Consider the following 461,373-nt stretch of genomic DNA (forward strand, 5'->3'; position numbering starts at 1 on the left):
CTAGGCTGGAACGGTTGCCCCGGATCCTCCTGCTTCGTGTGGGTGGTGGTGGTGTGTGCGTGTTCTTTGAGAACTCAACAGTGTGTCGATGAATGTCAGTGCCAATATTTTGTTTTGGTTTGCTGGTTCTTCTCCTTCTTCCCGTCGGGGAGGGACCGGTTCTTTTTTGTCAGCAATGGAGTTATTGTTGGCGTGAGTTTTATTGCTGGATTTGGCTCTCTAGTTTTCATTGACTTCTGCCTTTCTAGGGTGGGGTTGATAAGAGTCTTCAACGGAGAGTTTGATCCTGGCTCAGGACGAACGCTGGCGGCGTGCTTAACACATGCAAGTCGAACGGTAAGGCCCTTCGGGGTACACGAGTGGCGAACGGGTGAGTAACACGTGGGTGATCTGCCCTGCACTTCGGGATAAGCCCGGGAAACTGGGTCTAATACCGGATAGTACTGCGCGGTGCATGCCGTGTGGTGGAAAGATTTATCGGTGCAGGATGGGCCCGCGGCCTATCAGCTTGTTGGTGGGGTAATGGCCTACCAAGGCGACGACGGGTAGCCGGCCTGAGAGGGCGACCGGCCACACTGGGACTGAGACACGGCCCAGACTCCTACGGGAGGCAGCAGTGGGGAATATTGCACAATGGGCGCAAGCCTGATGCAGCGACGCCGCGTGAGGGATGACGGCCTTCGGGTTGTAAACCTCTTTCAGCAGGGACGAAGCGCAAGTGACGGTACCTGCAGAAGAAGCACCGGCCAACTACGTGCCAGCAGCCGCGGTAATACGTAGGGTGCAAGCGTTGTCCGGAATTACTGGGCGTAAAGAGCTCGTAGGCGGTTTGTCGCGTCGTCTGTGAAAACCAGCAGCTCAACTGTTGGCTTGCAGGCGATACGGGCAGACTTGAGTATTTCAGGGGAGACTGGAATTCCTGGTGTAGCGGTGAAATGCGCAGATATCAGGAGGAACACCGGTGGCGAAGGCGGGTCTCTGGGAAATAACTGACGCTGAGGAGCGAAAGCGTGGGTAGCGAACAGGATTAGATACCCTGGTAGTCCACGCCGTAAACGGTGGGCGCTAGGTGTGGGTTTCCTTCCACGGGATCCGTGCCGTAGCTAACGCATTAAGCGCCCCGCCTGGGGAGTACGGCCGCAAGGCTAAAACTCAAAGGAATTGACGGGGGCCCGCACAAGCGGCGGAGCATGTGGATTAATTCGATGCAACGCGAAGAACCTTACCTGGGTTTGACATACACCGGAAAGCCGTAGAGATACGGCCCCCCTTGTGGTCGGTGTACAGGTGGTGCATGGCTGTCGTCAGCTCGTGTCGTGAGATGTTGGGTTAAGTCCCGCAACGAGCGCAACCCTTGTCCTGTGTTGCCAGCGGATTATGCCGGGGACTCGCAGGAGACTGCCGGGGTCAACTCGGAGGAAGGTGGGGACGACGTCAAGTCATCATGCCCCTTATGTCCAGGGCTTCACACATGCTACAATGGCCGGTACAGAGGGCTGCGATACCGTGAGGTGGAGCGAATCCCTTAAAGCCGGTCTCAGTTCGGATCGGGGTCTGCAACTCGACCCCGTGAAGTCGGAGTCGCTAGTAATCGCAGATCAGCAACGCTGCGGTGAATACGTTCCCGGGCCTTGTACACACCGCCCGTCACGTCATGAAAGTCGGTAACACCCGAAGCCGGTGGCCTAACCCCTTGTGGGAGGGAGCCGTCGAAGGTGGGATCGGCGATTGGGACGAAGTCGTAACAAGGTAGCCGTACCGGAAGGTGCGGCTGGATCACCTCCTTTCTAAGGAGCACATCTCGGGGCAGTACCACCCACACAGGTGGGAGGGAACCCCCGCAGAGACCACGCCGACCACATTCGTTGGTCGGGTGGACGCTCATGGGTGGAACACTGACAACCAGAGCCGGCAACAACGGTCACGCTCAGTCGTGACCAGCCGGCACTATATCGATGCACTGTTGGGTCCTGAGAGAACACGCGAGTGTTTCTTTCTAGGCAAGAATGTATTTCCTTCGGATGTCTGGCATACCGCGCCTTCGGGTGGGCATGGTGCAGATGGGAGTTCGAAGGGGGTGTGTTGTTTGAGAACTGCACAGTGGACGCGAGCATCTTTGTTGTAAGTAATGAAGAGCGTACGGTGGATGCCTTGGCACCAGGAGCCGATGAAGGACGTAGGAGGCTGCGATAAGCCTCGGGGAGCTGTCAACCGAGCTGAGATCCGAGGGTGTCCGAATGGGGAAACCCAGCACGAGTGATGTCGTGTTACCTGCACCTGAATATATAGGGTGTGTGGAGGGAACGTGGGGAAGTGAAACATCTCAGTACCCACAGGAAGAGAAAACAACAGTGATTCCGTCAGTAGTGGCGAGCGAACGCGGAAGAGGCCAAACCATGTGCATGTGATACCCGGCAGGGGTTGTGCGTGTGGGGTTGTGGGGTTTGTCTTGTCGATTCTGCCGGATCGGCCGACAGTGAGAAATCATGCGGTTAGTCGAAGTGGTCTGGGATGGCCTGTCGTAGAGGGTGAGAGTCCCGTAGACGAAAACTGTGTGACTGTCGTGATGAATGCCCAAGTAGCAGCGGGCCCGTGAAATCTGCTGTGAATCTGTCGGGACCACCCGATAAGCCTGAATACTCCCTGGTGACCGATAGCGGACTAGTACCGTGAGGGAAAGGTGAAAAGTACCCCGGGAGGGGAGTGAAATAGTACCTGAAACCGTGCGCTTACAATCCGTCAGAGCCTTCGAGTGACTTGTCACTGGGGGTGATGGCGTGCCTTTTGAAGAATGAGCCTGCGAGTTAGTGGTATGTGGCGAGGTTAACCCGTGTGGGGTAGCCGTAGCGAAAGCGAGTCCGAATAGGGCGAACATCAGTCGCATGCTCTAGACCCGAAGCGGAGTGATCTACCCATGGCCAGGGTGAAGCGACGGTAAGACGTCGTGGAGGCCCGAACCCACTTAGGTTGAAAACTGAGGGGATGAGTTGTGGGTAGGGGTGAAAGGCCAATCAAACTCCGTGATAGCTGGTTCTCCCCGAAATGCATTTAGGTGCAGCGTCGCGTGTTTCATCCTGGAGGTAGAGCTACTGGATGGTCTAGAGGGCCCACAAGCTTATCGAAATCAGCCAAACTCCGAATGCCAGGATGTGAGAGCGCGGCAGTGAGACTGCGGGCGATAAGGTTCGTAGTCGAGAGGGAAACAGCCCAGATCGCCGGCTAAGGCCCCCAAGCGTGTACTAAGTGGAAAAGGATGTGAAGTCGCGAAGACAACCAGGAGGTTGGCTTAGAAGCAGCCACCCTTGAAAGAGTGCGTAATAGCTCACTGGTCAAGTGATTTTGCGCCGACAATGTAGCGGGGCTCAAGTACACCGCCGAAGCCGCGGCACTCACACGACAGCCCCCGGTTCCCTTGCGAGGGTTCCGGCAGGTGTGTGGGTGGGTAGGGGAGCGTCGTGTGGCCAGGGAAGCGCCGGAGTGATCCAGGTGTGGAGGCCACGCGAGTGAGAATGCAGGCATGAGTAGCGAAAGACGAGTGAGAAACTCGTCCGCCGAATGATCAAGGGTTCCTGGGCCAGGTTAATCCGCCCAGGGTGAGTCGGGACCTAAGGCGAGGCCGACAGGCGTAGTCGATGGACAACGGGTTGATATTCCCGTACCCGTGTATCCGCGCCCATGATGAATCAGGAGTACTAACCGTCCAGAGCCGCCAGGAGCACCTTCGGGTGCCGGGTGTGGTGATGCACGGGACCTTTCCTGGTAGTAGTCAAGCGATGGGGTGACGCAGGAAGGTAGCTGAGCCAGTCAGTGGTAACACTGGTGTAAGCCTGTAGGGCGAGACCTAGGCAAATCCGGGTCTCACATAAGCCTGAGAGGTGATGCATAGCCGAATGAGGCGAATTCAGTGATCCTATGCTGCCGAGAAAAGCCTCTAGCGAGCTGGTACACGGCCCGTACCCCAAACCGACACAGGTGATCAGGTAGAGAATACCAAGGCGATCGAGATAACTATGGTTAAGGAACTCGGCAAAATGCCCCCGTAACTTCGGGAGAAGGGGGACCCCTGCTGGTGATGGAACTTGCTTCCTGAGCTGGTGTGGGTCGCAGAGACCAGTGAGAAGCGACTGTTTACTAAAAACACAGGTCCGTGCGAAGTCGTAAGACGATGTATACGGACTGACGCCTGCCCGGTGCTGGAAGGTTAAGAGGACCGGTTAGTTCCTTCGGGAGCGAAGCTGAGAATTTAAGCCCCAGTAAACGGCGGTGGTAACTATAACCATCCTAAGGTAGCGAAATTCCTTGTCGGGTAAGTTCCGACCTGCACGAATGGCGTAACGACTTCTCAGCTGTCTCAACCATAGACTCGGCGAAATTGCATTACGAGTAAAGATGCTCGTTACGCGCGGCAGGACGAAAAGACCCCGGGACCTTCACTACAGCTTGGTATTGGTGTTCGGTTCGGTTTGTGTAGGATAGGTGGGAGACTGTGAAGCATGCACGCCAGTGTGTGTGGAGTCGTTGTTGAAATACCACTCTGATCGTATTGGATACCTCAACCTCGGACCATGATCTGGTTCAGGGACAGTGCCTGGTGGGTAGTTTAACTGGGGCGGTTGCCTCCCAAAATGTAACGGAGGCGCCCAAAGGTTCCCTCAGCCTGGTTGGCAATCAGGTGTCGAGTGCAAGTGCACAAGGGAGCTTGACTGTGAGACTGACAAGTCGAGCAGGGACGAAAGTCGGGACTAGTGATCCGGCACCGGCAAGTGGAAGCGGTGTCGCTCAACGGATAAAAGGTACCCCGGGGATAACAGGCTGATCTTCCCCAAGAGTCCATATCGACGGGATGGTTTGGCACCTCGATGTCGGCTCGTCGCATCCTGGGGCTGGAGTAGGTCCCAAGGGTTGGGCTGTTCGCCCATTAAAGCGGCACGCGAGCTGGGTTTAGAACGTCGTGAGACAGTTCGGTCTCTATCCGCCGCGCGCGTCAGAAACTTGAGGAAGGCTGTCCCTAGTACGAGAGGACCGGGACGGACGAACCTCTGGTGTGCCAGTTGTTCCACCAGGAGCACCGCTGGTTAGCTACGTTCGGAAGGGATAACCGCTGAAAGCATCTAAGCGGGAAGCCTGTTCCAAGATGAGGTTTCTCACCCCCTCGAGGGGGTAAGGCCCCCGGCAGACCACCGGGTTGATAGGCCAGAACTGGAAGCCCAGCAATGGGTGCAGGTGACTGGTACTAATAGGCCGAGGACTTACCACAAAGAAGCTACGCGTCCACTGTGCAGTATCTGAGACAACACACGAGTTGGTCAGCAGATAACTGAAACCCGCACCACCGATCCATCACCAGCAGCACCGGTGACAGGAAAGGTGTGTGCCTCGTGCTCTGTTGTTTCACAGAGTTTCGGTGGCCATAGCGGAGGGGAAACGCCCGGACCCATTCCGAACCCGGAAGCTAAGCCCTCCAGCGCCGATGGTACTGCACCCGACAGGGTGTGGGAGAGTAGGACACCGCCGAACAATCCGTTCCGAAAGGGGACCCATTCACATGGGTCCCCTTTCGTGTTTCTGCACTCCGATCGTGAGTGCGGCATGATGACACCACCGGTGACGAGCGGGAGAGCTCGGTCGCCGATCGATCGAAAGGAACCACCGTGCCGGAAGAGCCGTCATCGGAAGGTCGTACGTCCGATTCGGACCGCCGGCCGCCCGCGCGCGACAACCGGGCACCTCGCCGCGACAGCGCGGGGGACCGCGGGTCGTTCCGATCATCGGCCCCTCGCTCCGGTGACCGTTCCGGGAGCCAGGACGAACGTCGCCACACCGGCGACCGTGGGCGCTCCGGGGATCGATCGACGTCCGGCGACCGTCGGCAGGGTTCCGGCAGGGGCCAGGCACCCGACCGCACTCGAGGACAGGGTGCACCTCCCCGTCGTCGCGGCGGTGAAGGGAGCGCGGGTCCGCGCGCGGGCGGTGGGCGAGGACCTGATTCTCGCGCTCCACGTCCGGTCGAGCCCGATCTGCCGGACGACGTCGACGCGAAAGATCTCGAACCCGGGGTCCGTCGAGACCTGTTGAGCCTCGACAAGAGCAACGCGGAAGCTGTTGCACGACACATGGTCATGGTCAGTCAGCTGATCGGAGACGATCCCGCCGCAGCACTGCTGCACGCGCGAGCGGCGCGGCAGCGTGCCGGCCGCATCGCCGTGGTCCGAGAGACGGCCGGCATCGCCGCGTATCACGCAGGGGAGTGGGCGGAGGCTCTGTCCGAGCTCCGCGCCGCCCGCCGTATGGCCGGTGGACCGGGCCTGCTGTCCGTCATGGCTGATTGTGAGCGGGGCCTCGGTCGGCCGGAGCGCGCCATCGAGCTCGGACGCAGCGACGAGGCTCGCCAGCTGACGGGTGACGACGCGTCCGAACTGCGCATCGTCGTCGCGGGTGCCCGCATGGACATGGGGCAGTACGACCAGGCGGTGGTGACGCTGCAGACTCCGGATCTCGAGGGAGATCGCACGGGGTCGGCTGCAGCGCGGTTGTACTACGCCTACGCCGACGCTCTGGTGGCCGCCGGTCGAGCGGACGACGGGGTGCAGTGGTTCCTCCGTGCCGCCGCCGCCGACGTCGAGGGTGAGACGGACGCCGAGGACCGAGTCGACGAACTGACCGGTCAGTGACCCGTCTGACCGACGCTCACGACGCTCTGCTGCTCGATCTCGACGGGACTCTGTACCGGGGTCCCGATCCCATCGACGGTGCCGTCGACACTCTCCGCGAGTGTTCCTCGCAGCTCTGCTACGTCACCAACAACGCCAGTCGGTCTCCCGCTCAGGTGGCCGAGCACCTACGCGATCTCGGTTTCCGTGCGCCCGACGAGTCGGTGGTGACGAGTTCCCAGGCGGCGGGGCGGCTTCTCGCTGGTCTCCTGCCCGCAGGTGCGTCCGTGCTGGTCGTCGGAACCGAGGCCCTCGAGGCAGAGGTGTCCGCCGCCGGCCTGGTGCCGGTTCGTACAGCGGACCCCACTCCGGCCGCGGTCGTCCAGGGACATTCCCCCGAGACGGGGTGGGCGAACATCGCCGAGGCGACCTACGCGGTCCGTGCCGGCGCACGCTGGGTGGCCACGAATGCCGACACCAGCCTGCCGACGCCTCGCGGTCTCGGGCCGGGAAACGGTGCCATGGTCGCGGCGGTCGCCGCAGCGACGGGGGCCACCCCGATCGTGGCGGGCAAGCCCGAGGCACCTCTCATGAAGGACGCGCTCGAGCGCAGCGGGTCGACCACGCCGCTGGTGGTGGGTGACCGTCTGGACACGGACATCGCGGGAGCCAACGAGGTGGGTGTGCAGTCACTCCTCGTGCTCACCGGAGTGAGCACCGTGCACGATGTGCTCACTGCCGTCCCGCACGAGCGCCCCACGTACCTCGCGTCGTCCCTGTCGGCTCTGCTCGAGGAGCCGGCCGCGTCTCTCGTTCCCTCCGAGCCTTCCGACACCTGGTCGGTGTCGCTGTCCGGTTCCGTGCTGCGAGTCGAGACCACGGGCGACGTCGACGCCGACGGCGACCTCTGGATCGAGGCACTGCGCGAAGTTCTCCCCGCGGTCTGGGCGCTCGGCGGCTTCGACACCGTCGAGGGCGCGTCCGGTGCGGCTGCGGATGTCGTCGCGCGGTGGACCGCCTGACACTGACGGTCACCACCGCCGACCGACGTCGTCGGGGGTATCGGCTAGCGTTGTCCGCGATGAGCACGCCCGTTCCCCGCCCCGGTCAGCACTTGCCGTCGCACTCCGATGTCGAGGGCACGTCCGTCGATCCCGACGCCGTCGTCTCGGCTGTCGACGCGCTGGTCGCCGAGGCTGACGTGGCGGCGTCGGCGCCGTTCGGCGAGGGTACGGACGACCCGCACGGCCTGGTCACGCTGACGCGGCAGGCCCGCATCCTCGACCGCGCGCACGAGGTACTCGTCGACGCGCTCGCGTCCGTGGACAAGAACTGACATGGCTCGTCGCGCTCGGGTGGACGCCGAACTCGTCCGCCGCGGTCTGGCCCGCTCTCGGGATCACGCCTCGGAACTCATCTCGGACGGTCGAGTGCTGATCGCCGGCACCGTGGCCACGAAGCCCGCCACCGCGGTCGAGCCCGGCACGGCGCTGCGGGTCACCGAGGTCTCCGACGAGGTGTCGTGGGCCTCTCGAGGTGCACACAAGCTGCTGGGCGCGCTCGCCGCCTTCGAGCCACGCGGTGTCACGGTGGAGGGCGCGCGGTGTCTCGACGCGGGTGCGTCCACCGGTGGGTTCACCGACGTGCTGTTGTCCAAGGGTGCACGCGAGGTCGTAGCGGTCGACGTCGGCTACGGACAGTTGGTGTGGCGGCTACGGACCGACGAGCGGGTGCGAGTCCTCGACCGTACGAACGTCCGCGGCATCGATGCCGAGGCCATCGGCGGGCCGGTCGACCTCGTGGTCGCCGACCTGTCCTTCATCTCGTTGGCTCTCGTACTCCCGGCGTTCGCCGCGTGCGCCCGTCCGGGTGCCAGCATCCTCCCGATGGTCAAGCCCCAGTTCGAGGTCGGCAAGGATCGCGTCGGTGCAGGGGGAGTGGTCCGCGATCCCGCCCTGCGCGCGGACGCGGTGCTGGGAGTCGCACGCGCCGCGGCCGACCTGGGCCTGGTCACGTCCGGTGTGGAGCCGAGCCCACTGCCCGGTCCGTCCGGCAACGTCGAGTACTTCCTGTGGCTCACCGTTCCGGGTCCGGACGACGATCCCAGCACAGCCCAGTCGACGTCCGTCGAGCAACTGGTGTCCGACGCCGTGGAGAAGGGGCCTCAGTGAGCGAGTCGACCGTGCCCGAGCGCACCATCCTGCTCGTCGCGCATCCGGGTCGCCCGGACATCGAGCAGACGGCTCTGCGCGCGGCGAAGGTGTTCCACGATCACGGGATCGCCCTGCGCGTGCTCGTCGACGAGCACGACACGTCGCGGTTGGAGTCGACGTCGGGGATCGACGCGCTCTCCACACCGCAGTCCGACGTCTCCGTCGTGGAGTTCGGTCCGTCGGCGGCGGTGGGCTGCGAGCTCGTCCTGGTCCTCGGCGGCGACGGAACCTTCCTGCGCGCTGCGGAACTCGCGCGGGTGGCGTCCATCCCGGTGCTCGGCGTGAACCTGGGACGCATCGGATTCCTCGCCGAGGCGGAGGCCGACGATCTCGAGGAGACCCTGGCCATCGTGGTGCGCCGCGAGTACCGCATCGAACCGCGGATGACGCTGGACATCACCGTGCACGTCGACGGCGAGATCATCGAACGTGGGTGGGCGCTGAACGAGGCCAGTATCGAGAACGGGTCGCGGCTCGGGGTGCTCGAGGTGGTGCTCGAGGTGGACGACCGTCCGGTGTCCTCGTTCGGGTGCGACGGTGTTCTGCTGTCGACCCCCACCGGGTCCACCGCCTATGCGTTCTCGGCCGGCGGTCCGGTCGTGTGGCCGGAGCTCGAGGCGATCCTCGTCATCCCCAGTAACGCCCACGCGCTGTTCGCGCGGCCGCTGGTGACCAGTCCCGAGTCACACATCGCCATCGAGACCTTCGACGGCGGACACGACGCGGTGGTCTTCTGCGACGGCAGGCGCACCCTGCGCCTGCCCGCCGGTGCTCGCGTCGAGGTGGTGCGAGGATGTGAGCCGATCAAGTGGATCCGGCTCGACTCCGCGCCGTTCGCCGATCGACTCGTACACAAGTTCGCCTTGCCGGTCACCGGCTGGCGGGGGAGGGTGACGTAACCGACGTGTTGTCCGAAATTCGTATCGACGGCCTGGGAGTCATCGCCGAGGCGACGGCGTCGTTCTCGGAGGGCCTGACGGTGCTCACCGGTGAGACCGGTGCCGGCAAGACGATGGTCGTCACCAGCCTGCATCTGCTCTCCGGCGCGCGCGCCGACGCCGGGCGTGTCCGTGTCGGCGCCGACCGCGCGGTGGTCGAGGGTCGTTTCACCACCGACCACGTCACCGACCAGGTCCGCGGCGACGTGGAGCAGTTGCTCGAGTCCACCGGCGGTCGGCGCGACGAGGACGACAGCATCATCGCCCTCCGGACGGTCGGCAGCGACGGCCGATCACGTGCTCATCTCGGCGGCCGCAGTGTGCCCGCAGGCGTCCTGTCGGAGTTCACCGGATCGTTGCTCACGGTGCACGGACAGAACGATCAACTGCGTCTGCAACGCAGTGATCAGCAGTTGGCCGCTCTGGACCGCTTCGCTGCGGACGCCATCGGGCCGCTGCTCGAGACGTACCGCACTCGCCGCTCGCAGTGGGTCGCTGCGGTGACCGAACTGCGGGAGCGGACGGAGAAGGCTCGCGAACTCGCGCGCGAGGCGGACCAGCTCACGTTCGCCCTGAACGAGATCGACGCGGTCGCACCGGCATCGCACGAGGACACCGACATCGCGGCGACCGTCCGGCGGCTCAGCGATCTCGACTCGCTCCGCGATGCGGCGTCCGCCGCGCACACGGCGCTCACCGGTGGCGACGACCCCGGCGACGTGTCCGTCATGGCGCTGTTGGGCGAGGCCCGCGATCGACTCGCCTCGACCGACGACGAGATTCTCTCGGCCGTCGGCCCACGACTCGCCGAGGCTATCGCGGTGGTGACCGACGTCGGAGCCGAGCTCACCTCGTACCTCGAGGATCTGCCCGCCGATCCGGAGTCACTGGACACGCTGCTCTCGCGTCAAGCGGAGCTCAAGAGTCTGACTCGCAAGTACGCCGCCGACGTGGACGGAGTGCTCGCGTGGGCGGAGGACGCACGAACCCGCCTGACGGGACTGGACGTCTCCGCCGACGCCGTGGCAGCGCTGACCGAGCGCGTCTCCACTACCGGTGCAGCGACCGCCGAGGTCGCACGCAAGCTGTCGGCCGCGCGGGTGAAGGCTGCGGCGAAACTGTCCAAGGCGGTCAGCGCCGAACTCGCCGGCCTGGCGATGGGCAAGGCCAAGCTGGACGTCGAGGTGCGCCCCCGCGCTGCGGGTGCGGACGATCGGTCGGCGCTGTCCGTCGACGGAACCGCGCTGCACGCCGGGTCGACCGGCACCGACGAGATCGAGTTCCGTCTGTCCGCGCACAGCGGTGCGCAGTCGCTGCCGCTCAACAAGAGCGCGTCCGGCGGTGAGCTCTCCCGCGTGATGTTGGCGCTCGAGGTGGTCCTCGCGCGATCGGATGCCGGAGCGACCATGGTCTTCGACGAGGTCGATGCCGGCGTGGGTGGTCGCGCCGCCGTGGAGATCGGCAAGCGGCTGGCACGCCTGGCCAGGACGCATCAGGTCATCGTCGTGACGCACCTCCCGCAGGTCGCGGCGTTCGCCGACACGCACCTGGTGGTGAACAAGACCGACGGAAAACGTGGCGGCCCCAACAGTGGTGTGCGCACTTTGACGGATTCCGAGCGTGTCGTGGAACTCGCGCGCATGCTCGCCGGGCTCGACGACACCGAGACCGGCCGGGCACATGCCGAGGAACTGTTGCGCACCGCGACGGCGGAACGGGAGTCCGCGACCGCCTGAGAGCGATGTGCTGGTGTGACTGATGTGAATGATGTGGTAGTTGTTACGGCGCGCCTCCGCCGATGCTGCCGTGTTGTTGTCCATCATCGTGTGCATGAAGATGCCGGCTCTGCTCTCGCGTAGTCATGACTCACTTCCCGGAGTCACGGGAATCGCTCGGGTCGATCGCTCCACGGCCAAGCTCCTGCGCCGTGTCGGTCCCGGAGACATCGTCGTTCTCGACGAACTCGACCTCGACCGGATCACCGCCGACCTGCTGGTACAGGCCGGCGTGACGGCCGTGGTCAACGCCTCCGCCTCGATCTCGGGGCGCTACCCCAATCTCGGTCCGGAGGTGCTCGTCGCCAACGGCATCGAGCTCATCGACGAGGTGGGCTCCGACGTCTTCAAGAAGGTCAAGGACGGTTCGAAGGTCCGCCTGCACGACGGCAACGTGTACGCCGGGGAGCGACGTCTCGCCACCGGCACCGAGCAGTCCGAGGCCGACATCTCCGACCGCATGATCGAGGCCAAGTCTGGTCTGATCGATCACCTGGAAGCGTTCTCGGGCAACACGATCGAGTTCATCCGCACCGAGTCGCCGCTGCTGATCGACGGCGTCGGAGTGCCCGAGGTGGACGTCGACATGAACGGTCGTCACGTCGTGGTCGTCGCCGAGGGCACCGACCACGTGGCCGATCTCAAGTCGCTCAAGCCGTTCATCAAGGAGTACTCGCCGATCCTCATCGGTGTCGGCGCCGGCGCCGACACGCTGTCGGAGGCGGGATACCGCCCCGACCTGATCGTCGGCGACCCGGACGACGTGAGCAGCCGCACGCTGAAGTCCGGCGCCGAGGTGGTGCTCCCCGCCGATTCCGACGGCCACGCCAAAGGCCTCGAGCGCATCCAGGACCTGGGCATCGGAGCCATGACGTTCCCGGCCACGGGCACCCCGGCGGACCTCGCGCTCCTGCTCGCCGACCACCACGGCGCCTCACTCATCGTCACGGTCGGATGTGCCGCGTCGCTCGACGAGTTCTTCGACGCCAGCAAGCGCGCGGACACACCGTCGACGTTCATGACCCGACTCAAGGTCGGTCCGAAACTGGTGGACGCCAAGGCCATGGCGACGTTGTACCGCAGCCGGGTCTCCGGTGGCGCGGTGGCGCTGCTCGTCCTCGCAGCCCTCATCGCCGTCATCGCGGCGCTCGTCGTGACCAACGGCAGCGGTGCGACTCTGGACTGGGCGATCGAGACCTGGAACAGCTTCGCCCTGTGGGTGCAGGGGCTGCTTCAGTGATTTCGCTTCGTCAGCACACCATCTCGTTGATCGCGGTGTTCCTGGCGCTCGCGGTCGGAGTCGTCCTCGGCTCCGGCCTGCTGTCCGGTCGAGTGCTGTCCGGACTGCGCGACGACCGGGACGATCTGCAGACCGAGGTGAACGACCTGCAGTCGGCGAACAACGCACTCGGTGAGCAACTCAACGCCGCCGACGGTTTCGACGCGGCCGTCGCGACCCGGGTGGTCGCGGGAGCGCTGGCCGACCGCACCGTCGTGCTGGTCACCACGCCCGACGCAGACCCCGCCGACGTGGAGGGTGTGCAGCGCACCATCGCCGACGCGGGCGGGTCGGTGACCGGACGAGTGGGGCTCACCGAGGCGTTCGTGTCCGCCGCCAGCGGCGACGATCTCCGCACGCGCCTCACCAACGTGGTTCCCGCAGGCGCGCAACTGCGTACGGGATCGGTGGATCAGGGCAGCCTCGCCGGCGATCTGCTCGGTACGGTGCTGTTGCTGAACGCACAGACCGCCCAACCGCAGAGCACGCCGGAGGAACTGGGCCTGGCCCTCGACACCCTGCGCGGCGGCGGCTTCATCACGTACGACGACGGTGCCGTGGCACCGGCACAGCTCGCGGTGGTGGTCTCCGGACAGGCCGCCGACTCGGGTGAGGACGGCAACCGCGGCGCGATCGTGGCTCGCTTCGCCGGCGCTCTGGACGGACGCGGAGCCGGAACCGTGCTCGCGGGCCGTGCCGGTTCGGCCGAGGGCAGCGGTCCCATCGCGGTGGTGCGGTCGGATTCCGCCCTCGCAGCCGGGACCAGCACCGTCGACGACGTCGATCGCACGTCGGGGCGCATCACCGTCGCCTTGGCACTCGGTGAGCAGCTCGCCGGTGGTACGGGTCGGTACGGAACGGGTCCTGCCGCGACGGCCGTGACGGTCGGGGCGACCCCGAGCTAGGTACTCCAGCCGTCGTCGCCCGCGTGGTGTCGACCGAACTCGCGTGAAGGTGTTACCGTGAAGTCCCGTGGGTCGGCCAGGTTCCGAACCACTCGATGTTGAGCGATTCGCTCGCTGTCACCATCGGGTCGCACCGTCACGGGAGTCTCTTTGCAGTCACGCATTCACACGCGGGCCGACATCAAGCACATCTTCGTCAGCGGCGGCGTCGCGTCGTCGCTCGGCAAGGGGCTCACGGCCTCGAGCCTCGGTCAGCTTCTCACCTCACGTGGCCTTCGCGTCACGATGCAGAAGCTCGATCCCTACCTCAACGTCGATCCCGGAACGATGAACCCGTTCCAGCACGGCGAGGTCTTCGTCACCGAGGACGGCGCGGAGACCGACCTCGACGTCGGCCACTACGAGCGGTTCCTCGATCGGGATCTCTCCGGATACGCCAACGTGACCACCGGCCAGGTGTACTCCACGGTGATCGCCAAGGAGCGTCGCGGCGAGTACCTCGGCGACACCGTCCAGGTCATCCCGCACATCACCGACGAGATCAAGGCCCGCATCCTCGCGATGCGCGGACCGGATCTGCAGGGCCAGGAGCCCGACGTCGTCATCACCGAGATCGGTGGCACCGTCGGCGACATCGAGTCGCAGCCCTTCCTCGAAGCGGCGCGTCAGGTCCGCCACGACGTCGGTCGGGAGAACGTCTTCTTCCTCCACGTCTCGCTCGTTCCGTTCCTCGCGCCCTCGGGTGAGCTCAAGACCAAGCCGACGCAGCACTCGGTGGCGGCGTTGCGCAGCATCGGTATTCAGCCCGACGCGCTGATCCTGCGATCAGACCGCGACGTGCCGCAGGCCCTCAAGGCGAAGATCGCGCTCATGTGCGACGTGGACGTCGACGGGTGCATCTCCACACCCGACGCGCCCTCCATCTACGACATCCCGCGCGTGCTGCACGGCGAGGGTCTCGACGCGTACGTCGTGCGGCAGCTCGGACTGCCGTTCCGGGACGTCGACTGGACCGTGTGGGGAACCCTCCTCGAGCGAGTGCACCAGCCTCGTGAGACGGTGCGCGTCGCCCTGGTCGGCAAGTACGTCGATCTGCCCGACGCCTACCTGTCGGTGACCGAGGCGCTGCGGGCCGGCGGTTTCGCCAACCGCGCGAAGGTCGAACTCGTGTGGGTGCAGTCCGACGACTGCGACACCGCGGCCGGCGCCAAGCTGGCGCTCGCCGACATCGACGCCGTGGTGATTCCCGGCGGCTTCGGCATCCGCGGTATCGAGGGCAAGCTCGGCGCGATCACCCACGCCCGGACGCACAAGATCCCGACGCTCGGGCTCTGCCTGGGTCTGCAGTGCATGGTCATCGAGGCGGCGCGGTCCGTCGGTCTCACCGATGCGAACTCGGCCGAGTTCGAGCCCGAGACGACACAGCCGGTCATCTCGACGATGGCGGACCAGGAGCAGGCGGTCGCCGGCGAGGCGGACCTGGGCGGCACGATGCGCCTCGGGGCCTACCCCGCCACGCTCACCAAGGGGTCGGTGGTGTCGCAGGCCTACGGCAGCGAGTCCGTCTCCGAGCGTCACCGCCATCGCTACGAGGTCAACAACAGCTACCGCGACCGCATCGCGGAGAGTGGACTGCAGTTCAGCGGCACGTCCCCGGACGGCCACCTGGTCGAGTTCGTCGAACTGCCGCGGAGCGCGCATCCGTTCTTCGTCGGCACGCAGGCGCATCCCGAACTCAAGAGCCGGCCGACGCGGCCGCACCCGCTCTTCGCGTCGCTGATCTCCGCTGCGCTCTCGTACAAGTCCGAGGAGCGGCTGCCCGTCGACGTCCACGGCGACGAGTCCGACACGGCGCAGCCGGCCGAACCCGCCGCGACGAAGGCCTGACCATGGCCGATCGTCACGAGTTCGAGATCCTCGAATCGTCCGTCGAGTACCAGGGTGCGATTCTCGCGCTCCGGCTCGACCAGGTGACGATGCCCGGCGGTCGTCGGGCCGAACGTGAGGTCGTCGAGCATCACGGTGCGGTCGCCGTGGTCGCGCTGGACGACGACGAGCGCATCGTGCTGATCAGCCAGTACCGGCATCCTCTGGGGCGTCGCCTGCTCGAGCTTCCCGCGGGTCTGTTGGACGAGCCGGGGGAGGATCCCGTCGAGGCCGCGAAGCGTGAGCTGACCGAGGAGACGGGGCTCGCCGCGGCGTCCCTGTCGTTGCTGGTCGACGTGGCGGCATCACCCGGGTTCACGGACGAGACCGTGCGGATCTACCTGGCCGACGAGGTGACCGAGGTCGATCGACCGGAGGCTCACGACGAGGAAGCCGACATCGAGCTCGTCCGCGTCCCGGTGGACGAGGCGGTGTCGCGCGTGTTCAGCGGCGAGATCGTGAACGCGTCGGCGGTGGCGGGAATCCTGGCGCTGGCGGCGGTGCGGTCACGCTCGGTTCCGTTGCGGCCGAGCGATGCACCCTGGCGTGATCGACCCACCGCGTTCGAGAAGCGCAAGGGCGCGCATGGCAGCTGACTCGCCAGGCGAGGTGATCGCGACCTATCTCGATCACCTCGCCGTCGAGCGCGGGTCAGCTCGCAACACCATCACCTCGTACCGCCGCGACCTCTCGCGCTACGCCAGCCATCTGGGTGAACTCGACCGGAACAGTCTCCGCGACGTCACCGAGGTGGACGTCGCGGAGTTCGTGACGGCCCTCCGGTCCGGCAACGAGCTGTTCCCGCCGCTCGCGGCGAGCAGCGCCGCGCGCACGGTCATCGCGGTTCGCGGAGTCCACCGCTTCGCGCTGGCCGAGGGCATCGTCGACGTCGACGTCGCTGCCGGGGTCAAACCGCCGGCGCCGGGCCGCCGGCTCCCGAAGTCGCTCTCCGTCGAGCAGGTGTTCGCGCTCCTCGATGCCGTCGCCGGGAAGGCCGCGGACACCCCGCGCGGTCTTCGCGACCGGGCGCTGCTCGAGCTCCTCTACTCCACCGGTGCGCGCATCTCCGAGGCCGTGGGACTCGACGTCGACGACATCGACTCCGACTCGCGGTCCGTGGTCCTGCACGGCAAGGGCGGCAAGGAGCGCATCGTGCCCATCGGCCGTCCCGCACTCGACGCCGTCGACGCGTACCTCGTCCGTGGTCGACCCGCACTGGTGTCACAGGGCACGCCCGCGCTTCTGCTGAACGTGCGGGGCGGCCGGTTGTCACGCCAGAGCGCGTGGCAGGTCCTGCAGACCGCGGCGGAGCGCGCCGGGATCGGAGCCAGCGTCTCCCCGCACACGTTGCGGCACTCCTTCGCGACCCACCTGCTCGACGGCGGCGCGGACGTACGTGTGGTGCAGGAACTTCTGGGTCACGCCTCGGTGACCACCACGCAGATCTACACACTGGTCACCGTCACGACGTTGCGCGAAGTGTGGGCCGAGGCGCATCCGCGCGCACGGTAGCGTGTCCGCACGAAGCTGCACCCGACACGCGGTAGCGTTCAGGGGAACTGCAGCACGAGGTGAGGATGGAGGTCCGGTGGTGTCAGCGGCGCACGACGACGGAGCACTGTTCCGCACTCGTCAGCCCGAACCGGAACATCCGACCCTGGCCCACCCGTCGGGCATGGGTCCGACGGGGCGCCCGTATCGCGACATCCCGGATCCGCAGCCGCTGTCCTCGCACGGACCGGCGACGGTCATCGCGATGTGCAACCAGAAGGGCGGCGTCGGCAAGACCACGTCGACCATCAATCTGGGTGCGTCGCTGGCCGAGTACGGACGCCGAGTCCTGCTGGTCGACCTCGATCCGCAGGGCGCGCTCTCCGCGGGTCTCGGTGTGCCACACCACGAGCTGGACCTCACGGTGCACAACCTGCTGGTGGAGCCGCGGGTGGCGATCGACGACGTCCTCATGCGTACGCGGGTGGACGGGATGGACCTGCTCCCCAGCAACATCGACCTCTCCGCGGCCGAGATCCAACTGGTCACCGAGGTCGGCCGCGAGCAGACGCTGGGACGCGTGCTGCACCCGATTCTCGATCGCTACGACTACGTCCTCATCGACTGCCAGCCGTCGCTCGGCCTGTTGACCGTCAATGCCCTCGCGTGCGCCGATTCCGTGCTCATCCCGATGGAGTGCGAGTACTTCAGTCTGCGCGGACTCGCGTTGCTCAACGACACCGTCGACAAGGTGCGCGATCGTCTCAATCCGCGGCTGAAGCTCGAGGGCATCGTGGTCACGATGTTCGACGCCCGCACGCTGCACTCGCGAGAGGTCATGAATCGCGTGGTCGAGGTGTTCGGCGACGTCGTCTTCGACACCGTCATCACGCGCACCGTGCGTTTCCCGGAGACGAGCGTCGCCGGCGAGCCGATCACCACGTGGGCGCCGAAGTCCGCGGGTGCCGACGCGTACCGGTCGTTGGCCCGCGAGGTCATCCACCGGGACACCGCACCCCAGTCTTGACCGACGGGACGGTCGTGACGGACACGACGGTCGGGGACGCGCCGACGCCCACCGGATTCCAAGTGCGGCTCACCAACTTCGAAGGCCCGTTCGACCTGTTGCTGACCCTGATCGGACAGCACCGACTCGACGTCACCGAGGTCGCACTGCACACCGTCACCGACGACTTCATCGCGTACACCCGCGCGATGGGCGCGGAGATGGGTCTCGACCAGACCACCGAGTTCCTGGTGGTCGCGGCGACCCTGCTGGACCTCAAGGCCGCCCGCCTCCTGCCGTCGGGCGAGGTGGACGACGCCGAGGACCTGGCACTGCTCGAGGTGCGGGACCTGCTGTTCGCCCGGCTGCTGCAGTACCGGGCCTACAAACAGGTGGCGCAGTTGTTCGGCGAACTGGAGAACGCCGCGCTGCGGCGCTATCCGCGATCGGTCTCGCTCGAGGACTCGTTCGCGTCGCTGCTGCCGGAGGTGTTGCTCGGTGTGGATCCGCGCCGCTTCGCCGAGATCGCCGCGGCGGCGTTCACCCCGCGCGAGGTGCCGACGGTCGGTCTCGGCCATCTCCACGCGTCGGCGGTGTCGGTCCCGGAACACGCGCGGGCGATCCTGGCGATGCTGCGCGACCGCGGAGTGGGTGAGTGGGCGACGTTTGCCGACCTGGTCCGCGACTGCGAGGTCACCGTCGAGGTGGTCGCACGGTTCCTCGCGCTGCTCGAGCTGTATCGCGAGAAGGTCGTCGCGTTCGACCAACCCGAGGCGCTGGGCGATCTCGCGGTCACCTGGACCGGCGACGACGACGCTGCCGACATCGACCGGATGGACGTCTCGAGGATGGAGGACTACGGATGACAGCGAGCGAGGACGCTCCCGACGCCCTGTCGGACGCCGAGGTGCGCGCGGCGCTCGAGTCGGTGCTGCTCGTCGTCGACACCCCGGCATCCGTCCCGCAGCTCGCCTCCGCCCTGGACTGTGACGAAACGCGCATCCGGCAGGCGCTGACCGCCATGGCCGCCGACCTCACCGCCCGCGGCAGTGGCATCGACCTGCGGTTCGCCGGCGACGGGTGGCGTTTCTACACCCGCACCGAGTACGCGCCCTATGTCGAACGGCTCCTCCTCGACGGTGCGCGGTCCAAGCTCACCCGAGCGGCACTGGAAACCCTCGCTGTGATCGCCTATCGTCAACCGGTTACCCGCGCACGAGTCAGTGCTGTGCGCGGAGTGAACGTGGACGGCGTGATGCGCACTCTCCTCGCGAGAGGTCTCATCGCCGAGGCGGGTCCCGACCCGGACTCTGCGGCGACGCAGTACGTCACCACGGAAATGTTCCTCGAACGGTTGGGGTTGGCGTCACTGTCCGACCTCCCCGAACTTGCTCCGCTGCTTCCGGGCGTGGACATGATCGACGACATCAGCGACAGCATGGACTCCGATCCGCGGGTCCTGCGTGCCGAGCGTCGACGAGAGAACACCGAGTCGAACTCGACCACCGAGTTCGGCACCGACACCACAGACGAATAGGTAAGAAACGTGAACGACTCCGCTCGCCGTGATGGCACACCGGACCGGGACGGCGCATCCGACGCCTCCACTCCCGAACGACAGAAGAAGCGCCCCAACAAGAAGGTCGCCGCTGCTGCGTACAGCAAGCGCACCGAGAGCCGTAAGCCCGGCGGCAAGTCCGGGTACCCCCGGGTGGCTCCCAAGAACAGCGGCTCCAAGCCCGGCAAGTCGCCGAAGCCGGAGCGCAAGACGACGGCTGCTCCGACCATCAGCAACGCCAAGCCCGCCCGCCACCAGCACACCGACGGCCCGCGGCCGCACGTGGCTCCTGAGGACGGTGTGCGCTTGCAGAAGGTGCTCGCCCAGGCAGGTGTCGCGTCGCGTCGCGCCGCCGAGCAGCTCATCGACGAGGGACGCGTCGAGGTCGACGGCCGCATCGTCACCGAGCAGGGTGTCCGCGTCGACCCCGAGGTCGCGGTCGTGCGGGTGGACGGCACCCGTGTCGTCATCAAGGCCGATCTGGTCCACATCGCGCTGAACAAGCCGCGCGGATGGCAGTCCACGATGTCGGACGACCTCGGTCGGCCCTGCATCGGCGACATTGTCTCGGAGCGGGTCCAGGCAGGACAGCGGCTCTTCCACGTCGGCCGACTCGATGCCGACACCGAAGGCTTGATCCTGCTCACCAACGACGGCGATCTGGCCCACCGGCTGATGCATCCCTCCTTCGAGGTGTCCAAGACGTACCTCGCCACGGTGCAGGGTGTCCTGGACCGCGACGCGGGCAAGAAGCTGCGTTCCGGAGTCGAACTCGACGACGGACCGGCGAAGGTGGACTCCTACGCGGTGCTCGACGTGAACGAGGGCAAGACGCTCGTGAAGGTCGTGCTGCACGAGGGTCGCAAGCACATCGTGCGCCGACTGTTCGACTCGGTCGGGTTCCCGGTGAAACGCCTGGTGCGCACCGACATCGGGGCCGTCGCTCTCGGCGACCAGCGACCCGGCACGCTGCGGGTGCTCGGTCGCGGCGAGGTCGGCAGCCTGTACGGGGCGGTCGGCCTGTGACCGCGTCGGAGGATCGACTGATCGTCGCGATGGACGGCCCGTCCGGTACCGGCAAGTCGTCCGTCTCCCGCCTGTTGGCGACCCGGCTCGGTGCGTCCTACCTCGACACCGGTGCGATGTACCGCGCGGCGACGGCATGGGTGCTGACGAACGACGTCGATCCCGGAGACGCCGACGCCGTCGCTGCGCTCACCGAGTCCATCGACCTCTCCATCGGCACCGATCCCACGGGGGAGCGGGTCGAGGTGTCGGGCGAGGACGTCACCGGTCCGATCCGCGGGTCCGCCGTGACGGCGGCCGTCTCCGCGGTGTCCGCCGTGCCCGCTGTGCGCGAGAAACTCGTTGCGCTGCAACGAGAGATCGCGGACACTGCCGGTCGCATCGTCGTGGAGGGTCGCGACATCGGCACCGTCGTCCTCACCGACGCTCACATCAAGATCTATCTGACCGCGTCCGCGGAGACGCGCGCCACGCGTCGTAACGACCAGAACATCGCCGAGGGCCGCGGGGACGACTACGACGCCGTGCTCGCCGACGTCCAGCGTCGGGACCACGCGGACTCCACACGTGCCACGTCCCCGCTGCGACCCGCGGACGATGCGGTCACCGTGGACACCAGCGACCTCGACAAGGACGCGGTGATCGACGAACTGATGCGTCTGGTCACCGAGCGTCTGGACATCGGGCGTCCGACTCATGCCCCTGAAGGAGCACGCTCATGAGCGACAACACATTCGACACGCTCGACGCGACCGAGGTCTACGCCTCGGACGGCATCTGGTCCGAGGAGTCGGACTGGGAGGACATCGACTTCGAGGGTGACGGCGAGGCCGAGGCCGAGGTCGCCGTTCCCACCCTCGCCGTCGTCGGTCGGCCCAACGTGGGCAAGTCCACGCTCGTCAACCGCATCATCGGCCGCCGCGAGGCCGTGGTGGAGGACGTTCCCGGCGTCACCCGCGACCGTGTCTCGTACGAGGCCAACTGGTCCGGACGTCGATTCATGGTGCAGGACACCGGCGGTTGGGAGCCCGACGCCAAGGGGATGCAGCAGTCGATCGCCCGGCAGGCCGAGATGGCGATGCAGACGGCGGACGCCATCCTGCTCGTCGTCGACGCCGTCGTCGGTGCGACGGCGACGGACGAGGCCGTGGCACGAGTCCTGCGTCGGTCGAAGACGCCGGTCATCCTGGTGGCCAACAAGGTCGACGACGAGCGCACGGAATCCGAAGCGGCACTGCTGTGGTCGCTGGGTCTCGGTGAGCCCCGTCCGGTCAGTGCGACGCACGGCCGCGGTACGGGCGATCTGCTCGACGACGTCCTTGCAGTCCTGCCCGAGACGCCCCGCGAGGGAACCGGTGTCGCCGGCCCTCGTCGTGTCGCCCTGGTCGGCAAGCCGAACGTGGGCAAGTCCAGCCTGCTGAACAAGCTCACCGGCGACGAGCGATCGGTCGTGCACGACGTCGCCGGCACCACCGTCGACCCGGTGGACTCACTGGTGGAACTGGGCGGCAAGGTGTGGCGTTTCGTCGACACCGCGGGGTTGCGCAAGCGCGTCAGCCACGCCAGCGGCGCCGAGTTCTACGCCTCGCTCCGCACCAAGGGCGCCATCGACGCGGCCGAGGTCGCGATCCTGCTGCTCGACGCGTCCGAGGTCATCTCCGAGCAGGACCTGCGGGTGCTCTCGATGGTCGCCGACGCGGGCCGCGCACTGGTCATCGCGTTCAACAAGTGGGACCTCGTCGACGACGACCGTCGTGGCCAGCTCGAGAAGGAGATCGACCGGGACCTGATGCGCGTGCCGTGGGCGCAGCGCGTCAACGTCTCGGCCAAGACCGGTCGTGCGGTGCAGAAGCTCGTGCCCGCTCTGGAGACGTCGCTCGCGTCGTGGGACAAGCGCATCTCGACCGGTCAGCTGAACTCCTGGCTCAAGGAGGTCGTGGCCGCGACGCCGCCGCCGATGCGTGGTGGTCGACTGCCCCGCGTCATGTTCGCCACGCAGGCGAGCACGCGCCCGCCGACGTTCGTGCTGTTCACCACCGGTTTCCTCGAGGCCGGGTACCGCCGGTTCCTCGAGCGCCGACTGCGTGAGGAGTTCAACTTCGACGGCAGTCCGGTGCGGATCTCGGTGCGTATCCGGGAGAAGCGGGACCGCAAGAAGAAGTAGGCGACTGCCCCGGTGGTGCTGCTGAGGCGATTGGCGTCCAGCGTCGCCACTGGGGTAGTGTTTGCTCGTTCCCTTCGGGACACACACGATCCCTTTGGAGGGATCGCGGGCTGTGGCGCAGCTTGGTAGCGCACCTGACTGGGGGTCAGGTGGTCGCAGGTTCAAATCCTGTCAGCCCGACACAGAAATGGCTCCGGACCGTTGTCCGGGGCCATTTTTCATGTTCGCGTCCAGTGCGGTGCGCGCGGAGGCCGCGCCCGTGGTCGTCGACTTCTTCGGCAGCTGAGAGAGCCTGCCGTGGGAGAATGACGGGAGTACATCACCCGTCAGGAGTGCGCGAAGGAGGGCAGCGGCGGTGTCTTCCTCCCCGGCGATGAGCCGTCGAGAACGGAACAAGCAGGACAAGCTCGACCGCATCACCACGGCGGCACGCGACCTCTTCGCCGAGTACGGCGTGAGTGAGGTGACCACACAACAGGTCGCCGACCACGCCGACGTGGGAACCGGAACGGTCTTCCTGTACGCGAAGAACAAGGGTGAACTGCTTCTTCTGGTGCAGAACTCGGACTATGCGAGCGCGCTCGAGCGGGGCATCGCCGCGGCCGCCCACGTCGTGGATCCGGTCGAGGCCGTCATGGCCGTCCTCAGGCCGGTCGTCGAGTGCAACCGCAAGCAGATCGAGAACGGCCGGACCTATCAGCGAGAGGTCGTGTTCGGTGACGACACGGAACCTCATCGTCGTGAAGCGTTGTCACTCGCCGCGCGGACCGAGGCGGTCGTCGCGGAGATCCTCGGCCGCGACGACGACGACGCGACGCACCACCCCGACCGGCAGGTGCAGGCCCACATCGTCTCCGCCATCCTGTTTCTCAGCATGGCTCTGACGGCGAACGCGACCAAGAGTGTCGCGGACGTGGCGACACAGATCGAGATGCAGATCGGTGTCCTGCTCGGCCGTTGACGCCACTCACGGCGTGTCGAACATGAAGAAACCTTCATCGTCGTCTCATGGGACGGTCATGGACCCCCGGCATAGTTGCTGTCATGCGCTCCTCCCGCCCACTCGCCGCGGCCGCCGTCCTGGTGGCCATCGCGTGCGTTCTCGTCGCCGGGGTCCTGGTGACGCGATCACCGGCGCCACGCCTCGACCCCTCGCCCGTCGTGGTGAGTGTGGCGCCGGAGCCGACGCCCGAGGTGATCGCTCCCACACCTGATGTCCCGCCTGCCTCTCCCGCGCCCGCGCCGGCCGCTCCCGCTCCGATCACGCCGCCGCCAGTTCAGGCCCCAGTGCAGGCACCGCCGATCGTCGACTTCTCCGACGACGACGCGGACGACGGCGATGACGGCGCCGACGACGTCGACGGCGATGACGGCGCCGACGACGTCGACGACGTCGACGGCGGTGACGACAATGAGTGACGCCGCAGGTGTCTCGGCTCGCCGCGGATCGGCTCTTCCGGCACGGTGGAAGATCACCGCCTGGATCATGCTGACGACCCTTCTTCTGTTGGTGGTCGTGCTGGTGACCGCCCGCAATCTGCTGTTGCGCGACGTCGACGTGCGCGCCAACGGGGACGTCGCGCAGGAAGCCGAGGAGTTCCGGACCTTCGCGTCCGAGGGGGTCGATCCCACGACGACGCAGCCGTTCGTCTCGGTGGAGCGGCTTCTCGAGGTGTACCTCGCCCGGCAGTCGGCCGGCACGGGTGAAGTGATGTTCGGCGTCGTGGGCGACTCGGTACTGACTCAGCCCGGCGTCGATGTGCCGACCGTGCTCGCACCGGGGTCACCGATCCTGACGACGATCGTGCAGTCGGCCGAACCCGCCGGAGTGCTGGACACCGACAACGGCGAGATGCGGTGGGGGCACGTCGTCATCGACGACGCGACCGGCCGCGCCGGCACGTTCGTCGTCACGGCGTTCACCGGTGCGAACCGTGATCTCGTCGATCGGACCATGCGAACCATGGCAGTGGTCGGCGCCGTCGGACTGCTGCTGACGACAGGAATCGCGTATCTCGTCGCCGGTCGCATTCTCGCTCCCGTCCGCACGGTGCGCACGGTCGCGGCCGAGATCGGGGAGACGGATCTGACCGCGCGCGTCCCGGTCCACGGGCGCGACGACATCTCCGATCTCGCCGAGACGTTCAATGCGATGCTCGACCGGCTGGAGCAGGCGTACACCACCCAGCGACAGTTCGTCGACGATGCCGGACACGAACTGCGCACGCCGATCACGATCGTCCGGGGGCATCTCGAGCTCATGTCGGAGGACCCGGAGGAGCGGCGGCGTACGTTGGCGCTCGTCGACAGCGAGCTCGCCCGCATGGGGCGGATCGTCAGCGATCTGCTCATGTTGGCCAAGGCCGAGCAGCCCGATTTCGTCGTGCCCGCCCCCGTCGATGCGGCGCAACTCGTCCTCGACATCGAGTCGAAGGTGCAGACGCTCGGCGATCGGCAGTGGTTGCTGATGCAGGTCGCGGAGGGCTCGTGTGTTCTGGACGCCCAGCGCGTCACGCAGGCCATGGTCCAGCTCGCGGCCAACGCCGTCGGACACACCGAGGACGGGAGCCGCATCCGGCTCGGATCGACCTTCCACGACGACGGGGACGCTCGACGGTTGTCGCTGTGGATCGCCGACGACGGGCCCGGCGTCCGCCCCGAGGACGCGCCCGTCATCTTCGACCGTTTCCAACGCGGATCGCCCGCCGACCGGACGTCACCGGCAGCGCGGTCGGGAGCCGGCCTCGGACTCGCCATCGTCCGTGCCATCGCCGACGCCCACGGCGGCTCCGCCTGGGTGCGCAGTGTGCACGGCGAGGGGGCGACGTTCGGCCTCGACCTCCCGGCTCCGGGCCACAGCCCGCGGTCCGAGACCGGCCCGGCGCTCACGACAGACGATGCACTCACGAAGGAGATCCGATGAGCCGAATCCTGATCGCGGAGGACGACATTCACATCGCCTCCTTCGTCGGCAAGGGTCTGCGGGCCGCCGGGTACACCACCGAGCACGTCGCCGACGGCGAGACCGCGCTCATGATGGCGCGTGGCGGTGGCTTCGACATGGTGGTGCTCGACATCGGCCTGCCGGCGATGGACGGGTTCACGGTGCTCCGACAGTTGCGCGGCGAGGGTGTGTCGACACCCGTGGTGGTCCTGACCGCTCGGGACAGCGTGCGCGACACCGTTGCCGGGCTCGAGGGCGGCGCCAACGACTACATGACCAAGCCCTTCCAGTTCGCCGAGCTCCTCGCACGGGTACGCCTGCGGTTGCAGGACGACACCGCAGGTTCGGCGGACAACTCGCTGACCTCGGGGGACCTTCGTCTCGATCTGCGGTCACGCCGTGTGCACGTGGGGGAGTCGGTCGTCGATCTGACGGCGCGCGAGTTCGCTCTGCTCGAGACGTTCCTGCGCCACCCCGACCAGGTGCTCTCCCGTGAGCAGATCCTCGGGCAGGTGTGGGGATACGACTTCGATCCGGCCTCGAACGTGGTCGACGTCTACGTGCGTGCGCTGCGCGCGAAGATCGGCGCCGAGCGCGTGGAGACCGTGCGCGGGATGGGATACCGCGTCCGATGACCGTCACCGAGTTCGCGACGACGCCGCCCGGGCGGCATACTCCCACCAGTTCTGTCCCGACCCGGACGCCGCGGCGAGTTCCGACGCCGTCGCCGCGAACCCTCGTCAGTGCCGTCATTCTCGCGGTGCTCGCCGTCGGTGTCGTCCTTGCAGGAGGGGCCGGCGATCTGACCGCACACGGGACCATCACGGTGCTGGTCTTCCTCGTCGCGGTGTGGATGTGGATCTTCTCGCCCCTCGACGACACCCACGTCGCTCTGGGCGCCGCTCTGACGTTGGTGATCCTGGGTCCCGTGTCCACCGAGACCTTCACGCGCACACTGGGTGACACCGTGATCTGGCTGTTGGTCGGGTCGTTCGTCATCGCCGCGGCGGTGACGGCCAGCGGCCTGTCCGCTCGGGTTGCGGCACGCGTGCTGTCGGTCGCCCGGTCGCCGCGGCAGCTCGTCCATCTGGTCACCCTCGTGCTGCTCCTGACGACCTTCGCGATCCCGTCGACGTCGGGCCGGGCTGCGCTCGCGCTGCCGGTGTTCCTCGCTCTGGCGACCGTTCTGCGTGAGCGGCCCCGAGTGGTGCTGACGCTGTCCCTGGTCTTCCCCGCGGTGATCCTCTGCTCCGCGGTCGGGTCGCTGCTGGGGGCCGGCGCGCACCTCATCACCAGCGAGATCGTGCGCACGACGACCGGATCGGGCATCGGGTTCCTGCAGTGGGCGATCCTCGGACTGCCGCTCGCGATCGTGTGGTCGCATCTCGCGGCGGAGATCGCGCTGTCCCTGTTCACCGATCGAGCGGAGCGACGCCGACCGCTCTCGGTGACACGCGACGCGTTCGGCGGGTCCGCCGGACCACTCACCGTCCCGCAGAAGCGTGTCCTGCTCGTCCTGGTCGCCGTCGTGACCCTGTGGTGCACCGAGCCGGTGCACGGTGTCGAACCGGCCATCGTCGCGATGATCGGCGCACTACTCGCGTCGGCACCGTTCGTCGGGGCCACCACGCTGCCTGCTGCCGTCCGCACCATCCCGTGGAGCCTGCTGCTCTTCATGGCCGGAACACTGTGTCTCGGAGTGGCGCTGACCACGACGGGTGCCGCCGAGTGGTTCGCCGACCTGGTCTTCGGGCCCATCAGCGCGCTCGGGTCGTCCGCCGCGACCGTGTTCGTGGTCGTCCTGGTGCTGGTGTCGCTGCTGTCCCACCTCGTGGTCCAGTCACGGTCCGCCCGCTCCGCGGTGCTCGTCCCCGTCGTCGTCGCCACTGCGCCGGTGCTCGGCATCGATCCCGCCGCGGCGGCGTTCGCTTCCACCGCTGCCGCCGGCTTCTGCCTCACCCTCACCAGTTCGGCCAAACCGGTGGCGATGTTCGCCGCGAGCGACTCCGTCCCGGGGTTCTCGGCAGGCCACCTTCTCCGCCTGTCCGCCGCGGTCGCCCCGGTGTCCGTCGCTCTCGTTCTCGTCTGCTCGGTATGGGTGTGGCCTGCCCTCGGTCTTCCGCTGTACCTGCCCTGACTGCTCCCACCCCTATCTCAGGAGAACCATGTCCACACGAGTTCCCCAGCGCATCCTCGTCGCCCCCAGCGGTTTCAAGGAGAGCCTCTGCGCCGAGTCCGTCGCGTCCGCCATCGCATCGGGGGTGCGGCGCGCACTACCCGGAGTTCGGGTCGACACCGCGCCCATCGCCGACGGCGGTGAGGGAACGGCACGCACACTGGCGGCCGCGACGCGCGGCACCCTCCACGAGACGACGGTCGTCGGACCGGTGGGGGAGCCGGTGCCCTCGCACTGGGCCCGACTCGGTGGCTCCGAGCGCTCCGTCGCCGTGGTGGAGATGGCGGCTGCGGCGGGGCTCTCCCTCGTACCGCACGATCGGCGCGATCCCGGCGCGACCACCACCTACGGTGTCGGCCAGCTCATGGCCGCGGCGCTCGACGCGGGCGCGGACACGATCCTGGTGGGTTGCGGCGATTCCGGCACCTGCGACGGGGGAGCCGGGGCACTGCAGGCGCTCGGCGCCAGGATCCTCGACGTGCAGGGCCGTGAGATCGGCCGCGGCGGTCGAGAACTGATCCGGGCGCACCACCTCGATCTGACGGCGCTGCATCCCCGTCTCGCCGAGGTCGACGTCGTGCTCGCGTGCAATCCGCACAACGTACTGTGCGGACCCAGCGGTGTCGCCCGCGTGTTCGGACCGCAGAAGGGGGCGTCCCCGAATCAGGTGGACGAACTCGCCGCCGCTCTGGACAACTGGGCGCGCGTCCTCGAGCAGGACGGTGTGGCCGCCGGCGATGTGGCGACCGGAGCGGGCACGGGAGCGTCGGGCGGACTGGGTGCAGGACTCGCGGCCGGGGTCGGGGCGCAGTTGCGGTCCCGCTTCGATGCGTTGCTGGACTCGGGCCTGTCGGGAATCGACCTCGACCGCCGAATCCGCAAGGCGGACCTCGTCATCACTGCCGAAGGGTCCATCGACTTCCAGACCCCGCGTGGCAAGGTCCCGGCGGAGGTGGCGCGGCGCTGCCAGCAGTTCGGCGTGCCGGTGATCGCGTTGGCGGGATCACTCGGTCGCGGAGCGCCGGCGGTGCACGACGTGGGCATCGCCGCCATTGCGTCCATCATCACGGTGCCGATGCCGTTGTCCGAGGCGGTCGCGAACGGCGAGCGGTTGCTCACCGACGCCGCCGAACGGACCATGCGCATGATCCTGCTCGGTGGTGCGGTCTCCGCTCGATCCGGAAATCGTAGTCGTAAGAAGTCGGCGTAGGGCCGGTCGATGTCGGCGTCAGCGAATGCCGAGGATGGCGTCCAGCAGCGACGGAACACTCGGCGCGGTCACGATCGTCGGGGTCGCCAGATCGAACGCCCCGAGCGCGGTGAGTACGTCGTCGCTCTGGGTCGCCGGGCCGCCGTAGGTGTTGGCCGCGACCGTGAAGTCGTCGCCGATGGAGGCCGAGGCGACGACGCTGGACCCGTCGTCCGCCCAGCCCCACTTCGTTCCGGTGGCGGCGGCGAGTCGACCGGTGCCCCAGTCCTGGACCGTGCCGTCGGCCGCGACCGGTAGCGCCGTGGTCATCCACGTGAGGACGGGGCTGCCGGGATCGGTGCGCTTCTTGGTGTCGAGGAAGCGCACGGTGTCGGCCGTGCTGGTGTAGGAGTCGCCCCAGAAGCTGCCTCGCGAGGTCGCGGTCAGTCCGTACTCGCGCGCCGCGGCGTCGATGGCGCCGGGGTATTTGCTGTCGAGCAGCGAGGCGGCCCAGTCGTCGCTCACCTGGATCATGCGAGCGGCGAGGTCGCGGTCCTCCGCGGACGAATCACCGTGTCGGAGAACGTGATCCGCGAGGTAGAGCTTGACCGTGGAGAGTCCCGGCCGTGCCTCGTTCTCGTTGGCAGTGCCGACGTGGACGCCCGTGGAGAGCGAGGTGTACGACAGGGAGGTCCGCTCCGGGACGCCGGAGAAGTCGCCCGGTGCGGGCGCGGCGCTCGCGGGGGCCGCGAGGGCGGTGACCAGTGCGACGCCCACTGCGGCGGTCGCGAACCAGGTGGCCGGTCGTCTGTGTCGAACGTTCATCGTGCTGCCCCTCCGGCGGTAGTGCCGCCGACGAACGACGAACACCGTCGAATCTATTGCCTCCGCTACCGGAACGGTGGACGACGCCGCGGTGGCGTGGTGGGGATCACATACCCGCGCGGCCCGGTGATCACGCTGTCCCGGAGTGAACAGCCGCTGAGAAATTGCTGTGACTCGTCGGCATGTTCACCGATCCGTCACCGCAGTGTCGGATCGATGGGCAATACTCGCGTCGTGACACGCACACCCTTCCCCGCAGCCTCCCGGTCGACGACGCCCGGCGCAGCACCCCTGTCCACCGATCCGACGGATCCGTCGGAGACCGACCTCGCGATGGTCGCCTTCCTGCGGCGGTGGTACGTCTACGGCGGCGGCCGCGCCGAGGACATCCTGGTGGAGTTCGGACTCACGCCCCACGAGTTCTTCGGTCGTGTGAAGGTGTTGCTGGAGAACGGCGTTCGGGTCACCGACCGCGCGCTGGTCGAGCCCATGCTCGCCGTCTGCCGGAAGCGGCTCTGGCTCGGTCAGTGACGACCGGCCTCACACCGACCGTGAAGTGACGTTCTCTCGCTCCGACGACCGCCGTGTGCGTGTCGAGGGACACGCACACGGCGCACGCGTCTGTCAGCGCAGGTGATGGACCTCCTGCAGCCCGTACACGGGGGTGTCCAGGCCTTCGTACCGAGCCTTCAGCTGTAGGCCGAGGTAGAGCGAGTAGTGCCGCGACTGGTGCAGGTTGCCGCCGTGGAACCACAGGTTGTCCTGCTGCGTCGGCTTCCACATGTTGCGCTGTTCGCCCTCCCACGGGCCGGGGTCCTTGGTGGTGTCGGAACCGAGACCCCAGCACTTGCCCACCTTGTCGGCCGTCTCCTGGTCCACCAGGTCGGCCACCCAGCCGTTCATCGATCCGTAGCCCGTCGCGTACACGACGAGATCGGCCTCGAGTTCCGTCCCGTCGGACAGCACCACCGCGTTCTCCGTCAGGTGGTCGACCTGGCCGCCGACGAGGTGGATGCTGCCGTCCGCCACCAGCTCCGAGGCGCCGACATCGATGTAGTAGCCGGAGCCGCGCCGCAGGTACTTCATGAAGAGTCCGGAGCCGTCGTCTCCGAAGTCGTGCTGGAAGCCGGCCTTCTCGAGGCGGTCGTAGAAGTCCCTGTCCTTCTCGGCGATCTGCTGGTACACCGGGATCTGGAACTCGTGCATGATGCGGTACGGCAGTGAGGCGAAGGTGAGATCCGCTTTCTGCGTGGTCATTCCGGATTCGACGGCGCGCTCGGAGTACAGGTCGCCCAGCGCGATCTCGCACAGCGAGTCGGACTTGACGATGTGAGTGGACGATCGCTGGAGCATCGTGACGTCGGCGCCCGTCTCGAACAGCGCCTTGCAGATGTCGTGCGCCGAGTTGTTCGAGCCCACCACCACGACCTTCTTGCCGACGTAGGCGTCCGGACCGGGATGCTGACTCGAGTGATGCTGCTCGCCCCGGAAGACGTCCATTCCCGGGAAGTCGGGGATGGAGGCCTTGCCGGACATGCCCGTCGCCATCACCAGCTGCTTCGGTCGCAGCGTCACCTCCTCGCCGTCACGATCGACCACCACGGTCCATTCCCCGGCCGCCTCGTCGAAGGTCGCCGACAGGGCCGTCGTCTTCGACCAGTACGGCACCTCCATGACCTTCGTGTACATCTCGAGCCAGTCGCCGATCTTGTCCTTCGGGGCGAACACCGGCCAGTTGTCCGGGAACGGCAGGTAGGGGAGGTGGTCGTACCAGACCGGATCGTGGAGGCACAGCGACTTGTAGCGTCCTCGCCACTGATCACCGGGGCGCTCGCCGCGATCGACGACGATGGCCGGGACGCCCATCTGACGCAGGCGAGCGCCCAGAGCGATGCCACCCTGACCGCCGCCGACGACGAGGGCGTAGGGCTGGATGCCGTATCCCAGTTCCTTCTCTTCCGCCTCGCGTCGCTCGGCCCAGGTCTTCGTCTCCCTGTTCGAGCCGTGCACAGCCCCCATCGGTCGCGCGTGCCCGCGCGGTTCCTCGTACCCCTTCAGTTCCTGCATCGTCGTCAGCAAGGTCCAGGCGAGCGACTCACCGGACTCCGCGTCGGTGCGTAGCCGCAGATGTCCCTTGCCGCGTGCCGTCGCGGTCTCGAACTCGATCCATGCGGAGGTGACACCGTCGGCCTCGTCGGGTGTCTCGGTCGTGCGGAAACCCTGCGGACCGACGTCGGCGAGCCGTGCCGTCAGCATGTCCGCGATACCGTCGCGTCCCTCGACGGTCTTCAGGTTCCAGGTGAACGTCACCAGGTCGCGCCAGAAGCTGTCGACGGCGAACATCGCGACGACTCGATCGATGTCCCGCGCAGCGAGCCCCGCTTCGAAATCGGCCAACCATGCATTTACTCGCTCCTGCGGAGTGGTCTGCGTGGGTGGCTCGAGGGTCTGGGTCATGACAACTCCGTCTTCGTCGTTCCGTGGTCGTGCTCGTGTGATGCACAGCACACGCCGTGGACGCGGTCCGAGGAAGAGTTGCAGCGGGTTGCAGTCGCAAGTGCAACCGACTGCAACCCTGTCGTGCTGTGTCGCGTGTCACATAGAACGGTGATCACGGCCGTCGCTGGGACGGCCGGTGAGGAGTCGAACGATGCGCGCAGCGGTGTACCACGGGCCCGGCAAGGTCGAGATCGCCGATGTTCCGGAGCCCTACCCGGGACCGGACCAGGTGAAGATCGCCGTCGGGGCGAACGGCATCTGCGGTACCGACCTGCACGAGTACTACGCCGGTCCCATCTTCATTCCCACCGAGCCCCACGCCTTGACCGGTCAGCAGATGCCGCTGATTCTCGGCCACGAGTTCTCCGGCACCATCACCGAGATCGGCGCGGGAGTGACGGGATGGTCGATCGGCGACCGTGTCGCCATCGAACCGCTGTACCGCTGCGGGCACTGTGGTCCGTGTCGAGCCGGCAACTACAACGTGTGCCAGTCGATCGGCTTCCACGGACTGATGTCCGACGGCGGTATGGCCGAGTACACGGTGGTGCCGACCGACATGCTGCACGCGCTGCCGGACTCCGTGTCCCTCGATCTGGGTGCGCTGGTGGAGCCGATGTCGGTGGCCTACCACGCGGCGACTCTGGGTGAGGTGCGCGAAGGCGACACCGCGATGGTGTTCGGGGCGGGACCGATCGGCATCGGACTCTGGTTCGCGCTGCGCGGCAAGGGGCTCGACGACATCCTCGTGGTGGAGCCGTCCGCGACCCGGCGGGCAGCGATCGAGGCGCTCGGTGCACGCACTCTCGACCCCACGTCCGTCGACGTCCCCGCGCTGGTGGCCGACGAGACGGACGGGCGCGGCGCCGACGCCGTGTACGACGCGGCCGGTGTCGCGCCGGCGGTGGCGACCGCGCTGGCGTGCGTCGGGTCCCGCAAGCCGATGGTCAGCGTGGCGATCTACGAGAAGCCGCTCACCACGCCGCTTCTCGAACTGGTGATGAAGGAGGCCCGCATCCAGGGGTCGCTCTGCTACACCTCCGCCGACTACGACGCCGTCATCGCTCTGATGGCCGACGGCGTGTACGACACCACCGGGTGGGTGTCGCGCATCGGGATGGACGCGGTGATCGACGACGGTTTCGAGGCACTGCATGCCGGCACGAAGATGAAGGTTCTCGTCGATCCGTCGCTCTGACCTCCGTCCCGGACATCCACCATCACATGAAGGAGACACGCATGAGCATCGACGGACAGGTCGCACGGGCGCGACCTACGAGAAGTTCGTGGGCGGTATCGCGTTGGGCCGAGCCGAGACTCCCGACGACGTCGCGGGATACGTGTCCTACCTCGCCGGGCCCGACGCGGCGTACATGACCGGTCAGGCCGGTCTCATCGACGGCGGACTCGTCTACCGATGACCGATCGGGACAGACCCGGGGATGACGCGCACTGTGATGTGGAGCACAATCGGTGTCGATGACTCGAACCTCCGAACCCGAGCCCGCCGTCGCGGCAGGTGAGGACCCACGTCGGTATGCACAGCTGCTGTCCGCCGTGTACGACGCGACCATGTCGGGTGCCCGCGCGCCCGCTCGCCCCCGCGACGTCATCGGTGACTCGTGGCAGCGCGTGATGAACCTGGGTGTCGATCCGGAGAACCGCGGACCCGCAGATGCTGTCGACGCCGCGGCACTCGAGCAGATGCGTCGGGACTCGGGGCTCGTGGAGATCCTGCCGGAGTTGACCGGGAGCCTGCGTTCGGTTCTGCAGGACTCCGACAACCTACTGGTGGTCGCGGACCGGCTCGGGCGGGTGCTGTGGCGCAGCGGGGCGCCCTCGGTGCTCGACCGCGCCGATCGGCTCGGCTTCGTCGAGGGAGCCGACTGGGCCGAGGACAGTGTGGGAACCAACGCCATCGGCACGGCACTGGTCTCGCGCTCGGCGGTGCAGATCTTCTCCGCCGAGCACTTCGTGCGCACTCACCACGCGTGGACCTGCGCGAGCAGTCCCATCAAGGATCCGCGTACCGGCCGGGTGCTGGGCCTCGTCGACGTCAGCGGACCCGCGAGTTCGGTGCACCCGACCACGCTGGCGCTGATCGATGCCGTGTCTCGACTCGCCGAAGCTCAACTGCGTGAACAGCATCGACGCACGCTCGACAATCTGCGCTCGGTGGCGGCGCCGATGCTGGCTCGGTCGGAGACGCCCGCGCTGGCCGTCGACGGGCACGGGTGGGTCGCGGCGGTGGCGTCGGTCCCGGTGCGCAATCGGGTGCTGCTCCCCGACGAGGTGGCGCCGGGCCGACTGTGGGTACCGACGCTCGGCGTGTGCGATCTGGAGCCGCTGCCCGGTGGCTGGATGGTGCGACCGGCGTCCTCGCAACGCGACGGAGTGGTCGACGGGGAGTCGACGCCGACGAACATCCGCATCGACGTGTCCGACCCCTCGCGCACCGTGGTCGAGGTGTCGAGTCCCTTCGGAACCTGGTCCCACGAGCCGACACCTCGGCACGCGGAGATCCTCTTCCTGCTCGCCGCGAGGAGGGACGGGCGCACCGCGGCAGAACTCGCGACAGAACTGTTCGGCGACAACGGCCGTGCCATCACGGTCCGGGCCGAGATGTCACGGCTGCGCAAGGCCTTCGCCGGCGTGGTGCTCGCGCAGCCGTACCGGATCGACGAGTCCGCTGTCGTGGAGCTGGCCCTTCCGGCGGATCGCTCGCGCATCCTGCCGTACTCGGCGGCGCCGGCCGTGCGCGCGCTGCGCGCACCGGCCCGGTGAGCCTGGCTAGTGTCGCCTGATGGACACGCGCCTCGAACGTGCAGAGATCGTGCGGACGCTGGACGGTTTCGAGAGTCGGCTCATCGAGGGCGGTGACGAACGGCGGGCATCGGTCGTGGTGGCCGTCGGCGGGGAGCCCGGCGATCGGCACGTGCTGCTGACGAAGCGGCCCTCCCGGATGCGCGCGCATCCGGGCCAGTTCGCGTTGCCCGGCGGGCGTGTCGACGACGGCGAGACACCGGTCGAGGCCGCCCTGCGCGAACTCGACGAGGAGGTCGGCATCCGAGTCGGCCCGGACTCCGTGCTCGGGACGCTCGACGACTATCGGACCCGCTCCGGCTACGTCATCCGTCCGTTCGTGGTGTGGATCGCGGACTGGACCGGGGACGCGGTGCCCAATCCTGACGAGGTGGAGTTCCTGTACCGCGTCACCGCGGACGAGCTCGACGTCGACGCCCGGTTCGTGTCGATCGCCGAGTCGCCGCGACCGGTGGTGCAGTGGCCTTTCCGCTCGAGCCTGGTGCACGCGCCCACGGGCGCGGTGGTGCACCAGTTCCGCGAGGTGGTGCTCGGTGGGCGGCACACCCGCGTGCACGACTACGAGCAGCCGGTCTTCGCCTGGCGGTAGCGGCTCGTCGGGTCCGGACGGCGCGCCCGTGTGGAAAGCTCGGGGGATGACCGATCCGGCGTCCGACAGCCCTCGCGACGTGGTCGCCGGTGTCGTCGGCGATCGCATCCTGACGGTGCCCAATGCTCTGAGTGTCGTTCGTCTGCTCGGGGTGCCGGTGTTCCTGTGGTTGTTGCTGGGGGAGCAGGCGTACGGCTGGGCGCTGCTGCTGCTCCTGCTCAGCGGGGCGACGGACTGGTTGGACGGCAAGCTCGCCCGGCTGCTCGACCAGTCGTCGGCCCTGGGTGCTCTGCTCGACCCGTTCGTCGATCGCCTGTACGTCGTCACCACACTGGTGGGGTTCGCCCTCGCGGGCATCCTCCCGTGGTGGGTGGCCGTGGTCCTGATCGCGCGGGACGGCATCCTCGCACTCACCCTGCTGCTCTACCGGCGGCGGGGACTCGCTCCGCCCGAGGTGATCTACCTCGGCAAGGCCGCGACGTTCGTTCTGATGAGCGCCCTGCCGTTCCTCCTCGCCGCGCGGGTGGACTGGGTCGGCGCCGACGTGATCGCGGTTCCCGCGCAGGCCCTGCTGGTGTGGGGGACCGCGCTGTACCTCTACACGGGCGCGCTGTACCTCGGCCTGGCGCTCGGTCCGGTCCGACGCCTCCCGCTCACCGCACGATGAGCCGGGGAGCGCCCGCCTTGCGGAGGCGGAAAGCTCGCCAATACGCTCAGCGCGAGTGCGGTTCTCCTCGTCCGCACCGCGACAACGCCTGCGAAAGGACCCGGTTCACGTGAGCCAGACCGATATCCCCACCGAGTTGCGGTACACGGCCGAGCACGAATGGGTCCAGCGGACCGGCCCCACCACCGTGCGCGTGGGCGTCACCGACTACGCACAGTCGCAGCTCGGCGACGTCGTCTTCGTTCAGCTGCCCACCGAGGACGATGCGGTGTCGGCCGGTGAGTCGCTCGGCGAGGTGGAGTCCACCAAGAGCGTCTCCGACATCTACGCCCCGCTGTCGGCCAAAGTGGTTGCGGTGAACGGTGAACTGGACGGCGACCCCGAACTGGTGAACAGCGATCCGTACGGCGCCGGCTGGCTCGTGGACCTGTCCGTCGACTCCGAGAGCGATCTCGACGACGCCCTCGAGGCGATGATGGACGCCGAGGGGTACGCGTCGATCACGACCACGTAACAGCCGTGCCCGGCGGGCGGGCAAGCACGCCCGGGCGACGGTGTGTGCAAGGTACGGTCGGTAAGGTCCTCACGTGGTTCGGCGGCACCCCGGTCGGGGAACCGCGGAACCGTCAGACAAGCGTGACAAGAGAATGTGCTGAATCGCCTCGTGGGTGAGGGGCGATCAGATCGAGGAGGAGAAACGTGAGCGATAACGGCAACGACGGCGTCTACGGAGAGTCCCCCGCGGAGACCACCTCGGTCTTCCGAGCGGACTTCCTGAACGAGATCGATTCCGCAGCGGCGCCCCAGGGCTCCTCCGACGCACCGGTCTCCGGGGTCGAGGGTCTGCCCGTCGGTTCCGCCCTGCTCGTCGTCAAGCGGGGCCCCAACGCGGGCTCGCGCTTCCTGCTGGACCAGCCCACGACGTCCGCGGGACGCCACCCGGACAGCGACATCTTCCTCGACGACGTCACCGTGAGCCGTCGCCACGCGGAGTTCCGTCAGGACGACGAGGACTTCCAGGTCGTCGACGTCGGCAGCCTCAACGGCACCTACGTCAACCGTGAGCCCGTGGACTCCGCCGTTCTGGCGAACGGCGACGAGGTGCAGATCGGCAAGTTCCGCCTCGTGTTCCTGACCGGTCCGAAGGGCCAGTCCGCAGGCGGTCAGCTCGGCGAGACGTCTGCCGGCGCAGGTAGCTGATGACGGCAGTCGGGCAGCAGTCCGGTGGCGGCATGTCGATCGGGTCCGTACTCGATCGACTGCGCCCGGACTTCCCCGACGTCACCATTTCGAAGATCCGTTTTCTCGAGGCCGAGGGACTGATCTCCCCGGAACGAACGGCGTCGGGTTACCGGAGATTCTCCGTCGAGGACTGCGAGCGCCTGCGCTACGTCCTCACGGCGCAGCGTGATCACTACCTTCCGCTGAAGGTCATCAAGGAGCAGCTGGACGCGCTGGACAACGGCATCCGTTCCGTGGGTCCCGACGGTGTCGCCGCGGCGCCCAAGGGGCCTCGTGTCCTGGCTCTGGCGCCCGGAAGTGTCTCGCCCACCGAGTTTCTCGGGGAGCGGCGCGTCCGGATGAGTCGTGCCGACCTGCTCGAGCGTGCAGGCGTGGACGAGCCGTTCCTGCTCGAACTGCAGAAGAGCGGCCTCGTCTCGGCGGGTCCGGCCGGCTTCTACGACGAGGAAGCCGTGGTGCTCGTGCGCACCGCGTGGGCGATGGCGCAGTACGGACTCGAGGTGCGGCATCTACGCGCATTCAAGCTCGCCGCGGACCGCGAGGCGAACCTGCTGGCTCAGGTCGCGGGGCCGGTGGCCCTGGGCCGTGACGCGGGCGCGCGAGACCGCGCCGAGGAGCTCGTCCGGGAGCTGGCCGCATTGTCGCTGTCGCTGCACACGTCGTTGGTCAAGTCCGCGGTGCACGGGATATTGGACAAGTAGTCCCGAGGGCGTGCGTCGGCCGCTCGCACGGCCGGTCGTCGGCGCCGCGGGTCAATACACTGGAGAGCACGTCCGCCCCGTCGAGTGCGCGGGCGACGAGTCACAGCAGCTGGGAGGCGGCGCGATGGGCGAGATGCGCGTGATCGGTATCCGGGTGGAGCAGCCACAGAATCAACCTGTTCTGCTGTTGCGGGAGTCGGACGGCGAACGGTACCTGCCGATCTGGATCGGCCAGACGGAAGCCACGGCGATCGCACTGGAGCAGCAGGGCGTGCAACCGCCGCGTCCGCTGACCCACGATCTCATCGGTGACATCGTCACGGCCCTCGGGCGATCCCTGAAGGAAGTCCGCATCGTCGATCTCCAGGAGGGCACCTTCTACGCCGACCTGGTCTTCGACCAGGACGTGCGTGTCTCGGCACGCCCGTCGGACTCGGTCGCCATCGCCCTTCGAGCCGGCGTGCCGATCTTCGCGGAGGAGCCCGTTCTGGCCGAAGCCGGTCTGGTCATGCCCGACGAGCGCGAGGACGAGGTGGAGAAGTTCAAGGAATTCCTGGACACCATCTCGCCGGACGACTTCAAGGCGACCGACGGTTAGATAACGATCGAGTCTCACCCTTGAGTTGAGGTTGAGGCTTACCGCGTGGCGCGTTGCCTCACGGCTCCGCGGTCCATAGCGTTCGGGTCGATGAAGGACGTGCCGCTCACCGCGGTGAGGGCGTATTCTCGACCTCGCCGAGCGTCACGGATGTCATCGTCGTTCTCACCGCGCGTACCGCACAGGTCCGCGGACGAGGACTCCAGGCGGACCATCCGAGAGGGAGAGAAACACGTGGCAGATCAGCCGCAGGAGCCGGAGCAGATGAGCCTGCTGGCATCGAACGACGTGGACGAGGTGCAACCCGGTCTCTTCCCCGACGATTCGGTTCCGGACGAGTTGGTCGGCTACCGCGTCCCCAGTGCGTGCCAGATCGCCGGCATCACCTATCGGCAGCTGGACTACTGGGCCCGCACCGGCCTCGTGGTGCCGTCCATCCGCGGCGCGGCAGGATCCGGCAGCCAGCGGCTGTACTCCTTCAAGGACATCCTGGTCCTCAAGATCGTCAAGCGACTGCTCGACACCGGCATCTCGCTCCAGAACATCCGCGTCGCCGTCGACCATCTCCGTCGTCGTGGCGTGGCGGATCTGGCCCGCATCACGCTGTTCTCGGACGGCACCACCGTCTACGAGTGCACGTCCGCCGAGGAGGTCGTCGACCTGCTGCAGGGCGGACAGGGCGTCTTCGGGATCGCGGTCAGCGGAGCCATGCGTGAACTGACCGGTGCCATCGCCGACTTCCCCGCCGAGCGTGCCGACGGCGGCGAGAGCCAGCCGACGCCCGAGGACGAGCTCGCCTCCCGCCGCAAGAATCGCGCGAGCCGCAAGACCGGCTGACCCGCCGGCGCGCACTCCCATATACTGAGGAAGCGTCGACGCCGCACGGGAGAGCTTCGCCGGACACGGTCCGTCACAGGACCGACCCCGACGAGCGCCGAAGGAGCAGCACCTCTCCGTCAATCTCTCAGGCACCCGGGACCGTGCGGGCTCCGACGCCTCTGGAAAGTGGTGGAATCGTCCACCCGCCCACGGGGAAAGGCGCCGCACGCGGCGGCCGAATCTCTCAGGCGCCCGGTGGTCTCGGGCATCACGACAGAGGGAGAGGGGCGTCCCTCCCTGCGTGTGGGGCGTGCACCTCGCCACCACCACGGGAGATCACGTGACCGCCGAACCCCGCTCGACCTCCGGACTCCGTACCTTCGTCGACCGCCACATCGGGCCCGACGCGGAGCAGACCGCGCGACTCCTCGACGTCATCGGTGTGGCGAGCCTGGACGATCTCGCTGCCGCCGCGGTTCCCGCCGACATCCTCGACGCGGCCGTCGACGGCATCGCGGACGGTCTGGACGCGCTGCCCGCGCCGGTCTCCGAGCACGAGGCACTCGCCGAACTGGCCGCGCTGGCCGCGAGCAACACCGTCGCGACGTCCATGATCGGCCAGGGTTACAGCGCCACGCTCACCCCGCCCGTCCTGGTGCGCAACATCCTCGAGAACCCGGCCTGGTACACCGCGTACACGCCGTACCAGCCCGAGATCAGCCAGGGCCGACTCGAGGCACTGCTCAACTTCCAGACCATGGTGTCCGACCTGACGGGTATGGACATCGCCAACTCCTCGATGCTCGACGAGGGCACCGCCGCGGCGGAGGCCATGACGCTGCTGCGCCGAGCCGGCAAGTCGAAGTCGGCCCGCCTGGTCCTCGACACCGACCTGTTCCCGCAGACCCGCGCCGTCATCGCGACGCGCGCGGAGCCGCTCGGCATCGAGCTCGTCGACGCAGACCTCGCGGCGGGCCTGCCCGAGGGCGAGTTCTTCGGTGTCGTGTCGCAGACGCCGGGAGCATCGGGCCGCATCGTCGACCTCACGTCGGTGATCGCCGAGGCGCACGATCGGGGCGCCCTCGTGGCCGTCGGCGCGGACCTCCTCGCCGCCACTCTCGTCACCTCGCCCGGCGAGCAGGGGGCCGACGCGTGCTTCGGCACGTCGCAGCGGTTCGGCGTCCCGATGGGCTTCGGTGGACCCCATGCGGGATACCTGGCCGTGCGCACCTCCCACGCTCGTCAGTTGCCGGGCCGACTCGTCGGCGTCTCCGTCGACGCCGACGGATCGCCCGCCTACCGCCTGGCTCTGCAGACACGTGAGCAGCACATCCGCCGCGAGAAGGCGACGTCCAACATCTGCACCGCGCAGGTGCTCCTCGCCGTCGTCGCCGCGATGTACGCGAGCTACCACGGTGCCGACGGGCTCACCGCCATCGCGCGGCGCGTCGCCGGCCACGCGGCCTCGCTGGGTGCCGCGCTGCGCGCCGGTGGCGTCACCGTGGTGCACGAGAACTACTTCGACACCGTCCTCGCCCGCGTACCCGGCCGCGCGGCCGAGGTGGTCGCCGCCGCGAAGACGACCGCCGCGATCAACCTCCGCCTCGTCGACGACGACCACGTCGGCATCTCCTGCGACGAGGCCACGATCGACGCTCATGTGGAGGCCGTGCTGCAGGCCTTCGGTGTCGAGCCGGTCTCCGACTCCGCGCCGATCGCCGTTCCCGACGCCCTCTCCCGTACGTCGGAGTTCCTGACGCACCCGGCGTTCACGCGGTACCGCACCGAGACCGCCATGCTCCGGTACCTCCGCGCGCTGTCCGACAAGGACATCGCCCTCGACCGCAGCATGATCCCGTTGGGCTCGTGCACCATGAAGCTCAACGCCACCGCGGAGATGGAGCCCATCACGTGGCCGGGCTTCAACGCCCTGCACCCCTTCGCACCCGCAGACGATGCTCCCGGCATGGCGCGCATCATCAGCGACCTCGAGGAGTGGCTCGTCGCGGTCACCGGCTACGACGCGGTGTCCCTGCAGCCGAACGCGGGCAGCCAGGGCGAGTACGCAGGCCTGCTGGCGATCCGCAACTATCACCGCAGCCGCGGGGACGACGCACGCACCATCTGCCTCATCCCGTCCAGCGCCCACGGCACCAACGCGGCGTCCGCAGTGATGGCCGGGATGAAGGTCGTGGTGGTGGCGTGCCGCACCAACGGTGACGTGGACGTCGACGACCTGCGCGCCAAGGTGGCCGAGCACGCCGAGTCGCTGGCCGCCATCATGATCACCTACCCCTCGACGCACGGCGTCTACGAACACGAGATCGGCGACATCTGCGCCGCGGTGCACGACGCGGGTGGCCAGGTGTACGTCGACGGCGCGAACCTCAACGCTCTGGTCGGCGTGGCGCGCCCCGGTCGCTTCGGCGGCGACGTCAGCCACCTGAACCTGCACAAGACGTTCTGCATCCCGCACGGCGGCGGCGGCCCCGGCGTCGGTCCGATCGGCGTCCGCTCCCACCTCGCGCAGTTCCTGCCCGGACACCCGTTCGTGGAGGGTCTCGGTGAGACCGGTGCGATCTCGGCCGCACCGTACGGTTCGGCGTCGATCCTGCCGATCACGTGGGCCTACATCCGCATGATGGGCGCCGCCGGTCTACGGCGCGCGACCCTCACCGCGATCGCGTCGGCGAACTACATCGCCCGCCGACTCGACGAGTACTTCCCGGTGCTCTACACCGGCGATCGCTCGATGGTCGCGCACGAGTGCATCCTCGATCTGCGGCCCATCACCAAGCGGACCGGGGTGACGGTCGACGATGTCGCGAAGCGGTTGGCGGACTACGGTTTCCACGCACCGACGATGAGCTTCCCGGTGTCGGGCACCCTCATGATCGAGCCGACCGAGAGCGAGAATCTCGACGAGATCGACGCCTTCGTCGACGCCATGATCGCCATCCGCGCGGAGATCGAACGAGTGGCGTCGGGGGAGTGGACCGTGGACGACAACCCGCTCCGGGGCGCGCCGCACACGGCGCACTGCCTCGTCACGGACTGGACGCACCCGTACTCGCGCGAGGAGGCCGTCTACCCGGCCGGCACCTCGCGCGCCAAGGTGTGGCCGTCGGTGCGGCGGATCGACGGCGCACACGGCGATCGCAACCTCGTGTGCTCCTGCCCGCCGATCGAGGCCTTCGCCTGACCTACTGACACTGACGCGATGTGATCAGCGCGCCGTCCGGAGCTCCAGCAGAGAGATCTCGGGCGGCGCGCCGATGCGTACCGGGGGACCCCAGGCGCCGGCGCCGCGGGTGGTGTACAGCGTGGTGTCGCCGATGGTGTCGAGGCCCTGGACCGAGGGCTGTTGCAGCGGTACGAGATACACGATCGGCCAGATCTGTCCGCCGTGAGTGTGGCCGGAGACCTGCATGTCCACACCGAGATCGGACGCCTGCGTCGCCTGCTTGGGCTGGTGCGCCGAGAGCAGCTGGAAACGGGCCGGGTCGGTGCCCTCGAGGGCTGCCGCCAGATCCGGCTCGTACGGTTCCGGCGCCGTGAGGTCCTCGATGCCGACCAGATCGATCGTGTCGACGCCGCGGGTGAGCGGGACCGTCTCGTTGCGCAGGACCCGCAGTCCCAGCGAGTCGTACAGGTCGAGCCACGCGCCGCCGTCGCCCGCGTAGAACTCGTGGTTGCCGCTGGTGACCACGACACCCAGCGGCGCCGACAGTTCGCTCAGCGGAGCCAGTGCCGGGCCCACGAGGTCGACGGTTCCGTCGACGAGGTCCCCGGCGATGATGACGAGATCCGGCTTCTCGGCCATGAGGGTGTCGACGACCCCCTGCACGAACGCCTCGCCGCGCGCCGGGCCGACGTGCAGGTCGGACACCAGTCCCACCCGCACACCGTCGAACGACGCGGGCAGTGCTGCGAGTTCGACTGTCGTCCGGGTCACCTTCGGGGTGGCGGCCGCGTCGACTCCGTACGCGACGGCCACCACGGTGCCGAGGACGAGAACGGCGGTGGCGGGACGCACGAAGGTGCGCCGTGCGGACACCCCGTCGCGGTGGGCGACACGCGCTCCGATCCGCACCACCAGGGCGCCCACGGCGATCAGCAGGGAACCGAGGCAGAGGTACAGGAGTGCGGCGAGCCAGGTCAGACCCGGGTACGCGACGTAGCGGGCCCACGAGGGATCCAGTACCTCACCGCTGCCGATCCCGACCACCGCGGCGGCCCAGAACGCCACGAGAACGGCATCTGCGGCGAGGCGCGCGGCGCCGGTGAGTCCGGTGGCCACCACCAGACGGCGGTGCAGGACGAACGTCACGATCGCCAGGAGCACGGCGAACGTCAGCATGCGAATCACGGGGAAGCCCTTCGGCATTCGGTGGAGATCGTCACCGGTCGGAGGACAATCGGTCGAGCGTGGCGGTGAGTGTGGGGTCGGAGGAGGACACCTCGACGAGGTCGCCTCCGGTCTGGCCCGCGAGGCTGCGCAGCGTCGCGATGTCCGAGTTCTGGGTCAGCGACACCACGTCGATGCGGACCGGACGAGCAGGGTCCGACGCGGCCGCGATCGACTGGAGGAAGGACGCGGCGGAGATCGAGGTGTCGTCGTTCGGGCCGTCGGTGACGAGAAGAACCGAGTTGGTCCCGTCGCCCGACCAGTTCTGCACCGCCGATTCGTAGGCCGCCTGCACGGAGGCGTAGGTCGAGGTGGCGGTGGCGGGAGACAGACCGGCGAAAGAGCTGTCCAGTGCGGCGCGAGACTCGGAGTTCGCCTCCGTGAGCGGTACCTCCACCCGGTACGGCCGTGATCCGTCCAGTGCCCGGCTGTACGTCCACAGGCCGATCCGGCTGGTGTCGGGAACCGCGCCGATCACCTGACGTAGGGCGGACGTCACGTTGGTCAGGCGCGTGGCGGACCCGTCGATCGACTCCATCGATCCCGACACGTCGAGCAGGACGGTGGTGCTCGACGGGCGGGTGGGTGACGCGAGGGTGTCGAGCACCGCCGTGCGCGCCGCCGGCTCGGGCGATGCGGCGGGCTGACCGATCGCCGGGAACGTCAGTCCCGCCACCGACGGAGGTGTCGCCTCGGTGGCTCCGTCGGCGGTGGGAACGCGGAATCCCTGTCGCAGGAACGCCTGCTGCTGATCGGCTCCGCGGGCGAACTCCGCGAACGCGGCCGCAGCCGCGCGTCCGGTCGCATCACCGTCCGAGAGCACCACTGCAGGATGGTCGGCACTCGGCGTCGAACCGGCCGGGCGGAAGGCGGCCAGCTGCTGGCCCTCCGTGATCCGGTTGTACAACTGCTGTTCGGTGACCGGGACGGCGTGGACCGGGGCGGCCGCGGGGTCGCCGCCCTGCACCATCGCATCGAGAGCGGCCGCAGCATCGGCGGGCGGTGTGGGAGACGCGTCCGTCGCCGCGCGGGAGAGCGCGGAGACCGCCGACACGACGGGCGCGGACGCAGCCTGATCGGCGGTCAGCGACGCGGTGGAGGCGGTGGGATCGACGACCGCCGCAGCCACCGACACCAGAGCCGCGGTGGTGGTCGACCCCGCCGGCAGTGCCGGTCGCAGGGATCCCCAGCCCACGGCGCCGATGGCGTCGAGCGACCCGGGGGTGGCGGCGAGACGAGGCAGGTCGGCCCACCCCACGGCCGCCGCTCCCAGGGTGTCGGCGAGCGTCGGCGCGACGCCGAGGACGACGGGACTGGTGGCGAGAGACCGGGGGGTGCTGTCGACCCGCCGCGCGTCGATCAGCGGCGCCGCATCCGCCGAAGTCGCCGGGATCCACAGCGACGGACGAGGACCGGCCGCCGCGTCGGACGGATCGGCCGCGAGGGCCGCTGCCGCGACGTCCGACGCCGTCTCGGTCACCGTCGTGGTGACGCAGTGATCGCGCACCACCGGCGCCGTGGCGTCCCACGCCGCGGCGACCGTACGCACGGCGTCGGCGATGTCGGGATCGGCCGTGACGGCCAGCACGGCGTCACCCTCCACACAGGCCTTCGCGGCCTGCTCACCCTCGTCGGTGATGCGATCGCGCAGGGCGAACCAGCCCAGGACGGCCGCGACGAGCAGCACGAGAACGACGACGACCACGACGGGTCCGCGGCTCACACCGCGACGACCACCCGACGTGGACGCGGTGCGACGATGCTCTCCCACCCTCGGGACCCGTCCTCTCTCGTGCTGCTCCCGGCCTCCCCGTCAGGATGCCTGGTTCGCTGCCTTGTACTCGCGACGGCGCGCGTGGAGGATCGGCTCCGTGTACCCGTTCGGCTGCCGGGTTCCCTCGAGGATGAGGTCCTTGGCGGCGTTGAAGGCGATGTTGGAATCCGAGTTCTCGGCGAGCGGTCGGTAGGTCGGGTCGCCGGCGTTCTGCCGATCGACCACCGGCGCCATGCGCGTCAGCGAGGCGACGACGTCCTGCTCGGTCACGATGCCGTGACGGACCCAGTTGGCCAGCAACTGGCTCGAGATGCGCAGCGTCGCACGGTCCTCCATGAGCGCGACGTCCTCGATGTCCGGAACCTTGGAGCAGCCGACGCCGTGGTCGATCCACCGGACGACGTATCCCAGGATCGACTGGCAGTTGTTGTCGAGCTCACGCTGCTTGTCCTCGTCGCTCCAGGAGGTGTCGGCGGCCAGTGGGATCTCGAGGATGTCGTCGACCGTGGCGCGGCGAGCCTTCGCGATCTCCTCCTGGCGGGCGAAGACGTCGACCTGGTGGTAATGGGTGGCGTGCAGCGTGGCCGCGGTGGGCGACGGGACCCACGCGGTGTTCGCACCCGCGCGCGGGTGACCGATCTTCTGCTCGAGCATGTCGTGCATGAGATCGGGCATCGCCCACATTCCCTTGCCGATCTGCGCCTTGCCCTCGAGGCCCGCCGCGAGACCGGTGTCGACGTTCCAGTCCTCGTAGGCGGCGATCCACTTCTGCTTCTTCATCTCGGCCTTGCGCACGACGGCTCCGGCCTCCATGGAGGTGTGGATCTCGTCGCCGGTCCGGTCGAGGAAGCCGGTGTTGATGAACACGACGCGTTCCTTCGCCGCGAGGATGCAGGCCGCGAGGTTGACCGTCGTGCGACGCTCCTCGTCCATGATGCCGACCTTGAGGGTGTTGCGGGGGAGGCCCACGACGTCCTCGACCCGCGCGAACAGCTCGTTCGTGAAGGCGACCTCGTCGGGACCGTGCATCTTGGGCTTCACGATGTAGAGCGAGCCGGTGCGGCTGTTGCTCAGCGCGACGTCGTCTCGCAGGCTGTGCTTGCCCGTCAGGGACGTCATGACGGCATCGAGAATGCCTTCGGGGATCTCGTTGCCGTCCTTGTCGAGGATCGCATCGGTGGTCATCAGGTGCCCGACGTTGCGGACGAACAGAAGCGACCGGCCGTGCAGCACGAGTTCGGAGCCGTCCAGAGCGGTGTAGACGCGATCCGGGTTCATGGTGCGGGTGAAAGTCTTCCCGTTCTTCGACACCTCCTCGGCGAGATCGCCGCGCATCAGACCGAGCCAGTTGTGGTAGCCGAGCACCTTGTCGTCGGCGTCCACGGCGGCGACGGAGTCCTCGAAGTCCATGATCGCGGTGACCGCGGACTCGAGCAGCACGTCCTTCACGCCCGCGGCGTCGGTGCTGCCGATGGGACTCTCGGCGTCGATCTGCAGTTCGAAGTGCAAGCCGTTGTGGACGAACAGGATTCCGGTCGGTGCGGACGGCTCACCCGTGTAGCCGAGCAGCGAGTCCGGTGACGCGAGACCGACGGTGTCGCCGGAGGACAGGGTGACCGCCAGGGCGGACCCGTCGACGACGTACGACGTGGCGTCCGCGTGCGAGCCGGACGTCAGCGGCACCGCGTCGTCGAGGAACGTGCGAGCCCACGCGATGACCTTGTCGCCGCGCACCTTGTTGTAGCTGGTGCCCTTCTCCGCGCCGCCGTCCTCGGAGATGGCGTCGGTGCCGTAGAGCGCGTCGTACAGCGAGCCCCACCGGGCGTTGGAGGCGTTGATGGCGAAGCGTGCGTTGAGGACGGGGACGACCAGCTGCGGGCCGGCCGTCGTGGTGATCTCGGTGTCGACGCCCTCGGTCGTGATCGCGAACGCGGCAGGCTCGTCCTGCAGGTACCCGATCTCCTTCAGGAACGCCTTGTACTGCGCGCGGTCGTAGCCGGCTCCGGGGTGCTCGGAGTGCCAGGCGTCGAGCTTGCCCTGGATCTCGTCGCGGGCCTCGAGGAGCGCCCGGTTACGGGGCGCGAGATCCTCGAGGAGGGACTGCACACCCGCCCAGAACGCATCCTGATCCACACCCGTGCCGGGCAGAGCCTGCTTCTCCACGAACTCGTGCAGCACTGCCGCCACCTGCAGATCGCCGACCTTGACGCGTTCCGTCATCACAGCCCCTCACTTGACTCTCGCCTGTCGCGGCGTCGTGCCGCGCTGGATCGCCCCGATGTTACCCAGTGGTAGTGCGGAGCCCACCGGTGGTGGCGCGCGGGACAATCACGAGCAGGAATACCTGCGACCCCCACGGCGTCGTACTCGCCATGACGACATCGACGACTTCCCGCCCCGCCGACGCGAGCGGCACCTTCCTGCTCGGTGGAGACCTCGAGATCACCCGGCTCGGTTACGGCACCATGCAGCTGCCCGGAGAAGGCGTCTGGGGGCCGCCGCGTGACCGCGACGAGGCGATCCGCGTGCTGCGGCGATCGGTGGAGCTGGGCGTGACCTTCTTCGACACCGCAGACAGCTACGGCCCGGAGGTGGCCGAGGACCTGCTCGCCGAGGCGCTGCGTCCCTACGCCGACGACATCGTGATCGCGACCAAGGCCGGGCTCACCCGGCAAGGCCCCGGGCAGTGGACCCCGGTCGGTCGTCCCGCATACCTCCGCCAGCAAGCCGAGTTGTCGCTGCGCCGTCTCGGTGTGGACCGCATCGACCTGTTCCAGCTGCACCGCATCGACCCGGACGTCGCGCTCGAAGATCAGGTCGGCGAACTGAAGGCGCTGCAGGACGAGGGCAAGATCCGGCACATCGGCCTCAGCCAGGTGTCCGTCGAGGAGGTGACACAAGCACAGAGGATCGCTCCGATCGTGTCCGTCCAGAACCTCTTCAACCTCACGGACCGCTCCTCCGAGGAGCTCCTCGACTGGTCGACCGAGCAGAACATCGGCTTCATTCCGTGGTTCCCGCTCGCCACCGGAAAGCTCACCGGCGAGGGCAGCCCGCTGACGGAGCTGGCCCAGCGGCACGGCGTCTCCGCGTCACAGCTCGCCCTCGCGTGGCTGTTGCGTCGATCCCCGGTGATGCTGCCGATTCCCGGAACGTCGTCGGTGTCCCACCTCGAGGACAACGTCGCCGCCGCGAGCATCGAGCTCAGCGACGAGGAGTTCGCCGAACTCTCGGCCGTGGGCGTCTGACCCGAACCGTCAGCGCAGATCGGCGAGCAGGCCGCCGATCGCGACTCGCAGAGCGGCGCCTCGTTCCGCGATCGCCGACTGGGCGCGCACGTACTCGGCGCGCCCGGTCGGGGTCTCGACACGCACGGGAGAGTAGCCGTACGCCGTGAGATCGTACGGGCTCGCCCGCATGTCCAGTTCACGCGCCGTCATCGACAGCGCGAAGCAGTCGAGCAGCAGTTCGGACGGCAGCAGCGGTCCGAGCTTCGCCACCCACTTGTACAGATCCATCGACGCGTGCAGGCAGCCCGGCTGTTCCGTCAGGAGCCGGTGCTCCGGCGTCAGCTCGAGCGCGTTCCGCGGGACCGCGTCCGGGGTGAAGAAACGGAACGCGTCGTAGTGGGTGCAGCGCAACGGCATCGACTCCACCACCGCGTCGGTGCCGTCGTGACCGAGGCGCAGCGGCACGTCGTGACGCAGAGCCTCGTCCCCGCCGCGGTAGACCATCGCCCACTCGTGCAGACCGAAGCAGCCCAGCTGCGCGGGGCGGGTGGCCGTCCGGCCGATCAGGGTGCTCACGAACTCGATCGCGGACGACCGCCGGTCGAGGAACTCGGACGACACCGTGACGCCGGGTCGCCCGCCCACGGCGACGTCCACGTACCCGGAGCGTCCGCGGTAGTCCTCGATGCCCGCCCCGGTCAGTACCGAGCCGTGACCGGGGTGCCACCGGCGCAGATGGCCCGGCTTGAGGCTGTAGTAGGTGAAGAGGAAGTCGAGCACCGGATGCGGCTCGCCGACCGCGCGCCGCTCCAGATAGGCACCGATCATCTCGTCCACCCGCTCGCCGTGAGCGTGCCGCCGAGGATGCCACGCGTCCGGTCCGAGAACGACGAGATCGGTGTCCGACACGACGGACGTCACGTCGCGTCGGGCCCGGGGACGACGTCCTCCACGAGGTGGGTGCCGTCACGCACCGTGCCGACGAACTCCTCGACGAGGTCCTCGAGAGCGACGATGCCGATGGTGCCCTTGCCCGTCTCCACCACGGCGCCGAGGTGACTGCGTCGGCGGCGGAGACCGGCCAACGCCTCGTCGAGAGGGGTGCGCGCGTCGATGATCGGCAGAAGGCGGACGTCCGAGCGCGGGATGATCGTCCCCGAGTCGGCCAGCGGGTCCGCCATCAGATCGAGGACGTCCTTGATGTGGAGATACCCGATCATGCCGTCGGTCTCGTCGCGGACCGGGTACCGCGAGAAACCGGTCTCGCGGACCGCCTCCTCGATCGCACCCAGCGTGGGTCCCTTGGGTCCGCAGACCACCGTGCGGGCCTTGTCCAGCGGGATGAGGACCTCCCGCACGGTGCGACCCGACGTCTCGAGAGCCTGCGTCAGCCGGCGGTGCTCCTCCTCGTCGATGAGTCCCTCCGAGCGGGACTCGCCGATCATGTCGGAGAGCTGGTCCGCCGACACCGACGAGTCCAGCTCGTCCTTCGGCTCGACGCGCAACAACCGCAGTGTGCCGTTGGCGCACAGGTTGTAGAACGAGATCAGCGGCTTCGCGACGCGCAACCACCACAGATGAACGGGCACCAGCAACATCGCCGTCGCTTCCGGTCCGGCGATCGCGATGTTCTTCGGCACCATCTCGCCGATGAGGATGTGCAGGATCACCACGATGCCCAGGGCGAGGGCGAACCCGATGGGGTGCAGCAGGGAGTCGGGTACGCCGAGCAGCTCGAACGGACGCTCGATCAGGTGGGCCACGGCGGGTTCCGCCACGCGCCCGAGCAGGATCGAGCAGATGGTGATGCCGAGCTGCGCGGCCGCGAGCATCATCGACAGGTTCTGACCGGCCTCGATGACCGTCTGAGCCCGTTTCTTGCCCTGCACCACCAGACTCTCGAGGCGGTCGCGGCGTGCCGAGATCAGAGAGAACTCCGCACCGACGAAGAAGGCGTTGAGGAGCAGGAGGACGACCGCGAGGCCGACGGCGAGAAGGTCACCCATCGAGGGCCTCCCGGTCGTGCTCGCGGACGGTCTCGGCGCGCAGCCGGGTGATCTCGTCCTCCGCGGCCGGGCGAACGAGGATCCGGTCGATCCGGCGCCCGTCCATCGCGTCCACGCGCGCGACCCAGCCGCCCTCGTCGGACTCGAGGTCTCCGCTCGGGGGCGGCAGGATGACCTGGTCGCCGGCGTCGGGGATGCGTTCGAACTGCGTCAACACCAGGCCACCGAGGGTGTCGTACTCGCCCTCGGGTGCCGCGTACCCGGTGAACTCGGTGACCTCGTCGATGCGCAGGAGTCCGGAGCAGAGCCACCCGTCGGCGACGCGTTGGACGTCGACCTCGCGGGTGTCGTGCTCGTCGCGGACGTCGCCGACGATCTCCTCGATGAGGTCCTCCATGGTGACGATGCCCGCGGTGCCGCCGTACTCGTCGACCACGATGGCGACCTGCATGCCGTCGGCGCGCACCCGTTCCATGACGGTGTCGCCGTCCAGGCTCGAGGGGACGTTGGGAACACGCTGCGCGAGGGAGCTGACCGTCGTTCCGGCGCGGCGCTCGGCGGGCACGGTGAACGCGTGCTTGATGTGGACGACGCCCACGGTGTCGTCGAGGTCGCCGTTGACGACGGGGAACCGGGAGAACCCGGTGCGGGCCGCGGTGTCGATGAGGTCGGCGACCGTGTCGTCCGCGGCGAGGGTCTCGATCTTCACGCGGGGGGTCATCAACTCCTCCGCCGTGCGCTCGCCGAACTGCAGCGAGCGGTCGACGAGGAGAGCGGTGCGCTGGTCGATGGAGCCGTGTTCCGCGGAGGAGCGCACCAGCGACCCGAGTTCCTGGGGCGAACGCGCCGAACGCAGTTCCTCCGCGGGCTCGACGCCGAGGCGGCGGACCACCCAGTTCGCGGAACCGTTGAGACCGTTGATGGCCCAGCGGAAGACGAGGGAGAACCCTGCCTGCAGGCCGGCCGTCGCCCGCGCCACCTTCATCGGATTGGAGATGGCCATGTTCTTGGGCACCAGCTCGCCGAACACCATCGACGCCGAGGTGGCGATGACGAGCGCCAGCACCAGTGACACGGCGCCGGCGAGCGAGTCGGACGCACCGAGCGCCGTGGCGGCGGGGGTGATGAACCGCGCCAGCACCGGCTCGGCGATGTAGCCGGTGATCAGCGTGGTGATGGTGATGCCGAGCTGCGCACCGGAGAGCTGGAACGACAGCGTCCTGTGCGCGTGCTGGACCTGGCGGGAGCGCATGTCACCGTCGCGGGCCGCCGCGTCGACGGTGCTGCGTTCGAGTGCGGTGAGGGAGAACTCCGCGGCGACGAAGATCGCCGTTCCCGCCGTCAGCGCGACGAAGCCCACGAGGGACAGGATCGGAACGAGAACGGTCACGATGGACACACCTCGCTGCGACTCGAGGTGGTCGTCGGGGAAGCGCCGGGTGAGCCCGGCGACCTAGAGGAGCCCTCCGGAGAGGGACCGCCGGACGACTCCCCGTCGGGGGAGGGGCGGTCTCGGGACGGTCGGTCCGGGGACGGAGTGCCGGACCCGGGGGTCGGCGTCGTCGTGGGTGCCTCGGGCACCGGTGTCCTTCCTGTCGTGTGGCGTTCGCGTGGAGGCGACGCCTGCGCCGCAGAATCGGCGCGTGTCACAGCAGTACCCACTCGGGGGCGCCGCTATCGCACACATCGTATCGTCGCCGACCCGGAATCACCGAGTCGGCGGCGTGAGCACGAGTGCGGCCGAGATCACCAGCCGGACGGGAGCGGCCGCCCCTCGGCGAAGCCCGCCGCAGACTGGATGCCGAGCACGGCATCCCGATGCAGCTCCTCGAGCGAGCGCGCACCGGCGTATGTGCAGGTGCTGCGCACACCCGCGCAGATGTGATCGATGAGGTCCTCGACACCGGGCCGCTCCGGATCGAGGCGCATCCGCGAGCTGGAGATGCCTTCCTCGAACAGGCCCTTACGCGCCTGGTCGAACGCGCTGTCCGCCGCGGTGCGTGCGGCCACGGCTCGCTTCGACGCCATGCCGAAGCTTTCCTTGTAGGCCACCCCGGCGGCGTCGACGCGGAGATCTCCGGGCGACTCGTGGGTGCCGGCGAACCAGGACCCGATCATGACGTTGGAGGCACCCGCAGCGACGGCGAGCGCGACATCGCGGGGATGTCGGACCCCGCCGTCGGCCCACACGTGCTTGCCCAGCTCGCGCGCCGCGGCGGCGCACTCCTCGACGGCCGAGAACTGCGGGCGGCCCACGCCGGTCATCATGCGGGTGGTGCACATGGCGCCGGGGCCCACACCGACCTTGACGATGTCCGCGCCGGCCTCGATCAGGTCACGGGTACCCGCTGCGGACACGACGTTGCCGGCGACCAGGGGCACGCCCAGATCGAGCGCCGCGACGACGGCCAGCGCATCGAGCATCTTCTGCTGGTGGCCGTGGGCGGTGTCGAGCACCAGGACGTCGGCCCCGGCCTCGACCAGGGCGGCGGCCTTCGCGCCCACGTCACCATTGATGCCGACGGCGGCGGCGATGCGCAGGCGTCCGTCGGCGTCGGTGGCGGGCCGGTAGATGCCGGCGCGCAGCGCACCGGTGCGGGTGAGCACTCCCGCGAGTGCGCCGTCCGGTCCGGTCAGCACGGCGAGGTTCTCGTGCCGGGCCTCGAGCTGCTCGAAGATCTCGCGGGGACTCGTGTCCACGGAGGCCGTCACGAAGTCCTTGTCCATCACCGTCGAGAGGCGCGCGAAGCGATCGACGTCCGTGCACGCCGCCTCGGAGACGATGCCCACTGCCGTGTCACCGTCCACGACCACGACGACGCCGTGGGCACGCTTGGGCATGAGGGCGAGAGCGTCGGAGACCGAGTCCTCCGCCGTCAACACGACCGGGGTGTCCGCCACCAGGTTCCGGCTCTTGACGAAGGAGACCGTCTCGGCGACGGCCGCGGTCGGCAGGTCCTGCGGGATGACGACGATGCCGCCGCGTCGCGCGACCGTCTCCGCCATCCGGCGGCCGGCCACGGCGGTCATGTTGGCGACGACGATGGGAATGGTGGTCCCGGAGCCGTCGACACTCGCCAGATCGACGTCGAAACGGGACGTGACCGTCGTGTGGTTCGGGACGAGGAACACGTCGTCGTACGTCAGGTCGTAGGGCGGGCGCTGGTCGCGAAGGAAATGCACGGGACGCCAGCTTACGCGACCGACGGATATATCTTGCGGCGGCGACGTCGAGGGTGGGTCAGACAACCGGGACGGCGTCGTCCGCACGCCCCTGCTCCCGCGAGAGAACCACGGTGGTCACGATCATGACGATCACGGCGGAGGCGACGACCACGCCGCGCAGTCCGTCGAGGCGGAGCCGTTCGTCGAGCACCACGATGCCGAGGAACACCGCCGCCAGCGGCTCGCACACGGTCACCGCCGGCAGCGACGCCGCGAGCGGACCGGCCTGGAACGCACGCTGCTGCAGGTAGAAGCCCGAGACTCCCGCGGCGATCAACGCGTACGTCTGCCACGCCGTGAGGGCGCCGAGCAGATCGGACTCCACCAGGTCGGTGACGTACTTGGTGAACGCGACGGCGACACCGAACAGCAGCCCACCGCCGATTCCGAGCAGCAGCGCCGCACGACCGGGCTCGCGCGTGAGCACACCGGCGACGGCGCCGACCAGCGCCACCGCCACCACGGCGGCCAACGGCGGTGCCCACACCGACAGCGGCGCGTCGGCGGTGCCCTCGGTGGGGTCGCCGACCGCGACGAACGCCACCAACGCGACCGTGAGACCCACGGCCGAGATCCAGGTGGCGCGCCGCATCCGCAGACCGGAGTACTTCGCGGCGAGGGGAAGCGCGAACAGCAGCATGCTGACGAGCAACGGCTGCACCACGGACACCGACCCGACGGCCAGGGCGGCCACCTGCACCAGGTAGCCGCCCAGGTCGCCGACCACCCCGGCCCACCACCGCGGGCTGCGCACGAGACCCGAGATCAACGAGTCCCCGTCCGCGACCGCCGACGCCGCCGTCTGCTGAGCGACGGCGGCGCAGGCGAAGAGAAATGCCGCGACGAGCGAGAGCCCGACCGCGAGCACGGACGAACTCACGGCGGAGGTCAGGCCTCGATCTCGGACCGGTCCTCGCTCCACAGGGTGTGGAACTTGCCGTCGGCGTCGATGCGCTCGTAGGTGTGCGCTCCGAAGAAGTCGCGCAGACCCTGCGTCAGCGCGGCGGGCAGACGTTCGGCGCGCAGTCCGTCGTAGTACGACAGGGCGGAGGCGAAGCCGGGCACCGGGATTCCGAGGAGTGTCGCGGTGGACACGACGCGACGCCAGCTGTCGACGGCGTTCTCGACGGCGTCACGGAAGTACGGCGCCAGCAACAGCGCGGGCAGTTCCGGGTTCTCGTCGTAGGCGTCCTTGATGCGGTTCAGGAACCGGGCCCGGATGATGCATCCTCCGCGCCAGATGGTGGCGAGATCGCCGGGGTGCAGATTCCAGTCGTACTCGGCCGAACCGGCGGCGATCTGATCGAAGCCCTGCGAGTAGGCGACGACCTTGGAGGCGTACAGCGCGGAACGGATGTCCTCGGTGAAGGTCTCGATGTCCTCGGGCTTCGCCGAGAGCGTTCCCGACGCCAGACCCTTGGACGCCTCGCGCTGGCCGCGCGCGCCCGAGAGTGCTCGGGCGAACACCGCCTCGGCGATGCCGGTGACGGGGACTCCGAGATCCAGCGCGGACTTGACGGTCCAGCGACCGGTGCCCTTCTGCTCGGCGGCGTCGACGATGACGTCGACCAGCGGCTTCCCGGTCTTCGCGTCCTTGTGGGCGAGCACCTGCGCGGTGATCTCGACGAGGTAGCTCTCGAGGTCGCCCTCGTTCCACTGGCGGAAGACGTCTGCGACCGCGTCCGGATCCATGCCCAGCGCGTCGCGTAGCAGGTTGTAGGCCTCACCGATGAGCTGCATGTCGGCGTACTCGATGCCGTTGTGCACCATCTTCACGAAGTGCCCGGACCCGTCGGGGCCGATGTGGGTGCAGCACGGGGTGCCGTCCACGTGTGCCGAGATCGACTCGAGCAGGGGCCCGACCGACTCGTACGACTTCGCGGGGCCGCCGGGCATGATCGAGGGGCCGTTGAGTGCACCCTCCTCGCCGCCGGAGATGCCGGCGCCGACGAAGAGAAGGCCGCGGTCCTTCAACGAGGACTCGCGGCGGATGGTGTCCGTGTAGAGGGCGTTGCCGCCGTCGATGATGATGTCGCCCTCGTCCATGACGCCGGCGAGTTCCTCGATGACCGCGTCCGTGGGATCGCCGGCCTTGACCATGATGACGACCTTGCGTGGCTTCTCGAGGCTGGCCACGAAGTCCTCGATGCTCTCGGACGCGACGAAGGTGCCGTCACTGCCGTGCGCGTCGAGCAGAGTCTGTGTCTTGGAGTAACTCCGGTTGTGCACCGCGACCACGTGTCCGTGGCGGGCGAAGTTCCGCGCCAGGTTGGACCCCATGACAGCGAGGCCGGTGACACCGATCTGGGCGAGAGGTGAAGAATCCGAGGAAGTCATTCCCCCAGCTTTCCCTGCCCGGCCCCGACGCGAAAGTCGGGGCCGGACAAGGACGGGAGAGCTGTCAGTCGCGCGCGGTGCCCGCAGCACGGCTGCGGAACCCGCCGGTGCGCGAAGCCGTTGCGCCCGTGCGGTTCTCGTCGCGGCCCTTGTAGCCACCGGTGGACTCGCCGCCGCGGTAGCCGCCGGTGCGGTTCTCGTCGCGGCCCTTGTAGCCACCGCTGGACTCACCGCCGCGGTACCCACCGGTGCGGTTCTCGTCGCGACCCCGGTATCCGCCGGAGTCGCCGCCACGGTAGCCACCGGTGCGCGGGGATCCCGAGGCGCCGAAGCGCGAGGGGCCACTGGGGCGCTCGCGACGCGGTGCCTCACGCACCGGCTCGCCGGACGGAGCCTTGGCTCCGGTGATGGAACCGAGCTCCACCGAACCGGGGGAGACGTCCACCGAGGTGACCTTGACACCGGCCTGGCCGGTCAGTCGGCTGATGATGCGGCGCTGGTTGGGCAGCGCGATGGCGACGACGGTGCCCGCCGCACCGGCACGTGCCGTACGGCCGGCGCGGTGCATGTAGTCCTTGTGATCCGCGGGCGGATCGACGTGCACGACCAGGTCGATGCCGTCGACGTGGATGCCGCGTGCGGCGACGTCGGTGGCGACGAGCACGGGGGTGCGGCCGCTCTTGAAGCGGTCGAGCACGCGGGTGCGCTGGTTCTGAGCCTTGCCGCCGTGCAGCGACTCGGCGTGGATGCCGACTGCGCGCAGGCGATCGGTGATGCCGTCGCAGCCGAGCTTGGTGCGGGCGAACATGATGGTCCGGCCACCCTCGCGAGCGGCGATCTCGGACAGGACGATGTCCTTCTGTCCACGGCCGACATTGAGGATGTAGTGATCCATCGACTCGACGGCGGCCTTGCTGTCACCGGTCGAGTGCTGGACGTGGTCGGCCAGGAACTGGCGGACCAACGACTGGACCTCGCGATCCAGCGTGGCGGAGAACAGCATGCGCTGGCCACCGTTCGCGGTCTGTCCGAGGATGTCGCGCACCTCGGGCAGGAAGCCCATGTCGGCCATCTGGTCGGCCTCGTCGAGTGCGGTGATCTCCACTGCCTCGAGGACGCAGGTGCCCTGACGCAGGTGATCGCCGAGGCGTCCGGGGGTGGCGACGAGAACGTCGACACCGCGGCGGAGCTGATCGGCCTGACGACCGAACGGGGTGCCGCCGACGGCCGGACGCACGCTCAGTCCGAGGACGGTGGCGTAGGACTGCAGCGAGTCGACGACCTGGAAGGCGAGCTCGCGGGTGGGGACCAGCACCAGTGCGCGGGGACGCTTCGCGGCGGGCTTGGTACCGGTCGACGCCAGGCGGGCGAGCATCGGCAGACCGAACGCGAGCGTCTTGCCCGATCCGGTCTGTGCGCGGCCGAGAACGTTACGGCCGGCGAGGGCGTCGGTGATGGCCATCTTCTGGATGGGCGAGGGAACGGTGATGCCGTTCTTGGCGAGCGCCGCGACGATGGCCGCGGGAAGTCCGAGGTCGGAGAACGTGGTCTCGGACGCCTCGGGAGTGCTGGTGGCAGAAACAGAAACGGGGGTGGCGCTGGTCAACGCGGTGGTACCTCTCGGGGTTGCAGGCGCGTCGGTGCACAGCAACGATGAATCACCGCGCAGCGTGACGAGCCAGGGCACACATCACCTGGTCATCGATGCGCAAGCGGAGCTCGGGCGCAATGTGAGGTGTCTTGTCACCGGTACGACTCCGTGGCGTCCACGAGGGGACGGATCGGAGCGACGGCGAAATTTGTGCCATATCGACTAACGGATGGTTCTGATGAACCACCGGTAACACTACGCGACGAGTGGTGCCGATGCCGACTCGTGTGAGCCAGTAGTCACGAACCGTGTCGTGCGAGGCGCGTCAGCTCGGTCAACCACGGCACGGCGACGTAGATGGTCGGCACCACGAGGATGGCCGCCGACGCGAGATAGGCGAGAGTGGCGACACCCGGGGTGGAACCGGGAGTGGCCAACCGGCGCACCCGCACCAGCGTGCTCGGCCCACCCGCGGCCAGAGCTCCCCGCGGCGCCGACGATCCGGAGCAGGCCACGAGAGCGCGGGCGAGGGGACGAGGGCCCGTGACGCGCACCGCGGAATCGTCCGCGAGCAGCTCGACCAGCAGCTGCACCGACCCCAGCGCGGACCGGCTGCGCACGACGTGCGGGAACGCCTGGTTGACGGCCATGAACGCCTCGAGAACGAGATCGTGCCGCGCGCGCAGGTGGGAGCGTTCGTGGGTCAGGATGGCCGCCAGCTCGTCGTCGTCCAGGTTGGACAACGTGCCCTCGCTGACCACGACGCGTTGCCGCAGGCCGGGCAGGCAGTAGGCGATGGGGTCGAGGCTCTCGAGGACCCGCACGTCGGTTCCGTGGGCACTGGTCTCGCCCGCACTGCGATCGAGGATGTCGACCAGCGTGCGGTGCCTCGCACGCCGTCGTCGGGTCTTGATCGCCACCAGCGACGTGGCCCAGACGAGCCGCGCACCGATGACGAGGGTGATCGCGAGCACCGTCACGTAGAGGATCCACAGCGGGAGGCCGAGGGCGTCGATCTCGGCCGTCGGCGCCGTGGTGGGCCGGCCGTCCGGTCCGGGGACGAGCAGCTGGCTCGCGATCGCGAGACCGGAACTGAAGGCCGAGAGCACCGCGGCGAGTGCGATCGCCTGCCACAGCACCAGGGCGGCGCGCGGTGTCCGGTGCGGCCACGTCGCACGGGACAGCATCGCGGGAACCGGTCCCGTCAGGATCAACGCGAGTACCGCGAAGACCAGTGCTGTCGGTGCGTTCATGTCCTCACCGTCGTGTGGGAGGGAGCGTCGAGGGTCGAGAGGTCAGGCGTTGGAGGAACCGTCGTCCTGCGTCTCCAGTGCCGCGAGGGCCTCCCGGAGTGCGGCGGCCTCGTCGGCGCCGACCCGACCCACGAAGTGGACCAGGGCCGCAGCCCGTCCGCCGGACCGGTCGGCCTGCTGGAGGGCGTCGACCATGAGGCTGGCGACAAGCTCTTCGCGCCCATGTACCGGAGCGTACCGATGCGCGCGGTCGTCCCGCTGCTGGGTGACGAGCTTCTTCTTCGCCAGACGCTGCAGGACCGTCATGACCGTCGTGTACGCGAGCTCACGCTTCGACGCCAGTGCCTCGTGGACCTGACGGACGGTCTGCGGCTCCGAACTCGACCACAAATGTTCCATCACTGCTCGTTCGAGATCGCCCAGGCCTGCCATTCGTCAGATGATACGGCCACTCCGACGCAAATGCGTACTACACGATGTAGCAGCGGGTCGTCGCACGTCGGCGCGCGTCCACCGGCGCGGAAACACGCGTCGAGAACTACTGCGCGACTACTGTTGCGCCGTGGCATTCGTCGACACGTCGTTGGTCAGTGGACCGGTCCCGATCGTCGTCACGGTCGTCGGAGTGCTCGGGCTCGTCTGGCTCGTGCTCGCGCGGCGTCGGCGGCACCTCACCCGCGCCGTCCCGGTGGCCGTCGGGGTGGCGGCCGTCCTCACGGTGGCGGCGTGGTTCGGCATCGAGAAGATCTGGCGGGTCTTCCCCGATCCCGTCGAGACGTCGGTCTACGTCTGGGTCGGTCTCGGAGTCCTGGGTCTGTTCCTCCTCGTGCCGCGGATGCTGGCCGCGACACGGTGGTGGACCCGCGTGGTGACCGTGATCGCGACGGTGGCCGTGGTCGCGACGTCCGCGCTGCAGGTCAACCTGGTCTTCGACGCCTACCCCACCGTCGGTACCGCCCTGGGGATCTCGTCCGTGCAGGAGGTGGACGTCGACGACGTCACCGGCCGCACCGCCGACCCGATCACCGGTACACCTCTCGCGAGCGTGTGGACCGCCCCCGCCGACATGCCGACCGGTGGTCGCATCCTGGACACGCCGATCCCGGGCACGGAGTCGGGTTTCTCCGCTCGGAACGCGAAGGTCTACCTGCCGCCCGCGTACTTCACCGCACGCCGGCCGCTGCTGCCCGTCCTCGTGCTGCTCGCCGGCCAACCCGGAGCGCCCGACGACTGGCTCACCGGTGGCCGGTTGGTCCAGACGATGGACGCCTACGCCGCCGATCACGCGGGTCTCGCACCCGTCGTGGTGGTGGCGGACGCGACCGGGTCCACCATCGCCAATCCGCTCTGCGTCGACTCTCCGCTCGGCAACGTGGCGTCCTATCTGGCGAAGGACGTGCCGGCGTGGGTGAACGCGACCCTGCAGGTGGACACCGATCCGGCGCACTGGGCGATCGGCGGGCTCTCCTACGGCGGTACCTGCGCCATGCAGATGACCACCAACTACCCGCAGCTGTACCCGACCTTCCTCGTTCTCTCGGGGCAGCTCGAACCGACGTTGGGGGACAAGCAGCGCACGCTGGACGCGGCGTTCGGCGGAAGCGAGGCCGCGTTCGAGGCCGTGAACCCGATGAACCTCATGGCCACACGCCAGTACCCCACCAGCGCCGGCGCCTTCGTCGTCGGCGCCAGTGATCCCGATTACCAGAACTCGGCGAAGCAGCTGCTCGCCGCCGCACAGAAAGCCGGAATGGACGTGCGTTATGCCGAGGTCCCGGGTGGACACAGTTACGAGACGTGGTCTGCGGGCCTGAAGCTGGAGCTGGACTGGCTCTGCACCCGGCTGGGGTTGACGTCGTGACCGATCCGTCCGTCGCAGGATCTCCCGCGCAGGGTCCGGTCGCCCGTGCGCGGAGCGACATCGCCGCGTGGTGGGGACGAACCCGTCGCCAGGGCGCACGGTTGTGGTCCACGATCGCCTACGGCGCCAAGGGGGCTCCGGTCAGCCTGGCACTGCTGGCCGTCATGTGGGTGGGACTGGTCGTGCTCTCCCTCACCACGCGCAGCTATCGCAGCTTCCTCGACCACCACACCGCGCTGGGCATCGTTCCGATCGAGAACCTGCGGCTCTGGACCCCCGTCACGTCGGGGCTGTTCGCCGTGGGGGTGGCCGCCTTCGTCGTCGCCACCGCGTTGTTCCTCGTCGTGGCCGCGCCGATCGAGCACCGGATGGGTACCCGGCGCTTCGCGGTCGCCGTCCTGGTGACCCAGGTGGGCGGCTCGCTGCTGGGTCTCGCGCTGGCCGCTCTCGGGCAGTTGCTCGACGAGGGGTGGGGCTTCCAGCTCCATCTCGGTGTCACCTCGGGCCCCACGGCCTGGATCCTCGGCACGCTGATGGTGGCCAGCGCGAACATGGGAACGCTCTGGCGTCGGCGGGTGCGGGTGGGCCTCGTGGCGCTGACCGTCGTGATGGCCCTGTTCGGTGGCCATCTCGCCGACATCACCGCGCTCGGCTCGGTCGTGGTCGGCGCAGTGGCGGGTCCGTTGATCGTCGGACGATCCTCTCGCGCGACCCATCTCGCCGGTACTCGCCGCGAGGGTCGGGTGCTGGTGGCCCTCATCGTCGCGGCGTCCGCGATCGGCCCGATGATCGCTGCCTTCTCGCCCAATGCGGTGGGCCCGTTCGCCGTGCTGCGCGAACTGTTCCGCAGCCAGGAGTGGACGCTCGACGAGGTGAACCTGGTCTGTGGTGCAGATCCGGGGTCCACCGACTGCCGACGCGGGCTGCTCGATCTCCGACTCGGTGGCGTGGGACCGGTGCTGGCCAGCGTCATGCCCTCGGTCTATCTGCTGGTCCTCAGCGACGGACTGCGCCGCGGGCGTCGGTTCGCCTGGATCGGTGCGATGGTCTCGCAGGTCGTGCTCCTGGCCCTGGCGCTCGCCAACTACTTGATCCGCTTCGCCGATCTGGACAACGGCGACACGCTGTTCTACGGCGTCGCAGATCCGACGCTCTACCGCACCGCCGTCCCCTTCGTCGTCCCCCTGGCGGTCATGGCACTGCTGGTGGTCACGCGCACGAACTTCGACGTGTCCGCGCCTGCCGGTACGTACACGCGACTGTGGGCCACCGTGGTCGGGGCCGGCGCGGTTCTCGCCGTTCTCTACGTCGCCGTCGGCGCGCTGATCCGGTCCGGCTTCGACGGCAGCCCGGGAGTGCTGACGCTGCTCGGCGACTTCCCGCAGCGGCTCGTGCCCCCGGTTCTGCTGCAGTGGTTCGACCCGCCCTTCCTGCCGACGAGCTGGCTCGCCACCGTGCTCTACGAATGGACGGGCATCGTGTTCTGGGCGGTGCTGGTCGTCGCGACCGCGGGATCGTTCGTGAGACCGGCGTACGGCGTGGAGACCGACGCCACCGAACGCGCCCGGGCGGTGCTGACGAGCAGCAGCGGCAGCGCCCTGTCCTGGATGACGACGTGGCGCGGCAACCGGTACTGGTTCTCGCCCGACGGTCACAGTTATGTCGCGTTCCGGGTGATCTCGGGCATCGCCCTCACCACCGGCGATCCGGTGGGTCCGCCCGCGGACCGGGAGGCGGCCATCGTCGGCTTCTCCGAGTACGCCGCCGCGAACGGATGGTCGCCCTGCTTCTACTCGGTGACGCCGGACGTCGCGGCGATCACCGGCGCTCTGGGTTGGGAGAGCATCCAGGTGGGGGAGGAGACCGTGCTCCCGCTCGCGGATCTCGCCTTCACGGGCAAGAAGTTCCAGGACGTCCGCACCGCGGTGAACCGGGCGAAGAAGGCCGGTGTCGAGGCCGAATGGATCTCGTTCCCGACGGCGCCGCTGGCGATCACGGACCAGATCACCGCGATCTCCGAGGAATGGGTCGCCGACAAGGGCATGCCCGAGATGGGCTTCACGCTCGGCGGCCTGGACGAGGTCGACGATCCGCAGGTCCGGTGCCTCATCGCCGTGGACGAGCAGCGCACCGTGCACGGCATCACCTCGTGGATGCCGGTGTACCGCGACGGCGTCGTCGTGGGCTGGACCCTGGACTTCATGCGCCGTCGGTCCGAGGGCTTCCGGCCCGCGATGGAATTCCTCATCGCGTCCGCCGCACTGTCCCTGCAGGAGGAGGGCGCGCAGTTCCTCAGTCTGTCGGGAGCGCCGCTGGCCAAGGTGGGCGATCCGACCGAGGACACGGCGCAGACGTCGACACTCTCGGGGATGCTCGAGCGTCTGCTCGACGTCGTGGGCCGCACGCTCGAACCGGTCTACGGCTTCCGGTCGTTGCTGGCGTTCAAGTCGAAGTTCCAGCCGGTGTACGAGCCGATGTACATGACGTTCCCCGATCCGGCTGCGCTACCGAGCATCGGCAACGCCATCGGACGGGCCTACCTGCCGGACGTGTCCTTCGGTCAGAGTGTCCGGCTCGTGAAGACGATGATCGACCGCTGACCGTCAGGCCGGTCGGATGCCGGCGCCCGCTCGGACGTGGCGGGTGCCGATGGGCACGATCAGCGGACGATCGGAGACCGGGTCGTCGATGACGGCCGCGGACAGGCCGAAGACGTCGAAGAGCATCTTCTCGGAGATGACCTCGGACGGCGTACCGCTGGCGACGATCGCTCCCTCGTGCATGACCACGAGACGGTCGCTGTAGCGGACGGCCAGGTTGAGGTCGTGCAGCACCATCACCACGGTCCGGCCCATCTCGTCGTGCATCCGGTCCACCAGGTCGAGGACCTCGATGGAGTGCGCGAGATCGAGGTAGGTGGTCGGCTCGTCGAGGAGCAGGACGTCGGTGCCCTGCGCCAGTGCCATGGAGATCCAGGCACGCTGGCGCTGTCCTCCCGAGAGCTGGTCGACGGGACGTTCGGCGAGATCCTCGATACCGGTGAGCTTCAGCGCACGCGCCACCTCGGACTCGTCGTCGCGGGACCACTGCCGGATCCAGGACTGGTGGGGATGGCGGCCTCGTGCCACCAGGTCCGCCACCGTCAGCCCCTCCGGGGCGATCGGCGACTGCGGGAGCACCCCGAGAGTGCGCGCGACGTCGCGGGTCTTCATGTGGCCGATCGCCTTGCCGTCCAGCGTCACCTGGCCCTGGCGCGGGGACAGCAGGCGGCCGAGGGCGCGCAGCAGAGTCGACTTGCCGCAGCCGTTGGGTCCGATGACCGTCGTGACGACGCCGGTGTGGATCTCGAGGTCGAGCCCCTCGATGATGATGCGGTCGCCGTAGCCGACCGAGATGTTCTCCGCGGCGAGACGGTGCGGAGGTGTGGCTCCGGTGATCTCCGGATGCGCGTGCACGCTCATACTGTCGCCTTTCGGTTGACTCGGACCAGCAGATAGAGGAGGAAGGGTCCGCCGAGGACGGACGTGACGATGCCGACGGGGAGCTCGACCGGCAGAATCGTGCGCGCCACCAGGTCGGACCCCACCACGGTGACGGCGCCGGTGAGGGCCGAGGCGATCAGCGGAGGCTCGGCGCACCGGGTCAGCCGCAGGGCGATCTGCGGCGCGGCGAGGGCCACGAATCCGATCGGGCCGGCGACGCTCGTGGCGATGGCGGCCATCGCGACCGAGATGACGAGCAGGACGGCCTGGGACCGCTGCACGTCCACGCCCAGCGAGCGGGCGGTGTCCGGCCCGAGCCGCATGGCGGACAGTCGGAACGACATGATCACCGAGCCCGCTCCGAGAACGACGACGGCGGCGGTGACGGGCCACACCTGCGACCACGTGGCGCCGGACAGCGTCCCGGTGAGCCACAGCTGGGCGCGGGTGACATCGGTGATGTCGGCATTGACCAACATCCAGCCGATCAGCGCGACCATCATGGCGTTGATCGCGATGCCCACGAGCACCAGCCGCATGCCCTGCACTCCGCCCCGCCACGACAACAGGTACACCAGCGCTGCGGTGAGCAGCCCGCCGACGAGAGCGGCGAGGGTCACGCCGAGCGTGGCGAACAGGCCCACGGCCGTACTGGTGCCGCTCAGGACGATCAGCGAGATGGCGGCGACGCTCGCGCCGGACGTGATGCCGAGAATGTCCGGGCTCGCGAGTGAGTTGCGGGTGATCGACTGCATCAACGCGCCGGAGACGGCGAGCGCAGCTCCTACGAGCGCGCCCGTAAGGGCACGCGGCAGGCGGAGGTCCATGACGACGAAACGCTCGATCCGCGAGCCGCCGCCCACCAACACGTTCACGACGTCCGGGATCGACAGCGGGTAGTCGCCGCGCCCGACGTTCAGACAGAACACGAGGAACAGCACGATCGCGAGGGCGAGGGTGACGAGCACCCTGGCGGGGCGACGCACCGTCGACAGCGGTCCCATGCGGAAGGCCGGGCGACCCGCCACCGACGGCGCGGTGGCCGCGGAACGGACGGTCGGGTGGGCGGTCACAGCGACACCAACGTCCGACGGCGTACCAGGGCGATGAAGAACGGCGCGCCGATCAGCGCGAGCACGATGCCGACCTGCAGTTCACCGGGCCGCACGACGACGCGACCGATGACGTCGGCGAGCACGAGCAGGACACCGCCCAGCGCGCCGGCGAACGGGAGCAGCCAGCGATAGTCCGGGCCGGTGATGGCACGCGCGATGTGGGGCACCACCAGTCCGACGAAGGCCACGGGCCCACACGCAGCGGTCGCCGCGCCGGTCAGAAGTGTGATGGCCACGATGCCGACGACGCGCGTGAGGGTGATGTTGGTGCCCAGTGAGCGGGCGACGTCGTCACCGAGGCTGATCGTGTTGAGGGCGGGCGTGCCCGCGACGGCGATGATCAGCCCGATGACGATGAACGGGAGCACGGTCCAGAAGATGTCCGGCCCGCGTCCCGAGACGGAGCCGACGACCCAGAACCGGTAGCTGTCGAGGGTGGTCTGATCGAGCAGCACCACCGCGTTGGTCATGGCCTGCAGGAAGAACGCGATCGCGGCTCCCGCGAGGGCCAACGACAGCGGGTTGGCCCTCGCCCCGCCCAGAGACGCGGTACCGAACACGACGATGCTGGCCGCGGCAGCGCCGGCGAAGGCGAACCAGAGGTAGCCAAAGGGGGACGTGATGCCGAAGAGGTAGATCGCCATGACGACGAAGAAAGCGGCACCGGCGTTGAGGCCGAGCAACCCGGCATCGGCGAGCGGATTGCGGGTGTGGCCCTGGATCAGGGCGCCGGCGACGCCGAGTGCGATGCCCACGACGAGTCCGAGGATCGTGCGGGGGAGGCGTAGCGACCGGACGATCACGTCGGTGTCGGTCCCGGTGGCGGAGAACAGCGCATGGAAGATCTCGGCGAAGGTGAGCGGCCGCGCACCGACGGCCACGCTCATGAGCGCGACGAGCACGATGGCGGCGACGAGGATGATCAGTCCGGAGGTTCGGCGTCGACGGGTCGCTGCCGAGGAGGTGTCCGGAGCGACCGGTTCGAAGTCCTCCGCGACCGCGACGGTGAGCCGGACCGTCTCGACACCGGGCTTCCGACGCAGCGTCAGAGCAGGTCGGACGCCCACCGCGTCACCGGTCTCGGCGTCCCGCAGCACGAGGGCGAACAGGGACTTTCCCACGCTCTGTCCGGCGCGACCGTCCCGGAACCCCCGGTTCCACACCAGCACACCCGCGGCCGCGAGCACCGCGATGACGCCGAAGACCGCGCGGTCGACCTGGCCGCCGCCGTTGTCGTCGGCGAGCGATCGGACGACGACGAGGCCGAGCACGAGGGGGAGCAGGACGACACCGACGTCGACCGCCGAGGCTGCCGCGACGGTCACCCGGCCGGGCGCCCGCCGATCCGCGTCGGCGATCGAGTAGTCGCGATCGGGACGAACCGTGGTGCCGGGCTCGGGGAGGTCGTTCGGGCCGGGGTGAGATGCGAGAGGTCCGGACGCGGTGTCGGTCACGCGGTCCTCCTCGATCGGTGTGGTGGTGTCTCTCATGGAAGGTTACGCAAGCCTAAGCAGTCGTGTGGCGGCGCGGTCTCGCGGTGATGCGAACCACACCCGGTTGTCTTCGATGTATTGGTTAGGCTTACCTTATGACTCGACCGGTCGCCTCGACCGGTCGGTGCGTGTCACCGTCCGGGCACCTGCAGACGAGGAGTTCCATCCGATGACAGTCACGATCGACACCGTCGTCTCACCGCACGATCGTCGAGCCGCGGTGTCCACCGCCTTCCGGCACACCATGACCGCTCTGCGACACCTCGATCCGGAGGCCCCCCGCGTGTACGCCGTCGCGGACATGGCCGAGCAGAGCAAGCGTCGCTGGTGGTCGTTCGCCACCGGGCTCGAGTCGGGCCGCTTCGAGGCCCTGCTGCGCCGGTCGTCGCTCGACCATCCGGACCCGCGTCGTGCGGTGGACCAGGTGGCGGCCGCACTCGTGCACGCGGTCGTGGGACGGTCGGCCGCGGCGTTCGTCGGATGTGGACGGGTGTGGGACCCCGGCCCCGAGAATCTCTGGATCCATCTCGACAGCGACGTGGGCATCGACTGGGCGGGCGTGCGGGACACGGCGCTGCGCTCGGTGTCCGGCTCGGGCGCGACCGCGGGAACGGTGGTCATGCCGTGCGACGAGGCGCTCGCGGCCTGGACCGCGCATCGCGCTGCTCGCTCGCTCGAGGTCGCCGCGGCAGGGTTGTCCGCGCTCGGTCCTCTGGACGCCACGCAGATGAGCCGCATCGTGGGCGAGTCGGTCCTCGGCGCCTCGGCACGAGTTCCGTTGCTGGGTGGCGTGTCTCGTGACGGCGGCTGGCGCAGGGGGCAGATGCTCCTCGATGCGTTCGTCGACGCGGGGTGGCGCGTTCGGTTACGGCGACCTGCGTGACTTAGGCAAGGCTATCCTGTATAGTTCGAGCCACACGAACTTCGGATCGTGCCGACGTCCTGAGGGCTGCAGCGACGTCGGCGTCCGTGCCCCGGCGGGCCTCGCGACACACTGCGAGGCCCGCCGCTTCGTGTCCGTCCACGTGATTCACTGAACGCCATGAACGATGTGTCACCGTCGGTGTCGGACGAACTTCGAGAGCAGCTGGACAGCGGTTTCGGGAAGGTGCTGGGTCTGCAGTTCCGCGAACTGGGGCCCGATCGGGTCACCGCGGAGTGGACCGTGCGCCCGGAGCTCTTGCAGCCGTTCGGGATCGTGCACGGCGGCGTGCACTGCGCCGTCGTCGAGTCGCTGGCGAGCACGGCGGGCGCCCTGTGGTTGGGGGATCGCGGCCACGTCGTCGGAGTCAACAACACCACCGATTTCATCCGCGCCGCCCGCGAGGGCGTGCTCTCCGCCGAGGCACTGCCCGTGCACCGCGGGCGGACCCAGCAGATCTGGACCGTCACCATCACCGATGCCGCGGACCGTCTCATCGCCCGCGGCCAGGTCCGACTGCAGAACATCGAGGACACGGGGCGGATCGGCGCGTCCTGACGCGCGTCCGGCGAGCGCGACGGCCGAGGTCGTGCCAGCATTGCCTGTCGCCGTCGTTCGCCGCGAAGGGAAGTGTCCCCCATGAGATTGTCTCCGCACGAGCAGGAGAGGTTGCTGCTCAGCTACGCCGCGGAACTGGCGCGTCGCCGGCAGCAGCGCGGACTCCGGTTGAACCATCCGGAGGCGATCGCGCTGATCACCGACCACCTGCTCGAGGGCGCACGCGACGGGCGGTCCGTGGCGGAACTGATGTCGTCGGGCCGTGAGGTGCTGACCCGCGCCGACGTGATGGACGGCATCCCGGAGATGCTGCACGAGGTGCAGGTGGAGGCCACGTTCCCGGACGGCACCAAGCTCATCACCGTTCATGACCCGATCTCGTGAAGGAGTGCGCATGATTCCCGGAGAGATCATCACCGAGGACGGGTCGATCGAGCTCAACGCCGGTCGTGCGTCGCTCACTCTCGACGTCGTGAACGACGGCGATCGGCCGGTGCAGGTGGGAAGTCACGTCCATCTCCCGCAGGCCAACGCCGCGCTGACGTTCGATCGCGTCGCCGCGCACGGGAAGCGCCTCGACATCCCGGCGGGCACCGCGGTGCGGTTCGAACCGGGTATCGCTCAGGAGGTCGTGCTCGTCGACATCGGCGGTCTCCGCGAGGTTCACGGCATCTCGCTCACCCCGCCCGGCGCACTGGACGACACGACACCCCGGGACGGTCACTGATGGCGTACCTCGATCGTTCGCGCTACGCGGAGCTGTACGGACCCACCACGGGTGACCGGATCCGCCTGGCAGACACCGACCTGCTGATCGAGATCACCGAGGACCGCAGCGGTGGGCCGGGTCTCGCCGGCGACGAGGCCGTGTTCGGCGGCGGCAAGGTGATCCGCGAGTCGATGGGACAGTCGCGGGCCACGCGGGCCGACGGTGCGCCCGACACCGTCATCACCGGTGTCGTGGTGCTCGACCACTGGGGTGTGATCAAGGCCGACGTCGGACTGCGTGACGGACGGATCGTGGCGCTGGGCAAGGCCGGGAACCCGGACACCATGCCGGGAGTGCATCCCGGTCTCGTCATCGGGCCGTCCACCGAGATCATCGCCGGCAACGGCAAGATCCTGACCGCCGGCGCCATCGACTGCCACGTGCACCTCATCGCCCCCCAGCTCATGGAGGAGGCGCTCGGCGGTGGCATCACCACCATCATCGCCGGCGGCACCGGCCCCGCCGAGGGCACGAAGGCGACCACCGTGACCCCGGGTGCCTGGCATCTGGCGCGGATGCTCGAGGCCATGGACGGGTGGCCGCTGAACGTGGCGCTGCTGGGCAAGGGCAACACCGTCTCACCCGACGCGATGTGGGAGCAGTTACGTTCCGGCGCATCGGGATTCAAGCTGCACGAGGACTGGGGCTCGACCCCGGCCGCCATCGACGCGTGCCTGCGGGTCTGCGACGAGGCCGGTGTGCAGGCGGCGCTCCACTCGGACACTCTGAACGAGGCGGGCTTCGTCGAGGACACCCTCGGCGCGATCGCCGGTCGCGGCATCCACTCGTACCACACGGAGGGTGCGGGCGGCGGGCACGCGCCGGACATCATCACGGTCGCCTCGCAGCCCCACGTGCTCCCGAGTTCGACCAACCCGACTCGGCCGCACACGGTCAACACTCTCGACGAGCATCTCGACATGCTGATGGTCTGTCACCACCTCAGCCCGTCCATTCCCGAGGACCTCGCCTTCGCCGAGAGCCGCATCCGCCCCTCGACCATCGCGGCCGAGGATCTGTTGCACGACATGGGTGCCATCTCGATGATCGGCAGCGACTCGCAGGCAATGGGACGCATCGGTGAGGTGGTCATGCGGACGTGGCAGACCGCACACGTGATGAAGAAGCGTCGTGGCTTCCTCGCCGGTGACTACCGTGCGGACAACAACCGCGCGATGCGGTACGTCGCGAAGTACACGATCTGCCCGGCCGTGGCGCACGGACTCGACGGCGAGGTCGGATCCGTCGAGCCCGGCAAGTTGGCCGACCTCGTGCTGTGGGAGCCGGCGTTCTTCGGCGTCCGGCCGCATCTGGTGATCAAGGGCGGCATGATCGCGTGGGCCACCATGGGCGACGCCAACGCCTCGATTCCGACACCGCAGCCGGAACTGCCGCGACCGATGTTCGGAGCGGCACCCAAGGCGGCGGCCGCCACGTCCGTGCACTTCGTCGCGCCCCAGGCGCTCGACGACGGGCTGGCCGATCGCCTCGACGTCGCGCGTCGACTCGTTCCGGTCGGGAACGTCCGCGGCATCGGGAAGGCACAGATGGTGAACAACGACGCGGTTCCCCGCATCGAGGTCGATCCGGACACCTTCACCGTCCGCATCGACGGCGACATCTGGACCGAGCAGCCGGCGACGGAGCTGCCGATGGCGCAGCGGTACTTCCTGTTCTGATGATGATTCCGCATTCCGGTGTCGGCCTCGCCACGTTGCTCACCCTCGCCGACTCACGGCTCCCGATCGGTGGGCACGTGCACTCGGGGGGAGTCGAGGAGGCGATCGCCGAGGGACTCGTCCGGGACCTGCCGACGCTCGAGGCGTATCTGCTGCGGCGTATGCGCATCAGCGGCGCCGTGGCGGCGTCGATCGCTGCCGCCGTGGCCGCCGGTGTCCTGCCCGCGGACGCCGCCGATCGCGAGACCGACGCCCGCACGCCGTCTCCTGCGGCTCGCGCCGCGTCCCGCGCCCAGGGGAGGGGATTGCGTCGCCTCGCCGAGACGGTGTGGCCGGACCAGGACTGGACGGCGGTCGGACGGCGCCCGCACCTGCCCGTCGTGGCGGGAGTCGTCGGTGCCGTCACCGGCGCGGGACCGTACGAGACGGCGTCCGTGCAGATCTACACGGCCATGACGGGCGCCGCCATCGCCGCCCAGCGACTTCTCGCGTTGGACCCGGGCGCCGTGGCGGGGTGCACCGTGGCGCTCGCGGCCGAGTGCGACCGGATCGCGGCCTCGGTCGCACGCGCGCTCCCGGCTCTGTCCGACGAATCGGATCCGCTGCTGGACCACCTCGGCGAACGTCATGTCCGGCGCGAACGCCCCCTCTTCGTCTCCTGATCACCCCACAGAAAGAGAGAACACCCATGCCTCCGCATCTCATCGACGGCGAGCCCCACTCCCACGCCCTGGACCGGCCCAAGCGCGTCCGCACACCCGGAGAAGCGCTGCGCGTGGGTATCGGCGGTCCCGTCGGATCCGGCAAGACCGCACTGGTGGCGGCGCTGTGCCGCCAGCTGCGCGAAGAACTGTCGCTGGCCGTGCTGACCAACGACATCTACACGACTGAGGATGCCGACTTCCTGCGCCGTCACGCAGTTCTGCCGGACGAGCGCATCACGGCCGTGCAGACCGGCGGCTGCCCGCACACGGCGATCCGTGACGACATCACGGCGAACCTGGACGCCATCGACGACCTGGTCGACGCCAATCCGCCACTCGATCTGATCCTCGTCGAGTCGGGCGGCGACAACCTCACCGCGACCTTCTCGTCCGGGCTGATCGACGTGCAGATCTTCGTCGTGGACGTCGCCGGCGGTGACAAGGTGCCGCGCAAGGGCGGTCCCGGCGTGACGTTCTCGGATCTGCTCGTGATCAACAAGACCGATCTCGCCCCCATGGTGGGTGCCGACCTCACGGTCATGGAGAACGACGCGGTGCGGGTGCGTGAGGGTCGTCCCACCGCTCTGATCTCGCTCACGGAGGATCCTGCCGCGACGGTGGTGCTCACCTGGGTGCGCGAGCAGCTCGCTGCCGTCGCCGCCTGACGTGACGACGCACGGCGCCCTGCGCTCGACGGTGCTCGTCGTGGCGTCGCGGAGCAGGTCACCGCGCATCGAGGCGGTGGGTGGGCTCGCCGTACGCCGGACCGGAGTCGACCGTGTCCACCTCGTCGGCTCGGCCGCGACCCCGCTGGGTGGGGACACCATCGACGTCCGGATCGTGGTCGAGGCGGGGGCGCGGCTGCACGTGTGCAGTGTCGCCGCCTCGGTGGCGTTGCCCGGGCGCTCGACCGACGTGTCACACGCGTCGTGGACCGTGGACGTCGAGGACGGTGCCGAGGTGATCGTGGACCCGGAACCCACCATCGTCGCCGGATCGGCGGATCACCGATCGTCGGTGTCGCTGCATCTCGGCGACCGGGCACGCGCCGCCGTGCGCGAACGGATCCAGATCGGCCGCACCGGGGAAGTGGACGGCCGGTGGTCGGGTCTCTTTCGAGTCGACGGCGTGGCCGGTCCGGTGCTCCGCCACCGACTCGACCTGGGCAGGGGCGCCGCAGGGCACGACGCGCTCTTCGCGCCGACCGCGTCGATCAGTACGTTGACCTGGCCGGAGTGCTTGGCGGACAGTCCCTCCGGCGACACCGTGGCCGGTCTGGAGACGACGATGCCGATGGCCGGAGGCGGAACACTGTCCACCTGGCTCGGCCATCGGCTCCCGGTCACCCGGTCGGTCGCTGCGCTCTCGGCGCGGGGAGATCAGCCTGCGCGCTTGGCCTCCGCGGTCTCCGCCGCTCCGTCGTTCGCGGAGGGCTCCTCGCCCTGACGCTCCGCCGGTGTGGGTGAGGCACCGGAGGCGGCCCGCTTCTCCGTGCTGTCGAGCTGCTTGCTCTGTTCCGCTGCATCGGCCGTGGCACCGGACTCGCGGTCCGCCGCCTTCGAGGTCGCCTCGACCGTGCGGGTAGGGATCGCCACGCCGTCGACGCGGTTCTCCTGCTCGAGCGTGTGGAGTTGCTCGATCGCGAGGCGCGCGAACACCTGCTGTTCGGTGGACGCCATCTGCGCCCGACCCTTGCCCAGGAAGGTGACGAACCAGGAGATCACCGTCGTCAGACGGTTCCGGTATCCCACCTGGTAGAAGAGGTGGAGTCCGAGCCATGCGACCCAGGCGATGAATCCGCCGAACTCCAGCTTGCCGACCTTGCACACGGCGCTGAATCGCGACACCGTGGCCATCGACCCCTTGTCGAAGTACGAGAACGGCTTGCGCTCGGACGGGTTCTGTCCGTCGAGTGAGGCCTTGATCTGCTTCACCGCGTACTTCGCGCCCTGGATCGCGCCCTGCGCCATACCCGGGACGTCCTTGACCGACATCATGTCGCCGACCACGAACACGTTGGGGTGTCCCTTGACGGTCAGATCCGGCTCCACCACGACACGGCCCGCGCGGTCGACCTCGGTGCCGTCGGACTGGTCGGCGAGCTGCTTGCCCAGCGGGCTGGCCTGCACGCCGGCGGACCAGACCTTGCACTGCGCCTCGATGCGGCGTTCGGTGCCGTCCTTGTCCTTGACGGTGAGACCGTCGTTGTCGACGCCGGTGACCATCGCGTTGAGCTGGATGTCGACACCGAGCTTGGTGAGGCGCTTCGCGGCCTTCTCGCCCAGCTTCTTTCCCATCGGGGGGAGCACGGCGGGCGCCGCGTCGAGCAGCACCACCTTCGCGTCCTTGGCGTCGATGTTGCGGAAGGCTCCGTCGAGCGTGCGCGTCGCGAGCTCGGAGATCTGGCCCGCGAGCTCGACGCCGGTGGGGCCTGCGCCGACCACGACGAACGTCATCAGGCGCTCGCGCTCGGCCGGATCGGTGGACAACTCGGCCTGCTCGAACGCGCCGAGGATGCGTCCGCGCAGTTCCAGGGCGTCGTCGATCGTCTTCATGCCGGGTGCGAACTCGGCGAAGTGGTCGTTGCCGAAGTAGGACTGCTGGGCGCCCGCAGCCACGATGAGGCTGTCGAACGGCGTCACGGTCTCGCGCTCGAGCAGCCGCGAGGTGACGGTCTTGTTCGTCAGGTCGATGGTCTCGACGTCACCCATCAGAACCTCGGCGTTCTTCTGCTTGCGCAGGATGACGCGGGTCGCGGGGGCGATCTCGCCGACCGAGAGGATGCCCGTGGCCACCTGGTAGAGCAGTGGCTGGAACAGGTGGTGGGTGGTCCGCGCGATGAGCGTGACGTCCACATCGGCTCGCTTGAGGGCCTGTGTGCCGAAGAGGCCACCAAAGCCGGACCCGATGACGACGACGCGGTGGCGCTTCTTCTCGTTCGTCTCGACGCTCATGTATCCGCTCCTAGATGTCTATGCGTTCTGAGCTCAACGGTAGTCTCCCCACCCCCGCGCGTCTCCGCGAGGCCGTCGTCAGGGGACGAGGACGTACTTGCCGCGCGGGTGGTGCGTCTGCAGTTCGCGGTGGGCGGTGGCCGCCTCCGCGAGGGGAAACGTCCCGGCCACCGTCACGGTGATCACCGATCCGGCCAACTCGAGCAGAGGCAGACGCGCCTCCTTGCGCCGTGCGGCGCTCTCGTGGTTCCCGCCGCCCGCGGACCGGAAACCCTCGTCGGCTGCCCGACCGAAGGCAGTGATGGTCACGATGCGCGTCCGGTCCTGCACCACCACCAGGGACACGTCGATCGCCTCGTCGGTGCCGGCCGTGTCCAGCGCGGCATCCACGCCGTCGGGCGCCGCGGTGCGTACCCGGTCGAGCAGACCGTCGCCGTACGCGACTGCGACGGCGCCGAGGGCGCGCACCGCGTCGAGGTTGCGGGGATTCGCGGTGCCGATCACCTGTGCTCCGCGGTGCAGGGCGAGCTGGACCGCCTGCGAGCCGACGGCGCCGGATGCTCCGTGGATCAGGACGCAGTCGCCCTCCTCTACGCTCGCGAGCTCCGCCATGTCGTAGGCGGTGGCCGCAGTGAGGGAGTACCCGGCCGCTTCCTCCCAGCCGAGCGCCTGCGGTTTCGGCAGCACCGCGTCGGCATCGACGAGAAGGCGATCGGCGTAGGCACCGTCTGCCAGAACGATGACCTCGTCGCCGACACGGACGGGACCCGCCGGTCCGACGGCGTCGCGCCCCACCGCGGACACCACGCCCGACGCCTCGCTGCCCAGGTGCAGCGGGAGTGTGCTCTCGTCCGTCCCGAACGCGCCGCTGTAGAGCTTGTGATCGAACGGATTGACGCCGGCGGCGCGAATGTCCACGACGACCTGTCCGGGACCCGGTTCGTCGACCACCTCGTCGCGGATCGCCAGGACGTCGGGTCCACCGAAGGCCGTGGCGACCACGGTGCGTGTCGTTCTCGAACCAGTCATACGAGGACCAACGGTGCCCGGTGCTCCGAATGTTCCCCGGGAGTGCACCGCGTCGGCGGAGTGCTGATCCGACCATCGAGGAGAACCATCGTGCAGTTGGCAGTCCACTATCCCTACTTCACCCTTCCGGGTGGCTCCGCGGCCACGGCGGGACTGCTCTCCGACTCCGCGCGCGCTGCGGAGGACGGCGGGTGCACGCTGTTCACGCTCATGGACCACTGGTTCCAGATGGAGAATCTGGCGACCGCGCAGGACCCCATGCTCGAGGGCTACACCTCGCTGGGCTTCCTCGCGGGCCGGACCGAGAGCATCCGCCTGGGCCTGCTCGTCACGGGCGTGACCTATCGGCATCCGGGGCTCCTGGCGAAGACGGTCACGACCCTGGACGTGCTCTCCGGCGGTCGAGCGATGCTCGGCATCGGTGCGGCCTGGTACGAGCGCGAGCACCGCGGCCTCGGTGTGCCGTTCCCGTCGACGGCCGAGCGGTTCGAGCGTCTCGAGGAGACGTTGCGCATCTGCAGACAGATGTGGAGCGACGACGACGGACCCTTCGAGGGCACGCACTACTCGCTGGCCGAGACGCTCTGCGAGCCGAGGCCGCTGCAGAGTCCGGGTCCGCCCATCATGGTCGGCGGGTCGGGGGAGAAGAAGACACTTGCGTTCGTCGCGCGGTACGCCTCGCTGTGCAACCTCTTCGCCCCCGACCAGGAGACCGTGGCACACAAGCTCGACGTGCTGCGCGGTCACTGCGAGCGCGAGAACCGCGACTACGCGGAGATCGAGAAGACCATCATCACCTCGCTCGACCCGGTGGCCGACGAGGCCGGATTCCTCCGGGAGATGGAAGGGTTCGCCGCGCTCGGAGTCGACACCGTGTGCGTGAGCCCGCAGGGACAGGACCCGGTGACCTGGACCCGGTCCGCCACCGCAGCCGTGGTCGACACACTCGCCGGATTGGAGAACTGACATGGACCTCCCGGGCAAGCACTTCCTGGTGACCGGCGCTTCCGGCGCGCTCGGATCGCGCATCACTCGCCGCCTGCTCGACGCCGGCGCCACCGTCACCGCGTCCGGCCGCTCGGAGCAGACGCTGGCCGGTGTCGACCTGGGCAGCGCGCACCTCGTGGCGTCGGACCTGACCCACCCCGCGGCCCCGGCCGACCTGATCGCGGCGGCCAAGAGCCACACCGGAACGCTCGACGGCGTCGTGATCGCCTCGGGCGTGGTGGCGTTCGGACCCGCGGCCGAGGTGGACGACGACACCGTCGACGATCTCCTGCTGGTGGATCTGCTGGCGCCACTGCGGCTGGTGCGATCGGCACTCACCGAGGTGGAGTCCGGGGGTGTCGTCGTCAGCATCAGTGGGGTGATCGCGGAGAAGCCCGTCGGCGGGATGGCTGCGTACTGCGCGGCGAAGGCCGGGATCAGCGCGTTCGTCGAGGCGGCTCGACCGGAAGCGCGTCGGCGCAAGCTGCGGGTCGTGGACGTACGTCCGCCGCACACCGAGACCGGTCTGGCCGGGCGCGCGATCGCGGGCACGGCGCCCACCATGCCGGACGGTCTCGATCCGGACGCTGTCGCCGACCGGATCGTCAAGGCCATCGTGGACGACGAGAAGGATCTGGCGTCGACCGACTTCAGTTGAGTCGGGTCAGAGAGCGCCGCGGCGGACGGTGGTGGGTGTCGCGTTCCACCACCGTCGGCACGCACGAGTGAAGGCGGACTGCTCGGACAGTCCCACAGCGGCCGCGATCTGACTCATCGGCAGCGACGTCGTCGTGAGGTACCGATGGGCCTCCGTGCGGCGCACCTCGTCGACGATCGCCGCGAACGACGTTCCCTCCCCGGCCAATCGGCGTTGCAACGTCCGCGGGTGCAGGTTCAGCAGATGTGCGGCACCGTCGATGTGCGGTGGGGTGGTGCCGAGGGACTGCTGCAGGATGGTGCGCACCCGCGGCGCCACCTCTGTGGTGGGTCCGGCACCTTGTCGGGCGAGGAAGGCGAGGGCCAAACGTTTGAGGTTCGAGTCCCCGCCGTGGAGCGGTCGGTTCTGGAGTGTGGCCGGGACCCGGAGGACGGCGGCGGGACGGCCGACGCTGACCGCGACGCCGAAGAAGTTCTCGTAGACCGACACCGGAGCCGCCGGCACGTAGGGGAGCTCGACCGAGCGGAGTCCGTAGGACCCGCCGACCAGTGCGATGGTGGCGCGGTGGAGGAACCCCAGCCCCATGTCGGTGCCCTGGACGGGCGCGACGACCCCGGGCTTCGTTCCGTACCGCAGCGCGACGATCCCCGGCGTCCCGTACGGGTCGGGTTCGGCACGCAGGCTGAGCGACTGGGCATGGATGAACAGGTAGTGCTCGGTGCACTCGAGTGCCTCGCCCACGGTCGAGGAGTTCTGGATCGCGAGTGCGAGCGGACCGAGCATGCCGAGATCCTGGCGCCGTGCGATCCGCAACCCCAGATCGGGGCACGCCAGCTCCGCCGCGGCGATCTCGAGAACCGCGGCCATGGCGACGTCCTCGACGAGGAGGTCGTCGGCGTCGAGCGCGTCCACGGGCAGCCCCGCCGCGACCGCGTACGCCTCGGCGTCCCCGCCCAGTTCGGCCACGGTCGCGCGGAAGCCGCGGAGACCGGCGGAGCGGATGGCGGGCACAGCGCTCACCTTGGGTCAGCTGTCGTCTGAAGTCAACTAGTTGTCGTGTGGTGTCAAGCCATCGGGTGGTGGCACGAGGACACTGGAGTCATGACGTCCACCACCGATCGACTCGACTCGTCCCCGACCGACACCACCCTCGAGCATCTCGACGTGATCGTCGTCGGCGCCGGGCTCTCCGGCGTCGGTGCGGGCTACCGCCTGTCGACGGAGCATCCCGGCAAGTCGTGGGCCATCCTCGAGGCGCGGTCCTCGATGGGCGGCACCTGGGATCTGTTCCGCTACCCCGGTGTGCGCTCGGACTCCGACATGTACACGCTCGGCTACCAGTTCAAGCCGTGGCGCGAAGCGAAGTCCATCGCCGACGGGCACTCGATTCTGAAGTACATCGAGGAGACCGCTGCGGAGTTCGGGATCGACGAGCACATCCGGTACGGGACCCGCGTCGTCGGCGCGGATTTCTCCACCGCGGAGGCTCGCTGGACCCTGACTCTCGACGTGACCGACGAGTCGGGAACCTCGCAGCAGCAGATGACGTGCGGCTTCCTGTACTGCTGCTCGGGCTACTACGACTACGCCAAGGGCTACAACCCCGACATCCCGGGACTCGACACGTTCGAGGGCACCGTGGTGCATCCCCAGTTCTGGCCCGACGATCTGGACTACGCCGGCAAGAACGTCGTCGTGATCGGCAGTGGCGCCACCGCGGTGACTCTCGTGCCGTCGATGGCGCGCGACGCCGGTCACGTCACGATGCTGCAGCGTTCACCCACCTGGATCAGCGCGGTCCCCGGACGTGACAAGCAGGCGGACAAGATTCGTGATCTTCTCCCGGCTGGTCTGGCGCACAGCGTGATCCGGGTCAAGAACATTCTGTTCAGCACCGGCTTCTATCAGTTCTGCCGGCGTCGTCCGCAGGCGGCACGGCGGCTCCTCACCAACCTCTCGACCAAGATCCTGGGCGACGAGAAGCTGGTGGCCGAGCACTTCACGCCCGAGTACAACCCGTGGGATCAGCGACTGTGCGCCGTCCCCGACGCCGATCTGTTCAAGGCGATGAAGAAGGGGAAGGCGTCGGTGGTCACCGACCGCATCGCCTCCGTGCGCCCCGACGGCATCGACCTGCAGTCGGGCGCCTCGTTGCCCGCCGACGTGATCGTCACGGCGACGGGGCTGCAACTGCTCGCCTTCGGCGGCATCGAGCCCAAGGTGGACGGCGTGACCGTCGATCTGTCGAAGCAGTTCGTGTGGCAGGGCGCCATGATGACAGGTGTCCCGAACTTCGCCATCTGCATCGGATACACCAACGCGTCGTGGACTCTGCGCGCCGATCTGACGTCGCGTCTCGTGTGCCGCGTGCTCGGCTACATGGACGACAAGGACTTCGCGTCCATCGTCCCGCAGCCCGACGGCCCGCTCGAGGAGCGTCCGCTGCTGGACCTGCAGTCCGGCTACGTCCAGCGCTCGATCGACGCCTTTCCCCGGCAGGGCGATCACGGCCCGTGGCTGGTGCGTCAGAACTACATTCTCGACTCCATCACCACACTGCGGGGCGACCTCGGCAAGACCCTCTCGGGGACGCCGCGTCGGTCGGTGCGACGCGCCGCCGGAGTCGCCTGACCCGCCATGCACAGGACCACCCATCGTCAACTCAGGGGTGACGGTGGGTGGTCGACCAGGCACGTCGGTCCGGGGCGTCCTGGACCGACATCGGCCGCAGTACGGGAGTGAGCAAACAGGCCGTGCAGAAGAAGTTCGTGGCCAGACCGCACGCCGACGAGGCGTTGAACGCCAGCCAGGTTTTCGCTCGTTTCACCGAGCGCGTGAAGTACAGCCGCCGGCACGCGTTCCGTTCGATGCTGCGACGGCCGAGATTCTGGAACTGACGTTCCGCGAGGCGCTGCGCCTCGGGGCTGCTCAGTGGTCTCGGCGTGACTAGGGACCAGGTGGAGACCGACCTCGCTGCCGCTCTCGATCTGTCCTGAGAGCGGCAGCGCGTCCGTCACATGCCGCGGCGCATCACGGCGTAGTAGGCGGACGGGAACACGCGGGCGAGGATGTCGACGGTGTGGGCACTCGCGGCGATGAGGACCCGTCCCTTGCGCTTCTCGACCCCGTCGAGGATGCGGAGTGCAGCCTTGTCCGCGGGATAGGTGAGCAGTTTGGCGAAGGTGGCCTTGCCGTCCGCGATCTCCTTGTCCGTCGCTCCGGCGGCCGAACCGGCCGTCTCGGCGATGCGGGTCTTGATGCCGCCGGGGTGCACCGACGTCACGCCGATCGTCGGCGCCAGTTCGTGGCGCAGGCACTCGGTGAACCCGCGGATGGCGAACTTCGACGACGAGTAGGCCGACTGCCCCGGAGGCGCCACGATGCCGAACAAGCTCGACACGTTGACGATGTGCGCGCCCGTGGATCGGCGCATCGTCGGCAGCAGACGTCGGGTGATGTCCACCGGCGCATGGAAGTTGATGGTCATCACCGAGTCGAAGTCCTTGGCGGTGAGTTGCTCGAACGAGCCGCCGAACGCGATACCGGCGTTGTTGATCAGCAGGTCGATGCGCTCGTGCCGCTCGATCACACCGTCGATGACCACGCCGAGCGCGTCGAGGTCGGAGAGGTCCGCGACGACGACGTCGACGCTGCGTGCCGGTGAGGCGGACTCGATGGCGCGTGCGACGTCGGCGAGCCGATCGGCGTCCCGGTCGAGCAGGATCAGATCGGTGCCCCGTCGCGCGAGCTCGTGGGCCATCTGCTCACCCATGCCACTGGCGGCGCCGGTGACGAGCGCGGTGGCGCCGGGAAAGCGGAAGGGGGGCAATGACGACATGACAACTCCTGAGCTCGGCGGTACCAACGTCTCGATCATCGCGGACGGCGGGCCGTCGTTCTTGACTTCAGGCGACACCGTCGTCGATCGCCCGCATCGAGGCGGTCGGGTCGCTACGGTGCACCGGTGACGCCTGACTCGACCGCTCCGCTCGCGTCCGGATCCGTGACGGTCCGCGCCGATGCCGAGGACGTGTACGCCCTCCTGACCGATCTCGACCGGCTTGCCGATCTGGCGGACGAGACGCACTCGATGCGGTGGGTGGGGAGCTCCGGCGCCCGTCCGGGTGCGTCCTTCGTCGGTCGGAACCGCAACGGTCTGCATCGATGGTCGACCACATGCACCGTGACCGCCGCCGACCCCGGAGCAACCTTCGCCTTCGACGTGCACTACGGCCCGTTCTCGCTGCCGATCGCGCACTGGCGCTACGACATCGACGGCGGTGGCGACGGCGGCGAGACCACGGTGACCGAGCGGATGTGGGACCGGCGTCCGCGGTGGTTCGTCGGCGTCGGCGGACTGGCGACGGGTGTCCGCGACCGCGCCACGGTCAACGGCGACCACATCGCGGCCACCCTCGAACGGCTCCGGCAGACCGTCGACGGTCCCCCGGATTCGTAGGGTGCGAGTGCGGGCACACTGGACGCCATGACGGCACACGCGACGATCGGCATCTGGACCGGAACGCTCGACGGGGTCTCCGCCTCGGCGGTTCCCGACGTGGTGGGGGAGGTGGAGTCGCAGGGCTGGCACTCGCTCTGGTTCGGCGAGGCCTACGGCCGCGAGGCGCTCACCGCCGCGCAGATGTACCTCGGCGCCTCGTCGTCGCTGATCGTCGGTACCGGCATCGCGAGCATCTACGCCCGCGACGCCGTGGCGACCGCATCGGCGGCACGTACCCTGCATGCCGTCTCGGGTGGTCGGTTCGTCCTGGGACTCGGCGTGTCGCACGCTCCGCTGGTCGAGCGCATGCGCGGTCACAACTACGGCAAGCCCGTCGCGGCGATGCGGGAGTATCTCGACGCACTCGACAACGCACCCGCGGCAGTGGCGGGGGAAGAGCAGAACCCACCACGACTGCTGGCGGCGCTGGGTCCGAAGATGCTCGAGCTGTCCCGCGATCGCACCGCGGGGGCGCATCCGTACCTCGTCACACCGGAGCACACGGCGACGGCCCGCGAGATCCTCGATGCCGGAGACGGCGAGAAGCGCCCGGAACTGGTCGTCGAGCAGGCGGCGGTGGTGGACCCGGTCGCCGACACCGACGCGGAGGTGTGGGCCGAACGCGCGCACGCGCATCTGAACATCTACACCGGGCTGCCCAACTACCGGAACAACTGGGAGCGTCTGGGTTTCGGGCAGGACGACTTCGTCCGCGGCGGCAGCGAGAAGCTCGCCGAGGCGATGGTGACGCGCGGACTCGACGCGACTGTGGCCCGAGTGCGCGAGCACATCGAGGCGGGAGCCACCAGCGTCCTCGTCCAGGTCCTCGGATCCGCGATGAACGTTCCGCCGGTGGACGACTGGCGTCGACTGGGTGAGGCCCTCGAGCTCTCCCGTTGAGCTGAGGGTAGCCTTACCGCAAGCCTGCTCCACCAGTCGTCCCCGAAAGGTTCTTCATGCGCGTCTCCGTCGGTGTGTCCGTCGCGGCCACCGTTCTTCTGCTCGGAACGGCGGCGTGCAGCTCGTCGGACACGGACTCGGCGCCGGCCGCGGACGCGTCGGGAGCCTTCCCGGCCGAGGTCACCGACAAGTTCGGGACCGTGACGGTCGAGGGTGCGCCGGAGCGTCTGGTGACCGCCGGGTACAACGACCAGGACTTCGCGCTCGCTCTCGGTGTCACACCCGTGGCCACCCGCGGATTCACGGGGTACGACTACACCACCCGACCGTGGGCCCAGCAGCAGCTGAACGGTGCCACGATTCCCGAGGTGGGAAGCGACACACTCGATCTCGAAGGTGTCGCGGCCGCGGAGCCCGACCTCATCATGGCGACGTACGCCTATCTGGAGCAGCCCGAGTACCAGCAGCTCGGACAGATCGCCACGACGGTCGGCGACATCCCCGGCTCGGACGGGTCGGAGACCCCGTCGTGGCGAGACCAGTTGGCCGCGTACGGAACCGCCCTGGGCAAGACGGCCGAGGCAGAGACCGTGCGTGACGAGGTCGACGCGACGTTCCTAGACGCCACGACCGAGAACCCGTCCTTCGCCGGCCGCACGGCTGCGGTCGCGCTCTATCTCGACGGCACCTTCTACATCCTCGACAGCGGTGACCCGCGGAACAGGTTCTTCACCGACCTCGGCTTCGCGACGCCCGAGACCACCGGAACGGTGAGCCCGGAGCGCTACGACCTGCTCGATCAGCAGACTCTCGTGCTGCTGGGCGTCACTCCCGAGGACGTCGCCGGTGATCCGCTGCTGCAGAGCCTGAACGTGGTGAAGGAGGATCGCACCGTCTACGTCGGCGAATTCGGGACCACCGTGCCGGCCGCTCTCGGTTTCGCCAGCCCCCTCAGCCTTCCGTACGCGGTGGACGCGCTCGTCCCGGTGCTCGCACGGGCCTCGGACGACGATCCGGCCACCCGCGTCGGCACCGTCGAGGGCTGATCGGTCCTGCTCACGGGTCGGAAGGTTAGTGTGACCCGACGACAGGGGTAACCGTGGGCATGAGCATCGAGCAGTACGACAGGGACGCGGGCGGCCCGCCCGAGACCGAGCACTGGTCCGAGGGCCCGGTCACCACCCCGGAGCGGGACCCGTTCTACGTCGCGCCCGACGGTTTCGAGAGTGCCGCGTGCGGCGACGTCCTGCGCACCAGACCCGTGCGCATCGGTGTGTTCGGCCGGGTGCGGCAGCGCGTGCAGGCCTGGCAGCTGCTGTATCGCACCGAGGATCTCGAGCGCGTGCCACGCGTGAGTGTCACCACGGTCTTGTTGCCCGCCGGAGCCGTCCCCGACGCGACGCGACCACTCCTGTCGTATCAGTGCGCCATCGACGCCGTGTCCGGTCGATCGTTCCCGTCGTACGCGCTCCGGCTCGGGTCACGTGCGCGCGGCACGGTGCCGCAGTACGAGTTCCTGCTCGTCCTGCACGCCCTGCGTCTGGGTTGGGCGGTCTCGATCCCGGATCACGAAGGCGCCGAGGGGCATTGGGGTGCGCCGCTCGAGCCCGGGTACTGCACTCTCGACGCCGTCCGGGCCGCGCTCTCGTTCGACGAGCTCGGTCTCGACACGACCACACCGGTCGGACTGTGGGGATACTCGGGTGGCGGGCTCGCGTCGTCCTGGGCGGCGGAGGCCGCGGGGGAGTACGCACCCGAGATCGAGGTCGTCGGAGCCGTTCTCGGGTCGCCGGTGGGTGATCCGGCGTCGGCGTTCTTCCGGCTGAACGCCACCCGCTACGCCGCGCTGCCGACTCTCGTCATCGAGGGTCTGCGGCGTACCTACCCGGCCCTGGACGACGTCATGCAGGAGTTCGTCACCGAGGAGGGTCTCGAGCTGCTGGCGTCGACGAACAAGATGACCACGATGCAGGCCATCATCGCGCTCCGCGGGTTCGACCTCGACGCCTACTCGACCATTCCCATCGCCGACGTCATGGCTCGTCCGGAGATGGTGACGATCTTCGAGGAGATCCAGCCGGGCCGGTCGGCGCCCGGATTCCCGCTGCTCGTCCTGCAGGCGACGCACGATCAGATCGTCGCCGTGGACGACGTCGACGGGCAGGTGACGCGCTATCGAGACGCGGGTGCCGAGGTCGAGTACGTCCGCGATCGCACGAGCGAGCACATCACGCTGCTGCCGCTGTCGGTCCCGCTGACGCTGCGATGGCTCGACGACCGGTTCGCCGGGCGCCGACCGGGACTCGCGGCCACCAGGACCGTCTTCTCGGTGGCGGCGTCGTGGCGCAGCGCCGCGGGTTATCTGGCCATGGCAGGCTCGGCGGCGAGAGCGCTGACCGGGCTCCCCATCTCCGTCCGCCGCACCCGACGCTGAGACGACACCACCCCCGCACCGAGGACTCGGTGCGGGGGTGGTGTGGTGTTCAGGAGCGAGATCAGGCCAGTTCGAAGCGATCCAGCATCATGACCTTGTCCCACGCGGCGACGAAGTCCTGGACGAACTTGTCCTTCGCGTCGTCGCAGGCGTACACCTCGGCGATGGCACGGAGTTCGGAATTCGAGCCGAACACCAGGTCGTTACGGGTGCCGGTCCACTTCGTCTGACCGGTGGCAGCATCCTTGGCCTCGTAGATGCCGTCCTCGGAGGTGGGAACCCACTCGGTGCCCATGTCGAGGAGGTTCACGAAGAAGTCGTTGGACAGTGTGCCGACCTTGTCGGTCAGAACGCCGTGCGACGAGTTCTGGTAGTTGGCGCCGAGAACACGCAGACCACCGACGAGGACGGTCAGCTCGGGTGCGCTGAGCGACAACAGGTTCGCCCGGTCGACGAGGGAGTACTCCGCCGGCAGCTTCTGGCCCTTGCCGAGGAAGTTACGGAAGCCGTCGGCCTTCAGCTCGAGGTCCGAGAACGAATCGACGTCCGTCTGCTCCTGCGTGGTGTCCATGCGGCCCGGGGTGAACGGAACGCTGACGCCAGATGCCTTCTCGAGTGCCGCGACGCCGCCGAGGACGACGAGGTCGGCGAACGAGACCGTTCCGGAGAACGACTCCTGGATGCCCTCGAGCACGCGGATGACCTGTGCCAACTCGTCAGGCTCGTTGACCTCCCAGCCCGCCTGCGGCTGCAGGCGCAGGCGACCGCCGTTGGCGCCGCCGCGCTTGTCGCTGACGCGGAAGGACGATGCTGCGGCCCACGCGGTCGAGATGAGCTGCTCGGTGCTCAGTCCGGAATCGAGGATGGTGGACTTGAGCTCGGCGATCTGTGCATCGTCGATCAGTTCGTGGTCGACGGCCGGGATCGGGTCCTGCCACAGCAGGGTCTCCGACGGCACCTCGGGTCCGAGGTACCGGCTGACCGGTCCCATGTCGCGGTGGGTGAGCTTGAACCACGCCTTCTGGAACTCTTCTGCGAGCTCCTCGGGGTGGTCGAGCCAGCGACGGGTGATCTGTTCGTAGATCGGGTCGACGCGCATCGCGATGTCCGAGGTCAGCATCGACGGATGGCGACGCTTCGTCGGGTCGGCGGGGTCGGGAACCAGGTCCGCACCCTCACCGTTCTTCGGACGCCACTGGTGTGCGCCGCCGGGGCTCTTGTAGAGCTCCCACTCGAAGCCGTAAAGCGTCTCGAGGAAGGTGTTGTCCCACTGCGTCGGGGTCGGGGTCCAGATGACCTCGAGGCCACTCGTGATCGCGTCTGCGCCGACACCGCTCTGGAAGCTGTTCTTCCAGCCCAGGCCCATCTGCTCGATCGGGGCGCCCTCGGGCTCGGCTCCGATGTGCGCATCGGGGTCGGCCGCACCGTGGGTCTTGCCGAAGGTGTGTCCGCCGACGGCCAGTGCTGCGGTCTCGACGTCGTTCATGGCCATGCGACCGAAGGTCTCGCGGATGTCCAGTGCGGACTGCACGGGATCCGGGTTGCCGTTCGGGCCTTCGGGATTGACGTAGATCAGGCCCATCTGCACGGCGGCCAGCGGGTTCTCGAGGCTCGTGCGATCACCGTCGTAGCGCTCGTCGCCCAGCCAGGTCTGCTCGGGGCCCCAGTAGACGTCCTCGTCCGGCTCCCAGGCGTCGACGCGACCGCCGGCGTAGCCGTAGGTGGGCAGTCCCATGGACTCGATGGCGACGTTGCCGGTCAGGACGATGAGGTCGGCCCAGGAGAGCTTGCGGCCGTACTTCTGCTTCACGGGCCAGATCAGGCGACGGGCCTTGTCCAGGCTCGCGTTGTCCGGCCAGCTGTTCAGCGGTGCGAAGCGCTGCATGCCGGCTCCGGCTCCGCCGCGTCCGTCCTGCTTGCGGTACGTGCCGGCTGCGTGCCACGCCATACGGATGAAGAAGGGGCCGTAGTGGCCGAAGTCCGCGGGCCACCACGGCTGCGAGTTCGTCATGACCGCTTCGATGTCGCGCTTGACCTCGGCGAGATCGAGCGAGTTGAACTCGGCCGCGTAGTCGTAGTCCGCGCCCATCGGATCGCCGACGGCGGGGTTCTTCTTCAGGATCTTGAGGTTCAGTGCCTTGGGCCACCACTCGTGGTTGGTGCCACCCTCGACCGGCATCGGCATCTTGTCGTGCATGACAGGGCAGCCGCCGGACGCGTCCTGCGGCTGGTCCTGGTTCATCTCTTTTTCGCGTGTTGTGTGGTCCTCGGACACGAGTTTCCCTCCAAGAGAAGATGAATGAACTGATTTCGCGGCGCCTTCGCGCCTCGACATCAGGGGCTGACGCTGGTGGAGCAGTTCTCGCACAGGCCCCAGTAGATGACCTCTGCCTCGTCGACGACGAAACCATGGGCCTCCGACGGAGTGAGGCACGGAGCCTCGCCGACGGCGCATTCCACGTCGGCGATGGTGCCGCACGCGCGGCACACGACATGGTGGTGATTGTCGCCGATTCTGCTCTCGTACCGCGAGACCGAGCCGGACGGCTGGATGCGCCGTACCAGTCCCGCGGTGGTGAGAGCGTGGAGCACGTCGTACACGGCCTGGCGGGAGACGTCGGGCAGGGTGGCCCGAACGGCTCCGTAGACGGTGTCGGTGTCGGCGTGCGGATGTTCGTGCACCGCGTCGAGCACCGCCAGACGGGGGCGGGTGACTCGGAGCGCGGCACCACGCAGCATCTCCGGGTAGTTCGACGATGGGCTCACGTCGAACAGTATGCACGACTTTTCTGGAATGAGTCAGGAAACGGGGCGCGAACACGGGTCGAACGGCGTGTCGTCCGGCCCCCGCGGGGGCATGATGCGAGGCGACATCCATCGCTCGCAGGGGGTACGAAGATGACCGCGTTCCAGACCGTCGCCAACGCCGCGAACCAGGTCGTTCGACCGCTGATGCGACTGCCCGTGTTGTCCGCCGTTCTCGGGCGTGGCCTGGCCACCATCACCTATACCGGTCGACGGTCGGGCCGTGCGATCTCGCTGCCCGTCTCCTACCGGCGATCGGGCGAGACGGTGACCGTGATGGTCGCAGCGCCGAGTCAGAAGGCATGGTGGCGCAACTTCCATCCCGATCCCGCCCCGGTGACCGTCGACATCGCGGGGGACCAGCATCGGGGGAGCGCACAGGCGGTGGTCTCCGACAAGGGGGGCGTGCGTGTCGTGATCACCCTCGACAGCTGATTTTCGGAGTACGACGAGCTGCTGGGTCGCGCGGGTCATCGCCACGTAGCGATCGACGGCGCTGTCCGCACTCGACCGGTCGACGAGATCGAACCCGAGGCCCTTCGCCGATCGTGCGCTCGACGATCGGATCCTCGCGGTGTCCGGTAGAGACGGCATCCCGATGACGCAGGCCACACCCTCACTCGTCGCGGCCCGCTCGTCCAGCACCGCCGCCAGGTCGTCGACGTCGGCGTGCCGGACGCCCACGCCGGTGGTGCGCACCGAGCGTGGCACGAGCGCGGCGCGCGCGCATCGCCGTCGCCCGTGGATCGCCGAGGCGGCGACGAGCGACATCGAGGACCGGGAGATCTGCTGTGGTCCAGGGGGACCCGACGTTCCTGCGGACCGCCGCCCTGTCATCGTCGTCGAGCCAGGGTGCGCAGTGGCGTAGGTACGCCGGCACAGTCGGCGCATCGTTGTGCGGAGTCTCCGCCTGCGGTGCCGCAGTGCCGCGTCGATTCCGGCGAGGTTCCCCTCATCGCCGATCGTCGCGTGCCTCGGCCAACCGCCTGATCGCGGACGGCCCCACTCCGTGTAGCGCGGACAAAGTCGCGAGGTTCGCCGGGAGGTCGTGCACCGTGCGATACCCCGCGTCGATCAACGCACCGGTCGCCGGCCGGCCGATGCGGACACCGTCGAACAGCGGTCCGCGGTCGACCGGCACGTCCCTCGTCATGCTGGTCAGCTGACGCCGAGGACCTTGATCGCGAAGATCAGAGAGTCGCCCTGCTGGATGCCGGCGCGCGGCTGACCGTTGGGGTAACCGTCCGCGGACGTCACGGCGACGCCGATGGTGGAGCCGACGGTCTGACCCGCAATGGCCTTCTGGAAGCCCGCCACGACGCCGTCGAGCGGGAACTCGACCGGGGCACCGCGCTGGTAGCTGCTGTCGAAGGTGGACCCGTCCCGACCGTTGACGCCCATGTAGCAGACGGAGACCGTCGCATCAGGAGCCACGACGGGGCCGTCGCCGGCCTGCAGGGTCTGCACCTGTGTCTCCGCGACGCTGAAGGGGGCCTCGACGGTCACCAGGGGAGCGGCGTCGTCGGTGGATCCGGTCACCGCGATGCTGCCGGTGTCACCGTCGAGGTCCCACTCGGCCGCGGCACCGGACTCGGGCGCCGCGGTGGGGCACGACTCGGCAGCTGCGGTCGACGACGACCCCGCGGACGAGGATGCAGCGCTGGAGGAGGTGGCGGCAGATGGCGTGTCGTTGTCGGAGCTGCATCCGGACAGCACCAGGACGAGCGACGCGGACGAGGCCAGCAGGACACCGAAGGTACGAGAGGAGTTCACGCCCGACACGCTACAGCCGCCCGACTACTCGACCAGCCGGGCGAGTGCTGCGGTGACCGAGCCCCACCCTTCCGCGAACCCGAGGCTCGCGTGACGATCGCGTGTCGTCGGATCTCCGTGACGGACGACGGCCCGGTAAGCAGTGCCGCGCGGGTGGTCGGTCAGCGTGATCTCCGCTGACATCGCGACCGGCTGCGGCGACGCGGGGCGCCACCCGCTGTCGAGAGTGTTGGTGAACACCAGCCGGGTGTCGGGCTCGACGACGAGGAACACGGCGTCGGTGTGGGGCACGAATGTCGTTCCGTCGTCGCTCATCTCGGTGACGAACGCCCCGCCCGGTCGCACCTCCAGGTGGTCCACCCGAGTGACGGTGGGTGCCGGTGTCCACCACTGTGACAGCAACGACGAGTTCGTCCATGCCTCCCTGATGCGGTGACGAGGAGCCGCGATGACGCGATCGAGTACGAGGTCGAGGGCAGGATCGATCGGGAGCGCGGTCATGAGTCTTCTTCCGTCGGAGTCGGGGAGGTGACGAGTTGTTCGAGCCGATCCGTGCGGCTCTCCCAGAGGTGTCGTTGATCGTCGAGCCAGTCCTGGACGAGGTCGAGTCGTTCCCTGTGCAGAGTGCACGTCCGGACGCGTCCTACTTTGGCCGTGCGAATGAGCCCGCTCGACTCGAGACTGCGGACGTGTTTGAGGAAGGTGGGAAGCGCGATCGGGAACGGCGCCGCCAGTTCACCGACGCTTGCCGGACCGGCACCGAGACGCCGGACGACTGCTCGCCGCGTCGGATCTCCGAGGGCGGTGAGCACGGCGTCGAGTTCTGCCGTATGGTTAGCCATAAGGGTAAGTATTACAGGCGATCCGGGGTGTGGCGCAACCGATGACTTTCGGGGTGCGCGTCGGTCAGAGTGTTCGTGGGCCGACCAGCGCCCACGGGGAACGAAGGAGTGCACATGCGCACGTTGATCGTCACCGCGTTCGTCTCGCTCGACGGCGTGATGGAGGCGCCTGGTGGAGAGGCCGGATACCGCAATGCGGGCTGGACCTTCACGGACGTCGAATTCGACGAGGCCGCGTACGAGATCAAGGGGCGGGAGCAGGGGGAGGCCGCCGCGCTGCTGCTCGGTCGCCGGTCCTACGAGGCGTTCGCGCCCGTGTGGCCCACGATGGAGGACTTCGCCGGATACAACGCCATGCCGCGGTACGTGGTCTCGACGACGCTCGACGATGATGATTCGCGTTGGCCTGCAACGGTTCTTCGATCACTCGACGACGTCGCCGCGCTGAAGGAGACCGAGGGCGGACCGATCCTCGTGCACGGGAGCGCGACGCTGGGACGTGCGTTGGCCGACGCCGGGCTGGTCGACAGGTACCACCTGCTGGTGTTCCCGTTGCTGCTCGGCGCCGGCCTGCGCCTGTTCAGCGACACGGACAAGGGCGCCACGGTGCTGACGCTCGTCGAGCACGAGGTCTACGGCAACGGTGTCCAGAAGCAGGTGTTCGATGTGCGCCGCTGACGGGGAAACGTCATGCGCACACTGAGATTCGCGATGAACACGAGTGTGGACGGTTACGTCGCGGCGCCCGATGGCGACCTCGGCTGGAGCGTGCCGAGCGACGAGGCGTTCCAGTGGTGGTCCGACCGCGTCGACTCGACGGGCCTCACGCTCTACGGGCGGAGGCTGTGGGAGGCGATGAACGCGCACTGGCCGACGGCCGATCGGCAGCCAGGGGCGACGCCCGCGCACGTCGAGTACGCCCGTCGGTGGCGCGACATGCCCAAGGTGGTGTTCTCGTCCACCCTGGACGCGGTGGAGGGCAACGCGCGGCTCGTCACAGGTGACGCCGTGGCGGAGATAGTCCGACTGAAGGCCGGCGACGGTGGGCCGATGGACATCGGCGGCGCCACACTGGCCGCGGCGGCGATGCGGGCCGGGCTGATCGACGAGTACGTGATCATGACGCACCCCGTTCTGGTGGGCGCCGGTACGCCGTTCTTCACGGTGCTCGACGAGTGGGCGGGCCTGGAGTTGGCGGAGACGCGGACGTTCTCGGGGGGACTGCACCTGATGAGGTACCTGACGCGGCAAGGGGTGGGAGATTCACAATAGTTGACATAATGTCGATTATCGGCACAATTTGGTATCACCTGGAACCCTGCCTGAGCGTCGCACGTCGACCGACGTACCGTCGGTCGACGAAGTCCTTCCTGTACCTCACAGGTAGTGAGCACGGAAGGCGAAGATCGTGACTGTGGAACGACGCGTACTGATCACCGGGGCCAGCATCGCCGGCCCGACCCTCGCGTACTGGCTCGCGAGGTCGGGTCGTGCCGTGACGGTCGTCGAGCGCGCTCCGTCGCCTCGGCTCGGCGGGCAGAACATCGACATTCGTGGTCCCGGCCGCGAGGTCGTACGCCGCATGGGTCTGGAGGACGCTCTCTTCGCCGCGACCACGACGGAACAGGGCACCCGGTTCGTCGATCGACGGGGCGCGACGATCGCGGCGTTCCCGGCCGGTACGGCGGACAGCGGAGGCGCGACGGCCGAGCTGGAGATCCTCCGCGGCGAACTCGCGCGCATCCTCGTCGACGCGTCGGGACCGGACGTCGAGTACCGCTACGGCGACCGGGTCGTGGGCTGCGATCAGGACGCCCACGGTGTCGACGTGACGTTCGAGCACGGCGCTCCCGAGCGCTACGACCTCGTGGTGTTCGCCGACGGAGTGCGGTCCGGGAGCCGGGAGATCGTCTTTCCCGGCGAGGCCGTCACGCGAGATCTCGGGCTGTTCACCGCCTACGGGGTGCTCCCCCGCACCTCGGACGACGATGCATGGTGGCGCTGGTACAACGCGACCGGCGGACGTGTGGCCGGCTTGCGCCCGGACAACCAGGGCACCACGCGCTTCAGCCTGTCCTGGTTGTCGGGGCCGACCGGCCTCGAGCGGGCAGGGCAGTCGGAGGTCGTCGCCGCCCTTCGGGCGACGTTCGCCGGCGCCGGCTGGGAGACTTCCCGCATCCTGGAGTCGCTCGATTCCGCCTCGGAGCTGTACGTCGACCGTCTCGCTCAGGTGCGCGCCCCACGGTGGTCGTCGGGCCGGGTCGCGATGGTGGGCGACGCGGCCTGGTGCGCGACTCCGGTGAGTGGGATGGGCACGACACTGGCGATCACCGGTGCCTACGTACTGGCCGCCGAACTCGCCCGCACCGATGATCACCGGGCCGCGTTCACGGCGTGGGACGCGCGGATGCGGCCCTTCGTCGACACGGTGCAGTCGCTGCCGCCGGGAACGCCGAGGCTGGCGCACCCGAAGACGGCAGTGGGGCTCGCGGTCTTCAACTCTGCTGTGCGACTGGCCGGTTCGGCGCCGGTGCGAGCGCTGGCCGGCAGGTTCGGCGGCTCGGACGACGCGAACCTCGATCTGAGCGACTACCGCTGACGCTGCTGGATGCGGATCAGGTTGCCCGCGGGATCACGCACCGCGCAGTCCCGGATCCCGTAGGGCTGGTCGGTCGGTTCCTGCACGATGTCGGCATCCGCGGCCTGGAGTGCATCGAAGGTCGCCTCGAGGTCGTCGCTCGCGAGCAGGATGCCGCCGTACGTGCCCTTGGCCATCATCTCGGTGATGGTGCGGCGCTCGTCCTCGGTGATGGCGGGGTCGACCGCGGGCGGTGTCAGAACGATGGCGGTGTCCGGCTGCCCGGGCGGGCCGACGGTGAGCCACCGCAGGTTCTCGTACCCGACGTCGAGGCGGACCTCGAAGCCGAGAAGGTCGCGGTAGAAGGCCAGTGCGGCCTCCGGATCGTCCTGCGGGAGGAAGCTGGAGGCGATGGTGAGTGTCATGGCGACGACACTAGGTTCGCCTTACGCGGTCCGCTTCTCGATTCCTGATCGGTCGGGTGACCACCTTCTCGACACACGACGGCGCGCCGGCCTCCGTGGACTGGTTCTGCTGCCGATACGTGGACGGGGACAGTCCGGTCAGTTCGGAGAACCGGGTGCTGAAGGTGCCCAGTGAGGAGCACCCCACGGTGAAGCAGATCTCCGTCACCGACCTCTCCGACCCCCGGAGCAGCGCCATGGCTCGTTCGATGCGCCGCGTCATCAGGTACGCGTAGGGCGACTCTCCGTACGCGGCGCGGAACTGCCGGCTCAGGTGCCCCGCGGACACGTGCGCGTCGCGCGCCAGGGTCTCGAGGTTCAGTGGCGTGGCGTACTCGCGGTCCATTCGATCCCGTACTCGACGGAGACGACGCAGATCGTCGAGGTGTCGCGAGTCCGCACCGGTGTCGGTCACGCGTCCTCCTCTCAGGAATGCCGCAGCAGTCCGTGCAGTGCGCGCATGCAGAGATCATGCACCTCGTCGGCCGAGATCGACTGCCGGTCCACCCAGTCCACGCACACGGCGCGAACGAACGACACCCACCCGGCCACGGCGACCCGAGTCACCTCGTCCGCGCCCTCGTCGGGTCCCAGAGCCGCCAGGATCCGCTGCTGCTGCGTCTCGAACTCGGCCGTGAGGATCGCCTGGATACCGACGTCGCCCGACATCGTTCCTCGATTGATGGCCCGTAGTCCGTGAGCGTGATCGGTGGAGTAGCGGATGTAGGCGCGCAGTCCGGCGGACACCTGGTGCTCGACGGGCAGCGTGGTGTCGGGAGCCGTGATCTCGACCATCCGAGCGGATTCGAGCCGGATGATGTCGGCGAAGAAATCCCTCTTGGACGAGAAGTAGTGATACATCAGCCCACGCGAGACGCCGGCCAGGTCGGCGACCTCCTCGATCCACACCTCGTCGTAGGGCCGTTCCGCGAACAGTCGTGACCCGATTTCGAGCAACTGGTGCCGACGCTGATCGGGTGACAGGCGTTTGCGGGGAGAGGTCATGACCTGCGCCATGTTACGGGACTGCTCGTGATACTTGACACGCGTTCAGTAGGGGGTACCGTCCGCTGTTGTATCCCGGTTCAGTACGCCGGCCACCCACGCGAAAGGGTCCGACCGTGGTCACCACGATCTCGTCCACTTCTCCGCTTCCCCATCCCCCTCGACGACTCCCGGTGCTGGGCGACGTGCTGGGCGTACACGCGAGCACCCCGGTGCAGGACTCGGTGGCGCTGGCCGCGCAGCTGGGCCCCATCTTCGAGCGGGTGGTCCTGGGGCGCCGGTTCGTGATCGTGTCGGGCGCCGATCTCGTGGAGGAACTCAGCGACGAGTCGCGGTTCGTCAAGCACGTGGCACCCGCGGTCGCCGGACTTCGCTCGATCGGCGGGGACGGACTGTTCACGGCGTACTCGCACGAACCGAACTGGCGCAAGGCCCACGATCTCCTCCGGCCGGCGTTCACGCAGTCGGCCATGCGGAGCTACCACGACATCATGGTGGACGTCGCCGGACAGCTGGTGTCGCACTGGTCGTCCCGTGATCGGGTCGACGTCTCCTCGGACATGACCAAGTTGACGCTCGAGACCATCGGCCGCACCGGGTTCAGCTACAGCTTCGACTCGTTCACCCGCGCCGAGACGCACCCGTTCGTCCGGGCCATGGTGCGGACCCTGCAGCACAACCAGCGCCGCGCACTGCTGCCGCTCCCCGTCGTCGGCGACCTGGTGTTCCGGCGTCGCGAACGGCGGAACGATGCCGACAAGGCCTTCATGGCCGAGTTGCTCGACGACATCGTGCGGGCCCGCCGGGACGGTGAGACGAGCGGCGACGGCGATCTGCTGGACATCATGCTCCAGGCGGCACGCGACGGTGATCCCAACGCGCTGGACGAGGTGAACATCCGGCATCAGATCGTCACCTTCCTCATCGCCGGACACGAGACGACCTCCGGCTCACTGTCGTTCGCCCTGTACTACCTGTCGAGGCATCCCGAGATGTGGGCTCGGGCGCGTGCGGAGGTGGACGAGGTGTGGGGTGCGGACACGCCGTCCTTCGAGCAGGTGGCGAAGTTGCGCTTCGTCCGACGGGTTCTCGACGAGGGACTGCGCCTGTGGCCGACGGCCCCCGGTTACGCGCGGGAGGCACGCCACGACACGACGGTCGGCGGGCGTCCCATGGCAGCGGGCGACTGGGCCCTGGTGCTCATCCCCGGTCTGCATCGCGATCCCGTATGGGGGCCGGATCCCGAGGTGTTCGACCCGGACCGCTTCCTGTCGGCGAACGTGCGGGCCAGGCCGCCGCACGCCTACAAGCCGTTCGGCACGGGCGAGCGTGCCTGCATCGGGCGCCAGTTCGCTCTCCACGAGTCGCTGCTGGTGCTGGGCACGATCCTCCAGACCTTCGACGTCGCTCCCGATCCGGGCTACGAGCTCGCCATCGAGGAACGCCTCACCCTCATGCCGGCCGGGTTCGAGCTCGAGGTGGCTCGGCGCGACCGCAGCTGACGTGAGGATCCCGCACACTGGTCCCATGCGATCGCGCGGCAAGATCATGGAGGCCACCCTCGAGGTGATCGCGGAGCACGGTTTCGACGGCGTCACCATCGCGGGTGTGTCCGCCGCTGCCGGGGTCTCCCGACAGACCGTGTACTCCATCTTCGGCACGCGCGAGGTGTTGGTGACCCGCACGATGGAGCATTTGGCGGTCGAGGTCATGACCGAGATCCGGTCGCGCCTCGACGGCCCGGAGACCGTGCGCGACTACGTCGTGGAGATGGTGATCGGTGGTCGGCGGGCGGTGCGCGACATTCCCGCGATGGGAGCGCTGCTGCGGTTGGACGGCATCAACCCGGTGCTGCATCCCGATGTCGTCCAGCACGCCATTCCCGTCGTGCGAGATCTACTGTCCCCGCTGACCGCACTCGACCCCCGGGTCGCGGCGGTGTTGGACGACATCGTCCTCATCACCACTCGTCTCGGACTGTCCGTCGTGCTCTTCGACGATCCGTCCATCGCGGACGACGACGACCTCCGCGCCTTCCTCCTGCGGTGGCTCCCGGCGTCGATGACCGTGCCGCCGGAGTGACGGGCTTCACCTCGTGACCTTGACACCTGGTGCCAGAACTGTCTAACTTCAGGGCGCCTGCCGGGGGGTCCGTGCAGCGGGAAGGAAGTCGATGACACTGTCACGCAGTCTGATCGTCGGAGCCGTGCTCGTGGCGTTGGTCGGTGTCGCACCCGCACTCGCCGACGCAGCCCCCGGTGACGACTTCTACTCCCCACCGACGGACGTCGCGGGTGCGCCGGGCACGGTGCTCCGCACCGAGCCGATGTCGCTCTTTCTCGCTGCGCCGGGAGTGGACGGTCGCTATCCCGCCACCGCGCAGCGCGTCATGTACACCTCGCGGACCGAGAACGACGAGCCCGTCGCGGTGACCGGAACGTTCATCGACTCGGCCGTTCCCTGGCGCGGCGTCGGCCCCAGACCCACCGTCGTGGTCGCTCCGGGGACGGTGGGGCAGGGCGACCAGTGCGCGCCGTCGCGGGCGTTCCCGCTCGGGCTGAACCTCACGACGGACCCCCTGTCCCTCTCGGCGAACCAGGAACTCGTGTCGTCGACGCTCTGGGGGTCGATGGGCGCGCGCGTCTTCGTGACCGACTACATCGGTCTCGGCACGCCGGGATTGCACACCTACGTCAACCGGCCGGAGGAGGCGCACGCGGTGCTCGACGGCGCGCGAGCGGCGAACGCGCTGGCGGGCGACCCCGACTCCCCCATCGGTCTCTGGGGCTATTCGCAGGGCGGCGGCGCCACCGCCGCCGCGGCCGAGTCGGCGGCGAGTTACGCACCGGAACTGAACATCAAGGGCACGTGGGCGGGCGCACCGACGGCCGACCTGCTCGACGTGCTGAACACGGTGGACGGCACTCTCATCGGCGGAGTCATCGGGTACGCACTGAACGGAGTCCTCGAGCGAAACCCGTCGTTGCGGGCCCGCGTCGAGGAGCGCGTCTCCGATCACGGCAAGACGGTGCTGAACGACCTGTCGACCCAGTGCATCGCCGACACGATCCTGACGTATCCGTTCCTGCGCACCGAGACGCTGACGAAGGACGGTCGCTCGATGTCCGAGAATCTGAGATCCGTGCCCGAGGCCGGTCCCATCTTCGAGAAGCTGCGTACCGGCACCCTGCGGCCGTCGGCCCCGGTGTTGATCACCAGCGGCATCAACGACGACACGGTGCCGTACGGGCAGGCGCGGGAGTTGGCGGAGGAGTGGTGCGGCCAGGGTGCGTCGGTGACGTTCCGGTCGAACCCGCTGCCGCCGATCCTGCCGGGTGCGGTGCTGCCCAACCACTTCGGTCCGCAGATCATCGACGGCTACGGCGGTGCGGCCGCGGCGTACCTGATGGACAGGTTCGCCGACGTACCCACCGAAGGGTGCGACATCGCCTGACGGTCGGTTCGGGTCACCGACCGCGGTCGGCTCGGTCATTGTCGCGGACGGCGATCAGCCATAGTGTCACCGATCACAGTGGATCATTCGGCTGACTGAGGGGTACACACATGACGGTCCAGCACTCTCCGGAACGCACCGCGGCACCGACGCCGTCCGACGGAGAGGTGCACGCGGCCGTCGCCCGCGCGCGTGACGCGGCACTGTGGTGGGGCGCTCTCGATTTCACGGATCGCAAGGGGTGGCTGCTCGAGTTCCGATCCAGGATCGCCCGGACGTCGGGGTCGCTCGTCGACACCGTGCGCGAGGAGACGGGCAAGCCGAAGGACGACGCTCTGCTCGAGGTCATGCTGGCGGTGGAGCATCTCACGTGGGCCGCGAAGAACGCGCGACGTGTCCTGCGGGAGCGGTCCGTCTTCCCGGGTCTGGTGAGCATCAATCACGCTGCCTCCGTGCGGTATCAACCGATGGGTGTCGTCGGCGTGATCGGCCCGTGGAACTATCCGGTCTACACACCGATGGGGTCGCTCGCGTACTCGATGGCCGCCGGCAACGCCGTCGTCTTCAAGCCCAGCGAGCTCACTCCCCGCACCGGCACCTGGCTGGCCGACGCCTGGGCGTCGCTGGCGGCGCCGCACCAGGTGCTCCAGACCGTCACCGGCGACGGTCGGGTCGGCGAGGCGCTGTGCCGCTCGGGAGTGGACAAGCTCGCCTTCACCGGGTCCACCGCGACGGCGAAGAAGGTCATGGCGGTGTGCGCGGAGACGCTCACGCCGATCGTGGTCGAGGGCGGCGGCAAGGACGCGCTCATCGTCGACGCCACCGCCGACCTCGAGGCCGCGGCGACCTTCGCCGCGTTCGGCGCCATGGGCAACGCGGGCCAGACCTGCGCGGGTGTGGAGCGCATCTACGTGGTCGAGGAGGTCGCCGATCGTTTCGTGGACATCCTGACCTCCCGTGTACGCGACCTCCGGGTCGGCGACGCGGACGATGCGCAGTACGGACGCATGACGTTGCCGAAGCAGGTCGACATCGTGCGGGACCAGGTCGAGGACGCCCTGGCGCGCGGTGGTCGCGCCGTCGTGGGCGGACTCGAATCCGTCCGGGCGCCGTACGTCGATCCCATCGTGCTGCTCGACGTGCCGGAGGACAGCTCGGCCGTCGCCGAGGAGACATTCGGTCCGACCGTGGTGGTCAACCGCGTCCGTGATCTCGACGAGGGCATCGAGCGGGCCAACGCCTCGAAGTACGGGCTGGGCGCGTCGGTCTTCACCGCGTCGAAGGCCGCGGCCGAGCGGGCGGCGGACCGGCTCCGCGTCGGAGTGGTGACGGTCAACTCCGTGCTGGGCTTCGCAGCGGTGGGCGCGCTGCCGTTCGGCGGAGTCGGCGACTCGGGCTTCGGACGGATCCACGGCGCCGACGGGTTGCGGGAGTTCTCCCGGGTGAAGTCGGTGACGAAGCAACGCTTCGCCGCCCCGCTGGGCCTGGTGACGATGACGCGCAAGCGACGCGACGTCGCGGTCGCGCGCCTGTTGCTGACCAAGGTCTACGGGCGATGACCACCCTCCCCCGGCCGCGCTTCGGGCGGTTCGGGTGGGTGCGGGTGATCGACGAGCTGGATCCGGTGGCGGACGCGGCCACCGTCCTCAAGATCACGGCGGGCTGCGAGTTTCCCTGGGACTACCAGCGCGCGTTGGAGTTCGCGCTGTTCCGCACGTACTGCGTGCCCACCATCTCGGCGTTGCTCCGCAGGACGGGAGAGTTCGAGCACCGCCCCCAGAAGCGGTACGACGACACCGCACTGCTGATGTCGGAACTCGTGGAACACGGGTACGACTCCGAGCGCGGGCGCGCGTCGCTCCGCGCGGTCAACCGCATGCACGCGCGCCACGACATCTCGAACGACGACATGCTGTACGTGCTCTCCACCTTCGCGTTCGATCCGCTGGACTGGATCGACCGCTACGGGTGGCGGCGCCTGCATCCGCACGAACGGATCGCGAGCGTCGCGTTCTACCGCGAGGTCGGGATCCGGATGGGCATCCGGGAGATTCCCGCGTCGACAGCCGACTTCCACGCCTTCAAGGTGCGGTACGAGCGCGAGCGGTTCGTCTACTCCGACGACAACAGGGCCATCGGCGAGTACACCCGCGACCTGCTGGCGTCGTGGTACCCGCGCCCGGTCCGCTCCGCGGTGCGCGGCGCCGTGCTGTCGATGATCGATCAGGACATGACCCGCGCCTTCGGGTTCGGCGACCCGATTCCCGCCGTGCGCCCGGCACTCGAGTCGGCGCTGCAGGCCCGAGGCCGCGTGGAGCGTCTGCTGCCCAAGCGGACGGCATCGCGGTCGGCGCAGGATCCGCGCAACCGGACGTACCCCGGGTATCCGCAGGGCTACCACCCGAGCGACCTGGGTGTCTGATCAGGATCAGCGCAGTCGTTCCGCGTCCTTGGCCAGGGTGACCAACCGGTCGCAGAGTTCGGCGAGTTCGGCCGCGTCGGCGCCCTCCGCGACGGCCGTGGCCACGTCCTCGGCGGCGCACCGGACTCCGAACGCGCGATCGGCGGCGGCACCGGCCTCGGCCTCCGTGAGCACCACGGCGTCGTCCGCGACGACGGTGTCCTTCAGCGACGTCCGCTGTTCGTAGGCACGCTGACGGCAGGACTGACGGCAGTACCGTCGGCGCCGGCCCGCAGCGCCCTCGACCACCGGCCGACCGCACCACAGACACGTGCTCGGGCGCCGTGCGCGGGACCGACCGATCCCACCGTCCACAGTCCCGGATTCACCCCGCATCGACCCGACGATACCGACGTGCGCGGACTCTGCCGCATCACCGGTTAGAATGGGGTGTTCGCGTGCGGGAACGTTCCGCGCACCACGCGCGTTGAATTCGACGGACGCGACATGCGTACCACGATCGAGAGAGGACTCCACCATGGCAGATCGCGTTCTACGAGGTAGTCGACTCGGAGCGGTGAGCTACGAGACCGATCGCGACCACGACCTCGCGCCCCGGCGCATGGCTCGATACCGGACGGACAACGGCGAGGAGTTCGACGTTCCCTTCGCCGACGACGCCGAGCTGCCCGGCACCTGGCTCTGCCGCAACGGTCTCGAGGGCAGTCTGATCGAGGGCACCGCGCCCGAGGCCAAGAAGGTCAAGCCCCCGCGCACCCACTGGGACATGCTGCTCGAGCGGCGTTCGGTGGAGGAGCTCGAGGAACTGCTCAAGGAGCGGATGGATCTGCTCAAGGCGAAGCGTCGCGGCGCCGGAGTCTGACCGCCTCTCCCCTGTCGTCACCGAGGGCCCCGGAGCATCTGCTCCGGGGCCCTCGGTGTGTCTCGGGTCCGTCCGAGATCAGCGCAGGTGCTGCGCGACGATCGGTCCGATGATCGCGAGTGCCTGCGGATCGGTCATCGCGGAGTGTGCGACCGGCACCGCGTGATCGTGGATGGCACCGCGGACGTGTCGACGCCAGGCCGAGGCGGTCCGCCGTACGTCGTTCCGATTCACCTCGTCCTCGGTCGCGGTGAAGAACAGCACGTCGCAGTCCACGACGCCCGGTGAGTACCCGTGCGCCAGCGAGGTCCCGTTCACGTAGCCCGCGTACAGCCGCTCGAGGGTGTCGACGGTCATCGCCGCCATCGGACCACCCTCGGACCGCAGCGCGGCCGCAGCCTCCGCGACCGTCGGTTCCACGCCTGCCGGCAACTCGTGGCCGGTGAACTCCTCGATGAGATCCCGCACCGACGGTGTCGACTCGAGGTACTCGTCGGCGAGCACGTAGCTGTCGAGCATGGTCAGCGTCGCGACGCTCTCCCCCACCCGCTGCAGCTCGACGGTCATCGCGTGGGCGATGAGGCCGCCGAGCGACCAGCCCAGCAGGTGGTACGGACCGTGCGGCTGGATCGACCGGATCTCGCGAACGTAGTACCGGGCCAGCTCTTCGACCGTGTCGAACTCCTCGGTGCGTCCCGAGACGACGGGTGACTGCAGGCCGTACACCGGCTGATTCGAGTCGAGGTGGGCGAGCAGACCGCTGTAACTCCAGGACAGTCCGAACGCCGGATGGATGCAGAACACCGGTGACGCGGAACCCTGCGGGCGCAGCGGCAGCAGCATGTCCAGTGACGCCGTGGCCGTCGCCGCGACCTCGTCCGCCGACAGATGCGCGGTGTCGTCGATGCGCGCGGCGAGAGCTGCCGGCGTGGAGTCGGTGAACAACCATTGCATCGGAACCGTCGTGCCGAGGGTCTCCTCGAGTCGAGCGACCACGCGCGTCCCCACCAGCGATGTGCCGCCGAGTTCGAAGAAGCTGTCGTCGAGTCCGACTCCGGCCACCCCCAGGATCTCCTCGTAGACAGCGCAGACGGCGCGCTCGGTCGCGGTGCCCGGATCGCGATGCTCGCCGGTGACGGCGAACTCCGGAGCGGGCAGCGCTCGCCGATCGAGCTTGCCGACGGAGGTCAGCGGCAGCTCGTCCAGCAGCATGATCGACTGCGGCACCATGTAGCCGGGCAGTCGCTCCTGCAGATGGCGACGCAGCGACGCCGTGTCGACCGACGATTCCCGGTGCGGCAGGACGTAGGACACCAGCACGGTGTCCCCCGAGGGCAGGACGTGGCCCATCGTGGTCGCGAAGTCCACGCCGTCGTGCACGTCGAACGCGGCGTCGATCTCACCCAGCTCGATGCGGAACCCGCGGATCTTGACCTGATGATCGGTCCGGCCCACGTAGGACAGGGTCGGGTCGCCGTCGGCGGACTCGCGCCAGCGCACCAGGTCACCGGTGCGGTAGAGGCGCTCACCCGGCTTGCCGTGCGGATCGGCGACGAACCGCGACGACGTCAACGCCGTGCGCCCGAGGTATCCGCGAGCGAGTTCCGGTCCGGCGAGGTACAGCTCGCCGACGACGCCGAACGGCACCGGTTGCAGCTGGCGGTCGAGGACCTGCGCCGCGACACCACGGATCGGTCCACCGATCGTGACCGGACCCTTGGGCACCATCGGCGCACTCATCGTCGTGACGATGGTCGTCTCCGTCGGCCCGTACACGTTGTACAGCGAGCGTCCCGGAGCCCAGCGCTCCACCAGTTCCGGTGGGCACGCCTCGCCGCCGACGAGGATGTGTCGCAACGACGTCGCGCTCGCCGGGTCCGCGGTCGACAATGCCGCGGTCGTGATGAAGGCGTGCGTGATGCGTTCCGATCCCAACAGGTCGCCCAGTTCGCGGCCGCCGTAGACCCCGGGCGGTGACACGACGAGTGTCGCGCCGGATCCGTACGCGAACAGCTGATCCATGACGGCGGCGTCGAAACTCGGTGTCGCGAAGTGCAGCACGCGCGCCGTCTCGTCGACCTCGAATCGATCGCGCAGCTCGCCGGCGAAGTTCGACAGGCCGGAGTGGGTGACGACGACGCCCTTCGGTGTCCCGGTCGACCCCGAGGTGTAGATGACGTACGCGGGGTGCACGAGAGCGATGGGTCCGAGAAGCTCTGCGGGCGTGAGGGGTTCGTCGGACGTACGAGCCAGCTCGGCCAGGGTGTCCGCGTCGTCGAGCACGAGCCACCGTGTCGACGAGACTCCGTCCACGGCCGCCAGGTGCTCCGCGGTCGTCAGTCCCCACGTGGTCGCCGAGTCCGTCAGCATGTGACGGACGCGGTCGGCCGGGTAGTGCGGGTCGACCGGGACGAAGGCGCCGCCGGCCTTCGCGACGGCCAGGACCGCGACGAGGGAGTCGAAGGATCGCGTGAAGCCCAGGGCCACCAGTGATTCCGGTCCGACACCGCGCCGGACGAGAGCTCGGGCCACCGTGGTCGAACGTCGGTCGAGCTCGCCGTAGGTGATGTGGGCGCCGAGGTACTCCGCCGCGATGCGGCCGGGAACCCGGCGTGCGGTCTGTTCGAACACCTCGGACAGGGTCAGCGACGGATCGGGATCGGTCTCGCCGCCGTGCACGGGCACCAGATGGGCTCGCTCCTGCGAGGTCAACATCTCGACGCTGCCGACGCTGCGGTCGGGTTCGGTGGCCAGGACGCCCAACACGCCCACCAGACGATCGAGCATGGTGCTCACGGTGGCGGCGTCGAACAGATCGGTCGCGTAGTCGGCGGTGACGGTCAGCCCGGCCGGCTCCCGGTCGTCGGTGCGCCGGTCGGTGACCGTGAACTGGATGTCGAACTTGGCGACGGCGACGTCCACCTCGGCCGCGTCGACGGTCACCTCGCCCATGCGTGCAGTCGTCGGAACGTCGTCCTGCAACGACAACATGATCTGGAACAACGGGTGATGGCTCGTGCTGCGCTGTGGGTGCAGCACGTCCACCAGACGTTCGAACGGAACGTCGGGGTGCGCGAACGCGTCCAGATCGACCGCGCGCACGTGCTGCAACGCCTCGGTCAGCGACGCGGTCGGCGAGACCCGCGTGCGCAGGACCAGCGTGTTGACGAACATTCCGACCAGCGCGTCCAGTGCCTGGTCGCCGCGGCCGGCAACCGCGGTACCGACGGACGTGTCGAAGCGGCCGGCGAGACGGCCGAGCACGACGGCGAGGGCGGTGTGGACGGCCATGAACAGCGTCGCGTTCTCCCGCCGCGCAAGGTCGACGAGCCGCCGGTGCGTGTCGACACCCACCGTGGTGGTGACCACCCCGCCCCGGTGAGACGGCACGCTCGGCCGCGGACGGTCGGTGGGGATGTCGATACGGTCGGGAGCTCCGGTCAACGCCGCCGTCCAGTACGCGAGTTGCGTCGAGACGAGGCTCGACGGGTCGTCCTCGGAGCCGAGCCGGTCACGCTGCCACAGCGTGTAGTCCGCGTACTGCACCGTCAGTGGCTCCGTCGCGGGTGCCGTGCCGGTGGACCGCGCGGTGTAGGCGGTGAGCAGGTCGGCGGCGAGCGGCGCCAGCGACCAGCCGTCCGCGGCGATGTGGTGCAGCGTGACGACGAGGACGTGCTCGTCCCCGGCCGCCACCTCGAGCAGGTCCACCCGCAGGGGCGCCTGCGTGGTCACGTCGAACCCGCGGGCCGCGCTCGTGACGATCGCGGCCGTCACCGCGGAGGGCTCGGTCACGACGGGCTCCAGCGCCACCGGCACCTCGTGCGCAGGCAGGATCTCCTGGTGCGGGCCCTCGGGCGAGTCCGGGTACACGGTCCGGAGCACCTCGTGGCGGTCGACGAGGTCGCGCAGCGCGGCCTCCAGCGCGGCGCTGTCGAGCGGTCCCGTCAGGCGCACCGCGAAGGGCACGTTGTACGCCCCCGACGCCCGGTCGAACCTGTTGAGGAACCACAGGCGTTGCTGCGCCGAGGACAGCGGGATCCGGTCGGGTCGAGGCCGTGCCTCGAGAGCGGGGCCGGCGGACTCGGCGAGCCCGTCGATGTGCGCGGCGAGGGCTGCGACCGTCGGGTGCTCGAAGAGTGCCCGGACCGGAACCCGAACGCCGCGAGTGGAACCCAGGCGGGAGGCGACCTGTGTGGCCAACAGGGAGTTGCCACCGAGTGCGAAGAAGCTGTCGTCGCGTCCGACCTCGACGTCGAGGTCCAGCACTGCCGCTACGATCTCGGCGACGGCCCGCTCGGTCTCGGAGGCCGGCGCGTCGTGAGTGCGGTCGACGGCCACGACGACCGGGGCGGGAAGCGCCCGCACGTCCAGCTTGCCGACGGGAGTGAGAGGGATGCGCTCGAGAACCGTCATCGATGCCGGCACCATGTGGCCGGGCAGGACGGAGCGGACGCCGCCCGTGACCGCGTCGACATCGATGTCGTGTCCGGTGGCGGCGACGACGTAGGACGCCAGCGAGGCGCGACCGGAGGCATCGGTGTACACCAGAGTGTGCGCGAAGCCGACGGACGGGTCCCTCGTCAGTGCGGCGTCGATCTCACCGAGCTCGATGCGGAATCCGCGGATCTTGACCTGGGTGTCCGAGCGTCCGACGTAGTCGAGCCGGCCGTCCGCAGTCCACCGCACGACATCGCCGGTGCGGTACATCCGCTCCCCCGCTGTGCCGTACGGATCGGCCACGAACCGGCCCGCCGTCAGTCCCGCGCGGTCGAGGTAGCCGCGAGCGACGCCGACACCCGACAGGTACAGCTCACCCGTGACGCCGACCGGCACCGGATGCAGACGCGCGTCGAGCACCACGGCGCGGACTCCGGCGATGGGCGTACCGATGGTGACCGGTTCGTCGGCACGCAGTTCCGCGATGGCGGCGACGATGGTCGCCTCCGTCGGGCCGTACCCGTTGTACAGCGAACGTCCGACCGACCAGCGCCGCACCAGGTCCGCGGAGCACGTGTCGCCGCCCACCACCACGGTGGTGAGACTCGGCAGTGATCCGGCGGCGACGTCGACGGTCGCGAGCGCGGCCGGGGTGACGAAGGCGTGCGAGACCGACTCGCGGTCGATCAGTTCGGCCAGTTCCGCGCCGCCGTAGACGTCGCTCGGGGCGACGACGACGGTGGAGCCGGCGCCCATCGCCATCAGGATCTCGAGCACCGACGCGTCGAAGCTCGGCGAGGCGAAGTGCAGGGTCCGCGATGTTCCGGTGATGCCGAACGTCGTGCGCTGCACCTCTGCGAACGAGGAGAGTCCCGAGTGCGTCACGGCGACGCCCTTGGGCATTCCCGTCGATCCGGAGGTGTAGATGACGTAGGCCGGATGGTCGACACGCAGCGTGGACGTCCGGTCACGGTCGGTGACGGGTTCCGTCGACCGGGTCGCGATGTCGGCGACGGTGGCCGGGTCGTCGAGCACGATCCAGTCGACGTCCCGTCCTGCCGCCGGGCGGTCGGCCACGGTGCAGACACCGAGGTCGGCCCCGCTGTCGGTGAGCATGTGGTCGATGCGGTCCGCCGGGTAGCGCGGATCGACGGGGACCCAGGCCGCGCCTGTCATCGCCACGGCGAGCATCGCCGCGACGGACTCCGCCGACCGGGTGAGCGCCAGGGCGACGACGCGCTCGGGTCCGGCTCCGCGTTCGAGCAGGACCCGGGCGAGACGGGTGGCGTCGGCATCGAGCTCGGCGTACGTGCGCGACCGCCGAGCCGTGACGTCGACGCCGTGGGACGGATCATGCACCAGCGCAGTGGTGTTCGCGTTCTCCCGCGCGACGGCGGCCCACAGGTCGGGCAGCAGTACCGGTGCGCCGGGACGCTCGCCGGCCCGTGTCGTCAGCTCGCGGGACTCCTGATGGGACAGGAGTTCGATGTCGCCCACGGTCACCGACGGGTCTCGGGCCACCGTGGTGAGCACGGCGCTGACACGGTCCGCGAAGGCGGCGATGGTGCTCTCGTCGTAGAGATCGCGCGTGTAGGTGACGCGGAACCGCCACGACCGCTCACCGTCGGCGTCGGTGCTCTCCGTGACGGCGAGCTCGACGTCGAACTTGCTGCGCTGCAGGTCGATCTCCGACGCGGTGACGGTGAGACCGTCGAGTTCGCCGCTGGTGACACCGTCGGACTGGAAGGCCAGCACGACCTGCACGAGCGGGTGCCGACCGGCCGTCCGCGACGGCGACAGAGCGTCGACCAGACGCTCGAACGGCAGGTCCGCGTGGGCGAACGCGTCGAGATCGGTGCTGCGGACCCGGCCGAGAAGGTCGGCGAAGGTGTCGGACGGCGCCACGTCGGAGCGCAGGACAAGAGTGCCGACGAACATGCCGACCAGCTCGTCCAGTGCGCGATCGCGTCGGCCGGCGATCGGGGTGCCGATCACCACGTCCCGGGTGTCGGCGAGCCGAGCGAGCGTGACCGCGAGTGCGGCGTGCATCGCCATGAACGTGGTGCTGCCCCGGCGCTCGGCGACGGCCGACAGTGCGGTCATCACGGCCGGATCGACGGCGAACTCGTGGACGCCGGCCCGGTGGGACGGCGCCGCCGGGCGGACGCGGTCGCCGGGCAGGGTGCACTCGTCCGGAAGGTCGGCGAGAGTGTCGGTCCAGAAGGAGAGGTCGCGGTGTGCCCGGCTCTCCGGGTCGGCCTCGTCACCGAGCACGGCCCGCTGCCACAGGGTGAAGTCGCTGTACTGCACCGGAAGTGGGGTCCACTGCGGGGCAGCTCCCCGGATGCGGGCGGCGTAGGCGACCATGACGTCGCGGGTCAGCGGTCCGAGGGACCACCCGTCCGCGGCGATGTGGTGCACGACGAGACCGAGCACGTGCTCCGTCTCGGAGATCGACAGAAGAGTGGTGCGCAGCGGGGTCTCGACCGTGAGATCGAACCCGCGACGGGCGAACCGTGTCAGCGCCTCCGCGACGTCGTCGCGGTCCACGACGGTCGTTGTGAGCGGTACGGGTGCTGCCGGTGCGACGACCTGGTGCGGTCCGTGATCGCTCTCGGGGAACACGGTCCGCAGGCTCTCGTGCCGTTCCACCACGTCGGCCAACGCCAGTGCCATCGCGGGGCCGTCGAGGACGCCGTCCAGGTGCACCGAGAACGAGATGTTGTAGGCGTCGGAGGTGGGGTCGAAGCGATTGAGGAACCAGAGCCGTTGCTGCGGCGACGACAGCGGAATCCGGTCCGGACGGCTCGCCGCCGGGATCGCGACGAGCGGGATCCGCGACGCCGCACCGCTGTCGGCGTCGAGGTGAGCCGCGAGCGCCTCGACGGTCGGGGCCTCGAAGAGAGTGCGCACCTCCACCTCACGGCTCAGCGCGGCGCCGATCGCACTGGTGACACGGGTCGCCATCAACGAGTTGCCACCGGCGTCGAAGAAGCTGTCGTCCAGACCGACCCGGGGCACCGTGAGGACGTCCGCGAACACGCGGGCGACGGTCCACTCGGTCTCGGTGCGGGGCTCGCGGTACGCCGCCTCCGTCGTCTCCGGTGTGGGCATGGGCAGCGCGCGGCGATCGAGCTTGCCCGACGGGGTGAGGGGCACCTCGTCGAGCACGACCACCGCGGACGGCACCATGTACCCGGGCAGGGTGCGGCGGGCGTGCTCGAGCACCGGTTCGGTTCCGGCGGCGCCAGGCGCGAGCGTGAGGTGCGAGACCAGGCGGGCGTCGGCCCGGCCCGCGTTCTGCACGCTCGTGACGGAGAACGTGACCGACGGATGACGCTGGAGCACCGCGTCGATCTCGGCGAGTTCGATGCGGTGACCCCGCACCTTGACCTGGTCGTCGGCTCGGCCGCGGAACACCAGTTCGGTTCCCGCGGTGGTGGTCACGGCGGCGACGACGTCGCCGGTGCGGTACATACGGTCACCCGGCGTGCCGAACGGATCGGCGACGAAGCGGGTGGAGGTCAGCGGCAGGCGCCCGAGGTACCCGCGGGCCAGCGCCGGCCCGGACAGGTAGAGCTCGCCGGGAACTCCGGGGACCACCGGGCGCAGACGACGATCGAGCACCCGCACGTCGACACCGCGGCGCGGGGCGCCGATGGTGACGGGCGAGCCGGGTGCCATCGGCGGTGTCAGGGTCGCGACGACGGTGGCCTCGGACGGCCCGTACAGGTTGAGCATGCGGCGGCCGGGCGCCCACCGTTCGACGAGGGCGGGACTGCAGACGTCGCCGCCGACCCCGACGAAGGTCAGAGCGTCGAGGTCCGCAGGGTCCACCGTCTCGAGAGCAGCAGGGGTGACGAAGGCGTGGGTCACCCGCTGATCACGCAGCAGTGCGGTGAGGCGGTCGCCGCCGTAGACGTCGGTACCGGCGACCACGACGGTCGCGCCCGCGGCGAATCCCATGAGCAGTTCCAGGATCGAGGCGTCGAAACTCGGCGAGGCGAAATGCAGTGTGCGCGATCGCGGTCCGACTCGGTAGGTCGCCACCTGCTCGCGGGCGAAGTCGGCGAGGCCGCGGTGCGGCACCACGACCGCCTTGGGGGTGCCCGTGGATCCGGACGTGAAGATGAGGTATGCCGGGTTCTCCGGGCGCACCCGTACGGGCAGTGCCGCCGAGGACTCGTCGGATCGGTGATCGACGGTGACCCACCGGACCGCGACGGGCAGTGCGGCTCCCGCGGCAGCGATGCCGAGGGACGCGGCGACGTCGGTGACCATGCGCTCGATGCGGTCCGCCGGGTAGCGCGGATCCACCGGGAGGAAGGCGGCGCCGGTCTTCGTCACGGCCCAGGTCGCGACGATCGAGTCGATCGAGCGCTCGAGGCACACGGGCACGATCGATTCCGGGCCGACTCCCTCGGCGATCAACGCGTGCGCCAGAAGGTCCGACGCGTCGTCGAGTTCGCCGTACGTGACGGAGCCGTCCGCCGTGACGACGGCGGTGGCGGACGGATCGCGCCGCGCGGCCGAGACGAGGATGTCGGCGAGCGACGAGGTGGGCCCGGCTGCCGCGCCCACGAGGACGGCAGGAGCGTCGGTGGACGTGGACAGATCGATGTCGCCGATCGCTCGGGTGGGATCCGCCGCGACCGATCGCATGACGGACACCAGTCGCTGCGCCATCGTCGCGGCTGTCGCGTCGTCGAACAGATCGCGGGCGTAGCCCAGGCGCGCATCGACCCCGTCGGGCCGACCGTCGACCGTGGTGCGCTCCGAGAGCTGCAGTGTGAGGTCGAACTTGGCTGTGCCGGAGTCGATTTCGGCGACCTCGACATCCAGTCCGGCCATCTCGACGCGGACCGGCGCGAGGTTCTCGAAGGAGAGAACGACCTGGAACAGCGGGTGGCGCGACGTCGAGCGTTCCGGTGCCACCGCGTCGACGACACGCTCGAACGGGACGTCCGCGCGGGCGAACGCCTCGAGGTCGTGATCGCGTACCTCGCGGAGGAGGTCGGTGAACGGGACGTGCGGCGCGGGCGTCGACCGCAGCACCAGTGTGTTGACGAACATGCCGACGAGTCCGTCGAGCGCGCGGTGGCCGCGACCGGCGATGGGCGACCCGATCGCGACGTCGTCCGAGTCCGCGAGCCGTCCCAGCAGCGCGGACAGTGCCGCGTGCAACACCATGAACAGGCTGGCCGAGGTGTCCGATGCGAGCACGAGGAGCTGCTGGTGCAGATCGGCGTCGATGTGGAAGTCGTGGGCGCCGCCGCGGTGCGACGGTGCAGCGGGACGGGGGCGATCCGTCGGCAGCTCGAGCGTGTCGGGCAGGCCGTCCAACCGCGCGGTCCAGTAGTCGATCTGACTGCGCTGGATCGAGGTCGGATCGTTCTCGTCTCCGAGTGCGGCGTGCTGCCAGAGCGTGAAGTCCGCGTACTGCACGTCGAGCGGTGCCCACAGCGGCGCACTCCCCTGCGTCCGCGCAGCGTAGGCGGTCATGACATCGGTCGCGAGGGGGCCGAAGGAGAACCCGTCCGACGCGATGTGGTGCAGCACCACGGCCAGCGTGTGCGACGTCGGCGAGGTGCGGAACAGGCGGACACGGACCGGGTGCTCCCGCGTGACGTCGAATCCGTGAGACGCGAACTCCCGCACGGTGTCGGCCAGCGCCGAGTCGTCGGTGTGGATCGGCGCGAGGTCGTGGTGCGCGGGGTCCTGCACCACCTGGTGCGGACCGTCGGCGGAGTCGGGATACACGGTGCGCAGCGTCTCGTGGCGCTCCAGAACGTCGGCGAGCGCGACAGTCAGAGCGTCCGCGTCGAGGTCGCCGTGCAGCGTGATGGCGAACGGCATGTTGTACGCCGGGGACGCCGAGTCGAACCGGTTCAGGAACCACAGTCGCTGTTGGGCGAGCGAGAGGGGAATGCGATCCGGGCGAGGTCCTGCGACCAGCGGCGGCCCGGTGGTGACCACGGGCGCATGGGCGACGCGATCCGCCAGACGTGCCACGGTCGGCGCCTCGAAGAGGTCCTTGATGCCCACGTCGGCACCGAGCTCGGCGCTGATGCGGGAGACCACGCGCGTGGCCAGCAGCGAGTTGCCGCCGATCTCGAAGAAGCTGTCGTGGACACCGGGAACGGGGACGTCCAGCACGTCGGCGATGGTCTCGGCGATGCGTCGCTCGACCTCTGTGCGCGGCGGCACCGAGGGCACGTCGGCCCGGCGGCGCACCGGTTCCGGCAGTGCCTTGCGGTCGACCTTGCCGTTGGCGCTCAACGGAAGTGCGTCGAGAACGATCACCAGCGACGGCACCATGTAGGACGGGAGGCGGTCGGCGACGGTCGCGGCGACAGCGCGGACCTCGACGCTCGCCGCGTCGGTGCCGGGCTCGGGTGCGACGTACGCGACGAGCGTGGTCTCGCCGCGCTCGTCGACGTGGGCCACGGCCACCGCGTGGTGCACGGCGGGATGCGCGACCAGAGCCGCCTCGACGTCGCCGAGCTCGATCCGCAGTCCGCGGATCTTGACCTGGAAGTCGGTGCGGCCCAGGTACTCGACGGCGCCGTCGGCCCGCCAACGCGCCAGGTCGCCGGTGCGGTACATGCGGGTGCCGTGCGCCGACAGCGGGTCGGCGACGAACCGGTCGGCGCTCAGATCGGGCCGACCGACGTAGCCACGGGCGAGCTGGTCGCCCGCGAGGTAGAGCTCGCCCGCCGTTCCCACCGGAACCGGCTCGAGCCGGGCGTCGAGGATCTGCAACGCGGTGTTCCACACCGGCCGTCCGATCGGCACCGTGACGGCGTCGGCGTCGGTCACTTTCCAGTAGGTGACGTCGACGGCGGCCTCGGTCGGCCCGTAGAGGTTGTGCAGCGCGGACCCGGTGAGCGAGCGGAATGCCGATGCCGTCTCCGCGGGCAGTGCCTCACCGCTGCAGAACACCTGACGCAGGTCACCGAGCCGGGCGTCGGACGCGCGCAGTTCAGCGACGAAGGCGCTGAGCATCGAGGGCACGAAATGTGCCGTGGTGACGCCTGATCCGGCGATGATCGAGGCGAGGTAGCGCGGGTCGCGATGCCCGTCGGGCTCCGCGATCACCAGGCGGGCGCCGACCTGGAGCGGCCAGAAGAACTCCCACACCGAGACGTCGAACGTCGCCGGAGTCTTCTGCAGCACGGCGTCGTCGGCGCCGAGGTAGTACTCGTTCTGCATCCACAGCAGTCGGTTGACGATCGCCTGGTGCGACACCCCGACACCCTTGGGGCGGCCCGTGGAACCCGACGTGAAGATCACGTACGCCAGCGAATCGGGTCGCAGAGTCGCCGTGCGTTCACTGTCGCCGACCGGTGTGTCGGCGAGTCCGGCGAGATCGAGCGTGTCGACGTCGACGCGCGCAGCGGTGTCGGGCAGGACGACACCCTGCGTGGACACCGTCAGCACGCACGCGGGCCGGGCGGTGTCGAGGACGTGGCCGAGACGCTCGGCGGGATGATCGGGGTCGAGCGGTACGTAGGCGCCGCCGGCCTTCTCGATCGCGTACATCGCGACGACGAGGTCGAGCGAGCGCTGCATGGCCAGGCCCACGAGCACGTCGGGTCCGACGCCGCGGGCGATCAACGCCCGCGCCAGGCGGGACGAGCGACGATCGAGTTCCGCGTACGTCAGTGCGGTGCCGGCGAACTCCAGGGCCGTCGCGTCCGGGGTGCGCCGCACCTGTGCGTCGAACAGCGCGGGCAGCGTGGTCCGCGGAACGCTCACGGCTGTGTCGTTGAACTCGGTGACCACACGGTCGTACTCGTCGGGCAGCACGACGTCGAGACCGGAGACGCGAGTTCGTGCCCCGCGTCCCAGGAAGTTCTCGAAGAAGGCGAGGAACCGCCGATGATGGGCAGCGAGGGTGTCCTCGTCGTACAGCGACGGGTTGCCCTCGAAGTCGATGTTCAGCGAGTTGCCGCCGCTGTTGTAGACGTTGAAGGTGAAGTCCTCGATGGGACCGCTGGAGAGCAGGTGCAGCCGGCCCACCAGATCGCCCAGACCGACGGTCCAGTCGAACAGCATGATGTTCACCATGGGTCCGAAGAACCCGCGGTGCATGGTCGAGCTGCCGTGGTCGCGGCGGATGTCCTCGTGGCGGTATTTCTGGTGGCGCAGCGCACCGGTGATCTCGAGGGTCACCGACGACACCAGGTCGCCGATGTTCATGTCGGGCGAGATGTGCACGCGGATCGGTACGACGTTGGACACCATGCCGCCCGAGCGGCGCAGCGCCGCGGTGGTGCGGACGGACACCGGCAGACTCATGACGACGTCGGCGCGCCCGGTGACCCGGTGCAGGTAGGCGGCGAAGGACGCGGCCACGACGGCAGCGGCACTGGCGTCGAATCGCTCCTCCGCGGAGGTGAGCATGTCGCCGACGGTCTCGTCGGTGACACCGTTGAGTCGCAGGCGACTCGGCGCGGCCGGGGCGGTGCGATCGGCGAGGGAGAAGGTGTCCGGCAGACCCTGGAGCGTGTCCTGCCAGAAGGCGCGGTCGGTCTCGAACCTGGTGGAGGTGCGGTACGCGCGTTCTGCCGCGTAGAGCGTGGCCAGGTCGCCGGCCTTGCTGTCCGGGGTGGGAACACCGGCCTGCTCGTTGGTGTACAGCTCGGCGACGCGCTTCATGGCGGTGACGGCGCCGTATCCGTCACCGGCGATGTGGTGCATGCGGGTGTACCAGAAGTAGCGGTGGTCCTCGACGCGGAAGACGACGTTGACGGTCAGCGGATCGCGGTCCAGATCGACCGGGGAGCGCATCTCCTTCTGCATCCAGGCCAGGGCCGCGGCGATCGGGTCCGCCTCGGACCGGACGTCGAGCCGAGTGGTGCGCACGGTGGCTGCCGGGTCGACGACCTGATACGGCTGACCGTCGATCTCCACGAGCCTGATCTCGCCGGACTGGAGTTCCGCGGCCGCGCGGGCACCCACGCGTTCGAGCAGGTCGATGTCGAGGTCACCCTGCACGTCGACGTACTGCGCGACGGTGAGGGGAACCTCGGGAGCGAGCTTCTGGGCGAACCACAGGCTGGCCTGCGCCGGGGAGAGCGGGAAGGGATCGGACGCTGTCCGGTTCACGGTAGGTGTCGTGTCGGCCGGTTCGGTGGTTCTCGGTGCGCTGTCCGACGTCGTCATCGTTCGCTCCTCCTCGTCGGTCCCGTGGCCGAGGAGCGGTCCTGCTCCCCGGGCTGTGCGAGACGACGCACACTTCCACCGAACGGACGCAGAGAGCGTCGACGCCGCGGCCGATTCGGCCGCACGTCTGCGTGCTGTGTGTGACTTCCGGTGTCCCCGACCGTGGTCGCACTCTGTACTGAGCTGTATGTGGCATTCGCTCAACCACCCGTCGTGGATGGGTGAGACTTACCAACTTCTCGGTTTGCGGACCCGAAACGTTACGTCCATCGCGGTGACAGATCACCAAAAGTGCGGAAAGACCGCCCCGACCAGCGGACGCGGAGCCGTGTGCCCGGTCAGCGGGCCAGGCGCCGTCGAACGTTCGGTATCGTGGCGCCGATCACACTCAGGACGCCGAGGGCCACGAACACGTACTCGACGGTGGATCCCAGCCGCGTCGCGAGTGTGGTGTCGGTGCGCAGACCCACCGTGGCGACCAGATGGTCGGCGTCGAAGAGAGCGGTCCGAGAGGTCACGGAACCATCGGGCGCGATGACGGCGCTGACCCCGCTGGTGGCGGCGACCACGACGGTCCTCGAGTGCTCCACCGCCCGGACTCGCGACATGGCCAGCTGCTGGTAGGTCATCTCCGTGTCGCCGAAGGTCGCGTTGTTGGTGGGCACCGCGAGAATCTGGGCGCCGGCGCGCACCGCCTCGGTGGGTGCGCGGTCGAAGGCCACCTCGTAGCAGGTCGCGACACCCACCGCGAGAGCCCGCTGCTCGCGATCCGTGCCGGCGGGCACGTGCACGACGCCGTCGCCGTCGCCGGGCACGAAGTTGCCCGCCGAGTCGGCGTACGAGGAGAACAGCCGGAAGAAGCTGCGGTACGGCAGATACTCCCCGAACGGTTGGACGATCTTCTTGTCGTGGCGCTCCCCCGGTCCGGCGGCTCCGTCCCAGGCGATGACCGAGTTGGTGGAGGTGCCGTCGGCATTCGACAGCACCGCGCCCACGAGAATCGGTGCGTCGATCCGCACGGAGGCGGCGGTGATCTCGGCCGCTGCGGTCACGTCGCGGGTGGGATCGACGTCCGACGCGTTCTCCGGCCAGATGACGACGTCGGGCTTCGGTGTCCGCCCCGCCTCGACCTCCTCCGCCAGCCGGAGAGTCTCGTTCACGTGGTTGTCGAGCACCTGGCGGCGTTGCGCGTTGAAGTCGAGGCCCAGCCGGGGAACGCTGCCTTGGATGGCCGCGATGGTGATCGTGTCGTCACCGTCCTGTGGACCCGCGAGCGTGGGGCGCACGACGAGTGCGACGACCGGCGCCACGGCGGCGAGCGCGACCAGCCCGGCGACCGAGGTGACGGCGAAGCCGGTGCGCAAACTCCTGCACAGCAGCGTCAGGCACACACCGATCAGTGCCACCGCGGCGCTGAGCAGCGGGGCGCCGCCGAGTGCGGCCAGCGGAAGCAGGGGTGATTCGGACTGACCGAAGGCCAGACGGCCCCAGGGGAATCCGCCGAACGGGACCGTGCTGCGCAACCACTCCGTCAGTGACCACACCATGGTGATCCACACCGCGGCGAACGGTAGGCGGGACACCACCACGGCGAGCAGTCCGAACAGACCGAGGAACAGTGACTCCGCGACGGCGAGCGCGATCCACGGCAGCGGTCCGACGTACACGCCGATCCACGGGAGCAGCGGCAGGAAGAAGCCGAGGCCGAAAGCGAACCCGTACAGGAAGCCGCCTCTCAGCGACAGGGCGCGCGCCGGATCGTCGACCCGCCGCTCGGTCAGGACGAACGTGACGAGCGCCAGGGCGACGGGCGCGAGAAACCACAGTGATCGCGGTGGGAACGACGCGAACAGGAGCGCGCCGGCGCCGGCCGAGAGAGCGAGCCGCGCGGGTGGGATCAGTCGAGCGGGAACGCTCACGCGCGGTACACCGTGGTGCCGCGGTGCACGGTCTCCAGGCACACCGGGTCCGGCGCCTCGGGATCGAGGCGAGGCAGGGCCGGAACTCGTGACCGCGGGTCGGTGGACCAGCGCTGCACCGAGTCCCGTGGTGCGCTCACGACCAGTTCCGCGGCGTCCCACACCGCATAGCTGGCCGGCGCGCCCGGCACCAGCGTGCCGGCCAGGCCGTCGCGCACTCCCCCGGCGCGCCAGGCGCCGCGCGTGGCCGCGGAGAACGCGGCGCGGGGCGAGACGGCACTGCCCGGTGTGCGGTGGTTGACCGCTCCGCGGACACCGCGCCACGGCTCGAGCGGGGTGACGGGTGCGTCCGACCCGATGGCCAGCGACACCCCGGCGGACGCCATCATCGCCAGCGGGTTGAGTGCGCGAGCGCGCTCCGCGCCGAGTCGAGTGGCGTACAGGCCCTCCTCACCGCCCCAGTAGGTGTCGAACACCGGTTGCACGCTCGCGATGACACCCCACGCCGCGAGGGCGTCGGCCTGCTCGGACGACACCATCTCGATGTGTTCGAGGCGATGTCCGCGAGACGCCACGGCGGGGCCGCCGAGCTCGGCCACGACCCGTCCGAACGCCTCGACCACGGCAGTGGTGGCGGCGTCGCCGATGACGTGGAAGCCGGCCTGGATACCGGCGCGGGTGCAGGCGGAGACGTGCGCCGCGATCGCGTCGACGTCGAGATACGAACGGCCGCAACCGGAGTGGTCGGCGTAGTGGTCGTGCAGCCAGGCGGTGTGCGAGCCGATCGAACCGTCGACGAAGAGGTCGCCGCCCAGGGCGTGCGCGCCGGTCGCGGCCAGGAGTGCCGTCGCCTCGTCCGGGGTCGAGACGGCCTCGCCCCAGTAGGCGCGCACCTCGACGCCGTGCTCGAGGGCGAGGAGTTCGGCCAGGTCGACGCGGCCGGAGATGTCGGGGCCGGCGCACTCGTGCACGGCGGCGACCCCGTGCGCGGCAGCATGATCGAGCGCGGCGACGCGGGCGCGGTGCCGGCCCGCGGGGCTCAGCAGGTCCAGCGCCCGGGTGCGCACGGCATGGTGCGCCTCCGCGATGAGCGGCCGTTGCGGATCTGCGGTGGCGACCACGTCTCCGGCGGCGCGACGCAGCACCGTCGAGCACGCCGCGGAGTGCGCGTCGATGCGCGAGAGGTACACGGCCCGTCCGGGTGCTGCGGCGTCGAGCTCCGCGGTGGTGGGGCCGCGCCCCTCCGGCCACGTCGACTCGTCCCAGTTCTGTCCCCAGATCAGGGTGCCCCCGTCCTCGGCCGCGTACGCGGCGAGAGCGCGCAGGCACTCGTCGAGAGACCGAGCGCCGCTCAGATCGAGTCCGATGAGCGCCAGACCTGTCGCGGTGGTGTGGACATGGGTGTCCACGAACGCGGGAGTCACGAACTCCCCGTTCAGTTCCACCACCTCGGCGTCGGGATGCAGCGCCCGCGCGGGGCGATCCTCACCGATCCAGACGACGGTGCCGTCGGTGACGGCCATGGCTGTCGCGTCGGGCGCGGACGGGCTGTAGATCCGTCCGCCGACCAGCAGATGCGTACTCACGCTCGCCAGTGTGCCCGGTGTCGGGCGGCCGGGGTGTCGGGGGTCAGCGCTCGTCGCGGCCGGTGGTGCCGTCGGTCACACCGCGCGTGTCGCGAGGGGCCGAATTCCCGCGGTCCGGCATCACGTCGCCGTCGATGACCACGTGACCGGCCCCGAAACCCTGCGGCCCGAATCCCTGCGGCCCGAAACCGCCGGGCGGGAACGTACGGCCCGAGGCCACGGCCGTCTCGACGCGCCGGGCGGCGGACCGCGCGATGACCGGACGAAGCAGCGCGCGGGTCAGCGGGATCATCAGCAGCAGGCCGAGGACGCTCGAGACGAGACCGGGAATCGTCAGCAGGACCGAGCCGAGGGCCACGAGCGCACCGTCCGCGACCGCGCCGCCGGGTGAGCGGCGTCCGGCGTTGGCCGAGCGCAGTTCCGAGAGCACGCGCCGACCCTGGGAGCGGATCGCGACCATGCCCAGAGCGGACAGTGCGATCACCACGAACACCGTCCACAGGATGCCGATCGCCGAGCCGAGCCACACGAGGGCGCTGATCTCGACGACGAGGTAGAGGAAGAAGTAGAGCAGTGGCATCGCGGGAGTCCTTTCGGCGACTGGTCGAACCCGTCTGCCGTGTCAACGCGCGACCGCCTCGTTTTTCTCCCGGCCGGTCAGGCGCCCGGAGTGACCAGTCCGAGCTCGTAGGCGAGCACGACGGCCTGGACGCGATCGCGCAGCCCGAGCTTGGTGAGCATGCGGCCGACGTGGGTCTTGACGGTCGCCTCGGACAGGAACAGCTCACCCGCGATCTCGGCGTTCGACTTGCCGGCGGCGATGAGCAGCAGCACCTCGCGCTCACGGTCGGTGAGCGATTCGACGGCTGCCGATCGTCCGGGAACATCGCGCGGTTGCCCGGCGACGATGCGGGAGAGCAGACGTCGGGTCACCCGCGGCGAGACGACGGCGTCCCCTGCCGCCACGCTGCGGATCGCGGACACGAGGTCCTCCGGAGGCGTGTCCTTGAGGAGAAATCCGCTGGCACCGGCACGCAGTGCGCCCAGGGCGTGTTCGTCCAGGTCGAAGGTCGTCATGACGATGACCCGCACCTCGGGTTGCGCCGCGATGATGCGTTCGGTGGCCGAGACACCGTCGATACCGGGCATGCGGACGTCCATCAGCACGACGTCCGGTTCGAGGCGCGCGGCCGCGGCGATCGCGGAGGCACCGTCGGGCACGTCGCCCACCACGTCGATGTCGGGCTGCGCGCCGAGAACCATCGACAGACCCATGCGCATCAGTTCCTGATCGTCGACCAGGAGCACCGAGATGGACACGGGAGACAACCTAGCGGTCCGGGTGGTCCTGGTCGACGCCCAGCGCGGCCTTCAATTCGAGGGGCAGCGTCGCGGCCACGCGCCACCGGCCGTCCGGCAGCGGACCGGCTCGGAGCTCTCCGCCCAGCACGGCGACACGTTCGCGCATGCCGATGACGCCGAAGCCGCTGGTGGTGGGTGCGGCGTGGATGTCGACGGCCGGGCCGGTGTCGTCCGAGGAATTGATCACCGACACCGTCACCGCGGACGGTTCGCGGCGCACGGCCACCACGGCTCGGGGCCGCTCACCGCCGTGGCGCAGTACGTTGGTGAGCGATTCCTGCACCAGCCGGTGCACCCCGAGCGACACCGCCGGCGGCAGGTCGTCGAGTTCGCCCGTCTGCTCGATGGACACCCGCAGCCCGGCGGCGCGCATCAACTCCACGATCTTGGCGAGGGCCGCGGTGCCGTACTCGGGGTGGGACTCGGACGACTCGTCGGTCCGCAACAGCGACACCGTGCGTCGGAGTTCGGTGAGTGCGGTGCGGCCGGTCGCGGAGATGTTCGCGAGTGCCGCCGCGGCCCGCTCCGGGTCCGACCGCAGCGCGTAGGACGCCCCGTCCGCCTGCACGATCATGACGCTCACCGCGTGGGCCACCACGTCGTGCAGTTCGCGGGCGATGCGGGTGCGCTCGGCGGACACCGCCTCGACGGCGCGTCGGTCACGATCGGATTCGGCGACGGCGAGCCGTGCGCTGACCTCGGCGACGTAGGCCCGGCGAGTCCCGAGGAACTCCGCCGTGATGTAGGCCAGGGCGTAGAGGAGGACGAAGAAGATGGTGGAGGTCCAGTCGGACCCGAGCACGAGTCGCACGACGACGATGTCGGCCGCGAGGCCCAGCGCGAAGAGGAGGGTCGTGCGCCGGTCGGTGTACACGGCCAGCGTGTAGAGCATCACCACGAAGCCGAGCTGCCCGGGCGGCAGCGTGCGCGGTTCCTCCGATGCCCACACCATCAGAGTCGCGACCTGGCCGAGTGCGAGCGCCGTCCAGGCGGCGGCCACCGGGTAGCGGCGGCGCCAGGCGATCGGCGTGGACACGGCGACCGCCATCGCCACGTAGACGAGTGGCTGCTCCACGGCAGCGACGGCCGTGAGCTCGATGAGGAAGAGTGACACCGCCAGCGCACAGTCGACCGCGAACGGACGGTGGCGGAGCCATTCGCTGAATCGGCGCATCGTGGTCGAAGCGTAGCGCGGGACCTGTGATCGAATGTCCGCCATGGGTGCTGGTGACTGGTCGGTGTTGCTGGCTGCCGCGCTGGCGGCGGGCTGGGTGGACGCCGTGGTCGGTGGCGGCGGGCTCATCCTGTTGCCTGCACTCCTGTTGGTCACGCCGGCGGCCACGACCCAGCAGACGGTGCTGGCCACCAACAAGCTGGCCTCCGTCGCCGGCACCACCGCCGCGGTGCTGACCTTCTCCCGCAAGGTCCCGATGAACTGGCGGCTCCTCGCACCCGCCGGAGTGGTGGCCGCGGTCGGCGCGGCGTTCGGCGCCGCCACCGTCAGCCTCATCGACAAGGACCTCTTCATCCCCATCGTGCTGGTGGTGCTGGTCGGCGTCGCGGTGCTGGTGACGCTGCGCCCCACCGTCGGCGTCGTGGTGGGTGATCCGCCGACGCGCCGCCGCATCACCATCGTGGTGGTGGTGGCCGCCGTCGGCATCGGGTTCTACGACGGCATCCTCGGTCCGGGCACCGGCACCTTCCTCATCATCACGTTCGCCACCCTGCTCGGCACCGAGTTCGTGCGCAGCGCGGCGATGGCGAAGGTGCTGAATCTGGGATCCAACATCGGCGCCCTCCTGTACTTCTCGGCGACCGACGACGTCCTGTGGTTGCTCGGCCTCGCCATGGCCGTCGCGAACGTCGCGGGCTCGCTGGTCGGCTCACGCATGGCGATCTCGCGGGGCGCCGGGTTCGTGCGCATCGTGTTGCTGGTGGTGGTGTTCGCGCTCGTCATCCGACTCGGGTGGCAACAGTTCGGCTAGCGTCACCGATGTGAGAGACGTCGACAGCGATTTCGTCGCCCTGCCACTGCACGCGCTCGCGGACGCGGCGCTGACAGCGGCACGTGCGTCCGGTGCCACGCATGCGGATCTGCGGGTGCATCGACTGCGGACGCAGTCGCTCGCTCTCCGCGACGGCGAGGTGCAGTCGAGTGTCGAGGCGACGACGCTCGGCCTCGCGGTCCGGGTGATCGTCGACGGAACCTGGGGATTCGCGTCCGGTGCGGTGCTGTCGGTGGACGAGGCCGTCTCCGTCACCTCGCGCGCCGTGCTCGTCGCACAGGCGTTGCGCGACCTGAACCGGGATCCCGTCGTGCTCGCCTCCGAGCCGGTGTACGAGAACGTGTCGTGGGTGTCGGACTACGAGATCGATCCCTTCGACGTCCCCACCACCGACAAGGTCGATCTGCTGGGCGAGTACTCCGGCCGTCTGCTGGCCTCGGACGGCGTCGACCACGTGAGTGCCTCCGTGCTGCAGGTCAAGGAGCAGTCGTTCTACGCAGACCTCGCCGGGTCGCGCATCACGCAGCAACGGGTGCGACTCCACCCGCAGATCGACGCCGTGTCCGTCGATTCCGCGTCGGGTGGCTTCGATTCGATGCGCACCCTCGCTCCCCCGACGGGACGTGGCTGGGAGTACCTGACCTCCGACGGGACCGGCGCCGACGGACTGTGGGACTGGGACGACGAACTCTCGCGCATCCCCGACTGGCTCGCCGAGAAGACGAAGGCCCCCGGCGTGGAGCCGGGTCTCACCGATCTGGTGATCGACCCGACCAACCTGTGGCTCACCATCCACGAGTCCATCGGCCACGCCACGGAATATGACCGAGCCATCGGCTACGAGGCCGCCTACGCCGGAACGTCCTTCGCGACGCCCGACCAGCTCGGCACGCTGCGCTACGGCAGTGAGTCGATGCACGTGACCGCCGACCGCACCGAACGCCACGGGTTGTCCAGCATCGGGTGGGACGACGACGGCGTGGCCTCGCAGTCGTGGGATCTGGTGCGCGACGGGGTTCTCGTCGGCTACCAGCTCGACAGGGTGTTCGCCCCCCGCCTCGGGCTCGAGCGGTCGAACGGGTGCTCGTACGCGGACTCGCCCCACCACGTCCCGATCCAGCGGATGGCCAACGTCTCGCTGCAACCGGACCCGCACGTCGATCGCAGCGTGGACGATCTCATCGCCGACGTCGAGCACGGCGTCTACGTGGTGGGCGACAAGTCGTGGTCGATCGACATGCAGCGCTACAACTTCCAATTCACCGGCCAGCGCTTCTTCCGCATCGAGAACGGGGCTCTCGCGGGCCAGGTCCGGGACCTGGCGTACCAGGCGACGACCACCGATTTCTGGGGCTCGATGGAGGCGGTGGGCGGACCGTCCACGTGGCGTCTGGGCGGCGCGTTCAACTGCGGCAAGGCGCAGCCCGGTCAGGTGGCGGCGGTGTCGCACGGCTGCCCCGCTGCTCTCTTCCGTTCGGTCAACGTCCTCAACACACGAACGGAGGCGGGTCAGTGAGCGTCAGCACTCCCCTCGGCGGCCACGATCTGGTGGAGCGTGCGCTGTCGTACGCCACCGTCTCGGACACCGTCGTGATCGTCGCCGACATCTCGGAGGCATCCCTGCGGTGGGCCGGGAACTCGATGACCACCAACGGCGTGGGTGACTCGAGGTCCTGGACCGTCGTCTCGATCGTGCGGGACGGCACGGCGGCGCGGGTGGGAACGGTCTCGTCCACGAGCATGGATCCGGATGATGTCGCCGGCGTCGTGGCAGCCGCCGAGGACGCCGCTCGTGCGGCTCAGCCCGCCACCGATGCGATGCCCCTCGTCGAGGGCGCCCCGACGCCGGACTCCGGCTGGGGCGACGTCCCGCTCCGCACAGGGATCGACGTGTTCGACTCCGTGGTACCGGGCCTGGCGCGGGGATTCGACGGAGCCGATGCGTTGTACGGCTTCGCGCATCACACGGTCCGCACCGTGTGGCTGGGCACGTCCACCGGGGTACGGCGGCGCGTCGTCGAACCTGTCGGGTCGCTCGAGATCAACGGTAAGAGGGGTGGTCTCTCGGGCGGTGCCAGTGCCTGGGTGGGCACCGGTACCCGAGACTTCCGCGACATCGATCTGGATGCGTCCCTGGCCGAACTGACGCGCCGGCTCGACTGGTCCGCCCGGACCGTCGACCTTCCCGCGGGACGCTACGAGACGATCCTCCCAACGTCCGCGGTCGCCGATCTGATGATCGATCTGCTGTGGTCGATGGACGGCCGGGGCGCGCAGGAGGGCCGCACCGCCCTGTCCGCTCCCGGCGGCGGCACCCGCGTCGGTGAGGTGCTCGGACACCTCGGTCTCACGCTGTACTCCGACCCGTCCGAGAACGGCCTCGAGTACGCCCCGTTCGTGGTCACCGGATCCTCGAGCGACGCGGTGTCGGTGTTCGACAACGGAATGGACGCCGGCCGCACCGACTGGATCCGCGACGGTGCAATCACCTCCCTTGCCTACCCACGTTCCGCCGCAGCAGAATTCGGGGCCACACCCACTGTGCCCGGTGACAACCTCGTCATGGTGGGCGGCGCCGGCGGTTCCGTCGACGACCTCGTCGCGCGCACCGAACGCGGACTCTTGTTGACGACCCTCTGGTACATCCGCGAGGTGGACCCGACGACCATGCTCCTCACCGGGTTGACGCGGGACGGCGTCTACCTGGTCGAGGACGGCCGGGTGACTGCTGCCGTGAACAACTTCCGGTTCAACGAGAGCCCGCTCGACATCCTGCGCCGCGCGACAGAGGCGGGTACGACCGTTCCCACCCTGCCGCGTGAGTGGTCGGACTGGTTCACCCGCGCAGCGATGCCCCCGATGCGGATCCCCGACTTCCACATGTCGTCCGTGAGCGCGGCCCAGTAGGAGGGGCCTCACTCGCCGGGTGCGGTGAAGTAGTCGGTGCCGTGCGAGTCGCGGACATGGACGATCCCGTCCCGGAGCATGCGGTGGTGCCACTGCCGCCGGGTCTTCAGGCCGTGGTGCCGGCGGCACAGCGGCGTGAGGTTGCCGGTGACGGTCCATCCGCCACTCCGGGGGTCGGTGTGGTCGAACGGGACGACATGGTCGAGATCGCAGTCTTCGCTGGACACAGCACATCCCGGATGGACGCACGTCGAATACAGCGCTGTCACCAGCGACGCGATCGCCTCGGACGGCCGATAGGTCAACGCCCCGGCCGGGGGTACGGCGAATCCCCCATGTCCGTCGGGGTCGGCGACGGCACGGTCGAGTGCTGATGGTGGGAGCGTGCGGAGGTACTCGACCTGCTCCCGGAGTTTTCGGTTTTTCGTGCTGCCCAGTTTCCCCGTGGTCGGTGTCCAGCCTGCCGGCATGCGGCGAGTTCGGCGGACTTCCCGCCCGGCGGCGGGAACCGGCGAGCCCGGTGGTTCGGAGTCGGTCGGCGGGTCGTGCTCCGGGCATCGGCAGCTGCACGCCGCCCGCGGTTCCGCGACCTCCGCGGCGGTGATCATCGCCTGCCACGTCGCATCCCCGGCAATTCTCCGGGCTACATCAGCTGGTACCGGTCCCCAGCCGACGAGGTGGCCGGGTTCCCCCGCCAACCCTGCTGCGGTGGCAGCATCGAGGACGATCACGGCACGGGCCGGCGTACCCGACACGGCCCCGGTCAAGAGCGCGTGCGCGGCGTCGAACAACCGAGCCGGCAACGACGTCGGATCGGTCACCCCGCGTGCGGCGGCAGCGGCGATGTTCCGCCACAGTGCGGCGACTTTGTCGGCCGGACCACGGATCTTCAGCTCGGCCTGATCGCGCGGGAGCTTGCGCACCGTCGCCGACCGCTCCAATGCTGCCCGTTCACGGATGATGCGGTGCCAGTCGGCGTCGAAGTCGGCGAGGATCCGGTCGATCGCCGACGCGACCGCACCCGGCGTGCACCGGGCTGCGACAGCAATGACCCGCTGCAGTAATGCTTCGGTCGCATGATGGAACCCGGCCAGGGATCGGCAGACCGTGCGGAACGCCGCGTACGCCAACCGGCCCGCATCGAACGCTTCCTGCACCGCAGGACGGGCGGTGCGAATCAAAAACAGCCACTCCGTGACAGTGCTGGTGGACACCGACAGCGCCGACGCGACCTCCGCGACCGCGCATGCTTCGGCGGCGTCGGCGTCGAATACCCCACCGGTCGCGAGCACGGCGGGGCGTCGGGACTCGGAGTAGATGTAGGAGCACGACGCGGCGACGGTGCGGGCGAACGAGGCCTGGGCGTCGACCTTCGCCGACACCAACACATCGACGGAAACTGGTGCGTCGTACACGAATTCACCCCCCGGTGATGCCCCGATCAGGCCGCCCCCCGACGACCTGACCAAACACTAACTCACCCCACCGACAGAAACTGGAACGTATGTTCGAACCGGGCCGCGCGGCGCCTCGCAACTCCGGGAACAGGGAGTGTCAGCGGGAGCGCCTGATCCGGCAGACGTTCGGTGAGGTCTACTCGAACAGCCATCAAGCGACGCGGAGCGCCAACCCGACGGTGCTGCTCTTACCCTTGAAGAGCGAGCTCATCGTCACCACGATGCGGCCGGTGATGCCGTACTTCTCGATCACCACGTCGCGGGTACGCGCGGTGCCTGCGTCGTCCAGCACCTCGGCGACAGCGTCCATGGCTGGGCCCACGTTCTTTCCACTGCGATCGCAGGTGGCCACCGTGACGCGGGGAGTATTGCGGATGCGCTTCACCTTCCACGACTCTCGCTGCGTCCACATGAGGAGCCGGTCCCCGTCGAGAGCCGCCCAGATGGGTGTCGGCTTGGGGGTGCCGTCCTTGGTGAACGTGGTCAGGAGGACGTACTTTGCGGTGCCGACGTCACCGAACGGGTTGCTCATACGAGACAGGATAGGCCGGTCAGTCGCCCTCGAGCTCGCCTTCGCTCTCGAGGTAGGCCGCACGGAGATCCGCGAGCACTGCCGGGTCCGGTTCCGCCCACATGCCGCGTTCCACGGCCTCGAGCAGTCGTTCGGAGATGCCGTGCAGCGCCCAGGGATTGGACGTCGACATGAACTTCCGATTGGTCTCGTCGAGGACGTACTCCTGCGTGAGCTTCTCGTACATCCAGTCCTGCACGACTCCCGTGGTGGCGTCGTACCCGAACAGGTAGTCGACCGTCGCAGCCATCTCGAATGCGCCCTTGTACCCGTGCCGCCGCATCGCGTCCATCCAGCGCGGGTTGACGACGCGCGCACGGAACACGCGGGACGTCTCCTCGTGCAGCGTGCGGGTGCGCACCGATTCCGGGCGGGTGCTGTCGCCGATGTACGCCTCGGGAGACGTGCCGGTGAGCGCACGCACGGTCGCCACCATGCCGCCGTGGTACTGGAAGTAGTCGTCGGAGTCGGCGATGTCGTGCTCGCGGGTGTCGGTGTTCTTCGCCGCCACCGCGATGCGCCGGTAGGACGAACGCATGTCGTCCGCTGCCGGGACGCCGTTCAGTCCGCGGCCGTACGCGAAGCCGCCCCACGTCGTGTAGACCTGCGCCAGATCCTCGTCACTGCGCCAGCTCTTGCTGTCGATCAACTGCAGCAGTCCGGCGCCGTACGTGCCGGGCTTGGATCCGAAGATGCGGGTGGTGGCTCGGCGGTCGTCGCCGTGCTCCGCGAGATCGGCCTGTGCGTGCGCACGCACATAGTTCTGCTCGTCGGTCTCGTCCAGGCCCGCGACCATGCGGACGGCGTCGTCCATCATCGCGAGCACGTGCGGGAATGCGTCGCGGAAGAAGCCGGAGATGCGGACCGTCACGTCGATACGCGGCCGTTTCAGCTCGTCCAGAGCGATCGGTTCGAGGTGCGTGACGCGGCGCGACGCCTCGTCCCACACGGGCAGCACGCCGAGCAGTGCGAACACCTCGGCCACGTCGTCACCCGAGGTACGCATGGCGCTGGTCCCCCACACCGACAACCCGACAGAGCGCGGGTACTCGCCGTGATCCTGCAGGTAGCGGGCCACGAGCGACTCGGCCATCGCCTGGCCGGTCTCCCACGCGAGCCGCGACGGCACCGCCTTGGGGTCGACCGAGTAGAAGTTGCGGCCGGTCGGCAGCACATTGATGAGTCCACGCAGCGGCGACCCGCTGGGGCCGGCCGGGATGAATCCGCCGTTCAGCGCATGCAGCACACGGTCGATCTCCTGGTCGGTCCCGCGCAGACGGGGAACCACCTCGGTGGCCGCGAAGCGGAGGATCTCGGCGACCGTGTCGGGCAGTCCCGCGGCGATGCCGTCGACGGCGTCCACCGACCAGTCGGCGCGGTGCAGTGCCGCAACGAGACCACGTGCCTGCTCCTCGACGGCATCGACCGACGTACGGGCCTCGTCGCCGTCCTCGCTGAGACCCAATGCTTCCCGCAGACCCGGAACGGTGCGCTCCCCACCCCACATCTGACGGGCCCGCAGCATGGCCAGCACGAGGTCGACCTCCGCCTCACCGCGCGGAGCCTGCCCGAGGACGTGGAGCCCGTCGCGGATCTGCACGTCCTTGATCTCGCACAGCCAGCCGTCGACGTGCAGCAGCATGTCGTCGAACATCTCTTCGTCGGGGCGTTCCTCCAGGCCGAGGTCCTTGTGCATCTGGGCCGCGGTCATGAGCGTCCAGATCTGCTGACGAATCGCCGGCAGTTTGGCCGGGTCCAGCGTCGAGATGTTCGAGTGCTCGTCGAGCAACTGCTCGAGGCGGGTGATGTCGCCGTAGCTCTCGGCGCGGGCCATCGGCGGGATGAGGTGGTCGACGAGAGTCGCGTGCGCGCGGCGCTTGGCCTGTGTCCCCTCGCCCGGGTCGTTGACCAGGAACGGGTAGATCAGTGGCAGATCGCCCAACGCGGCGTCGGTGCCGCACGAGGCGGACATGCCGAGAGTCTTGCCGGGCAACCACTCGAGGTTGCCGTGCTTGCCGAGGTGCACGACGGCGTCCGCGGCGAAACCGCCGTCCTCCTCCGGGGCCGCGAGCCAGCGGTAAGCGGCGAGGTAGTGGTGGCTGGGGGGAAGATCCGGATCGTGGTAGATCGCCACGGGGTTCTCGCCGAACCCGCGAGGCGGCTGCACCATGAGGACGACGTTGGAGAACCGCAGTGCGGCGATGACGATCTCGCCCTCCGGATCCGCTGAACGGTCGACGTACAGCTCGCCCGGTGCCTCGCCCCAGTGTTCGACGACGCCGGATCGCAGGTCCTCCGGCAGCGTGTCGAACCAGCGTAGGTAGCGCGCGGCCGAGATTCGGATGGGGTTGCCCTCGAGCTGCTCGGCGGTGAGCCAATCGGCGTCCTGCCCACCGGCGGCGATGAGCGCGTGGATGAGGGCGTCGCCGTCCTGCGCGGCGAGGCCGGGCACCGCGTCGTCACCGTCGACGGGTCCGATGTCGTAGCCCAACTCGCGCATCCGCGTCAGCAGACCGATCGCCGACGCCGGGGTGTCGAGTCCGACGGCGTTGCCGATGCGGGCGTGCTTGGTCGGGTACGCGGACAGCATCAGCGCAATGCGCTTGTCGGCTGCGGGAATTCGGCGCAGTCGAGCATGCCGGACCGCGATGCCGGCGACACGCGCACAGCGCTCGTGGTCGGGTACGTACGTGCTGAGGCCGTCGGCGTCGATCTCCTTGAACGAGAACGGCACCGTGATGATGCGACCGTCGAACTCGGGCACCGCGACCTGGGTCGCGACGTCCAGCGGGGACATGCCGTCGTCGTTCGCGTCCCACATCGCGCGGGAGCTGGTGAGGCACAGGCCCTGCAGGATCGGCACGTCGAGCGCGGCGAGCTCGGCGACGTCCCAGGCCTCGTCGTCGCCGCCGGCGCCCACGTTGGCGGGACGGGTTCCGCCGGCCGCGAGCACGGTGACCACCATGGAGTCGGCTTCGCGCAACGCCTCGAGCAGTTCGGGTTCCGCGCTGCGCAGCGACGCACAGTAGATCGGGAGCGCGCGGGCGCCCTTCGCCTTGATGGCGTCGCACAGGGCATGGATGTAGTCGACGTTGCCCGCGAGGTGCTGGGCTCGGTAGTACAGGACGGCGATCGTGGGCTCTGCCCCCGTGCGCCTTTCGCGTACCTCTGGATGCGCAAAAGGCGCACGGGTGCGCAGCACACCCCAGGTGGGGAGATGGGCGGGCGGCTCGAATCCGTGGCCGGTGAGCAGAACGGTGTCCGACAGGAACCACGACAGCTCGCGGAGGTTGTCCGCGCCGCCCTCGGCCAGGTACTGGTGCGCCTGCGCAGCGACATTCGCCGGCACTGTCGACAGTTCCATCAACTCGGCATCAGGAGCCTGCTCGCCGCCCAGCATGACCACCGGAACGTGGCCGCGGAGCACCGCGTCGATACCGCTCTCCCACATCCGGCGCCCGCCGAGAATGCGCACGACCACCAGGTCGACACCGTCCATGAGCGTCGGCAGATCGGCGTCGACGAGGATGCGGGACGGGTTGGCCCAGCGGTACTCGGCGCCGGACGCACGTGCGCTCAGCAGGTCGGTGTCGGATGTCGAGAGCAGCAAGATCACGGTGGTGGAGCCTTCCCTGGGGTTTTCGCGCCCCGTCGGCGTCGGTGTGCACCCCAGGTCTGACTTCTCCGGAGACGCTGGAGTCACAGTGGCGCGACCGCGCCGGAGTCTCACCGGCTTCCGGGGTGCTTCGCGATGATCGTACGTCGTAGCCTGGACTGCATGAGTGATGCCGGGGACAGGAGCAGACGGGACGCCTGCCCCGGGGCGCTCCAACTGCACGAGGCGAAGGACGGCTTGCTGGCTCGGGTGCGTCTGCCCGGCGGCGCGCTCAGCGCCGAGCAGATGGGTGTGCTCGCGGCGGCGTCGACAGACTTGTCCGACGGTGAGTTGGTGCTCACCTCCCGGGGGAACGTCCAGCTCCGCGCGGTACGCGATCCCGAAGAGCTGGCCGACCGACTCGCGGCCGCGGGACTTCTGCCGTCGGAGACCCACGAGCGGGTCCGCAACATCCTGGCGTCGCCACTCTCGGGTCGTCTCGGCGGAACGGCCGACGTCCGCGACCTGGTGTCATCGCTGGACACCTCGCTCACGAGTGATCCTGAGCTGGCCGACCTGCCGGGTCGGGTGCTCTTCTCGGTCGACGACGGCCGCGGCGATGTGACGGGTTTCGGCGCCGACATCGGCGTCCACGCCGTCGACGAGGACTCCTTCGCCCTCATCCTCGCGGGCGCCGACAGCGGCGTCCGGGTCCCGCGGGCCGACGCGGTCGCGGTGATGCTCGACGCGGCGCGCGGGTTCCGCCGCGAGCGGCAGGGGCACTGGCGCATCGCGGAGATGCCGAACGGTGTGGAGGCTGTGCTCGGTCACGTCGATCACGCTGTCGGCGACCACCCTCGGGTCGCCGTCGAGACGTCGGTGGAGCCGCCGATCGGATGGTTCGTGCAGGACGACGCCACCGTCGCGCTCGGTGCCGCACTCGCCCACGGCGTGCTTCCGGCCCGCACCGCCCTCTTCCTCGCGGCGGTCGAGAAGCCGATCCACGTCACGCCGTGGCGTGGCATCGTGCTCCTCGATCTCGACGAGGGCGTCGCCGAGCAGGTCGTGCGCGTATTGGCCCCGATGGGCCTGATCTTCGACGCGGAGTCGCCGTGGGTTCGGGCCAGCTCGTGCGTCGGTTCTCCCGGCTGCGCGAAGTCGCACTCCGACGTGCGCGCTGATCTCGACGCCGCCGTGGAGAACGGCGAGGTGGGCGACGACCGGGAGCACTGGGTCGGGTGTGAGCGCCGATGTGGCCGACCCCGCGGCGAGGTCACCGACGTAATTGCGACAGAGGGCGGTTACCAGCGCTCCTGAGCCGCAGGCCCCGGATCAGGAGCCCGGTGCGGTCACGATCAGGTAGTACAGCGCGGCACCGATGGACAGTATCTGTTGGCCCGGGAAAGCGTAGTTGTCGACCAGCCAGTGGCCGGCGAGGTCGAACAGAGTGCTCGGAAACATGGTTCGGCTCCGTTCTCGTCGACGACCACGCGGTCGTTCGTCTCGGCAACGTTACGGGCGTCGCAGCACGACCGGAACAGACCCAGCGTTACGATTCGGTGTCGATCCGTGGTGCCTCTCCCCCGTGCCGCGGCGCCGGACCCTGGCCGACCACGGCGCGTCATCGCTCCCTATCGTGGAGCCATGCACGACTACATTCGCGACGGCGACGAGATCTACCGGCGCTCCTTCGCGACCATCCGAGCGGAAGCCGACCTGTCGGCGTTCTCCGACGATGTGGCGCAGGTCGTCGTGCGCATGATCCACGCGTGCGGAGAAGTGAATCTGGCGCAGTCCATCGCGTCGACGGCCGACGTCGTGGCGAAGGGCCGTGCTGCGCTGCGCGCGGGGGCTCCCATCCTCTGCGACGCCACCATGGTCGCGTCGGGCATCACGCGCCGACGGCTCCCGGCCGACAACGAGGTGATCTGCACCCTCAACGCACCGAACGTCCCGGAGATGGCGCGCGAGCGCGGCACCACCAGAACGGCCGCAGCGGTAGATCTGTGGGTCGACCACCTCGACGGCGCCGTCGTCGCGATCGGCAACGCACCCACCGCACTGTTCCGGCTCATGGAGTTGATCCAGCAGGGCGCTCCGCGCCCGTCCGCGATCCTGGGTGGGCCCGTGGGCTTCATCGGCGCCGCGGAGTCGAAGGACGATCTCGTCGCCTCCGGTCTCGGCCTCGACCACCTGCTCGTCCTCGGCCGCCGCGGTGGCAGCGCCATCGCCGCGGCCGCCGTCAATGCCATTGCGACGGAACGCGAATGAGTGGCAAGCTCTGGGGTGTCGGTATCGGCCCGGGTGATCCGGAGCTGGTGACGGTCAAAGCCGCGCGGGTCATCACCGCCGCCGACGTCGTCGCCTTCCACAGCGCCCGGCACGGCAAGAGCATCTCTCGCCGCACCGCGGAGCCGTACCTGCGCGAGGGTCAGATCGAGGAGCACCTGGTCTACCCGGTGACCACGGAAGGCACCGACCACCCCGGCGGGTACGACGGCGCGCTCGCGGACTTCTACGTCGAAGCGTCCGAACGTCTGGCGGCGCACCTCGAGGCCGGTCGCTCGGTCGCGCTGCTCGCCGCCGGCGACCCGATGTTCTACAGCTCGTATCAGCACATGCACGTTCGTCTCGCGCACCGCTTCGACACCGAGGTGATCCCCGGCGTCACGTCGGTCAGTGCGGCGTCCGCGGCGGTCGGGGAACCGCTCGTCGAGGGTGACGAGGTCCTGACCATCCTGCCGGGGACCCTGCCCCGCGCCGAGCTCACGCGGCGACTCGAGGACACCGACTCCGCCGCGATCCTCAAGCTGGGCCGCACGTATCCCGCTGTGCGCGAAGCCTTGCGCGACAGCGGCATGATCGACCGCGCCCGCTACGTCGAGCGCGCGAGCACCACCGGCGAACGCGTTCTCGCCGCCGACGACGCGACGGACGTTCCGTACTTCTCCATCGCCGTGGTCTCGAGCCCGTCCTACGTGGTCAGCGAACCCGCTGCGTCGGGCGAGGTGGTGGTCGTCGGATTGGGGCCGGGCTCCGCCGAGTGGACCACGCCGGAGGTGCGCGGCGAGCTGCTCCGCGCCACCGATCTCGTGGGCTACACCACCTACATCGACCGGGTGCCCGTTCGAGCCGGCCAGCGTCGACACGCGAGTGACAACCGAGTCGAATCGGAACGGGCCGAGATGGCACTCGATCTCGCGTCTCGCGGCGGTCGGGTCGTCGTCGTGTCCTCCGGCGATCCCGGCGTGTTCGCCATGGCCGCAGCGGTTCTCGAGGTGGCGGCGCAGGACCGATGGCGCCACGTTCCCGTGCGCGTCTGCCCCGGGGTCACGGCCGCCAACGCGGTCGCGAGCCGCGTCGGCGCTCCCCTGGGCCACGACTATGCCGTTCTGTCCCTGTCCGATCGCCTCAAGCCGTGGGACGTGGTCGAGCGCCGCATCCGCGCGGTCGCGGCGGCCGACATGGCGTTCGCCGTCTACAACCCGGCCTCGCGCTCGCGGACCTGGCAGGTGGAGGCGCTCAAGACGCTCGTGCTCGAGCACCGTGGCCCGGACACTCCCGTCGTCGTGGGCCGCGACGTCTCGGGACCCGAGGAGTCGGTGACCGTCGTCCGGCTCGGGGATCTCGACCCGGCCACGATCGACATGCGCTGTCTGCTCATCGTCGGAGCGTCCACCACGACGGTCGATCACACCGCGGACGGCCCGCGGGTATTCACGTCACGGCGTTACGACACCGTCGATCCCATCGCCCGCGTCGGGAGCGGCGCGGGGAGTGCGTCGCTTCAGTAACCAGGTCACGCACTTGTCGGCTGCCGGCACCACGGGAACGTCGTCCTGAACGGGCGGCCGTTCCACCATGACGACGGGGATGCCGCGCTCGCGGGCGGCCTGAAGCTTGGCCGACGTGAGCTTGCCACCGCTGTTCTTGCTCACCACCACGTCGATGCGGTGCTCGTCCAACAGCTTGCGCTCGCCCTCGAGGTCGAACGGCCCGCGTGACTCCAAAATGCTCGAGTGCGCGGGGACCTCGCCCTCGGGCGGATCGATGCACCGCACGATGAAGTGCCGGTCGTCCAGGGACGCGAAGTGGTGCACGCCCTGTCGGCCGATGGTGAGCAGGACGCGGGCGAGAGCGGGTCGGTCGGCGAGTGCCTGCGCTGCCGCCTCCATCGACGGCACCGTGATCCAGTCGTCCTCGGCCAGCGGGCTCCACGGCGCGCGACGCACCAGCACCAGCGGCACGTCGGCCGCCGTGCAGACCTCGACCGCGTGCGCCGTCATCGTCGCGGCGTAGGGATGCGTGGCGTCGACGACGTGCGTCACCTCGTGCTCCGCGATCCACTCGCGCAGACCGTCCACGCCACCGAAGCCGCCGATCCGCACCTCCCCCACCGGGAGCACGGGATCGGCCACTCGGCCGGCGAGCGAGGAGGTCACGGTGGTGCCGTGCAGTCCGTCCAGCTTGACCGCGAGCTGACGTGCTTCGGACGTGCCACCGAGAACCAGAACATGCATTGGGGCGACCTTACCGGCCCCGCACGGTCAGTGATCGAGCCGTCGCCGGGCCGCCGAGTACAGGAAGCTGTCCGGGAAGCCCTCGGCCGACAAGACGCGGCCCACGACCACGACCGCCGTCTTGACGATGCCTGCCGCCACCGTCGCGTCCGCGAGATCGGCCAGTGTGCCCCGCACGATCACCTCGTCCGCGCGGCTGGCGAAGGCCACCACCGCTGCGGGACAGTCGGATCCGTAGTGCGGCACGAGTTGCTCGGTGATGCTGTGGATCTGGCGCGCACCGAGATGAATGACCAGTGTCGCCCCGCTCCGTGCCAACGTGGGCAGATCCTCGCCGTCGGGCATGGCCGTCGACAACGTCGACACCCGTGTCAACACCACGCTCTGCGAGATCCCGGGCACGGTGAGTTCGCGACCCAGCGCGGCCGCAGCCGCGGCGAACGCCGGAACACCCGGCACGATTTCGTAGTCCACGCCCGCCGCGTCGAGTCGTCGCGACTGCTCGGCGACGGCGCTGTACAGCGACGGATCGCCGGAGTGCACGCGGGCGACGTCGAGGCCGTCACGCGAGGCGGTGACGAGTTCGTCGACGATCGCGTCGAGCGTCATGCGAGCGGTGTTCACGACGCGGGCGTCTGCCGGGCACGTGTCGAGCAGTTCGCGTGGCACCAACGACCCGGCGTACAGGCAGACCGGGCTCGACGCGATGATGCGGGCTGCGCGGACGGTCACGAGATCGGCCGCACCGGGTCCCGCGCCGACGAATCTGACGGTCACGCTGTCTCCTTCTTCACGACGCTCCACTGCGTCACCGGCATCTGCGGACGCCACCCGGTGAATCCGCCGAGCGGTTCGCCGCGGTGCACCTGCAGTCGTCGCAGCAGACCGCCGTGCTGCGAATACCACTGCAGAAGTAGCGATTCCGACTCCGCGGTGACGGCATTGGCCACCAGCCGCCCACCCTCGGGCAGGGCGTCCCAGCAGGCGTCCATCACACCGGGTTGCGTCGCGCCGCCCCCGACGAACACGGCGTCGGGTTCGGGCGCACCGGACAAGGAATCGGGTGCCGCGCCGCGGACGACGAGCGACGGAACGCCCAGGGCGACAGCATTGGTCCGGATAGTGGCGGATCTGGACTCGACGCGCTCGAACGCGATCGCGGAACATGCCGGATGCGTGCGCATCCATTCGATCGCGATGCTTCCCGACCCGCCGCCGACGTCCCACAGACGTTCACCCGGTGAGGGCGCGAGGGCGCTGAGAGTCAGCGCCCTGACCTCGCGTTTGGTCAGCTGACCGTCGCCCATGTAGAGCGCGTCGTCGAGTCCGGGTGCGCGCGAGACGGTGTGGCCCCGCACCTCGAGCGCAACGACGTTCAGTGAGTCGACGTCGCGCGCGTGCACCCAGTCGGTGACGGGCAGCGCACGCACCCGCTCGCGCGGTCCCCCGAGTTGCTCGAGCACGGACATGGCACTGGAGCCGAGGTCACGGCTCAGCAGCAGAGTCGCGAGTTCGGCTGCGGTGCTCTCGTTCTCGGCGAGCACGAGGACGCGGCGTCGGTGTGTCAGGGCGGGCAGTACGGTCTCGATCGGCCTGTTCACCAGGGACACCACCTCGACGTCGTGGAGCGCCCAGCCGAGACGGGCGCACGCGAGCGACGCCGACGACGGGTGCGGAAGGACGCGCACCGCATCAGCACCGAGGAGCCGCGTCAACGTCACGCCGATCCCGTGAAACATCGGGTCACCGCTCGCGAGCACGCATCGCCGCGTACCGGCATGCTCGTCCAGGAGACCGGTCAGGGCGGGCAGCATCGGGGTGGGCCACGCGATTCGCCGAGCCGCGGTGCCCGGCACCGCGTCGAGTTGACGCTCGGAGCCGAACAGGACGTCCGCGGATTCGACGGCGTCACGGGAGGTCGGCGACAGCCCGGCCCACCCGTCGGCGCCCACGCCCACGACGTCGATCATCGCGGCATCCGGCGCCAGATCGGACGTGGGAGGACGCGCATCAGGGCGACGAGTAGGCGCAGACGGCCGGGCACCCACACGACGTCGGTCCGCGAGCTCAACGCGCGGACCACCGCGTCGGCCACCTGGCCGGGTGTGCTCGACATCGGTGCGGGAGACATCCCCTCGGTCATCCGGCCGATGACGAAACCCGGTCGGATCAGCAGCAACCGCACGCCGGTCCCGTGCAGCGCGTCGGCGAGACCGGACGCGAATCCGTCCAGTCCGGCCTTCGCCGACCCGTAGACGTAGTTCGCCCGGCGGACCCGAGCGCCGGCGACGGAAGAGAAGACGACGAGCCGGCCGGATCCCTGCTCGCGCAGCGCCGTCGAGAGATGTGTCAGCATGCTGACCTGCGCCACGTAGTCCGTGTGGACGACGGCCACCGCGTGCGCCGCATCCGTCTCGGCGCGCGTCTGATCGCCGAGGATGCCGAAGGCCAGGACCGCCGTGTCGATCGGCCCGTGAGCCAGAACTGACGTCACGAGACCGTCGTGCGACGCCAGGTCGTCGGCGTCGAACTCGAGCGCCGTCACCCGACTCGCGCCGGCCGCGCGCACTCGATCCGACTCGGCGACCAGATCGTCGGACCGCCGGGCGGCGAGGACGACGTGGCGGCCGCGCGCGAGGCGCTCCGCGATCTCGAGACCGATGTCGCTGCGACCACCGAGGAGCAGCAGGATGCCGGTGCTCGACTGGTCGGGTGTGGTCAGGTCACGGCCGGCCGGTGGGTGGGTCACGGCGTCCAGTGTCCTCGATTATCGTGGCGGTCATGCCCGCCACCCCCTCCTCGCTGAACGCCGACGCCGGAACCTTCCTCACCGAGCGTCATCTGGCAACGCTGGCCACGAAGCGTCAGAACGGCACACCGCACGTGGTGGCGGTGGGATTCACGTGGGATCCGGAGGCAGGTCTGGCGCGAGTGATCACGCGGGACGGATCGCAGAAGGTGCGCAACGCCGAGCGCGGCGGCTACGGCGCCGTGACTCAGGTCGACGGGGCGCGATGGCTGACCCTCGAGGGGCCGGCGCGCATCCTGCGCGAACCCGACGCCGTGCGTGATGCGGAGAACCGTTACGCCCAGCGCTACCGGACGCCGCGGGAGAACCCGGAGCGCGTGGTCATCGAGATCACCGTCACCCGGGTGATGGGCTCCCAGTCGTTGCGGGACTGAGCAATCGGGCGGCGGCCTCCCTGGCCGCCCGCGCGGTCTCGCTCGACCGCGTGATGGCCGCGGTGGTCTGAGCACCCTCGGCCAACAGCGCGATCTGCAGTCCCACGGTGGGCGACGCCCCGGCCGCGACGGCCAGCGTCGTGACATGGTCGATGAACGTCAGCTTGTGGGCGCGCGCGGCATCGGACACCGCGGGCATCGTGGCGCCGAGTTCCCCGAACGAGTTGATGAACGCGCACCCGCGGAAGTCGTCCTCGAGGAACCAGTCGTGCAGGAAGTCGAAGATAGACAACAGCTTGTCCCGCGGTGACTCGTGTGCGCTCTCGGCCTCGTCGATGCGGCTGTTCCACATCGTCGTCCGGCCGTCGAGCACCGCGGTGACGATCGCGGACTTGGACGGGAACTCCGCGTAGAGCCGTTTGAGCGGAACGCCCGCCTCGGTGCGCAGTTCGTCCATACCGACGGCCTGCACCCCGTTGGCATAGAACAGCGTGTCTGCCGCCGAGAGGATCCTGGCGCGATGATCGGTCTCCACGAACCCTCCTGTCGTCATGAGCACTTGCGGCGAGAACCGACGTTCTCTACTGTAGCCGACACGAGCGAGAACGCTCGTTCTCCACGAGAGACATTCCCGTCGAAAGGTCGCGCACGCCATGGGACACATCACTGTCGGACACGAGAACAGCACCCCGATCGACGTCTACTACGAGGATCACGGCAGTGGACAGCCCGTCGTCCTCATTCACGGATATCCGCTCGACGGACACTCGTGGGAGCGCCAGACCGCGGCTCTGCTCGACGCCGGCCACCGCGTCGTGACGTACGACCGTCGAGGCTTCGGACAGTCGAGCAAGCCCACGTCCGGGTACGACTACGACACCTTCGCCTCGGACCTGAACGAGGTGCTCGAAGCGCTGGATCTGCGCGACGTGATTCTCGTCGGATTCTCCATGGGTACCGGTGAACTGGCGCGGTATGCCTCGCGATACGGGACCGACCGTGTGGCGAAATTCGCCTTCCTCGCGTCGCTCGAGCCGTTCCTCCTGCAGACCGACGACAACCCGACGGGTGTGCCGCAGTCGGTGTTCGACGGCATCGAAGCCGCCGCACGCGGAGACCGCTTCGCCTGGTTCGACGCGTTCTACAAGGACTTCTACAACCTGGACGACACGCTCGGCACGCGCATCAGCGAGGCCGCCGTCCGCAACAGCTGGAACGTCGCGGCGGCGAGTGCGCCGATCGCCGCGTACGCGGTGGTTCCGACGTGGCTCACCGACTTCCGCGCCGACGTACAGACCGTCCGGGAGTCGGGCAAGCCCACACTGATCCTGCACGGCACCGCGGACAACATCCTGCCGATCGACTCGACGGGTCGCCCGTTCCACGACGCCTTCCCCGAGGCCACCTACGTCGAGGTGGAGGGCGCGCCCCACGGTCTCCTGTGGACCCACTACCAGGAGGTCAACACGGCGCTGCTCGACTTCCTCGAGTGACGTCAGAAGCGGGACGCGTCGAGCAGTGACTCCGCGACCGAAGTGTCACCGAAGACGGTGAGCACGTCGAGTGGTCGACGACGGCAGAGCACCAGCAGCAGGTGCTCTGCCGTACCCCGCAGTGCCACATCGGCTTTCCCGTGCCCGCGCGCACTGGCGAGGACGTCGGCCCCGAGCGTGAACGTCCACTCCAGGTCGTCCACGTCCGTTCCGTGCACGTGCACGGTGCGCCCGATCGACCCGGGCGTCAGGCGGTCGAGGAGCAGTCGGTGCGGATACTGCACCTCGGTCAGCTCGGCCACGGCGTCCGCGGCGGCGTCGGGATCGAGCGCCTCGGGCGCCTCTCCCCCGGCGGCGCGGACGGCGTCGGCGGCGTCGATGCGGTGCACGGCGACCTCGTGTGCCTGCCGTCGGAGCCACCACGCGGCCGTGCGCGCGCCGACGAACGTCTCCACGACCGCCTCGGGATCCGTCGACTCGAACGTGGCGACCATCGCCTCCAGCGACGATCGGTACGCGGGGAGACTGTCCGGGCCCTTGGGTAACGATTCGACCTGCTGCTTCGCCACCGCGCCCGTGTCCGCACCCGGGCCCGCCAGGATCACCGCGTTCGCCCACCGGTGGACCTTGCCCGTGTGTCGGACCACGTGCTCGAGCGTCCATCCCGGCACGGTGGGTACCGGCGCCGTCAGCGCCTCGACAGGCATCGACGCGAGGCGGTCGCCCTCGCGTCGCAGTGTGGCGAGGAGGTCGAGGCTCATCGCACCTGAAGCACGGTCAGGCCGTGCGGCCGCGTGTTGACCGACTCGCAGCCCTCCGGAGTCACGATGACGATGTCCTCGATGCGGGCGCCCCACTCGCCGGTGAAGTACACCCCCGGCTCGATGCTGAACGCCATCCCCACCTCGAGCGGAATGTCGTTGCCCGCCACGATGTACGGCTCCTCGTGCACCGAGAGGCCGATGCCGTGCCCGGTGCGGTGCACGAAGACGTCGCCGTAGCCGGCGTCGACCAGGATGTCGCGTGCGGCGGCGTCGATCGACTCCGCGGTGACTCCGGGACGGACTGCATCGACGGCTGCCTGCTGCGCGCGCTCGAGGACCGCCACGGTCGCAGCGACCGAGTCCGACGGCTCGCCGATGCTGTAGGTCCGGGTGGAGTCCGAGTTGTAGCCCGGCTCGACGGGGCCACCGATGTCGATGACGACGACGTCGCCCTCCTCGATGACGCGCTCGGACACCTCGTGGTGCGGGTCGGCGCCGTGCGGGCCCGAGCCGACGATGACGAACGCCGCCTCGGTGTGTCCCTCCTCGAGGATCGCGGCCGAGATGTCGGCAGCGACCTGCGCTTCGGTGCGCCCGGCCGCGAGGAACTCGCCCATGCGCGCGTGGACGCGGTCGATGGCGGCGCCCGCCGTGCGCAACGCGCCGATCTCCGCGTCGTCCTTGGTCATCCGGAGCTCGCGCAGGACCGCCGTCGCCAGGACGGGCATCGCGCCGAGCGCCTCGGTCAGCGGAACGAGATGCAGGGCGGGCATGGCGTCGGTGACAGCGGTCCGGGCCGGGCCGGGAAGCAGCGCCGCGACTGCCTGATGCGGATTCACGCCGTCGACCCAGTCCCGCAGCTCGATTCCCAGGTCGGCCGCGGCCGAGTCCTTCAACGCCGCCAATTCGATGCGAGGCACCACCACCGACGCGGGCGTGCCGTCCGCCGGGACGACGAGGCAGGTCAGACGCTCGAACGACTCGGCGCGCGAGCCGAGCAGATAGCGCAGGTCGGGTCCGGGCGTGATCAGCAGCGCGTCGAGACCGGCCTCGGCAGCGAGAGCCGCCGCTCGGTCGAGGCGGGTGCGATACACGGAGGAGGGAAACCGAGACGTCATGACGCCAGGCTATCGACTCCGGTGCCGCCTACATGCGGCAGGATGTGGCGCATGACGGCCGAGAGCAGAGACACGGTACTTCTCCTCGATGCGGCGAGCCTGTGGTTCCGGGCCTTCCACGCGTTGCCCGAATCGATCACGGCGCCCGACGGTCGGCCGGTGAACGCGGTGCGTGGTTTCACCGACATGGTCGCGTCCCTCGTCACGCGGACGGGTGCGTCCCGACTGGCCGTCTGCCTCGACCTCGACTGGCGTCCCACCTTCCGGGTCGATCTGGTGCCGTCCTACAAGGCGCATCGGGTGCTCACCGAGTCCGCTGCGGGCCCGGACGCGGAGGAGGCACCCGACGCACTGGGTCCGCAGGTGAACCTGATCCTGGAGATCCTCGAGGCCGCGGGCATCGCGACGGCCGGAGCGGAGGGTCTCGAGGCGGACGACGTGTTGGGAACCCTCGCCGCCACCGAGCGCGACGGCACCGTGGTGGTGGTCAGCGGAGACCGCGACCTGTTGCAGGTCGTCTCCGACGATCCGGTTCCGGTGCGTGTGCTCTACGCGGGACGCGGACTGGCGAAAGCCGAGCTGTTCGGCCCGACAGAAGTGGCCGAGAAGTACGGGGTGCCCGCGGACCGACCCGGGCCGGGCTACGCGGAACTCGCACTGCTGCGCGGTGATTCGTCCGACGGGCTGCCCGGGGTGAAGGGCGTCGGGGAGAAGACCGCGGCGTCCCTCATGCAGAAGTTCGGCTCCCTCGAGTCGTTGCTCGCCGCCGCCGACTCGGGCGACCCCGAGATGTCGGCCGGGGTGCGCGCGAAGATCCAGAGCTCCCGCGACTACATCGACGCCGCACTCCCGGTGGTACGGGTGGTGACCGATGCGGACATCATCTGGTCGCGCCCCGACGTGCTGCCGCACGAGCCCGTCGATCCGGAACGCCTCGCGGCGCTCGCCGAGGAACTCGGCGTGCAGAACTCCGTCGGCCGCCTTCTCACCGCGATGGCGCGGTGAGCTACTGGGGCCGGCCGACCTCGTAGGTGCCCTGGTCGTCCTTGACGGTCACGGTCACCGAGCGCGCCTCACCGTCCACCGTCAGGTCGCAGGAGAAGGTCGTGTTCGCCTCCACCTTCTGACCCGACGGGCAGGACACCGCGGAGACGTCGATCGCGCCGTAGGACTCCGTCACGATCTTGGCCACCCCGCTCTGCACCGCGGAGTTGTCCAGGGTGTCGCCGCCCAGCGACGTGGCCGCGTAGATCCCACCCGCCACGACGATCGCGGCGATGACGACGCCGCCCACGATGAACGGCACCTTCGACTGCTTCTGCGCCGGCGCGGCGTTCCACTGCTGGTTGCCCTGCGGGTAACCCGGCTGTCCGTAGGGCTGCTGGCCGTACTGGGGCTGCTGGCCGTAGGGCTGTTGGCCGTAAGGCTGCTGGCCGTACTGGGGCTGCTGGCCATAGGGCTGTTGGCCGTACTGGGGCTGCTGGCCGTAAGGCTGCTGCCCGTACTGGGGTTGCTGACCGTAGGCCTGCTGGTCGTAGCCCGGCTGCTGACCATAGGGCTGTTGACCGTAGGGCTGCTGACCGTAGGGCTGCTGACCATAGGGCTGCTGACCGTAGGGCTGTTGACCGTAGGCCTGCTGGTCGTAGCCCGGCTGCTGTCCGCTCGGGTACTGGCTGGTGGGCGTGTCCTCACCGGCCGAGGAACGGTCGTCGGGGTTGTACGGGCCGCTCATCATCGCCTCCGGTGGGTGCCTGTGGTGACTGCTGTGACTGTGGAGACCATCATGCGGCATCGACGGCGACGACTCCGCGCCGTATCGCCGAGATCGCCTTCGTGGCGGTCGCGGTGACCTCGTCGTCGGGGGACGCCGAGCGGATCTGGTCGAGCAGATCGATGACCTGGCGGCACCACCGTACGAAGTCTCCGCCGGACAGGGCGCGGCCGTGCTGACCCGCGGCGAACAGCACGTCCTCGAGCGACTCCTTGCGAGCCCACTTGTAGACGGCCACCGCGAACCCGGTGTCGGGTTCCCGCGTCGGAGGCAGCTTCAGTCGGATCTCGTCCGCGCGGAGCTCGTGCCACGCGGCGACGGTGCGGGTCAACGCGTGTCGGATGTTCCCGGTCGGACCCTGCTCCGCGCTCTCACCCTCCTGGCGCGACTCGTACACGACGGTCGAGACCACGGCGGCGAGCTCGGCCGGCCCGAGGCCGCGCCAGATTCCCTCGGCGAGGCACTCCGCGACCAGCAGGTCCGACTCCGAGTACAGACGTCCGAGCTTGGCTCCACGGTCGGTGACCGCGACCTCGCCGTCAGGACCGGCGGCCAGATAGCCGCGCTCGGTGAGCAGCGCCAGGATGCGATCGAAGGTACGGGCCAACGAGTTGGTGGTCGCGGCGACCTTCTGCTTCATCGCATCGGTGTCACGTTCGAGCCGACTGTACTTCTCGGCCAGCCGGGCGAGGTGCTCACGATCCGGCCAGGTGTGGCACGGATGCGAGCGGACGGCGCGGCGCAGCACTCCGAGCTCGCGATCGTCGCCTGCCGACGACTGCCGACGCCGACCGCGTCCCGGCGCGCTGATCCCCGTTCCCCGGAGCGCGGACGCCAGATCACGACGGGTCTGCGCCGTGCGGTGATCGACGTGGCGGGGAAGGCGCATGTGGCCGAGAGCCGACACCGGTGTGGGGAAGTCCGCCGACGACACGCGCCCCGCCCACTTGTCCTCGGTGAGCACCAGCGGCCGCGGGTCCACCGAGTTCGCGTCGGTCTCCAGGACGACAGCCAGTCCCGAGCGTCGACCGGACGGGATGGAGATGACGTCGCCGCGCCGCAGCGACACCAGCGACGTGACGGCATCGTTGCGACGATCCGTGCGGCCCTGACGCTCGAGCTCGCGTTCGCGCTCCTTGAGGCGCGCGCGCAGGGCGGTGTACTCGACGTAGGGCGAGTCCTCGCCGCCCAACTTGCCGAGCAACTCGCGCCGAGCCACGGCGTTCTTCTCGATACCGCGCACCAACCCGACGACGGACGCATCGGCCTGGTACTGCGCGAACGACCGCTCGAGCAGCATCCGGGACGCGTCGACACCCATCCGGTCGACCAGGTTCACCGCCATGTTGTACGAGGGGCGGAACGAACTCCGCAGGGGGAACGTACGGGTGGAGGCCAACCCGGCCACCTCGGTCGGCTCGACACCCGACTGCCACAGCACCACCGCATGACCCTCGACGTCGATACCGCGACGACCGGCGCGGCCGGTGAGTTGCGTGTACTCCCCCGCCGACAGGTTGGCGTGCGCCTCACCGTTGAACTTCACGAGGCGCTCGAGCACCACCGTCCGCGCCGGCATGTTGATGCCGAGGGCGAGGGTCTCCGTCGCGAAGACCGCGCGGACCAGACCGCGAACGAACAGTTCCTCGACCGTGTGCCGGAACACCGGCAGCATCCCTGCGTGATGCGCGGCGATGCCCCGCTCGAGGGCGTCGCGCCACTCCCAGTAGCCGAGCACCTCGAGGTCGCTGCGCGGGATCTCGGCGGTGTGGCGTTCGACGACCTCGGTGATCTCGCGCGCCTGCTCCTCGGAGGTCAGCCGCAGTCCCGATCGAAGACACTGATCGACGGCGCCGTCGCACCCGGCGCGGCTGAAGATGAACGTGATGGCGGGGAGCAACCCCTCCTCGTCGAGGAGCTTGATGACGTCGGGCCGCGGGATCGGACGAGATTCCGGCCGGCCGGGGCGGCCACCGGACCGACCCGACCGCGGGCCACGGCCGCGTGGGGCCTCCCAGGCGCCCATGCGCTCGGCCTGCACTCGTTCCTTGACGTACCGGACGAGGTTCTTGTCCACGACCACGCCGCCCGGAGCACCGTTGTTCGCCTCGACGTCGAAGAGGTCGAACAGGCGGCGACCGACGAGGATGTGCTGCCACAGCGGAACCGGGCGGGTCTCGTCGACGACGACGGTGGTGTTGCCCCGCACCGTCTCCATCCAGGCGCCGAACTCCTCGGCGTTGCTCACCGTCGCCGACAGGCTGACGAGCCGGACGTCCTCGGACAGGTGCAGGATGACCTCCTCCCACACGGCGCCGCGGAACCGGTCGGCGAGGTAGTGCACCTCGTCCATCACCACGTGCGAGAGTCCGCGCAGCGCAGGCGATTCCGCGTACAGCATGTTGCGGAGCACCTCGGTGGTCATGATGACGATCGGTGCGTCCGAGTTGATGCTCTGGTCACCGGTCAGCAGGCCGACGTAGCCCTTGCCGTAGCGCGCGACGAGCTCGGCGTACTTCTGGTTGCTCAGTGCCTTGATGGGGGTGGTGTAGAAACACTTCGCGCCGCTGGTGAGTGCGAGGTGGACGGCGAACTCGCCGACGACGGTCTTGCCGGCTCCGGTCGGCGCGCACACCAGTACGCCGTGCCCGTCCTCGAGGGCCGAGCACGCACGGATCTGGAAGGGATCGAGCGGGAACGGAAGCGACGCCGCGAACTCGGTCAGCTTCGGCCCGTCCACGAGTCGAGTCCGGATGTCGCCGGTGTTCTGCTGCCCGCTGTGATTGGCCACGACTCCAGATTAGAGGGTGTCCGCCGATGGGGGTCACTCAGACAGCGTGGGCAACTCAGAGAGTGTCGGAGTAGTCGGCGTCGGCGTCGTGACGCACCGGGACGGGCCTGCCGACCGGGGCGGCCGAGGTGTCGAGAGGCGACGCCTCGTCATCGGAGACGTTCCCCCACTCCTCGGTCTCGCGCCGTGCGCGCCGTCGATCGTTGACGCGCGCGATCTGGATGGCGAACTCGACGAGGATGCTCAGCGCGAGCGCCAGCGCGGTCATCGAGAAGGGGTCACCGCCGGGCGTGACGACGGCGGCGAAGGCGAACATCGCGAAGATGAGCCCGCGACGCCAGCCGCGGAGCTTCTCGTACTTCAGGACGCCGACGGCGTTGAGCGCGACGATCAAAAGCGGGATCTCGAAGCTGACGCCGAAGATGACGAGCAGGTTGATGACGAAGCCGAAGTACTCGGCGCCACTGAGAGCGGTGACCTGGACGTTGTCGCCGATGGTCAGCAGGAAGTGCAGGGCCTTCGCGACGACGATGTAGGCGAGGACGGCGCCGGAGACGAAGAGCACGGCCGCCGCCGTGACGAACGAGATGGCGTAGCGCCGTTCCTGGCGGTAGAGGCCGGGCGTGATGAACGCCCACACCTGATAGAGCCAGATGGGGCAGGCGAGCACGACGCCCGCGGTGATGGCCACCTTGAACCGGAGCATGAACTGCTCGAACGGTCCGGTGGCGAGCAGCCGACACGTGCCGTCGTCGGTGAGCTCGGCACGACTCTCGGACGGGAGCGAGCAGTACGGCCCGCGGAGCAGGTCACCGAGCGACTCGATACCCAGCAGCGAGTGCGAGTACCAGAAGAACCCCACGATCGTGGTGAGGACGATGGCCAGCATCGACCACAGCAGACGCGTGCGGAGCTCGTAGAGATGCTCCACCAACGACATGGTGCCGTCTGGATTGACGCGACGCCTGCGCTGTCGCGGATCGAACGGTATGCGCACGGTGACTCTTCGCCTGTCGACTGCGGTGCCTGGACTGAAGACTGTGGTTCGCGGTGACGGGTGCCGAGGTGCGCACGCCGCAGCGGGCGCGAACCTCGGTCACCACCCACGAAACGGCCGAGGCGACATCGCCCCGACCGTGGTGCCTGCGAGTGTCAGGCCGAGCGCGGGTGCTGCTCGTGCGTCGGTTCGGTCGACGCGACGGTCGGGGTGACCGTGTTCGGGGACGGCAACTGCGACTGCGGTGCCGGCGCCGTGTTCGTGGTGGTGTCCGGCTTCTTGCCGTCGTTCTGCATCTCCTGCACTTCACTCTTGAAGATGCGCATCGAGCGTCCCAGGCCACGTGCGGCCTCGGGCAGCTTCTTCGATCCGAACAGCAGTACGAGCACGACGATCAGGACGATCCAGTGCCAGGGTTGTAACGCACCCATGAAAACCTCCCAGTTTCGGTGGATTCGATGCTACCGGACCCGAGGGCTCCCACCCGGTGTCCGGTGGACCCGCGTACCTACCGTTCGCCGAGAGTTCACCGGACGAGTCCTGCATGTACGGACGACTCGAGATGGGCCGGTCACGCTCCCGAGACGGCGCGATAGACGTCGAGGGCGTCGCGCGACCGAGCGGTGACCTCACGAACCAGTGCGGGCGGTCCGAGCACCCGCACTCCCGACCCCAGACCCAGCGCCAGACGGCTCATCCAGTCGAGCGTCGCGAATCGCATCGAGACCTCGATCGAGCCGTCGTCGTGCGCAGCGGTCTGCGTCATGGGGTAGTAGTCCAGAATCCACACGTGGTCGGGTGCGACGACGAGCCGTGCGAGCGGCAGTGACGGATCGTCGTGGAAGAGATCGAGTGCGTCCCCACCGGTCCGGGCCTGCTCGGGCGGTGCGGACGGCTCGTCCAGCTCGGTCGCGGCATCGATGCGGTCCAGCCGGAACAGCCGGACGCCCTCCGCGTCGCGGCACCAGGCCTGCAGGTAGCTCTGGTCGTCGACGAGGACGATGCGCAACGGATCGACGGTGCGTTCGGACACCACGTCCCGCGATGCCGAGTAGTAGGTGATGTGCAGCGCGCGACCGCGGGCGAGCGCCCCACGGACGGTCGTGACACTGGGACTCTCCTGCGGCTCGGGCGTGTCGTCCGGCCCCTCGGCCGCCGCGACGCCCGCCGCGGCCTCGATCTTCGCGATGGCGCGGTACGCCGCGGACGGGTCCACCATGCCGGGCATCTCGACGAGTGACCGCAGCGCGATGAGCAGTGCGGTCGCTTCCGTGGACGTCAGGCGCAGCGGCCTGTCGATACCGGCGGAGAACGTGACCTCGATGCTGTCCTCGGAGAACGACAGATCGATGAGATCGCCCGGACCGTATCCGGGCAGTCCGCACATCCACAGCTGGTTCAGGTCGTCCATCAGCTGTTTGGTCGTGACCCCGAGCTCGGCCGCGGCGTCGGCCGCGCTGATACCCGGATTGGCGATGAAGTACGGCACGAGGTTGAGCAGCCGGGCCAGCCGCGAGGACAGGCGAACGCTCATGAGCTGCTCCCGGGCGAGACGGCGTCGGTCGGCGCGCGGTGCGCGCTCACGGACAGGGTGCCGACGACGATGTCGCGGAGTTCGGTCGGCGACAGCACGATCGCGTCGGCGCCGTGGCCGGCGACCACCCGGGCGATCCACTCCCACGACCGCACCGGGATGCGGACCACGGAACCGCGTCGCCCCACGAGATCACGTGTCTCCACCTCGGTGCCGAGACGGCGCAGCTCGAGTCCGCGTCCCTCCGACACCCAGACGTCGGCGCTGCCCGCCACGTCACCGCTCGCGGCGGCGCGGGCCACGATGACACCGAGATCGACGTCGTCGGGCTTGCGCACCGATCCCGCCGGTCCGAAGGCCACGACGTCGTCCCCGATCCGTGACAGGCGGAAGGTACGGACGGCGTCGCGCTCGGTGTCGTGCCCGACGAGGTACCAGCGTCCGGAGTGGGTGACCACTCCCCACGGCTCGACGGTGCGCTCCCGGAAGGGGGCGGCCGGGGTGGAACGGTGCGAGAACCGCACGGACCGGCCGGCGTCGATAGCAGCGAGCAGCTTGCCCAGCGCGGGCTCGGAACCTCGACTGCGGGACGGAACGGCGGTCACGGCGGCCGGCGAGTTCTCGGTGTCCACCTGCACGCCCGCGGCGCGCAACTTCAACATCGCGCTCTGAGCGGCGGAGGTGAGCTCGGGCGACTCCCAGAGTTGGACGGCCACGGCGACCGCAGCGGCTTCGTCGCTGGCCAGGTCGACGTCGGGGAGTTCGTACCGATCGCGGTTGATGCGGTACCCCTCGACCGTCGAGAAACGCGAGATCTGACCGGTCTCGAGCGGGACGCCGAGATCACGCAGCTCGTTCTTGTCGCGCTCGAACATGCGACTGAAGGCCTCGTCGCTCGCCGAGTCCTCGTATCCGGCGACGGACTCGCGGATGCGCTCGGCGGTCAGGTACTGCCGTGTCGAGAGCAGGCAGATGACGAGGTTCATCAACCGCTCGACTTTGGAGATCGCCACCGACCCAGCCTAGTGGCTGAGCATCTCCCCACCCGTGCGCATCGCCGGGGTGGGGAGGACGGGACTCCTGTGGAGAAGGAGGACCGTCGGCCTCTACATCGACGCGATCAGGCGCTCCACGCGCTCGTCGACCGAGCGGAACGGGTCCTTGCACAGCACCGTGCGCTGAGCCTGGTCGTTGAGCTTGAGATGCACCCAGTCGACGGTGAAGTCGCGTCCCGCCTCCTGTGCGGCGCTGATGAACTCGCCACGCAGCTTCGCGCGTGTCGTCTGCGGCGGCGTGTTCACCGCCTCGTCGATCTGGTCGTCCTCGGTGACGCGCTTGACCAGTCCCTTGCGCTGCAGCACGTCGAAGACGCCGCGGCCGCGCTTGATGTCGTGATAGGCCAGGTCGAGCTGGGCGATCTTCGGGTCGGACAGGTCCATCGAGTACCTGTCCTGATAGCGATCGAACAGCTTGCGCTTGATCACCCAGTCGATCTCGGTGTCCACCTTGGCGAAGTCCTGCGCCTCGACGGCGTCGAGGGTGCGGCCCCACAGGTCGACGACCTGCTCGATCTGCGCGTCCGGCTCGCGGTTGCGCAGGTGCTCGACGGCGCGGGCGTGGTACTCGCGCTGGATCTCGAGTGCACTGGCCTGGCGTCCCCCCGCGAGGCGGACGGGGCGCCGCCCCGTCGAGTCGTGGGACACCTCGCGGATGGCGCGAATCGGATTGTCCAGGGCGAAGTCTCGGAACGAGACGCCCGCCTCGATCATCTCCAGGACGAGCGCTGCGGTGCCGACCTTGAGCATGGTCGTCGGCTCGGCCATGTTGGAGTCGCCGACGATGACGTGCAGACGACGGTACTTCTCGGCGTCGGCATGCGGTTCGTCGCGCGTGTTGATGATGGGCCGTGAGCGGGTGGTCGCGGACGACACGCCCTCCCAGATGTGCTCGGCGCGCTGCGAGAGGCAGAACGTGGCGGCCTTCGGCGTCTGCAGGATCTTGCCCGCGCCGCAGATGAGCTGGCGGGTGACCAGGAACGGCAACAGCACGTCGGAGATGCGGGAGAACTCGCCGGCGCGCACCACGAGGTAGTTCTCGTGGCAGCCGTAGGAGTTGCCCGCGGAGTCGGTGTTGTTCTTGAACAGGTAGATGTCGCCGCCGATGCCCTCCTCGACGAGACGCTGCTCGGCGTCGATGAGCAGGTCCTCGAGAACACGCTCGCCGGCGCGGTCGTGCGTGACCAGCTGCAGAAGGCTGTCGCACTCGGCAGTGGCGTACTCGGGATGGGAGCCGACGTCCAGGTAGAGCCGCGCACCGTTGCGCAGGAACACGTTGGAGCTGCGTCCCCACGACACGACACGCCGGAACAGATACCGGGCCACCTCGTCCGGGCTGAGTCGACGGTGCCCGTGGAACGTGCACGTCACACCGAACTCGGTCTCGATCCCCATGATTCGTCGCTGCACACTTCGACAGTACAACGGCATCGACCGCGGCATCGGCTACCCGAGCCCGTGGCAGCCGTAGTGTGGCGCAGGTGAATCCCCGATCGCTGCGCGGCCGCACCCGTTCCGTCGATCTGGCGCTGGTGAAGGCCAGTTTCGCGTCGCGACCGTCGGGGTTGGACCCCGCGCTGCGCACGCTCACCGGGCTCGCCGATCACAGTGTTCTGTGGGCGATCGTGGCGTCGGCGCTCGCCGCGTCCGGCGGCCCCCGACGACGAGGTGCCGTACGCGGCATGCTCGCGGTCGTGGGTGCCAGCTCGCTCGCGAACGGGGTGCTCAAGCCGCTGCTCCCCCGCGATCGTCCACCGGCCGCGTCGGTCCCCGCGCTCCGGCGGATCATGACCCCACCCGTGTCGTCGTCGTTCCCGTCGGGTCACGCCGCCTCCGCCGCGGCGTTCGCGACGGGCGTGGCGCTCGAGGCTCCGCTCGCCGGTCTCCTCGTCGCCCCGCTGGCCGCGACCGTCGCGTACTCGCGAGTGCACGTCGGTGTGCACTGGCCGTCGGACGTGGTGGTGGGCGCTGCGCTCGGGGTCGCGGTCGCGCTGTCGACCCGCCGCTGGTGGGCCGTGCGCTCCACCGAGTCGGCCGAGTTGGGCCCCGCGGGGCTGGCGCCCGCCCTGCACGAGGGTGAGGGGATGCTCGTGCTGGTCAATCCGGGCGCGGGCACCCACAATTCGGAGGTCGTCGCCGACGTGGCGAAGGCCCTGCCGAGGGCGCGGTTCCTCGAGCCGGACGCCGACGACGACTTCACCGCCCAGTTCGTCCGCGCCGCAGGATCGGACGTGCTCGCGCTCGGAGTCTGCGGAGGCGACGGCACGGTGGCCGCTGCCGTCGCGGCCGCGGTGCGGACGGGGCTCCCTCTCGCGGTGTTCCCCGGCGGCACGCTGAACCACTTCGCACGGGACGTCGGCGCGGTCGAGGTGTCGGTCACCGCGGACGCCGTCACTCGCGGCGCGTCCAGCCGGGTGGATCTCGGCGGTGTGAGTATCGACGGCGGTGAGGAGATCCTCTTCGTCAACACCGCCAGCATCGGGGGCTACCCGGATTCGGTTCGGCTGCGGGACAAGTGGAGCTCACGCATCGGGAAGTGGCCCGCGGCCGCGGCCGCGATGGTGGCCGTCCTGGCGGTGGCCGAGCCGATGCACGTGGAGATCGACGGGCGCCGCGACTCGGTGTGGATGATGTTCGTCGGCAACGGCACCTACACGCCGGGTGATCAGGTGCCCATGTCGCGGCCGTCGATCGCGAGCGGTGTGCTGGACGTGCGGTTCCTGCGCGCGCACATGCGGCTCTCGCGTACCCGCCTCGCACTCGCCGCGATGACCGGGACTCTCGGCACGTCGCCCACCTACCGTCATCTGCGGGTGCCGGCGGTCTCGGTGCGCAACCTGCAGACCACGGTGGCGGTGGCGGTGGACGGGGAGGTGGCGGGCGAGGGCCGGGCCTTCGACTACCGGGCCCGGCCCTCGCTGCTCACGCTGTACGGAACGGGCACCGCCGCCGCGCCGCGCGCGTGACGGGTGCTTCGTACCCGATCGATCAGGTGCCCGCAGGTTCCGAACCGGGGGGCAACAGTCCCTGGAGCGCCGCTCCGGAGATCCGCCGGAACGCACGCCTCGGCCGCGTCTGTTCGAGCACGGCCACTTCGAGACTCGTGACCTCGAGGACGCGCTTCTCCGCGGGCTCGCTCGCGGCACCGTTGGTCGGCGGCGTCGACGTGGAGTCCTGGAGCGCACCGACTGCCAGCGCGACCGCCGCGTCGAGATCGAGCCCCGAGCGGTACTTCTCGCGCAGGACCGTCGAGATCGGTTCGGTGGCACCGCCCATGACCACGAAGTCGACCTCGTCGACGATCGAGCCGTCGTACGTGATGCGGTAGAGCTGGGACCGGGGGCTCTCGTCGACGGCACCGACCTCGGCCACGCAGATCTCCACCTCGTACGGCTTGAGCTGCTCGGTGAAGATGGTGCCGAGCGTCTGCGCGTACGCCTTGGCCAACGATCGTCCGGTGACGTCCGCACGGTCGTAGGTGTAGCCCTTGGTGTCGGCGTGCACGATGCCGGCGCGGCGTAGATTCTCGAACTCGTTGTACTTGCCCACCGCGGCGAAGCCGAGGCGGTCGTACAGCTCGCTCACCTTGTGCAGTGCGGAGGACCGGTTCTCGGCGACGAAGAGCACGCCGTCCGCGTAGGTCAGCACGACCACGCTGCGACCGCGTGCGATTCCCTTGCGCGCCAGTTCCGAACGATCGCGCATGATCTGTTCGGCGGACGCGTAGTACGGCATCGTCATCGGCGCGCACCCCCTTCTTCCGATCGGTCCTGCAGTACCGCACGGGCCAGAGCCTCGATGCGGTCCGATCCCACCAGGTTCGCTCCCCCGGCACCGATGGCCACCGCCGTCGGGTAGATGCCGCGGGTCAGATCCGGTCCGCCGGTCGCCGAATCGTCGTCGGCAGCGTCGTACAGCGATTCGACCGCGACGCGCAGTGCCTCGTCCTCGGTCATGTCCTCGCGGTAGAGCTTCTTCATCGCCGACTTCGCGAACAGCGATCCCGATCCCACCGCGTGGTAGCCGGACCGTTCCTCGTAGCGGCCACCGACCACGTCGTAGGAGACGATGCGCCCCGCATGGCGGGCGTCGACGGCGTCGAGGTCGTAACCGACGAGCAGCGGAACCACAGCCAGACCCTGCATGGCCGCACCGAGATTGGCCCGCACCATGGAGGACAGCTTGTTGGCCTTGCCGTTGAAGGTGAGGGAGACGCCCTCGATCTTCTCGTAGTGCTCGAGTTCGACCGCGAACAGCCGCACCAGCTCGATCGCCATGCCGGCGGTTCCCGCGATGCCGGCGGCCGAGTAGTCGTCCGTGACGTACACCTTGTCGACGTCGCGACTGGCGATGAGGTTGCCCATCGTCGCGCGGCGATCACCCGCGAGGATGACGCCGCCGTCGAAGGTGACGGCCACGATGGTGGTGCCGTGCGGTGCGATGTCGGACTGCATCGTCGCCTCCGGGGACAGAGCGAGATCCGCACGAAAACGGTTCTCGGGCAACAGGTGCGGTGCGTAGGCGCGCAGGTGTTCACTGAAGGAGGAGAACGGCGACCCGTAGCGCAGGGTGGTGTCGCTCTCGTGGGGACGGGGAACGGAGTTCGCGTCCGTCACTGGCCGCCCTTTTGCACGTAGGCGCGGACGAAGTCCTCCGCGTTCTCCTCGAGCACGTCGTCGATCTCGTCGAGGAGATCGTCGGTCTCCTCGGCGAGCTTCTCGCGTCGTTCCTGACCCGATGCGCCCTCGGCCGAACCGTCGTCGTCATCGCCACCGCCGGAGCGTGTGGTCTGCTCTTGTGCCATAGCCGACCTCCTCGTCACGAACCGCGTGTTCTCTCGACACGCAGCGAAACTTCACCCTACCGAGCATGCGCCGTCACAGGGTGACAACCCACCGTACGTCCGGCACGGGAGGACCGTCAGGTGGTGAGCTGGTCCACCAGTTCTGCGGCCGAGTCCACCGATTCGAGCAGAGCACCGACGTGGGCCTTGCTCCCCCGCAGTGGCTCGAGGGTGGGGATACGCACCAGCGAGTCTCCACCGAGGTCGAAGATGACGGAGTCCCAGCTCGCGGCCGCTATGTCGCGGCCGAACTTGCGGAGGCACTCGCCGCGGAAGTACGCGCGGGTGTCGGTCGGGGGGTTCGAGACGGCGTCCATGACGTCCTGCTCGGAGACCAGCCGTTCCATCGATCCGCGCGCGACAAGCCGGTTGTAGAGACCCTTGTCGAGGCGGACGTCCGAGTACTGCAGGTCCACGAGGTGCAGTCGCGGCGCCGACCAGCCGAGTCCCTCGCGGTTGCGGAACCCTTCGAGCAGCCGCAGCTTCGCCGGCCAGTCGAGGAGGGACGCGCAGTCCATCGGGTCGCGCTCGAGCTTGTCGAGGATCATCGCCCACTTCTCGACCACGTCGGCGGCGCGCGGATCATTCTCGCCCTGTGCGTCGAGATGCGCGGAGACGCGCTCGAGGTAGATGCGCTGCAGTGCCAACGCCGTCAGCTCGCGACCGTCCGCGAGCGCGACCGTGCGGCGCAGCGTCGGGTCGTGACTGATCTGGTGCACCGCCGTCACCGGACGGGCCAGCTGCAGATCGGACAGGTCCACGCCGGCCTCGACGATGTCGAGCACCAGGGCCGTCGTTCCGACCTTGAGATAGGTCGCCATCTCGGCGAGGTTGGCGTCACCGATGATCACGTGCAGGCGCCGGTACTTGTCGGCGTCGGCGTGCGGCTCGTCACGGGTGTTGATGATGCCGCGCTTGAGCGTCGTCTCGAGGCCCACCTCGACCTCGATGTAGTCGGCGCGCTGCGAGAGTTGGAATCCGGGCTCGTCGCCGGACTGACCGATGCCGACGCGGCCCGAGCCGGTGAACACCTGGCGGGAGGCGAAGAACGGCGAGAGCCCGGCGATGATCGCGGAGAACGGGGTCTCGCGAGACATCAGGTAATTCTCGTGGGTGCCGTAGGACGCGCCCTTGCCGTCGACGTTGTTCTTGTACAACTGCAGGCGCGGGGCGCCGGGCACGCTCGAGGCATGGCGCGCAGCCGCTTCCATGACGCGCTCCCCCGCCTTGTCCCAGATGACGGCGTCGAGCGGATCGCGCACCTCCGGTGCGGAGTACTCCGGGTGGGCGTGGTCGACGTAGAGACGCGCGCCGTTGGTGAGGATCATGTTGGCCGCGCCGACCTCGTCGGCGTCGATGATCGGCGCCGGGCCACTGAACCGGCCCAGGTCGAACCCGCGTGCGTCACGCAGCGGGGATTCCACCTCGTAGTCCCAGCGCGTCCGCTTGGCCCGCGGCACACCCGCCGCGGCGGCGTACGCCAGCACCGCCTGGGTGGATGTCAGGATCGGATTGGCGGAAGGCTCGGTAGGAGAGGAAATTCCGTACTCGACCTCGATGCCGATGATGCGCTGCATGCTCTCGACCCTAGGCTATCGACCCTGTGACCCCTGATCGAGTGGGAGCGGTGACGCATGCCTGACGACGAGATCGTGGCCGTGTACGACGAGCGTGGCCACGTGGTGGGCGAAGCGCCGCGCACCGAGGTGTACGAGCGCGGCCTGTGGCACGCGAGTGCCGGCGTGCTGGTGCGATCCACCGACGGGTCACGCGTGTACGTCCACCGCCGCACGACGACCAAGTCGGTGTTCGCGGGGATGCACGACGTTCTGGCCGGTGGGGTCGTCGATGCCGGGGAGGACCCTCGACAGACCGCCTCGCGAGAACTCGCCGAGGAACTCGGCGTCGTAGCGGACGTGACGGGCGACCCGGTGGTCGGCCGCTGGACGGGACGATCCGGCACTGCGACGGTGCGCTGCCACCTGTTCGCGTACGAGGTGCGTCACGACGGACCGATGCACCACCAGCCGTCCGAGATCGCGGACGGCTGGTGGTGGTCGGACGTCGAGGTGCTGACACACCTGGACGATCCCGCGTGGCCCTTCGTTCCGGACACCCGCGTGATCGTCTCGGCGCTGCTACAGGTGGGCGGTCAGAGGTACTGACCCGTGTTCGACTCGGTGTCGATCGAGCGGCTCGCACTGGCGTTCTTACCGGTGACGAGCGTGCGGATGTAGACGATCCGCTCACCCTTCTTGCCCGAGATGCGCGCCCAGTCATCGGGATTGGTGGTGTTGGGCAGATCTTCGTTCTCGGCGAACTCGTCGACGATGGAGTCGAAGAGGTGTCCGACGCGCAGACCCGGTGTCCCGGTGTCGAGCACCGACTTGATGGCGTACTTCTTCGCGCGGTCGACGATGTTCTGGATCATCGCGCCCGAGTTGAAGTCCTTGAAGTACAGGACCTCCTTGTCACCGTTGGCATAGGTGACCTCGAGGAATCGGTTGTCGTCGCTCTCGGCGTACATGCGCTCGACGACGCGTTCGATCATGCCGCGGATGCAGGCGGCGCGATCGCCGCCGAACTCCGCGAGATCGTCGGCGTTGACGGGCAGCGAGTCGTCGAGATACTTCGAGAAGATGTCGAGCGCGGACTCGGCGTCCGGCCGCTCGATCTTGATCTTCACGTCCAGACGGCCCGGGCGCAGAATGGCCGGGTCGATCATGTCCTCGCGGTTGGACGCACCGATCACGATGACGTTCTCGAGGCCCTCGACACCGTCGATCTCGGCCAGCAGCTGAGGAACGACGGTGGTCTCCACGTCGGACGAGACGCCCGACCCACGGGTACGGAAGATGGAGTCCATCTCGTCGAAGAACACGATGACGGGAGTGCCCTCGGACGCCTTCTCGCGAGCCCGCTGGAAGATCAACCGGATGTGGCGCTCGGTCTCACCCACGAACTTGTTGAGCAGCTCGGGGCCCTTGATGTTGAGGAAGTAGGACTTCGCGTCGCGTGCGTCCTGCCCCCGTGCCTCGGCGATCTTCTTCGCCAGTGAGTTGGCGACCGCCTTGGCGATGAGTGTCTTGCCGCAGCCGGGAGGACCGTAGAGCAACACACCCTTGGGCGGGCGCAGCGAGTACTCACGGAACAGATCCTTGTGCAGGAAGGGCAGTTCCACGGCGTCGCGGATCTGCTCGATCTGCCGCCCGAGGCCGCCGATGTCCTCGTAGCCGACGTCGGGGACCTCCTCGAGCACGAGGTCCTCGACCTCGGCCTTGGGAATGCGCTCGAACGCGTAGCCGGCCTTGGTGTCGACCAGCAACGAGTCGCCGGGGCGCAGGCGGCGCGACGGCCCGTCCGGATCCTCCGGTGCCTCGTCGTCGGCCATCTCCTGCAGCGGAGTCGCCAACCACACGACACGTTCCTCGTCGGCGTGGCCGACGACGAGGGCGCGCTTGCCGTCCTCGAGGATCTCGCGAAGGGAGCTGATCTCGCCGACGCGTTCGAATTCACACGCCTCGACGATGGTGAGGGCCTCGTTCAGACGCACGGTCTGGCCGGGCCGGAGTGCGGTGGCGTCGACGTTCGGCGAGCACGTCAGGCGCATCTTGCGGCCCGAGGTGAACACGTCCACCGTCGCGTCGTCGTAGGTGTGCACCAGGACGCCGTAACCGCTGGGCGGTGCGCCGAGCCGGTCGACCTCCTCGCGCAGGGCGATGAGCTGCTGGCGCGCCTCCTTGAGCGTCTCCATCAGCTTCGTGTTGCGTGTGGAGAGCGAGTCGACCCGCGACTCGAGATCACGCACGTCGGTGTTACGGGTGTCCGCCGACGGCGCACCCCCACGGGAAGCGTCGAGTTGTCGGCGCAGGACGGTGGCCTCGGCTCGCAGGGCATCGAGTTCGGCCAGGACTGCGGACTGGTCCGGGTTGTCTGTAGGGCTCATGCAGGACTCCTCCCAAAGCGATTTCTCAACGCTACCGGGCGAAACGCAAACGTGTGTGACGACCGTGGTCAGACACTGTCACCGACCACCGACAGACAGCGGACGAACGGCACACGGTCGGTGCATGAACCCCCGGTGTCAGGCGGGTTCGGTGGGGGTCTTGCCGGCCCGTCGCTGCGGTTTCGGGGTGACGGTGCCCTCGGCCAGACGACGCGCACTGACCAGGAACGCGGTGTGCCCCTGCATGCGGTGCTCGGGTCGCACTGCCAGCCCGACGACGTGCCACCCGCGCACGATCGACTCCCACGACCGCGGCTCGGTCCAGCACTCCTGCGCACGCAGGGCCTCGACGACCTTGGACAACTGCGTGACGGTGGCCACGTAGACGATCAGCACGCCGCCCGGAACCAGCGCACCGGCGACGGCGTCGAGTGCGTCCCACGGCGCCAGCATGTCCAGCACCACCCGGTCGACCATGCCCTCGTGACGCGCGACGTCGAACGCGGCGACGTCGTCGATCACCAGGTCCCAGTTCTCCGGCCGCTCGCCGAAGAAGGTCTCCACGTTGCGCACCGCGTGCACGGCGTGGTCCTCGCGCACCTCGTAGGAGATGACGCGCCCCTGCGGACCGACGGCACGCAGCAGCGAACACGTCAGGGCGCCGGAACCGGCGCCGGCCTCGAGCACGCGGGCACCCGGGAAGACGTCGCCCTCGTGCACGATCTGGGCGGCGTCCTTGGGGTAGATGACCTGCGCGCCGCGCGGCATCGACAGCACGTAGTCGACGAGAAGCGGGCGCAGAGCGAGATACGGGGTGCCGTTCGTCGACTTCACGACGCTGCCCTCGTCGACACCGATCAGATCGTCGTGGCGGATCCCGCCGCGGTGGGTGTGGAACTCCTTGGCCGCGTCGAGCACCACCGTGTAGTGCCGCCCCTTGGCGTCGGTGAGCTGCACGCGATCACCGACGCGGAACGGTCCGCTCGCGCGCGCAGACGTGTCGGTGTCGGTCGGTTCCACGGGTGGTCCTCTTTCCGGTGCACTCTGGTCCCGCCCACGAAGCGGGGCGCTCTCGGGGCGCGACGCGCCCCGGGGAACTGTAGGGCAGATACCGGATCGTGTCGGTGAGCGGGCATAGTGTCGGCGCCGTGAGTATCTCGACCGAAGACCCCGTCGTCACCGACGTCGCCGCGGCGGCACCCGACCGTCCTCGCCGTCGTCCCGCGTTGTCGCCCTCGCGCGCAGCGGATTACAAGCAGTGCCCCCTGCTCTACCGGTTCCGGGCCATCGACCGCCTGCCCGCACCGCCGTCGAAGGCGCAGTTGCGCGGCACACTCGTGCACTCCGCCCTCGAGTCGCTCTACGCGTTGCCCCCGGCGGACCGGGTCTCGACGCGGGCCGGCACCCTCGTGCAGGAGGAATGGGACGCCATGGTCGTGTCGCACGAGTACGCGGCCGATCTCGTCGAGGAGCACGAGCGCGAGAAGTTCGTCGCCGAGGCGCAGTCGCTCGTGGCGTCCTACTACTCGCTCGAGGACCCCACACGGTTCGACCCCGAGTCGTGCGAGCAGCTCGTCGAGACCGAACTGGACGACGGCGTGCTGTTGCGCGGCTACATCGACCGCATCGACGTCGCGCCCACCGGGCAGCTGCGCGTCGTCGACTACAAGACGGGCAAGGCGCCGCGCGAGATCGCCGAGGCCAAGGCGTTGTTCCAGATGAAGTTCTACGCGGTGGTGCTGATGCGCACGCGCGGCATCGTTCCCGCGCAGCTGCGCCTGCTGTTCCTGAAGGACAGCCAAATTCTCACCTACGCCCCGGACGAGGACGAGCTCCGCCGGTTCGAACGGACGCTGTCCGCCATCTGGACGGCCATCCGGTCCGCCGGCGAGACGGGCGACTTCCGCCCCAAGCCCGGAAAGCTGTGTGGGTGGTGCGACTTCCAGGCCCTGTGCCCGTCCTTCGGCGGCACTCCGCCCGAGTACCCGGGGTGGCCGAGCGAGCCGACGGAGGTCACGGCGTGAGCGAGGATGCACTCTTCGTCCGTGTCGAGGGAACCGATCGCTATCGTGCCACGCGGCTCACCACGAGTGTGTGGGCGGAGACCATGCAACACGGCGCTCCCCCGTCGGCGCTGCTCGCGCGAGCACTGGAGCAGTGTTCGCCGGTGCCGGGCACCCGGCTCGCGCGGGTGACGATGGAGATCCTCGGGCCGGTGCCCGTCGGAGAACTCACCGTGCAGGCCCGTGTGGAACGCCCCGGTCGACGGGTCGCCATGCTGTCGGCCGACCTCGTCGCGGATCTGCCCGACGGGTCGACCAGGGCGGTCGCGCGTGCCACGGCCTGGCGCGTGGCGATGACCGACACCTCGGCGGCCGGGCAAACTCTCGATCCACCGTTGGTGCCCGGTCCGGACGAGTCCGAGGCCGGGTGGGCATTTCCGGACCACTGGCACGGCGGGTTCCTCGACAGTCTCGAGTTCCGGGGCGCCCGCCCGGTGACGGCGTCGGAGCCCGGCCGGGTGTGGGCACGTCCGAGGTATCCCGTGGTGGCCGGCGAGCAGACGTCGCCGATCGTCGGACTGTTCGCCGTGGCGGACATCGCCAATGGCGTCGCGGCGCTTCTCGATCCGACGGAGTGGACGTTCCTCAACACCGATCTGACGGTGCAGATCGTGCGCGAACCCGTCGGCGAATGGGTGGGTGTGCAGGCCCGCACCGCGATCGGCGACGACGGCATCGGGCTGTGCACCTCGACGTTGTACGACGCGACGGGGTCGGTGGGCCGCACGTTCCAGACACTCGAGGTGCGCGCTCGCGCCTGACGTCTCCACACCGGATCAGCCGAGCCGGACCACCTGTCCGACGCGGAAGATCCCCGCGGGATCGTGCTGTTCGGCCAGGGCTCCGAGCCAGGCCCGAGTGTCCTCGTCGTAGACCCGTGCGAGGTGAGCGGGGTCGTCGGACGCCGCGAAGTTGGGCAACGCGCCACCGGTCGACCACGGTGCCAGAGCCTCCACGACTGCCTCGCCGTGCGCGATCACCGCATCGGCGACGGGAGGCGCCAGCACTCCGATGCACAGGAGGCTGTAGGCGGCCTCGCGATGGCAGTACACGTCGGGATGCGGTCCCGGCCGGCCGAGAGCGCCGCCGAGCAGCCTCAGCTCCACGATCACCTGCGGTGAACTCGACGCGGGGCCGGTCATGACCAACACGGTCGCTGCCGCCTCCTCGTCGAACACGCGGAGCATCGTCGTGGCCTCACGTGTCGGCATCGGATCCACCGGGTCGGCATGCACCGACCCCACCGCCGCGTACGGAATGGTCGTGACCGTGTCGATGACGGTCGGGGCCGCAGCGCGCATCGGCGCGAGAACGTCGGCTGCGATCCCCGGCTCCGCGACCGATGCGAAACGCACCGCGACCACGAACTTCCCGGCCAACGGTTCCGGCACGCCGGACAGCGGTGGAAGCTGGAGGAACGCCAGCGAGGTGTTGTGCTCCTCGGTCAGCGTGGCGCTCCACACCCGCCACGCCTCGAGTACCGCTGCCGCGTGCCGGCCGTCGTAATACAGTGCGCCCGCGTAGAACTCGGCGATCGGCAGCAGCTCCGTCTCGACCGCGGTGACGATGCCGAGTGTCGACTTGCCCCCACACAGGCCGCGGAAGAGATCGGCGTCGCTGTCCGGTGTCACCCGGCGCAGTGTGCCGTCGCCCGTGACGAGATCGAACGCGCGCACACGACTCGACGAGACCCCGTACGTCCGAGCCACCGGCCCGATTCCCCCACCGGTCAGAAATCCCGTGACGCCGGTGTTCGGCGACGACCCACACAGCGGCGCCGATCCGGACGGCGCAACGGCGTCGAGAACCTGCTGCCACAGGACCCCGGCGCCGAGCCGGGCGACGCGCGTGTCAGGGTCGATCGTCAGTTCGTCGAGATCACCGGTGAGGACCAGAATCGTGTCCGGACCGATGCGCACCGCCCCGTGTCCGGTGGCCTGCACGGCCACGCGAAGCCCGGCCTCGCGCGCTGCCCGCACGGTGGCGGCGACATCGTCCGCGGTGGCGGCCGCGACGACTGCCACCGGATCGACGGGGACGGCGACGTTCCACGGCACCGACCGCTCGTATCCGGGCTCCCCCGGACGCGACAGTGTTCCGGTGAGTGCGGCGGCGAGCGAGACCAGCAGGTCGGGGCTCGCAGAATCGACGACGGTCATGATGGATCCTCTCGACGACGCGACTCTAGCGACGAGAGGAGACTGGTCGGTACCGATCAGAAACTACTGGGACCGATCACAACGGAGCGGACGCGTCAGAATGCGCGGCACGACCGGATGTCGGACGCGAGAATCGCCTTGGCGCCGAGCTCGGCGAGCTCGTCCATCACGGCGTTGTGTCCCTTGCGCGGAACCATGGCACGAATGGCCACCCACGCCTCGTCCGCGAGCGGGGACAGCGTCGGCGACTCGAGGCCGGGCGTGATCTTGACGGCGTCGTCGAGGATGCTGCGCGGGCAGTCGTAGTCGAGCATCAGGTACTGCTGGGCGAAGACGACGCCCTGGACACGCGCGATGAGCTGGTTGCGCGCCTTGTCGTCGACTGGCGAGCCCGCCTGCTCGATGAGCACGCCCTCCGAGTCGCACAGGGATTCACCGAACGCCACCAGGTTGTGTTGGCGCAGTGTGCGTCCCGAGCCCACGACGTCGGCGATCGCATCGGCGACACCCAACTGGATGGAGATCTCGACGGCTCCGTCCAGACGGATCACGGTGGCCTCGAGGCCCCGCGCCGCGAGGTCCCGGCGGACCAGGTTGGGGTACGACGTGGCGATGCGGAGCCCGGCCAGATCGTTCGGGGTCCACTCCTTGCCGGCCGGCGCGGCGTAGCGGAAGGTGCTGTTGCCGAATCCGAGTGCGAGCCGCTCGGTCACGGGTGCGCCCGAATCGAGCGACAGATCCCGGCCGGTGATGCCGAGATCGAGCTCACCCGAGCCCACGTAGATGGCGATGTCCTTGGGACGGAGGAAGAAGAACTCGACATTGTTGGCGTTGTCGAGCACGGTGAGATCGCGGGAATCGGCGCGGCGGCGATAACCCGCCTCGCTCAGAATCTCTCCGGCGAGCTCGGACAGGGAACCTTTGTTGGGGACGGCGACGCGAAGCATGGTGGGACTCCTGGGGTGCGGGAAGATCGGTGGCGGTGGAAGTGGGGTGGTCCGCTCACAGATGTCGGTAGACATCCTCGAGGGAGAGGTTCTTCCCGACCATCAACACCTGGATCCAGTACAGGAGCTGCGAGATCTCCTCCGCCAGCGCCTCGTCCGTCTCGTGCTCCGCGGCGATCCACACCTCGCCGGCCTCCTCGAGGATCTTCTTGCCCTGCTGATGCACACCCGCGTCCAACGCGGCGACGGTGCCCGAGCCCTCGGGCCTGGTGGCAGCGCGGTCGGTGAGCTCGGCGAACAGGGACTCGAAGTTCTTCACGGGTGATGATTGTTCCACGACGCGGCCCGCGGACCGCTATCAGTGTCCCCCGGCGCGCGCAGACCGGAGATCGTCCAGGGTGAGCCCCTCGAGGGTGGTGCGGAACGTACGGCCCGGTCCGCTGGGCACCTGCACCTCGGAGGGCACCACGACGACGGCGCATCCCGCCGAGACGGCGGACTCGGTTCCCGTGGGCGAATCCTCGACGGCGACGCACGACGCCGTGTCGACACCGAGCAGCTCTGCGCCCCGGCGGTACGGATCGGGAGCGGGCTTCGCGTGCGTCACCTCGTCGCCGCACACGGTCGCGCCGAAGCGGTGACGGCCCAGCGTCTCGAGTGCGATCTCCGTCAGCATGCGCTCGGTGTTGGTGACGAGGGCACACCCCAGACCGGCCGACTGCACCAGATCCAACGCTGCCTCGGCGCCCGGACGCCACGGCAGACCCTCACCGAACAGCTCGACCACACGGCCGTTGAGCCAGGCAGCGGACTCCGCCAGGTTCTCCCGCGACGCCTCCCGCCCCACGTGCGCGTAGACCTTCGCCAGCGCACCCATCATCGAGTTGCCCAGAGTCGACTCCCGCACCTCCGGAGTGAGCTCGCGCCCGAGGGACTCGGACAGCTCGTACACCGCGATGTCCCACAGGCGCTCCGAGTCCAACAGCGTCCCGTCCATGTCGAACAAGACGGCCTGGAGCTCAGACATCCGACCGGCCTCCGGCCTGCCCGCTCAACTCCGACCGGCCTCCGGCCTGCCCGCTAGACATTGAAGTACTTCGCCTCCGGGTGGTGCAGCACGAACGCATCCGTCGACTGCTCGGGGTGCAACTGCAACTCGTCGGACAGATCCACCCCTATGCGCTGGGGTTCGAGCATCGCGACGAGCTTGATGCGGTCCTCCAGATCGGGGCACGCGCCGTACCCGAACGAGTACCGGGCACCGCGGTACTCGAGCTTGAAGTACCCCTCCACGTCGGACGGATCCTGATCCACGAGGGAGCGGCCGCTGGGCAGCACCAGTTCCTCGCGGACCCGGCGATGCCAGTACTCCGCGAGCGCCTCGGTGAGCTGCACGCCGATGCCGTGCACCTCGAGGTAGTCGCGGTACGCATCCGCCTTGAAGAGCTCGTTGGCGAAGTCGGCGATGGGCTGACCCATCGTCACCAGGTTCATCGGCAGGACGTCGACCACCCCCGTCTCACGGGCGAGGTCTCGCGACCGCACGAAGTCCGCGATACAGAGGAACCTGCCGCGGTCCTGGCGCGGGAACGTGAACCGGAAGCGCTCCGCCGCATCGGGTTCCGGGGACTCGAGGACCACCACGTCGTCACCCTCGGACACCGCCGGGAAGTACCCGTACACGAGTGCCGCGTGCGCGAGGATGCCGTCGGTGCTGAGGCGGTCGAGCCAGTACCGCAGGCGCGGACGGCCCTCGGTCTCCACCAGGTCCTCGTAGGACGGGCCCTCACCGGCGCGTGCGCCGCGCAGACCCCACTGACCGAGGAACAGGGCACGCTCGTCGAGAAGCCCCGAGTACTCGGACAGCGAGATGCCCTTGACGATCCTGCTGCCCCAGAACGGGGGCGCCGGAAGCTCCTTCTCGACGGAGACGTCGGAGCGCTCGGGAACGACGACCGGTGTCTCCGCGGCCTTGCGCTTCTCGGCGATGCGCCGGGACCGCTCGTGCCGCTCCTTGCGCTCCGCGGTCTTCTGCTGAGCGGCGAGCGCCTCCTCGCTGTCGGGAGCCGGCGCCACACCGCGTTTGGTGTTCATGATCGTGTCCATCAGGCGCAGGCCCTCGAACGCGTCACGCGCGTACGACACCTCACCCTCGTAGACCTCGGCGAGATCGTTCTCGACATAGGACCGGGTGAGCGCTGCGCCACCGAGCATGACGGGGAACTTCTCGGCGACGCCCTTGGCGTTGAGCTCGAGCAGGTTCTCCTTCATGACCACCGTGGACTTCACCAGCAGACCGGACATGCCGATGACGTCGGCACGCTTGTCCACCGCGGCGTCGAGAATCGCCGAGATGGGCTGCTTGATACCGAGATTGACCACCTCGTAGCCGTTGTTGCTCAGGATGATGTCGACGAGGTTCTTGCCGATGTCGTGGACGTCGCCCTTGACGGTGGCGAGCACGATGCGGCCCTTGCCGTCCTCGTCGGACGCCTCCATGTGCGGCTCGAGGTGTGCCACAGCGGCTTTCATCACCTCGGCGGACTGCAGCACGAACGGAAGCTGCATCTGCCCGGACCCGAACAGCTCACCGACGGTCTTCATGCCGGACAGCAGCGTCTCGTTGATGATCGCGAGCGGCGGCTTCTCCTGCATCGCCTCGTCGAGATCGTCTCCCAGCCCGGCACGCTCACCGTCGACGATGCGGCGCTCGAGGCGATCGAACAAGGGAAAGCCGGCCAGTTCCTGTGCCCGCGACTCGCGTGCGGACGCCGCGGAGACGCCTTCGAACAGCGCCATGAGCGCCTGCAACGGGTCGTAGCCCTCGCGGCGACGGTCGTACACGAGGTCGAGCGCGACCTGGCGCTGCTCCTCGGGGATCCGCGCCATGGGGAGGATCTTCGACGCGTGGACGATGGCCGTGTCGAGCCCGGCCTCCGTGCACTCGTGCAGGAAGACCGAGTTGAGCACCTGCCTCGCAGCAGGATTGAGGCCGAACGAGATGTTCGAGATACCCAGGGTGAAGTGCACCTCGGGATGACTCTCGTGCAGTCGACGGATGGCCTCGATGGTCTCGATGCCGTCCCGCCGGACCTCTTCCTGGCCCGTCGAGATGGGGAACGTCAGGGTGTCGAGGATGATGTCCGATTCCGGCAGACCCCAGTTGTCGCGGATGTCGGCGATGAGCCGCTCCGCGATGCGGATCTTCCAGTCCGCCGTCCGGGCCTGACCCTCCTCGTCGATCGTCAGCGCGACGACCGCCGCTCCGTGACGCTTGACCAGCGTCATGATGCGCTGGAAGCGCGAGTCGGGCCCGTCGCCGTCCTCGTAGTTGACGGAGTTGACCGCGCTGCGCCCACCGAGGTGCTCGAGCCCGGCCTCCAGGACTGCGGGCTCGGTGGAGTCGAGCATGATCGGCAGCGTCGAGGAGGTGGCCAGGCGCGAGGCCAGAGCCGACATGTCGGCAGCACCGTCGCGGCCGACGTAGTCGACGTTGAGATCGAGCATGTGCGCGCCGTCGCGCGTCTGGTCCTTCGCGATGTCGAGGCACTTCTGGTAGTCCTCGGCCAGCATCGCGTCACGGAACGCCTTCGAACCGTTGGAGTTGGTGCGTTCGCCGATCATGAGGATGCTGGCGTCCTGCTCGAACGGCACCGCTGCGTAGAGAGACGAGACACCCTTCTCGGGCTTCGGGTCCCGCACTCCGCGGCGCGCGTCGTGCACCGCGTCGGCGACCTGGCGGATGTGCTCCGGGGTGGTTCCACAGCAGCCACCCACCAGGGAGAGGCCGAACTCGGTGACGAAGCCGCTGAGCGCCTCGGCCAGCTCGTCGGGACCGAGCGGGTACTCGGCACCCTTGGGGCCGAGCTGCGGCAGGCCGGCGTTGGGCATGACCGAGACCGGCACGGTGGCATGCCTGCTGAGGTGACGTAGGTGCTCGCTCATCTCGGCGGGGCCCGTGGCGCAGTTGAGGCCGATCAGGTCGACCCCGAGCGGCTCGATCGCGGTCAGTGCCGCGCCGATCTCGCTGCCCAGCAACATCGTGCCGGTGGTCTCGACCGTCACGTGCGTGATGATCGGGATGCGGATGCCCAGCTGCTCCATCGCGGCCTGACTGCCGAGGATGGCGGCCTTCACCTGGAGCAGGTCCTGGCACGTCTCGATCAGGACGGCGTCGGCGCCACCGTCGATCATTCCCAGCGCAGCTTCGGCGTAGGCGTCGCGCAGCGCCCGGAACGGGGCGTGGCCGAGGGTGGGCAGTTTGGTGCCCGGCCCCATGGACCCGAGCACGAAGCGGCCCATGCCGTCTCGCCCGGTACCCATCTCGTCGGCGACCTCGCGGGCCAGGATCGTTCCCTTGTACGACAGCTCGCGGATGCGGTCCGAGATGTCGTAGTCGGCGAGGTTGGGGAGGTTGCACCCGAAGGTGTTGGTCTCGACGGCGTCCGCGCCCGCCTCGAAGTACTCCCGGTGGATCTGGCGGAGCACGTCGGGACGCGTGTCGTTGAGGATCTCGTTACAGCCTTCGAGGCCGCGGAAATCGTCCAGCGTCAGGTCTGCGGCCTGCAGCATCGTTCCCATGGCACCGTCGCCGATGACAACACGCTGGGACAGCGCATCGAGCAGGCGTGATCGGAATTCGACAGGCATGCCCCCAAGCGTAGTGGTCTGTCCCGACAGCTCTGGTCGTAGGCTGGGCGGGTGAGTGCGCCAGAAACGCCCGAGGGCGATCTCCCCGTGGTCCAGGACCCCCCGACAGACCTCGCCGCCGGCGTCGCTGCCGAGCTGGTGGCCGGTGTCGGAGCGGACGATCAGGACTCCGCGACGGACGAGTCCGAGCTGGACGAGATCCTGCCGACCCTGCGCAGCCCGATTCTCGTCGCGGCGTTCGAGGGATGGAACGACGCGGGCGACGCCGCGAGCGGCGCGGTGGAGCATCTCGAACTGATCTGGGACGCGACGCCCCTGGCCGAGCTCGACTCCGAGGACTACTACGACTACCAGGTCAACCGCCCGACGGTCCGACAGGTGGACGGTGTGACGCGCGAGATCGAGTGGCCGTCGACGCGATTGTCGGTGTGTTCGCCTCCCGGCAGCGACCGCGACGTCGTGCTGCTGCGCGGTATCGAGCCCAACATGCGGTGGCGGAGCTTCTGCGACGACCTGCTCGAGTTCATCGACCAGCTCGGGGTCGAGACGGTCGTGATTCTCGGCGCACTGCTCGCCGACACGCCCCACACCCGGCCCGTTCCCGTGACCGGCACCGCGTACAGCACCGAGTCGGCGGAGCAGTTCAACCTAGAGCAGACCCGGTACGAGGGCCCGACCGGCATCACCGGTGTTCTGCAGGACGAGTGCGTCAAAGCGGGGATTCCGGCAGTGTCCCTGTGGGCGGCGGTCCCGCACTACGTGTCCCAGCCGCCGAACCCCAAGGCCACCGTCGCCCTGCTCCAGCGTGTCGAGGACGTCCTCGACATCGAGGTGCCGCTCGGCGAGCTGCCGTCCCAGGCGGAGGACTGGGAGGAGTCGGTCACCGAGATGACCAAGGACGACGACGAGATCGCCGAGTACGTCCGCACCCTCGAGGAGCGCGGCGACGCCGAGGTCGACATGTCGGAGGCCGTCTCCAAGGTGGACGGCGATGCGCTGGCCGCCGAGTTCGAGCGCTACCTGCGCCGACGCGGGCCGGGCAGCTTCGGGCTGTGACGCGCGCTCGTCACCGGTGAGCGCGCGACTCGCACGGCTCCGCATCGGCGCTCTGTACGCCGGTGGCTTCCTCGGCCCGTTCGGCGGCGGAGTGGTGTCCTCGATGCTGCCCGAGATGGGCGCGGATCTGGGGGTGTCCACCGGGTCGGCGGCATCGACTCTCAGCGCGTACCTGTTTCCGTTCGCTCTGGCCATGCTCGTGTCGGGCACCCTCGGCGCGCGATGGGGCCGGGTGCGCACCGTGCGCCTCGCCTACCTGCTCTACGTCGTTTCCTCGCTCCTGTGTGCGGTCGCGCCCACGCTCGACCTGTTGCTGGGTGCGCGCGCGCTGCAGGGCATCGGCAATTCCTTCACGACGCCGCTGCTCCTCGCGTCACTGGCGGCCGTCACTCCCCGCGAGCGCCTCGGACGGGTGCTGGGTACCTTCGGCGCCCTGCAGGCGGCGGGTCAGACCAGCGCGCCGCTGGTCGGTGGCCTCGCCGCCGAGTTCGACTGGCGGTACGCGTTCGTCGTGCTGGCCGTCGTCGCCGCGATCCTCGGGCTGGTCGGGCTCCCCGCGGCCACCGCGCCGTCCACCCCCGGCGGTCGTCCCGAACGGTTGCGCGACGCTCTCACCGTCCCGGTCCTCCGCGTGGCAGTGGTCGCGCTCCTCGGCTGGGGCGCCCTCGGGGGACTCAACTTCCTCGTCGCCTTCCGCGCGGAGGACACGTTCGGTCTGTCCTCCACCCAGCGCGGACTGCTGCTGACCGTGTTCGGGGTCGCCGGAATCCTGGTGGCGCGACGCGTCGGTGGACTGATCGACCGCATCGGGCCGCGCCGAGCGATCGTGGGTGCCGCTCCTGTCGGCGCGGTCCTCATCGCCCTCGCCGGCACCATGCCCAGCCTGGTGGTCGTCGGCCTCGTCTGGGCGGCAGCGGGTGTCGCCAGCCAGTTCATCCTCGTCGGCGTCAACGCCGCTGTCCTCGGCTCGTCGGGGGCGAACCGCGGCGGCGCCGTGTCGGTCGTCCAGTCGTTCCGGTTCTCCGGGGCGGCCTTCGCTCCTCTCGCGCTGACCCCGCTGTACGCGGTGCACCCGACGTCGGCCTTCGTCATTCCCGCCGTCCTGCTGGCAGTGGTCGCGCCGCTGGTGATGACCGGGCGGAAGACCTGACACTGCGGCGGCCGCGCTCGAGAGTGAATGATGACGCCGCCGTAACACGGGCGCAGCAGTGCCGTCACCGCGTGCACGGACAGTCGTCCCATGGCCAGCACTCCGAAGTTCATCCAAGGCGTCTTTCCCTTCGTCGGGCACGGCCTGGGCAAGTCCGAGCTTCTCGACGCCGCCACGGCGTACACCGTTCCGTCGGGCCTGACCGCCCAGCCGCTCTACTTCCGCGGCGGTAACTCCTCCGACGAACTGGTCGTCGTCACGCTCACGCGCGACGGAGAGTCGATGCGCGTGTTCCCGATGGGCGCGAAGGCGAGCGTCAACGTTCCGCTGCGCGTCGTCGAGGACGTCGATCCCGACTCGGTTCTCGAGCTCACCGTCGCGGCGCCCGACGGCTGCAGCGGCGAGGTCGTCGTCGATTTCGGGATGATGATCTTCTGATGCCGGCTGCAGGAGAACGGCAGCGCCTGCTCGTCGTCGGCAACGGAATGGCGGGGGCCCGCACCGTCGAGGAGATCCTCGGCCGCGACCGTGCGAAGTTCGACGTCACGATGATCGGCGACGAGCCGTACGGCAACTACAACCGCATCATGCTCTCGCACGTGCTCTCGGGCGAGTCGTCCATCGACGACGACGATCTGATGCTCAACCCGATGGCCTGGTACCGGGAGAACGGCGTCACCCTCCACGTCGGAGACCGGGCGGTGGCGTTGGACCGCTTCGCCAAGAACGTGACGTGCGAGAGCGGACGCGTCGTCCCCTACGACACCGTGATCATCGCGACCGGGAGCACGACGTTCTTTCCCAACATGGACGGACTGCGGGAGGCCGACGGCAGACTGGCGCGCGGCGTCTTCGGTTTCCGGACGATCGAGGACACCAACGGCATGCTGCAGATGGCGTCCTCCCGCGACGGCATCCGCGCCGTCGTCATCGGTGGCGGACTGCTGGGCCTCGAAGCCGCCTACGGTCTGCGCACGCAGGGCATCGACGTGGACGTCGTGCACTCCCCCGGACACCTGATGAACCAGCAGCTGGACGAACGTGGTGGACGCGTGCTGCGCAACAAGATCGAGGACCTCGGCGTCGGCGTGTACACGTCCAAGCGCACCACGGCTGTGTTGCGGGACGAGAGCGGTGCCGTCACCGGGGTCGCGTTCAACGACGGTTCCACCCTGCCCGCGGACATGATCGTCGTGACGGCCGGTATCCGCCCCAACGTCGACCTCGCGCGGCGGGCCGGACTGGTGATCGAGCGCGGCATCGTCGTCGACGATCAGATGCGGTGCGAGGACGAGGGAGCGATCCACGCCGTCGGGGAATGCTGTCAGCACCGCGGTGAGGTGTACGGCCTCGTGGCCCCGCTGTGGGAGCAGGCGTCGGTCCTGGCCGACGTGCTGACCGGCGCGAATCCGGCTGCGGCATATCATGGTTCGAGGCTGACGACGAAGCTGAAGGTCGCGGGCGTCGATGTTGCGGCCATGGGTGTCAAGGGTCCCGAGCGGGACACCGACGAGTTCGTGCAGTTCTACGAACCCCGCAGCGGCACCTACAAGTCGGTGGTCGTGCGGGACAACAAGCTGATCGGCGCGATGCTGCTGGGCGACATCAGCAAGGTGAGCTTCCTGACTCAGGCGTTCGACGAGAAGGTACCGCTTCCCGACGAGCGCATCAGCATGCTGTTCGACATGGGTACGCCGAGCGCGGAGACCGGCGCCGCCGAACTGTCCGACGATGTCCAGGTGTGCAACTGCAACGGGGTCACGAAGGGCGACATCGTCGCCTGCGTGCACGGCGGGGCCACCACCGTCTCCGAGGTCGTGGGAAAGACCCGTGCGGGCAAGGGATGCGGATCCTGCAAGGGCCTGGTCGCCGACATCGTCGCCTGCGCCGCCGGTGGAGCGCTCGCGGTCGATCCCGCGGCGGACTGGTACGTCCCCTGTATCCCGATGTCCAAGCCCGAGCTGATCGAGGCCGTCCGCTCGCAGAACCTCCGGTCCGTCTCCGCAGTCTTCGATGCGTTGGCCGACGCCGAGGACGCGACCGCGAAGATGCCGCTGGCCTCGCTGCTGCGCGTGGTCTGGGGACCCGACTGGGTCGACGAGCGAGGCGCGCTGTTCATCAACGACCGCGTTCACGCCAACATCCAGCGCGACGGCACCTTCTCCGTCGTGCCGCAGATGAAGGGCGGCGTGACCACCCCGGACCAGTTGCGGCGCATCGCCGATGTGGCCGACAAGTACGGCGTCCCGCTGGTCAAGGTCACCGGTGGCCAGCGCATCGATCTTCTCGGCATCAAGAAGGAGGACCTGCCGAAGGTGTGGGGCGATCTCGACATGCCGTCCGGGTACGCGTACGGCAAGAGCATGCGCACCGTGAAGACCTGTGTCGGCAGCGATTTCTGCCGTTTCGGACTCGGTGACTCCACCGCACTCGGCATCGCGATCGAGGAACGGTTCCAAGGTCTCGAAACTCCCGCAAAGCTCAAGCTGGCCGTGGCCGGATGCCCCCGCAACTGCTCCGAGGCGCTCTGCAAGGACTTCGGTGTGGTGGCCGTCGGCGACGGCCGCTGGGAGATCTACATCGGCGGCGCGGCCGGCGCACACATCCGCAAGGGCGACGTCCTCGCCACGGTCGACTCCCCCGAGGAGGTCCTGACCCTCGCGGGCCGGTTCATCCAGTACTACCGAGAGGAGGCGAAGTGGCTCGAGCGAACCTACGCCTTCGTCCCGCGGGTCGGCCTCGAGACGTTGCAGCGACTGCTCGTCGACGACGCCGAGGGTCTCTGTGCAGGACTCGACGAGCGCATCCAGATATCCATCGACGGCTACACCGATCCGTGGAAGGAACGCGCGGCGCCGCGGTCACCGGCGCAGTTCGCTCCCTCCCTCCCGCTTCTCCCGCTGCCTCAGGTGCCGGTTCGATGACGACGGCACAGGCGACCGTGGTGGGAACCGTCGACGATCTCACCCCCGGCGAGGGCCGGACCTACGTGGTCGACGGACGACAGATCGCCGTCTTCCTCCTGACCGACGGGACGGTCCGCGCCATGGACGCGGTGTGCCCCCATCGCGGCGGGCCGCTGGCGGACGGGCAGATCGACGGGGCCGTCGTCGTGTGTCCCCTGCACCAGTACCAGTTCTCCCTGGACACCGGCCGGTGCACCACCGACGGCATCGGAACGGTCGCGACCCACCGTGCCGACGTCGTCGACGGGCAGGTGGCTGTCCGACTGTCCTGACCGCCTACCCTGTTGCAGTGACCGAATCCGCCGACTCCTTCGTGGTGGACGACAGGCTCCGGCTCTTCTCGTTCGCGACAGCCGAGAAACGGGCCGACTACCTGCGGGTTCTGCGCGCTTTCGAACATGCCCGCACCGGCTATGTCGTTCTGCTGCACGCCGGCGAGGTGGCCGAGATCCTGGCCCGCACCGACGGCGGCGACACTCTGACCGGCGTCGAGATCGGCCCGCTGCTCGAACAGTTGCACACGTGGGGCGTCCTCGAACGCAGCTACGACGGCACCCGCGCGGCCACGCTCGCCGAGTACCGCAATCGCCACTACGTCTACCAGTTCGGTCAGGTCGGCTACCAGGCATACCGCGCCGTCGAGGACGTCCTGGCCGCCCGCCCCGAGGACGCCTCGCTCTCGCGTCTGGTGCTGCCCGAGCTGCTCGCCGACCTGGAGGATCTCGCGGCGGCGAACCTCGCCGGGGACGCCGACCTGGTGTACCGCAAACTCGATCGGCTCGACACCGCTCTCAACGACATGGCCACCCGCGCCGCGCACTTCTACCTGTCGCTGGGCGACCTCGTCCGCACCACGGACGTCACACCCGAGTCGTTCCTGGCACACAAGGACGCATTGCTCTCCCACATGCGGGAGTTCTCCCTCGACCTCGCACGCTTCGGCCCCAAGCTCACCGCCGCCATCGAGCGGGTGGATGCCACCGGACTCGACTCGCTGCTCGACCGGGTGGCAGCCAGTGACGAACGCGTCTTCCTCAGCCGCGAGGAGCGCCGCGCCGACTGGGCGGGCCGGTGGACCGGTCTCGTGCACTGGTTCACCTCCACCGACGGCGAGCTCACCGAGTCGGATCGTCTGCGGGAGGGCACCATGAGCGCCATCGCCGCCGTGCTGTCGCTGCTGCGCCGCGTCACCGAGACCCGCAGGGGCGGAGTCAGTCGCGAGTCCCAGCTGCGACATCTCGCCGGGTGGTTCGCGTCCGCTCCCTCCGAGGAGTCCGCCCACGCCCTGTTCGGTGCCGTGTTCGGCCTCGGCCGGCCTCGTCACCTGTCGATGGTCCACCCCGACGACGACATCATTCCCACCACGCGATCGTGGTGGGACGCTCCGCCCGTCGAGATCTCGCGCACGCTCGCCGAGACCGGTCGGCCCCCCGCCGCCGGTGCTCCTGCCAGGGTCCACCGCAACGACTCCGGTGTCCGGCGTCTGCGCGAGGAACAGCTGAGCGTGCAGCGTCGCCGCGCTCAGGCCGCGCGATCACTCGCCGAACACGGGGTGTACGAACGGGATCTGACCAACGAGGAGACCGACGTGCTGCTCGGGCTGCTCAACGCCGCCCTCACCGCACGCGTCCCGGTCAGCGGCCACGTGGGCAGCTCGACCGGCTCCGAGGGTGGCGTCACCCTGACACTGGCACCGCACGAGCAGTCCACCGTGGTGCGCACCGAACGCGGTCTACTGCACCTCGAACGGCTGTCACTCACCATCGGCGCGCGGCGATGAGAGCACGCACCATTCCGAGCCTGGCACTCGACTCGTACCAGCGCGCCGCCCGAGTCGTGTTGTCCCACCACCTGATCACCCGCACCTACCCGGACCGCATCGCCCTGCCCCTGGTTCGCCGATGGGCCACGGAACTGCGCGAGGACATGCTCGATCTCTTCGGATACCGACTCGAGGTCACGGAGACCACGGCCCGGCTCTACCCCGTACTCGACCGGTTGGACGCGAGTCGACCGGCCCGCACGACCTCCGACCGCGTCTTCGACCGTCGCCGCTACGCATTCCTGGCGCTCACCCTGGCGGCACTCGGTCGCGCGGGTGACCAGATCACGTTGTCCGAGTTGGCGGTTCAGGTCGCCTCCGATGCCGGACGCGTGGTCGGGGTCGACCTCGACACCGAACGCGCGACCGACCGGGACGCCTTCGTCGACGCCGTCGGCTGGTTGTCCGTTCGCGGTGCGATCACCCTGGCCGACGGTGATGCCGGCGGGTGGGCGCACAACCCCGACGCGGGAGAGGCCTTGTACGACATCGACCGCTCCGTCGTCGTGGCCCTGTTTCGTCCACCGCGCGCGCTCCAGCATCTGCGCAGCACGGCACACCTGCTGCACAGCACCACGGACGACCCGGCCGATCGCGCTCGCCGTGCCCGCCGTGCGCTCGTCGAGCAGCCCGTGGTCCACGGCCCCGACTCGGTGCCGGACGACCGGTCCGTCGAGGATGTCCGGCTGCTGACCGGACTGTCCGTCGAACGCCGGGCGGAGGGCATCGCGCTCATCGACACGTCGGGACGCCTGTCGGACATCAGGTTTCCGTCCACCGGCACGGTCGCGCAGGTCGCCCTTCTCCTCGCCGGTGAGATCGCGGAGCGGGTACTCGATCCCGATGCCGACGATCGGACCACGCTCGAGGCGGACATCGACCCCACCGACGAGCTGCTCGCGGCACTCGACAGCGCGATCCCGGACGGCGGCGTCGTGGACGACCTGGTCGACGACTCGGTCGCCCCGGACACGGTGGAGGCGTCGGACGAGCCGATCCGGCACCCGTTCGTCGCAGACTCCTGGCTCGACGAGACCGTCGGCGCCCTCGTCGACGCCTACGGCCGCACCTTCGCCGCTCAGTGGCAGGCGGACCGTGCCGGGGTTCGCGCGGCCGCTGTCGCACTCCTGACGAACCTCACTCTGGTGGCACCGGTACGCGGGGGCATCGTCGCGTTGCCGGCCCTGGCGCGCTATCGGGGAGTGGTCGTCACCGTCCGAGAACAGGCGTCCGCCGGCCTCTTTCCCACCGATCACACGAGCACCCTCGAGGAGCACACCCCGTGACGCGCAGCACCCGATTCCGGCCCACGCGCGCCGGCATCATCAACCTCTGGGACTACCGCGATCAGGAGTTCTCGTTCGCCGACGGTCGGCTGGTGTTGCGTGGCCCCAACGGATCCGGCAAGACCAAGGCACTCGAGGTGCTGTTCCCGTTCGTGTTCGACGGCCGGATCGAGCCGCGTCGCCTCAACCCGTTCGCGGGTGAGGAACGCACCATGAAGTCCAATCTGCTCTACCGCGGCCAGGATTCCGCGCACTCGTACGTGTGGATGGAGTTCGCACGTGGCGATCGGGACGAGCCCGAAGCGGTGACCGTCGGCATCGGCATGCGTGCGACACGGTCGGCGGACAAGGTGACGCGCTGGTACTTCGTCGCCGACGGCCGCGTGGGCGTCGACTTCTCGCTGCTGGGCACCGACGACAGGCCGCTGACGAAGAAGCAACTGGCCGAGCAGATCGGAACCGACGCCATCGTCGATCGGCCGGTGGACTACCGCGCCGCCATCGACGCGCGACTGTTCGGTCTCGGCGCCGAGCGGTACGACCAGCTCATCACCCTGATTCTCACGCTGCGACGCCCGCAGTTGGCGAAGAATCTCGACCCGAAGGGCTTGTCCCGTGCGCTGTCCGACGGACTGCGCCCCCTCGACGAGCACCTCGTCCTCGAGGCGGCGCGCTCCTTCAGCGACATGGAGGAGGTGGGCCGCGCGCTCGAGGGACTGGTGCAGGCCGACCACGCGTCGAAGAGGTTCGTCGAGGTCTACTCGAAGTACCTCGCCGTCCAGGCGCGCACCGACGTCGATCAGGTCGGTCGACGTCTGGAGGCCGTCGACCACGCCACCGTCGCCCTCTTCGCCGCCAAGGGCTTGCGTGAACGACGACGGGTCGAGCGCGTCGAGGCGGAGAAGCGGTACGAGGCGGCCGAGCGCGCACTCGATCTCGCCGTCGCCGACCAGCAGACCCTGCAGCGGTCCACCGCCTACGAGGGCAAGCAGCAGCTCGACGATCTCGCGGATGCGGTCCGCAAGCTCGAGGTGTCCACCGCGCAGCAGCGCGACAAGGCTCGCAAGGCGACGGAGGCCGTCGACGTCCGGCGACGAGAGGCAGACGAGGCCGCAGTGGCGCTGCGGGAGTCGACCGCGTCGATCGTCCGCGCCGAGGACGAGCTCCTCGCGGCCGCCGAGGACGCCGGCATCGCCTGGACGCCACTCCCCCGCGACGCCCGTACCGACCAGATCACGGCAGCGGTACGCGGTCATGCCGAGGAGCGGGACGGGGACGTCCGGGCCGTGCGTGCCGCGCTGTCCGTCGTCGACCGTGCCACCACCGAGCGTGCCCGTACCGAACGGGCCGCCGACCGCGCCCACACACTGCACGACGCCGCGGTGGCCTCCGTCCGCGAGGCCGAGGCCGCCGTCGAGTCGTCCCGTGCCGCGACGGCGGAATCGCTGCGCGCGTGGTGGGCCACGCACGCCTCGGTGCTGGACGACGGCGAGATCCTCGAGTCGTTGCACACCGCGCTCGCACGCGTCGGTGAGGACGACGCACCCACGCTCGGTGAGGTACTCGGCGACGGAGTTCGCGAGCTGCTCGACACGGTGCGGGACCGACGGAGTGCTGCACTGCAGGACCGGGACGACGCGGCGCGCACCATCGCCGAGTCGACGGCCGAGCGCGCGTCGGTCGCCGCCGAGCACGACGACGCTCCCCCGGCGCTGCGCACCCGTACCGGCGACCGTGCGGGTCTCGACGGCGCACCGTTCTGGACACTCGTCCGCTTCGCCGACGACGTCAGCGCCGACGATGCCGCGGCCCTCGAGGCCGCGCTCGACGCGGCCACCCTGCTGGACGCGTGGGTCGCCGACACGGCTCCGACGGGGCTCGTCTCGGATCAGTACCTGACCGCCACCGCACCGGTGACCGGGCGATCGCTGGCCGACGTCCTCGTCGTCGAGGACGACATCCCCGTGCAGCACAGCACCGTGCGGGCGATCCTCGACTCGATCGCTCTGGACGACGTGGGCAGTTCTGCGGGGGTCGGACGGGACGGGAGCTTCGCGCACGGTCTCGTGCGCGGCGCGCACCACAAGGACGCCGCCGAGTACATCGGCGCGACGGCACGAGCTGCACGGCGCACGTCCCGCATCGCGGAGATCGACGAGGCCCTCGAGGTGGCCACCGCGCGGCGCGACGAGGCCGATCGAGTCGCCGGGCAGTGTCGAGAACGTCTCGACTCGATCCGCGCCGCCGTCTCGACGGTTCCTCGTACGTCGGAGGTCACCGCGGCGCTCCGGGCGGTCACGTCGGCCGCCGGCGCTCTGCGATCGACGACCGAGTCGGTCGCGTCCGCCGACCGAGAACTGGACCATGCGATCGCCGAACTGTCTGCCGCCGAACGACGTCTGCGGACGGACGCCGTCGCGCGGCGGGCTCCGTTCACGCCGCGAGACCTCGACGCGCTCGCGGCGGCGATCCGCCACTTCGAGAACACCGGTTCTGCCATCCTGCGCCACCGCGGCGACGCGGACCGGTCCGCCGAGCGCGACCGGGAAGCTGCCGGGCGCCTCGACGAGGCCATGATTCTGGCCGAGGAGTACGCGGAGGAAGCGGCCATCGCCGAATCCGACTACGAGCAACAGCACGCCAAGTTGGAGATGCTGCGGGACTCGCTCGGTGCGAGCGCCGAGAAGATCGATGCCGAGCTCGACGCGATCAGGATGCGCATCGAGGCGTGCAAGACCGAGCAGCGCGCCGCCACGAAGGCGGACCGTGAATCGGGCGAGGCCATCGGCAAGGCGGAGGGCGCGCACGAGACGGCCGTCGCCGGACTGACGACCGCGTTGACCGAAGCGCTCAGCGACGCCGCGCGACTGGCTCCCTACGCGCACCGCGATCTGCTGGCGGTGCTCGGTGCGGCGCGCGACTGCTCCTGGCCGGCGAGCGACGCGGCCTGGTCGACGGTCGAGCAACTGCTCTACCGAACCGACACGGCTGCCGGGCCAGACGAGGCCCCGGACGTGCTGCCCCCGGAAGTGCACCGACTGCACACCGAGCTGACCGAGGCGACGGCGCAGGTCAAGGTCAGCGATGCGAGCCGCCGCTCCACACGCAGCGCGCTGACGGCGGCGTTGCAGGAGTTCGACGCTCAGCTGGCCGCGTCGGGTCAGGATTTCCGGCTCAGTTGGGACGCGGCCGACGGGGTCACGGTGGTGCGGGTGCAGGACGAGCAGGGCCACTCCACCATCGCCGACTTCGCGGATCGCATCGACGCGGCACGACGCGACCAGGAGACGCTGCTCACCGATGCCGAGCGCCGTATCCTCGAGGACGCTCTGCTCACCGGCCTGGCGCAGCAGATCCACGAGCGCACGGTCGACGCCCGCGAACTGATCGCCCGTATGGGATCGGAGATGAAGCAGCGCCGCATGTCGTCGGGCAACACCATCGGCGTGCACTGGGTGCTCGCGGACAACCTCGACGACAGCACCCGTGCCGTGTCGAAGCTGCTCGAGCGGGACGCCTCCGCGCTCGGACCCGAGGAACTGGCCGAGATGCGTGTGCACTTCGCGGCACAGATCCGGACGGCGCGGGCGCAGCATCCCGAGCGCTCGTACCCCGAGATCCTCAGTGCCGCACTGGACTACCGGCAGTGGCGCGTCTTCGCATTCACGCTCATCTCCGGTGACGGCTCCGAGGACAGACTCACCGTCGCACGCCACAGTGCGCTCTCGGGCGGCGAGCAGTCGGTGTCGCTGCACCTCCCGCTCTTCGCGGCGGCGCACGTGATGCTGTCGTCCGCGGACCCGCACTCACCGCGGTTGCTCGCACTGGACGAGGCGTTCGCGGGTGTCGACGACAACGGTCGCAGCGAACTCCTCGGTCTCAGTGTGCAGTTCGACCTGGACCTCTTCATGACGGGCTACGACCTCTGGATCACCTACCGCGACGTGCCCGGGTGCGCCCACTACGACCTCGCGCACTCGACGGTCGAGAACACCGTCAGCGCAGCGCTTCTCGTGTGGGAGAACGGGGAGTTGCTCGCGGAGCACGACGGGTCGGACCTGGCGGCGGCACTGGGCTCGCCGTTGAGCCGCCGCGTCGACCTCCCCGCGGAGGGTGGGCTTGACTTCGCCGAGGTGTGATGGTGGGTGTGGTGTTCCACTACCGGGTGTTCGCGGCGGGAATCCGCTCTCTCGGGCTGACACTGGCACAACACTCCCTCAGCGACGAGCGTGCCGTCGCCTTCTGACCTCGTGGGCGATCTGTCGAGCGATGCTGTCCGGATCACGCAGCACATCGAATGCCGCGTAGCGGAGCACACGGAATTCTGCCAGGACCAAAATGTTCTGGCGCACGCGATCTCGTCGGAAGACATCCCCGTCGATGTGGAACTCCCGGCCGTCCACCTCGATGATCACCCGCGACGCCTCGTCGTAGAAGTCGACGATGAACGCCCCGACCCGCGCGTTGACCTTCAGGCGCAGCCCGATGGCGATGAGGGCACGGTCCAGAACCCGTTCGGGCTCGGATGCGAACCTCGTCGAGGCAGATCTGAGTTGCTCGGTCAGGCGAGCGTTCCCCGAGCGCCCCGGTGCCGACGCGACGAGTCGCTTCACGGAATCCCGTGTCATGCCCGCGGCCAGCCGATGATCGACGAGTCGACCCGCCGCACGAGGTTCCATGATGGCGACGCAGTCGAGGAGTGCCTGCGCCTCCGTGACGACGGTGAGGTCGTCGACCCGAGTGACGGCATCACCGGCCAGATCACGTCGATGAAGGACGAGCCACGACGGAGTACGGCCCTTTCTCGCCCGGGGGACCGTGGCCTCGATGATGGCCGGTTCGGCGAGCCACCCGTACAAGCGGGCGGCCGTCCCGATGACTGAGGACGGCGTCCGATCTCCACAGCAGGACGGCGGCGCACCGTCCGGTCCAGCTCGGTTCGGTGCGAGAGTAGATCTGCGGTAACACGCGGTGGTAGTCGCGAGAGAGGGAACTGCTGGAGACTCCTGCCGCCAACAGTTGCCGACGTGTCGCCAGGCCATACGTGGTCATGTTCGAGATCGTCGACGAGTGTGTGCGATCGTCAGCGCAGCCGACCAGGGTCGACAGAGAAGCTGTGGATCGAGCGACCCTGTGGACGACGGGAGTGGTGTTCCACTCGATCGGTCACAGCGCGGAGAACCGCGATCACGAACTACGAGTGGAACACCACTCCCGACGAGCTAGAGCTTCACACCCAGCAGCGCGTCCACCGCCAGCGACACCAGCCCCGGCGCCGCGGGGTCGGAGCCGCCGAGCGCCACGGCGTCGTGTGCCCACGCATCGATCGCGTCGAGTGCCTTGGCGGAGTCGAGATCGTCGGCCAGGTGCTGGCGCACGCGGGCGACGGTGTCCTCGGCGGACTGTGCCGACTCGAGCGCCACGGCCTTGCGCCACAACGCGAGTCGGTCCTGCGCAGCGGCGAGGATCTCGTCGGTCCAGGTGCGGTCCTGCCGGTAGTGGCCGGCGAGGAGACCGAGGCGGATGGCACCGGGATCGACACCCGCAGCGGTGAGCTTCGAGACCAGGACGAGATTGCCCAGCGACTTGGACATCTTCTCGCCGTCGAGGCCGATCATGCCGGTGTGCACGTAGTGTCGCGCGAAACGGTCTGCGCCCGTGAGTGATTCGGCGTGGGCCGCGGAGAATTCGTGGTGCGGGAAGATGAGGTCACTGCCGCCACCCTGCACGTCGAAGCCGGATCCGATGCGGTTCAACGCGATCGCCGCGCACTCGATGTGCCAGCCGGGGCGCCCCGGACCGAACGGCGAGGGCCACGACGGCTCGCCCGGGCGCTCGGCCTTCCAGACGAGGGCGTCGAGAGGGTCGCGCTTGCCTGGGCGGTCGGGATCTCCGCCGCGCTCCGCGAAGAAGGTGTCCATCGTCGCCCGGTCGTACCCGGACTCGTAGCCGAACTGCTCGGTGGCGTCCGCGCGGAAGTACACGTCGGGGTACTCGGCGTCGTCCACCACGTAGGCGGCGCCCGAGGCGACGAGCTTCTCGACGAGCTCCACGACCTCGGTCACGGACTCGACCGCGCCGATGTAGTCGCGCGGCGGGATGACGCGGAGCGCGGTCATGTCCGACCGGAAGAGGTCGGTCTCGCGCTGTCCGAGCGACACCCAGTCGTCGCCGTCGCGTGCCGCGCGCTCGAAGAGCGGGTCGTCGACGTCGGTGACGTTCTGGACGTAGTGCACGTCGTGGCCGGCGTCGCGCCACACCCGGTTGACGAGGTCGAACGTCAGGTAGGTGGCCGCATGGCCCAGGTGCGTCGCGTCGTACGGGGTGATGCCGCAGACGTACATGGTGGCGGTCGAACCGGGCGCGACGGGACGCACGGCGCGATCGGCCGTGTCGTACAAACGGAGCGGCGGGCCCTCACCCGGCACGCTGGGAACGTCCACTTCGGGCCACGACTGCATGGGTGAAGACTATCCGGTCGGGCCGGAGCCGCCGCCGCGTGCCCGGTCTAGAACGCGGGCCAGGGAATGGGCCTGCTGGAGTCGGGCGCCGGCATGACCGGTTCCGCGAGCAACCGCGACACGCGACCGGCCAGCGCCTCGATCTCCTCGTCGGTGATGTGCGGCGCGAGGGTGTCCCCGAAGGCACCGCGCAGGTCGCGGGAGAAGTCGACGAGGTCGGCCACCAGAGCGGCGTCGACGGGTCGACCGGCCCACCCCCACAGCACGGTCCGCAGCTTGTTCTGCCGGTGCAGGGCGATGCCGTGGTCCACGCCGTACACGGAGCCGTCGAGTGCCTCGAGCACGTGTCCGCCCTTGCGGTCGGCGTTGTTGATGACGACGTCGAGAACAGCCATCCGGTGCAGCCGCGGATCGTCCGCGTGCACCAGTGCCACCTCGTCGCCGGCATCGTCGTAGGCCCGGAGCACGGGGATGTAGGACGAGGGCACGAGGTCGGGGCGGCAGAGGTCCACCATGTCGTAGCCCTCGCCCTTCTCGGGGAGGCGCTCGACGGTGTCGATCCACCGCTGCACCATGCCGACACCGAGCGGACCGTCCCGAAGCACGGTCGTGGGCACGACGCCCCAGCCCAGTGCGTCGGAGATCAGGTAGGACGAGATCTCGCGGCCCGCCAGCGTGCCGTCGGGGAAGTCCCACAGCGGCTGTTCCCCGCGCACCGGCTTGTAGACACAGCGCAGTGTCGGCGCGGGATCCTCACGCTCGATCTCGCACACGAGCGTCGCGTTGGACGCCTGCACCACGCGACCGACGATGGTCATCTCGCCGTGCGCGAGCAGGTCCGTGTCGTCGTCGGTCCAGGGCGCGGTGGCGTCGCCGGCGGAGGTCAGGACTCGTCCCCGAACTCGGTGGTGTCGCTTCCCAGCACGGTGCCGCGCCGGTACCCGTTGGTCCGCACGCACATGTGACCACCGGGCGCGAGGGGCTCCCCGCAGAGCGGGCACGGGGGCCGACCGGCAGCGATGACGCGCTCACTGCGCGCGGCGAACTCACGGGCCTGCTCCGGACTCAGGAACACCCGCACGGCGTCCGGACCCTCGTCCGTGTCGTCGAGCACCACCGACTCGTCGATCTCGGTCTCAGTGATGGCGAGCAGCTCCACCACGACGGCGCCGGCGTCGGCGTCCCAGCCCAGACCCATGGTCCCGACCCGGAACTCGGCGTCCACGGGCATCACCAGTGGGTCGACGTCGCTCGGATCGGCTTCCTCGGGTGGCACATCGGTACCGAAGCGCCTCGCCACCTCGTCGAGCAGGAGCCCGACACGGTCGGCCAGGACCTGAACCTGCTGCTTCTCGAGCGCCACCGACACCACTCGGGCGTCGTGCACTGCCTGGAGGTAGAAGGATCGATCGCCGGGCTCACCCACCGTTCCGGCGACGAACCGGTCGGGGGTGCGAAAGACGTGAATCGCGCGTGGCATATCTGCACCTCCAAAGATCGCGCCGCCGAACTGCCGCGGCTGTGACTCCCATTATCCGCGTGTTGTCACTGTCCGGTGGAACCACCGGGGACGGCGTCCGATTCCGACGCGGTCGGAGCCTGGTCGGACGGGGCCTCGGCAGTGGTGTCCGTCTCGGCGGGCGGCGTCGGAACGAACTGCGTCAGATCCCCACCGAGATCGCCGAGACGATGGACGAACGGCCGCGTCTCGGTGTACCGGACGACACTGATCGACGCCGGGTCCACCACGATGCGCTGGAACTGGTCCAGGTGCGACCCCAGAGCATCGGCCAGGACGGACTTGATGACGTCGCCGTGCGAACAGGCCACCCACAGCACGTCGGCGCCGTGCTCGGCGGCGAGCCGCGCGTCGATCTCGCGGATCGCGCGCACCGCCCTGATCTGCACATCGGCGAGGCCCTCACCCCCGGGGAAGACGGCAGCGGACGGGTGCTGCTGCACCACCTTCCACAGCGGCTCCCCCACGAGATCCTTGATCGGCTTGCCGGTCCACTCGCCGTAGTCGACCTCGAGCAGCCGATCCTCCACGACGGGTTCGAGCTCGCGCGCCGCAGCGAGGGGCGCGACCGTCTGTTCGCACCGGAGCAACGGTGATCGCACGATCGCCGCGAGCGGAAGCACCTCGAGACGGGCGACGACACGCTCCGCCTGCTCCCGACCGAGATCGTCGAGTTCCACGCCGTCCGACCTGCCCGCGAGCGTGCCGGCCGTGTTGGACGTCGAGCGTCCGTGGCGCAGAAGTATGACCGTCATGACCTCAGCCTAGTGAGACGCGAGGGGCGCCCGGCGTCGCGGTGGCGTCAGTTCGCTGCGACGACACCCGTGGCGAGGAGGCCGAGAACCGCGACGCCGACGACGATGCGGTACCCGACGAACCAGTACAGCGAGTGGTTCTCGACGAAGCGCAGCAACCAGGCTATGGAGGCGTACCCCAGTACGAAGGCCACGAGCGTCGCCACGACGAGCTGGGATCCCGATGCCTGCAGACCTTCGCCCGCCGGTTCGAAGGCATCCGGCAAGGAGAAGAGTCCGGACGCGGTGACGGCCGGGATCGCGAGCAGGAACGAGAAGCGGACCGCGGCGGCACGCGTCAGGCCCATGAACAGACCGGCACTCGTGGTGGCGCCGGATCGGGACACGCCCGGGATGAGCGCCAGACACTGCGCGGCGCCCATGACGAGGCCGTCGCGGGTGGTGAGCTTCTCGATCGGTCGCGTCTGTCGGCCGACCTTCTCCGCGACGGCGATGACCACGGCGAACACGATGAGCAGCGTCGCGATGATCCACAGGTTGCGCGCGCCCGTCCGGATCGCGTCCTTGAAGACGAAGCCGAGCACCCCGATCGGGATGGTGGCGAAGATGACGTACCACCCCATGCGGTAGTCCAGCGTGTCGCGCTGGGACTTGTCGGCGATACCGCGGAACCATGCCGCGACGATGCGCCCGATGTCGCGGGCGAAGTAGAGCAGGACCGCGGCCTCGGTACCGAGCTGGGTCACCGCGGTGAACGACGCGCCGGCGTCGTCACCGAAGAAGACCTCGGAGACGATGCGCAGATGTGCCGAGGAGGAGATGGGGAGGAACTCGGTCAACCCCTGCACGGCGCCGAGCACGAGGGCCTGCACCCAGGACATCGATTCCGCGATCATCGCTGCTCTCCTGCCGTCCGATTCCGCGGCGCGCAGACGCCACCGACGAGGTTTCCTGTCGAAGTCACGAGGCACGACCGTACTAGGGTCGTGCCTCGACCACCGTGTCGGCAGGACGAGACACGGACGGAACACGGCGAAACGGATGCACTGCCTTCATGAAGCACAGAACGGTCGGGAGCAGCGGGCTGCGGGTGTCACGCCTGGGGCTCGGAACGGGTGAATGGGGACGCGGAGTCGACGGTGACGACGCCGCGGCGCAGGTGACGGCGTTCGTCGACGCGGGCGGGACCCTCGTCGACGCGTCCGCCTCCTATGGAGACGGACGCGCGGTGCGGGTGTTGGCCGAGATCGTCGACGACGTGGTTCCGCGCGGTGAGCTGGTTCTCAGCATCGATTCCGGCGTCTCGCGTCCGGACACCTCGGGGCACTGGACCGTCGACTGCTCGCGGCGCGCGCTCCTCGCAGACCTGGACAGGACACTGCGCGAGCTCGGCACCGATCACCTCGATCTGTGGAGCGTCGGCGCGTGGGATCCGCAGACCCCTCTCGGTGAGGTGGCGGCGACTCTGGAGCACGCGGTCTCGTCCGGGCGGGTGCGCTACGCGGGTGTTCGCGGCTTCACGGCGTGGCAGCTGGCCACCGTGTCGGCGTCCGTCGACATCACCGCGGCGCAGGCGGAGTACTCCCTGCTCGCGCGCGGCGCCGAGGACGAGCTGTTCCCCGCGGCCGACCACCACGGCGTGGGCGTTCTCGCGGTGTCGGCTCTGGCGGGCGGCGTGCTCACGGGCAAGTACCGGGACGGTGTACCCGCGGATTCACGCGGCGCGGACGATCACCGACGCCACGCGCTCGCACCCTTCCTCGGTGAGGACGGCGGGAAGGTGGTCGAGGCTGTCATCACGGCGGCCGACGGTCTGGGCACGTCGCCACTCGCGGTGGCTCTGGCGTGGGCCCGAGATCGCCCCGGTGTCGCGTCGGTCGTGGTCGGGACGCGGGACATCGGTCAGCTGACGGGTGTGTTGGCCGCCGAGGAGGTCGCGCTTCCGTCGGCCATCACCTCCGCGCTGGACGACGTCAGTTCCTGACCGTCACTTCGGGTCGATCGCGTTGCCCAGCCGCCCGAGTAGCGATCGCAGGAGTGTGGTGTCGGGCGGCTGCGGCGAGTCGAGCGGACGGACGTCGGCGACCGCGTCCCGGACCGCGGCGACGATCGAGCGCTCGTCCGAGAGGTCGACGTCCGTGACATCGCGCTCCGCGACCGCGTCGACGTCGAGATCGTCGGGAACGGCCTGCGCCAGGTCGGAGCGGTAGACCTCCACGCGCAACGACTTACCGCGTACCCGGAAGGCGAAGCTCCGCCCGTCCGGAGTGGACCCGAACCCGTGGGCGTGCGCCCCCACCGACACGTCCTCCACCGAGAACTCCGCATTGCTCGGCCCCGTCATGCGCCCTCCCTCGCTCTCTCTCGTCGACAGGCACTCGTCGAAACGTACAGACGCGTCATGGTGGCCACATCCCTCCCCTGTGCTCGCGCCGGGACGGCGAGATGATCGGATGAGAGAAGACCTGAAGGAGAATCACCCCCATGGCACCCCGACCGACCAGTGCCCACTCGGCACGACGCAGCAGTACCCGTTTCGTCCTTCTCGGCCTCGCCCTGGTGACGACGGTCACAGCAGGATGCGCGAACTCCGACGATCCGGAGCAGCTGAACACGCGTGAGCCGGAGGTCGCCGCGGTGTCCCCCGACACGACCGTCACCCCGGCGGGCGTCACGGCCGACCCGCGCTTCGGCGGTCCGGCCACCGTCGACGGCCTCGCGATCGAGCCTCGCGACCGGATCGCCGGGATCCTCACCGACGACGGTACGACGCTGCTGCTGACCCCGCTCGACTCGGAGGAGAATCCGCGCTCGGTGCGACTCTCCGCACCCGGCACGTCCGTCTCCGCCGGCAGGGACGGCGAACTGTTGGTCACGTCGTCGTCGGGCATAAGCCGGGTGGACGCGCAGTCCGGTGCGACGACGGACGTCGCGGTCGACGGCGGCGCCGCCTCGGTGACGCCGTGGGACGACGGGTACGCCGTCGGGACGCCGACCGGAACCATCGTGATCGCGGGAGCCGACGGCGCGGTCGAGAGCACCATCCCCGGTCAGGCGTCGGTCGACGGTCTCGTACGCACCGGAGACGATCTGGTGTCCCTGGACACCCGGCAGACGTCGGTGACGTCCGTGAACGTCGGTGCCGAACGTCTCGGCGCCGCGCTGCGCGCAGGCGACGGGGCCACCCGCATGACCGGATGCGCCGACGGTGCCGTCGTGGTCGCCGACACGACCGACGACGAACTGCTCGTCTTCACGGGCGACCCCGATCTGATCATGCGTCAGCGCTACCCCGTCGCCGGTTCCCCGTTCGCCGTCGCGTGCGAGGACGACGGCACCGTGTGGGTGACCGTGACCGCACTGAACGAGGTGGTGGGATTCGACATCGCCTCCGGAATTCCTGTCGAGTCGGCACGGTTCCCCACAGTGCGCCAGCCCGACTCGCTCGCCGTGGACTCGCAGTCCGGCGAACTTTTCGTAGGCTCGAACAGTGGCGCCGGGGTCCAGGTGATCCCGACCCGGGCGTGAGTGCCCGCGAGGACGAGAGCGAGATCCGTGAACCGGAACAACCGTGCGATGCCCGTCGGCTGGGTGACCCAGTCGGACGACTGGGAGTACGTGCCCATCAAGCTGCCGCCGGACGTCACCCGAGTGACGGCCTCGATGCGGCTGGCCATCTCTGCCGAGTTCGGTGGGTGGGAGCTCTCCCGGGTCCGGCTGTACACCGACGGCAGCAGGCGAGTACTTCTCAAGCGACGCAAGACCGCGCACCACGTGCCCGATCCCGGTCTCTGACCGAGTGGCGGCGCCGCACCACCGACGAGATTCCCCGACGAGAGGTTTCCAGGCTGTGAGCCCGTACCGGCTGCTGCTCCGCGCGATGTTCCTGCTCCCTCCGGAACGCATTCATCACCTCGCATTCGCGGCGATGGTCGCGGTGACTCGATTCGCGCCCCTGCGTGCGCTGGTCTCGCGCGTGCTCTCGGTCCGAGATCCGGCACTGCGGACGACCGCCTTCGGCGTGACGTTCCCCACCCCGGTCGGCCTGGCCGCCGGTTTCGACAAGACCGGTGAGGGTGTCGACGCGTGGGGTCCGCTGGGGTTCGGTTTCGCGGAGGTCGGCACCGTGACCGCGCAGGCGCAACCCGGAAACGCACAGCCTCGACTCTTCCGGCTTCCCGCCGACCGAGGCCTGCTCAACCGCATGGGTTTCAACAATCCGGGTGCGGCGGCGGTGGCCGAGCGTCTGCGCGGACGACGCGGGGACATCCCGGTCGGCGCCAACATCGGCAAGACGAAGGTGGTTCCCGCGGCGGACGCCGCGATCGACTACACGGAGAGTGCGCGGCTGCTCGGCCCGCTGTCGGACTTCGTCGTGGTCAACGTGAGTTCGCCGAACACCCCCGGACTGCGGGATCTGCAGGCGGTGGAATCGCTGCGGCCTCTGCTGGCCGCCGTGGCGAGCGTCGTGACGGTGCCCGTCCTGGTGAAGATCGCGCCCGACCTGTCGGACGACGACGTCGACGCGGTGGCAGACCTGGCCATGGAGCTGGGATCCGCCGGCATCGTGGCGACCAACACGACCATCGGACGCGACGGGCTGAGGACGGCCGGGGCCGCGGATCTCGGAGCGGGTGGCGTCTCCGGCCCGTACGTCGCGGACCGATCACTCGAGGTGCTGCGCCGACTGCGTGCACGCGTCGGGGACTCGATGACGCTGATCTCGGTCGGCGGTGTCGAGACCGCAGACGACGCGTGGGAACGCATCCTCGCCGGTGCCACCCTCGTGCAGGGGTACACCGGCTTCGTCTACGGCGGTCCGTTCTGGGCGCGCCGCGTCGCCGTCGGCCTGGCTCGACGAGCCCGGGCCGCGGGATTCGCCTCGGTGGCCGACGCGGTCGGCACGGAGACTGTCCCGCGGCCCGGGCCGCGCTGACTCGGTTCTCGTCAGCTCTGCTCGTACGTGCCCACGATGACGGCACGCGCGATGGCGTGACTGAAGAGGTTGAATCCGAGGTACGCCGGTGACGCACTCTCGTCGATCTCGAGCTTCTCGACGTCGACGGCGTGTACCGCCACGAAGTAGCGGTGCGGTCCGTGCCCCTGCGGGGGTGCGGCACCGATGAACCGGGCCAGGCCCGCGTCGTTGCGCAGCGTGATCGCGTCGTTCGGCAACCCGGTGGAGCTGTCGTCGCCCGCTCCGGTGACCAGGGTGGTGGTCGAGACGGGAATGTTCGCCACCGCCCAGTGCCAGAAACCGGACGCCGTCGGCGCATCGGGGTCGTAGACGGTGACGGCGAAGCTCTTGGTCTCCTCCGGGAAGCCCGACCACGACAGCTGCGGCGAGTTGTCGTGGCCGCCCGCGCCCATGATGCCGCTGACCTGGTCCTCGTGGAGCGGCTGACCGTCGGTGACGTTGTCCGACGTGAGCTCGAACGACGGCAGCGACGGCAGTGCGGCGTAGGGATCGTGTGACATGAGGTCCTCTCGGGAGATATGGGTTCGGGGGTTGTCAGCTGTGCAGAAGGAAGTGCTCGAAGACCCTGGTACCGAAGATCAACGACTCGACGGGTACCCGTTCGTCCACGCCGTGGAACAACGCCGCGAAGTCGAGCTCGGGCGGCAGCTTGAGCGGCGCGAAGCCGAAGCAGCGGATGCCCAGCTTGGCGAACGCCTTGGCGTCGGTGCCGCCGGACAGCATGTAGGGCACCGTGCGACCGTTCTCGTCGAACGCCAGGATCGCGTCGTTCATCGCGTCGACGAGGTGCCCGTCGAACGTGGTCTCGTACGGCTCCAGGTCGGTGATCCAGGACCGTTCGACGTGCGGACCGATGAGCGCGTCGACCTCGCGCTCGAACTGCGCCTTGCGTCCCGGCAGGACGCGGCAGTCGATGGTGGCGGAGGCCGTCTGCGGGATGACGTTGGCCTTGTACCCGGCCGAGAGCATCGTGGGGTTTGCCGTGTCGCGCAGTGTCGCGCCGACGATGCGGGCGATGCTGCCGAGCTTGGCGAGGGTGCCGTCGATGTCGGGCGACTCGGGGTCGAAGGCCAGGCCGGTCTCCGAGCTCACGGCGGCGAGGAACTCGGTAACCGAGTCCGTCATCACCAGCGGGAACTGGTGGTTACCCAGTGCTGCAACGGCTTCGGCGAGGTACGTCACGGCGTTGTCCTCGTGCAGGAACGATCCGTGACCGGCGCGAGCCTTGGCCGTCAGACGCATCCAGGCGAGCCCCTTCTCCGCCGTCTCGACGAGGTAGAGGCGACGCTCGTCGCCCTCGGGGGTGGACACCGTCAGCGAGAAGCCGCCGACCTCGCCGACGGCCTCGGTGACACCCTCGAACAGATCGGGCCGGTGCTCGACGAGCCAGTGCGACCCGTACCTGCCGCCGGCCTCCTCGTCGGCCAGGAACGCGAAGACCAGGTCGCGGGGCGGGACGGTGCCGGCCGACTTGAACTGTCGGGCCAGCGCCAGGGCCATGCCGACCATGTCCTTCATGTCGACGGCGCCGCGTCCCCACAGGTAGCCGTCCTCGACGGCACCCGAGAAGGGATGCACGCTCCAGTCGGCGGGCTCGGCCGGAACGACGTCGAGGTGGCCGTGCACGAGCAACGCGCCGCGTGAGCTGTCGGCGCCGGCCAGTCGGGCGAAGACGTTGCCGCGGCCGGGCGCACCCGACTCGACGTACTCGGTCTCGTACCCCACGGCCTCGAGCTGGCGCGCCACCCACTCGGCGCACTCCTTCTCGCCGGCGGTGGTCTCGAGCTCACCGGTGTTGGAGGTGTCGAAGCGGATCAGCGACGAGACGAGGTCGACCACCTCGTCCACGGCCACGGTCTGCTTCTCGGTCTGGTGGTCGTTCTCTCCTGTTGCGGACACAGCTCGTTCCTACCACTCCAGGTGCCTTGGCAGGTGCTCCGACGTGCGGTTTTGGTCCAGGGCGCGGTATCGGCTAGATTTAGCGACCGCACCGAGAACACGGGTGCGACGCGATCATGAACTGTGTGTGACCAGCAGGGTGTGACGCGGGATGTCCGAGTGGCGGAATGGCAGACGCGCTAGCTTGAGGTGCTAGTGTCCTATTAACGGACGTGGGGGTTCAAGTCCCCCCTCGGACACCGAAGACAGACCGACGAAAGCCCCGATTCCTCACGGAATCGGGGCTTTCGTCATGACACGGGAGCGTGGAGGCGGCGATGACGGAGCACAGCGTGACGGGCATCGACCCCGACGAACTCGCTGCGTGCCTGCGCGTGCTCGACCGCGCGGCGGCCCTGGACGACGATCACCCCGACGCCGTGACCGTGCAGCGTGCCACGGCCGGCATGTTCAAGGCCGCGAAGAAGCGTCGCCGCCTGGAGTCGCGCGCCCGCGTCGCCGACGCCGACCGCGCCGTCGTCGCCGCCACGGCGACCGGATCACCCGACCGCATCGACGACGAGACCGCCGGGCTGGCGCTGACGTCGGCCACCACCACCGAGACCGCGGGCACATTGCAGCGTGCGCGTCCCTGCTACATCTGCAAGCAGCGGTACACCACGGTGGACGCGTTCTATCACCAGCTCTGCCCCGAGTGCGCCGCCCTGAACCACGCGAAGCGCGACGCCCGGACCGATCTCACCGGCCGCCGCGCCGTGCTCACCGGCGGGCGCGCGAAGATCGGCATGTACATCGCGTTGCGCCTGCTGCGCGACGGTGCTCACCTGACCATCACGACGCGCTTCCCCGCGGACGCGGTGCGCCGGTTCTCCTCGATGTCCGACAGCCACGACTGGATGCATCGACTGTCCGTCGTCGGCATCGACCTGCGTGATCCCGCGCAGGTGGTCGCGTTCGCGGACTCCGTCGCGGCGGAGGGCCCGCTCGACATCCTGATCAACAACGCCGCTCAGACCGTCAAACGGTCCGCCGGCTCGTACACCGCCCTCGAGGACGGTGAGCACGGCGTCGATCTGGCAGCGCTCGGGGTGCGCACGTTCGGCGCGACGAGCGATGCCCACCCGGCAGCGCTGGTGGGAGCGTTCGGCGAGACCGACGGCGACACCGTCGCTCTCGACACCGCCGTCATGGCGAACATGGGGCCGTCGCAGGTGACCTCCATGGCCCTCGTCGCCGGTTCGGCGTCCCTGCAGCGCATGGCTGCCGGAACGGCGATCGACGCGGGTGGGCTGGTACCCGACGAGGCGCCGACCAACAGCTGGGTGCACACCGTCGACCAGGTGGATCCCGTCGAGCTGCTCGAGGTGCAGCTGTGCAACTCGGTGGCGCCGTTCATCCTCGTCTCGCGCCTGCGCGCCGCCCTGGCGGCGTCGCCGCATCGCCGGTCCTACGTCGTCAACGTCTCCGCGATGGAGGGCCAGTTCGGCCGCGGCTACAAGGGACCGGGGCATCCGCACACCAACATGGCCAAGGCCGCACTGAACATGCTGACGCGCACCAGTGCGAACGAGATGCTCGACGACGGCATCTCGATGAGCGCGGTGGACACCGGCTGGATCACCGACGAACGCCCGCACCCGACGAAGATCCGCCTCGCCGACGAGGGCTTCCACGCGCCCCTGGATCTGGTGGACGGCGCGGCTCGTGTCTACGACCCCATCGTCCAGGGTGAGCTCGGTGTCGATCTGCACGGGAAGTTCCTCAAGGACTACGCGGCCTCACCCTGGTGACACCGCCGAACCCCCGTGTCGTGCGCCTGGCGGCCGCCCACGTGGTGCAATGTCGTGATGGGCGACGAGGTCGAGCAGCGCACGTTCAGCCGTAAGGACCGGCAGATGTTCCGGCACAAGGTGCAGGAGTGTCTGGACGCCCTGGCGGCGATGTTGGCGGACGACACCTTCCGGGTGGACGAGCCACGCCTGGGCATGGAGATCGAGCTCAACCTGGTGGACGAGTCGATGCAGCCGGCCATGGCCAACGCGGCCGTGCTCGAGGCGATCGCCGATCCGGACTTCCAGACCGAGCTGGGCCAGTTCAACATCGAGATCAACGTGGCCCCGGAACCGCTGGCGGGCGACCGGATGCGCATCCTGGAGAACGGATTACGCACCTCTCTGGACACCGCGGACGCCCGTGCTCGTGAGCAGGGATGCGCCCTGGCGATGATCGGGATGCTGCCCACGCTGGGCAAGGATCACTTCGCCCACCAGTGGTTGTCCAGCAATCCGCGATACGACCTGCTCAACCAACAGATCTTCGCGGCGCGCGGCGAGGACATCGAACTGTCGATCACCGGGGTCCCTCTGCCCGGCAGCCACGACATCGAGTCGTTGAACGAGATCTCCGACACGATCCTCCCCGAGGCCGCGTGCACCTCCGTGCAACTACACCTGCAGGTCTCGCCGACGGAGTTCCCCGCGCACTGGAACGCCGCGCAGGCGCTGGCGGGAGTGCAGGTGGCACTGGCCGCCAACTCCCCCTTCCTCGCCGGCAAGGCACTGTGGCACGAGACCCGGATCCCCCTTTTCGAACAGGCGACGGACACGCGCCCACAGGAACTCAAGAACCAGGGAGTTCGACCCCGCGTGTGGTTCGGCGAGCGCTGGATCACGTCGATCTTCGATCTGTTCGAGGAGAACTCGCGGTATTTCCCCGCGCTGCTGCCGGTCGTGTCCGACGAGGATCCGATGGCCGAACTCGCGGCGGGCCGAGCGCCCGGCCTGACCGAGCTGAAGATGCACAACGGCACCGTCTACCGATGGAACCGTCCGATCTACGACACCTCGAACGGCGAGCAGCACATCCGCCTCGAGAACCGCGTTCTTCCCGCAGGGCCGACCGTGCTCGACGTCCTCGCCGACGCGGCGCTGTACTACGGCACCCTGCGGTCGCTCGTCGACGCGGACCGGCCGGTGTGGACGCAGATGTCGTTCGACGCCGCCGTGGAGAACCTGCACTCGGCGGCCCGCGGCGGGTTCGACTCGCGGCTCTACTGGCCGGAGGTCGGCTGGATCTCGCCGCAGGAGCTGGTCCTGCGCCGACTGCTGCCCATGGCCGAGGCGGGTCTCGCGTCGTACGGCGTGGACACCGAGGTGCGCGACCGCTACCTCCGGGTCATCGAGGGTCGATGCCTGCGCCGTCAGTCCGGATCGGTGTGGCAACGCAATGCCGTCGTCGCACGCGAGCGTGCCGGGGAGTCGCGCGAGCGCGCCGTGGCGGGCATGTTGTCCGACTACCTGCAGCTCATGCACGAGGGCGAGGCCGTCCACACGTGGTCGTGGTGAGTGGTGGTGGGTCACAGGAGCGCTTGTAGGCTCGGGTGATGGCCGAGACTTCCGCACCTGACCCATCCGAACTCGACACTGCGTCCGATCTCGACACGGCAGGGGATCGCGAGTTGGACGTCGTCGTCTACGGCGCCACCGGTTTCGTGGGCGCGCTCACCGCCGAGTACCTGGCGAATCATGCCCCGCAGGGCACGTCGATCGCTCTCGCGGGCCGGTCCCGATCCAAGCTGGAGTCGACCCGTCGCGGTCTGCCGTCCCGCGCCGCCGACTGGCCACTGCTCGTCGCGGACGCGGACGACGAGGCCGCGCTCACCGACATCGCTTCTCGCACACAGGTCGTCATCACCACGGTCGGGCCGTACGCGAAGTTCGGACGCACGCTCGCGCACGTCTGCGCGGCGCAGGGCACGGACTACGTCGACCTCACCGGCGAAGTGCTGTTCGCTCGTCTCAGTGCCGACCAGAACCACGATCTCGCACACTCCACCGGCGCTCGGATCGTGCACTCCTGCGGCTTCGACTCGGTGCCGTCCGACATCGGCGTGCACGCGCTCTACTCCAAGGTCCACGAGGACGGAGCAGGCGACCTGACCGACACCACCCTCGTCGTGACGTCGATGAGCGGCGGGGTCAGCGGCGGCACCATCGACTCGCTGCGCGGCCAGATCGACGAGATCACGAAGGACCGCGCCGCGGCGAAGATGGCGGCGAGCCCCTACTCGCTCAGCCCCGACCGCTCGATCGAGCCGGATCTGGGACGCCAGAGCGACACCCCCATCGTCAAGGGCGCCGACATCCACCCCGATCTCAAGGGGTGGAAGGCACCGTTCGTGATGTCCTCGTACAACACTCGGGTCGTGCGCCGCACGAACGCGCTGCTCGGATACCCGTACGGCAAGAACTTCCGCTACAGCGAGGTCATGAGCGTGGGCTCGTCGCCCGCCTCCCCGGTGATCGCCGGTGCCGTGCTCGCCGGGCTGGGCGCCTTCGTCGCGGGCATGGCCTTCAAGCCCACCCGTTTCCTCCTCGACAAGATCCTGCCCAAGCCGGGCGACGGTCCCAGCGAGAAGACCCGGCAGAAGGGGCATTTCACGATCGACGTCTACACCACCACCAGCACCGGTGACCGGTACGTCTCGCGCGTGAAGGCGAAGGGCGATCCCGGCTACGCGGCCACCGCCATGATGCTGGGCGAATCGGCACTGGCGCTCGCGCTCAACCGTGACGCACTCCCCTCCGTCGGCGGCGGCGTGCTCACCCCGGCCTCCGGAATCGGTGACGCGCTGATCCACCGACTCCGCGGCGCCGGCATGGAGATCTCCGCGCGCAAGGTATGACCGACCTGCTGCACCGGTACCAGGCCGACCTGGGTCTCGCTCAGGCCGCCGACATCACCGTGCGACCCGTGTCCGAGGGCGTGTTGTCGTCGACCCTGCCGGTGGCCGCGCTGGCCGTCGGTGCGGTCGCTGCACTCGGTTCCGCGGTCGACCGGTTCCGCGTCGCCTCGGGGCTGACCGCACCGTCACCGCGCGTGGTGGTCGGCGATCGGGTCGCCGCGTCGTTCGCGGGAGACAGACTGTTGCGCATCGACGGGCGGCCGGTCGCAGGGTTCGCCGCCCTGTCCGGCTTCTTCCGCACCGCGGACGGGTGGGTGCGCACCCACGCCAACTACCCGCACCACCGGGCGCGACTGCTCTCGCTACTCGAGCTCGCCGACGACGCCGACCACACCGCCGTCGCGGCGGCACTCCTCCGCCGCGAGGCTCTGGACGTGGAGGAGCGTGCAGCAGAACTCGGCGCGATCGTCGTGGCGGTGCGGACCCCGGACGAGTGGTTCGGCTCGGCGCCCGGCCGTTTCACGCGTTCCGGCCCCATCGTCTCGTCCACCGTGCGTCCCGACGGTCTGCCGTCGCTCCCCGAACCACCGACCGACCCGATGCGACCGCTGGCCGGGGTGCGCGTACTGGATCTCACGCGGGTCATCGCCGGCCCGGTCGCCACGCGCGATCTGGCCCTCCTCGGTGCATCGGTACTGCGGGTCGACTCCCCACTGCTGCCGGAGATCGAAGCCCAGCACCTCGACACCGGCGCCGGCAAGTACTCGACACTCCTGGACGTGCTCGTCGACGACGACGACGAGCGACTGACGGCGCTGATGTCGTCGGTGGACGTGGTGGTCGGCGGCTACCGGCCGGGCTCCTACATCGACGACCACCTCCGCGCGCACCGGCCGAGCGGAGCGATCATCGGGACGGTGAGTGCGTGGGGCGGCCGGGGGCCGTGGGCACGGCGGCGCGGATTCGACAGCCTGGTGCAGGCGGCGTCCGGCATCGCGAACATGTGCGGCGGGAAGGCCGGAGGCCGGTCGGATGACGGCGGGACGGCCGGGGTTCCGGGGGCGCTGCCGGTGCAGGCGCTCGACCACGCGTCCGGCCACCTGCTGGCGGCGGGGATCGTCGACGCTCTGACCCAGCGCCTCGACGGTGGCATCGGTAGGACGGTGTCGGTCTCGTTGGCACGCACTGCCGCCTGGCTGCTCGATGCCGACGGCAGGGTCGACACTCCGGCCGACCCCGTGCTGCCGACGGACGAGCACACCGTCCTCCACGACGACGTGCGCACGGCCCGACCGGCGCTCGCGGAGTACGACGATCACCCCTTCCCGGCCCGCCCGTGGGGACGCGACGAGCCACGCTTCCCGTCCTGACAGGATGGCGGCATGACCGACGTCGACTCCCCCGCCCGCACTCGACTCCTCGTCGACGTCGACACCGGAATCGACGACTCCCTCGCTCTGGTCTACCTGGCTGCGAGTCCGAACGCCGAGATCGTGGCCGTGTGCTGCACGGCGGGCAACGTGCCCACCGCGCAGGTGACACGGAACACGCTGTCCTGGTTGGAGATATGTGGTCTGACCGACGTGGAGGTGGCCGTCGGCGTCGACGCACCTCTGGTCGCCCCGCTGATGACGACGGAGGACACGCACGGTCCGCTGGGAGTGGGCTACGCGAATCTGCCGGCGCCCACCATGACCGTCTCCGATCGGACGGCGGCGCAGGCGTGGGTGGACCTGGCGCGCGAGAACCCGGGCGAGCTGGTCGGACTGGTGACCGGTCCGATGACGAATCTGGCTCTGGCACTGCGGCTCGAGCCCGCACTACCCGTGCTGCTGAAGCGTCTGGTGATCATGGGCGGCAGCATCGATCACCCGGGGAACACGACGCCCACCTCCGAATGGAACGTGGCGGTCGACCCGGAAGCCGCAAAGGAGGTGTTCGACGCATTCGACGCGGTGCCTTCGGGCCGGGAGCCGATCGTGTGCGCCCTGGGCCTGACGGAACGGATCGAGATGCGTCCGTCGCACGTGGCACGTCTGGCAGAGATCGCCGGATCCGTTCCGGTGGAGCACCTCTCGATCGACGAGGTGGGAGCACGCTCGACGGCGTCCGTGCCCGTCGTGCGATACCTGACGGACGCGGTGCGGTTCTACATGGAGTTCCACCACGCGCAGGGTGAGGGATACCTGGCGCACATGCACGACCCGTTCGCGGCGGCCGTCGCACTGCACCCGGAGATCGCCGAGTACGCCCTGGCCACCGTCGACGTCGAACTCGTCGGGACCCTCACGCGGGGAACGACGGTGGCCGACCGGCGCGGGTTCTGGGGACGTCGCCCCAATGCCGCGATCGCCGTGTCGACCGATCCGGACGCCTTCTTCGATCACCTGCTCGCGACGGTCGGGGCGTTCGCCGCCGGGCGCTGAGTTCAGCCGTCGAAGGCGGTCAGGATCTCCTGCGCACCCAGGGCCGCGGTGAGAGACCCGTCGGCCACGCGCCTCTCCACGTCGGCGCGGACGGCGGTCACCGCGGGACTCGACGACAGTCGGCGCATCAGCTGGTCCTGCACCATGGTCCACACCCACTGGACCTGCTGGTCGCGGCGGCGGGCGTCGAAGTCGCCTGCCGCGGTGAGGACGTCGCGGTGGCGGCACACGGTGTCCCAGAACTCCGTGAGTCCGGTCTCCTCGATCGCGCTCATCGTCAGCACGGGCGGCGTCCACAGGGCGTCGTGCGGGTAGATCAGTCTGAGCGCTCCGGCGAGTTCGCGCGCGGCACCCTTGGCGTCGCGGAGATGGTTCCCGTCGGCCTTGTTGACGGCGACCACGTCGGCGAGTTCGAGGACACCCTTCTTGATGCCCTGCAGCTGATCGCCCGTGCGCGCGAGCGTCAGGAAGCAGAAGGTGTCCACCATGCCCGCGACCGTGATCTCGGACTGCCCGACCCCGACGGTCTCCACCAACACGACGTCGTAGCCGGCCGCCTCGAGCAGCACGATCGTCTCGCGGGTCGCCTTCGCGACACCGCCGAGGGTTCCCGACGTCGGGGACGGCCGGATGTACGCCTCGGGCGCGACCGTGAGCCGTGCCATCCGCGTCTTGTCCCCGAGGATGGAGCCCCCGGTACGGGTCGACGACGGATCCACCGCGAGAACCGCGACGCGGTGGCCCTTCTCGATGAGCGTCATGCCCAGGGCGTCGATGAACGTCGACTTGCCGACTCCCGGTACGCCCGTGATGCCCACCCGATGTGACCCCCCGGCGTGCGGAAGGAGCTCGAGCAGCATCTGTTGGGCGAGGTCGCGATGGTCGTCGCGGGTGGACTCGACGAGGGTGATGGCACGCGCCAGCCCGGCACGCTCACCGGCCCGCACCGAGGCCACGAGCGCGTCGAGATCGATCGCCGGACGCGTGGGACGTGCTGCGGTCGCGTCGGACATGCTCAGGCGTTCGCTCCTGCGTCCGAGACGGCCGCGCCGTGACCCAGGCTCTCCGCGAGCTGGCCGATGAGATCGACCGCGGCGTCGGCGATCACCGTGCCGGGCGGGAAGATCGCGGCCGCCCCGGCCTCACGCAGCGCGTCGAAGTCGCCCGGCGGGATGACGCCGCCGACCACGACCATGATGTCGGACCGGCCGACGGCGGCGAGTGCTTCCCGCAGCGCCGGAACCAGCGTCAGGTGACCGGCGGCGAGCGACGACACCCCGATGACGTGGACGTCGTTGTCGGCGGCCTGGTTCGCCACCTCCTCGGGGGTCTGGAACAGGGGGCCGACATCGACGTCGAAGCCGATGTCGGCGAACGCCGTCGCGATGACCTTCTGCCCGCGATCGTGTCCGTCCTGCCCCATCTTCGCCACCAGGATGCGGGGTCGGCGGCCCTCCGCCTTCGCGAACGCCGTCGCCAGCTCGCCTGCATGCACCATGTTCGTGGCCTTCCCCGCCTCGTCCCGGTAGACACCGCTGATCGTGCGGATCTCGGCGCGGTGCCGTCCGTAGACCTTCTCGAGAGCGTCGGAGATCTCGCCCACCGTCGCCATGGCCCGCGCCGCGTCGACGGCGAGGGCGAGCAGGTTGTTCTCCATCCCGCCGTCGGTGGACGCGGCCGCCGCGGTGAGGGCGGACAGCGCCGCCTCGACGCGGCCGGGGTCGCGCTCCTCGCGCAGCCGCTCGAGCTTCTCGATCTGCTCGGTGCGCACCCGCGAGTTCTCGACCTTGAGCACCTCGATGGCGTCGGGCTCGTCGGGCACGTACTTGTTGACACCCACCAGCGGCTGCCGACCGGAGTCGATGCGCGCCTGCGTCCGCGCCGCCGCCTCCTCGATGCGGAGCTTCGGGATGCCCTCGCCGATGGCCTTGGCCATTCCGCCGGCCTCCTCGACCTCGGCGATGTGCGCGCGGGCCCGATCGGCGAGCTGGTGGGTCAGCCACTCCACGTAGTACGAGCCGCCCCACGGATCGATGGGCCGCGTCGTGCCGGACTCCTGCTGCAGCAGCAGCTGGGTGTTGCGGGCGATCCGGGCGGAGAAGTCGGTGGGCAGCGCGAGCGCTTCGTCGAGCGCGTTGGTGTGCAGTGACTGCGTGTGTCCCTGCGTCGCGGCCATCGCCTCGATACACGTGCGGGAGACGTTGTTGAAGACGTCCTGCGCCGTCAGCGACCAGCCGGACGTCTGCGAATGTGTGCGCAGCGACAGTGATTTCGCGCTGGACGGGTCGAACTTCTGCACCAGCTCCGCCCACAGCAACCGGCCTGCGCGCAGCTTGGCGACCTCCATGAAGAAGTTCATGCCGATGGCCCAGAAGAAGGACAGCCGCGGGGCGAACGTGTCGATGTCCATGCCCGCGGCCAGCCCGGCGCGGATGTACTCCACCCCGTCGGCGAGGGTGTACGCGAGTTCCAGATCGGCCGTCGCGCCGGCTTCCTGGATGTGGTAGCCGGAGATGGAGATCGAGTTGAACTTCGGCATGTGCGTCGAGGTGTACGCGAAGATGTCGGAGATGATCCGCATCGACGGCTCGGGCGGATAGATGTAGGTGTTGCGCACCATGAACTCTTTGAGGATGTCGTTCTGGATGGTGCCGGCGAGCTTCTCCGGTCCGACGCCCTGCTCCTCCGCCGCGACGACGTACAGCGCCAGGATCGGCAGCACGGCGCCGTTCATGGTCATCGACACCGACACCGACCCCAGGTCGATCCCGTCGAAGAGTTGGCGCATGTCGTAGATCGAGTCGATCGCGACACCCGCCATGCCGACATCGCCCTGCACGCGCGGGTGGTCACTGTCGTAGCCGCGGTGCGTCGCGAGGTCGAACGCGACCGACAGCCCCTTCTGACCGGCAGCGAGGTTGCGACGGTAGAACGCGTTGGACTCCGACGCCGTCGAGAATCCGGCGTACTGACGAATCGTCCACGGCTGGTTGACGTACATCGTCGGGTACGGACCGCGCAGGAACGGAGCCGTGCCCGGGTAGGAGTCGAGCGGGTACCCGGCCTCGGCCGCCTCCGCCCGGTCGGCGCCGGTGTACAGGGGTCGGACGTCGATGCCCTCGGGGGTGGACCACACCACCTGCTCGGGCGAGTAGCCGTGAGCCGCCGCGGCCGCCTCGACGTGGGCGCGCGCATCGTCGGCCGCCGGCGCTGCCGCGTCCGCACCGCGGGGGTCGACGAGCGGAACGTCCGCGAAACTGCCCACGGGGCCCATGTCACCAGCGTCGTCGGTCATGCGGTGTGTCCTTCCGTACGAGCCTCGCCGGTGAGTGCATCGAGAAGAGCACTCAGTTCGGCGACGGCATCGATGGTGAGCGTGAGATGTCCGTCCGGGGTCTGTTCCGGCGACGCGTCCGCGAAGGCCGAGGCACCGCCGGCGACGAGCACCGTCCGCACCCCCGCCGACCGCAGAGCGGCGACGGCGTCCGGTCCCTCGGCGGCGTACCGCTTGTCGGTGCCGCACAGCACGGCGATCGGCGAGGCGGTCTCGCGTGCCACCGCGGTGAGATCGGCTCCCGCACCGGGGTTCACCGCCTCGATCCCGCCCGACGCCATGAGGTTCGCCGCGAACGTGGTGCGTCCGTTGTGTTCCGCGACGCTGCCCAACGGCGCCAGCAGCACCACCGGGCGACTGCCCTTGTCCGCCAACACCGCGTCGCTGCGATCACGCAGCGCCTCGAACTCGGCGGCGTACCGCGTCGCGAGACGTCCGGCGACGGTGCCGTTCCCCGAGGCCGCGGGCGTCGGCTCCTGCAGGTTCGGGAACTCGTTGACACCGGTGACCGCGGTGCGGCGGTGGGCGATGTCGCTCGCACGGGCGGCTCGGGTCTCCTCGACCCGGCGCGCGATCTCACCGGATTCCAGCGCGGCGCGGTAACCGCCGGCGGCCTCGACCGCCTGCAGAACCGACCACGCCGAGTCCGCGAGCGCGTCGGTGAGCGACTCGACGTACCAGGAACCACCGGCCGGATCGACCACCCGCCCCAGGTGGGACTCCTCGAGCAGGAGCAGCTGGGTGTTGCGCGCGATCCGTGCGGCGAAGGTCTGCGAGACGTCCGCGGCGCCGCCGGGAATCGCGGCGTCGAACGGCAGGACGGTCACCGCGTCGGCTCCGCCCACACCGGCGCCGAACGCGGCCAGCGTCGTGCGCAGCATGTTCACCCAGGGATCGCGCTGCGTCATCATCGCCGCCGAGGTGACGGCGTGCTGTGGGGCCCCGCCGTGCTCCGGCGCCCCGAGCACCTCGGCCACCCGGGCCCAGACCCGCCGGGCCGCACGGAACTTGGCGATGGTCTCGAACTGCTCGTCGGTGGCCGCGAGCCGGAACTCCACCTGTCCCAATGCCTCGACAGTGGACAGTCCCGCCGCCGTGAGCGCGCGCAGATACTCGAGTCCGGCCGCGACGGTCAGACCGACCTCCTGCGCGTCTGCCGACCCGGCAGCGTGGAACACGGTGCCGTCCAACGTGATCGCGCGCACCCGCTCGGTGCGCGCCACTGCCCGCACCGCGAGATCGATCGCGTCCTGCTCGCTCGCACCCGGGAGGTCGGCGAATCGATCGGTCAGCGGTGACGCCCCCAGTCGGACGTCGGCGGCGGCACCGCGCTCGTCCAGGAGCGCGAACAACGCGTCGGCCACCGCTGTGACGTCCGCACCCGCGTCCAGCGTCAGGGGCGCGAGGTCGAGCAGGACCCCGTCGAGTGCGCGGGCCAGGCCCTCGGCACCCACGGACGCCGTGTCGAGCCACAGGGCGCTCGTGCCGTTCTGCAGCGCGTCGAGGAGCTGGTCGTTGAGCGTCGCCGCGTCCGAGTCCGCACCGGCGGGACGGCCGAACCGACCGGCGACCAGCCACCCGACGTTGACGTCGCGATGCGCGTCCGTGCCACGCGTGAAGGGGAAGGTGCCGGGCAGCGGAGCCTCGGCAGTCTCGTCCAGCGGCCCGTACAGGGGCCGCACCGTGACCCCGTCGTACGTGGTCACTTCGAGCAGCGTCTCCGGATGCTCGGGGAGCTCCGAGACGTCCACCCGACGAGCCTTGGCCAGCACCCCGGCCACGCCGCGGCGCCAGGTCGCGAAACCCTCCTCGGCGCTGCTCACCGGTACGGCCGCGCCGACGTCCTCGGCAGCGACGGAATCCGGTGTCCCGGTGTGTGACGTGGCCATGTGTCCCTTTCGCGCCTGCGGATGCTGTGATGTTAACCGCACTCCGGGCACGCTATCCCGAGTCCCATCACAGTGGCCTGAGACAAACTTCACACTAGTAGGGCGTCCGAGCATCGGTCCTCCTAGTGACCGTTCCGACCGCGTCGACGAGCACCGCTCGCATCGCTCTTCGGTAGCGTGAGCAGACGTGACGACCCCCGACATCGACCCGCACGACACAGTGCCGTCGGAGGAGTCGATCGTCGTCGGAGGCCGCCGCGCGCTCGTGCTGCGCGTGGCCGCGACCGTCACCGTGCTCGCCGCCCTGATCGTCGTGGCACTGCTCGTCCCCCTCCCCACCATCGACCGCGTGCGGGAGTGGGCCGTCGCCGTCGGGCCGGCCTTCCCCCTCGTCTTCTTCGCGGCGCACGCGATCATCACGGTGGCGCCGATCCCCCGCACCCTGTTCACGGTGTCGGCGGGTGTGCTGTTCGGACCCGTGACGGGGGTCGGTGTGGCGGTCGCAGCGACGACCGTGAGTGCAGTGCTCGCGTTCCTGCTGGTCCGAGCACTCGGCCGCGACGTGGTGACCGCACGCTGGGACCATCCGGTGATCCGGGCCGTCGATTCCCGTCTCGCGCGACGGGGATGGTTGGCGGTGGGGAGTCTTCGACTCATCGCGCCGGTGCCGTTCTCGGTGGTCAATTACTCCGCCGGCCTGTCTTCGGTGGCCGTGGTGCCGTTCGCGCTGGCGACGGTGGTCGGGGTGATCCCGGGAACGGTCGGCATCGTGTTGCTCGGCGACGCTCTGGCCGGTCACGGCGATCCGGTCCTGCTCGCGATCTCGGGGGTCTGCATTGCCGTGGGCGTCGTGGGACTGATCCTGGACGCGCGGATGCCGGTGGCCGGCGATCGATGAGGTCAAGGTCACGGGCTTGATGTGGCCGGATCAAGGTCGACGATGAACTCTGTGCGTCGCAACGCATCAAGACTCGAGGCTTGATTCCGGCTGATCAAGCTTCTAGGGTTGATCGATGTTCGTTCTGACCGTGGACCAACGCGGAAGTCGACGCGACATCGATCGCGTCGCCGACATCCTCGACCGAGCCACCGACCTGGTGCGCCCGTTCGAACGCACGGCCGGCGACGAGGTCCAGGGTGTGGCGGACGACGCGTCGGTGGCACTCGACCTCGCCCTCGACTTCCTCGAGGACGGGCACTGGAGCGTCGGGATCGGGGTGGGGGCCGTGGAGGATCCGTTGCCACGCTCCACCAGAGCGGGTCGGGGCCCGGCGTTCGAAGCCGCGCGGGACGCCGTCGACAGCGCCAAGAACGCCGTCGCCCACATCGCGGTCCGCGGCGGTGACGCCGAGTCCGCCGGCGATGCCGACGCCGTGGTGGCACTGCTCGCACTGCTCCTGGTCCGGCGCACCGAGCAGGGCCGCGCCGCGGTCGACAGTGTCCGCAGGCTCGGATCGCAGACCGCCGTCGCCGAGGAACTGTCCATCACACCGCAGGCCGTGTCCCAACGACTGGCCGTCGCGGGGTGGCAGGCCGAGCGTGCAGCACGACCGGTCGTGGCGCGGATGCTCGCGCTCGCCGATCTGCGCGCACGCGGAACGGACGCCTGATGGCGACCACCCTCGCGCTGCTCGCACTCGCGCTCTCCGCCGGAGCAGCACTGCTTCCCGCCCGACCGGTGCCGACGATCCCACCGACGGCTGCGCCGGGACGCCGCGTCCGGTGGCTGCCGCCGCTGCGCTGGTGGATTCCGGCACTCCTGTCCGCCGGGATGCTCGCACTGGCGGGTCTCGCCGCCGCGATCGCCGGCGCACCGGTCACCGGGCCACCACTCGTCGTCGCGATGGTCCTGGTCGTCGCGGTCGCCGTCACCGGCGGCACCGTCGTCGTTCCCGCGGTCTTCCATCTCGCGCGCCGACGGCCCGAGCCCGGAGACGGCGATGCCGACGACGAGCGCCCCGTCCTGCGTGGGGGGCTCGTCATCGGCACACTCGAACGCATCGCCGTCGTGGTCGCGGTGCTCACGGGGTGGCCCGAGGGCATCGCCGTGGTGCTCGCGGTGAAGGGACTCGCACGCTACCCCGAACTCCGTGATCCGCGGGCGTCCGAGTACTTCATCATCGGCACCTTCACCAGCGTGCTCTGGGCACTCGCCGCGGGCGGCATCGGCGCGGGTCTGGCTGCCTGACCGTCAGCGGTCCAGTTCGCGCGGTGCGTCGTCGCCCGACCCGGACCCGTCCGGCGTGGAGGCCTCGACGGCCTTTGCGGGCTCCGGAGCCGAGTCCCGCGCCGGGTTGGGTGCGGCGGCCAACGACGTGTCGACAGGCTTGCGTGCCACGGCCTCGGCGTCGGCCACCGCCCGAGCGATGGCCGGGTCCGTCTTCGTGTCGAACCAGTCGGCCACTTCCGCGGAGTCGTCCTCCGGCTTGGAGTGCGTCTCGCCCTGGTCGCTGGGCTCGAAACGGAAGACGCCGTCGTCGCCCGGCGCACCGAGATTCTTGGCGAAGCCCTTCAGGGCATCACCGAAGTCGGACGGCACCACCCACATCTTGTTCGCATCACCCTGCGCCATCTTCGGCAGCGTCTGCAGGTACTGGTACGCGAGCAACTCGGGCGTCGGCTTGCCGGCCTTGATAGCCTCGAACACCTTCTCGATGGCCTTCGCCTCACCCTGTGCGTTGAGGTACTTGGCCGCCCGCTCACCCTGCGCACGGAGGATGCGGGACTGACGCTCACCCTCGGCGGAGAGAATGGCGGCCTGCTTGGCGCCCTCCGCGGACAGGATCTGCGACTGCTTGTCACCCTCGGCCGTCTTGATGGACGACTCACGGTGTCCCTCGGCCGTGAGGATGGTGGCGCGCTTCTCGCGGTCCGCCTTCATCTGCTTCTCCATCGACTCCTGGATGGAGGGCGGCGGATCGATGCTCTTGAGCTCCACTCGGGCGACACGCAGGCCCCATCGCCCGGTGGCCTCGTCCAACACTCCGCGGAGCTGGCCGTTGATGGAGTCACGCGAGGTGAGCGTCTCCTCCAGGGTCATACCGCCGACCACGTTGCGAAGCGTCGTCGTGGTGAGCTGCTCGACACCGACGATGTAGTTGCTGATCTCGTAGACCGCGGCCTGCGGGGTGGTGACCTGGAAGTACACGACGGTGTCGATGGACACCGTCAGGTTGTCCTGCGTGATCACCGGCTGCGGTGGGAAGGACACGACGCGCTCACGCAGGTCGACCTTCGCTCGGACACGGTCGACGAACGGCACGAGGAACGTGAGCTGCCCGGAGACCGTCTTCGAGTATCGGCCCAGACGCTCGATCACCGCGGCCTCGGCCTGCGGCACGAGCGTCACCGACTTCGCCACCACCACGGCGACGAACAGCACCACCACGGCAAGGGCGATCAAGGCGGCATAGTCACCCATCTAGGGTCCTTTCCACACGACGGCCGTGGCGCCGTCGATCTTCATCACGGTCACGGTCGTTCCGGCCGCGTACACCTCGGTGGGATCGAGCGGACGAGCCGTCCACACGTCACCGTCCAGCCGCACCGTGCCGGAGTGCTGATCGATGGCATCGAGCACCTGCGCGGATCGCCCGGTGAGCGCGGCGATCCCGGTGGGGGTCGGCGGGGGCGTCGAGAACCGGCGGGTCAGCACCGGTCGGACACCCAGGATGAGGGCTCCGGACAGGATCGCGAACACGATCGCGTCGCCCCACACGGGGAAGTCGGTCAGCGCCGAGATGCCCGCGGTACCCAGGGCCCCGCCGGCCAGCATGAGAAGGAAGAAATCTCCGGACAGCGCTTCACCCGCAGCGAGAATCACCGCTCCGACGAGCCACAGAAGTGCAACCACGAACTCCACAGTAGCGACGAACGACGAGCCCGTGGGGTGCGCGCGACCGTCGTGGGGAGATCGTTACCGACCTGTCTCCCCGTTCTCGTCACCCAGGGTGACGAAGTCGACGAGGCGCTCCACCGCGCCGATGAGCGGCGCCTCGAGATCGCGAAAACTGGACACCGCACCGTAGACCCGGCGCCACCCGTCCTGCGATGTGCCCCAACCCAACTCGCGGCAGATGCCGGTCTTCCAGTCGGTGCCGCGCGGGATCCGTGGCCATGCCTCGATGCCCACCGCGGCGGGCTTCACCGCCTCCCACACATCGATGTAGGGGTGTCCCGTGACCGTCACGTACGGGCCGAGCGACCGCGTCAGGCGGTCCTCCTTCGAACCGTCGACGAGGTGGTCGACGAGAACCCCCACCCTGCGTCCCGGCCCGGGTCCGAACTCCTGCAACCGCTCTGCCAGGTTGTCCAGTCCCTCGAGATGCTCGACGACCACACCCTCGACCCGCAGGTCGTGGCCCCAGACCCGTTCGACGATGGCGGCGTCGTGAATGCCCTCCACCCAGATACGGCTGGGCAGAGCCACTTTCGCTCGTACGTTCTCCACCCGCGTCGACCCGGAGGCCGAGCGGGTCGGAGCGACGGCACGGGTCGGCGCCGGACGCGTCAGCGTCACCGGGCTTCCGTCGACGAGGAAGGCGGCCTCGCGCATCGCGAAGAGCCTCCGTACGCCTCGGCCGTCCTCGAGCCGAACGAAGTCACCGTCGTACGTGCGCTCGAAACCCACCACGGCGCCGCAGAATCCGGTCGCCGCGTCCTCGACCACCACGTCCCGTTCGGCCGCCATCGTCGGGACCACGCGTCGCGCTCGCCTCGCGTGCCCGGCGAAGATGTCGCCGCCGTACCGGTTGTCCGCTGTCATCGTCTTCCCTCGCCCTCCGCGCTCACTCCCGGGACAGGACTGTCGGGTCACCGGGCCGTCCCACGGTATCGGCGCCGCGCACTCCCCGACCGCAGCCACGCCGGTCGCCTCCGACGCCGCCTATGATCGGACGGTGTCGTCCCCATCCTCGAGCCTCGCCATCTGGTGCGGCGCCTGGCTCGCCGGAGCCGCGCCGCCCGACGACGTGATCGATGCCCTCACCGAGTGGGCACCGTTGGCCCTCGTCGTCGCCGCCGATCCCGAGACAGCCGAGCGGCACGACCTCCCGTGGCCCACTCCTCGTGACGTCGGCATCGCCCAGTTGCTCCGAGTCGTCCGCGCCGCGGCGCCCGTCGGCGACCGCGAGGTGACCGTCGACATGGTTCTTCCCGCCCCCGGTGACGTCGCCGGGCTGCCGACCGACTCCGCGTTCTCGGCAGCCGCCGTGCTCGCGGGCGAAGGCGTCGTCATCGGAGTGCCGGGTCAGCCGGGTGTCGGACTCGTCCCCACCGACGAGGGCCCCGACGTCATGCGGTGGACGGTGTTCACCGTCACCGTGCCGGTCACCTACCAGGAGCTGGCGCTCGGGGAGATCGAGTACTCGATGCGGGACACCGTCCGGAGTGCGGCCGAGGCCCTCACCGCGGTGCAGACGGTCGACACCGGCCGTTCCGGCGGCGACCCGCACACGATGATCGCCGAGCGCCTCGCCATCGCGAGCCGCCATCGCTACCCGCCGCTCCCCGAACGCACCACCCGAGTTCTCGACACGGCCGACCGGGTGGACGCCATCCTCGCGGCCGCGCAGACGTCGGCGCCCTCGGAGGCACCCAGCAGCAGCGGTGCCGAGGCCCGCGAGGCCGTGCTCCGACCGTTGCGTCGCGCCGTGCGCGCCGCGCGACGTGCCGCCGTGCGCGCCGCCGTGGACGGGTACCTGTCGCCCGATCGCCGCTAGCGGTACCCCCCTCGCGCGAGTACGTCCGTAGTGTCGCGATCCATGCCCGGATCACGGCACTTTCGGCGTACTCGCGGGTGGGTGGTTCCCGGGATGTTCGAGCTGTCAGGCCGGGCGGCGACGCACCGGGGGCTCGCAGCAGCCGGGATTGCACGGCGTTCCGTCGACGGTCGTCCCGAAGGCGGGCTCGGAACCCAGACGCAGCGGTGCGGTGCTCGCGGTGCGTTCCTCGACCAGCGTCCGCACGAGCCGGGCAAATCGGGGGTCCGCACCCGGCGTGCCTGCGCGCTCGAGAGCGATGCCCAGTTCCTGCGCCTTCTCGACGGCCTCGGTGTCCAGGTCCCACACCACCTCGAGGTGATCCGAGACGAACCCGACCGGGCAGATCACCACGGCGTCGACGCCCGTCTCCGCCAGGGCCTCGAGGTGATCGCAGATGTCGGGATCCAGCCACGGGATCTGCGGCGGTCCCGACCGGGACTGCCACACGACGTCGAACTCGTCGACACCTGCTGCGGCGGCGCACAATCGGGACGCCTCGGTGACCTGACGGCTGTAGAGGTGGCCGCCCGCCGACGGCGGACCCGCGGCCTCGTCCGCCGAGACGGGCACCGAGTGCGCCGTGAAGACCACGCGAGCACCGGCCCGGCGATCCGCCGGAAGCCTGCCGATCGCCGCGCGGATCGCGTCGGCGAAGGCATCCACCATGAGCGGATGGTCGTAGTACTGCCGCAGCTTGGTGAGCTGCGGAGCGCCCTCCCCCACGGCGGCACGGGCGCGGGCGATGTCTTCGTGGTACTGCCGACAGCCCGAGTACCCGCCCCAGGCCGAGGTGGGGAACACCAGCGCGTTGCGCACGCCGTCGGCCTGCATCGCGGCGACGGTGTCCTCCGCCATGGGATGCCAATTGCGGTTACCGAAGTACACCGGCAGATCGATGCCCGTGAGCGCGAACTCGGTCTCGACCGCGGCGATGATCTCGCGGTTGAGTCGGTTGATCGGCGAGACCCCACCGAAGTGGTGGTAGTGCTCGGCGACGGCATCGAGGCGTTCGGGCGGGATTCCGCGGCCACGGGTGACGTTCTCCAGGAACGGCCGCACCTCGTCCGGCCCCTCGGGCCCACCGAAGGACAGCAGCAGAAGCGCGTCGTAGGTCATGACGCCATTGTGCCGGAACCCGTTTCGGTGGACCCGAGAGGATGCTCGGATCGAGGCGAGATGTCAGAGATTCTCGGGCAGCCAGGTGTTGTGGCTCGCGCCGCCGTCGACGTAGACGATCGACCCGGTGGTCGCCGGCAGCCAGTCCGACAGCAGCGCGCAGATCGACTTGGCCACGGCCGTCGGGTCGTTGAAGTTCCAGCCGATCGGGGACGCACCGTTCCAGTACTCGTTGAGCTGGTTCATCTTGTCCGCGTCACCCGTCGCGGTACCCGCGATGGCCTTGGCGGCGAGCGTCTTGATCGGGCCCGCGGCGACCAGGTTGGAACGGACCTTCTTGGCCTCGCCGACCTCGCGGGCGACGTAGCGGTTGACCGACTCGAGCGCAGCCTTCGCCACGCCCATCCAGTTGTAGAACGGCATCGCCGTGCGCGGATCGAAGTCCATGCCGACGATCGATCCACCCTCGTTCATGACGGGGAGCACGGCGCGTGCGAGCGAGGCGTAGGACCAGGCAGAGATCTGGAACGCGGCGGAGGCGTCGGGACCCGGTCCCTCCAGGAACGGCTTGGACCCCGGGCCCATCAGGGTGCGCGGAGCGAACGCGATGGAGTGCAGAACGCCGTCGATGCCCTCCGGAGCGACCTCGGAGATGCGACCGGCGAGTGCGGCGAGATGCTCCTCGTTCGTCGCGTCCAGCTCAATCGCCGGCGGCACGGGCTCCGGCAGTCGCTGGGCGATCCTGTCGATCAGTCGCAGCCGGTCGAACCCGGTGATGACGACCTTGGCGCCCTGCTCCTGCGCGACCTTGGCCGCGTGGAACGCGATGGACGCGTCGGTGATGATCCCGGTGATCAGGATGGTCTTGCCTTCGAGCAGTCCGCCCATGTGCGTGTGCCTTTCGTGTGAAGTCTGGTGTGCCCGAGTCGATCGGGCAGGAGTCGGGACGAGGTGGGCTAGTGGCCCATGCCCATACCGCCGTCGACCGGGATGATCGCGCCGGAGACGTAGCTCGAATCGGGTGACGCGAGGAAGCTCACCACCGCGGCGACGTCCTCGGGAGTACCGAGTCGCTTGAGCGGGATGTACTCGCGCGCGGTGTCCCGGAGTTTGTCGTCGAGCTCGGCCGTCATGTCGGTCTCGATGAACCCGGGTGCCACGACGTTCGCGGTGATCGAACGCGAGCCCAGCTCACGGGTGAGCGAGCGCGCCATGCCGACGACACCCGCCTTGGAGGACGCGTAGTTGATCTGGCCGGGTCCGCCGGCCTGACCGACGACGGAACCGAGGAAGACGAACCGTCCGAAGCGTGCCCGCAGCATCGAGCGGCTCGCTCGCTTGGCCACCCGGAACGCGCCGGTGAGATTGGCGTCGATGACGGAGGTGAACTGCTCCTCGGTCATCCGCATCAGCAGGGTGTCGTCCGTGATGCCCGCGTTGGCGACGAGCACCTCGACGGGGCCCTGATGCTTCTCCACCTCGGTGAACGCGGCATCGACGGACGCGGTGTCGGTGACATCGCACTGCACCCCGAACAGTCCGTCCGGTGCACCCGAGCTGCGGTGCGTGACCGCGACCTTGTGGCCGTCCGCGGCGAGTCGGCGGGCCACGGCCAGGCCGATGCCCCGATTACCGCCGGTGACGAGCACGGACCGGGAGACGAATCCCCCGCCGGCCGTCGCGTCGGGTGTCGCGGACTCGGGCGCAGAGGACATACGGATGAACCTTCTCTCTCGGGGGTGCTGCTCGCAGCAACGGCCAGTCGGTGGGCGATCACGGACGTCGTCGATCGCCTCGACCCGCGCGTACTTTACCGATGCGTGTCAGGGGACTCGCTGGCGTAGTGACAATGCTGTGACAAGTCCCGCCGACACGAACAGCACTCCGGCGATCAACCAGGGCCGACTCGCGTCACCGCGGGTGGTCTCGTAGCCGATCTGCTCCTCGAGCGTGTCGTACACCTCGGTGAGTTCCTCGAGACTCGACGCCGTGAAGAAGTTGCCACCCGACAGGCGTGCGATCTCCTCGAGCGACGGGTCGTCGACGGGCACCGCGACGCGCTGGGTGTCGCCCTGCTCGTCGGTGATGTCCACCGTGCCGTAACTGGTGCCGAACGAGATGGTGGAGACCGGGATCCCCTTCGTCTCCGCCTCGCGGGCCGCCGTGTACCCACCGCGCGGGTCGTCCGGGTTCTCGGGAACGGTCTGCTTGCCGTCGGACAGCAGCACGATCCGTGCCGGCGGCGCCGCGTCCGATCCACCGAGAACCGCGCCGAGTGTCTCGATCGACTGCATCGCCGTGAAGATGGACTCGCCCGTGGCGGTCCGCTCGGCCAGCTGCAGCCGATCGATGGCCGATTTCGTCGCCTCACGATCGGTGGTCGGTGAGACCAGCACCGATGCCGTGCCCGCGAACGCGACGAGTCCGAGGTTGATGCCGGGAGTCAGGCCGTCGGCGAACTGCTTGCCGGCCTCCTGCGCCGCTGCCAGTCGCGTCGGCTGGACGTCGGTGGCCTCCATCGACAACGACACGTCGATGACCAGCATGACCGTCGCCCGATTACGCGGAACCCGTTGATCGGACGTCGGTCCGGCCAGCGCGACGGTCAGGAAGAGCAGCCCCACGAGCACGAGCGCCGTGGGGACGTGGCGCACCAGTCCGGGGCGCCTCGGTGCGACGCGTTCGAGCAACTCCATGTTGGTGAAGCGCATGGTGTTGCGCTGACGGCGGCGCTGCGCGAGCACGTAGGCCACCACCAGGCCCGCGACCACGAGGAGGAAGAGCAGCCACCAGGGTGACGAGAAATCGGACAGACTCACCGCGTACTCGCTCCCATGCTCGCGCCGTGGCGTCGCCGGGACACGAAGCGGACGACGTCGGCGATCCAGTCGCCGTCCGTCCGCAGGGTGAGCCGAGGCGCGCTGCAGCCACGCAGGATCTTCTCGACGTTCGCGCGGTGCGCCGCAGCGGCGGCCGCGAAGTCCTCCCGCAACCGGGGTGTCGTGCTGAACTCCCGCGTCCGTCCCGTCTCCGGGTCGTGCAACACCACGTCACCGACATCCGGCAGCTCGAGGTCGCGGGGGTCGACGACCTCCACGGCCAGCACGTCGTGGCGCGCCGCCAGGGCGCGGAGCGGACGCTCCCAGTCCGTCGGACCGAGGAAGTCGCTGACGACGACCACCATGCCGCGTCGACGTTCGGGCCGTCGCAGAGCGTCGATGGCGCCGACGAAGTCGCCGCGGGTGCCGTCGGGTGCGTGCGGTGTGGTGGCCACGGTGCGGAGCAGGGACTGGATGTGCGCCCGACCGCCCCGTGCGGGGACCCGGACGACGCGTTCGCCCGTCGCGACGACGGCGCCGATGCGGTTGCCGCCGCCACTGGTCAGATGCGCGATGGCCGACGTGGCCGCGACGGCGAGGTCGCGCTTCTCGCACCCCGCGGTGCCGAAGTCGAGGGAGGCCGACAGGTCGATCGCCATCCACGTCTCGAGCTCGCGGTCCGCGACGCTCTGCCGGACGTGGGGGTGCGTCGTCCTCGCGGTGACGGACCAGTCCATCTGACGTACGTCGTCGCCCGGCTGATAATCGCGTGCATCGCCCGGCTCGGAACCCGGGCCCGGGATGAGGCCCAGATGATCGCCGTGCAGAACGCCGTCGAGGCGCCGACGAACGGTCAGCTCGAGGGTGCGCAGCGCAGCCGACAACCGAGGGTCCTCCAGCGATCCCGAGGCGAAGGACGGGGGCGCACCGCGCAACGACTGCTGCACGGCGGGCGCGCCGAACACCGGATCACCGGGCCGGCCACCCGTGGGTGACGCCATGGTCACCGCGTGGGATCGGTCGCGGGAGTCTGCTTCTGCATCCACGGCGCCGGGCCACCCTGCTGAGGACCGTTCTGCTGGGGGCCACCCTGCTGCGACGGTCCGTCGGGACCGGGCTGCGGGGGTCCGGGCTGGAACTGCTGCGGTCCGCCCGGTCCCGCCTGCTGGGGCCCGTTCTGCTGAGGACCGTTGTGCTGCGGACCGTTGTGCTGGGGAGCCGGCGCCTGCTGCTGGACCGGCTGGGCGCCGACCTGCGGCAGACCCACGGTCTGCAGGATGCGCGTGATGATCTGCTCGGGTGTGATCTCGTCGGCCAGGGCGTCGTACGAGAGCACGAGACGGTGCCGCAACACGTCCGGCACCACGTCGAGGACGTCCTGCGGCACGACGTAGTCCCGTCCACGCAGGAACGCCAGCGCACGGGAGGCACTGATGATGCCGAGGGTCGCACGGGGTGACGCGCCGTAGGCGATCCAGCCGGCCACGTCGTCGAGGCCCACGTCGCGCGGAGTACGGGTGGCGGCGATGACGCGCACGACGTAGTCGACCAGAGCATGGTGGACGAACACGGACGCCGCGACGTTCTGGAGGCGCACCAACTCGACCGGGTCGAGGATCTGCTTGGGCTTCGGTGCCGCGACGCCCATGCGGTAGACGATCTCGCGCTCCTCCTCGACCGTCGGGTAGTCCACGACGATCTTGAACAGGAAGCGGTCGCGCTGCGCCTCGGGAAGGGGGTACACGCCCTCGTTCTCGATGGGGTTCTGCGTCGCCATGACCAGGAACGGATCCGGCATGGGGTACGTGTGACCACCGATGGAGACGTGGCGCTCGGCCATCACCTCGAGGAGAGCCGACTGCACCTTGGCCGGAGCTCGGTTGATCTCGTCCGCGAGCACGAAGTTCGCGACCACCGGGCCGAGCTCGGTGTCGAATTCTTCTTTGCCCTGACGGTAGATGCGCGTACCGATGAGGTCGGTGGGCACCAGGTCGGGCGTGAACTGCACGCGGGAGAACGAGCCCCCGACCACCGTCGCGAACGTCTCCACCGCCAACGTCTTCGCCACACCGGGAACACCCTCGAGCAGGACGTGCCCACGTGCGAGAAGCCCGACGAGGATGCGTTCGACCAGTCGGTCCTGACCGACGATGACGCGTTTGACCTCGTAGACGGCCTTCTCGAGCGTCTGCACGTCCCGAGAGATGTCGGTCGTGTCGGTCTCTCGTGACGTCACCTGTGGAACCACCGCTTTCTACCCGGACTCTGCTGCCGAGCACCACTATTGCAGGTGGCGAGGACACATGGCGTTCTACCTGCTCGGACGGGGTGTCACTCCACCATGCGGACGGCATACGGCGTCATGCCGTCGAAACGGACGGGCGACACCTTCACCACCGATCCCGACTGCGGAGCCTCGAGCATCTTGCCGTCACCGAGGTAGAGGGCGACGTGCTGCGAGGCGCCCGGACCGTAGAAGATCATGTCGCCGCGGCGCATCTGGGACGACGGCACCTGCTTGCCGGCCGTGTACTGGTAGCCGGTGTAGTGCGGGAGCGAGATCCCGAGTCCACCGAAGGCGTACATCATGAGGCCGGAGCAGTCGAAGCCCACCTTGTTGTAGTCGCCGTAGCTGTCGGCGACACCGCCGTCACGGATGCCCTTGGTCGGCCCGTTCTCGTTGCCGCCACCCCACGAGTAGGGGGTGCCCAACACGGACATGCCGCGGTCGATGACGAGTTCGATGGCTGCGGACCCGGTGAGCGACGGATCCTTGGTGGCGGTCCCGCGACCGCCGCCGGACGACGACGTGCTGCCCGACGACGTGCTGCCCGACGACGTGCTTCCCGACGACGAGGTACCCGAGGACGTGCCGCCCGAGGACGAGGTACCGGACGACGTGCCGCCCGACGAGGTGCCGCTCGACGTCGATCCGGTCAGGTCGGTGTGGTCGCGCTCCCCGTCCACCAACGCTGCGGCACGATCGGCGGCGGCCTGGTTCGCGGCCACCCGGGCGGCCGCGGCCACCGCTGCCTCCTGCGCTGCCTGCGCGGCTGCCGCGGCGGCGGCTTCCTCCGCCTGACGCTGCTGGTCCCACTGCGAGTACGCGTCGCGCTGTCCCTCGAGCCCCGCGGCGTCGTTGCGCGCCTGCTCGAGCTCGGCGGAGGCGCTGTCCCGCTGTGCCTCGACGGCCGCCTTCTGCGCTGCCTGCTCCTGCTGTGCGGACACGGCCGCGGCGATGGCCTGTTCCGCCTCGTCCTTCTTCGCGTCCGCTTCCGCGGAGGCACGGTCGGCCTCGATCTTGCTCTGGCGTGCGGTGGAGTCTCGGTTGGCCTCCTCGGTACGCGCCCGCTGCAGGCTGTCCAGGGTGGCGTTCTGCTTGGCGGACAGCATCCGCAGGATCTGCGCGCGATCGAGCACGTCCTGCGGCCCCTGCGCGTCCAGGAGTGAGGAGACACCGGCGGACCCGGTGCCCTTGACGTAGTCGGTGACGGCGAAGGCGTCGAACTTCTTCTGCGCGTCGGAGATCATCTGGCCGGCGTCGCGGAGGGCCTGTTGCGCGATGCCGACGGCCGCGGCGGCGGCGTCGGCGACGGTGCGAGCGTTCTGCAGGTCGACGAGGGCCTTGTTGACGTCCTCGCGCTTGACGGCCACCTGCGCGTCGATCGCGGCGAGTTGCTGGTTGGCCGAGGCGACCTGGTCGATCAGTTGACCGACTCGTCCGAGCTGGTCCCCCACGCGCGCGCCCGCGGTGGCGATGTCGGAGTCGGAGGGATTGGGCGGGGGCGGCGGCACGGCGGACGCGAGACTCGGTGCGAGGAACCCCGTCCCGGACAGCAGCAGCGTCGTCGCGACGACGGCGCCCCCGATCGTGCGACGCAGAGCCCGCGATCGACCGACGTGCCGTCGACCTCCGGAGTATCGCTTCACCTGTTCGTCTCCCTCACGTCCGCAGTGCGGATTCACCCACCGCACGCGTGGGGAGGACACGACGCAGCGTGACAGGATCCCGGACCACAGCCGATAACGGCCGACCCGGGAGCAACGATCAGCCCCTCTGCGACACTTCTTCCCCAAGCAGTGCCATGCGAACCGTACGACACTTCGAACGCTTAAGGAACTCCAGTCACAAATGACACATGTGTCATTCCGCCGACCGCATCCGCGCTGATCAGGACGTTGTCCGAGAAAGATTCGTTGAGACTTTTTTGGGAACGGTCACTGCCCGTCGGGCGTGACGGCCTCTCGATCGGTGACATCTCCCGAACGATGACGGCGTTCGTTCACCCACCAGGTGCCGCCGAGCACGGCGACGACCACGAGAACGAGGCCCAGTGTGATCCCGGTCCACGGTGGGCCGGGCTCGACGAGCACGTCGAGGAAGTTGTCCGCGGACTGCACCGCGTTGCCGGTGTACGCCTGATCCTGACCCGCTTCGAGCGTCACGCGATCGATCGAGTCGCTGAACGTGCCGACCTGTCCCGGACCGATCACGAGGACCGTCCCACCGTCGGTGGCACCGACCGACGTGGCGAGATCGCGGAGCTGCGAATCGAGCGGCGCCGGCGCGTCGAGCACGACGATGCTCAGGTCGATCCCGTGCTCGCCGGCGCGCGCCACGACACCCTCGAGCCCGACGACGTCCTGCCCCGGCGCGGCCACCCCGTCGTTCGCGACGTCGGCGAGGGTCGCCTGCAGGTCGACGAACGTCGGCACCTCGCTGATCATCGGGAGGGCGACCAGCGGCTGATCACTCAGCGGTAGGGCCGGGAGAGGAGAGAGAGACATCGTCCGTCCGTTGTCGTCGATCGCGAGGCGATGCGGTGGATCGCGAGGCGATGATGGTCGAAATGTGTGCGCCGTCGAGCGGGACCCTACGGGACGGGACCGTCGCCGAGTCCGAGGCGCACCGAGGTGCACGGAGGCAGCCCTTCGTTGCGCCCGGAAGGCTGCCGGGGAACGATGAGTGCGCACCACGGTGAGAGCGACACGGCGATTCGGCCACTCGTTCTCACAGGACAAGCGTACTGTTAGAATCGAAACACCGAGACTGCGGCGGCCTCGACGCCACCCGGGTGCACCCTCACCCACGGCGATGTCCGCCCGCTCTCGCCACGCCGTCGACACAGCCCCGTCGACGGCAGCCCAGAAGACGAGTGGAGCTGACGTGACCGCAAGTATCGATTCGTTCGGCGCCAAGGGAACGCTGGAGGTCGGAGAGAACTCGTACGAGATCTTCCGCCTGAAGGCCGTCCCCGGCACCGAGAAGTTGCCCTATGCCCTCAAGGTCCTCGCGGAGAATCTCCTGCGTACCGAGGACGGCGCGAACATCACCAAGGACCACATCGACGCGATCGCCGCGTGGGACCCGTCCGCCGATCCGAGCATCGAGATCCAGTTCACGCCGGCCCGCGTGATCATGCAGGACTTCACCGGCGTCCCCTGCATCGTGGACCTCGCGACCATGCGTGAGGCCGTCACCGCTCTCGGTGGCGACCCGGAGAAGGTCAACCCGCTCGCTCCGGCCGAGATGGTCATCGACCACTCCGTCATCATCGACGTGTTCGGCCGCGCGGACGCCTTCGAGCGCAACGTCGACATCGAGTACCAGCGCAACGGTGAGCGCTACCAGTTCCTGCGGTGGGGCCAGGGTGCGTTCGACGACTTCAAGGTCGTCCCGCCCGGCACCGGCATCGTGCACCAGGTCAACATCGAGCACCTCGCCCGCACCGTCATGGTGCGGGGCGGTCAGGCCTACCCCGACACGTGTGTCGGCACCGATTCGCACACCACGATGGTCAACGGCCTCGGCGTGCTCGGCTGGGGCGTCGGCGGCATCGAGGCCGAGGCTGCCATGCTCGGCCAGCCCGTCTCCATGCTCATCCCCCGTGTCGTGGGCTTCAAGCTCAGCGGCGAGATCAAGCCCGGCGTCACCGCGACCGACGTCGTGCTCACCGTCACCGACATGCTGCGCAAGCACGGCGTCGTCGGCAAGTTCGTCGAGTTCTACGGCGAGGGTGTGGCCGAGGTCCCCCTGGCCAACCGCGCGACGCTCGGCAACATGAGCCCCGAGTTCGGTTCCACCGCGGCGATCTTCCCGATCGACTCGGAGACCGTCGACTACCTGCGCCTGACCGGACGCTCCGACGAGCAGCTCGCGCTCGTCGAGGCGTACGCCAAGGAACAGGGCATGTGGCACGACCCCGAGAACGAGGCGACGTACTCCGAGTACCTCGAGCTCGACCTCGGCGACGTGGTGCCGTCCATCGCCGGACCGAAGCGTCCGCAGGACCGAATCCTGTTGTCGGAGTCCAAGATCGCGTTCCGCAAGGACATCCACAACTACGTGGGTGGCGAGGACGTCGACGCCACCCCGTCGAAGCTGGACGAGGCACTCGACGAGACGTTCCCGGGCTCGGATCCGGCCACGCTGTCCTTCGCCGACGACGATGCGGCTCCGCTGCACTCCGCCGCCGGCAACGCCGAGGGTCGCCCGACCAACCCGGTGCGCGTCGACTCGGACGAGCAGGGCTCGTTCGTCCTCGACCACGGCGCCGTCGCCATCGCGTCGATCACCTCGTGCACCAACACCTCGAACCCGTCGGTCATGCTCGGCGCTGCCCTGCTGGCCAAGAAGGCCGTCGACAAGGGTCTGACCAGCAAGCCGTGGGTCAAGACCTCGATGGCGCCGGGCTCACAGGTGGTCACCGACTACTACGACAAGGCCGGCATGTGGCCGTACCTGGAGAAGCTCGGCTTCTTCCTCGTCGGATACGGCTGCGCCACGTGCATCGGTAACTCGGGACCGCTCGATCTCAAGATCTCCGAGGCCATCCAGGACAACGACCTCACGGTCACCGCGGTCCTGTCCGGTAACCGCAACTTCGAGGGTCGCATCTCCCCCGACGTGAAGATGAACTACCTGGCGTCCCCGCCGCTCGTCATCGCCTACGCGCTGGCCGGCACCATGGACTTCGACTTCGAGCACGACGCACTCGGTCAGGACAACGAGGGCAACGACGTCTTCCTGAAGGACATCTGGCCCTCGCCCAAGGAGATCCAGGACACGATCGACTCGTCCATCTCCAAGGAGATGTACACCAAGGGCTACGCCGACGTCTTCAAGGGCGACGAACGCTGGCGCGGACTGCCCACCCCGGACGGCAAGACGTTCGAGTGGGACCCGCAGTCGACCTACGTGCGGAAGCCCCCGTACTTCGACGGCATGCCCAAGGACCCGGAGGCCGTCACGGACATCTCCGGTGCGCGCGTGCTTGCGTACCTCGGAGACTCGGTCACCACCGACCACATCTCCCCCGCCGGCAACATCAAGGCAGGAACGCCTGCTGCGCAGTACCTCGACGAGCACGGTGTCGAGCGCAAGGACTACAACTCCTTCGGCTCGCGTCGCGGCAACCACGAGGTCATGATCCGCGGAACGTTCGCGAACATCCGGCTGCGCAACCAGCTCCTCGACGACGTCTCGGGTGGCTACACCCGCGACTTCACGCAGGACGGTGGCCCGCAGTCCTTCATCTACGACGCGTCGCAGAACTACCAGAACGCCGGCATCCCGCTGGTCGTCCTGGGCGGCAAGGAGTACGGCTCCGGATCCTCGCGTGACTGGGCTGCCAAGGGCACCCGCCTGCTCGGCGTCAAGGCCGTCATCACCGAGTCGTTCGAGCGCATCCACCGCTCCAACCTCATCGGCATGGGCGTCGTCCCGCTGCAGTTCCCCGCCGGCGAGTCGGCGGCGTCGCTGAAGCTCGACGGCACCGAGACCTTCGACATCTCGGGCATCACCGAGCTGAACGAGGGCCGCACGCCGAAGACGATGCACGTCACCGCGACGAAGGACGACGGCTCTGCCGTCGAGTTCGACGCCGTGGTCCGCATCGACACCCCCGGCGAGGCGGAGTACTACCGCAACGGCGGCATCCTGCAGTACGTGCTGCGCAACATGATCGGCTGATCACCGCAGTGATCACTGCCCCGTGAGGGGAGCAGAACGCGCACGACCGCGCCGCGATACCGCGTGTATCGCCGGTTCGGTCGTGCGCGTTCTGCGATCAGCACGATGTCCCCAGCACACGACAGGAGCACCGAGTGCCGAAGGTCAGTGACGACCATCTCGCGGCGCGCCGAAGTCAGATCCTCGACGGCGCGCGCCGCTGTTTCGCCGAATACGGTTACGAGGGCGCCACGGTGCGGCGACTCGAGGAGGCCACCTCGCTCTCGCGAGGAGCGATCTTCCACCACTTCAAGGACAAGGACGGGCTGTTCCTCGCGCTCGCCCGCGACGACGCGCGCCGCATGGCCGATGTCGCCGCCGAGCAGGGGCTCGTCCAGGTGATGCGGGACATGCTGGCCGCTCCCGACCAGTTCGACTGGCTCGGTACGCGTCTGGAGATCGCTCGGCGGCTCAAGACCGACGCCGAGTTCCGGGCCGGGTGGTCGGAGCGCTCGGTCGAGCTGCAGGACGCCGTCCTGTCACGTCTCGAGCGTCAGAAGTCTGCGGGCCGACTGCGGGACGACGTGCCCACCGCGGTACTGCTGGGATACCTCGACCTCGTCATGGACGGTCTCGTGACCCGCATCGCGTCGGGCCAGGGCACCGAGAACCTGTCGGCCGTCCTCGACCTGGTCGAGGAGTCGGTCCGTCGCGATCGGCCGTGAGCCGACTCAGGCGAGCGTGATCAGGTCGAGGTAGTCCTGCGACCAGTGGTCCTCGTTGCCGTCCGGCAGGAGGATCACTCGTTCGGGAGACAGTGCCTCGGCCGCACCCGGATCGTGCGTCACCAGCACGACGGCGCCCTTGTAGCTCCGCAGCGCCTCGAGGACCTGCTCACGCGAGATCGGGTCGAGGTTGTTGGTCGGCTCGTCGAGCAGCAGCACGTTGGCCGCCGACGAGACCAGGCCGGCGAGCGCGAGTCGCGTCTTCTCACCGCCGGAGAGAGTGCCGGCCGGCTGTTCGAGCTGCGGGCCGGTGAACATGAACGCACCGAGCAGCGACCGCAGCTCCTGCTCCGGGGTGTCCGGTGCCGCGTGCCGCACGTTCTCCCAGACCGACGCCATGTCGTCGAGGGTGTCGTGTTCCTGGGCGAAGTAGCCGATGCGTAGACCGTGACCGGGCTCGATCTGGCCCGAGTCGCTCTTCTCCGTGCCGGCGAGGATGCGGAGCAGCGTCGTCTTGCCGGCGCCGTTGAGGCCGAGCACCACGACGCGGGAACCGCGGTCGATGGCCAGATCCACACCCGCGAAGATCTCCAGGGACCCGTACATCTTGGTGAGGTTCGACGCCATGAGCGGCGTCTTGCCGCACGGTGCGGGCTCGGGGAAGCGGATGTGTGCCACCCGGTCGGACACGCGTTCCTCGTCGAGGTTCGCCATCAGCTTGTCGGCACGCTTGGCCATGTTCTGGGCGGCCACGGCCTTGGTGGCCTTCGCACCCATCTTGGCGGCCTGCGCGCGCAGAGCGCCGGCCTTCTTCTCCGCGTTGGCACGCTCGCGGCGACGACGCTGCTCGTCCGTCGAGCGCGCGTCGAGGTACTTCTTCCAGTTCATGTTGTAGACGTCCGGCTCGCCGCGGACGGCATCGAGGAACCACACTCGGTTCACGACGTCGTTCAGCAGCTCCACATCGTGACTGATGACGATGAGCCCACCCTCGTGGCTCTGCAGGAAGCCGCGGAGCCAGGTGATGGAATCGGCGTCGAGGTGGTTGGTGGGCTCGTCGAGCAGCAGCGTGGTGGCCGAGCGACCACCACTGCCGTCGGACGCCGCGAACAGGATGCGTGCCAGCTCGACGCGGCGGCGCTGACCGCCGGAGAGGGTGCGTAGGGGCTGCGCCAGGACACGGTCGGGAAGTCCGAGGCTGTTGCAGATGCGCGCCGCTTCGCTCTCGGCCACGTAGCCGCCGAGCGAGGCGAAACGCTCCTCGAGCTCGCCGTATCGGCGGACGGCCTTGTCGAGGCGATCCTCGTCGGCCACCTCGGCCATGAGCGCCTGCTGCTTCTCCATGTCGTGGAGCAAGGTGTCGAGTCCGCGGGCGGACAGGACGCGGTCCTTGGCCAGCAGGTCGAGGTCGCCCTCCTTGGGGTCCTGCGGCAGGTAACCGATGTCCCCGGTGCGGGTGACCGAGCCGGCGTAGGGCTCGCCCTCTCCTGCCAGAATGCGGAGAGTGGTGGTCTTCCCGGCGCCGTTGCGGCCCACGAGGCCGATGCGGTCGCCGGCCTGCACGCGCAGGGCGGGCCCGGGAGCGGACAGAAGAGTACGCACGCCGGCACGAACCTCCAGGTCGGTGGCGGTGATCACGGTGCGAACTCCTCGATCGTCGTAGTTGTCCGGTGGCAGACCGGGCGCAGCGCGAAGTCGACTGCGCAGCAATCCCTCATTTTAACGCCTCCGCGGGCTCCCACGGTCCACGCAGACGTGACTCCGCTAACGTTCGACGCATGGAGAAGGAACAGGATCTGCAGGGGCGTGTCGCCGTGGTCACCGGCGCGAGCCGCGGAATCGGTCGGGCCATCGCGGCCGACCTCCTCGCTCGCGGCGCCGCCGTGACGGTGACCGCCCGCAAGAAGGAGCAGCTCGACGCCACCGCCGAGGAGTTGCGCGCCGCGGTACCGGGGGCCACCGTGCTCGCCATCGCCGGCAACGCCGGGGACGAGGAGTCCCGCCGCGAGACGGTCGACCGCACGGTCGCCGAGCTCGGCTCACTCGACATTCTGATCAACAACACCGGCATCAATCCGGTGTACGGATCGCTGATGGAGGCCGATCTGGCCGGCGTCCGCAAGATCTTCGAGGTCAACGTCGTCGCAACACTCGGCTTCATCCAGGAGGCGCACCGAGCGTGGATGGGCGAGCACGGCGGCTCGGTCGTGAACCTCGCCAGCGTGGCGGGAATCCGATCCACCGGAGTCATCGCCGCGTACGGCTCGTCCAAGGCGGCGCTCATCCGGCTGACCGAGGAGCTCGCGTGGCAGCTCGGACCCTCGATCCGTGTGAACGCGGTGGCCCCGGGCGTCGTCAAGACCAAGTTCGCCGAGGCACTCGTCGCCAATGGCGAGGAGGCGGCGGCCGCCGGCTACCCGATGAAGCGGCTGGGAACGCCCGAGGACGTGGCCTCGCTCGTCGGGTTCCTCGTGTCCGACGCCGCGTCGTGGATCACCGGCGAGACGGTTCGCGTCGACGGCGGACTGCTGGCGACGGGAACGTTCTGACCGACGTCCTCGTCGTCGGCGCCGGCCCGTCCGGCCGCGCGGCGGCACATCGCTGCGCGGCCGCGGGGGCAACGGTGACTCTCGTCGACCCCCGTCCGGATCGTCGATGGATCAACACGTACGGGATGTGGACCGACGAGATTCCGGACTGGGTGCCGGAGTCGACGCGCGCGTCCACGTCCCGCTCCCCCGTCGTGGTCGGCACACGCCGACACGTGGTGGACCGGGAGTACTCGGTGCTCGACACCGGACGGCTGCAGGACGGCCTCACGCTCGACGGAGTGTCGGTGGTCGCGGAGTCCGCGGCGGAGGTCACGCCCACGTCGGTGACCCTGCGGAACGGCACCTCCCTGTCCGGCGGCACGGTGATCGACGCCCGCGGCTCGGCGGTCGGACCCGGCGTTCCCGAGCAGACGGCCCACGGGGTCGTGGTCGACGAGGACACCGCCGCACGTGCCTGCGGCGGCGAGTCCGCGGTGATCATGGACTGGCGGCGGGACAACGGTGCCGACGCGGACGCGGTGCCGTCCTTTCTGTACGTCGTGCCGCTCGGCGGCGGCGCGGTCCTGCTCGAGGAGACCTGCCTGGTCGGCCGGCCCGGCCTCACCTCACCCGAGCTCGCGCGTCGGCTGCTCGCACGACTGGCCGCGCGGGGTGTGACTCTGCGCGGCGACGAGCCCGTCGAGCGGGTGCGCTTCGCGATGCGTCCGCCGACCCGTCCGACGCGCGGGGTCGTCACCACCGGGACGCGGAGTCCGGCTCTGCACACTGCCACCGGGTACAGCGTCGCTGCCTCCCTGCGCCGAGCGGACGTCATCGCGTCGGCCGTGCTGGACGGCGGCGGCGTCGACTCCGCGGGATCGCGGGCGGTCACCCGGCTGCGGTCGGTGGGCGCGGACGCTCTGCTGTCCTTCCCGCCCGATGCCCTCGCGCCGTTCTTCGACCGATTCTTCGAGATGCCGTCGACGCTGCAACGCGCCTATCTGTCGTCGGACGACGACGTCGCCGGCATGTCCCGGGCGATGCTGACGCTGTTCTCGCGGATCGGTTCGTCCGACCGCCGCGTGATCCTCGGAGCGGTCCGTCGGGCGATGTTCTCCGCAGCGGTGGGGACGCGTTCGTGACGGGTGGTGGAAATGTGACCGGGCGTGCCCCAAGATTGGACACATGCGATCGATCTGGAAAGGCTCCATCGCCTTCGGCCTGGTGAACGTCCCGGTCAAGGTGTACACGGCCACCGAGGACCACGACATCAAGTTCCATCAGGTCCACGGCAAGGACGGCGGTCGCATCAAGTACGACCGGAAGTGCTCCGTGTGCGGTGAGTCGGTGCAGTTCGCCGACATCGACAAGGCCTACGAGACCCCCGACGGCGACCGGGTGATCCTGACCGATCAGGACTTCTCGTCGCTGCCCGCCGCCGAGAAGCACGAGATCCCGGTTCTCGAGTTCGTGCCGACCGACCAGATCGATCCGATCCTGTTCGACAAGAGCTACTACCTGGAGCCGGACTCGACGTCCCCGAAGGCGTACGTGCTCCTCCGGGAGACCTTGTCCACGACCGATCGCACCGCACTGGTGCACTTCACGCTGCGACAGAAGACGCGCCTCGCGGCCCTCCGCGTGCACGACGACGTGCTGATGATCCAGACGCTGCTGTGGCCCGACGAGGTGCGGGCCGCCGAGTTCTCCTCGCTCGACGACGTCACCGCGCCCCGCCCCAATGAACTGAAGATGGCGGGGGCACTCGTCGAGAGCATGTCGGGCGACTTCGACCCGTCCGAGTACACCGACGACTACCAGATCGAACTCCGCAAGGTCCTCGACGAGATGATCGAGAACGGCGGCGAGAAGGTGGTGCACGCCGAACCGGAGGACACCGACTCGGGAGAGGACGCCGAGGTCGTCGACCTGGTCGCGGCACTCCAACGCAGCGTCGAGGCGGCGGGCCGGTCCGGCCGTGGTCGTCGCGGCGACACCGACTCGGCATCGACGAAGGACGAGTCGGGGAACGAAGAGTCCGCGACGAAGGCTCCGGCGAAGAAGGCAGCCGCGAAGAAGGCACCGGCCAAGAAGGCGGCGGCGAAGAAAGCGCCCGCCAAGAAGACGGCCGCGAAGAAGGCGGCGGCGAAGAAGGCCGGGAGCGGCACGTCGTCGGGCGACGGGGACCAGCAGCGCAAGGGGGCGTGAGGTCTCACGACCACGGCGTGCGCGTCCGCACGGGCCTCACAATCAAGTGCCCACGGAACCGTATGTCTCACAACGCCAAACGTGGTTGATCACCCCAAGGATGCTTTTACTCTCTCTGGAGAGACACAGCGAGTCGTCCCGGTCACACCGGCGACGGGCGCCGCATCCATCGGGGGAGATCACATGTTCGACGAGTACACGTTCAGCACCGTCGCCAACGACGGGCACCTGGTCAGTCCGGTCGTCGCTCTGACGGGCGACGCGCCGTCGCTGTTGTTCTCGCGAAAGTATGCGGACGTCGCGGCGCTGTCGGCCGGCGACCACGAGCTGCTGCGACCGATCGTCGATCCGAGCACCGCCGAGCAGGTGCGCTCCATGGCGCCGCCCGCCGACGAGATCGCGCTGGTGTTCGGTGCCAACGGCTTCGTCGGAGCGCATCTCGTCGCGGAACTGTCTCTGCGCCCCGGAATCACGACGGTCTACGCCGGTGTCCGATCCGCCGGCGACTCCTCCGCCGCCGAGCGTTTCGAGGAGACCGTCGCCCAGTACTCGATCACCGGGATCGATCTCGCGAAGATCGTCGTCATCGAGGCGGTTCCGACCCGGACGAACTTCGGTCTGGACGAGGACACCTACCTGCGGCTCCGCGGCACCGTCGACCAGGTGTTCAACTCGGCGAGTTCCACCGACTACGACTCCAGCTACCTCGAGTTGCGACAGGACTGGTTCGTCTCCCTGCTGCGCGTCGTCCAGTTCACCCTGGAGGACCGTCGCAAGCACCTCACCTACATGGGGTCGATCGGCGCCTTCATCTACACCAGCCCGGAGGACTTCCTGCGTCCCGATTCCTGGTGGTACTCGGGCTACTGCCAGATGAAGTGGATCAACGGTCAGCTCCTCGGATGGCTCGCACGGGACGGCGTCGCCTCCGTCACCCTGGTCGAGTCGCCTTACGTGCTCGGCAGCACAACCGTCGGCAAGGACCCGGGTCGCGTCTACAGCTTCTGGCGCGCGATCGAGCTGGCGAACAGTGTCGGTGCGATGTGGGACGGACCGGGCATGAACTACGCGCCCGTCGATGTGCTCGCGCGCGTGCTGGCGGACAACGCTCTCGGCGACGGCACGCTCCCCCACCTCGTGCCGTCCAATCCGGTGCCCTACAGCAACGCCGTCCTGGCATCGGCTCTCGGCCTGGACCTCGTGCCGTGGGCGGAGTTCAAGGCGATCGTCGACAGCAAGATCCCGGCGGAGAAGACGGCGTCCCTGCTCGGGTCCGACGTCAACGACCTCATCCGCCGTTCCAACGCACCGTCGCTCATGCCGTCGTCCTTCGACGGATCCTCGTGGGATCACGATGCGCTCTTCGCGCTGTACCTGTCGGTCATCCGGTTCCGCGACGCGACGGCGCGCCGACCCCGACTGGTCACCGCGTGAGCAGAAGCGCACAGACACGCGACGTCCTCGGTCGTGCACGATGAGTCGCGTCCCGCCGCAACCGATGTTCCTGGAAACCGGCGCGAGGTACCGGGTCCGGGTGTTCCTCGGCGATTTCGTGAACTTCACCCTCGGGCTCGTCTACTACGTCGCCTGCGCGACCCTCGGAGTGCTCGCCGTCGCGATCGACGCCGTGCTGCGCACCCATCTCTACGACGCGTTCGTCGCACTGGTCGAGCGCATCGACCACGGTAAGGAGACGGCGGTGGAGCCGTCGTGACCAGAGCAGCCACCACCGCTGGAACCGTGGCTCTCGCCGCGCTCGTAGGCGGGTACTCGTACTGGCGCAGCGCCGCCTTCCTCCGTGATCCGGAGCGGTCGGTGCCCCCGGACCCGTCGTCCATCGTGTCGGCGGCCGACGGGTACATCACCTACGTCAAGCGTGTCGAGTCGGGCCAGATGCCGGTCGCCGTGAAGAAGCGGCGCACCATCCGGCTGTCCGAGTACGCCGGGATCGACTCCGACGCCAGCGGGTGGCTCGTCGGCACCTACATGACCGAGCACTCGGTCCACCGCAATCGCGCACCGATCGAGGGGGCGGTGGTGGTGCGTGAACACCGCGGCGCGGCGCCGTTCAACAGGTCGATGGCTCGCATGACGGCGAACCTGTTCCTGCACCGCACGCCCTACGACGAGGGGTGCGAGTACCTCCTGACCAACGAGCGGCTCACCATCGGTGTCCGGCACGCCGACGGTCCCACCGTCTTCGTCACGCAGATCGCCGATCTGTGGGTGGACCGGATCGTCGCCCACGTCGAGGTCGGTGAGAATCTCGCTCGCGGCGAGCAGTACGGCCTGATCCGCTTCGGGTCACAGTGCGACGTGTTCCTTCCCGACGCTCTGCTCGACGGCGACGTCCTGGTACGGCCGGGGCAGTACGTGTGGGCCGGTGAGTCGGTGCTCGCCCGGTCCGTCGTGCGGCCGGCACCGACGACCCGGAGCACGATGCAGAACGATCTCGAGGAGGCCCTCTCATGACCTCACGTACGGTCGGTCGGCCGGTCACGACCGCGGCCGTGACCATCACGGCGGTACGCACCCGTCGCGACTGGACGGCCTTCGCGAAAGTCCCGTTCGCGGTCTATCGGAACGACCCGAACTGGATCCCCGGCGACATCGCGGACGTGGGCTCGACGCTGCGTCGGCCGTCGGAGGAGACGCGGAGCCGGATGACGAGTCAGGCGTTCCTCGCGTATCGCGGTCGGCGGCTCGTGGGGCGGATCGCGGCCATCGCCGACCTGGTCTTCATCTCGCACTACGAGGAGCAGACCGCGTACTTCGGCTACTTCGAGTGCCTCGACGACCGGGAGGCCGCGCACGCTCTGCTCGACGCCGTGGCCGCCTGGGCTCGGGGGCGGTCGCTGAGCACCGTGGTGGGTCCGATGAGCCCGTCACTGCTGTGGAGCGCGGGAGTGCTGGTGCACGGCAACGACATTCCGCCGCTGGTCGGGATGCCCCACAATCCCCCGTTTTACGCCGATCTCCTCGAGTCGTGGGGCATGACCAGCATCAAGGAGTTCCACAGCTTCTATCACGACGACCCGCACACGCTCGTCCGGTCGCCGCCGTTCGCACGCAAGTACGCGATGGGCCAGAGGTGGAAGGCGCGGTCGTCCGTCGTCGTCCGGCCGATGAATCCGGCGACGTTCGACGAGGACGTGGCCAAGCTGCGCGTGCTCTACAACACCGCATTCGCGTCGTTCTGGGGATTCACGCCCGTGGAACCCGACGAACTCGATGCGCTCGTGGCGACCATGCGTCCGATCCTCGATCCCGAGATCGTGCTGTTCGCCGAACTCGACGGCGAGGTCGTCGGCTTCGTCATGGGGATCCCGGACGTGAACAAGGCGGCCCTCGGAGCGGTGCGCTCACGGTTCGGCATCGTGCGCGATCTCCACACGATCGCGCGGTGGCGGGGGCCCGGCGGACGCAGACACCGCACGCACGTGCGGCTCGACATGATGTTCGTGGACCCGAGCTGCCCCGACAAGGGCACCTCGGCACTGCTGATCTTCGAACTGTTCCAGCGCATCCACGACGGCGGGTACGCCTCCGTGGAAGCAGCCCCCGTGCTGGCGGACGGGGGCTGGTTCCACTCGGTGCGTTCGTCCTACCCGGTGGACCCGAGCAGGACGTACCGCATCTTCTCGCGTGAGATCGGGTGAGCCGGCTCTAGACGGTGAAGCCGAGCGCGCGCAGCTGCTCGCGGCCGTCGTCGGTGATCTTGTCCGGTCCCCACGGCGGCATCCAGACCCAGTTGATCTTGAGGTCCTCGGCCAGACCACTGCGCACCAGGGCGGTGCGGCTCTGGTCCTCGATGACGTCGGTCAACGGGCACGCCGCGGACGTCAGCGTCATGTCGAGGGTGACCACGGCTTCGTCGTCGATGGTGATTCCGTAGACCAGTCCGAGGTCGACGACGTTGATGCCGAGCTCGGGGTCGACGACGTCACGCATGGCCTCCTCGAGGTCTTCGATGACGGAATCGGGCGCCACTGCGCCGTTGTCGGTATCGGTCATGATCGTCCTCCACTGTTCGCGTGCTCGTCCTGCGTCTCCACAGTACGAACAACGGCGTCCTTGAATGCCATCCATCCGAGCAGCGCGCACTTCACGCGTGCCGGGTACTTCGCCACACCCGCGAAGGCGATGCCGTCGCCGATGACGGCCTCGTCCCCCTCGACGGTGCCGCGGCTGCCGACCATCGCCGAGAAGGCGTCCACCGTGAGAAGCGCGTCCTCGACGGAGAGTCCGACGACCTGGTCGGTCAGGACCGAGGTGGCCGCCTGACTGATGGAGCACCCCTGCCCGTCGTAGGACACGTCGGCCACGACACCGTCGGCGACGTTCACGCGCAACGTGACCTCGTCACCGCACGTGGGGTTGACGTGGTGCACCTCGGCGCCGAACGGCTCGCGGAGCCCACGACCGTGCGGGTGCTTGTAGTGATCGAGGATCACTTCCTGGTACATCTGTTCCATTCTCACGCGGCACCGCCGACGCCGAAGAACGACTGTGCCGTGCGGATCGCGTCGCGCAGCGCGTGCACTTCCTCCACCGTGTTGTAGACGGCGAACGAGGCACGGGCCGTCGCGGCCACGCCGAAACGACGGTGCAGCGGCCACGCGCAGTGATGCCCGACGCGGATGGCGACGCCCTCGTCGTCGAGGATCTGCCCCAGATCGTGCGCATGGATGCCGTCGACGACGAACGACACGGCTCCCCCGCGGTCCTGCGTGTCCGTGGGTCCGATGATGCGGAGCCCGTCGATGGTGGCGAGCTCCGACAGTGCGGCAGCAGTGAGCGTCTGTTCGTGCGCGGCGACGGCGTCCATCCCCAGCGCGTTCAGGTACTCCACGGCCGCACCCAGACCGACGACCTGCGACGTCATGGGCACACCGGCCTCGAACCGCTGCGGGGGCGGTGCGTAGGTGGTCTGTTCCATCGTCACGGTCTCGATCATCGACCCGCCGGTGATGAAGGGAGGCATGTCGGCCAGGAGCGCAGCCTTGCCGTACAGGACACCGACCCCGGACGGTCCGAGCATCTTGTGCCCGGAGAACGCCGCGAAGTCGACGTCGAGCGCGGAGACGTCCACCGGCATGTGCGGCACCGACTGGCAGGCGTCGAGGACGACCAGTGCGTCGACCGCCCGTGCACGACGGACGAGTTCCTCGGTGGGAGCCACCGCGCCCGTCACGTTGGACTGGTGGGTGAACGCGACCACGCGCGTGCGGTCGGTGAGCTCGAGCGAGTCGAGGTCGATCCGGCCGTCGTCGGTGACCCCGTACCACCGGAGCGTCGCACCGGTGCGACGTGAGAGCTCCTGCCACGGAACCAGATTCGCGTGGTGTTCGAGCTCGGTGATGACGATCTCGTCACCGGGACGCAGTGACCGCGCGAAGCGGTCGTCGCCGAGGACGTGCGTCACGAGGTTCAGCGACTCGGTGGCGTTCTTGGTGAACACGATCTCGTCCGCGCGGGCACCCACGAAGGCCGCGATGCCCGCGCGGGCACCCTCGTAGGCGTCCGTGGCCTCCTCGGCCAGCTGGTGGGCCCCGCGGTGCACGGCGGCGTTGCAGGTGGTGAGGAAGTGCCGCTCGGCATCGAGCACCTGCACCGGACGTTGAGACGTCGCGCCGGAGTCGAGGTACACGAGAGGCTTGTCGTCGCGCACGGTACGACCGAGGATCGGGAAGTCCTCCCGAAGCCTCGCGACGTCCAGGGTGCCGACCGACGCGACGGCCGTCATGCGCCCGCGGTGGTCTTCGTGAAGCGCTCGTATCCGTTGGCCTCGAGCTCGTCGGCCAGCTCGGGTCCACCGGACTCGACGATGCGGCCCGCGGAGAACACGTGCACGTGATCGGGCGTGATGTAGCGCAGGATGCGGGTGTAGTGCGTGATCAGGAGGATGCCGCCGTTCTCCCGCTCCTTGTAGCGGTTGACACCCTCCGAGACGACGCGCAGAGCATCGACGTCGAGGCCCGAGTCGGTCTCGTCGAGAATCGCGATCTTGGGCTTGAGCAGGCCCAGCTGCAGGATCTCGTGGCGCTTCTTCTCGCCGCCGGAGAAGCCTTCGTTGACGCTGCGCTCGGCGAAGGCCGGATCGATGTCGAGCTCGGTCATCGCCTCCTTGGCCTCCTTCACCCAGTGCCGCAGCTTCGGGGCCTCGCCGCGCACGGCGGTGGCCGCGGTGCGGAGGAAGTTGGACATGGAGACACCGGGAACCTCGACGGGGTACTGCATCGCGAGGAACAGGCCGGCGCGAGCACGCTCGTCCACGGACATCTCCTGCACGTCCTCACCGTCGAGCAGGATGGTGCCCGAGGTGACGCGGTACTTGGGATGGCCGGCGATCGCGTAGGAGAGCGTCGACTTGCCCGAGCCGTTGGGGCCCATGATGGCGTGCGTCTCGCCCGACGAGACCGTCAGATCGACGCCCTTCAGGATCTCGATCGGCTGCGCGGCGTCGTCGGTGTTCGCGACGTCGACGTGCAGATCGCGGATTTCGAGAGTGGACATGATGTTCCTTGCCTGTCTGTGAATCGGGAGAAGGTGGTCGCGAGGGGTCAGACGCCGGTGATGGCGAGTTCCGCCTCGACCGCGTCGGAGAGACGCTCACGGATGGACGCGACCGGGATCTTCGCGATGATGTCGTGGAAGAAGCCGCGCACGACGAGCTTGCGTGCCTGGTCCTCCGGGATGCCGCGAGCACGGAGGTAGAACAGCTGCTCGTCGTCGAAGCGACCCGTGGCACTCGCGTGACCGGCCCCGACGATCTCGCCGGTCTCGATCTCGAGGTTCGGGACGGAGTCCGCGCGCGCGCCGTCGGTGAGAATCAGGTTGCGGTTGAGCTCGAACGTGTCCGTGCCCTCCGCCTTCGCACCGATGACGACGTCGCCGACCCACACGGTGTGGGTGTCGGGCTTCTTCGACGCCGGGTCGCCCTGCAGGGCGCCCTTGTAGACCACGTTGGACTTGCAGTGCGGCGCGGTGTGGTTGACCAGCAGGCGCTGCTCGAGATGCTGACCGTCGTCCGCGAAGTACAGGCCCAGGAGCTCGGCGTCGCCACCCGGACCGGTGAAGTTCACCGTCGGTGTCAGGCGCACCAGATCGCCGCCGAGGCTGACCGACACGTAACGCAGGACGCTGTCGCGGCCCACCTTCGCGTGATGCGACGCGACGTGCACCGCGTCGTCGTCCCACTCCTGCAGCGCGACGACCGTGAGGTGTGCGCTGTCCGCGACGACGAACTCGACATTCTCGGCGTAGGTTCCGCTGCCGCGCTGCTCGAGCACGACGGTCGCCTTGGCGAACGCCTCGACGCGGATCTGGACGTGGCCGTAGGCGACGACGTCCGCTCCCGGACCGTCGACCGTCACGATCAGCGGATCCGCGAGCTCTGCCTCGGAGGCCACCGTGACGACGGTGGCCGAGTCGAAGGACGAGTACGCCTGGGCGGCGACCCGATCGGCCGGCGCACCCGCGGTGCCGAGCCGCGCGTCGTCACGACCGACGGTCTCGACGCGCACGGACTCGGGCGCATCGGTGACCGTCACGGTCGCGGAGCCCGTGGCCACGGCGGTGCCGTCATGGAGACCTCGCAGGCGCCGCAGCGGTGTGAAGCGCCAGATCTCGTCGCGGCCGGACGGCACCTCGAACGCGGCGACGTCGTAGGACGAGAACTGCGCGCCCTTGTTCGCGACGATCGCGCGCTTGTTCTCGGTGGCGGGGTTCTCGCCGGTGACGGCAGCCTTCACCCCGGTGTCGGTGTGGGGCAGGGTCATCCGACCGATCCCTCCATCTGCAGCTCGATCAGGCGGTTGAGCTCGAGGGCGTACTCCATCGGGAGTTCCTTGGCGATGGGCTCGACGAAGCCGCGCACCACCATGGCCATCGCCTCGTCCTCGGTCATGCCGCGGCTCATCAGGTAGAACAGCTGATCGTCGCTGACCTTGGAGACGGTGGCCTCGTGGCCCATCGTCACGTCGTCCTCGCGGATGTCGACGTACGGGTAGGTGTCGCTGCGGCTGATCTGATCGACCAGGAGTGCGTCGCACTTGACGGTCGACTTCGACCCGTGCGCGCCCTTGTTGATCTGGATCAGGCCGCGGTACGACGCCCGGCCGCCGCCGCGAGCGACGGACTTGCTCACGATGTTGGAGGACGTGTTCGGCGCGAGGTGGAGCATCTTCGAGCCGGTGTCCTGGTGCTGGCCCTCGCCGGCGAACGCCACCGACAGAACCTCGCCCTTGGCGTGCTCACCGGTCATCCACACGGCCGGGTACTTCATCGTGACCTTCGAGCCGATGTTGCCGTCGATCCACTCCATCGTCGCGCCGGCCTCGGCCTTCGCGCGCTTGGTGACGAGGTTGTAGACGTTGTTCGACCAGTTCTGGATGGTGGTGTAGCGGCACCGACCACCCTTCTTCACGATGATCTCGACGACCGCCGAGTGCAGCGAGTCGGACTTGTAGATCGGGGCGGTGCAGCCCTCGACGTAGTGCACGTACGCACCCTCGTCGACGATGATGAGCGTCCGCTCGAACTGACCCATGTTCTCGGTGTTGATGCGGAAGTAGGCCTGCAGCGGGATGTCGACGTGGACGCCCGGCGGCACGTAGATGAAGGACCCACCGGACCACACCGCGGTGTTCAGCGCGGAGAACTTGTTGTCGCCGGCCGGGATCACCGAGCCGAAGTACTCCTGGAACAGCTCCGGGTGCTCACGCAGACCCGAGTCGGTGTCCAGGAAGATGACGCCCTGCTCCTCGAGATCCTCGCGGATCGAGTGGTAGACGACCTCGGACTCGTACTGAGCGGCGACACCCGACACGAGGCGCTGCTTCTCCGCCTCCGGGATGCCGAGGCGGTCGTACGTGTTCTTGATGTCGGCGGGCAGATCGTCCCACGTGGCGGCCTGCTTCTCGCTGGACCGCACGAAGTACTTGATGTTGTCGAAGTCGATGCCGTCGAGGTTCGAGCCCCAGTTCGGCATGGGCTTGCGCTCGAACGTGCGCAGCGCCTTGAGGCGTGCCTCGAGCATCCACTCGGGCTCGCTCTTCTTGTCGGAGATGTCGCGGACGACGGCGTCGCTGATGCCGCGCTTGGCGCTCGCACCGGCGACGTCGGAGTCGGACCAGCCGTATCCGTAGGTCCCGAGAGACGCGATGGTCTCGTCCTGCGTGAGTGTCGCGGGCACCGTGGGGGTCACCTGGTCTGGTGTGACGGTCATGCGGGCTCCTTCCGGAGACGATCGAGCGGGCTGTTCGGGCTGGAGCTGGTGGTACGGGCCGAATCGAGAGCTGTGCGGTCGTGGTGGACCGTGCCGCTGTCGGCAGCATCACTCGGTGCAACGCCGACATCGTCGTCGGTATTGCCTGATTCGGGAGTCGAGAGTGTGCGAAGGGGCACATGGGTGGTGCACGCGCAGTCGCCGTTGGCGATGGTGGCGAGGCGCTGCACGTGCGTTCCGAGCAGATCGGCGAACGCCTCGCGCTCGGCGGTGCACAGCTCGGGGAACTCGGCCGCGACGTGCGAGACCGGGCAGTGGTGCTGGCAGATCTGCACCCCGTTGCCGACCGGGCGGGTGGAGGCGGCGAAGCCGGACTCGGTCAGCGCCTCGGCGATGGCGTCGGCCGTCTCGGAGACGGACTGCTGCGAGGACGTGTCGGCAGGCTCGACGTCGCCCACGATGGACTGGATGCGTCGGCGGGCGAACGTGCGCACCGCGTCGTCGCCGCCGATCTCCCGTAGGTGCCGCATGGCCGCACCCGCGAGATCGTCGTACGAGTGGCCGAGTCGAGAGCGTCCGTGCGCGGTCAGGGAGAACAGCTTCGCTGGGCGGCCGCGGGTACGTGCGCCGGGACGCGAGGTCATCGTGACGCGCGCGTCGCCCGCGTCGATGAGAGCATCGAGGTGGCGCCGCACGCCGGCAGCGCTGATGCCCAGACGGGACCCGACCTGGGTGGCGCTGATCGGACCCTCCTCGAGCAGGAGCGTCACGACGGACGACCGCGTGCGACCCTCCGACGTTGCCGAGCCCGATGTTGCCGAGCCAGATCCCGAAGCCGGGGTGACGGTGACCGACGCGACGTCGGCGCGGGCGCTGACGCGCTCGCCGGAACGTTCGGTAGTCGTTTTCACAACACCAGTGTGACCGAATTACCGGAGAGGTTCCAGCAAGGGCACCCTGGGTAGCAGGGCCGATGCCGCGGCGACGTTCGTGATCGGCTCCGGTGTCGATACGCTCCGTTCTGTGCCCGCACCTGCCGACGACTCCGTGCCCTCCGCGCCGGTGACACCGACCGACGCCTCGGCGTCCCTCGCGGGCGGCACCGACGACGTGGTCACGGCGGGTGCGACGGAGCCGAGCCGCTCCGGTACGGCCGCGCGGATGCGGGCGACGGCCCGTCGAGCGACGCGTCGGGTGCTGGGGATCGAGGGGTCTCCGCGCAGCGACCGCGTCGCGTTTCTGCACGACAACGAGCCCGAGCGCCCCGAACTGAACGCCGCCGAGGTGCGCGATCTCACACGGATCCGCCGCTTCGGTGCCATCGGCGCCGCGATGATGGCCCTCGGTGCACTGGGCGCCGGCGCACAACCGGTTCTCCAGAACCCGGTGCAGGGTGTCCGCGTGCTCGGGCTCTTCGCTCGCGCGCTCCCCGCCGCACTCACCATCACGATGATCGGCACCGCCGTCGTGGTGCTCGCATGGCTGCTCCTCGGCCGCCTCGCCGTGGGATCTTTCGGCGCGCACTCGTCGCCGCGCCGGATGTCTCGCTCCCAGCTGGACCGCACGCTCGCGCTGTGGATCGTGCCGCTGTGCGTCGCGCCACCGATGTTCAGCAAGGACGTCTACTCGTACCTGGCGCAGAGCGAGATCACGGCCCGCGGACTCGATCCGTACGCCATCGGTCCGCAGGCGGCACTCGGCGTCGACCATGTGCTCACCAGGACCGTGCCGACCATCTGGCGCGACACCCCGGCGCCCTACGGACCGTTCTTCCTGTGGATCGGTCGGGGCATCACCGCGCTCACCGGTGACGACATCGTCGCCGGGATCTTCCTGCATCGCATCGTCGCGCTGATCGGCGTCGCGCTCATCGTGTGGGCTCTCCCCCGCCTCGCCGCCCGGTGCGGAGTGTCCAGCGTGGCGGCGCTGTGGCTCGGTGCCGCCAATCCGCTCCTGCTCTTCCACCTCGTCGCCGGGATCCACAACGAGGCCGCAATGCTGGGCCTGATGCTCGCGGGGCTCGAACTCTCGTTCCGTGCGGTCGAGTCCGCGGCATCACTGCGGGGCCGTACCGGCGTGCTGCTGCTCGCCGGCGCGGCGGTCATCGCCCTGTCCGCGACGATCAAGATCCCGTCGGTGCTCGCGCTCGGATTCGTGGGCATGGCCCTGGCCCGTCGATGGGGTGGTCGGCCCCGCGACGTCGCCGCCGCCGCCGCCCTGCTCGGCGCGGTGACCGTCGCAGTAGTCCTGGGCGTCAGCGCCGCGAGCGGGCTCGGATTCGGCTGGCTGGACACCCTGGGCACGGCCAACGCCGTGCGCAGCTGGATGTCGTTGCCCACACTGCTCGGCCTCGCCACGGGAGGCGCCGGCGTCCTCCTCGGCATCGGCGACCACACCACTGCCGTGCTGTCACTCACCCGCCCGATCGCCTCCCTGGTGGCCGCGCTGATCATCGTGCGCATGCTGGTGTCGGTCCTGCTGGGTCGGCTCCACCCCATCGGAGCCCTCGGCGTGTCGCTCGGGGCACTCGTGCTGCTCTTCCCCGTGGTCCAGCCCTGGTACCTGCTGTGGGCCGTCACCCCGCTGGCCGCCTGGGCCACCCGACCGGCGTTCCGGGTGCCGGTGATCGTCTTCTCCGCGTTCGTCTCGCTGATCGTCATGCCGACCGGCGGTGAGGTCCAGCCCTTCGTCATCGTCCAGGCGGCGGTGGCGACAGTCCTGACGATCGCCGTGCTGTACGCCTCGACGAGGCGACTGCTGCCCTGGCGGGCACGCGACGGGGCGGCGGCGCCGGACCGTCCGTCGGACGCCTACGCTGGATCATCGTGACCGCCCGACCTGTCCCTCCGCCCACGGCGTCCGATGCCGGGACGCCGACGGACTCTCCGGCGGTGTCGCTCCGCGGTGTGGTCAAGCACTTCGGTGACGTCGCGGCCGTCGACGGACTCGACATCGAGCTGCAGCGCGGCCGGGTGCTCGCACTCCTCGGTCCCAACGGGGCCGGCAAGACCACCACCGTCGAGATGTGCGAGGGCTTCCACACGCCCGACTCCGGTGAGGTCCGCGTCCTGGGGCTCGATCCCATCGTCGACTCCGACCGTCTCAAGCCGCGGATCGGGGTCATGCTCCAGGGCGGCGGCGCCTACCCCGGCTCGCGTGCGGGCGAGATGCTCGACCTCGTCGCCGCGTACTCGGCCGACCCGCTCGATCCCGCGTGGCTCCTCGGACAGTTGGGGCTCACCGATGCCGTCCGCACGCCGTACCGACGACTCTCCGGCGGTCAGCAACAACGCCTCTCGCTGGCCTGTGCGCTGGTCGGCCGCCCCGAGCTCGTGTTCCTCGACGAGCCGACCGCCGGGCTCGACGCACAGGCCCGGCTCCTCGTGTGGGACCTCGTCGAGGCGCTGCGGCGCGACGGCGTGAGCATCCTGCTGACCACCCACCTCATGGACGAGGCCGAGCACCTCGCGGACGACCTCGTGATCATCGACCACGGCCAGGTCGTCGCCTCGGGGACGCCCACCGAGCTCACCCGTCGGGGCGCCGAGGGCCAGTTGCGCTTCTCCGCACCCTCCGGTCTCGACCTGTCGTTGCTGCAGATGGTGCTGCCCGAGGGGTTCGATCCGGTCGAGAGTTCGCCGGGCTCGTATCTGCTCGAGGGGACCATCGACCCCCAGGTGCTCGCGACGGTGACCTCGTGGTGTGCTCGACTGAACGTGCTGGCCACCGATCTCCGTGTGGAGCAGCGCAGCCTCGAGGACGTCTTCCTCGACCTCACGGGGCGGGAACTGAGAGGGTGAGCGTGACATCACGGTCCGAACGTGCGTCCGACCGATTCGCACCGGGGACGTTCACACCGGATCCCCGGCCCGCACCGCGCCGCCGCATGCTGCTGGCGCAGAGCCGCCTCGAACTACTCCTGCTCTTGCGCAACGGTGAGCAGCTGCTGCTGACGATGTTCATCCCGGTGACGTTGCTCATCGGCCTCACGCTGCTGCCGTTCGGCGACTTCGGCACCGAGCGCGTCGGCACCGTCGTACCCGCCGTGATGACCGTCGCGGTGATGTCGACCGCGTTCACCGGCCAGGCCATCGCCGTCGGCTTCGACCGGCGCTACGGCGCTCTCAAGAGACTCGGCGCCACCGCTCTGCCGAAGTGGGGCGCGATCGCCGGGAAGTCGATCGCCGTCCTCCTCGTGGTCGTGCTGCAGTCGGTACTGCTCGGCGCCATCGGCCTCGCCCTCGGGTGGCGTCCGACTCCCGGCGGACTCGTGCTGGGCGCGCTGGTGATCGCTCTGGGCACCGTCACCTTCGCCACGATGGGCCTCCTGCTCGGCGGGACGCTGCGGGCCGAGATCGTGCTCGCCCTCGCCAACATCGCGTGGTTCGTGATGCTAGGAATCGGCAGCGTGGTGTTCGCGAACGAGGCACTTCCCGGCGGCGTCCGCATGATCGCGCGACTGATCCCGTCGGGCGCGATGGCGGAGACGCTCGAGCAGGCCGTCGTGGGACGAGCCGATCTGTTCGGCATCCTGGTCCTCGTCGTGTGGGCGGCGATCTGCGGCTTCTGGGCGACCCGCAAGTTCTCGTTCACCTGACACCGAAGCCGCAGTCCGACCACCCGAAGCCGCAGGCCGACTACCCCGGGCCGCAGGCCAACTACGCAGCGTAGGAGATGCCGTCTACCATCGACGTGTGCTCTCCCGTGCGTACTTCTCCGTGGTCGACCGCCTCCCGGTCCCCTCCGTTCGCGTCCAGCGAATCATCGCGTTCGTCGTGATCCTGACGCAGGGCGGTATCTCGGTGACGGGCGCCGTGGTCCGGGTGACGGGCTCCGGGCTCGGGTGCCCCACGTGGCCGCAGTGTTTCCCCGGCAGCTTCACGCCCGTCGGCGTGTCCGAGGTGCCCGTCCTGCACCAGGCGGTCGAGTTCGGCAACCGCATGCTCACCTTCGCCGTGGTCCTCACCGCGGCTGCCATCGTACTGGCGGTGACACGGGCACGGCGCCGCCGCGAGGTGGTCGTCTACGCGTGGCTCATGCCTGCGGGCACGGTGCTGCAGGCCGGCGTCGGCGGCATCACGGTGCTCACCGGGCTGCTGTGGTGGACCGTGGCGGTGCACCTCGTGATCTCGATGCTGATGGTCTGGCTCGCGACGTTGCTGTTCCACAAGATCGGTGAGAAGGACGAGGGCGTCTCGGTACCCGCCGTGCCCGCGCCGCTGCGGTGGTTGACCGTGCTGTCTGCGGTCCTTCTCGCCGGAGTTCTGGTGGCGGGCACCATGGTCACCGGCGCGGGACCGCATGCCGGTGACGCGGACGTGGCTCGGCTCGAGGTGGAGATCGTCACGCTGGTGCACCTGCACGCCGAACTTCTGGTGGGGTACCTGGCGCTGCTGGTGGGGCTCACGTTCGCCGTCTACGCCGTCAGTCCGTCCGGAGCCTCGGCCATCAAGAAGCGTCTGCAGGTGGTCATCGCGATCGTCGTCGCCCAGGCGTGCGTCGGCATCGTCCAGTACTTCACCGACGTCCCTGCGGCCCTCGTGGCCGTCCACGTCGCCGGTGCTGCCGCGGCCACGGCCGCCACGGCCGCTCTCTGGGTGTCTCTGCGGGAGCGGGAGACCGTGCCGGCAGCCGAGGACACCGACGTGACCTCGCCGCGGCTGGCCCGCGCGGACTGATCGGACGCGGTCAGAGACCGTTGCGCGCCTTCGGGAAACGCGACTGACGCGCCACCCATCCCGCCATCTGCGCGAAGTGACCCTTGCGCGGGGTGACGATGCTCGTCAGCTCGCGGTCCCAGTCACCGAGGGTCACGGAGTCGAGCGAGTCCACCACCGCGTGCGCGATGCGGAGATTGCCGGCGACCCGGTCCCCCAGGATCCCGTCGGCACCGACCAGGGTCATGCGGACACCGGCGCGGCCGAGCGGCTGCAACACCACCGTCGCGGACCCGCCGTGCGCTGCGACGAACGACTCGATCGAGGACACCAGGTTCGACGGCGGGGCCGCCGTCTCGGTGCTCTGCCCGGAGTCACCCTTGGGTGCGTTCTCGATGCTCTCGGTGCTCATGATCGTGAGAATACCCGGTCCGTCCCACGCGTCCCTACTGGCCGGTAACTCAGCGGTGGGTCCGTCCCGCCCCCGCTGTCGCGGGCGCGGTGGCAGACTTTTCCCATGCGCGCTGTACTCGTGACCAGAACCGGCGGACCCGACGTCCTCGACGTGACCGACGTCCCCGATCCGGTACCCGGCCCGGCCGATCTCCTGGTCCGGGTCCAGGCCTCCGGGATCAACTACATCGACACGTACTTCCGCAGCGGGTCCTACCCGCGGGAGCTGCCGTACGTCCCGGGCGACGAGGGCACCGGCGTCGTCGAGCAGGTGGGCTCGGAGGTGTCCGGGTTCTCGGTCGGCGACCGCGTCGCATGGGCCGCAGCGCCCGGGAGCTACGCCGAACTCGTGCGGGTCCCGGCCGCCTCTGCCATCGCGGTGCCGGCGGGTGTGGATCCCCCTCAGGCGGCATCCGTGCTGCTCCAGGGCATGACGGCGCACTATCTGATCGAGTCGACGTACCCCGTGCGGTCCGGCGACGTGGTGCTGGTGCATGCCGGCGCGGGCGGAGTCGGGCTGATTCTCACGCAGCTCGTCACGGCGAAGGGCGCGACGGTGATCACCACCGTGTCCACCGACGAGAAGGAGGCGTTGTCGCGCGAAGCAGGCGCGACTCACGTTCTCCGCTACGACGACGACATCCCGTCACGCGTGCGCGACATCACCGACGGTGTCGGCGTCGCGGCGGTGTACGACGGCGTCGGTGCCTCGACGTTCGACGCGAGCCTCGAGAGCGTGCGCATCCGCGGGACAGTGGCCCTCTTCGGTGCCGCGAGCGGGCCGGTACCGCCGGTGGACCCGCAGCGCCTCAACAAGGCCGGCTCGGTGTTCCTGACCCGCCCCACCCTCGCGCATCACATCCGCGACCGGGCAGAGCTGGAATGGCGCGGCGGAGACGTGGTGCGCGCGCTGGCGGACGGAACCCTGACGGTCCGAGTCGAGCATCGCTATCCGCTCGAGCAGGCCCGGCAGGCGCACATCGACCTGGAGAGCCGGCGGACGGCGGGATCGATCGTGCTGGAACCCTGACGCGGAGCGGATGTCAGGAGAAGAAGTCGGAGACCGTGGACATCCCGAGCACGGAGTCGACGGCGAGACCGATGAAGACGACCGCGAGGTAGTTGTTCGACTGCAGGAACAGGCGCAGCGGCTTTACGGCCTCGCCGCGTCGCACGCCCGAGTAGAGCTGGTGCGCCATGAGGAGGAACCAGGCACCCGCCGCCAGGGCGACCGCGGCATAGACGACACCGGCCGCCGGGATCAGCGCAGCCGTGGCCGCAACCGTCGCCCAGGTGTAGAGGACGATCTGCCGGGTGACGACCTGTTCGGTGGCGACGACGGGCAGCATGGGCACGCCCGCCGCCTTGTAGTCGTCCTTGTAGCGCATGGCCAGGGCCCACGTGTGGGGCGGAGTCCAGAAGAAGATGACGAGGAACAGGACGATCGCCTGCCACCCGACGGTCCCGGTCACGGCGGACCATCCGACGAGTGCGGGCATGCATCCCGCGGCACCGCCCCAGACCACGTTCTGCGAGGTCCGGCGCTTGAGCACCATCGTGTAGACGAGGACGTAGAACAGAATCGTCGCGACGACCAGGATCCCACTGAGGAGGTTCGCCGCCCACCAGAGCCAGAGGAAGGATCCGACTCCGAGGAGCGCGCCGAAGACGAAGGCGTGCGACGTCGGCACGGCCTCGCGGGCCAGGGGCCGCCGCGCGGTGCGCTTCATGACCTTGTCGATGTCCGCGTCGACGACGCAGTTCAGCGTGTTGGCGCTGGCGGCACCCATCCACCCGCCGAACAGTGTGGCGAACAACAGCGGGAGGTTCACCGTGCCGCGGTCCGCGAGAAGCATCGTGGGGATGGTCGCGACCAGGAGGAGTTCGATCACGCGCGGTTTCGTCAGCGCGATGTAGGCGGCGGGTTTGGCCGTCAGCCGGCCGAGTCTCGACGTGGGAGCGGTCGACACGTCCCGGGTCGGACTGTCGGTGAACCCGTGTCCGCTCGGGCTCTGCCGCATACCCACTCGAATCTCCCTCTCGCACCGTCCGCTCCACCACCCGGCCCAGTTACCGAGCGGAATGGTGCTACTACAAGCGATGGTAGACGCCGCCTGTGTCATCACCCCAATCGGCGGGTAGTCGAATGGTTCGGGCGTCGTGTGACGGATCGGCGGCGGACCACCCGTCGCGGAACCAGCGAGGCGTCCCGGACGGAACTAGGCTCGACCGTGAACCGGGTATCCCCGACCGACCCGCCGGGGAACTAGGCTCATCACGCGCGGAGCGGCGACGAGTGCGCCGCGTCCGTGCACTACTGGCCACCCCCACCCCGACAGTGTCAGGAGATCTCCACCCGTGTCGATCACAGACGACATCACCGTTCTCACCAGCGCTCACCATCCGAGCGACTGGACCGATCTGGACACACGGGCGGTGGACACTGTGCGTGTTCTCGCTGCCGACGCGGTGCAGAAGGTCGGCAACGGCCACCCCGGAACCGCCATGAGCCTCGCTCCCCTGGCGTACTCGCTCTTCCAGCGCACGATGCGCCACGATCCCACGGACACCACGTGGATCGGCCGCGATCGCTTCGTGCTCTCGTGCGGCCACTCGAGCCTCACGCTGTACATCCAGCTCTACCTGGGCGGCTTCGGCCTCGAGCTCGCCGATCTCGAGGCGCTGCGCACGTTCAAGTCGAAGACTCCCGGCCACCCGGAGTTCCGCCACACCAAGGGCGTCGAGATCACCACCGGCCCGCTCGGTCAGGGCCTGGCCTCGGCCGTCGGCATGGCCATGGCGTCGCGCCGTGAGCGTGGACTCTTCGATCCCGAGCCCGCATGGGGCGACAGCCCGTTCGATCACTACGTCTACGTCATCGCGTCCGACGGCGACATCGAGGAGGGCATCACCTCCGAGGCGTCCTCACTCGCCGGCACGCAGCAGCTCGGCAACCTGATCCTGTTCTACGACGACAACAAGATCTCCATCGAGCACTCCACCGACATCGCGCTGTCCGAGGACACCGCCAAGCGCTACGAGGCGTACGGCTGGCACGTGCAGGTCGTGGAGGGCGGCGAGAACGTCACCGCCATCGAGGAGGCGGTCGAGGCGGCCAAGGCCGTCACCGACAAGCCCTCGATCATCGTGCTGCGCACCATCATCGGCTTCCCGGCCCCCACGATGATGAACACCGGTGCCGTCCACGGTGCCGCTCTGGGTGACGACGAGGTCGCCGCCGTGAAGAAGGCGCTCGGCTTCGATCCCGAGAAGACGTTCGAGGTCACCGACGAGGTCATCGAGCACACCCGCGGCCTGCAGGCGCGTGGCCGCGCGGCGCACGAGGCGTGGAGCAAGGACTTCGACGCGTGGAGCGAGCGCGAGCCCGACCGTCGCCGCCTGCTGGACCGTCTGACCGAGGGCACGCTGCCCGACGGATGGACCGACGTCCTCCCCACCTGGGAGCCGGGCGGCAAGGCCATCGCGACGCGCGCCGCGTCCGGTGAGGTCCTCAGTGCCGTCGGCCCGGTCCTGCCGGAGCTGTGGGGCGGCTCCGCCGACCTCGCCGGCAGCAACAACACCACCATGAAGGGCGCCAAGTCCTTCGGCCCGACGTCGATCTCCACCGACGACTGGGACGCCGAGCCCTACGGCCGCACGCTGCACTTCGGTATCCGCGAGCACGCGATGGGCGCGATCCTGTCCGGCATCGTCATGCACGGACCGACGCGTGCGTACGGCGGCACCTTCATGCAGTTCAGTGACTACATGCGTCCCGCGGTGCGCCTCGCGTCCCTCATGGACATCGATCCCATCTACGTCTGGACCCACGACTCCGTCGGTCTCGGCGAGGACGGCCCGACGCACCAGCCGGTCGAACACCTCGCGGCGCTGCGCGCGATCCCGAACCTCTCTGTCGTGCGCCCCGGCGATGCGAACGAGACCGCCCACGCCTGGCGCGCGGTGCTCGCGCGCTCGTCGAGCAGCGGACCCGTCGGCCTCGCGCTCACCCGTCAGGGCATCCCGATTCTCGACGGCACCAGCTACGAGGGTGTCTCCAAGGGCGGGTACGTCCTGGTCGAGTCGTCCAAGGCCGCACCCGACGTGATCATCGTCGCGACCGGTTCCGAGGTGCAGTACGCCGTGGAGGCACAGAAGCTTCTCGAGGCGCAGGACATCGCGGCGCGCGTCGTCTCGATGCCGTGTGTCGAGTGGTTCGAGAGCCAGGACCAGAACTACCGCGACCAGGTCCTTCCGCCCACCGTGAAGGCCCGTGTCTCCATCGAGGCCGGCATCGCGATGCCCTGGTACAAGATCGTCGGCGGCTTCGGCGAGATCATCTCGCTCGAGCACTTCGGCGAGTCCGCGGACGCGGCGACGCTCTTCCGCGAGTACGGCTTCACGGCCGAGGCCGTCGTGGCCGCAGCTCAGCGCTCCATCACCAACGTGAAGGGATGACAGCATGACTCAGAACCAGAATCTCGCAGACCTGTCCGCCGCCGGAGTCTCGGTCTGGCTGGACGACCTCTCCCGTGACCGGATCTCCTCGGGCAACCTGAAGGACCTGATCGACTCCAAGTCGGTCGTCGGCGTCACCACGAACCCGTCGATCTTCCAGGCCGCCCTGTCGAAGGGCACCTCGTACGACGAGCAGGTGAACGAGCTCGCCGCTCGCGGTGCCGACGTCGATTCCGTCATCCGCACGGTCACCACCGACGACGTCCGCAATGCGTGCGACGTGCTCGCACCGGTGTACGAGGCGACCAACGGAGTCGACGGACGGGTGTCCATCGAGGTCGATCCCCGCCTGGCCCATGACACCGACAAGACGGTCGCGCAGGCGATCGAGCTGTGGAAGATCGTCGACCGGCCCAACGTCCTGATCAAGATCCCCGCCACCGAGGCCGGCATCCCCGCCATCGCCAAGGTCATCGGCGAGGGCATCAGCGTCAACGTCACGCTCATCTTCTCGGTCGAGCGCTACGAGGCCGTCATGAACGCCTACCTCGAGGGACTCGAGTCGGCGAAGGCCGCGGGCCACGACCTGTCGTCGATCCACTCGGTCGCGTCGTTCTTCGTCTCGCGCGTCGACACCGAGATCGACAAGCGTCTCGACGCCATCGGAACACCGGAGGCGACCGACCTGAAGGGTAAGGCCGCACTGTCCAACGCACGCCTCGCGTACGTCGCCTACCAGCAGGTGTTCGAGATCGGGTCGCGTTTCCAAGGCATGCTGACCGACAACGCCCGGCCGCAGCGCCCGCTCTGGGCCTCCACCGGAGTGAAGGACCCGACCCTGCCCGACACGCTGTACGTGTCCGAGCTGGTCGCCCCGAACACCGTCAACACCATGCCCGAGAAGACGATGGACGCCTTCGCCGACCACGGCGAGGTCACCGGCGACACCATCACGGGCAAGGGTCAGGAGTCGCAGGCCGTCTTCGACGCCATCAGTGCACTGGGTATCGACCTGACCGACGTCTTCCTCGTGCTCGAGAACGAGGGCGTCCAGAAGTTCGAGGCGTCGTGGGGCGAACTGCTCGACGCCACCTCCGAGCAACTCTCCGCCGCGTCGAAGAGCTGAACCGTGGCGACGGAGTCAGCCACACCCTGGGTGAATCCGCTCCGTGACAGCAGAGACAAGCGTCTCCCGAGGATCGCCGGGCCCTGCAGCCTGGTGATCTTCGGTGTCACCGGCGACCTGGCGCGCAAGAAGTTGATGCCGGCGGTGTACGACCTCGCGAACCGTGGGCTCCTGCCGCCCGGGTTCGCGCTGGTCGGGTTCGCCCGGCGTGAATGGTCGGATCAGGACTTCGGCACCATCGTGCACGACGCGGTCCGCGAACACTCCCGGACGCCGTTCCGTGAGGACGTGTGGGAACGATTGTCGGAAGGCATCCGCTTCGTGCAGGGGTCGTTCGACGACCCCGCGGCGTTCGATCAGCTCACGAGAACGCTCGCGGAACTCGACGTCGAGCGCGGAACCGGTGGGAACCACGCGTTCTACCTGTCCATCCCGCCGGGCGCGTTCCCCACGGTGCTCGAGCAGTTGTCGGCGTCCGGTCTCGCCACCGGACCGGAGACCGAGGACGAGGCGCCGCGGCACTGGCGTCGAGTGGTGATCGAGAAGCCCTTCGGCCACGATCTCGCGAGCGCGAAGGAGCTCAACGCGATCGTCAACCGGGTGTTCCCGGAGGATCGCGTCTTCCGCATCGACCACTACCTCGGCAAGGAGACGGTCCAGAACATCCTGGCGCTGCGCTTCGCCAACCAGCTGTTCGACCCGATCTGGAACGCCCATTACGTGGACCACGTGCAGATCACGATGGCCGAGGACATCGGCCTGGGGGGTCGAGCGGGGTACTACGACGGCATCGGCGCTGCGCGCGACGTGATCCAGAACCACCTGCTGCAGTTGCTCGCCATCACCGCGATGGAGGAGCCGGTCAGCTTCAGCCCCAGCGAGCTGCAGAGCGAGAAGATCAAGGTCCTCTCGTCGACGCGTCTGGCGGAGCCGTTCGCGCAGACCGCTGCCCGGGGGCAGTACACCTCGGGGTGGCAGGGCAGCCAGAAGGTGAAGGGGCTCAAGGAGGAGGAGGGGTTCGACGCGGAGTCGAACACCGAGACCTACGCGGCCATCACCCTCGAGGTGGACACCCGGCGGTGGGGCGGCGTGCCGTTCTACCTCCGCACGGGGAAGTCGCTCGGGCGGCGAGTGACCGAGATCGCGATGATCTTCAAACGCGCACCGCACCTGCCGTTCGACGCCACGATGACCGAGGAACTGGGCCAGAACGCACTCGTCATCCGCGTGCAGCCCGACGAGGGCGTCACGCTGCGCTTCGGATCGAAGGTGCCGGGGTCCAGCATGCAGGTGCGGGACGTCAGCATGGACTTCAGTTACGGCCAGGCCTTCACCGAGTCGTCGCCCGAGGCGTACGAGCGGCTCATCCTCGACGTGCTGCTCGGTGAGCCGTCGCTCTTCCCGGTCAATGCCGAGGTCGAGCTGTCGTGGAAGATCCTCGACCCCATCCTCGAGTACTGGGCGTCCGGAGGCGCGGCCGATCCGTACGAGGCCGGCACGTGGGGCCCCGACTCGGCCAACGAGATGATGCAGCGCACCGGACGCGAATGGAGAAGGCCGTGATCGTCGATCTGCCCGCCACCACCACCGGTGCCGTCTCGAAGAAGCTGGTGGAGCTCCGCGAATCGGGCGGCGCCGTCACGCTCGGTCGGGTGCTCACCCTGGTGGTCGTCATCCGTGATCCCGCGAAGTTCGAAGCCGCGATCGAGGCGGCCAACGAGGCCAGCCGGGAGCACCCGTGTCGCGTGATCGTGTTGGCCCGCGGTGATCGCGACGACGACGACGTGCTGGACGCGCAGATCCGCGTCGGCGGCGACGCGGGCGCGTCCGAGGTGGTCTTCCTGCGACTACGGGGAGAGCTGTCGGAACACGAGCAGAGCGTCGTCCTCCCCTTCCTGCTGCCCGACACCCCCGTGGTGGCCTGGTGGCCGAGCGGAGCACCGGCGGTCCCGAAAGAGGACCCGGTGGGCCGACTCGCCATCCGCCGGATCACCGACGCGACCAACTCACCCGACCCGCGCGCCGCCATCTCGTCGCGACTCGAGTCGTACGCCGAGGGCGATTCCGACCTCGCCTGGTCGCGCATCACCTATTGGCGTGCGCTGCTCACCACGGCACTCGACCAGCAGGCCGAGCCGGTGCGATCGGTGACCGTGTCGGGTCTGCGCGAGGAGCCCGCACTGGACATCCTCGCCGGGTGGTTCGCCGCCCGCCTCGACGTCCCCGTGGTGCGCAAGGTCGGCGAACTGCGCGTGGAGATGGAGCTGGCCGACAGCACCGTGTCCATCAGCAGGCCGCAGACCGGCACCACGGCCACCCTCATCCGCACCGGACAACCGGACACGCTGGTCTCACTCGCCCGGCGAGAGACCCGCGACTGCCTCGCGGAGGAGCTGCGTCGACTCGACCGTGACGAGATCTACGAAGAGGCCCTCGCCGGCCTGACGAAGGTGACCTATGAGTGAGACACGACCGGAGATCCACCGTTCCGACGACACGGCGGCGCTCGCCCGCGCCGCGGCCGAGCGATTCGTCTCGGTGGTCGTCGATGCCCAGCGAGCACGCGGTACCGCCTCCGTGGTGCTGACCGGTGGCGGCACCGGCGTCGCGACCCTGGCCGCTGTCCGCGACCTCGGCGGCGACATCGACTGGTCCGCCGTCGACGTCTTCTTCGGTGACGAACGCTTCCTCCCCGAGGGCGACCCGGAACGCAACTACGTGCAGGCAAGGGACGCCCTGCTCGATCACGTCGGCGTCGATCCCGACCGCGTGCACGTCATGGCCCCGTCCGACTCGCCGCTGGGCGACGACGTCGAGGCCGCGGCGGTGACCTACCTGCAGTCGGTGGCAGCCTTCGCACCGGAGGACGGACCCGCCTTCGACATCCACCTGCTCGGCATGGGCCCGGATTCTCACGTCAACTCCCTCTTCGCCCACGGTGACGCGGTGCAGGAGAAGTCACGCTGGGTCGTGGCCGTGACCGACTCCCCCAAGCCGCCTCCCGTGCGCATCACGCTGACGCTCCCGGCGGTGAACAGGTCTCGGCACGTGTGGTTCCTCGTCTCGGGCGAGGGCAAGGCCGATGCCGTCGCCGCCTGTGTCGGGGGCGCGGACCCGGTCGAGCATCCGGCCGCCGGCGCACACGGCCTCGAGTCGACCGTGTGGTTCCTGGACGCGGGGTCGGCGTCCCGCCTCTGAGCGACGCGGGGTCGGCGTCCCGCCTCTGAGCGACGGTCAGGCCGGCGGCCGTCCGGGCTGATCGTCCTTCGGTCGGACGGGTGTCGAGGCCTCTGGTCGACGCCGGGGCACTCCCCTGCGCCACGCGGATGCGGTTGCGGTGCAACGGTGTTCGTTCTGCGGAGTCATGACGGAGATCCTCCCGGCGTCGAATGGGTCTGTTCTGTTCGACGCCGGGAGGGTCCTCGCGGTTCCCTCTATCCGCTGTTGCGCAACGCGGTCGCGAGCCCGTTCATGGTCAGCAGGATGCCGCGCTTGACCTGCTCGCGGTCGTCTCCCGCCCGCAGCTGTGCGAGTAGTTCCACCTGCAGGTGGTTCAGCGGCTCGAGGTACGGGAAGCGGTTGAACACCGACCGCGCCAGCGCCGGGTTGTCGTCGAGCAGCCCGTCGTGCCCGGTGATCTTCAGGTACATCGACACGGTCTTGGCATGCTCGGTCGAGATCATGTCGAACACGGTCTTGCGGAGCTGCTCGTCCGGCACCAGTTCGGAGTACCGGGCGGCGAGCCCCAGATCCGACTTGGCCATGACCTGCGCCATGTTGGACAGCACCGTCCGGAAGAACGGCCACCGCCGGTACAGATCGGTCAACGTGGCCAGCTTGTCCGCGTCGCCGCCGACCCAGTCCTCGAACGCGGTACCCACTCCGTACCAGCCGGGCAACATCACCCGCGACTGACTCCACGACATCACCCACGGGATCGCCCGCAGGTCGTACACCGAGTTGGTGGGCTTCCGCGACGCCGGCCGGCTGCCGATGTTGAGCTCCCCGATCTCGGCGACCGGTGTGGACATCCGGAAGTACTCGACGAAGCCCGGCGTCTCGTGGACCAGTGCCCCGTACGCGGCCTGGGCGCGTGCCGCCAGATCGTCGAGCAGCGCGTAGGCCGGCTCGGCGTCGTCCCCGAGCCCCTCGACGTCGAGCAACGTGCTCTCGATGGTCGCCGCCAACAGCGTCTCGAGGTTGCGGCGCGCCAGGCGGGGTTCCGCGTACTTCGCCGCGATCACCTCGCCCTGCTCGGTGATCCGCAGCGAGCCGGTGACCGCACCGGTGGGCTGAGCGAGGATGGCGTCGTAGCTCGGGCCACCGCCGCGGCCCACGGTGCCACCGCGGCCGTGGAACAGTCGTAGCCGGATCCCCGCGGCGCGTGCAGCCTCGACGAGGTCGAGTTCGGCACGGTAGAGCGCCCAGTTCGCGGCCAGGTACCCGCCGTCCTTGTTGGAGTCGGAGTACCCCAGCATCACTTCCTGGTTGTCCCCGCGGGACGTCACCAGCGCGCGGTAGACGGGGATGGACAACGTCGCGGTGAGGGTCGCCGCGCCCTGCTGGAGATCGTCGATCGTCTCGAACAGCGGCACCACACCGACGGGCGAGGACGGACCCGTCTCGGCGTCGCCGGGATCGAGGATGCCCGCCTCCTTGAGCAGCACCGCGGCCTCGAGCATGTCGCTGACCGAGGTGCACATGCTGATGATGTAGTTCGGCACCGCGCCGCCGCCGAACGTGCGCACGGCGTCCGCGGCGGACTCGACGATCGCCAGTTCCTTGGCCGTCTGCTCGCTGAACTCCGCGCGGGGCCCGATGAGGGGTCGCCGCGTCTCGAGCTCGGCGGCGAGGATCTCGACGCGCTCGTCCTCGGACAGTGACGCGTAGTCCGCGTGGACGCCCGCCCAGGCCAGCAACTCCGCCACGACCTGTTCGTGGATCTCGGAGTTCTGCCGCATGTCGAGCCCGGACAGGTGGAACCCGAAGGTCTCGAGCGCCTGCCGGAGCGTCGCGAGTCGGTCGTCGGCGATGACGCCGTTGGCCGTGCGCCGCAACGAGCGGTCCAACAGGTCCAGATCGTCGAGCATCTCCTGCGGGGCGCCGTACGGCTCGAGTTCCGGCGAGTCGAGGGTGTTGTCCGGAACCACGTCCAGCATGCGGCGTGCCGTCGCCGACAGTCGCCCGCGGATACCGCGCACAGCTCGGCGGAAGGGCTCGTCCGCACGGAACGCCGACTCGTCCTTCGACGCATCGGCCAGGGCCTGCAGGTCCGCGTCCACGTCGATCAACCGAGCCGACATGGACAGCTCGTGCTCGAGACCGACGAGATCCGCGAGATACCGGGTGAACGCGACCTGCGCGGCACGGTTGGTCGCGCGGTGCACGATCTCCCCGGTGACGAAGGGGTTGCCGTCCCGGTCGCCGCCGATCCACGATCCGGGACGCAGCATCGGCCTCGTTAGCAGGTCGGCATCCGGCCAGCGGCTGCGCAGCGCCGCACGGAGTTCGGTGTTGATGCGCGGGATCACGTCGAAGAGCGACATGTCGTAGTAGCGCAGTCCCACCTCGATCTCGTCCTGGATCCGCAAGCGGGACAATCGGATCAGTGCCGTCTGCCACAGGGCGAGGATCTGCCGCTCGATCTTCGCGTCGGTCTCCGCGATCTCCGTGTCGTCCAGTTCCGTGCGCTCACGGAAGCGCATCAGATCGGTGATGCGGCTCTGGATCTCCGACACGGTGCGGCGACGCGTCTCGGTGGGATGCGCGGTGATGACGGGCGACACCAGGGCGTCACGGAGCAGGTCCTCCACCGTGGCGGCGTCGAGGCGCGCCGCATCGAGCTTGCTGTAGGTGGAGGCGAGACTGCTGTCCTGGGGCGGCTCCCCGGCACGCACGTGCACGGCGCGGCGGCGCTCGCGGTGAATGTCCTCCGCCAGGTTGGCGAGAAGCGAGAAGTGACTGAACGCCCGGATCACCGGGATGGCACGCGTGATGTCGATGCCGTCGAAGAGCCGGGCGAGTTCGCCGCGATCGATCTCCGACCGCCGCACGCGGAACGACTCCACTCGGGCCTGCTCGACGAGGTCGAAGATCTCCTCGCCCTCGTGGTCCCGGACGACGGAACCGAGTATTCCACCGAGGAGCCGAATGTCCTCTCGCAGAGGTTCGGTGGCGGGCAGACCTGGATCCACGACTGTCATGAGGACAGTATCGTCGGCGCACCCCCGGACCGCAGCGCGGGGCTCACGGCAGGGGTCACGTCACCCGATCAGGCGAATTTGATCTCCAGGCCGATACCCAGGATGCAGATGAGCCACACGACACCGGTGAAGACGGTGACACGGTCGAGGTTCTTCTCGACGACGCTGGACCCGGACAGAGACGACTGCACGCCACCACCGAACAGGCTCGACAGGCCGCCGCCCTTGCCGCGGTGCAGCAGGACGAAGACGAGCAGGCCGATGCTGGTGACCACCAGCAGGATGTCCAGGAACGTGCGCATGATGGCCAATGTTACAGGCCGCGCGCCGCCGAACGACGAAGGGCACGTCGCGTGTGCGACGTGCCCTTCGATCGGTGATGCGCGGTGGGTCAGGGAAGCGGTCCCCCGGCGGCGATGGCACACAGGGTGGCGAACTCGTCCGCCTTCAGCGACGCTCCGCCCACCAGTGCACCGTCGACGTCGGTCTGGCCGACGATCTCGCCCACGTTCTTCGAGCTGACCGATCCGCCGTACAGCACACGGACCGCCGCCGCGGTGTCGACGTCGGCGAGCGACGCCAGCTCCTGACGGATGGCTCCGCAGACTTCCTGCGCGTCCGCGGCACTGGCCACGCGGCCGGTACCGATGGCCCACACCGGCTCGTAGGCGACGACGATCTTCCCGATCTCCTCGGCACTCAGACCCGCGAGGGACCCGCGGAGCTGCTCGACGTTGAACGCCACGTGCTCGCCGGCCTCCCGCACCTCGAGACCCTCACCGATGCAGACGATCGGCACGAGTCCGTGCTTCAGCGCGGCCTTGGTCTTGGCGAGCACCGTCTCGTCGGTCTCGCCGTGTCCGGCGCGACGCTCCGAGTGCCCGACCACGACGTACGTGCAGCCCAGCTTGGCCAGGAAGGCACCGCTGATGTCGCCGGTGTACGCGCCGGAGTCGTGGGGCGAGAGATCCTGCGCGCCGAACGTGAGCAGGAGCTTGTCGCCCTCGATCAACGTCTGGACACTGCGGATGTCGGTGAACGGCGGGATCACCGCGACGTCGACCTTCTCGAAGTACTTCGCGGGCAACGAGAAGGCGATCTTCTGCACCAGGGCGATGGCCTCGAGGTGGTTCAGATTCATCTTCCAGTTACCGGCGATGAACGGGGTCCTGGCCTTACGGTCGAGCGAAGCTCGTGGAGATGTCATGGTTCAGCCCTCCAGTACCGACAGGCCGGGGAGCTGCTTGCCCTCGAGGTACTCGAGGGAGGCACCGCCACCGGTGGAGATGTGCGAGAAACCGGCGTCCGGGAGACCCAGCGTGCGCACGGCCGCGGCGGAGTCGCCACCGCCCACGACACTGAACGCGCCCTTCGTGGTCGCCGCGATGATCGCCCGAGCGATACCTTCGGTGCCCTTCGAGAACTTCTCGAACTCGAAGACTCCGGCGGGACCGTTCCAGAAGATGGTCTTGGCGTTGCTCAGCACCGCCTCGAACCGGTCCACCGAGTCGGGCCCCACGTCCAGACCCATCCAGCCGTCGGGGATCTCCGACGCCTTCACCGTCTTCGACTCCGCGTCGGCGGAGAAGCTGTCGGCGACGACGACGTCCGTCGGAAGGTGGATGACGTCACCGAAACGCTCGAGCAGGTCCTTGCACGTCTCGATGCGATCTTCCTGCAGCAGCGACGTGCCCACGGAATACCCTTGCGCCGCAAGGAAGGTGAAAGCCATGCCGCCGCCGATGACCAGCGTGTCGACCTTCGGCGCCAGCGCCTCGATGACACCGATCTTGTCGGACACCTTGGAGCCGCCGAGCACCACGGCGTAGGGACGCTCGGGGGTCTCGGTCAGCTTCGTCAGGACGTCGACCTCGGTCGCGACCAGCGTGCCCGCGTAGTGCGGGAGCAGTGTCGCGACGTCGTAGACCGACGCCTGCTTGCGATGCACGACACCGAAACCGTCGGACACGAACGCGGCGTCGTCGCCGGCCAGCGTGGCCAGTTCCTTCGCCAGCGCCAGCCGCTCGGCGTCGTCCTTGCTGGTCTCGCGCGGATCGAAGCGGATGTTCTCGAGCAGGAGAACGTCTCCGTCGGTCAGACCCTCGGCGCGAGCCTCGGCGTCCTGACCGACGACGTCACCGGCGAGCTGGACGTGGCGTCCCAGCAGTTCGCCGAGCTTCGCCGCGACCGGAGCCAACGAGAACGCGGCGTCCGGCTTGCCCTCCGGCCGGCCGAGGTGCGCGGTCACGATGAGCTTGGCACCCGCCTCGAGCAGCGTCTTCAGCGTCGGGAGCGACGCCTCGATACGGCCGGCGTCCGTGATCTGCCCGTCGTCGAGCGGAACGTTGAAATCGGCACGGACGAGCACGCCGCGTCCGTCGACGCCCTCGTCGATGAGATCCTGCAGTGTCTTGACGGCCATCGGGTCAGAGCGACTTTCCGACGAGTCCGATGAGGTCGACGAGACGGTTGGAGTAGCCCCACTCGTTGTCGTACCAGGAGACAATCTTGACCTGGTCCTCGATGACCTTGGTCAGACCCGAGTCGAAGATCGACGACGCCGGGTCGGTGACGATGTCGGAGGAGACGATCGGTGCGTCGGTGTACTTCAGGATGCCCTTCAGCGGGCCCTCGGCCGCAGCCTTCATGGCCGCGTTGATCTCCTCGACCGAGGCGGTCTTGCGCACCTGGGCGGTGAGGTCGGTGACCGAGCCCGTGGGGATCGGGACGCGCAGCGCGTAGCCGTCGAGCTTGCCGAGCAGCTGCGGGAGCACCAGGCCGATGGCCTTCGCGGCGCCGGTGCCCGTGGGCACGACGTTGAGCGCGGCGGCGCGGGCGCGACGCAGGTCCGAGTGCGGACCGTCCTGCAGGTTCTGATCCTGCGTGTAGGCGTGGATCGTGGTCATGAGGCCCTTGACGATGCCGAACTCGTCGTCGAGCACCTTGGCGATGGGGCCGAGGCAGTTGGTGGTGCACGAGGCGTTCGAAATGATGTTCTGGCTGCCGTCGTACTTGTCGTCGTTGACGCCCATGACGATGGTGATGTCCTCGCCCTTGGCCGGCGCGGAGATGATGACCTTCTTGGCACCGGCGTCGATGTGGCCCTGAGCCTTCGACGCGTCGGTGAAGATGCCGGTGGACTCGACGACGACGTCGACGCCCAGGTCTCCCCACGGCAGGGCGGAGGGACCCTCGCGCAGTGAGAGAGCCTTGATCTTGCGGTCGCCGACGACGATGGTGTCGTCGCCCTCGAGCGAGACGTCGTGCGGGAGGCGGCCGAGGATGGAGTCGTACTTGAGCAGGTGAGCGAGAGTTGCGTTGTCGGTGAGGTCGTTCACCGCAACGATCTCGATGTCGGTGGTGCCGAGCGCCTTCTGCGCATCGACCGCCCGGAAGAAGTTACGTCCGATACGACCGAAGCCGTTCACGCCAACCCGAACCGTCACTGTTCGCTCCTTTGTGTTGAAACTCGTGTTCCTCGTCGATGCACGGGTCGTGCATCGGTTTCCTCCACCGCACGTGATGGTGCGGACGTGTCCGTCACGGGCGACCGAGCCGCTCCGTGACCTGTGATCACCCTAATGGTTCGGGGTGGTGCAGTTCTCGGTCAGGCACCCGCGCTCATGCCTCGTCGAGCAGGTCGGCCGTGACGGCCGACTCCGTGTCCGGGATGCCCGAGTCCTTCGCCTTGCGGTCGGCCATGGACAGCAGTCGGCGGATCCGGCCCGCCACCGCGTCCTTCGTCATGGGCGGATCGGCGAGCTGCCCGAGCTCCTCGAGCGACGCCTGGCGGTGCTGCACGCGCAGGTGACCCGCCGCGGCGAGATGGTCCGGGACGTCCTCGCCGAGAATCGCCAGCGCCCTCTCGACCCGCGCCGCGGCCGCGACGGCCGCCCGCGCGGAGCGGCGCAGGTTGGCGTCGTCGAAGTTCGCGAGACGATTCGCCGTGGCCCGCACCTCGCGGCGCATCCGGCGCTCCTCCCACGTCAGTCGAGTGTCCTGGGCGCCCATCCTCGTGAGGAGGACACCGATGGCCTCGCCGTCGCGTACGACCACGCGATCGGCGCCGCGCACCTCTCGCGCCTTGGCCGCCACACCGAGCCGGCGGGCGGCGCCGACCAGCGCGAGTGCTGCCTCGGGTCCGGGGCAGCTGACCTCGAGCGCCGACGATCGACCGGGTTCGGTGAGCGAGCCGTGCGCGAGGAACGCACCGCGCCACGCCGCCTCAGAATCGGCGACGGTGCCGCCCACCACCTGGGCGGGAAGTCCGCGCACCGGCCGACCACGCATGTCGAGGAGCCCGGTCTGGCGCGCCAGGGCCTCGCCGTCCTTGGCCACCCGGACGATGTAGCGGGTCGACTTGCGCAGCCCGCCCGCGCCGATGGAGTGCAAGTCCGCGTTGTAGCCGAACAGATCGAACACCTCGCGCTTGAGCCGCCGGGCGATGGACAGCTGGTCCACCTCCGCCTCGACGACGACGCGACCGGCCACGATGTGCAGCCCCCCGGCGAAGCGCAGCAACGCGGCGACCTCCGCCTTGCGGCAGCTGACCGCCGTGATGGTGAGGCGGCTCAGTTCGTCCTTGACATCGGCTGTCATGGCCACGACGTCGATCCCTTCCTGCTGTCGGTGCTGCTGTCGAGGTCGGCCCGGTCGGCGCCCTCGAGAACAGCGGCGAACACGGCCGCGAGCTTGCTCGGGTCGTGTGCGTGTGGTGTCGCCCCCGCGACGTCGGCGTGGATCACGTCGGCGCCGAACACCGCGGCGGCCCGCGCGAGGTGATCACGCTCGGACCCCGGCGGCACCGACGTCGAGTCGACCACCACGTGATGCACACGAAAACCCGGCGCGTGTTGGGACAGTACGTGGAGATGACGCTCCGCCGAGAATCCCGTGGTCTCCCCCGGCTCCGGCCCGAGATTGAGCACCAGCACCTTGCGGGCCTCGGTGGCGCGCAGCGCCGAGGCGAGCTCGGGCACGAGGACGTGCGGCAACACGCTGGAGAACCAGGACCCGGGTCCGAGGACGACCAGATCGGCGGCGCCCACAGCGGTGACGGCCTGCTCGGTGGCCGGCGGATCCGACGGGCGCAGTCGGACGCGCCGCACCTTGCCGGGGGTGGTGGCGACGGCGACCTGCCCACGGATGACGCGGCTCACGCGCGGGTCGGACTCGAGTCCCGACACGTCCGCCTCGATGTCCAGGGCGATGGGCGACATCGGCAGCACCCGCCCGTCGACACCGAGCAGCCGCGCGGCCTCGTCGAGTGCGGCGACCGGGTCGCCGAGCACCTCGGACAGTCCGGCGAGCAGAAGATTGCCCACGGAGTGTCCGGCGAGCGCACCGCTGCCGCCGAAGCGGTGCTGCAGGATGTCGGCCCAGAGTCTGCCCTGCGGCGTCTCCGCGGCCAGCGCCGCGAGCGCCATGCGCAGATCGCCGGGCGGGATCATGCCGAGCTCCGCGCGTAATCGGCCGGACGACCCGCCGTCGTCGGCCACGGTGACCACCGCCGTCACCCGCGTCGAGAGCGACCGTACGGCGGACAGGGTCGCGTAGAGGCCGTGTCCGCCGCCGAGCGCGACGATGTGCGGAGCGTCGTCGTCGCCGCGTCCGCCGTCCGCGCTCACTCTCGACCCAGGTCGCGGTGCACGACGCGGACACTGGTGTCGGCATCGGCACGCAGCCGTTCGGCGAGCGCCTCGGTCATGGCGACGCTGCGATGCTTGCCGCCGGTGCAACCGACGGCGACGGTCATGTACCGCTTGCCCTCGCGCCGGTAGCCGGCGAGCGTCATCGTCAGCAGGCGGTGATACAGCTCGAGGTACTCCTCCGCGTCCGGCTGCCCCAGCACGTAGTCCCGCACGCCGGCGTCCTTGCCCGTGAGCGGGCGCAGCTCGGGGATCCAGTGCGGGTTCGGGAGGAAACGCATGTCACACAGCACGTCCGCGTCGAGCGGTACCCCGTACTTGAAGCCGAAGGACTCGACGGTGACGGCCACGGTGCCCACCACGTCGTCGCCGAACGCCGCGGCGACACGATCGCGCAGACCGTGCACGGAGAGCGAGCTCGTGTCGATGACGATGTCCGCGGCCTCCTTGACGGTGGCCAACCGGGCCCGCTCGTCCGAGATGCCTTCCGTGAGTGTGCCGTCCACACCGTAGTTCTGCAGCGGGTGGCTGCGGCGCACCGATTCGAATCGCCGGATCAGCACGTCGTCGGACGCGTCCAGGAACAGCACGCGCGGGCGCACCCCGTCCGCTGCCAGGTCGGCGAGCAGGGTGCCGACGTCGCCGTTGAACAATCGGCTGCGCACGTCGACCACCAGGGCGAGCCGCTCGATGCCGGGGTCCGAGGTGCGACCGATCTCGATCATGCGAGTGATCAGCTCGGGCGGCATGTTGTCGGCGACGTACCAGCCCAGGTCCTCGAGGACCTTGGCCGCCGTGCCGAGCCCGGCACCGGACAGCCCTGTGACCAGAGCGACGTCGATGTCGGAGTGCGGTCGAACGGGGTCACCCACCTGCTCTCGCTGCACGTTCACTCGTCCCGGTGTCCTGTTCCTCGATGCGCGGCCACCGACAGCGGCTCACCGGACGGTGCCGGCAGCTCGTCACGGTCGCTGCCGTCGGTGCGTTCATCATGTCGTACCGGGGCGCTGTCCGCTTCGTTGTCGGGGACCGCGGTCGGTTCCGACGCGGCCGCGGCAGCCGACGCGTCCTGGTCCTGTGGAACTCCCAGTGCCTCGAGGACGGCGCGTGCCGTCGTCTCGCCGATACCCGGCACCTTCACGATCTCGGACACCTCGGCCTGCTTGAGCTTGGCCACCGAGCCGAAGTGCGTCACCAACGCCGTGCGACGCGCCTCACCGAGCCCGCGCACCGAGTCCAGCGCGGACGCCGTCATGCGCTTGGACCGCTTGCTGCGGTGGAACGTGATGGCGAAGCGGTGCGCCTCGTCGCGAACCCGCTGGAGGAGGTACAGCGACTCGCTGGTGCGCGGCAGGATCACGGGGTCGCTCTCCCCCGGCACCCACACCTCCTCGAGCCGTTTCGCGAGACCCACCACCGCGACGTCGGTGACACCCAGCTCGTCGAGCACCTCGGCCGCCGCGGCCACCTGCGGTGCGCCGCCGTCGACGACGAAGAGGTTCGGCGGATAGGCGAAGCGACGGGGCCGACCCGTCTGCGGGTCGAGGGAGGCCTCGGGAGCCAGATCGCCGCCGGAGTCCTTGCCGTGACGCAGGAACCGTCGCCGTGTGACCTCGGCGATGCTCGCGACGTCGTCCGAGTGACCGTCTCCCGCAGCCTCCTTGATGGAGTAGTGGCGGTAGTCGCTCTTGCGCGGCAACCCGTCCTCGAACACCACCAGCGACGCGACCACGTCGGTGCCCTGGACGTGCGAGATGTCGATGCACTCGATGCGCAACGGTGCACTGTCGAGGTCGAGCGCTTCCTGGATGCCCTGCAACGCTGCGGAGCGCGACGTGAAGTCGCCCGCACGCTTCATCTTGTGCTGCTGGAGCGCTTCGACGGCGTTGCGATACACCGTCTTGGCGAGCTCCTTCTTGTCGCCGCGACGAGGCACCCGTAGCTGCACCGCGGACCCGCGCAGCGAACTGAGCCACGCCTGCACCTCGTCGGCGTTCGGCGGCAGCACCGGAACGAGCACCTCGCGGGGTACGGCGTTGGCAGCGGCGTCCTCGGTGGACGACGAGAGCGAGGCCTGCTCGCCGTAGAACTGGGTGAGGAACTGCTCGACGAGAGCCGGCAGATCGGACGCCGCCTCCGCGTCCACCGGAGCGTCCTGCGCCTCGGCACGGTCGTCGGCCCCGGCGGACGTCGCCTCGGCCGCGACCGCGGCGTCGATCACCTCGCCCGCCTTCTCCACGACCCACCCGCGCTGGCCGCGCACGCGACCGCCGCGGACGTGGAACACCTGGACCGCCGCTTCGAGGTCGTCGCTCGCGAAGGCGACGAGGTCCGCGTCGGTGCCGTCGCCGAGCACCACGGCCTGCTTCTCGAGTGCGCGCCGCAGTGCCCCCACATCGTCACGCAGCCGGGCCGCCGTCTCGAAGTCCAGGTCCTCCGACGCCTTCTGCATCCGGTTCTCGAGCTCGCGGACGAGTTTGTCGGTCTTGCCGGACAGGAAGTCGCAGAAGTTCTCGACGGTCGCACGGTGTTCGGCCGCCGACACGCGTCCGACGCACGGCGCCGAGCACTTGTCGATGTACCCGAGCAGACAGGGCCGACCGATCTGGTTGTGCCGCTTGAACACTCCAGCGGAGCACGTCCGCGCCGGGAACACCCGCAACAGCAGGTCCAACGTCTCGCGAATCGCCCACGCGTGCGCGTACGGGCCGAAGTAACGCACACCCTTGCGCCGGGGCCCGCGGTAGACGAACAACCGCGGGTACTCCTCGTTGAGCGTGACCGCGAGCATCGGGTAGCTCTTGTCGTCCCGGTACCGGACGTTGAATCGGGGATCGAACTCCTTGATCCAGTTGTACTCGAGTTGGAGCGCCTCCACCTCGGTGGTGACGACGGTCCATTCGACGCTGGCAGCCGTGGTGACCATCTGACGCGTGCGAGGATGCAGGCCGGCGATGTCGGCGAAGTAGGAATTGAGACGGCTGCGCAGGCTCTTCGCCTTGCCGACGTAGATGACGCGGCCGTGCGGATCACGAAATTTGTAGACCCCTGGCTCGACCGGAATGGTTCCGGTGGCCGGGCGGTACGTAGCGGGGTCGGACACAGCTCCACGGTAGTCGTCGTGACCGACAGTCGAAATCCGCCGTTCGGGCTGCGAACCACGCGAGGACGCGGTGTCATGGATCGGTGACTTCCCGCCGATCACTGACTCGTCCTCTCGCCCTCGCGGCCGTCGTCGCCCTCACCGCCGTGTCCTGCTCCTCGGGCAGCGGTGACGACGCTTCCGGCTCGACCCCCTCGTGCGTCGCGGGCGGAGGCGGCACCCCCGTCACCGCGGACGCGGGCACGGGACCGGACGGAGCGCCGGAGGTCGCCACCGGCTACCGCACCGGAATGACCGCGGTGCGCACCGCCACGTACGCAGTGTCGACCGCCAACCCGGTGTCGACGGAGGCGGCGTGCGAGGTGCTGCGCGACGGCGGGACCGCGGCCGACGCGCTGGTCGCGGCGCAGACGGTGCTCGGACTGGTCGAGCCGCAGAGCTCCGGTATCGGCGGCGGCGCCTTCCTCCTCTACTACGACGCCGAGTCGAGGACTCTGCGTGCCTACGACGGCCGTGAGACGGCTCCCGCCTCTGCCACCGCGAATTATCTGCGCTTCGTGGACGACACGGCTGCCCCCGGTGCGCCCGCCGATCTGTCCGTGCCGAAGCCCGATGCCCGATCGAGCGGCCGCGCGATCGGCGTTCCCGGCGTCGTGCGCATGCTGGACGACGTCCACCGCGATCACGGGAGCAAGGAGTGGCGGTCACTGTTCGATCCGGCCATCGCGCTGTCCGACGACGGCTTCGAGATCAGTCCTCGGATGGCGTCGTCCATCGCGGACTCGGCGCCGGAACTGGCACTCGATCCGGCCTCTCGCGACTACTTCCTCGAGCCGGACGGCAGCCCGAAGGCAGCGGGGACGACGCTGACGAACCCCGCGATGGCCAAGACGCTCGGCGCGATCGCCACCGAGGGTGCCGACGCGTTCTACACCGGTGCGCTGGCGCAGTCCATCGTCGACGCGACGGCGGACACGACGGGCGGGCGCACCCCCGGCCGGCTGACACTCGACGACCTCGCCGGATACGAGGCGAAGGAGCGGGACGCGGTGTGCGTGCCGTACCGCGACACGGACGTGTGCGGCATGCCGGGCCCGTCGTCGGGCGGTATCGCGGTCGCGTCCACGATGGGCATCCTGTCCCACTTCGACATGGGGCAGTACGCACCCGCCTCCCCCGATGCCGACGGTGGAGTCCCCGACGCGGAGGGCGTCCATCTCATCGCCGAGGCGGAGCGCCTCGCGTACGCCGACCGCGACAAGTACGTCGCCGATCCCGACTACATCCCCCTGCCCGGTGGCAGCCCCGCCGAGTTGCTCGATCCGGACTACCTCGAGCAGCGCGCCCGCATGATCGATCCCGCCCGCAGCATAGGCACGGCTCAACCGGGCGACTTCGGTCCGATACCCCTGAGCAGCTACGCCGGACCGGAGGCAGGGACCAGTCACCTCAGCATCGTGGACAGCGCGGGGAACGTCGCGTCGATGACCACCACGGTGGAGTCGGCGTTCGGCTCCTTCCACATGACGGAGGGCTTCCTCCTCAACAACCAGCTGACCGACTTCTCGGCCGCACCCGAGGGGCCCGACGGGGTACCCGTGGCCAACCGCGTGGAGCCCGGCAAGCGTCCCCGCAGTTCCATGGCGCCGACGATCGTGTTCGACCGCGGGGACGACGGTGCGCGGGGTGACGTGCGGCTGGTGACCGGATCTCCCGGCGGCTCGGTGATCATCCAATTCGTCGTGAAGAACCTCGTCGGCATGCTCGACTGGGGTCTCGATCCGCAGCAGGCCGTGTCCGCCGTCAACGTGGGTGCGGCCAACTCGCCGACGACGAACGTGGGCGGCGAGCATCCGAACATCGACGCGCAGAACGACGGTGCCGCGGATCCGCTGGTGTCGGCTCTGCGGGCGATGGGCCACCAGGTGTCGGTGGCCGATCAGTCCAGCGGCTCGAGCGCCCTGGTCCGAACGGCCGACGGCTGGATCGGCGGTGCCGATCCCCGACGCGAGGGTGTCGTCATGGGAGACGGGATCGAGTGACCTCGGTCAGCTCGCTGCGGCGTACTTCTGCTCGAGAGACCGGAACGTACGCGCGGCGTGCACCGCGTACTCGCGATCGTTGGACTGGATCGCCATGACCGGCACGTACTCGTCGTCCGGCAGTTCCACACGAGCCCAGCTCGATCCGGGCGAGAAGGACAAGCCGCGCACGAGGTCCCACGGAATCAGTTTCTCGGTGACGAGGTTGCGCACCAGCACGCCCTGCGCACCGACCTTGATCCGCGGACGAGTCAGCAACAGCACGCCCGCCGCCATGCCACACCCGATGGCGATCATGGCGAACTGGTCCACGCGCTGGAAGAACACGCCGGTGTTGCCGGTCCGCAGCAGAATCCCCAGGGTGGTGTGCACGATGACGAGGAGAGCGGCGACACCGACGGCGTACTTCGCGCTCTTGCGCGGCCGCGCCTCGAGTTCCCACTGCTGACTCGCTGTGTCGGTCACGACGGACTCCCGTGACGCAGGCCCTTCAGCGTCAGCGCCGTGTCGACGGCCGCCGCGACGGCCTGCGCACCCTTGTCCTCCTTGGACCCGGGAAGACCTGCGCGATCGAGTGCCTGCTGCTCGTCGTTCACGGTGAGTACTCCGTTGGTGACCGGGGTGGACTCGTCCAGCGACACTCGGGTCAGCCCGGCGGTCACGGCGTCGCACACGTACTCGAAGTGCGGTGTCCCGCCCCGGATCACGACGCCCAGAGCGACCACCGCGTCGTGGGTGCGGGCGAGCTGCTGTGCGACCACGGGGATCTCGATGGCTCCGGCGACACGCACGAGAGTCACGTTCCGTAGTCCCACCTCGTCGGCCTTGCGGAGTGCGCCGTCCACGAGTGCCGTGCTGACCTTCTCGTGCCACTGGCCCGCGACGATCGCGACCTCGAGGTCCTCGGCGCCCGAGAGCTGCAGTACCGGTTCGCCCTCGCCGCTCATCAGAGGCCGCCCGCATCGGGGGTGACCACTGGCGTCTCGAAATCGTCCAGCCCGACGAGGTCGTGGCCCATCCGGTCACGCTTGGTACGCAGGTAGGTGAGGTTCTCGGCGTTGGCACGCAGCGGCATCGGCACCCGCTCGGTGATGTGCAGGCCGTAGCCGTCGAGGCCGACCCGCTTCGCCGGGTTGTTGGTCAGCAGACGCATCGACGAGATGCCCAGGTCGACGAGGATCTGCGCTCCGATGCCGTAGTCCCGCGCGTCGGCGGGCAGGCCGAGCGCGAGGTTGGCGTCGACGGTGTCGGTGCCGGCGTCCTGCAGCTGGTAGGCCTGCAACTTGTGCAGCAGGCCGATGCCACGGCCCTCGTGACCGCGCATGTAGAGCACCACTCCGCGACCCTCCTGCGCCACCATGTCGAGCGCCGCGTCCAGCTGCGGACCGCAGTCGCAGCGCAGCGAGCCGAACACGTCCCCGGTCAGACACTCGGAGTGGACGCGGACCAGCACGTCGCTGCCGTCGCCGTCGGGCCCGGCGATGTCGCCGCGCACCAGCGCCACGTGTTCGACGTCCTCGTAGACGCTCTGGTAGCCCACCGCACGGAACTCGCCGTGCGCCGTCGGGATGCGCGCTTCGGCGATGCGCACCACGTGCTTCTCGTGCTTGCGTCGCCACGCGATCAGGTCGGCGATGGAGATGAGCGCGAGGTCGTGGTCGTCGGCGAAGACACGGAGCTCGTCCGTGCGGGCCATCTCGCCCTCGTCCTTCTGCGACACGATCTCGCAGATGACGCCGGCCGGGCGCAGATCCGCCATCCGGGCGAGGTCGACCGCGGCCTCGGTGTGGCCGGGGCGGCGCAGCACGCCGCCTTCCTTCGCCCGCAACGGGACGACGTGACCGGGACGGGTGAAGTCGTTCGCACCGGTGTCGGGGTCCGCGAGCAGACGCATGGTCGCCGCGCGGTCCGATGCCGAGATGCCCGTACCGATACCGACGCGAGCGTCGACGGTCACGGTGTACGCGGTGCCGTGCTTGTCCTGGTTCGTGGAGTACATGGGAGGCAGTCCGAGGCGATCGCAGTCCTCGCCCGACAGCGGAACGCAGAGGTATCCCGAGGTGTACCGCACCATGAAGGCCACCAGCTCGGGTGTGGCCTTCTCTGCGGCGAAGATGAGATCGCCCTCGTTCTCGCGGTCCTCGTCGTCGACGACGACGACGGCCTTGCCGGCGGCGATGTCGGCGACAGCGCGCTCGATGGTGTCGAACCTGGTCACGCCGTGCGCTCCCCACGTCTGCTGCCCGCAGTGTCGGGCAGATCCTGTGTTCTCAAGACTACGACCCCCGCTGCGGGGGCCGATGTTCAGTCGACCTTCTGCAACCGCTCGACGTACTTGGCGATCACGTCGACCTCGAGGTTGACCTGCGTTCCCGCCTCCGCCTCGCCCAGTGTGGTGAGCGACAGGGTGGTAGGAATCAGGGAGATCTCGAAGTACTGATCGTCCTTCTCGCCGCCCAGTGCGGACACCGTCAGCGACACCCCGTCGACCGTGATGGACCCCTTGTGCACGACGTATCGCGCGATGTCACGGGGCAGCGAGATGCGTACCACGGTCCAGTTGTCCGACGGGGTGCGCGAGAGCACCACCCCGGTCCCGTCGACGTGGCCCTGGACGAGATGCCCACCGAGCCGCGACGCGAGCGAGGCGGCACGCTCGAGGTTGACCGGTGACCCCACGGCCAGGGACTGCAGTGACGAACGGTTCAGTGTCTCCTGCATCACGTCGGCCGTGAACGCGCCGTCCGCGACCTCGACGACGGTGAGGCACACACCGTTCACGGCGATCGAATCCCCGTGCGACGCATCGGAGGTGACCAGCGGGCCACGCACGGTGAAGCGGGCCGCGTCCGCCAGATCCTCCTTGGCGGTGACACTGCCCAGTTCCTCGACGATTCCGGTGAACATGCTCGTCATCCTCTCGGCACCAGCTGGTGCAGTGATCTCTGTTCGGCTCAGTGGTCGGACGACCGTAGCGGAGCGAGTCGGACGAGCAGATCGTCGCCCAGCGTCTCCACCGACTCTCGTCGAAACCTCATCGCATCGGCAATTGTTCCGACACCCGTCCCCCGCACGGCGGTCGGACCCTCGCCCAGCACGACAGGCGCGAGATACGCCGTGACACGGTCGACCAGGCCCGCCGACAGAAACGCTCCGGTGAGCGTCGATCCGCCCTCCAGCACCACGTCGGTCAGATCCGTGAGGGCCTCCATCACCGCGAACGGGTCGCGGGTGCGCACGACGCGGGTGGGGGCGGAGTCGTCGAGGATCCGAGACCCGGCAGGGATGTCGCGCAGCCCGACGACCACGCGCACCGGCTGGTGCGCAGCGAGCGACCCGCCGGGCAGTCGCGCCGTCAGCACCGGATCGTCGGCGAGCACGGTCCCGGTACCGACCACCACCGCATCGATCCGCGCGCGCTCGGCGTGGACGTGTGCGCGAGCCGTCTCCCCCGTGATCCAGCGGCTGGTGCCGTCCGGCGCCGCGGTGCGGCCGTCGAGCGTGGCGGCGTACTTCCACGTGAGCATCGGGCGCCCGGTGCGCTGCCGATGCAGCCAGGCACGCATCGGCCCGGCCTCGGCTAGATCGGCGAGAACGCCGGACCGTACCTCGACGCCGGCACCGCGCAGAGTCTCCGCGCCGCCTGCCGCCAGCGGGTTCGGATCGCCGAGCGCGTGCACGACGCGGACGACACCCGCGCGCAGCAGCGCCTGCGAGCACGGACCCGTGCGTCCCGTGTGGTCGCACGGCTCCAGCGTCACCACGGCGGTGCCGCCGCGCGCTCGCTCGCCCGCCTCCGCGAGCGCGGCGATCTCCGCGTGGGGGCCGCCCGGTGCCGCGGTGGCGCCGACTCCGACCACCAGCCCGTCCCGGTCCAGGACGACGGCGCCGACGGGAGGATTGGGAGTGCTGACACCGCGCGCCGCGACCGATGCCTCGATCGCCCGCCGCATCGCGGCATCGATCGGGTCGAGGCTCCCGGTCACCGGCCGGACAGGTGGGGCGACGCGCTCGCGGCGGACTCACGCAGCGAACGCACGGCACCCGCGGGGTCACTGGTCGAGTACACCGCCGAGCCCGCGACGAAGCAGTCGATGCCCGCGGCAGCGGCCTGCTCCACGGTGTCGGCGTTGATGCCGCCGTCGATCTCGATCACCAGCGTCAGTTCACCCGAATCGACCAGCCGGCGGACGGCGCGAGCCTTGTCCAGTACCTCCGGCATGAAGCTCTGGCCGCCGAATCCCGGTTCGACGCTCATGATCAACAGCGTGTCGAAGTCCTTCAGGACCTCCAGGTACGGCTCGATCGGGGTACCGGGCTTGACCGACAGCCCGGCCTTCGCGCCCGCCGCCCGGATGTCGCGAGCGACGGCGCGCGGATCGTCGGTGGCCTCGGCGTGGAACGTCACGTTGTACGCGCCGGCCTCGGCGTAGGGCGGCGCCCAGCGGGCGGGGTCCTCGATCATGAGGTGGCAGTCGAGCGGGATGTCGGTCGCCTTCAGCAGGCTCTCCACCACGGGCAGACCCAGGGTGAGATTCGGGACGAAGTGCGCGTCCATCACGTCGACGTGCAGCCAGTCGCTGCCCGCGACGGCCGCGGCCTCGTCGGCGAGCCGCGCGAAATCGGCGGACAGGATGGACGGTGCGATCATCGGGTGCTGCGGAGTCGGGGCCACGGGCGATCAGCCTAGTAGGTCCGGATCCACCTGCATCAGAGCGTCGTCGATGTGGCCGGCGAGGAGGTACTGACCCTCGTCGGTCGGGTGATCACCGTCGTCCTGGATGATCAGCGGGTCGGCCAGCCACTCCTGCGGCAGCGCGTCGACGTAGTCCAGCCCGGCCGACACCGCGGCGGCGGAGACCGCGGCGTCCACGTCCCACATGTCCTCGCTCACCGGCTCCCCGCTCCAGATCGGTCCGATGACGACGATGTGGGCCTCGGGTGAGCGCTCGCGCAGCGACGCGTACAGGTCGGTGGCGTCGGCGAGCGCGTCCGCCGGATCCGCGTCGACGTCGTTCTCGCTGCCGACCACGAGGATGACCGTCGGGTTCTCCTCGGTGGCATAGGCGACCTGGTCCGCGAAGGTGCCGAGATAGTCGTCGCCCGCCTCGTAGCCGGCGCCGCCCAGGCTCGCGTTGGTCACCTCGAATCCGTGTTCCTCCGCCAGGACGTCCGGCCAGACCACGTCGTTCATGGAGCCGGCGGAGAACGAGTCGCCGATCACCGACACGCGGACCGCGCTCCACTCCGACTCTGCCGCGACCACCCGCTCCGCGTCGGCGGTCCTCGCCGAGGCCGTCCCTGCCGTCACCGACGGGGACAGCGAGCAGCCACCCAGCACCGCGACCGAGGCGAGGGCGGCCACCGCTGCCCCGGCCGTGCGGTGTCGAAGGAGTCGCGGAGTCACGTTCCTGTTGTACCCGCGAGTCGTTGCCGACCGGTAACGAGCGCGGTCAGGAGGCATCCTTGCGCAGCGCGGCGAAGAACATCGCGTCCGTTCCGTGCCGGTGCGGCCACAGCTGCACAGACGTTCCCGAGGCCGCCCGCGGCACGCCGGGCGCGAGCGTCGCGGTGTCGAGCGCGGTCAGACCGTGACGTCGGACCGCATCGGCCACGACGCCGACCGTCTCGGACAGATGCGGCGAACACGTCGAGTAGACGACGACTCCGCCCGGCCGCACCAGCTCTACTGCTGCCGCGAGCAACTCGCGTTGCAACGTCACCAGACCCGCCACGTCGCTCGCCTGACGACGCCACCGCGCCTCGGGTCGACGACGGAGTGCGCCCAGACCGGTGCAGGGTGCGTCGACGAGGACGCGGTCGTATCCCGCGTCCAGTCCGCTCGCGCGACCGTCCACCGCGTGCACGGTGACCGGGAGATCGCGCACCGTCTTGCGCACCAGCTCGGCTCGATGCTCGGACGGTTCCACGGCATCGACCGTCGCACCGTCGATCGCCGCGATGGCGCCGAGCAGCGCAGCCTTGCCGCCGGGACCGGCGCACAGATCCAGCCACCGACCTCCGTCCGGCCCGTCGAGCTCCGCGAGCGTCAGAGCCCGAGCGACCAGCTGACTGCCCTCGTCCTGGACGCCGGCCAGCCCCTCACGCACAGCGTCGAGACGACCCGGATCGCCGCCACTGTCCAGATGCACCGCATAGGGCGACCACGGTCCGGGCTCACCGCCGGTGATCGACGCGAGCTCGTCCGCCGAGATCTCGCCGGGCCGCGCCACCAGGTGCACCAGTGGGCGGGCGTCATCGGCGGCGAGCGCCTCGTCCAGCTCCGCAGCATCCGCTCCCAACGCGTCGTTGAACGCCTGTGCGATCCAGGCGGGATGTGCGTGCCGGAACGCCGAGTGACCCACCGGATCTCGCTCCGCGTCGGGAGCCAGCAACTCGATCCACTCTGCTTCCGTGCGCTCGGAGACCCGGCGCAACACGGCGTTGACGAACCCTGCCTGCCCCTGCCCGGCCTCGCTGCGCACCAGGTCGACCGACGTCGCCACCGCCGCGTGCGGAGCCACCCGCGTGCGCAGCAACTGGTACGCACCGAGCCGGATGACGTCCAGCAGTCGACCGTCGATGTCCGACACCGGACGCGAGGCCGCATGCTCGACGACCGCGTCCAGCACCCCCTGCGCGCGGGCCGCGCCGTAGGCCAACTCCGTCGCGAGGGCGGCATCACGCTCGTTCAACCGGCGATCCCGGAGCAGACCCGGAAGCACCAGGTTCGCGTACGCGTCACGTTCCCGCACCGCGCGCAGGACGTCCCGTGCCGCGATCCGTGCGGGGTCCGACCCCGCCTCGGCGGGATTCGGGCGACCCGGCTGCTTCGGACGCGAATTCCCGGACCGACCACCGGCCTTGCTCGAACCCCCGGCCACCGCCGGCCGGCCTCCGGCCTTCCCGCCGGCCTTCCCACCACGCTTACGAGGACCGCCGGACCCCGGTGTCTGCTCACCGCTCATCGTGCAGTCGCTCCGTTCACATCGCGGGCGCCGCGCGCCCAGTCGGTCGCTGCCATCTGCTTCTTGCCGTGCGGCTGCACGAGCCCGAGCGACACGGCCGTCGTCGCGGTACCCACCAGGACCGCCTTCTTCCGTACCTCGACGCGCCCGGGTTCGAGCTCCTCGTCGGTGATCGTCACCGGACCGATCTTGACGCGGACGTCGCCGATCTCGGTCCACGCTCCGGGTGCCGGTGTCACACTCCGGACGTGCCGGTCGATCAGGTGCGCCGGGCGACCGAAGTCGATGCGGGCCGATTCCACGGTCACCTTGGGCGCGTGTGACACGCCGTCGCCCGACTGCGGAACCGCTTGCAGTGCACCGTCGTCGATCCCGTCGAGGGTGGACGCGAGCAACTGGCTCCCGCTGTCCGCGAGCCGGGTCAACAGATCCCCGGCGGTGTCCGTGGGGCGCACCCTCTCGGTCACGACGCCGTACACCGGACCGGTGTCCAGCCCCTGCTCGAGGAGGAACGTCGACGCGCCGGTGACCTCGTCACCCGCGGCGATCGCGGCCTGCACCGGCGCGGCCCCGCGCCAGGCCGGCAGCAAGGAGAAGTGCAGATTGATCCAGCCGTGTCGCGGAATGTCGAGCACGGGCTGTGGCAGCAGCGCGCCGTAGGCGACGACGGGACAGCAGTCCGGTTCCAGATCGCGGAGCGCGGCCATCGCCTCGGGGTCGGACGGCTTCGCGGGCTGCAGCACCGGGATGCCGTGCTCGTCGGCCAGCATCGCAACGGGCGATCGCACGACCTTGCGCCCTCGACCGGCCACCGTGTCGGGTCGGGTGAGCACACCGACCACCTCGTGACGGGAGGAGTCGAGCAGTCGCCGCAGCGACGGGAGAGCGGGGTCGGGAGTACCGGCGAAGACGAGGCGCACGCCGTTCACCCTATGCGGAGCGGGTCGACCTGGATTCGCAGCGCCGACGCGGTCTTCTTCGCTCCCACCACGGCCCGTGCCTCACCGAGTGCGCGGGAGAGGGCGGCACCGGACGATCGCGGGACGCGGACCAGCATCCGCTCGACAGGCGCGGACGAGTCGGCGTCGATCTCGCTGCCGAACGGCAGCCGCTCGCCGGGTGGCAGGTCCACGGGTCCCAGCGTGACGGCGTCGTCCGGGAGCCGCGCCGAGTCCAGCAGGGCGCGCAGCGATTCGGTGGTGCCGTCCACGGCGGCGATGTGCACCGCGGGTGGAAACCCGACCTCGGTGCGTTCGGAGAGTTCGGTGCGCGCGTGTCCGACGGAGTCCCACCGCACCAATGCCTGCACGGTGGGAAGTCCCGAATCGGCGACCACGACCACCTCACCGCCCTCGGCCGACGGGCGCACGAGGGTGGCGGCGGCCATCCAGCGGCGAAGGGTCTGCTCTGCGGCGCGCAGATCAGCTCGACCCAGCAGCGCCCACCCGTCCAGCAGCAGCGCGGCACCGTAGCCGCCGTCCGCGACGGGTTCGGCGCCCACGGTGGACACGACGATGGCCGGGCCGGCCGGCACCGTGTCGAGCACCGAGGTGCCGCCGGACTGTCGCACTGTGACGCCGCTGAACGCCCGGCCCAGCTCCTCGGCGGTCCGTCCTGCGCCGACCACGACGGCGCGCAGTGCTCGTGAACCGCACGTGGGGCACGAGTACGACGGGTCGGCGGTGCCGCACCACTTGCACGTGGGGCTGCCCGCGCCGTCGGCACCGGGCGCGGACGGCAGCGCCAGGGGTCCGTGGCACCGTCGGCACCGGGCGGGCGTCCTGCACTTGGAGCAGGCGAGGGAGGGCACGTACCCGCGCCGCGGGACCTGGACCAGCACGGGGTGCCCGGCGGTGAGCGACGCTCGGGCCGCCGCGAAGGCGATCGCCGGGAGTCGCGCCGCACGCGCTCCGGGGTCGCGGGCGAGCGCGTGGTCGCTGTCCGCGAGAGCGGTGACCCGTGGAACGCGCCCGCGGACGGTGTCACGTGTTGCCACGAGATCGTGCGCCCACCCCGTCTCGACCAGAGCCTGTGCCTCCGCCGTCCGGGAGAACCCGCCCACCACGGCGGCGCACCCGGCTCGGTGTGCACGCAGCAACGCGACCTCACGGGCGTGGGGGTACGGCGCACGCGGCTCCGACAACGAGTCGTCGCCGTCGTCCCAGACGACCATCAATCCCGGGTCGTGCACCGGGGCGAAGACGGCGCTGCGCGTGCCGATCACGACGCGAGCGCGGCCACGAGCGGCGGCGAGCCACCGTCGGTAGCGTTCGGCGGGACCGAGCCCCGCGGCGAGCGCGACCACCGCGTCGTCGTCGAGGACGGCTCGGCAGGCCGTGTCCACGCGATCGAGATCGCGCTGGTCCGGGACGACGAGAACGGCTCCCCGTCCCGACGACACGGCCACGGCTGCCAGGTCGGCGAGCCGGGCGGCCCAGTCCTCCCCAGGCAACGCCTGCCAGACCGCCCGCGGCGCCCGACCGCCGCCGAGCGCGTCGAGGAACTCGGCGCCGTGCCGGTACACGGACCACTCGTCCCGGCGAAGGACGGGGATCGACTGCGCACCGGAGGCGAGGGATTCGTTCTCCACCCGCGCGTGTCGGGGTGGGACCGCGAGACGTAGAACATCCGGACGGGTGCCGGCGTAGCGCGTCGCGACGGCGTCGACGAGACCGAGCAGTTCTGGGCCGAGCACCGGCTCGGCGGAGACCACCTTGTCGAGGAAGCCGAGCTTCCCCGGATGGTCGCTGGTGTCGAGGCGGGCGAGCAGGAACCCGTCGACCAGACGCCCGGCGAAGCGGACGCGCACACGCACACCGGGTTGCGCCACGGCATCGAGTTCGGCGGGGACGACGTAGTCGAAATCGCGATCGAGGTGGGACAACGCGAGCATGGGAAGCACGCGGGCGATGGGCCGGGTGGGGGCCGGTGAGCGCACACCGGACGCGGTGGCACTCACCGACCGACCCCTTTCAGACGATGATCACGAAGTGGAGCGAGACGTCACAGACCTGCGGCGGACCGCAATTTCTCGGCACGGTCGGTGTTCTCCCACGGCAGATCGATGTCCGTGCGGCCGAAGTGGCCGTACGCCGCGGTGGGCGCGTAGATCGGACGCAGCAGGTCCAGATCACGGATGATCGCGCCGGGACGCAGGTCGAACACGTCGGTGATGGCGGACTGGATCTTGAGCGGATTCACGTTCTCGGATCCGAACGTCTCGACGAAGAGACCGACGGGAGCGGCCTTGCCGATGGCGTAGGCGACCTGCACCTCGACTCGTTCTGCAAGGTCTGCGGCCACGACGTTCTTGGCCACCCACCGCATCGCGTACGCAGCGCTGCGGTCGACCTTCGACGGATCCTTGCCCGAGAACGCGCCGCCGCCGTGGCGGGCCCAGCCGCCGTAGGTGTCGACGATGATCTTGCGACCGGTCAGGCCGGCGTCGCCCATCGGCCCGCCGAGGACGAACTTGCCGGTGGGGTTGACGAGCAGGCGTACCGACGAGGTGTCGAGCGAGTCGTGCCCGAGCTCGGCCAGTACGGCCTCGAGGACATGGGTCCGGATGTCCGGGGTCAGCATGTTGTCGAGATCGATGTCGGCCGCGTGCTGGGTGGAGATGACCACGGTGTCGAGGCGAACGGCCTTGTTGCCCTCGTACTCGATGGTGACCTGGGTCTTGCCGTCGGGACGCAGGTACGGCAGCACCTCGGTCTTGCGCACCTCGGTGAGGCGACGCGACAGCCGGTGCGCCAGTGCGATCGGCAGCGGCATGAGCTCGGGCGTGTCCTTGATGGCGTAGCCGAACATCAGGCCCTGGTCGCCCGCACCCTGACGGTCGATCTCGTCGTCGGTCAGACCCTCGACGCGGGACTCGTGCGAGTTGTCGACGCCCTGGGCGATCTCGGGCGACTGCGCGCCGATGGCGACGTTGACCCCACAGGAGTTGCCGTCGAAGCCCTTGGCCGACGAGTCGTAGCCGATCTCGAGTACCTTCTCGCGCACGATGTGCGGGATGTCGGCGTACGCGGTGGTGTTGACCTCACCGGCGACGTGAACCTGCCCGGTGGTCACCAGGGTCTCGACGGCGACGCGTGCGCGCGGATCGTCGGTCAGGAGCGCATCCAGGATGGAGTCGCTGATGGCGTCACAGATCTTGTCGGGATGACCCTCGGTGACGGACTCGCTGGTGAAGAGCCGACTGGCGGACGTGCTCACAGATGTTTCCTCTCGTACACGCATGAATGTGTCGACATGATCGAACCGCTCCCCGAGACGCCAGTCGACGATAGACGGAGCCACCGACGTCTCGAGTACTGCGGGTCACCGCGAGTCGTCGGCGCTCGTACACTCCTGCGACGTCGGTGACGGTTGACGCACGCGCAACAGGGGCACCAACGCATCGATCACACGAGACGACATGAGCGCCTTCGATCCGTGTTCGAGCGCCAGCTCGGTCCCGTCCGCGGACAGGATCCAGCCGTCGTTGTCGTCCATCTCGAATGCTTTACCCTCACCGACCGCATTCACAACCAGGAGGTCGCACTTCTTGCGTGCCAGCTTGGCGCGGGCGTGCGTCAGCACGTCGCCGTGCTGGTCGCCGGTCTCGGCCGCGAAGCCGACGATCGCGGCGTCGGCGGCCAGGTCGCCGGCATCGCGTGCCGCGACGAGGCCGGCCAGGATGTCGGCGTTGCGCGTGAGCGGGATGGTGTCCGGCTCGTCGGCACCCTTCTTGATCTTGCTGGTGGCGAGCGTCGTCGGCCGGAAATCGGCGACGGCCGCGGCCATGATCACGGCGTCGGCACCGACGGCGGCGGCCGTGACCGCGGTGCGCATGTCCTCGGCGGTGCGGACCGTCTCGACGCGGACACCGGCAGGAGCGGACAGGTCGCTGGTGTAGCCGGAGATCAGCAGCACGTCGGCACCGCGCTGGGCGGCGACCCGCGCGAGCGCGTAACCCTGCTTGCCGGAGCTGCGGTTGCCGAGGAACCGCACCGGGTCCAACGGCTCGCGCGTGCCGCCGGCGGAGACGACGACGCGCCGCCCCTCGAGGTCACGAGGCAGCGCATCGGGTCGCTCGAGCAGCAGCTCGGCGATGCCGGCGATCTCGTCCGGCTCGGGCAGACGGCCCGCTCCGGTGTCCTTGCCGGTGAGCCGACCCGAGGCCGGCTCGATCACCGTGACACCGCGCCGGCGCAACGTCGCGACGTTCTCGACGGTCGCGGGGTGGTCCCACATCTCGGTGTGCATGGCCGGCGCGAACACGATCGGGCACCGCGCGGTGAGCAACGTCGCCGTCAACAGGTCGTCGGCGCGTCCGGCAGCGGCCCGCGACAGCAGGTCGGCCGTGGCCGGGGCGACGACGACGAGATCGGCGTTCTGGCCGAGGCGGACGTGCGGTACCTCCGGCACGTCGGCGAACACTCCGGTGTGCACCGGGTTGCCCGACAACGCCTCGAAGGTCGCCCGGCCGACGAACTGCAGCGCCGACTCGGTGGGGACGACGCGGACGTCGTCACCCGCCTCGGTGAAGTGGCGGATCAGCCCGCACGCCTTGTACGCGGCGATCCCTCCCCCGACACCGACCACGACGTGACGCCGTGTCGTCGTGTCCGAAGGAGACAGGGAACTCACTCGCCTTCGACGTGCTCGAGAAGGTCGGCGTGGATCTCGCGCATGGCGATGGACAGCGGCTTCTCCTGCAGACCCGGTTCGACGAGGGGGCCGACGTACTCGAGGATGCCGTCACCGAGCTGGTTGTAGTAGTCGTTGATCTGACGCGCGCGCTTGGCGGCGTAGATGACCAGCGCGTACTTCGACGACGTCCGGTCCAGCAGCTCGTCGATGGGCGGGTTGGTGATGCCCAGCGGGGTGTCGTACGTCGCCACGTCGATACGGGAGAAGGAATCGGACACGTTCGCCAAGGGACTACTCACAAATGCTCCTGAAGATTCACCGGGGCGGATGCCTCGGAAGAGAAAACTGGTGTTACCTGTGCGGTCACGCGGTCCCGAACTCACCGTTCGGGACGCCACCGACCAATAAGGATACCAACTCCGCGCACGCTCGGTCGACATCGTCGTTCACGATGACCGTGTCGAACTCGTCGGAGGCCGCCAGCTCCTCGCGCGCGGTCTCGAGCCGACGCTCGATGACGTCCTGCGGTTCGGTGCCGCGGCCGGTGAGCCGACCCACCAGCACGTCCCAGGAGGGCGGCGCGAGAAACACGAGCAGAGCCTCCGGGGCGGCGGCACGGACCGCGCGCGCACCCTGTAGATCCACCTCGAGGAGAACCGGCTCACCGGCGGCGAGCGCGCGACGCACGGGCTCGGCGGGCGTACCGCTGCGGTGCAGGCCGCGGTGGATCTCCGCCCATTCGAGGAGATCACCGGCCTCGATCATGCGATCGAACTCCGCGGCGTCCACGAACCGGTAGTCCTGTCCGTGCACCTCGCCGGGGCGGGGATCGCGCGTCGTCGCCGACACGCTGAAGTACAGATCGGGAAGCTGCTGACGCACCTTCGCGACCACACTGGACTTACCGACGGCGGAAGGGCCGGCCAGTACCACCAGCCGGCCCTTCCTGAGCGAGGAGTCCTCGCTCGACACTGCCGTCGACTCGTTGTCGGTCGACACGTCGCTGTCAGGCCTCGAAGTCGAACCTGGCGAGAAGCGCCTTGCGCTGACGATCGCCCAGTCCGCGCAGGCGGCGGGTGGGTGCGATCTCCAGCTCGGTCATGATCTCCTGAGCCTTGACCTTGCCGACCTTGGGCAGAGCCTCGAGCAGTGCGGACACCTTCATCTTGCCGAGGATTTCGTCCTCTTCGGCGTCCTTGAGGACCTGCTTGAGGTCGGTTCCGCCGCGCTTGAGGCGTTCCTTGAGCTCAGCCCGGACACGACGAGCTTGTGCCGCCTTCTCCAAGGCAGCAGCGCGCTGCTCATCGGTCAACTGGGGAAGGGCCACGGTTCCTCCGTCTCATCGGTGAATCTCTGTCGAGAAGTGCATTCCGTACCCGCGTCACGCGATGTGCGCGAGCCGGCCGTTCTGGTACATCCAGTCACTGCCACCGGATTGACCAGCGGCGATAGCGACCGTACCCGGGCAGGGCGCCGATTGCGAACTTGCCCCCCGCCGCCGTGTCGCCGCGATGGTGGTCTATGCGAGGGCGTGCTCGACGGTGTCGCGAGCGACGATCGCCGCCTCCCGTAGAGCGGCCACGTCCGGACCGTGTCGCAGGACGTCGCGGGAAGAGTTGGGCAGCAACAACTCTGACGAACCCTGGAACAGGGAGGGCAGGTCCTGCGCGGTGGCACCCTGGGCGCCGAGTCCGGGCGCGAGGATCGGCCCCGAGAACGTCCGCAGATCGAGCCCGTGTCCGCGTGTCGCACCCACCACGAGACCCATGACGTCGTCATTCGCCCGCGTGTTGACCGCCGCGGCCTCGTCGACCACGGCCTGCGCGACGCTCGCACCGGTGGCGGTGACCGCCTGCTGCAGCGCCGCGCCCTCGGGATTCGACGTGCGTGCGAGCACGAACAGGCCGCAACCGTGCTCAGTCGCCTGCTCGACGAACGGCGTCAGCGCACCCACCCCGAGGTAGGGCGAAACCGTCACGGCGTCCGAGGCGAGTGGTGAGGACGGGTCCAGCCACGCCCGGGCGTACGCCTCGGACGTGGACCCGATGTCCCCACGCTTCGCGTCCGCGACGACGAGCACGCCCGCCGCACGCAGATCGGCGATGGTCCGCTCGAGCACGGCGAGTCCACCGGACCCGAAGCGCTCGAAGAACGCCACCTGCGGCTTGACCACCCCGATGTCCGACGCGAACGCCTCGACGCAGAGCCGCGCGAAGCGGTCGAGGCCCGCCACGGTGTCGTCGAGGCCCCACGACGCGAGGATCCCGGAGTGCGGATCGATGCCGACACACAGGCGTCCCCGCGACCGGACCGCCGTGGTCAGCTTCCTGCGCCACACCCCGGCCTCCGGACTTCCCGTCACCGAGGGGTGACCGGGTCGGTCGTGGCCGTCGGCCCGGTGCCCGCTCGCAGGTACGTCGTGAGCGAGCTGTGCAGATCCTGGAGCGACTGCACCCCGATGTCGCCGCGGATGCTCGCCTCGATCCCCTGCACCGCGGCCGCGGCACCCTGCACGGTGGTGATGCACGGGATGTTGCGCGCCACCGCGGCGCTGCGGATCTCGTACCCGTCGACCCGCGGGCCGGAGTTGCCGAACGGTGTGTTGAACACCATGTCGACCTCCCCCTCGCGGATCAGGTCCACGATGGTCCGCTCGCCGTCCTCGAGCACGTCGGAGTGCTTGCGCACCACGTCGCTGCTGATGCCGTTGCGGCGCAGCATCTCCGCCGTTCCCTCGGTCGCGAGGATGCGGAAGCCCAGATCGGCGAGCCGCTTGACCGGGAACACCATCGACCGCTTGTCGCGGTTCGCGATGGACACGAAGATCGACCCCGTCGTCGGCAGCGAGCCGTACGCGGCGGTCTGGCTCTTCGCGAACGCGGTACCGAAGTCCGCGTCGATTCCCATGACCTCGCCGGTCGACTTCATCTCGGGGCTCAGGAGGGTGTCGACGCCACTGCCGTCCGCCTTGCGGAACCGGTTGAAGGGCAGCACGGCCTCCTTGACCGCGACCGGTGCATCGAAGGCAGCGTGCCCGCCGTCACCGGTGGGCGGCAACACGCCGTCCGCCCGCAACTCCGCGATGGTCGCGCCCAGAGCGATCCGGGCCGCGGCCTTCGCGAGCGGCACCGCCGTGGCCTTGGAGACGAAGGGCACCGTGCGGCTCGCACGAGGGTTGGCCTCGAGCACGTAGAGCACGTCGTCCTTGAGGGCGTACTGCACGTTGAGCAGCCCGCGGACCCCGATCCCGAACGCGAGCGCCTCCGTCGACCGGCGGACCGCGTCGATGTCGGTGCGGCCGAGCGTGATCGGGGGCAGCGCGCACGCGGAGTCGCCGGAGTGGATGCCGGCCTCCTCGATGTGCTCCATGACGCCGCCGAGGTAGACCTCGGTGCCGTCGCACAGGGCGTCGACGTCGATCTCGATCGCGTCCTCGAGGAACCGGTCCACCAGCACGGGGTGCTCCGGCGTGAGCTCGGTGGCGCGGGAGATGTAGTCGTCCAGCGACGCCTCGTCGTAGACGATCTCCATGCCGCGTCCGCCCAGCACGTACGACGGACGCACGAGCACGGGGTAGCCGATCTCGCTCGCGATGCGCTTCGCGCCGTCGAACGTGGTGGCCGTGCCGAACTTCGGCGCGGGCAGACCGGCGGCGACGAGCACCTCACCGAACTCCTTGCGGTCCTCCGCCAGGTCGATCGCCTCGGGCGACGTGCCGACGATCGGCACACCGGCGTCCTGCAGTCGCTGCGCGAGACCGAGCGGCGTCTGCCCACCGAGCTGGCAGAGGACACCGACGACACCGGGTCCGCCCTCGCCCGACTCCTTCTCCGCCAGGTACACCTCGAGCACGTCCTCGAACGTGAGCGGCTCGAAGTACAGACGATCCGCCGTGTCGTAGTCGGTGGAGACGGTCTCGGGGTTGCAGTTCACCATCACGGTCTCGTAGCCGGCGGCCGAGAGCGTCGTGGCCGCGTGCACGCACGAGTAGTCGAACTCGATGCCCTGGCCGATGCGGTTGGGACCGGAGCCCAGGATGAGCACCTTGCCGAGCGTGGTCTGCGGGGCCACCTCGGTCTCCGCGCCGGGATCGAGCTCGTACGTGGAGTAGTGGTACGGCGTCTTCGCCTCGAACTCCGCGGCGCACGTGTCGACGGTCTTGAAGACGGGCCGCACTCCCAGCCGGTGGCGCAGCGAGCGCACCCCGTCCTCGCCCGCGAGCTCGGGACGCAGTGCCGCGATCTGCCGATCGGACAGGCCCGAGTGCTTCGCCCGACGCAGCAGGTTCTCGTCGAGGACGGGAGCGTCGAGCAGCCGGGTCCGCAGTTCCACCAGTCCGGCGATCTCGTCGATGAACCACGGGTCGATACCGGACGCGGCGGCGACCTCCTCGACGGTGCCGCCGAGGCGCAGCGCCAACTCGGCGTCGTAGATGCGTCCCTCGGTGGGAACCTTCAGGTCGGCGAGCACCGCCTGCAGATCGTGCGCCCGGTCCCCCGCCAGCACCTCGTCCGACGTGGTCCAGAATCCGGTGGCCTTGGTCTCAAGCGACCGCAGCACCTTGCCGAGCGCCTCGGTGAAGTTGCGGCCCAGGCTCATCGCCTCGCCGACCGACTTCATCGTCGTCGTGAGGGTGGCGTCGGCCCCCGGGAACTTCTCGAACGCGAAGCGCGGCGCCTTGACGACGACGTAGTCCAACGTCGGCTCGAAACAGGCCGGTGTCTCGCCCGTGATGTCGTTGACGATCTCGTCGAGGCTGTACCCCACCGCGAGCTTCGCCGCGATCTTGGCGATCGGGAATCCCGTCGCCTTCGAGGCGAGTGCACTCGACCGCGAGACGCGCGGGTTCATCTCGATGACGATCAGACGACCGTCCTTCGGATCGATCGCGAACTGGATGTTGCATCCGCCCGTGTCGACGCCGACCTCGCGGAGGATGGCGATGCCCAGATCGCGCATCTTCTGGTACTCGCGGTCGGTGAGCGTCATCGCCGGAGCGACCGTCATGGAGTCGCCCGTGTGCACACCCATCGGGTCGACGTTCTCGATCGAACACACGATCACCACGTTGTCGCGGTTGTCGCGCATCAGCTCGAGCTCGTACTCCTTCCACCCGTAGATGGACTCCTCGATGAGCACGTTGGCGGACGGCGACGCGGCCAGTCCGCCGCCGGCGAGACGCTCGAGATCCTCGGTCGTGTACGCCATGCCGGAGCCGAGCCCGCCCATGGTGAAGCTGGGCCGGATGACGACGGGCAGGCCGAGTTCGGCAACGGTGTCGTGCACCTCGGCCATCGTGTAACAGACACGCGACCGGGCACTCTCGCCGCCGACCTTCGCGACGATGTCCTTGAACTTCTGGCGATCCTCACCGCGCTGGATCGCCTCGAAGTCGGCTCCGATGAGCTCGACGTCGTACTTCTCGAGGATCCCCTGCTCGTGCAGCGCCACCGCGCAGTTGAGCGCTGTCTGGCCGCCGAGCGTGGCGAGCACCGCATCGATGGGATGGCCCTCGGCCTTCTCCTTCGCGATGACCTTCTCGACGAACTCCGCCGTGATGGGTTCGACGTAGGTGGAGTCCGCGAACTCGGGGTCCGTCATGATCGTCGCCGGGTTCGAGTTCACGAGGCTGACCCGCAGGCCCTCCTCGCGGAGCACACGGCAGGCCTGCGTTCCGGAGTAGTCGAACTCGCAGGCCTGACCGATGACGATCGGTCCGGATCCGATGACCAGGATGTGCTGGAGGTCTGTGCGCCGTGGCATTACTGGCCGGCTTTCTTGTCGAGGAGCTGCAGGAAACGGTCGAAGAGGTACTCGGCGTCGTGCGGACCGGCCGCGGCCTCGGGGTGGTACTGCACCGAGAACGCCGAGTCGTCGAGCAGGCGGACACCTTCGACGGTGCCGTCGTTCGCGCACGTGTGGCTGACGATCGCCCGGCCGAACGGGGTGTCGAACTCCTCGCCGGCCTCGCCCTCGAGCGCGAACCCGTGGTTCTGGGCCGTGATGGAGACGCGGCCCGTGCCGTGTTCGATCACCGGGATGTTCATGCCCCGGTGACCGAAGGTCATCTTGTAGGTGGAGCGGCCGAGTGCGCGGCCGAGGATCTGGTTGCCGAAGCAGATGCCGAACAGCGGGGTGCCGTCGCCGAGCACCTGCTCGGTCAGCCGCACCACCGAGTCTGCGGTGGCCGGGTCGCCCGGTCCGTTGGACAGGAACACGCCGTCCGCGCCGAGTGCCCGCACCTGGTCGATGTCGGCGTTCGCGGGGACCACGTGGACCCGGATTCCCCTCTGCGCGAACATGCGTGGCGTGTTCGACTTGATGCCGAGGTCGACCGCGACGACGGAGTACCGGGGCTCGCCCTCGGGGTCGACCGTGTAACCCTCGGTCGTGCTCACCTCGCCCGCCAGATCCGCACCCACCATGCTCGGCTGGCCGCGCACGGTCTCGATCAGCGCGTCGACGTCGGTGAGGGCCTCGCCGGAGAAGATGCCGGCCTTCATCGACCCGCGGGTGCGCAGGTGCCGCACCAGCGCGCGGGTGTCGATCTCGGCGATGCCGACGACGTCCTGCCGCGCCATCTCCTCGCCCAGGGTGCCGGTCGAGCGCCAGCTCGAGCTGCGGCGGCTGGGGTCGCGGACAGCGAACCCGGCGACCCACATACGGGAGTCGTCGGCGTCGCCGGTGCGTCCGACGGACTCGTTGTCCTCACCGTTCCAGCCGGTGTTGCCGATCTGCGGGGCCGTGGCCACCACGATCTGGCGGTGGTAGCTCGGATCGGTCAGCGTCTCCTGGTAGCCGGTCATGCCGGTGCAGAACACCGCCTCGCCCAGGGTCGAACCCCGGGCTCCGAACGCGGTGCCACGGAAGATGCGCCCGTCCTCGAGGACCAGTGCCGCGGCGTCCTGGGTGCTCACGCGGTCTCCTTCTCGTCACTGCTCGTGTCGTCCACCCACTGCGGGTAGACCGTCTTGTCGTCGGCTCGGAAGCCGGTGTCGATCTCGGTGCCGGTGGGCAGTTCCCAGCGGACGACCAGCAGGCCGTCCCTGGTCATGACCTTGCCGGCGAGGCCACGCTCGGTCCGCACGGCGCGGAGCGAGTCGGCGGGCATCCAGATGTCGGACTCCCCCGTGCGCTCGAGCAGGATGCCCGTCTCATAGCGCGTCAGCGTTCCGGTGGCGCGATGGCCCATGTCGCCCACGGCGATCCGGTTCTGCCAGCTCGGGGCCAACGTCGATCCCACGTACAGACCTGTGCAGGCCGGGGTGACGACGGCGCCGAGCTGCTCCGGCACGGCCGGGAGGGTTCCGATCGCGTCGGCCTGACGCTTCTGACGGTTCTTCCAGCCCCAGATGATCAGGCCGATCATGGCGACCCAGAACACGAGGAAGCCGACCACCAACAGCACTCTGTCCATCTAGTTCATCCCTCCCGATGGCGCGGCCGCGACTCCGTCGCGGCTGGTGATCCGTCCGCGCAGCAGCGTCGCGGTGACCTTCGCGGGCAGCTCGAGCGACTCGTACGGGGTGTTGGCGGACAGCGAGGCCAGATCCTTCGGGACGACGGTCCACCGGACGTCCGGGTCGACGATCGTCAGGTTGGCGGGCTCTCCGACCGCGATGGGCCGACCCTGGTCGGTGAGCCCGACGATCTCCGCCGGTCGCTCGCTCATGACCCGTGCGACGCCGCGCCAGTCGAGCAGACCGGTCTCCACCATGGTCGTGACGATCACCGACAGGGCGGTCTCGAGACCGAGCATGCCGGGCCGGGCCTGCGAGAACTCGCAGCACTTGTCCTGCTCGGCGTGTGGCGCGTGATCGGTGGCCACGCAGTCCACGACACCCGAGGCCAACGCCGCGCGGAGTGCCTGGACGTCGGAGGCCTCCCGCAGCGGCGGGTTCACTTTGTTCACGGCGTCGTAGGTCTCGAGACGCGAGTCGTCCAGGAACAGATGGTGCGGTGTCACCTCGGCCGTGATGGCGATGCCCTGCTTCTTCGCCCAGTCGAGGAGCTCCACGGTGCCGGCGGTGGAGGCGTGGCAGATGTGGACGCGGCTGCGCGCGTCCCGCGCGAGGATCGCGTCGCGGGCGACGATGGACTCCTCCGCGGACCGGGGCCATCCGGTGAGACCCAAGCGCGCCGCGGTCGGACCCTCGTGGGCGACGGCACCTTCGGTGAGCCGCGGCTCCTCGGCGTGCTGAGCGATGAGCACTCCCAGGCCGGCCGCGTACTCGAGGGCACGGCGCATCAGCAGTGGGTCGGCGACGCAGTGACCGTCGTCCGAGAACATCCGGACCGCACCGACACCGGCGTTCATGGTGGCCATCTCCGCCAGGGCTTTGCCCTGCAGGCCCACGGTGACGGCGCCGACGGGGTGGACGTCGACCAGCCCGATTTCCTGGCCGCGACGCCACACGTGGTCGGTGACCACCACGGAGTCCGCGACCGGAGAGGTGTTCGCCATCGCGAAGACGGCGGTGTATCCGCCGAGAGCTGCTGCGGCGGAACCGGTCTCGATGGTCTCGGTGTCCTCGCGTCCCGGCTCCCGGACATGGGTGTGCAGATCGACGAAGCCGGGCAACAGAACGCCACCGGCACCGTCCACGATCTCGGCACCGTCGGGAACGGTGACGTCCGCGCCGATCGCGTCGATGACACCGCCCGACACCACCACGTCCACGGGATCACCCTCGCCGTAGGGGCGCACCGAGCGCAGCACCACGGTCCCGCTCATCGCGCGAGTCCCGGTGTCGGCTCGGACCCGATGAGCAGGCGGAACAGCACTGCCATACGCACGTGCACTCCATTCTGGACTTGTTGCAGGACGGCGGTCTCGGGGGCGTCGGCGACCGAGAAGCCGATCTCCATGCCGCGGAGCATCGGACCGGGGTGCAGCACCACCGCGTGGTCGGGGAGCAGATCGAACCGCTTCTGCGACAACCCGTATCCGATGGAGTACTCCCGCGCCGACGGGAAGAAGCCACCGTTCATGCGTTCGGCCTGGACGCGCAGCATCATGACGGCGTCGAGCGCCGGCAGCTCGGAGTCGAGCGACGGTGCCACGGTGACGGGCCACGTCTCGATGCCGACCGGCAGCAGCGTGCGCGGCGCGACGACCACCACCTCGGCACCGAGCGTGGCCAGCAGGAACGCGTTGGACCGGGCGACGCGGCTGTGCAGGACGTCACCGACGATGGCGATGCGGCGGCCCTCGATTCCGCCGAGACGCTGGCGCAGCGTCAGCGCGTCGAGCAGCGCCTGGGTGGGATGCTCGTGCGTGCCGTCCCCGGCGTTGATCACGGCCGGACCCGAGCCGTCGGACAGGGCCGTCCACTGGGCGATGCGGTGCGCCGCACCGGACGCGGGGTGCCGCACGATCAGGGCGTCCGCGCCGGCCGCTCGCAGCGTGAGGGCGGTGTCGCGCAGCGACTCGCCCTTCGACGCGGAGGAGCTGCTCGCGCTGACGTTGACGACGTCCGCGCTCATCCACTTGCCCGCGACCTCGAACGACACCCGGGTGCGCGTCGAGTTCTCGTAGAAGACGGTCATGACCGTCTTGCCGCGCAGGGTGGGGAGTTTGCGCACGTCACGGCCGAGCAGCGCCTGCTCGAAGCGCTCCGCCTCGTCCAGGATGTCGGTGGCGTCGTCGCGGCTCAGGTCCATCGTCGACAGCAGGTGCCGGGCACTCACGAGAGCTCCACCCCGTCTCGACCGTCGTGCTCGTCGAGCAGCACCGAGACGTCCTCGGTGCGCGCGGTCGGCACGTTCTTGCCCACGTAGTCCGCGCGGAGTGGGAGTTCGCGGTGGCCGCGGTCGATGAGCACCGCGAGCTGCACGGCCCGCGGACGCCCGAGATCGCGGAGAGCGTCGAGCGCGGCGCGCACCGATCGGCCGGAGAACAGCACGTCGTCGACGATCACGACGAGAGCGCCGTCCACACCGGTGTCGGGCATCGAGGTGCGCTCGAGCGCGCGATGGGGCTTGCTGCGCAGATCGTCGCGGTAGAGCGTGATGTCGAGAGAACCGACCGGCGGGCGGAGTCCGGAGTACTCCTCGATCCGGTCCGCGAGGCGCGTGGCGAGAGTGGAACCGCGAGTGGGGATACCCACGAGAACCAGCGGAGCGGCGTCGGCCGAGCCGAATGCGGTCTTCTCGATGATCTGGTGGGCCATCCGGGCGATGGTGCGGCCGACGTCCGCCGACGACAACAGCTCGCGGGACTGGCCTGCTGGACCGGGGGTACCGGGCTCGTCTGAGGACACGAGAACAGGTGACCTCCTTCTCCGCCTCACTGGACGGATCGTTAAAGGATGTCTGACGCGGTGACTATACCAACCACGCCGGGCTCGAACTCAGCTCGAGGCGGGCGGTACGGCGTCGTCGGCGGTGTTCTCCGTCACGGGCCGGCTCTGCGCCGCCGGACGCGCCGCCGCGGCGGCGCGCACCTGGGGTGCGACGAGCACGATCTGGCCCAGCACCCCGTTGACGAAGGACGGCGAGTCGTCGGTGGAGAGTTGCTTGGCCAGCTCGACCGCCTCGTCGACGGCCACCACCGGCGGGACGTCGACCGCGTTGAGCAGTTCCCACACCGCGACGCGCAGGATCGCGCGGTCGACGGCGGGGAGACGATCGAGAGTCCACTGGTGCAGGTGATCCCCGATGACCGAGTCGACGCGGTCGAGGTTCTCGGCCACTCCGGTCACGAGAGTCGTGGTGTACGCGTTGACCGGCGCCACCGTCTCCTCGTGAGCGGACAGCTCGCCGCGCTCGGTCGCGAGCACCACGGGATCGAGATCCCGAGCCTCGGCCTCGAAGAGGAAGTCGACGGCACGCTTACGCGCCTTGTGCCGTGCTCCGAGCTTCTTCGCCGCCGGCTTGCCCGGTGCGGCAGGGTTCTTGGAAGGCTCGCTCACTCAGGAATTCACGCGCCCGAGGTAGTTGCCGTCGCGGGAGTCCACCTTGAGCTTGTCGCCGGTGTTGATGAAGAGCGGCACGTTGATCTCGGCACCCGTCTCGAGGGTCGCCGGCTTGGTGCCACCGGTGGAGCGGTCGCCCTGCAGACCCGGATCGGTGTGCTGGACGATCAGCTCGACCGTGACCGGCAACTCGACGTACAGCGGGAGACCCTCGTGCATCGCCACCTGCACCTTCATGTTCTCGAGCAGGAAGCGCGAGACCTCGCCGATGGTCGCCTCGGCGACGGAGATCTGGTCGAAGGTGTCGCCGTCCATGAAGACGTAGTCCGAACCGTCGTGGTAGAGGTACGTCATGTCGCGTCGGTCGACCGTCGCGGTCTCGACCTTGACGCCCGCGTTGAAGGTCTTGTCGACGACCTTGCCCGACGTGACGTTCTTGAGCTTGGTGCGCACGAAGGCCGGTCCCTTACCAGGCTTGACGTGCTGGAACTCGATGATGGACCACAACTGGTTCTCGATGTTGAGAACGAGTCCGTTCTTGAAATCACTGGTGGAAGCCACTTGCTTCGCGTCTCCTCGTCGACTGTCGTCTCGGTCTCTCGGTACCCGGACGCCGCGCACGGCCTCCGGGCCTGACAAGCACTGGTCGGCAGGCCCTCGCCTACAGAACGGTGAACTCTTTGCTGGTGAGCGTCAGCAGTTCCGGCTCGTTCTCTCGAACGATGAGCGTGTCCTCGATCCGTACGCCTCCGCGACCGGAGAAGTACACGCCGGGCTCGACTGTCACCGCAGCACCGCAGAGCAGTGTACCGGTGCCGGTGGCACCGATTCCCGGCGCTTCGTGGATCTCGAGTCCCACGCCGTGGCCGAGTCCGTGCAGGAACTTGTCCCCGTGCCCCGCGTCCACGATGACCGAGCGAGCCGCTCCGTCCACCGCCTGCACGTCGGCGCCGGGGAGGACGGCGGCGCGTCCGGCGGCCTGGGACTGTTCGACGAGGGCGTACAGCTCGCGCTGCCAGTCCGCGGGGGCGCCCAGCACGTAGGTACGCGTCATGTCGGAGTGGTACCCGTCCACCTCCGCGCCGAAGTCCAGCTTCACCAGGTCACCCTGCTCGAGCACCGCACCGGTGGGGCGGTGGTGCGGCACCGCCGAGTGTGCGCCCGCGGCCACGATGGTCTCGAACGAGATGGCGTGCGCTCCCAGCTCGAGCATGAGGAACTCCAGATCGATCGCGACCTGCTTCTCGGTCCGGCCGGCGCTGATGCCGCCCCGCTCGATCAACGCGGCCAGCGCGGCGTCGGCGACACCGCAGGCGCGTCGCAGCGCGTCGATCTCGCTCTCGTCCTTGATCATCCGCAGTTTCTCCACCAGTCGCGGCATGCGCTGGAGCGAGAGCGAGGACGCGGCGTCGGACCATGCCTGATGCTCGTCGACGGACACGACGTGCGATTCGAATCCGACGGTCTGCCCGCCCCGCGCACCGCCGGCATCCTGCAGCAGGCGAACAGGGCCCGCGCGGTCGATCACCGCCGCGAGGTCGGGCACCTGCTCGGCCACCTGCGTCACGTACCGACCGTCGGTGCACACCACGGTGCCGGACTCGTCGGAGGCGGAGTCGTGCGCACTCAGCAGCAGCGCGGCATTGGAACCGGTGAACCCCGTGAGGTAGCGGACGTTGAGCAGATCGGTCACCAGGAGCGCGTCGGCCTCCCGGTCGCGGACGAGTTCTCGGAGGGCGTCGCGCCGTGCGGCGCGGTCGGAGGACGGCATCTCTCGAACCTACCGCCGCCGTCACCGACGGCCGGCGACACCGGTCCGCCCGACGACACCGCACCCGGATATGTGGGCAGAAGCACACGCGACCGACCGGGGTGATTACTGTGTGCAGCATGACTGGGTGGGTGGTTCGCGGTGTGGGGATGGCGCTGGTTCATGTGGTGGCACGAGTGCTGCTCGCGCTGGCGGTCTCCGCCTGGCCCGCGCAAGGGTCCGTGTTGCGCATGATCACGCTGGCCGCCGTCGTTCTCGTGGCCGTCGTGTGGGGCGGAATCGACGGGATCAACGCGCACCGCCGCGGCGACCACGGCGAGGGCCGGACAGATTTCACGATGCTGTGGCTGAAGGCGTCGGTCGTGGCCGGTGTTCTCGCCGGGCTCGTCTGCTGGGTGTTCTCGGCGGTGGCGAACCTCGCGGTGAGCAGCAACTCCCTCTTCTTCGAGGTCACCTCCGGCGCGGCGTTCACGATTCTGCTCGTCTTCATCCCCACGGTCATCGCCGTCACGGTGGGCCGCTGGCTGGCCGGACGCGGCGACGACAAGCAGGAGGACCTGCGGCCGGGCAAGAAGGAGGACGCGACCGAGCGCGACCGCGTCACCTCCGGAGCACCCGCACGGGGCGAGTCGGACGCCGACACCGAGGTCTTCGCGCCGGTCCGGGACTCCGATCGGCGCCCGAACCTCGCGAAGGGCGACCGCTCCTCCTGACCGACCCCGTCGTCAGAGGAAGATCGACGACCCCGTCGTCGGCTCCTCACGCGCCACTGCGGAGTACGCGGCGGCCAGGAGCGCCGGATCCGGTCCTTCGAGGCGGCCCGGCTTGGCCAGTCCGTCCAGCACGACGAAGCGCAGCAGCCCGTTTCGGTTCTTCTTGTCCGTCTGCATGCCCGACAGCAGATCGGCGAACGCGTCCGCGTCGTAGCTGACGGGCAGTCCCACCGCCTGCAGGATGCTGCGGTGCCGGTCGGCGACATCGTCCGACAGTCGCCCCGCGAGACGTCCGAGCTCGGCGGCGAACACCAGACCGACGGAGACCGCGGCGCCGTGGCGCCACTTGTACTTCTCACGGCGCTCGATCGCGTGTCCCAGGGTGTGGCCGTAGTTCAGGATCTCGCGAAGATCGGACTCCCGGAGATCGGCCGCGACGACCCGAGCCTTCACCTCGATGGAGCGCCGGATCAGCTCGGGCAACACCTCGCCCGTCGGGTCCAGCGCGGCAGCGGGATCCGCCTCGATGAGGTCGAGAATGACCGGGTCGGCGATGAATCCGGTCTTGATCACCTCGGCGAGCCCGGCCACGATCTCGTTGTGCGGCACCGTCTCGAGGGTCGCCAGGTCCACCAGGACGGCGGCAGGCTCGTGGAAGGCACCGACGAGGTTCTTCCCGGCATCGGTGTTGATGCCGGTCTTGCCTCCCACGGCCGCGTCGACCATGGCGAGCAGCGTGGTGGGCACGTGCACGATGCGGACGCCGCGCATCCAGGTGGCCGCGACGAAGCCGGCGAGATCGGTGGCCGCGCCGCCGCCCAGGCTGACCACGGCGTCGCTCCGCGTCAGACCGATGCGGCCGAGCACCTCCCAACAGAAGCCGGCGACGGCCAGTTCCTTGCCGTCCTCGGCATCGGGGATCTCGATGCGGTGTGCGTCGATCCCGTTGTCCGCCAGTGCTGCTCGGACGGCCTCAGCGGTCTCGGCGAGCGGAGGCTGATGGAAGATCGCGACGGTGCGCGTGCCCGCGAGCTGCTCCACCAGGTCGGTGAGCAGACCGCGACCGATGATCACGGGGTACGGGTTCGCCGTCCGGACGTCGATACGAACAGGTTCTGTCACGAGAGCGTCTCCTGTGCTGGGGGTGGATCCTGCGGTGGTCGGGTACGGCCGGTCCGTGGTGCCGACTGCCGCGGCAACGGTCCCGGATCGGTGGGGATCGGACGTCCGCCCTTGCGCCGGATCCGGCGCCGCGGCGAGGTCCGCTGCGGTGGTGCGGCCGGCGCGGGGACGCGGTCGGCGGGGGCGACGCCGAGACGGCCGAGCACAGCGGTGACGACGCGAGCAGGGCTGCGGCCGTCCGTGCGGACACGGATGGTGGACACCTCGCGGTACAGGGGTCGCCGAGTGCGCATCAGTTCGCGGTACTTCGCCCGCGGGTCCGAGCCGGCCAAGAGGGGTCGCGAAGCGTTGGCAGTGGTCGCACCGGTGCGCCGGAGGCCCTCGCCGACACTGATCTCGAGGTAGACGACGGTGTGACCGCGGAGCGCCGCACGAGTGCGCGAGGACAGGATCGCCCCACCGCCCAGGGACACGATGCCCGGATACGTGCGCAGCGCATAGAGCACGATGCGCTCCTCGATGGCACGGAACTCCGCCTCACCGCTCTCGGCGAAGATCTGCGGGATGGTGCGGCCGGTGTCCTTCTCGATGGCCACGTCCGTGTCGTACACCTGCGTGCCCAGGGCCTGAGCCAGCCGTCGGCCGATGGTGGACTTCCCGGCGCCGGGTGGCCCGATCAGCACCGCGCGCGGCGGACCGGACACCTCCCCGGCCTCACCGGTCTCCCCCGACCGGCCTCCGGCCTGCCCGGCATCCTGCGACCGGCCTCCGGCCTGCCCGGTCATCGCGGCGGACGGGCTTGCGCGTTCTCCACGTAGCGGCGCACGTTGCCGGCGGTCTCGGCGACGGAGTCGCCTCCGAACTTCTCCAGCGTGGCGCGGGCGAGCACCAGAGCCACCATGGTCTCCGCGACGACCCCCGCGGCCGGCACGGCGCAGACGTCGCTGCGCTGGTGGATGGCCACCGCACCCTCGCCGGTGGACATGTCCACCGTCGCCAGGGCACGCGGAACTGTGGAGATGGGCTTCATGGCCGCGCGCACCCGCAGCGGGGCGCCGTTGGTCATGCCGCCCTCGATGCCGCCGGCGCGGTTGGTGGTGCGGACGATCCCGTCCGGGCCGGGGAGGATCTCGTCGTGGGCGGCGCTGCCGCGGCGGCGTGCGGTCTCGAACCCGTCGCCGACCTCCACACCCTTGATGGCCTGGATGCCCATGAGTGCCGCGGCGAGCTGCGCGTCGAGCTTGCTGTCGCCGGTGACGAACGAGCCGAGTCCCACGGGAAGGCCGTGGACGACCACCTCGACGATGCCGCCGAGGGTGTCCCCGTCGCGCTTGGCCGCTTCGATCTCGGTGATCATGGACTGCTCGGCCACGGCGTCGAACGCCCGCACGGGGCTGGCGTCGATCGCCTCGATGTCTCCCGCCGACGGCTCCGGGCCCTCGTACGGGTCGGACGCGCCGATCGAGATGACGTGCGACAGGACGTCGACGCCGAGGACCTGTTTCAGGAACTGTCGCGCGACGGTGCCGACCGCGACGCGGGCGGCGGTCTCCCGTGCGCTGGCACGCTCGAGCACGGGCCGGGCGTCGTCGAAGCCGTACTTGAGCATGCCCGAGTAGTCGGCGTGGCCGGGGCGCGGACGGGTCAGGGGCGCATTGCGCGCGAGGTCGGCGAGCACGGCGGGATCGACCGGGTCGGCCGCCATGACGGTCTCCCACTTCGGCCACTCCGTGTTGCCGATCTCGATGGCGACGGGACCGCCGAGCGTCGAGCCGTGCCGGACACCGCCGATGACGGTGACCTTGTCGGCCTCGAACTTCATGCGGGCGCCGCGGCCGTAGCCCAGGCGTCGTCGGGCGAGCTGAGCTCCGATGTCCTCGGAGGTCACCTCGACTCCGGCCACCATGCCCTCGAGAATGGAAACCAGGGCAGGGCCGTGAGATTCTCCGGCAGTGATCCATCGCAACACGGATCGATCTTTTCACGTCCCGGCGTTCACCCACGCCACCAGGGTCGCCGCACACAGAGCGGGTCCGTGCGGAATCCCCGCCGCTCCCCCGGTTCGTCCCGTCATCACCGCCAGCACCAGCGTCGTCGTCGGTGCCAGCATGGCGGCCACCGTCCACACGGACGGCCCCGAGACCGCGCCCAGTCCCCCGAGTGCGAGGCACAGCTTGACGTCGCCGCCTCCGATCGATCCGGGTGACGCCACCGACCCGACGAGGTGCACACCGGCCAGAGCCAGGCCGCCGAGGAGCGCCGACTCGCCCCCACCCTGGTGGGCGGCTGCCAGGAGCACCGCACCCGCGGCGGGCAGCGTCAGATCGTCCGGCAGGCGGTGACGGACCAGGTCGACGAGCGCGACGGCACAGGACCACGCCCCGACCGCGAGGATCGCCACGTCGGTGGTGACCGCGCCGAGCGCGGCACCGACGACGGCGGCCGCGAGCAGGTCGGGCACCGTCGGCGTCACCCACCGACCGACGGTGAGAAGAGCGAGGCAACACAGCGCGGATCCGAGGAGGACGGTCATGCAGTCACGGTGGCACCGGTGACTCCCATGATCCGTGCCGCGGCGACCCGCCCGGGGACGACGGCGCACCCGGGGATGATCAGGACTCCCGCAGAGCCCGCTCCATCGCAGCACGCGGGGCAGGCATACCGGTGAACTGCTCCACCTGACCGAAGGCCTGGTGCAGCAGCATCGCGAGGCCGCCGACGACGACGCCACCGGACTCCTCGACCGCGGCGGCCAGCGGCGTGGGCCACGGGTGGTAGATCGCGTCCAGCAGCACGCGCGTCCCGCGCAGTGCGTCGATCATCGCAGCGCCGCCCTCGGGCGGGACGGTGGACACCACGACTGCCGCGTCCGCGACCGCTCGCGGCAGCGCGTCGTCGTCCGGTGCACTCCACCGGGCGGTGAGACCGGCGTCGCGAGCACAGACCAGAGCTCCCTCCGCCCGCTCCTCGTCCCGCGAGACGACGGTGACCGCGTCCGCCCCGAGATCGCGCAGAGCGACGAGCGCCGGGCGGGACGTTCCGCCCGCCCCGACGACGACCACCGAGGCTCCCGACAGGTCACGGACACCGACCGTGCCGAGGGCGCCCGTGACACCGTCGACATCGGTGCAGTCGGCGCGCCAGCCCGAGTCGGTGCGTACCAGGGTGTTCGCCGAGCCGACGGCGACCGCGCGCTGCGTTCGTTCGGTCGCACAGGCCAGAGCCGCGAACTTGCCCGGCATCGTCACCGACAGTCCCACCCACTCGGGTCCGAGGCCGTCCACGAACTCCGGAAGCCGTTCCGCGGTGCACTCCACCCGCTCGTAGGACCACCCGGTGAGCCCGAGCTCCCGGTACGCCGCCGCGTGCAGGATCGGTGAACGCGAGTGCGCCACCGGCGACCCCAGAACGGCCGCGCGCCTCGTCGACGAGGCGTCGGAGACGGACGTCACCGGCCGCTGTCGAGGAACCCGCCCTCGACCTTCGTGATGTTGTCCAGGTGCACCTGGTAGTCGTCGGTGAAGAGCGTCTCACCGGCGGCGTTGATGGTGACGAAGTAGAGCCAGTTGCCGGGCTCGGGAGCCTCGGCGGCCTGCACCGCTGCCACACCGGGAGAGCAGATCGGCGTCGCCGGCAGACCCTCCTTGGCGTACGTGTTCCACGGCGTGACGTTCGCACGGTCGGCGTCGGTGGTGGCCACCTCGGTGGTGTCCAGCGAGTAGTTGACCGTCGAGTCGAATTCCAGACGCTGCCCGATGGCGAGACGGTTGAGGATGACGCGCGCCACCTTGGCGAAGTCCTGCGGCAACGCCTCGCGCTCGATGAGGGACGACGCCACGAGCACCTGGTACGGGTCGAGACCCGAGGAGGCGCCTGCCTCCAGTAGACCGGTGTCCTCGTAGATCGCGGCACTCTCGGACACGAGTTGACGCAGGATGTCCGTCGGTGCGGCGCTGGGGTCGAAGTTGAACGTGCCCGCGGCGATGAGCCCCTCGAGCTGACGATCGCGATCCGGCACCTGCCGCACCGCGTCGGTCGCCCAGTCGGCGACACCGAGTGCGGAAGGATCGTCCCCCGCACCCGCGAGGTTCAGGTCGTCGTATGTCACGCACGGAAGACCCTCTCCGACAGCACAACTGGCCTCGGAGATCAGCGTGTAGATGCCCTTGCGGACGGCGCCGGTGTTGACATCGGTCGAGTCGTGCAGCTGACGGCCCTCGGCGATCTGGATCTGGCCCACTCGCGATGCCGGGTCCACCAGTGCGGAGACGGCGTCGGCCGCCGCCATCTGCGAGCGCATCCGATAGAAACCGGGCTGCACGGAGGTCATCGCGGTGTTCTGGACCGCGGCCTCGTAGAAGGCCGCCGAGCTGGCGGTGACGTCCTTGTCCGCCATCTCGGTCGCGATCTCCTGCGCGGTGTCGCCCGAGGCGACCTGCACCACCACGGCGTCGCCGCCGGGACCCGGGTAGTCCTCCGCGACCGCGGCCCCGCCGCCGGTGAACTTCGACACTCCCCACACACCTCCGACGGCCACGAGACCGACCAGGACCAGCACACCGAGTCCGCCGATGATGCGCGAGCGACGTTTGCGACCGGCCGCGGCGCGGTCGCGGCGGGTGTCCGCGCGGCTCGCGCGGCTCGGGCGGTCACCGGGACCCGACGCCACTCGCGCAGGACGGGCGCGGCGGTCGTCGGCGAGCGGCTGACGGCGCAGGTCGTCGACCGGGAGATTCAGCTCGTCGGTGTCCCACTCGTCGCGTCGGCCGGGCCGCTGTCCACGACCGTCGTCCGTCACGGGGTCGTCCCCGGTGTGTCCTGCTCCGGACCGTGATTCTCGGGCACCGTTGCCCCCTCCTCGTTCGCCTGGGCGACCATCTCTCGCGCCAGGACACTGCGGCGCTCGTCGAGCCACCCTTGCAGGATGGCGACCGCCGCCGCCTGGTCGATCATCGACCGTTGGTCTCTCGCGCGGACGCCGCTGTCTCGAAGACCACGCGCGGCACTCACCGTAGTCAAGCGTTCGTCGGACAGCCGCACCGGCACGCCGGGCAGCGCACGGTGCAGGACTCGGGCGAAACGGACAGCCAGCGTGGCGGCGGTTCCGCGCTCGCCGCGCAGCGTGCGCGGTAGACCGACGATGATCTCGACGGCCTCGTACTCCTCGGCGAGCGCGACGATCCGCTGGACGTCGGCCGAGTCGGTGTGTGTCTTCGCCGCGCGCGGGACCGTCTCGACGGGTGTGGCGAGGGTGCCGTCGGGATCGGAGGACGCCACCCCGACGCGCACGCTCCCGACGTCGATCGCGAGCCGCCGCCCCCGCCCCGGGTCGTCGGCGCCCGGCCGGTCGGGCGCGGAGCTGCCGGCGGCCACCGTCAGGAGTTCCCGGCGATCTCGGTGACGCGACCGAGCAGAGCCTCGATCGCCGCCGGAATACCCGACGCGTCGGACCCGGCTCCCTGCGCGGTGTCGGCCTTACCACCGCCGCGGCCGCCGATGCTCGGACCGAAGGCACCCACCAGTTCACCGGCCTTCACGCCGAGTTCCTGCGCGGCCTTGGTCGTCGACACGACGAACGGCACCTTGCCGTCGACGTCTCCGAGCAGCGCCACCACCGCGGGCTGCGTGCCGAACCGGCCGCGAACGTCGCCGACGAGGGTGCGCAGATCCGCGGCACCGACGCCGGCCGGCGCGGGCTCCGCGACGACGAGCAGCGACCCGACCCGGCGCGCCGTGTCGACGTAGGACCCGGCGGACGAGAGCACGGCGGCGGCGCGAGTGGCCTCGAGCTCCTTCTCGGCGACGCGGAGCCGTTCGACGAGGTTCTCGATCCGCGCGGGCACCTCGTCGGTGGGCACCTTGAGCGACGAGGCGACACCGGCGAGCAGCGCGCGCTCCTTGGCGAGGTACTTGTACGAGTCGAGGCCGACGAAGGCCTCGACGCGTCGCACGCCCGACCCGACCGACGACTCTCCGAGGAGCGTCACCGGGCCGATCTGCGACGAGTGCTGGACGTGGGTGCCGCCGCACAGTTCCATCGAGAACGGTCCGCCGATCTCCACGACCCGGACCTCGTCGCCGTAGTTCTCACCGAACAGCGCCATCGCCCCCATGGCCTTGGCGTCGTCGAGATCGGTGACGAAAGTGTTGACCGCGAAGTCGGACGCGACGGCGTCGTTGGTGACGGACTCGATGTCCTCGCGCTGCGACTCCGACAGCGCACCCTGGTACGTGAAGTCGAACCGCAGGTAACCGGGCTTGTTCAGCGATCCGGCCTGTACCGCGTTCGGGCCCAGGATCTGGCGGAGTGCGGCGTGCACCATGTGCGTGCCGGAGTGTCCCTGGGTGGCGCCGCGGCGCCACTGCTGGTCGACGTGCGCGGTGACGACGTCGCCCTCGGTGAGCTGCCCCTCGTCGACGGTGACCTTGTGCACCCACACGGTCTTCGCGATCTTCTGCACGTCGCCCACGGTGACACTCAGTCCCGGGCCCGTGAGGGTGCCGATGTCCGCGAGCTGTCCGCCGGACTCGGCGTACAGCGGGCTGCGGTCGAGGATGACCTCGACCTTCTCCCCCGCAGCGGCGGTGGGCACCCGCACGCCCCCGGCGATGATCGCGAGAACCGTTGCCTCGCTGTCCAGCTCGTCGAAACCGGTGAACTCGGTGGGACCACGGTCGACGAACTCCTTGTACACCGTCAGGTCGGTGTGCGCGTGCTTGCGCGACTGCGCATCGGCCTTCGCACGGTTACGCTGCTCCGCCATGAGCGTGCGGAATCCGGCCTCGTCGACCTGCAGGCCCGCCTCGGCCGCCATCTCGAGTGTGAGGTCGATGGGAAAGCCGTACGTGTCGTGCAGGACGAAGGCCTCGTCACCGCTGATGCGGGTGCCGCCGGACGCGGTCACGGCCTGAGCAGCGTTGTCGAAGAGGCGCGATCCGGACGTGAGGGTCGCGAGGAACGCCTTCTCCTCGCCGACGGCGACGGACTCGATGCGCGCGAAGTCCTCGACCAGTTCCGGGTACGACTCGGCCATCGTGTCGCGGACGACCGTGACGAACCGCGCCATCGAGGGGTCCTCGGCACCGAGCAGGCGTGCGCTGCGCACGATCCGGCGCAGCAGACGCCGCAGCACGTAGCCACGGCCGTCGTTGCCCGGCGTCACGCCGTCGGCGATGAGCATGACCGCGGTGCGGGCGTGATCGGCGATGACGCGGAACCGTACGTCCGCGTCGTGGTTCTCCCCGTACCGACGGCCGGACAGTGCCTCGGCCTCGGTGATGACGGGACGGACCAGATCGGTCTCGTAGACGTTGTCGACGTCCTGCAGCAGGAACGCCACGCGCTCGACACCCATACCGGTGTCGATGTTCTTGCGCGGCAACGGCCCCAGGATCTCGAAGTCGTCCTTCGACGTCCCCTGTCCGCGCTCGTTCTGCATGAACACGAGATTCCAGATCTCGATGTAGCGGTCCTCGTCCGCCTCCGGACCGCCCTCCTTGCCGAACTCGGGTCCGCGGTCGTAGTAGATCTCCGAGCACGGCCCGCAGGGTCCGGGAATGCCCATGGACCAGTAGTTGTCGGCCATGCCTCGACGCTGGATGCGCTCGTCGGGCAGACCGGCGACGTCCTTCCAGATCCGGATGGCCTCGTCGTCGTCGAGATACGCTGTGGCCCAGATCCTCTCGGGATCGAAGCCGTAGCCACCGTCCTCGACGGACAAGGTGAGCAGTGACCACGCGAAGCCGATGACCTCGCGCTTGAAGTAGTCGCCGAACGAGAAGTTGCCGGCCATCTGGAAGAACGTGTTGTGGCGGGTGGTCACGCCCACGTTCTCGATGTCGCCGGTGCGCACACACTTCTGGACACTCACGGCACGCGCGAACGGCGGGGTGCGCTGCCCGAGGAAGTACGGGACGAACTGCACCATGCCGGCATTGATGAACAGCAGATTCGGGTCGTCGAGGACCAGCGAGGCGCTGGGGACGGGGGTGTGTCCCAGCTTCTCGAAATGGTCGAGGAAACGACGGCGAATCTCGTGAGTCTGCACGGAAACACCCTAGCGCGCGAGAGCACGCACGATTCTGCGGAGCTTGCCGACGCGCGTCTCGAGGTCGCGCTCCGCTCCGTGGTTGGTGGGCCGGTAGTAGTCGGTGCCCACCAGCTCGTCGGGCGGGTACTGCTGGGCGAGCACACCGTCGGGGTCGTCGTGCGGAAACTTGTAGCCCACCGCGTTGCCCAGTGAGGCGGCTCCCGTGTAGTGCCCGTCGCGCAGGTGCGGCGGCACGGCGCCTGCCTTCCCCGCCGCGATGTCGGCCATCGCCGCGGACAGCGCGCTGGTGACGGCACCGGACTTCGGTGCGGTGGCGAGGTGGATGGTGGCCTGGGCGAGGGCGAGCCGCGCCTCGGGCATGCCGATCGTCTGCACCGCCTGCGACGCCGCCGTCGCGACCAGCAACGCGGTGGGGTCGGCCATGCCGATGTCCTCGCTGGCGTGCACCACGAGCCTGCGGGCGATGAAGCGTGCGTCCTCACCGGCGGTGATCATCCGGGCGAGGTAGTGCATTGCCGCGTCGACGTCGGAACCGCGGATCGACTTGATGAACGCGCTGATGACGTCGTAGTGCTGGTCTCCGTCCCGGTCGTACCGCACTGCGGCTCGGTCGACACTCTTCTCCACGGTCTCGAGATCCACGGTGCCGCCCGCACCCGCCGTGTCGGCGGCCGCCTCGAGCGCTGTCAGACCCCGTCGAGCGTCACCGCCGGCCAGCCGCACGAGATGTCCGAGCGCCTCGTCGGTCACCGTCACCGACCCGCCGAGACCGCGCTCGTCCGCCAGGGCCCGCGTGAGAACCTCGCGGATGTCGTCGTCGGTGAGCGACCGGAGCTGCAGCACCAGGGACCGTGACAGCAGCGGCGACACGACGGAGAACGACGGGTTCTCCGTCGTCGCGGCGACGAGCAGCACGATCCGGTTCTCGACGGCGGCGAGCAGGGCGTCCTGCTGGGTCTTGGAGAACCGGTGCACCTCGTCGATGAAGAGCACGGTCTGCTCGTTGTTCAGCAGCCGGCGACGCGCCAGGTCGATCACGGCCCGGACGTCCTTGACGCCCGCGGAGAGCGCGGACAGGGCCTCGAACTTGCGGCCGGTGGCACCCGAGATCAGGGACGCGAGGGTGGTCTTGCCGGTGCCGGGTGGGCCGTAGAGCATGACCGACGCTGCCCCGGACCCCTCCACCAGGCGGCGCAGCGGGGCACCCGGGGTGAGGAGGTGGCCCTGGCCCACGACCTCGTCCAACGACCGCGGACGCATCCGCACGGCCAGCGGCGCACCCGGTGTGCTCGCACGCGGGGACGGGACGAACGCGTCCCCGTCGGGAGCAGCGGTGTCGTCGTCGAAGAGGGAGTCGTCGGCGCTCATCGGACGGTCAGGACGCGGCGGCGGGCCACCGCGCCGCGAGTGCCTGCCGGACATCGCCTGCGAAGTCCGCGAGATCGTGGTGCCCGACGAAGCGCGCGTACTCCGAGAGGATGGACCACCGCGTGGTCAGCGCGGCGGCGCGGGGCACCGAGAGATGGTGCCGACGCAGTGCGGCGTTGCGGGTGTCGTCGTCGGGGAGGAACCAGTGCGTCGTGAGCCAGGCCCACACCAACTGGGCGTCCAGCAACTTGGCATGCAGCACGTCGTCGTCGGCGAGGTGCGGCCAGATTCCGACCACTTCGGCGCGCCACGCATCGACCATGGCCTCGGCGCGTTCCGGCGTGAGATCGAGACGGCACAGGCAGCCGGGGTAGGACAGGAGCGTGTAGGCCACGTCGAGAGTGGCGTCCCGGAAGCCGCCCCACTCGTAGTCCAGGAATCGCACGCCCTCGTCGTTGACGATGATGTTGTCCGGGCACAGGTCCGACGGACTGAAGGCGCGGTGTCCGCCGGAACCGAAGAGTTTGGCCGCGCGGGCGACGGCGGCGGCGACCGCGGGCGGCACCTCGATGCCGAGATCCGCGGCGAGCATCGCCGGGACGTCCGACTGGGCCACCGCGACCTGATCGGCCAGCCCGTCCCGAGAATCGGCGACGCCGGCGCGACCGAGGAGCGCCCCGAAATCCTCCTCGCGGCCGAACGTGGCGGCGTGCATCCGCCCGAGTGCCTGGGCCAGAGCCATGAGCGAGTTGGTGACGGACGACGGATCCGGATTCGCGATCAGACTGGTGAACGGCGCGGCGTCCCCCAGGTCACTGAGGACGAGGAGCCGTTCCTTCAGGTCGTACGCGATGAGGGACGGACCGGGACGGGTGTGCGTCGCGAGGGCGGTGGCGAACTGGTACGAGACTGCTTCGCGCAGGAACGCCGTGTGGTCCCCGGCGCCGAGACCCGTGCGGGACACCGACTCCGTGGACGTCTCGCGGACCTGCTTGATCACGAGCGTGCGGGGCAACTGGAACGGGTTCTCGGCCACCCGGACACGGATGACCACGGTGCGCCCGCTGCCGCCGAGATCGACCGGATCGACCAGGGTCACCGACGCTCCCGTGCGTCTGGTGAGGAGTTCTCGTGCTGCTGCCACTGCTTCGGTGATCGGATCTGCCAACATTGCCGTCATCGATTGTCCGACCCACCTCGTCCGTGAACGGGCAGGTCATTCCTCGTTTCCGTACTCGTGTCGGCCCGCGAGGGCCGACTGTGGTGCTGTGTGCGTACTGCGGGAGCAGGATCGGGTTCCCCGCTCCGCAGTCGATGAAACGGGCTCGCCGTGCGGTTTCTCGACCCTATCGCACTCCCCCGACAGCTCGGGGGCTACGGCGGGACCGCGGTGCCCACGGACAGGCAACGACCGAGGTCAGACCGCTCGGACGATCGGCGCGACGTCGACCGACACGGCGATCCGGCTCCCCGCCGACTCCGTGTAGATGATGCCGCGCAACGGCGGGACGTCGTCGTAGTCGCGCCCCCACGCCACCGTCACGTAGCGCTCGTCCACCCATTGATCGTTGGTCGGGTCGAAGGCCAGCCACGAGCCGTCCGGTGACCGCACCGCCGCCCAGGCGTGGGTGGCGTCCACGCCCACCATGCGTTCCTTGCCCGGCGGCGGCTGAGTGGCGAGGTAGCCGGAGACGTAGCGCGCGGCGAGGCCGTGCGAGCGCAGGCACGCGACGGCGACCCGTGCGAAGTCCTGACACACACCGGTCCGAGCGGCGAGGACGTCCGCGACGGTCGTCGAGATGGTCGTCGACCCCGACAGGTAGGCGAAGTCGGTGTGGATCCGGTGGTTGAGGTCGAACACCGCCTCCACCAGCGGGCGGCCCTCGGTCAGCGAGAGCGCGGCGTACTCGTGCACCTCGTCGGTGATCTCCGGTGGCACGAGATCGAGCACGAAGTCGACGTCCAGGGCCCCGTCGACCCCGGTGGGACGAGCACTCTCCCACGCCGTCGTCGCAGCCCGGGTGGTGAGGCGAGCGGGGTCGGGAGGGTCCACGGCGACCAGGGCGCGCGCGGTCACGCACAACCGGTCGTGATCGGTGGTGACGTGGAAGTAGACGTCCTCGTTCCCGAAGAGGTCGACACCGGTGGACCGGTCGGTCGGCGTCGGCGTCACGGTGACGGAGGCGTCGAGACACCGCTGCTCCGAGGTCGAGCGCGGGAAGAGGTGGCCGCGGCCGTACGACGACGACACGGTGCCCTGATAGACGTACTCGGTGCGGTGGGTGATGGCGTACCACCGCGCACCCTCGTGATCGGTCACGACAACACCCGTCCGCCGCCGCGTCCCCACAACGGCTGCGTGCCGCCGGGCAGCGTCAGGTGCGCCGCGGTGATCGACTCGGAGAGGTCGAGCAGATCGGTGTGCACCGACCGGACGACGTCGTCGAACTCCGATCGGGTCCCGGTGGAGTCGACGTCCTCGAGATCGGACGGGTCCACTCGGCGCAGCGTCGCGACGATGCGCTCGAGCGCCCGATCGGTGCGGGAGGTCCCCGTCGACCCGGGCAGCGACGCCAGGTTCACCGCTGCTCGTTCCACCGAGTGGATGACCGAGCGCGGGTTGCCGCCGTCGAAGAGCACGAGCTCGGCCACGGCGCCCACCTCGGGAGCACCGCGATAGCGGCGCCGGTAGGTGACCGACGAGTCGGCGGCGTTCAGCACCGCCCCGAGCACGGCCTGCTCGACGGCCGGTGGGCGTGCGGTGCCCACGGTCTCGGCGAGCAGGGCGGTGATCTGCAGAGCGCGCTCGATGCGCTTGCCCGTGTCCATGAGGAACCAGCCCGGATCGTGCACCATCGACTCGGCCGACAGACCGGCGACGGCGAGCATCGACCCCACGACACGGCTCTGCGTCGACCAGAGCCCCGCCTCGTCGGACACCGGCGACGCCGCACACTCGGCGAGCGCGGTGTCGAGCCGGTTGAACACCGCCCAGGTGTCCTCGCCCAGCTGATCCCGCACCGCGCGGGCACACGTCTGCAACGCCGCCACGGCGTGCGCGAGCGAACCGGTGCGCCGCGTCCGCACCGTCAGCGACCGGAACTCCGCGAGCAGGTCCGACCGCGTGGTCGCGGCGCGGAACCCCGGCGCCGTCGCGGTCACCGCGGTCACCGCGTCGAGCACCACGGCCAGGGCGACGTCCGTGTCGGACCGCGCCTGCTCCCCGAACGGCGTCTCGCCGCGATGATCGCGGACCATCTGGTTCGCGGCCACCAGCAGGCGGGCCGTCGCCTCGGCACGCTCGCCGTAGCGACCCATCCAGTACAGGTCGTCGAGCACACGCGGCGTGCTCACCGAGTCGATGACACGGGGACGGCGTCCACCCATCGGACGCGGTGCGTCGACGGCGCTCGACACGTCCGGCTGATCCGACCGGCCGCGACGCTCGGCCAGCACCCACACGTCCTTGGCAGCGGTCGTGGCCATGGGCTCCGACGGCGGATCCGTGACCAACACCTGGGCGAGACCGCCCGTCATCGGGGTGTAGCCCCGGCGCCCGGCCACGTCGAACAGTCGGATGCCGACGGGCCTCGGCAGCACGGCGGCGTCGTGCCGGCGATGACCGACCGGCCCGACGGGCGACGTCGCCAGGTCCGGTATCGCCCGCGCCGCCCACCCCGTCGGGTCCGCCCCGATCCGCCGCACCAGCTCGTCCCGTTCGCGCATGGACAGCGCGGGACCGACGACGCTCTCGTGCGAACCGATCGCGTACACCACGAGCGAACCGATACGAGAGACGATGTGCGACAAGCCGTGTGGATCCCCCGCCCAGAAGGCCGGGACCGAGTCGAGCAGGGGCTCCTCACCGAGCAGCGCCCGGCCCAGCTCCGGCAGCCGTCCGAACAGCGCCGCGTTCTCGAGGACGCCGCTGCCGATCGTGTTGACCACGGTGACGGCTCCGCGCCGCGCGACCTCGAGCAGTCCCACGACACCGAGGCGTGACTCGGGGCGCAGGTCGAGCGGATCCACGTAGTCGTCGTCGACACGGCGCACCACGACGTCGACGCGGCGCAGGGTGCCGAGCGAGCGCATCCACAGGGCGCCGTCGCGGACGACCAGATCGGCGGACTCGACCAAGGGGAATCCGAGCACCGAGGCGAGATGCGCCTGGTCGAACGCCGTCTCCGACCAGACACCGGGACTGAGCACCACCACGAGCGGATTCTCGGCGGCGGCAGGCGCCACCTCGACGAGGGCCACGCGCATCGCACCGACGTAGGTGCTCGCGGGACGGGGCGCCACCCGGCCGAAGACAGCCGGTACCGCGCGCGCGACGATCGACCGGTCCGCCAGGGCGTAGCCCGCGCCCGACGGCGCCTGGGTGCGGTCGGAGAGGACTCGGAACTCGCCGTCGGTGCATCGGGCGATGTCCGCCGCGTGGAAGAACAGCTGATGTGGGCCGGGGATGGTGATGCCGTGCGCGGCGCGGAGATAGCCGCGATGCCGGAAGACGATCTCCGGCGGCAGCAGACCGCGGCGGATCAGGGTGCGCTCGCCGTACAGATCGGTGAGCACCGCGTCGAGGATGCGCGAGCGTTGCAGCATGCCGGCCTCGAGCCGGTCCCAGTCCGGCGCCGACACCACCGTCGGCACCACGTCGAGCTCCCACCGCGCACCGGACTGCGTCGACGACGGCGATTCGGACGACGCGTCCGCCGTGTCGTTGTAGGTGATGCCGGAGTCGTCCACCAGACGGCCCACGCGCAACTGTGCGGCGGCGAGGTCAGCCGGGGTCACGTCCTCGGCGCCGGGGAGGGCCGCCCAGCGCTCTCGTAACCGCGGACCACCGTCGACGGCGTTCTCCACGAGGTCGTCGTGGCCGTCCGGACGGATCTCGTCGAGGTACGCCGCGAGCACGGGGGACGTGGCCTCACCCTGCTGCACGCAACTCCCCCTCCGCAGACGACCGGCACCGCGCTCGGCGCACGTCCGCGAGAAATCTACCTGTCCGCCTGTGCCCGAGCCGATCGCCGGTGCAGGGAGAGCACGAAGGTCGCCGCGACGACGATGCCGAGGAGGTTGATACCCAGCTGTCCCGCGGACAGAGCGGCGATGCGCCAGCTCCCCACCGTGGCCGCGACGACGGCGAAACCTGCTGCCGGAACGGTGGTCACGGAGATGAAGACCCCGACCAGGGCGGCCGATTTTGCCGACACCAGCGCGAGCATGCCGGCGGCGCCGGCGAGCAGAGCCACGACGAGAGAGAACGGACCGACCTGGTAGATGAAGTCGACCTGCTGCAGGTCGTCCATCGCCTCCGGTCGGATCCATCCGAGGGCCTCGGCCCCGAACGCCCCCAGCGCCGTGATGACCATCGCGGTCGGGAAACCCACGAGCAGCGCCAGCAACGATCGACGGATCAGTGATCGCTGACGACGCACCAGGCCGACCGACAGCGCTGCCAGCGGACCGAACTCGGGTCCCACCACCATCGCACCGACGATGGTGACCGGCGAGTCGGTCACGACGCCGATGGCCGCCAGCAGCAGCGCGATGGTCAGGAAGGCGACGAACGTCAGGGTGAGGGACGATTCCTCCCGCGTACGTCCGACCAGTTCGTCCCAGACGATCGAGTCGTCCGGGTCACCGGGCGCGTCCTGTTCCGCGGTGCGCGCCGCGTCCGACAGCACCGTCTCCACGGGTTGCATGGTGATGGCTCCGTCGTGGGTCAGGCGCAGCGAACGCAGACCGTCGAGAACCTGATTCGCGCACTCCCGCACGACGACGGCGTCCACGGCGTCGCCCTCCGGGCGCACGGCGGCACCGCGCAGAACGACGACGTGAGCGACGCCGGGAGTCTCGTCGAGCACCCGCAGCACCTCGTCGGTCCGGTCCGCCGGACTGACCACCCTGAGGTTCTGCATGCACTCTCCGTCCGCGCGTCGTCGACGCGTGACCGGCGACGCCTCGACCCTAGGTCGTGGGGCCCTCCGACGCGGGCTTCTCGCCCGATGCGCCACCCGGCGTCTGACGAGGAACCGGCTTCGCGTCGATACCCGACTCCTTGCGCTGCGCCGGGGTGATCGGAGCCGGCGCGTCGGTCAGCGGATCGACGCCGCCGCCCGACTTCGGGAATGCGATGACCTCACGGATGGAGTCCACTCCGGCCAGCAGGGCCGTGATGCGGTCCCAGCCGAAAGCTATACCGCCGTGGGGCGGCGCACCGAAGGCGAAGGCGTCGAGGAGGAAGCCGAACTTCTCCTGCGCCTGCTCCGCGTCGATGCCCATGATCGCGAAGACGCGCTCCTGGATGTCCTTGCGGTGGATACGGATCGAGCCGCCGCCGATCTCGTTGCCGTTGCAGACGATGTCGTACGCGTAGGCCAGGGCGTTGCCGGGGTCGGTGTCGAAGGTGTCCATCGACTCGGGCTTCGGCGAGGTGAAGGCGTGGTGCACGGCGGTCCACGAGCCGGAACCCACGGCGACGTCGCCGCTGGCGGTGGCATCGGACGTCGGCTCGAACAGCGGCGCGTCGACGATCCAGACGAAGGCCCACTCGTTCTCGTCGATGAGGCCCTGCTTGCGGGCGATCTCGCCGCGGGCGGCACCGAGCAGTGCGCGCTGCGCCTTGGCGGGGCCGGCCGCGAAGAAGACGCAGTCACCGGGCTTCGCGCCGACGTGGGCGGCGAGTCCGTCGCGCTCGGCGTCCGACAGGTTCTTGGCGACGGGACCACCGAGGGTGCCGTCCTCCTGGACCAGGACGTACGCGAGGCCCTTGGCGCCGCGCTGCTTCGCCCAGTCCTGCCACGCGTCGAGCTGACGACGCGGCTGCGACGCACCGCCCGGCATGACGACGGCGCCGACGTACGGCGCCTGGAAGACGCGGAACGGCGTCTCGGCGAAGTACTCGGTGCACTCCACGAGCTCGACGCCGAAGCGGAGATCGGGCTTGTCGGAACCGAAGCGGCGCATCGCGTCCGCGTAGGTCATGCGCGGGATGGGTGTGGTGATCTCGTGGCCGATCAGGTTCCACAGCGAGGTGAGGATCTCCTCGGCGAGGACGATGACGTCGTCCTGCGTGACGAAGCTCATCTCGACGTCGAGCTGAGTGAACTCCGGCTGCCGGTCGGCGCGGAAGTCCTCGTCCCGGTAGCAGCGGGCGATCTGGTAGTACCGCTCGATGCCGCCGACCATGAGCAACTGCTTGAACAGCTGCGGGCTCTGCGGGAGTGCGTAGAAGCTTCCCGGCTGGAGTCGCGCGGGAACCAGGAAGTCGCGGGCACCCTCGGGGGTCGAGCGTGTCAGCGTGGGCGTCTCCACCTCGACGAATTCGTGGTGGGCCAGGACGGACCGTGCCGCCGCGTTGACCTTCGAGCGCAGTCGGATCGCATGACCGGGTCCGGCGCGACGCAGGTCCAGGTAGCGGTACTTGAGCCGCGCTTCCTCGCCCGGAGTCTCGTCCAGCTGGAACGGCAGCGGCGCGCTCTCGCCCAACACCTCCAGCTCGGTCACGTTCACCTCGACGGCGCCCGTCTGGATCTCGTGGTTCTGGTTGCCCTCGGGGCGGAGCTCGACGATGCCGGTGATCTTGACGCAGAACTCCGACCGCAGGCGGTGCGACTGCTCGGCCGCCGGACCGTCGCGGAACACGGCCTGGACCACTCCGGAGGCGTCACGCAGGTCGATGAAGATGACTCCGCCGTGATCGCGCCGTCGAGCGACCCAACCGGTCAGGGTGACGTGTCGGTCCGCGTGCTCGGCTCGAAGCGAACCGGCGAGGTGCGTGCGCAGCACAGGAGTCCTTCCAGAAGTAGACGAATACAGCTGGTGATCCTACGGACCATTCGAGCCCACCCCGACGCCGGGAGAAACAGCGCTGTGTCGGTGGTGGCCACGTGCGAAGCTGTGAGCCGCACACGCCGACGAAAGTGGTGACTCATGACGTTCGACCCCGACGCCAGGATCGACTCCTCCCGGGTTCGACGGTCCTCCGGTGGCCGCGGCAAGGGCATCGCCGTCGGCGGCGGTCTCGGCGGCATCGTCATCGTGGTGATCACCCTGCTGCTCGGCGGCGACCCGTCGTCGGTGATCGGGCAGCTCGGCGGCGGTGAGGCCACGTCGCAGGACTCGGGCAGCGGCGCCATCGAGAACTGCGACACCGGGGCCGACGCCAACGCGAATGTCGACTGCCGGGTCACGGCCACCGTGAACAGTCTCGATCAGGTGTGGGACGCCGAGCTGGCGGCGCAGACGGGCGTGCCGTACGAGCGCCCCGAGGTCGACATCTTCTCCGGTCAGGTCTCCACCGGGTGCGGCGCCGCGACGTCCGACGTCGGCCCGTTCTACTGCCCCGCCGACTCCACCGCGTACTTCGACACCGGATTCTTCCAGGTGCTCGTCGACCAGTTCGGATCCAGCGGCGGCCCGCTCGCGCAGGAATACGTCGTGGCCCACGAGTTCGGCCATCACATCCAGAACCAGCTGGGCGACATCGGCCGGGCGCAGGCCGACCCGAACGGACCCGAGTCCGGCGCCGTGCGCACCGAGCTCCAGGCCGATTGTTACGCCGGCGTGTGGGCGAACAAGGCCGACGACGTTCCCGCACCCGGCAGTTCCGAGCCGCTGCTCGATCCGCTCACCGACCAGGACGTGTCCGACGCGTTGTCGGCCGCGTCGTCCGTCGGCGACGACCGGATCCAGCAGGCCTCGACGGGCCGCGTGAACCCGGAGGGCTGGACCCACGGCTCGTCCGACCAGCGACAGGCGTGGTTCGACGCCGGCTACCGCACGGGAGCTGTCGCCGCCTGCAACACCTACGACGCGTCGGATCTGAACGACCCGTCGTCCGTCCGCTGATGTCGTCCCGCACGGAGCTGCCGGTCTGTGAGACGTGTGGCGTGCAGTTCGACCGCGTCGAACTGCACGAGTGCCCGATCTGCACCGACGAGCGCCAGTACGTCGGACGCGGCGGCCAGCGGTGGACCACCGTCGCCGAGGTGTCGGCGTCGCACCGGACCGTGGTGCGCGAGGAGTACCCGGGCCTGTGGGGCATCGGCACCGAGCCGACCTTCGCGATCGGTCAACGCGCGCTGCTGGTCCCCGGCGACGGCGGAAACCTGCTGTGGGACAGCATCACCACGATCGACGACGCCGCGATCGCCCGTGTCACCGAACTGGGCGGCGTGTCGGCCGTCGCTCTGTCCCACCCGCACTACTACAGCGCGATGGTCGAGTGGAGCGAGGCCTTCGGCGACGTGCCGATCTACGTGCACGAGTCCGACCGTGCGTGGCTGCCCCGCGCCGGCAACATCCGCACGTGGTCGGGCGACTCCCTGGAGATACTGCCGGGGCGGACGCTGATCAACACCCGGGTGCACTTCGCGGGCGGTTCGGTGCTGCACTGGCCGGGCACCGACGGCCGCGGCGCGCTGTGCACCGGGGACATCGTCCAGGTGGTGTCCGACCGCCGATGGGTCTCGTTCATGTACAGCTACCCCAACCTGATCCCCGAACATCCCGACACGATCCGCCGGACGGTCGCCCTCCTCGAGAACGTGGCCTTCGAGCGCATCGTCGGGGCGTGGTGGGACCGGGTCGTCGAGGAGGACGCTCACGGCGCGGTGGTCCGCTCGGCTCGGCGCTACCTCGAGCACATCGGCGTGACCCCCGGCTTCTGACCGGTCGACTCAGAACAGGGTCATCGCCGGTTCCGGAGCGGGTTCCGCGGGAGCTGCCCTGGCCACACGCCGCGCACCGGCCGGATCGAGCCCCGTCAGAGAGTGCTTCTCCCGCAACGGTTCCACCTTGTCGCGGAGCCACTGCTTGTATTCCGGGCTGACGTACGCCCCGCGTCCGTAGAGCACCCGGTAGCGGCGCACGAGAGCCGGATGATGCTCGGCGAGCCAGCTCATGAACCACTCCTTGGTGCTGGACCGCAGATGCATCGGCAGCGCGGTCACACCGGTCGCGCCCGCCTCCTCGAGAGCCGCCATCAGGGCGCCGAGGTGTTTGGGACTGTCGGTCAGGAACGGGATGACGGGCGCGATGAGCACGTGGCACGACAGACCCGCGTCCGTGATGGCCCGGATCATGTCGAGGCGAGCGCGCGGTGACGGCGCCCCCGGCTCGAGGGACTTCTGCAGATCCTCGTCGTGAAAGGCGAGACTGACACTCACCTGCACATTCACCTGCTGAGCGGCGAGGGTGAGCAGCGGCAGATCCCGTCGCAGCAGCGTGCCCTTGGTCAGAATCGAGAACGAGGTGCCGGACTCGGTGAGCGCCCGGATGATGCCCGGCATGAGCTCGTAGCGACCCTCCGCGCGCTGGTACGGGTCGGTGTTGGTGCCCAGGGCGACCGGGTCACGTTTCCACGAGGCGCGGGCGAGTTCCTTGCGCAGCACCGAGACGATGTTGGTCTTGACCACGATCTGCGAGTCGAAGTCGCGGCCCGCATCGAGGTCGAGGTACTCGTGGGTCGGCCGGGCGAAGCAGTAGCGGCACGCGTGCGAGCACCCGCGCGCGGGGTTGATGGTCCAGCGGAACGCCAGCGCCGATTCCTCGGGCACCCGGTTGAGGGCGCTCTTGCAGAGCACCTCGTGGAAGGTGACGCCCTCGAACTCGGGCGTGCGGACAGTGCGGACCAGACCGGCACGCACCAGCCCGGTGCGCTCGAGGCCGGGAAGCGCCCCGTCGGGAGCGTCGAGTGTCTGACCGTCCCACCGCATGACCCCTCCTGTTCTCCGGCGACCCCGGCACACCGATGCCTCGAACACACGATCGATCGACGATTCGCAGACAGTCGAACATCCGTTCTATCGAGGTGTCAACTCTTCGGTAGTGTCGGTGGACATGGCCCTCCTCCCGACTCCCCCGTCACCTGCTGACGGCGCCCGGTCCGACGATGTCGTCGCCTGGGTCGCCGAGCACCTCGGTGACCTCACCCTCGAAGAGCCCGAGGAGATCCGGGCGGGCGGTCTGCGCGGCGGACAGTCGGCAGCCGACGCCGCTCTCGCGAGCCTGGACATCACGGGCTACGCCCGGTCCCGCAGCACGGTGGAACCGCCGTCGCGGCGCGGGGCGAGTCGCATGTCGCCGTACATCCGGCACGGCCTGCTCACGCTGAGCGAGGTGTGGGACGCGGTGGCGGACGCGCCGACCCGGGACCGGTCTCGTTACCGCGACGAGTTGCTGTGGCAGGAGTACGCCCGCCACCTGTACGCACGGGTGGGCTCGCACCTGGGGGCGTCACTCACGCGCGAGCAGCCCCGTCCGGCCGTCTCGGCGCACGACACCTGGTCCGACGATCCGTGGCCGGCCCGGATGCGCTGCATGGAGTCCGTCGTCGACGAGCTGCACGAGGACGGGTGGCTGGTGAACCAGACGCGCATGTGGCTGGCGTCGCAGTGGGCCGTGCGGGCCGGCGCGACATGGCGGGACGGCGAGGACGAGATGTTCACCCATCTCCTCGACGGCTCGAGGGCGGCCAACCGACTCGGCTGGCAGTGGACCGTCGGTACCGGCAGCGGCAAGGTCTACGGGTTCAGTCGTTGGCAGGTGGAGAAACGCGCACCCAGCCTGTGCCGATCGTGCGCGCTGTCGTCAGCGTGTCCCATTCAGGACTGGCCGACGGCCGCTCTCGGCCCGTCGGTCGACGGACCGAGCCTGGCCACCGGCGACACCCCGGCCGGCCCCGCGGACACCGTGGGTGAGGACGGCGACGAGGTGTGGCTGACGGCGGAGTCGCTCGGCAGCGCGGATCCGGCCCTCGCGGCCGACGACGCCCGCCCCGCGGTGTTCGTGTTCGACGAGCCGCTGCTCCGACGGTTGCAATTGTCCGGCAAGCGACTGGTCTTCCTCGCCGAGACACTCGGCGAGCTCGCCGCCGTCCGGCCTCTGGAGGTACGGCGCGGACGGGTCACCGAGGAGCTCGCCGGACGGCGCCTCGCCGCGACCCACGCCCCGGTACCGGGGTGGGCACGCATCGCGGCCGCCCTCGATCCGGTGGAGGTGCACCCGTGGCCGTGGTTGGTGCGTCCGACCCGATCGTCGGTGCGGTCGTTCAGCGCGTGGCGCCGGGCGTCGGAGCGGGGAGGGCGGAGCCCGGCCGGGAAGTAGGCGGGGAGGGCGGAGCCCGGCCGGGAAGTAGGCGGGGAGGGCGGAGCCCGGCCGGGAAGTAGGCGGGGAGGGCGGAGCCCGGCCGGGAAGTAGGCGGGGAGGGCGGAGCCCGGCCGGGAAGTAGGCGGGGAGGGCGGAGCCCGGCCGGGAAGTCGGCAGGAGGGCACCAGGTGGATCGGATACGGTCGAGCGCGTGACCGAACCCACGGACCCGTCCGCGTCGATCGAACCGACCGCTCCCACGCTCGAGCCGCTGCTGCGCATCGTGTTGCGCACCGCGGATCCGGTGCAGCTCGGCGACACTCCCGTCGGCGCGGAGTCCGTGGCACCGGTCGTGGGTGGTGTGCTGAGTGGGCCCGGGGTCGAGGCCGTCGTCCGCGCCGTCGGTGCCGAGCACGCCCACGTCCGAGCGGACGGATCGACCACGTATTCCACCGACCTGTTGGCCGACGTCAAGTCGGACGACCCGGGCGCCGTGATGCGGTTGACGCTGAACTCCGTACGTTTCGGATCGGCCGAGGTCGTCGAGGCCCTCGATCGCGGGGAGGACGTCGAGTCCGCTCTCTACTACTTCCGCGGCACCCTCACGGTGTCCACGTCGATCCGGACGCTCGCCTACCTGAACAGGGCCGTGATCGTCACCTCCGGCTCGCGTCAGGGCACCCAGTCCGTGGTCGACGCGTTCCTGGTCACGTAGTCGATGACCACCACCGGTGCCGGGCGTCCCCGGCTCACCACCCGTAAGCGACCGGGAGCCACGGCGCGGGAGGAGATCCTCGACGCGGCGGCGGAGTTGTTCACGACGCGGGGTGTCACCAGCACCTCCACCCGCATGATCGCCGACGCGGTCGGGGTCCGGCAGGCGTCGCTGTATCACCACTTCGCCACCAAGGACGACATGCTCGCGGCGCTGCTGGTGGGGACCGTCGACGCACCCCTGGCCTGTGCGCAGGCGCTGCGCGACGCCGCGGCCGACGCTCCGAGCGCGCTGTATGCCCTGGTGTGGTTCGACGCGGACCAGCTCATGACCTCGCAATGGAACCTCGGCGCCCTGTACCTCGTCCCCGAACTGCGCAGCGCACGGTTCGAACAGTTCCGCACTCGTCGCTCCGACCTCATGGCGCTCTACGCCTCGCTGTCGCGGGACGCTCTCGTCGATATCGGCACGCTGGTGGTCTCCGAGGAACTCATACCCCTCCCGTTCCGCATCGTCGAATCGGTGATCAGCACCCGGTCCGATGCGGAATCGACGCGGCACTCCCTCGCGACGCCCGACACGATCGCCGACGCCGCGGTGCGCGTGCTGGGGTGGACGGGCTCGACGGCGTCGCTGCGTGACACGGCCACGACACTGCTCGACGCCGCTCGGCCGATCAGTCGGTGAGAGCCGCGACCTCGGCGTCGGTGAGCACGGTCGCCGGGGCTCGCCCGGACGTGCGGACCACGTCGATCGCCCGATAGAGCGGGCGCTCCGACAGCCCGGCCTCGCGGGCTTCGGCGCGAAGCTGGGTCACCAGTACCGACGACAGCGCCAGAGCCGACGCGAGCGGGGACGAGGCCAGTCCGTCCGCCACCGCGCGCAGCGCGATCGGCTGCAGTTCGCGACCGCCGTCGGTCGTGTACATCGCCACGCCGACCGTGACGTCGCCGGACGAGTCGCCGACACGGATCAGCACCTGGCTGACGCGCGCGACCCGCACGAGGACCTCGACCTTCGTCGCGTCCGACAGGTTGACCCGTCGCACGCGGAACGACCCGCGCCGGCTCACCACACCGTGATCGATCCACACGCGTCTGCGGCCGCCCGACACGACGGCGAACCCTGCCGTGGCGACGAGCGCAGCTCCCAGAGCGACACCGACGTACGGCGAGATCAACAGTCCGGCGACGACACCGAGCACGGCACCGACCACGGCGAACACCGCACCGGCGACGCGGAGCCGCGGAACGATGAGCTCCGGCGGCACCAGATCGAGCGCCACCAGCCCTCTGTCGGCCATGGTCAGCTCACTGGCGACAGCGTGGCACACACGCGAGCGGTGGCCTCGGACAACGGGATCGACGACTGCTCGCCGGTCGCCAGGTCCTTCAGGCCGATCTCTCCGGCCTCGAGATCGCGATCACCGAGCACCAGCGCGAGGCGGGCACCGGAACGGTCGGCACCCTTCATGGCGCCCTTCATTCCGCGGTCGCCGTAGGAGAGGTCCACGCGGACGCCGGCGGCCCGAAGTTCCCGGGCGATCACCGCGAGACGCAGCTTGGCCTCCGGACCCATGGGCACGCCGTACACCTCGCACCGGGCCGTCGACGCGGGCGCGACGCCCTCGGCCGCGAGAGCGAGCACCGTGCGGTCCACGCCGAGACCGAAACCGATGCCCGACAGGGGCTGCCCGCCGAGCTGCGCCATGAGGCCGTCGTACCGTCCACCGCCGCCGATGCCGGACTGCGCACCGAGACCGTCGTGGACGAACTCGAAGGTGGTCTTCGTGTAGTAGTCGAGACCGCGCACCATGCGCGGATTGACCACGTACGGCACGCCCATCGCGTCGAGATGGGCACGCACGGTGTCGAAGTGGACGCGAGCCGACTCCGACAGGTGGTCCATCATCAACGGTGCGTCGGCCGTCATCTCACGGACGTGCGGTCGCTTGTCGTCCAGGACGCGGAGCGGATTGATCTCGGCGCGGCGACGCGTGTCCTCGTCCAGCTCGAGACCGAACAGGAAGTCCTGCAACAGCTCCCGGTACTGCGGGCGGCAGGTCTCGTCGCCGAGCGAGGTGAGCTCGAGCCGGAAACCGGTGAGACCGACGCTCCGGAAGCCACTGTCGGCCACGGCGATGACCTCGGCGTCGAGCGCAGGATCGTCGACCCCGATGGCCTCGACGCCGACCTGCTGCAGCTGCCGGTACCGACCGGCCTGGGGGCGCTCGTAGCGGAAGAACGGGCCGGAGTAGCTGACCTTCACCGGGAGCGCTCCGCGGTCGAGACTGTGCTCGATGACCGCGCGCATCACGCCGGCGGTGCCCTCGGGTCGCAGCGTGACACTGCGGTCACCCTTGTCGGCGAAGGTGTACATCTCCTTGCTCACCACGTCGGTGGACTCACCCACGCCGCGTGCGAACAGCGCCGTGTCCTCGAAGATGGGGAGCTCGATGTGGCCGTAGCCCGCGGCCCGGGCAGCGGCGGTGAGACCGTCGCGCACGGCCACGAAGGTCGCGGAGTCGGGTGGCAGGTAGTCCGGGACGCCCTTGGGGGCGGCGAACGGCTGGATGCGCTGTGTGTCGCCGGTCATCGCACACCACCGAGTCCCACGAGGAACGGGTTGCTGCCGCGTTCCGCGCCGATGGTGGTGGACTCGCCGTGTCCGGGCAACACGGCGGTCTCGTCGTCGAGGCACAGCAGGTGCTCGGCGATCGAGGCGAGCAACTGCTCGTGATCGCCGCCGGGCAGATCGGAGCGGCCGATCGATCCCGCGAAGAGCGTGTCCCCCGAGAAGATCACCTGCTGCTCGCCCCCGTCGAGACGGAAGACGACGGAGCCACGGGTGTGACCGGGCGTGTGCGCGACGGTGACACCGAGTCCGGCCACGTCGAGAACGTCGCCGTGCGCCAGTTCCACCACCGTCGCGGGCTCCTCGAAGGTGGAGTGCGCGATCAGCGGCGCCAGGACCGGGCCGATACCGGACGCCGGATCGGTGAGCATGTGGCGGTCGTCGGGATGGACGTACAGGGGAATGTCGAAGCGCGCGCACACCGGCGTCGCGTCCCACATGTGATCGAGGTGGCCGTGCGTGAGGAGCACTGCGATGGGCGTCAGGCCCGCGTCGTCGAGGAACGAGTAGAGCGGCGCCGCGGCGTCCTGGCCGGGATCGACGACGATGCAGTCCGTCCCCTCGTCCCGACTGACGACGTAGCAGTTCGTCTGGAACATGCCGGCGGGGAATCCGGTGACACGCACAGTGAAGGACTCCTCATGCTTTGCGGTGCAGCGATCCGCGATCGGACGAATGCCACCAGCGTAGGCGGTGCGACCGGGCGCCCCGGAACGTGGGGCAGGCACCTCGGCCGTCCACCGGGTCAGGTGCCTCTCAGGGAAGCCTGGCACACTTCTGCTGCTCACCCGCTCCAGCGAGAAGAGGAACGCCAACCGTGCCGACGAACGAACAACGACGTGACGCTGCCAAGCGCAAGCTCGAACGCCAGCTCGAGAACCGTGCCGCTCGGGCGCGACGACGCAAGCAGGCGACCATCGCCGCCGCCGTCATCGGACTGGTCGTCGTCATCGGCGGCGTCGCTGTCGCCATCGGTGTGACACGCGGCGACGACGACACCGCCGTCGAGGCCTCCGACTCCCCCACCAGCGAGAACGCGACTCCGGAGGGCATGCTGCCCGCCGGCCGCTCGGAACCGCTGCCCGAGACCGTGAGCTGCTCCTACCCTGCGGGCGGCACTGCCGCGAAGCCGGCGAACGCTCCGCAGACCGAGAACGTGCCCACCACGGACGACAACGTCAGCGTCAGCATGGACACCTCGCAGGGTCCGATCGGCCTGTCGCTGGACGCCACGAAGGCGCCGTGCACCGTGAACAGCTTCGCCTCGCTGGCCGGGCAGAACTATTACGACGCCACTCCCTGCCACCGTCTGACCACGGCCGACAGCCTGAAGGTCCTGCAGTGCGGTGACCCGACCGGCGCCGGAACGGGCGGCCCGGGCTACCAGTACGCCAACGAGTTCCCCACGGACCAGTACGCCGACGATCCGGCCGCGTTGCAGTCGCCCGTCCTGTACCCCCGCGGAACCATCGCGATGGCGAACGCCGGCGCCGACACCAACGGCAGCCAGTTCTTCCTCGTGTTCGGCGATTCGCAGCTGCCCCCGAACTACACGGTGTTCGGCACGATCGACGAGACCGGCCTCGCGACGCTCGACAAGATCGCCGCAGCGGGCGTCGAGGGTGGCGCGCAGGACGGTGCGCCGGCTCTCGCGACCACCCTGAACACGGTGCGGCTCGACCTGGCCTGACGGCTCACCCCGCACACTCCCGCGAGTACGCCGACAGTGTCGTGATTCCGGACGGGATCACGACACGTCGGACGTACTCGCCGGGGGTGTGTCGAGCTCTAGGCCGCCGAGGTCAGGCGGTACACGTCGTACACGCCCTCGACGTTGCGCACCACGTTGAGCACGTGGCCCAGATGCTTGGGATCACCCATCTCGAAGGTGAACTTCGAGATGGCGACCCGATCGCCCGAGGTGGTCACCGACGCCGACAGGATGTTGACCTTCTCGTCGGCCAGCGCCTTCGTGACGTCGGAGAGCAGACGGTGGCGATCGAGTGCCTCGATCTGGATCGCGACGAGGAACACCGACGACGGCGACGGGGCCCACTCGACCTCGATCAGCCGCTCCGACTGCGTCTGCAGCGACCCGGCGTTGGTGCAATCGGTGCGGTGCACGCTCACCGAGCCACCGCGGGTGACGAAGCCCATGATGTCGTCTCCCGGCACCGGGGTGCAGCACTTCGCCAGCTTGGCGACGACGCCGTCCGCACCCGACACCATGACCCCTGCGTCGCCGACGCGGCGCGGACGGGTGGGAATGGTGGACGGGGTGGACCGCTCGGCCAGTTCCTCCTCGACATCGCCGACACCGCCGAGGTGAGCGACGAGACGCTGCACGACGTGCTGCGCCGAGACGTGGTTCTCCCCCACCGCGGTGTAGAGAGCCGAGACATCGACATACCGCAGCTCGTGCGCGATGGCCGACATGGACTCGCCGTTCATCAAGCGCTGCAACGGAAGTCCCCCGCGCCGCACCTCCTTGGCGATGGCGTCCTTGCCGGCCTCGAGCGCTTCCTCGCGACGTTCCTTGGCGAACCACTGGCGGATCTTGGTCTTCGCACGCGGCGACGCGACGAAGGTGGCCCAGTCGCGGCTCGGTCCGGCTGTCGGGGCCTTCGAGGTGAAGACCTCGACCACCTCGCCGTTGTCGAGCTGACGCTCCAGCGCGACGAGGCGCCCGTTGACGCGGGCACCGATGCACCGGTGCCCCACCTCGGTGTGCACGGCGTAGGCGAAGTCCACGGGACACGATCCGGCGGGCAGGGTCACCACGTCGCCCTTGGGGGTGAAGACGAAGATCTCCTTGACCGCGAGGTCGTACCGCAGCGACTCGAGGAACTCCCCCGGATCCGCGGCCTCCCGCTGCCAGTCGAGTAGCTGGCGCATCCACGCCATGTCGTCGAGCTCCGTCGCGTCACCGGAGTGACGGCCCTTCGTCTCCTTGTATCGCCAGTGCGCGGCGATGCCGAACTCGGCGGTGCGATGCATGTCGCGGGTGCGGATCTGCACCTCGAGAGGCTTGCCCTCGGGACCGACGACCGTGGTGTGCAGCGACTGGTAGACCCCGTAGCGCGGCTGCGCGATGTAGTCCTTGAACCGTCCGGCCATCGGCTGCCACAGCGAGTGGACCACGCCGACGGCGGCGTAGCAGTCCCGGATCTCGTCGCACAGGATGCGCACGCCGACCAGATCGTGGATGTCGTCGAAGTCGCGGCCCTTGACGATCATCTTCTGGTAGATCGACCAGTAGTGCTTGGGCCGACCCTCGACCACGGCACTGATGCGGGAGGCCGACAGGGTCGCGTTGATCTCGGCGCGCACCTTGGCGAGATAGGTGTCGCGTGACGGGGCCCGGTCGGCGACGAGGCGCACGATCTCGTCGTACTTCTTGGGGTGCAGGATCGCGAACGCGAGGTCCTCGAGCTCCCACTTGACCGTCGCCATGCCGAGGCGGTGCGCGAGAGGTGCGATGACCTCGAGGGTCTCCTTCGCCTTGCGCGCCTGCTTCTCCGGCGGCAGGAAGCGCATCGTACGCATGTTGTGCAGCCGGTCGGCCACCTTGATGACCAGCACCCGCGGATCCCGCGCCATCGCGATGATCATCTTGCGGATGGTCTCGCCTTCGGCGGCGGTGCCGAGCGCGACCTTGTCGAGCTTCGTCACGCCGTCGACGAGATGGGCGACCTCGTCGCCGAACTCGGTGCGCAGCTGGTCCAGCGAGTAGCCGGTGTCCTCGACGGTGTCGTGCAGCAGCGCCGCGACGAGCGTCGTGGTGTCCATTCCCAGCTCGGCCAGGATGTTGGCGACCGCGAGCGGGTGCGTGATGTACGGGTCACCCGACTTGCGCATCTGCGTGGCGTGCCGCTCGTCGGCCACGTCGTACGCGCGTTGCAGCAGCCCGAGGTCCGCCTTCGGGTACATCGACCGGTGGGTGCCGGCCAACGGCTCGAGCACCGGCTTGACCGCGGTGTTGCGCTGCGCGGTGATGCGGCGGGCCAGCCGCGCACGAACGCGCCGGGACGCGGACGACGGCGCAGTGGGGGTGGCGGAGGAGGGTGCCGGATCGGGCACGGGCTCCGCGGCGGGTGCGACCGGCTCCGGTGTCAGGGCATCGGTGCGCGCTGTCGGATCGGCAGGCTCCGCCCTGGAGGGCACGGGCTCCGTCGCGGCCTCGTCAGCAGCAGCGTCGGCAGGCAGGACGGCGTCGGACGGCAGGGACTCCCCCGCGGCAGGCGGCACTGCTGCGGACTCCTCGGCGGTACGACCGATGTATCGCGTCATGATCGACACCTCCTCAGCTGCTCGAGAGACCCGACTCTATCCGCCGTCACCGGAGCGCACAGCGCACGCCCTCACATCTTCTCGAGGTCGGATGCTCAGACGACGCCCAATGTCGTGAGCGGTCCATGCTTCCAACGCTCGCGGCCGCCCAGAACTTCCACCTCGAGAACGACGGCGGCACCCACCACGATGGCTCCGCACCGCGTCAACAGTTCGGCGGCGGCCTCGAGTGTGCCGCCGGTCGCGAGCACGTCGTCGACGACGAGTACGCGGCGCCCCTCGAGCGCGATGCCCTCGGCGGAGATCTCGAGCTCCGCCGTGCCGTACTCGAGTTCGTACGACTGCCGGTGCACCGGCGGGGGTAACTTCCCCGCCTTGCGGACGGCGATCACGCCGGTGTTCAACGCCAGCGCGACGCCGGCACCGAGCAGGAAGCCGCGCGCGTCGATACCGGCCACGACGTCGGCGTCACGGCCCGCCTCGGCGAGCGAGTCCACCACGGTGCGCAGCCCCTCCGCGTCGGCGAACACGGGCGTGAGGTCGGCGAAGCGCACTCCCGGCGTGGGGAAGTCGTCGGCCCAGCGCGTCAACCGGGCGACGACGTCCGATCCACCGGGTGCGCTCGTGGTGGGGCTGCTCGATCCGGGTGTACTCATCCGACGAGTATCCACTTGTCCATGTTCCATCCCGCACCCGCGACCGTCGGGTTCGACTCCACACCACGCATTCCGGACGCCACCGCGGTGACGCGCGGCGCGTTGTAGAGCGGGAGGGTGGGCATGTCGGTCCACAGGATGTTCTCCGCCTCGACCGCCGCGGCGAGCACGGTGGCGTCGGACTGGTCGACGGCCAGGCGATCGATCAGCTCGTCGAGACGCCCGTTGGCGTAGCCGCCGACGTTGACGCCCTGTCCGCCGCGCAGGGCGAAGCGACCGGGATCGGCGGAGGACGTGCCCGACGCACCCGCCTGTCCGGCGGTGGAGGCCAGGACGGCGTCCACTTCCCCGTCGCGCAGAGCGAGCGGCGAGAAGGTCGGCGACGACGCGTCCACGATCTCGATGCCGAGAGGTGCGCAGGACGATGCGATGGCGGCGACGACGGCCGCGCGGCGCTCGTCGGGCCCCAGGTAGCCCACGCGGACGATGGGGTCGGTCAGACCCGCTTCGGCGAGACCCGCGGTCACCCCGGCGACGTCCGCGGTGCGGTACCGCTCCGCCGCGGTGGCCGCCACCGAGCGGTAGGGCAGCGTCGCGGGAAGGGTGGTCCGGCTGTCGACGATGCCGGACCCGCGGCCGGTCTCCGCCTCGTATCCGGGGTGGCCGTGCTGCGCGTACAGCTCGCCGCGGGGAACGCACGCAGCGAAGGCGCGGCGTGCGGCCGGGTCGACGAAGACACCGGACGTGGCCATGGTCAACTGCTCGACGCCGAATGACGGCTGAGCCGTCGACGTGAAGCCGTCGGGCGTCGCCGTGCCGCCGTCGGCGTCGACGACCTCGATGTCGCCCGATGCCGCCTTGGCCGCGATGTCGGCGCCCTTGGGCCACACGACGACACGATCCGTGGCGGCGGGAACACCCCACCACCGTTCGTTGGGTACGAGCGCGAGACCGTTCTCGACCGAGTACGACTCGATGCGGAAGGGCCCGGACGACACGAAGACCGCCGGGTCGACGGTTCCGACGTCCTCCCCCTCCGCCGGGGTGAGGTTCCATCCGGTGTTCCAGACGTCCGCGACGCGCCGCAGTGCGTCCTGGTCACCGCCGGCGAGGGTGCTCACCACGTCCGGCACGCCGGCGATGCGGGCCGCGACGTGTGCGGGCATCATCGTCCCGGCGCCGAAGAGGGACTGCCACTCGACGTACCCGCGTCCCGAGCGGAACGTCACGGTCGCGACCTTGTCCGCGGGAGCGCAGTCGATGCGTTCGATGTCGGTGTAACCGGCGGTGGACGCGGCGTCGAAGAGCGGCGCTCCGTCCGCGGCTGTCCGGCCGCTGCGTGCGGCCCACGCCAGCACGAGGTCGTCGCACGTCATCGGCACACCGTCGGACCACACGGCGGGCGCGGCGAGCGTGTAGGTGACCACCTGCTGCTCGCCGGGTACCTCCACGGCCGTCCCGATGTCGGTGTCGCTCACGGCACCGCCGCTCGGGGCTGTGAGCGCGAATCCGGGCAGGACTCGCGAGAAGGCCTGCGGCGCAGCCGAGACCGATCCGGCGACGGTTCCGCCGTTGTAGGTGGTGACGGTGTTGTCGACGGCGTAGCCGATGGACGGGATGCGGGTGTCCTCGTCGCCGCACGCCACGAGTGTCGTGGCCGTGATCGCGGCGAGCGCCGCGACGGCGACGCCTGTCCTGACCCCTGACGACGCACGCATGTCAGCTCCTCCGCTTGCCGCGCTTACCCGTCGGGCGCGCGCCTGCGCGAGGCGCCGCGGCCGCAGTGCGTGCGGTCTTGGCCGGAGCATCCGTTGCCGTGGCGGTCGCCGTGGAACTGGCGCCGGCCGGAACCGCGCTCTCGGCGCGCGGACGCGTGGTGCCCTCGCGCTTCGCGAGCACCTTCTTCGTGTGCGCCGCGACCGGGCCCCACCGTTCCTTCAGCGTGACCACCAGCGGGGTCGCGAAGAAGATCGACGAGTAGGCGCCGATGACGATGCCGACGAGCTGGACCAGTGCGAGATCCTTCAACGTCCCCACACCCAGCAACCAGACCGCGATGACGATGAGGGCGATGACAGGGAGCACGCTGATGACGGTGGTGTTGATCGAGCGCATCAGCGTCTGGTTCACCGCGAGGTTGGCCTGCTCGGCATAGGTGCGCCTGTTGAGGTGCAGGATGCCGCGAGTGTTCTCCTCGACCTTGTCGAACACCACCACGGAGTCGTACAGCGAGAAGCCCAGAATGGTCAGCAGTCCGATGACGGTCGCCGGAGTGACCTCGAACCCGACCAGCGAGTAGACACCCGCCGTGACGAGGATGTCGAAGAACAGGGCCGCGATACCGGCGAGCGCCATGTCCCGCTCGTACCGGACGGCGATGTAGATGCTGACGATCACCAGGAACACCACGAGCGCGATCAGCGCCTTGTCGGTGATCTGGGAACCCCAGGTCTCACTGACGTCGGTGAAGGAGACCGCATCGCGCGTGGTCTCACCCTCCGCGTTGGCGGGCTGGAACGCGTCGAACAGGGCCGTCTGCAGCGCGGACGCCTGCCCCTGGTCCAGCGACTCGGAGCGGATCTGCACGGTGGCGCCGGATCCGGTGCCCACGGTCTGGACGGCGACGGCGTCCTGACCGAGGGTGTCGGTGTAGATCTCCTCGACCTGCGCGGTGTCGACGCCCTGCGGAGCCGGGAACTGCACGCGCGTGCCGCCCTCGAAATCGATACCGAGCGTGAAGCCGCGGACCGCGATCGACAGCAACGACACCAGCACGAAGGCCGCGGTGACGCCGTACCAGAGGCGACGGCGTCCGATGATGTCGAACGCGCCGGTGCCCGTGTAGAGCCGCGACAGGAGTCCGCGACCGGCCTCGGGTGCGTCGGGAACGGTGTCCTCGGTGGTGGTGGTGGTCGTCTCGGCCACGGGTCAGGCCTCCTTGCTCGGGCCGGCTGCCGCGGTAGCAGCATCGCGGGTGGTCTTGGCGGCGGCAGCGCGTTTGCGCGCGCGGGCGATCTCCTGGACCGCACCGAGACCGTTGATCGACGGCTTGGACCAGAACTCGGACCGCGAGGCGAGATTGACCAGTGGCCACGTCACGAGGATCACGATGACGATGTCCAGCAGGGTCGACAGGCCGAGCGTGAACGCGAAGCCGCGCACCTGACCGACGGCGAGCACGTACAGCACCGCCGCCGCGATGAAGCTCACCGCGTTGCCGGACAGGATGGTGCGCCGCGCACGGGCCCAACCACGCGGAACCGCCGAGCGGAAGCTGCGGCCCTCGCGTATCTCGTCCTTGATGCGCTCGAAGAACACCACGAACGAGTCGGCGGTCATACCGATACCGATGATCAGACCGGCGATGCCGGCGAGATCGAGCGTGAACGAGATCCATCGACCGAGCAGTACGAGGATCCCGTAGATGGCGACCAGCGACAGCACCAGCGACAGCGCCGTGAGGATGCCGAGCATGCGGTAGTAGAGGAGGCAGTAGATGAGGACGAACACGAGGCCGATGGCGCCGGCGATCAGGCCTGCCTCGAGCGACGCGAGTCCCAGCGTCGCCGACACTGTCTCCGCCTCGGAGGCGGCGAACGACAACGGCAGCGATCCGTACTTCAGCGTGTTGGCGAGCTCGCGGGCACTGTCGGCGGTGAAATTGCCGGTGATCTGCGTGGCGCTGCCCGCGGGGGTCGCGCCCTGGATGACCGGTGCGCTGACGACCTTGGAGTCGAGGGTGAACGCGGCCTGCTTGCCGATGTTCGCCGACGTGAACTGAGCCCAGGTGTTGCCACCCTCGGTGGTGAAGCTGAGGGAGACGACGTTGCGGGACTGCTGGGTGTCGAACTGCGAGCTGGCGTCGGCGATCTGCTGTCCGTCGATGATCGACGGCTCGAGGATGTAGACCGCGGTGCCGTCCGTGGAGCAGGCGACGAGCGGCAGGGCCGGATCGTCGTTGCCCTGCAGGGGGTCGGGCGCGGAGCAGTCGATCGTGGCCATGGCCTGCTGCTGCACTGTCGGGTCGGTGCTCTGCCGCTGCGCCTTCGCCTCGGCGATCGCGTCGGCGGTCTCGTCCGCCGACGACGCGGGCGGGGCGGCACCGGGCTCGGAGGCGGAGGTGTCGGACGGCGCGGGTGTCTCGGACGGGGCGGGGGTGTCCGTGGGGTCCTGCGCCGGGAAGGGGCGGTTCTGCGGCGCCGGTGTCGCCGGAGCCGTGGTGGCCGCAGGGTCGGCAGCCGCGGGGTCGGCAGCGGGGTCGGTCGCCGCGGGAGCGGGAGTGCCCGCCGGAGTGGGGGCCTGGGACGTCAGCACCGGGCGGATGTACAGCCGGGCCGTCTGACCGAGTGTGCGGGCCTGCGAGCTGTCGTCGCCGGGAACCGTGATGACCAGGTTCTGACCGTCGACGACCACCTCGGAGCCGGAGACACCGAGACCGTTGACGCGGGTCTCGATGATCTGCTGCGCCTGACGCAGGCTCTCCTGGCTCGGGGCGCTGCCGTCGGGCGTGCGCGCGGTGAGCGTGACGCGTGTTCCACCCTGCAGGTCGATGCCCAGCTTGGGAGTCGGGGACTTGTCACCGGTGAAAAAGACCAGGACGTACACGAGGGCGATGAAGACGCCGAACACGGCGAGATACCGCACCGGATACGAGGATCCGCTGGATGGGGCCACGGTGAGTGCTTCTCCTGAGTGAGACGGACCGGCTGGAGGAGACGGACCTGCTGCTGGTCGGACGGGGGTGGAGCGCGGCGGCGGCGGGCGTCACGGACGGCCGGAGCCTGACCGACCGTACCCTCTCCACAACGACGCACCGCCCCCGAGGACGACCTCGGGGGCGGTGTATCCGCTTTGTCTCACTCCTTGGTGAGTCGTGCCTGCGATCGGCCGTCGTCCGCGCCGCCGAGGCCGTTCTCCAGGCTGTCGACGCGCGATCCGGCGTCGCTGTGGTCCTCGAAGTCGCTGGTCGGACCGGAGTTCTCCGCACCTGACTCGTCCAGCTCGTCCTCGTCGGGCAGCACGTCGCGCACGACGGCACGCGACCAGGTGGTGATGATGCCGGGAGCGATCTCCAGGTCGACGGTGGTCTCGGTGAGTCCGTCGACGAGGCCGTGCAGCCCGGACGTGGTCAGGACGCGATCACCGATGGACAGCGCTTCCTGCAGCTCGACCGTCTTGGCCACCTCACGCTTCTGGCGGCGGATGCCGAGAAACATGGGCACGAGCAGGGCGAGAACGAGAAGCGGAAACAGCAGTTCCATCAGAAACGTCAATCCTTAGATCTTGGGACTCGGAACCTTCAGTGTGCCACGTTCGGTCGGGCGATCGGGCGTGTCGACCGCCCGAAACGCCGCGATCGTCCGGATCCACCGGCTCAGGTCTCGTCGAAGAGCGTGCGTTGCGGCTCGTTCGTCCGCACCGAGATGCCGCCGACCGCGAGATCCGGCGGGGGTGTGAGACCCATCCGCTCCCAGGCGGCGGCCGTCGCGACGCGACCGCGCGGCGTCCGCGCGATCATGCCCGCACGGACGAGGTAGGGCTCGCACACCTCCTCCACGGTGGCCGGTTCCTCCCCGACCGCGACCGCGAGCGTCGAGACCCCCACGGGCCCGCCGCCGAAGCTGCGGACGAGGGCGCCGAGCACGGCTCGGTCGAGGCGATCGAGGCCGAGCTCGTCCACGTCGTAGACCTCGAGCGCCGCCCGGGCGACCTCGAGTGTCACGCGGCCGTCGGCACGCACCTCGGCGTAGTCCCGCACCCGGCGCAGCAAGCGGTTGGCGATGCGGGGTGTGCCGCGCGATCGTCCCGCGATCTCCGCGGCGGCATCCGCCTCGATGCGCACTCCGAGGATTCCCGCCGACCGCGTCAGGATGCGCTGCAGTTCAGGGGGGTCGTAGAAATCCATGTGCGCGGTGAAGCCGAAGCGGTCGCGCAGCGGGCCGGTGAGGGCGCCGGACCGGGTGGTGGCACCGACGAGCGTGAACGGTGCGACGTCGAGCGGAATCGAGGTGGCGCCCGGCCCCTTACCGACGACCACGTCGACGCGGAAGTCTTCCATCGCCAGGTACAGCATCTCCTCGGCCGGCCGCGCGATGCGGTGGATCTCGTCGATGAACAGCACGTCACCCTCGACGAGGTTGCTCAGCATCGCCGCGAGGTCTCCCGCTCGTTCGAGGGCCGGCCCGGACGTCAGGCGCAGCGCCGAGTTCAGCTCCCCCGCGATGATCATCGCCATGCTGGTCTTGCCGAGTCCGGGCGGACCGGACAGCAGGATGTGGTCCGGTGTTCCGCCGCGTTGCGTCGCGCCCTGCAGGACGAGCTGCAGTTGCTCCCGCACGCGGGGCTGACCGATGAAGTCGTCGAGCGACTTCGGCCGCAGACTCGCATCGAGATCGCCGTCGTCCGGCACCATCTCGGCGGTGACCAGTGAGTCGTCCGTGCCGTCCGGGTCCGTCACCGCGACCTGCCCAGGCTCACCAGGGCGGAGCGCAGAGCCTGCGCCGTTCCGACGGCGGGGTCGTCTGCCAGCACGGCATCGACGGCGGGCTCGGCCTGCTTGGCCGGGAACCCGAGGCCGAGCAGCGCCTCGACCACCTGATCACGCACCGGGCTCGACGAGTGGCCGGGTGCGGCGACACCGGCCGGACCGGACACCACCGCGTCCACCTTGTCGCGCAGTTCGACCACGAGACGCTCGGCGCCGCGCTTGCCGATACCCGGTACCCGCATCAGGGCCGTGACGTTGCCGTCGGTCAGCGCGGTGCGCAGCGCATCGGGTTCGAGGACGGCGAGCACGGCCATGGCGAGCCGGGGACCGACGCCGGACACCGTCTGGAGCAGGCCGAAGAGATCGCGCGACGTGGCGTCCGCGAAGCCGTACAGCGTCATGGAGTCCTCGCGCACGATCATCGAGATGACCAGGCGCGCCTCGGTTCCGCGAGAGAGCCCGGCCAGCGTCGCCGGCGTCGCATTGACGCGGTAGCCGATGCCTGCCGCTTCCACCACCGCGTGGTCGAGGGCGATCTCGAGCACCTCGCCCCGTACCGAGCTGATCATCGCGGTTGCGCTCCCGTCCTCGCGGCGGCCCGCACGGCCGCGCGCTGCTGCTTCAGTTTCTTCTCGTACGCGGCCTTCGCCGCGGCCGCCTGCGCCTCGGCGGCGGCCATCCGCGCCATCATGGGTGCCCGCCAGCAGTGACAGATCGCCAGGGCGAGAGCATCGGCGGCGTCGGCGGGGCGGGGGGCCTGCTGCATGCCGAGAATGCGGGTCACCATGGCCGTCACCTGAGCCTTGTCCGCGGTGCCGTTCCCGGTGACAGCGGCCTTGACCTCGGACGGAGTGTGGAAGGCGACCGGGATACCGCGCCGGGCGGCCGCGAGGGCGATCACTCCCCCGGCCTGCGCGGTGCCCATCGCGGTGCGCACGTTGTTCTGGGAGAACACCCGCTCGACGGCGACCACCGTGGGCCGGTGGGTGTCCAGCCAGTACTCGGCGGACTCGGCGATCAGGAGAAGTCTCTGCGCCAGCTCCATGTCGGCCGGCGTCCGCACCACGTCGACGTCGAGCGCCGTGACCGCTCTGCCTGCGCCGGACTCGACCAGGCTCAGTCCACACCGGGTCAGCCCGGGGTCGACTCCCATGACACGCAACGCCCACTCCCTCACCGGATTCGGCCGCTCCGGACCTTCGAACACGTAGAACTGTTGTTCGATACCTTAGCGGCGAGTCGGTGACGAGTGTGGGCGGCGCGCTGGAGTCAGTCCTCGTCGAGCTGCGCGAGCACCTCGTCGGACAGATCGACGTTGGACCACACGTTCTGCACGTCGTCGCTGTCCTCGAGCGCGTCGATCAGCTTGAACACCTTGCGCGCTCCGTCGACGTCGACGGGCACACTGACGGACGGCTGGAAGCTGGCCTCGGCGGAGTCGTAGTCGATGCCTGCCTCCTGCAGCGCGGTGCGCACGGCGACGAGGTCGGTCGGCTCCGAGACCACCTCGAAGGTGTCCCCGTTGTCGTTGACCTCCTCGGCGCCGGCGTCGAGCACGGCCATGAGGACGTCGTCCTCGGACTGGCCGTTCTTCTCCAGCGTGACGACGCCCTTGCGGGAGAACAGGTAGGACACGGAACCCGGGTCGGCCATGTTGCCGCCGTTGCGAGTCATCGCGACGCGGACCTCGCCGGCCGCGCGGTTGCGGTTGTCGGTGAGGCACTCGATGAGGACGGCGACACCGTTGGGCCCGTAGCCCTCGTACATGATGGTCTGCCAGTCGGCGCCGCCCGCTTCCTCACCGGCGCCGCGCTTGCGCGCACGCTCGATGTTGTCGTTGGGGACCGAGGTCTTCTTCGCCTTCTGGATGGCGTCGTACAACGTGGGGTTACCGACGGGGTCACCACCACCCGTGCGCGCGGCGACCTCGATGTTCTTCACCAACTTGGCGAAGGACTTCGATCGGCGGGCGTCGACGACAGCCTTCTTGTGCTTCGTGGTCGCCCATTTGGAGTGGCCGCTCATCGGCAATAGCCCCTTTCGTACCGGCAGAGAACGTGCCCATCTTACGCGGGCGTGGACGAGGTCCTTCGCTCCCGCACCATGTCGGCGAACAGAGCGTGGACCCTGCGGTCCCCCGTGACCTCGGGATGGAACGACGTCGCGAGCACGTCGCCCTGCCGCACGGCGACGACGCGGCCCGCCGCGGGACCCTCCGGGACGGTGGCCAACACCTCGACTCCGTCGCCGACCCGCTCGACCCACGGCGCCCGGATGAACACGGCACGCATCGGCTCGCCGCCCACCCGAGCGACGTCGAGGTCGGTCTCGAAGGAGTCGACCTGACGACCGAAGGCGTTGCGCCGCACCGTGATGTCGAGGCCGTCGAGATGCACGGCATCCGGGGTGGTGTCCAGGATGTCGGAGGCCAGCAGGATCATGCCGGCGCAGGACCCGTAGGCGGGCATACCGGCGGCGAGGCGCTCGCGGAGCGGATCGAGGAGATCGAAGATCCGCAGCAGCTTCCCCATCGTGGTCGACTCGCCGCCGGGCAGCACCAGACCGTCGACGGCGTCGAGTTCCTCGGGACGGCGCACCGTCACCGCGCTCGCACCGGCGGCAGTGAGCGCCTCGAGATGCTCTCGCACGTCACCCTGCAGCGCGAGCACCCCGATGGTCGGAGCTGTCACCGTGACGTCTCGAGGCCCGGCGTGTGCTGCGCCGAGCGGTCGTAGCGCATCAGACCCTCCTGCGTGACGGCCGCGACCATCCGGCCCTGACGGTCGTAGATCCGTCCCTGGGTCAACGCGCGGCCGAGGCCGGCGGAGGGCGACGTCTGGTCGTACAGCAACCACTCGTCCGCACGGAACGGGCGCAGGAACCACAACGCGTGATCGAGCGACGCGGTCTGCGTGGCGACGTCCTCGTGCGGGACCTTCGCCGAACCCAGCAGCGTCATGTCCGACATGTACGCCAGAGCGCACACGTGGAAGACCTGATCGTCCGGCAGCGGATCGCGGTATCGGATCCAGACCTGTTGCTGCGCAGCAAAACTGGAGCTCCGGGTGATGCGGTCCTGCGGGACGAGCCGCACGTCCCACCGGTTCCACTCCTTGTAGAACATCTTCTGCCGCAACGCCTCGTCCTCGGCGACGTCGGGGAGGTCTTCCGGACCCACCACTGCCGGCATCCGGTCCTGATGCTCGATGCCCTCGTCCTCCACGTGGAACGACGCCGACATCGTGAAGATCGCCTTGCCGTCCTGGATGCCCGTGACCCGACGCGTGGCGAACGACCGACCGTCGCGGATGCGGTCGACCGTGAAGACGGTGGGCTCGTTCGGGTTTCCGGGACGCAGGAAGTATCCGTGCAGCGAGTGCACGCGGAACGCGGGATCCACCGTCTTCGCCGCGGACACCAACGACTGCCCGGCGACCTGGCCGCCGAACGTGCGCTGCAGCTGACTCGGGACGGAACTCCCGCGATAGATGTCGTTCTCGATGCGCTCGAGCTCGAGGATCTCTTCGATTCCGGCCATGATCACCCTTTCCGGTCGGGACAGACGGGACCTGCCCCGCGAGTACGGCAGAAGTGTCGCAGAATCGGGCCCCGGAACGACACTTCGGCCGTACTCGCAGGGGGCGGAGGCGGCGCGTCGGGCAGGATCGAGGCCGTGCCCCGCTTCTCCCCCACCACTCCCGACGCGGTGGTGGACCACGTCGTGGACCGCATCGACGCCGTCGACGGACGGTGTGTCGTGGCCGTCGACGGTGCGGACGCCGCCGATCCGGTGGCCTTCGCTCAGCGCGTCGTCGCCCGGCTCCGCGCGGACGGCCGCGCCGCCGATCTCGTCTCCCTGCACGACTGGGTGCGGCCCGCGTCGCTGCGACTCGAGTACGGGCACGAGGACGAACTCTCCTACCGCACCCTGTGGTTCGACTACGACGCATTGACGCGTGAGGTGATCACGGCGGTGCACAAACGCGATCAGTGGTTGCCCGCGCTGTGGGACGAGCGGTCCGATCGCTCCGCTCGCGCTCGGCCGCGAACGGCGGCGCAGAATCAGGTGGTGGTCGTCGCGGGCCCCATGCTGCTGGGGCGTGACCTCGATCTCGACGTCACGGTGGCGCTGACGCTCACCGAGCGCACCGCGTCGCGCCTCACCCCGGAGGACGAGCGCTGGACGGTGCCTGCCCTGACGGCGCACGCGGAGCACGGCGAACGGGCGGACGTCGAGGTGCGGATGGACCACCCCGACCGCCCGGCCCTGCTCGTCGAGCGCTGACCACCCCCGCAGACCGGAGGTGGTGTCAGATCACCAGCCGCGCTCGGCGAGGCGGTGCGGCTGCGGGATCTCGTCGACGTTGATGCCGACCATGGCCTCGCCCAGGCCGCGGGAGACCTTGGCCAGCACGTCCGGGTCGTCGAAGAAGGTGGTCGCCTTGACGATGGCGGCGGCACGCTGCTCTGGGTTGCCGGACTTGAAGATGCCGGAGCCGACGAAGACACCCTCGGCGCCGAGTTGCATCATCATCGCGGCGTCCGCCGGGGTGGCGATGCCGCCGGCGGTGAACAGGGTGACGGGGAGCTTGCCCGCGCGGGCGACCTCGACGACGAGATCGTAGGGAGCCTGCAGCTCCTTCGCGGCGACGTACAGCTCGTCCTCGGGCAGCGACGTCAGGTGGCGGATCTGGTCACGCAGGGTGCGCATGTGCGTGGTCGCGTTGGACACGTCACCGGTGCCGGCCTCGCCCTTCGAGCGGATCATGGCCGCGCCCTCGGTGATCCGGCGCAGCGCCTCGCCGAGGTTGGTCGCACCACAGACGAAGGGAACCGTGAACTTCCACTTGTCGATGTGGTTCGCGTAGTCGGCGGGGGTCAGCACCTCGGACTCGTCGACGTAGTCGACGCCGAGGCTCTGCAGGATCTGTGCCTCGACGAAGTGGCCGATGCGCGCCTTCGCCATGACGGGGATGCTGACCGAGGAGATGATGCTGTCGATCATGTCGGGATCGCTCATCCGCGAGACGCCGCCCTGTGCGCGGATGTCCGCGGGCACCCGCTCGAGAGCCATGACGGCGACGGCGCCGGACTGCTCGGCGATCTTCGCCTGCTCGGCGGTGACCACGTCCATGATGACGCCACCCTTGAGCATCTCTGCCATACCGCGCTTGACGCGGGCGGTTCCGGTGGACGGAGTGGCGTCCTGCTCGGACGGGAGGGTGGTGGTCACGGTGATCTCCTCAGGCATGCGGGAATGGGTGCACCGCGAGCCTAGGCTCGGCTGGACCTCGTCGCGATAACCACTTCGACCGCACTGGCCCGCTATGGCTGCCATCACACCAGGTCAGTGGATGGCGCGCACGTCCGGATCGGTGCGGAGAGCCAGCACCGTGTCCGCCTCGTCGAGCAGCTCCGCCATCGCGCGCGGATAGACCGCGTCGCCCGAGGCGGCCAGTGACCGGATCTCGTCCGCCGTGCACCAGCGATGTCCGGTGACGACGCGTCGCTCGAGCTCCGTGAAGCCTGTGCGCACCGGCTCGAACGCCTCGGCGCGGAGAGCGAAGAACAGCTCCTCCGACCGGATCACGACGCCGTCGAAGGAGAACGTCGCGGTCCGACGCCACATGGGCCCGCGCAGGTCCTCCGCCGAGGCGACCATGCCGGTCTCCTCGCGCAGTTCGCGAACGGCGGCGTCGCGCAGGGTCTCCCCCACCTCGACGCCCCCACCGATGGTGAACCAGAAATGCACGTCGGGCACAGACGGATCGTGACCCCGCAGCAGCAGCACGCGGCCGCGCCCGTCGAGCAGCACGACGCGCGCCGAGGTCCGGGTCGACGCGCCCTCGACCTCCTCGAGGGTCGCCTCGCTCTCGGAGAGCTCGAAGTAGGTCGGCATCGCGGCCGTCCCGCCGAGTCGGAGCAGGCGGACGGGTCGACGCGATCGCAGTGCGACGGTGTCGCGGACCGCGTCGTTGTGGAACCGCCGGGCGATCTGCACCCGCGCCTCCGCGTCGGCGAGTTCGGAGATCATCTGCGGGTTCAGCCGGGCGAGGTCGATGCGGCCCAGCGCGACGGACACCGCGTTCTCGGCGCGCTCCCGGTCGGCTCGCTCCGCCCGTTCCGCCCGATCCGCGAGCGTCGTCAGGGTGCGGCTCTCCACCGATCCCGGCGCGTCCAGGGCGGCGGCGACCGCACGGGTCACCACCGACCGACGGGCAAGGGCGGCCTCGAGGGACTGCCAGGACCGGTCCGAGCGCACGTGCAGTCGGTCGAGACGGTGCGCCGTCGAGTACGCCCAGAGGCCGAGGAGCAGGACCAGCAGTGCCACGACCACGACGGCGGCGGCCACCCAGAACGTCATCAGTCGATCACCTTCACCGTGCGACCGGCCACCGCGACCGCTTCGTACACCCGGACGATCTGCTCCGCGACGACCGGCCAGTCGTAGGACACGGCGGCGCGGCTCGCCTGACGCACCAGGTCGGCCCGCTCGTCGTCGTTCGACAGCACGCGGATCACCGCGTCCGCCATGGCCTCGGAATCGCCCACCGGGAAGAGCACACCGGCCGTGCCGTCACGCAGCACGCGGCGGAACGCGTCCAGATTGCTCGCGACCACGGGCGCGCCCGCTGCCATGGCCTCCACCAGCACGATGCCGAAGCTCTCGCCGCCGGTGTTCGGAGCACAGTAGATGTCGGCGCTGCGCAGTGCCGACGCCTTCTCGGCGTCCGTCGTCTGGCCGAGGAAGCGGAAGTGCTTCGCCAGATCGCCGGCCTCTCGGCACAGCTTCTGCTCGTCGCCGCGGCCCACGACCAGCACCTCGATGTCCGGGAACACCGCGGCGATGGGCCGGAGCGCGGCCAGCAGGGTCTGCATGCCCTTGCGGGGCTCGTCGTAGCGGCCGATGAACACCAGCGTCCGGCCCGGCCGGGGATACCCGGGCAACAGGGGCGCCGTCGCGAACGCGGGGACGTGGACCCCGTTGGGGATCTCCACCGCATCGGACCCCAGAGCCTCCACCTGCCACCGTCGCGCCAGCTCCGAGACGGCGATGCGCCCGGCGATCTTTTCGTGATACGGGCGCAGCACACCCTGGAAGGTGCTCAGCAGCAACGACTTCGTGGTCGAGGCGTGGAACGTGGCCACGATCGGACCGTCCGCGATCTTCAGCGACAGCATCGACAGACTGGGCGCGTTCGGCTCGTGGATGTGCAGGACCTCGAACTCGCCCTTCTCGATCCACGCCCGGATGCGGGTGTAGGTCACCGGACCGAACGCCAGGCGCGCCACCGAGCCGTTGTACGGGAAGCTCAGGGCCTTGCCCGTCGAGACGACGAAGTCGGGCAGCGCCGTCTCGTCGCTCGCTGGGGCCAGGACGCTGACACGGTGACCGCGCTGGATCAGTACCTCGGCCAGTTCCGCGACGTGCGCCTGCACACCACCCGGGACGTCGAACGAGTACGGGCAGACGATGCCGATCTTCACCGGTCGGCCTCACCGGTCATGCGGTCACGCCGGCCCTGCGAGAGGTCGTCCCACCACAGCGGCTGCAGCATGTGCCAGTCGGCCGGATGCGCGGCGACGTTGGCGGCGAAGTGGTCGGCGAGCGACTGGGTGGCCTGCTCGACGCCGGCGGAGACGTCGATCGGGGGCTCGATCGAGAAACCCCAGCCGGTGGGGGTGAACCAGCAGTGCACCGGGAGCAGAGCCGCACCGGTGTCGATCGCGAGACGCGCGGGCCCGGCCGGCATACGGGTCGGCTCCCCGAAGAACGTGACGGGCACCCCGTGGCGGGCGAGGTCGCGCTCACCGAGGAGGCACACGACCTTTCCGTCTCGCAGGCGCTCGGAGAGTTGCTCGAACGGCGGGCGTTCGCCGCCGCTCAGCGGGAAGATCTCGAAACCGAGGGACTCGCGGTACGCGACGAAGCGTTGGTAGAGCGACTCCGGCTTCAGCCGTTCGGCCACCGTCGTGAACTGGCCGCGGGTGCGCGTGAGCCAGACGCCCGCCATGTCCCAGTTCCCGCTGTGCGGGAGCGCGAGCACGGCGCCGCGGCCGGACGCCAGCGCCGCGTCCAGATGTTCCTGGCCGACGACGGCGTCGTCGATGGCCGCGGCCTGGGCCGCGAGATCCATGGACGGCAACCGGAACGCCTCGCGCCAGTACCGCGCGTAGGAGCGCACCGACGCCTGCACGAGGTCGTCCGGTACCGCGTCCGCGGTGGTGCCCAGCACGCGGGCGAGGTTGCGGCGCAGCTGCTCCGGTCCACCGTTGCGGCGCGCGGCGAGGTCGGCGCCGGCGTCGAAGAGTCGGGTCGCGACGCCGTCGGGCAGCGCCCGGACGACCCGCCATCCGGCGATGTATCCCGCGGCGCCGAGCCGCTCCGACAGACTCATCCAGCCGTGCTGTCCGGCTCGATCCGGTTGGCCTTCGGCTGGATCGGAATGATGTCGCGGGCACCGGCGGAGTTGCGGACGGCCAGTACACGCTGGAACACCGTGACGATGCTCGCCGCGGCCAGAAAGTACGTCGCGACGGGCAGAGCGAACTGCAGCCAGGTGAGATCGGCGAGTTGGCCGATGCCGGTGAGCCCGGATCCGACGAGGACGATCACCAGGCGGTCCGGACGTTCGATCAGGCCGCCGTCGGCGGACAGTCCGCTCGCCTCGGCACGGGCCTTGGCGTAGGAGATGACCTGCGACGTGACCAGACACACGAGCATCGCGACGAACAGCGGCCGATCGTTCTGGTGGAAGACCGCCCACCACGACAACCCGGCGAAGATGGCGCCGTCGGCCACGCGGTCGCACGTCGCATCGAGCACGGCGCCGTACTTGCTGCCGCCGCCCCGCGCACGTGCCATCGCACCGTCGAGCATGTCGAACATGACGAACAGCCAGATCACCAGCGTGCCGATGAACAGATGGTCCGCGGGGAACAGCGTGATCGCGGCGACGACGCTCGCGACGGTGCCGATGATGGTGACGGAGTCCGGCGTGAGACCCGTGCTGTTGAGGGCGCGGCCCAGCGGCGCGGTGACCTTGGACGCCGATGCCCTACCGAAGATGCTCAGCACGACGGAGTCAGTCCTTCCACGCGGCGGCGAGCAACGCGCGAGTGTCTCGGAGGAGTTGCGGCATGACCTTCGCACCGCCGATGACGGTGATGAAGTTGGCGTCACCGCCCCACCGCGGGACGACGTGCTGGTGCAGGTGCTCGGCGAGCGAACCGCCTGCGGGCGCACCGAGATTGAGCCCGACGTTGAACCCGTGCGGGCGTGAGACCCGCTTCATCGTGCGGATCGCGTGCTGCGTGAATCGCATCAGCTCCACGCTCTCCTCGTCCGTGAGGTCCTCGAGGTCGGCCACCTTGCGGTACGGCACCACCATCAGGTGACCCGGGTTGTACGGGTAGAGATTCAGCACCGCGTACACGTGCTCTCCGCGCGCGACGATGAGCCCGTCCTCGTCCTCCAGCGTGGGAATCTGGGTGAACGGCTCCGACGCCATCTTGTCGTCGACCTTCGGAGCCGTCGCGATGTAGGACATCCGGTGCGGCGACCAGAGCCGCTGAAGGCGGTCCTCGTCACCCGTCCCGGTGTCCACGATGGCTCCCGCGTCGGCGGTGGCGTCGTCCTCGCTCATGCTCCGTCACTCCCGCCGGGGATGGTGTCGAAGGTGTCCGCCGTCGGGGACTCGTTGCGGCGCTGCGCCACCCAGGAGGCGACCGCATTGACCGCGTCGTCGACGGGGACACCGTTGATCTGGGTGCCGTCGCGGAAGCGGAAGCTCACCGCACCGGCATCCGCGTCGTTCTGCCCGGCCAGCAGCATGAACGGCACCTTCTGCGTGGTGTGGTTGCGGATCTTCTTCTGCATGCGGTCGTCACTGGCGTCGACCTCGGCGCGGATGCCCGCCTTCCGCAGCGCGGCGATCACACCGAAGAGGTGGTCCGCGTACGCCTCGGCGACGGGGATGCCCACCACCTGCACGGGGGCGAGCCACGCCGGGAAGGCACCCGCGTAGTGCTCGGTCAGCACACCGAAGAAGCGTTCGATGGAACCGAACAGTGCGCGGTGGATCATGACGGGGCGCGTCTTCACACCGTCGCTGCCGGTGTACTCGAGGCCGAAACGATCGGGCAGGTTGAAGTCGAGCTGGATGGTCGACATCTGCCACGTCCGGCCGAGCGCGTCCTTCGCCTGCACCGAGATCTTGGGTCCGTAGAACGCGGCGCCGCCCGGATCGGGAACGAGGTGCAGCCCGGAGGCCGCGGCGACCTCGGCGAGGGTGGCGGTGGCCTCCTCCCACACCTCGTCGGAGCCGACGGACTTGTCGGGGTTGCGGGTCGACAACTCGAGGTAGAAGTCGTCGAGTCCGTAGTCCTTCAGCAGTCCGAGGACGAAGTTCAGGGTGTTCGTGAGCTCGTCGTGCATCTGCTCACGGGTGCAGTAGATGTGCGCGTCGTCCTGCGTCATGCCGCGTACTCGGGTCAGACCATGGATGACGCCCGACTTCTCGTAGCGGTACACCGACCCGAACTCGAAGAGCCGCAACGGGAGCTCGCGGTACGAGCGGCCGCGGGAGTCGAAGATCAGGTTGTGCATCGGGCAGTTCATCGGCTTGAGGTAGTAGTCCTGGCCGGGCTTGCGCACCGTGCCGTCCTCGGCGAGTTCCGCGTCGAGATGCATCGCGGGGAACATGCCGTCCTTGTACCAGTCGAGGTGACCGGAGACCTCGTACAGCGTGCTCTTGGTGATGTGCGGTGAGTAGACGAACTCGTAGCCCTGCTCGACATGGCGCTGGCGCGAGTAATCCTCGAGCTCCTTGCGCACGATGCCACCCTTGGGGTGGAAGACCGGCAGGCCGGATCCCAACTCGTCGGGGAAGCTGAACAGGTCGAGCTCCGACCCCAGCTTGCGGTGATCGCGACGCTCGGCCTCCGCGAGGAGCTCGAGGTACGCGTCGAGCGCCTCCTGCGACTCCCAGGCGGTGCCGTACACGCGCTGTAGATCGGCCTTCGACTGATCGCCGCGCCAGTACGCGGCCGAGCTGCGGGTGAGCTTGAACGCCGGGATGTACTTGGTGGTGGGCACGTGCGGTCCGCGGCACAGATCGCCCCACTCGCGATCGCCGGTCCGCGGGTTCAGGTTGTCGTAGGCGGTGAGCTCTCCCCCGCCCACCTCCATGACCTCGGGATCGTCGACCGAGCCCTTGTCGTCGACGAGTTCGAGCTTGTACGGCTCGTCGGCCAGCTCGGCCTTGGCGGCGTCGAGGGAGTCGTAGACGCGCCGCGAGAACCGCTGACCACTCTTGATGATCTGCTTCATCTTCTTCTCGAGCTTGGTCAGGTCCTCCGGAGTGAACGGGTTCTCCACGTCGAAGTCGTAGTAGAAGCCGTTCTCGATGGGCGGGCCGATGCCCAGCTTCGCGTTCGGGAACATCTCCTGGACCGCCTGGGCCAGCACGTGCGCGGCCGAGTGGCGGATGACGCTGCGGCCGTCCTCGCTGTCGGCGCGCACGGGCTCGACCTCGGTGTCCGCCTCGGGAGCCCACGACAGGTCGCGGAGTCGACCCTCCTCGTCCCGGACCACCACGATGGCGTCCGGCCCCTTGTTGGGAAGGCCGGTGTCGCGCAGCGCCGTTCCGGCGGTCGTCCCTGCGGCCACGCTGATGCGAGGTGCGAGGACAGCGGAATCGGGCATGCTCACGGTGATGCGCTCCTACGGACGTGGGTCGGTGCCGCCCGGGTGGGGCGGCGGCGACAGGTGTGGGTCGGGTGTCGTGCACAGCGTATCGGCATCGGGGACGCGGCAGACACCTCGCCCGAACGCCTGGCGCGTCAGAGAAGCGCCGACCACCGTCGGGCTCTGTCCTCGGGGGTACGACGCGGGCAGCTGACGCACATGTCGACCCCGGCCTCGAAGACCAGACAGCACGATCCACGACGGACGACACGGCGCGAGTGCGCATCCGGCGCACTCGCAGTCGCCGGTGTGACGATCGCGTCCGCCGTCACGTCCACGAGACGCGGTTCGGGGAACCGGTGCGTCCGAGCCTGCGACGTGAGGAGCCGCGCCATCGCGGTGGCGTCGGCCACGCGTCCGAGTGCGGAGGCCACGTCGAGCACCCGGTTGGCCACGGAGTCCGAGGCGATCGCCCACAGGCTCGGTGCGGACAGCCCCGGCACGCGCTGTGCGAGCCCCCCGACCAGGCGCTCGACCAGGTCCGCCACGACTGTGCCCGCCGACGTCGCCACCGTGGGCGACATCAGTGCGGCAACGGTCCCGGTGTCGCCGATGGCCACCACCGCATCGGGATCCGTCGGGTCGACGCAGTGCCCGGTGACGAGCATCTGAGCGCCGAGGACCAGTGCGAGCGTCGAGCTGGAGCCGTACCACCACAGCGTCGCGCACGTGGTGTCCGAGACGTCGGGCCACCGCGCGGCGGACCGAGCCAGTGCGACGTCCAGCAGCGCTGGATCGGGGATGTCCCAGCCGTCCCCGGGCGGGACCACCATGAGGTTCGCGGTCCACGGCAGCGCCTTCGCGGTGCGCGTGACGACGTCCGCGGCGGTCAGAGTGGGCTCTGCAGCCACGCCCAGTCCAGGCCCACCCAACCGGCGACCAGCTCGAGGGCGCCGAGCAGCCACAGCGTGGCGAGCACGACCACGGTGGTCAACAGTGCGCCGAGTCCCTTGACGACGATGTTCTGCCGACCGAACCACTCCATGAACGTGTCGTACCGGGCCCGCACCCAGTGCAGGACGGTCTTGGCCCACGCGAACTCCGAGGCGAGGATGCCGAGACCGGCGAAGACGATGAGCCATCCGGGACCGGGATACGGGATGGCGACGATGCCGAGGGCGAGGACGACGGTTCCCACCGCGGCCACCGCGATGCGGTAGGCACGATCCACGGTCGGGCGCGAGGCGATGCCGTCACGCCACTCGCGGTACCGGCTGCGCTCCTCGCGCCCGCGGCTGCCGCGCTCACGCGATCCGGAGTCCGTCACCGCGGACGGGTCGGCAGTCGCTGCGCGCTCTGCGGGGGCGACCCTGTCTGCGGGGGCCTTGTCGGTACTCACCAGGTCACCATACCCGGGGACACCGGCCTCGGAACCGCGAAAGGCCCCCGCTGCAGCGAGGGCCTGTCATCTTCTCTGTGGTCCCGGCTGGGATCGAACCAGCGACCTTCCCGGTGTGAACGGGACGCTCTTCCACTGAGCCACGGGACCGGGCAACGTGCGAGCACGTCGTCCGAACGAGGGGAAACGTTAACACGTCCCCGAGGGTGCTCCCAACACGGACCCCGACCCGCGCCGGCCACCGCTGCGGCCGACCGACCCTGCGGCGGTCGTGACAGGAGTGACGGCAGGGAAACACGGTGTGAACAGCGGATTTGTGACTTCCGGCCGACGTGGGCTAATGTTTCGAACCGCACCACGGAGGCGGAAACGCCACCGAGGAGTGTGCGGACGTGGCGCAGCTGGTAGCGCACAACCTTGCCAAGGTTGGGGTCGCGGGTTCGAATCCCGTCGTCCGCTCGAGGGTATCGAGTCTCCCGGTTCTCACGAGCCGGGGTTCTCGTCACCACGGTGGAGTGGCCGAGTGGTGAGGCAACGGCCTGCAAAGCCGTGCACACGGGTTCGATTCCCGTCTCCACCTCGTCACCCGACACCGGGTCCCGCGCGATTAGCTCAGCGGGAGAGCGCTTCCCTGACACGGAAGAGGTCACTGGTTCAATCCCAGTATCGCGCACCACCACACGAAGCCCCCGTCCTCGGACGGGGGCTTCGTGCATTCCGCCTCATCCCACTCGGTACCGCTCGAACAGCTCGTCGAGGTGCCGCGTCGTCGTCTCGTCGTCGACGTAGTCCACCTCGTCGCGCGTCGTCACGTGCACGTGATCGTGGGCGTACTGGATCCACTCGAAATCCGCCACCAGCTGATCGCTGCCGTACGCGCCCGCCTCGTCGACGGCCTTCTGAACCGCTGCCTTGACCCGGTCCACGCGACCCGTGAAGTACTGCACCGTCATCTGTTCGCTCATGTCGATCCTCTCGTCGTCGCCACGCTGCGGCGTCGTGACCCCGCGCCATCGTTCGTCGTTCATCCTCCGCCTACCCGATCGTCCGGTGTCGTGAACGACACGTCTCGGACGTCGGGAGTGAGAAGACACAACGGCGATCGCCCGCCGATCACCCGAATCGCCGTGTGCGTCCGGCGCAGGGTGATTGACTTGCCTCATGCCTACCTGGGGTTGGTTCGTCGTGGCTCTCGTGGTCATCGATCTCGCCGTCGTCGTCACCTGGTTCGCGCTGCGACACCGCACCGCCGCCGCACGGACGGAGACCGTCGACCGTCATCCCGTCGACGCCGAGACTCACACCGCCGTGGCCGCTCTGGTGCACGCGCGCAAGCCGGCGCAGGCGATGTCGCTGCTGCGCGATCGCACGGGAATGCCTCTGCGACAAGCGAAGAACGTGGTGGACGCCGTGGAGGCGACGGACCGCCCCCACGCCGCCCACCCTCGATCGGCCTGACGGGTGGCGACACAGCCCACGAGACGCGCCACGGACGCCGACGTGCCGGCCCTCGCCGATCTGGCGGGACGGACCTTCCCCCTGGCGTGTCCACCCGGAACGCTGCAGGAGGACATCGACCATTTCGTGGCGACCGTGCTGTCGGAGTCGGCGTTCCGCACCTACCTCGACGACGACGAGCGCATCGTGCGGGTTGCTCCGCAGGGCACGGCACTGGTCGGGTACACGATGCTGATCCTGTCGGCGTCGACCGACCCGGACGTGTCGAGCGCCCTCACGGCCACGGACGCCGTGGAGGTGAGCAAGATGTACAGCGACCCCGCCGCCCACGGCACCGGAGTTGCTGCAGCACTGATGGAGTCGGCCGCGGACGAGGCTCGACGGCTCGGACGCAGCGCGCTGTGGCTCGGAGTGAACCAGCAGAACGCCCGCGCGCTGGCGTTCTATCGGCGCAGCGGTTTCCGGCAGCTGGGAGAGAAGCGTTTCGCGCTGGGAGCCGTGCTGCACGAGGACTTCGTCATGCAGCGCGACCTCACCTGACGCCGACTCGGACGGTAGCGACTCAGACGGAGGCGAAGCGCGAGAGCGCCAGCAGACGCGACGTCGCGCGCAGGTACTTCTTCCGGTATCCGCCCTGGAGCATCTCCTCGGTGAAGAGCTCGTCGAGCTTCGCACCCGACACGGTGACCGGCGTACCCGCGTCGTACAGGCGGTCGGCCAGCACGACGAGGCGCAGCGCCACGGACTGGTCGGGTGCCGCGTGGACGTTCTCGATGAAGACGGCCGTGACACCCTCGATCAACTTCCCGTAGCGCGACGGGTGCAGGGTGCTCAGATGCTTCACCAGCGCGTCGAAGTCGTCGAGCGTCGATCCCTCGACGGCCGCCGCGGCGGCTTCGATCTGGTCCGCGCCGATCGGGTCCGGAGCCGGGGGCAGGTCGCGGTGCCGGTAGTCGGGACCGTCGACACGAATGGACTCGAAGATCGAGCCGAGCTTCTTGATCTCACGCAGGAAGTCCTGAGCGGCGAAGCGACCCTCGCCCAACTGGCCGGGCAGCGTGTTGGACGTCGCGACGATGGAGACGCCCTTGGCGGCCAACTCGGTGAGCAACCGGGACACCAACATCGTGTCGCCCGGATCGTCGAGCTCGAACTCGTCGATGCACAGCACGCTGTGACCGGACAGCTCGTCGAGCGCCTTCGTGAATCCGAGAGCTCCGACGACGTGCGTCAACTCGACGAAGGTGCCGAACGCCTTGGGCTCCGGCGACGCGTGGAAGATCGACGCCAGCAGGTGGGTCTTGCCGACGCCGAACCCACCGTCGAGGTACAGACCTGCGCCGGAGGCCGGCGTCTTCTTGCCGAACAGACCGCGCTTCCCGCCCGACCGGATCTTCGCGACCTTGCCGGCGAACTCCTCCGCCTTGCGCACGGCCTCGGCCTGCGTCGGCTCGTTCGGGTCCGGGATGTAGGACGCGAAACTCACGTCGTCGAACATCGCCGGCGGCACCATCTGGGCGATCAGCTGGTCGGCGGGCACCACGGGATCGCGGTCGACGAGGCGTTGTGGCATGGGACGAGGTTAACGACGTGGTGTGATGGCTTTTGTGCAGCGTATCGATAATGGGACCTACCTCACAGTGACCGACGACGATCTCACCGATCTCTACGCGTATCCGGCCGAGCTCCACTCCCCCTGGATCCGCGTCAACTTCGTGGCGGGCATCGACGGTGCGGTGTCGCAGGACGGGGTGTCCGGTGGACTGGGGACCCCTGCTGACAAGGCGGTCTTCGGCGAGCTCCGCTCGCTCGCCGACGCCGTCCTGGTGGGATCGGGCACCGTCACGGCAGAGAACTACGGCGGTGTCGAGGTGCCCGACGCGGTGCGCGCCGCGCGCACCGCGCGGGGTCAGAGCGAGGTCCCTCCGATCGTCGTGGTGACCGGCTCCGCGAGCGTCGATCCCGAGTCGACGGTGGTGACGGGCGCGGAGGTGCCGCCGATCGTGCTGACCACCTCGCACGCGCCCGAGGACAAGGTGCAGGCACTGCGCGACGCCGGGCTCACCGTCGTCCGCGCCGACGGCGACCTCACCGGCGACGTCGTGGTCGCGCTGCTGCAGGACCTCGGCCTGCAGCGAGTGCTGTGCGAGGGCGGGCCCGGACTCTTCGGGTCGCTTCTCGCCGCGGATGTCGTCGACGAGGTCTGCGTGACCACCTCGCCCACCCTCAGCGCCGGGACCTCGGGCCGGATGGCGACGTCCGATGCCGCCGTCGACCGCCCGATGACCCCGGGCCACATCCTGCTCGACGACGACGGGACCGTCCTGGTGCGCTGGGTACGTGCGCGCGAGATGGCACGCTGAACGTATGCAGATGTCGAGGTTCGGGTCACGGCTCGCCGCCCTGACGGCCGTCGTCGTGGTCGCCGCCGCGTGCGGGGCCGGACCGTCGACCCGTCCGGACGTGGCGATCGAGGGTGGATCGGCCGGGTCCGACGGCGGGCCCGCGACGACCGAACCCACCGACGAGGGGCCACGCCCCCTCGAGGCACCGGTCACCGACCTGAACTGGACCGACTGCACGGCCCGCACCACCGCTGCTCGCGGGGTCACGGCCGCGCCCGGAGTGCTGGTGGACTGCGCGACCTTCCCCGCTCCCATCGACCGCACCGTCGCCTCGGACGGCACGTTCGAACTCTCCGCGGTCCGCGTGCGCACGGCCGCCACGCCGGCGGACGCGGCGCCGCTGGTCTACACGTCCGGCACCGATCGACCGTCGTCCGCGGACATGGCGGCGCTCGCCGCGCAGCCGGACACCGCGCTCCTCGACGCCCACCCGATCGTCGGTGTCGATCGGCGCGGCATCGGCAACTCCGCGCCGTTCGACTGCTACTCGGGTGCCACGTCCACCCGCGACGCGCTGACCGACCTCGGGCAGTACTCACCCGGCACCGACGCGGCGGACAAGGTCGCGACCCTCGCCCGCGACGCGACGATCGCGTGTACCGACTTCCTGCTTCCCGAGGCACTCATCTTCGGGGTCACCAACAGCGCCGACGATCTCGAGGCGCTCCGGGAGGCGTGGGGAGTGCGTGCCCTGTCGCTCCTGGGATCGGGCAACGGCGCCCTCGTCGCGCTCGGGTACGCGGCCGCGTACGGCGACCACGTCGCCCGTCTCGTGCTCGATTCCCCCACGAGCGTCATCACCGACGCCGTCACCAGCGCCGAGCAGACCGTGCGCGGGGAGGAGGCCGCCCTGACGGCGTTCGCCACCCGATGCGCCGCCGTCGGATGCTCGCTCGGGGCGGATCCGCGCTCACAGGTGGTGGAGCTGTTCCGCCGCTCCGACGCCGGTGATCTCGCACCGCTGTCCGGTGCCACCGTTCGACAGGCAGTCGTCCACCTGCTGGCGTATCCGTCCACCGCCGACGGTGCCGCGCGGGTGCGCTCCACGTCGGACACGGTGGCAGGTGCGCTCGCCGGGAACACCACCGCACTCGACGACGCGGTCGACGAGGTGCGCGCCCTGACCGAGACCGACGGTCATTTCGTGAGCCGCTGCACCGACGGCCAGCAGTGGCCCGCGCCCGACCGGGTCCGGGAGCTGCAGACGTCGTGGTCGGGCCAGTACCCGGCCTTCGGTGCGACGGCGGCGTTGAACCTGCTCACCTGCTCGGCGTGGCCGGCGACCACCCCGCCGCCCGTCCCCTCCACCCTGGGGCTCCCGGTCCTGGTGCTCAGCGGGAACGCCGACGCCGTCACCGGTACGGAGCCGCTTCCGGCGGTCACGGGAGCGTTGGGCGCGGCCGGCGCGGCCACCACGACGATCACCTGGGACGGCATCGGACACCCCGTGTCGGTGGGCTCGAGGTGCGGGCGCGCGGCCGTCGCGGCGTACCTCGAAACGGGCGACGTGCCGGAAGGCGGTAATGCGTGTCCGGCCTAGTTGCCGGGGTACCGTCTCCGGGTGTCGTTCCGTCATCTCGAACCGCGAACTGGTGAGACCACCGCGCAGGTGATCCGTTTCGCGTTGTGGCCCATCGCCATCCTGACGGTCCTCAATCGCGTGATCGTCAAGGCCGTCAACGGCAACATCACCGACGATTTCCGCCCGGTCTACAACGCCGCGTTGGCATTTCTGAACCGGCGCGAGGTCTACACGGCGAACTTCGACTCGGTCGACCCGCACTATCTCTATCCGCCGAGCGGGACGCTGATCATCGCGCCGCTGGCCGTGCTGGACCCCGAGCGCTCGCGCTGGTTGTTCATCGGGGTCAACGCCGTCGCCGTGATCGTCGCGCTCTACCTGCTACTGCGCATGTTCCAGCTCGGCCTGTCGTCGGTGGCCGCACCGGTGGTGCTGCTCGCCGCGTTCTCCACCGAGACCGTCACCAACACACTGATCTTCACCAACATCAACGGCCTGATCCTGCTCGGCGAAGTGCTGTTCATGATGCTGCTGCTGAGGCGGCACCCGTACTGGTCCGGCGCCGCCATCGGCCTGACCATCGCCGTCAAACCGACTCTCGCACCGCTGCTTCTGCTGCCGCTCGTCCGCAAGGAGTGGCGCGTCTTCGTCACCGCCGTCGGTATCCCCGTCGTCCTGACGCTGCTCGCCCTCCCGCTGTCGGTCGACCCGATGGCCTTCGTCTCCCACACGGTGCCGTACCTCCTCGAGACGCGGGACTACTTCAACAGCGCGATCGTCGGCAACGGCCTCTACTACGGACTGCCCACCGCGCTGGTGCTCGCGCTCCGCGCCGTGTTCGCCGTGATGGTGCTCGTGTCCCTGTGGCTGCTGTGGAAGTACTACCGCCACGACGAACTGTTCTTCGTGACCACCGCGGGTGGGCTGCTACTGGTCGCATCGTTCCTGCTCGCGTCGCTCGGCCAGATGTACTACTCGATGATGCTGTTCCCGCTGATCATGTCGGTGGTGCTGCGCAACTCGGTGATGCGCAACTGGCCGGCGTGGCTCGCCGTGTACGGGTTCCTCAGCTACGACAGCTGGCTCGTCGGCCGCTTCCCGGAGTTCGGGCGCTCCATCGAGTACCTCCGCACGACGTGGGGTTGGTCGCTGATCATCGTCGTTATCTTCGCCGTGCTCGTCGGTCGCTATCTCACCGCGCGCCGCGAGGGCCGGCTGGACGGCGGCATCGATCCGGCGTTCCTGCTCGACGAGAACACGACCTCACCGAAGCCTGTACCTGCGACGACAGCGGGAACCGCGGCCACGCATTAGCGTGGAGGCATGAGTTCCGCACCAGAGAAGAAGCCCACGTTCGAGCTGTCCGACGACGAGTGGCGTACCAAGCTCACCGCAGCCGAGTACGCAGTGCTGCGCAAGGCCGGCACCGAGCGGCCGTTCGTCGGCGAGTACACCGACACCACCACCGAGGGCGTCTACAAGTGCCGCGCCTGTGACGCCGAACTGTTCCGCAGCACCGAGAAGTTCGAGTCCCACTGCGGGTGGCCGTCCTTCTTCGATCCCAAGGACACCGACGCCGTGATCCTGAAGGTCGACCGGTCGATGGGCATGAAGCGCACCGAGGTCCTGTGCAGCAACTGCCACAGTCACCTCGGCCACGTCTTCGAGGGCGAGGGGTACCCCACCCCGACCGATCAGCGGTACTGCATCAACTCGATCTCGCTCACGCTGGAGCCGAAGGCCTGAGTGAGCCGTAGTACCCGCACTGGGACGGGTGGTAGTCGTCGAAGGACGGCGACCACCCTTCCGTGTGTGTGGAGACCAGCATGTCGAGGTAGTACTCCCATCCCGGGCCGATGTCCTCGAGGCCGTCCGTCGTCGTCAGGTGGTGCCGGAACGTCAACGTGGTCCCGTCTCCCGTGGTCCTGAGCGTCACGTCGAACGTCCACCCGTCGGACTCCAGTGCGAGATACCTCGGCGCGTCACACGCCAGGATCGTCAGGTCGGAGGCGGGTGCGTTCTCCTCGAACCCCATCGTCACCCGCACGGTGCTGCCGGCTCCCGGCGTTCCCTCCCAGCTGCCGTACCACCGCGCGGTGCGCTCACTGACGGTGAGACTGTCCCAGACGTCGTCGATCGGTACGTCCAGGACGCGCTCCAGCACGAGATCGACACCCGTCTCGGCGCGCTCGAGTAGGCCGGTGGGTTCCGGGTGTGACGTCATCGGCGCATCGTACTGCGCTCGTCCTGCACCCAGGCCGGGTCCGCAGGGCCGGATGTGGCGCCCCGACAGAGGTTCTGTGCAGAACGGCTCGCCGCCGCTAGTGTCGGCTCCATGCGTACCTTCACGTCCGCGGACGACATCGTGTCCGCCCTCGGCGAGACCATCGGCACCAGCGACTGGCTGGAGATCACGCAGGAGCGCGTGAACCAGTTCGCCGACGCCACCGGTGACCACCAGTGGATCCACGTGGATCCCGAGCGCGCCGCGAAGGAGAGCCCCTTCGGTGGTCCCGTCGCCCACGGGTACCTCACGCTGTCCCTGTTGCCGGCCCTGTCCTGGCAGACCTACACGGTCGAGAACTCCACGATGGGAGTCAACTACGGCAGCAACAAGGTTCGCTTCGTCAATCCTGTGCTCGTCGGGTCGCGCGTTCGTCTGACGGCCGTCCTCGCCGCAGCAGATCGGCTGGACGGCGGAGCGGTGCAGATGACCGTCGACTCGACCATCGAGATCGAGGGTGCGACGAAGCCCGCGCTGGTCGCCCAGGTCATCAGCCGCGTCTACTTCTGACGCACGTCCCCACGATCGACGAACTCCGGCTGATCGTGCGCGCGGATCGGCGGCAGTTCGCCGGTCCACTTCTCGACGTCCACCAGGACGTGCTGGCCGGTGGACCCCTGCGCGAGCGACGACGTGCCGCGGTCGGCGGTGAGCACGTTCGGATTGCCGTGCACGCACATCGAGCGCGGGTCCGACGGATCGAGCGGGTCGTACCAGGCGCCGGTCGACAGTTGCACCACGCGCTCGCGCAGGCGATCGTCGACGACGAGCCCCGCGAGGCACGAGCCACGGTCGTTGAACACCCGCACCACCTCGCCGTCGCGGAGTCCGCGCGCTGCGGCGTCCGCGGGATGCATCCGCATCGGTTCCCGGCCCTGAATCTTCGACGCGAGGCTCACGGCCCCGTGGTCGAGTTGGCTGTGTAACCGGGTCCGCGGTTGATTCGCGATCAGGTGCAGCGGGAACGCCTGTGCGCGTTCACCGCCCAGCCACTCGTCCGGTGCGTACCACCGTGGGTGTCCCCCGCAGTCGGCGTAGCCGAACGACTCGATGTCGGCCGAGAAGATCTCGATGCGCCCGCTCGGTGTCCGCAAGGGGGCCCGCTCGGGATCGTCGCGAAAATCGGACAGCAGCGTCAGACCGTCCTCGGTGTCCATCCGGAACGTTCCCTCGGTCCAGAACTCGTCGAACACCGGCGGCGTCACCCGCCCCGCATCGGACACGAAACGTCGCCACTGGTCGTAGAGGTGACGCAGCCAGTCAGCGGACGAGCGCCCTTCCGTGAAGTCGTACTCGACGCCGAGCTCTCGCGCGAGCAGCGCGAAGGTGTCGTAGTCGTCGCGGCTGTCGGCGAAGGGCGGGACGGCGGCCTGCATCGCCACGAGCAGTGGGTCGTTGCGGGTGCAGCTCAGGTCGTCGCGCTCGAGGGTCGTCGTCGACGGCACCACGAAGTCGGCGTGCCGTGCCATCGGTGTCCAGTACGGCTCGTGCACCACGACGGTCTCGGGGCGAGCCAGAGCGGTGCGCAACCGGCCGATGTCCTGGTGGTGATGGAACGGGTTGCCGCCGGCCCAGTGCAGCAGCCGGATGTCCGGATACGTCGACGCGGTGCCGTCCGCGTCGTACGGCCCACCAGGGTTCAACAGCATGTCCGAGATCGCGGCGACCGGAATCGACGTCGACACACCGTTGAGGCCCTGGGGAAGCGTGGGCAGCGGATACGGCACGGGTGCCAGGCCGGGTTCGTTCATCGACCCGTAGCCGTGACCGAAGCCCGCGCCCGGCACACCGACGCCGCCGAGCATCGCGGCGAGCGTGAGACCCATCCACGGCGCCTGCTCCCCGTGGCGGATGCGCTGCAGTGACCAGGTGACGGTGACCAGCGTGGTGGCGCGAGCCATGCGCCGCGCCAGGGCGGTGATGTCCGACGCCGGGACCCCCGTCAGGTTCTGCGCCCACTCCGGTGACTTCGGGACACCGTCCGTCTCGCCGAGCAGGTAGCGCTCGAAGACGTCGTACCCGGTGGTGTACCGCTGCAGGAACGCGGTGTCGTGCAACCCCTCCGAGGCGAGCACGTGTGCCAGCCCCAACATGAGGGCGACGTCCGACCCCGGTACGGGTGCGATCCACTCCGCCGCTCCGTCCGTGTCGTCACGCAGCGGCGAGATCGAGACGATCCGGCCGCCGCGCGCACGGAGGCGATGCAGCGCGTCGCGTGTCGGATGATCGCTGGTGCCACCGTGATTGACCGACGTGTTCTTCAGCGGAACCCCGCCGAACGCGACCAGCAGGTCGGTGTGCTCGGCGATCACGTCCCACGAGGTGGAGCGCGAGAACATCTTCCAGTGCGTCCCCATGACCCGAGGCATGATCGTGCCGGTGGCGCCGAGGGAGTAGCTGCCCACCGACCGCGTGTAGCCACCCAGGGTGTTCAGGAACCGGTGAACCTGACTCTGCGCGTGGTGGAACCGGCCCGCGCTGCCCCACCCGTACGACCCGCCGAAGACGGCCTCGTTGCCGTGCTCGCGCACGACTCGACGGAGCTCGCCGGCGAGCAGGGGGAGGAACTCGTCCCACTCCATCTCGACGAACGCGTCGGCCCCACGCGCGGTGGACGGTCCGGGGCCGTTCTCGAGCCAGCCCCGACGCACCGCCGGTCGACGGATGCGCGAGCGATGGGTCACCGACCCGGGAACGTTGCCCAGGATCGGGGACGGATCGGCGTCGCCCGTCGGCGGACGGACCGCGACCACGTCCCGGCCGTCCGTGTCGGCGGTGTACATACCGAAGTGGGCCATGTGCTGCACCCCACGGCGCGCGGACGTCACGGCGCCCTACGCGAGCGCGAGACCGTGCGCCGCCACGGCGTCGAGCAGAGCCGACGGTCGTTCGGACGTCGGCAGTGGATCGAGCAGCGCGAAGGACATACCGAGCGCCTGCGCTCCGCCGTCGGCCTCCTCGCTGTCGCCGACCATCAGGCACGAGGCCGGGTCGACGCCCAGAGCGTCCACGGCGGAACGGAAGATCGCGGCTTCGGGCTTGACGGCGCCCACCTCGAACGACAGAGCGTAGTGCGCGACGGTGTCGTGCACGCCGAGCAGATCGAACGCCGCGCGCAGATCGAACGCGATGTTGCTGACCACCGCCACGGGAACGCCGCGATCGGCGAGGCCGTGCAGCACTCGCGCCGTGTCGGGGTACGGCGTCCACGAGGACGGGTCGATCACTTTGTCGTACAACGCCTCGGCGTGCTCGACGCGGTGCACACCCGACGCCTTCAGCACTGCCAGGTAGGCGGCCCGGTGCATCGCGGGGTCGAGATCGCGAGCCTCCCAAGCCCGGTGGCCGTCGTCGTCCAGGGTGACCACCGACCCGACGGGCTGGGTCATGCGGCGCATCAACTCGGCCTGGAGATGACCGTCGATCTGCTCGTCGTCGCCGACACGCAGATCGGTGAACCAGCTCTCGTCCTCCTCGAGACGGAACAGCGTGCCGGAGAAGTCGAAGAGCACCGCGGCCGGCGTGGTCACGGTAGTGACTCGACGAGCGCCTCGACCGTCACCCGGGGTCCGCTGAAGAACGGAACTTCCTCCCGCACATGACGTCTGGCCTCGGTCGCACGCAGATCACGCATCAGGTCGACGATGCGGTCCAGCGTCGGAGCCTCGAACGCGAGAATCCACTCGTAGTCGCCCAGGGCGAACGACGGGACGGTGTTGGCGCGCACGTCCTTGTAGCCGCGTGCCGCCTTGCCGTGGTCGGCGAGCATCGTGCGACGCTCCGCGTCGGGCAGCAGGTACCAGTCGAGCGAGCGGACGAACGGGTACACGCAGATGTAGGCGCCCGGCTCCTCGCCGGCGATGAAGGCCGGGACGTGCGACTTGTTGAACTCCGCGGGGCGGTGCAACGCGGCGTTGCTCCAGAACGCATCGCACGCGCGGCCGAGAGCCGTCGACCGACGGAAGCGCGCGTACGCCGCCTGCAGGTCCTCGATCTTCTCCGCGTGCCACCAGATCATGAAGTCGGCGTCGGCGCGCAGTCCGGCCACGTCGTAGATCCCGCGCACCACGACGTCGGTCTCGTCGAGACCGTCGAAGAACGCGCGGGCTTCGGCGAGCACCGCCTCCCGATCCTCACCGAGGGCGCCCGGCCGAGCCGTGAACACCGAGTGCATCGAGTAGCGCAACGTGGAATTGAGTGCTTCGAAATCGAGACGTGCCATGACACCCATCGTGCCACCCGGCCGTCCCGATCGGGCCGTCAGGCCAGCGCCTCCGCCAGCCGGGCCGCCGCCGCGGATGCCGTCGCGACGCACGCGGGAACTCCGACGCCGTGCAGGTACGCGCCCGCGAGTTCGAGTCGGCCCACCGCCGAGGCGGCGTCCTCGACGCGGGCCACGAGGTCGGTGTGGCCGGGGCGGTACTGCGGCAGTCCGCCGTGCCAGCGTTGCACGAACGTCGTCGTCGGCTCCTCGTCCACACCGAGCACCTCACGCAGATCCGTGCGGGCCGCCGACACCAGGTCGACGTCGGGCCGGTCGACGATGTCCGCGTCCCCGAAACGTCCGAAGGAGACCCGCACCAGCTGGCCGCCGCGCTCGGCGAGATGCGGCCACTTGCGGCTCGACAGCGTGAACGCTTTGGCGCGCAACGGAACACCGGAGGAATCGAGCTCCCCCGTGGCGACCAGGACGCCCGAGTTCTGCGGTAGTCCCCCGTCCTCGAACCCGAGGGCCACCACTGCCGACGAGGCGAGTTCCACGTCCCCGAGTTCCCGCGCGAGTGCGGGCGCCGTGTCGAGCAGCATCGAGACCGTCTGCGGTGCGGGCGCGGCGAGGACGACGCCGCCCACCACCCCGACGCCGTCGACGTGCCACGCGCCCCGGCCGTCGGACGTCACCCGCCGCACGTCCGCGGCGACGAGTTCGGCACCGGAGGCGGCGAGCAGCGCGTCGAGAAGCACGCCGTAGCCACCGCGCAGTCCGCCGAACACCGGCCCCGGCGACGGCGTCGGGCGCGCTCGCTCGACGGCGTCCACCAGCGACGGGGCACCGGCGTCGAGGGCCGCGGCGAGAGTCGGCACCGCGGCGCGGATGCTCGTGGTGACGGCCAGCCCGGAGTAGACGCCGCCCAGCAGCGGGTCGACGCTCCGCGCGGTCACCTGGGAGCCGAAGCGTTCGGACACCAGGTCACCCACCGACGCATCGTCGCCGGGCGTCCACCGCAGCGGCCGGTCACGATCGGTGTCGATGCGGCGGCACGTGGCGTCGTCGACCAGATTCCGCACCGAGTCGGACGTGGCCGGGATGCCCATCAACGTGCCGGTCGGCAGTCCGTGCAGTGCGCCGCCCGAGCGCAGGAGCGGGCGGGCGGCGGGCGACGGCCGCACGAGCTGATCGGCGAGTCCGAGCTCGTCGAGCAGAGCGGGAACCTCTGGACGACGCGCGATGAACGCCTCGGCACCGACGTCGACCGGGCCACCCGCCAGGTCCACCGACCGGAGTTTGCCCCCGATGCGCGGCGCCTTCTCGACCACCACGATCCGCGCGGCGGGTCCCAGCGACTGCCGCAGCCGGTACGCGGCCACCAGTCCGCTGATGCCCGCTCCGACGACGGCGACCGAGGTCACAGCGAGTGCACCAGCTCCACCACCGACGTCACCACGTCGGGATCGGTGGCGGGCAGGACCCCGTGGCCCAGGTTGAAGATGTGCCCGGTGGCGCCGGAAGCGAGTGCGGCGTCCGCCTCGCCCACGATGCGGGTGACCTCGCGGCGCACCGCGTCGGGGCCCGCGAACAGCACGGCGGGATCGAGATTGCCCTGCAGAGCCTTGCCCGGACCGACTCGACGAGCGGCGACGTCGAGCGGGATCCGCCAGTCGACACCGACGACGTCCGCGCCCGCCTCCCCCATCGCCCCGAGCAGCTCGCCCGTCCCGACACCGAAGTGGATGCGCGGCACGCCGGCCGACGCCATGGCCTCGAACACGCGGCTGGAGTGGGGGAACACGAACTCGCGGTACTCGGCGAGTGACAGCGCCCCGGCCCACGAGTCGAAGAGCTGGACCGCGTCGACGCCGGCATCGGCCTGCGCGGTGAGGAAGGCGATGGTCATGTCGGCCAGCGACGAGAGCAATGCATGCCACGTCTGCGGATCCGAGTGCATGAGCGCCTTGGTGCGCTCGTGGTTGCGACTCGGACCGCCTTCGACCAGGTAGGACGCCAGCGTGAACGGTGCGCCCGCGAAGCCGATGAGGGGCACGTCCTTCAACTCGGCCATGAGCAGGGAGATGGCCTTCGCGACCGGCTCGATCTGCTCCGACTGCAGGACCGGCAACGACTGCACGTCGGCCACGGACCGCACCGGGTTCGCCACGACGGGACCGGTGCCGGCCACGATCTCGAGGTCGACGCCGGCCGCCTTGAGCGGCACGACGATGTCGGAGAACAGGATCGCCGCGTCGACCCCGTGCCGCCGGACCGGCTGCATCGTGATCTCGCAGACCATCTCGGGGTCGAAGCACGAGGCGAGCATGGAGGTGCCCTCCCGCAACTTGCGGTACTCGGGCAGCGACCGACCGGCCTGACGCATGAACCACACGGGCCGACGCGACGGCGTCCGTCCCGTCGCGGCCGCGAGGAAGGGAGCTTCGGGCAGGCTTCGACGCGGACCGACGGCGTCAGGGATGGTGTTCATCGGCGTCCATGCTGCCAGAGACGCACACCTGCCCGGCGCGCCTCCTCCGCTGGGCCGACGGTCGCGGCTAACGTCCGCACACGTGACCACGTCCGAGAGCGCCTCGCAGCCTGCGCCCTTCCGCGCCGCCATCGACGCGATGCACCGGGCGACGGTCCACCCGAGCATCGAGGTCGGGCCGATCCGGCCTCCGCAGCGCCTGGCACCGTTCAGTTACGCACTGGGGGCCGAGGTGCGCCACTCCGAGACGGAGTCGGTGCCCGAGCAGAGCGAGGGTGACGCGTTCGGGCGTCTCATCCTGTTGTACGACCCGGACGGCGACGAGGCGTGGAACGGCACCATGCGCCTGGTCGCCTACATCCAGGCCGACGTCGACGCGTCGCTGGCGTCGGATCCGCTGCTGCCCGAGGTGGCGTGGAGTTGGCTGGTCGACGCGTTCGAGGCGCGGTCCGAGCCGCTGACGGCGCTGGGCGGCACGGTCACCTCGACGAGTTCGGTGCGGTACGGGGACATCGCCGGCCCGCCGCGTGCCCACCAGCTCGAGCTGCGGGCCTCGTGGACCGCGCTCAGCGAGGAACTGTCGGTGCACGTCGAGGCGTTCGGTGAGGTTCTCGCCTACGCCGCGGGGCTGCCCCCGGCGGGCATCACGGCGCTGGGTGCACGCGCCGACTCGGGCAGCTCCGACGCCTGATCGTCGGACAGCCTAGAGTTCGAACAATGCCCGACACGCCCGACTCGACTCCTGCCTCCTCCGGCGACACCGCCGTCGAGCCGGAGGCGACTCCCCTTCTCGCTCCACGCGAGGGGGTCCCGCCGTTGACGGACACGGCGGACGCGGTGCGAGCGGCCGCGGAGCTGCTGGCGTCGGGAACCGGACCGTTGGCCGTCGACGCGGAACGCGCATCGGGTTTCCGATACTCGGCTCGCGCGTATCTGCTGCAGTTCCGTCGCCGGGGTGCGGGCACCGTCCTGCTCGATCCGATTCCGGTGGTCCGCGACGGTGGTGTCGAGGCGCTCGCGGGCTTCGCCGCCGTCGTGAACGACATGGAGTGGGTACTGCACTCCGCCGATCAGGATCTGCCGGGGCTCGCCGAGCTCGGCATGACTCCCGCGTCGCTGTACGACACGGAGCTGGCGGGCCGACTCGCCGGCTTCGACCGTGTCGGTCTGGCGGCCATCGTCGAACGGACGTTGGGCCTGTCGCTGCAGAAGGGTCACGGTGCGGCGGACTGGTCCACCCGACCGTTGCCCGACACCTGGCTCAACTACGCGGCACTCGATGTCGAGGTGCTCGTCGAGTTGCGTGACGCCATGGCCGAGGAGCTCGAGAGCCAGGGCAAGACCGACTGGGCCGCACAGGAATTCGAGTACATTCGCACCGCACCCCCGGCGCCTCCCAAGCCCGACCGCTGGCGCCGCACCTCAGGTATCCACACCATCAAGAACGCGCGGACGCTCGCCGTCGTCCGCGCTCTGTGGACCGCCCGCGACGATCTCGCGCGCCGCCGCGACATCGCGCCGAGCCGCGTCCTGCCGGACTCCGCGATCGTCGCCGCCGCGCAGAGGAACCCCGCCACGGTGTCCGAGCTGAACGCGTTGCCCGTCTTCGGCGGACCTCGTCAGCGTCGCCAGGCGCGCGTGTGGATGGACGCGATCGAGCACGCCCGCGCACTTCCCGACGATGCGCTGCCCCCGGTGACGCAGCCCTTCGTGGGGCCGCCGCCGGTCAGTCGGTGGGCGCGGCGCGATCCGGAGGCCGCCGGGCGTCTGTCCGCCGTCCGCGACGCGATGGCCGCCCTGTCCGCGGATGTCGCGATTCCCGTCGAGAACCTGCTGACTCCCGATCTCGTCCGTCGGATCTGCTGGGACCACCCCGCTCTCGTCGCGGAGTACGGGACGGACGAGGACGTGCTCGTCGACCGTTTCCTCGAGGCGCACGGGTCGCGGCCCTGGCAGCGCGAGGTGGCGGGTCCCGTCGTGGCAGCAGGCCTACGGACCGCCGAGGAGTCGAGGACGGCCGAAGTTACCGGCGAGTAGGCACGGGTTAGAGTGGGCGCGCGAGCCGGGCGTCCGGCTCGTTCCAGCGCCTGCCGGAAGGAACCATGTCTTCTCCGAAATCCGCTCCCGCTCGATCCGCGTCCAGTCGTGGCGTCGCGTTCGTCGACGGTGTTCGTACGCCGTTCGGCAAGGCCGGCCCCAAGGGTATGTACGCGGATACCCGAGCGGACGACCTCGTGGTCAAAGCGATCCGTGAACTGCTCCGCCGCAATCCCGAACTGCCACCCGAGCGCGTCGACGAGGTCGGCATCGCCGCCACGACGCAGACCGGCGACCAGGGTCTGACCATCGGCCGCACGTCGGCACTGCTCGCCGGGCTCCCCCGCAGCGTGCCCGGTTTCGCCGTCGACCGGATGTGTGCGGGCGCGATGACCGCGGTGACCACCACCGCGTCGGGCATCGGCTTCGGACAGTACGACGTCGTCATCGCCGGCGGCGTCGAGCACATGGGCCGGCACCCGATGGGCGAGGGCGTCGATCCGAACCCGCGCTTCCTGGCCGACAAGCTCGTCGACCCGAGTGCGCTCGTCATGGGCAACACGGCCGAGAACCTGCACGACCGCTACCCGTCCATCACCAAGGACCGCACGGACGCCTACGCCGTCGCGAGCCAGGAGAAGTACGACGCGGCGAAGAAGGCCGGACTCATCGGCGAGACGCTCGTTCCCGTTGCGACCAAGTCCGCCGCCGGGTGGGGCCTCGCCACCGAGGACGAACCGCCGCGCCCCGGCACGACCCTGGACGATCTGGCGAAGCTCAAGACTCCGTTCCGGCCCGCCGGACGCGTCACCGCCGGCAACGCCGCCGGACTCAACGACGGTGCGACAGCGGCGATCCTGGCCGGCGAGGACACCGCCGCGGAACTCGGCCTGAAGGTCGGGATGCGCATGGTGGGCTTCTCGTTCGCCGGCGTCGATCCGGCCGTGATGGGCATCGGTCCCGTCCCCGCCACCGAGAAGCTGCTCGGACGCACCGGCCTGTCCATCGAGGACATCGGCCTCTTCGAGATCAACGAGGCCTTCGCCATCCAGGTCCTCGCGTTCACCGAGCACTTCGGTATCGCCGACGACGACGCCCGGATCAACCAGTGGGGCGGCGCCATCGCCTGCGGCCATCCCCTCGCGTCCTCGGGCGTTCGACTGATGACCCAGCTCAGCCGGCAGTTCGCCACTCGCCCCGATGTCCGCTACGGCCTCACCACCATGTGCATCGGCCTCGGCATGGGCGGCAGCGTCATCTGGGAAAATCCCGCCTACGACGGAAGCAAGTGATTGCCATGACTTCTGCCTTCTCCGATGAAGTGGTGACCCACGCGTTCACCAGGATCGTCACCGTGCCCGGCCTCGACGGCCCGGTCGCCATCGTCACGCTCGACAACGGCTTCGACCACACCAAGCCGTCCACCTTCGGACCCGCCGGACTCACCGAGCTCGATGCGGCACTGGACGCGGCCTACGCGGCGAATCCGGTGGCCGTCGCGGTGACCGGGAAGCCGTTCATCTTCGCCGTCGGCGCGGACCTCAACGGTGTGCCGAACATCTCCGACCGCGCCGTCGCGCTGGAGATCGGCATATTGGGGCACAAGGTGTTCCGCCGCCTGCGTGAGTCCACGGTGCCCACGTTCGCCTTCGTCAACGGCGCCGCTCTGGGCGGTGGACTCGAGATCGCGCTGCACTGCCACTACCGCACCGTCGCGGACAACGCTGCGGCACTGGGGCTCCCGGAGACCTTCCTGGGCCTCGTTCCCGGCTGGGGCGGAACGCAGTTGCTGCCCAACCTGATCGGGCCGGCCAATGCCGTCACCGTGGTGATCGAGAACGCGCTCAACCAGAACCGGATGCTGAAGCCTGCGGACGCGCAGAAGCTCGGGATCGCGGACGAGGTCTTCGGCGGCGCCGACTTCCTCGAACAGTCGCTGCTGTGGGCCGCGAAGGTCGTCTCCGGTGACGTCACCCCCGCCCGCCCCGACATCGATCGCGGCCAGGGCTGGGACGACGCGATCGCGCGCGCGAAGGCCATCGTGTCCGGCAAGACGGGAGACCACGCACCGGGACCGGTGCGCGCCGTGCAGCTGCTGGAGCTGGCGAAGTCGACCGACATCACCGACTCCGCGTCGCTCGACGCCGCCTTCGCTGCCGAGGACGAGGCGCTGGCCGACCTTCTCATGGCCGACGAACTGCGGGCCGGGCTCTACGCATTCGACCTCGTGCAGAAGCGTGCCAAGCGGCCTGCCGGAGCGCCCGACAAGTCCCTCGCCCGGAAGGTCACCGGCGTCGGCATCGTGGGCGCCGGCCTCATGGCCAGCCAGCTCGCCCTGCTGTTCGTACGTCAGTTGACGGTGCCGGTGATCCTCACCGACATCGACCAGGAGCGCATCGACAAGGGCGTCGGCTACGTTCACGCCGAGATCGACAAGCTGCAGGGCAAGAAGCGACTCTCCCCCGACGCGGCGAACCGTCTCAAGGCGTTGGTGTCCGGATCGCTCGACAAGTCCGCATTCGCGACGACCGACTGGGTCATCGAGGCAGTGTTCGAGAACCTCGACGTGAAGAAGAAGGTCTTCGCCGAGCTCGAGGAATTCGTCTCCCCCGAGACGATCCTCGCGACGAACACGTCGTCGCTGTCGATCACCCGCATGGCGGCGGAGCTGAAGCACCCCGAGCGGGTCGTCGGATTCCACTTCTTCAACCCCGTGGCCGTTCTTCCGCTGCTGGAGATCGTCCGCGGCGAGAAGACCGACGATGCCACGCTCGCAACAGCATTCGCGACGGCGAAGTCTCTGAAGAAGTCGGCCGTGCTGATCGCCGACAAGCCCGGCTTCGTCTTCAACCGCTTGCTCACCCGCGCCCTCGGCGAGGTCATGAACGCGATCGACGAGGGCACGCCCTTCGACGTCGCGGACAACGCCATCAGCGAGCTCGGCATGCCGATGAGCCCGCTCACGCTGCTCTCGCTCGTCGGCCCCGCCGTCGCACTGCACACCGGCGAGACCATGGCCGAGTACTACCCGGAGCGGTTCCACGACTCCCCCGGCCTGCAGGCGATGGTCGCGAACAAGAAGTCCGCGGTGTGGACCTACGGCGCCGACGGAGCCAAGACCGTCGACCCCGAGATCGCCGATCTGTGGCCGCAGGGCGACTCACCGTCGACGGCCGAGCAGGTGCTCGATCGCACCCGCCGCGCCTTCGCGGAGGAGATCGACATCATGCTGCAGGAAGACGTCGTCGCGGCCGCTCAGGACATCGACCTCTGCCTGATCCTCGGCGGCGGCTTCGGGTTCTGGAACGGCGGCATCGTGCCGTACCTCGATCGCACGGGCACCTCCGAGGCCGTCACCGGTCACCGGTTCCTCGACAAGGGTGTCGCCAGCGTGTGATGGGGCTGCGCCCTCGTGCGCCCTTTGCGCATCCCTGGATACGCGAAGGGCGCACGGGGCCGGAGGCCATACATAGGTTAGGCTAACCATGTGAAACGCTCTCGCCTTCTGCCCGCCGTCGCGGCCACCGCCGCGCTCGCCCTCGTCGCCGGATGTTCGTCCGATGCCGACTCCGACGCGCCCGCCGCCGCGTCGGGTGGCGCGTTCCCCGTCACCATCGACCACGCCTTCGGTTCGACCACCATCGACGCCGCACCGGAGCGCATCGTCACGATGGGCTGGAACGCACAGGACATCCTCGGCGCCCTCGACATCACGCCCGTCGGCCAGCCGAAGTACACCTACGGTGCCGACGAGAACGGCGTGATGCCGTGGGCACAGGAGTTCTACGACGCGGACGCCACCACCCTGTACGAGGATCCGGCTGCGGGTGAGCCCGACGTCGAGGCCCTCGCGACCCTGGCGCCCGACCTGGTGCTCGCGCCCTACGAGGGTTTCCCGCAGTCGTACTACGACACGTTGTCCGCTGTCTCGCCCGTCGTCGCCTACCCCGGTGAGGCCTGGCAGACGACGTGGCAGGACCAGACCACGATGATCGGTGAGGCAGTCGGGAAGCCCACGGAGGCACAGGCTCTCATCGACGGTATGGGCCAGCGGCTCGCCTCGGAGGCCGAGGCCAATCCGGAGTTCGCGGGCAAGACCGTCGCGGTGGTGAACCTGGACACGGACGCCGGTCAGGCGAACGTCTACATGCCGTCCGATCCACGCGTGCAGGTTCTCAACGAGATGGGTTTCATCAACGCCCCCGGCGTCGTGGCACTCGACGAAGCCGACTCCGCGGACACCTTCTTCTCCACCGTGTCCCTGGAGAACGTGCAGAGCTTCGACGCCGACGTGATCGTCGCGTTCACTCCGGAGGGCTTCGACCTCGCCTCGGTTCCGGCTGTGGCGACGCTGCCCGCGGTCGCCTCCGGATCCGCGGTCGCGCTCAGTGACGAGCAGGTCATCGCCGGTCTGAGCAACGTCAACCCGGTGAGCACCCCGTGGGTACTCGACCGGATCCTCCCGCAGTTGAAGGACGCCGCCACCAAGGCGACGTAGCGACCGTCAGATGTCGCCGGGCCGGTGAGCGATCCATCCGCGCACCCGGCCGGCGATGTCCGACGGGGTGAGGCCGATGTCGGCGTGAATGCGATCCCGCGAGCTGTGGTCCAGGAACTGCTGTGGCACACCGAGATCCCGACAGGGGACGTCGACGCCGCCGGCGCGCAGGGCAGCCGACACGGATGCACCGATGCCGCCGTGCAGACCGCTGTCCTCGAGCGTGACCACCAGACGGAAGTCCGCGGCGAGCTTCACGAGCGAGTCCGGAACGGGCAGCACCCACCGCGGATCGACGACCGTGGCCGAGACACCGTCCGCGGCGAGTTCTCGCGCCGTGTCCAGTGCCAACGACGCGAACGGACCGACGGCGACGAGGAGTACGTCCGACTCCCCCTCGGGCTCGTGCAGCACGTCGACGGAGTCGTCCAGACGCCGCACCGCCTCGATGTCGTCGGGGATGGCGCCCTTGGGGAAGCGCAGCGCGGTGGGACCGTCGGACACCGCGAGTGCCTCGGCGAGTTCCTCGCGCAGGGTCGCTCCGTCGCGGGGCGCCGCCACGCGCATGTTCGGCACGATGCCGAGCAGCGACATGTCCCACATGCCGTTGTGGCTGGCGCCGTCCGATCCGGTGACCCCGGCGCGATCGAGCACCAGGGTGACCGGCAGGTTCAGTAGTGCCACGTCCATCAGCAGCTGGTCGAACGCCCGATTGAGGAACGTCGAGTAGATCGCCACCACGGGATGCAGACCACCGAGTGCGAGACCGGCGGCGGACGTGAGCGCGTGTTGCTCGGCGATGCCCACGTCGAAGAAACGGTCCGGGAACACCTCGCCGAACGCGGCGAGCCCGGTGGGTCCGGCCATCGCGGCGGTGATGGCCACGACGTCCTCACGGTCGGTTCCCAGGGCGATGAGTTGACGGGAGAACTCCGACGTCCAGTCCGGAGCCGCGACGCTGGTCGCCAGGCCGGTGAGCGGGTCGATGACTCCCGTCGAGTGCATCTGGTCGGCGACGTCGTTCTCGGCGAACGAGTAGCCCATGCCCTTGCGCGTCACCGCGTGGACGATGACCGGCCCGCCGAAGGCCTTCGCGCGGCGCAGCGCCGATTCCAGAGCCGCCTGATCGTGTCCGTCGACCGGACCGAGGTACTTGATGCCCAGATCGGTGAACATGACCTGCGGGCTGATCGCGTCCTTGAGGCCGGCCTTCATGCCGTGCAACATGGCGTATGCGGCCGACCCGACCACGGGCAGGTTCTTCACCATGTGACGGCCGGTGTCCAGCGCGCGCTCGTAGTTGGGCTGCAGGCGCAGCGTCGCGAGATGGTCGGCGAGGCCGCCGATGGTCGGCGAGTAGGAGCGACCGTTGTCGTTCACGACGATCACGACGGAACGATCCTTGCCGGCCGCGATGTTGTTGAGCGCCTCCCAGCACATGCCACCGGTGAGGGCGCCGTCCCCGACGACCGCGACGACGTGACGATCGCCGCGCCCGGTCAGCTCGAAGGCCTTGGCGAGGCCGTCGGCGTAGGAGAGGGATGCCGACGCGTGTGAGGACTCGACCCAGTCGTGCTCGCTCTCGCTGCGGGACGGGTAGCCGGACAGCCCACCCTCCTTGCGCAGGGAGTCGAAGCGGTCCGCTCGACCGGTGACCATCTTGTGCACGTACGCCTGGTGGCCGGTGTCGAAGATCACCGGGTCACGAGGCGAGTCGAACACGCGGTGGATGGCCAGAGTCAGCTCGACGACACCGAGATTGGGTCCGAGGTGGCCACCCGTGGCAGACACCTTCTCGACCAGGAACCGACGGATCTCGTCCGCCAGTTCGGCCAGCTCCACCGGGCCGAGGGCACGCAGGTCGCTGGGCTCGTGCACGCCGTCCAGAACACCCAACGAAATCGCTCCCCTCCGAAGATTGCCTTGTCGTCCGTCGTGCCGTGAGGCACTCGGACAGGCCAGTTCGGACAAGTCTACGTGGACCCGGATCGGCGGGTTACCGTACGAGCGCCGAGCCGCGGCACAGAATCGAGAGAGTGGTGACGATGACCGACGTCGTGCAGGAGATTCTGGAGGAGGTCCACGCGCTGTGTGTGGCGGACACCTCCGGTGGCGTCGCCGACTACATCCCCGAACTGGCGGCCGCGAACCCCGATCGCTTCGGTATCTGTCTCACGACGGCCGACGGCCACGTGTACCAGGTGGGCGACACGGACGTGCCCTTCACGATCCAGTCGGTGTCCAAACCGTTCACCTACGCCCTCGCTCTCACCGATCGCGGCGAGACCGCGGTGGCCCGCAAGATCGACGTGGAGCCGTCCGGTGAGCCGTTCAACGAGATCAGCCTCGACCCCGTCACCGAGCGCCCGCGCAACCCGATGATCAACGCGGGCGCCATCACCTCCGCGTCGCTGGTGCGAGGCGCGACGCCCGACGAACAGTTCGAACGGATCCGGGCCTCGTTCTCGCGGTACGCGGGACGCGAACTCGCCATGAACGCCGCCGTGCACGCCTCCGAATCACGCACCGGCCATCGCAACCGCGCCATCGGCCACATGCTGCGCTCCTTCGGCATCGTCGAGGGCGATCCCGACGCGATGGTCGATCTCTACTTCCGCCAGTGCTCGCTGGACGTCACGTGCCGCGACATCGGCGTCATGGCGGCGACCCTCGCCAACAACGGCCTCAACCCGTGTACCGACGTCCGAGCGCTCGAACCGGTGCTCGTCGAGCGTGTGCTGAGCGTCATGACGACGTGCGGTATGTACGACGGAGCCGGCGACTGGGTCAACCGCGTCGGACTCCCCGCCAAGAGCGGTGTCGCCGGTGCGGTGCTCGCGGTCCTGCCCGGTCAGCTCGGTATCTCGGTGTTCTCACCCAGACTCGACGCCCACGGCAACAGCGTGCGCGGAGTCAAGGCGTGCCGCGAGCTGTCCTCGCGCCTCGAACTGCACTTCCTCCACGTCGGCCGGGCCGCACGCAGCGCCGTGCGCGCCGAGTACACCGTCGCCGACTCCCCCTCGCGTCGCCGGCGCACCGCCGCCGAGCAGGAGACGCTCGCCGCGCGGGGACGCCGAGTCCGCGTCTTCGAACTGCACGGCGATCTGCTGTTCTCCGCAGCGGAGAGCGTCGTGCGCGCGGTGTCCACGGCCGTCGACCACGGCGCCGACGACGGGAGCGCACTCGACGGCGTGATTCTGGACATGCGTCGGGTCGACGAGGTGAGCGACGTCGCCCGCTCGATGCTGGACACCCTCGCCGCCGGGCTCCGCCGACAGGGTTGTGCCGCCGTCCTGGTCGATCCCCGAGCTGCGATGGCGCACACCGTGTCGTCCCTGTCCGAACACGACGGCCGTGGCCGGGTCTTCGACGATCTGGACTCCGCACTGCGCTGGGGCGAGGACACCGTCCTCGACCGGTGGTGCGGCGGCGCACGGCAACCCACGGAGGTGACGGTCGATCAGCACCCGATCGTCACCGCGCTGGACGAGGCCCACCGCGATGCGGTCACCTCCCGCACGACGGACGCGCAGTACAGCGCAGGCACCGTCATCGCCGAGGTCGGCGACGTGTCACTGGGTCTGGTGATGGTGCTGTCCGGCCGCGTCGCGGTCGACTTCATCGGCGCGGACGGCCGGGCCCGCGCCGTGTCGACGCTGTCCGCCGGCATGAGTTTCGGTGAGATGCCGTTGGTCCGGCGCTCGCGCTTCGGGCTCCGCATCACCGCGGTGAAGGACACCACGGTCGCGATCCTCGGCCCGAAGGACTTCGACGCGCTGACCGAGAGCAACCCCGCTGCGAAGACAGCCTTGCTGGAGGTGCTTCTCGATCGCGCGTACGAGCAGGCCGAGTCGATCGTCGCCGCACTGCGCCGTTCCGGCGTCGTCTGAGCCGGCGGCTGCGCTCAGGCGTCGAGCGTGACCGCGGCGATGGGCGTGGTGGTGGGTGCGTCCGAACCGCTCTCGGGCTCGACCGTCACCGCCCACGTGGTCGCGTCGCTCAAGCCTGTGACGACGTGCTCGCGAGCGGGCGTGGCGGCATCGGCGGGGACGAGACCGGCCGGGCGCGGCGCGGGATCCTCTCCGATGAGCCACATCTCGAACACCTTGCCGTCGCCGGGCTCCGCGAGCCCGTCGAGCGTGACCACGGCGGCGTCCTGCGAGCGCGACCAGCGCACGGTGGCGGTACCGCCACCCTCGACCTCGACGGTGCTGGTCCTGATGTCACCGGCCGCAAGCACCTGCGACGTGGGCGACGACGGTGCGTCTCCCAGTTGCTGCGTGACCACGGCGCCGCCCACTCCGACGATCACGACGGCCGCCGCGGCTGCCGCGAGCACGCGCAGGCGTGTGCGGCGGCGATCGTCGAGCGACACCACCGGGGCGACCGGAGCGTCGTCGATCGGATCGGCCAGTGGCCGGGCATCACCCTGCGGAGTGCTCTCCACCGCGGCGAGAATGCTCGCACGCAACGACGAGGGCGGTTCCGCGGCCGTGGACGACGCGCTGAGCGCCATCGTCTCGTCGACCGACTCGACGATGCTCTCGAACCACGACCGCGTCGCCGCGTCCGACTGCGCGAGCCTGCGTTCGATGTCCGCCCTCTCGGCGGGGTCGATCGCGTCCAGTGCGTAGGCGTAGGCGTCGTCCACCACGCTGTCGTTCATCTCGTTCACGTCCTGCATCGCATCCTGCTCCGACACGTCGTCGGGTGCGGACGCGTCGTCAGGGCGGCGATGGCGACCTTCTCCGTCACTCACCGGTCTCCACCCCCAGACAATTCTTCAACTTGATCAGACCGTCCCGGATCCGGGACTTCACGGTGGGAACGGCCACGCCCAGGCGCTCGGCCACTTCCCGATACGTCAACCCGCTGTAGTACGCCATCCGTACCGATTCGCGTTGGGTCTCCGTCAGCGCGTCCAGGCATCGGACCACCGACTCCGACTCCAGGGTCTGGGTGACGGATTCGAGGACCTCGTCGTGCGCGGGACTGTGGGTCGAGGAGCCGTAGAGCGCCTCGCGATCCGTGCCGGACTGCTCCGACCGGACACGGTCGACGGCGCGGCGATGCGCCAACGTCATCATCCAGGCGAGCGGAGACCCCTGCGCGGGGTCGTATCGGTCGGCCGTCTTCCAGATCTGCAGGAACACCTCCTGCGCGGTCTCCTCGCTGAACCCGGGATCGCGCAGCACACGCAGCACCATGCCGAACACCCGAGACGAGGTCGCGTCGTACAGATCGGCGAACGCTCGGCGGTCACCGGTGGCGACACGTGCGAGCAACGCACGCAGTTCGTCGGCCTCGGCGACACGCCGACGCTTGAGGTCGGGATCGGGAACCGGGCACGACGGATCGGCGGTGTCGTCCGGGGCGCGTCGGTGCCGAGGCTCGCCGGCGCTCGGGTCGGCTGCGCTCGTACCTCCGGCGCTCACAGACCCCCACCTCGCTGCGAGACGTTCATCGTCGAGTTCATCGACCATGAGACTAGTGGCCATCGTCGTCATATCCTCACCCCCTCGGCGATCGTGATCCTGCGCGTCGCGGTCCTGGCGTACGCGCCACCGGGTCATGGCGCCCACGTCGCCGGGCAATGGCGCCCACGCCACGGCGCGAACATCGTGCAGGAATCATTCGTCACCGGGGCGTGAGTGGATCGGTGACCGGCGTCTCCGGCGAAAAACCCGTTGCGGACCTGCAATGACTGCGGGACGCTCGTCGCACCGGATCGGACGATCCGGACATACCGATGAGATCGTGGCGGATCAGGAGTCAGCACTCACATGACGACACATGACGGGAAGGCCGGAGGCCGGCCGCTGGAGGACGGGAAGGCCGGAGGCCGGCCGCCGACGGACGGGAAGGCCGGGGGCCTGGCGATCGAGGCTGTCGGTCTGGTGAAGAGGTTCGGGGACACAGTGGCAGTGGACGGCGTGGATCTCGCCGTCCCGCGGGGCGGTGTCTACGGGGTGCTGGGGCCGAACGGGGCCGGCAAGACCACGACGATGCGCATGTTGGCGACGTTGACCGGCATCGACGGCGGGTCGGCCCGCGTGCTCGGCCACGACGTGGCGACGGAGTCCGACGCGGTGCGGTCGAAGGTGGCGCTCACGGGCCAGTTCGCTTCGCTGGACGAGGACCTGACCGGAGTGGAGAACCTGGTGCTCCTCTCGCGGCTGTACGGGTTCTCGCGCCCGGCGTCGCGGGAGCGTGCCGATCTGCTGTTGGGCGTCTTCGATCTGGTGGAGGCCGGCGGCAAGCAGGTCAAGGCGTACTCCGGCGGTATGCGGCGCCGCCTCGACATCGCGGCGAGTCTGGTGGTCACGCCGGAGCTGATGTTCCTGGACGAGCCGACCACGGGTCTCGATCCCCGCAGCCGCAACCAGGTGTGGGAGATCGTGCGCTCCCTGGTCGCCGGCGGCACGACGGTCCTGCTCACCACGCAGTACCTCGACGAGGCCGATCAGTTGGCCGACCGGGTGGCAGTCATCGACCGGGGCCGCGTGATCGCCGAGGGCACCACCGGTCAGCTCAAGGCATCGGTCGGCTCGGGGTCGCTGCACGTCCGCGTCGCGGAACAGTCGCGCCGAGACGACGCCGCCGACGTCCTGCGCGCGACCCTGCACACCGACGTGACTCTCGAGTCCGATCCCTTCGCCGTCACAGCGCTGGTCGACGACACCGCCCTGGTGGCCCGCGCACTCGCGACGCTGTCGGACGACGGCATCGGCGTCACCACCTACGCCCTCGGGCAACCCAGCCTGGACGAGGTGTTCCTGGCACTGACCGGACGAACGACAGAACTGGAGGCGTCCTGAGAATGACCACCACCAACTCCCCCACCGCCGCGACGGGCACCGCGCAGCCGACCATCGCCGAGTTGCTCCGCGACTCCGGTCCCCGTCCCGATCGACCGTCGTCGATGTCGGCGGCGCTCTCGTTCGGGTGGCGAGCACTGCTGAAGATCAAGCACGTCCCCGAGCAGCTGTTCGACGTGACCATGTTCCCGGTCATGTTCACGCTGATGTTCACGTTCCTGTTCGGCGGCGCGTTGGCGGGCTCGACCAGTGCCTACATCCAGTTCCTGCTGCCGGGCATCCTGGTGCAGACCGTCGTCATGATCACGATGTACACGGGTCTGACCTTGAACAAAGACATCGAGAAGGGCGTCTTCGATCGGTTCCGGTCGCTGCCCATCTGGCGGCCGGCGCCGTTGGTCGGCGCCCTGCTCGGAGACGTGGTCCGCTACACCCTCGCCTCGACGATCGTGCTCGTGCTGGGTCTCGCGCTGGGCTTCCGGCCCGCGGGCGGCGTGCTCGGCGTGCTGTCGTCGGTGGCGTTGCTGCTGGCGTTCTCGTTCTGCGTCTCGTGGGTGTGGACGATGTTCGCGCTGATGCTGCGCAGCGAGACCGCGGTGATGAGCGTGTCCATGCTCGTGCTGTTCCCGCTGACTTTCGCCAGCAACATCTTCGTCGACCCGACGACGATGCCCGGGTGGCTGCAGGCGTTCGTGTCGGTCAATCCGGTGTCTCATCTGGTGACGACGCTGCGCGGCTTCGCCGACGGTGTGCTCGAGACGGACGCGCTGATGTGGACCGGCATCTGGTCCGTCGGACTGCTGGCGGTGTTCGGACCGATCACGATGCGCCTGTACAACGCCAAGTGACGCGTCAGTCCCGGACGAACGATCCGATGCACTCGACGTGGCTGGTCATCGGGAAGGCGTCGAACGCACGGAGATTCTCCAGGCGGTAGCCGTGCGAGAGGTAGAGCCCCGCGTCCCGTGCGAAGGACGCGGGGTCGCACCCGATGTGCACGACACGATCCGGGTGCGCACCGGCGACCGACGCGATCACCTGTCTGCCGGCGCCGGATCGTGGCGGGTCGAGGACGACGACGGACGGCTGCGGCGGCAGGGATCCGATCGCGCGCTCGACGGGCGCTGCCTGCATCGACAGCTGCGGCAGGTCCGTCACCGCCGCACGCCCGTCCACCACCGCCCGGTGGGAGAACTCGACCGCTGCGACGGTGCCGCCCGGTCCGACCGCCTCGGCGACGACGGACGCGAAGGTGCCCGCACCGGCGTAGAGGTCCCAGGCCGTGTCACCGGGCCGAGCACCGGACCATTCCCGGATTACCTCGGCGTACTGCGTGGCAGCCGCCCGGTGAGCCTGCCAGAACCCCCACGAGTCCACGGTCCACTCGCGCGACCCGACGCGCTCGACGGCCCGACCCGAGCCCTCGCGCACTCGGTGCGCGCGGTCACCGGACTTCGCGGCGCGGCGCGAGGAGGCGCCGCGGCGACCGGTGTCGGCGCGCACGCGACGATCGACGGCAGGAGCGATCTCCACGACGTGACGGGTGCCGTCGGAGTCGACGGCCACCGCGAGATCGGCGCCCGGCGTCCACGACCGAGCCGCCAGCCCGTCGTACATCCCCGGAACCGCTTGTGGGCAGGCCAGATCCGTCACGATGTCGGCGCTGCGGAGCCGGTGGAAACCGGGCCGTCCCTCGTCGTCCACACCCAACCGGATGCGCGTCCGCCAGCCGGTCTGATCACCGAGCGACTCCACCTCGACGGTGCGTTCGATGCCCCCGACGCGGCTCAGCTGTTCGGCGACCACGGCCGCCTTGATCTGGCGTCCGGCCTCGGCGGTCGCGTGGGAGAAGTCGCAGCATCCCGACCCACCGGGGCCGGAGATGGGACACAGCGGCGCGATGCGGTCGGGCGAGGCCTCCAGGATCTCGACGGCGTCCGCGCGGCAGAAGGACTTTCCGGTGTCCTCGGTGACCCGCGCCGTCACCAGCTCGCCGGGAAGGCTGTGCCGGACGAACATGACGCGGCCCTCGTGCCGTGCGACGCAGAAGCCGCCGTGTCCCGGCTTGCCCACGCGGACCTCGACGACCGCGCCGAGCCACGAGTCGGTCATCGTTCGGATCGCCGTTCGGCCGAGGTGGGCTCGTAACCACGACGGGACGAGCCCGGTGCGTTCTCGAGGCTCTCGCGCTTCGCCCGCTCGGACGAGTTGAGCTGCCAGGGCACGCTGGTGACCATGACGCCGGGCTGGAACAGCAAGCGACTCTTCAGTCGCAACGCACTCTGGTTGTGCAGCACCTGCTCCCACCAGTGACCCACCACGTACTCGGGGATGAACACGGTGACGACGTCGCGCGGTGAGTCCCGCTTGACCCGGCGCACGTAGTCGAGCACGGGCTTGGTGATCTCGCGGTACGGCGACTCGACCACCTTGAGCGGGACGCTGAGGTCGCTCTTCTCCCACTCGCGCACCAGGGTGCGCGTGTCCGCCTCGTCGACGTTGACCGTGATCGCCTCGAGGGTGTCCGGCCTGGTCGCACGGGCGTAGGCGAGGGCGCGCAGCGTCGGGCTGTGCAGCTTGGACACGAGCACGATGGAGTGCGTGCGGCTGGGCAGCACACCGTCCCACTCGACGTCGGCGAGCTCGGTGGCCACCGAGTCGTAGTGCTTGCGGATCAGCTTCATCAGTCCGAAGATCGCGAGCATCGCGATGATCGCGATCCAGGCACCCGCGAGGAACTTGGTCAGCAGAACGATGACCAGGACGGCGCCCGTCATGGCCAGTCCGATGCCGTTGACGACACGCGAGCGCATCATCGACCGGCGCTGCGCGGGGTCCGTCTCGGTCCGCAACAACCGGGTCCAGTGCCGCACCATGCCGGTCTGACTGAGCGTGAACGAGACGAACACTCCGACGATGTAGAGCTGGATCAGCTTGGTCACCTCGGCGCCGAACATGACGACGAAGAAGATGGCGGCGGCCGACAGGAACAGGATGCCGTTGCTGAACGCGAGCCGGTCGCCGCGGGTGTGGAACTGGCGGGGCAGGAATCGGTCCTGGGCCAGGATCGACCCGAGTACCGGGAACCCGTTGAAGGCGGTGTTGGCGGCCAGCACCAGGATCAGCGCCGTCACGATGGTGATGAAGTAGAAGCCGGGCGTGAAGTGCCGGAAGACGGCCTCGGCCAACTGCGCGATGAGCGTCTTCTGCTGGTAGTTCTCGGGAGCCCCGACGAGCTGGGTCGCCGGATCCGCCGCGTACTTCACACCGATCTTCTCCGCCAGCAGGATGATGCCGAGCAGCAACGTGATGCCGATCGAGCCGAGCAGCAGGAGCGTCGTGGCGGCGTTGCGCGACTTCGGCTTGCGGAAGGCGGGCACGCCGTTGGAGATGGCCTCGACACCCGTCAGCGCCGCACACCCGGAGGAGAACGCGCGCGCCAGCAGGAACGCGAACGCGATGCCGTAGAGGTGACTGTCCTCCGCCTGCAACTCGAAGTTCGACGACTCTGCCGACACGTCGTCGCCGAGGACGTACACCTGCACCAGGCCCCATACGAGCATGACGACCATGCCCACCATGAAGGCGTAGGTGGGGATCGCGAACGCGGTACCGGACTCGCGGACGCCGCGCAGGTTGATCGAGGTGATGAGCACGATGGCGGCGACCGCGAACAGCACCTTGTGCTCCGCGACGAACGGCAGGGCCGATCCGATGTTGGAGGCGGCGGCCGAGATGGACACGGCGACCGTGAGCACGTAGTCGACGAGGAGGGCACTGCCGACGGTCAGGCCCGCGGTCGGTCCCAGGTTGGTGGTGGCCACCTCGTAGTCGCCACCGCCGGACGGGTAGGCGTGCACGTTCTGGCGGTAGCTCGCCACGACCACCGCCATGACGACGGCGACGGCGAGACCGATCCAGATGGAGAACGAGTACGCCGAGATCCCGGCGACCGACAGCACCAGAAAGATCTCTTCGGGCGCGTAGGCGACGGACGACATGGCATCGGACGCGAACACCGGGAGGGCGATGCGTTTGGGCAGGAGCGTGTGTCCGAGCGTGTCGCTACGGAACGGCCTACCCAGCAGCAGCCTCTTGGTGGCCGTCGAAAGCTTGGACACATCGCAGAGCGTAGGCCGTACCGGGCTCGACCGTGGGGCAGGGTGACCGATAGCGTTGCCCGAAGTCCCTCCCGGCAGCAATCACCTGGGCACCGTCCTCTCGACTCCCGAACGGAGCGTCTGTTGTACGTAGTCGTCATGGGGTGTGGCCGCGTCGGCTCCGCCCTCGCGGGTGCACTCACCCGCATCGGCCACGAGGTCGCGGTCATCGACCGCGATCCCACCGCGTTCCACCGGCTCGGTCCCAACTTCACCGGACGTCAGGTGATCGGCATGGGGTTCGACCGGGACGTGCTCGTCGAGGCGGGCATCGAGAAGGCCGACGCACTGGCCGCGGTGTCCTCGGGCGACAACTCCAACATCATCTCCGCGCGTGTAGCCCGCGAGACGTTCGGTGTCGAGCGCGTCGTCGCGCGCATCTACGACGCCAAGCGCGCCGCGGTGTACGAACGCCTCGGCATCCCCACGGTGGCCACGGTGCCGTGGACGACGGATCGATTCCTGCACACGCTGATCCACGACAACGAGCTCACCAAGTGGCGCGATCCGTCGGGCAGCGTCGCGGTGGCCCGCCTCGATATCGGCGAGGGATGGGTGGGCAAGGGCGTGACCGCGCTCGAGAGTGCGACCAAGTCCCGAGTGGCCTTCATCATCCGCTTCGGTGCCGGACTCCTGCCCGACCGGAAGACGGTGATCCAGGCCGACGACGAGGTGTGGATCGCGGCGGTCGACGGCATGGTCGCCGAGGCCGTGGCGCTCGCGAGCAACCCTCCGCCCGAGGACTGACGGCTCCTGCCTCACCTCGTGTCCGTCCCCGCACCAGACCTGTCACCGAAGGATTCGTCATGAGAGTCGCCATCGCCGGAGCGGGAGCCGTGGGCCGTTCGATCGCCCGCGAGCTCCTCAGGTCCGACCATCACGTCCTGCTGATCGAACGCAAGGCCGACCACGTCGACCCGGCATCAGTCGAGGCGGCCGAGTGGATCCACGCGGACGCCTGCGAGCTGGCCACCCTCGAGGGCGCCGGCATCGAGTCGTACGACGTGGTCATCGCCGCCACGGGCGACGACAAGGCCAACCTGGTTCTGAGCCTGCTGGCGAAGACCGAGTTCGGCGTCGACCGAGTGGTCGCCCGCGTCAACGACCCGCGCAACGAGTGGCTCTTCGACGCGTCGTGGGGAGTCGACGTCGCCGTGTCGACACCGCGCATGCTGGCCTCGCTCGTCGAGGAGGCGGTCTCGGTGGGAGATCTGGTGCGCCTGATGACGTTGCGGCAGGGCAAGGCGAACCTCGTGGAGATCACGTTGCCGGCGAACACACCGCTGGCGGGCAAGCCGGTGCGCCGCATCACGCTTCCTCGCGACGTCGCGCTGGTCACCATCCTGCGCGGTGGTCGCGTCATCGTCCCGGAGAAGGACGACCCACTCGAGGGCGGCGACGAACTGCTGTTCGTCACCACCGTCGACGTCGAGGACGAACTCCGCGAGGTGCTGGGACTCTCCCAGCGTTGACCGACAGGACCGACTGACAGCCGTCAGGGCTCGATGCGGTCCGCGTCCGCGACCTCGGTGGTCTCGCTCTCCCGGTGCGTCGCTGCGGCCACGACAGCGTCGGCCCGTCGCACGGCCCAGAACGTGACGGCGAACGCGACCGCCGCGAGCGGCCAGCCCATCGCGATGCGGGCGACCGCGAGCCACCCGGTCTGGTCGGAGTCGTAGAGCTGCGATTGCACGACGTACCGCGCGACGAACACGAGAACCCAGGCGAACGTCGCGATGTCGTACGCGCGGACGGCGGCCCGATGCTCGCGCCAAGCCTTGCCGGTGCCGTTGAGGTAGCCCCACACGATGCCGACGAGCGGCCGACGAGCGAGGATCGAGACGAGGAACACCCCGCCGTACGCGAGCGAGGTGTAGATCCCGAACAGGAAGTAGCCCTTGGCGTCTCCGGTGCGGTAGGCGATGAACGCGCACACCGCCACGCCGAAGAATCCCGACACGGCCGGCTGGATCGGATCCCGCTTCACGAGGCGCCACACCAGGATCGCCACGGCCAGACCGAGGGCGGCCCAGATGGCCGCGGTGAGACCGGCGAGGGAGTTGACCGGAACGAAGACCAGCACGGGCAGGGTGGAGAACACCAGTCCGCTGACCCCACCGAGCTGGGACAGGATCGTCTCGGGAGGCGCGTCCTCGGAGGGCTGACTGTTCGGTGACTCGCTCATGCAGTTCAGGGTGCCAGACGATGCGGCTCCCGAAGAACTAGTCCTCGGTGCGCAGCTCGTAGTAGGGGTTGTAGATGACCTTGCGGCCCTCGCGCTCCCCCACGCGACCACGGACCAGCAACTGCGTGCCGGACTCGATACCGGCGATCTTGCGTCGGCCGATCCAGATCAGCGAGATGGTGTCGGTGCCGTCGAAGAACTCGGCCTCGACGATGGCGTTGGCGGCCTTGCTGCACGTCTCGACGCTGCGGAGCCGTCCGACCATGGTGACCTCGTCACCGCGAGTGCAATCGCATGCTCGTTGGGCGCCGGACGCCTTCGACGTCGACTCCAACTCCTCGGCATCGAGTTGATCGATGTCCTCGGTCAACTTCCGGGCCATGCGGCGGAAGTATCCTGCGGCAGCGGGTGCCATGAGTGCTCCTGGAGCGGTTCGCGCGGGCCTTCCGCGGCGGATGTTCTGCTTCTGTCAGCGCCACTGTAGACCTTTCCGAGCACGCCTCACCACACCCGGCCGGTCGGGTCGGTGAACGCCACGAGAAGATGCGGACACCATGGAGACAACCACCGTCGTACTGCTGCCCGGCACCGGCTCCGACGCGTCGTTCGTCGAGGGGGCCTTCGGTGATGCCGTGGCGGATCTCGGCTGGTCGCTGCGGGTGATCGAGCCCGAACCCGCCGACGTCGTCGGGGGCTACGTGCGGGCGCTCGACCACGTACGAGGCGCCGTTCGAGGGGACCTGATCGTGGGCGGTGTCTCACTCGGCGCGGCGGTCGCGGCGCGGTGGGCGCTCGACCGTCGGGGCGCCGCGCAGGGCGCCGTCCTCGCGATGCCGGCGTGGACCGGATCTCCGGGTGACTCCCCCGCTGCGGTCGGTGCCGCCGCGACGGCGGCGACGCTGCGGGCCCACGGCCTCGATGCGTCGGTGGCGGCGATGGCGCAGTCGAGTCCGCGGTGGCTCGCCGAGGCGCTGACGCGGTCGTGGCGAGCACAGTGGCCGCAGCTGCCGACGGCGCTGGACGACGCCGCCCGGTACGTGGCACCCACCCTCGACGACCTGCGATCCCTCGCGGTGCCGGTCGGCGTGGTGGCAGCGATCGACGACCCGGTGCATCCGCTCGGCGTCGCGCAGGACTGGTGCGCGGCTCTTCCCACGGCGCACCTCGACACCTTCGCGCTCGACGTCCTCGCCGCGTCCCCGGGCGAGCTCGGCAGGCTGGGCGTCACCGCGCTCCGGCGTACGACGGGCGGGTCCTAGTCGAGCCGCTGCATCGCCGAGAACTCAGTCGAGCTGCTGCATCGCCGAACCGGAGGGCCCGCGCCGACGTTGCGCCTCGGCGGCGTCCGCGTCGGGAGCCTGCTGCTGAGGTGCCTGCTGCTGAGGTACCTGCTGCTGAGGTACCTGCTGCTGGGGCACCTGCTGCTGCACCGCCGCCTGTGCCTGCGCCTGTGCGGCCGCCATCTGCTGTTGCTGCGCGGCCGCGAGTTGCTGAGCGAGTGCCGGCGGCAGACTGATGGGCAACGGCGTCCGCACCGGGTGCGGATCCGAGCCGCGATCGACCACGGTCGCCGCCACGACGGCACGCGCCTGCTCGACCAGCGGCGATCCGGCCTCGACACTGCCTGCCGGTCCGCTCGCCACGCCGCGGATCATCCAGCGGTACCCGTCGACGCCGATGAAACGCAGATCCCCGCCGGCCGCGGAGCCCACCACCTCACGGCCCCACGGGCCGGTCTCGGTGGCCACCCGCGCGTTGTCGCGGCGCAGCGTGTCGGCCAACTCAGCGGCGACGTCACGCCACTGACCGGGCGACTTCGGTGCGGCGAAGGCGGCCACGGTGATGCGCCCGTTCGGAGTGACGATGTGGACGGCCTGGGGTGCGCCGGCCTGCGTCATCTCGACCTGCAGCTGTCCGCCGGCCGGAAGCATCAACAGCACGCTTCCCAGATCGAGCCGTCCCTCCGCGATGCTCTCGCGGTCGCCGTCCAGGTCGTCGATCGACCACGGCCCGGTGGTGTCGTCCGCCGTACCGTCCACCTCGTCGACCTCGTCCACTTCCTCGACCTCGACGTCCTGCGCGGAGTCGAGATCGGTGGCGTCGACGTCGTCGCGCCCCTTCTTCTTGCGTCCGAACATGCTCAGTTCTCCTTCTCGCTGGCGGTGACGGCATCGAGAACCGCGTGTCCGCCGCTGGAGCCGTAGCCGCCGACACCCCGAGTGGTGTCGTCCAGCTCGGCCACCTCGACGAAGTCGGGCAGTTCGACCCGCTGCACCAGCAGCTGGGCGATGCGGTCCCCGCGCCGCAGTTCGATGGGGGTGCGTGGATCGTGGTTGATGAGGCAGACCCTGATCTCGCCGCGATAACCGGCATCGACCGTTCCCGGCGTGTTGACCACCGACAATCCCGCTCGCGCGGCGAGGCCGGACCGGGGGTGGATCAGGCCGACGGTGCCGACCGGCAGCGCCACGGCGATGCCCGTACCGACCATGGCACGCTCACCGGGTTCGATGACGACGTCGACGGTGGAACACAGGTCCACACCCGCGTCACCGGCGTGTGCACGGACGGGCAGCGGGATGTCCGGATCGAGTCGTCTGACGGCCACCGTCTCGACGGCCGGTGCCGATCCCTGGTCTCCGCGGGTCGTGCGTGTCGCCGTCTCGGCCGTCAGATCGCTCACATCGGTCGAGATTACTCGCCGATGCACCGTCGACCTCCCGCCCGTCCGACCCTCTACTCTGGAGAGGTGTCCGACGCAGCTTCGAGAGAGACCTCAGCAGATCACGCCACCCGGACGTCCGGGACGGCACACGACGACGGGGGTGAGACGGTCGTCTACAGCGAACGGCTCCGCGTACCCGTCTGGTACTGGGTGGCCGCGATCGGCGTCGCGGCGATCCTGTCGGCCGAGGTGCACATGGGATCACCCGGCGTGATGGCCTGGCTGCCGTACGTGGTGCTGGTGCCGTTCGCGATCTGGGTGGTCACGTACCTGGGCCGGATGCGCGTCGAGGTGACGGAGCAGAACGGCGAGCGCATGCTGCACGCCGGCAAGGCTCGGCTCCCCGCATCGGTGATCGATCGGGTGGCGGTGGTGCCGGGGACGGCGAAGAGTGCCGCCCTCGGACGCCAGCTCGACCCCTCCGCCTTCGTTCAGCATCGTTCGTGGGTCAAGCCGATGGTGTTGGTCGTCCTCGACGACGAGAACGACCCGACACCGTACTGGTTGGTGAGCACCCGGAACCCGGATGCAGTGGCTGCGGCTCTGACTCCGCAGCCACCGACCTCCTGACGGAGGTCTCCTCGGTCAGGCCGCGCAGTCGCGGCAGACCAGAACGCCGCCGTTGTCGGACGACAGCCGCGAGCGGTGATGCACCAGGAAGCAGCTCGAGCACGTGAACTCGTCGGCCTGCTTCGGCACGACACGCACGGACAGTTCCTCACCGGACAGGTCTGCGCCCGGCAGTTCGAAGGACTCCGCGGTGTCCGTCTCGTCGATGTCGACGACGGCGGACTGCGCCTCGTTGCGGCGTGCCTTCAGTTCTTCGAGGGAGTCCTCCGACACGTCGTCGGACTCGGTACGGCGTGGTGCGTCGTAATCGGTGGCCATGTTGTTCCCCTTACCTTCCTGCTGAGACCGGGTGTGCCCGGTCTCCTTCGATCGCCTTCATGGGGGATGTTCAAGACGTCGACCGCTTCTTGTTCGACGAACTCGTCCTCTGTCGGACTCACACCCTCGGATCCCGATGCAGGTCGTTCGTGTTCCTCGTCTGCTGTTCGTGGCAGAACATCGATCCGGTCGGACTTCTTCCCGACTTCCGCCCGGAGGATCTCCGTCCTTCTCGCTCACCTATTCGCAGCCGTCGTCCTGACGGATGACGGCCGGCGTGCGGGTGAGCCGACTGTGCCCGAATCCCCGTGACGGGAAACATTCTCTTGCTGCGGGCGTGCAGGCCCGAGGAGCCCGACCGGCCGTGAGTTCGATCCGCCGGGCCGCCAGACAATAGCCGACGACGAGCCGGTGTGGAAAACACCCTGCCCAGCGCGGTGTGTCGTGGCGCGAACGGCTCCCGCAGGAACCGCATCTCCCCTGTTCACCCCGGCCAACGCCGTCGACCGTGCAGACGTTCCCACCCGCCGTGCGTCGCGCGTCACATGCCGACGCGGCCCACTACAGTGAGCGAGTCACCGCCCGTGACACGACAGCGCGACACGTATCAGCAGAAGGGCACGCTCCCGTGGTCTCACTCATCACTCACGGCTCCTCGACCGACGACAAGGGGCGGCCGTACGCGCGGCGTCGGGCCTTCCCGATCCTCGTGGTGCTCGTCGTGCTCGCCCTCGCCGGTGCGGCCGTGTGGGTGAACATCCTGACCACGACCGAGACCGGCACGGACGCCGTCGCCTGCAACGCCCCCCAGCCGGCCTCCGATCCCGCCGCCCCCGCGGCCGCCGAGCCCGGCAGCGTCGTGGACGCCTCGGTGGTCACGGACACCCAGCCCGCCCCGTTGTCCGCCACCCGCGTGCGCGTGTTCAACGCGAACGGACAGGGCGGCCAGGCCGCCGAGATCGCCGCCGATCTCAGCGATTTCGGCTTCGCCAGCGCACCGGACGTGCAGGTGGGCAACGACCCGGTCTACGTCGACCAGAACATGCAGTGCATAGCTCAGATCCGGTTCGGCGCGGCCGGCGTGGCCGCCGCTGGCACCGTCGCACTGGTCGCGCCGTGCGCCGAGTTCGTTCAGGACACCCGCGAGGACGACACCGTGGATCTCGCGCTGGGCACCAACTTCCGTGCGCTGGAACCGAACACCGACGGCGAGGAGGTCATCCGCTCGCTCGCGGACGTGGCTCCGGGCGCCGCGGCACCGAACCTGGACGTCGATCTGCTCGCCGCCGCGCACCGCGTCAACTGCTGACGCGGGTCAGGCCTTCGCGATGGCGGCGACGCCACCGAGACGGTCGAGTACGGACAGGAACCCGTCCGCCACACCTTCCGCCACGGCGATCGTCACCTCGCCGTCGTCGCTGCGGGAGTGCGGCGACGGAGTGATCACCCGCGCACCCGCCTCCGCCGCGACCAGAGCGCCCGCCGCCCAGTCCCACGGGCTGAGCCCGTGCTCGAAGTGGGCGTCGACGCGCCCCGCCGCCACCATGCACAGATCCAGTGCCGCCGAGCCGATGCGACGAACGTCCCGCACCTCGGGGAGCAGAGCCGCGATCAGCGCGCCCTGACGGCGGCGGCGCGCCGCGTCGTAACCGAATCCCGTGGCCACCAACGTGAGTGCCACGTCGTCGATGTCGTTGACTCGCAGGCGCACCCAGTCTCCGCCCGCGTCCGAGCACCACGCGCCACCGCCGAGCGACGCCGCGTACGTGCGATCCCCCACCACGTCCTCCACGGCGCCCGCCACCGACGCACCGTCGATCTGCGCGGCCACGGAGACCGAGTAGGCCGGGATGCCGTAGAGGAAGTTCACGGTGCCGTCGATCGGATCGAGGACCCACCGGACACCGGACGGGGCGATGTCCTCCCCGCCGCCCTCCTCGCCCAGTACCGCGTCGTCGGGACGCAGCCGGCTCAACAGGTCCCGGATGACGTGTTCGGTCTCGGTGTCGACCACCGTCACCGGATCGGTGGGCGTCGACTTCGACCGGACGGCGTCCACCGCCGCACCGCCCGCGCCGAACACCTCCGGCCGACGCCGACGTACGTGGCGTCCCGCCTCACGTGCGACGTCGACGGCGATGCGGCGCAACATCTCCGGGTCGAGGGCGCTCGTCGAGTCGTCCTGCGGCAGATCGTCATGAGGAGTCACCCGGTAATCCGAACACATCGGGCGGCGGAACGGTACGGCGCGCCACCCGCCGCGGTGCCGCGCGACCGGGAACGCCGCCAGCAACTAGGGTGACGTGCGCGCACCAGATCTCGCACGAACGCGCCGGTCGCCGACGCGTGCGTACGCCACCAGGAGGTTCTGTCATGACGAACGACCACACCGAACCCGGCCCGGTCTCCATCGCCGGGACGACGGGCTCGCACCCCGAGGGCCGAGGCTTCGGTGTCGACGTCGGTGGCAGTGGCGTCAAGGGTGGCGTGGTCGATCTCGCCACCGGCGAACTGATCGGCGAGCGCTACAAGATCGAGACCCCGCAACCGTCGACTCCCACGGCCGTGGCCGAGACGGTCGCGGCCATCGTCGACCACTTCGAGTGGACCGGGGACGTGGGCATCACCCTCCCCTGCGTCGTCACCGGTGGCGTGGCGCGAACCGCCGCGAACGTCGACAAGGGCTGGATCGGGACCGACGCCGGCGCGCTGTTCCGCGACCATCTCGGGGGTCGTTCGGTGACCGTGCTCAACGACGCCGACGCCGCGGGCATCGCGGAGGACAAGTTCGGCGGCGGCAAAGATTCCAAGGGTGTGGTCATCCTGCTGACCTTCGGCACCGGCATCGGCTCCGCGATCCTGCAGAACGGTGTCCTCCTGCCCAACACGGAGCTCGGGCACATGGAGGTGGACGGCAAGGAGGCCGAGCACCGCGCCGCGTCGTCGGTCAAGGACGACAACGGACTGTCGTACAAGGCGTGGGCCAAAGAGGTCTCGCGCGTGCTCGAGCGCATCGAGGATCTGTTCTGGCCGGACCTCTTCATCGCCGGCGGCGGCATCAGCCGCAAAGCTGAGAAGTGGATCCCCCTGCTCACCAACCGCACCCCGGTGCAGCCCGCGACGCTGCGCAACGCCGCCGGAATCGTCGGCGCGGCCCTCGCCGCTCAGTCGGGTGTGGCGCCCTGATTCTCGTCGAGGGCGACCACGCGCCCCTCTGACCTGCGCCGCGTCGGCTCGCCGATGCGCGATGTGACTCACACCCCACTGCCGGTGAGCCGGGAACCTCGGCGTCCTCCCGCGCGTTGGTGCTGTGCACTCGCGGCGGTCGTTACAATGGTCCACGCCCCGGTTTCACGCCGGGAAATCCACAGACCTCTCCGCCGGATCATCACTCTGGCGTGACGCCGCACGACACCGTCACGAAAGGGCGTACGTGGCAGCCATTGATATTCGTCAGACCGCGGACACCTCGCCGGCAGTCGACAGCACTCCGGCCGTCGACACCGCGTCGGCCGACGGCACCGCACCCGGCGCCGTCGGAACCGCACCCGCGAAGGCCCCGGCCAAGAAGGCGGCCCCGCGCAAGGCAGCAGCCAAGAAGGCCGCGCCGCGCAAGGCCGCAGCGAAGAAGACCGCAGCGAAGAAGGCGACGTCTCCTGCGACCGGCGACGACGCCGACGAGCCCACCGCGGACATCGAGGACATCGACGTTCCCGAGGGCGAGCTCGCAGCCGAGTCGGACGTCGTCGAGGTCGTCGCCGTCGGCGACGAGGTCGAGGACGACGCGACCACCGAACCCACGCCGGAGGACAAGGCGTCGGGCGACTTCGTGTGGGACGAGGAGGAGTCCGAGGCGCTGCGACAGGCCCGCAAGGACGCCGAACTCACCGCCTCCGCCGACTCCGTCCGCGCCTACCTCAAGCAGATCGGCAAGGTCGCCCTCCTCAACGCCGAGGAGGAGGTCGAGCTCGCCAAGCGCATCGAGGCCGGTCTCTACGCCGTCCAGCTCATGGCCGAGTCCGCCGAGAAGGGCGAGAAGCTCCCCGTGGCCCAGCGCCGCGACATGACCTGGATCTGCCGCGACGGCAACCGGGCGAAGAACCACCTGCTCGAGGCCAACCTGCGCCTCGTGGTCTCGCTGGCCAAGCGCTACACGGGCCGCGGCATGGCGTTCCTGGACCTCATCCAGGAGGGCAACCTCGGTCTGATCCGCGCGGTGGAGAAGTTCGACTACACCAAGGGCTACAAGTTCTCGACGTACGCGACGTGGTGGATCCGTCAGGCCATCACCCGCGCCATGGCGGACCAGGCCCGCACCATTCGTATCCCGGTGCACATGGTCGAGGTCATCAACAAGCTCGGACGCATCCAGCGTGAGCTCCTGCAGGACCTGGGTCGTGAGCCCACTCCCGAGGAGCTCGCCAAGGAGATGGACATCACGCCCGAGAAGGTGCTGGAGATCCAGCAGTACGCTCGCGAGCCGATCTCCCTCGACCAGACCATCGGCGACGAGGGCGACAGCCAGCTCGGCGACTTCATCGAGGACTCCGAGGCCGTCGTCGCCGTCGACGCGGTGTCGTTCACCCTCCTGCAGGACCAGCTCCAGTCGGTTCTCGAGACTCTCTCCGAGCGTGAGGCGGGTGTCGTGCGACTGCGTTTCGGCCTCACCGACGGCCAGCCGCGCACGCTCGACGAGATCGGCCAGGTCTACGGGGTCACGCGTGAGCGCATCCGACAGATCGAGTCGAAGACCATGTCGAAGCTGCGGCACCCGAGCCGGTCGCAGGTGCTGCGCGACTACCTCGACTGACAGTTCCGCACCTCACCCGACGGCGACGAACGTCCCGTCGTCGTCGGGCAGGTAGGGCTGCACCTCGACCACCGCGGTGAGCGGTACCGGTCCGTAGAGGTGCGGGAACAGCATCGAACTCGGATCGCCGGGTACTCCCGGCTCCCATTCCAGCCGGTCCTTCAGTCGAGTGGGGTTCAACGACAGCAGCACGATGTCCCGGCGCCCGGCGAACAGCCGGTTGGCCGGGAGATGAACCTGCTGCGGCGTCGACAGATGGACGAACCCCTGCTCGGCGAGCGACGCGGGTGCCACCTCCCCCGCGGCCACACTCGCCTCCCAGTCCGCCGCCGGGCACATGTGTACCAGGATCTCGGTCATCGGCCGTCCTCTCGTGTCGGGTCCTGCAGTCGCGTCGTGTCGGCCGGCGGCGCCGGTCGTGCGCGTCGTTCCACACCGCCCAGCGCGACGGCGACGATCACACACAGGATGCCCGCGAGTTCGGCGATCGAGGGCACCTGCCTCAGCACCACGACGCCGACCACCGTCGCAGTGGTGGGCAGCAACGCGAGCAACAACGCGAACCGTGCCCGTCCGACCGTGCGCAGGACCACCTGGTCGAGCGCGTAGGGGATCACGCTCGACAACACACCCACCCCGACACCCAGCAGCCACGTGGACGGAACGGTGAACACCGACGGATCCTCGAGTACCTGGGGCGTCAACGCGAGCGGGGCGAGGATCACCGACGCCACCGCCATGCCGACGGCGAGGGAGTCCAGCCCGTCGCCCGCCGTCGCGACCGACTTCCCGAGCACCACGTAGCCGGCCCACAGTCCGGCGGCGAGGAGTGCGAAACCGACCCCGACCAGGCCCACGTCGAATCGCGCTCCGGCCACCAGCGCGACTCCCGCGACCACCAGGACGAGTGCGAGCACGTCGCGAGCGCGCCGCGATCCGAGTGCGGCGACGAGGACAGGACCGAGGAACTCGATCGCCACGGCGGTGCCCAACGGGATGCGGGCGATCGCCTCGTAGAACGCCAGGTTCATTCCCACCGTGACGACACCGAACCCACCGGCCACCGCGATGGTGCGGGCCGTCCATCGCGTGCGCCAGGGACGACGCCAGGCCAGCAGAACGGCCGCTGCGCCTGCCGCGCGCAGCCACGCCACGGCCGCCGGCGAGATGGTGTCGAACAGATGGACGCCGATGGCGGCACCGAGATACTGCGCGAGCGCTCCGACCACGAAGACGAACGGCACCGACCACGGCGGGAACGAACGCCCCACCGACGCGAGGCCGCGCGCGTCCACATCCGTCATGGTCGAACCGTATCCACCGGTCGCGACACGGGCGCACAGGGGCGGGTGAGTTCTGCCGACAGCGAACGATGCTCGGGAGGGACGTGATTCACCAGCATGTTTCGTGTCTGTGACAACACACGGCCATCCGCGTGGGAACAACGCACGAACCCCATACGTCTGTAAGAGTGAACGAACCGCGTCGAACCGACGTGGCGGACCGACCCCAGGACCGTGGTAGTCACGGTCAGTACGGAGGAGTCATGCCCGAATTGTTGACCGACACCACCCTCACCGCTGCCGACAGGTGTGATCGTTGCGGAGCGGGAGCGCGGGTGCGTGCCGTCCTCCCCACCGGCGGAGAACTGCTGTTCTGCCGTCACCACGCCAACGAGCACGAAGCGCGTCTCCTCGAGATGAACGCCACCATCGTCGCTGACGCGGATTCCGACGCCATGGCGTGATGACCGGGGCACTCGGTCCCACAGCATCAGCACTCGACTCCTGACACCACGAAGGGCGACCACCGATCCGGTGGTCGCCCTTCGTCGTGCGCGGGGCTCGTGCAGTGCTGCGATCACCACGAACGCAGGGCCGAGATCCTCTCGGTGAGCTGCTCCGCCGTCGCGATCGCGGTGGGCGGCCCACCACAGCTCCGTCGGAGTTCGCCGTGGATGATGCCGTGGGCCTTGCCGGTGCGGTGGTGATGCATCGCCACCAGGCCGTTGAGCTCCTTGCGCAGATCTGCCAGCTTCGCGGCGTCCGCGGACCGCCCGGCGGGCGGGAGGGTGACCGGAGCCGAAGTCTCCGTGGGCGTCGCCGGGCGTGCCAGCTGCGTCTCCTGCCGTTTCCGCAACAGCGCGCGCATCTGGTCGCCGTCCAACAGGCCCGGCAGGCCGAGATAGTCCGCCTCGTCGTCGCTGCCCGAGAACGTCGCGGTGCCGAAGGAGGAGCCGTCGAAGATCACCTGGTCGAGCTCTGCGTCGGCACCGAGCGAGGTGAACGCCTTCTCCTCCTCGCCGGGCTCGTCCTTCTGCTGGTTCGCCTCGATGAGCAGGTCGTCGTCGAGACCGTCCTTCTCCCGGTGCGGCTTCCCGATGACGTGGTCGCGCTGCGCCTCGAGCTGGCTGGCCAGGTCCAGGAGCACCGGCACCGAGGGCAGGAACACGCTCGCCGTCTCACCCTTGCGGCGAGAACGCACGAAGCGCCCGACGGCCTGGGCGAAGTACAGCGGTGTGGAGGCGCTGGTCGCGTAGACGCCGACCGCGAGGCGCGGGACGTCCACGCCCTCCGACACCATGCGCACGGCCACCATCCAGGTCGACGTTCCCGCGCCGAACTCGGCGATGCGGGCCGAGGACCCGGGATCGTCGGACAGCACGAGCGTCGGGGTCTCCCCCGTCGCCGCCTCGAGGATTCCGGCGTAGGCGCGCGCGGTGGTCTGATCCGACGCGATGACGAGGCCACCCGCGTCGGGGATGCCGCCCTGCCGGAGTTGGTGCAGCCGGGTGTTGGCCGCGGCGAGCACCGACGGCACCCACTCACCGGACGGGTCGAGAGCGGTACGCCAGGCCCGCGCCGTCTGCTCGGCGCTGAGCGGCTCCCCGAGACGGGCGGCGAACTCCTCGCCCGCACTGTTGCGCCAGCGTGCCTCGCCCGAGTACGCGAGGAAGACGACCGGCCGCACGACACCGTCCGCCAGCGCGTCGGCGTAGCCGTAGCTGTGGTCCGGGCGCGACCGGGGCAGGCCCTCGTCGTCCGGCTCGTAGTTCACGAAAGGAATGGGGCTGTCGTCGCTGCGGAAGGGCGTTCCCGTCAGTGCCAGGCGGCGCGTCGCGTCGCCGTAGGCCTCGCGGATGCCCTCGCCCCAGCTCTTGGCGTCACCGCCGTGGTGGATCTCGTCGAGGATCACGAGCGTCTTGCGGTTCTCGGTCCGCACCCGGTGGCGGGAAGGGTGCGACGCCACCTGTGCGTACGTGACGACGATGCCGTGGAAGTCGCTGGACGTCTGCCCGGTGCTGTTGGAGAAGCGGGAGTCGAGGGCGAGTCCGACGCGCGCCGCGGCCTCCGCCCACTGGTGCTTGAGGTGCTCGGTGGGAGCGACGACCGTGACCTGGTCCACGGTGCGGTCGCTCAGCAGCTCGAGCGCCACGCGGAGCGCGAACGTGGTCTTGCCGGCTCCCGGAGTGGCGACGGCCAGGAAGTCGGTCGGACCCGCCGACAGGTACTTCGTGAGCGCTCGCCGCTGCCAGGCGCGCAGTGGCGGCAGGGTGACTCCGGCCGGCCCTGTCACAGGGAGACCTCCTGCGCTGTCGACCTTCTCGCCGATCTCGGCCGTCATGAACGGGCCTCGTCCGGCGCCGTACGTCCACCTGAAAGGATGCGAACCACCCGTGGCATGGAACTCCCGTTCGGCTCGTCGTCTCGTGTGCACATCCGTCGATCAGACTATCGCGGACGTCGGCACGCCCACCAATGCGCACGTCGCCGCCGGTGCCCGCGACGGCGACACACCGGGCCGGGACGTGCCCGAGCGACGCCGGTGGGCCATGCTGGAGTCATCATGAGCGCACCGGCCGACAACACGTCCGATCGGGACACCGCGGCAGCGTCGACGCCCGACGGAGAGCCGGGGCCCGGTCCCGTCCCGGGACGGCCGCTGCGCACGGCCTGGCGCGTCGTCGCGAGGACGGCGGGCAAGGCGTGGGACGACTCCATCTTCGGCAAGTCCGCCACCGCCGCCTTCTGGCAGACCCTGTCGCTGCCGCCGCTGGTGCTCGCACTCCTCGGCAGCCTCACCTACATCGCGGGGTGGTTCGGACCGAACACTCTCGACATCATCGAGTCGAAGATCGTGACGTTCAGCTCCACGCTGTTCAGCGACAACGTCGTGGACGAGATCATCGCCCCCACGCTGACGGACATCCTCAACAGCGGACACGGTCCCGTCGTGTCCGTGGGCTTCCTGCTGTCGTTGTGGGCCGGCTCGTCGGCGATCTCCACCTTCGTCGACTCCATCGTCGAGGCGCACGGTCAGCAGGACGCGCGCAACCCCGTGTGGCAGCGCATCTTCGCCCTGCTGCTGTACGTCGCGTTCCTGATCGTCGCGGTGTTCGTCCTGCCCCTCGTCGCGCTGGGGCCCACCATCATCGGTCGGGTGCTGCCGTCGTCGTGGTTCGAGATCGGCTCACAGGTGATCGACATCGCGTACTACCCGGGTGTCGGACTGCTGCTCATCGTCGGCCTGACGACGCTCTACAAGGTGGCTCTGCACACCTCGCTGCCGTGGCACCGCCTGCTCGGCGGATCGCTGCTGGCCGGAGTGTTCTTCATGCTAGCGAGTGCGGTGCTGCGCACCTACCTGTCCTGGGTGACCGGAACGGGCTACACCTACGGCGCGCTCGCGGCTCCGATCGCCTTCCTGCTCTTCACGTTCTTCCTGGGATTCGCGGTGGTGCTGGGGGCGGAGTTCAACGCCACGGTCCAGGAGTTCTGGCCGGCGCGCGCCACACGCATGGACCAGGTCAAGGGATGGATCGCCGAGAAGGCAGCCGATCCGGGTGCGGGCACCGTCGGCGCTCTCGGCCGGCTGGCCACCGGCCCGATCCGCATCGCACGGTCGGATCGGGACGGCGGCGAGTCACCGGAGAAGCGTCAGGTGACGCGTGATCGGCAGGATCACTCGCCCTTGCGCAAGCCGTCGTAGACCTTCTTGCAGTCGGGGCACACGGGTGACCCGGGCTTGGCCGACTTCGTGACGGGAAAGACCTCGCCGCACAGTGCGACGACGTGGGTGCCCATCACCGCGCTCTCGGCGATGCGGTTCTTCTTCACGTAGTGGAAGAACTTCGGAGTGTCGTCGTCGGTGGTCTCGTCGGTGCTGACGTCGGGGCGTTCCTTGGTCTGCGTGCTCATGCATCGATTATGACGGTTGTTCCCGACACGCGCGTCGCACATCTCACCACCTCCGATTACTGCACACTTCGTTCAGTAGTGACACAGTGGAGTCATGGCACACGACGGCATCTCACCCCGCGACAGCGTTCGCGAGGCCGTACTGATCACCGAGGCACGAACGTCGGTCGAGGAACAGCACCGAGCGCGCGTGCGCAAATACCTCTTCATCATGTCTTTCCGTATCCCGGCGCTGGTCCTCGCGGCGCTGTCGTACGGCGCGTGGCAGAACCCGTGGATCGCCATGGCCATCGTCGGCGTGTCCATTCCTCTCCCGTGGATGGCAGTCCTGATCGCCAACGACCGACCGCCGCGGACCGCGGACGAGCCCAGCCGCTACGGCTGGCGGGCGACCGACTCCACCGCGCTGGAGGCCCGCAGCCACCCGGTGGTGAACCTCGACGAGGAACCCGATCTCGACCGCCGCGCGATCTCGAATCCGCGCGCCACGTCCTGAGACGGGTCCGTCCCGTGATCGGTCTGCTGACACACTGACGCGGTGACCGACTCGAACCACCGCACCTCGCCTCCCCCGTCCGTCCCGGTGGACGCGGACCGCCTCGTCGACCTCGCGTCCACGTTGCGGGTCGCGTTCGACCGAGCGGACTTCACCGCGGACGGGATCCTGGAGGCACTGGGCGACTCGGTTCATGCCGCGTTGGGACGTGGCGAACCCGCACCGGTGCGACGCCGGTGCGGAGAACTCGGTCCCCTCGGCACGCTCGTCCGGCTGTTCCTGCTCTCCGACGACGTGGCGATCGACGCCGCGACCACCGCCCTCGCGCCGACGACACTCGACGCGGCGGTCGCTGCCGGCCTCCTCGAGACCGGCAGCGACACCGTGCGCAGTCTGCTCGACATCCGCCCCCTCGATCTCGGCACGGGCACGCGGTGGGTGGTGTCCGACATCGACGGCAGCATGCGCGACGTCCGTATCGGATCCGATCACGTACTCGGCGTCGGGCACGCGTCGCTGTCGCTGGTCCGCGGGACACCCACCCGTGTCGACGGGAGTCCGCCCACCGTCCTGGATCTCGGTGCCGGCTGCGGCATCCAGGCGCTCCACGCGGCGCCGTACGCCCGGTCGATCACCGCCACCGACGTCAGCGATCGGGCCATCGCCCTCACCCGCATGACGGCTGCCCTCAACGGTCTGGACTTCGAGACGATCCCGGGCTCGTGGTTCGCACCCGTCGCGGGGCGGACCTTCGATCGCATCGTCGCCAACCCGCCCTTCGTCGTCGGATCGGGCCGAGTCTCCCACTCCTACCGCGATTCCGGCCTGGACCTCGACGGTGCCAGCAGCCTCGTCGTGGGAGCGGCACCGGAGCATCTCGCACCCGGCGGGACCGCCTCGTTGCTCGCCTCCTGGGTTCACGTGGACGGTGAGGACTGGCGGTCACTGGTCGCCTCCTGGCTGCCGGACCACGGTGTCGACGCGTGGATCGTGCAGCGCGACATCGCGGACCCCGCTCTCTACGTGGGCACGTGGCTGCGGGACGGTGGACTCGATCTGCGAGACCCGGCCGTCGACGAGACGGCGACCGCCTGGCTCGATCACCTCGACGCCGCCGGCGTCACGGGTGTCGGGTTCGGCTTCGTGTACCTCCGCCGGACCGACCGGCCCACCAGCGTCCTCGCGGAGGACCTGATGCACGGGTACGAGGATCCCCTCGGCGACGAGGCACTCGACGTCCTGGACCGGGTGGACTGGCTCCGCACACACGATCTGCTCGACGAGTGTGTGGCCGTCGCCCCGACCACGGCACTCGAAGAGGTCTCCACCCCCGATCCGGACGGTGGGTGGACCACCGTCGTACGCCGGGTCCACCGCGGCGACGGGCCCGCGTGGTCCCACGAGATCGACGCGGACGGGGCGGCACTCCTGGCCGGGATGCGCGCGGGCGGACTGACGGTCGGCGACCTCACCGAGCTTCTCGCGGCCGCACGCGGTGTGGACGCCGCGGAGCTGACGGACTCGGTCGTCGCGTTGGTCGCAGGGCTCGTCGTGCACGGGTTGGTGATCCCCACCTGAGCCGAGCAGTCGTTTCTCTCAGCAACTTCTCAGGGCTGAGGTGGTGAAACCGCAGCTCAGAGTGTTTGACGGAGGTGGGCTTCGGGAACTTTTCTGACGTGTCCCGGCGTTGTAGCCAGTGAGACACCACCGATCAGGAGGCACGTCATGACCAGCCCCACCACCATTCGCCCTCGACCGAGTGATGCCGACCTGGATGCACAGAGCCCGGCAGCGGACCTCGTTCGCGTCTACCTCAACGGTATCGGCCGCACGGCTCTGCTGACGGCCGCGGAGGAAGTCGATCTGGCGAAGAAGATCGAGGTGGGTCTGTACGCGACCCATGTGCTCGCGACCGGCAAGCGCCTCTCCCCCGCCAAGAAGCGTGACCTCGCGCTCATCGTCCGCGAGGGCCAGTCCGCTCGGGCACACCTCCTCGAGGCCAACCTCCGTCTCGTCGTCTCACTCGCCAAGCGCTACACGGGCCGCGGGATGCCGCTGCTGGACCTCATCCAGGAGGGCAACCTGGGTCTGATCCGTGCGATGGAGAAGTTCGACTACGCCAAGGGCTTCAAGTTCTCGACGTACGCCACCTGGTGGATCCGTCAGGCCATCACGCGCGGCATGGCGGACCAGAGCCGCACCATCCGTCTCCCCGTGCACCTGGTGGAGCAGGTGAACAAGCTCGCGCGGATCAAGCGTGAGCTGCACCAGCAGCTCGGCCGCGAGGCCACCGACGACGAGCTCGCCGAGGAGTCCGGCATCCCGGTCGAGAAGATCGCGGATCTGCTCGACCACAGCCGAGACCCGGTGTCGCTCGACATGCCCGTCGGCAGCGACGAGGAGGCGCCGCTGGGCGACTTCATCGAGGACTCGGAGGCCACGTCCGCCGAGAACGCCGTGATCGCCGGGCTGCTGCACACCGACGTGCGCAGCGTGCTCGCCACGCTGGACGAGCGTGAGCAACAGGTCATCCGGTTGCGCTACGGCCTCGACGACGGTCAGCCGCGTACCCTCGACCAGATCGGCAAGCTGTTCGGCCTCTCGCGTGAGCGCGTACGCCAGATCGAGCGTGAGGTCATGGGCAAGCTGCGTCAGGGCGACCGCGCCGAGCGACTGCGGTCCTACGCCAGCTGATCGTCCCCCGCATCACGAGACAGGCCCCCGGCTCTCGCCGGGGGCCTGTCGTCGATGACGGGCTCAGCGCAGGCGACGGGGGCCCAGATCGATACGGCTGGGCTCGGGTCCGATACGGATCCGTGCGTCGGTGGTCTCCGCGCCACTCGGTGACGCGAGGACCGGGTCGCACACCAGCTCGCGCACCTCGGACAGATCGTCCGCCAGTGTGGAGACCCGGAGCACGACGTCCACCAGCGCGCCCTTGTTCACCGGGGACGCGGTGCGGTACCCCGACAGCATCGGCGCGGCCCGCGGTGCGTCGATGAGCTCCGCGGCTTCCCTCTCGGTGAGTGGGAGCACGCGGTACGCCCTGTCTCCCAGCAGATCCGACATGATGCCGGACAGCCCGAACGACACCAGTGAGCCGAACGACGGATCGTCCTGGACCCGCACCAGGCACCCGATCCCCTTGGTCGCCATCCGCTGCACCTGCATCACCGGGGTGCCCGATGCCTCGAACAGATCCCGGTACGCGCGGGCGACGGCGTCCGGCCCCACGACGTCGAGGCGGACTCCGCTCAGGTCGGGGCGGTGTCGCCACTGATCGCCGGTGGCCTTCACCGCGACGGGTCCTCCCAGCTCGCGGGCCGCCTCCACCGCCTCGGCCTCGTCCGTCACCGTGCGGAAGGCGGCGATCTCCACGCCGTAGCACCGCAGCAACTGCTCGGTCTCGACGTCAGAGAGCCACCGCCCCGAGGGACTGGCCGCCATCCAGCCGGCCACTAGTGCGCGCGCCGCGTCGGCGTCGACGCCGCCGGGCCGCACCACACTGTCGGCCGGTCGATTCAGCCACGAGGCGTACCGCCACGCCTTCTGCAACGCATAGACCGCCCGCGCCGGGTCGGGATAGGACGGCACCGATCCGCGGATCGGCGTTCCGTCGTCGCCGCGGACCGCCAGCACGTCCGGAATGCCCTCGGCGGCGAGGAAGGTCGTCAGCACCGGCTTGTCGGCGCCGCGGACCGCCGCGCCGAGTGCCTCGGCGTAGGAGGCGACACGGACGGCGACCGGAGGCACGAAGACCGCGAGAACGGTGTCCACGTCGTCCGACCGCAGCGCCGTGGTGACCGCGGCCGCGAACTCCTCCGGCGTGGCCTGCGCGCCCACGTCGACCGGGTCCGGTGCGGTCATGCCGCTGTCGCGTGCGGCGTCGACGGCGAGGACGCCGAGCGCCGTCGAGTTGCCGACCACCGCGACCCGCGGACCTGCCGGCAGCGGCTGATAACCCAGAAGGATGGCGCAGTCGAACAGTTCGGCGATCGAGTCGACCTGGATCACTCCCGCCTGCTCGAAGAGGGCACGCACGATCGTGTCGTCGATGTCCGTGCCGGTCGCCAGCGCGGGCGGCACGGCTCCGCGTCCGCTCTTGACCGCGACGATCGGCTTGGACCGCGCGACCCGGCGCGCGATGCGCCAGAACTTGCGGGCGTTGCCGAAGCTCTCGAGGTAGAGCAGGACCACCTCGGTGGCCTCGTCCTGGTCCCAGTACTGCAGCAGGTCGTTGCCGGACAGGTCGGCGCGGTTGCCGGCGGAGACGAACGTCGACAGTCCCAGGAGCCGTTTCGACGCCTGCGCCAGGATGGCGATACCCAGGGCACCCGACTGGCAGAAGAAGCCCACGCGTCCGCGACCCGGGAGGTCCGTCGCGAGCGTGGCGTTGAGCGACACCGCGGGATCGAGGTTCGCGACGCCGAGAGCATTGGGGCCGACCAGGCGCATGCCGTGTGCACGAGCGGAGTGCACCAGGCGCCGTTCGTTCGCGCGCCCGTCCTCTCCCGTCTCACCGAACCCGGACGAGACCACCACCAGCGCCTTCACGCCCTTGGCGAGACAGTCGTCGAGCACCGCGTCGATCTGGTCGGCCGGCACGGCGGCCACCGCGAGATCCACCTCGTCGGGAATGTCCCGCACCGTCGGGTACGCGCGCACTCCGCGCACCGACGTGTGTTCCGCGTTCACGGGATAGACGGGTCCGGTGAACGACCCGCGCAGCAGGTTGGTCAGCACCGCGTTGCCCACCTTCTCGGGGTCCGTCGAGGCACCGATGACGGCGACGGAGCGTGGGCCGAGCACGTTGCGGACGCTGCGGGCCTCGGCCGCGCGCTCGCGGGAGTTGCGCACCTGGACGAGCGCGTCGCTGGGATCGATGTCGAAGTCCAGGTTGAGCACGCCGCCGTCGAAGCTGCGACTGACCTGGTAGCCGGCCTGCCGGAACACGGTGACCATATTGCGGTTCTCCGCGAGGACCTCGGCGACGAAGCGGCGCACCCCGTTCTCGGCGGCCGCCCCCGCCAGATGCTCGAGCAGGATCGGACCGAGCCCACGACCCTGGTGCGCGTCGGCGACGACGAAGGCCACCTCGGCGGAGTTGCCGTCGCCCTGCGGCAGGCGCTCGTACCGGCCGACGGCGATGATCTCGTCGCCGAGCGTCGCGACGAGGGCCACCCGCGACGTGTGATCGACCGTCGTGAAGTTGAGGATGTCGCGCTTGGGCATGGTGGGGTACGGACCGAAGTAGCGCAGGTATCGCGTCCGCTCGGACAGCTTGCCGTGGAACTCGACCAGGGCGTCGGCGTCACCGGGCACGATCGGCCGCAGATGCACCACGCGGCCGTCGGACGCGAGCACGTCGGCGGCCCAGTGCCGCGGGTAGTTCTCGGCCCGCTGCCGCTCGAGCTCCTTCGGATCCGGCGGCGTCGGCGCGTCCGGTGCCGTCTGCGCTGTCGGTGTCTCGGGTGCGGGTGTCTCGTCAGTCACGCGGATCCTCCGGGTCGAGTCCCCACAGCGGGTAGACGGCGCGGCGGGTGGCCACGATGGCGGTGTCGATGCGTTGGATGGCGCGATCGACGTGCTCGACACCCGACTCCGGGGAACCACCCGGCCCGTCCCACGGCGGGTAGTCCACGTCGCCGTCGTCGCTCATCGTGGACGGCAGGTCGATGCTCGGCGCGGCGAGCCGCACCTTCTCGTGCCACTCGTCCGGAATGGACGTCGTCGGATCGAGATCGCGGTCGAGCACCGCGGCGATGAGATGGGTCCAGGCACGGGGCACCACCCGCACCAACCCGTATCCGCCACCCCCCACCGCGAGCCACCGGCCCTCACAGACCTGGTCGGCGAGGTCGCGCATCGCACGGAACGCGGCGCGCTGACCGTCCACGGTGAGTCCCAGATCGGCGAGCGGATCCTCCCGATGACTGTCCACGCCGCACTGGCTGATGATGATCTGCGGCTTGAACGCCGCCACCGCTCCGGGCACCACCGCGTGAAACGCCCTCAGCCACAACCGGTCTCCCGTGCCGGGCAGGACCGGCACGTTGACGGAGGTGCCCTCCGCGGCGTCGGCACCCACCTCGGTGGACCATCCGGTGTTGGGCCACAGCGTGGCCGGGTGCTGGTGCACCGAGACCGTCATGACGCGGGGATCGGCGAGGAACGCCGCCTGGACACCGTCACCGTGATGAGCGTCCACGTCGATGTAGGCGATGCGGTCGTACCCGTTGTCGAGCAGCCACGAGATGGCGATGGCCGCGTCGTTGTAGACGCAGAAGCCCGACGCCCAGTCCGCCATGGCGTGGTGCATGCCCCCGCCGATGCTCACCGCGCGGCGCGAGCGTCCCGACGCGATGGCCCGCGCGGCGGTCAGGGTGCCACCCGCGATGACCGCACTGGCCTCGTGCATGTCGGGGAACACCGGATTGTCCTCGGATCCGAGACCGTGCAGCACCTCGGACGCCCGCGAACCCAGCGGCAGGTCACGCGGCGCGCGCTTGACCGCCTCGACGTACCCCGGTGTGTGCACCCGTAACAGCTCACTGTCCGACGCGACCTCCGGCGGCAGCAGTTCGGTCCCCTCGAGCAGACCGATCCCCCGTGCCAGATCCATGGTGAGTGCGAGGCGGGTGGGATTCATCGGGTGGTCGTCGCTCCACCGGTAGTTCAGGTAGTCCGCGCTCCAGACCAGAGCGGGCTGCCCCGGAGGCGACTGCGATGTCGAGGACGACTGCAGAGTCATGGCCCTCAACCTACGTGTCCGATTCGGCGTTCGTGATCGACTCGCGCACACGTGCTCGACGGGTCGTGGCAGGGCGGACACACCGCGGCTCACCACGCCGCACCTGGACCCACCGGTGAACCGTCCGTACCGGTAGAATCCACGACGACGAAGGGTGTGATTGTGAAGGATCTGGTGGACACCACCGAGATGTATCTCCGGACCATCTACGACTTGGAAGAAGAAGGGGTCGTTCCCCTGCGCGCCCGCATCGCCGAGCGCCTCGAGCAGAGCGGACCGACCGTGAGCCAGACCGTGGCTCGGATGGAGCGCGACGGGCTGCTCCTGGTCGCGGGCGACCGGCATCTGCAGCTGACGGAGAAGGGCCGCGAGCTCGCGGTCGCCGTGATGCGCAAGCACCGGCTCGCCGAGCGGCTGCTCGTGGACGTGATCGGCCTGCGCTGGGAGGACGTGCACGCCGAGGCCTGCCGCTGGGAGCACGTCATGAGCGAGGAGGTCGAACGTCGCCTCGTCGAGGTGCTGGACAACCCGACCACCTCGCCGTACGGGAACCCGATTCCCGGTCTCGCACTGCTGGGTTCGTCCCGGCCGACCGAGCAGCCGGAGGATCTGGTGCGCCTCAGCGACATCGCGCCCGGAACGCCCACCGCCGTGGTGGTGCGCCGCCTCGCGGAGTACGTGCAGTCCGACCCCGACACGATCGCGCGCCTGCGCGAGGCCGGAGTCGTCCCGGACGCGCGCGTCACCGTGTCCGTCACGCCGGGCGCGGTCACCATCACCGTGCCGGGCCACGACGACGTCGACCTGTCCGAGGAGATGGCGCACGCCGTTCAGGTCCGCACCATCTAGCTGCTCGGGTCTCTCGCGGAGTTCCCAGACACAGGAATCGGAGTTCGAGTGAAGTTCGTGGTGACCGGCGGCGCCGGCTACGTCGGCAGCGTGTGCGCGGCCGTCCTGATGGAGAACGATCACGACGTCGTCGTGGTCGACGATCTGTCCACCGGCAACGCCGACGGGGTGCCCTCGGGTGCGGAGTTCGTCGAGGGCCCCGTCGCCGAGGTCGTCTCGTCCGTGCTCGGACGCGAGAAGGTCGACGGGGTCCTCCACTTCGCGGCTCAGTCGTTGGTCGGCGAGTCGGTGGAGAAGCCGGAGAAGTACTGGCGCGGCAACCTCGGTGCGGCGCTGGAACTGCTCGATGCCATCGTCGAGCACCAGGTTCCGCGCCTCGTGTTCTCCTCGACCGCCGCGACGTACGGGGAGCCCGAACGCACGCCCATCACGGAGGACTTCCCCACTCGGCCCACCAACCCGTACGGAGCCAGCAAGCTCGCGATCGACCATGCGATCACGGGATACACCGCGGCGCACGGGTTCGGGGCGACCAGCCTCCGGTACTTCAACGTGGCCGGAGCACACGCCGGCCTCGGCGAGAACCGTGTCGTCGAGACCCACCTCATTCCTCTCGTCCTGCAGGTCGCTCTCGGACACCGTGAGTCCATCTCGGTGTTCGGCACCGATTGGCCGACACCGGACGGTACGGCCGTCCGTGACTACATCCACGTCCGCGATCTGGCCGACGCGCACCTGCGCGCCCTGTCCCAGAGCGTCCCCGGGAGTCACCGGATCTTCAATCTGGGTAGTGGCGAAGGGTTCTCGGTGCGCGAGGTCATCGACGCGTGCCGCCGCGTCACCGGCGTCGACATCGCCGTCACGGACGCACCCCGGCGAGCCGGCGATCCGGCAGTGCTCGTCGCGTCGAGCGAGAAGGCCATGGCCGAGCTCGGCTGGAAGCCCGAGCTCACCGATCTCGACGTGATCGTCGCGGACGCCTGGGCGTTCCTGCAGTCTCTCGGCGACAGGGCGCACTCCGCCCGTCGTTGACCCCGGGCCTCACACCGCGTCCGGCGGCAACTCGACCCCCAGGTCCTCCGCCAGTGACCGCGCGGACAGCACGAGCTCACGCACCACGGTGGGTCGCACACCGTTCTGCAGAGCCGTGTCCAGCAGTTGCGCGAAGCGGTACTCCGGATCCGCGGTCAACGCCGTCTGCAGCGCCACCCCGGCGAGCGGTCCGTCTCCGCGCAGGTACGCCCACGCCCCCAGCATCGTCGCGGGGTGCGCTCGGTCCGGTCCGCTGACCCGCCGCGTCAGCTCGACCCACACCGCCTCGGCCGTGGGTCCCAGCGCGGTCGTCGCGAGGCCGAGAACGGCGTCCCGCACCGCGATCGTGCTGATCGCCACCATGATGCGTGCCGCCGTCAGGTGGTCGAGCTCGTCGGAGGCGTGCAGTGCCTCGAGGAAGACGACCGTGTCCGCCAGCAGGTCCGAGTGGCCGACCGGCCCGTCCTCCAGCTCGACCCGCAGTCGGCTGTTGCGGAACCGTTCGCGCTCCGACTCCGGAACGGGTTGCAGCAGCAGCGCGATCTCCGACCGGGACGTGCGGATCTGCCGTCCCGCCATCACTCGGGACGCCGCGACCTGCGACGAGCCGGGATCGGGCAGCGTGCCGCACCGCGGATCACCACCCAGGCTGCGCCACCGCTGACCGACCGCCAGGTGGGACACGTGGTGCACACCGAACAGGTCGATCCCGCGCGGGTCGAGTGTGTCCCGCAGCGCATCGGCCACCACCTCGTACGGCATCGTGAACTTCGACCCGGTGATCAGCACCGCGACGACCGCGTCCAGACCCTCCCTCGTGCAGACCTCGCCGCACCGCTCGATCACGTCGGCGAGCTCGGGTGAGTCGAGCCGGTCGGAGAGGTCCTGCCGCATGCACATCTCCACGACGGTGGGGCTGCCGGTGCTGAGGCAGATGAGCACGATGGACCGCGCCGGCACGAAGCCGAGCAGAGCCGGAACGGCGGCGATGAGGTCACCCACCGACGTCACGACGGGGTGGTCCGCCGTCGTGGACGACGGGGATCGATGGCGGGGAACGGGGTACGGGCGTCGAGTCATGAGGAGGACTGTCCGCGTGCGGCCGACAGGTCCTCCGGGGTCGACCTGGGCCGATGAAACGGCCTGTGGATCGGCCCGCGCCCGGGGATGGACGCTTGCGCGGCTGCCACACTCGTCAGGAGACGACGAGAGGCAACCGTGCGCGCAGTGATTCAGCGAGTGAGCGAAGCGACCGTTCGAGTCGACGGCGTGGAGGTCGGACGTATCGGCGCCGGACTCCTGGCCCTCGTCGGGGTGTCACCGTCGGACGGCGGCGCGGACGTCGAATACGTCGCCCGCACGATCGCGGATCTCCGCATCCTGCCGGACGAACGATCCGTCTCGGACGATCCCGACGCAGCCGAGGTCCTCGTCGTGTCCCAGTTCACGCTGTACGGGGACACGCGCAAGGGCCGTCGGCCGTCGTGGAACGGTGCGGCGTCGGGCGACATCGCAGAACCGCTGGTCGATGCGGTGGTGGCGTCGCTCCGTGCGCGCGGCATCACGGTCGCGACAGGTGTGTTCGGCGCACACATGGCGGTGCAGTCGGTGAACGACGGGCCCATGACCGTCCTCGTCGACAGCCCCTGACTCACCGGCCTCGTCGGCGCCGCGGACGGCGCCACACCACTTCCTCCGGCAACATCCAGCCGCGACGGCGCGCGAGGAGACACAGGGCCGCGCCGACCACGGTCGCGGCGATCAGAGCTATTGTCGGTTGCCCTGCAGCCTGCACCACCACGAGGGTGGCGCTCGCGATCAGGGCGCACGACGCGTAGAGCGTGTTGCCACCGAAGATGGTGGGGATGCGCCCCACCGCGACGTCGCGGATCGCACCGCCGCCCACCGCGGTGACGGCGCCGAGCCCGATGGCCGGGAGCCACCCGAGCCCGACGCCCAGGGTCTTCTGCGCTCCCGCCGCGGCCCAACAACCGAGTGCCAGCGCGTCGACGTAGGGGAAGACGCGGTCCCACCCACGCCCTTCGAAGCGCACGGCGAACGCGACGACGGCACCGATCAGCGCCACCGTCAGATAGCGGTAGTCGGTGAGTGCGACGGGCGGCCCGGCCTGGAGCAGCGTGTCGCGGATGATGCCGCCGCCGAGCCCCGACACGATGGCGAGAACCGAGAAGCCGACCAGGTCGAAGCGGAAGGCCCGAGCGACGGCGCCGCCGAGAAGGGCGTTGGCGAAGACACCCGTGAGGTCGAGGACCCGGAACAGCTCGGGCACTGCCCATGACATGGGCTATCCCCCGGCCTTGACCTTCTGCACCGCGGCGGTGAACGTGCGGTCGAGCGTGGCGGAGTCGGGCGTCAGTTCCCCGAAGGACATGTACGTCGCCGTGACGCGGACGTCGTCGACCTGGGCCAGCAGCGACAGCATGGACTGCGTGACCTCGCCCGCCTGGCCACCGGAGGTGACGGTACGACGTAGCGCAAGGGTGTCGTCGGCACCGATCGGCGGCGGCGGAACGATGTCGGTGGTCACCAGGCTCGTCACACCGGCAGAGGTGGCCTCGACCTCCGAGCACTCCTCCCACAACGCCTTCCGATCCTCCAGCGTCGTGTCCACCCGCGAGAGCTCGATGGAGATGGTGGCCCGGTTCTCGGGATCGGTCGCGACCAGCAGTGCCGTCGAGTCGGGATCGGACGATCGTGCCTCGGGCTTGCATCCCGCCGGTTCGACGGACGCGTCGGCCGCGATGCCGTCGAGGTCCTGAGCCGCCTGCGCCACGGCCTGCGGGGGCAACACCACGGCCTGGTACGGCGCCGTGAAGGTGCTGGGATCGAGGAGCAGGGCCGACAGCGATCCCGCCGCGTCGGGACTCGCCGAGGTGCTGGACGAAGAGCTCGACGGTGTGGTGGTGGTCGACGACGACGAGCCGGGTGCACTGGACGGCGCGGCGGAGGGCGGCGGACCGCCGGCCTCCGGCGTCCCGCTCACCGTGGAGCCACCGCACCCCGCCAGCACGGCGGCGGCGAGGGCGGCGAGCGCACCGGCACGCACCGCGGACACTCTGCTGGTGGCACCGGTACTCGTCGCTCGCGTCTGCATGTCTCCCCTGTCGGTGAGGTCCCCGGGCGTCCGGTGACCGTGCGTGGCCTCGACGCTGCCACACCGGCGCCCGCCCGCCCGCGGGCCACACCGAGGGGTGTCCGGTTCGTTACCCGGCACTCGGCTCAGGATCCGCGTGCGATCCATTCCTCGAGATGGGGCGATTCGTCGCCGATGGACGTCCCGTCCCCGTGGCCGGTGTTGACCACCGTCTCCGGTGACAGGGCGAACAGTCGTTCCCGGATGCTGCCGATGATCGTCGGGAAGTCCGAGTAGGACCGCCCGGTGGCACCGGGCCCGCCGGAGAACAACGTGTCGCCGCTGAAGAGCTGACCGGCCTCGGGGAGGTACAGGCAACTCGATCCCGGTGAGTGACCCGGCGTGTGCAGGACCTCGATCTCGGTGTCGGCGATCGAGATCCGGTCCCCGTCCGCCAGATCACGGTGAGCCAGTCCCGGGTGCGTCTGTTCCCAGAGCACGTCGTCGGCGGGGTGTAGCAGGATCGGTGCGTCGAGCCGCTCCGCGAGCTCGGGCGCGACCGTCACGTGGTCGTTGTGTCCGTGGGTGCACACCACGGCGACGACCTTCCGGCCACCGACCGCGTCGATGATCGGGGCCGCGTCGTGCGCTGCGTCGACGATCACCACCTCGGAGTCGTCGCCGACGATCCAGATGTTGTTGTCGACGGCCCAGGATCCGCCGTCGAGCTCGAACGTGCCCGTGGTGACGACCTTCTCGACACGGAAGCCGGAAGGCGTGGTCACAGGACCACCACCGAACGCAGGACCTGACCCTTGGCCATGGTGTCGAACGCCGCCTCGACGTCGTCCAGCGCGATGCGCTCGGTCACGAACTTCTCCAGCGGCAGACGACCCTGCTGGTACAGGTCGACCAGCATCGGGAAGTCGCGCTCGGGAAGGCAGTCGCCGTACCAGGAGGACTTGAGTGAACCGCCTCGACTGAAGAAGTCGATCAACGGCATCTCGAGCGTCATGTCCGGCGTCGGGACACCGACCAGGACGACGGTGCCGGCCAGGTCGCGGGCGTAGAAGGCCTGCTTCCACGTCTCGGGACGTCCGACGGCGTCGATGACCACGTCGGCACCGAAGCCGCCCGTCAACTCCTGGATGGCCTCGACAGCGTCCACGTCGGAGGCGTCGACGGTGTGCGTGGCACCCAGGCCCGTCGCCCACTCGAGCTTGCCCTTGTCGCGGTCCACCGCGATGATCGTGCCCGCTCCTGCCAGCCGGGCACCGGCGATGGCGGCGTCGCCGACACCACCGCAGCCGATCACCGCGACCGAGTCGCCGCGACCGACGTTGCCGGTGTTCATCGCCGCACCGAGGCCTGCCATGACGCCGCAGCCGAGCAGTCCGACGACGGCGGGGTCGGCGGAGGGATCGACCTTGGTGCACTGGCCCTCGTGCACGAGGGTCTTGTCGGCGAAGGCGCCGATGCCCAGTGCGGGCGAGAGTTCCGTGCCGTCCTCGAGTGTCATCTTCTGCGAGGCGTTGTGCGTGTCGAAGCAGTACCAGGGCTCACCGCGCTTGCAGGCACGACACTGACCGCACACCGCGCGCCAGTTGAGCACCACGAAGTCGCCGACCTCGACGTGGGTGACCGCGTCGCCGACCGTCTCCACGATGCCGGCCGCCTCGTGGCCGAGCAGGAACGGGAACTCGTCGTTGATGCCACCCTCGCGGTAGTGCAGGTCGGTGTGGCAGACGCCGCAGGCCTGCACCCGCACGACCACGTCGTTGGAGCCCGGATCGGGAATGACGATCGTCTCGAGGGACACCGGAGCACCCTTGCTCCGAGCGACGACGCCGCGGACCTGCTGTGGCATTTCTTGCCTCCATCTGTCGGTACTGCCGGGTGCTGCGAACCTGACCGTCACCCTAACGATGCACAGGTGCGAACTGCTGCATCGGAGAGGTGTTCACCCAGTCGTGACACGCACGGCACACCGGATTCTCCTGACGGGACTACTTGTTGGGGCATGTCGGACCAACTCGAATACGACCTGGTAGTCATCGGTTCCGGACCGGGAGGGCAGAAGGCCGCGATCGCGGCGGCGAAACTGGGCAAGCGCGTCGCCATCATCGAGAAGGGCAGCATGCTCGGCGGCGTGTGCGTCAACACGGGCACCATCCCGTCGAAGACGCTGCGCGAGGCGGTTCTCTATCTGACAGGCCTCAATCAACGCGAGCTCTACGGAGCGAGCTATCGCGTCAAGGCGAACATCACGCCGTCGGATCTGCTGGCCCGGACGTCCCACGTGATCGGCAAGGAGGTCGAGGTCGTCCGATCGCAATTACTGCGCAACCGAATAGAGATGATCACCGGCGAGGGCCGGTTCCTCGACGCGCACACCATCGCGGTGGACGACCGCAGCCGCGGCGAGCGCATCACGCTCGGTGCGCGGAACGTCGTGATCGCCACCGGGACGGCGCCCGCCCGTCCCGACGACGTCGAGTTCGACAACTACCGCGTGCTGGACTCCGACGGCATTCTGGATCTGCAGTTCATCCCGTCGTCGATGGTGGTGGTCGGAGCCGGCGTCATCGGGATCGAGTACGCCTCCATGTTCGCGGCGCTCGGATGCAAGGTGACCGTGGTCGAGAAGCGCGACACCATGCTCGACTTCTGTGACCGTGAGATCGTCGAGTCGCTGCAGTTCCACCTGCGCGACCTCGCGGTCACGTTCCGCTTCGGCGAGGCGGTCACGGCCGTCGACGTGGGTCCGTCGGGAACGGTGACCACGCTGGCGAGCGGGAAGAAGATCCCGGCCGAGACGGTGATGTACTCGGCCGGACGTCAGGGCATGACCGACGGGCTGGATCTGGAGAAGGCCGGGCTCGAGGCGGACGCCCGAGGACGGATCGACGTCGACGACGACTTTCAGACCAAGGTGGACACGATCTACGCGGTCGGTGATGTCATCGGATTCCCCGCGTTGGCCGCGACGTCGATGGATCAGGGCCGACTGGCCGCGTATCACGCCTTCGGCGAGCCGGGGAACAAGCTCACCGACCTTCAGCCCATCGGCATCTACTCCATCCCGGAGGTGTCCTACGTCGGCGCGACCGAGGTGGAACTGACGAAGAACTCCGTTCCCTACGAGGTGGGCGTGTCCCGCTACCGCGAACTCGCGCGCGGACAGATCGCGGGAGACTCCCACGGGATGCTGAAACTGATCGTGTCCACCGTCGACCGTCGGGTTCTCGGCGTGCACATCTTCGGTTCCGGCGCGACCGACCTCGTGCACATCGGCCAGGCGGTCATGGGGTGCGGGGGCACGGTCGACTATCTGGTCGACGCCGTCTTCAACTATCCGACCATGTCCGAGGCGTACAAGGTCGCGGCGCTGGACGTCGCCAACAAGATCCGGGCTCTGGAGGCTTTCACGCGCTGACCGGCGACGGCGGGGAATGTCGGGGTCCCCGCCGTCGTTGGGAGGAGAAACGGGTGAAGCCCGGTCGCGCAGGGTCGCTGTGGGAAAATGGGGTAACCGCACAGTGGTGCCCCGGCAGGACACGCACGGCGACGAGGAAGGACACCGGCATGGACGAGAAGTCGAGAATGTACGAGCTGGAGTTTCCAGCGCCCCGAGTGTCGTCCGAGGACGGCGTGGGTCCGGTGCTGGTCCACGGCCTCGAGGGTTTCTCCGACGCAGGTCACGCGGTCAAGCTGGCCACCACGCATCTGCGTGAGACCCTGGAGACCGAACTGGTGGCGTCCTTCGACGTCGACGAGTTGCTCGACTACCGCTCACGTCGCCCCATGATGACGTTCTCCGCCGACCACTTCTCCGACTACGACGAGCCGCACCTCAATCTCTACGCGGTGCAGGACGCCGTGGGCACCCCGTTCCTGCTGCTGGCAGGTCTCGAACCCGACCTGAAGTGGGAGAAGTTCACCACCGCGGTGCGTCTGCTGTCGGAGCAGCTCGGAGTACGCCGCACCATCGGCCTCAACTCCATTCCCATGGCGGTGCCGCACACCCGGCCGCTGGGCGTCACCGCCCACTCCAGCGACACCGACCTGGTGGGCGAGCACCACAAGTGGTCGGGCGAGCTGCAGGTGCCGGCCAGCGCCTCGTCCCTGCTCGAGTACCGCATGGCTCAGCACGGCCACGAATCGATGGGCTTCTCGGTGCACGTGCCGCACTACCTGGCACAGACGGCGTACCCGAGCGCGGCGGAGACGCTGCTCGAACTGGTAGCCGAATCGTCGAAGCTGACCATTCCGTTGAACGCACTGACGGAATCTGCGGCACGGGTGCGCGAGCAGGTCGACCAGCACGTCGAGGGCAACCCGGAGGTCCAGTCCGTGGTCCAGGCACTCGAGCGTCAGTACGACACCTTCGTCACGGCGCAGGAGCAGCAGTCGACGCTCCTCGCCGCGGACGAGGAACTGCCCAGCGGCGACGAACTGGGTGCCGAGTTCGAGAAGTTCCTCGCGGAGCAGACCGAGTTCGTCGAGGACGAGCCGTCGCCCGAGGGTCCCGAGGACGGAACAGACCGCTCCTGACGTCACGAGTTCTTACCCAGCCGTAACCCGACGGCTGTGTGAACGGTGACGATCCCGGTTTACGCTCGGTCGGCGACACACACGGTGCCGCCGATCGAGAGGGGCCGGGATGTCCGACACACGCCGCCGCGCCCTGCGTCCGGTTCCCGACGCGGAACCGCGGCTGCACTTCCGCACGGTGCACGGTTATCGACGTGCCTTCCGGATGGCGGGAGACGGACCGGTACTGCTGCTGATCCACGGCATCGGTGACAGCTCCGAGACCTGGCTCGACGTGCTCCCACATCTCGCGTCGAAGTACACCGTCATCGCGCCGGACCTGCTCGGCCACGGACTGAGCGACAAGCCTCGTGCCGACTACTCGGTGGCCGCATACGCGAACGGCATCCGCGATCTGCTCGTCACCCTCAACATCGACGCGGTGTCCGTGGTGGGCCACTCGCTCGGCGGCGGTGTGGCCATGCAGTTCGCCTACCAGTATCCGGACATGGTCGAGCGCCTCGTCCTCGTCTCGGCGGGCGGTGTCACCAAAGACGTCCACCCGGCGCTGCGACTCATGTCCACGCCCATCGTCAACGAGGCGTTCAAGTTGCTGCGCCTGCCCGGCGCCATGCGCATGCTGCGCATGGCGGGCGCTGCGATCGACCAGTTGGACGGCACTCCTCTGCACCCCGGGGCCGTCCTGCACGACACGCCCGATCTGGTCCGCGTTCTCGGCAACCTTCTCGACTCCACCGCCTACGACGCCTACCTGCGCACGCTGCGGGCCGTCGTCGACTGGCGCGGGCAGGTGGTCACCATGCTCGACCGGTGTTACCTGACCGAGAACCTGCCCGTGCAACTCATCTGGGGTGATCAGGACACGGTCATCCCCATCGCCCACGCGACGCTCGCGCACGCCGCGATGCCCGGCTCCCGCCTCGACGTCTTCGCCGGCGCCGGCCACTTCCCGTACCGCGACGATCCGATGCGCTTCCTCGAGGTCCTGGAGAACTTCCTCGGGACGACGATGCCGCTGAAGTTCGACGAACAGCGATGGCGGCAGATGCTCGTCTCCGGTGTCGGCGAGGACGCCATCACCGGCAGTGCGACGACGAGGCAGGCGGTCCTGGGTGCCATGGGGTCGGACGAGAGGTCGGCTACGTAACCTGTAGTGATGCTGCTGACCGAGATGGTTCCTGACTCCGCGTCGGCCGACGATCTGTACGACGCGTTCACCACCTGGGTCTCCGACCGTGGACTCGAGCTGTATCCGCTGCAGGACGAGGCCGTCATCGAGTTGGTCTCCGGCAACAACGTCGTGCTCGCCACCCCCACCGGGTCGGGAAAGTCGATGGTGGCCATCGCCGCTCACTTCGCCGCGTACGCGGCCGGCATCCGATCGTTCTACACGGCGCCGATCAAGGCGCTCGTCAGCGAGAAGTTCTTCGCACTGTGCGAGATCTTCGGTGCGGACAAGGTCGGCATGGTCACGGGCGACGCCTCGGTCAATGCGTCGGCACCCATCATCTGTGCGACAGCGGAGATCGTCGCCAACATGGCACTGCGGGAGGGGCCGGACTCGTCCATCGGCCAGGTGATCATGGACGAGTTCCACTACTATTCCGAGCCCGATCGCGGCTGGGCGTGGCAGGTGCCGCTCATCGAACTCCCCCACGCCCAGTTTCTGCTGATGTCCGCCACTCTCGGCGACGTCTCCTTCTTCCGCGACGACCTGACCCGCCGGACCGGACGGGTCACCACCGTCGTCGAAGGCTCCGAACGCCCTGTGCCGCTGATGTTCTCCTACCGACTCACACCCGTCGTCGAGACCATCGAGGAACTCGTCTCCACGCACCTCGCACCCGTCTACGTCGTGCACTTCACGCAGGCCTCGGCACTCGAACGGGCTCAGGCGCTCACCTCGATCACCGTCGCCTCCAAGGAGACCCGTGCGGCCATCGCCGAGGCCATCGGTGGCTTCCGGTTCACCACCGGATTCGGTAAGACGTTGTCCCGCTTGGTCCGTCACGGTATCGGCGTGCACCACGCGGGCATGCTGCCGCGCTACCGGCGGCTCGTCGAGAAGCTGGCGCAGGAGGGTCTGCTCGCCGTGATCTGCGGAACGGACACTCTCGGCGTCGGGATCAACGTGCCCATCCGCACCGTGCTGCTCACCGGACTGACGAAGTACGACGGTGTTCGCACGCGCCAGTTGCGCGCCCGCGAGTTCCATCAGATCGCCGGTCGCGCAGGCAGAGCCGGGTACGACACCCTCGGCACCGTCATGGTGCAGGCACCCGAACACGAGGTGGAGAACGCCCGGTTGGTGGCAAAGGCGGGCGACGATCCCAAGAAGCTGAAACGTATTCAGCGCAAGAAAGCACCCGACGGTTTCGTCTCCTGGGGCAAGCCCAGTTTCGAGCGACTCGTGGCGGCGAGCCCGGAGCCGCTGACGTCGAAGTTCACCGTCAACAACTCGATGTTGCTCAACGTCATTGCCCGGCCGGGCAGTTGCTTCGACGCGATGCGGCATCTGCTCGAGGACAACCACGAGACCAGGGCGAACCAACGGCGACACATTCTCCAGGCGGTGCGGTTGTACCGGGGTCTACGCGACGCCGGCATCGTCGAGCAGCTTCCCGAGCCGGACGAGGACGGGCGCACCGCACGGCTCACCGTCGACCTGCAGCGCGATTTCGCTCTCAATCAGCCGCTGTCGCCGTTCGCCCTCGCGTCGTTCGAGCTGCTCGACCAGGAGTCGCCGTCCTACGCGCTCGACGTGGTGTCCGTCATCGAGGCCACCCTGGACGACCCCCGCCAGATCCTGATGGCCCAACAACACGCGGCGCGCGGCGAGGCGGTGGCGCAGATGAAGGCGGACGGTCTCGAGTACGAGGAGCGTATGGAGCTGCTCGAGGAGGTCACGTGGCCCAAGCCGCTGGCCGATCTTCTGGGCCCCGCCTTCGAGATCTACCGCGGTGGGCACCCCTGGCTGTCCGAGTTCGGCCTCTCCCCCAAGTCCGTGGTGCGCGACATGATCGAGAAGTCGATGACGTTCACGGAGCTGATCTCACACTACGGTCTCTCCCGCTCGGAGGGCTCCGTGCTGCGGTACCTCGCCGACGCGTATCGCGCTCTGCGACAGACGGTTCCACCGGAGGCGCGGACCGAGGACGTGCAGGACATCACCGAGTGGCTCGGCGAGACCGTGCGCCAGGTCGACTCCAGCCTTCTCGACGAGTGGGAGAACCTCACCGATCCGACGTTCGAGGAGGACGGCACACCCGTCGTCGCGTACGGAGCAGACACACCGAAACCCATCTCTGCGAACCCCCGAGCGTTCCGAATCATGGTGCGCAACGCCCTGTTCCGACGCGTCGAGCTGGCGTCCCGTGGGCGCTGGGACCTCCTCGAGGAGCTGGGCGACGAGGTCGACTGGCAGGACGAGCTCGAGCCCTACTTCGAGGAGTACGGCGAGATCGGCATGACGCCCGCCGCCCGCGGACCGCACTTGTTCTCGTTCGTCCAGACCCGCGAGGAGACCACTGCGCGTCAGGTTCTCGACGATCCGGACGGCGACCACGGCTGGTCGCTGGACGCGACGGTGGACGTCGAGGAGTCCGACGCCCTCGCCGAGATCGTGTTCGACGACATCACCGTCACCGCAGGCTGAGAGGAAGACCATGTCATTCGACGTCCATGTCGTGCGGGTGTTCACCGACGACCAGGGTCGATGGGGCAACCCCCTCGGCATCGTCGACGCTGCGTCCGTTGCCCCGGTCGATCGCCAGTCCGTGGCGCACGACCTGCAGTACAGCGAGACGGTGTTCGTCGATGTTCCCGAGAGCCCTGTCGACTCCGCCGCCCTCCGCATTCACACGCCCGCCGTCGAGTTGCCGTTCGCCGGGCACCCCACCGTGGGCACAGCAGCATGGCTGGCCGGCCGCGGAACTCCGGTGGAGACGTTGCTCGTCCCCGCGGGCGAGGTTGCCGTCCGGGTCGCCGGCGACACCACCTACGTCCGTGCACGGCCCGAATGGGCACCACACTTCGAGTTCCGTCAGGTCCGGGGCGCCGACGAGGTTCTGGCCGTGGACCCCGCCGAGTTCACCACGGGCCACCACTACGTCTGGGCATGGGTGGACGAGGAGCGCGGGGCGATCAGGTCACGCATGTTCGCCCCCGACATGGGCGTCCCGGAGGACGAAGCAACGGGCGCGGCCGCCGTCCGGGTCACCGAACTGCTCGGGCGCGATCTGAGCATCGTGCAGGGCCGCGGGTCGGTGCTGTCGACCACGCTGTCCGACGACGGGTGGGTGGAGCTCGGCGGGCGGGTGGTGGTGGACGAGTCGCGCACTCTCTAGTCCAGCACGACCGCGATCTCACGCCCCAGCTCGACGCCCTCCGCCAAGGGAAGGTGATCGCCGCTCCAGAACCGGCCGGGGTCGTACCAGTTCGCGCGGCGCCGCGGTGGCTTCAGGCCCACCTTGTCGAAAGGCTTCAGCGGCGTCGGTGACTCTCGTGGATCGAGCAGACCCATCGCCTCGTACGTCAGGGCCACCACCTCCGCGCAGTAGGCGGTCTCGAGTCGACGGTCGTCCTTGGCCGACACCGCTGGGAGCCGCCCCGCGAACCATCTACCCGCCAGCTTCGCGGTGGTCGGGAATGCGGTGCCGTCGAGTCGCGCGATGGTCCGCATCAGCTCGTCTTCTTGTTCACGCGTGATCGGCGACTGCAGTTGCCGGAACCAGCATTTCTGGTCGTAGCGCTCGCCCCAGTGAGTGACGGCGTCGCGTAGGTCGTGCAGCTGCACGCCGCGCTGATGGCGCCCGGTCCACATGTCGGGCAGTGACTGGCCCAACTCGGCATGCCACATCAAGGGCGGCAGGTCGTCGAGGACCACGGCCATGCCCACGTGATTCACCGGGCTGTTCGTCAGCGTCTGGATCGCTCGATCCGCCGCCGACCGGCCGCGGAAGATCCAGAGATCGCCTGTCCGCGTGGTCTCCACGGCGGTGGCGAGGTTGACTGAGGACACTCCGTCGACGCTCATCGACGACGAGCCTAGTTCGTGGCGCTAGCCTTCATGAATGGCTGCACGATCCCGAAAGATCTCCGTGCGCGGTCTGCTGAAGGTCGCAGGTCTCGCCGGCGCCGTCGGCGTGGCAGCGTCGGGCGTCCTCGTCGCCCGCAACGAGCGTCAGCGTCGTCAGTACGAACCGGACGAAGTGCGCGAGCGGTTGCACCAGCGGCTGGCCGTGGCCACGTCCACGAAGCGCTAGCGTTCGATCGTCACCTCGTAGCCGATCGGAGTGGTGATCGAGCGAGCGAGCGCAGTCGCGGGAAAACGCTCGTCGCGCCGATAGTCCCCCAGTCGGCGCGCGAGCGCCTCGGCAACCTGTCCGGGCGCGTCATCGCCCACCAGCAGTCGCAGCCTGTCGTCGCCCGGGCTGCGGACATGGTCGACGATCGCCGCCGCAGCATCCGCGGGCGCCGTCCCACCGCCCGTCCCCTCCCTCGACCACGGCACGTTGGGGGTGCCGAACACCGCGGTCCGCAGATCGTCGTAGTCGGGAGACGGAGCGCTGAATCGCATGCTTCCCGTGCCCCACTGGGTGTCGACCGCGCCGAGCTCCGCGATGCTCACGCGAATCCCGAAGTCCGTCACCTCTGCTGCCATCGCCTCACTGAAGGCTTCGAGCGCCCACTTCGACGCGGCGTACAGACCCAGGGTGGGCATCGTGCCGACGGCTCCGACGGTCGATATCTGCACGATGTGGCCGGACCGCCGAGGCCGCATGACCTCGACAGCCGCTTGACTGAGCCAGAGCGCACCGAAGAAGTTCGTGTCGACGATGTCGCGGGCCTCCTGCTCCGTCGTCTCCTCGATGGCACCCACCGCCCCGTGACCCGCGTTGTCGACCAGTACGTCGAGGCGGCCGAACTTCTCGACGACGGACGAGACGACCGCCCGCGCCGCGCCGCGATCGCGCACGTCCAGGTGATCGACGACGAGTCGCTCGTGAGCGGGAAGGTCTGCCTCGCCCCTCACGGTCGCGATCACGCTGTCCCCCACGTCGAGCACACGGTCCACGAGCGCGCGACCGAGCCCTCGACTCGCACCGGTGATCAGCCACACCCGGCCGCTCATGATCCGACCCCCGCTCGACGGGTGTACTCGGCGATGACGACTCCGGAGTCGAACGCCCGCAGTCGGGTGCGCTCGAACGGCCGGTCAGCGTATCGGGCACCGGCGAACAGGCGCACACCGTCTCCGAGAACAACCGGGTTGATCTTCAGGACGAGTCGGTCGATCTGGTCGACGAGGTCACCCGCCAGCGCTCCCCCACCCGCCAGCCAGATTCCGGCGCCGTCCTCCTCACGGAGCTCGCGGACGGTGGCGACGGGGTCCGCGGTGACCGTCACGTCCGGCGACTCCGTCTGCCGGTGCCGAGAAGCCACGAACTGCCGCAGGTGCGGGTAGGGGCTGACGATCCCCACGTCCAGGGCCGCGGAGTATGTCGTCCACCCCATGATCACCGTGTCGAAAACCGTTGCGTCCGAATGGATCCCGAGCGCATCCTGCACGTGTCCGGGAAGTGAGTCGGCGAACTCGTCCACGAGCACGTCCATGTGATCGCCCTCGTCGAGGAACGCGCTCCAGGTGCCGTCGGGAGCCGCGATGAATCCGTCGAGACTCGTGGCGACGTAGTAGGTCAGTTCTCGCATGGGCGAACCCCTCTCGGTCGGCCCTTGCACGGTAGGTGCTCGACCAGCGACCGCGCGACCCCATTTTCGTGGTGGGTGCAATCGGGGCGCGCCTGACACCACATGATTGCGACACATTCTGCGGATCGGTGGACATCGTGACGATCGTGTGGCAGAAAACGCACGCAGGGGTGATAGCCGCCGATGCCGAGGTTCGATGCCCGGATGGCTGTCATGACACGGCGGTGACCGCGTGGCAGAGGACACGTACCGCGCGCGGCCCGGGTTTCGTACCGTCGAACGATGTGGCGACGACGCGTGCGCGGGCCTCTCGTACCCGAGGGAACGCTGGCCGCAGCAGCGGCGACGCAAGGGCTTGTTCTCGACACGTCTCAGCTCGAGGCCGCAACCCGTCTCGAAACCATGGCCGGCCAGGGGATCTACCTCTGGGGTCCGCCCGGCCGGGGCAAGAGCTGGCTGATGGACACCTTCCTCGCGGAGGCACGCACCAGCCGGACGACGAGGACACACTGTCATCGCTTCTTCACCGACCTGCACGCCGAGCTGAACCTGCGCGCTCACGACCTCGACGCCGCGCTCGATCACATGCTCGGTGATGCGGAACTGGTGTGCTTCGACGAGTTCCACGTCCATGACCCGGCGGACGGCATCTTCGTCGACCGACTGCTCGACGCGTTGTTCCGGCGGCCCGTCAGAGTGATCCTGACGTCGAACTACCCTCCGCGACGGCTGCTTCCGAACCCTCTGTTCCACAGCATGTTCGAGCCCACCATCCACCGCATCGAGCAGGCACTGGCGATCGTGCACGTCGACGGCCCGATCGACTATCGCACCCTGGACCTCGACACACCGCGCAGCGGGTTCGCCGCGGGACGGTGGATGACCGGGGACCGATTCTCCGATCGGCGAGAACCAGGTGACGGAGACGCGGCCTCACTCTCGATCGGGGTACGTACGGTCGTCGCTCGAGCTGTGCGTCCGGACCTGGTGTGGTTCACGTTCGACGCTCTGTGCGCGCGACCCACCGCACCGTCCGACTTCCTCGAGCTCGCGGACCGATTTCCTCGGTGGGTCATCAGCGAGGTACCGGGACCCGACCGCCTCGGACGAGACGCCGCCCATCGGTTCGGCAGCCTCGTCGACGTGCTCTACGACGCGTCGATACGCACCGATTTTCTCGCGGAGGTTCCACTCGGACAGTTCCTCCTGAGCCGGCATCTTCCGGTCGATGCCGAACGTATGGCGAGCCGCCTGAGCCAGTTGCAGACGACCCCGTGAGCAGCCGTCCCGCGGATCGAATCGGTTCCCGCTGATGCTGCAGCATCCACCACTCCCGATGACGTCCGCGGGAACTACGGCGACTCCACCAACTCCGGCCCCGCGGGGAAGTCCAGCATGTATTCCTCGCCCACGTCCCCCACAGCATCGGACGCGGCGGTCGTCAGGACGATGCGGTGGTCGTCCAGAGATCGGATGCGCACTGTGCGCCCCTCGAACCGGAACCTGTTCATGAGGAACCGGAGGCCGCGGCGCTCCAACGCTTCTTCCGCATCGGGCCACTCCGACACCGCCGACAGGGGTCGACCCAGTCGATCGATGGGGATCAGATTCGGAGTCGCCGTCTGCATGTCGATCCACCCGATCACCTCGCCGTCCTCGCGGGCGTGCGGGATCCAGTGATCGGGAACTGCCACGACGCTCAGCTCACCGTGGCGTCCAGCGCCCGCGCGGTGGCGGACGCCATCTGTTCGACCTGTTCGTCGGTCATGACGAACGCCGGCGAGAACTGGATCGCGCCGTTTCCGGCCGCTCGCGCGGAGACACCTTCGCGGCGCAGAGTCTTGACGAACGGCATCGCGTAGGACGGATCGGCGAACTGCACCGCGGCGACGACGCCCATCCCACTGCGGACCTCGCTGACCAGGTCGTGCGAGGCCAGGGGCGAGAGATGCCGGTGCAGCGTGGCTTCGAGGCGCGACGCGTGCATCAGCAGGTCCTCGTTCTCGATGATGTCGAGGTTGGCCATGGCCGCGGCGGCGGCGCCGGCGTGCCCGCCGTACGTGTAGCCGTGGCGCCACCAGGCGCCGCCCTCGTAGAACGGCTCGGCGACGCGCGGGGCGACGAAGACCGCACCCATCGGCACGTAGCCCGACGTCAGGCCCTTCGCGGTACACATCATGTCGGGCTCGAGGCCCAGCTTCGACGACGCGAACCACGCTCCGCCGATACGACCGAATCCGGTCACCACCTCGTCGGCCACGAACAGGATGTCGTGGTCGCGGCAGATCTGACGCACCTCGTGCAGGTAGCCCTCGGGCGGCAGGTAGACCCCGCCGGCACCGATGATCGGCTCGGCGAAGAACGCGGCGATGGTGTCCGCGCCCTCCTTCTCGATCAGTTCGAGCAGCGCCTTGCCCTCGTCCCACGCGACCGTCCGCGCGTCCGTCATCAGCTCGCCGTAGTTCTCCCGGTTCAGCGGGAGTCCGGACAGTGCGGTGCCGGCGACGTGCATGCCGTGGTACGCCTTCTGGCGGCCGACGACGACGGTCTTGCCGGGCTTGCCCATCTGGTGCCAGTAACGCCGGGCCAGCTTGGCAGCGGTGTCGATCGAGTCGGAGCCGCCCGAGGTGAAGAAGATCTTGCTGCCCGCGACGGGCGCGATCGCTGCGAGGCGGTCGGCGAGTTCCAGCGTCACGTCGGGAACGACGTCGCCGAACGTCGAGTAGTGCGCGAGCGTGGACAGCTGCCGCGCCACGGCGTCCGCGATGGCGGTGCGACCGTGACCCACGTTCGTGAACCACAGACCCGCGGTGCCGTCGAGATACTCGGTGCCGGCCGTGTCCCAGATGCGCGCGCCCTCACCTCGGGCGACGACGAATCGGCCGCCGGACTCGACGGTGTGCATGTCGGCGAAGCCGTGCCAGAACGCGGAGGACGTGTGCTGGGGAGTGGTCACGAGAGGTCAGCCTAGGCCACTCGTGGCGTGCTTCCGCGACCGGCGGGACGCCGCCAGTTCGCCCACTCTGTCGACCGCCAGGGCGATGAGCAGGAACGCCACGACCAGGACGGCGAGCCCGATCGCGAGGGGGCCGTACCCCCGCTCCCGCGGGTCCAGGAACGGATACGGGTACCACTCGACGATGGGCCCGCGGATCAGGCTGTAGACCCCGTAGACCACGGGAAAGACCAACCACAGTACCGGCCCGCTCTCCGCGCTGCGACGACGTGGTGGCGCCAGGATCCAGTCGAGAACGATGAGGACGGGCACGATGCGGTGCAGCACCGAGTTGGTCCACGCGTCCTGGATCTGCACGTCGACGTTCGACAGCAACACCGCGTACACGATCCCGGTGATCACCATGTAGGTCGTGGCCGCCCCGCGAAGCCTGTCGAAGGTCTCGGAGCGGGGATCGACGACCCCGCCGATCACGAAGACCACGACGGCCAGCACGTTGCTCAGCACGGTGAAGTAGCTGAAGAAGTTGGCTAGCGAGAATCCGGGGACGTCCGCGGACCGGACGGGGATCCAGATCAGGGCGGCCAGCCCGAGCAGCGCGGCGACGACTCGGAGAACGCGCAGCGCGACAGGGGTGGCGACGCGATCGTCCGGCGGAGTCATGGAGCGATCCTCACACGAGCGCGGTCCTCGGCGCCGAGCAACGAAGCACTAGATCGCGACGCGATGCTCCCTGTCGCCCTGCCATGCGTCCACCGCGTCGGAGACCGGCAGTCCCAGTGCCGCACAGATCTGCAGCACGGTCCCGAAGCTGGGGCTCGCGATCCGACCCACCTCGATCTTCCGGAGCGTCTCGGGTGAGATCCGGGCGTCACGGGCGACGATCTCGGGGTCTCGTCCCGCTCGTGCGGCGCGCAGGACGGCGCCGAGGCGACGACCGGCCTCGACCTGCTCGGGACTCAGAGGAATGCGGACCACGAGGTCAGCATAGCGGTATTCCTGTACCGGTCTGCTACCGTTCGTTGGTATTGAAATACCGACAGGAAGCGATGGACGGATGATCGAGCTCAAGGGCCCTGCCGAGATCGACAAGATGGCGGTGACCGGCGCGTTCGTGGCCGAGACACTGACGACGCTGTCGGAGCAGGCGCAGCCCGGCGTGAACCTGATGGATCTCGAGCATCACTGCCGCGACCTCGTCGCCACCCGCGGCGCGGTGTCCTGCTACTGGGACTACGCCCCCGAGTTCGGCAGCGGGCCGTTCCGCAACGTCATCTGCCTGTCGGTCAACGACCGTGTACTGCACGGCCTCCCGTTCGACCACACGCTCGCCGCTGGGGACGTCCTGAGCCTGGACTTCGCTGTCTCCATCGACGGATGGGTCGCCGACTCGGCGCTGACCGTCGTCGTCGGCGACAACCCTGATCCCGCGGACGTCGAACTGATCGAGAGCACCCGGCGCGCACTGGATGCCGGCATCGCCGCGGCCGTCGTCGGTGGGCGACTCGGGGACATCTCGGCGGCGATCGAGAACGTCGCCCGGGAGACCGGAAAGCAGGTCAACACCGATTTCGGTGGTCACGGCCTGGGCCGGACGATGCACGAGGACCCGCACGTGGCCAACGCAGGCCGTGCGGGATCGGGATTGACACTCCGGGCCGGCATGACACTCGCGTTGGAACCCTGGTGGTCCCGCGGGACGGCGAAGCTCGTCATGGACCCGGACGGATGGACCCTCCGGTCGGCCGACGGATCCATGACCGCCCATTCCGAGCACACCATCGCGATCACGGACGACGGGCCACGCATCCTGACACCGCGGTGACGGATAAACTGGCGTGAGCCATGTCGACATCTGCTCCCCCGTCCTCCGGACCCACCCGCCGCGACCTCACGGCACGCCTGTCCGACCTCACCTTCCGTGACGCGCACAGGCTGCGCCGTCGGCTCGACCGCAGCCGCAAGCCCGCCGAACTCGAATCGATCGCTGCCGACATCGGCCGCGCCGAAGCCACGATCGCGGCTCGTCGAGCCTCCGTTCCCACGATCACGTACCCCGAGGCACTGCCGGTGTCCGCCCGCAAGGACGACATCGCAGCCGCCATCGCGGAGAACCAGGTCGTCATCGTCGCGGGCGAGACCGGCTCGGGCAAGACGACACAGATTCCGAAGATCTGCCTCGAGCTCGGTCGCGGCGTCCAGGGCGTCATCGGACACACACAGCCCCGGCGACTGGCCGCCAGGACGGTCGCGGAACGTATCGCCGACGAACTCGGGCAGGAGATCGGCGACGCCGTCGGTTACACGGTGCGCTTCACCGACCACTCCGGCGACAACACCCTCGTCAAGCTGATGACGGACGGCATCCTGCTCGCCGAGATCCAACGGGATCGGCTGCTGCGTCGGTACGACACGATCATCATCGACGAGGCGCACGAGCGCAGCCTCAACATCGACTTCATCCTGGGCTATCTCGCCCGGTTGCTCCCCCAGCGTCCCGATCTGAAGGTCATCGTCACCTCGGCCACCATCGACCCTGGCCGCTTCGCGCACCACTTCGCGGTGAACGGGGTCGACGCGCCGATCGTCGAGGTGTCGGGCCGGACGTTCCCCGTCGAGGTCCGGTATCGGCCGCTCACGGTCGAGAACGGCGAGCAGACCATCGAACTCGACCCGGTCGACGCCACGTGCGACGCCGTCGAGGAACTGCTCACCGAACCGGAGGGCGATGTCCTCGTGTTCCTGTCGGGCGAGCGCGAGATCCGCGACACCGCCGATGCTCTGAAGGATCGCCGACTGCGCAACGTCGAGATTCTTCCGCTCTACGCCCGGCTGTCGGCAGCCGAGCAGCACCGCGTCTTCACCGGCCACACCGGTCGACGAGTCGTGTTGTCCACCAACGTCGCCGAGACGTCGCTCACCGTGCCCGGCATCCGGTACGTCGTCGACCCCGGAACCGCGCGCATCTCGCGGTACTCGCTGCGCACCAAGGTGCAGCGTCTGCCGATCGAACCCATCTCGCAGGCGTCGGCCCGCCAGCGTGCCGGCCGGTGCGGTCGCGTCGCGGACGGCATCTGCATCCGGCTGTACTCGGAGGAGGACTTCGAGGCCCGCCCCGAGTACACGGATCCCGAGATCCTGCGCACGAACCTCGCATCGGTGATCCTGCAGATGGCCTCGCTGGGACTGGGCCGAATCGACGCGTTCCCGTTCGTCGAGGCACCGGACCCGCGCAGCATCCGTGACGGCCTGGGCCTGCTCGACGAACTCGGGGCGCTCGAGTCGCAGGGCGAGGACGGGCCCGTGCTCACCTCGCTCGGCAAGGAGCTCGCCGGCCTCCCGGTCGACCCGCGCATGGCGCGCATGCTGGTCGAGGCCAACCGCAACGGATGCCTGCGGGAAGTTCTCGTCATCGTCTCGGCGCTCTCGATCCAGGACGTGCGCGAGCGGCCCGCGGAGCATCAGCAGGCCGCCGACGAGATGCACAAGCGTTTCGTGGTGGAGGGTTCGGACTTTCTCGCACTGTGGCAACTGTGGACGTATCTGGGAGACCAGCGCCGAGAGCTGTCCTCCAACCAGTTCCGACGCATGTGCCGATCGGAATTCCTGCATTACCTGCGCATCCGCGAATGGCAGGACCTGCACGGTCAGCTGCGCCAGATCACGCGCGGCCTGGGCTGGACCATGCCTGACGCGGGCGACTCCTCGGAGCCGAACCATGCCGTGATCCACCAGGCACTGCTGCCGGGCCTGTTGTCGCACATCGGTCTTCGTGAGGGCGACAAGAAGGATTTCCTCGGAGCACGTGGGTCGACCTTCGCCGTCTTCCCCGGTTCGAGCCTGTTCCGCAAGCCGCCGCGCTGGATCATGGCGGCCGAACTCGTGGAGACCAGCAGACTCTGGGCCCGGATGGGCGCGCGCATCGAACCCGAATGGGCCGAGAAGCTGGCCCCGCACCTGATCAAGCGTCAGTACTCGGAGCCGCACTGGTCGACGAAGCGCGAAGTCGCGATGGCCTACGAGCGCGTCACGCTGTACGGCATTCCTCTCGCCGCCCGTCGGCCCGTCACCTTCAGCGGTATCGATGCCGAGGTGTCTCGCGACTTGTTCATCCGCCACGCTCTCGTACAGGGCGAGTGGCGGACGCACCACCGCTTCTTCCACGCGAACCAGGAGATGCGCAGCGACGCCGAGGAACTGGAGTCGCGCGCCCGCCGACGCGACATCGTCGTCGACGACGACACCCTCTTCGCTTTCTACGACGAGCGTGTACCTGCGACCGTGGTGTCGGCCCGTCACTTCGACCGGTGGTGGAAGAAGGCGTCCCGCACGACGCCGGACCTGCTCGACTTCGACCGCGCCACCGTCGTCAACCCGGACGCCGCCGCGGTCGTCGAGGGCGACTACCCCGACGCCTGGCGTCAGGGCGAGGCGCAGTTCCCCCTGACCTACCAGTTCGAGCCGGGCAAGGAGGACGACGGCGTCACCATCACCATTCCCATCGCCCTCCTCCCCCGCGTCGCCGACGTCGGATTCGATTGGCTCGTCCCCGGCATGCGCGTCGAGTTGGTGACGGCCCTGATCAAGACTCTTCCGAAGGAGTTGCGCCGCAACGTCGTCCCAGCGCCCGACCACGCGGTGGCCGCCGTCGCGGCGATGCGACCGAGGACGGAACCACTACTGGTCGCACTGTCGCGTGAACTCACCCGCATGGGCGCCGTGCCGATCGCACCGTCGGATTTCGACCCGTCCGCGCTGCCCCGCCACCTGAAGATGACGTTCGTGGTGGTCGACGATCGCGGCCGTCGACTGGACAAGGACACGTCCCTCTCCGCCTTGCGCACCCGACTCGGTGCTGCCGCGGCCGCTGCGGTCGGCGTCGCCGCCAAGGACTCGGAGAAGGCCCCGGTGACACGGTGGACGTCCGAGACCATCGGCACACTCGAGCCCACCGTCACCCGAACGGTCAACTCGCAGAAGGTGACCGGGTATCCCGCCCTGGTTCCCGAGAAGGGCGGGGTCGCCGTTCGTGTCCTGGGCACCGCCGCCGAGCAGCGAGCAGCGATGCGCGAGGGCACCCGACGCCTCCTGCTCGACGCCATCCCATTGCCGACGAAGAACCTGCTCACCGGACGCTCCCCGGCTCAGCGGCTCGCGCTGGGGCAGAATCCGCACGGAAGCATCGAGGCGTTCGTCGAGGACTGCCGCACCCTCGCGGCCGACGAGCTCATGATGAAGCACGGCGGCCCGGTGTCCACGCCCGAGGCGTATGCAGTGCTGGAGAAGGCGGTCCGGGGCGAGCTCGCCGGCCGGACGGCCGCGGTGCTCCGGGTGGCGGAACCATCTCTCGGTGCCGCGACGAGGGTCCGCCTCGCACTCGACGACGCGACGGGAGATGCCGCGGACGACGTGCGCCAGCAGCTGGACGGGCTGATCTTCCCCGGATACGTCTTCGAGACCGGCGAAGCGCACCTGCCACATCTTCCGCGCTACCTCGAGGCGGCCGAGCGCCGACTTCGCGCATTCCCGTCCAGCGCTCGCCGCGACGCGGCGGGGATGGACGTGCTGGACCGCGTCTATGCGGACTACGACGCCCTGCTCGGGTCGGTACCGGACTCGGTGGGCCGCAGCGATGCCGTGCGGGAGATCGCCTGGATGATCGAGGAGCTGAGGGTCAACCTGTTCGCTCAGACCCTGGGAACGCTGTACCCGGTGAGCGAGAAGCGGGTGCGCAAGGCCATCGACGACGTCCGACGTGCGGTGCGGCGCTGACTCACCGCTGAGCGGCGGGCTCCGCGTCCTGGGCGGGGGCGGCATCGTGCTCGGCGCGGTGGCGACGAAGGTCCTCGATCTCGCGCTCGAAGTCGTCCGCACTGCTGAACGAGCGGTAGACGGAGGCGAATCGGAGGTAGGCCACCTCGTCGAGATCGCGCAGTGGCCCGAGGATGGCGAGCCCTACCTCGTTGCTGGGGATCTCGGCCGACCCGGAAGCCCGCACCGTGTCCTCGACCTGCTGGGCGAGGAGGACGAGCGCGTCGTTGTCGACCTGGCGGCCCTGGCAGGCCCGACGGACTCCCTTGACCACCTTCTCGCGACTGAACGGCTCACTCACGCCACTGCGTTTCACGACGGAGAGCACTGCTGTCTCCACCGTGGTGAAGCGTCGACCGCACTCGGGGCAGGAACGACGCCGCCGGATCGCCTGGCCCTCTTCCGCTTCACGCGAATCGACGACGCGCGAGTCGGGGTGACGGCAGAACGGGCAGTGCATCGGACAGAGACCCCTCGATGGCTCGGGCATTTCCCGAGCGCCACGGCGGCTCTCGGTGTGTCCAGCGTACCGGGACGGCCTTCCGCGGCCCCGGGGGCGTGTCCGGCCGGTGTCAGCGTCCGGAGACGACGCCCATCTCCACCTGCTCCGAGATGGACGGCTGTGCCGGAACGTCGGCGGAGCGCATGTTCGCCAACCCCACCAGCCCCAGAACGGACACTGCTGTGATCAGCGCCACAGCGATGGGCGTCGCGAATCCGTGTCCCCGACGAGTGCGGTGTTCGACCTGCGAGACACCGTTCGAGCGGCGACGGTAGTCGACAGTGCCGCCGTCGGGGCGGCGGGAGTCGCGCGGAGCGGGGCTGCGGCGGACCGTGGTGCGCTCGCGCACGTCGGTCGTCGTGGACCCGGCCGCGCGGTCGGCCACACCCCAGTAGGAATCGTCGTCGCAGGTCCAGCGCGTGCGGACGGGTGCATGCATGTCGATGGAACGTGCGGTGCCGACAGTCAGCAGGTCACTTCGAGTCATTGCAACCACTCCTCGTGGATAGCCGGTGGCCGTCCGCGTCGCCGATGCACCGAGGTGTTCGAACAACACATTCGCCCACGCGTTCGAATGAACGCATGTTCGATGTATAGCAGTCCGGTCCGACAAAGTGCATCGAACACGCGACACGCTTCGAACAGGTGTTTGATCCGAGTCCCGTTTCGGTTTAGGTTCGACACACGCACAACGGACGTGACACCAGCACCACCTGCCCCACGTCCACTGCTACCGATGGAGGTATCTCGATGAAGGACGACAGCTCATCCGGCACGGTCGGCGGTCGCGCGTCAGCGACCGGCTCGGCCACGACCGCCGACACCGAGTCCGGTCTCACCGAACGTCAGCGGCGAGTGCTCGAGGTGATCCGTGCGTCGGTCGTCGAGCGCGGCTATCCGCCGAGCATCCGGGAGATCGGTGACGCCGTCGGATTGACGTCCACCTCGTCGGTCGCGCATCAACTGCGCACCCTCGAACGCAAAGGGTTCCTGCGCCGCGACCCCAACCGTCCCCGCGCCGTCGATGTGCGTCTGCCCGGTGAGAACGGGCGCCCCGAAGAGGTCTCTGCGGTCGCCCAGGACGATCTCGTCGCCGCGGACACCACCAATCACCTCGACAGCGCGGACACACCGTCGTCGGACGACGATCGCCTGCCCGCACCGACCTTCGTCCCCGTCCTGGGACGTATCGCCGCGGGTGGTCCGATTCTCGCGGAGCAGGCCGTCGAGGACGTGTTCCCGCTTCCGCGCGAGCTCGTCGGGTCCGGCTCGCTGTTCCTTCTCCGCGTCGTCGGTGAGTCGATGATCGACGCCGCCATCTGCGACGGTGACTGGGTGGTCGTGCGTCAGCAGAACGTGGCCGACAACGGGGACATCGTCGCCGCCATGATCGACGGAGAGGCCACCGTCAAGACGTTCAAGCGGACTGGTGGGGACGTCTGGCTGCTCCCCCACAACGACCTGTTCGAGCCCATTCCCGGGAACGACGCCGTGGTGCTGGGCAAGGTCGTCACCGTGATGCGCAAGCTCTGATTCCGGACACACGAACGCCGGCGCTGGATGTCCAGCGCCGGCGTCGTCGTGTTCGAGGTTCCTACAGGTCCAGACCGCGACCGATGATCTCCTTCATGATCTCCGTCGTGCCGCCGTAGATGGTCTGCACGCGGGAGTCCATGTACGCCTTGGCGATCGGGTACTCCTTCATGTAGCCGTAGCCACCGTGCAGCTGCAGGCACCGGTCGATGAGCTTGACCTGGTTCTCGGTGGTCCACCACTTCGCCATGGCGGCTTCCTGGACCGACAGCTCGTTCGCGTTGAGCTGCTCGATGTACTTGTCCACCATGATGCGGACGGCAGTCGTCTCGGTCGCGCACTCCGCCAGCACGAATCGCGTGTTCTGGAACTTGCCGATCGGCTTGCCGAATGCCTTGCGGTCCTTGCAGTACTGGATCGTCATCGCGAGCGCGGACTCCATCGCGGCAGCCGCGACGACGGCGATCGACAGGCGCTCCTGCGGCAGGTTCTGCATCAGGTAGATGAAGCCCATACCCTCCTGACCGAGCATGTTGGCGGCAGGGATGCGGACGTCGGTGAAGCTGAGCTCCGCGGTGTCCTGCGCCTTCATACCGATCTTGTCGAGGTTGCGGCCGCGCTCGAAGCCCGGCATGTCGCGCTCGACGACGAACAGGCTGAAGCCCTGCGCGCCCTTCTCCGGATCGGTGCACGCCACCACGATGACGATGTCGGCGTTGATGCCGTTGGTGATGAACGTCTTGGAGCCGTTGAGCACCCAGTCGTCACCGTCACGGACGGCCTTGGTCTTGATGCCCTGCAGGTCACTGCCCGTGCCCGGCTCGGTCATCGCGATCGCGGTGATCAGCTCGCCGGAGCAGAACCCGGGCAACCAGCGCTGCTTCTGCTCGTCGTTGGTCAGCTCGATCAGGTAGGGAGCGACGACGTCGTTGTGCAGCGTGAACCCGATGCCGCTGTACCCACCGGCCGTGGTCTCCTCGGTGACGATGGCGTTGTAGCGGAAGTCCTTGACTCCGCCGCCGCCGAACTCCTCCGGCACTGCCATGCCCAGGAAGCCCTGCTTGCCGGCCTCGACCCAGACACCTCTGTCGACGATGTTCTGCGTCTCCCACTCCGCGTGATGCGGCGCGACGTGCTGCTCGAGAAACTTCTTGTACGAGCTGCGGAACAGGTCGTGCTCGGGCTCGAACAACGTGCGCTTCATGATTCTCCTCGTCGTGCGTACGGCGGATCTGTCTCGAGCCTAGAACCAGGTACGAGCGGGGTCGATGACCAGTGCGAGCACGTTCGGTGACCTCGGCGTCAGCCGATATCGCCTGGCCCGTCCGCAATCGGCTCCGTAACCTCTGCGCGATGCCTTCTCACTTCCATGTCTCGTCGTCACGTAACCGCAACTCGATCTCGCGGTTCGGGCTGGACTGGCAGCGCATGGGTGCGGCACGGGGCATCGCAGGCAGCAATGAGCCCGAGCAGCAGGGATGCTTTCTGGCGCGAGACGAGTGGGAGTGTGACTGGTTCGTCCGGATGAACAACACCGGCGGGCCGGTCGATGTCTGGGAAGTGGCAGGTATCCGTTCCTCCGATCTCGTCGAGTCGCCTCACCACTACTTCTACTACCCCGGCGTGATTCCGCCCGCGCGGCTGACACGGCGTCACTGACTCGAATCCGGTGTGCTGAGCCGCGGTATCCGCGGCTCAGCGCACCCAGCCGCCCTAGAGCTCGAGCACCCATCGGTGCCCGACGCGCTCGGCCACCACACCGCCGCCGGTCGCGGACGCGAGGACACCGTCGAGCCGGTCGCCGTCACCGATCACCCGGAGCCGCACGTCGGATCCGTAGGCGACGTCGTCGACGGCGAATCCGTGCACTCGCAGGACGCCCTCCACCCGACCGGCATCAGCATGGGACAAGTCCATCTCGAGGACGTCGACTCGCGCGAGCTCGCCGACCTCCGCGCAGTCGAGCGCCGCACTCACCGCGCCCGAGTAGGCGCGCACCAAGCCACCGGCGCCGAGCTTGACGCCCCCGAACCACCGACTGACGACGGCCACCACATCGACCAGGTCGCGGCCGGTCAGCACGCCGAGCATCGGAACACCTGCCGTACCGCCAGGTTCGCCGTCGTCCGATGCGCGCTGACGACGGTGCTCCTGATCTGCGCCGACGACGAAAGCCCAACAGTGGTGGCCCGCATCGGGGAACTCTGCCGACACCGCAGCGACCACGTCGAGCGCCTCGGACTCGGTGTGGACGGTGACCACGCGGGCGAGGAACCGGCTCCGCTCGATCACCGTTTCCGCATCGACGTGTCGGGTCGAGACGAGGGCATGCGGCACGGAGCCAGCCTAGATCCGGTGCAGAAATCGTCGGTGAGCGACGAAATCTGCACCGGATCGCGTGACCCGGCGGTTGTGCCGAGCCTGCAGAACGAGGGGCGGCAGAACCCAGACGACGAGCGCCACGGTCACCCACCAATACCAACCCGGAACGGCATTCAGCGCCAAGGCCCCGACGAACAGAGCAGACCCACTGCAGCTTTGAAGCAGGTCGACGTCTCGGCGACGCACCGCGGGGCCGCGCAACCAGGAGATGCGCTGGTCGCCGCTCTCGCGCACGGCTCGGCGTACGGATGCCACGGCGAGGACCACAGCAACAATCAGGGCAACAGCCGCAACGGATGCACGAGCAGCAATGTTCGGCAGCGCGAGCGTCGAGGCGGCTACCGAGGCAGACACTGCGAGGACCAGCAGTGTCTTCCACGCCGGCGTGGACTGCCACTGGTCGGGCGCCACACTGACAGGGCGCATGGGCTCCAGCGGCGGGTGACTCACTACCTCAGAATCTCACGGACCGCTCAGTCTCGTCGCCGCTCCGACAGCGCGCGCAGCACCGGGTACGCGACCAGGATGCCGACCGAGCCCCACACGATGCCGCCGAGTTCGACGGATCCGATGGTCAGCGTCAAGTCACCGACACCGGCGACGAGGGCGGCCGCCGCGACCATCAGGTTGAGCGGCTTGGTGAAGTCGATCCCCGCTTCCTGCCAGATCCGCACGCCGAGAAGGCCGATGAGACCGTAGAGCACGAGCGTCGCACCGCCGATGACACCGCTCGGGACCGTGAAGATCAGCGCGCCGAACTTCGGGGAGAACGAGAGCACCAGCGCCGTGGCGGCGGCGACCCAGTAGGCAGCGGTGGAGTACACGCGGGTGGCGGCCATGACGCCGATGTTCTCCGCGTAGGTCGTGGTGCCCGAACCACCACCGGCACCGGCGAGGACGGTCGCCGCGCCGTCCGCCATGAGGGCGTCACCGGCGACGTCGTCGAGGGACCGACCCGTCATCGCCGCGACCGCCTTCACGTGACCGACGTTCTCGGCGACGAGCACCACGACGACGGGCAGTGCGACGAGCACGACGGAGAGCTGGAACGAGGGGCCAGTGAACTCGGGCAGTCCGATCCACGACGCGCTACCGAGTGCGTCGACGCGTGCGGGATCGAGAGCACCGGTGACGGCAGCGAACACCCATCCCACGACGACGCCGACGAGGATGCCGAGGCGACCGATCAGCCCCGGTACCGAGACGGTGACCAGCAGGACCGCCACGAGGGTCACGGTCGCGACGAGCGGCTGAGCCTCGTACGAGGTCGCGGCGGTGGACGCGAGATTCAGGCCGATGAGCGCCACGATCGCGCCGGTCACGAGCGGCGGCATGACGGCGTCGAGGACGCGGCTCCCCGCCAACCGGACGAGCAGGCCGACCAGGAACAACACCACGCCCACCACGAGCACCGCGCCGAGCTGCGCAGCGGGACCGTCGCCCGCCGTCGCCGCCAAGGGTGCGATGAAGGCGAAGGACGAGCCCAGGTAGCTCGGGATCCGGCCGCGCGTGGCCAACAGGAAGATCGCGGTACCCAGACCGGAGAAGAACAGCGTCGTCGTGACCGGGAACCCGGTGATGGTCGGCACCAGCAGAGTGGCACCGAACATCGCGACGACATGCTGCATCCCGATCCCGATCGTGCGTGGCCACGAGAGCCGTTCGTCGGGAGCGACGACCGCGTCGGGCGCCACGGTGCGACCGTCACCGTGGACGGACCAGCGAGGGAAGAACTGCCTGGATCGAGTTGTCGTCACGGCGGAAATGATGTCATGCGGGAAGGCCGGAGGCCGGTCGGCAGGTCACCGGGAAGGCCGGAGGCCGGTCGGCAGGTCACCGGGAAGGCCGGAGGCCGGTCGGCAGGTCACCGGGAAGGCCGGAGGCCGGCCGGCAGGTCACCGGGAAGGCCGGAGGCCGGTCGGAGGGCGGGAGCGCACTACCCGAGCAGGCCGGCGGCCACCTCGCGTGCTTCGGCCGGGCTGGAGGTGGACAGCACGGCCTCGGCCGCGGCCTTGCACTGCTCGAGCGTCACGGTGCCGAGCTTCGCGCCGACACCGGCCACGGCGGCCGACGCGGCCGAGAGGGACGTGACGCCGAAGCCGACGAGGACACAGGCCAACAACGGGTCCGCGGCGGCCTCTCCGCAGACTCCGACAGGCTTGTTCACCGCTGCGCCGGCCTTCGCCGCGTGGGCGACGAGCGTCAGGACGGCGGGCTGCCACGGATCGGTCAGTGCGGCCAGGTCGGCGGACATGCGGTCGGCCGCCATCGTGTACTGCGCGAGGTCGTTGGTTCCGATGGACAGGAAGTCGACGTGATCGAGGATCCGGTCCGCGAGCAGCGCCGCGGCGGGCACCTCGATCATGACGCCGGGGGTGAGCCCACGTTCCCGCACGTCGGCGGCGAAGGCCTGCGCCTCGGCGGACGTGGCGATCATCGGGGCCATCACCCACGGGGACGACTCGGTCGAGGCCGCTGCGGCCGCGATGGCGTCGAGCTGGCGATGCAGGATGCCGCGATTGCTCTCGGCGATACGGATGCCGCGCACTCCGAGGGCCGGGTTGGCCTCGTCGGCGTGGTTCGCGAAGCGCAGCGGCTTGTCCGAGCCGGCGTCGAGCGTGCGGACGACCACCTTGGTGCCCTCGAACGCGGTGAGCACCTCGGCGTAGATCGAGGCCTGCTCGTCGACGGTGGGCTCGACGTCGCGGTCGAGGAAGCTGAGTTCGGTACGGAAGAGTCCGACGCCGTCGGCCGCGGTCGAGCGGGCTGCGCGAGCGCCGGCGCCGTCCTGCACGTTCGCGAGGATGTCGACACGGTGACCGTCGGACGTCCGGCCGGGCCCGCTCCAGTCGGCGACCTCGGCGAGGTGGGTGGCCGATTCCTCGACCGCGGAGCGTGCCGTGGACGGATCGGGCTCGATCTCGATGCGGCCGGTGGTGCCGTCCACCATGACGAGCGTCCCGGCGGAGACGTCGTCGAGGCCCGTCGCCGCGACGATGCACGGGATGCCGAGCTGACGGGCGATGATCGCGGTGTGGCTGGTGGGTCCACCGAGAGAGGTCGCGAGTCCGACGACCAGCGTGGCGTCGAGTCCCGCGGTGTCGGCGGGTGCGAGGTCCTCCGCCAGGAGAACCGAGGGCTCCGAGGGTGTGGGAACGCCGGGCTCCGGGAGATCGGACAGCTCGGCGATCACGCGGTCGCAGATGTCCATGAGGTCGGTGATGCGCTCGGCCATGCGTCCGCCGAGCTTGGCGAACATGGCGACGAACTGGTCCGTCGCGGTGACGGCGGCGTACGCGGCGTCGGAACCCTTGCCGATGGCCTTGACGCCGGCGCCGATCCACCCGCGGTCCTCGGCCATCGCGGCGTTGGCGGCGAGCACCTCGGACGCGGAGCCGGTTGCCAGTGCGGCACGGGCCTGCAGACGTCGACCGACCTCGGCCGCCGCGGCGCGGAAGCGCTCCTTCTCTGCATCGCGCGCGTCCTCGGCGATCTCGACGGCCGTGTCGGGACGTGAGGGGCGCGGCGCCGGACGGATCGCGGGGCCGTAGCCGACGCCGGGCACCACCGGCGTGCCCTGCACCGCGTGGGCCGTCGGCTGTGCCTCGTTCGCGGTGAGCGATCCCGTCATCTGCTTCCTCCTGCTGCGCGGTGGTGCGGGGGCATCTCGCCTACCCGCTGTGCATCGCGTCTCCCGCGATGGCTCTTGTGACTCAGATTACTCGAACCTCTTGACATGTCAACAGAGACGGGCGTAAAACAACATAAACCAACAGTGAAACAACGGATCGGACGGAGGGGCGGTGAACACGATGTACGCGGAAGAGCGGCAGAACGCCATCGCCGGCCTCATCGGACAGCGCGGTCGCGTCTCCGTCGCCGACCTGGCCGACACGTTCGGTGTCACCACCGAGACCGTGCGCCGTGACCTGGCCTCGCTCGACCGTATGGGCGTCGTGCGCCGAGTCCACGGTGGCGCAGTGCCCGCCACGTCGGTCACCGCGGTGGAGCCAGGGATGGCCGAGCGCGAACACACCCGTGCGAAGGAGAAGGACCGCATCGCCGCTGCCGCCCTCGCCTACCTGCCTGCACCCGGCGGATCCATCGCGCTCGATGCCGGCACCACCACCGGTCGCCTCGCCGCGCTGATCCCCGTCGAGTCGATTCTGACGGTGGTGACCAACTCGCTTCCCATCGCGACGCGTCTCGCCGCGGTTCCGTCCCTCGATCTCCACCTGCTCGGTGGCCGCGTCCGCGGTGTCACGCAGGCGACCGTCGGCGAGGACACCCTGCGAGTGCTCGGGACCGTGCGTGTCGACGTGACGTTCATGGGCACCAACGCGATCAGCGTCGGCCACGGTCTCTCGACTCCCGACACCGACGAGGCCGCCGTCAAGCGCGCGATGGTGAGCGCGGCGGACCGCGTGATCGTCGTCGCGGACTCGGCCAAGATCGGCCTTCAGTTCTTCATGTCCTTCGCCGCACTCGACTGTGTGGACGTCCTCGTCACCGACGACGGCATCACCGACACCGACTGCACCCGTCTGCAGCAACACGGATTGGAGGTGGTGGTCGCATGATCCTCACCCTGACGGCCAACCCCAGCATGGATCGCACGGTCTCCCTCGACGTGCCGTTGGTGCGCGGATCGGTGCATCGCAGCGCACTGACCACGACGGAGCCCGGCGGCAAGGGGGTCAACGTCGCACGCGTCGTCACCTCCGCCGGACGGACCGCCACAGCGGTGCTCCCGTGCAGCGGTTCCGATCCGCTGCTCAGCGCGCTCGGCACCCTGGGAGTCCGGTACCACGCCGTACCCACGTCGGGTGTCGCGCGCACGAACCTGACCATCAGCGAGTCCGACGGCACGACGACCAAGATCAACGAGCCCGGGGCCGGACTCGCGCCCGAGACGGTCGACGCCCTGATGGCGTCCGTCCTGGAACTCGCGCAGCGCGCCGACTGGGTCGTCCTGTCCGGATCGATCCCGCCCGGAATCGACGCCACCTGGTACGGCCGCCTCGTCACCGCGCTGCACGAGGTGTCGGCCAAGGTCGCGGTGGACACCTCCGACGATCCGCTCTCGGCACTCGCCGCCGGCTTCCCGGCGACGGCACCCGATCTGATCAAGCCGAACGCGGAAGAACTCGCGCACCTCACCGGCCACGACGGCGCCATGCTCGAAGCCAGTGCCGCACAGGGTGACCCGTATCCCACGGTCGAGGCCGCGCGCGTTCTCGTCGACCGCGGAGTGGCTGCCGTCCTGGCGACACTCGGTGGGTCCGGGGCCGTCCTGGTCACCGCGACAGGGTCGTGGTTCGCCACCCCTCCCCCGATCACCCCGCGAAGCACCGTCGGCGCGGGCGACTCGTCGTTGGCCGGATACATCCTGGCCGATCTCGACGGCGAGGACGGTGCCGGTCGACTCGCCCGGGCCGTCGCCTACGGATCCGCAGCCGCCGCCCTACCGGGCACCCGGTTGCCGACGCCGTCCGACGTCGACGTCACTGCCGTCCCCGTCCACACCCTCGACTCGTCACCCGCCGTACCCCAGTCCTGAAAACCCCAGTCCTGATCCCCCAGCTCCACTCCACTCCCAGAGGAAACGACATGTCCAGTCCCACCACGGCTCACGATGCCAAGCCCGGCATCATCGCCGAGGACCTCATCCTGCTCGACGCCGATCTCGGCTCGACGAAGGACGATGTCATCGCCCGCCTCGCTCGCGTCCTCACCGACGCGGGCCGTGCATCGGATGCCGACGCCCTGCGCGACGCCGCGATGGCTCGTGAGGCGCAGTCGGCCACCGGCCTGCCCGGCGGCATCGCGATTCCACACTGCCGCTCCGCCGCGGTCACGACGGCATCGCTCGGATTCGCTCGCCTGAACCCGAAGGTCGAGTTCGGCGCACCCGACGGCGACGCGGACCTGGTCTTCCTCATCGCCGCACCGGACGGCGCAGGCGCGGAGCACATGAAGCTGCTGTCCTCGCTCGCTCGCGCGCTGGTCAAGCCCGCGTTCGTGACGTCGCTGCGCGAGGCCGCCACCCCCGCCGACGTCGTCGCACTGGTCGAGGGTGTCCTGGCCCCGAAAGCTCCGAAGGCCGCTGCCCCCGTCACCACCACGAAGACCGCTCCTCCCGCTCCGACCGCCACGGCGGACGCTGCCAAGCACATCGTCGCCATCACCGCGTGCCCCACCGGCATCGCCCACACCTACATGGCTGCCGACTCCCTCAAGGACGCCGGCGACCGTGCGGGCGTCACCGTGCACGTCGAGACGCAGGGCTCGAGCGGCTCCACGGCACTGGACCCGGCTCTCATCGCGTCGGCCGAGGCCGTCATCTTCGCCACCGACGTGGGCGTCAAGGGCCGCGAGCGCTTCGCGGGCAAGCCTGTCATCGAGTCCGGCGTCAAGCGCGCGATCAACGAGCCCGACAAGATGGTTGCCGAGGCTCTGCGCGCCGGCGGTGACCCGAACGCCGCACGCGTCTCCGGTACCGCACCGGGAGCGTCCGCTGCCGCCGCTGCCGGTGGACTCGGCTGGGGCACGCGGTTGCGCCAGATCCTCCTGACCGGTGTCAGTTACATGATCCCGTTCGTCGCGGCCGGTGGACTCCTCATCGCCCTCGGCTTCCTTCTCGGTGGATACGAGATCAAGGGTGTCGCCGAGGACATCATGACCAACAACAGCCTCACCAACCTGCCCGACGGCGGGCTCCGCATCTTCATCGGTGCGGTGCTGTTCCAGCTCGGCGGCCTGGCCTTCGGCTTCCTCGTCCCGGCTCTGTCCGGTTACATCGCCTTCGCCATTGCGGACCGTCCCGGTCTGGCACCCGGCTTCACCGCCGGTGCGGTGGCCCTGTTCGTCGGTGCCGGCTTCATCGGTGGCCTCGTCGGTGGCCTCATCGCCGGCTTCGTGGCGCTGTGGATCAGCCGGATCGCGGTGCCGCCGTGGCTGCGTGGCCTGATGCCCGTCGTCATCATCCCGCTGGGAGCGACCCTCGTCGTCGGCGGTCTGATGTTCCTCGTGCTGGGTCGCCCGCTCGCTGCCATCACCACCGGCCTGACCAACTTCCTCAACGGCCTCTCGGGCTCGTCGGTCATCATCCTCGGCATCATCCTGGGCCTCATGATGTGCTTCGACCTCGGTGGACCGGTGAACAAGGCCGCCTACGCCTTCGCCACCGCCGGGCTCAGCGTCGACAACGAGGCATCGCTGCGCATCATGGCCGCCGTCATGGCTGCCGGTATGGTTCCCCCGCTCGCCATGGCACTCTCGTCGACTCTGCGACCGAAGCTCTACAGCGAGGCAGAGCGCGAGAACGGCAAGGCTGCATGGCTTCTCGGAGCTGCGTTCATCTCCGAGGGTGCGATCCCGTTCGCCGCGACCGACCCTCTACGTGTCATCCCCTCGATGATGGCCGGCGGCGCTGTGACCGGCGCCCTGATCATGTCCTTCGGGACGACGCTCAGCGCACCCCACGGCGGACTGCTCGTGTTCTTCGCGATGAACAACTTCTTCCTGTTCCTGCTGGCTCTGGCGATCGGCACCGTGGTCTCCGCGGCGCTCATCACCGCAGCCAAGCAGTTCGCCGGCAAGAAGCCTGCGGAGATCGTCGACGAACCCGTCGCCGTCGCAGCCTGACACCCACGTCACCACCCCCACAGCTGGCAGTATCGACACCAGCACTCACCTGACGAAGAAGGAGATCACCACGATGCCCAGCACCACGGTCACGGTCGGATCCGCCATCGGCCTGCACGCCCGTCCCGCCGCCGTCATCGCCGAGGCGGTCGCCGACTCCGGCGTCGACGTCACCCTCGAGGTGGAGGGCGAAGAGGCCGTCGACGGCGGCTCCGCGCTCATGATCATGACGCTGGGGGCCACCAAGGGCACCGAGGTCACGATCACCAGCGACGATCAGGCCACGCTCGACAAGGTGGCCGCACTGGTCGCGTCGGACCTCGACGCCTGATCTTCCGCACAGACGACGACGGCCCCCACACACCGTGGGGGCCGTCGTCATGTGTGCTTCTGTGTCTACCGCGACCGGAACAGTCGACGCACGAAGAACAGGGTCAGCACCACGACCACACCGACCGACGCCGCGGCGGCGATCAACGGAACGAGGATGGACCCGGTGGGCTCGGCGGGTGCTTCGGAGTCCGCGGTCTCGGTGGCCTCCGGGCCGGCCTCGGCGGAGGGTGCCACATCGCGCAGGACGAGGACGGCGGGACGAGCTGCAGCCGTGTCCACACCCTGCTCGGACCCGAGCAGCACCTCGTCGTCCGAGGTGAAGGCGATCGACTCGCCCTGCGGCTGCGGCGGGAGCGCGACGACGCGGGCGGGGGCCGATGCGAAGGCCGCGGCCACGTCACCGTCCCGCACGGACCACAGGTACAGATCGGTGTAGGTACGCACGGCAGCGATGGACCCGTCTGCGCTCACGGCGCCGCCGGTGACCAGGCGACTGCCGTCGAGCAGCGGCGGACCCCCGGGTGTGGTCGTCGCGGACGGCGCGAAGTCGGCCACGCGGCGCAGCGGGGTGGGACCGGGACTCGGGAGATCGGACACCGACGAGTCCGCGGTGTACACGGCACCGGTTCCGAGACCGTCCTTCGTGACGACGACGGGACGGCCGTCGGGCCCGATGAGGAGTGCTTCGGCATCGTGCGCACCGTCGGGATAGGTGAGCCGGTGCAGTTCACCGGCACCACCGGCCGCAGGATCCATCCGGGTGAGGGCCACGGCGTCGCGTCGACGGTCGTTGTCGCCGATGTCCGCGAGCCACAACGACCCCTCGAACGACGAGAGATCCTCGACGTCGTACGGATCCACCGGATTCGGAAGCCACTCCGCGACAGCACACTCGGAGTCGAGGCGCGCAACACGGTCGTCGGCGCCGCTGTCCCCGATCGCGTACACCGTCCCGTCGAGCACCGTCATACCCGAGAGTTCGGACAGTCCCGGATCGGTCGGCACACAGTACGGCTCCGCATCCGGTGACTCGGTCTGCGCCGCCGCGGGAGACGCTGCCACGAGCGCCACCACGGCAGCGCCGAGCACTGGCGCGAACCGACGGCTCACGCGCTGTGGGCGTATCGCGTGAGTATCGAGGCCAGCGCCGTCGGCACGGTCGCGTCGATGCGCGTACCGCCGCTCTCGTGACTCGTGCTCGAGATCCGTCCGTCCGCATGGATGCGCGACACCAGGTCGCCGCGGTCGTAGGGCAGCAGGACGCTGACCGACACCTCGGGCGGGCGGACCAGCTCGCCGAGTCGTGTCCGCAGCTCCTCGATGCCCTCACCGGTCTTCGCGGACACGAAGACCGCACCCGGCAGCAGGCCCCGCAGCTGCGTCAGCGTGACGGGATCCGCGGCGTCGATCTTGTTGACCACGATCAGTTCCTCGGGCGCCGCGGCGTTCTGCTCGCGCACCACCGAGACGATGACCTCGCGGACCGCCTCGATCTGCCCGATGGGGAGCGGGTCGGACCCGTCCACCACGTGCAGCAGCAGATCGGCGTCCGTCACCTCCTCGAGCGTGGAGCGGAACGCCTCGACCAGCTGGGTCGGCAGGTGGCGGACGAAGCCGACGGTGTCGGTGAGCACGCACTCGCGGCCGTCCTCGAGCGTCGCCTTGCGCGTGGTCGGATCCAGGGTCGCGAACAGTGCGTTCTGCACCAGCACACCGGATCCGGTCAACGCGTTGAGCAGCGACGACTTCCCCGCGTTGGTGTAGCCGACGATGGCGATGGACGGCACGTTGCCCTGCAGCCGGCGCTCACGTTTGGTGTCGCGGGCCTGCTTCATGCCCCGGATCTCGCGACGTAGCTTCGCCATGCGCTCGCGAATGCGACGACGATCGGTCTCGATCTTCGTCTCACCGGGACCACGCAGGCCCACACCGCCGTTGCTGCCGGCGCGGCCACCCGCCTGACGCGACATGGACTCACCCCAGCCGCGCAGACGCGGAAGCATGTACTCCATCTGCGCCAGGGCGACCTGCGCCTTGCCCTCGCGGGAGGAGGCATGCTGAGCGAAGATGTCGAGGATCAGCGCGGTGCGGTCGATGACCTTCACCTTCACGATCTTCTCCAGTGCCGTCAGCTGCGCAGGCGTGAGTTCACCGTCGCACACGACGGTGTCCGCGCCGGTCGCGATGACCACCTCGCGCAGTTCCTTCGCCTTGCCGGAGCCGATGTAGGTGGAGGCGTCGGGTCGGTCGCGACGCTGCACCAGCCCTTCGAGCACCTCGGAACCCGCCGTCTCGGCCAGAGCCGCGAGTTCGGTCATGCTGGACTCCGCCTCCTCGGCGGAACCGCTGGTCCAGACACCGACGAGCACCACGCGCTCGAGCCGCAACTGGCGGTACTCGACCTCGGTGACATCGGTGAGCTCGGTGGAGAGTCCGGCCACACGGCGCAGTGCGCTGCGATCGTCGAGCTGCATGTCGCCGGTGGACCACTCGGCGTCCTGCTCGAACCCGTCGCTGTGGGAGGAACCTGTCGTGTCGGCCCTGTCGGCCGCTGCATTCGTTGTCGTCATACGAGACCCATGATCCACGAGAACGTCCTGACGTGCACTGTCATTTACGCAACCGTGTCGCGGGGAATACCCGCACCCCGGCCGTCACGCTTCCAGCCCCGCCCACCAGGCGTCCGACAGCTCCCCCGACGCCACCAGCACCGACGGCCCCCGCATCGACGCGGAACCGTTCGACACGCGCACCGACACGACACCACCGGGAACGTGGACGGCCAGCTCGCCGTCGCCGGACCCGTCGAAGCGCAGGGCCGCGACCGCGGCGGCGACGATGCCCGTGCCACACGATCTGGTCTCCCCCACGCCGCGCTCGTGGACACGCATGCTCACCGCACCGTCCTTCGGCACGGTGACGAACTCGATGTTGACCCCGTGCGGGTACACCGCACCGTCGAAGGCGGGTTGCGCCGTGAGGTCGAGGTCGCCGAGGGTCTCCGCATCGAGATCCACGGACACGCAGGCCAGGTGCGGATTGCCGACGTCGACGCCGATGCCCGTGAAGGACCTGCCGTCGACCTCGGTGTCGGAGGTCTCGAAGACCCGCGGGGTACCCATCTCGACGGTGACCACGGCGTCGGTGGCGTCGTGCGAGTGCACGGTGACCGGTTTTCCGCCGGCGCGCGATCCGACGACGAACTCGTCCGAGTCCACGAGACCGGCCGCACGAACGTAATGGGAGAACACCCGGACACCGTTGCCGCACATCTCCGCGATGGACCCGTCCGCGTTGCGGTAGTCCATGAACCAGTCGCCGGCGGACACGCCCTCGGGCAGCGCGTCGAGCACGCCGCGGTCGACGAGGGCACCGCTGCGGGCGACCCGCAGTACCCCGTCCGCGCCGAGCCCGGCTCGGCGATCGCACAGTGTCGCCACACGGTGTGCGCTCAGATCGAGGAGTGCGTCCGGATCCGGCAGCACGACGAAATCGTTCTGCGTTCCGTGTCCCTTGGTGAACTGCATGGGATCAGTCTCCCACCGGCGCGGACGTCCGCGCGATCAGCCGTTGGCGGGTGATCTCGTACAGCCCGACGGCGCCGGCGGACGGTGCTCCGAGGGAGCTCGCCGCGCCGCCTATCGGGATGGACACGACGACGTCGCAGGCATCCCGCCACGCGGCACTCATGCCGCGGGTCTCGTTGCCCACCACCAGCACCGTTCCTCCTGTGAAGTCGTGCTCGTGCGCTGCCACCGTGCCGGTCTCGTCGGTGCCCACGATCGTCATGTCGGTGCCCTGCTGCCGCAGCCTGTCCACCATCGCGCGAACCTGCTCCGGACCTCCGACCTGCCCCACGGGGAGTGCGAACAGGGAGCCGGTGGTCGCGCGGACGCACGCGGGATCGAACGGGTCCGCGGCATGCCCGCTGACCAGCAACCCGGACGCTCCGAAGGCGTCCGAGGACCGGATCAGGGTGCCGAGATTGCCCGGCGACGTCGGCCGATCGAACGCGACCACCACCGGCGCGTCGCCCGTCGGAGTCCAGTGGCCGGGATCGAGGAGCCGGGACCGTGCGAGGAGCAGGACCTCCGGTGGTTGATCGACGCGTTCGCCGAGCTCCGCCATCAACTCCGGCGCGACACCCACCGCGGGCACGCCTGCGGCCCGGCAGCGGTCCACGGTCGACGTGGCCCAGGACGACAGGGGGTCGCCGGTTCGATAGAGCACGGACTCGAGGGGCCACTCGTGCTCGACGGCCAGCGTCACCGGCCGCACTCCCTGCACGAGGAAGACTCCCGCCTTGGTGCGCTTGCCGCGGGTGACGAGGTAGGACTGCCACTGCTGGAACCGCGCGTTCCTCGACAGGACGAGCGCATCGCTCATCGGTGTTCTCCCCTCGTGCGCAGTGCGGCGTCCAGCAGGTCCGATGCGCCCCCGCGCAGCCAGTGCACGCGGGGATCACGGCCGAACCAGGACCGTTGGCGGCGAACATAGCGACGGGTACCGACGAAGGTCGCCTCGCGCGCGGCCGCCTCGTCGATCTCGCCGTCCAGCAGCTGCAGCACCTGCGCGTAGCCGATCGCCCTCGGGGCGGTGACTCCCTCGCGCAGTCCCTGCCCCACGAGGGTCTCGACCTCGGCGACGAGCCCCTCGGCGAACATCGCGTCGGTGCGTGCCGCGATGCGCGCGTCCAGCTCGTCGGTGTCACGGTCGATGCCGAGGACGACGGTGTCCCAGCGCGGCTCGCCGATGGTGGGCGCCGACGCGGCGAACGGCTTCCCGGTGAGGCGTCCCACCTCGAGCGCGCGGACGATGCGTCGGCCGTCGGTCGGAAGGATCGATGCCGCGGCCGCCGGATCGGACTCGGCGAGTGCGCGATGCAGCGCCGCGACCCCCTCGGCGGCGAGCCTGGCCTCGAGTTCGGCACGCACCGCGGCATCCGTGGCCGGGAACTGCCATCGGTCCAGCAGCGCCTGGACGTACATCATCGATCCGCCGACGACGACGGGCACGACGGACTGCTCGAGCAGCTCCTCGATCTCCCGCACCGCGGCGTCCTGGTACGCCGCCACCGTTGCCGTCTCCGTGACGTCCAGGACGTCGAGTCGGTGGTGCGGGATGCCGCGACGCTCCGCCACCGGCGTCTTCGCGGTGCCGATGTCCATGCCTCGGTACTGCTGCATCGCGTCGATGTTCACGATGTGCCCGCCGAGGCGCTCGGCGAGATCGAGCGCGAGGGCCGACTTGCCCGTGGCCGTGGGTCCGATCACCGCGACCGGTGTCGGTCGCGTCACAGCGACCACGAGGCGACGTGATACCCGACTCCGTAGGGGGCACCGCGAAAGAGACTGTGCGGCAGCACTCGGGCGGGTCCGACCAGCGTGGCCGCCACCTGCCATGCCACCCGCCCGTCCACGCCGAGGGCATCACACAGAGCAGCGTCCAGGGACGCCAGCGCGTCGACGTCGGCTCTGCCGAGCGCATCGTCGATCGCGTGCTGCACCGCCTCGGCCCGGTCGTCGAACGCGCCGGGCGCCTTGTCGGTCAGGGTCGTCGCCCCGTCACCGACGACGAGCAGCCCCACCGGGCCGGGCGCGGCGTCGACGCGGCCGCGCAGGTCGAGCGCCACCGCCGCCACGTCCTGGACACTCGCGTTCCGAGCGACGAGCTGTACGGGGACCGACCACTGCGGAACAGCCTGCCCGCGGAGCAGCCCGACGGTCAGCGCGGCCAACTCCATCGCGCGATCGACAGGCCCGCGATCCGGGGCGAGACCGACCACGACATCGGCCCCGAAACCGGCGTACGTACCCGCGGCATCGCCGTCGATCCAGGTCGTGGTCGCACCGACCCCGACCCCGATCCAGTCGTGACAGGACTGCCCCAGGTCGTCGCACACCTCGCGCACGGCTGCACGCAGATCGTCCAGTTCGCCTGTGGCGGAACCGGCGAGCTCCGCGAGCAGCAACGGAGGCGACGGGACGAAGGCGAGGGCGGACAGCACGGACGCCACGGTAGTCGACCGTCCGAGGGCGTCCCTTTTCCGCGCGTCCCTCGGGGTTTGCATGGTCGCCGACGCGCGGAGGGGGTTGAATGGGCCGAGAACGACCGAGCAGAGAACCACGTAGCGCCAGGCAGCCGTGACGCGCGGCAGAGACGGAGAGAACCATGACCGAGCACGAGACGACCGAGAACGCCCCCGGCGAGGCGCAGGCGAGCCCCACACCTCCCCGGCCCGGGCCCCGACCGGGTCCTCGACCCGGCGGCGCACCGCGCCCGGCGCCCACCCGGCCCAGTGCCCCGGCCGATCCGTCCGCACCGTCGTCGTCCACAGGCGACGGGGAGTCGCACCCGACGCCGCATCCGGCTGCACACCACGTGCCGACGACGCCCGCTGTCGTCCCGGTCGTGACCGATCCGTCCCGCTGGGGCCGGGTCGACGAGGACGGTTCCGCGTGGGTACGTACCACCGACGGAGAGCGGCAGGTCGGTTCCTGGCAGGCCGGTGACGCGGCCGAGGGCCTCGCACACTTCGGGCGCCGCTACGACGATCTCGCCACCGAGGTCGCACTCCTCGAGGCGCGACTCGCCTCCGGCGCCGGCGACGCCAAGAAGACGAAGACCGCCGCCGTCGCGCTCGCCGAGACCCTGCCCACCGCTGCTGTGATCGGCGACATCGACGCGCTGGCAACCCGCCTGCAGGCCGTGATCGAACACTCCGACGAGGTCGCCGCCGAGCATCGCAAGCGCAAGGATTCCGAGCGGACCGAATCGACGGCACGCAAGGAGGCGCTGGCCGTCGAGGCCGAGACCATCGGCAGCGAATCCACGCAGTGGAAGGCCGCGGGTGACCGTCTTCGCGTGATCCTCGAGGAGTGGAAGACCATCCGCGGCGTCGACCGGAAGGTCGACGACGCCCTGTGGAAGCGCTACTCCAAGGCACGGGAGGCGTTCAACCGCCGCCGCGGCGCGCACTTCGCCGATCTCGACCGCGAACGCGGTGCCGCCAAGGTGCGCAAGGAAGAACTGGTCGCCAAGGCCGAGGAACTGTCGTCGTCCACCGACTGGGTGGGCACCGCGCAGGTGTTCCGCGATCTCCTGACCGAGTGGAAGTCCGCCGGCCGGGCTCCCCGCGACGCCGACGACTCGCTGTGGCAGAAGTTCAAGGGCGCCCAGGACGTGTTCTTCGAGGCACGCAACGCGGCTCAGTCCGAGCAGAACGCGGAGTTCGAGCAGAACGCCGAGGCGAAGGAACGGCTGCTGGCCGAGTCCGGTCACATCGACCCGTCCAAGGACATCGAGGCGGCCCGCGCAGCACTGCGGACATTGCAGGACAAGTGGGACGCCATCGGCAAGGTCCCGCGCGAGAAGATGCACGATCTCGAGGGCAAGCTCCGCGCGATCGAGAAGCGCGTCCGCGACGCCGCCGACTCCGAGTGGCGACGCACCGACCCCGAGGCGATGGCGCGCGCGGCTCAGTTCCGCGAGCGGGTCGCGCAGTTCGAGGAGCAGGCCCAGAAGGCCGAGGCCGCGGGCAAGGCCAAGGACGCCGAGAAGGCCCGTGCGCAGGCACAGCAGTGGCGCGAGTGGGCCGACGCCGCCGACAGCGCCCTCGGCGGTCTGTGACTCCGGAGGATCAGTTGTCGCGGCGCCGGGACGTGTCCAGCACGTTCTCGCGCCGCGCCTCGTCCATCACGGCCGCGTCCCGCCGGGCGGCGGCAGCCGCCCACTGAGCGTTGGAGCGGTTCCACACCACCTTGAACCAGTGGAACGCCAGCACGACCACGAGCAACCAGCCGAGGACGAGGCCCAGCCCGGGGCCGGCCCCGGTGAGGCCGACAGGAACGGTCTGACGCGACCAGATGGCCAGGATGCCCAGCACCGTCGCCACCCCGGACCCGTAGAGCGCGACCCAGGCCAGCGCCCAGCGTTGAGTGACCAGGGCGAGAGCCGAGAAGCCGACCGCGAACACCAGGGTCAGCCACACGAAGATGCGTGACGGCAGTGCCACCGACTCCGCCACGGCGTCCTCGTCGTGCACCAGCACGTCCCACGCGTTGGCCGAACCTGTGTGCGGCAGTGCGAAGCTCAATAGCAGCAACAACACCACCACTGCCACGACGACGGCGCGGACCCCCGGGTCGATACGACCCGAGATCCGCTTCTCGGCGGCCGCCGGATCGGACCCGGTCGTCGGCTCGGTACTCACAGTGAACATCCCATCGTCGTGACCGGCTCGGGCGCCGGGGCGCCGACGGACGGCAACCCCAACCCGACACCGACCGGTGCGGTCCGGGGCATCGTGCCCCGCTCGTGTCGGTCGCCGGCCGTGGTGCGCCGGTGCGAGCGCACCGGGACGTCGGCGACCAGGTGATAAGGCTTCGCGTCGGTCACCGTGGTGACGACGACGTCGCCGGGCCGGACGGCGCGGTCGATGGCGCCCGTCGGGGTGAAGTGCACGAGTCGCCCGTCGCGGGTGCGTCCACTCATCCGCTCGGTGACGGCGTTCTTGCGTCCGGCCCCGTCGGCGACGAGCAACTCCACCTCGGTTCCGACGACGCGACGGTTCTCCTCGTGGGAGATCTCCTCCTGCAGAGCGGCGAGCCGTTCGTAGCGTTCCTGCACGACGGCCTTCGGCACCTGATCCGGCATGTCGGCGGCCGGCGTTCCCGGTCGCTTGGAGTACTGGAACGTGTAGGCGCTGCTGAAGCGAGCGCGACGGACGACGTCGAGGGTCTCCTGGAAGTCCTCCTCGGTCTCCCCGGGGAAGCCCACGATGATGTCCGTCGTCAGTGACGCGTGCGGGATGGCTTCGCGCACCCGGTCGATGATGCCGAGGAACTTCTCCTTGCGGTACGAGCGGCGCATGGCACGCAGCACGCGGTCCGATCCGGACTGCAGAGGCATGTGCAGCGTCGGGCACACGTTGGGCGTCGACGCCATCGCCTCGATGACGTCGTCGGTGAACTCGGCGGGATGCGGCGAGGTGAACCGGACGCGCTCGAGACCGTCGATCTCCCCGCACGCGCGCAGGAGCGATGCGAACGCACCCCGGTCACGCGGCTGCTCGGGATCCGCGAACGAGGCGCCGTACGCGTTGACGTTCTGTCCGAGCAGCGTCACCTCGAGCACACCCTCGTCGACGAGGGCCTGCACCTCGGCGAGGATGTCGCCCGGCCTGCGGTCGACCTCCTTGCCGCGCAGTGCGGGCACGATGCAGAAGGTGCAGGTGTTGTTGCACCCCACCGAGATGGACACCCACCCGGAGTAGGCGGAGTCGCGCTTGGCCGGGAGAGTCGAGGGGAACGCGTCCAGTGACTCGAGGATCTCGACCTCGGCGCGCTGGTTGTGGCGCGCCCGGTCGAGCAGCGCCGGCAGGGATCCGATGTTGTGGGTGCCGAACACGACGTCCACCCACGGCGCCTTCGTGACCACGACGTCGCGGTCTTTCTGTGCGAGGCACCCACCGACGGCGATCTGCATGTCGGGGTTCTCGTCCTTGGCCGGCCGGAGTTGGCCGAGGTTGCCGTACAACTTGTTGTCGGCGTTCTCGCGTACCGCACACGTGTTGAAGACGACGAGATCGGGGGACGACCCGGAGTCGGCCTTCTCGTAACCAGCCTCCTCGAGAAGGCCGGACAGTCGTTCGGAATCGTGCACGTTCATCTGGCAGCCGTACGTGCGCACCTCGTAGGTGCGCGCAGTCCCGGACCGCGCAGGCAGGGTCTGGGTGTCGATCGTGTCCACCCCTCCAGGGTACGGCGGCGCTCGAACCCGACCCACCGAGCGGTCCGAGTAAAGTTTCCATTACATATCCGCGGTCCCCGCACCAAAACGAGCAGTGGCGGAGGAAACTACCTCTAGGGTCATCGCCATGACCCACCCTGACGGCGAGCGCGAACATCGCTCGTCCACAGCATCGTCTGCCCCCATGATCGCGATGCACGGCGTGCAGAAGCACTTCGGTGATCTGCACGTCCTCAAGGACATCGAACTCGACGTTCCCAGCGGCCAGGTCGTCATCGTCCTCGGCCCCTCCGGGTCGGGTAAATCGACGTTGTGCCGCACCATCAACCGGCTCGAGCCCGTCGACGAGGGCACCATCGAGGTCGACGGCAAGGCACTTCCCTCCGAAGGCAAGTCGCTCGCCGCGCTCCGCGCGGACGTCGGCATGGTCTTCCAGTCCTTCAATCTCTTCGCGCACAAGACGATTCGTGAGAACGTCATGCTCGGGCCGACGAAGGTCCGCAAGATGAAGAAGGACGAGGCCGAGAAGACCGCGCAGCGTCTGCTCGAACGCGTCGGCATCGCCAACCAGGCCGACAAGTACCCGGCGCAGCTCTCCGGCGGCCAGCAGCAACGTGTCGCCATCGCGCGTGCACTCGCCATGAACCCCAAGGTGATGCTCTTCGACGAGCCGACCTCGGCGCTCGATCCCGAGATGGTCAACGAGGTGCTCGACGTCATGACGTCGCTGGCCAAGGAGGGCATGACCATGGTGGTCGTGACCCACGAGATGGGCTTCGCCCGACGCGCCGGCGACCGTGTCATCTTCATGGCCGACGGCCAGATCGTCGAGGACACCGATCCCGAGACCTTCTTCACCACACCGAAGTCCGATCGCGCCAAGGATTTCCTCGGCAAGATCCTGAGTCACTGATCTCCCACCCGCTCGTCCCAACTTCTGGAGGATCTCGATGAGAATCACCCGTACCGCCCGTGTCGGCGTCGCCGCACTCGCGCTCGCCTTCGCCGCCACCGCGTGTGGTGGCGACGAGGCCACCAGCGCGTCGTCCAGCGCCGAGAGCGGCAAGCTGACCGTCGGCATCAAGTTCGACCAGCCGGGCCTGGGCCTGCGCACCCCCGACGGCTCGTTCAGCGGCTTCGACGTCGAGGTCGCGAAGTACGTCGCCGGCAAGCTCGGTGTCACGCCGGAGAACATCACGTTCAAGGAGTCGCCGTCGGCGCAGCGCGAGACGCTGATCGAGAACGGTGAGGTCGACTACATCGTCGCCACCTACTCGATCACCGACGCCCGCAAGGAGAAGGTCGACTTCGCCGGACCGTACTTCGTCGCCGGACAGTCGCTCCTCGTCGCCGACGGCAACACCGACATCACGGGCCCCGAGTCGCTCAGCGGCGGCAAGCGCCTCTGCTCCGTCTCCGGCTCCACCCCCGCGCAGAAGGTCAAGGACCAGTACGCGCAGGACGTGCAGCTGCAGGAGTTCGACACTTACTCCGCCTGTGTCGAGGCACTGCGCAACGGCGCCGTCGACGCGGTCACGACCGACGACATCATCCTGGCCGGCTACGCGGCTCAGTACCCGGGTGAGCTCAAGGTGGTCGGCGAGCCGTTCACCGAGGAGCGCTACGGCATCGGCCTGGCCAAGGGCGACGACGAGACCCGCACCAAGATCAACGACGCGATCGACGCCATGATCGAGGACGGGTCGTGGCAGAAGGCATTCGAGGACACCGTCGGACCGTCCGGGTACCCGCTGCCCGCACAGCCGACCGTCGATCGCTACTGATCACCACTCTTCGCGAGACCCGAACGGGCGGTTCACACCGGTGAACCGCCCGTTCGACTCGTCACCGCTCTCGGAAGGAGTCGCCGGTGGACATACTGAGTGACTACGCGCCCGAACTCCTCGACGCGTTCTGGATGACGATCAAGCTGACGGTGCTCTCCGCCATCGGCGCTCTCGTCCTCGGCACCCTGCTCGCGGCGATGCGGGTCTCCCCCGTTCCCGTCGCGCGGTGGATCGGTGCCACCTACGTCACCATCTTCCGCAACACCCCGCTCACGCTGATCCTGCTGTTCTGCGCCTTCGGCCTCTACCAGACCCTGGGCGTCACGCTCGCCGATCAGGCGTCCCCGACCGGCCAGGCGGACAACAACTTCCGGCTCGCCGTTCTCGGTCTCAGCATCTACACGGCCTCGTTCGTGTGCGAGTCGCTGCGGTCCGGAATCAACACCGTGAACGTCGGTCAGGCGGAGGCCGGGCGTTCGCTCGGTCTGACGTTCTCGCAGAACCTGCGCTTCATCGTGCTCCCCCAGGCGTTCCGTGCGGTCATCGGCCCGCTGGGCAGCGTGCTCATCGCCCTGACGAAGAACACGACCGTCGCCGCGGCGATCGGCGTCCTCGAAGCGGCCATCCTGATGAAGGAAATGATCGAGAACGAGGCGGCGATCTTCGTCGTCGGCGGTATCTTCGCGCTCGGCTTCGTCATCCTGACCTTCCCCACCGGCCTCTTCTTCGGCTACCTCGGCAAGCGATTGGCGGTTGCCCGATGACCACAGCGAACGCACCTCTGAGCACCGAGGCACCGCCGAAGAAGGTGGCCTCGGCCGAACGCGCGACCGTTCTGTACGACGCGCCCGGCCCCCGCGCGAAGGTCCGCAACCACATCATTTCCGCGGTGGTAGCGGTCCTGGTGTTGCTGGTCGCCTACGTGATCTACGCGAAGCTGGACGAGAAGGGCCAGTTGACGTCGGAGAAGTGGAGCCCCTTCACCGAGTCCTCGACCTGGACGACATACCTGATTCCCGGCATCCAGGGGACGCTGATCGCCGCGTTCCTGTCCATCGTGTTTGCGCTGATCCTCGGCGCGGTCCTGGGGATCGCTCGCCTGTCCGACCACCGGCCGGTGCGACTGGTCGCGGGATTCTTCGTCGAGTTGTTCCGCGCCATCCCGGTGCTGATCCTGATGATCTTCCTGTACCAGTTCTTCGCCGAGTACCAGGTGTTCAAGTCCCGCTACCTCGCTCTGGCTGCAGTGGTGACCGGCTTGACGCTCTACAACGGTTCCGTGATCGCGGAGATCGTGCGATCCGGCATCAAATCGCTTCCCAAGGGGCAGATCGAGGCCGCCATGGCGATCGGTCTGCGCAAGGGTCAGATCATGCGCATGATCCTGCTTCCGCAGGCGGTCACCGCCATGCTGCCGGCCATCATCTCGCAGATGGTCGTGGCGTTGAAGGACTCGGCGCTCGGGTACATCATCGGCTACGTCGAGGTGGTCCGGTCGGGACAGCAGGTCGGTGCCTTCTACGGCAACTTCCTGCCGGCGCTGATCATCGTCGCGATCATCATGATCATCCTGAACTCGTTGTTGACCTACCTGGCCACGAAGGTCGAGAAGCGACTACGCCGGGCGAAGAAAACTCCGGTTCCGGTGGACCAGGGAGCCGCATCCGCCACGGGCGGCGCCCGGATCTGACGTTCTAGTACTCGAGGCCTTCGGAATCGTTTCCGAGGGCCTCGAGTTCGTCTTTGACCACCTCGAACGCCATGCCCCGGGCGAAGCCTCGGCGCGCCAGCATCGATACGAGCTTGCGAACCACCTTGTCCCGCTGTGCACGACGTTCCCGCGGGTCCTCGATGTCGTCGCCGAGACTCGACCGCAGAGCCGGAGCCCGCAGCTTCTTGACCACCAGGTCGCGGGCGCGCTCACGCTCGTCCTCCGGCTCGATGGTATCCAGCGCTTCGGCGGCGATACCGGGTTCGATTCCCTTGGTGCGTAGTTCTGTGCGCAGCGCCTGCTTGCCTCGGCCCGAGTACGTGTGTCGCGAGCGGACCCACTGATGGGCGAAGTCGCGATCGTCGACCAGCTTGATCTCGGTCAGCCTGTCGAGCACGGACGTGATGATCTCGTCCGTGAATCCTTTGGCGGCCAACCGCTGTTCGAGCTCGGCGCGGCTCCGGGCGCGATCGGTGAGCAACCGCAACGCGGCATCCTTGGCCTGCACCGCCGTGCCCCCGCCCGGGGGCGGCGTCTCGCCCGATCGGCGGCCGGAACGGGACCGGGCGCCCGACGTACGTCGGGCGCCCGGTGCACGCGAGTCCGGAAACTCGTCGTCGTTCACAGTCGAGAGACCTGCTGTCAGAAGTCGACCGGAGCAGCGACGGCCTCGTCGGGCGTACGCACGTCTGCACCGATGCCGAGCTTCTCCTTGATCTTCTTCTCGATCTCGTCACGGATGTCGGTGTTCTCGAGCAGGAACTTGCGTGCGTTCTCCTTGCCCTGGCCCAGCTGATCACCCTCGTAGGTGAACCAGGAGCCGGACTTGCGCACGAAGCCGTGCTCGACACCCATGTCGATGAGCGAGCCTTCCTTGCTGATGCCCTTGCCGTACAGGATGTCGAACTCGGCCTGCTTGAACGGCGGCGACACCTTGTTCTTGACCACCTTGACGCGGGTGCGGTTACCGACTGCGTCGGTTCCGTCCTTGAGCGTCTCGATACGACGGATGTCCAGGCGCACCGATGCGTAGAACTTCAGCGCCTTACCGCCCGTCGTGGTCTCGGGCGAGCCGAACATGACGCCGATCTTCTCGCGCAGCTGGTTAATGAAGATGACCGTGGTGCCGGACGAACTGATGGCGCCGGTGATCTTGCGCAGGGCCTGGCTCATCAGGCGGGCCTGCAGACCGACGTGACTGTCACCCATCTCGCCCTCGATCTCGGCACGGGGAACCAGGGCTGCCACGGAGTCGACGACCAGGATGTCGATGGCACCGGACCGGATCAGCATGTCCGCGATCTCGAGCGCCTGCTCACCGGTGTCCGGCTGGGAGACCAGCAGCGCGTCGGTGTCGACACCGAGCTTGGCGGCGTAGTCCGGATCGAGGGCGTGCTCCGCGTCGATGAACGCGGCGATGCCGCCGGCGGCCTGTGCGTTGGCGACCGCGTGGAGCGCGACCGTCGTCTTACCCGAGGACTCCGGGCCGTAGACCTCGACGATGCGGCCGCGCGGGAGTCCGCCGATGCCGAGCGCGACGTCCAACGCGATCGAACCCGTGGGGATGACGGCGATGGGCACACGGGCCTCGTCGCCGAGACGCATGACCGACCCCTTGCCGAAGTTCTTGTCGATCTGCGCGAGCGCGAGATCGAGCGCCTTGTCCCGATCGTATGCAGCTGCAGCCATCATGGTCTCCTTCTCGAAGTTCTTGTCCCCGAAGCGTCTGTACCCCGTCGATCTGTCGCCAAGGTAGAGGGGGGTACCGACAAGAACCGCTGCCGTGCGATTCCCGTCGACTCTGCACACGACTATAAGCGAACAGGTGTTCGATACCCAGCGACACGCCGGAGGTTCACCACCGCGATCGGGGAACGTCGAACTCGACGCACAGTGCGCGCCACACGTCCTTCGGATCCTCGCCGTCCTCGATGGCCTGCGCGGCGGTGCGGTTCCCGAGGCTCAGCAGCAGGTGGTCGACCAGCATCGAGTCCCCGGTCACGGTTCCGAACTGTTCGGCGACACGGTCGTGGAAGTCGGTCAGGCGCACCATGTCACCGTAACCCGGGACGTCCGCGCTCCCCCTCAGCGCGGGCGGGAGTCGACCGTCACGCTGCGGCACACCGCGACGGGATCCTCGACCGCGGCGGCGGTCGCCGCGGCACGACCTGCCGCGGCGGCGTACGTCGAGTCGTTCAGCACCCGGTCGATCGCCTCCGCCACGGCGTCGGCGGACACCGGACGCACGATCGTGGCGCTTCCTTGCCGGGCCGCGCGGTTGGCCAGTTCCCACTGATCTCCCCCGCCGGGGATCACGACCACCGGGACGCCGGCGGACAGCGCCTTCGCCAACATCCCGTGGCCGCCGCCGCACACCACGACCGACGCCAGCGGCAGCAGCGCGTCCTGGCGCCCCAGTCCGCCCACCGCCCAGGACGGTAGACCGGCCGGAACGTCGTCCACCGTGGTGATCACCAGTCGACGACTCCGGCCGCGCGCACGTGAGGCCGCCGTCGCCTCGACAGTGGCCTCGACCATGGACACGGCGCCGGTCGCGGCCGTCGACGGTGCCAGCAGGATCAGCGGTTCGGTCCCCGGCGGCGGGTCGAGGAGAGCGGTCGTCGGCTCCCACAACAACGGACCGACGACCCGCGCCTCGGCCGGCCAGTCCGTCCGCGGCACCTCGAGCGCGGGGATGGTCGCGACGAGGCGCCGCGCGGGGCCGGGGTCCGACGCGGGCAGACCGACGCCCTCGCGCGCCCGAGCGCGCTGCGCCAGCCCCGCTCGGACGGAGCGGTCCGTCAGAGCTCGCATCACGGTGTCCCGCAACCGACCTCGCAGTCCCGTGCCCGGTGCGAGACCACTCCCGATCGGGGGCAACGACACGGAGGGCCGGTAGAGCGGGTGCGGAGACAGTTCCACCCAGGGAACTCCCAGCCGCTCGGCGGCGAGACCGCCGCCGGCCGTGAGAATGTCCGAGACCACCAGATCGGGAGCCGCCTCGGAGAGCACCCGCAGCAGCATCGAGGACATGTGGGCCGCTCGCTCGTGGATTCTGCGGCCGGCGTCCGCGTCGTCGTCCTCGGGTCGCGGTTCCAGTCCCGGCAGCAGGCGAGTGTCCACCCCGTCCGCTCGCGCGGCGTCGAGCCACCGATGGCCGGTGTAGACCACGGCCGTCTCTCCTGCGGCCGTCAGCGCCTTCGCGAGCGCGATGGCAGGGAAGGCGTGCCCCGCATCGGGGCCGGCGACCACCGCGACGAGCATGGGCGAAGCCTAGGTCAGCGCGGCACCGGGGACGTCAGAAGGGTGACTTCGCCGAGTCGCGATCGCCGCTCATCGCGCGGAAGAGGAAGTAGAGACCGGTTCCCACCACGGCCAGCGCCACCAGGGGGAACAGCGCCTTCAGCAGGGCGCCGAGAACGACGATGCCGATCCACACCAGAACGATCGCACCGAGAATCTTCCAGAACATGTCGAACTCCTTCTCGTCGGGGACTCTCGTCGCCGGCCGCGGTGGAGTTCACCGGCGATCCGTCGACGAGTTCGACACTGCCAGAACCGAACTGGCACAACACCGAATCGTCCCGGAGTTCAGGGTGAAGATCGGGGTCGACCCCGAGGACGGTACGTCGATCTCAGGGTCGCGGTCGGGGTGAGACCGTCGCCGAGGTCAGGGCTTCTGCAGGTGCTCGAGGCCGAATGCCCAACCCTCGAGGCGATCGGACGCGAACTGGAGGGCGTCCCGTCGCGCGTCGAGTGCGGTGAGCGAACCGGAGGAGCCCGGCGCGGTGAGCAACGCAGCCGCGGCGACGAGCCCGTCGAACTGGTGCACACCGTCCGCCAACCGGGCCGCGGTGGACCCGATGGACCCGGACAGATGGACCGCTGCAGCGGGACTTCCCAGCGCTGCTCTCTCCATCGCGACGATGTCGTGCGCGACCTCGGTCAGGGCTGCCGACGCGGCCGCGGCGATCCGGGTCGTGTCGTGCACGTCGTCCGCGGCGACCGCCCCGGATCGAGCGAGGATGCCCGTCAGCTCGTGCAGACTGCGTTCGGCGGCCGCGAGACGTTCGATGGGCTCGCGAGCGGCGGAGCCCACCGGAGGCAGAGCACGGCGGACCGGCGTTGCTGCCGGCAGTGGCTGGGCCCGCAGCCGTCGGTAGGCCGCCGCCGCGGCCACGGCGGGCACCGCGAACAACACCGTGGTGCCCGATCCCCCGACGACGATCCAGTCGGGTGCGGACGTGGCCGCCACCGTTACGGTGGCGACGCCCATCGACCCGGACGCCGCACCGAAGAGCGTGGCCCGCCGGCGAGTCCGACGGATCCGCCGTTCGGCCTTCTTCCGCGGGTCGTTCCACGACTTGGCGGCGTCGAGGAACGGCCGCGTGACGTCCACGACGCCACGAGCCCGGGCGCGCACCAGGTCGGCCGCGCGCCCCACTTCGGCCGGAGCAGCGGGCCGCTCGTGCCACAACGGCCGTCGGTGCGGGTCGCCGTGTCCGGACATCAACGCTCCGTGAGGGTCTCGTGCAGGCAGATCAGTTGGCCTGAGGAGGCTCGGGGGTCGCCTGCGGGGACGACAGGTTCTTCTGCGTGGACACGCCGTCCGCGGAGGGGCCGGCGGTGAGCGAGTCGCCCGCCATGGAGGCACGGATCTGCTCGAGGCGGCTGTGTCCGGCCATCTGGACGCTCGCCTGCTGGACCTCCATCATGCGGCCCTGCACGGAGTTCTGAGCGAGCTCGGCGGAGCCGAGCGCGTTGGCGTAGCGGCGCTCGATCTTGTCCCGGACGGCGTCGAGGCTGGGCGTGTTGCCCGGTGCGGACAGCGTGGAGTCCATCGAGCGGAGCGACTCGCTGACGCGCTCCTGCATCTTGGCCTGCTCGAGCTGGCTGAGCAGCTTGGTGCGCTCGGCGACCTTGGCCTGCAGCGTCATGGCGTTCTGCTCGACGGCCTTCTTGGCCTGGGTGGCGGCCTGGAGCGCCTGGTCGTGCAGAACCTTGAGGTCCTCGACGCTCTGCTCGGCGGTGACCAGCTGGGCCGCGAACGCCTCGGCGGCATTGGTGTACTGGGTGGCCTTCTCGACGTCGGCAGCCGCATTGGCCTGGTCGGCGAGGGTGACGGCCTGGCGCGCATTGGCGTTCAGCTTCTCCACCTCGTCGAGCTGGCGGCTGAGCTTCATCTCGAGCTGGCGCTGGTTACCGATGACCGACGCGGCCTGCTGCGAGAGCGCCTGGTGCTGACGCTGAGCGTCCTCGATGGCCTGCTGGATCTGGACCTGCGGATCCGCCTTCTCGTCGATCTTGGAGTTGAACAGAGCCATCAGATACTTCCAGCCCTTGACGAAAGGATTGGCCATCGGTTCTTCCTGCCTCCATGTGATCCGCCGCGTACGCGACCCGGCTGGCGACCGTCACCGCCGGTGATGCTGCGCGTGTCCGGGACACGCGGTCTGTCTGTGATCGGTACCCGCCATGATCCCATGTCGAACCACGAATGGTCGGAAACGGGACGCGAAGATCAGGCAGCGGCGAGTGCTCGCGCGGTCGGGGCCGGGATGACCACGCGCGTCTCGTCCGAGATGTGGGCCGCACCGCGCTCGGCGGGAACACCCGTCGACGCGGCCGCACTCGCCATCGTGTCCGTGAGCGATTCGCTCACATCGAACAGAACGTCCGACAGTGGGACGTCGAGGGCATCGCAGATGGCGTTGAGCAGTTCGCTCGACGCCTCCTTGCGGCCACGCTCGACCTCCGAGAGATACCCGAGGCTGACGCGCGCCGTGTTGGAGACCTCGCGCAACGTGCGGCTCTGAGCGACCCGTGTGCGGCGAAGACTGTCGCCCAATGCCTCACGCAAGAGCAGCGCCATGTGGCCCCTCCTTCATCGTGTTCGAACTACGTCGTGGTCGACCGCGGGAACGCCTGTCGGTGCACCGTCGCTCGACCCTCGTCCACCTACAACGCCGGAACGGTCCGATCGGTTCCCGCGACGCGTGTGGACACCCGTCGGAACGGGTGAGAGAACCCTAACCCCCGCCCGCGATCCGCACGCGGCGGAGCACCGGACGGCTCATCGCCCGTCGTGTGGTGTCCGGACCCGCGGCCGCACTGCCTGCACCACGTAGTCGAGGCCTGTGATCACGGTCAGCGCCACGGCCACGATCATCAGCACCATCGCTGCTGGGATCACAGCGTCGGGAAGCGGCAGAACGTAGACCCCGATGGCCACGCTCTGGACGAGGGTCTTGAGCTTGCCGCCGCGTCCCGCGGGGATGACACCGTGCCGCAGGACGGCGAACCGCAGGAGCGTGATGCCTATCTCGCGGGCACCGATGACGAGGGTGATCCACCAGGGCAGGTCCCCCAGCATGGACAGTCCGACCAGGGCCGCCCCGATCAGTGCCTTGTCGGCGATGGGGTCCGCCATCTTGCCGAACTCCGTCACGAGCCCGTGCTTGCGCGCCAGTTGGCCGTCGATGCGATCGGTGATCGCCGCGACGACGAAGATCCCGAAGGCCGCGAGCCGCCACCCGGTCTCCTGGCCACCGTCCGCGAACAGAGCCCACAGGAACACCGGGACCAGCGCGATCCGCAGGACGGTCAGGACGTTGGCGATGTTGAGCAGTGGAGCCGGAGTGAGCGGGCCCGAGCCGACGACGGCGTCCGGCGTCGGCGCGGACGCGTCACCGGGGCCACGACCGACGTCGTACTGAGCGCTCACGTCGCCGAGCCCGCTCTCGGGACGTGACGTGAGTTACCGGCGCGGGACACACGGTCACAATATCGGTACGCCCGATGACTACTGTTCACCCCATGACTTCCGACCTTGATCCGGAGACGGACTCCCGGGCGGCGCAGGATCGCGCAGACGTCCGGACCGCGTCCGGGTCCACCACCGAGCGCGTGCGCCTGCGCCGTGCCCGCACCTCCGACATCCCGGAGATCAAGCGACTCATCGACATCTACGCGGGCCGGATCCTGCTCGAGAAGAATCTCGTGACCCTCTACGAGGCGGTCCAGGAGTTCTGGGTCGCCGAGGTCGACGGTGTCGTCGCCGGCTGCGGCGCGCTGCACGTGCTGTGGGCGGATCTCGGCGAGATCCGCACGGTCGCCGTCGATCCGTCGGTCAAGGGCCACGGCGTGGGCCACCTCATCGTGTCCCGGTTGATCGACGTCGCCCGCGAACTGCAGCTCTCCCGCATCTTCGTGCTCACCTTCGAGGTGCCGTTCTTCGCCCGCCACGGGTTCTCCGAGATCGACGGGACCCCGGTCACCGCCGAGGTCTACGCGGAGATGTGTCGCTCGTACGACACCGGTGTCGCCGAGTTCCTCGATCTCAGCTACGTCAAGCCGAACACTCTCGGCAACACCCGCATGCTGCTCACGCTCTAGATCACCCACCACCCGCTCACACCGCAGGAGAACATCGATGGCCCATTTCCTCGTCAACTACACGTACTCGTCGGCCACCGCCGAGGGACGCGACCGCGTCCGCGCCGAGCACCGCGACTGGCTGCGGGATCTCCTCGCTCGCGACATCGTGGTGGTGGCGGGGCCGTACGCGGACGACAGCGGCGCCACCATCATCGTCAAGGGTGAGAGTGCGGACCAGGTGGGAACGCTGTTCGCCGAGGACCCGTTCGCGGTGGAGAAGCTCGTCGACGCCGTGGCGATCCAGGAGTGGAAGCCGGTGATGGGCGTCCTCGCGGAGTGACCCGCCCTCCGGCACCCGCCGGACACACGAACAGCCCGGCACCTCTCGGTGCCGGGCTGTTCTCGTGCGGGACGGATCAGCGCGAGTCGCGCTCGGTGTCCGTGACGCCGGTCGACGTGGTACCGGTCGAGGCGGCCGTGGTGTCGTCGCCGAGGACCGGGCTTCCGGTCTCGCCGTCCTTCACCGCGGGCTTCGCGTCGCCGCGGGTCTTGAGCAGGCTGGCCACGGTGGTGACGATCAGGATGCCCATGATGACACTGAGCGACACTCCGGTGCTGATCTCGGGGACCGACAGGTTCTCGCCGCCGTTGATGAAGCCGAGCTCGTTCTCGTGGAGCGCGTGGAGGACGAGCTTGACGCCGATGAACGCCAGTACCAGGGACAGGCCGTAGGACAGGTAGACCAGGCGGTCGAGCAGTCCGCCGATCAGGAAGTACAACTGGCGCAGACCCATGAGGGCGAACGCGTTGGCCGTGAAGACGATGTACGGCTCGGTGGTGAGACCGTAGATCGCCGGGATCGAGTCCAACGCGAACAGGATGTCGGTGAAACCGATGACGACCAGGGCCAGCAGCATCGGGGTGACCACGCGCTTGCCGTCGATCTTCACCGTCAGACGATCACCGTGGTACTCGTCCGTGGTGGGGAGGATCTTCTTGGCGAACTTCATGATCTTGGTGTCCTGCTGGACCTCGTTCTCCTCCTCTTCCCCGGCCTCCTTGATGAGCTTGTAGGCCGTGTAGATGAGGAACGCACCGAAGAGGTAGAAGACCCAGCTGAAGTTGTTGATGGCCGCGGCACCGAGGGCGATGAAGCCACCGCGCATCACGAGCGCCATCACGATGCCGATGAGCAGCACCTTCTGCTGGTACTGACGCGGTACGGCGAACGTCGTCATGATGATGAGGAAGACGAACAGGTTGTCGACGCTGAGCGCCTTCTCGGTGACGTACCCGGCGAAGTACTCACCGCCGTAGGTCGCGCCGTACTGCCAGAACACGATTCCGCCGAAGATGATGGCGATCGTGATGTAGACGACGGACCACGTCGCCGATTCCTTGAAGGTCGGCTCGTGGGGGGTCTTCACGTGAGCGAAGAAGTCGAAGACGAAGAGTCCCAGGATCACCACGATGGTGACGATCCAGACTGTGGACGAGACATTCATGTGAGCAACTACCTCCGGTAGTCCATGGGTGGGCTCCGGAGGTCTCTCCCACAGAACCAGTGATGATGTCTCGTGTGACCACTGTGTCTGCCGATGACCCGGATCGAGGCAGGGCTCGATCGTGCTGACGGGTCCTTCGCAAGCTGGGGATACTCCCCTCCTGAGAACAACCATGCCACAGCCCCGGCCGTATGGAGGCACGCGAAGGGTAATGCACAGGTAAAACTCAGCTAGCGTGAGAGTCAATTCACAACGGGGCCACCGTCACTCGTCCGGATTGTCCGACTCTCCCGGATCCCCGCCCTTGATCGACCACAGCAGCCCGTCCAACTCGTCGGGCTTGACCAGGACGTCGCGGGCCTTCGATCCCTCGCTCGGGCCGACCACGCCGCGCGTCTCCATCAGATCCATGAGCCTGCCGGCCTTGGCGAAGCCGACGCGCAACTTGCGCTGCAGCATGGACGTCGAGCCGAACTGACTCGTCACGACGAGTTCGACGGCTTGGAGCAGCACGTCGAGATCGTCGCCGATGTCGGCGTCGACGTCCTTCTTCTCCGCGGCCTTCTGCGCGGTGACGCCCTCCTGGTACTCCGGCTCCGCCTGGTTCTTGGCGAAGTCGACGACCGCGGTGATCTCCTCGTCGGTAATGAAGGCACCCTGCAGACGGGTGGGCTTGCCCGCGCCCATCGGCAGGAACAGGGCGTCGCCCATACCGATGAGCTTCTCCGCACCCTGCTGATCCAGGATGACGCGGGAGTCGGTCAGCGACGACGTGGCGAACGCGAGCCTGGACGGGACGTTGGTCTTGATCAGGCCCGTGACGACGTCGACGGACGGGCGCTGGGTCGCGAGCACGAGGTGGATGCCGGCCGCGCGCGCCTTCTGCGTGATGCGGACGATCGCCTCCTCCACGTCCCGCGGCGCGGTCATCATCAGGTCCGCGAGCTCGTCGACGATCGCGAGGATGTACGGGTAGGGCTTGTAGACGCGCTCGCTGCCGAGCGGTGCGGTGATCTCGCCCGACTTCACCTTCTTGTTGAAGTCGTCGACGTGGCGCACCCTGTTTGCCTGCATGTCCTGGTAGCGCTGCTCCATCTCCTCGACCAGCCAGGCGAGGGCCGCGGCAGCCTTCTTCGGCTGCGTGATGATCGGCGTGATGAGGTGCGGGATCCCCTCGTACGGGGTCAGCTCGACCATCTTGGGGTCGATGAGGATCATCCGGACCTCCTCCGGCGTCGCCCGCGCGAGCAACGACACCAGCATGGAGTTGACGAAGCTCGACTTGCCCGAGCCGGTGGAGCCCGCCACCAGGAGGTGCGGCATCTTCGCGAGGTTGGCGCTGACGAAGTCGCCCTCGATGTCCTTGCCGAGGCCGATGACCAGAGGATGGTGATCCTTGCGGGTCGAGGGCGCCGTCAGCACGTCGGCCAGGCGGACCATCTCGCGGTCGGAGTTGGGCACCTCGATGCCCACCGCCGACTTGCCGGGGATGGGGGCCAGCAGACGCACGTTGTCGGTGGCCACCGCGTACGCGATGTTGCGGGCGAGCGCCGTGATCTTCTCGACCTTGACGCCCGGTCCGAGCTCGACCTCGTAGCGCGTGACCGTCGGTCCGCGGGTGAAGCCGGTGACGGCGGCGTCGATCTTGAACTGCTCGAGGACCTCGGAGATCGCCTCGATCATCGCGTCGTTCGCCTGGCTGCGCGTCTTCGGCGGATCGCCGTCGATCAGCAGGGACAGCGAGGGCAGGACGTAGTCGCCGTCGACGACGCGGTCCACGACGAGTTTGTCGTCCTCCTTCGGCTTCGGCGGAGTCGCCGCGACGACCGGAGTGGGCTTCGGCGTCGGCTCGACCGCCGGTTCCTTCGCACGCGTGCGGACGGGCGGCGGCACCGGCACGTACTCGGTGGGAGCGTCGTCCACCGGTGCCGACTCCTCCACCGGGTACGCGTCGGCCGGCGCGGACGATCGGCGGCGGCGCGACCTCGCCGGCTTCTCGTCGACCGGGTATCCGTCGGCGTCGAACAGGGCCGGGTCGTACTCGTCGTACGAGGAGCCGTAGCCCGCGGAGTCGTACCCGTTCGGTGCGAAGTCACCGAGGTGCGACTCCTCCTCCCAGTCCTCGTAGTCGCTGTACTCGTCGCCGCGGTTCGCCGTACCGAACAGGGTCCGCAGACGCGCGGGGATGTCGCGCACGGTCGTCCCGGTGAGGAGAAGGACGCCGAACAGGACCGCGAGCAGGAGCAGCGGCACGGCGAGCCAGACGGTGACCCCGCTGCTGAGCGGACCGCCGACGACGAAGCCGACGAAGCCGCCGCCGGACGCACGCCCGGCCAGGTCGTCCGGTGATCCGGAACCCAGATGCCAGAGTCCGAGCATCGGCAGGCCGACGAGCAGAGACCCGAGGACGAGCCGGGGGCGGTCGTCGGGAGCGGGTTCGGTCCGCATCAGGGCTACGGCGACGCCGATGCCGAGCAGCGGCAGCAGGATGGCCGCGCTGCCGACGACGGCGCGCAGCCCGATCTCGATCCACTCCCCGACCGGGCCACCGGCCGAGAACCAGAGACCGGCGGCGACGACCACGCTGACCGCGAGGCACCCGAGGGCGATGCCGTCGCGGCGGTGGCCGTGTTCGATGTCGGCGGCCTTGCCGACGGTGCGAGTGGTGGCACCGAGTCCGCGCGCGGCGAGGCCCCACCCCTTGCCGATGCCGCGACCCACGGAGTTCAGGGCCGCGCGACCGGGCGAGATCGTGCGCTTGGGGGCGCTGCGAGGTCGGGCTCCGGACGACGACCGTGCGGTACCGGACGAGCGAGTCGCCGGGGTGCGCCCGGTGGACGACCGGGGGGCGGTGGGCTTGCGCGGCGTCGTGACCGTCCGCCCGCGTCCGGTGGAGGCACCACTCGTGCCGGTGCCTGCCTTGCTCGATCCGGCCGCGCCGGATCGGGACGCGCGCGTACTCGTCTTGCCTGCCATACCCGTCAGGCTAGTCGGTCGACCCCATCCGGACCATCCGCAACACCAGTAACAGCTCGACCGCTGTCACACACCGCGGTCGAGGCCCTTCACCGCGGCGACGTCCGCTTGGTCGCCGTCGAACTCCAGCACCACCGCATCGCGGCCGAACGCGTGCAGCACCAGCTCCGACGGCTCCCCGCGCAGCGCCACCCGGCGCGAGGCCGACTTCTTCCCGAACGTCCGCCGACGACCGTCCGGGGTCTCCACGTCCACGGCCACGGGGGCTCCCCTGTAGGCGACACGGCCGAGCAGACCCAGCAGACCCCACAGGGCGGTCTGCATCTCGGCGCTCAGTTCTCGCGGAGTCGGTGCGGATCCGTCGGCCCGCCGGACGTCCTCGTGGTGGACGAACATCTCCCCGAGGTTGATCTGCGCGTCGAGGAGCTTGTACGGCGACCACACCGGAGGTCCCGTGCGCACGTCGTCGACGAGACCCACCCACTCCCCCGCGGCGACCGAGTCCTGCACGCGGCGCGTGTACCCCGCCAGCGGCGGTAGGAAGATGCCCGGAGCCGCATCCAGGCGGCGTTCGCGGATCACCAGATGCGCCGCAAGATCCCGGACGGTCCAGTCACCGCACAGGGTGGGAGCGTCCGGACCGACCTTCGCCATCGTGTCGGCCAGTTCCAGACGTTCGTCGTGCGCAAGGCTCATGACACACGAATCTAGCCGTGTCGTACGGTCGCCGGTGTGCCCGTCTCCGAAATAGTCCTCGTGCTGCTCGCGGGGTTCGCCGCCGGTGGCATCAACGCCGTCGTCGGGTCAGGAACGCTCGTCACGTTCCCCACCCTCATCGCCTTCGGTTACCCGCCCGTCACGGCGACCATGAGCAATGCGATCGGACTGGTGGCAGGCAGCGCCTCCGGCGCATGGGGCTACCGACGCGAACTACGCGGCCAGTGGTCGCGGTTGCGCTGGCAGCTCCCCGGATCGCTGCTCGGCGGCGTGCTCGGTGCCTGGCTCCTGCAGCACCTGCCCGAGAAGACCTTCACCGCCGTGGTTCCGGTGCTGCTGATCCTGGCGCTGGTCCTGGTGGTCACCGGCCCCCGCATCCAGGCCTGGGCCCAGAAGCGCTCCGAGCCGGACACCGCCGCCGGGATCGGCCGCGGACGCTTCGTGCTGCTGGTGATCGGGACGTTCGCCGTGGGTGTCTACGGCGGCTACTTCACCGCGGCCCAGGGCATTCTGCTGATGGGCGTCATG

At 69.2% G+C, this 461,373-nt stretch carries 413 protein-coding genes, 6 tRNA genes, 3 rRNA genes, 3 pseudogenes and 1 riboswitch (1 of these 426 only partly in view); of the genes and pseudogenes, 188 read left to right on the plus strand and 237 right to left on the minus strand.

What is annotated here, in order from left to right; all coding sequences use genetic code 11:
• The first annotated feature begins 268 nt into the window (after positions 1–268).
• The 27 genes from OG947_RS00005 to OG947_RS00135 all read left to right on the plus strand — a co-directional run bounded on the left by OG947_RS00005 (position 269) and on the right by OG947_RS00135 (position 29,261).
• Positions 269–1,787, plus strand: a 16S ribosomal RNA gene (locus OG947_RS00005).
• A 332-nt stretch (positions 1,788–2,119) separates the two neighbouring features.
• Positions 2,120–5,257, plus strand: a 23S ribosomal RNA gene (locus OG947_RS00010).
• 143 nt (positions 5,258–5,400) lie between these two features.
• A 5S ribosomal RNA gene (gene rrf / locus OG947_RS00015) occupies positions 5,401–5,517 on the plus strand.
• The 16S, 23S and 5S rRNA genes sit together here, the layout of an rRNA operon.
• 134 nt (positions 5,518–5,651) lie before the next feature.
• Positions 5,652–6,671 carry a hypothetical protein gene (locus tag OG947_RS00020; protein WP_374197733.1) on the plus strand — a complete coding sequence of 340 codons (1,020 nt, stop codon included), beginning with the start codon at positions 5,652–5,654 and terminating at the stop codon, positions 6,669–6,671.
• Positions 6,668–7,672 carry an HAD-IIA family hydrolase gene (locus OG947_RS00025; protein WP_328812852.1) on the plus strand — a complete coding sequence of 335 codons (1,005 nt, stop codon included), beginning with the start codon at positions 6,668–6,670 and terminating at the stop codon, positions 7,670–7,672. Before OG947_RS00020 ends, OG947_RS00025 begins: the two co-directional genes overlap by 4 nt.
• A 59-nt stretch (positions 7,673–7,731) precedes the next feature.
• Complete coding sequence (locus OG947_RS00030) at positions 7,732–7,986, plus strand: hypothetical protein (protein ID WP_222631329.1); 255 nt, start codon at positions 7,732–7,734, stop codon at positions 7,984–7,986.
• A gap of 1 nt (position 7,987) precedes the next feature.
• Positions 7,988–8,821 (plus strand): TlyA family RNA methyltransferase, encoded by an 834-nt coding sequence (locus tag OG947_RS00035; protein WP_056444390.1) that lies wholly within the window; start codon positions 7,988–7,990, stop codon positions 8,819–8,821.
• On the plus strand, positions 8,818–9,762 hold the full coding sequence (locus OG947_RS00040) for an NAD kinase (RefSeq protein ID WP_027505467.1): 945 nt from the start codon (positions 8,818–8,820) through the stop codon (positions 9,760–9,762). The genes OG947_RS00035 and OG947_RS00040 overlap by 4 nt, the downstream gene beginning before the upstream one ends.
• A gap of 5 nt (positions 9,763–9,767) precedes the next feature.
• On the plus strand, positions 9,768–11,537 hold the full coding sequence (gene recN / locus OG947_RS00045; protein WP_328812853.1) for a DNA repair protein RecN: 1,770 nt from the start codon (positions 9,768–9,770) through the stop codon (positions 11,535–11,537).
• A gap of 94 nt (positions 11,538–11,631) precedes the next feature.
• Positions 11,632–12,816, plus strand: coding sequence for a putative cytokinetic ring protein SteA (steA, locus tag OG947_RS00050; RefSeq protein WP_328812854.1), 1,185 nt, complete (start codon positions 11,632–11,634; stop codon positions 12,814–12,816).
• Positions 12,813–13,760: a copper transporter gene (locus OG947_RS00055; protein WP_027505464.1), complete on the plus strand. Its 948-nt coding sequence runs from the start codon at positions 12,813–12,815 to the stop codon at positions 13,758–13,760. The genes steA and OG947_RS00055 overlap by 4 nt, the downstream gene beginning before the upstream one ends.
• Positions 13,761–13,910: 150 nt before the next feature.
• Positions 13,911–15,647, plus strand: a complete 1,737-nt coding sequence (locus tag OG947_RS00060; protein WP_222632474.1) for a CTP synthase — start codon at positions 13,911–13,913, stop codon at positions 15,645–15,647.
• Positions 15,644–16,282, plus strand: coding sequence for an NUDIX domain-containing protein (locus tag OG947_RS00065; RefSeq protein ID WP_056444399.1), 639 nt, complete (start codon positions 15,644–15,646; stop codon positions 16,280–16,282). Before OG947_RS00060 ends, OG947_RS00065 begins: the two co-directional genes overlap by 4 nt.
• On the plus strand, positions 16,272–17,198 hold the full coding sequence (gene xerD / locus OG947_RS00070; RefSeq protein WP_328812856.1) for a site-specific tyrosine recombinase XerD: 927 nt from the start codon (positions 16,272–16,274) through the stop codon (positions 17,196–17,198). Before OG947_RS00065 ends, xerD begins: the two co-directional genes overlap by 11 nt.
• A 106-nt stretch (positions 17,199–17,304) precedes the next feature.
• The gene (locus OG947_RS00075; protein WP_051613290.1) at positions 17,305–18,204 is read left to right on the plus strand and encodes a ParA family protein; all 900 of its coding nucleotides are present in this window, start codon (positions 17,305–17,307) and stop codon (positions 18,202–18,204) included.
• The gene (locus OG947_RS00080) at positions 18,201–19,049 is read left to right on the plus strand and encodes a segregation and condensation protein A (RefSeq protein WP_222632467.1); all 849 of its coding nucleotides are present in this window, start codon (positions 18,201–18,203) and stop codon (positions 19,047–19,049) included. Before OG947_RS00075 ends, OG947_RS00080 begins: the two co-directional genes overlap by 4 nt.
• Positions 19,046–19,720 carry an SMC-Scp complex subunit ScpB gene (scpB, locus tag OG947_RS00085; RefSeq protein ID WP_051613243.1) on the plus strand — a complete coding sequence of 225 codons (675 nt, stop codon included), beginning with the start codon at positions 19,046–19,048 and terminating at the stop codon, positions 19,718–19,720. Before OG947_RS00080 ends, scpB begins: the two co-directional genes overlap by 4 nt.
• A 9-nt stretch (positions 19,721–19,729) precedes the next feature.
• Positions 19,730–20,767 (plus strand): pseudouridine synthase, encoded by a 1,038-nt coding sequence (locus OG947_RS00090; protein ID WP_081821205.1) that lies wholly within the window; start codon positions 19,730–19,732, stop codon positions 20,765–20,767.
• A gap of 29 nt (positions 20,768–20,796) precedes the next feature.
• Complete coding sequence (cmk, locus tag OG947_RS00095; protein ID WP_037185658.1) at positions 20,797–21,489, plus strand: (d)CMP kinase; 693 nt, start codon at positions 20,797–20,799, stop codon at positions 21,487–21,489.
• Entirely contained in the window at positions 21,486–22,931 is a 1,446-nt protein-coding gene (der, locus tag OG947_RS00100) for a ribosome biogenesis GTPase Der (protein WP_056444408.1), read from the plus strand. The genes cmk and der overlap by 4 nt, the downstream gene beginning before the upstream one ends.
• Before the next feature lie 106 nt (positions 22,932–23,037).
• Positions 23,038–23,111 (plus strand) — tRNA-Pro (locus OG947_RS00105).
• A gap of 175 nt (positions 23,112–23,286) precedes the next feature.
• Entirely contained in the window at positions 23,287–23,892 is a 606-nt protein-coding gene (locus OG947_RS00110) for a TetR/AcrR family transcriptional regulator (protein ID WP_328812857.1), read from the plus strand.
• Positions 23,893–23,975: 83 nt separating this feature from the next.
• Positions 23,976–24,350, plus strand: coding sequence for a hypothetical protein (locus OG947_RS00115; protein ID WP_328812858.1), 375 nt, complete (start codon positions 23,976–23,978; stop codon positions 24,348–24,350).
• Positions 24,343–25,854, plus strand: coding sequence for a sensor histidine kinase (locus tag OG947_RS00120; RefSeq protein WP_328812859.1), 1,512 nt, complete (start codon positions 24,343–24,345; stop codon positions 25,852–25,854). Before OG947_RS00115 ends, OG947_RS00120 begins: the two co-directional genes overlap by 8 nt.
• Positions 25,851–26,510, plus strand: coding sequence for a response regulator transcription factor (locus OG947_RS00125; protein WP_056444417.1), 660 nt, complete (start codon positions 25,851–25,853; stop codon positions 26,508–26,510). The genes OG947_RS00120 and OG947_RS00125 overlap by 4 nt, the downstream gene beginning before the upstream one ends.
• Positions 26,507–28,012 (plus strand): SLC13 family permease, encoded by a 1,506-nt coding sequence (locus OG947_RS00130; protein WP_328812860.1) that lies wholly within the window; start codon positions 26,507–26,509, stop codon positions 28,010–28,012. Before OG947_RS00125 ends, OG947_RS00130 begins: the two co-directional genes overlap by 4 nt.
• Positions 28,013–28,040: 28 nt before the next feature.
• Positions 28,041–29,261, plus strand: coding sequence for a glycerate kinase family protein (locus OG947_RS00135; protein ID WP_328812861.1), 1,221 nt, complete (start codon positions 28,041–28,043; stop codon positions 29,259–29,261).
• Positions 29,262–29,279: 18 nt separating this feature from the next.
• On the opposite strand, the gene OG947_RS00140 is transcribed toward OG947_RS00135, so the two are convergent.
• On the minus strand, positions 29,280–30,065 hold the full coding sequence (locus tag OG947_RS00140; RefSeq protein WP_307093133.1) for a hypothetical protein: 786 nt from the start codon (positions 30,063–30,065) through the stop codon (positions 29,280–29,282).
• Positions 30,066–30,299: 234 nt separating this feature from the next.
• On the opposite strand from OG947_RS00140, the gene OG947_RS00145 reads away from it, so the two are divergent.
• Positions 30,300–30,596 carry a DUF3263 domain-containing protein gene (locus OG947_RS00145; protein WP_156380489.1) on the plus strand — a complete coding sequence of 99 codons (297 nt, stop codon included), beginning with the start codon at positions 30,300–30,302 and terminating at the stop codon, positions 30,594–30,596.
• Positions 30,597–30,689: 93 nt separating this feature from the next.
• Here the strand turns inward: OG947_RS00145 and OG947_RS00150 are convergent, their stop codons facing one another.
• Positions 30,690–32,522, minus strand: a complete 1,833-nt coding sequence (locus tag OG947_RS00150) for an NAD(P)/FAD-dependent oxidoreductase (RefSeq protein ID WP_328812862.1) — start codon at positions 32,520–32,522, stop codon at positions 30,690–30,692.
• Between the two features lie 193 nt (positions 32,523–32,715).
• Here OG947_RS00150 and OG947_RS00155 point away from each other — a divergent pair, with 193 nt between their 5' ends.
• The 11 genes from OG947_RS00155 (at position 32,716) to gcvP (ending at position 43,205) form a co-directional block, all read left to right on the plus strand.
• Positions 32,716–33,762, plus strand: coding sequence for a 2,3-butanediol dehydrogenase (locus tag OG947_RS00155; protein ID WP_328812863.1), 1,047 nt, complete (start codon positions 32,716–32,718; stop codon positions 33,760–33,762).
• On the plus strand, positions 33,749–33,985 hold the full coding sequence (locus OG947_RS00160) for an SDR family oxidoreductase (protein WP_328813926.1): 237 nt from the start codon (positions 33,749–33,751) through the stop codon (positions 33,983–33,985). The genes OG947_RS00155 and OG947_RS00160 overlap by 14 nt, the downstream gene beginning before the upstream one ends.
• Before the next feature lie 58 nt (positions 33,986–34,043).
• Positions 34,044–35,348 carry a GAF domain-containing protein gene (locus OG947_RS00165; RefSeq protein ID WP_222637492.1) on the plus strand — a complete coding sequence of 435 codons (1,305 nt, stop codon included), beginning with the start codon at positions 34,044–34,046 and terminating at the stop codon, positions 35,346–35,348.
• A gap of 19 nt (positions 35,349–35,367) precedes the next feature.
• The gene (locus OG947_RS00170; RefSeq protein ID WP_222637493.1) at positions 35,368–35,976 is read left to right on the plus strand and encodes an NUDIX hydrolase; all 609 of its coding nucleotides are present in this window, start codon (positions 35,368–35,370) and stop codon (positions 35,974–35,976) included.
• Positions 35,977–36,022: 46 nt separating this feature from the next.
• Positions 36,023–36,643 (plus strand): CDP-alcohol phosphatidyltransferase family protein, encoded by a 621-nt coding sequence (locus tag OG947_RS00175; protein WP_056444439.1) that lies wholly within the window; start codon positions 36,023–36,025, stop codon positions 36,641–36,643.
• A gap of 109 nt (positions 36,644–36,752) precedes the next feature.
• On the plus strand, positions 36,753–37,157 hold the full coding sequence (gcvH, locus tag OG947_RS00180; RefSeq protein ID WP_027505442.1) for a glycine cleavage system protein GcvH: 405 nt from the start codon (positions 36,753–36,755) through the stop codon (positions 37,155–37,157).
• 185 nt (positions 37,158–37,342) lie between these two features.
• A complete protein-coding gene (gene garA, locus OG947_RS00185) occupies positions 37,343–37,843 on the plus strand; it encodes a glycogen accumulation regulator GarA (RefSeq protein WP_027505441.1) in 501 nt (166 codons plus the stop codon).
• A complete protein-coding gene (gene ftsR, locus OG947_RS00190; protein ID WP_027505440.1) occupies positions 37,843–38,586 on the plus strand; it encodes a transcriptional regulator FtsR in 744 nt (247 codons plus the stop codon). The genes garA and ftsR overlap by 1 nt, the downstream gene beginning before the upstream one ends.
• A 124-nt stretch (positions 38,587–38,710) precedes the next feature.
• Positions 38,711–39,184, plus strand: coding sequence for a bifunctional nuclease family protein (locus OG947_RS00195; protein ID WP_027505439.1), 474 nt, complete (start codon positions 38,711–38,713; stop codon positions 39,182–39,184).
• A gap of 234 nt (positions 39,185–39,418) precedes the next feature.
• Positions 39,419–40,021 carry a MerR family transcriptional regulator gene (locus OG947_RS00200; protein ID WP_027505438.1) on the plus strand — a complete coding sequence of 201 codons (603 nt, stop codon included), beginning with the start codon at positions 39,419–39,421 and terminating at the stop codon, positions 40,019–40,021.
• A 36-nt stretch (positions 40,022–40,057) separates the two neighbouring features.
• Positions 40,058–40,175: riboswitch (glycine riboswitch) on the plus strand.
• Between the two features lie 168 nt (positions 40,176–40,343).
• A complete protein-coding gene (gene gcvP / locus OG947_RS00205; RefSeq protein ID WP_328812864.1) occupies positions 40,344–43,205 on the plus strand; it encodes an aminomethyl-transferring glycine dehydrogenase in 2,862 nt (953 codons plus the stop codon).
• A 24-nt stretch (positions 43,206–43,229) separates the two neighbouring features.
• Here gcvP and OG947_RS00210 read toward each other — a convergent pair whose 3' ends face one another.
• Genes OG947_RS00210 through OG947_RS00220 form a run of 3 tightly spaced genes read right to left on the minus strand, consistent with a single transcriptional unit; the run spans position 43,230 to position 48,405 of the window.
• Positions 43,230–44,372: a metallophosphoesterase gene (locus OG947_RS00210; RefSeq protein ID WP_328812865.1), complete on the minus strand. Its 1,143-nt coding sequence runs from the start codon at positions 44,370–44,372 to the stop codon at positions 43,230–43,232.
• Positions 44,373–44,403: 31 nt separating this feature from the next.
• On the minus strand, positions 44,404–46,182 hold the full coding sequence (locus OG947_RS00215; protein ID WP_328812866.1) for a VWA domain-containing protein: 1,779 nt from the start codon (positions 46,180–46,182) through the stop codon (positions 44,404–44,406).
• Positions 46,183–46,224: 42 nt separating this feature from the next.
• Positions 46,225–48,405: a malate synthase G gene (locus tag OG947_RS00220; protein WP_328812867.1), complete on the minus strand. Its 2,181-nt coding sequence runs from the start codon at positions 48,403–48,405 to the stop codon at positions 46,225–46,227.
• Between the two features lie 152 nt (positions 48,406–48,557).
• Between OG947_RS00220 and OG947_RS00225 the strand changes: the two genes are divergently transcribed.
• On the plus strand, positions 48,558–49,433 hold the full coding sequence (locus OG947_RS00225; protein ID WP_027505433.1) for an aldo/keto reductase: 876 nt from the start codon (positions 48,558–48,560) through the stop codon (positions 49,431–49,433).
• Between the two features lie 9 nt (positions 49,434–49,442).
• On the opposite strand, the gene OG947_RS00230 is transcribed toward OG947_RS00225, so the two are convergent.
• From OG947_RS00230 to OG947_RS00270, 9 genes are all read right to left on the minus strand, one after another.
• Positions 49,443–50,336 carry a 3-methyladenine DNA glycosylase gene (locus OG947_RS00230; RefSeq protein WP_442973078.1) on the minus strand — a complete coding sequence of 298 codons (894 nt, stop codon included), beginning with the start codon at positions 50,334–50,336 and terminating at the stop codon, positions 49,443–49,445.
• Positions 50,333–51,421 carry a hemolysin family protein gene (locus OG947_RS00235; RefSeq protein WP_056444450.1) on the minus strand — a complete coding sequence of 363 codons (1,089 nt, stop codon included), beginning with the start codon at positions 51,419–51,421 and terminating at the stop codon, positions 50,333–50,335. Before OG947_RS00235 ends, OG947_RS00230 begins: the two co-directional genes overlap by 4 nt.
• Positions 51,414–52,811, minus strand: a complete 1,398-nt coding sequence (locus OG947_RS00240) for a hemolysin family protein (protein WP_056445121.1) — start codon at positions 52,809–52,811, stop codon at positions 51,414–51,416. Before OG947_RS00240 ends, OG947_RS00235 begins: the two co-directional genes overlap by 8 nt.
• A 356-nt stretch (positions 52,812–53,167) precedes the next feature.
• Positions 53,168–54,604, minus strand: a complete 1,437-nt coding sequence (locus tag OG947_RS00245; protein WP_222631279.1) for a GuaB1 family IMP dehydrogenase-related protein — start codon at positions 54,602–54,604, stop codon at positions 53,168–53,170.
• A 58-nt stretch (positions 54,605–54,662) separates the two neighbouring features.
• On the minus strand, positions 54,663–55,526 hold the full coding sequence (locus OG947_RS00250; protein WP_328812868.1) for a DMT family transporter: 864 nt from the start codon (positions 55,524–55,526) through the stop codon (positions 54,663–54,665).
• A gap of 8 nt (positions 55,527–55,534) precedes the next feature.
• The gene (gene gndA, locus OG947_RS00255; RefSeq protein ID WP_027505429.1) at positions 55,535–56,983 is read right to left on the minus strand and encodes an NADP-dependent phosphogluconate dehydrogenase; all 1,449 of its coding nucleotides are present in this window, start codon (positions 56,981–56,983) and stop codon (positions 55,535–55,537) included.
• 64 nt (positions 56,984–57,047) lie between these two features.
• The gene (locus OG947_RS00260) at positions 57,048–58,589 is read right to left on the minus strand and encodes a DEAD/DEAH box helicase (protein ID WP_051613283.1); all 1,542 of its coding nucleotides are present in this window, start codon (positions 58,587–58,589) and stop codon (positions 57,048–57,050) included.
• Between the two features lie 284 nt (positions 58,590–58,873).
• Complete coding sequence (locus OG947_RS00265) at positions 58,874–59,827, minus strand: M56 family metallopeptidase (RefSeq protein ID WP_027505428.1); 954 nt, start codon at positions 59,825–59,827, stop codon at positions 58,874–58,876.
• A 42-nt stretch (positions 59,828–59,869) separates the two neighbouring features.
• Complete coding sequence (locus tag OG947_RS00270; protein ID WP_027505427.1) at positions 59,870–60,259, minus strand: BlaI/MecI/CopY family transcriptional regulator; 390 nt, start codon at positions 60,257–60,259, stop codon at positions 59,870–59,872.
• Between the two features lie 130 nt (positions 60,260–60,389).
• Here OG947_RS00270 and OG947_RS00275 point away from each other — a divergent pair, with 130 nt between their 5' ends.
• The gene (locus OG947_RS00275) at positions 60,390–61,688 is read left to right on the plus strand and encodes an alpha/beta hydrolase (RefSeq protein WP_328812869.1); all 1,299 of its coding nucleotides are present in this window, start codon (positions 60,390–60,392) and stop codon (positions 61,686–61,688) included.
• 59 nt (positions 61,689–61,747) lie between these two features.
• Positions 61,748–64,288 carry a bifunctional lysylphosphatidylglycerol flippase/synthetase MprF gene (locus OG947_RS00280; protein WP_442970314.1) on the plus strand — a complete coding sequence of 847 codons (2,541 nt, stop codon included), beginning with the start codon at positions 61,748–61,750 and terminating at the stop codon, positions 64,286–64,288.
• 3 nt (positions 64,289–64,291) lie between these two features.
• Here the strand turns inward: OG947_RS00280 and OG947_RS00285 are convergent, their stop codons facing one another.
• The 3 genes from OG947_RS00285 to OG947_RS00295 all read right to left on the minus strand — a co-directional run bounded on the left by OG947_RS00285 (position 64,292) and on the right by OG947_RS00295 (position 67,775).
• Complete coding sequence (locus OG947_RS00285; protein ID WP_056444458.1) at positions 64,292–65,149, minus strand: ABC transporter ATP-binding protein; 858 nt, start codon at positions 65,147–65,149, stop codon at positions 64,292–64,294.
• Positions 65,146–66,174, minus strand: coding sequence for a FecCD family ABC transporter permease (locus OG947_RS00290; protein WP_081821226.1), 1,029 nt, complete (start codon positions 66,172–66,174; stop codon positions 65,146–65,148). The genes OG947_RS00285 and OG947_RS00290 overlap by 4 nt, the downstream gene beginning before the upstream one ends.
• Positions 66,175–66,239: 65 nt before the next feature.
• The gene (locus tag OG947_RS00295; protein WP_328812870.1) at positions 66,240–67,775 is read right to left on the minus strand and encodes a FecCD family ABC transporter permease; all 1,536 of its coding nucleotides are present in this window, start codon (positions 67,773–67,775) and stop codon (positions 66,240–66,242) included.
• A 172-nt stretch (positions 67,776–67,947) separates the two neighbouring features.
• On the opposite strand from OG947_RS00295, the gene OG947_RS00300 reads away from it, so the two are divergent.
• From OG947_RS00300 to OG947_RS00335, 8 genes are all read left to right on the plus strand, one after another.
• Positions 67,948–68,661: a hypothetical protein gene (locus tag OG947_RS00300; protein ID WP_156380490.1), complete on the plus strand. Its 714-nt coding sequence runs from the start codon at positions 67,948–67,950 to the stop codon at positions 68,659–68,661.
• A 159-nt stretch (positions 68,662–68,820) separates the two neighbouring features.
• Entirely contained in the window at positions 68,821–69,258 is a 438-nt protein-coding gene (locus OG947_RS00305; protein WP_027505420.1) for a PaaI family thioesterase, read from the plus strand.
• An 81-nt stretch (positions 69,259–69,339) separates the two neighbouring features.
• On the plus strand, positions 69,340–69,642 hold the full coding sequence (locus OG947_RS00310) for an urease subunit gamma (RefSeq protein ID WP_027505419.1): 303 nt from the start codon (positions 69,340–69,342) through the stop codon (positions 69,640–69,642).
• A gap of 10 nt (positions 69,643–69,652) precedes the next feature.
• On the plus strand, positions 69,653–69,985 hold the full coding sequence (locus OG947_RS00315) for an urease subunit beta (RefSeq protein WP_027505418.1): 333 nt from the start codon (positions 69,653–69,655) through the stop codon (positions 69,983–69,985).
• Positions 69,985–71,706, plus strand: a complete 1,722-nt coding sequence (locus OG947_RS00320) for an urease subunit alpha (RefSeq protein ID WP_328812871.1) — start codon at positions 69,985–69,987, stop codon at positions 71,704–71,706. The genes OG947_RS00315 and OG947_RS00320 overlap by 1 nt, the downstream gene beginning before the upstream one ends.
• 2 nt (positions 71,707–71,708) lie before the next feature.
• Positions 71,709–72,368 carry an urease accessory protein UreF gene (locus OG947_RS00325; protein WP_328813929.1) on the plus strand — a complete coding sequence of 220 codons (660 nt, stop codon included), beginning with the start codon at positions 71,709–71,711 and terminating at the stop codon, positions 72,366–72,368.
• A gap of 26 nt (positions 72,369–72,394) precedes the next feature.
• Complete coding sequence (ureG, locus tag OG947_RS00330; protein ID WP_027505415.1) at positions 72,395–73,075, plus strand: urease accessory protein UreG; 681 nt, start codon at positions 72,395–72,397, stop codon at positions 73,073–73,075.
• 1 nt (position 73,076) lies between these two features.
• Entirely contained in the window at positions 73,077–73,856 is a 780-nt protein-coding gene (locus OG947_RS00335; protein ID WP_328812872.1) for an urease accessory protein UreD, read from the plus strand.
• Positions 73,857–74,025: 169 nt separating this feature from the next.
• Here the strand turns inward: OG947_RS00335 and OG947_RS00340 are convergent.
• Both OG947_RS00340 and OG947_RS00345 read right to left on the minus strand, forming a co-directional pair.
• A pseudogene (locus OG947_RS00340) lies at positions 74,026–75,364 on the minus strand (NAD(P)/FAD-dependent oxidoreductase); the annotation flags it as partial.
• 78 nt (positions 75,365–75,442) lie between these two features.
• On the minus strand, positions 75,443–76,393 hold the full coding sequence (locus OG947_RS00345) for an NADP-dependent oxidoreductase (RefSeq protein ID WP_222645181.1): 951 nt from the start codon (positions 76,391–76,393) through the stop codon (positions 75,443–75,445).
• 90 nt (positions 76,394–76,483) lie between these two features.
• On the opposite strand from OG947_RS00345, the gene OG947_RS00350 reads away from it, so the two are divergent.
• Together OG947_RS00350 and OG947_RS00355 are read left to right on the plus strand one after the other, a co-directional pair.
• Positions 76,484–77,359 (plus strand): LLM class F420-dependent oxidoreductase, encoded by an 876-nt coding sequence (locus tag OG947_RS00350; protein WP_056445133.1) that lies wholly within the window; start codon positions 76,484–76,486, stop codon positions 77,357–77,359.
• 1 nt (position 77,360) lies between these two features.
• The gene (locus OG947_RS00355) at positions 77,361–78,038 is read left to right on the plus strand and encodes an SDR family NAD(P)-dependent oxidoreductase (RefSeq protein WP_222631246.1); all 678 of its coding nucleotides are present in this window, start codon (positions 77,361–77,363) and stop codon (positions 78,036–78,038) included.
• Positions 78,039–78,044: 6 nt separating this feature from the next.
• Here the strand turns inward: OG947_RS00355 and OG947_RS00360 are convergent, their stop codons facing one another.
• Positions 78,045–79,058, minus strand: coding sequence for an AraC family transcriptional regulator (locus OG947_RS00360; RefSeq protein WP_285184736.1), 1,014 nt, complete (start codon positions 79,056–79,058; stop codon positions 78,045–78,047).
• Between the two features lie 81 nt (positions 79,059–79,139).
• Here OG947_RS00360 and OG947_RS00365 point away from each other — a divergent pair, with 81 nt between their 5' ends.
• Both OG947_RS00365 and OG947_RS22625 read left to right on the plus strand, forming a co-directional pair.
• Positions 79,140–80,669, plus strand: coding sequence for a flavin-containing monooxygenase (locus OG947_RS00365; RefSeq protein ID WP_051613240.1), 1,530 nt, complete (start codon positions 79,140–79,142; stop codon positions 80,667–80,669).
• Between the two features lie 50 nt (positions 80,670–80,719).
• Positions 80,720–80,878 (plus strand): annotated as a pseudogene (locus OG947_RS22625) (Clp protease N-terminal domain-containing protein); the annotation flags it as partial.
• Positions 80,879–81,051: 173 nt separating this feature from the next.
• Here OG947_RS22625 and OG947_RS00375 read toward each other — a convergent pair.
• Positions 81,052–81,876 carry an SDR family NAD(P)-dependent oxidoreductase gene (locus OG947_RS00375; protein WP_037185420.1) on the minus strand — a complete coding sequence of 275 codons (825 nt, stop codon included), beginning with the start codon at positions 81,874–81,876 and terminating at the stop codon, positions 81,052–81,054.
• A 126-nt stretch (positions 81,877–82,002) separates the two neighbouring features.
• On the opposite strand from OG947_RS00375, the gene OG947_RS00380 reads away from it, so the two are divergent.
• The 4 genes from OG947_RS00380 to OG947_RS00395 are packed head-to-tail and all read left to right on the plus strand — an operon-like array spanning position 82,003 to position 85,873.
• Positions 82,003–82,497: an SRPBCC family protein gene (locus OG947_RS00380; RefSeq protein ID WP_056444477.1), complete on the plus strand. Its 495-nt coding sequence runs from the start codon at positions 82,003–82,005 to the stop codon at positions 82,495–82,497.
• 27 nt (positions 82,498–82,524) lie between these two features.
• Positions 82,525–83,439, plus strand: a complete 915-nt coding sequence (locus OG947_RS00385) for a TIGR03620 family F420-dependent LLM class oxidoreductase (RefSeq protein ID WP_037185417.1) — start codon at positions 82,525–82,527, stop codon at positions 83,437–83,439.
• A gap of 56 nt (positions 83,440–83,495) precedes the next feature.
• Positions 83,496–84,485 (plus strand): ABC transporter substrate-binding protein, encoded by a 990-nt coding sequence (locus OG947_RS00390; protein WP_328812873.1) that lies wholly within the window; start codon positions 83,496–83,498, stop codon positions 84,483–84,485.
• Positions 84,486–84,544: 59 nt separating this feature from the next.
• Entirely contained in the window at positions 84,545–85,873 is a 1,329-nt protein-coding gene (locus tag OG947_RS00395) for a lipase family protein (RefSeq protein ID WP_328812874.1), read from the plus strand.
• A 61-nt stretch (positions 85,874–85,934) separates the two neighbouring features.
• On the opposite strand, the gene katG is transcribed toward OG947_RS00395, so the two are convergent.
• Together katG and OG947_RS00405 are read right to left on the minus strand one after the other, a co-directional pair.
• A complete protein-coding gene (gene katG, locus OG947_RS00400; protein ID WP_328813930.1) occupies positions 85,935–88,115 on the minus strand; it encodes a catalase/peroxidase HPI in 2,181 nt (726 codons plus the stop codon).
• 92 nt (positions 88,116–88,207) lie between these two features.
• Positions 88,208–88,612: a Fur family transcriptional regulator gene (locus OG947_RS00405; RefSeq protein WP_037185410.1), complete on the minus strand. Its 405-nt coding sequence runs from the start codon at positions 88,610–88,612 to the stop codon at positions 88,208–88,210.
• A 159-nt stretch (positions 88,613–88,771) separates the two neighbouring features.
• Between OG947_RS00405 and OG947_RS00410 the strand changes: the two genes are divergently transcribed.
• Together OG947_RS00410 and OG947_RS00415 are read left to right on the plus strand one after the other, a co-directional pair.
• Positions 88,772–89,113 (plus strand): nitroreductase/quinone reductase family protein, encoded by a 342-nt coding sequence (locus tag OG947_RS00410; RefSeq protein ID WP_328809834.1) that lies wholly within the window; start codon positions 88,772–88,774, stop codon positions 89,111–89,113.
• 139 nt (positions 89,114–89,252) lie between these two features.
• Positions 89,253–89,546: a hypothetical protein gene (locus OG947_RS00415; protein ID WP_328812876.1), complete on the plus strand. Its 294-nt coding sequence runs from the start codon at positions 89,253–89,255 to the stop codon at positions 89,544–89,546.
• 84 nt (positions 89,547–89,630) lie between these two features.
• Here the strand turns inward: OG947_RS00415 and OG947_RS00420 are convergent, their stop codons facing one another.
• The 4 genes from OG947_RS00420 to OG947_RS00435 are packed head-to-tail and all read right to left on the minus strand — an operon-like array spanning position 89,631 to position 91,293.
• On the minus strand, positions 89,631–89,831 hold the full coding sequence (locus OG947_RS00420; protein ID WP_027505403.1) for a hypothetical protein: 201 nt from the start codon (positions 89,829–89,831) through the stop codon (positions 89,631–89,633).
• 5 nt (positions 89,832–89,836) lie between these two features.
• Complete coding sequence (locus tag OG947_RS00425; protein WP_328812877.1) at positions 89,837–90,460, minus strand: FKBP-type peptidyl-prolyl cis-trans isomerase; 624 nt, start codon at positions 90,458–90,460, stop codon at positions 89,837–89,839.
• A 15-nt stretch (positions 90,461–90,475) separates the two neighbouring features.
• Positions 90,476–90,952 carry an SRPBCC domain-containing protein gene (locus tag OG947_RS00430; RefSeq protein ID WP_328812878.1) on the minus strand — a complete coding sequence of 159 codons (477 nt, stop codon included), beginning with the start codon at positions 90,950–90,952 and terminating at the stop codon, positions 90,476–90,478.
• Complete coding sequence (locus OG947_RS00435; protein WP_056444493.1) at positions 90,949–91,293, minus strand: ArsR/SmtB family transcription factor; 345 nt, start codon at positions 91,291–91,293, stop codon at positions 90,949–90,951. Before OG947_RS00435 ends, OG947_RS00430 begins: the two co-directional genes overlap by 4 nt.
• Before the next feature lie 114 nt (positions 91,294–91,407).
• Here OG947_RS00435 and OG947_RS00440 point away from each other — a divergent pair, with 114 nt between their 5' ends.
• The 3 genes from OG947_RS00440 to OG947_RS00450 all read left to right on the plus strand — a co-directional run bounded on the left by OG947_RS00440 (position 91,408) and on the right by OG947_RS00450 (position 93,892).
• On the plus strand, positions 91,408–91,971 hold the full coding sequence (locus OG947_RS00440; protein ID WP_222631219.1) for a dihydrofolate reductase family protein: 564 nt from the start codon (positions 91,408–91,410) through the stop codon (positions 91,969–91,971).
• Positions 91,972–91,983: 12 nt separating this feature from the next.
• On the plus strand, positions 91,984–92,565 hold the full coding sequence (locus tag OG947_RS00445; RefSeq protein WP_328812879.1) for a dihydrofolate reductase family protein: 582 nt from the start codon (positions 91,984–91,986) through the stop codon (positions 92,563–92,565).
• A 136-nt stretch (positions 92,566–92,701) separates the two neighbouring features.
• Positions 92,702–93,892, plus strand: a complete 1,191-nt coding sequence (locus OG947_RS00450) for an FAD-dependent monooxygenase (RefSeq protein ID WP_328812880.1) — start codon at positions 92,702–92,704, stop codon at positions 93,890–93,892.
• On the opposite strand, the gene OG947_RS00455 is transcribed toward OG947_RS00450, so the two are convergent.
• The 3 genes from OG947_RS00455 to OG947_RS00465 all read right to left on the minus strand — a co-directional run bounded on the left by OG947_RS00455 (position 93,883) and on the right by OG947_RS00465 (position 95,340).
• Entirely contained in the window at positions 93,883–94,296 is a 414-nt protein-coding gene (locus OG947_RS00455) for a VOC family protein (RefSeq protein WP_027505395.1), read from the minus strand. The genes OG947_RS00450 and OG947_RS00455 overlap by 10 nt on opposite strands.
• Positions 94,297–94,306: 10 nt before the next feature.
• Positions 94,307–94,681 carry a helix-turn-helix transcriptional regulator gene (locus OG947_RS00460; protein WP_442973112.1) on the minus strand — a complete coding sequence of 125 codons (375 nt, stop codon included), beginning with the start codon at positions 94,679–94,681 and terminating at the stop codon, positions 94,307–94,309.
• 80 nt (positions 94,682–94,761) lie between these two features.
• Positions 94,762–95,340: a TetR/AcrR family transcriptional regulator gene (locus OG947_RS00465; protein WP_328812882.1), complete on the minus strand. Its 579-nt coding sequence runs from the start codon at positions 95,338–95,340 to the stop codon at positions 94,762–94,764.
• Positions 95,341–95,456: 116 nt separating this feature from the next.
• On the opposite strand from OG947_RS00465, the gene OG947_RS00470 reads away from it, so the two are divergent.
• The 5 genes from OG947_RS00470 to OG947_RS00490 all read left to right on the plus strand — a co-directional run bounded on the left by OG947_RS00470 (position 95,457) and on the right by OG947_RS00490 (position 101,216).
• Positions 95,457–96,842: a cytochrome P450 gene (locus tag OG947_RS00470; protein WP_027505392.1), complete on the plus strand. Its 1,386-nt coding sequence runs from the start codon at positions 95,457–95,459 to the stop codon at positions 96,840–96,842.
• Positions 96,843–96,867: 25 nt separating this feature from the next.
• Positions 96,868–97,422: a TetR/AcrR family transcriptional regulator gene (locus OG947_RS00475; protein ID WP_328812884.1), complete on the plus strand. Its 555-nt coding sequence runs from the start codon at positions 96,868–96,870 to the stop codon at positions 97,420–97,422.
• 91 nt (positions 97,423–97,513) lie between these two features.
• Positions 97,514–98,794, plus strand: a complete 1,281-nt coding sequence (locus tag OG947_RS00480; protein ID WP_328812885.1) for a lipase family protein — start codon at positions 97,514–97,516, stop codon at positions 98,792–98,794.
• A gap of 110 nt (positions 98,795–98,904) precedes the next feature.
• Positions 98,905–100,353, plus strand: coding sequence for an aldehyde dehydrogenase family protein (locus OG947_RS00485; RefSeq protein ID WP_056444508.1), 1,449 nt, complete (start codon positions 98,905–98,907; stop codon positions 100,351–100,353).
• Positions 100,350–101,216: an oxygenase MpaB family protein gene (locus OG947_RS00490; RefSeq protein ID WP_328812886.1), complete on the plus strand. Its 867-nt coding sequence runs from the start codon at positions 100,350–100,352 to the stop codon at positions 101,214–101,216. The genes OG947_RS00485 and OG947_RS00490 overlap by 4 nt, the downstream gene beginning before the upstream one ends.
• A 6-nt stretch (positions 101,217–101,222) precedes the next feature.
• On the opposite strand, the gene OG947_RS00495 is transcribed toward OG947_RS00490, so the two are convergent.
• Positions 101,223–101,591 carry a hypothetical protein gene (locus OG947_RS00495; protein ID WP_056445139.1) on the minus strand — a complete coding sequence of 123 codons (369 nt, stop codon included), beginning with the start codon at positions 101,589–101,591 and terminating at the stop codon, positions 101,223–101,225.
• A 142-nt stretch (positions 101,592–101,733) separates the two neighbouring features.
• On the opposite strand from OG947_RS00495, the gene OG947_RS00500 reads away from it, so the two are divergent.
• Positions 101,734–102,078, plus strand: coding sequence for an RNA polymerase-binding protein RbpA (locus OG947_RS00500; protein ID WP_027505388.1), 345 nt, complete (start codon positions 101,734–101,736; stop codon positions 102,076–102,078).
• A gap of 78 nt (positions 102,079–102,156) precedes the next feature.
• Here OG947_RS00500 and OG947_RS00505 read toward each other — a convergent pair whose 3' ends face one another.
• The 6 genes from OG947_RS00505 to OG947_RS00530 form a co-directional block, all read right to left on the minus strand.
• Positions 102,157–115,683, minus strand: a complete 13,527-nt coding sequence (locus OG947_RS00505) for a non-ribosomal peptide synthetase (protein WP_328812887.1) — start codon at positions 115,681–115,683, stop codon at positions 102,157–102,159.
• A gap of 338 nt (positions 115,684–116,021) precedes the next feature.
• A complete protein-coding gene (lnt, locus tag OG947_RS00510; RefSeq protein ID WP_328812888.1) occupies positions 116,022–117,602 on the minus strand; it encodes an apolipoprotein N-acyltransferase in 1,581 nt (526 codons plus the stop codon).
• Complete coding sequence (locus tag OG947_RS00515) at positions 117,599–119,188, minus strand: amidohydrolase (protein ID WP_056444516.1); 1,590 nt, start codon at positions 119,186–119,188, stop codon at positions 117,599–117,601. Before OG947_RS00515 ends, lnt begins: the two co-directional genes overlap by 4 nt.
• 43 nt (positions 119,189–119,231) lie before the next feature.
• Positions 119,232–119,768 (minus strand): FxsA family protein, encoded by a 537-nt coding sequence (locus tag OG947_RS00520; RefSeq protein ID WP_328809822.1) that lies wholly within the window; start codon positions 119,766–119,768, stop codon positions 119,232–119,234.
• Between the two features lie 77 nt (positions 119,769–119,845).
• A complete protein-coding gene (locus tag OG947_RS00525) occupies positions 119,846–120,508 on the minus strand; it encodes a response regulator (protein ID WP_027505385.1) in 663 nt (220 codons plus the stop codon).
• Positions 120,509–120,518: 10 nt separating this feature from the next.
• Entirely contained in the window at positions 120,519–121,724 is a 1,206-nt protein-coding gene (locus tag OG947_RS00530; protein ID WP_051613278.1) for a sensor histidine kinase, read from the minus strand.
• 43 nt (positions 121,725–121,767) lie between these two features.
• Here OG947_RS00530 and OG947_RS00535 point away from each other — a divergent pair, with 43 nt between their 5' ends.
• Genes OG947_RS00535 through OG947_RS00545 form a run of 3 tightly spaced genes read left to right on the plus strand, consistent with a single transcriptional unit; the run spans position 121,768 to position 125,463 of the window.
• A complete protein-coding gene (locus OG947_RS00535) occupies positions 121,768–122,535 on the plus strand; it encodes a TSUP family transporter (RefSeq protein WP_222631166.1) in 768 nt (255 codons plus the stop codon).
• A 10-nt stretch (positions 122,536–122,545) separates the two neighbouring features.
• Positions 122,546–124,072, plus strand: coding sequence for a TldD/PmbA family protein (locus OG947_RS00540; RefSeq protein ID WP_222637525.1), 1,527 nt, complete (start codon positions 122,546–122,548; stop codon positions 124,070–124,072).
• Positions 124,069–125,463, plus strand: a complete 1,395-nt coding sequence (locus tag OG947_RS00545) for a metallopeptidase TldD-related protein (RefSeq protein ID WP_328812889.1) — start codon at positions 124,069–124,071, stop codon at positions 125,461–125,463. Before OG947_RS00540 ends, OG947_RS00545 begins: the two co-directional genes overlap by 4 nt.
• Before the next feature lie 8 nt (positions 125,464–125,471).
• Here OG947_RS00545 and OG947_RS00550 read toward each other — a convergent pair whose 3' ends face one another.
• The 3 genes from OG947_RS00550 to OG947_RS00560 all read right to left on the minus strand — a co-directional run bounded on the left by OG947_RS00550 (position 125,472) and on the right by OG947_RS00560 (position 131,107).
• A complete protein-coding gene (locus tag OG947_RS00550) occupies positions 125,472–126,878 on the minus strand; it encodes an HNH endonuclease signature motif containing protein (RefSeq protein ID WP_328812890.1) in 1,407 nt (468 codons plus the stop codon).
• A gap of 193 nt (positions 126,879–127,071) precedes the next feature.
• Positions 127,072–127,452: a PPOX class F420-dependent oxidoreductase gene (locus OG947_RS00555; protein ID WP_222637530.1), complete on the minus strand. Its 381-nt coding sequence runs from the start codon at positions 127,450–127,452 to the stop codon at positions 127,072–127,074.
• A 19-nt stretch (positions 127,453–127,471) separates the two neighbouring features.
• Positions 127,472–131,107, minus strand: coding sequence for a cobaltochelatase subunit CobN (locus tag OG947_RS00560; RefSeq protein WP_328812891.1), 3,636 nt, complete (start codon positions 131,105–131,107; stop codon positions 127,472–127,474).
• 162 nt (positions 131,108–131,269) lie between these two features.
• Between OG947_RS00560 and cobG the strand changes: the two genes are divergently transcribed.
• Positions 131,270–132,403 carry a precorrin-3B synthase gene (cobG, locus tag OG947_RS00565; protein WP_328812892.1) on the plus strand — a complete coding sequence of 378 codons (1,134 nt, stop codon included), beginning with the start codon at positions 131,270–131,272 and terminating at the stop codon, positions 132,401–132,403.
• A gap of 15 nt (positions 132,404–132,418) precedes the next feature.
• Here cobG and OG947_RS00570 read toward each other — a convergent pair whose 3' ends face one another.
• Complete coding sequence (locus OG947_RS00570) at positions 132,419–132,547, minus strand: hypothetical protein (RefSeq protein ID WP_328812894.1); 129 nt, start codon at positions 132,545–132,547, stop codon at positions 132,419–132,421.
• A 183-nt stretch (positions 132,548–132,730) separates the two neighbouring features.
• On the opposite strand from OG947_RS00570, the gene OG947_RS00575 reads away from it, so the two are divergent.
• Both OG947_RS00575 and cobJ read left to right on the plus strand, forming a co-directional pair.
• On the plus strand, positions 132,731–133,357 hold the full coding sequence (locus OG947_RS00575; protein WP_328812895.1) for a precorrin-8X methylmutase: 627 nt from the start codon (positions 132,731–132,733) through the stop codon (positions 133,355–133,357).
• A complete protein-coding gene (gene cobJ, locus OG947_RS00580; RefSeq protein ID WP_222645208.1) occupies positions 133,354–134,880 on the plus strand; it encodes a precorrin-3B C(17)-methyltransferase in 1,527 nt (508 codons plus the stop codon). Before OG947_RS00575 ends, cobJ begins: the two co-directional genes overlap by 4 nt.
• Here cobJ and OG947_RS00585 read toward each other — a convergent pair.
• From OG947_RS00585 to OG947_RS00600, 4 genes are read right to left on the minus strand one after another with little or no spacing between them, the layout of a single operon-like run.
• A complete protein-coding gene (locus OG947_RS00585) occupies positions 134,809–135,606 on the minus strand; it encodes a cobalt-precorrin-6A reductase (RefSeq protein ID WP_328812896.1) in 798 nt (265 codons plus the stop codon). The two genes, cobJ and OG947_RS00585, sit on opposite strands and share 72 nt — an antisense overlap.
• Positions 135,607–135,633: 27 nt before the next feature.
• Entirely contained in the window at positions 135,634–136,383 is a 750-nt protein-coding gene (gene cobM, locus OG947_RS00590; protein ID WP_027505376.1) for a precorrin-4 C(11)-methyltransferase, read from the minus strand.
• Complete coding sequence (gene cbiE / locus OG947_RS00595; RefSeq protein WP_328812897.1) at positions 136,380–137,576, minus strand: precorrin-6y C5,15-methyltransferase (decarboxylating) subunit CbiE; 1,197 nt, start codon at positions 137,574–137,576, stop codon at positions 136,380–136,382. The genes cobM and cbiE overlap by 4 nt, the downstream gene beginning before the upstream one ends.
• Positions 137,573–138,355 carry an SDR family NAD(P)-dependent oxidoreductase gene (locus OG947_RS00600; RefSeq protein ID WP_328812898.1) on the minus strand — a complete coding sequence of 261 codons (783 nt, stop codon included), beginning with the start codon at positions 138,353–138,355 and terminating at the stop codon, positions 137,573–137,575. Before OG947_RS00600 ends, cbiE begins: the two co-directional genes overlap by 4 nt.
• A gap of 32 nt (positions 138,356–138,387) precedes the next feature.
• On the opposite strand from OG947_RS00600, the gene OG947_RS00605 reads away from it, so the two are divergent.
• Positions 138,388–138,789 carry a PPOX class F420-dependent oxidoreductase gene (locus OG947_RS00605; RefSeq protein WP_328812900.1) on the plus strand — a complete coding sequence of 134 codons (402 nt, stop codon included), beginning with the start codon at positions 138,388–138,390 and terminating at the stop codon, positions 138,787–138,789.
• On the opposite strand, the gene OG947_RS00610 is transcribed toward OG947_RS00605, so the two are convergent.
• The gene (locus OG947_RS00610; RefSeq protein ID WP_328812901.1) at positions 138,752–139,342 is read right to left on the minus strand and encodes a TetR/AcrR family transcriptional regulator; all 591 of its coding nucleotides are present in this window, start codon (positions 139,340–139,342) and stop codon (positions 138,752–138,754) included. The genes OG947_RS00605 and OG947_RS00610 overlap by 38 nt on opposite strands.
• Before the next feature lie 100 nt (positions 139,343–139,442).
• Here OG947_RS00610 and OG947_RS00615 point away from each other — a divergent pair, with 100 nt between their 5' ends.
• Positions 139,443–140,282 (plus strand): alpha/beta fold hydrolase, encoded by an 840-nt coding sequence (locus tag OG947_RS00615; RefSeq protein ID WP_222637542.1) that lies wholly within the window; start codon positions 139,443–139,445, stop codon positions 140,280–140,282.
• A 2-nt stretch (positions 140,283–140,284) separates the two neighbouring features.
• On the opposite strand, the gene OG947_RS00620 is transcribed toward OG947_RS00615, so the two are convergent.
• Together OG947_RS00620 and OG947_RS00625 are read right to left on the minus strand one after the other, a co-directional pair.
• Positions 140,285–141,043: a maleylpyruvate isomerase family mycothiol-dependent enzyme gene (locus tag OG947_RS00620; RefSeq protein WP_328812902.1), complete on the minus strand. Its 759-nt coding sequence runs from the start codon at positions 141,041–141,043 to the stop codon at positions 140,285–140,287.
• Positions 141,040–142,164, minus strand: coding sequence for a M24 family metallopeptidase (locus OG947_RS00625; RefSeq protein ID WP_328812903.1), 1,125 nt, complete (start codon positions 142,162–142,164; stop codon positions 141,040–141,042). The genes OG947_RS00620 and OG947_RS00625 overlap by 4 nt, the downstream gene beginning before the upstream one ends.
• A 42-nt stretch (positions 142,165–142,206) precedes the next feature.
• Here OG947_RS00625 and OG947_RS00630 point away from each other — a divergent pair, with 42 nt between their 5' ends.
• Entirely contained in the window at positions 142,207–143,169 is a 963-nt protein-coding gene (locus tag OG947_RS00630; protein WP_328812904.1) for a 5'-3' exonuclease, read from the plus strand.
• Position 143,170: 1 nt separating this feature from the next.
• Here OG947_RS00630 and OG947_RS00635 read toward each other — a convergent pair whose 3' ends face one another.
• From OG947_RS00635 to pafA, 7 genes are all read right to left on the minus strand, one after another.
• Positions 143,171–143,899 (minus strand): DUF4333 domain-containing protein, encoded by a 729-nt coding sequence (locus OG947_RS00635; protein ID WP_328812905.1) that lies wholly within the window; start codon positions 143,897–143,899, stop codon positions 143,171–143,173.
• A gap of 46 nt (positions 143,900–143,945) precedes the next feature.
• Positions 143,946–146,675, minus strand: a complete 2,730-nt coding sequence (locus OG947_RS00640; RefSeq protein WP_056445154.1) for a DEAD/DEAH box helicase — start codon at positions 146,673–146,675, stop codon at positions 143,946–143,948.
• Positions 146,676–146,781: 106 nt separating this feature from the next.
• The gene (gene tatC / locus OG947_RS00645; protein WP_056444573.1) at positions 146,782–147,723 is read right to left on the minus strand and encodes a twin-arginine translocase subunit TatC; all 942 of its coding nucleotides are present in this window, start codon (positions 147,721–147,723) and stop codon (positions 146,782–146,784) included.
• A 155-nt stretch (positions 147,724–147,878) separates the two neighbouring features.
• Complete coding sequence (tatA, locus tag OG947_RS00650; protein ID WP_027505364.1) at positions 147,879–148,154, minus strand: Sec-independent protein translocase subunit TatA; 276 nt, start codon at positions 148,152–148,154, stop codon at positions 147,879–147,881.
• A gap of 140 nt (positions 148,155–148,294) precedes the next feature.
• On the minus strand, positions 148,295–149,257 hold the full coding sequence (locus OG947_RS00655; RefSeq protein WP_027505363.1) for a helix-turn-helix transcriptional regulator: 963 nt from the start codon (positions 149,255–149,257) through the stop codon (positions 148,295–148,297).
• Positions 149,254–150,270, minus strand: a complete 1,017-nt coding sequence (locus tag OG947_RS00660; RefSeq protein ID WP_222637552.1) for a helix-turn-helix transcriptional regulator — start codon at positions 150,268–150,270, stop codon at positions 149,254–149,256. Before OG947_RS00660 ends, OG947_RS00655 begins: the two co-directional genes overlap by 4 nt.
• Positions 150,271–150,363: 93 nt before the next feature.
• Positions 150,364–151,722 carry a Pup--protein ligase gene (gene pafA, locus OG947_RS00665; protein WP_197027762.1) on the minus strand — a complete coding sequence of 453 codons (1,359 nt, stop codon included), beginning with the start codon at positions 151,720–151,722 and terminating at the stop codon, positions 150,364–150,366.
• Between the two features lie 71 nt (positions 151,723–151,793).
• Between pafA and OG947_RS00670 the strand changes: the two genes are divergently transcribed.
• The gene (locus tag OG947_RS00670) at positions 151,794–153,278 is read left to right on the plus strand and encodes a bifunctional phosphatase PAP2/diacylglycerol kinase family protein (RefSeq protein ID WP_328812907.1); all 1,485 of its coding nucleotides are present in this window, start codon (positions 151,794–151,796) and stop codon (positions 153,276–153,278) included.
• Between the two features lie 22 nt (positions 153,279–153,300).
• Here OG947_RS00670 and prcA read toward each other — a convergent pair whose 3' ends face one another.
• The 4 genes from prcA to dop form a co-directional block, all read right to left on the minus strand.
• The gene (gene prcA, locus OG947_RS00675) at positions 153,301–154,053 is read right to left on the minus strand and encodes a proteasome subunit alpha (RefSeq protein ID WP_027505359.1); all 753 of its coding nucleotides are present in this window, start codon (positions 154,051–154,053) and stop codon (positions 153,301–153,303) included.
• Positions 154,050–154,928, minus strand: a complete 879-nt coding sequence (prcB, locus tag OG947_RS00680) for a proteasome subunit beta (RefSeq protein WP_222631127.1) — start codon at positions 154,926–154,928, stop codon at positions 154,050–154,052. Before prcB ends, prcA begins: the two co-directional genes overlap by 4 nt.
• Positions 154,925–155,116 (minus strand): ubiquitin-like protein Pup, encoded by a 192-nt coding sequence (locus tag OG947_RS00685; RefSeq protein ID WP_027505357.1) that lies wholly within the window; start codon positions 155,114–155,116, stop codon positions 154,925–154,927. The genes prcB and OG947_RS00685 overlap by 4 nt, the downstream gene beginning before the upstream one ends.
• A gap of 116 nt (positions 155,117–155,232) precedes the next feature.
• Positions 155,233–156,732 (minus strand): depupylase/deamidase Dop, encoded by a 1,500-nt coding sequence (gene dop, locus OG947_RS00690; RefSeq protein WP_222648967.1) that lies wholly within the window; start codon positions 156,730–156,732, stop codon positions 155,233–155,235.
• Positions 156,733–156,789: 57 nt separating this feature from the next.
• On the opposite strand from dop, the gene OG947_RS00695 reads away from it, so the two are divergent.
• Positions 156,790–157,320, plus strand: a complete 531-nt coding sequence (locus OG947_RS00695) for an NUDIX hydrolase (RefSeq protein ID WP_328812908.1) — start codon at positions 156,790–156,792, stop codon at positions 157,318–157,320.
• Here the strand turns inward: OG947_RS00695 and arc are convergent.
• Together arc and OG947_RS00705 are read right to left on the minus strand one after the other, a co-directional pair.
• Positions 157,308–159,101: a proteasome ATPase gene (gene arc, locus OG947_RS00700; RefSeq protein WP_027505354.1), complete on the minus strand. Its 1,794-nt coding sequence runs from the start codon at positions 159,099–159,101 to the stop codon at positions 157,308–157,310. The genes OG947_RS00695 and arc overlap by 13 nt on opposite strands.
• 138 nt (positions 159,102–159,239) lie before the next feature.
• Positions 159,240–160,121: a tRNA (adenine-N1)-methyltransferase gene (locus tag OG947_RS00705; protein WP_027505353.1), complete on the minus strand. Its 882-nt coding sequence runs from the start codon at positions 160,119–160,121 to the stop codon at positions 159,240–159,242.
• A gap of 128 nt (positions 160,122–160,249) precedes the next feature.
• Here OG947_RS00705 and OG947_RS00710 point away from each other — a divergent pair, with 128 nt between their 5' ends.
• Together OG947_RS00710 and OG947_RS00715 are read left to right on the plus strand one after the other, a co-directional pair.
• The gene (locus tag OG947_RS00710) at positions 160,250–161,125 is read left to right on the plus strand and encodes a RecB family exonuclease (RefSeq protein WP_442973079.1); all 876 of its coding nucleotides are present in this window, start codon (positions 160,250–160,252) and stop codon (positions 161,123–161,125) included.
• Positions 161,122–161,925: a thioesterase family protein gene (locus OG947_RS00715; protein ID WP_056445157.1), complete on the plus strand. Its 804-nt coding sequence runs from the start codon at positions 161,122–161,124 to the stop codon at positions 161,923–161,925. The genes OG947_RS00710 and OG947_RS00715 overlap by 4 nt, the downstream gene beginning before the upstream one ends.
• Positions 161,926–161,940: 15 nt before the next feature.
• Here the strand turns inward: OG947_RS00715 and OG947_RS00720 are convergent, their stop codons facing one another.
• From OG947_RS00720 to metH, 5 genes are all read right to left on the minus strand, one after another.
• Positions 161,941–163,323 carry an FAD-binding oxidoreductase gene (locus OG947_RS00720; protein ID WP_328812909.1) on the minus strand — a complete coding sequence of 461 codons (1,383 nt, stop codon included), beginning with the start codon at positions 163,321–163,323 and terminating at the stop codon, positions 161,941–161,943.
• A gap of 95 nt (positions 163,324–163,418) precedes the next feature.
• Positions 163,419–164,270, minus strand: coding sequence for an ATP phosphoribosyltransferase (gene hisG, locus OG947_RS00725; RefSeq protein WP_027505349.1), 852 nt, complete (start codon positions 164,268–164,270; stop codon positions 163,419–163,421).
• A gap of 55 nt (positions 164,271–164,325) precedes the next feature.
• Positions 164,326–164,589 carry a phosphoribosyl-ATP diphosphatase gene (locus OG947_RS00730; RefSeq protein WP_027505348.1) on the minus strand — a complete coding sequence of 88 codons (264 nt, stop codon included), beginning with the start codon at positions 164,587–164,589 and terminating at the stop codon, positions 164,326–164,328.
• A gap of 39 nt (positions 164,590–164,628) precedes the next feature.
• Positions 164,629–165,297: an HAD family hydrolase gene (locus tag OG947_RS00735; protein ID WP_328812910.1), complete on the minus strand. Its 669-nt coding sequence runs from the start codon at positions 165,295–165,297 to the stop codon at positions 164,629–164,631.
• Positions 165,298–165,350: 53 nt separating this feature from the next.
• Complete coding sequence (gene metH / locus OG947_RS00740; protein ID WP_328812911.1) at positions 165,351–168,920, minus strand: methionine synthase; 3,570 nt, start codon at positions 168,918–168,920, stop codon at positions 165,351–165,353.
• A 189-nt stretch (positions 168,921–169,109) separates the two neighbouring features.
• Here metH and OG947_RS00745 point away from each other — a divergent pair, with 189 nt between their 5' ends.
• The 8 genes from OG947_RS00745 to OG947_RS00780 all read left to right on the plus strand — a co-directional run bounded on the left by OG947_RS00745 (position 169,110) and on the right by OG947_RS00780 (position 181,339).
• Positions 169,110–169,976, plus strand: a complete 867-nt coding sequence (locus tag OG947_RS00745) for a PAC2 family protein (protein ID WP_197027772.1) — start codon at positions 169,110–169,112, stop codon at positions 169,974–169,976.
• 16 nt (positions 169,977–169,992) lie between these two features.
• Positions 169,993–171,126, plus strand: coding sequence for an MFS transporter (locus OG947_RS00750; RefSeq protein WP_308115429.1), 1,134 nt, complete (start codon positions 169,993–169,995; stop codon positions 171,124–171,126).
• 90 nt (positions 171,127–171,216) lie between these two features.
• A complete protein-coding gene (locus OG947_RS00755; RefSeq protein WP_042572487.1) occupies positions 171,217–171,564 on the plus strand; it encodes a hypothetical protein in 348 nt (115 codons plus the stop codon).
• Positions 171,564–174,050, plus strand: coding sequence for a nitrite reductase large subunit NirB (gene nirB / locus OG947_RS00760; RefSeq protein WP_328812912.1), 2,487 nt, complete (start codon positions 171,564–171,566; stop codon positions 174,048–174,050). The genes OG947_RS00755 and nirB overlap by 1 nt, the downstream gene beginning before the upstream one ends.
• The gene (locus OG947_RS00765; RefSeq protein ID WP_056444601.1) at positions 174,047–174,364 is read left to right on the plus strand and encodes a Rieske (2Fe-2S) protein; all 318 of its coding nucleotides are present in this window, start codon (positions 174,047–174,049) and stop codon (positions 174,362–174,364) included. Before nirB ends, OG947_RS00765 begins: the two co-directional genes overlap by 4 nt.
• A gap of 17 nt (positions 174,365–174,381) precedes the next feature.
• On the plus strand, positions 174,382–175,872 hold the full coding sequence (locus tag OG947_RS00770) for a TIGR02677 family protein (RefSeq protein WP_328812913.1): 1,491 nt from the start codon (positions 174,382–174,384) through the stop codon (positions 175,870–175,872).
• Positions 175,869–177,200 carry a DUF2398 family protein gene (locus OG947_RS00775; RefSeq protein WP_222631118.1) on the plus strand — a complete coding sequence of 444 codons (1,332 nt, stop codon included), beginning with the start codon at positions 175,869–175,871 and terminating at the stop codon, positions 177,198–177,200. The genes OG947_RS00770 and OG947_RS00775 overlap by 4 nt, the downstream gene beginning before the upstream one ends.
• Positions 177,197–181,339: a TIGR02680 family protein gene (locus OG947_RS00780; protein ID WP_328812914.1), complete on the plus strand. Its 4,143-nt coding sequence runs from the start codon at positions 177,197–177,199 to the stop codon at positions 181,337–181,339. The genes OG947_RS00775 and OG947_RS00780 overlap by 4 nt, the downstream gene beginning before the upstream one ends.
• A 78-nt stretch (positions 181,340–181,417) precedes the next feature.
• Here OG947_RS00780 and OG947_RS00785 read toward each other — a convergent pair whose 3' ends face one another.
• From OG947_RS00785 to OG947_RS00810, 6 genes are all read right to left on the minus strand, one after another.
• The gene (locus tag OG947_RS00785; RefSeq protein ID WP_328812916.1) at positions 181,418–182,059 is read right to left on the minus strand and encodes an endonuclease domain-containing protein; all 642 of its coding nucleotides are present in this window, start codon (positions 182,057–182,059) and stop codon (positions 181,418–181,420) included.
• A 363-nt stretch (positions 182,060–182,422) separates the two neighbouring features.
• Positions 182,423–183,661 carry a cysteine--1-D-myo-inosityl 2-amino-2-deoxy-alpha-D-glucopyranoside ligase gene (mshC, locus tag OG947_RS00790; RefSeq protein ID WP_328812917.1) on the minus strand — a complete coding sequence of 413 codons (1,239 nt, stop codon included), beginning with the start codon at positions 183,659–183,661 and terminating at the stop codon, positions 182,423–182,425.
• A gap of 47 nt (positions 183,662–183,708) precedes the next feature.
• Entirely contained in the window at positions 183,709–184,548 is an 840-nt protein-coding gene (locus OG947_RS00795; protein ID WP_442973113.1) for an SCO1664 family protein, read from the minus strand.
• Positions 184,545–185,141: a DUF3090 domain-containing protein gene (locus tag OG947_RS00800; RefSeq protein ID WP_027505335.1), complete on the minus strand. Its 597-nt coding sequence runs from the start codon at positions 185,139–185,141 to the stop codon at positions 184,545–184,547. Before OG947_RS00800 ends, OG947_RS00795 begins: the two co-directional genes overlap by 4 nt.
• Before the next feature lie 65 nt (positions 185,142–185,206).
• On the minus strand, positions 185,207–185,935 hold the full coding sequence (locus tag OG947_RS00805) for a histidine phosphatase family protein (RefSeq protein ID WP_328809797.1): 729 nt from the start codon (positions 185,933–185,935) through the stop codon (positions 185,207–185,209).
• Between the two features lie 47 nt (positions 185,936–185,982).
• On the minus strand, positions 185,983–186,828 hold the full coding sequence (locus OG947_RS00810) for an undecaprenyl-diphosphate phosphatase (protein WP_027505333.1): 846 nt from the start codon (positions 186,826–186,828) through the stop codon (positions 185,983–185,985).
• Positions 186,829–186,989: 161 nt separating this feature from the next.
• Between OG947_RS00810 and OG947_RS00815 the strand changes: the two genes are divergently transcribed.
• Positions 186,990–187,919 (plus strand): aldo/keto reductase, encoded by a 930-nt coding sequence (locus OG947_RS00815; RefSeq protein ID WP_222631102.1) that lies wholly within the window; start codon positions 186,990–186,992, stop codon positions 187,917–187,919.
• A gap of 3 nt (positions 187,920–187,922) precedes the next feature.
• On the opposite strand, the gene OG947_RS00820 is transcribed toward OG947_RS00815, so the two are convergent.
• Entirely contained in the window at positions 187,923–188,279 is a 357-nt protein-coding gene (locus OG947_RS00820; RefSeq protein WP_027505331.1) for a hypothetical protein, read from the minus strand.
• 140 nt (positions 188,280–188,419) lie between these two features.
• Between OG947_RS00820 and OG947_RS00825 the strand changes: the two genes are divergently transcribed.
• Genes OG947_RS00825 through OG947_RS00835 form a run of 3 tightly spaced genes read left to right on the plus strand, consistent with a single transcriptional unit; the run spans position 188,420 to position 190,871 of the window.
• A complete protein-coding gene (locus tag OG947_RS00825; RefSeq protein WP_328812918.1) occupies positions 188,420–189,463 on the plus strand; it encodes a YncE family protein in 1,044 nt (347 codons plus the stop codon).
• A gap of 48 nt (positions 189,464–189,511) precedes the next feature.
• Entirely contained in the window at positions 189,512–189,730 is a 219-nt protein-coding gene (locus tag OG947_RS00830; RefSeq protein WP_328813933.1) for a DUF5703 family protein, read from the plus strand.
• A 55-nt stretch (positions 189,731–189,785) separates the two neighbouring features.
• Positions 189,786–190,871, plus strand: a complete 1,086-nt coding sequence (locus tag OG947_RS00835) for a quinone-dependent dihydroorotate dehydrogenase (protein WP_285184900.1) — start codon at positions 189,786–189,788, stop codon at positions 190,869–190,871.
• A gap of 11 nt (positions 190,872–190,882) precedes the next feature.
• Here the strand turns inward: OG947_RS00835 and OG947_RS00840 are convergent, their stop codons facing one another.
• Positions 190,883–191,413 carry a YbhB/YbcL family Raf kinase inhibitor-like protein gene (locus tag OG947_RS00840; protein ID WP_027505328.1) on the minus strand — a complete coding sequence of 177 codons (531 nt, stop codon included), beginning with the start codon at positions 191,411–191,413 and terminating at the stop codon, positions 190,883–190,885.
• Between the two features lie 34 nt (positions 191,414–191,447).
• Positions 191,448–192,812, minus strand: a complete 1,365-nt coding sequence (locus tag OG947_RS00845; RefSeq protein WP_285184903.1) for a M20/M25/M40 family metallo-hydrolase — start codon at positions 192,810–192,812, stop codon at positions 191,448–191,450.
• 153 nt (positions 192,813–192,965) lie between these two features.
• Here OG947_RS00845 and OG947_RS00850 point away from each other — a divergent pair.
• From OG947_RS00850 to OG947_RS00875, 6 genes are all read left to right on the plus strand, one after another.
• A tRNA-Leu gene (locus OG947_RS00850) sits at positions 192,966–193,051 on the plus strand.
• A gap of 78 nt (positions 193,052–193,129) precedes the next feature.
• A complete protein-coding gene (locus OG947_RS00855; RefSeq protein WP_037185609.1) occupies positions 193,130–194,602 on the plus strand; it encodes an SDR family NAD(P)-dependent oxidoreductase in 1,473 nt (490 codons plus the stop codon).
• 57 nt (positions 194,603–194,659) lie between these two features.
• The gene (locus OG947_RS00860) at positions 194,660–196,156 is read left to right on the plus strand and encodes a glutamate-cysteine ligase family protein (RefSeq protein ID WP_027505325.1); all 1,497 of its coding nucleotides are present in this window, start codon (positions 194,660–194,662) and stop codon (positions 196,154–196,156) included.
• 38 nt (positions 196,157–196,194) lie between these two features.
• Entirely contained in the window at positions 196,195–197,496 is a 1,302-nt protein-coding gene (locus OG947_RS00865) for a saccharopine dehydrogenase family protein (protein ID WP_328812919.1), read from the plus strand.
• Entirely contained in the window at positions 197,493–198,866 is a 1,374-nt protein-coding gene (locus OG947_RS00870; protein WP_328812920.1) for a CoA transferase, read from the plus strand. The genes OG947_RS00865 and OG947_RS00870 overlap by 4 nt, the downstream gene beginning before the upstream one ends.
• A gap of 12 nt (positions 198,867–198,878) precedes the next feature.
• Complete coding sequence (locus OG947_RS00875; RefSeq protein ID WP_328812921.1) at positions 198,879–199,922, plus strand: nucleoside hydrolase; 1,044 nt, start codon at positions 198,879–198,881, stop codon at positions 199,920–199,922.
• A gap of 2 nt (positions 199,923–199,924) precedes the next feature.
• On the opposite strand, the gene meaB is transcribed toward OG947_RS00875, so the two are convergent.
• Genes meaB through OG947_RS00890 form a run of 3 tightly spaced genes read right to left on the minus strand, consistent with a single transcriptional unit; the run spans position 199,925 to position 205,145 of the window.
• Positions 199,925–200,935, minus strand: coding sequence for a methylmalonyl Co-A mutase-associated GTPase MeaB (meaB, locus tag OG947_RS00880; protein ID WP_027505321.1), 1,011 nt, complete (start codon positions 200,933–200,935; stop codon positions 199,925–199,927).
• Between the two features lie 2 nt (positions 200,936–200,937).
• On the minus strand, positions 200,938–203,217 hold the full coding sequence (scpA, locus tag OG947_RS00885) for a methylmalonyl-CoA mutase (RefSeq protein WP_235578919.1): 2,280 nt from the start codon (positions 203,215–203,217) through the stop codon (positions 200,938–200,940).
• Entirely contained in the window at positions 203,214–205,145 is a 1,932-nt protein-coding gene (locus OG947_RS00890) for a methylmalonyl-CoA mutase family protein (protein ID WP_328812922.1), read from the minus strand. The genes scpA and OG947_RS00890 overlap by 4 nt, the downstream gene beginning before the upstream one ends.
• Before the next feature lie 274 nt (positions 205,146–205,419).
• Here OG947_RS00890 and OG947_RS00895 point away from each other — a divergent pair, with 274 nt between their 5' ends.
• The 3 genes from OG947_RS00895 (at position 205,420) to OG947_RS00905 (ending at position 207,333) form a co-directional block, all read left to right on the plus strand.
• On the plus strand, positions 205,420–206,043 hold the full coding sequence (locus tag OG947_RS00895; RefSeq protein ID WP_285186007.1) for a TVP38/TMEM64 family protein: 624 nt from the start codon (positions 205,420–205,422) through the stop codon (positions 206,041–206,043).
• A 115-nt stretch (positions 206,044–206,158) separates the two neighbouring features.
• Positions 206,159–206,755: a hypothetical protein gene (locus tag OG947_RS00900; protein ID WP_027505318.1), complete on the plus strand. Its 597-nt coding sequence runs from the start codon at positions 206,159–206,161 to the stop codon at positions 206,753–206,755.
• Positions 206,755–207,333, plus strand: coding sequence for a hypothetical protein (locus tag OG947_RS00905; RefSeq protein WP_037185388.1), 579 nt, complete (start codon positions 206,755–206,757; stop codon positions 207,331–207,333). Before OG947_RS00900 ends, OG947_RS00905 begins: the two co-directional genes overlap by 1 nt.
• 3 nt (positions 207,334–207,336) lie before the next feature.
• Here OG947_RS00905 and OG947_RS00910 read toward each other — a convergent pair whose 3' ends face one another.
• The 3 genes from OG947_RS00910 to OG947_RS00920 form a co-directional block, all read right to left on the minus strand.
• Entirely contained in the window at positions 207,337–208,566 is a 1,230-nt protein-coding gene (locus OG947_RS00910; protein WP_051613228.1) for an SPFH domain-containing protein, read from the minus strand.
• The gene (locus tag OG947_RS00915) at positions 208,567–208,998 is read right to left on the minus strand and encodes an NfeD family protein (protein ID WP_027505316.1); all 432 of its coding nucleotides are present in this window, start codon (positions 208,996–208,998) and stop codon (positions 208,567–208,569) included.
• A gap of 63 nt (positions 208,999–209,061) precedes the next feature.
• A complete protein-coding gene (locus OG947_RS00920; protein ID WP_328812923.1) occupies positions 209,062–209,910 on the minus strand; it encodes a DUF3097 domain-containing protein in 849 nt (282 codons plus the stop codon).
• Positions 209,911–210,043: 133 nt separating this feature from the next.
• Between OG947_RS00920 and OG947_RS00925 the strand changes: the two genes are divergently transcribed.
• Positions 210,044–210,865: a hypothetical protein gene (locus OG947_RS00925; protein ID WP_222649005.1), complete on the plus strand. Its 822-nt coding sequence runs from the start codon at positions 210,044–210,046 to the stop codon at positions 210,863–210,865.
• Positions 210,866–210,970: 105 nt separating this feature from the next.
• Here the strand turns inward: OG947_RS00925 and OG947_RS00930 are convergent, their stop codons facing one another.
• The 8 genes from OG947_RS00930 to OG947_RS00965 all read right to left on the minus strand — a co-directional run bounded on the left by OG947_RS00930 (position 210,971) and on the right by OG947_RS00965 (position 219,630).
• Positions 210,971–212,023, minus strand: a complete 1,053-nt coding sequence (locus tag OG947_RS00930; protein ID WP_328812924.1) for a ferrochelatase — start codon at positions 212,021–212,023, stop codon at positions 210,971–210,973.
• Positions 212,024–212,086: 63 nt separating this feature from the next.
• Positions 212,087–212,911, minus strand: coding sequence for an NADH-dependent enoyl-ACP reductase InhA (gene inhA / locus OG947_RS00935; protein ID WP_328812925.1), 825 nt, complete (start codon positions 212,909–212,911; stop codon positions 212,087–212,089).
• 68 nt (positions 212,912–212,979) lie between these two features.
• Complete coding sequence (gene fabG1, locus OG947_RS00940) at positions 212,980–213,738, minus strand: 3-oxoacyl-ACP reductase FabG1 (RefSeq protein WP_037185384.1); 759 nt, start codon at positions 213,736–213,738, stop codon at positions 212,980–212,982.
• Between the two features lie 108 nt (positions 213,739–213,846).
• Positions 213,847–214,842, minus strand: coding sequence for a VWA domain-containing protein (locus OG947_RS00945; protein WP_056444650.1), 996 nt, complete (start codon positions 214,840–214,842; stop codon positions 213,847–213,849).
• Positions 214,839–215,849 (minus strand): DUF58 domain-containing protein, encoded by a 1,011-nt coding sequence (locus tag OG947_RS00950; protein ID WP_442973080.1) that lies wholly within the window; start codon positions 215,847–215,849, stop codon positions 214,839–214,841. Before OG947_RS00950 ends, OG947_RS00945 begins: the two co-directional genes overlap by 4 nt.
• Positions 215,846–217,078 (minus strand): AAA family ATPase, encoded by a 1,233-nt coding sequence (locus OG947_RS00955; protein WP_222645236.1) that lies wholly within the window; start codon positions 217,076–217,078, stop codon positions 215,846–215,848. Before OG947_RS00955 ends, OG947_RS00950 begins: the two co-directional genes overlap by 4 nt.
• A 95-nt stretch (positions 217,079–217,173) precedes the next feature.
• Positions 217,174–218,772 (minus strand): NlpC/P60 family protein, encoded by a 1,599-nt coding sequence (locus OG947_RS00960; protein ID WP_442973081.1) that lies wholly within the window; start codon positions 218,770–218,772, stop codon positions 217,174–217,176.
• A gap of 288 nt (positions 218,773–219,060) precedes the next feature.
• Positions 219,061–219,630: an Rv1476 family membrane protein gene (locus OG947_RS00965; RefSeq protein WP_328812928.1), complete on the minus strand. Its 570-nt coding sequence runs from the start codon at positions 219,628–219,630 to the stop codon at positions 219,061–219,063.
• Between the two features lie 379 nt (positions 219,631–220,009).
• Here OG947_RS00965 and OG947_RS00970 point away from each other — a divergent pair, with 379 nt between their 5' ends.
• Together OG947_RS00970 and OG947_RS00975 are read left to right on the plus strand one after the other, a co-directional pair.
• Complete coding sequence (locus tag OG947_RS00970; protein WP_328812929.1) at positions 220,010–222,814, plus strand: aconitate hydratase; 2,805 nt, start codon at positions 220,010–220,012, stop codon at positions 222,812–222,814.
• Between the two features lie 134 nt (positions 222,815–222,948).
• Positions 222,949–223,518 carry a TetR/AcrR family transcriptional regulator gene (locus OG947_RS00975; protein ID WP_027505306.1) on the plus strand — a complete coding sequence of 190 codons (570 nt, stop codon included), beginning with the start codon at positions 222,949–222,951 and terminating at the stop codon, positions 223,516–223,518.
• 6 nt (positions 223,519–223,524) lie between these two features.
• Here OG947_RS00975 and OG947_RS00980 read toward each other — a convergent pair whose 3' ends face one another.
• Positions 223,525–225,156, minus strand: a complete 1,632-nt coding sequence (locus OG947_RS00980) for an ABC-F family ATP-binding cassette domain-containing protein (protein WP_027505305.1) — start codon at positions 225,154–225,156, stop codon at positions 223,525–223,527.
• Positions 225,157–225,296: 140 nt separating this feature from the next.
• Between OG947_RS00980 and OG947_RS00985 the strand changes: the two genes are divergently transcribed.
• From OG947_RS00985 to OG947_RS01015, 7 genes are all read left to right on the plus strand, one after another.
• Positions 225,297–226,067 (plus strand): SDR family oxidoreductase, encoded by a 771-nt coding sequence (locus tag OG947_RS00985; protein WP_027505304.1) that lies wholly within the window; start codon positions 225,297–225,299, stop codon positions 226,065–226,067.
• Positions 226,064–227,191 (plus strand): lycopene cyclase family protein, encoded by a 1,128-nt coding sequence (locus tag OG947_RS00990; protein ID WP_442973114.1) that lies wholly within the window; start codon positions 226,064–226,066, stop codon positions 227,189–227,191. Before OG947_RS00985 ends, OG947_RS00990 begins: the two co-directional genes overlap by 4 nt.
• Before the next feature lie 43 nt (positions 227,192–227,234).
• Positions 227,235–228,257 (plus strand): non-homologous end joining protein Ku, encoded by a 1,023-nt coding sequence (gene ku, locus OG947_RS00995; protein WP_328812931.1) that lies wholly within the window; start codon positions 227,235–227,237, stop codon positions 228,255–228,257.
• A gap of 183 nt (positions 228,258–228,440) precedes the next feature.
• The gene (locus tag OG947_RS01000; protein ID WP_328812933.1) at positions 228,441–229,691 is read left to right on the plus strand and encodes an SDR family oxidoreductase; all 1,251 of its coding nucleotides are present in this window, start codon (positions 228,441–228,443) and stop codon (positions 229,689–229,691) included.
• 64 nt (positions 229,692–229,755) lie between these two features.
• Complete coding sequence (locus OG947_RS01005) at positions 229,756–229,971, plus strand: hypothetical protein (protein ID WP_328812934.1); 216 nt, start codon at positions 229,756–229,758, stop codon at positions 229,969–229,971.
• The gene (locus OG947_RS01010; protein WP_307108850.1) at positions 229,968–230,729 is read left to right on the plus strand and encodes a phosphatidylserine decarboxylase; all 762 of its coding nucleotides are present in this window, start codon (positions 229,968–229,970) and stop codon (positions 230,727–230,729) included. The genes OG947_RS01005 and OG947_RS01010 overlap by 4 nt, the downstream gene beginning before the upstream one ends.
• Entirely contained in the window at positions 230,726–231,916 is a 1,191-nt protein-coding gene (locus OG947_RS01015; protein WP_328812935.1) for a hypothetical protein, read from the plus strand. Before OG947_RS01010 ends, OG947_RS01015 begins: the two co-directional genes overlap by 4 nt.
• 7 nt (positions 231,917–231,923) lie before the next feature.
• Here the strand turns inward: OG947_RS01015 and OG947_RS01020 are convergent, their stop codons facing one another.
• Genes OG947_RS01020 through OG947_RS01050 form a run of 7 tightly spaced genes read right to left on the minus strand, consistent with a single transcriptional unit; the run spans position 231,924 to position 238,397 of the window.
• Positions 231,924–232,271 carry a metal-sulfur cluster assembly factor gene (locus tag OG947_RS01020; RefSeq protein WP_027505300.1) on the minus strand — a complete coding sequence of 116 codons (348 nt, stop codon included), beginning with the start codon at positions 232,269–232,271 and terminating at the stop codon, positions 231,924–231,926.
• Positions 232,268–232,738 carry a Fe-S cluster assembly sulfur transfer protein SufU gene (sufU, locus tag OG947_RS01025; protein WP_328812937.1) on the minus strand — a complete coding sequence of 157 codons (471 nt, stop codon included), beginning with the start codon at positions 232,736–232,738 and terminating at the stop codon, positions 232,268–232,270. The genes OG947_RS01020 and sufU overlap by 4 nt, the downstream gene beginning before the upstream one ends.
• Positions 232,735–234,003 (minus strand): cysteine desulfurase, encoded by a 1,269-nt coding sequence (locus tag OG947_RS01030; RefSeq protein WP_222637585.1) that lies wholly within the window; start codon positions 234,001–234,003, stop codon positions 232,735–232,737. The genes sufU and OG947_RS01030 overlap by 4 nt, the downstream gene beginning before the upstream one ends.
• On the minus strand, positions 234,000–234,773 hold the full coding sequence (gene sufC / locus OG947_RS01035; protein ID WP_027505297.1) for a Fe-S cluster assembly ATPase SufC: 774 nt from the start codon (positions 234,771–234,773) through the stop codon (positions 234,000–234,002). Before sufC ends, OG947_RS01030 begins: the two co-directional genes overlap by 4 nt.
• A gap of 47 nt (positions 234,774–234,820) precedes the next feature.
• The gene (sufD, locus tag OG947_RS01040) at positions 234,821–236,038 is read right to left on the minus strand and encodes a Fe-S cluster assembly protein SufD (RefSeq protein ID WP_222637586.1); all 1,218 of its coding nucleotides are present in this window, start codon (positions 236,036–236,038) and stop codon (positions 234,821–234,823) included.
• The gene (sufB, locus tag OG947_RS01045; RefSeq protein WP_027505295.1) at positions 236,035–237,486 is read right to left on the minus strand and encodes a Fe-S cluster assembly protein SufB; all 1,452 of its coding nucleotides are present in this window, start codon (positions 237,484–237,486) and stop codon (positions 236,035–236,037) included. The genes sufD and sufB overlap by 4 nt, the downstream gene beginning before the upstream one ends.
• Positions 237,483–238,397, minus strand: a complete 915-nt coding sequence (locus OG947_RS01050; RefSeq protein ID WP_328812938.1) for a helix-turn-helix transcriptional regulator — start codon at positions 238,395–238,397, stop codon at positions 237,483–237,485. The genes sufB and OG947_RS01050 overlap by 4 nt, the downstream gene beginning before the upstream one ends.
• Before the next feature lie 250 nt (positions 238,398–238,647).
• On the opposite strand from OG947_RS01050, the gene mptB reads away from it, so the two are divergent.
• The 4 genes from mptB to OG947_RS01070 all read left to right on the plus strand — a co-directional run bounded on the left by mptB (position 238,648) and on the right by OG947_RS01070 (position 243,164).
• On the plus strand, positions 238,648–240,315 hold the full coding sequence (gene mptB / locus OG947_RS01055; RefSeq protein ID WP_328813936.1) for a polyprenol phosphomannose-dependent alpha 1,6 mannosyltransferase MptB: 1,668 nt from the start codon (positions 238,648–238,650) through the stop codon (positions 240,313–240,315).
• Positions 240,312–241,286, plus strand: a complete 975-nt coding sequence (locus tag OG947_RS01060) for an ABC transporter ATP-binding protein (protein WP_056444673.1) — start codon at positions 240,312–240,314, stop codon at positions 241,284–241,286. Before mptB ends, OG947_RS01060 begins: the two co-directional genes overlap by 4 nt.
• On the plus strand, positions 241,283–242,083 hold the full coding sequence (locus OG947_RS01065; RefSeq protein ID WP_027505292.1) for an ABC transporter permease: 801 nt from the start codon (positions 241,283–241,285) through the stop codon (positions 242,081–242,083). Before OG947_RS01060 ends, OG947_RS01065 begins: the two co-directional genes overlap by 4 nt.
• Positions 242,084–242,180: 97 nt before the next feature.
• Complete coding sequence (locus OG947_RS01070) at positions 242,181–243,164, plus strand: COX15/CtaA family protein (protein ID WP_027505291.1); 984 nt, start codon at positions 242,181–242,183, stop codon at positions 243,162–243,164.
• A 10-nt stretch (positions 243,165–243,174) separates the two neighbouring features.
• Here the strand turns inward: OG947_RS01070 and OG947_RS01075 are convergent, their stop codons facing one another.
• Complete coding sequence (locus OG947_RS01075; RefSeq protein ID WP_027505290.1) at positions 243,175–243,555, minus strand: hypothetical protein; 381 nt, start codon at positions 243,553–243,555, stop codon at positions 243,175–243,177.
• A 105-nt stretch (positions 243,556–243,660) separates the two neighbouring features.
• On the opposite strand from OG947_RS01075, the gene OG947_RS01080 reads away from it, so the two are divergent.
• The gene (locus OG947_RS01080; protein ID WP_027505289.1) at positions 243,661–244,626 is read left to right on the plus strand and encodes a quinone oxidoreductase family protein; all 966 of its coding nucleotides are present in this window, start codon (positions 243,661–243,663) and stop codon (positions 244,624–244,626) included.
• A 13-nt stretch (positions 244,627–244,639) separates the two neighbouring features.
• Here OG947_RS01080 and OG947_RS01085 read toward each other — a convergent pair whose 3' ends face one another.
• The gene (locus OG947_RS01085; protein WP_056444679.1) at positions 244,640–245,617 is read right to left on the minus strand and encodes a heme o synthase; all 978 of its coding nucleotides are present in this window, start codon (positions 245,615–245,617) and stop codon (positions 244,640–244,642) included.
• Positions 245,618–245,954: 337 nt separating this feature from the next.
• Between OG947_RS01085 and tkt the strand changes: the two genes are divergently transcribed.
• Genes tkt through pgl form a run of 5 tightly spaced genes read left to right on the plus strand, consistent with a single transcriptional unit; the run spans position 245,955 to position 252,378 of the window.
• Positions 245,955–248,054, plus strand: a complete 2,100-nt coding sequence (gene tkt / locus OG947_RS01090) for a transketolase (protein WP_027505287.1) — start codon at positions 245,955–245,957, stop codon at positions 248,052–248,054.
• 4 nt (positions 248,055–248,058) lie between these two features.
• The gene (gene tal, locus OG947_RS01095) at positions 248,059–249,180 is read left to right on the plus strand and encodes a transaldolase (RefSeq protein ID WP_328812939.1); all 1,122 of its coding nucleotides are present in this window, start codon (positions 248,059–248,061) and stop codon (positions 249,178–249,180) included.
• 3 nt (positions 249,181–249,183) lie between these two features.
• Positions 249,184–250,743, plus strand: coding sequence for a glucose-6-phosphate dehydrogenase (gene zwf / locus OG947_RS01100; protein ID WP_328812940.1), 1,560 nt, complete (start codon positions 249,184–249,186; stop codon positions 250,741–250,743).
• Positions 250,740–251,645 (plus strand): glucose-6-phosphate dehydrogenase assembly protein OpcA, encoded by a 906-nt coding sequence (opcA, locus tag OG947_RS01105; RefSeq protein WP_200933809.1) that lies wholly within the window; start codon positions 250,740–250,742, stop codon positions 251,643–251,645. The genes zwf and opcA overlap by 4 nt, the downstream gene beginning before the upstream one ends.
• On the plus strand, positions 251,638–252,378 hold the full coding sequence (gene pgl / locus OG947_RS01110; RefSeq protein WP_027505283.1) for a 6-phosphogluconolactonase: 741 nt from the start codon (positions 251,638–251,640) through the stop codon (positions 252,376–252,378). Before opcA ends, pgl begins: the two co-directional genes overlap by 8 nt.
• Before the next feature lie 236 nt (positions 252,379–252,614).
• Here pgl and ppc read toward each other — a convergent pair whose 3' ends face one another.
• From ppc to uvrC, 9 genes are all read right to left on the minus strand, one after another.
• A complete protein-coding gene (gene ppc, locus OG947_RS01115; protein ID WP_328812941.1) occupies positions 252,615–255,383 on the minus strand; it encodes a phosphoenolpyruvate carboxylase in 2,769 nt (922 codons plus the stop codon).
• A gap of 68 nt (positions 255,384–255,451) precedes the next feature.
• Positions 255,452–255,685, minus strand: coding sequence for a preprotein translocase subunit SecG (secG, locus tag OG947_RS01120; RefSeq protein WP_027505281.1), 234 nt, complete (start codon positions 255,683–255,685; stop codon positions 255,452–255,454).
• Between the two features lie 89 nt (positions 255,686–255,774).
• Complete coding sequence (gene tpiA / locus OG947_RS01125) at positions 255,775–256,590, minus strand: triose-phosphate isomerase (protein ID WP_307092926.1); 816 nt, start codon at positions 256,588–256,590, stop codon at positions 255,775–255,777.
• Positions 256,591–256,593: 3 nt separating this feature from the next.
• Positions 256,594–257,805, minus strand: a complete 1,212-nt coding sequence (locus OG947_RS01130) for a phosphoglycerate kinase (protein ID WP_222637594.1) — start codon at positions 257,803–257,805, stop codon at positions 256,594–256,596.
• A gap of 4 nt (positions 257,806–257,809) precedes the next feature.
• The gene (gene gap, locus OG947_RS01135) at positions 257,810–258,829 is read right to left on the minus strand and encodes a type I glyceraldehyde-3-phosphate dehydrogenase (protein ID WP_027505278.1); all 1,020 of its coding nucleotides are present in this window, start codon (positions 258,827–258,829) and stop codon (positions 257,810–257,812) included.
• A 175-nt stretch (positions 258,830–259,004) separates the two neighbouring features.
• Positions 259,005–259,982: a DNA-binding protein WhiA gene (gene whiA / locus OG947_RS01140; RefSeq protein ID WP_328813938.1), complete on the minus strand. Its 978-nt coding sequence runs from the start codon at positions 259,980–259,982 to the stop codon at positions 259,005–259,007.
• Complete coding sequence (locus OG947_RS01145) at positions 259,979–261,010, minus strand: gluconeogenesis factor YvcK family protein (RefSeq protein ID WP_328812942.1); 1,032 nt, start codon at positions 261,008–261,010, stop codon at positions 259,979–259,981. The genes whiA and OG947_RS01145 overlap by 4 nt, the downstream gene beginning before the upstream one ends.
• Positions 261,007–261,924: an RNase adapter RapZ gene (rapZ, locus tag OG947_RS01150; RefSeq protein ID WP_051613222.1), complete on the minus strand. Its 918-nt coding sequence runs from the start codon at positions 261,922–261,924 to the stop codon at positions 261,007–261,009. The genes OG947_RS01145 and rapZ overlap by 4 nt, the downstream gene beginning before the upstream one ends.
• Positions 261,921–264,134 (minus strand): excinuclease ABC subunit UvrC, encoded by a 2,214-nt coding sequence (gene uvrC, locus OG947_RS01155; protein ID WP_307108844.1) that lies wholly within the window; start codon positions 264,132–264,134, stop codon positions 261,921–261,923. Before uvrC ends, rapZ begins: the two co-directional genes overlap by 4 nt.
• An 83-nt stretch (positions 264,135–264,217) precedes the next feature.
• On the opposite strand from uvrC, the gene OG947_RS01160 reads away from it, so the two are divergent.
• A complete protein-coding gene (locus OG947_RS01160; RefSeq protein ID WP_328812943.1) occupies positions 264,218–266,176 on the plus strand; it encodes a gamma-glutamyltransferase family protein in 1,959 nt (652 codons plus the stop codon).
• A gap of 6 nt (positions 266,177–266,182) precedes the next feature.
• Here the strand turns inward: OG947_RS01160 and OG947_RS01165 are convergent, their stop codons facing one another.
• From OG947_RS01165 to OG947_RS01285, 25 genes are all read right to left on the minus strand, one after another.
• Complete coding sequence (locus OG947_RS01165; RefSeq protein WP_027505273.1) at positions 266,183–266,641, minus strand: PH domain-containing protein; 459 nt, start codon at positions 266,639–266,641, stop codon at positions 266,183–266,185.
• Positions 266,638–267,123, minus strand: coding sequence for a 6,7-dimethyl-8-ribityllumazine synthase (gene ribH, locus OG947_RS01170; RefSeq protein ID WP_027505272.1), 486 nt, complete (start codon positions 267,121–267,123; stop codon positions 266,638–266,640). Before ribH ends, OG947_RS01165 begins: the two co-directional genes overlap by 4 nt.
• Complete coding sequence (locus OG947_RS01175) at positions 267,123–268,394, minus strand: bifunctional 3,4-dihydroxy-2-butanone-4-phosphate synthase/GTP cyclohydrolase II (protein ID WP_051613220.1); 1,272 nt, start codon at positions 268,392–268,394, stop codon at positions 267,123–267,125. Before OG947_RS01175 ends, ribH begins: the two co-directional genes overlap by 1 nt.
• Positions 268,395–268,480: 86 nt before the next feature.
• Positions 268,481–269,083 carry a riboflavin synthase gene (locus OG947_RS01180; protein WP_027505271.1) on the minus strand — a complete coding sequence of 201 codons (603 nt, stop codon included), beginning with the start codon at positions 269,081–269,083 and terminating at the stop codon, positions 268,481–268,483.
• Between the two features lie 47 nt (positions 269,084–269,130).
• On the minus strand, positions 269,131–270,129 hold the full coding sequence (gene ribD, locus OG947_RS01185; protein WP_328813939.1) for a bifunctional diaminohydroxyphosphoribosylaminopyrimidine deaminase/5-amino-6-(5-phosphoribosylamino)uracil reductase RibD: 999 nt from the start codon (positions 270,127–270,129) through the stop codon (positions 269,131–269,133).
• A 29-nt stretch (positions 270,130–270,158) separates the two neighbouring features.
• On the minus strand, positions 270,159–270,827 hold the full coding sequence (gene rpe / locus OG947_RS01190) for a ribulose-phosphate 3-epimerase (protein WP_056444707.1): 669 nt from the start codon (positions 270,825–270,827) through the stop codon (positions 270,159–270,161).
• Positions 270,828–270,857: 30 nt separating this feature from the next.
• Positions 270,858–271,583, minus strand: a complete 726-nt coding sequence (locus tag OG947_RS01195; protein ID WP_328812944.1) for an SGNH/GDSL hydrolase family protein — start codon at positions 271,581–271,583, stop codon at positions 270,858–270,860.
• A 46-nt stretch (positions 271,584–271,629) separates the two neighbouring features.
• On the minus strand, positions 271,630–273,144 hold the full coding sequence (locus tag OG947_RS01200; protein WP_328812945.1) for an RsmB/NOP family class I SAM-dependent RNA methyltransferase: 1,515 nt from the start codon (positions 273,142–273,144) through the stop codon (positions 271,630–271,632).
• The gene (fmt, locus tag OG947_RS01205) at positions 273,141–274,064 is read right to left on the minus strand and encodes a methionyl-tRNA formyltransferase (protein WP_027505266.1); all 924 of its coding nucleotides are present in this window, start codon (positions 274,062–274,064) and stop codon (positions 273,141–273,143) included. Before fmt ends, OG947_RS01200 begins: the two co-directional genes overlap by 4 nt.
• Before the next feature lie 5 nt (positions 274,065–274,069).
• Positions 274,070–276,037, minus strand: a complete 1,968-nt coding sequence (locus tag OG947_RS01210) for a primosomal protein N' (RefSeq protein WP_328813940.1) — start codon at positions 276,035–276,037, stop codon at positions 274,070–274,072.
• Positions 276,038–276,147: 110 nt separating this feature from the next.
• A complete protein-coding gene (gene metK, locus OG947_RS01215) occupies positions 276,148–277,362 on the minus strand; it encodes a methionine adenosyltransferase (RefSeq protein WP_328812946.1) in 1,215 nt (404 codons plus the stop codon).
• Positions 277,363–277,467: 105 nt separating this feature from the next.
• The gene (gene coaBC / locus OG947_RS01220) at positions 277,468–278,778 is read right to left on the minus strand and encodes a bifunctional phosphopantothenoylcysteine decarboxylase/phosphopantothenate--cysteine ligase CoaBC (protein WP_056444715.1); all 1,311 of its coding nucleotides are present in this window, start codon (positions 278,776–278,778) and stop codon (positions 277,468–277,470) included.
• Positions 278,775–279,080 carry a DNA-directed RNA polymerase subunit omega gene (rpoZ, locus tag OG947_RS01225; protein WP_027505263.1) on the minus strand — a complete coding sequence of 102 codons (306 nt, stop codon included), beginning with the start codon at positions 279,078–279,080 and terminating at the stop codon, positions 278,775–278,777. Before rpoZ ends, coaBC begins: the two co-directional genes overlap by 4 nt.
• A gap of 64 nt (positions 279,081–279,144) precedes the next feature.
• Positions 279,145–279,714, minus strand: a complete 570-nt coding sequence (gene gmk / locus OG947_RS01230; protein WP_056445214.1) for a guanylate kinase — start codon at positions 279,712–279,714, stop codon at positions 279,145–279,147.
• 73 nt (positions 279,715–279,787) lie between these two features.
• Positions 279,788–280,108, minus strand: coding sequence for an integration host factor, actinobacterial type (gene mihF / locus OG947_RS01235; RefSeq protein ID WP_027505261.1), 321 nt, complete (start codon positions 280,106–280,108; stop codon positions 279,788–279,790).
• 192 nt (positions 280,109–280,300) lie between these two features.
• Positions 280,301–281,143 (minus strand): orotidine-5'-phosphate decarboxylase, encoded by an 843-nt coding sequence (gene pyrF, locus OG947_RS01240; RefSeq protein ID WP_308115426.1) that lies wholly within the window; start codon positions 281,141–281,143, stop codon positions 280,301–280,303.
• The gene (carB, locus tag OG947_RS01245; RefSeq protein WP_051613218.1) at positions 281,140–284,544 is read right to left on the minus strand and encodes a carbamoyl-phosphate synthase large subunit; all 3,405 of its coding nucleotides are present in this window, start codon (positions 284,542–284,544) and stop codon (positions 281,140–281,142) included. Before carB ends, pyrF begins: the two co-directional genes overlap by 4 nt.
• Positions 284,544–285,698: a glutamine-hydrolyzing carbamoyl-phosphate synthase small subunit gene (gene carA, locus OG947_RS01250; protein WP_328812947.1), complete on the minus strand. Its 1,155-nt coding sequence runs from the start codon at positions 285,696–285,698 to the stop codon at positions 284,544–284,546. The genes carB and carA overlap by 1 nt, the downstream gene beginning before the upstream one ends.
• Entirely contained in the window at positions 285,695–286,198 is a 504-nt protein-coding gene (locus OG947_RS01255; RefSeq protein WP_027505258.1) for a PH-like domain-containing protein, read from the minus strand. The genes carA and OG947_RS01255 overlap by 4 nt, the downstream gene beginning before the upstream one ends.
• On the minus strand, positions 286,199–287,515 hold the full coding sequence (locus OG947_RS01260) for a dihydroorotase (RefSeq protein ID WP_222631043.1): 1,317 nt from the start codon (positions 287,513–287,515) through the stop codon (positions 286,199–286,201). It abuts the gene before it with no gap.
• Positions 287,512–288,471 carry an aspartate carbamoyltransferase catalytic subunit gene (locus OG947_RS01265; protein ID WP_268788559.1) on the minus strand — a complete coding sequence of 320 codons (960 nt, stop codon included), beginning with the start codon at positions 288,469–288,471 and terminating at the stop codon, positions 287,512–287,514. The genes OG947_RS01260 and OG947_RS01265 overlap by 4 nt, the downstream gene beginning before the upstream one ends.
• On the minus strand, positions 288,468–289,043 hold the full coding sequence (pyrR, locus tag OG947_RS01270; protein WP_056444721.1) for a bifunctional pyr operon transcriptional regulator/uracil phosphoribosyltransferase PyrR: 576 nt from the start codon (positions 289,041–289,043) through the stop codon (positions 288,468–288,470). Before pyrR ends, OG947_RS01265 begins: the two co-directional genes overlap by 4 nt.
• A 90-nt stretch (positions 289,044–289,133) precedes the next feature.
• A complete protein-coding gene (gene nusB / locus OG947_RS01275) occupies positions 289,134–289,694 on the minus strand; it encodes a transcription antitermination factor NusB (protein ID WP_051613217.1) in 561 nt (186 codons plus the stop codon).
• Positions 289,695–290,258 carry an elongation factor P gene (gene efp / locus OG947_RS01280; protein ID WP_027505254.1) on the minus strand — a complete coding sequence of 188 codons (564 nt, stop codon included), beginning with the start codon at positions 290,256–290,258 and terminating at the stop codon, positions 289,695–289,697.
• Positions 290,259–290,358: 100 nt separating this feature from the next.
• Positions 290,359–291,468: a M24 family metallopeptidase gene (locus OG947_RS01285; protein WP_328812948.1), complete on the minus strand. Its 1,110-nt coding sequence runs from the start codon at positions 291,466–291,468 to the stop codon at positions 290,359–290,361.
• A gap of 119 nt (positions 291,469–291,587) precedes the next feature.
• On the opposite strand from OG947_RS01285, the gene OG947_RS01290 reads away from it, so the two are divergent.
• A complete protein-coding gene (locus OG947_RS01290; protein WP_222631037.1) occupies positions 291,588–292,181 on the plus strand; it encodes a B-4DMT family transporter in 594 nt (197 codons plus the stop codon).
• A 12-nt stretch (positions 292,182–292,193) separates the two neighbouring features.
• Here OG947_RS01290 and aroB read toward each other — a convergent pair whose 3' ends face one another.
• The 14 genes and pseudogenes from aroB to aspS form a co-directional block, all read right to left on the minus strand.
• The gene (aroB, locus tag OG947_RS01295; protein ID WP_328812949.1) at positions 292,194–293,303 is read right to left on the minus strand and encodes a 3-dehydroquinate synthase; all 1,110 of its coding nucleotides are present in this window, start codon (positions 293,301–293,303) and stop codon (positions 292,194–292,196) included.
• Positions 293,304–293,494: 191 nt separating this feature from the next.
• Positions 293,495–294,007: pseudogene (locus tag OG947_RS01300) on the minus strand (shikimate kinase); the annotation flags it as partial.
• 77 nt (positions 294,008–294,084) lie between these two features.
• Positions 294,085–295,272 (minus strand): chorismate synthase, encoded by a 1,188-nt coding sequence (gene aroC / locus OG947_RS01305; protein WP_027505250.1) that lies wholly within the window; start codon positions 295,270–295,272, stop codon positions 294,085–294,087.
• Between the two features lie 12 nt (positions 295,273–295,284).
• The gene (locus OG947_RS01310) at positions 295,285–295,836 is read right to left on the minus strand and encodes a prepilin peptidase (protein ID WP_328812950.1); all 552 of its coding nucleotides are present in this window, start codon (positions 295,834–295,836) and stop codon (positions 295,285–295,287) included.
• Positions 295,837–295,915: 79 nt separating this feature from the next.
• On the minus strand, positions 295,916–296,755 hold the full coding sequence (locus OG947_RS01315) for a shikimate dehydrogenase (protein WP_328812951.1): 840 nt from the start codon (positions 296,753–296,755) through the stop codon (positions 295,916–295,918).
• Positions 296,752–298,101 carry an endolytic transglycosylase MltG gene (locus tag OG947_RS01320; RefSeq protein WP_051613215.1) on the minus strand — a complete coding sequence of 450 codons (1,350 nt, stop codon included), beginning with the start codon at positions 298,099–298,101 and terminating at the stop codon, positions 296,752–296,754. Before OG947_RS01320 ends, OG947_RS01315 begins: the two co-directional genes overlap by 4 nt.
• A complete protein-coding gene (gene ruvX / locus OG947_RS01325; RefSeq protein ID WP_051613214.1) occupies positions 298,098–298,676 on the minus strand; it encodes a Holliday junction resolvase RuvX in 579 nt (192 codons plus the stop codon). Before ruvX ends, OG947_RS01320 begins: the two co-directional genes overlap by 4 nt.
• A gap of 2 nt (positions 298,677–298,678) precedes the next feature.
• A complete protein-coding gene (gene alaS, locus OG947_RS01330; RefSeq protein ID WP_328812952.1) occupies positions 298,679–301,351 on the minus strand; it encodes an alanine--tRNA ligase in 2,673 nt (890 codons plus the stop codon).
• Between the two features lie 9 nt (positions 301,352–301,360).
• Positions 301,361–302,722 carry a replication-associated recombination protein A gene (locus tag OG947_RS01335; RefSeq protein WP_027505246.1) on the minus strand — a complete coding sequence of 454 codons (1,362 nt, stop codon included), beginning with the start codon at positions 302,720–302,722 and terminating at the stop codon, positions 301,361–301,363.
• A 7-nt stretch (positions 302,723–302,729) separates the two neighbouring features.
• Positions 302,730–303,902, minus strand: a complete 1,173-nt coding sequence (locus OG947_RS01340; protein WP_204867560.1) for a kinase — start codon at positions 303,900–303,902, stop codon at positions 302,730–302,732.
• Positions 303,903–304,139: 237 nt separating this feature from the next.
• Positions 304,140–305,042, minus strand: coding sequence for a transglutaminase family protein (locus OG947_RS01345; protein WP_056444737.1), 903 nt, complete (start codon positions 305,040–305,042; stop codon positions 304,140–304,142).
• Positions 305,039–307,666, minus strand: coding sequence for a circularly permuted type 2 ATP-grasp protein (locus OG947_RS01350; protein WP_328812953.1), 2,628 nt, complete (start codon positions 307,664–307,666; stop codon positions 305,039–305,041). Before OG947_RS01350 ends, OG947_RS01345 begins: the two co-directional genes overlap by 4 nt.
• A 56-nt stretch (positions 307,667–307,722) precedes the next feature.
• Entirely contained in the window at positions 307,723–308,646 is a 924-nt protein-coding gene (locus tag OG947_RS01355) for a DUF389 domain-containing protein (RefSeq protein ID WP_328812954.1), read from the minus strand.
• Between the two features lie 49 nt (positions 308,647–308,695).
• Positions 308,696–310,516, minus strand: coding sequence for an aspartate--tRNA ligase (gene aspS / locus OG947_RS01360; RefSeq protein ID WP_222631023.1), 1,821 nt, complete (start codon positions 310,514–310,516; stop codon positions 308,696–308,698).
• 144 nt (positions 310,517–310,660) lie between these two features.
• On the opposite strand from aspS, the gene ypfJ reads away from it, so the two are divergent.
• The gene (ypfJ, locus tag OG947_RS01365) at positions 310,661–311,578 is read left to right on the plus strand and encodes a KPN_02809 family neutral zinc metallopeptidase (RefSeq protein WP_027505242.1); all 918 of its coding nucleotides are present in this window, start codon (positions 310,661–310,663) and stop codon (positions 311,576–311,578) included.
• A 41-nt stretch (positions 311,579–311,619) separates the two neighbouring features.
• On the plus strand, positions 311,620–312,399 hold the full coding sequence (locus OG947_RS01370; RefSeq protein ID WP_328812955.1) for an MBL fold metallo-hydrolase: 780 nt from the start codon (positions 311,620–311,622) through the stop codon (positions 312,397–312,399).
• A gap of 9 nt (positions 312,400–312,408) precedes the next feature.
• On the opposite strand, the gene OG947_RS01375 is transcribed toward OG947_RS01370, so the two are convergent.
• A complete protein-coding gene (locus OG947_RS01375) occupies positions 312,409–313,446 on the minus strand; it encodes an Rv2578c family radical SAM protein (RefSeq protein WP_328812956.1) in 1,038 nt (345 codons plus the stop codon).
• A gap of 124 nt (positions 313,447–313,570) precedes the next feature.
• Between OG947_RS01375 and OG947_RS01380 the strand changes: the two genes are divergently transcribed.
• The 3 genes from OG947_RS01380 to OG947_RS01390 all read left to right on the plus strand — a co-directional run bounded on the left by OG947_RS01380 (position 313,571) and on the right by OG947_RS01390 (position 316,220).
• Positions 313,571–314,836 carry an FAD-binding domain-containing protein gene (locus OG947_RS01380; RefSeq protein ID WP_328812957.1) on the plus strand — a complete coding sequence of 422 codons (1,266 nt, stop codon included), beginning with the start codon at positions 313,571–313,573 and terminating at the stop codon, positions 314,834–314,836.
• Between the two features lie 193 nt (positions 314,837–315,029).
• Positions 315,030–315,533 carry a DUF3237 domain-containing protein gene (locus OG947_RS01385; protein WP_328812959.1) on the plus strand — a complete coding sequence of 168 codons (504 nt, stop codon included), beginning with the start codon at positions 315,030–315,032 and terminating at the stop codon, positions 315,531–315,533.
• A 3-nt stretch (positions 315,534–315,536) separates the two neighbouring features.
• Positions 315,537–316,220 (plus strand): TetR/AcrR family transcriptional regulator, encoded by a 684-nt coding sequence (locus OG947_RS01390; protein ID WP_328812960.1) that lies wholly within the window; start codon positions 315,537–315,539, stop codon positions 316,218–316,220.
• On the opposite strand, the gene OG947_RS01395 is transcribed toward OG947_RS01390, so the two are convergent.
• Genes OG947_RS01395 through OG947_RS01405 form a run of 3 tightly spaced genes read right to left on the minus strand, consistent with a single transcriptional unit; the run spans position 316,210 to position 318,793 of the window.
• Positions 316,210–316,836 carry a hypothetical protein gene (locus OG947_RS01395; RefSeq protein ID WP_027505236.1) on the minus strand — a complete coding sequence of 209 codons (627 nt, stop codon included), beginning with the start codon at positions 316,834–316,836 and terminating at the stop codon, positions 316,210–316,212. The two genes, OG947_RS01390 and OG947_RS01395, sit on opposite strands and share 11 nt — an antisense overlap.
• A gap of 2 nt (positions 316,837–316,838) precedes the next feature.
• A complete protein-coding gene (hisS, locus tag OG947_RS01400) occupies positions 316,839–318,128 on the minus strand; it encodes a histidine--tRNA ligase (RefSeq protein WP_328812961.1) in 1,290 nt (429 codons plus the stop codon).
• A complete protein-coding gene (locus OG947_RS01405) occupies positions 318,125–318,793 on the minus strand; it encodes an MBL fold metallo-hydrolase (protein ID WP_027505234.1) in 669 nt (222 codons plus the stop codon). Before OG947_RS01405 ends, hisS begins: the two co-directional genes overlap by 4 nt.
• A 191-nt stretch (positions 318,794–318,984) precedes the next feature.
• Here OG947_RS01405 and OG947_RS01410 point away from each other — a divergent pair, with 191 nt between their 5' ends.
• Complete coding sequence (locus OG947_RS01410; protein ID WP_027505233.1) at positions 318,985–319,857, plus strand: peptidylprolyl isomerase; 873 nt, start codon at positions 318,985–318,987, stop codon at positions 319,855–319,857.
• A gap of 98 nt (positions 319,858–319,955) precedes the next feature.
• Here the strand turns inward: OG947_RS01410 and OG947_RS01415 are convergent, their stop codons facing one another.
• The 12 genes from OG947_RS01415 to OG947_RS01470 all read right to left on the minus strand — a co-directional run bounded on the left by OG947_RS01415 (position 319,956) and on the right by OG947_RS01470 (position 333,138).
• Positions 319,956–322,457 carry a RelA/SpoT family protein gene (locus OG947_RS01415; RefSeq protein ID WP_328812962.1) on the minus strand — a complete coding sequence of 834 codons (2,502 nt, stop codon included), beginning with the start codon at positions 322,455–322,457 and terminating at the stop codon, positions 319,956–319,958.
• Positions 322,458–322,552: 95 nt separating this feature from the next.
• Entirely contained in the window at positions 322,553–323,113 is a 561-nt protein-coding gene (locus tag OG947_RS01420) for an adenine phosphoribosyltransferase (RefSeq protein ID WP_027505231.1), read from the minus strand.
• Entirely contained in the window at positions 323,110–324,831 is a 1,722-nt protein-coding gene (locus OG947_RS01425) for an ABC transporter substrate-binding protein (RefSeq protein ID WP_328812963.1), read from the minus strand. Before OG947_RS01425 ends, OG947_RS01420 begins: the two co-directional genes overlap by 4 nt.
• Position 324,832: 1 nt before the next feature.
• Positions 324,833–325,969 (minus strand): protein translocase subunit SecF, encoded by a 1,137-nt coding sequence (secF, locus tag OG947_RS01430; protein WP_328813941.1) that lies wholly within the window; start codon positions 325,967–325,969, stop codon positions 324,833–324,835.
• A gap of 72 nt (positions 325,970–326,041) precedes the next feature.
• Complete coding sequence (gene secD / locus OG947_RS01435) at positions 326,042–327,787, minus strand: protein translocase subunit SecD (RefSeq protein WP_051613210.1); 1,746 nt, start codon at positions 327,785–327,787, stop codon at positions 326,042–326,044.
• 182 nt (positions 327,788–327,969) lie between these two features.
• A complete protein-coding gene (gene yajC, locus OG947_RS01440; RefSeq protein WP_222631004.1) occupies positions 327,970–328,374 on the minus strand; it encodes a preprotein translocase subunit YajC in 405 nt (134 codons plus the stop codon).
• 113 nt (positions 328,375–328,487) lie between these two features.
• The gene (gene ruvB, locus OG947_RS01445) at positions 328,488–329,525 is read right to left on the minus strand and encodes a Holliday junction branch migration DNA helicase RuvB (protein ID WP_328813942.1); all 1,038 of its coding nucleotides are present in this window, start codon (positions 329,523–329,525) and stop codon (positions 328,488–328,490) included.
• 41 nt (positions 329,526–329,566) lie between these two features.
• A complete protein-coding gene (ruvA, locus tag OG947_RS01450; RefSeq protein WP_285185028.1) occupies positions 329,567–330,169 on the minus strand; it encodes a Holliday junction branch migration protein RuvA in 603 nt (200 codons plus the stop codon).
• A complete protein-coding gene (ruvC, locus tag OG947_RS01455; RefSeq protein ID WP_027505226.1) occupies positions 330,166–330,762 on the minus strand; it encodes a crossover junction endodeoxyribonuclease RuvC in 597 nt (198 codons plus the stop codon). The genes ruvA and ruvC overlap by 4 nt, the downstream gene beginning before the upstream one ends.
• Positions 330,763–330,869: 107 nt before the next feature.
• Positions 330,870–331,625, minus strand: a complete 756-nt coding sequence (locus OG947_RS01460; protein ID WP_027505225.1) for a YebC/PmpR family DNA-binding transcriptional regulator — start codon at positions 331,623–331,625, stop codon at positions 330,870–330,872.
• A gap of 41 nt (positions 331,626–331,666) precedes the next feature.
• Entirely contained in the window at positions 331,667–332,290 is a 624-nt protein-coding gene (pdxT, locus tag OG947_RS01465; RefSeq protein WP_027505224.1) for a pyridoxal 5'-phosphate synthase glutaminase subunit PdxT, read from the minus strand.
• On the minus strand, positions 332,287–333,138 hold the full coding sequence (locus OG947_RS01470; RefSeq protein WP_328812965.1) for an acyl-CoA thioesterase: 852 nt from the start codon (positions 333,136–333,138) through the stop codon (positions 332,287–332,289). Before OG947_RS01470 ends, pdxT begins: the two co-directional genes overlap by 4 nt.
• A 135-nt stretch (positions 333,139–333,273) precedes the next feature.
• Between OG947_RS01470 and OG947_RS01475 the strand changes: the two genes are divergently transcribed.
• The gene (locus tag OG947_RS01475) at positions 333,274–333,885 is read left to right on the plus strand and encodes a hypothetical protein (RefSeq protein WP_328812966.1); all 612 of its coding nucleotides are present in this window, start codon (positions 333,274–333,276) and stop codon (positions 333,883–333,885) included.
• Positions 333,886–333,915: 30 nt separating this feature from the next.
• Here the strand turns inward: OG947_RS01475 and pdxS are convergent, their stop codons facing one another.
• The 10 genes from pdxS to OG947_RS01525 form a co-directional block, all read right to left on the minus strand.
• Positions 333,916–334,851 (minus strand): pyridoxal 5'-phosphate synthase lyase subunit PdxS, encoded by a 936-nt coding sequence (gene pdxS, locus OG947_RS01480; protein WP_051613209.1) that lies wholly within the window; start codon positions 334,849–334,851, stop codon positions 333,916–333,918.
• Positions 334,852–334,947: 96 nt separating this feature from the next.
• A complete protein-coding gene (locus OG947_RS01485) occupies positions 334,948–335,964 on the minus strand; it encodes an NUDIX hydrolase (protein WP_027505221.1) in 1,017 nt (338 codons plus the stop codon).
• A complete protein-coding gene (locus OG947_RS01490; protein WP_027505220.1) occupies positions 335,964–337,088 on the minus strand; it encodes a glycosyltransferase family 4 protein in 1,125 nt (374 codons plus the stop codon). Before OG947_RS01490 ends, OG947_RS01485 begins: the two co-directional genes overlap by 1 nt.
• Positions 337,085–337,999 (minus strand): phosphatidylinositol mannoside acyltransferase, encoded by a 915-nt coding sequence (locus OG947_RS01495; protein WP_328812967.1) that lies wholly within the window; start codon positions 337,997–337,999, stop codon positions 337,085–337,087. Before OG947_RS01495 ends, OG947_RS01490 begins: the two co-directional genes overlap by 4 nt.
• The gene (pgsA, locus tag OG947_RS01500) at positions 337,996–338,679 is read right to left on the minus strand and encodes a phosphatidylinositol phosphate synthase (RefSeq protein WP_056444783.1); all 684 of its coding nucleotides are present in this window, start codon (positions 338,677–338,679) and stop codon (positions 337,996–337,998) included. Before pgsA (OG947_RS01500) ends, OG947_RS01495 begins: the two co-directional genes overlap by 4 nt.
• A 7-nt stretch (positions 338,680–338,686) precedes the next feature.
• Positions 338,687–339,247 carry an HIT family protein gene (locus tag OG947_RS01505; protein WP_027505217.1) on the minus strand — a complete coding sequence of 187 codons (561 nt, stop codon included), beginning with the start codon at positions 339,245–339,247 and terminating at the stop codon, positions 338,687–338,689.
• Complete coding sequence (thrS, locus tag OG947_RS01510) at positions 339,244–341,307, minus strand: threonine--tRNA ligase (protein ID WP_328813943.1); 2,064 nt, start codon at positions 341,305–341,307, stop codon at positions 339,244–339,246. The genes OG947_RS01505 and thrS overlap by 4 nt, the downstream gene beginning before the upstream one ends.
• 137 nt (positions 341,308–341,444) lie before the next feature.
• Positions 341,445–342,200, minus strand: coding sequence for a (2Fe-2S)-binding protein (locus OG947_RS01515; RefSeq protein WP_328812968.1), 756 nt, complete (start codon positions 342,198–342,200; stop codon positions 341,445–341,447).
• Entirely contained in the window at positions 342,179–342,616 is a 438-nt protein-coding gene (locus OG947_RS01520; protein WP_051613207.1) for a TIGR02611 family protein, read from the minus strand. The genes OG947_RS01515 and OG947_RS01520 overlap by 22 nt, the downstream gene beginning before the upstream one ends.
• Before the next feature lie 150 nt (positions 342,617–342,766).
• Positions 342,767–342,838: transfer RNA gene (locus OG947_RS01525), tRNA-Val, on the minus strand.
• A 236-nt stretch (positions 342,839–343,074) separates the two neighbouring features.
• On the opposite strand from OG947_RS01525, the gene OG947_RS01530 reads away from it, so the two are divergent.
• The 3 genes from OG947_RS01530 (at position 343,075) to OG947_RS01540 (ending at position 343,364) form a co-directional block, all read left to right on the plus strand.
• Positions 343,075–343,147, plus strand: a tRNA-Gly gene (locus tag OG947_RS01530).
• 50 nt (positions 343,148–343,197) lie between these two features.
• Positions 343,198–343,268, plus strand: a tRNA-Cys gene (locus OG947_RS01535).
• A gap of 21 nt (positions 343,269–343,289) precedes the next feature.
• Positions 343,290–343,364, plus strand: a tRNA-Val gene (locus OG947_RS01540).
• 46 nt (positions 343,365–343,410) lie between these two features.
• Here the strand turns inward: OG947_RS01540 and OG947_RS01545 are convergent.
• The gene (locus tag OG947_RS01545) at positions 343,411–343,653 is read right to left on the minus strand and encodes a hypothetical protein (RefSeq protein WP_162246765.1); all 243 of its coding nucleotides are present in this window, start codon (positions 343,651–343,653) and stop codon (positions 343,411–343,413) included.
• 196 nt (positions 343,654–343,849) lie between these two features.
• Between OG947_RS01545 and OG947_RS01550 the strand changes: the two genes are divergently transcribed.
• Entirely contained in the window at positions 343,850–344,146 is a 297-nt protein-coding gene (locus OG947_RS01550) for a hypothetical protein (RefSeq protein ID WP_162246766.1), read from the plus strand.
• 3 nt (positions 344,147–344,149) lie between these two features.
• The gene (locus OG947_RS01555; protein WP_307092853.1) at positions 344,150–344,686 is read left to right on the plus strand and encodes a GNAT family N-acetyltransferase; all 537 of its coding nucleotides are present in this window, start codon (positions 344,150–344,152) and stop codon (positions 344,684–344,686) included.
• 22 nt (positions 344,687–344,708) lie between these two features.
• Here OG947_RS01555 and zapE (OG947_RS01560) read toward each other — a convergent pair whose 3' ends face one another.
• Positions 344,709–345,719 carry a cell division protein ZapE gene (gene zapE / locus OG947_RS01560; protein WP_027505213.1) on the minus strand — a complete coding sequence of 337 codons (1,011 nt, stop codon included), beginning with the start codon at positions 345,717–345,719 and terminating at the stop codon, positions 344,709–344,711.
• Positions 345,720–345,744: 25 nt separating this feature from the next.
• Here zapE (OG947_RS01560) and OG947_RS01565 point away from each other — a divergent pair, with 25 nt between their 5' ends.
• From OG947_RS01565 to msrB, 4 genes are read left to right on the plus strand one after another with little or no spacing between them, the layout of a single operon-like run.
• On the plus strand, positions 345,745–346,509 hold the full coding sequence (locus tag OG947_RS01565; protein WP_328812969.1) for a pyrimidine reductase family protein: 765 nt from the start codon (positions 345,745–345,747) through the stop codon (positions 346,507–346,509).
• A 4-nt stretch (positions 346,510–346,513) separates the two neighbouring features.
• Positions 346,514–348,091: an alpha/beta hydrolase gene (locus OG947_RS01570; protein WP_328812971.1), complete on the plus strand. Its 1,578-nt coding sequence runs from the start codon at positions 346,514–346,516 to the stop codon at positions 348,089–348,091.
• A gap of 21 nt (positions 348,092–348,112) precedes the next feature.
• Positions 348,113–349,387, plus strand: coding sequence for a glycosyltransferase family 87 protein (locus OG947_RS01575; RefSeq protein WP_155956979.1), 1,275 nt, complete (start codon positions 348,113–348,115; stop codon positions 349,385–349,387).
• Between the two features lie 9 nt (positions 349,388–349,396).
• Positions 349,397–349,819: a peptide-methionine (R)-S-oxide reductase MsrB gene (gene msrB / locus OG947_RS01580; protein WP_222645270.1), complete on the plus strand. Its 423-nt coding sequence runs from the start codon at positions 349,397–349,399 to the stop codon at positions 349,817–349,819.
• Here msrB and OG947_RS01585 read toward each other — a convergent pair.
• Positions 349,797–350,297 (minus strand): SRPBCC domain-containing protein, encoded by a 501-nt coding sequence (locus OG947_RS01585; protein ID WP_328812972.1) that lies wholly within the window; start codon positions 350,295–350,297, stop codon positions 349,797–349,799. The genes msrB and OG947_RS01585 overlap by 23 nt on opposite strands.
• A 111-nt stretch (positions 350,298–350,408) precedes the next feature.
• Here OG947_RS01585 and OG947_RS01590 point away from each other — a divergent pair, with 111 nt between their 5' ends.
• Complete coding sequence (locus tag OG947_RS01590) at positions 350,409–350,867, plus strand: MaoC family dehydratase (protein ID WP_056444801.1); 459 nt, start codon at positions 350,409–350,411, stop codon at positions 350,865–350,867.
• On the opposite strand, the gene OG947_RS01595 is transcribed toward OG947_RS01590, so the two are convergent.
• The 5 genes from OG947_RS01595 to hemE are packed head-to-tail and all read right to left on the minus strand — an operon-like array spanning position 350,858 to position 357,052.
• On the minus strand, positions 350,858–353,155 hold the full coding sequence (locus OG947_RS01595) for a molybdopterin-dependent oxidoreductase (protein ID WP_328812973.1): 2,298 nt from the start codon (positions 353,153–353,155) through the stop codon (positions 350,858–350,860). The genes OG947_RS01590 and OG947_RS01595 overlap by 10 nt on opposite strands.
• Positions 353,156–353,191: 36 nt before the next feature.
• Complete coding sequence (locus OG947_RS01600) at positions 353,192–353,887, minus strand: HAD family hydrolase (protein ID WP_328812974.1); 696 nt, start codon at positions 353,885–353,887, stop codon at positions 353,192–353,194.
• Positions 353,884–354,579 carry a hydrogen peroxide-dependent heme synthase gene (gene hemQ / locus OG947_RS01605; RefSeq protein WP_027505205.1) on the minus strand — a complete coding sequence of 232 codons (696 nt, stop codon included), beginning with the start codon at positions 354,577–354,579 and terminating at the stop codon, positions 353,884–353,886. Before hemQ ends, OG947_RS01600 begins: the two co-directional genes overlap by 4 nt.
• A 38-nt stretch (positions 354,580–354,617) precedes the next feature.
• Positions 354,618–355,985 (minus strand): protoporphyrinogen oxidase, encoded by a 1,368-nt coding sequence (locus OG947_RS01610; protein ID WP_328812975.1) that lies wholly within the window; start codon positions 355,983–355,985, stop codon positions 354,618–354,620.
• A complete protein-coding gene (hemE, locus tag OG947_RS01615; RefSeq protein ID WP_328812976.1) occupies positions 355,982–357,052 on the minus strand; it encodes a uroporphyrinogen decarboxylase in 1,071 nt (356 codons plus the stop codon). Before hemE ends, OG947_RS01610 begins: the two co-directional genes overlap by 4 nt.
• An 82-nt stretch (positions 357,053–357,134) precedes the next feature.
• Here hemE and OG947_RS01620 point away from each other — a divergent pair, with 82 nt between their 5' ends.
• The 5 genes from OG947_RS01620 to OG947_RS01640 all read left to right on the plus strand — a co-directional run bounded on the left by OG947_RS01620 (position 357,135) and on the right by OG947_RS01640 (position 363,587).
• On the plus strand, positions 357,135–357,743 hold the full coding sequence (locus tag OG947_RS01620; RefSeq protein WP_027505202.1) for a DUF3000 domain-containing protein: 609 nt from the start codon (positions 357,135–357,137) through the stop codon (positions 357,741–357,743).
• Positions 357,744–357,769: 26 nt separating this feature from the next.
• A complete protein-coding gene (locus OG947_RS01625; protein WP_222637625.1) occupies positions 357,770–359,089 on the plus strand; it encodes an HRDC domain-containing protein in 1,320 nt (439 codons plus the stop codon).
• 65 nt (positions 359,090–359,154) lie between these two features.
• Positions 359,155–360,381 (plus strand): thiolase family protein, encoded by a 1,227-nt coding sequence (locus OG947_RS01630; protein ID WP_027505200.1) that lies wholly within the window; start codon positions 359,155–359,157, stop codon positions 360,379–360,381.
• A gap of 5 nt (positions 360,382–360,386) precedes the next feature.
• Entirely contained in the window at positions 360,387–362,486 is a 2,100-nt protein-coding gene (locus OG947_RS01635) for a 3-hydroxyacyl-CoA dehydrogenase NAD-binding domain-containing protein (RefSeq protein WP_442973082.1), read from the plus strand.
• A gap of 90 nt (positions 362,487–362,576) precedes the next feature.
• The gene (locus OG947_RS01640; RefSeq protein WP_328812978.1) at positions 362,577–363,587 is read left to right on the plus strand and encodes an iron-siderophore ABC transporter substrate-binding protein; all 1,011 of its coding nucleotides are present in this window, start codon (positions 362,577–362,579) and stop codon (positions 363,585–363,587) included.
• Positions 363,588–363,593: 6 nt separating this feature from the next.
• Here OG947_RS01640 and dxs read toward each other — a convergent pair whose 3' ends face one another.
• On the minus strand, positions 363,594–365,483 hold the full coding sequence (dxs, locus tag OG947_RS01645) for a 1-deoxy-D-xylulose-5-phosphate synthase (RefSeq protein ID WP_027505197.1): 1,890 nt from the start codon (positions 365,481–365,483) through the stop codon (positions 363,594–363,596).
• A 149-nt stretch (positions 365,484–365,632) separates the two neighbouring features.
• Between dxs and glsA the strand changes: the two genes are divergently transcribed.
• Positions 365,633–367,477, plus strand: coding sequence for a glutaminase A (glsA, locus tag OG947_RS01650; RefSeq protein ID WP_328812979.1), 1,845 nt, complete (start codon positions 365,633–365,635; stop codon positions 367,475–367,477).
• Positions 367,478–367,491: 14 nt separating this feature from the next.
• Here glsA and OG947_RS01655 read toward each other — a convergent pair whose 3' ends face one another.
• Both OG947_RS01655 and OG947_RS01660 read right to left on the minus strand, forming a co-directional pair.
• Complete coding sequence (locus OG947_RS01655; RefSeq protein WP_328812980.1) at positions 367,492–368,346, minus strand: anti-sigma factor; 855 nt, start codon at positions 368,344–368,346, stop codon at positions 367,492–367,494.
• Complete coding sequence (locus OG947_RS01660) at positions 368,339–369,085, minus strand: sigma-70 family RNA polymerase sigma factor (protein ID WP_328812981.1); 747 nt, start codon at positions 369,083–369,085, stop codon at positions 368,339–368,341. Before OG947_RS01660 ends, OG947_RS01655 begins: the two co-directional genes overlap by 8 nt.
• Positions 369,086–369,370: 285 nt before the next feature.
• Between OG947_RS01660 and OG947_RS01665 the strand changes: the two genes are divergently transcribed.
• Positions 369,371–370,405 carry an ATP-binding cassette domain-containing protein gene (locus OG947_RS01665; RefSeq protein WP_222637630.1) on the plus strand — a complete coding sequence of 345 codons (1,035 nt, stop codon included), beginning with the start codon at positions 369,371–369,373 and terminating at the stop codon, positions 370,403–370,405.
• A gap of 2 nt (positions 370,406–370,407) precedes the next feature.
• Complete coding sequence (locus tag OG947_RS01670; RefSeq protein ID WP_328812982.1) at positions 370,408–371,253, plus strand: ABC transporter permease; 846 nt, start codon at positions 370,408–370,410, stop codon at positions 371,251–371,253.
• 4 nt (positions 371,254–371,257) lie between these two features.
• Here the strand turns inward: OG947_RS01670 and OG947_RS01675 are convergent, their stop codons facing one another.
• Together OG947_RS01675 and OG947_RS01680 are read right to left on the minus strand one after the other, a co-directional pair.
• A complete protein-coding gene (locus tag OG947_RS01675) occupies positions 371,258–372,517 on the minus strand; it encodes a class I SAM-dependent RNA methyltransferase (protein WP_328812983.1) in 1,260 nt (419 codons plus the stop codon).
• Positions 372,514–374,526, minus strand: a complete 2,013-nt coding sequence (locus OG947_RS01680) for an APC family permease (RefSeq protein WP_027505190.1) — start codon at positions 374,524–374,526, stop codon at positions 372,514–372,516. Before OG947_RS01680 ends, OG947_RS01675 begins: the two co-directional genes overlap by 4 nt.
• 123 nt (positions 374,527–374,649) lie before the next feature.
• Between OG947_RS01680 and OG947_RS01685 the strand changes: the two genes are divergently transcribed.
• Positions 374,650–375,312 carry a potassium channel family protein gene (locus OG947_RS01685; RefSeq protein ID WP_027505189.1) on the plus strand — a complete coding sequence of 221 codons (663 nt, stop codon included), beginning with the start codon at positions 374,650–374,652 and terminating at the stop codon, positions 375,310–375,312.
• A 59-nt stretch (positions 375,313–375,371) separates the two neighbouring features.
• The gene (locus tag OG947_RS01690) at positions 375,372–376,037 is read left to right on the plus strand and encodes a potassium channel family protein (protein ID WP_027505188.1); all 666 of its coding nucleotides are present in this window, start codon (positions 375,372–375,374) and stop codon (positions 376,035–376,037) included.
• A 23-nt stretch (positions 376,038–376,060) separates the two neighbouring features.
• Here OG947_RS01690 and OG947_RS01695 read toward each other — a convergent pair whose 3' ends face one another.
• Positions 376,061–376,750 (minus strand): DUF3159 domain-containing protein, encoded by a 690-nt coding sequence (locus OG947_RS01695; RefSeq protein WP_328812984.1) that lies wholly within the window; start codon positions 376,748–376,750, stop codon positions 376,061–376,063.
• A 37-nt stretch (positions 376,751–376,787) separates the two neighbouring features.
• The gene (locus OG947_RS01700; protein ID WP_027505186.1) at positions 376,788–377,165 is read right to left on the minus strand and encodes an OB-fold nucleic acid binding domain-containing protein; all 378 of its coding nucleotides are present in this window, start codon (positions 377,163–377,165) and stop codon (positions 376,788–376,790) included.
• A 139-nt stretch (positions 377,166–377,304) separates the two neighbouring features.
• On the opposite strand from OG947_RS01700, the gene OG947_RS01705 reads away from it, so the two are divergent.
• Complete coding sequence (locus OG947_RS01705) at positions 377,305–378,009, plus strand: alpha/beta fold hydrolase (RefSeq protein WP_442973083.1); 705 nt, start codon at positions 377,305–377,307, stop codon at positions 378,007–378,009.
• A gap of 24 nt (positions 378,010–378,033) precedes the next feature.
• Here the strand turns inward: OG947_RS01705 and OG947_RS01710 are convergent, their stop codons facing one another.
• Together OG947_RS01710 and dut are read right to left on the minus strand one after the other, a co-directional pair.
• A complete protein-coding gene (locus OG947_RS01710; RefSeq protein ID WP_328812985.1) occupies positions 378,034–378,888 on the minus strand; it encodes a DUF3710 domain-containing protein in 855 nt (284 codons plus the stop codon).
• Positions 378,889–378,890: 2 nt separating this feature from the next.
• Entirely contained in the window at positions 378,891–379,358 is a 468-nt protein-coding gene (gene dut, locus OG947_RS01715; protein WP_027505183.1) for a dUTP diphosphatase, read from the minus strand.
• 141 nt (positions 379,359–379,499) lie between these two features.
• Here dut and OG947_RS01720 point away from each other — a divergent pair, with 141 nt between their 5' ends.
• Complete coding sequence (locus OG947_RS01720) at positions 379,500–380,045, plus strand: DUF3093 domain-containing protein (protein ID WP_328812986.1); 546 nt, start codon at positions 379,500–379,502, stop codon at positions 380,043–380,045.
• A gap of 15 nt (positions 380,046–380,060) precedes the next feature.
• Here the strand turns inward: OG947_RS01720 and OG947_RS01725 are convergent, their stop codons facing one another.
• Complete coding sequence (locus tag OG947_RS01725) at positions 380,061–380,363, minus strand: DUF4193 domain-containing protein (RefSeq protein WP_027505182.1); 303 nt, start codon at positions 380,361–380,363, stop codon at positions 380,061–380,063.
• 628 nt (positions 380,364–380,991) lie between these two features.
• Here OG947_RS01725 and cei point away from each other — a divergent pair.
• On the plus strand, positions 380,992–381,672 hold the full coding sequence (gene cei, locus OG947_RS01730; RefSeq protein WP_027505181.1) for an envelope integrity protein Cei: 681 nt from the start codon (positions 380,992–380,994) through the stop codon (positions 381,670–381,672).
• A 6-nt stretch (positions 381,673–381,678) separates the two neighbouring features.
• Here the strand turns inward: cei and OG947_RS01735 are convergent, their stop codons facing one another.
• Positions 381,679–382,590 (minus strand): inositol monophosphatase family protein, encoded by a 912-nt coding sequence (locus tag OG947_RS01735; RefSeq protein ID WP_037185531.1) that lies wholly within the window; start codon positions 382,588–382,590, stop codon positions 381,679–381,681.
• A 146-nt stretch (positions 382,591–382,736) separates the two neighbouring features.
• Here OG947_RS01735 and ppgK point away from each other — a divergent pair, with 146 nt between their 5' ends.
• Both ppgK and OG947_RS01745 read left to right on the plus strand, forming a co-directional pair.
• Positions 382,737–383,549 carry a polyphosphate--glucose phosphotransferase gene (ppgK, locus tag OG947_RS01740; protein WP_328812987.1) on the plus strand — a complete coding sequence of 271 codons (813 nt, stop codon included), beginning with the start codon at positions 382,737–382,739 and terminating at the stop codon, positions 383,547–383,549.
• Between the two features lie 247 nt (positions 383,550–383,796).
• Positions 383,797–385,173, plus strand: a complete 1,377-nt coding sequence (locus OG947_RS01745) for an RNA polymerase sigma factor (RefSeq protein WP_328812988.1) — start codon at positions 383,797–383,799, stop codon at positions 385,171–385,173.
• Between the two features lie 12 nt (positions 385,174–385,185).
• Here OG947_RS01745 and OG947_RS01750 read toward each other — a convergent pair whose 3' ends face one another.
• Together OG947_RS01750 and OG947_RS01755 are read right to left on the minus strand one after the other, a co-directional pair.
• The gene (locus tag OG947_RS01750; protein ID WP_222645291.1) at positions 385,186–385,533 is read right to left on the minus strand and encodes a DUF952 domain-containing protein; all 348 of its coding nucleotides are present in this window, start codon (positions 385,531–385,533) and stop codon (positions 385,186–385,188) included.
• Positions 385,530–386,477 carry an EamA family transporter gene (locus tag OG947_RS01755; RefSeq protein WP_328812989.1) on the minus strand — a complete coding sequence of 316 codons (948 nt, stop codon included), beginning with the start codon at positions 386,475–386,477 and terminating at the stop codon, positions 385,530–385,532. The genes OG947_RS01750 and OG947_RS01755 overlap by 4 nt, the downstream gene beginning before the upstream one ends.
• A gap of 242 nt (positions 386,478–386,719) precedes the next feature.
• Between OG947_RS01755 and OG947_RS01760 the strand changes: the two genes are divergently transcribed.
• A complete protein-coding gene (locus OG947_RS01760; protein WP_027505176.1) occupies positions 386,720–386,920 on the plus strand; it encodes a DUF7455 domain-containing protein in 201 nt (66 codons plus the stop codon).
• A gap of 113 nt (positions 386,921–387,033) precedes the next feature.
• On the opposite strand, the gene OG947_RS01765 is transcribed toward OG947_RS01760, so the two are convergent.
• The gene (locus OG947_RS01765) at positions 387,034–388,797 is read right to left on the minus strand and encodes a DEAD/DEAH box helicase (protein WP_328812990.1); all 1,764 of its coding nucleotides are present in this window, start codon (positions 388,795–388,797) and stop codon (positions 387,034–387,036) included.
• A 222-nt stretch (positions 388,798–389,019) separates the two neighbouring features.
• On the opposite strand from OG947_RS01765, the gene OG947_RS01770 reads away from it, so the two are divergent.
• Positions 389,020–390,162, plus strand: coding sequence for a YihY/virulence factor BrkB family protein (locus OG947_RS01770; protein ID WP_081821180.1), 1,143 nt, complete (start codon positions 389,020–389,022; stop codon positions 390,160–390,162).
• On the opposite strand, the gene OG947_RS01775 is transcribed toward OG947_RS01770, so the two are convergent.
• On the minus strand, positions 390,135–390,371 hold the full coding sequence (locus tag OG947_RS01775) for a DUF3039 domain-containing protein (protein WP_027505173.1): 237 nt from the start codon (positions 390,369–390,371) through the stop codon (positions 390,135–390,137). The two genes, OG947_RS01770 and OG947_RS01775, sit on opposite strands and share 28 nt — an antisense overlap.
• A 94-nt stretch (positions 390,372–390,465) precedes the next feature.
• Between OG947_RS01775 and OG947_RS01780 the strand changes: the two genes are divergently transcribed.
• The 3 genes from OG947_RS01780 to OG947_RS01790 all read left to right on the plus strand — a co-directional run bounded on the left by OG947_RS01780 (position 390,466) and on the right by OG947_RS01790 (position 393,561).
• Positions 390,466–390,867 (plus strand): DUF3099 domain-containing protein, encoded by a 402-nt coding sequence (locus tag OG947_RS01780; protein ID WP_056444840.1) that lies wholly within the window; start codon positions 390,466–390,468, stop codon positions 390,865–390,867.
• A gap of 87 nt (positions 390,868–390,954) precedes the next feature.
• Positions 390,955–392,445: a class I SAM-dependent methyltransferase gene (locus tag OG947_RS01785; RefSeq protein WP_328813945.1), complete on the plus strand. Its 1,491-nt coding sequence runs from the start codon at positions 390,955–390,957 to the stop codon at positions 392,443–392,445.
• A gap of 147 nt (positions 392,446–392,592) precedes the next feature.
• Positions 392,593–393,561 carry a sigma-70 family RNA polymerase sigma factor gene (locus tag OG947_RS01790; protein WP_027505171.1) on the plus strand — a complete coding sequence of 323 codons (969 nt, stop codon included), beginning with the start codon at positions 392,593–392,595 and terminating at the stop codon, positions 393,559–393,561.
• Between the two features lie 63 nt (positions 393,562–393,624).
• On the opposite strand, the gene OG947_RS01795 is transcribed toward OG947_RS01790, so the two are convergent.
• Positions 393,625–396,360 (minus strand): bifunctional acetate--CoA ligase family protein/GNAT family N-acetyltransferase, encoded by a 2,736-nt coding sequence (locus OG947_RS01795; RefSeq protein ID WP_056444843.1) that lies wholly within the window; start codon positions 396,358–396,360, stop codon positions 393,625–393,627.
• On the minus strand, positions 396,353–397,618 hold the full coding sequence (locus OG947_RS01800) for an acetoin utilization protein AcuC (protein ID WP_027505169.1): 1,266 nt from the start codon (positions 397,616–397,618) through the stop codon (positions 396,353–396,355). The genes OG947_RS01795 and OG947_RS01800 overlap by 8 nt, the downstream gene beginning before the upstream one ends.
• Before the next feature lie 162 nt (positions 397,619–397,780).
• Here OG947_RS01800 and OG947_RS01805 point away from each other — a divergent pair, with 162 nt between their 5' ends.
• Complete coding sequence (locus tag OG947_RS01805) at positions 397,781–398,467, plus strand: metal-dependent transcriptional regulator (protein ID WP_027505168.1); 687 nt, start codon at positions 397,781–397,783, stop codon at positions 398,465–398,467.
• Positions 398,468–398,515: 48 nt separating this feature from the next.
• A complete protein-coding gene (gene galE / locus OG947_RS01810) occupies positions 398,516–399,499 on the plus strand; it encodes a UDP-glucose 4-epimerase GalE (RefSeq protein ID WP_027505167.1) in 984 nt (327 codons plus the stop codon).
• 9 nt (positions 399,500–399,508) lie between these two features.
• On the opposite strand, the gene OG947_RS01815 is transcribed toward galE, so the two are convergent.
• Entirely contained in the window at positions 399,509–400,579 is a 1,071-nt protein-coding gene (locus tag OG947_RS01815) for a DUF4192 domain-containing protein (protein ID WP_328812991.1), read from the minus strand.
• A gap of 138 nt (positions 400,580–400,717) precedes the next feature.
• Here OG947_RS01815 and dtd point away from each other — a divergent pair, with 138 nt between their 5' ends.
• The gene (gene dtd, locus OG947_RS01820; protein WP_328809734.1) at positions 400,718–401,149 is read left to right on the plus strand and encodes a D-aminoacyl-tRNA deacylase; all 432 of its coding nucleotides are present in this window, start codon (positions 400,718–400,720) and stop codon (positions 401,147–401,149) included.
• 1 nt (position 401,150) lies between these two features.
• Here dtd and OG947_RS01825 read toward each other — a convergent pair whose 3' ends face one another.
• From OG947_RS01825 to OG947_RS01840, 4 genes are all read right to left on the minus strand, one after another.
• Positions 401,151–401,801 carry a trimeric intracellular cation channel family protein gene (locus tag OG947_RS01825; protein ID WP_027505164.1) on the minus strand — a complete coding sequence of 217 codons (651 nt, stop codon included), beginning with the start codon at positions 401,799–401,801 and terminating at the stop codon, positions 401,151–401,153.
• Positions 401,802–401,804: 3 nt separating this feature from the next.
• The gene (locus tag OG947_RS01830; RefSeq protein ID WP_328812994.1) at positions 401,805–402,614 is read right to left on the minus strand and encodes a sensor domain-containing protein; all 810 of its coding nucleotides are present in this window, start codon (positions 402,612–402,614) and stop codon (positions 401,805–401,807) included.
• Between the two features lie 125 nt (positions 402,615–402,739).
• Positions 402,740–403,378, minus strand: coding sequence for an MBL fold metallo-hydrolase (locus OG947_RS01835; protein ID WP_328812995.1), 639 nt, complete (start codon positions 403,376–403,378; stop codon positions 402,740–402,742).
• Positions 403,375–404,460 carry an S-(hydroxymethyl)mycothiol dehydrogenase gene (locus OG947_RS01840; RefSeq protein WP_027505161.1) on the minus strand — a complete coding sequence of 362 codons (1,086 nt, stop codon included), beginning with the start codon at positions 404,458–404,460 and terminating at the stop codon, positions 403,375–403,377. The genes OG947_RS01835 and OG947_RS01840 overlap by 4 nt, the downstream gene beginning before the upstream one ends.
• 153 nt (positions 404,461–404,613) lie before the next feature.
• Here OG947_RS01840 and sthA point away from each other — a divergent pair, with 153 nt between their 5' ends.
• The 5 genes from sthA to OG947_RS01865 all read left to right on the plus strand — a co-directional run bounded on the left by sthA (position 404,614) and on the right by OG947_RS01865 (position 411,493).
• The gene (gene sthA / locus OG947_RS01845; RefSeq protein ID WP_328812996.1) at positions 404,614–406,029 is read left to right on the plus strand and encodes a Si-specific NAD(P)(+) transhydrogenase; all 1,416 of its coding nucleotides are present in this window, start codon (positions 404,614–404,616) and stop codon (positions 406,027–406,029) included.
• Positions 406,030–406,178: 149 nt separating this feature from the next.
• Positions 406,179–407,147, plus strand: coding sequence for a proteasome assembly chaperone family protein (locus OG947_RS01850; RefSeq protein WP_056444855.1), 969 nt, complete (start codon positions 406,179–406,181; stop codon positions 407,145–407,147).
• Between the two features lie 109 nt (positions 407,148–407,256).
• Positions 407,257–408,294 carry an alpha/beta fold hydrolase gene (locus OG947_RS01855; protein ID WP_027505158.1) on the plus strand — a complete coding sequence of 346 codons (1,038 nt, stop codon included), beginning with the start codon at positions 407,257–407,259 and terminating at the stop codon, positions 408,292–408,294.
• A gap of 9 nt (positions 408,295–408,303) precedes the next feature.
• Positions 408,304–410,802: a DEAD/DEAH box helicase gene (locus tag OG947_RS01860; RefSeq protein ID WP_222637640.1), complete on the plus strand. Its 2,499-nt coding sequence runs from the start codon at positions 408,304–408,306 to the stop codon at positions 410,800–410,802.
• A 10-nt stretch (positions 410,803–410,812) separates the two neighbouring features.
• Entirely contained in the window at positions 410,813–411,493 is a 681-nt protein-coding gene (locus tag OG947_RS01865) for a PhzF family phenazine biosynthesis protein (protein WP_328812997.1), read from the plus strand.
• Here the strand turns inward: OG947_RS01865 and OG947_RS01870 are convergent.
• Complete coding sequence (locus tag OG947_RS01870; RefSeq protein WP_027505155.1) at positions 411,490–412,182, minus strand: hypothetical protein; 693 nt, start codon at positions 412,180–412,182, stop codon at positions 411,490–411,492. The two genes, OG947_RS01865 and OG947_RS01870, sit on opposite strands and share 4 nt — an antisense overlap.
• 37 nt (positions 412,183–412,219) lie before the next feature.
• On the opposite strand from OG947_RS01870, the gene OG947_RS01875 reads away from it, so the two are divergent.
• Positions 412,220–412,411, plus strand: coding sequence for a hypothetical protein (locus tag OG947_RS01875; RefSeq protein ID WP_037185345.1), 192 nt, complete (start codon positions 412,220–412,222; stop codon positions 412,409–412,411).
• Here OG947_RS01875 and OG947_RS01880 read toward each other — a convergent pair.
• Both OG947_RS01880 and OG947_RS01885 read right to left on the minus strand, forming a co-directional pair.
• Positions 412,408–413,280: an SDR family NAD(P)-dependent oxidoreductase gene (locus tag OG947_RS01880; protein ID WP_328812998.1), complete on the minus strand. Its 873-nt coding sequence runs from the start codon at positions 413,278–413,280 to the stop codon at positions 412,408–412,410. The two genes, OG947_RS01875 and OG947_RS01880, sit on opposite strands and share 4 nt — an antisense overlap.
• Entirely contained in the window at positions 413,277–413,858 is a 582-nt protein-coding gene (locus tag OG947_RS01885; protein ID WP_328812999.1) for a dihydrofolate reductase family protein, read from the minus strand. The genes OG947_RS01880 and OG947_RS01885 overlap by 4 nt, the downstream gene beginning before the upstream one ends.
• A gap of 282 nt (positions 413,859–414,140) precedes the next feature.
• Between OG947_RS01885 and zapE (OG947_RS01890) the strand changes: the two genes are divergently transcribed.
• Positions 414,141–415,136: a cell division protein ZapE gene (zapE, locus tag OG947_RS01890; RefSeq protein ID WP_082544483.1), complete on the plus strand. Its 996-nt coding sequence runs from the start codon at positions 414,141–414,143 to the stop codon at positions 415,134–415,136.
• A 74-nt stretch (positions 415,137–415,210) separates the two neighbouring features.
• Here zapE (OG947_RS01890) and OG947_RS01895 read toward each other — a convergent pair whose 3' ends face one another.
• From OG947_RS01895 to OG947_RS01910, 4 genes are read right to left on the minus strand one after another with little or no spacing between them, the layout of a single operon-like run.
• Positions 415,211–415,552 (minus strand): hypothetical protein, encoded by a 342-nt coding sequence (locus OG947_RS01895; RefSeq protein ID WP_027505153.1) that lies wholly within the window; start codon positions 415,550–415,552, stop codon positions 415,211–415,213.
• A 5-nt stretch (positions 415,553–415,557) separates the two neighbouring features.
• Complete coding sequence (locus tag OG947_RS01900; protein WP_328813946.1) at positions 415,558–416,763, minus strand: aminotransferase family protein; 1,206 nt, start codon at positions 416,761–416,763, stop codon at positions 415,558–415,560.
• A 57-nt stretch (positions 416,764–416,820) separates the two neighbouring features.
• Positions 416,821–417,477 carry a Pr6Pr family membrane protein gene (locus OG947_RS01905; protein WP_222637646.1) on the minus strand — a complete coding sequence of 219 codons (657 nt, stop codon included), beginning with the start codon at positions 417,475–417,477 and terminating at the stop codon, positions 416,821–416,823.
• Between the two features lie 48 nt (positions 417,478–417,525).
• Positions 417,526–417,792 (minus strand): helix-turn-helix domain-containing protein, encoded by a 267-nt coding sequence (locus OG947_RS01910; protein WP_027505150.1) that lies wholly within the window; start codon positions 417,790–417,792, stop codon positions 417,526–417,528.
• A gap of 79 nt (positions 417,793–417,871) precedes the next feature.
• Here OG947_RS01910 and map point away from each other — a divergent pair, with 79 nt between their 5' ends.
• Both map and hrpA read left to right on the plus strand, forming a co-directional pair.
• Complete coding sequence (gene map / locus OG947_RS01915; protein ID WP_027505149.1) at positions 417,872–418,639, plus strand: type I methionyl aminopeptidase; 768 nt, start codon at positions 417,872–417,874, stop codon at positions 418,637–418,639.
• Positions 418,640–418,659: 20 nt separating this feature from the next.
• The gene (gene hrpA / locus OG947_RS01920) at positions 418,660–422,586 is read left to right on the plus strand and encodes an ATP-dependent RNA helicase HrpA (protein ID WP_328813000.1); all 3,927 of its coding nucleotides are present in this window, start codon (positions 418,660–418,662) and stop codon (positions 422,584–422,586) included.
• A 1-nt stretch (position 422,587) separates the two neighbouring features.
• Here hrpA and nrdR read toward each other — a convergent pair whose 3' ends face one another.
• Entirely contained in the window at positions 422,588–423,085 is a 498-nt protein-coding gene (gene nrdR / locus OG947_RS01925; RefSeq protein WP_027505147.1) for a transcriptional regulator NrdR, read from the minus strand.
• Between the two features lie 112 nt (positions 423,086–423,197).
• Entirely contained in the window at positions 423,198–423,614 is a 417-nt protein-coding gene (locus tag OG947_RS01930; protein ID WP_027505146.1) for a hypothetical protein, read from the minus strand.
• Positions 423,615–423,877: 263 nt separating this feature from the next.
• Between OG947_RS01930 and lexA the strand changes: the two genes are divergently transcribed.
• Complete coding sequence (lexA, locus tag OG947_RS01935) at positions 423,878–424,660, plus strand: transcriptional repressor LexA (RefSeq protein ID WP_027505145.1); 783 nt, start codon at positions 423,878–423,880, stop codon at positions 424,658–424,660.
• Positions 424,661–424,721: 61 nt separating this feature from the next.
• Here the strand turns inward: lexA and OG947_RS01940 are convergent, their stop codons facing one another.
• Positions 424,722–425,864, minus strand: coding sequence for an acyl-CoA dehydrogenase family protein (locus OG947_RS01940; RefSeq protein WP_027505144.1), 1,143 nt, complete (start codon positions 425,862–425,864; stop codon positions 424,722–424,724).
• Positions 425,865–425,950: 86 nt separating this feature from the next.
• Here OG947_RS01940 and OG947_RS01945 point away from each other — a divergent pair, with 86 nt between their 5' ends.
• Positions 425,951–426,319: a hypothetical protein gene (locus tag OG947_RS01945; protein WP_328813001.1), complete on the plus strand. Its 369-nt coding sequence runs from the start codon at positions 425,951–425,953 to the stop codon at positions 426,317–426,319.
• Positions 426,320–426,373: 54 nt separating this feature from the next.
• Here the strand turns inward: OG947_RS01945 and OG947_RS01950 are convergent, their stop codons facing one another.
• The 4 genes from OG947_RS01950 to ptsP form a co-directional block, all read right to left on the minus strand.
• A complete protein-coding gene (locus tag OG947_RS01950; RefSeq protein WP_328813002.1) occupies positions 426,374–426,997 on the minus strand; it encodes an IMPACT family protein in 624 nt (207 codons plus the stop codon).
• A 9-nt stretch (positions 426,998–427,006) separates the two neighbouring features.
• Positions 427,007–427,468, minus strand: coding sequence for a hypothetical protein (locus OG947_RS01955; protein WP_328813003.1), 462 nt, complete (start codon positions 427,466–427,468; stop codon positions 427,007–427,009).
• Positions 427,469–427,515: 47 nt separating this feature from the next.
• Positions 427,516–428,799, minus strand: a complete 1,284-nt coding sequence (locus tag OG947_RS01960; protein ID WP_285185062.1) for a uracil-xanthine permease family protein — start codon at positions 428,797–428,799, stop codon at positions 427,516–427,518.
• Between the two features lie 179 nt (positions 428,800–428,978).
• Positions 428,979–430,673 (minus strand): phosphoenolpyruvate--protein phosphotransferase, encoded by a 1,695-nt coding sequence (ptsP, locus tag OG947_RS01965; RefSeq protein WP_328813004.1) that lies wholly within the window; start codon positions 430,671–430,673, stop codon positions 428,979–428,981.
• A 181-nt stretch (positions 430,674–430,854) separates the two neighbouring features.
• On the opposite strand from ptsP, the gene OG947_RS01970 reads away from it, so the two are divergent.
• From OG947_RS01970 to OG947_RS01985, 4 genes are all read left to right on the plus strand, one after another.
• The gene (locus OG947_RS01970) at positions 430,855–431,622 is read left to right on the plus strand and encodes a DeoR/GlpR family DNA-binding transcription regulator (RefSeq protein ID WP_328813947.1); all 768 of its coding nucleotides are present in this window, start codon (positions 430,855–430,857) and stop codon (positions 431,620–431,622) included.
• The gene (locus OG947_RS01975; protein ID WP_027505138.1) at positions 431,619–432,602 is read left to right on the plus strand and encodes a 1-phosphofructokinase family hexose kinase; all 984 of its coding nucleotides are present in this window, start codon (positions 431,619–431,621) and stop codon (positions 432,600–432,602) included. The genes OG947_RS01970 and OG947_RS01975 overlap by 4 nt, the downstream gene beginning before the upstream one ends.
• 50 nt (positions 432,603–432,652) lie before the next feature.
• Positions 432,653–434,689 carry a PTS fructose transporter subunit IIABC gene (locus tag OG947_RS01980; protein WP_328813006.1) on the plus strand — a complete coding sequence of 679 codons (2,037 nt, stop codon included), beginning with the start codon at positions 432,653–432,655 and terminating at the stop codon, positions 434,687–434,689.
• Positions 434,690–434,762: 73 nt separating this feature from the next.
• Positions 434,763–435,020, plus strand: a complete 258-nt coding sequence (locus OG947_RS01985; RefSeq protein WP_027505136.1) for an HPr family phosphocarrier protein — start codon at positions 434,763–434,765, stop codon at positions 435,018–435,020.
• Positions 435,021–435,085: 65 nt separating this feature from the next.
• Here the strand turns inward: OG947_RS01985 and OG947_RS01990 are convergent, their stop codons facing one another.
• The 6 genes from OG947_RS01990 to OG947_RS02015 form a co-directional block, all read right to left on the minus strand.
• Positions 435,086–436,132, minus strand: coding sequence for a hypothetical protein (locus OG947_RS01990; RefSeq protein WP_328813007.1), 1,047 nt, complete (start codon positions 436,130–436,132; stop codon positions 435,086–435,088).
• Complete coding sequence (gene hflX / locus OG947_RS01995; protein WP_027505135.1) at positions 436,129–437,592, minus strand: GTPase HflX; 1,464 nt, start codon at positions 437,590–437,592, stop codon at positions 436,129–436,131. Before hflX ends, OG947_RS01990 begins: the two co-directional genes overlap by 4 nt.
• Positions 437,593–437,676: 84 nt before the next feature.
• A complete protein-coding gene (dapF, locus tag OG947_RS02000; RefSeq protein WP_328813008.1) occupies positions 437,677–438,549 on the minus strand; it encodes a diaminopimelate epimerase in 873 nt (290 codons plus the stop codon).
• A 4-nt stretch (positions 438,550–438,553) separates the two neighbouring features.
• Entirely contained in the window at positions 438,554–439,408 is an 855-nt protein-coding gene (locus tag OG947_RS02005) for a TrmH family RNA methyltransferase (protein ID WP_222645310.1), read from the minus strand.
• A complete protein-coding gene (gene miaA / locus OG947_RS02010) occupies positions 439,405–440,319 on the minus strand; it encodes a tRNA (adenosine(37)-N6)-dimethylallyltransferase MiaA (protein WP_222645311.1) in 915 nt (304 codons plus the stop codon). Before miaA ends, OG947_RS02005 begins: the two co-directional genes overlap by 4 nt.
• Entirely contained in the window at positions 440,316–441,038 is a 723-nt protein-coding gene (locus tag OG947_RS02015) for a hypothetical protein (protein WP_328813009.1), read from the minus strand. The genes miaA and OG947_RS02015 overlap by 4 nt, the downstream gene beginning before the upstream one ends.
• Positions 441,039–441,193: 155 nt before the next feature.
• Between OG947_RS02015 and OG947_RS02020 the strand changes: the two genes are divergently transcribed.
• Entirely contained in the window at positions 441,194–442,651 is a 1,458-nt protein-coding gene (locus OG947_RS02020; protein ID WP_328813010.1) for a DUF349 domain-containing protein, read from the plus strand.
• Positions 442,652–442,661: 10 nt separating this feature from the next.
• Here the strand turns inward: OG947_RS02020 and OG947_RS02025 are convergent, their stop codons facing one another.
• Together OG947_RS02025 and miaB are read right to left on the minus strand one after the other, a co-directional pair.
• Entirely contained in the window at positions 442,662–443,243 is a 582-nt protein-coding gene (locus OG947_RS02025; protein ID WP_037185326.1) for an Rv2732c family membrane protein, read from the minus strand.
• Entirely contained in the window at positions 443,231–444,772 is a 1,542-nt protein-coding gene (gene miaB / locus OG947_RS02030) for a tRNA (N6-isopentenyl adenosine(37)-C2)-methylthiotransferase MiaB (protein ID WP_027505131.1), read from the minus strand. Before miaB ends, OG947_RS02025 begins: the two co-directional genes overlap by 13 nt.
• Positions 444,773–444,956: 184 nt before the next feature.
• Here miaB and gluA point away from each other — a divergent pair, with 184 nt between their 5' ends.
• The 4 genes from gluA (at position 444,957) to OG947_RS02050 (ending at position 448,249) form a co-directional block, all read left to right on the plus strand.
• Complete coding sequence (gluA, locus tag OG947_RS02035) at positions 444,957–445,685, plus strand: glutamate ABC transporter ATP-binding protein GluA (RefSeq protein ID WP_027505130.1); 729 nt, start codon at positions 444,957–444,959, stop codon at positions 445,683–445,685.
• A 37-nt stretch (positions 445,686–445,722) separates the two neighbouring features.
• The gene (locus tag OG947_RS02040; RefSeq protein WP_027505129.1) at positions 445,723–446,556 is read left to right on the plus strand and encodes a glutamate ABC transporter substrate-binding protein; all 834 of its coding nucleotides are present in this window, start codon (positions 445,723–445,725) and stop codon (positions 446,554–446,556) included.
• 86 nt (positions 446,557–446,642) lie between these two features.
• The gene (locus tag OG947_RS02045) at positions 446,643–447,323 is read left to right on the plus strand and encodes an amino acid ABC transporter permease (RefSeq protein WP_027505128.1); all 681 of its coding nucleotides are present in this window, start codon (positions 446,643–446,645) and stop codon (positions 447,321–447,323) included.
• Complete coding sequence (locus OG947_RS02050; protein ID WP_328813011.1) at positions 447,320–448,249, plus strand: amino acid ABC transporter permease; 930 nt, start codon at positions 447,320–447,322, stop codon at positions 448,247–448,249. The genes OG947_RS02045 and OG947_RS02050 overlap by 4 nt, the downstream gene beginning before the upstream one ends.
• A 4-nt stretch (positions 448,250–448,253) precedes the next feature.
• On the opposite strand, the gene OG947_RS02055 is transcribed toward OG947_RS02050, so the two are convergent.
• The 9 genes from OG947_RS02055 to pgsA (OG947_RS02095) form a co-directional block, all read right to left on the minus strand.
• Entirely contained in the window at positions 448,254–448,895 is a 642-nt protein-coding gene (locus OG947_RS02055) for a regulatory protein RecX (RefSeq protein ID WP_442973084.1), read from the minus strand.
• A 17-nt stretch (positions 448,896–448,912) separates the two neighbouring features.
• Positions 448,913–449,959, minus strand: a complete 1,047-nt coding sequence (gene recA, locus OG947_RS02060) for a recombinase RecA (protein ID WP_027505126.1) — start codon at positions 449,957–449,959, stop codon at positions 448,913–448,915.
• 166 nt (positions 449,960–450,125) lie between these two features.
• On the minus strand, positions 450,126–450,320 hold the full coding sequence (locus OG947_RS02065; RefSeq protein WP_027505125.1) for a DUF3046 domain-containing protein: 195 nt from the start codon (positions 450,318–450,320) through the stop codon (positions 450,126–450,128).
• A gap of 35 nt (positions 450,321–450,355) precedes the next feature.
• Positions 450,356–451,534 (minus strand): glycosyltransferase, encoded by a 1,179-nt coding sequence (locus OG947_RS02070; protein ID WP_328813012.1) that lies wholly within the window; start codon positions 451,532–451,534, stop codon positions 450,356–450,358.
• Positions 451,535–451,568: 34 nt separating this feature from the next.
• Positions 451,569–451,742, minus strand: coding sequence for a hypothetical protein (locus OG947_RS02075; RefSeq protein ID WP_027505123.1), 174 nt, complete (start codon positions 451,740–451,742; stop codon positions 451,569–451,571).
• Positions 451,743–451,940: 198 nt separating this feature from the next.
• Positions 451,941–452,780: a phage shock envelope stress response protein PspM gene (gene pspM, locus OG947_RS02080; protein ID WP_328813013.1), complete on the minus strand. Its 840-nt coding sequence runs from the start codon at positions 452,778–452,780 to the stop codon at positions 451,941–451,943.
• A 31-nt stretch (positions 452,781–452,811) separates the two neighbouring features.
• Positions 452,812–453,630 (minus strand): phage shock protein PspA, encoded by an 819-nt coding sequence (gene pspA, locus OG947_RS02085; protein ID WP_027505120.1) that lies wholly within the window; start codon positions 453,628–453,630, stop codon positions 452,812–452,814.
• A 161-nt stretch (positions 453,631–453,791) separates the two neighbouring features.
• On the minus strand, positions 453,792–454,142 hold the full coding sequence (locus OG947_RS02090) for a helix-turn-helix domain-containing protein (RefSeq protein WP_027505119.1): 351 nt from the start codon (positions 454,140–454,142) through the stop codon (positions 453,792–453,794).
• Between the two features lie 201 nt (positions 454,143–454,343).
• Complete coding sequence (pgsA, locus tag OG947_RS02095; RefSeq protein WP_027505118.1) at positions 454,344–454,898, minus strand: CDP-diacylglycerol--glycerol-3-phosphate 3-phosphatidyltransferase; 555 nt, start codon at positions 454,896–454,898, stop codon at positions 454,344–454,346.
• A 284-nt stretch (positions 454,899–455,182) separates the two neighbouring features.
• On the opposite strand from pgsA (OG947_RS02095), the gene OG947_RS02100 reads away from it, so the two are divergent.
• Positions 455,183–455,665 (plus strand): amino-acid N-acetyltransferase, encoded by a 483-nt coding sequence (locus OG947_RS02100; RefSeq protein WP_027505117.1) that lies wholly within the window; start codon positions 455,183–455,185, stop codon positions 455,663–455,665.
• Positions 455,666–455,702: 37 nt separating this feature from the next.
• Complete coding sequence (locus OG947_RS02105) at positions 455,703–455,987, plus strand: YciI family protein (RefSeq protein ID WP_027505116.1); 285 nt, start codon at positions 455,703–455,705, stop codon at positions 455,985–455,987.
• Positions 455,988–456,063: 76 nt separating this feature from the next.
• Here the strand turns inward: OG947_RS02105 and OG947_RS02110 are convergent, their stop codons facing one another.
• The 3 genes from OG947_RS02110 to OG947_RS02120 all read right to left on the minus strand — a co-directional run bounded on the left by OG947_RS02110 (position 456,064) and on the right by OG947_RS02120 (position 460,824).
• The gene (locus tag OG947_RS02110; protein ID WP_081821174.1) at positions 456,064–457,152 is read right to left on the minus strand and encodes a TerC family protein; all 1,089 of its coding nucleotides are present in this window, start codon (positions 457,150–457,152) and stop codon (positions 456,064–456,066) included.
• A 264-nt stretch (positions 457,153–457,416) separates the two neighbouring features.
• On the minus strand, positions 457,417–460,128 hold the full coding sequence (locus OG947_RS02115; RefSeq protein ID WP_328813014.1) for a DNA translocase FtsK: 2,712 nt from the start codon (positions 460,126–460,128) through the stop codon (positions 457,417–457,419).
• A gap of 66 nt (positions 460,129–460,194) precedes the next feature.
• The gene (locus tag OG947_RS02120; protein WP_056444917.1) at positions 460,195–460,824 is read right to left on the minus strand and encodes a TIGR03085 family metal-binding protein; all 630 of its coding nucleotides are present in this window, start codon (positions 460,822–460,824) and stop codon (positions 460,195–460,197) included.
• Between the two features lie 36 nt (positions 460,825–460,860).
• Here OG947_RS02120 and OG947_RS02125 point away from each other — a divergent pair, with 36 nt between their 5' ends.
• A protein-coding gene (locus OG947_RS02125; RefSeq protein WP_328813015.1) for a sulfite exporter TauE/SafE family protein crosses the window boundary here: on the plus strand, positions 460,861–461,373 show its 5' portion. Its footprint extends 261 nt past the window's final position; only the first 513 of its 774 coding nucleotides appear in the window; the start codon lies at positions 460,861–460,863; its stop codon lies off the right edge, out of view.

It is taken from the genome of Rhodococcus sp. NBC_00297 (assembly GCF_036173065.1).
In the GTDB taxonomy this organism is placed as follows: domain Bacteria; phylum Actinomycetota; class Actinomycetes; order Mycobacteriales; family Mycobacteriaceae; genus Rhodococcoides.

What these genes read in the sequence shown, in the direction of transcription:
- OG947_RS00125 (WP_056444417.1), top strand. Translation starts at nt 25,851, where the DNA reads ATGAGCCGAATCCTGATCGCGGAGGACGACATTCACATCGCCTCCTTC.
- OG947_RS00535 (WP_222631166.1), top strand. Translation starts at nt 121,768, where the DNA reads ATGGGTGCTGGTGACTGGTCGGTGTTGCTGGCTGCCGCGCTGGCGGCG.
- OG947_RS00265 (WP_027505428.1), bottom strand. Translation starts at nt 59,827, where the DNA reads ATGAACGCACCGACAGCACTGGTCTTCGCGGTACTCGCGTTGATCCTG.
- pgl (WP_027505283.1), top strand. Translation starts at nt 251,638, where the DNA reads ATGAGTGAGACACGACCGGAGATCCACCGTTCCGACGACACGGCGGCG.
- OG947_RS02070 (WP_328813012.1), bottom strand. Translation starts at nt 451,534, where the DNA reads ATGCTCGTCGCGGTGGTCGCCGGCCCCGATGCGGGGCACGCCTTCCCT.
- OG947_RS01830 (WP_328812994.1), bottom strand. Translation starts at nt 402,614, where the DNA reads ATGCAGACGCGAGCGACGAGTACCGGTGCCACCAGCAGAGTGTCCGCG.
- OG947_RS02050 (WP_328813011.1), top strand. Translation starts at nt 447,320, where the DNA reads ATGACCACAGCGAACGCACCTCTGAGCACCGAGGCACCGCCGAAGAAG.
- OG947_RS02110 (WP_081821174.1), bottom strand. Translation starts at nt 457,152, where the DNA reads ATGAATGTCTCGTCCACAGTCTGGATCGTCACCATCGTGGTGATCCTG.
- ftsR (WP_027505440.1), top strand. Translation starts at nt 37,843, where the DNA reads ATGACGGCAGTCGGGCAGCAGTCCGGTGGCGGCATGTCGATCGGGTCC.
- OG947_RS01725 (WP_027505182.1), bottom strand. Translation starts at nt 380,363, where the DNA reads ATGGCCACCGATTACGACGCACCACGCCGTACCGAGTCCGACGACGTG.
- ppgK (WP_328812987.1), top strand. Translation starts at nt 382,737, where the DNA reads ATGACGAACGACCACACCGAACCCGGCCCGGTCTCCATCGCCGGGACG.
- OG947_RS00910 (WP_051613228.1), bottom strand. Translation starts at nt 208,566, where the DNA reads ATGGGTGACTATGCCGCCTTGATCGCCCTTGCCGTGGTGGTGCTGTTC.
- OG947_RS00135 (WP_328812861.1), top strand. Translation starts at nt 28,041, where the DNA reads ATGTCCACACGAGTTCCCCAGCGCATCCTCGTCGCCCCCAGCGGTTTC.
- OG947_RS00465 (WP_328812882.1), bottom strand. Translation starts at nt 95,340, where the DNA reads ATGACCTCTCCCCGCAAACGCCTGTCACCCGATCAGCGTCGGCACCAG.
- OG947_RS01625 (WP_222637625.1), top strand. Translation starts at nt 357,770, where the DNA reads ATGCCCGACACGCCCGACTCGACTCCTGCCTCCTCCGGCGACACCGCC.
- OG947_RS01815 (WP_328812991.1), bottom strand. Translation starts at nt 400,579, where the DNA reads ATGACTCGACGCCCGTACCCCGTTCCCCGCCATCGATCCCCGTCGTCC.
- OG947_RS01865 (WP_328812997.1), top strand. Translation starts at nt 410,813, where the DNA reads ATGTCATTCGACGTCCATGTCGTGCGGGTGTTCACCGACGACCAGGGT.
- steA (WP_328812854.1), top strand. Translation starts at nt 11,632, where the DNA reads ATGAAGATGCCGGCTCTGCTCTCGCGTAGTCATGACTCACTTCCCGGA.
- OG947_RS00865 (WP_328812919.1), top strand. Translation starts at nt 196,195, where the DNA reads ATGGCCGAGACTTCCGCACCTGACCCATCCGAACTCGACACTGCGTCC.
- OG947_RS01760 (WP_027505176.1), top strand. Translation starts at nt 386,720, where the DNA reads ATGCCCGAATTGTTGACCGACACCACCCTCACCGCTGCCGACAGGTGT.
- OG947_RS01840 (WP_027505161.1), bottom strand. Translation starts at nt 404,460, where the DNA reads ATGCCACAGCAGGTCCGCGGCGTCGTCGCTCGGAGCAAGGGTGCTCCG.
- OG947_RS00460 (WP_442973112.1), bottom strand. Translation starts at nt 94,681, where the DNA reads ATGGACCGCGAGTACGCCACGCCACTGAACCTCGAGACCCTGGCGCGC.
- OG947_RS00315 (WP_027505418.1), top strand. Translation starts at nt 69,653, where the DNA reads ATGATTCCCGGAGAGATCATCACCGAGGACGGGTCGATCGAGCTCAAC.
- metH (WP_328812911.1), bottom strand. Translation starts at nt 168,920, where the DNA reads ATGCCTGTCGAATTCCGATCACGCCTGCTCGATGCGCTGTCCCAGCGT.
- OG947_RS01570 (WP_328812971.1), top strand. Translation starts at nt 346,514, where the DNA reads ATGCAGATGTCGAGGTTCGGGTCACGGCTCGCCGCCCTGACGGCCGTC.
- OG947_RS01885 (WP_328812999.1), bottom strand. Translation starts at nt 413,858, where the DNA reads ATGCGAGAACTGACCTACTACGTCGCCACGAGTCTCGACGGATTCATC.
- scpB (WP_051613243.1), top strand. Translation starts at nt 19,046, where the DNA reads ATGACAGCGAGCGAGGACGCTCCCGACGCCCTGTCGGACGCCGAGGTG.
- OG947_RS01790 (WP_027505171.1), top strand. Translation starts at nt 392,593, where the DNA reads ATGACCAGCCCCACCACCATTCGCCCTCGACCGAGTGATGCCGACCTG.
- cobJ (WP_222645208.1), top strand. Translation starts at nt 133,354, where the DNA reads ATGAGTGGCAAGCTCTGGGGTGTCGGTATCGGCCCGGGTGATCCGGAG.
- arc (WP_027505354.1), bottom strand. Translation starts at nt 159,101, where the DNA reads ATGAGCCCTACAGACAACCCGGACCAGTCCGCAGTCCTGGCCGAACTC.
- OG947_RS01210 (WP_328813940.1), bottom strand. Translation starts at nt 276,037, where the DNA reads ATGCTCGCGTTGTCCCACCTCGATCGCGATTTCGACTACGTCGTCCCC.
- OG947_RS02040 (WP_027505129.1), top strand. Translation starts at nt 445,723, where the DNA reads ATGAGAATCACCCGTACCGCCCGTGTCGGCGTCGCCGCACTCGCGCTC.
- OG947_RS01260 (WP_222631043.1), bottom strand. Translation starts at nt 287,515, where the DNA reads ATGAGCGGGACCGTGGTGCTGCGCTCGGTGCGCCCCTACGGCGAGGGT.
- OG947_RS00905 (WP_037185388.1), top strand. Translation starts at nt 206,755, where the DNA reads ATGGCGACCACCCTCGCGCTGCTCGCACTCGCGCTCTCCGCCGGAGCA.
- OG947_RS00355 (WP_222631246.1), top strand. Translation starts at nt 77,361, where the DNA reads ATGGACCTCCCGGGCAAGCACTTCCTGGTGACCGGCGCTTCCGGCGCG.
- OG947_RS00455 (WP_027505395.1), bottom strand. Translation starts at nt 94,296, where the DNA reads ATGACACTCACCATCGCCTCCAGCTTCCTCCCGCAGGACGATCCGGAG.
- pspA (WP_027505120.1), bottom strand. Translation starts at nt 453,630, where the DNA reads ATGGCCAATCCTTTCGTCAAGGGCTGGAAGTATCTGATGGCTCTGTTC.
- OG947_RS01775 (WP_027505173.1), bottom strand. Translation starts at nt 390,371, where the DNA reads ATGAGCACGCAGACCAAGGAACGCCCCGACGTCAGCACCGACGAGACC.
- OG947_RS00445 (WP_328812879.1), top strand. Translation starts at nt 91,984, where the DNA reads ATGCGCACACTGAGATTCGCGATGAACACGAGTGTGGACGGTTACGTC.
- OG947_RS00875 (WP_328812921.1), top strand. Translation starts at nt 198,879, where the DNA reads ATGACCGACGTCGACTCCCCCGCCCGCACTCGACTCCTCGTCGACGTC.
- OG947_RS02120 (WP_056444917.1), bottom strand. Translation starts at nt 460,824, where the DNA reads ATGAGCCTTGCGCACGACGAACGTCTGGAACTGGCCGACACGATGGCG.
- OG947_RS02020 (WP_328813010.1), top strand. Translation starts at nt 441,194, where the DNA reads ATGACCGAGCACGAGACGACCGAGAACGCCCCCGGCGAGGCGCAGGCG.
- OG947_RS00405 (WP_037185410.1), bottom strand. Translation starts at nt 88,612, where the DNA reads ATGCTGCGTGGTGCCGCGCTCCGAGTCACCCGCCCCCGTCTGGCGGTG.
- map (WP_027505149.1), top strand. Translation starts at nt 417,872, where the DNA reads ATGATCGAGCTCAAGGGCCCTGCCGAGATCGACAAGATGGCGGTGACC.
- OG947_RS01675 (WP_328812983.1), bottom strand. Translation starts at nt 372,517, where the DNA reads ATGACCGACTCGTGGCTCGGCGCGGTCGTCGAGGTCCGCGTGGGCAAG.
- scpA (WP_235578919.1), bottom strand. Translation starts at nt 203,217, where the DNA reads ATGACCGACGACGCTGGTGACATGGGCCCCGTGGGCAGTTTCGCGGAC.
- sthA (WP_328812996.1), top strand. Translation starts at nt 404,614, where the DNA reads ATGTCGGACCAACTCGAATACGACCTGGTAGTCATCGGTTCCGGACCG.
- OG947_RS00120 (WP_328812859.1), top strand. Translation starts at nt 24,343, where the DNA reads ATGAGTGACGCCGCAGGTGTCTCGGCTCGCCGCGGATCGGCTCTTCCG.
- OG947_RS01595 (WP_328812973.1), bottom strand. Translation starts at nt 353,155, where the DNA reads ATGGCCCACTTCGGTATGTACACCGCCGACACGGACGGCCGGGACGTG.
- ruvB (WP_328813942.1), bottom strand. Translation starts at nt 329,525, where the DNA reads ATGGTGCCGGACGACGGCGATCTCGATGCGAGTCTGCGGCCGAAGTCG.
- OG947_RS00035 (WP_056444390.1), top strand. Translation starts at nt 7,988, where the DNA reads ATGGCTCGTCGCGCTCGGGTGGACGCCGAACTCGTCCGCCGCGGTCTG.
- OG947_RS01870 (WP_027505155.1), bottom strand. Translation starts at nt 412,182, where the DNA reads ATGAGCGTCGACGGAGTGTCCTCAGTCAACCTCGCCACCGCCGTGGAG.
- OG947_RS01015 (WP_328812935.1), top strand. Translation starts at nt 230,726, where the DNA reads ATGACCTCACGTACGGTCGGTCGGCCGGTCACGACCGCGGCCGTGACC.
- OG947_RS01130 (WP_222637594.1), bottom strand. Translation starts at nt 257,805, where the DNA reads ATGGCCGTCAAGACACTGCAGGATCTCATCGACGAGGGCGTCGACGGA.
- OG947_RS00720 (WP_328812909.1), bottom strand. Translation starts at nt 163,323, where the DNA reads ATGACCGTCGTCGATTCTGCGAGCCCCGACCTGCTGGTCTCGCTCGCC.
- OG947_RS00615 (WP_222637542.1), top strand. Translation starts at nt 139,443, where the DNA reads ATGGGACACATCACTGTCGGACACGAGAACAGCACCCCGATCGACGTC.
- sufD (WP_222637586.1), bottom strand. Translation starts at nt 236,038, where the DNA reads ATGACCCTGCCCCACACCGACACCGGGGTGAAGGCTGCCGTCACCGGC.
- OG947_RS01395 (WP_027505236.1), bottom strand. Translation starts at nt 316,836, where the DNA reads ATGGCCGACAGAGGGCTGGTGGCGCTCGATCTGGTGCCGCCGGAGCTC.
- OG947_RS00575 (WP_328812895.1), top strand. Translation starts at nt 132,731, where the DNA reads ATGCACGACTACATTCGCGACGGCGACGAGATCTACCGGCGCTCCTTC.
- OG947_RS01545 (WP_162246765.1), bottom strand. Translation starts at nt 343,653, where the DNA reads ATGAGCGAACAGATGACGGTGCAGTACTTCACGGGTCGCGTGGACCGG.
- OG947_RS01005 (WP_328812934.1), top strand. Translation starts at nt 229,756, where the DNA reads ATGTTCCTGGAAACCGGCGCGAGGTACCGGGTCCGGGTGTTCCTCGGC.
- OG947_RS01335 (WP_027505246.1), bottom strand. Translation starts at nt 302,722, where the DNA reads ATGAGCGCCGACGACTCCCTCTTCGACGACGACACCGCTGCTCCCGAC.
- OG947_RS01550 (WP_162246766.1), top strand. Translation starts at nt 343,850, where the DNA reads ATGCCTACCTGGGGTTGGTTCGTCGTGGCTCTCGTGGTCATCGATCTC.
- OG947_RS00775 (WP_222631118.1), top strand. Translation starts at nt 175,869, where the DNA reads ATGAGAGCACGCACCATTCCGAGCCTGGCACTCGACTCGTACCAGCGC.
- hemE (WP_328812976.1), bottom strand. Translation starts at nt 357,052, where the DNA reads ATGAACACCATCCCTGACGCCGTCGGTCCGCGTCGAAGCCTGCCCGAA.
- OG947_RS02105 (WP_027505116.1), top strand. Translation starts at nt 455,703, where the DNA reads ATGGCCCATTTCCTCGTCAACTACACGTACTCGTCGGCCACCGCCGAG.
- OG947_RS00840 (WP_027505328.1), bottom strand. Translation starts at nt 191,413, where the DNA reads ATGTCACACGATCCCTACGCCGCACTGCCGTCGCTGCCGTCGTTCGAG.
- OG947_RS00985 (WP_027505304.1), top strand. Translation starts at nt 225,297, where the DNA reads ATGGAGAAGGAACAGGATCTGCAGGGGCGTGTCGCCGTGGTCACCGGC.
- OG947_RS01700 (WP_027505186.1), bottom strand. Translation starts at nt 377,165, where the DNA reads ATGGCACCCGCTGCCGCAGGATACTTCCGCCGCATGGCCCGGAAGTTG.
- OG947_RS00505 (WP_328812887.1), bottom strand. Translation starts at nt 115,683, where the DNA reads ATGACGACGTCGGACAGCGCACCGAGAACCACCGAACCGGCCGACACG.
- OG947_RS00300 (WP_156380490.1), top strand. Translation starts at nt 67,948, where the DNA reads ATGACAGTCACGATCGACACCGTCGTCTCACCGCACGATCGTCGAGCC.
- OG947_RS00195 (WP_027505439.1), top strand. Translation starts at nt 38,711, where the DNA reads ATGGGCGAGATGCGCGTGATCGGTATCCGGGTGGAGCAGCCACAGAAT.
- OG947_RS00165 (WP_222637492.1), top strand. Translation starts at nt 34,044, where the DNA reads ATGACTCGAACCTCCGAACCCGAGCCCGCCGTCGCGGCAGGTGAGGAC.
- OG947_RS00475 (WP_328812884.1), top strand. Translation starts at nt 96,868, where the DNA reads ATGCGATCGCGCGGCAAGATCATGGAGGCCACCCTCGAGGTGATCGCG.
- hisS (WP_328812961.1), bottom strand. Translation starts at nt 318,128, where the DNA reads ATGACCGGCGACACACAGCGCATCCAGCCGTTCGCCGCCCCCAAGGGC.
- OG947_RS01590 (WP_056444801.1), top strand. Translation starts at nt 350,409, where the DNA reads ATGCGTACCTTCACGTCCGCGGACGACATCGTGTCCGCCCTCGGCGAG.
- OG947_RS01420 (WP_027505231.1), bottom strand. Translation starts at nt 323,113, where the DNA reads ATGAGTACACCCGGATCGAGCAGCCCCACCACGAGCGCACCCGGTGGA.
- gluA (WP_027505130.1), top strand. Translation starts at nt 444,957, where the DNA reads ATGATCGCGATGCACGGCGTGCAGAAGCACTTCGGTGATCTGCACGTC.
- OG947_RS00630 (WP_328812904.1), top strand. Translation starts at nt 142,207, where the DNA reads ATGTGGCGCATGACGGCCGAGAGCAGAGACACGGTACTTCTCCTCGAT.
- OG947_RS02115 (WP_328813014.1), bottom strand. Translation starts at nt 460,128, where the DNA reads ATGGCAGGCAAGACGAGTACGCGCGCGTCCCGATCCGGCGCGGCCGGA.
- OG947_RS00325 (WP_328813929.1), top strand. Translation starts at nt 71,709, where the DNA reads ATGATTCCGCATTCCGGTGTCGGCCTCGCCACGTTGCTCACCCTCGCC.
- OG947_RS01470 (WP_328812965.1), bottom strand. Translation starts at nt 333,138, where the DNA reads ATGGCCGGAATCGAAGAGATCCTCGAGCTCGAGCGCATCGAGAACGAC.
- OG947_RS00270 (WP_027505427.1), bottom strand. Translation starts at nt 60,259, where the DNA reads ATGGCAGGCCTGGGCGATCTCGAACGAGCAGTGATGGAACATTTGTGG.
- OG947_RS00920 (WP_328812923.1), bottom strand. Translation starts at nt 209,910, where the DNA reads ATGACAGCGGACAACCGGTACGGCGGCGACATCTTCGCCGGGCACGCG.
- ureG (WP_027505415.1), top strand. Translation starts at nt 72,395, where the DNA reads ATGCCTCCGCATCTCATCGACGGCGAGCCCCACTCCCACGCCCTGGAC.
- OG947_RS00585 (WP_328812896.1), bottom strand. Translation starts at nt 135,606, where the DNA reads ATGCATGTTCTGGTTCTCGGTGGCACGTCCGAAGCACGTCAGCTCGCG.
- OG947_RS00310 (WP_027505419.1), top strand. Translation starts at nt 69,340, where the DNA reads ATGAGATTGTCTCCGCACGAGCAGGAGAGGTTGCTGCTCAGCTACGCC.
- sufC (WP_027505297.1), bottom strand. Translation starts at nt 234,773, where the DNA reads ATGTCCACTCTCGAAATCCGCGATCTGCACGTCGACGTCGCGAACACC.
- OG947_RS01635 (WP_442973082.1), top strand. Translation starts at nt 360,387, where the DNA reads ATGACTTCTGCCTTCTCCGATGAAGTGGTGACCCACGCGTTCACCAGG.
- OG947_RS00695 (WP_328812908.1), top strand. Translation starts at nt 156,790, where the DNA reads ATGCCTGACGACGAGATCGTGGCCGTGTACGACGAGCGTGGCCACGTG.
- OG947_RS00655 (WP_027505363.1), bottom strand. Translation starts at nt 149,257, where the DNA reads ATGAGCGTTCGCCTGTCCTCGCGGCTGGCCCGGCTGCTCAACCTCGTG.
- OG947_RS01425 (WP_328812963.1), bottom strand. Translation starts at nt 324,831, where the DNA reads ATGCGTGCGTCGTCAGGGGTCAGGACAGGCGTCGCCGTCGCGGCGCTC.
- OG947_RS00170 (WP_222637493.1), top strand. Translation starts at nt 35,368, where the DNA reads ATGGACACGCGCCTCGAACGTGCAGAGATCGTGCGGACGCTGGACGGT.
- OG947_RS00815 (WP_222631102.1), top strand. Translation starts at nt 186,990, where the DNA reads ATGAAGCACAGAACGGTCGGGAGCAGCGGGCTGCGGGTGTCACGCCTG.
- OG947_RS00155 (WP_328812863.1), top strand. Translation starts at nt 32,716, where the DNA reads ATGCGCGCAGCGGTGTACCACGGGCCCGGCAAGGTCGAGATCGCCGAT.
- OG947_RS02090 (WP_027505119.1), bottom strand. Translation starts at nt 454,142, where the DNA reads ATGGCGCTGCTCTTGCGTGAGGCATTGGGCGACAGTCTTCGCCGCACA.
- OG947_RS01930 (WP_027505146.1), bottom strand. Translation starts at nt 423,614, where the DNA reads ATGACTCGAAGTGACCTGCTGACTGTCGGCACCGCACGTTCCATCGAC.
- OG947_RS00285 (WP_056444458.1), bottom strand. Translation starts at nt 65,149, where the DNA reads ATGAGCGTGCACGCGCATCCGGAGATCACCGGAGCCACACCTCCGCAC.
- OG947_RS00140 (WP_307093133.1), bottom strand. Translation starts at nt 30,065, where the DNA reads ATGAACGTTCGACACAGACGACCGGCCACCTGGTTCGCGACCGCCGCA.
- OG947_RS00735 (WP_328812910.1), bottom strand. Translation starts at nt 165,297, where the DNA reads ATGTCTGAGCTCCAGGCCGTCTTGTTCGACATGGACGGGACGCTGTTG.
- OG947_RS01875 (WP_037185345.1), top strand. Translation starts at nt 412,220, where the DNA reads ATGGCTGCACGATCCCGAAAGATCTCCGTGCGCGGTCTGCTGAAGGTC.
- OG947_RS01375 (WP_328812956.1), bottom strand. Translation starts at nt 313,446, where the DNA reads ATGCGGTGGGACGGTCAGACACTCGACGCTCCCGACGGGGCGCTTCCC.
- OG947_RS01660 (WP_328812981.1), bottom strand. Translation starts at nt 369,085, where the DNA reads ATGGCCACTAGTCTCATGGTCGATGAACTCGACGATGAACGTCTCGCA.
- OG947_RS00295 (WP_328812870.1), bottom strand. Translation starts at nt 67,775, where the DNA reads ATGAGAGACACCACCACACCGATCGAGGAGGACCGCGTGACCGACACC.
- OG947_RS01585 (WP_328812972.1), bottom strand. Translation starts at nt 350,297, where the DNA reads ATGACGTCACACCCGGAACCCACCGGCCTACTCGAGCGCGCCGAGACG.
- recA (WP_027505126.1), bottom strand. Translation starts at nt 449,959, where the DNA reads ATGGCTGCAGCTGCATACGATCGGGACAAGGCGCTCGATCTCGCGCTC.
- OG947_RS00625 (WP_328812903.1), bottom strand. Translation starts at nt 142,164, where the DNA reads ATGACGTCTCGGTTTCCCTCCTCCGTGTATCGCACCCGCCTCGACCGA.
- rpe (WP_056444707.1), bottom strand. Translation starts at nt 270,827, where the DNA reads ATGATCGCACCGTCCATCCTGTCCGCCGATTTCGCGCGGCTCGCCGAC.
- tatA (WP_027505364.1), bottom strand. Translation starts at nt 148,154, where the DNA reads ATGGGTGCGTTACAACCCTGGCACTGGATCGTCCTGATCGTCGTGCTC.
- OG947_RS01290 (WP_222631037.1), top strand. Translation starts at nt 291,588, where the DNA reads ATGACTGGGTGGGTGGTTCGCGGTGTGGGGATGGCGCTGGTTCATGTG.
- dop (WP_222648967.1), bottom strand. Translation starts at nt 156,732, where the DNA reads ATGCAGCGCATCATCGGCATCGAGGTCGAGTACGGAATTTCCTCTCCT.
- OG947_RS01735 (WP_037185531.1), bottom strand. Translation starts at nt 382,590, where the DNA reads ATGTGTTCGGATTACCGGGTGACTCCTCATGACGATCTGCCGCAGGAC.
- OG947_RS00305 (WP_027505420.1), top strand. Translation starts at nt 68,821, where the DNA reads ATGAACGATGTGTCACCGTCGGTGTCGGACGAACTTCGAGAGCAGCTG.
- cbiE (WP_328812897.1), bottom strand. Translation starts at nt 137,576, where the DNA reads ATGATCGACGTCGTGGGCGTGGGCGCCGACGGGTGGGCCGGGCTGTCG.
- OG947_RS00855 (WP_037185609.1), top strand. Translation starts at nt 193,130, where the DNA reads ATGACGGAGCACAGCGTGACGGGCATCGACCCCGACGAACTCGCTGCG.
- katG (WP_328813930.1), bottom strand. Translation starts at nt 88,115, where the DNA reads ATGAACCAGGACCAGCCGCAGGACGCGTCCGGCGGCTGCCCTGTCATG.
- xerD (WP_328812856.1), top strand. Translation starts at nt 16,272, where the DNA reads ATGGCAGCTGACTCGCCAGGCGAGGTGATCGCGACCTATCTCGATCAC.
- OG947_RS01030 (WP_222637585.1), bottom strand. Translation starts at nt 234,003, where the DNA reads ATGACGGCCGTCGCGTCGGTCGGCACCCTGGACGTCGCGAGGCTTCGG.
- OG947_RS00235 (WP_056444450.1), bottom strand. Translation starts at nt 51,421, where the DNA reads ATGGGTGACCTTCTCGCCGTCGGCCTCGCGGTCGTCCTCCTGCTCCTC.
- OG947_RS00520 (WP_328809822.1), bottom strand. Translation starts at nt 119,768, where the DNA reads ATGCCACTGCTCTACTTCTTCCTCTACCTCGTCGTCGAGATCAGCGCC.
- cmk (WP_037185658.1), top strand. Translation starts at nt 20,797, where the DNA reads ATGGACGGCCCGTCCGGTACCGGCAAGTCGTCCGTCTCCCGCCTGTTG.
- OG947_RS00480 (WP_328812885.1), top strand. Translation starts at nt 97,514, where the DNA reads ATGACACTGTCACGCAGTCTGATCGTCGGAGCCGTGCTCGTGGCGTTG.
- carB (WP_051613218.1), bottom strand. Translation starts at nt 284,544, where the DNA reads ATGCCACGGCGCACAGACCTCCAGCACATCCTGGTCATCGGATCCGGA.
- OG947_RS00030 (WP_222631329.1), top strand. Translation starts at nt 7,732, where the DNA reads ATGAGCACGCCCGTTCCCCGCCCCGGTCAGCACTTGCCGTCGCACTCC.
- gndA (WP_027505429.1), bottom strand. Translation starts at nt 56,983, where the DNA reads ATGACTTCCTCGGATTCTTCACCTCTCGCCCAGATCGGTGTCACCGGC.
- OG947_RS00685 (WP_027505357.1), bottom strand. Translation starts at nt 155,116, where the DNA reads ATGGCACAAGAGCAGACCACACGCTCCGGCGGTGGCGATGACGACGAC.
- OG947_RS00390 (WP_328812873.1), top strand. Translation starts at nt 83,496, where the DNA reads ATGCGCGTCTCCGTCGGTGTGTCCGTCGCGGCCACCGTTCTTCTGCTC.
- OG947_RS00830 (WP_328813933.1), top strand. Translation starts at nt 189,512, where the DNA reads ATGCCCGTCGGCTGGGTGACCCAGTCGGACGACTGGGAGTACGTGCCC.
- OG947_RS01770 (WP_081821180.1), top strand. Translation starts at nt 389,020, where the DNA reads ATGAGCGCACCGGCCGACAACACGTCCGATCGGGACACCGCGGCAGCG.
- OG947_RS01850 (WP_056444855.1), top strand. Translation starts at nt 406,179, where the DNA reads ATGGACGAGAAGTCGAGAATGTACGAGCTGGAGTTTCCAGCGCCCCGA.
- OG947_RS01695 (WP_328812984.1), bottom strand. Translation starts at nt 376,750, where the DNA reads ATGAGCGAGTCACCGAACAGTCAGCCCTCCGAGGACGCGCCTCCCGAG.
- OG947_RS00605 (WP_328812900.1), top strand. Translation starts at nt 138,388, where the DNA reads ATGCCCGCCACCCCCTCCTCGCTGAACGCCGACGCCGGAACCTTCCTC.
- secG (WP_027505281.1), bottom strand. Translation starts at nt 255,685, where the DNA reads ATGCGCACGTTCCTGGACATCCTGCTGGTGGTCACCAGCATCGGCCTG.
- OG947_RS00805 (WP_328809797.1), bottom strand. Translation starts at nt 185,935, where the DNA reads ATGACGGTCATACTTCTGCGCCACGGACGCTCGACGTCCAACACGGCC.
- cobG (WP_328812892.1), top strand. Translation starts at nt 131,270, where the DNA reads ATGAGTGATGCCGGGGACAGGAGCAGACGGGACGCCTGCCCCGGGGCG.
- OG947_RS01485 (WP_027505221.1), bottom strand. Translation starts at nt 335,964, where the DNA reads ATGACGTTCTGGGTGGCCGCCGCCGTCGTGGTCGTGGCACTGCTGGTC.
- OG947_RS00890 (WP_328812922.1), bottom strand. Translation starts at nt 205,145, where the DNA reads ATGGCCACGTCACACACCGGGACACCGGATTCCGTCGCTGCCGAGGAC.
- OG947_RS01980 (WP_328813006.1), top strand. Translation starts at nt 432,653, where the DNA reads ATGTCCAGTCCCACCACGGCTCACGATGCCAAGCCCGGCATCATCGCC.
- hflX (WP_027505135.1), bottom strand. Translation starts at nt 437,592, where the DNA reads ATGACGACAACGAATGCAGCGGCCGACAGGGCCGACACGACAGGTTCC.
- OG947_RS01415 (WP_328812962.1), bottom strand. Translation starts at nt 322,457, where the DNA reads ATGACGCGATACATCGGTCGTACCGCCGAGGAGTCCGCAGCAGTGCCG.
- OG947_RS01800 (WP_027505169.1), bottom strand. Translation starts at nt 397,618, where the DNA reads ATGACTCTGCAGTCGTCCTCGACATCGCAGTCGCCTCCGGGGCAGCCC.
- OG947_RS00765 (WP_056444601.1), top strand. Translation starts at nt 174,047, where the DNA reads ATGACGACGGCACAGGCGACCGTGGTGGGAACCGTCGACGATCTCACC.
- mptB (WP_328813936.1), top strand. Translation starts at nt 238,648, where the DNA reads ATGCGGGCGACGGCCCGTCGAGCGACGCGTCGGGTGCTGGGGATCGAG.
- OG947_RS00395 (WP_328812874.1), top strand. Translation starts at nt 84,545, where the DNA reads ATGAGCATCGAGCAGTACGACAGGGACGCGGGCGGCCCGCCCGAGACC.
- sufB (WP_027505295.1), bottom strand. Translation starts at nt 237,486, where the DNA reads ATGACCGTCACACCAGACCAGGTGACCCCCACGGTGCCCGCGACACTC.
- fabG1 (WP_037185384.1), bottom strand. Translation starts at nt 213,738, where the DNA reads ATGTCCTCTGCGCCCGAGTCCGCGACACCCGACGCGACGGCCGGCGGG.
- meaB (WP_027505321.1), bottom strand. Translation starts at nt 200,935, where the DNA reads ATGTCCGACGCGACCGCAGCACGTCCCACGCGTCCGGCGATCGATCTC.
- OG947_RS00530 (WP_051613278.1), bottom strand. Translation starts at nt 121,724, where the DNA reads ATGCGCCGATTCAGCGAATGGCTCCGCCACCGTCCGTTCGCGGTCGAC.
- ptsP (WP_328813004.1), bottom strand. Translation starts at nt 430,673, where the DNA reads ATGACGGGATCGCTCACCGCGAACGAGGCACAGCCGACGGCCCACGCG.
- OG947_RS02005 (WP_222645310.1), bottom strand. Translation starts at nt 439,408, where the DNA reads ATGAGCGATGCGCTCGTCCTGTCGAGGAACGCGCGGTTCCAGCAGTGG.
- OG947_RS00930 (WP_328812924.1), bottom strand. Translation starts at nt 212,023, where the DNA reads ATGACCTACGACGCGCTTCTGCTGCTGTCCTTCGGTGGGCCCGAGGGG.
- OG947_RS01855 (WP_027505158.1), top strand. Translation starts at nt 407,257, where the DNA reads ATGTCCGACACACGCCGCCGCGCCCTGCGTCCGGTTCCCGACGCGGAA.
- OG947_RS00375 (WP_037185420.1), bottom strand. Translation starts at nt 81,876, where the DNA reads ATGTCGTCATTGCCCCCCTTCCGCTTTCCCGGCGCCACCGCGCTCGTC.
- OG947_RS01710 (WP_328812985.1), bottom strand. Translation starts at nt 378,888, where the DNA reads ATGTTCGGACGCAAGAAGAAGGGGCGCGACGACGTCGACGCCACCGAT.
- OG947_RS00290 (WP_081821226.1), bottom strand. Translation starts at nt 66,174, where the DNA reads ATGGGACCGCTGTCGACGGTGCGTCGCCCCGCCAGGGTGCTCGTCACC.
- ypfJ (WP_027505242.1), top strand. Translation starts at nt 310,661, where the DNA reads ATGACGTTCGACCCCGACGCCAGGATCGACTCCTCCCGGGTTCGACGG.
- OG947_RS01565 (WP_328812969.1), top strand. Translation starts at nt 345,745, where the DNA reads ATGGCTTTTGTGCAGCGTATCGATAATGGGACCTACCTCACAGTGACC.
- ribH (WP_027505272.1), bottom strand. Translation starts at nt 267,123, where the DNA reads ATGAGCGGCGAGGGCGAACCGGTACTGCAGCTCTCGGGCGCCGAGGAC.
- OG947_RS01255 (WP_027505258.1), bottom strand. Translation starts at nt 286,198, where the DNA reads ATGGACAGAGTGCTGTTGGTGGTCGGCTTCCTCGTGTTCTGGGTCGCC.
- ku (WP_328812931.1), top strand. Translation starts at nt 227,235, where the DNA reads ATGCGATCGATCTGGAAAGGCTCCATCGCCTTCGGCCTGGTGAACGTC.
- pspM (WP_328813013.1), bottom strand. Translation starts at nt 452,780, where the DNA reads ATGTCCGGACACGGCGACCCGCACCGACGGCCGTTGTGGCACGAGCGG.
- OG947_RS00410 (WP_328809834.1), top strand. Translation starts at nt 88,772, where the DNA reads ATGACCGCGTTCCAGACCGTCGCCAACGCCGCGAACCAGGTCGTTCGA.
- OG947_RS01495 (WP_328812967.1), bottom strand. Translation starts at nt 337,999, where the DNA reads ATGAGTCTGTCGGAGCGGCTCGGCGCCGCGGGATACATCGCCGGATGG.
- OG947_RS01670 (WP_328812982.1), top strand. Translation starts at nt 370,408, where the DNA reads ATGACCACCACCAACTCCCCCACCGCCGCGACGGGCACCGCGCAGCCG.
- tpiA (WP_307092926.1), bottom strand. Translation starts at nt 256,590, where the DNA reads ATGACATCTCCACGAGCTTCGCTCGACCGTAAGGCCAGGACCCCGTTC.
- zapE (WP_027505213.1), bottom strand. Translation starts at nt 345,719, where the DNA reads ATGCCACAACGCCTCGTCGACCGCGATCCCGTGGTGCCCGCCGACCAG.
- OG947_RS00385 (WP_037185417.1), top strand. Translation starts at nt 82,525, where the DNA reads ATGACGGCACACGCGACGATCGGCATCTGGACCGGAACGCTCGACGGG.
- OG947_RS00610 (WP_328812901.1), bottom strand. Translation starts at nt 139,342, where the DNA reads ATGACGACAGGAGGGTTCGTGGAGACCGATCATCGCGCCAGGATCCTC.
- OG947_RS00820 (WP_027505331.1), bottom strand. Translation starts at nt 188,279, where the DNA reads ATGACGGGGCCGAGCAATGCGGAGTTCTCGGTGGAGGACGTGTCGGTG.
- OG947_RS00570 (WP_328812894.1), bottom strand. Translation starts at nt 132,547, where the DNA reads ATGTTTCCGAGCACTCTGTTCGACCTCGCCGGCCACTGGCTGGTCGAC.
- OG947_RS01900 (WP_328813946.1), bottom strand. Translation starts at nt 416,763, where the DNA reads ATGCACACCGTCGAGTCCGGCGGCCGATTCGTCGTCGCCCGAGGTGAG.
- msrB (WP_222645270.1), top strand. Translation starts at nt 349,397, where the DNA reads ATGAGTTCCGCACCAGAGAAGAAGCCCACGTTCGAGCTGTCCGACGAC.
- OG947_RS02025 (WP_037185326.1), bottom strand. Translation starts at nt 443,243, where the DNA reads ATGTTCACTGTGAGTACCGAGCCGACGACCGGGTCCGATCCGGCGGCC.
- OG947_RS00870 (WP_328812920.1), top strand. Translation starts at nt 197,493, where the DNA reads ATGACCGACCTGCTGCACCGGTACCAGGCCGACCTGGGTCTCGCTCAG.
- OG947_RS01765 (WP_328812990.1), bottom strand. Translation starts at nt 388,797, where the DNA reads ATGACGGCCGAGATCGGCGAGAAGGTCGACAGCGCAGGAGGTCTCCCT.
- OG947_RS01755 (WP_328812989.1), bottom strand. Translation starts at nt 386,477, where the DNA reads ATGACGGATGTGGACGCGCGCGGCCTCGCGTCGGTGGGGCGTTCGTTC.
- OG947_RS01940 (WP_027505144.1), bottom strand. Translation starts at nt 425,864, where the DNA reads ATGAAGCGCACGTTGTTCGAGCCCGAGCACGACCTGTTCCGCAGCTCG.
- lexA (WP_027505145.1), top strand. Translation starts at nt 423,878, where the DNA reads ATGAAGGACGACAGCTCATCCGGCACGGTCGGCGGTCGCGCGTCAGCG.
- OG947_RS01340 (WP_204867560.1), bottom strand. Translation starts at nt 303,902, where the DNA reads ATGACGGCAATGTTGGCAGATCCGATCACCGAAGCAGTGGCAGCAGCA.
- dapF (WP_328813008.1), bottom strand. Translation starts at nt 438,549, where the DNA reads ATGCAGTTCACCAAGGGACACGGAACGCAGAACGATTTCGTCGTGCTG.
- hrpA (WP_328813000.1), top strand. Translation starts at nt 418,660, where the DNA reads ATGTCGACATCTGCTCCCCCGTCCTCCGGACCCACCCGCCGCGACCTC.
- OG947_RS00825 (WP_328812918.1), top strand. Translation starts at nt 188,420, where the DNA reads ATGGCACCCCGACCGACCAGTGCCCACTCGGCACGACGCAGCAGTACC.
- OG947_RS01880 (WP_328812998.1), bottom strand. Translation starts at nt 413,280, where the DNA reads ATGAGCGGCCGGGTGTGGCTGATCACCGGTGCGAGTCGAGGGCTCGGT.
- nirB (WP_328812912.1), top strand. Translation starts at nt 171,564, where the DNA reads ATGCCGGCTGCAGGAGAACGGCAGCGCCTGCTCGTCGTCGGCAACGGA.
- OG947_RS01200 (WP_328812945.1), bottom strand. Translation starts at nt 273,144, where the DNA reads ATGAGCGGTGAGCAGACACCGGGGTCCGGCGGTCCTCGTAAGCGTGGT.
- pdxS (WP_051613209.1), bottom strand. Translation starts at nt 334,851, where the DNA reads ATGCCTGAGGAGATCACCGTGACCACCACCCTCCCGTCCGAGCAGGAC.
- OG947_RS01630 (WP_027505200.1), top strand. Translation starts at nt 359,155, where the DNA reads ATGTCTTCTCCGAAATCCGCTCCCGCTCGATCCGCGTCCAGTCGTGGC.
- ruvA (WP_285185028.1), bottom strand. Translation starts at nt 330,169, where the DNA reads ATGATCAGCTCGGTACGGGGCGAGGTGCTCGAGATCGCCCTCGACCAC.
- tal (WP_328812939.1), top strand. Translation starts at nt 248,059, where the DNA reads ATGACTCAGAACCAGAATCTCGCAGACCTGTCCGCCGCCGGAGTCTCG.
- OG947_RS01825 (WP_027505164.1), bottom strand. Translation starts at nt 401,801, where the DNA reads ATGTCATGGGCAGTGCCCGAGCTGTTCCGGGTCCTCGACCTCACGGGT.
- OG947_RS01285 (WP_328812948.1), bottom strand. Translation starts at nt 291,468, where the DNA reads ATGCCGTCCTCCGACCGCGCCGCACGGCGCGACGCCCTCCGAGAACTC.
- OG947_RS01955 (WP_328813003.1), bottom strand. Translation starts at nt 427,468, where the DNA reads ATGCGCCCTGTCAGTGTGGCGCCCGACCAGTGGCAGTCCACGCCGGCG.
- OG947_RS00620 (WP_328812902.1), bottom strand. Translation starts at nt 141,043, where the DNA reads ATGAGCCTCGACCTCCTCGCCACACTGCGACGCGAGGGCGACCGCCTC.
- OG947_RS01975 (WP_027505138.1), top strand. Translation starts at nt 431,619, where the DNA reads ATGATCCTCACCCTGACGGCCAACCCCAGCATGGATCGCACGGTCTCC.
- OG947_RS00175 (WP_056444439.1), top strand. Translation starts at nt 36,023, where the DNA reads ATGACCGATCCGGCGTCCGACAGCCCTCGCGACGTGGTCGCCGGTGTC.
- OG947_RS01390 (WP_328812960.1), top strand. Translation starts at nt 315,537, where the DNA reads ATGACCACCACCGGTGCCGGGCGTCCCCGGCTCACCACCCGTAAGCGA.
- OG947_RS01355 (WP_328812954.1), bottom strand. Translation starts at nt 308,646, where the DNA reads ATGCAGAACCTCAGGGTGGTCAGTCCGGCGGACCGGACCGACGAGGTG.
- OG947_RS00500 (WP_027505388.1), top strand. Translation starts at nt 101,734, where the DNA reads ATGGCAGATCGCGTTCTACGAGGTAGTCGACTCGGAGCGGTGAGCTAC.
- ribD (WP_328813939.1), bottom strand. Translation starts at nt 270,129, where the DNA reads ATGCGGCGGGCGATCGAGGCATCGGTCGCGGCGCGCGGTGTCAGCACT.
- OG947_RS01985 (WP_027505136.1), top strand. Translation starts at nt 434,763, where the DNA reads ATGCCCAGCACCACGGTCACGGTCGGATCCGCCATCGGCCTGCACGCC.
- OG947_RS01020 (WP_027505300.1), bottom strand. Translation starts at nt 232,271, where the DNA reads ATGACCGATACCGACAACGGCGCAGTGGCGCCCGATTCCGTCATCGAA.
- OG947_RS00430 (WP_328812878.1), bottom strand. Translation starts at nt 90,952, where the DNA reads ATGACCGCGCTCCCGATCGATCCTGCCCTCGACCTCGTACTCGATCGC.
- OG947_RS01505 (WP_027505217.1), bottom strand. Translation starts at nt 339,247, where the DNA reads ATGAGCGAGGACGACGCCACCGCCGACGCGGGAGCCATCGTGGACACC.
- OG947_RS01705 (WP_442973083.1), top strand. Translation starts at nt 377,305, where the DNA reads ATGGAGACAACCACCGTCGTACTGCTGCCCGGCACCGGCTCCGACGCG.
- OG947_RS01665 (WP_222637630.1), top strand. Translation starts at nt 369,371, where the DNA reads ATGACGACACATGACGGGAAGGCCGGAGGCCGGCCGCTGGAGGACGGG.
- yajC (WP_222631004.1), bottom strand. Translation starts at nt 328,374, where the DNA reads ATGGAACTGCTGTTTCCGCTTCTCGTTCTCGCCCTGCTCGTGCCCATG.
- hemQ (WP_027505205.1), bottom strand. Translation starts at nt 354,579, where the DNA reads ATGGCACGTCTCGATTTCGAAGCACTCAATTCCACGTTGCGCTACTCG.
- OG947_RS00220 (WP_328812867.1), bottom strand. Translation starts at nt 48,405, where the DNA reads ATGACGGAACGCGTCAAGGTCGGCGATCTGCAGGTGGCGGCAGTGCTG.
- OG947_RS01000 (WP_328812933.1), top strand. Translation starts at nt 228,441, where the DNA reads ATGTTCGACGAGTACACGTTCAGCACCGTCGCCAACGACGGGCACCTG.
- OG947_RS00495 (WP_056445139.1), bottom strand. Translation starts at nt 101,591, where the DNA reads ATGCGGGGTGAATCCGGGACTGTGGACGGTGGGATCGGTCGGTCCCGC.
- OG947_RS01860 (WP_222637640.1), top strand. Translation starts at nt 408,304, where the DNA reads ATGCTGCTGACCGAGATGGTTCCTGACTCCGCGTCGGCCGACGATCTG.
- OG947_RS00320 (WP_328812871.1), top strand. Translation starts at nt 69,985, where the DNA reads ATGGCGTACCTCGATCGTTCGCGCTACGCGGAGCTGTACGGACCCACC.
- glsA (WP_328812979.1), top strand. Translation starts at nt 365,633, where the DNA reads ATGACCGACGTCGTGCAGGAGATTCTGGAGGAGGTCCACGCGCTGTGT.
- OG947_RS00435 (WP_056444493.1), bottom strand. Translation starts at nt 91,293, where the DNA reads ATGGCTAACCATACGGCAGAACTCGACGCCGTGCTCACCGCCCTCGGA.
- OG947_RS00365 (WP_051613240.1), top strand. Translation starts at nt 79,140, where the DNA reads ATGACGTCCACCACCGATCGACTCGACTCGTCCCCGACCGACACCACC.
- OG947_RS00555 (WP_222637530.1), bottom strand. Translation starts at nt 127,452, where the DNA reads ATGAGCAACCCGTTCGGTGACGTCGGCACCGCAAAGTACGTCCTCCTG.
- OG947_RS01750 (WP_222645291.1), bottom strand. Translation starts at nt 385,533, where the DNA reads ATGACCGAGATCCTGGTACACATGTGCCCGGCGGCGGACTGGGAGGCG.
- OG947_RS01380 (WP_328812957.1), top strand. Translation starts at nt 313,571, where the DNA reads ATGGCCCTCCTCCCGACTCCCCCGTCACCTGCTGACGGCGCCCGGTCC.
- OG947_RS00420 (WP_027505403.1), bottom strand. Translation starts at nt 89,831, where the DNA reads ATGACGAGGGACGTGCCGGTCGACCGCGGACCGCTGTTCGACGGTGTC.
- OG947_RS00860 (WP_027505325.1), top strand. Translation starts at nt 194,660, where the DNA reads ATGGGCGACGAGGTCGAGCAGCGCACGTTCAGCCGTAAGGACCGGCAG.
- hisG (WP_027505349.1), bottom strand. Translation starts at nt 164,270, where the DNA reads ATGCTTCGCGTCGCCGTCCCCAACAAAGGTTCCCTGTCCGAGCTCGCC.
- OG947_RS01075 (WP_027505290.1), bottom strand. Translation starts at nt 243,555, where the DNA reads ATGAGCACCGAGAGCATCGAGAACGCACCCAAGGGTGACTCCGGGCAG.
- prcA (WP_027505359.1), bottom strand. Translation starts at nt 154,053, where the DNA reads ATGACGATGCCGTACTACGCGTCCGCCGAACAGATCATGCGCGATCGT.
- ppc (WP_328812941.1), bottom strand. Translation starts at nt 255,383, where the DNA reads ATGACAGTCGTGGATCCAGGTCTGCCCGCCACCGAACCTCTGCGAGAG.
- OG947_RS00800 (WP_027505335.1), bottom strand. Translation starts at nt 185,141, where the DNA reads ATGCCACGCGCGATTCACGTCTTTCGCACCCCCGACCGGTTCGTCGCC.
- OG947_RS00440 (WP_222631219.1), top strand. Translation starts at nt 91,408, where the DNA reads ATGCGCACGTTGATCGTCACCGCGTTCGTCTCGCTCGACGGCGTGATG.
- OG947_RS00115 (WP_328812858.1), top strand. Translation starts at nt 23,976, where the DNA reads ATGCGCTCCTCCCGCCCACTCGCCGCGGCCGCCGTCCTGGTGGCCATC.
- OG947_RS00490 (WP_328812886.1), top strand. Translation starts at nt 100,350, where the DNA reads ATGACCACCCTCCCCCGGCCGCGCTTCGGGCGGTTCGGGTGGGTGCGG.
- OG947_RS01460 (WP_027505225.1), bottom strand. Translation starts at nt 331,625, where the DNA reads ATGAGCGGCCACTCCAAATGGGCGACCACGAAGCACAAGAAGGCTGTC.
- OG947_RS02075 (WP_027505123.1), bottom strand. Translation starts at nt 451,742, where the DNA reads ATGTTCTGGAAGATTCTCGGTGCGATCGTTCTGGTGTGGATCGGCATC.
- OG947_RS00485 (WP_056444508.1), top strand. Translation starts at nt 98,905, where the DNA reads ATGACGGTCCAGCACTCTCCGGAACGCACCGCGGCACCGACGCCGTCC.
- mshC (WP_328812917.1), bottom strand. Translation starts at nt 183,661, where the DNA reads ATGCAGTCGTGGCCCGAAGTGGACGTTCCCAGCGTGCCGGGTGAGGGC.
- thrS (WP_328813943.1), bottom strand. Translation starts at nt 341,307, where the DNA reads ATGCCCGATTCCGCTGTCCTCGCACCTCGCATCAGCGTGGCCGCAGGG.
- OG947_RS01085 (WP_056444679.1), bottom strand. Translation starts at nt 245,617, where the DNA reads ATGCGGCAGAGCCCGAGCGGACACGGGTTCACCGACAGTCCGACCCGG.
- OG947_RS01970 (WP_328813947.1), top strand. Translation starts at nt 430,855, where the DNA reads ATGTACGCGGAAGAGCGGCAGAACGCCATCGCCGGCCTCATCGGACAG.
- OG947_RS00965 (WP_328812928.1), bottom strand. Translation starts at nt 219,630, where the DNA reads ATGTCTCTCTCTCCTCTCCCGGCCCTACCGCTGAGTGATCAGCCGCTG.
- whiA (WP_328813938.1), bottom strand. Translation starts at nt 259,982, where the DNA reads ATGACAGCCGATGTCAAGGACGAACTGAGCCGCCTCACCATCACGGCG.
- zapE (WP_082544483.1), top strand. Translation starts at nt 414,141, where the DNA reads ATGTGGCGACGACGCGTGCGCGGGCCTCTCGTACCCGAGGGAACGCTG.
- OG947_RS00900 (WP_027505318.1), top strand. Translation starts at nt 206,159, where the DNA reads ATGTTCGTTCTGACCGTGGACCAACGCGGAAGTCGACGCGACATCGAT.
- nrdR (WP_027505147.1), bottom strand. Translation starts at nt 423,085, where the DNA reads ATGCACTGCCCGTTCTGCCGTCACCCCGACTCGCGCGTCGTCGATTCG.
- OG947_RS00755 (WP_042572487.1), top strand. Translation starts at nt 171,217, where the DNA reads ATGGCCAGCACTCCGAAGTTCATCCAAGGCGTCTTTCCCTTCGTCGGG.
- OG947_RS01180 (WP_027505271.1), bottom strand. Translation starts at nt 269,083, where the DNA reads ATGTTCACCGGAATCGTCGAGGAACTGGGCAGTGTCACCGCCAAGGAG.
- OG947_RS00225 (WP_027505433.1), top strand. Translation starts at nt 48,558, where the DNA reads ATGACGACATCGACGACTTCCCGCCCCGCCGACGCGAGCGGCACCTTC.
- der (WP_056444408.1), top strand. Translation starts at nt 21,486, where the DNA reads ATGAGCGACAACACATTCGACACGCTCGACGCGACCGAGGTCTACGCC.
- OG947_RS01310 (WP_328812950.1), bottom strand. Translation starts at nt 295,836, where the DNA reads ATGACCGTCCTCCTCGGATCCGCGCTGTGTTGCCTCGCTCTTCTCACC.
- OG947_RS00130 (WP_328812860.1), top strand. Translation starts at nt 26,507, where the DNA reads ATGACCGTCACCGAGTTCGCGACGACGCCGCCCGGGCGGCATACTCCC.
- OG947_RS01780 (WP_056444840.1), top strand. Translation starts at nt 390,466, where the DNA reads ATGGCACACGACGGCATCTCACCCCGCGACAGCGTTCGCGAGGCCGTA.
- OG947_RS00150 (WP_328812862.1), bottom strand. Translation starts at nt 32,522, where the DNA reads ATGACCCAGACCCTCGAGCCACCCACGCAGACCACTCCGCAGGAGCGA.
- OG947_RS01080 (WP_027505289.1), top strand. Translation starts at nt 243,661, where the DNA reads ATGCGCGCTGTACTCGTGACCAGAACCGGCGGACCCGACGTCCTCGAC.
- OG947_RS00345 (WP_222645181.1), bottom strand. Translation starts at nt 76,393, where the DNA reads ATGACTGGTTCGAGAACGACACGCACCGTGGTCGCCACGGCCTTCGGT.
- OG947_RS01905 (WP_222637646.1), bottom strand. Translation starts at nt 417,477, where the DNA reads ATGACTCCGCCGGACGATCGCGTCGCCACCCCTGTCGCGCTGCGCGTT.
- inhA (WP_328812925.1), bottom strand. Translation starts at nt 212,911, where the DNA reads ATGGGCGGACTGCTCGAAGGCAAGACCATCCTGATCACCGGGATCATC.
- OG947_RS00635 (WP_328812905.1), bottom strand. Translation starts at nt 143,899, where the DNA reads ATGATGAGCGGCCCGTACAACCCCGACGACCGTTCCTCGGCCGGTGAG.
- OG947_RS01690 (WP_027505188.1), top strand. Translation starts at nt 375,372, where the DNA reads ATGAGAGTCGCCATCGCCGGAGCGGGAGCCGTGGGCCGTTCGATCGCC.